Origin of the sequence: Kitasatospora albolonga, assembly GCA_002082585.1 — a bacterium.
In the GTDB taxonomy this organism is placed as follows: domain Bacteria; phylum Actinomycetota; class Actinomycetes; order Streptomycetales; family Streptomycetaceae; genus Streptomyces; species Streptomyces stephensoniae.
Window position 1 is genome coordinate 2,526,596 of sequence record CP020563.1, and the last position, 461,373, is coordinate 2,987,968.

The window sequence follows — 461,373 nt, forward strand, 5'->3', positions numbered from 1 at the left end:
GGGTGGCGGGCCAGTTGCCGCCGCGCGGGTCGTCGAGCTGGGCGAACTGACCGTTGCCGCCGGCGCAGATCTTGCCGTCGGCGGGACCCGCGGCCGGGAAGCCCTTGGGCCCCTCGACGCTCTGCGGCTCCCACTGGATGTTGCCGCAGCCGGTGACCGTGCCGTTGGCACAGAGTTTCTGGCGGCTGATGGGGGAGTCCGTGTAGCCGTGACTGCTGGCGCTGGTGGTGGCGAGCACCGAAACGCCCGCTACCGCGAGGCCGAGCACGGCCGCGCTTACCTTTTTCCGCATTGCTGTCGCTCCTCTAGAACGTGGGGGAGGTTCATGAGCACTGCTCGACATGCTGCGCGCTTGGTACGTGGTGCGTGATGTGTGGTGCGTGATGGGGATCTGCGGTCTAGACCAAGTCTTAGATTATTGACGCCACATGAACATGTCCAGACCAATGAGCCTCGGATTCCGGGCAGCGGAAAGGGGCCCGGTGTCACGCTCCCGGGCCCCTTCGATCGCGTACGGTCCGTTCAGGCCCCGTCTCCCCCGCCGCTGCGGCCGGTGTAGAAGGCGACCGTCAAGTCCTTGACCAGCGCCTTGCGTTCGTAGTCATCGAGCTCGACGATGCCGCGCGTGGTGAGCCGGTTGACGGTGTCGTCCACCGCGTCCACCACCGAAGTCAGCACGCTGTCACGGTGTTTGGCGTCGATGGCGGCGATCCGCCGCCGCTGCATCGCCGCCGCGACCTCGGGGGCGTACTCGATCCCGGTCGGCTGCGCCGAGTACACCTCCACCCCGACCGGCTCGCAGTCCGCCTTCAGCATCCGGGTCAGCGCGTCGCCAACTGCCTCCGCGTCACGGAGAGTCGGGGCGTCCTCGTGGAACGCGTCGGCGGGCAGCTGCGAGAGGACCCGGGCCATCGCGGACTCGACCTGTGCCCGCAGATACGCCTCGTGGTCCTCGATCCCGAGGGCGGCGCGCACGGTGTCCTTGATCCGCCAGACCACCAGGACGACGACCCGCAGGGCGGTGCCGTTGGCGTCCACGGCGGGGAGCGGTTCGCTGCGCCAGTGCCGCAGGCGTACGTCGACACGGCGGCGCAGCAGCAGGGGCGAGACCCAGACCAGGCCGGTGCGCCGGACGCTCCCCCGGTAGTCGCCGAAGAGCGTGAGCACCCAGGCGTACCCGACGCGCCCCCGGCCCAGCCCGCCGAGCGCGAGGACGACGAACGCGGCCAGGAGGGCGAGCCCGGCCCAGGCCCCGGCGCCGATCCCCTCGTACGGGCGCGGGGCCAGGCCGACGGCCCCCTGGACGGCGGCGGGCAGAGCACCGCGCCACCAGAGGAGCGCCAGTACGCCGAGGAGCCCGGCGGCTCCGGCGAGCAGGGCGGCATACCCGGAGAGGGCGGGCCCGGGACGCTCGGCGAGCCGGGGGTCGGCGAGCGGGGCGGGGCGGGTGGGGGGCTCGACGCGGGGGTGGGGTGAGCGGGGCCGGGGGGTGCGGTCGGCGGGGCCGGTACCGGTGCGGTGGCCGGGGCCGGTACCGGTGCGGTGGGCCACGGCTGTGGGGAGTGCGGTGGGTTCGGGGGTCTCCGGATCGTCACGGAAGAGCAGGTGTACGGGAATGGAGGCGGTGGACTCGTTGAGGATGACGGAGTGGCGGCGGGGGTGGGGCGGGGGTTGCGGGCCCGGTACGGAGAAGGTGGCGGAGGTGGCGCGGGCACCGGGGGCCAGGTCGAGGACGAGGTCCAGTTCGGTGTCGGGGCCGAGGTCGCCGGCCTGGGCGGAGGGGGCGCCCGGGCCCCGGTCCGTACGCGCGTCGGAGACGGGCTTCGGGCGGGGCCCGGCCTCTTCGCCGTACGCGGGAAGCGGGGTCCACTCCGCCGAGGGGTCCGTCCTCAAACGCCGGACGGGCTGGAAACGCGGGGGGCCGTCGGAGGGCACGGCGGCCCCGGGCCCCTCCTCAGGACGAACGGACCGGACGTGCGGAGCCCCGGGCTCCAGGTGCAGGCTCCGGCCCGGGTGATCCAGGCGTACCGGCTTGCGCGGGGTGTCCGGCTCGGAGGCCGGGCGGGGGTCTGGGGCGGGGCTCGACTCCGGGGTCGGGCGGGGGGCGGGGTCGGGGCTCGGGGCCGAGGTCGGGTCCGGGTGCAGGTCGGGGCTGGGCTTGGAGGCCGGGCGGAGGGCGGGGTCGGGGCTTGACCCCGGGGTCGGGCGCGGGTCCAGGTCGGGGCTCGGCTCGGAGACCGGGCGGGGGCCCAGGCCCGGGTCCTGGCCCGGGTCGGGGTCGGGGTCGGAACCCAGGTCCCGGCCCGGGCCGGGATCGGAACCCAGGTCCCGGCCCGGGCCCGGGCCGGAGCCCAGGCCCAAGCTGGGGCCGGAGTCACCGCCCTCGCCCGTCCCCGGGGCAGAGGCAGGAGCAGGGGCCGGAGCGCCGACCTCCTCCCCCATCAGGTTCAGCTCCGGGCCCGCCCCAGAAGCACCAACCTCATCCACCTCCGGGACCGCGCCAGGCCCGGGAACACCGACCTTGCCTCCCACCGACCACGGCTCCCCCACCCGCCCCAAGCCCTCCACCGGGTCCAAGCCCTGGCCCAAGCCCGGCCCGGGGTCCGATCCCGCCCCCGGGTCCGCCCCCGCCCCCGGCCCCGGATCGGCCACCGAGGGCCCCTCCTCCTTCGGCCGGAACAGTGGCGGCAGCGTGGCATGCGGCGCGGGGTGCAGCGCGACGTCGTCGATCAGCGGCATGGGGGTCTCGCCGCGTGGGTCGTGGTCGGTGAGGCGCTGGGGCTGGGGGTTCTGGTCTGGGGTCACCGGTTCCCTGTTCCTTTCCGTCATCCGTATCCGTGTATTCCGTCATCCCTCAGGACCTCAGGACCTCAGGTCTCCAGGACCTCAGGCCATCGGCACCTCAGGCACCTCAGGTCCCTCAGGTCCCTCAGGTCCCTCAGGCAAAGAGCCGGCGCCAGGTCTCCGGCCCCGGGTATCCGTCGGCCGCGCTGCCGCGCCAGCCCTGGGCCCGCTGGAACGCCTCGACATTGCGGCGGTCCGCCTCGGTCCAGCGCGGGTCGGGGCCCGACACGTAGTGCTTGCCGTATCCCTTCTTCACCAACTGTCTGCCGAGCCGGTCGACATGGCTGTTGGACTGGCCCGGCTGGAAATAGCCGCGCCCGGGGAAGGCGAAGGAGGTGTTCGGGCTGCCGCCCGTCACCGCGGCCGGGATGTCGCGGCCGGTGCCCGTGGTCAGCAGGCGCCAGGTGTCCGGGCCGGGGATGCCGTCCGCCTCCGCGCCGCGCCACCCCTGCGCCTGCTGGAACGCCTGCGTGGCCCGCCGGTCCGCCGCGCCCCACACGGGGCCGGGGCCGATCTCGTAGAACCGTTTTCCGCCGCGCGCCACCAGCATCTCGCCGAGCCGGGTGACATGGGCGTTGTCCGCGCCGGGGCCGAACTGATCGGCGCCGGGGAAGGCGGTGGAGGAGCCGGAGCCGGGCGTGCCCGCGCCGAGGCCCTTGTAGCGGTAGGCGACGTACCGGTCGGAGTTGTTCCAGTACGCCATCGGCGTCGACTGCTTCCGCGTGCGCGGGCGCGCCTGTTCGTAGGCGATGTAGTGGGTGCGGTTGTAGTCGGTCCAGCCGCCGAAGATGGTGACGTGGGAGCCCTTGGAGGGGTCGGCGGGGTTGTGGAAGAGGAGCATGTCGCCGGGCTGGAGGTCGGCGCGGGCGATCCGGGTCCCGTAGCTCGCGAGGCTGCCGGTCCATTCGTTGGTGCCGAGGTTCCAGGCCATCGAGACATAGCCGGAGCAGTCCTGGCGGTACCCGTCCGACCAGTACTTCTCCATGCTGTACGGGACCTTCGCGGCGACCCACCGCTTGGCCCGGTTGATGATCTCGGCCCGGGTGGTCTTCGCCAGGACCGCGCTGTCGGAGCCGTCGGACGGCGGCCCGGAGGCACCGGCCCCCTTCAGCGGGCCCTTCTCGCCCTGCGGGGTGGCCGGTTCGGGGGCGGGGTCCTGGTCGGCGCGGGGGGCCTTGGCGCTGTGTCCGGCGGCGGCCGCCGCTTCGGCGGCCCCGCAGGAGAGGACCATTCCGGCGGCGGTGGCCAGGACCAGGGCGCGGCGGGCTCCGTGCGCGGCGGGGTGGCCGCCGCACCGCACCGGGACGGCCCGCGCGGCTGCGGCCCGCCGTTGCAGGGCGCACCCCGCACAGGTGCAGTCGATGGCGGGTTCGTACTCCTCGAAGACCGGCACAGTCATGCGATTCCCCTCCGCACTCGTCACTCGTCAGGATCTTTGGGCGCAGCTGCGACGGGCGTCACTGTCTTAACACTCCCGACATAAGGCATTTTGACGGACCAATGAGAAAAAACGACCATCTGACAGGGCGTGGCGGCGGGTAAATGGTCTGGAGCACCTGCCGGAGTCGGGTAGAGTTCTCCAGGTCAGCAGGCGCCGTTAGCTCAGTTGGTTAGAGCAGCTGACTCTTAATCAGCGGGTCCGGGGTTCGAGTCCCTGACGGCGCACGCACGGTCAAGGCCCTCTCACAGAACGTGAGGGGGCCTTGATCATTCCCTGTTACGCGATCAGTGACACTCCATCACCCCCTACGGACAGCGACAGATGGAGTGCGGAACGTCACGAGGCAGTGATGGGGAGCTCAGGGGGCGCTGACCGTCACTTCCTCACGCCCCCTTCACCAGCATCACCCAAATCGTGCGTATGACCGGTAAACAGTGTGTTTCACCCTTGCGGTCCCGTCCGGTGTCGGACAATCTGTCTGGGGGCCGAGGGGCTCCAAGGGGGCTGGTGATCCGTACAGTTGGGTCAGCAGAGCGTGAGGTTCCGGTTATCCGTTCCGCGGGGTGGGGGTCCCGCTCGGGAACGGACACCGAGGGGGCATCATGCAACCGGAAGGCCACCCATCCGTGTCTGTGGTGAAGGTGGCCCGCCACCGTGTGCGTGCCCGGTGAAGAACCGGGGTCCCGCCGCATACGCAGAGACCGACCAGTCACGCACCACCGTGCGTGCGGGGGGAATGACCCATGACGTCGACGCCGCCAGGCGACCGGCCGGAGAACGACGCTTCCCGGACCACGCAGCTCCGGATACCTCCGCAGCTGAAGGCCGGAGGGCAGCGGCGGCGTGCGAAGAAAGAGCTGCCGCGCTACGACTACGAGCACTACAGCCGGCTGGCCGGGCCGCTGACGCAGCCCCCCGCGGGCAAGCCGTACAAGGTCCAGTACCGCTCGCTGATATCCCAGGAGCCGCACCGTGTGCGCGCGGCGCTCCTGCTCGGCGCGGCTCCGCTCGTCTCCCTCGGTCTCTTCGCCTGGCTGATGCAGCCCAGCCACTGGACCGACCGCGATCCCAACCTCGACAACGATCTCCTGCTGGTCCTCGACATCATCATGCTGGTCTCGATCGGGCTGATCGAGCTGTTCCGCACGATGAACGTCCTGTCGAACGCGCACGCCACCCTCGTCGCCCGGGACCCGATCCCGGTGGTGCCGGAGACCGGCACCCGGGTCGCCTTCCTCACCTCCTTCGTCCCCGGCAAGGAACCGCTGGAGATGGTGACGAAGACCCTGGAGGCGGCCGTCAAGATCCGCCACCGCGGGCTGATGCACGTCTGGCTGCTGGACGAGGGCAACGACCCGGCGGTCAAGGAGGTCTGCGCCCGGCTCGGTGTGCACCACTTCTCCCGCAAGGGCGTCGCCCACTGGAACCAGGCCAAGGGCCCGCACCGCGCCAAGACCAAGCACGGCAACTACAACGCCTGGCTGGACGCGCACGGCGGCGACTACGACTTCTTCGCCTCGGTCGACACCGACCACATCCCGCTGCCCAACTACCTGGAGCGGATGCTCGGCTACTTCCGCGACCCCGACATCGGCTTCGTCATCGGCCCGCAGGTCTACGGCAACTACGACACCTTCGTCACCAAGGCCGCCGAGTCCCAGCAGTTCCTCTTCCACGCCCTGATCCAGCGCGCGGGCAACCGCTACGGCGCCCCCATGTTCGTCGGCACGAGCAACGCGGTGCGCATCACCGCGCTCAAGCAGATCGGCGGCCTGTACGACTCGATCACCGAGGACATGGCCACCGGCTTCGAGATCCACCGCCACCGCAACCCGGTCACGGGGAAGAAGTGGCGCTCGGTCTACACCCCGGACGTGCTGGCCGTCGGCGAGGGCCCGACCGCGTGGACGGACTTCTTCACCCAGCAGCTGCGCTGGTCGCGTGGTACGTACGAGACGATCATCGGGCAGTTCTGGAAGGGCTTCGGCACCATGCCCGCAGGCAAGCTCTTCAACTACACGATGATGATCATCTTCTATCCGATGTCGGCGATGAACTGGATTCTCGCGGCCCTCAGCTGCGCCCTGTTCCTCGGCATGGGCGCCTCCGGTGTCCAGATCGACCCGACGATCTGGATGATGCTGTACGGGAACGCCTCCGCGCTCCAGATCGGCCTGTACATCTGGAACCGCCGCCACAACGTCTCGCCGCACGAGCCCGAGGGCTCCGGCGGACTGGCAGGCATGGTGATGTCCGCGCTCTCCGCGCCGATCTACGCCCGCTCGCTGATGGACGCGGTGCTGCGCCGCAAGAGCTCGTTCGTGGTGACCCCCAAGGGCGACTCGTCCAGCCCGGACACCCTCTTCGGCACCTTCCGCATCCACCTGTTCTTCATCGTCGTCTTCGGCGCGTCGATGGTCTCCTCGTTCTTCTTCGGCCACAACCATCCCGCGATGATCACGTGGGCCTCCCTGGCGCTGCTGATCACCGCCGCGCCGATCATCGGCTGGCGGTACACGATCCGCGCCGAGAAGAAGAAACGCCGGACGGGCGGCTCGCACCGCAGCGGCGGACCGGCCCCGGAGCCCAGGCCCCAGCCACTGCCCGGCGCACCCGGCAACGACCAGACCATGCAGATCGCCCTTGGGGGACGTAAGAAATGAAGTACCGTCCGAGCCGCCGTACCCGCCGCCTGGCGATCAGTACGGCGGTGGTTCTCGCGCTCGCGGGGGCGAACGGGCCGTGGCTGTACCGTTTCAGCACCGAGCGCTACCACGAGTACAAGATCAACCAGCCGGACTACAAGGCGGCCAACGGCCACTGGTCCTTCCTGGACATCCCCTCCGAGTTCAGGATCAACACGATCCACGCGGCGCTGCTGCACACCGGCAAGGTGCTGCTCGTCGCGGGCTCCGGGAACAACCAGAAGAACTTCGACGCCAAGAGCTTCCGCTCGGTGCTGTGGGACCCGAAGGCCAACACTTTCAAGGACATCCACACGCCCAAGGACATGTTCTGCGCCGGGCACACCCAGCTGCCCGACGGCAAGCTCCTCATAGCCGGCGGCACCAAGCGCTACGAGAAGCTGGAGGGCGATGTCACCAAGGCCGGCGGCCTGATGATCGTCCACAACGAGGACCCGGACAAGCCGATCACCCTGCCCGCGGGCACCCGCTTCAAGGGCAGGGACAACGGCAAGACGTTCATCTCCAAGGACCCGGTGCTGGTGGAGAAGGCCACCCGGGTCTTCGACAAGAACACCGGCGCCTTCCTCCACAACAACGCCGGTCTCGGCCGTATCTACGTCGAGGCGGAGAAGACCGGCAAGAAGTACGAGACCGGGACCGAGGACAACTACCGGATCGCGGGCCTCACCGGCACGGACAAGCGCAACGTCTACGGGATCGCCCAGAAGCTGGCCCTGGACAAGAAGGACTTCCAGGGCATCCGGGAAGCCTTCGAGTTCGACCCGGTCGCGGAGAAGTACATCCCGGTCGACCCGATGAAGGAGGCCCGCTGGTACCCGACCCTGACGACGCTGGAGGACGGCAAGGTCCTCGCGCTCTCGGGTCTGGACGAGATCGGGCAGATCGTCCCCGGCAAGGACGAGATCTACGACCCGAAGACCAAGGAGTGGGAGTACACCGGCATCGTCCGGAAGTTCCCGACCTACCCCGCGGTCTTCCTCCTCAACAACGGCAAGCTCTTCTACTCCGGCTCCAACGCCGGTTACGGTCCGGCGGACGTGGGCCGCGACCCGGGCGTCTGGGACCTGTCCACCAACAAGTTCAAGAAGATCCCCGGACTGAGCGACCCGGACCAGATGGAGACCTCGGCGACCGTACGGCTGCCTCCCGCCCAGGACGACAGGTTCATGGTGATCGGCGGCGGCGGGGTCGGCGAGTCGGAGAGGTCCAGCGAGAAGTCCCGGCTGGTCGACCTCCGGAAGAAGAACCCGGAGTTCACCGACGGCGCCTCCCTCTCCGAGGGCACCCGCTACCCCAGCGCCTCCCTGCTCCCCGACGACTCGCTGCTCGTCACCGGCGGCTCCAGCGACTACCGGGGGCGCAGCGACTCGAACGTGCTCCAGGCCCGGCTGTACGACGCGAAGACGGATACGTACAAGCGGGTCGCGGACCCGGCGGTGGGGCGCAACTACCACTCGGGGTCCGTGCTGCTGCCGGACGGACGGGTGATGATCTTCGGCTCGGACTCGCTCTTCGCGGACAAGGCCAACACCCGGCCCGGCGTCTTCGAGCAGCGCGTCGAGATCTACACCCCGCCCTACCTCTACCGGGACTTCCGGCCGGAGCTGACGGCCGGACCCAAGCGCATCAAACGCGGCGGGACCGGCATGTTCACCACGCAGCACGCCTCGAAGATCACCTCGGCGAAGCTGATGCGGCCCTCGGCGGTCACCCATGTCACCGACACCGACCAGCGCACGATCGCGCTGGAGCTGGAGAAGTCGGCGGACGGGATCACCGTCACCGTGCCCAAGAGCCGGGCGCTGGTACCGGCGGGCTGGTACATGCTGTTCGTCACCGACGAGAAGGGCACCCCGTCCGAGGGGATGTGGGTGGAGGTGCCGTAGGACCTGTCGTACGTACGCACTCCGTACGTACGCGGCGGCTGAGGGCCGCGCGCCGGGGAACGGATCTCCGGTGCGCGGCCCTTCCCCTGCTCCGGGGCGCTACTGCGTGGCGCGGACCAGGCCCAGGGCGTACTCCGGCCACCAGTCGCCCGCCTTCGGGCCGCCCTTGCACTCGCCGTCGGACTCGCCGGGGCGCTTGATCCACAGGTAGGCGTCGACCAGCTCGTCGCCGGTCTGCGTGGTCGGGACCTCGCCGAGCGCGCGGCCCGGCGGGTTGCACCAGGTCTCGGCCGGGTCGCCACCCTTGTAGGGGCCGTTGCCGTTGCGGCTGGTGTCGATGACGAAGGGCTTGCCCCCTATTTTCGCCGACAGCTTCTTGCCGAACTCGGTGGAGACGGCCGTCGTCTGGAAGTTGGAGACGTTGAGCGAGAAGCCGTCCGCCTCCGCGATGCCCGCCCGCTGGAGCGGCTGGTACAGCGCCTCGGGCGTCTGCCAGGCCGCGTTGCCCGCGTCCAGGTAGACCTTGGTGGCGGGCTGCTGCTTCAGCCGCTCGATGGCGCCCTTGAGGAGGTCGTAGCGCTCCTCGTGGAACTCCTGGGGCGTGCAGCCGTCGACCAGGTGGAGCAGGGCGTCCGGCTCCAGGATCACGGTGGCCGGGCGGTCCCCGATGCCCTTGGCGACGCTCTCCAGCCAGGCCCGGTAGGCGTTGCCGTCGGCGGCGCCGCCCTTGGAGAACTGGCCGCAGTCGCGGTGCGGGATGTTGTAGAGGACCAGCAGCGCCTCCCGGTCGGCCTTGGCTGCCGCCTCGGTGATGCCCTTGACCTGGGACTCCGCGTTGTCCGGGCTGATCCAGTCGCCGACGGGCTGCTCGGCGATCTTCCGGATCAGCGCGGCGTTCTTCTCGTCGCCGTCCTTCGTGTACGCGGCGACCTGCCGGGCCGCGTTCCCCTCGGGGTTCACCCAGTACGGGTCCTGGGCCTTGGGCTGCTGCTCGACGGCCGCGGGGCTGTCGTTGTCCTTGTCGTTGCCGCCGTCGTCCCCGCCGCCGGAGCAGCCGGACAGCAGCAGGGCGGCGCAGACCGCCGCCGCCGTACCGGTCGCCCTGATGCCCGCCGTCGCGCGCCCGCGCGCCTGGGACCGGCCGGTGTAACTGCCGTACATCCACTCCCCCTTGGGTGCACTGCCTGCACTGTTTCTCACTGGTTTGCCCCGATGTGCTGCCGGTCCGGACCATCCTGGCACAGGGGCCCGGAGCCTCTGTGGGCGCCCGGCCCCCTTCCGCAACGGTGGCAACGGGCTCGTCTTCCGCCCCTACAACGCTCACGCAGAGGCGTCGGTTCCGGACATCTTGTTCGGAAGCCGCCGGGGCGTGGCGCCCGTCCCCCTACAGTGGCGGCAGAGATCGGCCCCGTACCGCACCGACCTCCCGTACCGCGCCGGGCGACTCCCGCGGCCCGGTGCACGCGGTCGAGGACCGGCCCGGACGGCACGCCCCGGGAGGGCGGCCGGCCGGGCCGGGTGTTCGTTCCGTCCGGGCCGGGGGCCCGTCAGGCGCGGCTCAGGTCCTTCGGCTCCTTCCGCGCGTCCTCGGCGTCCTCCGCCCCGGTGAGATAGGCGGAGACGACCACGTTCGCCGTGTAGGAGCGCGTCTTCCTGTCGTACGTCCCGCCGCAGGTGAGCAGCCGCAGCTCCGCCCGGCCGTCCACACGGGGTCCGTACGCCTTCTCGGCGTCGAACCGTTCCCGGGTGACGACCTGGACGTCGTCCACGGTGAACTCGGCGACGCTGCCGTCCTCCCGGGTCACCCGGACCTTCTCGCCCGGCCGCACCGCGCTGAGCCCGTAGAAGACGGCCGGTTTCGTCTCGGTGTCGACATGGCCGACGAGCAGGGCCGCCCCCGCGGCGCCGGGCTGGGTGCCCTTGCCGTACCAGCCGGCCGTCTGCGGCAGGTCGTACGGGGGCGGGTCGATGGCCCCGTCCTTGTCGAGGCCGCGCGGGACGACCGGGGCGTCGATCCCGACCGAGGGGACCTCCACACCGCGCGGGGCGGCGCCCTCGATCGGCGCGTGCGCCGGGGGCAGCGGGGCCCCGAGCGGGCGGCCGACGGCGGCGACGTCCCCGGTGGTCGGGGCCGACATCCCGCCGGACGCGTCCCGGCCCCAGAGCCAGAGGCCGAGCAGCAGTACGGCCCAGGCCACTCCGGTGAGCAGTCGCCCGGTGCCTGCCGGGCGGTCGGGGGCGGACATGTCAGTCCGCGGCCGGGTCGCGGCGGCGGCGCGAGGTGCGCAGGGCGACGGCCACGGAGGCGACTCCGGCGAGCACCAGACCGATCACCGCGTGCCGGAGGCCGGGGCCCTCGGATGCGGCTCCCTGCTCGGCGAGGGTGGCGGTGCCTCCGCCGCCCGCCTTGACGGGGGCCACGGGCGAGGGGCGGTTGTGGTGGATGACGGTGAGGGTGCCGGTCGCCTTGCCCTTGCCGTTCTCGCACGTCACCCAGACGTCATAGGCGCGGGGTTCGGCATCGGAGCGGATGGTGGCCTCGGCGAAGAGGCCCTTGTCGTCGGCGGGCCGGAAGTGGGCGACCGAGGTGAAGGCATCGGAGTTGCCCTTCGCCTCCCGGCCCTTGCCGCAGACGTCGACCCAGAGTTCCACCTGCCCGCCGGGGGCGGTGGTGGACGGGGTGACCGAGACGGTACCGGTTCTCCGGTCGTCGTCCCCGGCACGGGCGGCCGGGGATGCCTGGGCGGCGGGGACGGGCAGGGCTATGAGCGCGGCCGCCGCTGCGGCACAGAACGTGATGGGCGCTGAACGCATCGTGAACCTCCTAGGGGAAGGTTCACGCCTGGGCCGACGGCCCGCATCCGCAGTCCTCCATTCGAGGGACCACGGACACGGTCCACGCAGGTCAGGTGCGGTCCGCCTGGTCCGGCAGGTCGATGAGGTCGACCAGGTTCGCGATCGACTCGACGACGTGGGACGGGCGGAACGGGTAGCGGTCGATGTCCGCGACCGTCGTCAGCCCGGTGAGGACCAGGAACGTCTGCATCCCCGCCTCCAGGCCCGCCAGCACGTCGGTGTCCATCCGGTCGCCGATCATGGCGCTGGTCTCGGAGTGGGCGCCGATCGCGTTGAGCCCGGTCCGCATCATCAGCGGGTTGGGCTTGCCCGCGAAGTACGGCTCCTTGCCGGTCGCCTTGGTGATCAGCGCGGCGACCGAACCGGTGGCGGGCAGCGGGCCCTCGGCGGACGGCCCGGTCTCGTCCGGGTTGGTGCAGATGAAGCGGGCGCCGCCGTTGATGAGCCGGATCGCCTTGGTGAGCGCCTCGAAGCTGTACGTACGGGTCTCGCCGAGCACCACGTAGTCCGGGTCGTGGTCGGTCAGCACATACCCGATGTCGTGCAGCGCGGTGGTGAGCCCGGCCTCGCCGATGACGTACGCCGTGCCGCCGGGGCGCTGGTCGTCCAGGAACTGGGCGGTGGCCAGGGCGGAGGTCCAGATGTTCTTGACGGGTACGTCCAGGCCCATGCGGCTGAGGCGGGCGTGCAGGTCGCGGGCGGTGTAGATGGAGTTGTTGGTGAGGACGAGGAAGGGGAGCCCGGAATCCCGCAGCCGCTTGATGAAGGCGTCGGCGCCGGGGATCGGGGTGCCCTCGTGGATGAGGACGCCGTCCATGTCGGTGAGCCAGGAAGTGATCGGCTTGCGGTCTGCCATGTGCGGGGACTCCTGCCGTGCGTACTGCGTGCTGGGGGTGCCCGGACCACGCCGTCCCGGCACCCCCAGCATAATTAGCTGGTGCTGATCTTGACCCCGTCGATCACCCAGTACCAGTTGTTGCTGCCGGTGTAGTGGAACCGGAAGCTCACGTTGGTCGCCCCGGCCGGGACGCTCAGGCTGAGCGACTGCGGCTGGGAGATGACCTCGGAGGTGTAGGTGCGGACGGCGGCCGGGGTTCCGCCGTTCCAGGAGGCGAGGACACGGGCGCTCTGGCTGCCCTCCGGCCGGTAGAGGGTGGTGTAGTCGAGCGTCACGGAGGACTTGCCGCCGACCGCGTACGCCGGGGTGACCAGCGTCGAGTCGAACCGGCCCGAGGACGCCTTGTCGTCCCACTCGTCGGAGTCGGCGACCGCGAAGACGCCGCGCGAGCGGACGTTCAGCTCACGGGACTGGTCGCGCTGGGTGCGGCTCCAGAACTCGTCGGTGGCGAAGGCCCAGCCGCGCCACTCGGCCACTCCCCCGGTGCCCATCGCGGAGTTGATGACCGACCAGCCGCTGGGCGCGGTGTGGGTCCAGCCGAGGACCCCGGCTGGGATGCCGGTCTCGTCGGCCCGGCCCGCGAGCGCCGGGCGCAGGGTCTCGAAGGGGTCGGTGGAGCGCTCCTGGATGGGCCTGCCGTCCAGGCCCCAGGCCGGGTCGGGTGTGATGCCGAGCTGCTTGAAGACGGTGGCGGCGACATCGACGAGCCGGGTGTCCCCGGGGGTGGCACCGGCGGCGATGCCGGGGCCCTGGGCGAGGACGAAGGTGCGCCGCTCCTCGATGGAACTGCCGCCGTGGCCACCGGCGTTGGTGTGGCCGTGGTCGGTGGCGACGATGACGGTCCACCGCTCGGTGGCGTACGAGGGACGGGCCCTGATCGCGGCGAGGAACCGGCCCAGGTAGCCGTCGACGGTGTCGATCGCGGCGCGGTACCGGGCGTGGGCCGCGCCGAGGTTGTGGCCGACGATGTCGACCTGGCCGAGGTAGGCGAAGACGACGTCCGGGTTCTGGTTCCGCAGGATCGACTCGGTGTCGGCGGCGATGGTGGCGTCATGGCCGGTGTAGCCGTCGCGGTCGCCGTCCAGGACGAGCTTGGCGTCGGCGCCCGCGGTGACGGTGCCCTGGGTGTCCAGGGGCTTCCAGTCGACGGCGGCGTACGTGGAGAGCTCGGGCCGCACCTGGGCGAGGCGGGCGAGGAAGCCGGGGTAGCGCGTGTAGTTCTTGCCCGCGAAGGAGTTGTCCTTCACGCCGTGCTTGTCGGGCCAGACACCGGTGGAGATGGTCGACCAGCCGGGGCCGGAGGAGGTGGCGGCCATCGGGTTGGCGTACAGCAGCGAGGTGCCGTACGTGCCGTTCGCCATCATCCCCTTGAGGTGCGGGGCGCTCGCGGCGGCGATGACGTCGTGGCGCAGCCCGTCGATGCCGACGACGAGCACCTTGTCCTTGCTGGTGCCGTTGGGGAGCGTGGGCGGGGCCGCGTGGGCGGTGGTGGCGGTGGCGAGGGGGCCGACGGCGGCGACGGTGGCCGCGGCGGCGGTGGTGGCGAGCACGGAGCGGCGGGAGACGGATCGGGACACGTGATCCTCCAGAGGGGGACGGTGACACGGGGGTTGGCGCAGGGGGGCAGCAACGTGCCTCTGGACCAGACCTGTTACCTTCGCGAGACGGGTGGGCGGAGTCCAGAGCCAGAGCTGTGCGGTGCGGTGCGGTGCGGGATTCCCGGTGCGGGATGTGACCTTGGCAGGGGTCCGTGGCCGAAAGGTGGCCGGTCAGCTTCCGGTGACTGTCTTCCAGGCGTCGATGTACGTGTCCAGGTCGGTGCCGACGTCCGCCCAGTCGGGCTCGGAGTCGAGCAGCTTCTTGCCGTTCTCACCCCGTGAGTTCTGCGGCGCTCATGCCTCGGCCCGGGCGATGAGGTCGGGCAGTTCGGCGATGGACCCGAGGACGTGGGTGGCGCCGGACCGCTCCAGCCGGCCCCGGTCGTGGGCCCCGGTGAGGACGCCCGCGACGATCCCGGCGCCGGACCGTACGCCGCTGAGCATGTCGTACGAGGTGTCCCCCGCCACCACGGTCCGGCGCACGTCGTCCACCGCCCCCGTGCGCAGGAAGGCGGCCAGCACCATGTCCGGGTAGGGGCGCCCCCGGCCGCCCGCGTCGGCGGGGCAGAGGGTGAGGGGGACGAGGTCCTGCCAGCCGAGGGCGGTGAGGATGGCGTCCTGGGTGGTACGGGCGAACCCGGTGGTCAGGACGGTGGTACGGCCTTCGGCGGTGAGCCGCTCGATCGCTTCCCGCGCCCCGGGGACCGGGGCGATACGACCCCCGTCGACCAGGTCTCCGTACGCCTCCTCGAAGGCGGTGTTGGCGGTCTGGGCCTTCTCCTCGTCCCCGAAGAGATGGCGAAAGACGGAGATCTTCGACTCGCCCATGGTGGCGCGTACGTAGGCGAGTTGGCGCTCGTGCTCGGCGGACCCGGTCCGTACGCCGAGGCGTTCGGCGGCGGCGGAGAACGCCTGCTCCACGAGGCCGCCGTCGGCGACGGTGGTACCGGCCATGTCGAGGACGACGAGGTCGAGGCGTCGGGCTTCCGCGGTCTGCGCCACTTGCGCTGCTTGCGCTGCTTGCGCTGCTTGCGTTGCGTGCACTGCGTGCGTTGCTTGCGTTTCTGAAGTCATGAGGTTCACCAGCTCAGTTGGTCGGCGGTCGTTTCGGCGATGGCGGGCGAGCACGTCATGCCGCGCCCGCCGGGTCCGGTCACCAGCCAGACCCCGTCGGCCACCTGCTGGCGGTGGACGACGCGTGAGGTGTCGGTGCACTGGGCGTAGACGCCCGCCCAGCGGTGCCTGATGCGGGGCAGGGGCCGCCCGAGGAAGGTCTCGACGACCCGGGTGAGGTGCTCGTACGGCTCCTCGACGGTGTCGAAGGCGAAGGGGTGCTCGTACTCGTGGGTGTCCCCGATGGTCAGCCCGCCGTCGGTCCGCTGCACCATGAGGAGTTGCATGCGGTGCTCGGTGGCGACCGGGTCCTGCGGCTGGTGGGCGTTGAGGGCGTCGAGCGCCTCGCCGCGGTAGGCCGGGTAGTAGCGGAAGCTGTCGGCGTCGGCGACCGAGGTGGTGAGGGGCTCGCCGAGCGGGTCGGTCTGCATCATCTGGAGCCGGACGCGACGGACGGGCAGCCCGGGCCCGGCCAGCTCACGGACGAGCCCGCCGAGCCAGGCCCCGGTCGCGAGGATCACGGCGTCCCCGGTGTGGATGTCACCGTGGTCGTCGCGCACGGAGGCGGCCCCGACGACGTCACGGACCTCACGGCCCCCCAGGTACGTGTACCGCCCGGACGCCAGCAGCTCGGCCTTCAGGGCGAGTTGGGCGGTACGCGGCTCGACCGCCGCGTCCCGCTCGCACCACAGGGCGGCGGCGAACTCGCCGCGCAGAGCGGGGTTGAGGGCGCGGGCCTCCTCGGCGGCGAGCAGCTTGTAGCCACGCGCGGCGGCGTCGGGCCGGGCGACCGCCGCCTCGGCGACGGCGATTTCGGCGGGGGTCCGCAGCGGGGTCAGCGAACCACAGGCCCGGAAGCCGAGCCCCGGCACCCGCCGCCCGATCCCCTCCCACAACTCCCGCGCTCGCAGGGCGGTTTCCAGCTCCTCGCCACCGGCCCGGCCGCTGACCCAAATCTGTCCGAAGTTGCGGAGCGATGCCCCGCGCGCCTCGCTCTCGCGCTCGATCTGTACGACCTCGTGGCCGCGGCTGACTGCGTGCCAGGCGTGCATGGTTCCCACCACGCCGGCCCCTACGACGATGACTCTCACGGCGGCCACGCTCCTCGGGACTGGTGTCACGGACACATCCGGTCGACAACGAGATGGTGAACGACCCTCCAATCTTGGACTAGACCCGTTACCTTTTCGTTATCGACGGAGGAGTTCCGACCCGGGGATTCCGCCTGTCTCAGCGGCCCTCGTCACCGCCGCCCCGGCGGGTGGTGCCGTCACCACCGCCCAGGTGCGTGGTGAAGGAGAACCGGTCCCCCCGGAACAGCGTCCGCACCCGCTCCAGCGGACGCCCCTCCGTGTCCCGGGAGAGGCGGTGGAGCAGGAGCATCGGGAGGGCGGGCGGGGTGCCGATGAGGAGGGCCTCGCGGGGGGTGGCGAGCACGGTCTCGATGCGCTCGTCGGCGTCCCCGAACGCGATGCCGAGCCGGTCGCGGAGGTAGGCATAGAAGGAGGAGTCCGGGTCGAACTCCGTATCCAGGCGCGGGAGTCGGGCCACGCTGACGTACGTGCTCTCCAGCCCGACCCGCTCGTCGTCGGCGAGGAGCACGCGCTCCAGGTGCCAGACCGGTTCGCCCCGGACCGCCCCGATCTCGGCGGCGAGCGCCTCGGGGCAGGGGAAGCGCTCCAGCCCGATGAGGTGGCGGCCCGGCCGTCTGCCCTGGCGCCGGACCCCCTCGGTGTAGCTGGCGAGCGAGAGCGGCTGCTCCAGCTTGGGTCCGGCGACGACGGTGCCGCGCCCCTGCCTCCTCAGCCGCCCCTCCAGCAGCAGTTCGCGCAGCGCCTGCCGGACGGTCTCGCGCGACACCTCGTGGCGCAGGGCGAGGTCCCGCTCGGTGGGCAGGAGCCCGCCCTCGCCCAACTCATCGATGAGCAGCGAGATCTGCGCCTTGACCGCGTAGTACTTGGGGATGCGGCCGTGCTCCGGGATGCCGGAGCGGATCGGTGCGCCAGGTGCCTGGTCGTTCGGGTAGTCCACCGCCCGATGGTGGCAGACGCGGGTGAACGCCCCGGCGGGGGCCGTGGTGGGAGCCCCGGTGGGGGCCGTGGTCAGCCCGCCGCCCGGCGCATCCGGCGGCCCTTCACCACGAGGGCCCCGCCGCAGAGGACGAGCAGCGCGGCGGCGGCCCCGGCCCAGGGCAGGAGCTCCGGACCGGTGCGGGCGAGCTCGGGGAGCGGGCGCCCGGTCCCGTAGTGGGGCGGCAGGACGGGCCGTTCCTTGCCGCCGCCGTCCACCCGGGGAGGCGCCGAACCGTCGGGGTCGCCCGGACGGACGGGTTCCGGGGTACGGGAGCCGGTGCCCGTGGGTGCGGGCGCGGAGGGGGATGTCTCCGTACGGGGGCGGGGCTCGGCGGGAACGTCCGTACGGCCCCCGACGTCCGCCCCGGAGCGCTCCGGGCGGGGGAACGCGCCGGTGACCCCGTCGACGATCACGAACCGGTACGCCCCCGACTCCCCCACCCAGTCCCCGTCCTCACGGCCGCCCCCCTTGGCCTTGTCCTGGTGGTGGCGCTGGACGACGGCGGCGTGGGCGGTGACCCGGCCGGGCACGGCGTCGGAGGTGAACGCCATCCGGACCCGGACGCTGACGGTGCTCCCGGCGGGGACGGTGAACCCCGCGAAGCCCTCGCCGCCCCCGTCGAAGACCCCGATCTGCTCGTCCTGGTCGGTGCTCTCCCAGGTGACCCGGTGTTCGGTTCCGGGGCGGCCGGGCTGGGAGAACTTCACCTGGATCTGGTCGGCGGCCAGCCTCCGGTCCTCGTCGGTGAGCACGAGCACCGGATGCAGGGCGCCGCAGGAGGTGCCGGTGGTGTTGGTGAGGTCGAGGAACCAGGTGCCGTAGCCGCCGCCGGAGGCGTACGTCGTCGGGGCGCCGTGCATCCGGGCCGCGATGGGGAACTCCTTGTCCCCCGGGGCCCCGCAGGGGGGTTGCTCATCGGCGGCCGCACCGGTGGCCGCCGTTCCCGTGGTTAAGGAGGCGGGGGCGTTCGGGGCCGGGTGGGCGGCGGCCTGCGGACCGCCCAGGAGCGCGGCGGGCACCGCGATCCCGGCGGCCAGCCCGAGGGCGGCGCGCGCACGGGCGTCACGCAGCCGCGCGCAGGAGGTGGGGGACATGGAAGGGCACCCTTCGCTGCTCGCGGAGGACCGGGGCCGGGGCCGCCGGTCGTGGCCTTCGACGCAAACACGCGCGCGCGAGCCAGAAGAGTCGACATGCCGACACCGTTCATCGGATCACCCGACCAGCGGGGATGCTCGCATCATTGCCGGATCAGTCCGATCGGACTAAATTTCATCCATGCGAACGAATACCGGTCCGCCCGACCGGAAACGCCCGTCGTTCATCGAGCGGGCCCGCCGCGCCCAGATCGTCGAGGCCGCCGCCGCAGTGGTGGCGGAAGTCGGGTACGCCCACACCTCGTTCGCGCGGATCGCCGAGAAGGCCGGCATCAGCAAAAGCGTGATCACGTACCACTTCAGCGGCAAGGACGAGATCCTCCGCCTGGTGGCGACCCAGTTCTTCGGCCAGGGCTGGCAGTACATGGAGGCCCGGATCGCGGCGCAGGAGACGGCCGCCGGGCAGGTGCGGGCCTGGATCGAGTCCGAGCTGGACTTCTTCGGCGCCCACCGCACCGAGTTCCTCGCGATGCGCGACATCATGGCCAACCACCGGAGCGAGGACGGTTCGTACGCCTACACCGACGAACTCGCCGAGGAGGTCGACGGACTCGCGGAGATCCTGGCCCGGGGGCAGCGCGACGGCGAGTTGCGGCCGTTCGACACGCGGGGGGTCGCCGACATCATCCTGCGCTGCGCCAGCGGTGTCCTGGAGTCGTGGGCCATGGACCCCGGCACCGATCTGAAGGGGCAGACCGCTGTGCTCCTGGACTTCATCGACCACGCCATCGGGAAGGACCCGGCATGAACCATCCGGAGCACGACATACCCGAACTCACCCTCCGGCCACCGGCGAACCCGGTCGAACGCCGGGCCATCGGCTGGTGGATGCTCCGCGCCCTCGCCGGTTCCGGTCTGCTCCTGGCCGCCGCGATCACCGGGTACGCCCTGTGGGAGGCGGCCCGCCCGTGGCTGATCGTGGCCGTGGTGGGGTTCGCCGTACTCCTGGTGGTGAAGGTGGCGGTCGAGCCGCTGTGGCGGTACCGGGTGCACCGCTGGGAGACCACGGACGAGGCCGTCTACGCCCGGACCGGGTGGCTGGTACGTGAGTGGAGGGCCTCGCCGCTCTCCCGCGTACAGACGGTGGACGCCGTCCAGGGCCCCATCGAGCAGCTCCTGGGCCTGTCGACCCTGCGGGTGACCACCGCGTCCTCGCGGGGAGCGGTCGACATCTGCGGGCTGGACAAGGAGACCGCCGCACGGGTCGCCGCCGAGCTGACCCGGACCGCCCAGCTCACCCCGGGTGATGCCACGTGAACCCCCGCGGAACCCTCCCGGAGGAGGACGCCCCCCGCCCCGGAGAGGACGGAACCCGCCTTGGGGAGGACCGCCCCCGCCCTGGAGAGGACAGAAGCTGCTCCGGAGAGGGCAGCCCTCGCCCCGGTGAGGAAGGTCCCCGCCCCGGAGAGGACGCCCCGCACCCCTCGGACACCTCCTCCGGCCACCCCTGGCAGCGGCTCAGCCCTCGTGTGATCTGGGTCGATCTCGCCCGGAGCGTCCTGTCGCTGGCGCCCGCCGGGATCGCCATCCTGGTGGTCGGGGTCAACCCCGGCTCCGGGCAGCTGTGGCCCCTCATCGGGTTCGCCGTGGTCGGGGTCATCGGCGCGTTCGCCGACGCCCTCCGCTGGGTCTTCACCCGGTACCGGATCACCGCTTCGCACGTGGAGCTGAGGACCGGGGTCTTCCTGCGGGTGCACCGGTCGATCCAGCGCGACCGCATCCGCAGCGTCAACATCGAGGCCAGACTGCGCCACCGGCTCTCGGGGCTGCGGGTGGTGAACATCGGCGCCGGACAGCAGGCCGTCGACGGCGAGTCCGCGCTGAAGCTGGACGCCGTGAGCACCGCCGCCGCGCGGGCCCTGCGGGACGAATTCCTCGGCCCGGCGGGCGCGTTCGGCCCGGCGGGCACGTCGTCCGCCGCGCCCGGCCGCCCCGGGGGCGGGGACGGCGCAACCGGCAGCCCCGGGGACGGTGAGCCGAACCGCCCTGACCACGGACACAGTGAGCCGGTGGCGCCCGGCGCGGACCGGCCCCTCACCGTGTTCGCGCGGTTCGACCCCCGGTGGGTCGTCTACAACATGTTCAACAGCTGGGCGTACGTCCTGGCCGTCGGGTTCGGGTGGGGCACCTACTGGCTGCTCGACACCTTCGGGGTGGACGTCGGCGGCTTCGTCTCCGGGCTGCTGGACTGGGAGTCCCTCGGCTGGGCGGGCACCGCCGCCGTCGCCTTCCTCGCCGCCACCGTCCTCGGCGCGGGCGGGCTCGCCGTGACCTACTTCCTGGAGTACGGCAACTTCGAGCTGGCCAGGGTCCCCGGCCCGGAAGGCACCATGCTGCGCACCCGGCAGGGGCTCCTCACCACGAGGGAGGTCAACCGCGACGAGAACCGCGTCCGCGGGGTGCAGATATCCGAACCGGTCCTGTGGCGCTGGATGGGGGTCAGCGACACCAGCCTCATCACCACCGGACTCAGCCTGTGGTCGATGTCCCAGCCCGCCGCCATCCTGCCCCGGGGCCCGGTGTCCGTCACCCGGCGGGTGGCGACCGAGGTGCTCGGCGCCGAGGAGAAGCCCCTCCACGCCCCGCTCACACCCCACCCGAGGGCCGCCCTGCGCCGCCGCCTCTGGTGGGCCACCCTGACCACCGCCTGCACCGCTCTCGTCCTGCTGTGGATGGCGGTGACCGGCGTGCTGCCGTACGCGGCGATCTGGGCGGCCGCCGCCCTGTGGCCGTGCGCCCTCGGCGCGGCCTTCGTCGCCTACCGCGCGCTCGGCCACACGGTCAGCGGGGCCTACCTGGTGACCCGTTCCGGACTCCTCAGCCGCTCCACGACCGTGCTGCGGCGCTCGGCCGTGAGCACCGTCGTGATCCGCGAGTCCTTCCTCCAGCGCCGCCTCGGGCTGCGGAGCGTCTCCACCATGACCGCGGCGGGATACGGCGGGTACGACACCCCGGACATCGAGGCGCGGGAGAGCCTGGACTTCGCGGTCCGGGCCGCGCCGGGCCTGCTCGACCCCTTCCTCACCGAGAAATCCGCGCCGGAGGGGAAGAACTGAGCCCCCACCCCGCACATCCACTCTGAAAGTCGACATGCCGATACGGTTCACGCGCTCACCCGGCTGACGGGCCCACGGAAGGCCCGCCCTCGGGCCCCCCGCCCTCGCCCCCGCCGTCGAGCAGACTCGCCCCCGACACCAACGCCCGGGCCGTGTCGGCGAAGTACTGCTCGTCGGCGCCCGGAGCGAGGCCGAGAAGCACGCCCTGGCTGAGGCCGATGAGCACGGCCCTCAACGCGGTGGCCAGGCGCTGCGCCTGACGCTGTGTCACCGGGGCCCCCTCGTGCGGCCGGCCGGTGAACAGGGCGATCAGCCGCTCCTCCCCCGCCCGGACCGACGCGGCCAGCCGGGGCCCCACCTCGGCGTCGTGCAGGGCCATGTCCAGCAGGGTGAACTGCAACGACTGGTCGGCCGGAGCGTCGGCGGCATCACAGCTCCGCCGGTAGTACCGGGCGAAGGCGTCGACCGCACCCAGGAGATCGGCGTCGGCCGGGACCGCCCGCTCGATCTCCTCGTAGTGCGGCTGGAGGTACTCGGTGACCAGCGCGCCCAGCAAGCCGCTCTTGCTGCCGAACAGCGAGTACACCGCCCCGGTGGTCAGCCCGGCCCGCTCGGCGATCTCGTCGAGCCGGGCCCGGTGCCCGTCCCGGGAGACGACGCGGAACGCCGCGTCCAGGAGGGCGCGGCGGTTGCGTCCCTTGGTTTCGGCCCTCGTCATTCTCATAATTCGATTATCTTAGTAATCAGATTACGGAAGTGCACGCAGGGTCGAGAAGGAGCACTCATGTCACCCATGCTTGCGGGAGCCACTGCCGACGGCGTGTTCAAGGTGGTGCTCGGCGCCGCCTTCGTCCTCGGCCACACCCGGCTCGGCGACCCGCTCGGCGTGCCCGCCTGGTTGATGGCCGTCTCGGGCGTGGCCCTGCTGATCGGCGGCGGGATCGAGATCAGGTACGTCCGCCGCCGCCCGATGGCCACCTGCCTGCGGCTGATGATCGCCTACGACAGCGGCTGGGTGGTGGCGAGCGCCGCGGCCCTGGTGATGGCGTGGCAGGGCAGCACGGCCGGGGGTGAGCTATGGGTCGCGTACCTGACGGCGGCCCCTCTCCTGCTCGCCGCCCTGCTGATCCGCACCCCGGCCTCCGCCCCCGACTCCGCGCCCGCCTCCACCTCCGTACGCGAGTGACTTCGCCTCCGTACGCCAACCAACCCAGCTACCTGGGCCCCGAACACCCGCCCCGCACCCTGCCCCCCCTACCCCCGCTCCCCCACCCGCCCGAACACCGGCGCGAGCACCAGTTGTGCCGCGCCCTCCGCGACCGGCCGGTCGCCGCCCGCCGCGACGGTGACGGACACGTGGGCCCCGCCGCCGCCCCGCGCGGCCCGCTCCGCGATCACGGCGCGGACCCCCCCGTACGTACGCGTCCTCGTCCGCCGCCACCGTCCGCCCGCCCAGCACCACACGGTCGATGTCGAGCAGCCCCACCAGGTTCGCCGCGCCCGCGCCCAGCACCCGGGCCGCCTCCGCCCGGTCGCCGCGCGCCTCGGCGGCCAGGCAGAGGGCCTCGATGCAGCCGCGCCCGCCGCATCCGCATACCGGCCCGTCCAGCTGGAGGGTCTGGTGGCCGAACTCCCCCGCCCCCGTCCGCGCGCCCCGGTGCACCTCGCCGCCCAGGACGAGGCCGGCGCCGAGCCCCGTACCGAGGTGGAGGTAGGCGAAGTCACCCGGCGGCTCGCTCAGGGAAAGGGTCAGGGCGGCGGCGTTGGTGTCCTTGTCGAGGGCGACCGGGAGGCCGGTGCGCTCGGCGAGGGCGTCGCGCAGGGGGTAGCCGTCCCACTGCGGGAAGCCGGTGACGCGGTGGAGCACGCCGTTCCGGTGGTCGAGCGGACCGGGTACGGCGACGCCGACGCCGAGCACCTGCTTGTGCGGTTCGGCCGCGCTCAGATCCCGTACGGCGTCCGCCGCGTCCGCGAGCACCCGGTCCGCCGGGGCACCGAAGTCGAGCGGGGCGGTGGTGAACGCGACCGAGCGCCCGGCGAGGTCGACCAGTACGGCGGTGAGCCCGTCGCGGTCCAGGTGGAGCCCGACGGCGAACCGGGCGTCGGGGACGAGGCGGAGCACCGTACGCGGCTTGCCCCCGGTGGAGGGGCGCAGGCCCGCTCCGGCGGCGAGCCCCTCCGCCCGCAGCCGGGCGGTGATCTTGCTGACGGCCTGCGGGGTGAGGCCGGTGCGCTCGGCGAGCTCCAGCCTGCTGATGCCCTCCGCCCCGGCCTCCCGCAGCAGGTCCAGGACGAGTGCGGCGTTGTGGTGGCGCAGGGCGGGCAGGCCGACTCCGGCCTGGGCCTTCGTCAGGCTCCCGTTCACGGTTCGCTCCTCTTCACCACACCATTGTGCCGGTCGCTTGCACTTTGGCAACAGCGTTGCTTAAGTGGAATCCATGGTGGAACACATGGTTGCCAACGCCCCTCTCCGCGTCGCCCTCGTCGGCTACGGCCTGGCCGGTTCCGTCTTCCACGCCCCGTTGATCGCGGCGACCGACGGCCTGGTCCTCGACACGGTCGTCACGGCGAACGAGGAGCGCCGGGCCGAGGCCCGCGCCGCCCACCCGGACGTGCGGTTCGCCGCCTCGCCGGACGAGCTGTGGGAGCGCGCGGACGAGCTGGACCTGGTCGTGATCGCCTCCCCGAACAAGACGCACGTCTCCCTCGCGACGGCCGCGCTCAAGGCCGGTCTCCCCGTGGTCGTGGACAAACCGATCGCCGGGACCGCCGCCGAGGCGCGCGAGCTGGCGGCGCTCGCCGAGGAGCGCGGGCTGCTGCTCTCGGTCTTCCAGAACCGCCGCTGGGACAACGACTTCCGCACCCTCGCCGCGCTGATCGCCGACGGCGAGCTGGGCGAGGTGCAGCGCTTCGAGTCCCGGTTCGAGCGCTGGCGTCCGCAGCCGAAGGGCGGCTGGCGCGAGTCGGGCGACCCGGAGGAGATCGGCGGGCTGCTGTACGACCTGGGCAGCCATGTCGTCGACCAGGCACTGGTGCTGTTCGGACCGGCGGTACGGGTGTACGCGGAGGCCGACGTACGGCGTCCGGGCGCGGCGGCGGACGACGACACCTTCATCGCGATCACGCATGCGAACGGGGTCCGCTCGCACCTGTACGTCAGCGCCACCACGGCCCAGCTCGGCCCCCGCTTCCGGGTGCTCGGCTCGACGGCGGGCTATGTGAAGTACGGCCTGGACCCGCAGGAGGCGGCCCTGCGCGCCGGTCTGCGCCCGGCGGCCGGGGAGCCGTGGGGCGAGGAGGTCGAGGAGGTGTGGGGCCGGATCGGTTCCGGCGAGTCCCCGCTGACCGGCGGCGGCACCCCGGTCCGTACGCTGCCCGGCGACTACCCCGCGTACTACGCCGCCGTCACCGCCGCGATCCGCGGAACGGGCGAGAACCCGGTCACCGCGCTCCAGGCGGCAGCGGCCCTGGACGTCCTGGAGGCGGCGCGCCGCTCGGCCCGCGAAGGCGTCACCGTAACCCTGCCCGGAAACCTCCCCCACGAGGAGCACCCCGCATGAGCACCACCTCTTCCCCCACGATCTCCGAGCTGATCGCCCAGGAGCGCCGGCTCACGCTCCCGCACTTCTCCTACGACGACGCGTTCGTGCTCGGCAGCCTGCTGGTGGCGCTGGCCCGGGAGCGGCACGCCCCGGTGGCGATCGACATCCGGCGCGGGGCGCAGCAGCTGTTCCACGCGGCGCTGCCGGGTTCGAGCGCGGACAACGACGCGTGGATCGACCGCAAGCGGAAGGTGGTCGAGCGGTACGGCGAGAGCTCGTACCTGGTCGGCACCCGGTTCCGCGCGAAGGGGACCACGTTCGAGGAGTCGTCCCGCCTGGACCCGGACACGTACGCGGCACACGGCGGTTCGTTCCCGATCGCGGTGGAGGGCGCGGGCGTGATCGGCACGGTGACGGTGTCGGGGCTGCCGCAGGCGGAGGACCACGCGATGGTGGTCGAGGCGCTGGAGCAGTTCGCGGCGACGCGGGGGGCGTGAGGGGCGTACGTGTACGGGGCCGGGAGCGCCCCGTACACGTACACCGGCGAGGTTGACCGCCCCGTACACGTACCGGCGAGGTTGACCGACCCCGTACACGCACACGTACACCGGCGAGGTTCACCGCCCCCGTACACGTACACCGGCGAGGTTTACGCGTCCTTCAGCTCCTGGCGCTGCCGCCCCAGCCCCTCCACCTCCAGCTCCACCACGTCCCCCGCCTTCAGGTACGGCTTCGGATCGGGCTGCCCCATGGCGACCCCGGCGGGCGTACCGGTGTTGATCACATCGCCCGGGTAGAGCGTCATGAAGTGGCTGAGATAGCGGACGACCTCACCCACCGGGAAGATCTGGTCGGCGGTGGTGCCGTCCTGCTTCAGCTCGCCGTTGACCCAGAGCCGCAGCGGGAGGGCCTGCGGGTCGGGCACCTCGTCGGCGGTGACGAGCCAGGGGCCCAGCGGGTTGAACGTCTCGCAGTTCTTGCCCTTGTCCCAGGTGCCGCCGCGCTCGATCTGGAACTCGCGCTCGGAGACGTCGTGGGCGGTGGCGTACCCGGCGACATGGGCGAGCCCCTCCTCCGCCGAGCCGAGATAGCGGGCGGTGCGGCCGATGACGACGGCGAGTTCGACCTCCCAGTCCGTCTTGCGGCTGCCGCGCGGTACGAGCACGGTGTCCTCGGGCCCGACGACGGTGTCGGGGGCCTTGAAGAACAGGATCGGCTCCGCCGGGATGTCCGCCCCCGTCTCGGCGGCGTGGTCGTGGTAGTTCAGCCCGATGCACACGATCTTGCCGATGCGCCCCAGCGGCGGCCCGACGCGCAGCCCCGCCGGATCGAGAGCGGGCAGCACACCGGGGGTGCCGGCGGCTGCCCGTACCCGGTCGAGGGTCGAGGCGTCGGCGAGCAGATCGCCGTCGATGTCGGGAACGATCCCCGACAGATCACGCAGAATCCCGTCCCGGTCGAGAAGTGCGGGGCGCTCCGCGCCCGCCGTACCGACTCGAAGCAGCTTCAACGGTCCAACTCCTCTTGTTCGAGGTGGGGCCCTTCGGCGGGGTGCGGGCCGACGAAGAACTTGTCTGATCCTCCAAGAGCCCGGATCACTCCGCAAGACCCCGTTCACACACTGGACCGGCGCACCGGACGACGGGACTACGCCGCTTTGGCCATGGCGCCGCCCGGTCCGGCCGTGTCCGTGTCCGTGCTCATGCCCGCGTCCCGGTACAGGTCCCGGTAGAGCCAGGCCCGCTCGACGGCGCTCCAGGCAGTCGTGGTGACGACGTACAGGGCGGCGGCGAGCGGGACGACGGCCACGGTGATCAGGGTGGCGAACGAGAGCAGCGGCATCATCTTCACCATCGCGCCCATCCCGGGCACGGGCTGCCCGTCGGGGCCGGTGGCGGGGGTCATCGGGTTGGCGGCCATCTGCCGCTTGGTGAGCCGGTAGCTGAAGGTGGCGACGGCGAGGACGAGCGCGAAGAGCCCGAGGTACACCAGCCCGTGCGCCCCGAGGACCCCGCCCGCCCCGAGGGCGTCGTGCCAGCGCCCGCCGAGCGGGGCGCCGAGGAGGTCGTGGCTGAGGAGCGCGTTGGGCTCGCCGCCGATGGAGCCGCTGGAGAAGAGGTGGTAGAGCAGGAAGAAGGCGGGCATCTGGAGCAGGCTCGGCAGGCAGCCGGAGAGCGGCGAAACCTTCTCGGCGGCGTGCAGCTCCATGATCGCCTTCTGCATCCGCTCGGGGTTCTTCCCGTGCTTCTTGCGGAGCTCGGCGATCTGCGGCTGGAGCCGGGTCCGGGCCTTCTGCCCGCGTGCGGCGGCCCGCGAGAGGGGGTGGACGGCGAGCCGTACAAGGGCGGTGAAGAGGACGATCGCGGCGGCGGTGGACGCGCCGTGGAACAGCGGCTGGAGCAGATCGGCGAGGGAGCCGACCAGGTTCGCGAAAGCGGACATGAAGGCGGACATGGGTGAGCCCTCCGGGGGTCTCGTCGTGCCGGGAGAGGTACGTACACGCACGTGGTGCTTCGGTACGCGGTGCTTCGGTACGCGGCAGGACGACCGGCGCGGGAGGGCGCTCCGGGGTGCTTTCAGGGCTTACGAGGTGGAGTGCGGGAGCGCCCTACGCGGCGACGGCGGCCGTCGGAAGGCCGTACCCGGGCGCCCGGGGCCTGGTCCGCCCCCGGGCGTCGGGATCGCGCTGGGGCAGGAAGGCGGTGCGCTTCTCCCGGTCCCTGATGGCAGTACGGACCCGGGTGCGGGGCACCGGGGCCGCGCAGCGGGCGCTGATGACGGAGCAGGCGAGGAGTGCGGAACCGGCCGCGGCGGTGGCGGCGAGCGCGACGGCGGCGGAGAGGCCGCCGCCCTCGGCGAGGAGGATCTCGGCGAGGAGGAGGACCAGGAGGGCGGCGGGCCGGAGCAGCCGGGTGAAGGCGGAGCGCAGACGGTCGGCGTCGCGCATCGGCGTCGCCTCCTCTCCGTTCCGTCTCTTGCGTCTCTCCGTACTCCGCACCGGTGACTCCCGGCAGGCACTCCATTCGTTATACACGATGATCGGCGCGGGCCCGGTTGTGTCCAGGGGCTTCGCTCACCGGGGGCTTCGCTCATCGGGGGCGTACGGCTCATCGGGGGCGCATGGCGGTGAGTTTCCCCCAGACGATGAGGCGGTAACGGGAGCTGAACTCGGGGGTGCAGGTGGTGAGAGTCAGGTAGTACCCGGGTTCGCTGTACCCGGCGGAGGTGGTGATGTTGCTGCGCGGGACGGGCGCGATGACCCCGCTGTCGGAGGGCGCGGTCCGGGCGAGGCTCTTGTCGACGGTGTACGTGTACACGGCGTCCCTGGTCTCCACGGTGATCCGGTCGCCGGGCCGCAGCCGGTCGATGCGCCGGAAGGGCTCGCCGTGGGTGTTGCGATGCCCGGCGAGCGCGAAGTTCCCGGCCTGCCCGGCCTGGGCCGTACGGGAGTAGTGCCCGACGTACCCCCGGTCGAGGACGCCGCCCTTGTCGGTGCCCTCGGCGACGGGGGCGGTGAGGCCGATGCGGGGGATGCGCAGGACGGCGTAGGCGTGGTCCCAGCGGGGGGAGGTGCGGGCGGACGGGGCGGGACCGCGGGAAGGCGCGGAACCGACGGAACCGGAGGACGCACCCGAGCCCCCCAAGGCCGACTCTTCACCACCACCGCCAACAGCACGGACCTCACCACCCTCCTCGACGGGTGGGGAGGGCTGGCCCCACTCCCGCTGGAGGGCCTGGACGGTACGCCCGGCGTCCTCGCGGGCCAGCTGGTTGGTCCACCACAGCTGGTGGGCGACGAGAAGGAGAAGAACGACCCCGAGGGTGACGACGAGCTCGGCGGAGACCCACAGCCCCCGCGCGAGAAGACCCCGCCCACGGAGCCGCGGGGACCGCACGGTGAAGCCCTCGGCCACGGAGGCCGCCGGCTTCCTCCGCGTCCGCCCCACGCCCATGCGCACTCCGCCCCCGTTCCGCCCCGGCTTCGGCTCCACCCCGGGCTGCGACACGGCGGGCACGATAGAGCGAAACCCCTCAACTCTCCACACATATCCCCCGTTCCGCTTCCACCTCTCACGCCCCCACACCCACCTCCCCTCCCCGGCCCCCACCCCGGGACGGTGTCCGGGGTCTCCTCCCACCTCTCCCCCGACCGCCGCCCTCCACCAGTACCGTGTGGTCCATGCGCCCCGACACGCCTGCTGACCACACCACCGAAGCCGAGCGCCTGCTGCGCACCGCGGCGCAGTACCCCGAGGACCAGGAACCGCTGGTCCTCCAGGCCGCGGCCCATCTGGAACTCGCCGGTGACCGTGCCCGCGCGAGCACGCTCTACGACGACCTGCTCGCCGCCCCCGAGTCCACCGTCGACAACCCGCACCTGATCAAGGCCCTGAAAGCGGCCAACCTCTGGGAGTACGGGCACGAGGCCGAGGCCCGCGCGATCATCGAGGGCATCCGCGCCGCGGGCCCCCTGGACGCGGCGCCCTGGCAGGTCGCCGCCGAGACCCTGGAGGCGCACGACGAGCTGGAGTCGGCGCACGACTTCTTCTCGACCGCGCTGACCCTGCTGCTGGCCCCCGGCGAGGAGGTCCCGTACGCGACGCAGTCCCTGCTGACCGGCCGCCACCGGGTCCGCCGCCTCCTCGCCCTGCCCCACGACACCTGGGACGAACTGGCCGGCGCGCTGAACACGGCCCCGGTCCCCCTGGACGAACTCCACGACCCGAAGCGCCTGTGGTCGCTGGGCTCCTCGGACCCGGCGGAGCTGAAGGCGGAGATCACCCGCCTGCGCGCGGAGCTGGGCACGTACCGTACGGCGCTGTCCCGCCCGTTCCCGGTGGCGGTGCTGCACTGGCCCGAGCAGGAACTCCGCGAACTGCTGACGGCGTACCCCGAGTTGACCGAGGAGTACGTGGACCGCGCCACCCACCTGTCCCGCCTGGAGGCATCCCTGCGCGACCTGCACGCGGCGGGCACCCCGAACCTGGGCATCGTCACGGGCACGGTCCCCTCGTACGAGGCATTCGCCGCCTCCGAAGCCACCTCCCCCACCACCCCCGCCCTCCTCCCCCAGTACGCCACCACCCTCGCCGCCCGAGGCCGCGCCACCCCCTGGCCCCCGTCCCGCACGGCCGCCTGCTGGTGCGGGTCGGGGGAGGCTTACGGGGGGTGCCACGGGGGCGGGTGACTACTGCCTCACGCCCTTGGCAGGGGCCGCCGACCACGTTCTACAGAGGCGGCCCCTGCCACTTTCCGTAGCCATTACCCGCACTCTCAACCCACCTGTCACTCCTCCTTGATACAACTGCACATGCAGTACGCAGCCAAATGAGGGGGACGCGGGACATGCCCAACAACATGTCGGACGAAGCACCAGTTGCTGGGCTCTATGAATCGCTCATCACCCATCGGCTCGCTGAACGGATGAAGCAGCTCGACTCCACGGGCTGGCGCTCCATCGACGCGTCGGTCGGTACGGAATCGGCGCCTCACGTGCTCTCTCGCCATATCGGCGCCACCGTGCGGCAGGTACTCCAGGGCCTCTCCCCTGCCGAACAGGTGATTGCGGCCAATCACATCCTGGAATCGCTCAACACGATCGAAGGTGCGACAGAGTGGGTCGATCTCGTCACCGATGGGCCGCGCCAACTGCTAGCCGTCGCGGAACAGGAAGCTCCAGGCGTCTACGCCATACGCCCAGCCACACCGTTGTCCGAGACGGCACTCATCACGAACGCTCCCGAGGACCCCAGCCTGGGATTCGAGCTGCGCGCCGAGCTGGCCACAGCTGACCGCGTCGACCTCCTCTGCGCATTCGTGAAATGGCACGGGCTTCGCGTCCTGGAGAAGTCTCTGTCGTCGGCGCGCGAGCGCGGCATTCCCATCCGCGTACTCACGACGACCTACATCGGCGCGACCGAACGCCGCGCTCTGGACCGGCTGGTGCGGGACTTTGGCGCCGAGGTGAAAGTTAACTACGAGCTCCGGTCCACGCGCCTCCACGCCAAAGCATGGCTTTTCCGGCGTGACAGCGGTTTTGACACGGCGTACGTCGGCAGCTCGAACCTCTCCAAAGCTGCGCTCCTGGACGGGCTCGAGTGGAACGTCCGCCTCTCCTCCGTCGCAACGCCTTCAGTGATCCGCAAGTTCGAGGCGACCTTCGACGCCTACTGGAGTGAGCCCGCTTTCGAGTCGTACGACCCTGACAAGGACGCACAGCGGCTAGACGACGCTTTGTCCCGTGCGGGTGGCAGCGGCCGTCCCGGATCTACGAGCATCACCCTTTCCGGCCTAGAGGTCCGCCCGTACCCCCACCAACGGGACATGCTCGAACGCCTCGAAGTCGAACGCACCGTGCACGATCGCCACCGGAATCTCCTCGTCGCAGCTACGGGGACCGGGAAGACCGTCATGGCGGCACTGGACTACAAGCGCCTACGCCAGACACTGGGGCGGGACCCGCGCCTGCTCTTCGTAGCGCACCGCAAGGAAATCCTTGAACAGTCCTTGCGCGTTTACCAGAACGTCCTCATCGACGCGAACTTCGGCGAGCTGCTGTTCAGTGGCGAGATCCCCCATCGGTGGAACCACGTGTTCGCCAGTGTCCAGTCACTCACCGCGCAGGCTCTGGATCGCATCGCCCCCGACCACTTCGATGTGATCGTGATCGACGAGTTCCATCACGGCACGTCACCCACCTATCGCAAGATCATGGACCACTTCCGGCCCCAAGAGCTTCTGGGCCTGACAGCCACCCCGGAACGCATGGATGGATTGAACATCCAGGACGAGTTCTTCGATGGCCGGATCGCGGCGGAGATGCGGCTCTGGGAGGCGTTGGAGAACGAGCTCCTCAGCCCCTTCCACTACTTCGGTGTCACCGACAACACGGACATGAGCGCTGTCACATGGAAGCGCGGAGCCTACGACTCCACGGCGCTAAGCAATCTATTCACGGGCAACAACGCACGAGCTCGACTTGTGGTGCAGGCAGTAAAGGACAAGGTCACCGACCCCGGCTCCATGCGCGCCCTGGGGTTCTGCGTATCAGTCGCACACGCGCACTTCATGGCTGACTTCTTCCAACGCGCGGGGCTGAACGCTGTCGCCCTGTCCGGCGAGACTCCATCGCACGATCGCAAAACCGCACTTGACGACCTGCGCTCCGGAGCGCTCCAAGTCATCTTCTCCGTCGACCTGTTCAACGAGGGGCTCGACATCCCCGACGTCGACACCTTGCTCCTCCTGCGCCCTACCTCCAGCGCCACCGTCTTCCTTCAGCAGTTGGGCCGTGGCTTGCGACGCACGGAGGACAAAGCCGTCCTCACGGTCTTGGACTTCATCGGCCAGCACCGCAAGGAGTTCCGCTTCGAGGAGCAGTTCCGCGCCCTGACGAACCTGACCCGTAACCGCCTCCTCAACAACATCGAGCAAGACTTCCCGCAACTGCCATCTGGCTGCCAGATCATCCTTGAGACAAAGGCCAAGGAACGGATCATTGACAACATCCGCACGCAGATCGCGGTCAACGTCACGCAGTTGGCCCGCGAGGTCGCTTCCTACGCGACACCGCGCCTCGCGGACTTCCTCAAAGAGAGCGGCCGGGAACTCAAAGAGCTCTACCGTGGCAACGGAAACTCATGGACGGGTCTCTTGCGCCGAGCGAAGCTCATGGACGCGGTCGGCCCTGAAGGCGAGCAGCCTCTCCTCAAGCGGGTCTCCGCCTTCCTTCATGTCGACGACCCACTGCGCGTTGCGGCCTACAGCAAACTGCTAGCCGATGATGCCCCTCCCTACGACGAACTCAGCGAACAGGAACAGGGCTACGCCCGCATGTTCTTCTTCTCGCTCTGGCCGTTGGGAGAGGGCTTCTCCAGCTACCAAGCCGGGCTGGACTCGCTCCGCCATCAGCACGCGTTCCGTGACGAGCTGCGCCAAGTGCTCGCCCATGCCCTAGAGCGAGCCGACCACGTTCCAGTACCGCTCCTCGGGACGCACGCCGCCATCCCGCTGACCATCCACGCTTCCTACAGCCGCGAAGAGATCCTCCCTGCACTGGGCCAAGCCGCCGTGGACGGATTCAAGCCGGGGCACTTCCGCGAGGGGGTGAAGTGGTGCGAGAACATCCAGACCGATGCCCTGTTCGTCACGCTTGAGAAGGACGAGAAGGACTTCTCACCCGAGACTCGCTACAAGGACTACGCCCTCAACGATTTCCTCTTCCATTGGGAGTCGCAGAACCAGACATCGGAGAAGTCCCCCACAGGGGTTCGCTATCAGACCCACAAGGAGAAGGGCACGCACATCCTTCTCTTTGTGCGCCGATACAAGAAGACGGATATCGGAGGCCCTCAGCCGTGGATGCTCATGGGGCCGGCGGAGTACGTCAAGCACACGGGCAGCAATCCCATGGCGATTGAGTGGAAGCTCTTCCAGCAGATTCCGGCCGATGTCTTGACCTACTCGGCCATCGCTGCTGGCTAAAGGCTGTCCCGCACCCTTCAAGCGGGCGAAGGTCTACTCGACAGCACAGCAGTGGGCCAGGCGACGGTCCGTGGCGCTGCCGCTGGAGGGACCGGGTACTGCTGGTGGCTGTCCGCTACCGCGCCAACCCTTCCGTGGCGCGTTTCAAGACTGTCTACCGACAGGCCACCCCTCCACACCCGCCCGCAACCAGGGAAGTGGGGCCGGAAAGACGAGTTACGCCGCCTTCAGCTTCGCTACTGCATGGATTCGATCTTGAAGCCTTCGAGCTACAGGGGACTGCCGGGGCGCGTTGAGAGCGCGTAGCTTGTCGAAGTGCTCATCACCTCGCGCAGTTGACAGCGCTTCATAATCATCGAGGAAGCGTTCCCACGACGTGCACGACTCCTCAAGGTGTCCGATTTCATGCTGCCTCTGGGCGAGCACCGCATGGGCGTGCAGCCTGCCTTGCCTTTCCAGTGGAGACATGACTCGGATGGAACGCCGAAGCGCCTTGATCGAGTTCTCGATGTCTCGCGTTTCGTAATGCACGTGCGAGAGATGAAACAGAAAGGCGGCCTGATCATAGCCACCCACTGCATCACGCCGAGAGTCGGCTTGGCTCAGCGCCGACTCTGCTTCTTTGAGCCGCTGCATAGCCCCCCGGCGATCTCCAACCATGGCGGACGCATGAGCCTGTTGCCCCCTCAAGAAGGCAGTAAGGCGCGGGCTAGCTTGGGGCGCTGCTTCTGCCGCTGAGTCGGCGTACTCCAGCGCCTTCTGTCCGTGACGCAGGTGGGAGGCTTGGAGGCTCATGCCGCGAAGAGTTCGGGAGTAGGTCAGCTGGTCGCTTGACTCGCGGGCCAGGTCCAAGGCGCGCAGGTAGTAGGTCTGCCCCAGCCCATGCGCCCGCTCGTACATGGCCATCCACCCAGTCAGGTATGTCAGGTCAGATGCGGCCGAGAGCATGTCGCGGTGAACCTTCTCCGACGCGTCAGCGTGCAGGTACCCCGCTACCGTGTTGACCAGGAAGGCAGCAGCCATCGGCCGCGCATGCCCACCGCCTAATTCGTCGAGGATTTCTGCGATCTTATCCGTCATTCGACGAACTGTTTCGACCTCACCAGACCCAATGCGACCAGAGGGGCGAGTAAGGCGGTCTCGATCAGCAGCACTCGCCACACCGGCCAGAGCGGAGAAGGCGGGCACACTTAGCGCCGCTAAATACATGCCCGCCGCTAAGATCTTTCGTCGCGATGGGTCCATATCTTGCCTCCCGAGGTCGATTAGCTGTTCCACCGTCGTCGACTGCTCAGATGATTCCGAGACCGCCGGAAAACCAGCTTCCTCACGCGTGACGGGCCGGTTAAGCCTGCGCGCGAGCGCCTCGAGGATCAGAGGTCTGACCGCCTCGCGCGGCAGGTGCCCGCTCAACCACTGGTGCACGGACGCCTGTTGGTACTTCAGTGGAGATCCAATTTCCGTCCCCAGGCGGTTTACAGCTTGGGCGAACTGTCGCATGGTCCACCCGCTCTCACGGAAGAGCTGACCTAAACCGGCGTTCGGCTGACGTGTGCTCACTGGCCCCAACTCCTGTGCTGCGGCTGCTAAACGCTCTTAACTCTGCCCCTCCCTCTAACAGTACCGCTCTCCGTGTCCAGACTGTTGCCTAGTGCAAGCACGAAGCAGGGCCCCGCTCCGTCCGATCTCACCCCTGGACAGGACGACGGACGGAGCGGGTCAACCACAACAGGAAGGCAACGACATGCGAGACGCACGTGCGCTGCTCACCCCCGAAGGGCTGGGGGGTGTTGTCGCAACGGTCACGGACAACAACCCCGGCATGGACGAGGGTACGGCCTCCCGGATCGTCGCGGAGGCGCTGAAGTTCGTTCACGCCGCCGCGCAATTCCCCACGGTCCGCATCGCCCCGTCCAAGGTGGTCGATGAAGGCTGGCACTCTCTGATCCTGCACACGGAGCTGTACGCCACGCTGTGCGATGGGCTCGGCCACTTTGTCCACCACTACCCCGAGCGCCCCGACTCCGGTCGCTACGACGAGCACGTCCTCACGCGCACCATGGCAACCATCGAGCAGGCCGGGTACGCGCCAGACGTGGATCTCTGGACGGGTCCCACCAAGGCGTTGGTGGGTGTGGCGGCGCGGTGTCAGCACACGGGGTGCAGTAGCGGCAGTGGCTGCGGCACGATCCGCCCAGGTAACTGCGCGACTCACGGCGGGGGCGGGGGCGGAAACTGACCTCCCCCGCACTCAACGGAAGGTGATCACATGGACGCGGAACAGGCCCGCCAAGTCGACAGCGTTTTGCGACGGTTCGGAATTCCCGGCGTCGTCGCCCCGGAGAACCCCGAGAACCTGACGGGCCCCTGGCGTGTGTTCGACCAGGCCAACCCGGAATCACGCAAGGACGTCACTGCGGACGCGTTGGCAGCACTGGCAGCGCTGGTTCCGACGTCCACCCCCGACCCTGCCCCCAAGAGGCAGAGCGGCCCGACACGAGGGTTCGTGCTGCCGCCGAAGAACGACGACTAGCGGCACGCCTCGCCTCCCCGGAGCGGCCCCGTCCGCGTGCCCCAACGGCACACGGGCGGGGCCGCTCGCTGTCCCGACATCCAGCAGAAGAGCCCCCCAGTGCACCGCCGCCATGGTGACAACGTTCTCTGCGAGCCCCGCATCTGCTCAGCTCTCTGTAGCGGTAGGCCCGGCCACCGCCGTCTCCGCGTTGCGGCGGGTCTTCGCCCAGCCGGTCCGGCCGCGTACGAGTCGTACGGAGCCTCGGGCGGAGACGATGAACAGGTGGTAGGCGTACAGCCACAGCGTGATGCCCCACAGCACTCCGGCGGCGCGTGAGCGGTCCGGGGCGAACTCACGGCGGTAGACCGGGCCCCAGAGCAGGAACGGCACGATCGACAGGGTGCCGAGCGCCAGCGCGAGCGGCCAGGCGGCGAACAGGACGGCGCCGGCGGCGAAGCCGGTGACGAGGACGGAGACGAGCACCACGGTCAGCACGAGGACCGCGAGGTGGGCGATCGGCTGGAAGAAGGTGTAGAGCGACTCCATGACGCCCTGGGCCCGGTAGTGGCGCGAGCCGACGATGCGGGTCGCGTACCGCACGCACTGGATGTTGCCCTGGGCCCAGCGGGTGCGCTGGGTCAGGAAGCGCCGGGTGTAGGGCAGCGCCTCCTGTGTGACCCAGGTGTCGGCGATGTGGGTGACCCGGTATCCGGCCAGCCGCATGTGCAGGCCCAGCTCGTAGTCCTCCAGGAGCGCGTCCTGTTTCCAGGGGCGGCGCTCGGCGGCGGCGATCCGGTCGAGCGCGGAGAGGCGGGTGAACTGGCCGTTGCCGCCGAGGCCGACCGAACCGGTCCGGCACCGCAGCAGCTGCATCCCCGTGTTGGACACCGCGAACTCCGCGTCCTGCATCCGGATCAGCAGCCGCGCGTACGCGTTGACGACCCGGCCACGGTCGGGCCGCGGGCGCTCGTCGTCCACGTTCCGCATCCGTACGCCGATCTGTACGCCGCCCATCTCCGGGTCACCGAACCCGTCCGGGCCGCTCACGTACGCCAGGGCGTCCGGCGACAGCCTGCCGTCGGCGTCCACCACGCAGACGACCGCCCGCGAACGGTCCGCGTCCTCGCCCAGCCGTGCGTCGAGCGCGTCGTAGGCGGCGTTGAGCGCCGCGCCCTTCCCGATGCGGGCCTCGGGCCGACGCCGGGTGACCAGCCTGATCCTCGGGTCCTCCGCGGCGAGGGCGGCCACGATCTCGCCCGTACGGTCGTCACTGGCGTCGTCGATGACCCAGACGTGCGAGGCGGGGAAGTCGGTCCGCAACCGGTCGACCGTCGTCGCGATCACGGCCTCCTCGTCCCGGCAGGGCACGAAGAAGTGCCAGTCCCACGCGGTGGGATCTCCCTGCTCGGTGGGCTGACGCCGGAAGTAGGCGTGCCGGGAGCCCGCCCAGTAGACGAGGAAGCCGCCGAGCAGGAGGAAGGGGAAGACATAGAGGAAGAGGTGAGGGGCCAACGAAGACTCCAGGGGGAGGGGGAGAAGGGGAGGGAGACGGGGGGTGAGGTCTGATGCCTTGGCCGTACGGAGCGGAGTGCCGTACGTCGTCCCGTACGGCACAGCGCCGGATCGGGCGTGGGCGCGTACGGCATCGCGCCCGACCGGGCGTCGTCCCGTCCCGTACGGCATACCGCCCGGCCGCCCGTGGTCCCGTACGGGAGGGCGAGCCGTGCGTCGCCCCGTAACGGCACAGCGCAGCATCGGACCGCGCGTGGCGCCGTACGCGTACGGCGAAGTGGAGCGAGTGGGCGGACGGGGCCGGCCTCAGGCGGCCGTTGCCACCAGCGTGGGTTCCGGGGCCGGGGCCGGCAGCGGGGACCGGTGCTGGGGCAGGCGGGTGACCAGGTCCACGATGCGGCGGGAGGCGGTGCCGTCGCCGTACGGGCTGGGCAGGGTTCCCAGGCGGTGCAGGCCCCGGGCTCCCTCGGCGAGCCGGTGGCGGGCCGCGGTGCCGATGGCGGGGCCGGGCTCCACCAGGTCGGCGAAGTCCGCGAACGCCTCGGGGCGCTCGGTGGAGCGGCGGACCACGACCAGGGGGCGGCCGAGGACGGTGGTCTCCTCCTGGATGCCGCCGGAGTCCGAGACCAGGAGCGCGGCGTGCCGGGCCAGGGCGAGGAAGGTGCCGTAGCCGGTCGGGGCGAGCACCGTCATCCCGTCCAGGAGCGGGCCCAGGCCGGCGGCCTCGATCCGGGCGCGGGTGCGCGGGTGGAGGGGGAGGACCACGGGGAGGGTGCGGCCGATCGCGGCCAGCTCGCGCAGGACGGTGGCCAGGACGGCGGAGTCGTCGGTGTTCTCCGGGCGGTGGATGGTGGCCAGGACGTACGCGTCCGGGGTCAGGCCCAGGCCGGCGAGGAGGCGGGTCCGCTCGGGCTGCGGGGGAAGGTGCTCGTGGACCGCCTCCACCACTGTGTTGCCGGTGACCTCGATGCGGTGGTCCGGGACGCCCTCGGCGAGGAGCAGTTCCCGGTTCTCCGGGGTCGCCGCGCACAGGATGTCGGCCAGCCGGTCGATGACCACCCGGTTGTGTTCCTCGGGCATCGCGCGGTCATGGCTGCGCAGGCCCGCCTCGACGTGGATGAGCGGGATCGAGCGGGCGTTAGCGGCGAGGGCGCCGGAGAGGGCCGCGTTGGTGTCGCCCTGGACGATCACGGCGCGCGGCGGCTCGGCGGCGAACCGTTCGTCCAGCGCGGCGAGGGCGGCGGCCACCTGGACGGCCCGGGGCTGCCCGCCGACGCCGGTCAGGTACTCCGGCTCGGGCAGCCCGAGCTCGTCCAGGAAGTTGCCGGAGAGCGTGTCGTCGTAGTGCTGGCCGGTGTGCACGACCCGGGCGGCCGGGCCGAGCAGACGGATGGGCTCGGCGAGTTTGACCAGCTCGGGGCGGGTTCCGAGCACGACGGCGACACGGCTGTCCACTGCTTGAGCGTTCATATTCCGGAGCTTGGCCGAACCTGGTTGCCGCATCCGTTGCGGTTCGGTTGCCCGATGGTTGCTCCGGCGGTTTCAGCCTGCTTCAGGACGTCTTTCCTGGGCACTCGGCCCCTGCCCGATGGGACCTTCGTCCCCTTCTTGGTCGATTTCCTCCGCGGTGACGAAACGGTACCCCGCTCCCCGTACCGCCTCGATGGGGTCCGGCGCATCGGGCCCCGCCGCCTCACGCAGCTTCCGCCGCAGCCGGAGGACCCCGAACTTGACCCGGTCACCACCGATGGCCGCCTCGTCCTCCCATACCCGGGTGAGGAGCTGCTTCACCGTGACGACCCGGCCACGGTTGCGTACGAGGAGCTGGAGCAGCCCGTACTCGATCTCGCTGAGCCGCGCCTCACCCCCGTACCAGACCGCCGCCCGCCGCTCGGGCACCAGCCGCAGGTGCTCCCCGACCCGCTCACCGGCCCACTTCCGGTGCCCGGCCCGGCGCAGCAGCGCCTCGACGCGTGCCAGCAGCTCCTCGGAGTGGAAGGGCTTCACCAGATAGTCGTCGGCCCCCGCCCGCAGCGCCTTCACCCGGTGCTCGACGTCGTCCAGGCCGGAGACGACCAGGACCGGCAGATCGCTGAGGTCGCGGGCACGGGCCATGACCCGCCAGCCGTCCAGCTCGGGCACCATCAGGTCCAGCAGCATCAGGTCGGGCCGTTCCGCGAACATCAGCCGCAGCGCCTCACGGCCGTCGGCGGCCGTCACCACCCGGTACCCGCCCCGCGTGAGGAGCTCCCGCAGCGCCAGCACGGAAGCGGCGTCGTCCTCCACGACCAGGAGCTTGGGCATCGCGCACCACCATGCTCAGAAGGGGCCCGGCACATGGGCGATGTCTCGGGCCCATCTGCCTCTCAAGGCTCACGTCTCAAGTCAACCAGCAACCGTCCTCAGCCGCAGGCCCCCGGGAGGGGGTGCCCCAGTGGGGTATTTCCCCCTCGGCAGGAAACCGTTCCCCTCGGCTCTTCGTCCTGAAAGGCAAGGTCAAGCGGACGGAAAGACGCGACGGAAGGCGCTCCGGAAGGCGGGGCGCACAGCGAGACGGAAAGGCATGGCGGTGCGGGCAGACGGCGGCGTGACGCGGGCGGCGAAGCGGTGGGCTCCCGTCGGTGCGGGGCGGCGGCAGGGGATGGTGGTCGCCGGGCTCGCCGTCGTCGTGGCCGGGGTGGTGGGCCTTCATCGCGCGATCCCCAACTCCCCCGGGCGGGTGGGCAGTCTGGTGGAGTCGTTCCTGCCGTGGGCCGGGGTCGCCGTCGTACTGCTGCTGGTGGTCGCCCTGGTGCGGCGGTCGGGCGTTGCGCTGGTGGCCCTGCTTCTGCCGGTGGCCGTCTGGGTGCAGGGCTTCGGCGGGCTGCTCCTGCCGGGCGACGGGGCAGGCGGAGGGCGGGAGTTGACCGTCGTACAGCACAACGTCAGTGACGAGAACCCTGATCCGGCGGGGACCGCCCGTGCGCTGGCCCGGGCCGGGGCCGATCTCATTGCGCTGGAGGAGCTGGTGATGCCCGCGCTGTCCGTGTACGAGGACGAGCTCGGGGCCGACTATCCGTACCGCGCCGTCCACGGAACCGTGGGGCTCTGGTCGAAGTACCCGATCAGAGAAGCCCAGTTGGTGGACATCAAGCCTCGGGACATCGCGGAGGGGTGGAGCCGGGGGTTGCGGGCCGTCGTGCGGACGCCGTACGGGGAGGTCGCCGCGTACGTGGCCCATCTGCCCTCGGTACGGGTCGGGTTCGGCGGCCTCGCCTCCTCCCGGCGCGACGAGAGCGCCCGGCTGCTGGGGGACATCATCCGGGCCGAGGACGTGAGGACCGTGATCCTCTTGGGGGACCTCAACGGTACGGTCGACGATCGCGGACTGTCCCCGCTGACCTCGCAGTTGAACACCGCCGAGCGCGGGTTCGCCTTCAGCTTTCCCGCCGCCCTTCCACTGGCCCGGATCGACCAGGTCATGGCCCGGTCCGCCACCGTCGGCCACATCCGTACGCTCCCCGCCACCGGCAGCGACCATCTGCCCGTCGCCGCCCGCGTCACGCTGGGCTGAGCCGGTCACGTACGGGCGGGGTGTACGGGGTGCTCGGCGCCCTGCTCCCCGAACGCGTCCGTCCATCCATCGTTCAGCCCCTCACTGGGCTGCGGGAGCCGGAAACCACCGCCTACCCCAACCAGTCCTCGCTGTGCCGATGGCGGTTCAGCCCCACGGCCACGAACTCGTCCGCGGGCGGATCAGCCACCGCGCCCAGCCTCCGGAGGGCCAGCGAGATCGGGCTGCCGGCGGGACCGAAGGACTGCCCCTCCCGCACCTGGAGAGGCCCCAGTACGACGGCTCCCTCAGCCCAGACGGCGGCGCGCTGCTCGCCGACACCGCCGAAGTACTCGGCTTCCACATAAGCCACCGCCCCGGCGGCCGACCACTCCGCGAGCCGCTGGTCGAACCCTCCCGGAAGCCGCCAGAACCCCAGAGGGCCCTCGGTACCGTCCGTCACCGCGTCGAAGAGCTCGTCAGTCATCGGCATCAGCGACAGCCCCTGGCCGAGAGAGGCCACCCGAGCGACGGGCAAGTCCCTTACCGCACCTCGGAGTACCTCGTCCTCGGCGATGACTGCCTGCAGTTCATACCCCACCCCAACACCCCTCCTCCTCCACCCATCGAGTACCCCCATTCTGTCGCACGCGCCGACGCCGGGGCCGTCCGAACCGGCGGGGCGGCCCGGTCACCTCCCGTCGCCCCTTCCCCCCTTCCGCCCCACTTCCGTCACCCCCTTCCGTCACTCCTCGCGGCTCCAGATCCGGCGCCACTGCTCCTCGCGCGCCTCGGCCACGGCTCTGCTGAAGTCGGCCCGTTCGCTGGCCAGTTCAGTGCCGCATGCCGCGCACAACCGGTGGATGCGCCATGCGGTACGCCAACGGGTCGGGGCGGCGTCATGGCCACAGGCCGGACATCCCGAGCCCCTAACTCCCGCCGCCGCCAAGGGGTTCAGAAGGCGTCCCACCACCACGGGAAGCGGTTCCGTGGGGTGCCGGGCGGGATCGGGGCAGTACGCCAAGCTGCCTTCCGGGCCCCGGGCTTGAAGCCGCCCCGGAGCCGAAACAGGGGTCGGGGCCGGAACCGGGGTCGGGGCCTGGGACGGAACCGGGGTCTGGGCCGGGCCCAGGGGATGGGCCCGAACCGGGCCCCGGGTCTGGGCCTGGCCCGGGGCTGGGCCCCGGTGCCGTATGCGGTCGGGACCGGCCTGCGGGACGCCACGCCCACCGAGGGCCTTCTCCCCGCGGCGCCGGGCCACGTACGCCGACTCGTGCTCCAGCCACAGCGCCCGGGCCTCGTGCAGCTCCTCCACCGCCCGCACCAGCGCCTCGGGGTCGGACTCCAGCAGGGCGGGAATCCGGGCGCTGCGGCAGAGGTGGTGGTAGGTCGCGCGGAAGCCGTACACGGCGAAGCCCACCACGCACGTACGCAGCGCGGCATGACGGGCGCGGGGCGAGCGCACGGTGTCGTGCACCCGCTGCCGGTGTGTCGCGAAGCTGGGCATGCGGTGAGGGTACGGTTCCGGAGTCCCGGCCGACCTCGCATTTTTGGCGGGCACCACCCGCCCGTACAGATCCCGCTGATACGGGAACTGGCCCCCGGGCTCAACGGGGCCCGAAGGGGGAGGCACGGGCCGGGGTGAGGTGGGCCCAGGTGAGGCGGGGGCCGCAGACCTCGTCGTTCTCTTTCGGCCACCGAACCCCCGCCGTATCGCTCCCAGCCAGGCCCGCACACCGTCCCACGTCCCGGGATCGTCCCACCTCAACAGCGGTTGTGCAGGTCAGAGACGCTTCCGTCCCGGGATGTCCCAAACCCAGCCGGTGGGACGCAAATCGGCCACTAGCCTCCTTACACCGCGCCTTCACACCTTCGCACCTTCGCACCCTCGGCACCGCGAGGGACGCCCATCCGGTGCAGGCGCCACCCATGGAGGAAAAGCATGCCGCGTTCGAACGTCCGCCGCCGTACAGCCGCTGTCGCCGCTGTCATCGGCCTCGCCCTGTCCGGCTCCGTCCTGACCGCGCCCGCCGCGCAGGCAGCCCCCAAGCTCACGTGGAAGGAGACGGCACTCAAGGAGAACCTGAAGAAGGACGGCTCCAGGTCCTTCCAGCTGTACCACCACCCGCACAACATCGGCGCGGTCACGTGGGCCGCCGATCCGCTGGTGGGCATCTGGACCGGCGACACGCTGTACATCAACGACAAGCGCAGCGACGGCTACTACGTCGTGGGGCAGGTCAAGCAGGTCTCGACCGGCAAGACGATCATCAACATCAACACCAAGGGCAAGACGGCTCCCTCCGAGGTCAAGAAGACGAAGAACCTCAAGGAAGGCACCAAGATCCAGTTTCGTGCCTGCATCAAGAAGGGCAGCACGAACCACGGCTGCACCAGCTGGTTCTCCGCCAAGGCGTGACGCCCGCCCCCACTCCGGCTCCGGCCCCGGTCCCACCCAGGACCGGGGCCGGAGCCGTTCCCGCGAAGGACAGCCCTCTCCAGACAGACAGACCACATACGAAAGACTTATTGCGCAACTAATCTTTCACATCTACGGTAACGGCATGCCTCCGAAGCCCGCGCCCGAGCAGATCACCGAACTCTCCCGTCTGAAAGCCTTCACCAACCCGCTGCGCATGCAGCTCTACCGGCTGCTGTACACCGCCGGCACGGCGACCGCGTCCCAGCTCGCCGAGCAGGCCGATCTGGCGCCGTCGCTGGTCAGTTACCACCTGCGCAAGCTGGCCGAGCACGGGTTCGTGGCCGAGGCGAGCGGCCGGAGCACGGACGGCCGTGAGCGGTGGTGGCAGGTGGCGTCCGAGCAGGGGTGGGGCTTCCGGGGCTCGGACTTCGCGGACACGCCCGAAGGGGCCGCCGTTGTCGGCACGGTGACGCGCGGCATCCACGAGAACCGGACCGCTCAGTACCGGACCTACCTGGACCAGACGGCGGCCTGGGGCGCGGAGTGGACCGACGCCGCCTTCAGTTCGGAGTGGCTGATGGACCTGACGCCCGCGGAACTCGCGGAAATGAACGACGAGTTGCAGGTCATCGCGCGGCGGTGGAGGGAACGCAGCAAGGCTGCCCAGGCGACGGGTGACACGGAGGGGCGGGAGCACGTGTCGGTGCATCTGTACGGGTTCCCGTTCCGGACCTGAACCCACGTCGGCTCACTCCCAGTCAGCCCCCGACTCACCTCCTCCCCCTCCCCCTCCCCCTCTCCCCGATTCGCCCCGAGCTTCGGCCTCCGCCTTCACCCTCACCCCCGCCAGGTCCGTACACAGGGAGACTCCGTGTCCACAGCAGAGAACGCCCCACCCAAGGCACCGCTCCCCGCCCCGGCTCCGACCCCCGCCGCGCCACCCCGCCCGGCCCACCGCGACGCCAACGTGCTGCGCTGGCTTGCCGCGTACACCATCTCGCTGATCGGCGACAGCATCTACTTCGTCGCCCTCGGCTGGTCGGCGCAGAAGGTCGCCGGTCCCACGGAGGTCGGCCTGGTCATGGCAGCCGGGGCACTGCCGCGCGCGCTCCTCATGCTGGGCGGTGGCGTGGCGGCCGACCGGTTCGGGCTGCGCAGGATCGTCCTCGGCAGCGACGCCGTACGGTGCGTGCTCATCCTCGCGGTGGCGGCCGGGGTCGCGGTCACCGCACCCGCCGTATGGCTCCTGGTGGCGCTGGCCCTCGCGTTCGGCGTGGTGGACGCGCTGTTCGTACCCGCCGTCGGGGCGCTCCCGCCACGCATCACGAGCCCGGACCAACTGGCCCGCGTCACCGGCATGCGTACGCTGTCGATGCGGGTCAGCCAGATCGCGGGGCCGCCCCTGGGCGGCCTGGCCATGGGGGTGGGCGGCGCGTCGGCCGCGTTCGCCGCCGCGGGGCTGCTGTTCGCGCTGTCACTGCCGCTGCTGCTGGCGGTACGGCTGCGCCCGTTGGGGGCGGCGGCCGAGGCTTCGGACGTACGGGGCGACGCGACGGGCGACACGGCACCGGCATCGGCATCGGCACCGGCATCGGCACCGGGCGTACGGGACACACCGGACCCGGCCCCCGGCAACGCCTGGCAGGACCTCCTCGGCGGTCTCCGTTACATCCGCGGCCACCGCCTCATCGGCCCGCTCATCGCGGTGACCGCCATCAGCGAGCTCGGCCTCACCGGAACCCTCAACGTCGGCATGCTGCTGCTCAACGGCGAGCGGGGCTGGGGGCCTTCGGGGTACGGCTGGATCGTCAGCGGCTTCGGCGCGGGGGCCACCGTAGGGGCCGTCCTGCTCACCGTCATCGGCCGACTCCCCCGGGCCGGGCTGACGATGACCGGAACCCTGCTCGCCGGATGCGCGGGCGCGGCGGCCATCGCCCTGGTCCCGACCCTGCCGTACGCCGTGGCGCTGGCCGCGGCCGTGGGACTGGCCATGGGCATCTGCGGCACCCTGGCCAACGCCCTCGTCCAGACGGCCGCCGACCCCGCATACCTGGGCCGGGTCACCTCGGTCGTCATGCTCACCACGGTGGGCCTGGCCCCGCTGAGCTACCCGGCGGTCGGGGCCGCGATCGGGGTGTGGGGAGTGGCACCGGTGTTCATCGGGTGCGGGGTGTTCGGGAGCGTGGGGGTGGGGGTTGCCCTGGTGTCGGGGGCGGTGCGGTCGGCGGAGCTGGCTCGGTAGCCGGGAGGCGGGAGCCAGGGGCAGGGCGCCGGAGGCCGATCCGGCCTGCGGCCCTTGTCGACGGGCGGGACCAGCCGATGGCCGCCGCGCCGCTGTATGTTCTGCGGTGCGGCGGCCATCGCCTCCGGACTTCACCCCCGAAAGGAACAGCCGAAATGCCTAGCTCCAGGTTCCCCAGACCCCGGCCGCTGACAACAGCATCAAAACCGGCAGCGGCACGAAGGCCAGGTCGAACCAGGTGAAGTCCGGAGAACGGGTCGACGGCGCAGAGTCCCGCGCCACCGACCCCTTCCTCAGCACGCCACGCATCTGCGAAGCTGCCCGCTCGGTCCGGCCACGGTCCAGCATCGAGGCCGAGAAGGCGAACACGGGCACCTCGTATCCGTCCGTCAGGAGAACCGTCATCCCGTTCTCCGTCGAGATCAGACGGAGATCCCTCGCACTGATCCAGCTCCGCCCCATCAGGCCGACGACCAGTAGCCCTTCAGGATGAGCCTCGACCCGTGGCCGACCAACGGCTCGCCAACCGACCCGCATACCGAAGAGGACCAGCATCGCGACCGTCACTCTGTCCGGCACCGGAGACCTGCTGGCGTGTGCCGCGAGAGCCCAAGCGCTCACTGAGCCGCCAAGAACCAAGGCAACGATGCCGATGATCGGACCACTCTTGCGGCGGAGCACCACCACCGGAGTTTTCCCGGGGAACGGAATTGGCCTGAGTGTAGTGATCATCAACAAAGCTTCTTTCCTCCACCGCTGAAGCCACCGGCGCCGCAGGTGGCCGAGGACATACTGGCATTGCCGCTCATGTTCAGCGCCGTCTGCCGTGCGTCCAGCGCCCCCTTCGGGGCAGCTGGCCGGACGCTTCCCCTCCACAGGGCCGGGCGCGCACCGGCAGGGCCGCGGGCGAAAGCACTTCCACGCCAGCTCCCGGCGAGACTCCGGGCAATGCCTCCACCCACCAGGAGCCAGGCCGTCTGCTTCGCGAGCTTCGTTCCACTGAATGTGCCGTTGACTACATCTGCCACGTTGTCCGCAACTATAACGGCAGCCCCCGCTATGAAACACGCCCCTGCAGACGCCGCAACGCATACTGCGAAGGCCGCCACCTGCGCATATCCACGCCAGTGCTCCCCAACATGGCTGACCACCTTTCCTCCGCTGTTGTCCCAGGCCGCCCGCCAGTTCCCCTTCTTGATGTTCTCAAAAATTCCGTCTTCCTTGCGCTGCTGCTCTGCAGCCTTTTTCGCGCGAGCTTCCTCAGCCTTCTTGCGCTGCGCCTTGGCATCAGCCGCGTACTTACGGGCGTGCTTGTCGTCGATCATGTAGTGGGCGGGATTGGCCTGGTAGTTCCGATAGCGCGTCCGGGAATCCCGGTCCTTCTTCGGTGTCTGGTTCCAGGCCCACTTGCCGCTCTTCTTCGTGTACCCGGCCGTCATGCCCCGCTGCTCGGCCCACCGCTCGTCGTTGTAGGAGTTGCCTCCGACCGGGCCGTCCGGGCGCAGGCCCGTGGGGTCCGACTTGGTGAGCGGGCTGTTGTGGGCGTAGCTGTAGGCGTTCATCTGTGCCGGGTCGGCGAAGTCGATGATCGGGTCGACGGAGACGAAGCGGCCCAGGACGGGGTCGTATTCGCGGGCGCCCAGGTGGGTGAGGCCGGTGGGGTCGTTGGTGCCGCCGACGAAACCTCGGGGGCCGAAGGCCGATGACTGCTCGGATCGGAGCTGGCCGAAGGGGAGTTGCTTCCTCCGGGTCAGGGCGAGGGTGCCGATCGCGATGGCCGTCATCGCGGTGCCCTGGTGGTCGTTGATCAGGTAGGCGATGGCGTTGCCGTTACGGACGGCCACGGTCTCGCCGTTGTGCTCGTAGTAGCGCGTGGCGGTCTTGGTGCCATTCGCCGCGAGCTGCAGCTGGTCGCCGTTGGGGAGCGTGAGGGTGCTGGACCCGTCACCGTTCTTCGCGATGATCCGGTTGCCGTCGGTGTCGTAGGTGTAGCTGGTCTGCTTGCCCGCCTCGGTGAGGGTGGCCAGCTGGCCTTCGGGGGTCCAGGTGAGGTCCTGGACGGTGGTGCCGATGGTCCGCTTGGTGGTGTTGCCGGCGTTGTCGTACTCGAAGGTGCTGGTACGCCCGTCGGCCGGACCGCCGGAGACGGAAGCCTGCTGCACCGCGTGGGGGCGCTTGGCTCCGGGGGACGGGTGGGTGTAGCTGGTCACGGCGTCCGTGAGGCCGGGCGCGGTGGCGTGCTCGGTCTGCTTCGACCGGTTGCCGATCGTGTCGTAGCTGTAGCTGTGCCAGTACGCGTCCGGGCCGCCGACCGTGGAGGCCGAGGGGGCGGCGGAGCAGTCGGCCTTCGCCGTCCAGGCCGCAGTCAGCCGACCCAGCGGGTCGTTGGTGAAGCACTGGATGTCGGTGGACTTCTGCGCGTCCTGACCGCTGACGTTGGTCACACCGGTGACGTTGCCCGCCGGGTCATAGGCGTACGTCGTGTCGTCCACCCGCTGGGGAGCCACGTCCCGGTCGGTGGTCTGCCGGGTCACCCGGCCGGTGTGCTCGTCGTACAGCACGGTCCTGTACGCCTTCTGGTTCAGCGTCGCGCTGTACTCCAGGCGTGTGGGCCGGGAGAAGACGTCGTAGAGCGTGTTGGAGACCAGGGCTCCGCGCTGCCCGCTGACGCGGAAGGGCAGGTCGTCGCTGTTGTAGTTCGTGGTCACGCGTTCGGCGGGGATGTCCCCCACGGCGGGGTTGAGGGTCCAGAGCGGTGCCCCGGTCTCCGCGTTGTAGCCGTACGTCCAGGTGAAGGTGCCGGCCAGGCCGCCCGCAGCGGCGGGAACCGTGGTGGTCGTCGCGGTGGGCTGGTAGCGGTCGTTGAAGCCGTCGGTCGCCGTGGTGTACTCGGCTCCACCGACGTAGCGCGTGCTCTTGGTCAACTGGCCCTTGGCGAGGGTGTCGTAGGTCCACTTCGACAGGAGCGTGTTGCCCTGCTTGACCTCGCTCGTGCGGCCGAGGACGTCGTATTCGGTGATGATCTCGATGTCGCGTGCGTCGGTCGTCCTGGCAGGACGGCCGAGGTCGTCGTACTCGGTGGACGTGGTGCCCTTGTCCGGGTCGACGGTCTTCGTCTTCTGGCCCCGGCTGTCGAAGGTGTAGGACCAGGTGTTCCCGTCGGGGTCGATGACCGAGGACGGCTCGTCGTACTTCCCGTACACGTACCGGGTCTTCTGCGACGTCGTACGTGCGGCGTTCGTGTACTGGAGGAGTTCGGTGGTGCGTCCGCGGGCGTCCGTCACCGTCGTGGTGGCCGTGCCGCCCTGGGGCGGGACGACCGTGGTGCGGTCACCCTCGTAGACCGTCCTGGTCCGCCACTGTTCGTCGCCGAACTTCACCGACAGCGCGTCCGTGACACGGCCCATCCCGTCGAAGAGGCTCTGTGTCGCGGTCGGGACCGTGTTCACCGCGGCCGACATCAGCGTCGTCGACGGCGCACCCGTCGCGTAGTAAGGGGCATACGTCTGCCACGGCCGGCCATGGGTGTCGTAGTGGGTCTCCGTCATGACCCGGTCCTGCGTGCCGACGGCCGGAGCCTGTGTCTGGCGCTCGCGCAGCAGTCCGTCGTAGAGCGTGTGGGTGGTGCGGTAATCGCCGTTCTGCTTGAGGGTCTTGACGGTGACGGCGTTCGTTTCGGTCCTGGAGATCCGGTAGCTGTACTCGGCGGAGGGCTTGTTCGCGTTGGCCGCCTTGGACCAGCCCGGCTCCCAGACCTTCAGCACCCGGCCGAGTCCGTCGTGGACGGCGTCGGTGCGCTTGCCGTTCGCGTCCACCGTGGCGGTGACCACGCCCCGGACCGGGTCGTGCGTGGTGGTGGTGACGTGGTCCTTGGCGTTGGTCACGGTGACCGTGGTCGGCGCCTGGAGGGTGGCGGGGACGTAGGCGGTCCTGGCGGTGGTGACCTTCAGGGCGTCGGTGGAGGTCCTCTCCCGGCCGTGCTGGTCGTAGGTGTGGGTCGCGGTGGTGAGGTACCCGGTGCCCTTGGCGTCCTGCTCGTCCAGGCGCGTCACATCGCCCCGTACGGGCGGGGTGGTCAGGCTGGTCGCGTTGTCGTAGTAGTAGCGCTCGGCCGAGACCAGGTCCGCCGGGAGGGTCGGCGTGGTGCCGCAGGGCTTGGCCACGGTCCGGGACTCGGAGACCGTGGTGAGGATGTTCAGCGAGGTGTTGCGGACGTAGGTGTTGGTGGTGCACTCCTCGTCGCCGGACTTCGCGGTGTCGCCGAGCGAGGACACGGAAAGCGGCTGACCGAGCGCGTCGAAGGTCCGCTCGACACGGGTGGTGCGCCACCCCGCGCCGACCGCGGTACGGGTCTGCTCGCTCTTGCCGCCCGTGGCGTACGCGTGGAGGGCGGGCAGCCCTTCGGACCGGGTCTCGGTGGCGGTCGCGGCCGAGCGCCACGGCTCGTAGCTGGTGGTGGTCTCGAGCTTGCCGCCGTCACCGTTGTACGTGGCCTCCTCGCGGGTCATGCCCGCGAAGGCTTCCCGGTCGGTGACGGAGACGCCCTCGCTGTCCTTGACCGAGGCCCCGTCGATGCCGCGGAAGTAGCGGTACTCCTTCAGCGTCCGCTTGTCCGGTGCCACACCCGTACGGACCTGGACCCGGCCGTACCCCTTGCGGTCGCCGTACGTCAGGTGCTTGGCGTCGGTGAACTCGTCGTCCTTGGCCTTGGCCCAGGCCATGCCGTCCAGGTACGCGTAGTCGGTCTGCTTGGCGGGGGCGCCGCCCGTTCTGTCGGTCTCCAGGATCTTGGTGACGACATAGGAGTGGAACCAGTCGAGATACGGCTCGTAGTCCGCCCCGGGGGCCTGCGGCGGAGACCACTTCACCGGGTAGCAGCGCCGGTTGTTCGAGGCGGGAGTGGGAACACTGCCCGCCTTGCAGTCGGTCGGTGAGTAGGTGATGCCGATCGATCCGCCGGTCTCGTTGTTGATGCCGTAGACGCGGTAGCGCCACAGCGGCGGCACCGGGTCCGGGGCGCCGCCGGTGGTGGCGCCCTCCACGCGGTTGGGCAGGGTCTGCCCCAGGAAGGTGACGGCGGGGAGGGTGACGGAGCCGGTGCCACCGTGTCCGGTGCGCGTGATCGAGGCCAGCCAGAGGGCCGGGGAACTGCCGTCGCCCGGCGAGGGGAACTGGTGGGTGAAGGCCCAGCTGTCGACCGGCTTGAAGGCCGTACCGACGAGCACCGACGTGTCAATCTTCGTCAGCCGCTTCCGGCTCCAGAAGGACGGCGAGTAACGGTCCTTGCACTCCGTGCCCGGGGCGCAGTAGCGGTCGAAGGGGACATCGGGCCAGTTCTTCGCGTTGGCCTTGTCGAACGTTCCGCAGTTGCTCAGGCAGCGCTCACTGCTGGTGAACTCGACCTTGGCCGCGGGCTGGGCGTAGAAGTCGCCGGAGCGCAGACCGTACTCGATGCGCTTGAGGGAACCGCCCCGGATGTAGGGCGTCGCGGTGGAGGCGCCGGTGCTCGGGTTGACGTTGCGGCCGTAGTGGTTGGTCTCCTTGTCCCAGTAGTACGTCATGGCGTCGCCGTGCGGGTCGATGACCGCGTCCAGGTTCCACCGCCACGCCTGCTGGCACCAGGCGTCCTTGAACGCCGCCGCGTAGCACGGCTCGTCCTTCTGGTTGCCGAAGACCGGTACCGTCCAGGTGGAGTTGGTCTCCTCCTTGCCCGCGGCCCAGCCCTGCGGGCGGTTGTAGCCGAAGTAGTAGCGGGTGCCGTCCGGGGTGGTCACCCGCCAGTGCTCACCGTCGTTGTCACCGTTGGCCCGGGCGGCGCTGGCGAGCTTCTCGACCTTGGTGCCGTCGTCGCCCTCCAGCCGCCACTGGCCCGTGGTGTCGTCCTTGATCAGGGTGTTGGACTGGCCGCCGAGGTTGATGACGGCGTTGTCCTTCTTCCAGCACAGGTCGCCGACCTTGGCCGTGGTCGTGCTGTTCTTGGTGTCCTCGCTGCAGGAGATGTACTGGCGCTCGATGTAGCCCGGCTCCATCGACCAGCCGTCGCCGATGCCGTTGGCCTGGTTGTTCGTCGACGCGGTACGCCCGTCGACCGACTGGGAGGAGTAGCCCAGCTTCAGATCCGGAACGGCGGAGCCGGCGACGGCCGGGGTGTCGATCGGGTACGTCCAGGAGAACGCGCCGTTCGAACCGCCTGCTGCCCAGGAGGCCGACGGGGAGAGGGAGGTGGCCGTGAAGTTGCCCGACGGGCCGGCCGCCGCGGCGGTCGCCGCCAGGAGCACGGTGTTGCCGGAGACCGCCCGGGCTCCTGCCGCCCGCGCGACAGGAGCGTCGGCCGCCGGTTCCGCGGTCGCGGCAGGCAGCTGGACAGCGGCCTCGATCGTGCCCTTGCCCGCATCGTTGGTGGTGGTGAGGGACTCGCCCGCGGCACAGCCCTTCTTGCCCGGCGTGGTCAGCGCGCAGGCGGGAAGCGTCTTGAGCGTGAGACGGGAGGCCCAGTCGCCACCGTAGGCGTCCCGGAAGCCGGAGTAGTCGACCTCGACGTCCACGGCGCCCTCGGTACCCGTGGTGGGGCGGAGGGCCAGTACGACACCCTCGACGCCCAACGACTCGGTGGTGGCCCGGTCCAGGACCTGGACCTGGACCTTCTCCGGGCCTGCGGCCCGGGTCCTGCCGTCACGAGAAGCCGGAGCCGACGCCTTCGCCGTACGCCCCGTCTCCGGTGCGGCGCGGCGCACACTGACGGGCAGTGAACCGGCCTTCACCGGCGCCCCGTTGTCGTGGAGCGCGGGAGTGGCGATGCCCGGCGCGGGCCAGGTGACCTCGGGCTTCTTCCACGGGCGCCGAGCAGTCTGATCGGGCTTCACCAGCCCGCGCTTCGCCACCTCACCGGTCGGCACCGGGTCGGGCTTCTCGAGCTTCAGCAGATCCAGCTCGACGGCTGCCGCGACCGGCCCGCCCAGCAGTCCCACGAACAAGAACGCGGCCAGGGCCGCGGCTATCAGCCGTGCCCGTCTCCTCACGCGTCCCGTACTGACGCCCCCACCCGAAAACATCCGCAGAACTCCCCACCCGTTGCCCAAAGGTCATAGCCGATCAGGGAAGTTAGCAGGACTTTCACAGCGTCAGCACAGGGAGTTCATAACGATTCAGTGCCTTCAGCCCCCGAAAGAATCAAGAAGGTGCCCGATTCATTGGCTTGTGAACCGAAATGAGGAGAATGACAAGTGCCGAATTGGCCGACCTGGGGCAACGTCACCAAGAATCGCTTTCATCACACTTCCCTCACGTTCTAGGGTGCGACTCGAACAGACCTGGGAGGGGACTCTTTGATGAAACTTTTGCGAAGCAAAACCAGATGGAGAACAAGTGCGGCCGTCACGGGAACGGCTGCTCTCGCCGCACTCCTGACGCTCGGTGTGGCGCCCCATCCTCTGCCGGAGGCCGCCGCGGCCGAGCCCGTGACCGCCCCGGAGCCGGTGGCGACGAAGGCGGAAGCCGAGGCCCTGGCGCAGGTCAAGGCGTCGGAGACCGGTCGGCCGGTAGAGGTGCTCGCCCGACGCACCGAGGTGTCGCAGGTGTTCGCCAACCCTGACGGCACCTTCACCCAAGACACCTACGCGCTACCGCAGTTCGTACGCCAGGACAACAAGCTGGTACCGATCGACACCACCCTCGAGGTGAATTCCGACGGCTCGCTGTCGCCGAAGGCCACCGAGGTGGACGTGCGATTCTCCGGCGGTGGTGAGGGGCCTCTGGCGACCGTCACACGTGATGGACGCAGCATGTCCTGGACCTGGCCGCAGCCACTTCCCGATCCCCAGATCGACGGCGACACCGTGACGTTCGGAAATGTCCTGACGGATGTGGACCTGAAGATCAAGGCGAGCCCGGCCGGATTCACCAGCCTTCTGGTGGTCAAGTCCGCGGAGGCTGCTGCCGATCCGGCGCTGAAGGAAGTCCATTTCGGGCTGGAAACCAGTGGCCTGACAGCGGCTACCGACGCCCACGGCAACTTCTCGGCGGTCAATCCGGCCGGCCAGGAGGTCTTCACCGCACCGACCCCGCTGATGTGGGACAGCAGCAGCACCGCCACCGCGCCTGCCGCACCTGCGGCCCGCTCGGCCCGCGGCGTCCCCACCGGGCCGCCGCCGCCCTCCGACGAGTTCGAGCCCGGATACGGCGCGCAGCAGGCGGCCATGGGGCTCGCGGTCGGGGACGGGAAGCTGACCCTCACTCCGGACCAGGACCTCCTGACGGGCGAGGACACCACGTACCCGGTGCTGCTGGACCCGGCGGTCTCCGGCTCCCGTCACTCATGGACCATCGCCTACAAGAAGTACCCGACCAGCTCGTTCTTCAACGGCGCCAACTGGGACAAGAAGGGCACCACAACCGCCCGTGCGGGGTACGAGAACGAGACCGACGGGCTGGCCAGGTCCTTCTTCCGCATGAAGGCCGACAACCTCTGGTCCACGAAGAAGGTGGTCTCCTCCTCCACGTTCCGGATCAAGAACACCTGGTCCTGGTCGTGCACCAACCGGACCGTCGAGCTCTGGGCGACCAGCGCGATCTCCGCGTCCACCACATGGAACAAGCAGCCCGAGTGGCGCAAGAAGCTGGACTCGGTCAACGAGTCACTCGGCTGGGGACCGGCCTGCCCCGGGGGAGACCTCGCCTTCGACGTGACCGCTGGCGCGAAGGATGTCATCGCCAACAAGTGGAACACGCTGACCATGGGTCTGCGGGCGAGCAGCGAGAGCGACGTCTTCGCGTGGAAGAAGTTCGACGCCAACTCGGCTGTGATGTCGACGATTTACAACACCGTGCCCAACGCCCCGAACAGCCTGGACACGATCCCCAGCTCCGGCGGATGCGTCACGGCCGCCCCGTACACCACGATCGGGAACACCGACGTCACGCTCACCGCGAAGGTCTCCGACCCGGACGGGGGAACGGTCCGTGCCCAGTTCCGCCTCTGGGGGACGAACAACCTCTCCGGCGGGGCCGAGATCTTCAACCAGATCGTGTCCGCCACCTCCGGCACGGTCGCGAAGGTGAAGATCCCCAAGGCCACCTTGCAGAAGCACCTGGCCGCAGCCAAGGGCAACTTCGGCTGGAAGGTACAGACCCTCGACGCGACCGCCAACTCCGCCTGGGTCCCTGCGGGCACCTGCGGCTTCAACTTCGATCCCAACCGGCCGAGCACACCACCCACCATCAGTTCCCAGCAGTTCCCCGACGGCTCCGACGGCTGGCCCGCCACCACCGGCCGGGCCCGGACCGCAGGAACGTTCATCCTCGGTAATGGGGGCGTCAACGACGTAACGTCCTACGAGTACTGGAGCGACTGGGACCCCACCGTCCGCAACGTCAAGCCCAGCACCGACCTCGACGGGGACGGAAAGATCGACGCCAAGCTCGTCCTGACCCCGCCCTCGGCCGGATCGCAGCGGCTCTACGTCCGCAGCCTCGACGCCGCCCAGAACCGGTCCGACCGGGCCGCCTACCTCTTCTACGCGAACGGACTCTCCATCCCCGACAAGGCCGGCGACCTCAACGGGGACGACAACGCCGACCTCTACGGTGTGCGCAGCAACGGCGAGTTGTGGCTGTACCCCGGCCAGGGCAACGGCTACCTGGGAACCGGCACCACGGCGAGCAACGGTGACTTCACCGGGGCCGACATCACCCGTCGCGGTGACTGGACCGGCGACGGCTTCGAAGACCTCATCGCGGCCATCCCCGGAGACGGCGGCAAGACCCTGCAGCTCTACCCGAACAACGGAGTCGGCTGGGCCTGCAGCGCACGTGACGAGCAGGCCGACGGGCACTCCCGCTCCTGCCAGTACGACCGCCAGGAACTCGACGTCTACAACGAAGCCAACAACCACTGGAAGAACGCCGACCAGATCCTCGCCATCGGTGATGTCGACGGTCCTCTGGACGTCGACAACGACGGCACCATCGATGTCGCCGGCTACCCCGACCTCCTGGTCAAGGAAGGCAACCTTCTCTGGCTGTACTACGGCTCCGAATCCCTCTACCTCGACGAGACCCAGGACCCCGTCCTCATCGGTAACGGGTCCTGGACGAACTACGACCTCGTAGCCCCGGGCGATCGCACCGGCAACGGCCACGTCGACCTCATAGCCCGCCACAAGACCAACGGGGAACTCCGCCTCTACCAAGGAACCGGCCCGGCAGGAGAGGGCCTCGGCAGCGGCCCCAACTCCACCGTCATCGGGAACGGCTGGACTCGCACCTATCGCCCACTGCTCACCGCCTTCCCCGACATCGGCTCCGACAAGAAGGCCGATATCCTCGCCACCGGCGGTGACGACAAGCTCTACCTCTACCCCAACCTCTCCGGCGGCGGTGTCGCCGTCGGAAGCAGCGGATGGCTCGATTTCCGGGCCCTCAGCTGACGGACGGAAGGGCGAGCAGCGCCTGAGGGGGGCCTCCCGTCACCGTGACGGGAGGCCCCCCTCTACTCAGCCTGCGGCCGACCGGCTCGATGCGGTGGAGGCGTCCCCGGAGGCGGGGGTGGGGTTCTTCCCCCGGTCCCGGCGCCCCCGTCTCCGTACCGGAAGTACCGAGAGTGCCGCGTGGGTCGCCAGGCCCAGGAGCAGGCCCCAGCAGGCGGACCCGATTCCGCCGAGGGTGACGCCGGACGCCGTGGTGAGGAACGTGACCACCGACGCGTCCCGGCCCCGCTCGTCGGCGAGGGTCTGGGCCAGGCTCGAGGAGATCGTGCCGAGGAGCGCCACCCCGGCGATGACGGCGATGAGTTCGGCGGGCAGCACGGCGAAGAGTCCCACCAGGGCGGCGCCGCAGACACCCGTCAGCAGGTAGAAGAAGCCGCTCGCCAGGCCGGCCACGTAACGGCGCCGGGGATCGGGGTGGGACTCCTCGCCCGTGCTGATCGCGGCCGTGATCGCCGCCAGGTTCACCGCGTGTCCGCCGAGCGGGGCGAGCGCCGATGAGGTGAGGCCGGTGGCGGTGAGGAGCAGGCGGTCGTTCGGCCGGTAGCCGCAGGCGGCCAGTACGCCGAGTCCGGGGGCGTTCTGCGAGGCCATCGTGACCACGGCCAGCGGGATGGCGATCCCCACGAGCGCCGCGCCGCTGAACTCCGGTGCCGTGAACACGGGCAGGGTCCACCCGATGTCAACGGGCGTGCTGTGGAAGCCCGGTGCGACGGCGGTGGCGAGTACCGCGGCGACGAGCGCCCCGGCGACCGCGTACCTGGGTGACCTCTGCTTCACCGCCAGGTACGTCGCCAGGGCCGTGAGCACCGGCAGGGGTGCCGTGTCCAGGGCCGAGAACAGGCCCGCCCCGAAGGAGAACAGCACCCCCGCGAGCATGCCCGCCACGATCCCGGGCGGTATGCGCCGCATGATCCGGCCGAAGACGCCCGTCAGGCCGATCAGCGCCATGAGCAGGCCGCTGATGATGAAGGCCCCGACTGCCTCGGGGTAGGAGTAGTTCCCGAGGCTGCCGACGAGGACGGCGGCGCCCGGTGTCGAGAAGGCCGTGATCACCGGCATACGGGTCCACCAGCTGAGCACGGCGCAGGTCACGCCGCTGCCCACGCACGCCGCCCAGACCCAGGACGCGGTCTGCTCGTCGCTGAGGTGACCGGCGGCCGCCGCCGCGAGGACCACGAGGAGGGGGCCGGAGCAGGAGACCGTGACGGTGACGAGGCCCGCGAGGACGGCGGAGAGCGAGGCGTCCCGCAGGACCCTGGGGCGCCATGCCCCCGGCCCGGTCCTCCGCGCGAATTCCTGTTCCCTCGCCCCTTGTCCTGGTGTCCCCCGCGCCGTTGTTCCTTGCTCCGGTGTCCCCCGGACCGTTGTTCCTTGGCCCTTCTCCTGTACGGGAGTTCGTACGGGGTCCTGTGCGGGGTCCTCCCCGGCGCCGCCCTCGGTGCTCTGCCCGGCCGTGGTCATCGTGCCCTTCCCCCGACGTGCGGCTCCCGCCGCTTCCCGTGCCCCGCGCCTGCCGCCCGGTCCGCTACCCGGCCTGCCGCGCCACCGCCGCGAGCCCGGTCACGCCCGCCGTGAACTCCTCGCCGCCGAGGGACTGGAACGGCAGGCGCAGGAACACCGTTCCTGCGGGGGGTGCCGAGTCGGCCGGGTAGAAGGCCGAGCCGCGGGTGAGGGCGATGCTCTCAGCGGACGCCGCGGCGAGCAACTCCTCCTCGGTGGTCCGGACCGGCAGGTGCACGCTGATGTAGTAACCACCCTCGGGCACGCACAGCGCGACGTCACCGAGGACCTTGCGCACCACCTCGACGGCGGCGTCGTGGCGCGGGCGCAGCAGTTTCCGTACGGCCTCGATGTTCTGCCGTACCAGCCCGCTCTCGAAGGCCCGGGCGGCCACCGTCTGGAGCAGCGGGGCAGGAGACAGGTACGTGCTCTCCGCCAGTGCGGCCAGAGCGCGCGGGACACCGGGCGGAGCGATGACGTAACCGACCCTCAGCCCCGGGCTGAGGATCTTGCTGAGTGACCCCATGGTCAGCACCCGGGCGCCGTCGACCCCGTCCGCGAGTTCCCCGAGGAGCGTGGGGGCGGTGCCGTCGAAGCGGAGTTCCCGGTAGGGGATGTCCTCCAGGATCGTGAAGCCGAACTCGGCGGACAGGCGCACGATTTCGCGCCGCTTCTCCTCGCTCGTCGTCACACCGCTGGGGTTCTGGAAGTCGGGGATCACGTAGACGAACGCGGGCACCTCGGTACGCAGGCGCTCCCGCAGGATGTCCAGGTCGAGTCCGTCGTGCCGCAGCGGCACCCCGGAGACCCGTCCGCCGTGCCGCTCGAATATCTGGACAGCGCGGTCGTACGTCGGAGCCTCGGCCAGGACCAGATGGCTGGGCGCGTCCTTGAGGAGGTGGGCGGCGAGCAGGTCGAGGGCCTGGAGCGAGCCGTTGGTGACGAAGATCCGGTCGGGGTCGACGGAGTGGAACGCGCCCAGCTGGTCGCGGAGTTCGCGGTCTCCGGTGTGGTGGCCGATGGGCGCGTACTGGAAGACCCGGTCCGGTTCCGTGGACAGGATCGTCCCGGTCAGCTCGGCGATGGCGAGGGAGGGGATCGCTTCGAGCGGGGGGATGCCGCGCGAGAAATGGACGGTCACAGGGTGTCTCCTTGCCGGGGGAGGGAGGGTGGGGAGGGAGGGTTTGGCAGAAGGCCGGGGCCGCGAGGGGGCGAAGGCGGCGGTGGGCCCGGACGGCTCAGCGGGGCCTCAGGGCCCAGGAGGCCCGGAAGGCCCGGTGGCCCCGGACGGCCCGGTGGCCCCGGAAGGCCCGGTGGCCCCGGAAGGCTCAGCGGGCCCTGATCGCGAAGTCCGCGCCGATGTCCGCCACGGAGTCCGCGCCGAGCTGGAGCAGCGTGTCCTCGATCTCGCTCCGGAGAAGGTCGAGCACCGCCTCGACGCCCTGCTGGCCGGCCAGGCCGAGGCCCCAGAGGTAGGGGCGGCCGATGCACACCGCGTCCGCGCCGAGCGCGAGCGCCTTGACGACGTGGACGCCGGAGCGGACACCGCCGTCCAGGAGCACCAGCGCGCGGTCGGAGATCGCGGCCGCCACCTGTTCCAGGGCGATCAGGCTGGGTACCGCTCCGTCGAGCTGGCGGCCCCCGTGGTTGGAGACGATCACGCCCTCCACGCCGAGGCCGACGCACCGCTCGGCGTCCTCGCCCCGCAGGACGCCCTTGACCACGATCGGCAGGTCCGTACGGCTCCGAATCCACTCCAGGTCGTCCCAGGTCAGGGGGAGCCGGTCGATGCGGGCGCCGTCCGGGATCTCCCCCGTGAGCACCCCCAGCGAGCGCAGGTTGCCGAAGTCGACGTGGGCCGGGGTACGGAAGCCCGCGCGCCGGGTGCTGATGCGGCGTGCCGCGTAACTCGCGTCGACCGTGACCACGATGGCGGTCGCTCCGGCCTCCTCCGCCAGGGCGATCGTCGCGGCGACGTCGTCCCGGGACCGGTAGGCGTACAGCTGGAACCAGGAGTCGCTTCCGACGGAGCCGGTCACATCGGCGAACACGTGGTGGCTGTCGGTGCTGACGATCGACAGCGTGCCGGCGGACTCGGCGGCGCGGGCGGTCGCGATCTCGGCGTCCTCGTGGAGGAGCCGCTGGGGGCTGGTCGGGGCGAGGAGGACCGGGAGTTGGAGCCGCTGCCCGAGCAGGGTCACCGAGGTGTCGGGCTTCGCGCCCGAACCGCCGAGGGCGCGGGGGCGCAGCCAGACCTGGTCGAAGGCGTCCGTGTTGGCACGGACGGTGAGCTGGGTGTCGGCTCCGCCCGCCACATAGGCCCAGGAGGCGGCGTCAAGAACGGATCGGGCGGCGTCCTCGAAGTCGGTCAGGGTCAGCAGCCCGGATAATTCCCTTGCCATAAAACCTCTTCCGTCGTCGGGTGGGTTCCTGCCAGAAGGTGAATTCCTGCCGTAAGGCGGGTCTTGCCGGAGGGGTGGCTCCTCATAAAATTGGGGTTCCATGCCGGGCCCGGGATGAGGGGTCCTGTCAGACGAACTGATCGAAAGCCATCTTGGCCACCATTCCGGTGACCACGAGGACCAGGACGATCCGAACGAATCCGGACCCCCTTTTCATCGCGGTGCGCGATCCGATCATCGCGCCGGCGATGTTTCCCACGGCCATTCCGAGCCCGAGGGCCCACAGGACGTTGCCCTGCCAGGCGAAGACCGCGAGGGCCCCCAGGTTGGACGAGGCGTTGATCACCTTCGCCATGGCCGCGCTTTCCAGGAACTGTGTCGCGAGGAGGGTGGTGAAGGAGATGATGAGAAAGGTGCCCACGCCGGGCCCGAAGACCCCGTCGTAGAAGCCGATCCCGACCCCCGCGATGAGGATGGCCGCATTGCGGCGGCGCGGGGTGACGACGATGTCCCGCTGCTGCACCCCGAAGCTGGGCCTGAAGGCGACGAAGAGCGCCACCGCGATGAGCAGGCCCATGATGACGGGCCGGAAGAAGCTCGTGGGGACGCTCGACGCGGACAGGGCTCCGAGGGCGCCGAAGGGGACCGCGAGTCCGGCGGCGGGGAGCAGCACCGAGCGGTCCAGTACGGTACGCCGCTGGTACATGTACGCGGCGGTCGTGGTGCCCATGACCGCCGCGATCTTGTTCGTGCCCAGCGCCACCGCAGGCGAGTACTGGGGGAAGGTCAGCAGGAGCACCGGGATGAGCAGAACCCCGCCACCGCCGACCACCGCGTCCACCCAGCCGGCCGCCGCGGCGGCAAGGAGCAGGCCGAGCACCTCGTACAGTTCCACTCTTCCTCATTCACCATTTCACATCGAACGGCCCCGGCTCCCGGCGGCCGGGGCATCGTCCGCCGGGTCAGAGGACCCCGCGGATCTCCGTCATCGCGGGCAGGACACGGGGGTGCCACATCATGCGCTGGGCCCACAGAGGGGTGTTGCGCAGGGAGTAGAAGCGCCGGAGCCACCGGTCGCGCCCGTCGTAGCGGGGGGTGAAGGCGCTGCGGCCGTGCACGACGACATGGTTGTCCAGGACGACGAGGTCGCCCGGCGCGAGCACCAGATCGCGGCAGACCTCCTCCAGCGCGCCGGTGAGGGCCCGCAGCGCCGCCCGCGCCTCCGGTTCGGAGCCCTGGGTGTTGTGCGAGTTGAAGCGCATGAACGGGCGGTCCGCCGGCCCGAAGATCACCGGGTGGGGCCCGGCGGAGGGACGCGGACCCGCGATGTTCCGCGCGAAGGAGGTCGGGTACAGGCTGTGGAACTGCGGCTTCCGCAGCTCCGCCACCTGTTCGTCCGTCAGCAGGGGCAGTGCGTCCCGTACGGACGAGACACGGGTCGCGGCGATCCGCTCGTGGTCCTGGCGCAGGCAGAGCAGGCCCAGGTAGTCGGGGCGCAGGGGGTGGTGCACGTTCTCCGTGTGGAAGTCGAAGGCGACCGAACCGCTGTTCTCGATCCGGGTCTCCTCCCCCCGTACCGGATGGACGTCGTGGAACAGAGCCCCGGACTTCTCGTCCTGATACCCGGTCAGCGAGCCGAGGAGATCCGCGACGAGCATGAGGGTCCCATTGGTGGGATGCCCGTCGAGAACGTGGGCTTCATGGGCCTGCGGAGTCTTCGGGAGCTCGCCCACCGGGACACCGCGGAGCAGGCAGAATCCGTCGGTTCCCTCGTCCGCGCCGAAATCGAGAACCGTTTTGCGCATACCCTCGGGGAGATCCATGAGGAGCCCCGAAGCGACGATGGGGAGCGAGCCCGACAAATGCGCGGCGAGCGCGGACAGCTCGCCTACCTTATCTGCCTCCGCCTCGCTTAATCGGTATTCGTTGAGAGCCTGGGCAATTATTCCCATAATCCTTCACCGATTCCCGTCCGTATGGCTTGCCTTTTACGCCGAAAAACGTATCCCGGGGCCATTCTTTCCGTCAACAATCGGTTTCGGACAGTGACGCCCGTTGTAAACGGGTCCGGCATTACGGGTATCACCCGCCCATGCCCCTTAGCGGGCAAAGTGCCGCAATACACCTCTCCCGGTAAGGGATGTAACCCCGGTTGGTGCTGCCGGTCCCCCGCCGTGAGCTGCCTCTACGGCGCCAGATGTACGGGAGATGAACGGGGCAAATCGCCCTGCCGGGGGGCTTCGTGGCTCACGCTTCGGCACTCACAGGCGCCACTCGGGGCTGGTTTCGCGCCATACGGACCAGGAGAAACAGAGAACGGGCAGGGGTGTGAAGGCAGTCACACGCGCCACGGGAGCCTCGCGCTGCGCGGGGCGGGACTCCGGGGAGAAGTCACGCCCCGCCGCTCTCACGCTCCCGTGCCGCCCATCCCTCTTATCCCTTCAGCCGGTCGTACTGCTCCTGGCTCAGGGTCACTTCGGCCGCCGCGACGTTCTCCTCCAGGTGGGCCATCCGCGCCGTGCCCGGGATGGGGAGCATGACCGGTGAGTGGGCGAGGAGCCAGGCCAGCGAGACCTGGGTGGGGGTGGCGCCGAGTTCGGCCGCCACGGCGGCCACCTCCGCGTTCGCGCCCGCGTCACCGTGGGCCACGGGGCGCCAGGGCAGGAACGCGATTCCGGCGGCCTCGCAGGCGGCGAGCACCGGTTCGTGTTCGCGCTCCAGAAGGTTGTAGCCGTTCTGCACGCTCGCCACGTCGACGAGGGCCCGCGCCTCGTTCAGCTCGTCGACCGTCACCTCGGAGAGGCCGAGGTGACCGATCTTGCCCTCGGACTGCAACTCGCCCAGTGTTCCCAGCTGTTCGGCGAGCGGTGTCTCCGGGTCGATACGGTGCAGCTGGAGCAGTTCGATCCGCTCGACGCGCAGTCGGCGCAGGGCCAGGTCCACCTGTTCCCGCAGCACGGCCGGGCGGGCGTCCAGGCCCCACTCCCCCGTGTCCGCCGAGCGCGCGACACCGACCTTGGTGGTGATGAGGAGGCCGTCCGGGTAGGGGTGCAGCGCTTCTGCGAGCAACTCCTCGTTGGCGCCCCCGCCGTACAGGTGGGCCGTGTCGATCAGGGTGACGCCCAGCTCGACCGCCCGGCGGGCGACCGCGAGGGACCTCGCGCGGTCGGGGCCCGGCCCGGTGGGCAGTCGCATGGCTCCGAACCCGAGACGGTGGACGTCCAGGTCCCCGCCGATACGTAACGTCGTGCTCGTCAACTCTCCTTCTTTCCCGAGGTGGTTGGGCCGATCGGGAGGGCGTCGGCCCAGCCGTGACCCTCGTGTTCCGGGTCCAGACCTTATACCGGTGACATCCGGCCACCCGGGGCCCGGTCCTCAGCCCCGGGAGCCCCGGGCCCCGTCCCCTCCCCCGCCCGCCTCCGCCAGGAACGCCGCCATCTCCCCGTACACCGCCGCAGGATCGTCCAGGTGGACGTCGTGCCCGGCGTCCGGGACCACGGCGATCCGCGTCGCCCCAGGACGCCCGGCCATCCGGTCCACTTCCTCCTGCCGCAGCATCCCCTTCCCGCCCCGCACCACCAGCACCGGGCAACGCACCTGGTCCCACGCGTCCCAGTAGTCACGGTGGGCGTTCTCCTGGACCGTGGCGACCATGACGTCCCGGTCCACGCGCGGGTGGAGGCCCCCCGGCCCCGGGACGAGACCCGCCGCCCAGGCCCGGCCCGCCGCTCCCCCGCCGAAGAACGCCGCCGCCGCCCCGGCGTCCGGGAACGGGACCGGCCACGAGTCCAGCCAGGCCCCGATGGTCGCCGGCAGCGAGGGGCTCGGGCCGCCCGGACCCGCCTCGACCAGGACCAGGGCGCGGACCAGCTCCGGGTGGGCCGCCGCGGTGAGCAGGGCCGTGAGACCGCCCATGGACTGGCCCACCAGGACCAGTTCCCCGGCAGGGAGGCCGAGCCGGCCGACGACCTCCACCACGTCCCGTACGTGGGCGGCACGGGACACGTCCCGGGGGCGGCGGGTACTCGCGCCGCTGCCCCGGGCGTCGAAGGCGACCACCCGGTGCGTGGCCGCGAACCGGGCCGCGAGCGCGTCCCACTCACCGCAGTGACCGGCCAGGCCGTGCAGCAGGAGGAGCGGCGCGGCACTCCCATCACTGTCGCTGCCGCCCCCGCCGGTGTCGGTGCAGAACAGGCGTACGGGCCGGCCGTCCTCGTCCTCGCCCGTCACCTCGACCGTCGTCGTCCTCAAAGTCCTCGAAGTCCTCGAACCCATGTGACGCCTCCCCTCCGTACCCCACCCGACTGCTGGAGGTTAGCCTCCCTACGAAGACGAAGACGGACACAGAACACAGATACGAAGGCGATGGTGGCGGCGATGGCGAAGGTCCCGGCAGCGGCGGTGGCGGCGAGCGGGCTCGTCGGGGGGTACGGCGTCGCCCGGTGGACCAAGAAGCGTCCGCTCGGCGGGGTCGCGCTCGCCGCCGCCGGGTCCCTCGCCGCGTACGAGTGGAACCGTCAGGCCGGGCCGCGTGCGGCCACCGCGCTGACCGTCGCGTACGTCGCCGCCTTCGCCGGTTCGCACCCGCTGGCCAAGAAGGTCGGCGCCTGGCCCGCCGTCTTCGCCGTCGCCGGTGGGGTGGCCGCCGCCTCCTGGGCCGTCACCCGCCGCGCCACGGTCTGAGGGCTCTCCAAAAGAAGTCCGCGCCGCGTTGAACATCCGCCGCGCCACGCCCGTACTACCGGGCAACTCCCCCGCGTAAGCCGGGTGCGTACCCGTACGACAGGACGGGTACGCACCCGGAACCCCGGGAGTCGGGGTCAGCCCCCCAGCGCCCGCGACACCGTATGGATCGCGAGGCCCGCCAGCGCGCCCACCACCGTGCCGTTGATGCGGATGAACTGGAGGTCGCGGCCGATGTGCGCCTCGATCTTCTTCGACGTCTGGTCCGCGTCCCAGCTCGCCACCGTCTCGCTGATCAGCGAGGTGATCTCGGCCCGGTACGTCGTGACCACGTACACCGCCGCGTCCTCCAGCCAGCCGTCCAGCTTGCCCTGGAGGCGCTCGTCGCCCGACAGCCTGGCGCCCAGCGACATCAGGGACGCGCGGGCCCGCAGCCGCAGTTCGCTGCGCTCGTCCTCGGCCGCCGCCATGATCATCGTACGGACGGAGGACCAGGCCGACGCGATGACGTCCTGCACCTCGTCCCGGCCCAGGATCTCCGACTTCAGCCGCTCCACCCGGGCCCGGGTGTCGGCGTCGCTCTGGAGGTCGGCCGCGAAGTCGGTGAGGAACGTGTCGATGGCGCCGCGCGCCGGGTGGCCCGGCATGTCCCGCATCTCCGTGACGAACCGCAGCAGTTCCTTGTAGACCCGCTCGCCCACCCGCTTGTCCACGAAGCGCGGGGTCCAGCCCGGCGCCCCGCCCTGCACCGCGTCCATCACCGAGGCGCCGTGCTCCACCAGCCAGTCGTGCGCCCGTACGCAGACGAGGTCGACGACCTTGCGGTGGCCGCCGTCGTCCACCACCCGCTCCAGCATCTTGCCGAGGCCGGGGCCCACCTCCACCGCGTTCGCCCGCCGGGTGATGGCCTCGCCGACCACCGCCTGCACGTCCGAGTCCCGCAGCACGGTCAGCGCGCCGCGCAGCGCCGTCGCCAGCTCGGCGGTGACCCGGTCGGCGTTGGCCGGCTCCGCCAGCCACGCGCCGACCCTCCGGCCGACCCCCAGAGCGTGAATTCGGTCACGAATCACGTCTCCGGAGAGAAAGTTTTCGCCGACGAAGGAACCGAGGGACTGTCCCAGCTGATCCTTCTTGGTGGGGATGATGGCCGTGTGGGGGATGGGCAGGCCGAGCGGGCGCCGGAAGAGCGCCGTGACGGCGAACCAGTCCGCCAGAGCGCCCACCATCCCCGCCTCGGCAGCCGCCGCGACGTAGCCCGGCCAGCCCTCCACACCTGAGTGCTCCGCCCAGGTGGCCAGGACATAGACGAGCGCGACGAAGAGAAGGAGGCCGGTCGCCGTGATCTTCATGCGCCGGACGCCGCGCTGTTTCTCCTCGTCGGCGGCGGTGTACGCGAACGAGGCCAGCGGCCCCACCCCCAGCGGGCCCCCTCCGGCCCCGGACTTCCCGAACCCGGACTTCCCGGACCCGCCGGGCCCGGACTTCCCGGGGCCTCCCGTCGCCGCCCCAGGGCCGAGCTCCTTACGGGTCCCGGCCCGCGTCCCGGAACCGGCCGGTTCCCGTGACTCCCGTGACTCCCGTGGCTCGCCGGACTCCCGTGGCTCCCCGGACTCCTCTGGCTGCTGCACCGCGTCCTGCTCTCCGGAACCGGTCCGTTCCATGCGCTCCACCCGTCCGCGTACGCCTCGCCCCCGTGACGTACGCATTGTCCCTACTTCCCCTACTCCCGGGCCGCACGTCGAGTTCCCCGCGGCCTGTCGCATCATGGGAACAGAACGATCATCACAAGGAGAACCGCCGCACATGCCCAGCCGCCAGGGGTACGCCCTGCTCATCGCCCTTGTGGCGGGCACCGCCGTACTCGCCGCCGTCGCCGCCGTGCTCGGTCCGGCCCTGTTCACCGGGGACCGGCCCACCGCTCCCCCGCCCGCCGAGACGCACGCGGCGGCCCGCAACCCCGTCGCCCCCGCCAACGCCGCCGGGAACTGGGTCGCCACCTGGACCACCGCGCCCGTCGGCGCGGAGCCGGGCACCGGCAACGGTCTTCCCGGCAGCACCATCCGTAACGTCGTGCACACCAGCGTCGGCGGGGACGCCGCCCGGATCACGCTCTCCAACCTGTTCGGGACCGCTCCGCTCCGCATAGACCGGGCCACGGTCAACACCCGCCCGGTGACGTTCGACGGCGCCTCCGCCGTCACCATCGCGGCGGGCAAGCGGGTCGTCAGCGACCCGGTCACCGTGCCGGTCGCCGCCGACTCCGACCTCCAGGTCAGCTTCCGCACCCCGCGCGCGAGCGGCCCGGTCACCTACCACCCGAACACCCACCAGACGTCCTACCTGGCCGACGACAAGGGCACCTGGTCCACCAACCGCTGGCGCTACCTGACCGCCGTGGACGTCCGCAACGAGGCCGCACCCGGCACCGTCGTCGTCATCGGGGACTCGCTGACGGCGGGCAGCGGCTCCACCACCGACGCCAACACCCGCTGGACCGACGTCCTCGCCGACCGGCTGGGCGGGCGGTACGGGGTCGCCAACGCGGGCATCGCGGGCAACCGGCTCCTCACCCAGGGCTCGGCGGGCCAGGCCGGGATCGTCCGGTTCGAGCGGGACGTGCTCTCGGTCGCCGGGGCGCACACCGTGATCGTGGCCCTCGGCATCAACGACGTACAGCAGGCGCCCCAGGAGCCCGACCCCCGACGCATCGTGGCCGGCCTGCGCGCCCTCACCGAGCAGGCACGGGCCCGGGGGCTGACGGTCGTCGGCGCGACGCTGACCCCGTTCGAGGGCTTCCCCACCTGGACGCCCGAGCGCAACGCCGTACGGCTGGCGGTCAACGAGGAGATCCGGGCGGGTTCGGTCTTCGACGCGTACGTCGACTTCGACGAGGCCGTACGCGACCCGTACGCGCCGAACCGGCTCCGCGCCGCGTACGACTCCGGCGACCACCTGCACTTCAACGACGCCGGGTACCGGGCGCTCGGCGAGCGGGTGGACCTGACGACCGTGGAGCGCCCCCGCACACCGGAGTCCGACGAGCTGTGAGGTGACGTACGCGGGTGGCGTACGGAGATGGGGCGTACGGGGGCGGGTGGGGCGAGTCGGCCCGGCGGCCCGGAAGGGGGCGGCCGAGGTCAGCCCAGCTCCTTGCGGCCGCCGCTCTCCCCCGGGCCCTCCAGCCGTCGGCGCTCGCGGACCGCCCGCTCGGCCTGCTCGATCTCCTCGGCCTCCTTCAGCCGACGGAGCTCCGCCTTGGTCCGCTTGCGCTCCACGCCGACGCCGCCCATCAGGGCGAAGCCGGTGATCCGTACGCGCGGGGCGTCCGGGGCGGGCTCGCCGTCCTCGTTCGAACCCTCGCCGAACCCGCCCATGATGCCGACACCCCGGACATCCACGTTCAGCTCCGGCGGGGCCGTCACATGGACGCCTCCCATGATCGCGAAGCAGCGGATGACGATCTCCCCGTCCTCGAAGTTCGCCTCGCGCAGGTCGATCTCACCGCCGCCCCACATCGCGAACGCGGTGAACTTCCGGCCCACCGTCCAGCGGCCCTTCCGGTTGAAACCGCCCCAGAACGCGAACGCGCCCTTGGAGGTCGCGGTGCCGCCGATCCGCGCGGGCCAGCTCGCGGCGGACCCCCGCAGCGGGACGGGGGCGGCGGAGCCCACCGGGGCCACCGCCGTGCCGGGGGCCGGGAGGTCCTGGACGAGCGGCTCCAACTCCCCGTGTGTACGGGCCTTGTAGGCCGATTCGAGCCGCTGCTCGAACTCGTCCATATCCAGTCGGCCCTCGGCCACGGCTTCTCTCAGCGACTCGGCGATCCGCTCACGATCGGCATCGGAAGCGCGCATGTCCGGACGTTCACTTGTCATACCGCGCAGCCTATTGAACAGATCCGCTCCCGGCACAGACCCGCAGGCCATGGACCTGCGGGCATCCCCCGGAAGGGCACCTCGCCGATCCGCCCGGAGGACACCCTCACGGCGCCGCCTCGTACATCTTCGCGATCACGGCCTCGATGTCCGGCTCCCGCACCGACAGGTCCAGCAGCGGGTACTCCGCCGCGATCCGCGCCACCAGCGGGGCGGCCGACATGGAGGCGGGGAAGGCCAGCCACTGGCGTACGCCCTCCACCCTGACCGCCCGCAGAACCGGACCGGACCCCGCCCCGGACCCAGACCCCGGAGCCGATCCCGCCCCCGACCCCGACCCCGGTCCCGGTCCGTCGGACGCCAGCTCGATCGGCGGGAGTTCACGCTCCAGGTCCACCACGAGCATCCGCTCGCTCTCCCCCACCGCATGGAGTCCGGCGACCGAACCGTCGTACATCAGACGGCCGTGGTCGATCACCATCACCCGGCGGCACAGCTGCTCGATATCGGTCAGGTCGTGGGTCGTCAGCAGGACCGTGGTCCCGCGATCCGCGTTCAACTCCTTGAGGAACTGGCGCACTTTGGCCTTCGAGACCACATCGAGCCCGATCGTCGGCTCGTCCAGGTAGAGCACCTCCGGATCGTGCAGCAGGGCCGCCGCGATGTCGCCGCGCATCCGCTGCCCCAGCGAGAGCTGCCGTACGGGGACGTCCAACAGTTCGCCCAGGTCCAGGAGTTCGACGCAGCGGTCCAGGTTCTCCCGGTAGCGGCGGTCCGGGACGCGGTACATGCGGTGCATCAGCCGGTACGAGTCGCGCAGCGGCAAGTCCCACCAGAGGGTGGTCCGTTGGCCGAAGACCACACCGATGCGATGGGCCAGGCGGGTACGTTCCCGGGAGGGGTCGATGCCCGCCACGCGCAGCCGGCCGCCGCTGGGGGTGAGGATGCCCGTCAGCATCTTGATCGTGGTCGACTTGCCTGCGCCGTTCGGGCCGATGTAGCCGACCATCTCGCCGCGCGCGACCTGGAAGCTGATGCCGTCCACGGCCCGGACCTCACGCCGCTCCCGGCGCAGCGGACCGGTCCTGCGGCGGACCTGGAAGACCTTCTCGACGCCGTCGAGGGTGATGAAACCCTCGCCGCCCGCGCCCGTACCGCCCACGCTCGCCGTGACCTGTCGTGCGAACCCGTCCACCGTGCCCAACTCCCTTTCCCTACCCTCAGCTTCCCGTACTCCGGTACGCCCGCAGCCCCGCCCGCCACGCGAGCCCCGCCAGCGCCCAGCACCCCGCCGCGACCGCCGGCGGCAGGAAGGCCACCCACTGCGGCAGGTCCAGCGGGTACTCCCGGCCCAGCACGTACAGCGCGGGCAGCCAGCTGACGAAGGCCAGCGGGACCACGAACGTCACCCCGCGCACCAGGTCCTTCGCGAAGATCGTCGGCGGGTACTGGAGCAGCGTCGTCCCGCCGTACGTGAAGGAGCTCTGCACCTCCGAGGCGTCCTGGGCGACGAACTGGAACGCCGCCCCGCCCACGAAGACCGCCCCGAAGACCGCCGCGCCGGTCACCACCATCAGGGGCAGCATCACCACCTTCAGCGGCGTCCACGCGATGTCCAGGGTGAGCAGCGCGTAGCCGAGGACCGCCAGCCCCTGGATGATCCGCCCCGCCCGGCGCAGCGCGAACCGGTCCGCCGCCACCTGCGCCAGCACCGGCACCGGCCGCACCAGCAGGGTGTCCAGCGTTCCGTCGCGCACCCGTCGGCCCAGCCGGTCCACCGACCCGAGCAGCAGATCGGTGAGCCCGAACGCGGTCGCCGAGACCCCGTACAGCAGGGCGATCTCCGGGAGCGTGTAGCCGCCGAGCGCGTCGACGTGCGTGAACATCAGCAGGATCGCGACGAAGTCGAAGGCCGTCGCGGCGAGGTTCCCGAGCGTCGTCATGACGAACGAGGCACGGTACGTCATCGTCGAGCGCACCCACATCGCCACGATCAGCCCGTACGCGCGCACGCCCTCCAGCAGCCGGGGCCGCTCCTCGAACGCGAAGCCCTCCGGCTCCGGGCCCGGGACCCGGTCCGGCCCCGTAGCGGTCATGTGCTCAGCCACCCTGCACCACCACCCTTCTCGTCGCGACCCGCTGGAGCAGCCGCCCCGCCAGCAGCAGCGCCACCGCCCAGCCGCCCTGGAACGCGTACACCTCCACCAGCCCCCACCCCGTGTGCTTGCCGAGGAGCACATCGGCCGGGACCTGGAGCAGCGAGGACCACGGCAGCATCCGGGCCACCTCGCCGAGCAGCCCCGGGAAGAGGTTCAGCGGCAGCAGCATCCCGGAGAAGAACATCCCCATCAGCCAGGCGACCTGCATCGCGCCCGCCCCGTCCAGCAGCCAGAACGCCGACAGCGCGACCAGGTAGCGCACGGCGAAGCTGACGACGAGGCCCAGCAGGACGGAGACGAGGAACGCGAGCCAGGTCCACAGTGAGCCGGGGAGCGCGAGATCGAAGGCGAGCGCCCCCAGGAACATCGGTGCGACCCCCCGGCCCAGCAGATGGAACACCGCCCGGCCCAGGTCCCCCGCCAGCCACCAGAGCTGGAGGTCGGCGGGGCGGTACAGGTCGACGGCGATGTCCCCCGTACGGATGCGCTCCATCAGCTCGTCCTCGAAGCCGCCGCCCATCATGGCGCAGGCCATCAGCAGGGCCTGCCCGAGCCAGACGTACGTCAGCGCCTGGGAGGTGTCGTACCCGCCGAGCTGCGGGCGTTCGGCCCACAGGGCGGTGTAGGTGTACGCCAGGATGAACCCGAAGACGGTGTTGGTGAACACCCCCGCGGCCGTCGCCGTCCGGTAGGTGGCGTAGCGCCGGAAACTGCCCGCCGCCACCACTGCGTACAGCCGCATGCCGTGCCCTCCCCCGCTCTCGACACCAAAGCGACCGACGCTAGTACAGCGGCGAGAACGGCCGCGACCGCTTTTCCGGAAGCGGCGAAAGGGGGGAGCCGGAAGCGGCGAAGGGGGAGCGCGGAGACGGAGAACGGGGGAGATCGGAGGATGATACGAGGGTTTCCTGGCGAAACGGGCACTATGGGAGAACTGACCGCACCCGAGGAGCCCCCACCGACATGAGCGACGCGCCACAGAACTGGGCCCCCCGGGACCCCTCAGTCTCCGGAAGCTCAGGAGGCCCGGGGAGCCCGGGAGGCCCGGGAAAGAAGAAGGGGCGCACGAAACGCCCCCGGAGGACCGGTTGGCGCCGCCTCTTCCCGACCTGGCGGATGGTCCTCGGCACCGTCCTGGTGGTCGGGCTCCTGCTCACCGGCGGGTTCTTCGCCGGGTACCAGCTCGTCGGCATCCCGGCCGCCAACGCCGGTGCCGACGCCCAGTCGAACGTCTACTTCTACAAGGACGGCACCGTCCTGGCCCGCGACGGCGAGGTGAACCGGGAGAAGGTCAGGCTCTCCCAGGTGCCCGACACCGTCCAGCAGGCCGTACTCGCCGCCGAGGACCGCGACTTCTACACCCAGCCCGCCGTCGACGTACGGGCCATGTTCCGGGCCGGGTGGAACACGGTGACCGGCAAGGGCAAGCAGGGCGGCTCCACGATCACCCAGCAGTACGTCAAGAACTACTACCTCGGCCAGGAGCGGACCGTCGTCCGCAAGGCCAAGGAGTTCTTCATCGCGATCAAGCTCAACCGCGAGCAGAGCAAGGACCAGATCTTCGAGGGCTACCTCAACACCAGCTACTTCGGGCGCAACGCCTACGGCATCCAGGCCGCCGCCCAGGCGTACTACGGCAAGAACGTCGAGGACCTCACCACCGCCGAGGGCGCGTACCTCGCCTCCCTCCTCAACGCCCCCAGCGCGTACGACGTCGTCGCCCGCCCCGGCAACAAGGCGGCCGCCCTCAGCCGCTGGAACTACGTTCTGGACGGCATGGTCAAGGAGGGCTGGCTCGACTCCGGCGAACGGTCCACGACCGAGTTCCCCGTCCCCGGCGAGGCCAAGCCGCCCAACGGACTCTCCGGCCAGCGCGGCTATCTGGTGGAGGCCGTCGAGGAGTACCTCACCGACAACGGGATCATCGACGCGGCGACCCTCGCCACCGGCGGCCACCGCATCACCACCACCCTCGACAAGAAGAAGCAGGACGCCCTGGTCGAAGCCGTGGAGCAGAACGTCATGAAGAAGCGGAGCGAGGACCGCGAGGCCGACCGGAACGTCCGCGTCGGCGGCGCCTCCATCGTCCCGGGCACCGGCGAGGTCGTCGCGATGTACGGCGGCATCGACTACACCCGGCAGTACGTCAACAACGCCACCCGCCGCGACTACCAGGTCGGCTCCACCTTCAAGCCGTTCGTCTTCGCCTCCGCCGTCGCCAACGGCTCCGCCACCCAGGACGGCCGGCGCATCACCCCGGAGACGTACTACGACGGCACCAACAAGCGGACCGTCCAGAGCTCCCAGGGCTCCACCGGTTACGAGCCCGCCAACGAGGACGACGTCGACTACGGGCAGATCACCGTCCGCACCGCCACCGACAAGTCCGTCAACTCCGTCTACGCCCAGATGGCCCAGGACGTCGGCCCGGAGAAGGTGCGCGAGACCGCCGTCGCCCTCGGCATCCCGGCGAGGACCCCCGACCTGACCGCCTCCCCCTCCATCGCGCTCGGCCCCGCCACCGCCAGCGTCCTGGACCTCACCGAGGCGTACGCGACCCTCGCCGACCACGGCCGGCACGGCCCGTACACCCTCGTCGACAAGGTCAGCAAGGACGGCACGGAGATCGAGCTGCCCGACCGGAAGACGGAGCAGACCGTCACCCGCGAGGCCGCCGACACCACCACCGCGCTGCTCCGCTCCGTCGTGGAGGGCGGCACCGGCTCCGCCGCCCAGGCCGCGGGCCGGCCCGCCGTGGGCAAGACCGGCACCGCGGAGGAGGACAAGGCCGCCTGGTTCGCCGGGTACACCCCCGACCTCGCGACCGTCGTCGCCGTGATGGGCCAGGACCCCGACTCCGGCGCCCAGACCCCGCTGTACGGAGCCCTCGGCCTGCCCCGCGTCAACGGCGGCGGCGTCCCGGCCGAGACCTGGGCCGCCTACACGGAAGCGGCCCTGCGCTCCTCCCCGGCCCAGGAGTTCGACCTCGAGACGGCCCCCGGCTCCGACGAACCGCAGGCCCCCTCCGGCGAGGAGACCGGAACCACCGGACCGGCCACCCCCGACCCGGACGGCTCCCCCTCCCGCACCTCCCCCAGCACCCCGGCCGACACCGCCCCGGCCACACCGGCCACCCCCGCCCCGCCGAGCAGCGACAACGGAACCGGAAGCGGAAACGGAAACGAAACCGGAGGCACCACAGGCACCACGGACGGCGGCACAGGCACCACCGGGAACAGCGACGAGAGCAACGGAGACAGAGACGGAGACGGAGACGGCGGTACGGGTGCCCTCGGCGGCGGCTTCATCGAAGGCATCCGCGGCGTCCGCCACGCGGACGGATAACCCGGCGGGTCAGTGCCCGGAAGTCGCCTTCAGCCCCACCACCGCGACCAGCAGCAGACAGACGAAGAAGATCCGGGCGGCGGTCACCGGCTCGTTCAGCACGACCATGCCGAGGATCGCCGCACCGGCCGCGCCGATGCCGACCCACACGCCGTACGCCGTACCGATCGGCAGCGTCTTCGCGGCATGCGACAGCAGCACCATGCTCGCCACGATCCCGAGGCCGGTGAACACGCTCGGCCAGAGCCGGGTGAACCCCTCGGTGTACTTCATCCCGATCGACCAGCCCACTTCGAGCAGACCGGCGATGATCAGCAGAACCCAGGCCATGACAGAACCTCCGACGACGAGCACACGGACAACTTCACGGGTGCGTCGTCTTTGCCTGCCCGGTACGGCGCGTCTCGTCGGGGTGGTTCCACCGTAGCAAGGAAAGGCGGGTGGGGTTGGTGACCATGGTCACCAACCCCACCCGCCTCCTACGGCTTACAAATACAGCCCGGTGGAGTCCACCGACCCCTCGAACCGGTCCGCCGCCACCGCGTGCAGATCGCGCTCCCGCATGAGTACGTACGCCACGCCCCGCACCTCGACCTCGGCGCGGTCCTCGGGGTCGTACAGCACCCGGTCGCCGGGCTCCACCGTCCGCACGTTCTGACCGACCGCGACGACCACGGCCCAGGCGAGCCGTCGCCCCACCGCGGCCGTCGCCGGGATCAGGATGCCGCCGCCGGAACGCCGCTCGCCCTCGGCGGTGTCGTTCCGCACGAGGACACGGTCGTGCAGCATGCGGATGGGCAGCTTGTCATCGTCGTGGGTGTTGCCCCGGGTCTCGTCGCTCACGCCCGCAACTTACCGTCACCGCCCCGCCGCGCACGCCCGAGGGGGCCTGTACGCGCCCCGGTGGCCCCGGGTCGGCGGACCGGTACGGGTGAGGGCCCGACCGGCCGGATGCGAGCGGACCGGTCAGGTGCGGCGGCGCTTCGAGACCGTGATCAGCCCCACCACGCCCACCACCAGCAGCGCGGCGGGGATCACCCGCTCCAGCCGGGGCGAGCCGTCCGCCGCGACGAACTGGGCCTTCACATCCGACACCGAGCGATTCACCGCCACGAACGCCCGGCCGGCCGTCCGGTCCACGTTCGCGGCCACCCTCGCCTTCGCGTCGCCGATGATCGTCTTCGGGTGTACCCGCACCCCGATCTCGTCGAGCACCACAGCGAGCTGCTCGCGCCTGCTGATGATGTCCGCCTCGATCTGCGCAGGGGTCCTGGCATCCGACACTGCGCCGCCTCCGTGGTCGTCTCTCCGGTGAACCTTCATGTGAGCCTTCGCCCACAGTCTGTCAGCTCGAACCTCCGCGCACCCGGCGGCACCCCTATTACGCTCGGTCCCGTCCGACCAGCGCACCACCCGAGGAGAACCACATGAGCGAGCGACTCAAGCCCGGCGACCCCGCTCCCGCCTTCACCCTTCCCGACGCCGACGGCAACGAGGTCTCGCTCGCGGACCACAAGGGCCGCAAGGTCATCGTCTACTTCTACCCGGCGGCTCTTACCCCCGGTTGCACCAAGCAGGCATGCGACTTCACCGACAACCTCGACCTGCTCACGGGCGCCGGGTACGACGTCATCGGGATCTCCCCCGACAAGCCGGAGAAGCTCGCGAAGTTCCGCGAGAAGGAGAACCTCAAGGTCACGCTGGTCGGCGACCCGTCCAAGGAGACCCTGGAGGCGTACGGCGCCTTCGGCGAGAAGAAGCTGTACGGCAAGGTCGTCACGGGCGTCATCCGGTCCACCGTCGTCGTGGACGAGGACGGCAAGGTGGAGCACGCCTTCTACAACGTCAAGGCGACCGGCCACGTGGCGAAGATCATCAGGGACCTGGGCATCTGACCCGCGCGGCAGCCCCCGGATGGGCCACCGGGGGCTGCCGGAACCGGACGCTCCCGGGCGGCCCCGTCCGGGGCCGCCCGCCCCCACCGCACCCCTCCTCCCCCGACCGGAACGATGTCGGGATCATGTGAGGGACATCGCATCGGCCCGTGAAGTCGGTTTGCGACCGCCACCACCGCGCAGAAGCCTTTCCTGGAACACCCTTCCGAGGAAAGGACCCGGCCATGGCGGCCCCCGACCCCACCCAGGCGGCCGACCCCGAAGCGGTCAAACGCCACCCCACGCTCTTCCGGGCCGCCCGGAAGCGCAAGAACCCGCGGCTGCGCCGGACGGACATCACCGTCACGGACGACGCCGCGGTGAAGCGTGCGGTGAAAGCGGCGTCGCTGGGCAACGCCATGGAGTGGTTCGACTTCGGTATCTACTCCTACCTGGCCGTCACGATCGGCCATGTGTTCTTCCCGTCCGGGAACGACACCACCCAGCTTCTCTCCTCCTTCGCGACCTTTGCCGTGGCCTTCCTCGTACGGCCGCTCGGCGGCATGTTCTTCGGCCCGATGGGTGACAAGATCGGCCGCAAGAAGGTGCTCGCGCTGACGATGATCCTGATGGCGGTCAGCACGTTCGCCATCGGCCTCATCCCCTCGCACGAGACGATCGGCGTCGGGGCGGCGGCCCTGCTGATCTTCTTCCGGATGCTCCAGGGCTTCTCGACGGGCGGTGAGTACGGGGGCGCGTCCACGTTCATCGCCGAGTACGCCCCCGACAAGCGGCGCGGCTTCTTCGGCAGCTTCCTGGAGTTCGGAACCCTGGCGGGATACGTCTGCGCGGCCGGCCTCGTCACAGCCCTCTACGCCCTCCTGGACACCCCGCAGATGGAGTCCTGGGGCTGGCGCATCCCGTTCCTCGTCGCGGGCCCGCTGGGCCTGGTCGGCCTCTACCTGCGACTGAAGCTCGACGAGACCCCCGCCTTCCAGAAGCTGGAGGGCGGCACGGCCCACGCGACCGAGGCGGCGGACGGCGTGGAGACGACGGCCAAGGGGGACCTGGCCAAGATCTTCCGGCAGTACTGGCCGACGCTGATCCTCTGCATCTGCCTGGTGGGCGCGTACAACATCACGGACTACATGCTGCTGTCGTACATGCCGACGTACCTCTCCGACGAGCTCGGCTACAGCGAGACGCACGGGCTGCTGATCCTGCTCGCGGTGATGCTCTTCCTGATGACGATCATCAGCCAGGTCGGCAAGCTCTCCGACCGCTTCGGCCGCAAACCGCTGCTGATGACGGGCATGCTGGGCTTCCTCTTCCTCTCCCTGCCCGCGTTCCTCCTCATCCGGATCGACGGCATCCTCCCGATCACGGTCGGCATGCTGATGCTGGGCCTCTCCCTGGTCTGCATGCTCGGCACGATGTCCGCGGCCCTGCCCGCCCTGTTCCCGACGCACGTCCGCTACGGCTCCCTGTCGGTGGGCTACAACCTCTCCGCGTCGATCTTCGGCGGTACGACCCCGCTGGTGATCACGGCCCTGATCAGCTGGACCGGCTCCAACCTGATGCCCGCGTACTACGCGATGGCGGCGGCCCTGGTGGGCGTGATCGCGGTCGCCTGCATGAAGGAGACCGCCCAACAGCCCCTGATCGGCTCCCCGCCCTCGGTCGAGACGGACGAGGAGGCGGCGGAACTGGTCCAGGCCCAGGCGCCGGAGCCGAAGTTCTGACCTCTACGGCCTGAGCCTCGCCGCCGCCACTCGCCCGGTACGATGACATGCGTCTGGCGGCGGTGGTGCAACTGGCGACACAGCAGACTTAGGATCTGTGGCCCGTGAAACGGCTTGAGGGTTCGAATCCCTTCCGCCGCACGGATGACGGCCTGCGAATCGAAGGAATGATTCGCAGGCCGTTCTCGTCCGGTACGCCCCGTCTACCCCACCAACTCCCGCACCACCGGCACCAGCGCCCGGAATGCCTTCCCCCGGTGGCTGATCGCGTTCTTCTCGGCCGGGGTCAGCTCCGCGCAGGTCCGGGTCTCGCCCTCCGGCTGGAGGATCGGGTCGTAGCCGAAGCCGTTCGTGCCGGACGGGGTGGGGCGCAGGGTGCCCAGGAGGCGGCCCTCGACGACGCGTTCGGTTCCGTCGGGGAGGGCCAGCGCGGCGGCGCAGGCGAAGTGGGCGGCGCGGTGGGGGGCGGCGATGTCGCCGAGCTGGGCCAGGAGCAGGGTGAGGTTGGCCTTGTCGTCGCCGTGGGTGCCGGACCAGCGGGCCGAGAAGATGCCGGGGGCGCCGCCGAGGACGTCCACGCAGAGGCCCGAGTCGTCGGCGATGGCCGGGAGGCCGGTGGCCCGCGCGAGGGCGTGGGCCTTGAGGAGCGCGTTCTCGGCGAAGGTGACGCCGGTCTCCTTGACGTCGGGGATGTCCGGGTACGCGTCCGCGCCGACGAGGTCGTGGTCGAGTCCCGCGTCGGCGAGGATGGCGTGCAGTTCGGTGAGCTTCCCGGCGTTGCGGGTGGCGAGGATCAGGCGCGTCATGCACCGATTATCGCCGTGCCGGGAGGGTGGGCCCTACGGTGTGCAGACCTTGCCGATCTCCGTCGCCGCGTCCGTCACCGGAGTGATGTCGGGGGTGGCGTCGCCCTTCTCGATGGACTCGCGCACGTTGGTGACGCCGTCCTTGAGGTCGTCGACCGCCTTGGAGAGGTCGGCGTCGTCCGTGGTGTCGCCGAGGTTCTTGAGCTCGCGGTCGATCTCGTCCAGGGCTTCGGATGCCTGGGTGATGTCCTCGGAAGCGCTGGAGACGGCCCGCTGGAGGTTGCCGACGCTGGTGGCGATGGCGTCGGCGGTGCGGACGCAGTCGAGCGCCTTGTCGAGTCCGGCGCAGCCCACGGCCGTGGTCAGCGTCAGCAGGGTGGCAGCGGTGGCGAGTGCGAGGCGTTGGTGGCGGCGCGAAGCCATGGTGCGGGTCCCTCCCCGGGGATCGGTACGCGGACGGGCGTACGGTTCGACCCGTACGCCCGTGCTCGTAACGACGCTGTGTCGTGCTTATTTGGTTGCTTCTTTACCCGGGGAAGGCGCGCCGCTACGCGTTCTGCGTGGTTGCGAGTGCGTCACGCTGGAGCGTGGCGAGGTCGACGCAGCCCGCGGTGGCCAGGTCCAGGAGCGAGCCCAGCTCCTTGCGGTCGAACGGGGCGCCCTCGGCGGTGCCCTGGACCTCGACGAAGCGGCCGTCCCCGGTGCAGACGACGTTCATGTCGGTCTCGGCCCGGACGTCCTCCTCGTAGCAGAGGTCGAGCAGCGGGGTGCCGTCGACGATGCCGACGCTGATGGCGGCGACGGTGTCAGTGAGCGGCTTGCGGCCGGCCTTGACGATCTTCTTGCCCTGGGCCCAGGCGACGGCGTCGGCGAGGGCGACGTACGCGCCGGTGATGGCGGCCGTACGGGTGCCTCCGTCGGCCTGGAGGACGTCGCAGTCCAGGACGATGGTGTTCTCGCCGAGGGCCTTGTAGTCGATGACCGCGCGGAGCGAACGGCCGATCAGGCGGCTGATCTCGTGGGTGCGTCCGCCGATCTTGCCGCGTACGGCTTCGCGGTCGCCGCGGGTGTTGGTGGAGCGGGGCAGCATGGAGTACTCGGCGGTGACCCAGCCCTCGCCGCTGCCCTTGCGCCAGCGCGGGACGCCTTCGGTGACGGAGGCGGTGCAGAAGACTCTGGTGTCGCCGAAGGAGATGAGGACTGAGCCCTCGGCGTGCTTGCTCCAGCCGCGTTCGATGGTGACGGGGCGGAGCTGTTCGGGGGTGCGGCCGTCGATGCGAGACATGGGGCCGACTTTATCCGTTGGCGGGGGTGGCTCCGTTCGGGTGTGTACGGGGGTGGCGCGGGAGGCCGTACGGAGCGGTTCGGGTGGCCCTGAAGGCTGTTCGGAGTGGTTCTGAAAGCAGCCCGGTGCGGGGCGGTACGGCGCAGGCCCCGTCACCCGGGGGGTGCGGGGCCTGCGGGGGCGGGCCCCAGGGGGCCTGCGGTGTCCGGCGAGGTGTCAGCCGGTCACATCATGTCTTCGATGTCGGCGGCGATGGGGTCCGCGTCGGTGCCGATGACGACCTGGATCGCGGTGCCCATCTTGACGACGCCGTGGGCGCCGGCGGCCTTCAGGGCGGCCTCGTCGACCTTGCTGGCGTCGTGGACCTCGGTGCGGAGGCGGGTGATGCAGCCTTCGATCTCGTCGATGTTCTCGATGCCGCCGAGCCCGGCGACGATCTTCTCAGCCTTGGTGGCCATGTCCTTCTCCCTGGTGTTCGCGTGCAGACGGGCCGCCCGCTGCGGGTCCGTTTCGTCACGGTAACGCACGGTTGGCCCAACTTCGCGGGCGGGTAACCGGACTATCACCAAAGATAACGATCACCGGTGCCCTGACTTCGGGGCGGGCCCCGGACCGTGACGCAACTGGTCTACACCAGTTTCCAACGACCGCCAAACGAGGCGTGTTCCGGGAAGGATGCCGATGAGTTCGAGCGCCGCTGCGGCACCGCAGCCAAAATGGTGGAACGGACCGGTCCAGGGCCTGCAGAAGGTCGGCCGCAGCCTCCAGCTCCCGGTGGCCGTCCTCCCGGCGGCGGGCCTGCTCGTCAGCCTCGGGAACCTCTTCTCCTCCTATCTGCACGGCGCCTTCTGGGAGAAGACCTCCAGCGTGCTGCTGAACGGCGGCGGGGCGATCCTCGACGGCAAGACGGGGCTGCCGCTGCTGTTCTGCATCGGCGTGGCCATCGGCTTCGCCAAGAAGGCCGACGGCTCCACCGCGCTGGCGGCCGTCGTCGGCTTCCTGGTCTACCGGGGCGTGCTCGGCGCGTTCCCGATGGACGGCACCGTGACGGACGAGCTGCCCCAGGGCGAGCCGCAGAACCCCGGCGTGCTCGGCGGCATCCTGATCGGCCTGCTGACCGCGGTCGTCTGGCAGCGCTACCACCGCACCAAGCTGGTCGACTGGCTCGGCTTCTTCAACGGCCGGCGCCTGGTGCCGATCCTGATGGCGTTCCTCTGCGTGATCCTCGGCGTGCTCTTCGGGCTGCTGTGGCAGCCGGTGGGCGACGGGCTGACCTGGTTCTCCAAGCAGCTGATCGACCTCGGCTCCTGGGGCGCGGCCATCTTCGGCTTCGCGAACCGCCTGCTGATCCCGATCGGCATGCACCAGTTCCTGAACACGTTCTTCTGGTTCCAGGCGGGCGAGTTCACCGGGGCGGACGGCCAGACCGTCCAGGGCGACATCTCCCGGTTCTTCGCCCAGGACCCGTCGGCCGGCCAGTTCACCTCGGGCTTCTTCCCGATCATGATGTTCGGCCTGCCCGCCGCCGCGCTGGCGATCACCCACTGCGCGCGGCCCGAGCGCCGCAAGGAGGTCGGCGGGCTGATGGTGTCGGTGGCGCTGACCTCGTTCGTCACCGGCGTGACCGAGCCGATCGAGTTCTCGTTCATGTTCGTCGCACCGCTGCTGTACGGCGTGCACGCCGTACTGACGGGGGCCTCGATGGGCATCACCTGGCTCCTGGGAGTGCACGCCGGGTTCAGCTTCTCGGCCGGGTTGATCGACTACGTCGTCAACTGGCATCTGGATACGAAACCGTGGCTGATCATCCCGATCGGCGCGTGCTTCGCGGTGATCTACTACGTGGTCTTCCGCTTCGCGATCACCAAGTTCGACCTCAAGACCCCCGGCCGCGAGCCGGAGGAGGTCGAGCGGGAGATCGAGAAGGATCTCACGAAGTAGCAGCTCGGAAGGGGTTTCCCCACCCCGCGCAAGGCCCTCGGACCACCCGGTCCGGGGGCCTTCGCCATGTCACCGAACGTACCGGCTCTGCTACCGCGAATGAGAAGGGAATTGAAGGTTCCTTATCTAACCCTCACCGTGCTACAACTGGTCTACACCACTGAGTGGTCCAGACCACGGCTGTCTGCCGCCGTCTGTCGAGTCGCCGCCTCCCCTCATCGATCGTCCGGGCGGCACCGTGTCCCATGGAGGAAGTTGATGACCACGGCTGAGACCGCACCCGCGGCCGAGAAGAAGAAGGGCGCAGGCGTGATGGCCGTCATGCAGCGCATCGGCCGCAGCCTCATGCTGCCGGTCGCCGTGCTGCCGGCCGCCGCGCTCCTGGTCCGCCTCGGCAACGACGACATGCTGGGCCGCGAGTCCTTCCCGGCCTTCATCACGAAGCTCGCGGGCTACATGGCCGCGGGCGGCGGTGCCATCCTCGACAACATGGCGCTGCTGTTCGCCGTCGGTATCGCCATCGGCTTCGCGAAGAAGTCGGACGGCTCGACCGCGCTCGCGGCCGTCACCGGCTACCTCGTCTTCCAGAAGGTGCTCGCCACCTTCACGGACAGCAACCTGCCGCAGGTCGCGAGCGTCGCCGACGGCAAGATCGTGATGAGCGACGCCCCCGTCAACGCCGGTGTCCTCGGCGGTGTCGTGATGGGTATCGTCGTCGCCCTGATCTACCAGCGCTTCTACCGGACGAAGCTGCCCGACTGGGCGGGCTTCTTCAGCGGCCGCCGCCTGGTCCCGATCCTCTCCGCCTTCGCGGGTCTCGTCATCGGTATCGTCTTCGGTCTGATCTGGCCGGTCCTCGGCGCCGGTCTGCACAACTTCGGTGAGTGGCTCGTCGGCTCCGGCGCCGTCGGCGCGGGCATCTTCGGTGTCGCCAACCGTGCGCTGATCCCGGTCGGCATGCACCACCTGCTGAACAGCTTCCCGTGGTTCCAGGCGGGCGAGTACAACGGCGCCCACGGTGACATCGCCCGCTTCCTGGCCGGTGACCCGAACGCCGGACAGTTCATGACCGGCTTCTTCCCGATCATGATGTTCGCCCTCCCGGCGGCCTGCCTCGCGATCGTCCACTGCGCCCGCCCCGAGCGCCGCAAGGTCGTCGGCGGCATGATGTTCTCCCTCGCGCTGACCTCGTTCGTCACCGGTGTGACCGAGCCGATCGAGTTCACGTTCATGTTCATCGCCCCGGTGCTGTACGCGATCCACGCGGTGCTGACCGGTGTGTCGATGGCCCTGACCTGGGCGCTCGGCATGAAGGACGGCTTCGGCTTCTCCGCCGGTCTGGTCGACTTCCTGCTGAACCTCGGCATCGCGTCGAAGCCGTGGATGCTGGTCCTGGTCGGCCTCTGCTTCGCGGTGGTCTACTACGTGGTCTTCCGCTTCGCGATCACCAAGTTCAACCTCCCGACCCCGGGCCGGGAGTCGGACGAGGAGCTCGCCGAGCTCCAGAAGGCCGAGGCGAAGTAGCCTCCGCCCCACCCCCGTACACACGGAACCCCCGCCTCCCTCTCCGTGAGGAAGGCGGGGGTTCCGTCGTATTCGGGAGCCGTACTCGGGAGCCGTACTCAGAACTCGTACACCGCTCCCGGCACCGCCAGTTCCACCGGCCCCGGGTAGGCCGCCCGGGCGTCCGCGAGGTTGCGGTTCTCGTCCGTCCACGGCGGGATGTGGGTCAGGACGAGCCGGCGGGCGCCCGCGCGGGCGGCGGCCTCACCGGCCTCCCGGCCGTTGAGGTGCAGGTCGGGGATGTCCTCCTTGCCGTCCACGAACGACGCCTCGCAGAGGAACAGGTCCGCGTCCCGGGCCAGCTCCTCCAGGGCGTCGCAGGTCCCCGTGTCGCCGGAGTAGGCGAGGGTGGAGCCGCCGTGCTCGATCCGGATGCCGAAGGTGTCGACGGGGTGGCGGAGCTTCTCCGTCACGACCGAGAAGGGGCCGATCTCGAAGGCGTCCGACTTCAGCGTGTGGAAGTCGAAGACCTCGCTCATCGCCCGGTCGGAGGGGGTGTCGCCGTGGGCGGCGGTCAGCCGCTGCTCGGTGCCCTCGGGGCCGTAGACCGGAAGGGGGACGGGGCGGGCGCCGTCGTGGCGGTAGTAGCGCACGACGAAGTACGCGCACATGTCGATGTAGTGATCGGCGTGCAGATGGCTGAGGAAGATCGCGTCGAGGTCGTAGAGACCGACGTGGCGCTGCAGCTCGCCGAGGGCTCCGTTGCCCATGTCGAGGAGCAGCCGGAAGCCGTCGGCCTCTACGAGGTAGCTCGAGCATGCCGACCCCGGGGAGGGGAACGAGCCGGAGCAGCCGACGACGGTGAGCTTCATGGAGCGTGAACCTCCGGAACATGGGAACGGGGAGGGTTCGTGCGGGAGAGGTCGTGCCGTTCCTGCCGGAACGTTTTGCGGTTCGTCGAGCGTAAGGCGCGAAACTCCGCGTCGCTCCTCTGCCGCCTGCCGTTGTGGGGCAACTCACCTGCTCTGTCACCGGTTCGATGGAAGCGCGTCCACGGCGGGCCCGGGCGCGGCGGCCGGGCGGGGCGGGGCCGTTCCCGGCGCGCCGGTACGGTCGGGGCATGGACACGTTCTGGTGGGTGGCGCTGGTCGCCGTGGTTCTGCTGGCCCTCGTCGCCGCGGTGGTGGACGGGCGGGGACGGTCGGGGCGGGGGCCGGGATCGCGGGGGCCCGGGTCGCGGCGGCCGGGGCGGCCAGGTGGATCGGTCCGGCCCCCGTCGCGGCCCTCCGGTCCGGCGGGACGCGGTGACGGGCGTACGCCGCGGGCGGGCGAGGTGTGGTGGGCCGATGTGCCGTACGAGGACGGGCCCGGGTCCAAGGACCGGCCGTGCCTGGTCCTCTCCGTACGGGGACGGGGGCGGGGCGCCACGGCGCTCGTCGCCAAGATCACCAGCAAGGACCACGGGGAGCGGCCCGGGGTGATCGCGCTGCCCGCCGGGACGGTGGGCGACCAGCGGGGGCGGCAGAGCTTCCTGGAGACGGACGAGCTGCGGGAGGTCCGGATCGCCGGGTTCCGGCGGAGGGCGGGGACCGTGGACGCGGAGCTGTGGGAACGGGTGCGGGGGCTGGGGGCGGGGTGAGGAAGCGGGGCCCCGGGCGGGCCTTTCGGGGCGCTGCCCCGGACCCCGCTCCTCAAGCGCCGGGGGGGCTGGTTTTCCCCCGGACTGGCTGGGATTGCCCCACCGGCCGGAGGCAAGGCTCGGGGCCTACGCCCAGAGCTGGCCCTGCAAGGTCTCGATCGCCGCTTCCGTCGTCTCGGCCGTGTAGACGCCCGTCGACAGGTACTTCCAGCCGCCGTCCGCCACCACGAAGACGATGTCCGCGCTCTCCCCCGCCTTGACCGCCTTCTTGCCCACGCCGATCGCCGCGTGGAGCGCGGCGCCGGTGGAGACGCCCGCGAAGATGCCCTCCTGCTGGAGGAGTTCGCGGGTGCGGGTGACCGCGTCGGCGGAGCCGACCGAGAAGCGGGTGGTGAGGACCGAGGCGTCGTACAGCTCGGGGACGAAGCCCTCGTCGAGGTTGCGGAGGCCGTAGACCAGGTCGTCGTAGCGCGGTTCGGCGGCGACGATCTGGATGCCCTCGCGGTTCTCGCGGAGGTAGCGGCCGACGCCCATGAGGGTGCCGGTGGTGCCGAGGCCCGCCACGAAGTGGGTGATGGACGGGAGGTCGGTGAGGATCTCCGGTCCGGTGGTGGCGTAGTGGGCGCCCGCGTTGTCCGGGTTGCCGTACTGGTAGAGCATCACCCAGTCCGGGTGTTCGGCGCTGAGCTCCTTCGCGACGCGTACGGCGGTGTTGGAGCCGCCCGCGGCCGGGGAGGAGATGATCTCGGCGCCCCACATGGCGAGCAGGTCGCGCCGTTCCTGCGAGGTGTTCTCCGGCATGACGCAGACGATGCGGTAGCCCTTGAGCTTGGCCGCCATGGCGAGCGAGATGCCGGTGTTGCCGCTGGTGGGCTCCAGGATGGTGCAGCCGGGGGTGAGTCGGCCGTCCTTCTCCGCCTGTTCGACCATGTGGAGCGCGGGGCGGTCCTTGATCGAGCCGGTGGGGTTGCGGTCCTCCAGCTTGGCCCAGATGCGGACGTCCTCGGACGGGGACAGCCGCGGAAGGCGGACGAGGGGGGTGTTCCCCACGGCCGCCAGCGGGGAGTCGTACCGCATCAGCGCATGCCGCCGGCGACGGCCGGGAGGATGGTGACGTTGTCGCCGTCGCTGAGCTTGGTGGAGATGCCGTCCAGGAAACGGACGTCCTCGTCGTTGAGGTAGACGTTCACGAAGCGGCGGAGCTGCTCGCCGTCGACAATGCGCTCACGGATGCCGTTGTGGCGGCTGTCCAGGTCGGCGAAGAGGTCGGCGAGGGTGTCCCCGTTGCCTTCGACGGCCTTGGCGCCGTCGGTGTAGGTGCGGAGGATGGTCGGGATGCGGACCTCGATGGCCATGGCGTGGGCTCCTGTCGAAAGCGGGAGGTGGCGTGGGGCGCGCGTTTCTTCCCCCGCGCGGGGGGTGGGGCGTGGTGCGTGGGGCTCGCGGTGGGCCCGGCCCCCGTCAGGCCGTGCGGCTCGCGGTCAGGCTGCGGGCGGGGGACAGATCGCGCTCTTGAGCCTGCACAGGTCGACGTGCAGCCGCGCGACGAGCAGCGTGCCCGGCGTCCTGTTGCTCACGTCATGGGGAACCATGCGGGCATCGTATCGATTCCCGGCCGGGAAACCCGAGTGTGATCCCACATGGTGGATGGTTCGCGACCATTATGCGGACAGAGCGGGGCGGCCGGGTCCCTCCGGGAGGTAGACGACGGTGGGGGCGCCGGTCTTCGGGTGGGCGCTGACCTCGGCGGCGACGCCGTACACCTCGCTCAGCAGCTCCGCCGTGAGGACCTCCTCCGGGGTGCCGGAGGCGACGACCCGGCCGTCCTTGAGGACGTAGACGCGGTCGCAGTAGTAAGCGGCGAGGTTGAGGTCGTGCAGGGCGAGCAGGTTGGTGGTGCCGAGGCCCCGGACCAGGGAGAGGGTCTCCAGCTGGTAGCGGATGTCCAGGTGGTTGGTCGGCTCGTCCAGGACGACGAGCGCGGGCTGCTGGACCAGGGCGCGGGCGACCAGGGCCCGTTGGCGTTCGCCGCCGGAGAGGGAGGCGAACGTACGGGGTTCGAGTGCGGCGATCCCGACCCGCTTCAGGGCGTCGGCGACGAGCGCGGTGTCGGCGGCGCTGTCCGCCTCCCAGAACCGCTTGTGCGGGGCGCGGCCCATCGCGACGACCTGGCCGACGGTCAGCTCGAACCCGGCGTGGCCGTCCTGCGGGACGGTGGCGATGCGCTGGGCGCGGGCCTTCACGGGGAGGGTGGCGAGGTCGTCGCCGTCCAGGAGGACCCGGCCGTGGGTGGGGCGCAGGGTGCCGTAGACGCAGCGCAGGAGCGTGGTCTTGCCGCTGCCGTTGGGTCCGACCAGGCCGACGGTCTCGCCGTCGGCGGCGGTGAGGTCGACGGCGTCGACGAGGTGGCGGCCCCCGCCGGTCCCGTACGAGAGGCTTTCGGTGCGCAGGGTGGTCACGGGCGGGCTCCTTCGGGCGGTGCGGTCACACGGGCGCTCCCCTGCCGGTGGCGTACGGGTCGTCTCACGCGGGCGCCCCTTCCGGCCTGCGCCGCAGCATCCACAGGAAGAACGGTCCGCCGGTCAGGGCCGTGAGCACGCCGACCGGGATGTCCTGCGGGGCGGCCAGCGTCCGGGCGGCCAGGTCCGCGAGGACCAGGAACACCGCCCCGCCGAGCGCGACCACCGGCAGCAGCGCGCGGTGCGAGGCGCCGACCGCCATCCGGGCCATGTGCGGGACCATCAGCCCGACGAAGCCGATCGCCCCGCTGTACGCGACGAGCGCCCCGGTCATCAGGGAGGCGAGGACGAAGACGGCGGCCCGGAAGCGGGCGGTGTCCAGCCCGAGGACGGTCGCGCCCTCCTCCCCCACCAGGAGCAGGTCGAGCGGGCGGGCCAGGGTGAGGAGCACGGCCGTACCGGCGATCAGGGTGACCGTGGGGAGCGCGAGCATGTCCCAGCGGGCCGCGCCGAGGCCGCCGAGGGTCCAGTAGAGGACTTCCTGGAGGTGGTCGGCGCGGGCGGAGGTGACCAGGATCAGGCTGGTGAGGGCGGAGAGGATGTAGGAGACGGCGACCCCGGCAAGGACGAGCCGGTTGGTGGTGAGGCCTCCCCCGCCGCGCGCCAGGGTGTAGACGAGCAGCAGCGAGAGCAGGGCCCCGGCGAAGGCGGCGGCGGGGATCGTGACGGTGGTGGCGAGGGACGCGCCGATGCCGAGGACGATGACGACGACCGCGCCGGTGGAGGCGCCGGAGGAGACGCCGAGGAGGAACGGGTCGGCGAGCTGGTTCCGTACGAGGGCCTGGAGGACCGTGCCGATGACGGCGAGTCCGGCGCCGACGACGATGCCGAGCAGGACCCGGGGCAGCCGCACGTCCAGGACGATCGTGCGGAACGGGCTCGCCTCCGCCCGCCCGGTCAGGATGTCGATGACCTGGCCGGGCGGAATGCGGACGGAGCCGAGGGCGAGGGCGGCGACCACGGCGGCTGCGAGGAGTACGGCGAGGACGCCGACGACCAGGGTGTAGCGCAGCAGCCGCCGGGGTGCGGGGGCGCGGCAGGTCACGGGGTGGTGGCCGCCGGGTGGAGCTGGGCCGCGAGCTTGTCGACGGCGGCGGGGACGCGGACGCCGAGGACCACGTCCGAGAGGGGCATGACCGCGAAGCGCTTGTTCTTGATGGCGGGGACGTCGGCGAGGGCCGGGTCGGTGAGGAGGCGCTTCTTCTTCTGTTCGACGGTGGTGGCGCCGTAGTCGTAGATCACGATCGCCTCGGGCTTGCGGGCGACGACGTTCTCCCAGGAGGCGTCCCCGAAGGACTTGTCGAGGTCGGCGAAGATGTTGGTGCCGCCGGCGCGCTTGATCAGCTCGTTGCCGATGCCCTTGCCGCCCGCGGTGAACGCGGTCTTGTCGCCGCTGTCGTAGACGAAGACGGGGAGGGCCTTGAGGTCCTTGAGCTTCTCGGCGGTCGCCGCGTTGTCGGCCTTGGCCTGCTTGATCCACGCCTCGGCGCGGTCGGCGACGCCGAAGGTGCGGCCGACCTCGCGGACCTCCTCGTAGAGGGTCTCCATCGGGGTGTCGGCCTTGGCGCAGCTCTCGGTGTTGAGGCGGCTCTCGATGCCGGACTTCTTGAACGCCTCGCGGCTGCGGCCGTCGCCCGCCGCGAACGCGCTGGCGTAGCCGCCGTAGACGAAGTCGGGGTTGGAAGCGAGGACCTGCTCGTAGGAGGGGTACTCCTTGGCGATCACCGGGACGGAGGCGTAGTCCTTGGCGTACTTCGGCAGGACCTTGTCGTCGAGGTAGGCGGTGCCGACGAGGGACTTGGCCAGGCCCAGCTCCAGCATGATCTCGGTGACGTGCTGGTTCATGGTGACCACGCGCTTCGGCGGGGCCTTGAAGGTGCTGGTGACACCGCAGTTCTTCACGGTGTACGGGAAGCCGTCGCTCTTCTCCGAAGCCTCGGGCCTGCCCTGGGCGTCGGTGGAGGTCTCCGAGGTGGAGCAGGCGGTGAGGGCGAGCGGGAGCAGCACGGCGGCGGCTATGAGCGCGGGGGTGCGCCGGGACATGGCGGGGCCTCTCCGGGGGATTTCCGCGTCCCCTGGTCGATGCGGAAAGGCGGCGGGCCAGTTCCTGGCTTCCGGGCCCTCTCCGGTACGGAGTCCGTACGGGAGAGGGCCCGGTCACAGTGGCGGGACCGTGCCGGAATCGCACCGGCTTCCTGGTTCCCGCTGCCTTGTGTTCGGGTCTGGGGTGCAGTGTGCCAGACCGATCCGGAGGGTCGGCGGGGCCCCCGGGCGACAAACGTTGCGGCTCAGTACGCCTCGACGACCTGCACCTCTTCCTCGGTGATCACGCCGTCCACGATGCGGTACGAGCGGAACTGGAAGGGGCCCGCGCCGTCGGTGTCGGCGGTGGAGACCAGGACGTAGTGGGCGCCGGGCTCGTTGGCGTACGTCACGTCGGTGCGGGAGGGGTACGCCTCGGTCGCGGTGTGGGAGTGGTAGATGACCACGGGCTCCTCGTCGCGGTCGTCCATCTCGCGGTACAGCTTGAGGAGGTCGCCGGAGTCGAACTCGTAGAACGTGGGCGAGCGGGCGGCGTTGAGCATCGGGATGAAGCGCTCGGGGCGCCCGGTCCCGGCCGGTCCCGCCACCACACCGCACGCCTCGTCGGGGTGGTCGGCGCGGGCGTGGGCGACGATCTGGTCGTGGAGCGCCTGGGTGATGGTCAGCATGGCAAGAGGATAGGCATGCGGGCCCTCGCGTACCGGTGGGTGGTACGGGAGGGCCCGCATGGTGGACGCCGGGGCCGTGGGGGGAGGGGGAGCGGCCGGGGCGCCCGGGAGGAGGGCCGGTCGTGGGCCCGTGGTGTCGGGCCCGCCCTCGGGGTCGGTGCTCGGCGCGAGCGGGTGGGGTGCTCGGCGGAGCCTGGGTCAGCGCTTGGCGAAGGCGGTGTTCTCCGGGTCGCGCGACCTGAGCATCAGGTAGGAGACGCCGAGGAGGAGTGCCCAGAGCGGGGCGCAGTAGAGCGAGATCCTGGCCTCCTCGTCGATCGCCATCATCACGATGACCAGGCCGATGAAGCCGAGCGCGAACCAGCTGGTGTACGGGGCGCCCGGGGCCTTGAACGAGGAGTGCGGGAGCATGCCCGCGTCGGCGAGGCGGCGGTAGCGGATCTGGCTGATCAGGATCATGATCCAGGCCCACATGCCGGAGATCGTCGCGAAGGAGACGACGTAGTGGAACGCCTCGCCCGGCCACTGGTAGTTGATCCAGACGCCGACCAGCATCAGGGCGGCGGAGAAGGTCGTGCCGACGAGCGGCAGGCCGTTCTTCGTCAGCTTGGTGAAGGCGCGCGGGCCCTGTCCGTTCATGGCCAGGTCGCGGAGCATCCGGCCGGTGGAGTACATGCCGGAGTTGCAGGAGGAGAGCGCGGCGGTCAGGACGACGAAGTTGACGATGGCGGCGCCGACGCCGAGCCCCATCTCCTCGAACGCCTTCACGAACGGCGAGACGCCCGGCTTGAAGGTGGACCACGGCACGACCGACAGGATCATGATCAGCGCGCCGACGTAGAAGACGGCGATGCGCCACGGCACGGTGTTGATGGCCTTGGGCAGCACGGTCTTGGGGTCCTTGGACTCCCCGGCGGTGACGCCGACGAGTTCCACGGCGAGGAAGGCGAACATGACGATCTGGAGCGTCATCAGCATGCCGCCGATGCCGTTCGGGAAGAACCCGCCGTCGTTCCAGAGGTTGGAGACGGTCGCGGTGTCGCCCGCGTCGGAGAAGCCGATGGTCAGGACTCCGGCGCAGATGAGGATCATGCCGACGATCGCGGTGACTTTGACCATGGAGAACCAGAACTCCAGCTCACCGAAGAGCTTCACGGAGATCAGGTTGGCGCCGTACAGAATGATGGTGAAGACGAGGGCGGACAGCCACTGCGGAATGTTCCACCAGTACGTCATATAGGTGGCGGCGGCGGTGACTTCGGTGATTCCGGTGACGACCCAGAACAGCCAGTAGGTCCAGCCGGTCACGAATCCGAAGAAGGGCCCGATGAATTCGCGGGCGTACTCCGAGAAGGAGCCGGAGACCGGGCGGTACATGAGGAGTTCGCCCAGGGCCCGCATGATGAAGAAGATGACCAGGCCCGCGAGGCAGTAGGCCAGGATGAGGCTCGGTCCGGCCCGGTCGATCGCTTTGCCCGCGCCGAGGAAGAGCCCGGTGCCGATGGCTCCGCCGATGGCGATCATCTGGATCTGACGGGCTCCCAGACCGCGCTGGTACCCCTCGCCACTGGTCACGGCCTCCCCGGCGTCCGCGCCGGGCTTTCCGTTGTCGGCCTGTCCCTCGTCGACCTGTGCCGATGTCATGTGTGGTGCGCCTTTCTCCACGCCGATCCGCGCCGTGCAGGCTGCGGATCAGGTCCTGATCCCCCCGGATATGGATGGAGTGCCGCCGGCGTTCGGCCGGCTTGTGGCGACCCCGGGAACAGGGGTGGCGTCCCCGGGCGATCGTGAAGATTTATCACGGCCGTCACAGGACACCATGGGACATTCTGTGGCGCATCCCACAGATAAAAGCGGACAAGAAGCTCCATCCGCCAGGAAAGGCGCTTATGTCTTGGCGGGATCATTACCCGGATCTGAGCGTCCGTTGAGCGAACACGGACGCCCCGCCGCCCGGGGCCGGAGGATTACGGCATCAGTGTCTCGACGAGCGTTTCCTGGAGCGCGCCGAGCCAGAGGTAGGCCATCACCATCGGCTTGCGCGGGTCGCTGTCGGGGAGCCGGTAGAGGGAACCGTCCTCGCCCTCGTCCTCGTCGGAGACCTCCAGCCGGGTGCCGATGGTGAGCCGCAGGTCGTTGAGCGAGCCCAGCCAGGCGCGGCACTCGACGGCGGTGAGGGTGAGCACGCCTCCGCCGTCCCCGGCGGAGGCGAGGGAGTCGAGGGTCCGTACGACGGTGAGGGCGTCCTCGCGCTTGCGGGAGCGCAGGTCGTTCTCGGTGAACCGGCGGAACTCGGCGGACAGCTCACGCAGCTCCTCCTCGGAGGTGCCCCGGGGCGCGGCCCCGTCGGGCCCCCCGTAGGCGTCCGGGAAGAGCCGGGCCAGGGCCGGGTCGGAGGGCGGCTTGCTGGGGCCCTCGGCGAAGAGCGCGGCGAGCGGGTCCTCGCCCTCGGCGGGCGTGTCGCCCGGGCCGATCAGTTCGAGCAGCTGCACGGCGAGGGAGCGCAGGATCGAGATCTCGACCTCGTCGAGCGCGACGGCCGCGCCGCCGCCCGGGGTGGCCTCGAAATGGCCGGCCATGGATTCTCCGATGGTGGAACGGACGGGGCGGGACAGCGGTCGGGGCGAGGGGCGCCAGGGGCTAGTTGCGGTCCTGGGTGAGGGTGGCCCACAGCCCGTAGCCGTGCATGGCCTGGACGTCGCGCTCCATCTCCTCACGGCTCCCGCTGGAGACGACGGCACGGCCCTTCTGGTGCACGTCGAGCATGAGCTTGTGGGCCTTGTCCTTCGAGTAGCCGAAGTACGCCTGGAAAACGTAGGTCACATAGCTCATGAGGTTGACCGGGTCGTTGTGGACGAGCGTCACCCACGGGACGTCCGGCTCGGGGACCGCGAAGGTCTCCTCGGCCGAATCAGGACGTTCGATCTCTACGGGGGTAGCAACGCTCACCTGTCCCATGCTGCCACCCGGGCGGCCCGGACGCACAAACGGACCCCACATCTCGTCACTCTGACGAATAGGGGGTAGCATCCCAGCCATGAACTCAGCGGACCTCGGGCGACGGGTCGGCGTTCCGTCGACCGCGCTCTTCACCGACCAGTACGAACTGACCATGGTGCAGGCGGCACTCAAGGCGGGCACCGCCTCCCGCCGCTCCGTCTTCGAGGCGTTCACCCGACGGCTGCCCGAGGGGCGGCGGTACGGGGTCGTCGCGGGCACCGGGCGGGTGCTGGACGCGGTGGAGAACTTCCACTTCGACGACGAGATGATCGGCTTCCTGCGCCAGCAGGAGATCGTGGACGAGCCGACCCTGCAATGGCTGGCGGACTACCGCTTCAGCGGCGACATCTGGGGCTACCCGGAGGGCGAGGTGTACTTTCCGGGCTCGCCGGTCCTGCGGGTGGAGGGCTCCTTCGCCGAGTGCGTGCTGCTGGAGACGGTGATCCTCTCCATCCTCAACCACGACTCCGCCATCGCGGCCGCCGCCTCGCGGATGTCGGCCGCCGCCGGGGGCCGCCGCCTGATCGAGATGGGCGCGCGGCGCACCCACGAGCTGTCGGCGGTGGCCTCGGCGCGGGCGGCGTACGTCGGCGGGTTCGACGCCACCTCCGACCTGGCGGCCGGTTTCCGCTACGGCATCCCGACCGTGGGCACCAGCGCGCACGCCTTCACCCTGCTCCACGACACCGAGCGCGACGCGTTCCGGGCCCAGGTGGACTCGCTGGGCCGGGGCACCACGCTGCTGGTCGACACGTACGACGTGACCGAGGCGGTGCGGGCGGCGGTGGAGATCGCGGGGCCCGGGCTCGGGGCCGTACGGATCGACTCGGGCGATCTGCTGCTGGTCGCGCACCGGGTGCGGCAGCAGCTGGACGAGCTGGGGGCCACCGGCACGAGGATCGTGGTGACCTCGGACCTGGACGAGTACGCCATCGCCTCGCTGGCCGCCGCCCCGGTGGACGCGTACGGGGTCGGCACCCAGCTGGTCACCGGGAGCGGGCACCCCACGTGCTCGATGGTCTACAAGCTGGTGGCCCGCGCCGGGTCGGCGGAGCCGGACGCTCCGCTGGTGCCGGTGGCGAAGAAGTCGCTGGGCGCGAAGGCGTCGAAGGGCGGCCGCAAGTGGGCCGCGCGCCGGGCCGACGAGCACGGCGTGGCCGAGGCCGAGGTGATCGGCACCGGGGCGGTGCCGCGGGAGCTGGCGGGCCGGGAACTGCTGGTGGAGCTGGTGCGGGGCGGCGAGGTGGTCGCGCGGGAACCGCTGGAGGCGGCCCGGGAGCGGCATGTGGCGGCCCGGGCCGGTCTGCCGATGTCGGCGATGCAGCTGTCGCGGGGCGAGCCGGTGATCGTCACGGAGTACGCGTGAGGCCGCGGCCCGGCCCAGAAGGCGCGGGGTCCCCACCGCCGGGGTTCCGCCCCCGGACGCCGGACGGGCCGGGGTGGGCGCCCCGGGCCCGAGTGGGTAGGGGTTGATTGTCAGGCCCCAGTCCCTACGCTCAATGCCATCCCCGTGAACCATCAGTCATGGACACCGCAACACCACCGCTCACCTCCCCCACCCACCTAAGGACACCCGTCATGCACCGCGCATTGATCGTCGTGGACGTTCAGAACGACTTCTGCGAGGGCGGCAGCCTCGCGGTGGCGGGTGGTGCCGATGCCGCCGCCGCCATCACCGACCTCATCGGGGCGGCCCAGCCCGGCTACCGGCACGTGGTCGCCACCCGGGACCACCACGTCGACCCCGGTGACCACTTCTCCGAGACCCCGGACTTCGTGGACTCCTGGCCGGTGCACTGCGTCGCCGGTACCGAGGGGGTGGGCTTCCACCCGAACTTCGCGCCCGCCGTCGCCTCCGGGGCCATCGAGGCCGTCTTCGACAAGGGCGCGTACTCGGCCGCGTACAGCGGTTTCGAGGGCGCCGACGAGAACGGCACCGGCCTCGCCCAGTGGCTGCGCGAGAGGTCCGTCACCGAGGTCGACGTGGTCGGCATCGCCACCGACCACTGCGTACGGGCCACCGCCCTGGACGCGGCCCGTGAGGGCTTCGTCACCCACGTGCTGCTCGACCTGACCGCCGGGGTCGCCCCAGCGACCACCGAGAAGGCCCTGGACGAGCTGCGGGCGGCGGGCGTGAAGCTCTCCGGGAAGCCCGTCGTGGCCGAGGCCCTGTAGGGCCCGCGGCAGCCGCGTACGGCCCGCCCTACGCCGCCGGGCGGGCCGGTCCGGCGTATCCCGCCGGGCCCAGCAGCGCCCGGATCGGGTGCCACAGCTCCTGGGCCGACTGGAGCGACAGCTGCGCCTGCGGCGACTGGCCGGGCACCTCCGGCGCCGCCGCCCGCCACAGCAGGCCGTCCGGGTGGTGCAGCACCGCCGTGACCTCGTCCGGGGTGGGCGGCCGGTCGTTGCCGCGCAGGTACACCGCCCGCAGCCCCAGGTTGCGCAGCCTGGTCAGGGCGCGCGCCCGGTTCGCCGCGTGGACCAGCACCCGTACCGGGGCCCCGGGCCCCGTCCCCGTACCGCCGGACGGTGGTCCGGTGAGGGTCAGCGCCACCACCACCGTGCCGTTCGGCAACCTGCAGAAACCTCCGCCTGCCATGCTCCGCACTCCCCCGTGAGACGTCGTGTCAATAAGGATGTGAACAAGACGCACCTAAACACGATCGGCCGCCGCCCGCTAGAGGGCGACGGCCGATCATGCTCTGACCTGCGGTGTTACGGAATTATCGGCCCGAGGGGCTGACCAGCACGGTCATCGTGGAGCCGTTCAGCGGCTCGTGCACGATGGAGATGCGGGTGTTGGTGTCAGAAACCTTGACGCTGCCCGTCGGGTTCTCCTTGTACCAGTAGGTGCCCCTGCGGTCGTCGAAGACCGGGTTGCCCAGGGAGGGCTGGATCTTCAGCGGCACGTCCTTGTTGTGGAGCGTGAAGCCCTTGTTCGGGTACCAGCTGAACGGGGCGTCGAACGGCTGGATCTTGTTGCGCACGATCGAGCCGTCCTTCCACTTCAGCGGCTTCGCGTGCGAGTCGACCGGCAGGATCAGGCCCTCGCCCGGGTGGACGGAGGTGTTGTTGTCCTTCTGGGAGGTGTCCCAGAGCCACACGAGCAGACCCGTCTGGTACGCGTAGTGCTCGACCCAGTTGGGGCGGGTGGTGGCGAAGCCGAAGTTGTACGGGCCGACCTTGAGGGTCTCGTCGTACGACACGTACTGGCGGTTCTCCGCGATGTAGTACTGCGGGTAGTCCTGCGTGAACGACTCGCCGATCCGCGAGAAGCCCTTCGAGGTCCAGCCGTTGTCACCGTCCTCGGCGTTGTCCGCGAAGAGGGTGGCGCCGTCGGCCGTGACGGTGATCTCGTCGGCCGCGAAGCCGTTGCCGCCCGCGCCGCCGTCCGTCTGGTAGCGGAAGCGGAGGTCGATCTTCTTGCCCGCGTAGGCGTCGAGGGAGTAGGAGAGCTTCTTGTACGCGCCCGAGACGTCGGTCAGCGCGGGCTTGTCGCTGGCGTCGCGCGGGATCGGCTTGCCGTCGGCGGTGCCGTCGAGCGCGGTCCAGCTGGTGCCGCCGTTGTCGGACACCTCGGTGTAGAGGTAGTCGTAGTCGGCCTCGATGTCGTACCAGCCCGAAAGGTCCAGCTTCGCGGCGGACTTGCCGGTCAGGTCGACCGAACGGGTCAGCGTGTTCGAGAGGTTGTCGCCCCGGTCGCTCCACCACTGCTTCACGCCCTCGGCGGGCTTGACGACCGTGGTGGTGACGGACTTGGCCGGGAGCTCGACGACGAGCGCCTGCGGGTTCTTGGTGTTGTACGCCGAGACGCCCAGCTTGTGCAGCGAGGTCTTGCCCGCCTTGGCCGTCTCGTAGTCGAGCCAGCCCAGCTGGAGCTTGTCCCACGAGGTCATGTCGCCCGGCAGGTCGCCGATCTGGCCCTTGCCGGTGCCGAGCCAGGAGCCCGCCGACATCAGGGACCAGTAGCCGACCGAGTTCTCGCCGCCGCCTGAGGTGTCGTACAGGTCCGGCAGGCCGAGGTCGTGGGCGTACTCGTGGGCGAAGACGCCCAGGCCGCCGTTCTCGGGCTGGACGGTGTAGTCACCGACCCAGATGCCCGTGTCACCGATCTGCGCGCCACCGGCCTTGTTGTACTCCGGGCCGGTCGCACCCGCGTTGGTGCCGTACGCGTACCAGCGGTGCGCCCAGATGGCGTCGCCGCCCTGCGCGCCGCCGCCCGCCGACTCGTCCTCACCGGCGTGGACGAGCTGGAAGTGGTCGATGTAGCCGTCCGGCTCGTTGAAGTTGCCGTCGCCGTCGTGGTCGTAGCGGTCCCACTGGTCGTACTCGGCCAGGTCCGCCTTGATCTGCGCGTCGGTGCGGCCCTTGGCCTTCTGGTCGGCGACCCAGGCGTTGACGCCGTCGCGGACGGCGTCCCAGACGTTGGCGCAGTTGGACTGGCCGCAGTAGTTGGAGCCGTAACGGGCCTCGTTGTACTCGACCTTCACCCAGTCGGAGACCGTGCCCTCGACCGAGTAACGGCCCGAGGAGGTCTTCTCGTAGTAGGTCTTGAGCGAGTGGACGCCCTTGCCCTCGCCGAAGTACAGCTTCTCGAAGTGCGCCCGGTTGTAATCGGCCTTCCAGGCGGTGCTGTTGTCCTTCTTCGGGTCCGGCTTCGCGATCTCGTTGTGCGCCGGGCCGGGCGTGCCGCCGTACTTCTTGACCGGCGGCTTGGGGCCGTCGCCGTCCGGGTCGAACATGGTCGTGTCGTCGACCTTGTCGCCGAACTCCAGCAGGATGGTGAAGATCTTGTCGGTCTTCTCCCGGCCGAGCTCCACGTACTTCTTGTCGCCGAGCTTGACGACCTTGGAGCCGCTCCGGTTCGTCACCTTCTTGTCCCCGGCGAGCACCTGCTCCAGCGCTGCCTCCCGCTGCGCTGCCTGCTGCTCGCTGAAGGGACCTTCGAGGTTGTGCTCCACGTGTCCCTTGCCGGGCGCCGGGTCATGGCGGTCGACGGTGGGAGCCGCGGAAGCGGCGGGAGCTGACGAGGTGTCATGCGCCTGGGCGGTGGCGAAGGTCGACGCCGTCGCTGCGGTGGCGGCCATGGCCACGACAACAGCGGCGGTGCGAAGCGCCCGTCTCTGATTGGTCACTTGATTGCAGTCCTCCCCGGGCGTCCGCGCAGCGGCCAGGGGGGTATGGAGAGGGCCGCGCGCGCAACGCGTCACAAGTGACGACATTCGATCGGAGTTGCGAGAGAAAAGACAGACCTTGACTTGAACAGACCAAGTGCACTATGCAGGAGCGCCCTTCCGGTATCCGGACAGGATCGCTCCCAACAGGCGCGCCGCACCGTCCGGTTGGTGAGAGACGTGACTCCGTGCGCCCCCTGTGCACCGGTACCGTGGGTTAGGTCACGCTTACTACCCGTCCGGGTCGGGCATCCACCGTCGTAGGGTCGGAACGCACCTGTGCACGCGTGCCGACCGCCCGACCATCCGACGTCCCGAGGACGGAAACCGCCATGCCGCGTCCGACTGCCGCACAGCTCGTCTACGGTTCGGCCACCGTCGTCTGTACGACCCTCGCCCTGCTGCTGCTCTCCGGTACGGAATCGGGGCTCGGCGTGGCCCTCGCCGGTGCCACCGGGCTCGCGCTCGGCCTGCTCGTGGCCGTACGCCTGCCCCAGCCGCAGCCCCAGCCCCGTCCCGGGCAGAGCGCGCGGCTCCACGCGGCGCACCCGGGAGCGGCCGTCGCGCACCGCGCGGTGGACGGGACCGGGGCCCGGCACCGGGTCCCGGCCGCCCGGCCCTCCCAGCGGGCGGACCAGCGGGCGGGTGAGCACTCACTGCGCCGCTGAGCGACCGGACGCCCCGGGCGGCCGGGCCGGCGGACGCGCCCGGCCCGACCGCCCTTCGGCCTGCCTAACGGGCCACGACCACCACGGTCTTGGCCGCCTTGTCCTGGAGCCCCTGCCGGTAGGGCTTGTCGGTGAACATCAGCACGATGTTGATCAGCCACCACAGGCACGGGCAGCACAGCAGCGCCGGGGCCCAGAGGACGGCGGCCCGCGTCAGCGCCGCGCTCGTGTCGGGCACCCGCCCGTCGTTGAGCATCGCCACCCGCAGCTTCAGCAGCCGCTTGCCGAGCGTGCGGCCGTCCTTGTGCGTGAAGTACGTGTCGTACGCGATGTAGACGGCCAGGCCGATCAGCGACCACACGAACTGGTTGCCGGTGTAGGAGTTGCTGATCGCGTCGCCGAACCCGTCGCCGTCGTCGGTGGTGACGTCGACCGCGCCGCCCCACGGCAGCGAGATCAGGTACAGCGGGATCGAGATGATGAGGAAGTCGATCAGCCGCGCCAGAATCCGCTTGCCCGGCTCGGCGAGCGGCGGCATCCCGGCCAGCGGATCGGGCGCCCCGAAGCCACCGCCGCTGCCGTACGGGTCGTTCGGCGGCGGGGGCGGCGGAGGGGGCGGCGCGCTCCCGTACGGCGGCTGACCGTACGGCGGCTGACCGTCTGACGGCGGCGGGGGCTCCTGCGGCTTCTTGAGGAACGGATCGTCGTCCTCGGGCGGCTGGCCGGGCGTCGGCTGGTCGTTGCTCATGGGGGCAGTGCACCCCGTGCCACCGGGGCCCGCAACGGCTCAGGTGCGTTCGGGGGACGCGGGGCGGCATACGAGTCTACGGCGGGCCTCCGGAGGCCGCCCGCGCAGCCGCCCGGCCGATGCCCAGCCGCCCCGGCCGATGCCCAGCCGCCGTCGGAAGCCCCGCCCGCCCGGCCGCCCTCAGCCCGCTACGAAGGTGCGGGCCGCCTTGTCGTGCCAGCACTGGCGCCAGGGGCGGTCGACCAGGCACCAGAACACGTTGACCACGCCGATGACGAGGAGCCCCAGCACCCCGTAGACGAGCCAGCGGCGCAGGGCCGCGCCCAGCGTGGGCGTCTCGTGGGACTCGATGTCCCGTACGTCGAGCCCGAGGAGCTTCTTGCCGAGCGTCCGGCCCCACTTGGCGGTGGGCAGCGCCTCCAGGAGGAAGCCGAGGAGGAGGAAGGCCGCGAGCAGGGCCCCCAGCAGCGCCCCGGTGGTGGAGTCCAGCAGCCAGACGGTGACGGTCTCGCCGGTCTGCTTGGCCGCGGTGATCTTCCGGTCGATGTGGTCCAGCGCCCGGGTGGCCAGGGGGACGGCCACCGCGCCCACGACCGCGCCGAGCACCAGGGTGTCGACCAGCCGGGCGGCGAACCGCTTGCCGAGTCCGGCGGGCCTGGCCGAGGTCTGGGAGCGGACCAGCTGCTGGAAGGGGTCGTCGGCCGCCGGGGGCTTCCAGGGCACGACGGGCTGGTCCGCCGCCGCCGTCCCGGACTGCGCGAAGGGGGGCTGCTGTTGCTGGGACGGAAGGGGGTGAGGGTGGGGCACCGGCTGCTGCTGGTGCTGCTGCTGAGGGGCTTGGTGCTGCTGGGGTGTCTGGTGCTGGGGTTGCTGCTGGAGCGCCTGTTGCTGGTGGGGCTGGTGGGGCTGCTGCTGCTGCGCTTCGGGCTGGGCCAGTTGGTGGACCTGCTGCGCCCAGGAGGCGGACCCGCCGCCGGGGCCCGGGGTGAGCGGGGTGTGCAGGGCCGCCGGAGGTACGGGGGTGGGCGCGGCGGGGGTCTCGGGGGCCCGGACCGGCCCCTGCCGCGCCTCCTGGGGAGCGGGGGCCGTCTGTTGGGCCCGGGCCGGGAGAGGGCGGGGCTCCGGAGCCGGTGCCAGGACCGGCCGCTGCGCCGCGCTCACGTTCTGCGGCCCCTGCGGCGTACCGGCGTTCGGCTGTACGGCGTTCAGCTGTGCCGCGTCGGGCCGTACGGGATTCGGCTGTACGGCTCCGGGCTGCGGGGCGCTCCCCCGTGCGTCCGCCCGTGGGCCCACCGCGCGGATCGTGACCGTCCCCTCGGTCGGCGGGCGCGCCCCCGCCTCCTCCGGCGTCCGGCCGCCGCCACCGCCGTCCCGCATCCCCGGCAGCGCGCCGCCGGTCGGGTCCTGGGCGAGGGGCGGCCGGGCCCCGGGGGAGGCGGGCTCCGGGGCCGGGCCGCCGCCCCAGGAGACCCGGCGGTCACGCTCGCCGCCGAAGCCGGTCTGGCGCGCGGAGTCGGCCTGCCAGACGGACCCGGCGGCGGGTTCACCGGAGCCGCCCGGACCCTCCGCCGGACCGGCCTCCTCCTCGTCGAAGAAGATCGGCCCGGTCTCCTCCACCGGCCCGGCCTGCGCACCGGCGGCCTGCGGGGCAGGGGCCGCGGAGGGCGCCGGAGCGGGCTGCTGGGGCGCGGGCCTGCTCGTACCGGGGACCCAGGACGCGCCGTTCCAGTACCGGACGTAACCGGGGATGGAGGGGTCGGGGTAGTAGCCCTCGCGGGGGCTCTCGTCACCGGGTGCCGGAGTTGGCGCGCTCATCAGCGGGTCCCGTATCTCTTCGCGGCCTCAGGCCGTCCCCGGAGTGCGGGCGGACGGCCTCAATACAAGGGTCCACATCTATCAGACCGCCACGTGCCCCCGGGCCGGTCCGACTGTTTGGGACCACTTTCGCGACGGATCGAAGTTTTTTTGAGAAGTCGCGTAATAGGTGGCGGGGAGGGCGCTCTCTCCTTGTGCGGGACGGTCACGGGACCGGCCCATGAGCACCGGAAGGTCGTGCATTCTCATGATGAACATCGTGGAACGTGAGCTGGAGCTGAAGCTCGTCCTGTCCCCCGAGCGGTCCATCCCGGTCCCCGCCCGGCTGACGTACCGCACGGACGACCCGTACGCCGTGCACATCGCCTTCCACATCGGCTCCGAGTCGCCCGTGCACTGGACGTTCGCCCGGGAGCTGCTGGTGGAAGGGGTGTTCCGGCCGTGCGGGCACGGGGACGTGCGGATCTGGCCGACGAAGGTCGACCGGCGCAGCGTGGTCTGCGTGGCCCTCACCTCCCCCGACGGCAACGCCCTGCTGGAGGTGCCCTCGGCCGCCGTCTCCGCCTGGGTGGAGCGGACCCTGCGCATCGTGCCGCCGGGCACCGAGGCCGACCGGCTCGGGATCGACGAGGCGCTGGCGGAGCTGCTGGCCCCGCTGCCGGCGGACGACCTGTGGCTGAGCGACCCGTGGTCGGCGGACGAGTCGCCGTCCCAGGACGGTGAGGCGTGAGGGCGGCTCACCAGGGCGTGCGGGGCCCCGCAGGAGGCGGGTGTTCAGAAGAGCTTGCCGGGGTTGAGGAGACCGAGCGGGTCGAAGGCGGCCTTGATGGAGCGCTGCAACGCGATGCCGGTCTCGCCCAGTTCGCGGGCGAGCCACTCCTTCTTGAGGACGCCGACGCCGTGCTCGCCCGTGATGGTCCCGCCCAGCTCCAGGCCGAGCGCCATGATCGCGTCGAAGGACTCGCGGGCCCGGCGGGACTCGTCGGGGTCGGTGTGGTCGAAGCAGACGACGGGGTGGGTGTTGCCGTCGCCCGCGTGGGAGCAGACGCCGATGGTGAGTCCGTACTCCTCCGCGATGGCGGCGGTCCCCTCCAGCATCGCGCCGAGCCGCGAACGCGGGACGCAGACGTCGTCGATCATCGTGGCGGACGTGACGGCCTCCAGCGCGGTGAGCGACATCCGGCGGGCCTGGAGGAGGAGTTCGGACTCGGCCGGGTCGTCGGCGGGGACCACTTCGGTGGCCCCCGCCGCCGTGCAGAGGGCTCCGACGGCGGCGAGGTCGGCCGCCGGGTCCGGGGTGTCGAAGGCGCAGAGGAGGAGCGCCTCGGTGGTCTCGGGCAGTCCCATGGAGGCCAGTTCGTTGACGGCACGCACGGTCGTCCGGTCCATCAGTTCGAGGAGTGACGGCGTGTGACCGCGCTCCATGATCCGGCACACAGCGTCACAGGCGGTGGCTGCCGAGGGGAACTCGGCGGCGAGGACAAGCTGCTGCGGCGGCTGCGGCTTCAGCGCGAGGACGGCTTTCACGATGATCCCGAGGCTGCCCTCGGAGCCGACGAGGAGACGGGTGAGGTCGTAGCCCGCGACGCCCTTGGCCGTGCGGCGGCCGGTGGTCAGGAGCCGCCCGTCGGCGAGGACGACGTCGAGGCCGAGGACGTACTCGGCGGTGACCCCGTACTTCACGCAGCACAGGCCGCCGGAGGCCGTGCCGATGTTGCCGCCGATGGTGCAGGTCTCCCAGCTGGAGGGGTCCGGCGGGTAGTACAGGCCGTGTGCGTTCACCGCGCGTGACAGCACCGCGTTGACGACGCCCGGCTCGACGACGGCGATCCGGTCGACCGGGCTGATCTCCAGGATGCGGTCCATCTTCACCAGGGAGAGCACGATGCAGCCGTCCGAGGCGTTGGCCGCGCCGGACAGGCCGGTACGGGCGCCCTGCGGGACCACCGGGACGCGCAGCGCGGTGGCGGTGCGCATGACGTGCTGGACCTGCTCGACCGTGCGCGGGAGCACGACGACGGCCGGGGTTCCGGCCGCGCAGAAGCTCGCCATGTCGTGGGCGTAGGACGCGGTGACGTCCGGATCGGTGATCAGGGCCTCGGCGGGGAGCTCCGTGCGCAGGCGTTCGAGAAGATCGCTCATGGTTCCAGCGTGGCACTCGGGGGCCAAAGGTGTGAACCCGTCGGCGGCAGCGATCCCAAGGCGCGGTGTGCTCGTATGACTGACGCACAGTGATGGCCATGGATGTCATGCCCCAGCAGGAGCCCGAGTCCCGCCGCCGGCCGACGGAGCCGTCCCCGCACGGTGCCGGGGCCCCCGATGCGATGTCCGGCGAAGAGCCCTCCGCGCCGCCCGCCGAAGGCGCCACCGCCGTACCGCCGCCTCCTCCCACCCTGCGGACGACCCTGCGCCGGGCCGCGTTCGGGGCGGTGGCGGCGGGGGTGCTGCTGGCCGGGGCGCTGGTGGCCGTACCGGACCGGGGGCGGGACGCGCCGAAGGAGCCGGGGCCGGTGGAGCGGGCCGAGGCGGCGGCGACCGCGGGCTCCCCCGCCTCCCTCTCGGACCTGACCGCGCTGATCGGGGACCGGCAGCAGTGGGTGGAGGCCCACCCGAAGGACGCGCCCTCGTGGGCGACGCTCGGTTCGGCGTACGTGGAGTGGGGGCGGCGCTCGGCGGACGCGGCGTACTACGGGCGCGCCGAGGAGGCGCTGAAGCGGTCGCTGGAGGCGCGGCCGGGTGAGCGGGGCAACGGCGAGGCGTGGGTGGGGATGGCGGCCCTGGCCAACGCGCGGCAGGACTTCCTGGCGGCGAAGCGGTGGGGCGAGACGGTACGGAAGCAGGAGCCGGACAGCTGGCGGGTGTACCCGGTCCTCATCGACGCGTACACCGGCCTCGGGGACCGGAAGGCGGCGACCGAGGCGACGGAGAGGTTCGGCGAGCTGCGCAAGGGCGTCCCGGCGCTGGCCCGGACCGCCGAGCTCTACCGCGGCCAGGGCTGGCGCGAGGACGCGCTGGCCACCGCCCGCGAGGCCGCCGACCGGGCGGGGACGCCCGCCGAGAAGGCCGAGGCGCTGCACCGGCTCGGCGAGCTGGCCTGGGAGCGGGGCGAGCCGGAGGAGGCCCTCGCGCAGTTCGACGCGGCGCTGCGCACGGAGTCCGGCCACCACACGTCCCTGGCGGGCAGGGCCCGGGCGCTGGCCGCGCTGGACCGCACGGACGAGGCGCTGGCCGCGTACCAGAGCGTGCTCACCGAGCTGCCGCGCCCGCTGTACGCCCTCGAACTAGGGGAGCTGTACGCGTCCCTGGGGCTCGACGGGGACGCCCGGAGCCAGTACGCCGAGCTGGAGAAGCTGCTCGCGCGGTCGAAGGCGGCCGGGGTGGACGAGTCGGTGCTCCGGGCCCGGTACGAGAGCGATCACGGGGACCCGGCGGTGGCGGTGGAGCTGCTGCGCGCCCAGTGGAAGAAGCAGCACCGCAGTGCGGCGGTGGCGGACGCGCTGGGCTGGGCGCTGCACCGGGCGGGGCAGCCGGAGGAGGGGCTGAAGTACGCGCGGCAGGCGGTGGACACGGGGGTGCGGAACGCCTCGTACGCGTACCACCTGGGCGTGATCGAACGGCAGCTGGGCGAGCACGGTGCGGCCCGCCGCCATCTGGCGGAGGCGCTCCGGACCAACCCGGCGTTCTCACCGCTGGACGCGCCGAAGGCCCGGGAGGCCCTGGAGGCGCTGGGCGATCCGCCGCCGGGCGGTCCCGGGGCCACGGGCTGAACGAACGGTCCCTGTACGCACGACCGCGGTCCGGGGTGCTGCCCCGGACCGCGGTCGTGTGAGGGATACGTACGGCTGTGAGGGATACGGACGGCTCAGAGGTTGCCGCGCTTCTCCTGCTCGCGCTCGATCGCCTCGAACAGGGCCTTGAAGTTGCCCTTGCCGAAGCCCATGGAGCCGTGGCGCTCGATCATCTCGAAGAAGACGGTCGGGCGGTCCTGGACCGGCTTGGTGAAGATCTGGAGCAGGTAGCCGTCCTCGTCGCGGTCGACCAGGATCTTCAGCTCGCGCAGGGTCTCGACCGGCACCCGGGTCTCCCCGGCCCACTCGCCGAGGGTGTCGTAGTACGAGTCGGGGGTGTCCAGGAACCGCACACCGGCCGCGCGCATCGAGCGGACCGTGGCGACGATGTCGTTGGTGGCGAGCGCGATGTGCTGGACACCGGCGCCGCCGTAGAACTCCAGGTACTCGTCGATCTGCGACTTCTTCTTCGCGATCGCGGGCTCGTTGATCGGGAACTTCACCTTCAGCGTGCCGTCGGCGACGACCTTCGACATCAGGGCGGAGTACTCGGTGGCGATGTCGTCGCCCACGAACTCCTTCATGTTGGTGAAGCCCATGACCTCGTTGTAGAAGCCGACCCACTCGTTCATCCGGCCGAGCTCGACGTTGCCCACGCAGTGGTCGATGGCCTGGAAGGTGCGCTTGGCGGGCGGCTCGACGATCGGGTCGGCGGCGACGTAACCGGGGAGGTAGGGGCCGTCGTAGCCGGAGCGCTCCACCAGGGTGTGGCGGGTCTTGCCGTACGTGGCGATGGCGGCGAGGACCACCGTGCCGTGCTCGTCCTTGACCTCGTGCGGCTCGGTGAGGCCGCGGGCGCCGTGCTCGACGGCGTACGCGTAGGCGGCGCGGGCGTCCGGGACCTCGATGGCGAGGTCGATGACGCCGTCACCGTGCGCGGCCACATGGTCGGAGAGGAAGGTCCCCCACTCGGTGGACGCCTTGATCACGGAGGTGAGGACGAAGCGGGCGGCGCCGTTGGTGAGGACGTAACTCGCGGTCTCGCGGCTGCCGTTCTCCGGTCCGGAGTAGGCCACGAGTTTCATGCCGAAGGCGGTCGAGTAGTAGTGCGCGGCCTGCTTGGCGTTGCCCACGGCGAAGACGACCGCGTCCATTCCCTTGACCGGGAAGCGGTCGGCCTGCGCTGCGGTGTCGGGGCTGGTGTGCAGAGTCTCAGTCATGTTCGAAGGCTCTCCCCGCATCGCAAGGTGCGCAATAGTTCGCGCATTCACTGGTCAATATGTTCAGTTGATCGCCATGATGGCCGGACTATCTGTACAGGGTGACCACTGGAGGGACGCTCATGGCGATCGATCATCTGGACGGCCGGCTCATCGTGCTGCTCGCGCGTGAACCGCGTATCGGCGTCCTCGAAGCATCCCGGCGGCTCGGCGTGGCGCGCGGGACCGTGCAGGCGCGGCTGGACCGCCTTCAGTCGAATGGCGTCATCCGGGGGTTCGGCCCGGACGTCGATCCGGCGGCGCTCGGCTATCCGGTCACCGCGTTCGCGACGCTGGAGATCAAGCAGGGCCAAGGCGCCGACGTACGGGCCCATTTGGGCGGCGTACCGGAGGTGCTGGAGCTGCACACCACCACCGGGCACGGGGACATGTTCTGCCGGCTGGTGGCCCGTTCCAACGCCGATCTTCAGCGGGTGATCGACCGGGTTGTCGGATTTGATGGCATTGTCCGGGCCTCCACGGCGATCGTCATGGAGAACCCGGTTCCGCTGCGGATCATCCCGCTGGTGGAACAGGCGGCCCAGGACACCGACTGACCCGAGGGCCGGGGCCGCCGTCCGGGCGCCGGGCCGAGGAGACGGGCCGAGCCGAGGGAGTGCCGTGTGAGCTTCTGGGAGTATCTGATCACCCGCCACCAGCAGCTCCTCACGGATGCGTTCCAGCACGTCAGCGCGGTCTTCCAGTGCATGGTCATCGCCACCCTGCTGGGCGTGCTGATCGGGGTGGTGAGCTACCGCAGCGGCTGGGGCGGCTCGCTGGCCATCACCTCCACGGCGACGATCCTCACCATCCCCTCGCTGGCCGCGATCGGTCTGCTGATCCCGCTGGTGGGGCTGGGGGTGGCGCCGACGGTGATCACCCTGACGCTGTACGGGCTGCTGCCCGTCGTCCGGAACTCCATCGTGGGGCTGCGGGGCGTCGATCCGGCGCTGGTGGACGCGGCGACGGGCATCGGGATGTCCCGGTTGGCGCGGCTCTGCCGGGTGGAGCTGCCGCTCGCCTGGCCGCCGATCCTGACCGGTATCCGGGTCTCCACCCAGATGCTGATGGGCATCGCCGCCATCGCCGCGTACGCCTCCGGGCCCGGCCTCGGCAACGAGATCTTCCGGGGCATCGCCTCGCTGGGCAGCGCCAATGCCATCAACCAGGTCCTCGCGGGCACGCTCGGCATCGTCGTGCTCGCCCTGCTCTTCGACGCCGCGTACGTCCTGCTGGGACGGCTGACCATCCCGAGGGGGATTCGTGCCTGAGACCGAGACCGGCGCCGTCGCCGTGGACGAGGGGACCCCGGCCGCCTCCGGGGCCACCATCCAGCTGGAGAACCTGACCAAGAAGTACCCGGGCAACCCGAACCCGGCCGTCGACAACGTCTCGATGGAGATCAAGGCCGGGGAGACCGTGATCTTCGTCGGCCCGTCCGGCTGCGGGAAGTCCACCACGCTGAAGATGATCAACCGGCTGATCGAGCCGTCCTCGGGCCGGATCAGGATCGGCGACGAGGACGTCACCGACATCGACCCGGTGAAGCTGCGCCGCAAGATCGGGTACGCGATCCAGTCCTCCGGGCTCTTCCCGCACATGACGGTCGCGGAGAACATCGCCCTGGTCCCGAAGATGGTCGGCTGGTCGAAGTCCCGGGTGAAGGACCGGGTGGAGGAGATGCTCGACCTGGTGGGCCTGGACCCGCGCGAGTTCCACGGCCGCTATCCGCGCCAGCTCTCCGGCGGGCAGCAGCAGCGGGTGGGTGTGGCGCGGGCGCTCGCCGCCGACCCGCCCGTCCTGCTGATGGACGAGCCGTTCGGGGCGGTCGACCCGATCACCCGCGACCACCTCCAGGACGAGCTGATCCGGCTCCAGCACGAGCTGCACAAGACGATCGTGTTCGTCACCCACGACTTCGACGAGGCGATCAAGCTGGGCGACCGGATCGCGGTGCTGCGGGAGCGGTCGCACATCGCGCAGTTCGACACCCCCGAGGCGATCCTGACCAACCCGACGGACGACTTCGTCTCCGGTTTCGTCGGCGCGGGCGCGGCCCTGAAGCGGCTGAACCTCACCCGCGTACGGGATGTGGGCATCGCGGACTTCCCGACGGTGACGGTCGAGGACCCGCTCCAGACGATCTTCAACAAGCTGCGCAACGGCCCGCACAACGAGCTGCTGATGCTGGACCGCAGGAACCGCCCGTACAAGTGGCTGCGGCGCGGCGACCTGATGCGGGCGCGCGGTTCGCTGGCGCGGGCCGGGCAGCTGGTGCACGACACGGTGACCCGGGACGCCACGCTGCACGACGCGCTGGAGGCGGTGCTGACCGACAGCGGGGGGCGGGTCGCGGTGACCGGGCGGCGCGGCGAGTTCATCGGGGTCGTCGACATGAAGACGCTGATGGACAACGTGCAGGAGCTGCTGGAGGCCGACCGGCTGACCGCGATGGAGCACCAGCACGAGCTGGAGGAGCTGCGCGTCCACCGGACGGAGCAGGAGCTGGAGGGGGGTGGCGGCGGAGTATGAGCCCCAGCCACCCGTCCGGCCCCGGCTCCGGTCCCGCCTCGGGCCCCGGCTCCGGTCCCGGTTCCGGCAAGGGCCCGGCTGCTCCCACCCGGCCGCCGGGCGAGCACGACGTCAAGGGCCACGCGTTCCACGACGAGGAGAGCGACCCCTCCCCCGCCCCGGCCGCCCCGGCGCGCCGGATCACCTGGCGCAAACTGGTCGTCCTGCCGCTGGTGCTGGCGGTCATCCTGGTGATCACGTACATCTGGATCACCACCATCCACCTGGACTCGATCGCGGAGAACTCGCTCTCCGGCGGCAATGTGCAGCTGCGCTGGTGGCAGCATGTGCGGCTGACGGCGATCTCCACCTTCTGGGTGCTGATCATCGCGATCCCGCTGGGCATCGCGCTGACCCGGCGGCGGCTGCGGAAGGCGGCCCCCGCGTTCACGGCGCTGGCCAATATCGGCCAGGCGACCCCGGCGATCGGTCTGCTGGCGCTGCTGGTGATCTGGCTGGGCATCGGGCCCCGGACCGCGATCATCGGCATCGTGATCTACGCGGTGCTGCCGGTGCTCTCCAACACGGTGGCGGGTCTGCGGGCGATCGAGCCGAACATGATCGAGGCGGCACGCGGGATGGGGATGTCCGGGCGGGGCGTCCTGTTCAAGGTGGAGCTGCCGCTCGCGGTGCCGCTGATCCTGGCCGGAGTACGTACGGCACTCGTCCTGAACGTCGGTACGGCGACGCTGGCCACGTTCGGCGGGGGCGGCGGGCTGGGCGACCTGATCACCTCGGGCATCCAGACGCAGCGGATGCCGGTGCTGGTCATCGGCTCGGTGCTGACGGTGGTGCTGGCGCTGCTGGTGGACTGGCTGGCCTCGCTGGCCGAACTGGCGCTGACCCCGCGCGGGCTGGAGGAGCGGTGAGGACGACGACGTACGGTTTCCGGGTCCTGGCGGCCGCGTCCTTGCTGCTGGTGGGCGGCTGCGGGCTCAAGAGCGGTTCCCCGATGGTGGACGAGGTGTCGCCGGGCTCGGTCGGCCGGGGCGAGCCGCTGAAGGGCGCCACGCTGACGGTGACCTCGAAGAACTTCAGCGAGAACATCATCCTCGGCCAGATGACCGGCCTGGTCTTCAAGGCGGCCGGGGCGGAGGTCATCGACCGCACGAACCTGCCGGGCTCGATCAGCGCCCGCGAGGCCATCATCAACGGCGACGCGGACGCCCAGTGGGACTACACCGGCACCGGCTGGATCACCTTCCTCGGCCACGCGGACCCGATCGTGGACCCGAAGAAGCAGTACGAGGCGGTACGGGACGAGGACCGCGGCAACGGGGTGGTCTGGCTGCCTCCGGCCCCGCTCGACAACACGTACGCGCTGGCCATCAGCAAGAAGAACAACGCCAAGTACCGGCTGAAGACCCTGTCGGACGTGGCGGCGCTGGCAAAGAGGGACCCGGGCGCGGTGACGATCTGCGTGGAGAACGAGTTCGCCTCGCGGGACGACGGGCTGCCCGGCATGGAGAAGAAGTACGGGATGAAGATCCCGGCGGGCAACATCCAGAAGATGGACGCCGGGATCATCTACACCCAGGTCTCGGAGTCCGACTCCTGCCTGCTGGGCGAGGTGTTCACCACCGACGGCCGGATCGAGGCGATGGACCTGGACGTGCTGGAGGACGACAAGGACTTCTTCCCCAACTACAACGCCTCCCCGGTCATCCATCTGGCGACCTTCGAGAAGTACCCGGTGATCGCCGAACTGCTGGACCCGCTCGCGAAGAAGCTGACGACCGAGGTGGCACGGACGCTGAACGCCAAGGTGGATGTGGAGGGCGAGGACCCGCACGAGGTGGCGAAGGAGTGGCTGGTGGCGGAGGGGTTCATCGAGGAGGGGTGAGGGAGCCCGGGGAGGGAGTTGCCAAGGGTTCGCTGCAAAGAAACTGCTGCAAAGCTTGTGTTGCAAAGGTCGAGTTGCAAAAAACCACTTGCAAAGCACTCTTTGCAACTCTACGGTTGGCGCATGGCAGAGAACGAGCAGGGCGACCGCCCCCACCCCCACGCCGACCGCACCGACCGCAAGATCCACCACGTCGACGCCCGCGCCTTGCGCGCCATCGCGCATCCGCTGCGGCTCCGACTACTCGACACACTCCGGGAGTTCGGCCCCGCCACCGCCTCCAAGCTCGGCGATCGGCTCGGCGAGTCCAGCGGCTCGACCAGCTACCACCTGCGCCAGCTCGCGGAGAGCGGGCTGGTGGAGGACGCCCCGGAGCTGGGCAAGGGCCGCGAGCGCTGGTGGCGGTCGGTGCACCAGGGCTCGACGGTCGAGAGCGCGGACTTCATGACGCACGCCGATCCGGAAGTGCGCGGAGCCATCGAGTTCCTCCTGCACGAGACGGCCACCACTCACGCCCGGGACCTCAACACCTGGCTGGGCACGTCGGGCGACTGGCCGGAGGAGTGGCAGCGGAGCTGGGACCTGAGCGACTTCAAGATCCGCCTCACGCCGGAACTCTCGCTGGAGCTGTCCCACAAGGTCCATGAACTCGTGGAGAGCTACCGGGGCCGGGTCCCGGAGGACACCGAGGGATCGGCGATGGTCCAGACCCACCTGCACGTCTTCCCGCGCCCTTCCGAATGAGCGTCCCCGTATGAGCACCGATCCCCAACAGCCGATGAACCGGAGGGAATTACCCATGAACGCCGACATCCACATGCTCCTGCACGCCGACCGTTCCGCCGAACTGCGCCGCGAGGCACGGTCGTTCACCCCGCCCCGGACCGCCCTGCGGACCCGCGTCGGCTGGACGATGGTCGAGCTCGGCCTCCGGCTGGCCCGGAGCGGACCGGCGGCGGCCGGTGCCCACACGTTCCGTACCGCCTAGGGCTTCCGCACAGGCCCTGGCCAGTCGCCTTCGGGGGAAGCACGGCCATGCACCACCACCACCGCCACCGCCATCGCCTGCCGCTCGCCGCCACGCTCGCGGCCAACTCCATTTCCACCGCCGGGACTTCACTCACCCTGATCGGCGTGCCCTGGTTCGTCCTGGAGACCACCGGCAGCGCGGGCCGGGCGGGCGTCGTCGCCTTCTGCGCCACCCTGCCGATCGTCGTCGCCGCGCTGATCGGCGGACCGTTCATCGACCGGATCGGCCGCCGCAGGACCGCCGTCGTCTCCGACACGGTCTGCGGCCTCGCCATCGCCGCGATCCCGCTGCTCCACCGGGCGGGCGCCCTGGAGTTCTGGATGCTCTGCGCGCTGATGGCCCTGAACGGCTTCGCCCACACCCCGGGCAACACCGCCCGGTACGTCCTCATCCCCGATCTCGCGGAGCACGCGGGCACCACGCTCCCCCGGGCCGCCAGCCTCTTCGACGCGGTCTCGCGCGGGGCCCGGATGGTCGGCGCGGCGCTGGCCGGCATCCTGATCGCCTTCGCCGGGTCGGAGACCGTACTCCTCCTGGACGCGGCCACGTTCGGCCTCTCCGCACTGCTGGTCGCCGTCGGCGTACGGGGCGTGGGCGCGGCCGAACCGCGCAAGGGCGGGGCACCCGTCTCGCTGCGCACGTACGGCACCGAACTCCGCGAGGGATACGCCCACTTGCTGGGCAACCGGCTGCTGCTGGCGATCGTCCTCATGGTGATGCTCATGAACGGCACCGACCAGGGCTGGTACGCCGTCCTGCTCCCGGTGCACGCCGAGGCCGAGTTGGGCGGAGCGCGGGACATCGGGCTGCTCACCGCGCTGTTCGGGGCGGGCGGACTGGCGGGGGCGCTGCTGTACGGGGCGGTGGGTCACCGCTTCCCCCGGCGGGCGGTGTTCACGGTGTGCGTGATCCTGTGCGGGGCGCCGCGCTTCCTGGTGGCGGCGGTGACGGGGACGACGCTGCCGCTCGCGGTGACCATGCTGCTGGGCGGAATCGCGGGCGGGGTGCTGAACCCGATCCTGACGACGGTCATCTACGAGCGCGTACCGGACCGGCTCCGCAGCCGGGTCTCGGGGGCGCTGACCGCCGGCTGCGAGTTCGCGATGCCGCTGGGCGGACTGGCGGCCGGGCTGCTGGTGGAGGGGACGGGCTCGACGGGGGCGCTGCTGGCGATGGGCGGGGTGTACTTCCTGGCGACGCTGAGCCCGCTGGTGTTCCCGTCGTGGCGGACGATGGAGGGAGCGGCGGCCTCGGCGGAAGAAGCGGCGGGCGAGGCGGCGGGCCGGGAAGAGGCAGCGGGCGAGGCGGCGGGCCGGGAACCCGCCGTACCGCCCCCGCCGAAGGGGATCAGCAGCTCGGCACCTTCCCGCCGCTCTCCAGCGCCTTGAGCGCGCCCACCGCGCCGTCCAGGGTCGTGACGGGGATCAGCCGCAGCCCCTCGGGCCGCTCCGCCTCCGCCTCGCGGCACTCGGCCTTCGGGACGAGGAAGACGGTGGCCCCGTCGCGGTGGGCGGCCTGGGTCTTCATGGAGACCCCGCCGACCGCGCCGACCTTGCCGTCCGCGGTGATCGTCCCCGTACCGGCGATGGTGCGGCCCCCGGTGAGGTCGCCGCCCTTCCCGTCGCCGTCGAGCATGTCGATGATGCCGAGGGAGAGGAAGAGCCCGGCGCTGGGCCCGCCGATGTCCCCGAGGTCCACGCTCACCCGCATCGAGCCGGGCTCGCGGTCCAGGTGGTTCAGGGCGGCGTCGACGGCGACGTTCTGGGAGTCCTTCATGTCGTTCAGGTTGTGCTGCTCGATCTCCTTCTCGGAGCCGCCGGTCGGGTAGACGGAGTCCCGGGGCATGACCGCCCGGTCCGTACGGAACCAGCCGTCCAGCACGTTGCCGATCCGGACGTCCGCCTTGGGCCCGGTGGCGACGATCGTCGTCATCCGCAGCTGCCCCTCGGTGGGCCGGGTCTCGGCGCCGGTGATGGTGATCACCGGCTTGCCCCGGTCCTCGCCGAGCACGTCGGCGGTCACCCCGGGCTGCGCCAGGGTGAACGGGAGCGGCGCGAGGGCCGCCGTACCGAACAGGGCGAGGACGGGCAGCGCGCAGAGGGCGAGCGCGCGGGGGCGCGAGAGACGAGTGAGCACCCGTCCAATCTAACCGCCGGGCGGGACCGGGAACGCGCCAGGCGTACGCCCCCGCCGCGCCTCCTCCCCGTACGCCGGTCCCGTACATACGGGAACACGTCCAACCGCGCCCCCGTACGTACGGAACGGACGCCCTGCGGCAGGGGGCCGCCCGTACGTACGGAACGGGGGCGCCCCTACCGCAGGGCGTCCGCCACTTCCCGGGCGGCGTCGAGCACGCGGGGCCCGACCCGTTCCGGTACGGCGTCGGCGAGCATGACCACGCCCACGCTCCCCTCCACCCCCGAGACCCCGACCAGCGGCGCCGCCGCCCCGCTGGCTCCGGCTTCGAGCTCGCCGTGGGTGAGGGTGTAGCCGGGGTGGCCGGCCGCCGTCTGCTGGCGGGCGGAGAGGATGGCGCGCCCCGCGGCCCCCCGGTCCAGCGGGTGGCGGAAGCCCGCCCGGTAGGCCACGTGGTAGTCGGTCCAGGTGGGCTCGACGACGGCGACCGCGAGGGCGTCGCTGCCGTCGACGAGCGTGAGGTGGGCGGTGGCCCCTATGTCCTCGGCCAGGGAGCGCAGCGCGGGCAGCGCGGCCTCCCGGACGAGGGGGTGCACCTGTCGGCCCAGGCGCAGCACACCGAGCCCGACCCGGGCGCGGCCGCCCAGATCGCGGCGGACCAGGGCGTGCTGCTCCAGGGTGGCGAGCAGCCGGTAGACGACGGTCCGGTTGACGCCGAGTTTGTTGGACAACTCGGTGACGGTCAGACCGTGATCGGTATCGGCGAGCAGTTTGAGGACCCGCAGTCCTCGGTCGAGCGTCTGGGAAGTCTCCGCTGTCACGACGCCCTCTCCTCTTCGGGTGAGCGACGGCGGCCCTGTTCCGGGGGTTGCGACACCGGTCCCAGCGGCGACGCACGGAGAGGCCGCCGGTCTGGCCATAGGCACCGGCTGCGCTCCGCGGCGGCTCTGCCACGGGGCGTTCATATGGCCGGGACAGTAGCGAGCCAGTCCGCTCAGCGGAAGCCCTCGTCCAGAATCCGGGCGCCTCTCGGGGCGGGGTCCTGACCGTACGGCATAACCGCCGGTCAGCGCGGTGGTGTCCGAAACGCGAACGTCTACGCGCGTCCTGGTCGACAGACGTGATGGTGACCCTTCGTACACCTCATGTGAACTGTCGTTAACTCACCGTGAATTGAAGCGCGCATATTTTTCCGGCTGGGCGTGCCGGGAAGCGCCAGGTGGCCGAAAACGGGTGTACGGCCCACCCCGGAACCGGACGTGCGGCCACCCCGGAACCCGACGTGCGGCCCGCCCCGGACAGGACCGGAGCGGGCCGCACGGCAGGAGGGCGGGGCGGGCGGGGCGGCCCCGTCACGTCATCCGGGTCGCCCACTCCTGGACCTTGGCGATACGCGTCTGGATCTGGTGGGCCGTGGCCTCGGCGCTCGGGGGGCCGCCGCAGACGCGGCGCAGCTCGTTGTGGATCACACCGTGGGGCTTGCCGCTCTGGTGGGTGTAGGCGGAGACCATCGTGTTGAGCTGCTTGCGCAGGCTGAGGAGCTGCTTGTGGGTGACGACGGGCCGGGCCTCGGCGGGCTTCTCCAGGAGGTCGGCCTCCTCGGCCGGCTTCTGGCGGCTGTGCGCGATCTGCCGGCTCTGGCGCTTCTGGAGGAGAAGCTGCACCTGGTCGGGTTCGAGGAGGCCGGGGATACCGAGGTAGTCCTGCTCCTCCTCACTGCCCGGGTGGGCCTGCATGCCGAACTCGGCGCCGTCGTACAGCACTCGGTCGAAGACGGCGTCGGACTCCAGTGCCTCCCAGGGCAGTTGGTCCTCGGTCTCCTCGTCCTCCAGCTTCTCGGCGTCGGCGAGGAGCTGGTCCTCCTCCGCGAACGGGTTCTCCTCGTCGCCGCCCTTCTTGGGCTTGTCGAGCACGTGGTCGCGCTCGACCTCCATCTCGTTGGCGAAGTCGAGGAGCATCGGGATCGTCGGCAGAAAGACGGAGGCGGTCTCACCGCGCCTGCGGGAGCGCACGAAGCGGCCGACGGCCTGGGCGAAGAAGAGGGGCGTGGAGATGGTGGTGGCGTACACGCCGACGGCGAGGCGCGGCACGTCCACGCCCTCGGACACCATCCGTACCGCGACCATCCAGCGCGACTCGTCCGCGCTGAACTTGTCGATCTTCTTCGAGGCGGCCTTCTCGTCGGAGAGGACGACGGTCGGCGTCTCCCCGGTGACCTTCTTCAGGATCTTGGCGTACGCGCGTGCCGAGTCCTGGTCCGTCGCGATGACGAGCCCGCCCGCGTCCGGGATGCCCTTGCGGACCTCGGTCAGCCGCTTGTCGGCGGCGGCCAGCACGTTGGGAATCCAGTCGCCGGTGGGCGAGAGCGCGGTGCGCCACGCCTGCCCGATGGCGTCCTTGGTCATCGGCTCGCCGAGCCGGGCCGCGATCTCGTCACCGGCCTTGGTGCGCCAGCGCATGTTGCCGCTGTAGCTGAGGAAGATCACGGGGCGGACGACGCCGTCGGCGAGCGCGTTGCCGTAGCCGTAGGTGTAGTCGGCGGAGGAGCGGCGGATGCCGTCGTTCCCCTCCTCGTACGCGACGAAGGGGATCGGGTTGGTATCCGACCGGAACGGCGTACCGGTCAGCGCGAGCCGCCGGGTCGCCGGGTCGAACGCCTCCTGGCACGCCTCGCCCCAGGACTTGGAGTCCCCGGCGTGGTGGATCTCGTCGAGGATGACCAGGGTCTTGCGCTGCTCGCACCGGTTGCGGTGCAGCATCGGGCGGACGCCGACACCGGCGTACGTCACGGCGACACCGTGGTACTCCTTGCTCAGCGGACCGGCGCTGTACTCCGGGTCGAGCTTGATCCCTATCCGGGCGGCCGCCTCCGCCCACTGCTTCTTGAGGTGCTCGGTCGGGGCGACCACGGTGACCTGCTGGACGACATGGTGGTGCAGCAGCCACGACGCGAGGGTCAGCGCGAAGGTGGTCTTGCCCGCGCCGGGCGTGGCGACGGCGAGGAAGTCGCGCGGCTGCTCCTGGACGTACCTCTCCATGGCCCCCTGCTGCCAGGCTCGCAGCTTGTTGGCGGTGCCCCAGGGGGCACGGCCGGGAAAGGCGGGAGAGAGGTGGTGGGAGGCGGTGGTAGTAGTCACGGTCTCCGGTTCGGGGCGCTCGGGTACGTGGGTCGCTGCCACTACCGCACCCGGCCCGAAGGACCCGGCCCGCGATACGACAACCGGGCCACCCTACCGGGGGCCCGGTTGAAACCAGGTACGAACAAGCCGCGCCGGTGCCGGACGAGACGGTGCTCACATCGCGTCGACGACCAGGTCCCGCAACCCCTGGGAGATCACCTTGATCTCGTCTGTCTCTCCTGTGGCGACATCGATGACCAGCCGCTCCGCCGCGTCGATGTCCGGGCGCAGGTCGACGCCGTTCATGGCGAGGAACGTGACGCAGGAGAGCCAGGCAGTGCGCTTGTTGCCGTCGAACAGAGGGCGGTTGACCGCCAGGGACTGGAGAAGTGCCGCCGCCTTGTCGATCAGGTCAGGGTAAGCCTCCTCACCGAACATGGCCGCCGAGGGGCGGTGGGCCGCCGACTCCAGCAGACCGGCGTCCCGGACGACGATCTGCATGTCGTCGCACGCGTGCTCGGCGATCACGAGGGCGTCCTCGGAGCTCAGGTAGACACAGCTCATTTCAGCCGATCCATCAGCTCGCTCCACTTGGCCGCCTGCTCCTTCGCCGTCTCGCGGACGATGGCCTGCTGCGCCGTTCTGGCGAGATAGTCGTCCACGGCCCGGAGCACGATGGCGTGCATGCTGATGCCCTCCTGTTCGGCACGCCGCTTGAGGGCTTCCGTCTGGTCGTCACGGAGACGCAGGTTCATCGCCATACCAGAACGGTACCACCGGGTGGGGTCAGAGTGGTACCGCTCACTTCTCCCGCACGACCACCCGCGTAGCCACCCACGCCCCCACCGCGGCCACCACCGCCATCGGCAGGAACACCGCCGCGAAGGCCATCGGGTGCGAGCCCGTGGCGCCGGTCGCCGCCGTGCCGTGTGCCGCCGCGCCCAGGGCCTTGCCGCCGAGGGCCGCGAAGGCTGCGCCGCCCATGGCCAGCAGCAGCACGTTGGAGAGGCCGTCGGAGATCTGGAGGGCGGCGGAGTTGGAGCCCGCCTCCTCGGGGGCCGAGAGCTTCAGGAGCAGGACGCTGGTGGAGGCGATCACCATGCCCATGCCGAAGCAGCCGAAGGCCCAGGCCACGGCGACGATCCAGACCGGGACGGCCGGGATCAGTACGGTCGGGGCGAGCGCGATGGACGCGGCCACGAGCACCATCCCGCTCACCATCAGCCGCCCCCGGTACGGCTCCAGACGCGGCCGGGACTGGACGAACGAGCCCAGCGCCCAGGTCGCGCCGCCCACCGCCAGGGAGAGTCCCGCCATGGTCGGGGTCAGGCCGCGCTGGGTGACCAGCATCAGGGGGACGAAGGACTCGGCGGCGATGAACGAACCGGCCGCCACCCCGCGCAGCAGGATCACCGACGGCAGCCCGCGCGCCGCCCGTACGGTCCCGGTGGGCAGCAGCCCCCGTACAGCGGGCACCAGCAGGGCGACGCCCGCGGCGGCGGGGAGCACGGCGAGCCAGTTCAGCTCCTGGCCCGCGTACTGGAGCAGCCCGGCCCCCGCCGAGATCCCCAGCGCGAGCCGGATGCGACGGCGGTCGTACGGCTGCGCCGACGCCTCCGGGTCCGCCGGGCCCGAGGCCATCCGGCGGATCTGCGGAAGGGCCAGGGCGAGCGGGATGACGATGAGGGCGGGGATACCGACGAAGACCCAGCGCCAGCCCAGCTGCTCGGTCACCGTCCCTGCGGCCAGCGGCCCGACCACGGACGGGATCACCCAGCTCGCGGCGAAGGCGGCCATGATGGCGGGCCGGATGCGTTCGGGGTAGGCGCGCCCGATGACCACGTACAGGGCGACGATCACCAGCCCGCCGCCGAGCCCCTGGACCGCCCGGCCCGCGATGAACACCCACATCGAGCCCGCCGCCCCGGAGAGCAGCAGCCCCACGCCGAAGGCGGTGATCCCGGTGGCGAGCGGTTGCAGCGGCCCGCGCCGGTCGGCCCACTGCCCGGAGAGCACCATGGCGAAGAGGCTGGTGGTGAAGTACGCGGAGAAGGCGAACGCGTAGAGCGGGATGCCGTGCAGTTCCCGTGCGGCGACCGGCATCGCCGTACCGACCGCCGTCGCCTCGAATGCGATGAGGAAGACCACGGAGACGATGCCGATGCTGAGCGCCCGGTAGGTCCGCCCGAGCACCCCTTCGGCGGCCGCCCCCGCGACCTCCGAGGTCAGATCACCGGGCAGGGCGTCCGGCATACCGGGCCGTACGTCGCCGGGTATGCCGGTCTTCAGGTCCGCGGGGAGGCCGACGGGCAGCCCGGTGGCCGGGTCGGTGGGCAGCCCGGTGGCCGGGGTGGTGGGCCCGCCCTGGTCGCGGTCGTACAGCCGGCGGTCGGCCGGGTGGCGGTCGGCCGGGTGGTGGTCGTGCGGCGGATCGGTCGATACGAGGTGCGCGGGGCCGGTGCCGTCGCGCTGTTCGGGGGCGGTCATTTCCCCAGAGTAAGAGGCATGGAGCGGTTTGAACCCTGTCGCTGTACCTGTCCGGACCCGTCCCTTGGTCGTAGGACGGAAGCCCCGGGCGTGAACGGCGTATGGCAGTCGTGTTGCGGACCGCCCGCTTCCCTTGTGGCCCGCTCCCCGCGCCGCCTAACGTCGGGGACAGCACAGCACAGCTTGGCCGTGTGCCCGAGAGGCTCAGGGGCTCGACTGCAACTCGAGTTACACCGGTTCGATTCCGGTCACGGCCTCCAGCGAAGAGACCCGACGGCCCGCCTCCATCTCCTGGAGGCGGGCCGTCGGCGTGTACCGGGGGCGGGCGGGCTTACGCAGGGTCCAGTGACGGCCGGGCCGCCAGCCCTCCGTCGTTCTCGCACCCCAGTTCCTTCGCCATGGCCAGGGAGAAGGAGTGGGCCACGGTCGCGTGGGCGTTCTCCAGGATCTTGGGGTCGGCCCTGAACCTCTTGGGGAAGGCCCAGTTCTCCACACCGATCTGGATATGGAGGACAGAGGGAGAATCGGCGATTCCTTCACTTCGGCAGGCGAACTGAAGGAACGCGGCATCCCGCGCGGTCAGCGCCCGCTCCCCCATCGCGAGCTCCGTGAACTTCGGGTCCGGTTCGCCCGTCGGGGCACCCTCGACCAGCTCCCAGGTGACCCTGAAGTGGCTGTCCGGCATATCACCCAGGGGGAAGAACCGGCAGACATCCCCGTCACCGACGACGGCGAACGTGAGCCGCTTCCGGAGCTCCTGTGCGCCATGCGCAACGGTCGGGTAGTCGCTCCACCCCTCGAACCTGGTCGTCCCGGTGATCACCTTCAGGGCTTCGCCCGCCTCGGCCGACACCGCCTCTCCCCCACAGAGCTCGGTGGGGGCCACGGACCGGTCCTCGGGCTCCTTGGCGCGCCCTGTCCCGTCCCTCTCATCAGCACAACCGACCGCCCCGGCCAGCAGGGACGCCACGACGACCGCGCCGACGAGCCCACCGGGCCCACGCTTTCCGGTCCCCCGCCTCTTCCGCGGAAGCATCCGTGCGTCCTCCTCATCCGTCATCCTCAAGGCCCGGCCCCGCCGGGATCTGCACACCATCAGCCCGGTCCCGCAGACAGGCCGCCTCGCTGTGGCCGTCCGGCTCAGGCCGCTTCCCCCGTTTCCGCCACGGCCTACGACAACGGCTTCATCCCGGGGTCCAGTTTCTCGGGAAGGCCGGCGTTCCCCTCACACTCCAGCTCCTTCGCCACGGCGAGGGAGGCGGCGTGCAGGACAGTGAGGTTGGCGGTCAGGTTTTCCACTGCGTTACCTCGGATCTTAGCTTTCCCCAGCCCTCCACGAATACGCGCCGGGAAACGGTCCGATTTTTCGAGCTGCGGGCTGACACACTCGAAATAGAGACTTGCCCAGCGAGTATTAGCGACTGCCTCCCTGCCCAGCAAGAACCGACGAGCCCCCTCAGGTTTTCTGGGATCACCCACATCGCGAAGCGCGTATATGTTGAACGACAAAAAAGCCCTTTCATCGGAAGGGACTCCCTTGACGGACATATTGCAGAGCTTCTGGCCTGTCGACCAGCTGCGGCCCGACGCGTGCCCCTTCTTGATCTCTTCGATCACCTTGCCCATACTGCCCGCCTCGCTCCGGTTGAAGACGGTTCCGCCGGTCACCTCCTGAACCGTTTTTTCCAGTCGACCGGCGAACACCCCTTCACACACCTCCGCCGCATTCACATAGGGCGACGGAGGCTCCGGGTCCGATCCGCACCCCGTGCCAACGGCACCAACAGTCACCACAAGGAAGGCCATCAGGGCCCTCCTGCACCGCTTCTCTCCCACAGCCACACCTTTCGCCGCCACTGGCGATATCACCCCGTCTCCGGCCCCGGGCCCTGCTGCCTCACACGATCATTTCCAGTCGAATAGCCCATCCTCAGCGACATCTTCATGTCCTCGCGGAAATCCGCATCCCCTTCACCCGTATAAAGTGCGAGGAATTCATCCATCGGAGCCTCCGCTCTGGCTTCGCCGGAGCGGAAAATACTGCCCCAGTCATCCCCGATGAGATCCTCGGCCTTCTCTTTGCTCTCATCGATCGTTTTATCCGAAATATCCCCGACGATCTGGCCCATGACCTGCTCCGCTGCACCGCTGGCGGTATCGGTCGCCAAAGGGATGAGTACGGCGGCAGCACCCACCGCGGCCGTCGCCGGCAGAAAAGCGACACCGGCCGCGATTCCTGCCGCAGCACCGAACTCCACCCAGCCCGCCCGCTGGGCGACGGCCTTCTCGTAGTCCTCGTGGGTCTTCATCCGCTCCGCCTCGACCTGATCGGCGCGGGACTGGTCGAGCGTCCCGTGCACCTCGGCGCCGACGTGCACGGCCACCCGGGCCGAGCCTGAATCAATCTTCCCGTCGGCCCCGACTTGGGCTTCGAGCACACTTCTCGTGTATGCCTGTTCCGCCGTGGCGAGGGTGGCATAGGCATCCGGATGCTGTCCGAGTGCCCCCAGGAAGCCGCGGACGATGTCCCTCTCTTGTGCCCTCTGACTCACGTGATCGCTGAGGGGGAGGTGCCCCTCCAGATTGCTGGTGGGGGCGAAGGGGCTGTGGGGACCGCCCTTGTCCAGAGCCCAGTTGATGTCATCGATGTATCCCGCGCCCATGACTCCGAGGCTGTCGGCCATCCCTTCCTGCTGCTTGAGGAGCCCCGCGTCCGTGCCGTACTTTTCCATGACCTTCCGCATGACGGCCGCGTTGTCGGCATCCCTTACCACGCCGACGTCCGGATGACCGGCCGGATATCCGAGTGTCGCCGCTTCCAAAGCACGCCCCAACGCGTCCGGCATGTACTGGAGGGAAGCTTCCCGTTTGTCCGGGTCGCTGGAGCTCATGTCCGGGAACGACTCCCACTTCTCATTGGCGAAGAAGTCGAGGTAGTCGGTGACCACCTCGCCGTCCTGCTTTCCCAGGTCGGCAGCCCCCTTCTTGACCGTGCCGTCCTCGTTGTAGGCCGTCGGCTCATCGGCGAAGAAGCGCTTTGCCGCCTCCGGGCTGTTCCCCAGCGCCTCCAGCATGGCCGGCATCGGGTCATAGCCGGAGCCGTTCCTGCCCGAGGGGTTGAACGGGTTCTCCAGGAAGCCGTTGGGCTGTTTGTTGCCGGCGAATCTGTACGGGTCCTGCTGGTGGAGCTGCGCCACGTGTTCGGCGATCGGGGTGAGGAACTTCGCGTCGTAGTTCCCGTACCGCATGATGCCGCCGAGCAGTTGGTAGCCGTACGGGGCACCGCCGGTGTCGTACTTCGACAGCGGGATCTGCTGCGTGCCCAGCTTGCGCAGTTCCGGTCCCCACTCGGCCGTGAACGCCTTGTCGTGCGAGGCGGTGGCGAGGTTCAGGCCGAGGTTGCGCTGGAGGTCCTGGACCTGTGCCAAGCGGTCCTTGTCGACCCCGCTGTGGTCGAGGGTGTCCGTTGCCAGTTGCCCGAAGAAGGCGAGGGACTTCTCCGGGCCGAGCTTCTCGTAGAAGTACGTCGCGAACTCCACTGACGTGCTGTTGCTCTTCAGCAGATCGTTGAACAACTGGAGTTCGGTGGTGGTGATGTCGCGGCCCTTGGCAGCCAACGCGAGGGCGCGGGCGGCCGGTTCCTGGTCCAGTTTCGTGAACTTGGGTGCGCTGAAGTCCTTGCGGTCGGTGACGTTGGCCTCGAGCGAGTTCTTGAAGTACTCATCGGTGTCGTTGCACTGGTCGACGATGAGGTCGATCTTCTTCTGCCAGGAGTCGACGTCCTTCCTCTCCTGCTGGAGAAACCGGGTGTAGTCCGGATCGTGCCGGGCCGCGCTGTTCTCCGACAACGGGTTCCGCGCCGTGACCTTGCCCCTGCCGTCCACCACGACACCGGCCGCGGGCCCCTCGTGCTCCTGGATGCTGATCAGGTCGTCCCTGGCCTTCTTGATGGCCGCATAACCCTCTTCAAGGATCTGCTTCACGCCTTTGGCCTCGGCTGCGGCGTCCGAGAACTCCTTGGCCGTCTTACCGATGAACGCTTTGGTGACGCCCGCGTTGACCCCGTCCCAACGCGCTTTGTCCGCCCTGGCCTTCATTCCGTCGGCGGCCTCGGTCGCAAGCTTGTCCAGCTTGGCCGCCATCTCCGACCAGTCGTCGGCCGCGGCCTTCAGCTTCCCCAGCGGGGCGCCGACGATGTCCTCGTACCTCAGCATGTGCGCGCTCCCCCGCTCCCGCTACTTCATGTACTCCGTGAGCTTGGAGATCGAGGCCAGATCCCCCACGATCTTCACTTCGTCCCTGGCGTGCTGGGCCTTGGTGAAATCGAGGTGGTTCGAGATGTGCGCGCAGGAATCCAGGAGTGTCTTCAGGTGGGTCCGCCAGCGGTCGTGCACCTTGAGCACCGCCGCGCCGCTCGTGAAGTTGCCGTTGGTGAGGGCGATCGCCGCGTCGAAGGTGGCGGGGCGGGCGTGGTCGCCGTCCTTCGCCAGTCGTGTCCGCAAGGCATAGGCGTCGTTCCCGATGGCGCCCAGGTCGTCCCGGTTCACCACCAGATCGGCAGCGCCGCCACCGCCCCCGCCCTCGGCCTGAACTCCGTTGACGCGCATGGCGGTTCGTTCGGCCGCCGCGGAGCGTAACGCGGCCCACTCTTCTTCGAACGACATGAAACTCCCCCCTCGTTCCGTGTGTGCGTACGGTGGCCCTCAGGCCGTCTTCAACTGTTTCATGAGATCGCGCATATCACTGATCAGATCCGCGTGATACTCCTCCGCGCCCGGGAATTCGGGCGGGTCGGACGACGGCTCCCCGTCGTCGGAGCCCGCGTGGTTCATGTCCAGGGAGATGGCGAGCGTGATGACGGCACCGCCCTCCAGGACCCTCAGCTCCGCATCGCGTTCGTCCAGGACCAGCAGATACGCCCGGTCCCCGAGGCCGGGTACGGTCTCCGACCGCTCCGGTTCGTTGCCCAGCAGGCTCATCACACCCGCACGGGCCTCGAACGCGGGCCGGGGGTCGGTCTCCTTGTGCAGTTCCGCCGTCATCCAGACGGTGAGCCCGGAGCTCCATCCCGTGCTGGTGGTGGCGGCGGAGGAGAGCGACACCGAGCACGCGACGCTGTCGAGCGCCGGATGCGCGAGCGGCTGCGAGGAGAGCTCCGGGGGCTCGATCCGCTCGCCCACCGACGCGGTGAGCGCCTTCAGCCGGAGGGCGGAGCAGGAACGTTCCCCCAGCTGGTATCCGTGCGTCTCCGGCTTGCGGTCGATGCCGATGCCGTACACGAAAACCGCCGACGCCCACACGGCGGAGGCCAGCAGCGCCCCGGCCGCGCCCCACAGCAGACCGGAACCGCGTCGGCGCCCGGACGTGGGCTTCCGGTCGAACCCGCCCATTTCGTCGGCGGCCCGGTCCGGGCCCGACTCCCCCACCAGCTCCGGCTCGGTGATCATGCCGGGCCCCTCCCCCGTTCGACATCCCGTACGCCGGTCCGGCGTACGGGCCCCTCAGTTCTTGGCGTTCACCACCGCCGCCTGCGGGCGCACCGGCAGGCGGTTCACCGGGCGGCCGGTGGCCGAGCGGACCGCCGAGGCGACCGCCGCCGGGGCCGTCACGACGGGGACGGCCGAGGCGGGCTTGGCGCCGAAGGGGGCCACCACGTCCCGCTCCTCGACCAGTTTGACGATACGGATGTCCGGGGCGTCCAGCGAGGTCGGCAGCGCGTAACCGGTCAGGTCGGGGTGGCGGACGATGCCGCGCGCGGTGCGGAGGTTCTCCGTGAGGGCCGCGCCGATGCCCTGGGTGATGCCCGCCTCGATCCGGATCGCCAGCTGCTTCGGGTTGAGGACCCGGCCCACGTCCTGGGCGACCGCCATTTCGACCACCCGGATCGAGCCGAGCTCGATGTCGACGTCGACGACCGCCCGTACCGCGCAGAACGCGAGGCCCACGAACGCGTCGCCCTGGCCGGAGTCGTCCAGCGGCTCGGTCGGGTGGGGGCGGCACTGGGCGGTGGCCCAGAGCTCCTTGCCGTCCATCGCCTCCATGACGGTGGTGGAGAGGACACCGTCGTACGAGGTGATCTTGCCGTCCGCGATCTGGAGCAGCTCCGTGGACATGCCGAACTTGTGGGCCAGCGGCTGGAGGAGCTGGGTGCGGACCATCTTCGCCGCCCGCTCCACCGCCCCGCCCGACACCCAGGTGTGGCGGCCGTGCGTGGCCGGGCCCGCCGGGGGCTGGTCGGTGTCGACGGCGGCCACATGGACCTCGTCCACGCCGAGGATCTCCTGGACGATCTGGCGGGCGAGGGTGGTGAAGCCCTGGCCCGTCTCGACCGCCGCGCAGATCACCGTGGCCACCCCGTCGTGGACCCGGACCGTGGCCGTGGAGACCTCGTCCGTGCCCTCGGCGCCGAGCATGTGGACCATGCCCACCCCGTACCCCACGCCCCGGCGCACCGCCCCGGGCTCGCCCGCGCCCTCGGGGCCGCCGGGCAGCAGCCAGTCGTCCTCCGGGGTGTCCTTGGGGAGGGCGGGAAGGGGGTGGTCGCGGACCGCGCGGAGCAGCTCGGCCACCGGGGCCGGGCAGGTCACCGTCTGGCCCGTGGGAAGGATGTCGCCGGTCGACAGGACGTTGCGGAGGCGGAGTTCGGCCGGGTCGATGCCGATCTTCGCGGCCAGCTTGTCCATCTGGCCCTCGTACGCCGCGCAGACCTGCATCGCGCCTTCGCCGCGTACGTGACCGGAGGGCGGGTTGTTCGTCCGGACCGCCCAGCCCTCGATGAAGGCGTGCGGCACGACGTACGGGCCGCAGGCGAACGCCACGGCCGCCGCCAGCGATTCCGAGGAGGCGTCGGCGTACGCCCCCGCGTCCAGCAGGATCTGGGCCTCCACCTTGACCAGCCGGCCGTCCGCGTCCGCGTGGTGGCGGTAGCGCAGGAGGGTCGGGTGGCGGTGGGCGTGGCCGAGGAAGGACTCCTCGCGGGTGGCGGCCAGCTTCACCGGGCAGCCGGTGCGCAGGGCGAGCAGGCCCAGCGGGATCTGGAAGCCGGGGTCCTCGCGGTCGCCGGTCGCGCCGGGGACACCGGTGACGACGACCTTGACCCGGTCCGGCTCCAGGCCGAAGCAGGCGGCGGCCAGATCGCGGTCGGTGTGCGGGTCGGTGGAGGCGGTGTAGAGCTCGACGCCGCCGTCCGGGCGGGGCACGGCGAGGGCCGCCTCCGCGCCGATCGGGGCCGGGTCCTGGCGGCCGATGCGGTAGAGGCCCTCGACCACGACCTCGCCGGTCGCCTCGGCGTCGCCGTACCGGAGCGGGATGTGCCGGATCAGGTTGCCGTCGGGGTGCAGGGGCTCCGCCGCGAACGCCTTCTCCGGGTCCGTGACCGGCTCCAGCACCTCGTACTCGACGGCGATGGCGGCGGCGGCCAGCCGTGCGGTGTCCGGGTGGTCGGCGGCGACGGCGGCGATCGGCTCGCCGTGGTGGCGGACCAGCTCGGCGGCGAAGACCGGGCGGTCGACGACCCGGCGGCCGTAATTGCTGTCCCCGGGGACGTCCTCGTGCGTGACGACCGCGCGCACCCCGGGCATCGCGGCGGCGGCCGAGGTGTCGATCGACAGGATGCGGGCGTGCGGGTGCGGGGAGCGGAGCAGGGAGGCCCAGAGCAGCCCCTCGGCCCAGAGGTCGGCGGCGTACGGGAAGGTGCCCTCGGTCTTCGCGCGGGTGTCGGCGGGCGGCAGCGAGGCGCCCAGGCCCATCAGGGGCGGCTCCTGGCCGGGTCCGTCACCGGGACCGGCGGAGGCGTCGATCCTGGGCAGGCTGGTGCTGGTCGCGTTGGGCGCGGTGGCCGCGTCGCCGGTCACGCCGCCTCCTTGTCGTTCGCCCCGCCGCGACGGCGGCGGGAGGTGACCTGTGGTGTCGCGGGGTGCTGTCCTGGTGTCGCGGGTCTGCGCGCGTCGATCACTGCGCGCCTCCCTCGTTCGGGTGGGGCCGCTGTACGCCACCGGCGCCGGGCTCGGCCTGGTGCGGGATGCGCGCCTCGTCCTGGGCGGCCGCCTCCGCGCTCGCCTCGCGGCCCGCCACGACGTCCGCGACGGCGTCGAGCACGCCCCGATAGCCGGAGCAGCGGCAGAGGTTGCCGCAGAGGGCCTGGCGGGTCTCCAGCTCGCTGGGGGCGTGGTTGCCCTCCAGCAGGTCGTGGACGGTCATCGCCATGCCGGGGATGCAGAAGCCGCACTGGACGGCCCCGCAGGCGGCGAGCGCGCGCTGGACGTCGGAGGGTTCGCCGTCGACGGCCAGCCCCTCGACCGTACGGACCTCGCTCCCGGCGGCGGTGGCGGCGGGCACCAGGCAGGAGGCGACCAGCCGGCCGTCCACCTGGACGTTGCACGCCCCGCACTCGCCCTGCGAGCAGCCGTCCTTGGCCCCGGCGAGGCCGAGGCGCTCGCGGAGCACGTAGAGCAGGGACTCGCCGATCCAGGCGTCGGAGACCGGGCGGTCCACCCCGTTCACGTGCAGGAGGTAGGAGGCGGCGGGGTGTTCGCTCGGTACGTCGACGGGGGCGGCGGCCGGGTCGTGCGCGGGGTCGTGCGCCGGGTCCGGTTCCGGTTCCGCTTCGGGGGCCGGGTCCGGTCCGGCCGCTGCCGCCTCTTCGGGGGTGGGCAGGATTGCGGAGTCGTTCGTGGGGCCTGACGGGACCGTGGGGTCGGGCGTGGGTACGGAGGTTGCTTCCGGCTCCGGTTCCGCTTCCGGGGTGGCGGGGGATTCCGCTTCCGGTTCCCCGCCCTCTGCGCCCTCTGCGGCTTCTGCGGCAGGGAGCGGGTGGGCGGCCTCGGGGGCGGTGCCGTCGGTCGCGTGCTCCTCGTCAGGTCCGGGGTGGGTCTCCTCGGGGTGCGGCTGGGTGGCCCACGGCGCGGGGGCACCGCCGGGGAGCGTCGCGGGGCGCGTGTCGTCCGCGTACCACTGCTGCGGGGGCGCGGCCGAGGCCGGGAACTCGCCCGACTCGTCCGGAAGATCCCCGTCCGCGACCGGGATCGTCCACTGGCCGGTGTGACCGGCGTGGTCGGGGGGTCCGGTGGGGCTGGTGTGACCGGCAGGTTCTCCGTGACCGGTGTGGTCCGCGTGGCCGGTGTGACCCGCGTAGTCACCGGGGCCCGTGTGATCACCAGGGCCCGTGTGGTCCGGGTAGTCCGCGGTGGGCACCGCCCCCGGCGCCGCCTGCTCGCCGATGGCCTCGGTGAAGTTCCACTGGGCCGTCGTGTGCGAGGTGTCCTGGTACGGCTGCCCGTACCCGCCCTGCTCGTTCGGGTCCGGCCAGTGCACCGCGCCCGGGGGCGCCTCCTGGGCGCGCCGCTCGGCCTGGGCCTGCTGCTGGCTCTGCGTCTGCACGACCCAGCTGCCCGTCGCGGCCGGGTCCAGACCGGCGGCCGGGGTCAGCGGCAGGATCATCGGCGGTACGTACCCCTGGCCCGGGGCGGCCAGCGGCGCGTTGTCGAGGTCCTCCGGGGGGAGCGTGACGAACGCGGTGGCGTCCGCGTCGTACTCACCGCTCTGCGGGGTCGGCTCCCAGCCCCCGTACCGGGGGTCGGGGCCGTCGGAGTGGCCGTGCCGCCCGTGCTGGTCGGGGCGTTCCTCATTGCTCACGACAGTGCCCTCCCCAGTGCGCGTCGGGCGAGCGCGGCGACGGTGCGCCGCAGGTGGAGTACGGCCGGGGACAGCGGCGGGGCCTCTGATCCGTCGGCCGGAGGTGCGTGGTCCGGGATGCAGGCGGCGGCGACGTACTCGCCGAAGGCGGCCAGCGCGTCGGGGGCCAGGCCCCGCTCGCCGTCCCAGTCGATCAGCGAGGCGATCCAGCGCTCCGCCTCCAGCGGGCGCAGCGGCATCGGGGCGATGGCGCCGACCGCGCAGCGCACCCCACGCCGGGCCGGGTCCAGCACGATGGCGACCGAGGCGGTGGCGCGGCCGGGGCCGGTGCGGCCGGTGGCCTTCAGGAACACCTGCGGGGCGTGCAGCAGCGGCACCCGGACGAAGCCGATCAGCTCGGCCGGGCCCAGCATCTCGCGGCCGGCCAGCAGATGGGAGACGGGGATCTCGCGGCGGACGCCGCCGGGGCCCGCGACGACCAGCTCGGCCTCCAGCGCGGCCAGCACCGGCAGGGTGTCGCCGGTGGGCGCGGAGGAGGCGATGTTGCCGCCGAGGGTTCCGGCGTTACGGATCTGGGGCGGGCCCGCGGCGCGGGCGGAGGCGGCCAGGGCGGGGATCAGGGCGGCGAAGTCGGGCCGTCCCGTGCGGGCGTGGGTGAGGCCCGCGCCGAGCAGCGCGTGGCCGTCCTGGTAGTGCCAGCCGCGCAGCTCGCTGATCCGGCCGAGGCCGACCAGCGCCGAGGGGCGCAGGAGCCCCTTGTTCACGGCCGCCATCAGGTCCGTTCCCCCCGCCACGGGGACGGCGGCGGGCATGGCTTCCAGCGCCGCCACGGCCTCGTCGAGCGAGGCCGGCAGCGTCACCGACTGCATCGCCTGCGGTGCGTGCGTGGTCAACCCAGCTGCCCCTTCCCGGTCTCCCGGCTGGTCCGCCTGTTGCGCCGTACGGTACGTGTTCACAGGCCGGACGTGGCAACTCTGGCACATCTTCCGATCGGACCGGCGCGAGGGTCCGCGAAGGGCGGTTCCGTCCCTGACCTGGGGGATGGCCCGTTTTCACACGTCTTCGGAGTGGCGGGTGAATTGCCACTCTTCAGCGATGCTTGTACGACTTATTCCGTTCGTGCCGGGGCGGGTTCGGCTCACCCCGGCGTACGCGGCGGGCGGGCGCCGCGTACGCCGGTTCCGGGGTCACACCGCCGGGGTCCACACCTCCGGCGGCGCCCCCTCGCGGGGGAAGCCGCGGACGCCGGGCCGCTTCTGCCACGGCAGCGGGCCGCCCGGCCCGCGGTAGTCGACGCCGAGGGCGTCGAGCCGGGCGTAATGGTCCGTCATGCGCTCCTCGAAGCCGGTGAAGTCCCGTTCGGCCGGGGCGGGCAGGGGTGTCCAGGCGACCTCCGCGAAGGCGGCGAGGCGCGGGAAGACCTGGTAGTCGACACGCGACCTGTTCTGCATGACCTCGGTCCACACGTTGGCCTGGGTGCCGAGGATGTGCCGGACGGCCTCCTCGGAGAGGCCCGGTGGAACGGGTTCGAAGCGGTAGACGTCCTCCAGGGTGCGGACGTATCCGATGGGCATCGGCTCGTCCTCGTGGCCGTCCTGACGGTGGTCCAGGTACACCTGCTGCTCCGGGCACATCACCACGTCGTGCCCGGCCTCGGCGGCGGCGATGCCGCCCGCGTTGCCGCGCCAGGAGGAGACCGCGGCGCCTTCGGCGAGGCCGCCTTCGAGGATCTCGTCCCAGCCGATGAGGCGGCGGCCCCGCTCGGCGAGCCAGGTGTCGAAGTGGCGGATGAACCAGGACTGGAGCTCGTCCTCGTCCTTCAGGCCGAGTTCGGCGATCCGGGCCTGGGCGAGCGGGGACTGCTTCCACTGGTCCTTGGGGCACTCGTCGCCGCCGATGTGGACGAACGGCGAGGTCGTGGCGGGGAAGAGGTCGAGGACCTCCTCGAGGACGCCTTCGTAGAAGCGCAGGGTGTTGTCAGTGGGGGCGAGTACGTTCGGATTGACGCCCCAGGTGTCCCAGACGGAGAGGGTGGTGGTGTCGATGACGTCGGTGTTGCCCAGCTCGGGGTATGCGGCGATGGCGGCCTGCGCGTGGCCCGGGATGTCGATCTCGGGGACGACGCGGATATGCCGCTCGGCGGCGTAGGCGACGATCTCGCGGATGTCGTCCTGGGTGTAGTACCCGCCGTGGGGGGTCTCGTCCCACAGATCGGATTGCCGGTGGCCGTACTTGCTGCGTGAGCGCCAGGCGCCGACCTCGGTCAGGCGGGGGTGGCGCTTGATCTCGACGCGCCAGCCCTGGTCGTCGGTGAGGTGGAAGTGGAAGACGTTCAGCTTGTGGGCGGCGAGGAGGTCGAGGTAGCGCAGGACGTCCTCCTTGGGCAGGAAGTGCCGGCAGACGTCGAGCATGAGGCCGCGCCAGCCGAAGCGCGGTTCGTCCTCGATGGCCACCGCCGGGACCTCCCAGGCGCGCCCCGGCGCGAGGGGGGCGCGGCGGAAGGCGTCCGGGCCCAGGAGCTGACGGAAGGTCTGCGTCCCCCGGAACACTCCGGCGGCGCTGCCCGCGGTGATGCGTAGGGCGTCGGCGTCGGCGGTCAGGCGGTACGCCTCGGGTGCCAGCTCCGCGTCGAGTGCCAGCTCCACGCAGGGGCCTTCGGTGCCCGGGAGCAGGTCCAGACCGGTGGCGGCGCCCACGGTGGCGCGCAGCAGGCGGGCGACGCCCTCGGTGCCCGGTGCGGCGCTGAGGACGGTCTCCGCGTCCAGGACGAACGGCCGTCGGCCGGGCGGCCCCCAGGTCAGGGTGCGCGGGGCGGGGATGAGTCCGGGGGCCGCCGCGCCGCCGGGGGTGCCCGGGCCGGTGTCGGTGTCGGTGTCCCCGGATGCCGGATCGGCGTCGTGGGGTGCGGGGTCGGCGTCGTGGGGTGTCATGACGTCAGTCCTTTACCGCTCCGCCCAGTCCGGAGACCAGGCGTCGCTGTACGAGTACGAAGAAGACGAGGACGGGAATGGTCATCACGGTCGAGGCCGCCATGATCCCGCCCCAGTCGTTCTCGTCCGGTTTGAAGAAGACCAGCAGCGCCATCGGGAGGGTCGACTGCGAGGTGTCGCTGATGATGAAGGACTTCGCGAACAGGAAGTCGTTCCAGGTGGTGATGAAGGAGAAGACGCTCGTCGCCACGAGCCCCGGGAAGACCAGCGGGAAGAGGATCTGCCACAGGAAGCGGGTGCGGCTGGCCCCGTCGATGTAGGCGGCCTCCTCCAGGGCTTCGGGGACCGCCCTGACGAAGCCGCGCAGCATCCAGATGGCGAAGGGCAGCGAGAAGGCGAGGTGCGGCAGGATCAGCGAACCGAGCGTGTTGAGCTGGCCGAAGTCCCGCATCAGGAAGAACAGCGGGATGGTCAGCGCCTCCACCGGCACCATCTGCGCAACCAGGAACATGATCAGCAGGGTGGTGCGGAACTTGAAGCGGAAGCGGGTCACGGCGGTGGCGGCGAGAAAGGCGATCAGCGCCGAGAGGATGACGACCGTGCCCGCCACCAGCAGGCTGTTGAGGAAGTAGCGGCCGAAGTCCTGCTGTTCGAAGACCCGGCGGAACGAGTCGAGCGAGGGCGCGAGCGTCCAGGGCCGGGGGTCGGTGGACTGGATCTCCCCGGCCGGTTTGAACGCGGAGAGCACCATCCAGTAGAGGGGGAAGGCGACCGCCACGGCGATCAGCAGGGCGGCGGCCTCGGCGGCCAGCCGGCCGGGCCGCTTGACCCGGAGCAGCGTACGGATGCGGCGTGCGCCGCCTCGTACGGTGTGGTCGGTCGTCGCGCTCACAGTTCCTCCCCCTGGCGCCGCACCAGGCGCAGATAGACCAGCGTGACGGCCAGCAGGATCACCAGCATCACGACGCCGATCGCCGAGCCGAGGCTGTACTGCGAGGACGCGAACGCCTTCTGGTACGCGTACACGTTGAGCACCAGGTTCTGGCCGGCGATGCCGCCGCCGTTGGTCATGACGTAGATCTGGGTGAAGACCTTGAAGTCCCAGATGATCGACTGGATGGTGACGACGATCAGGATGGGCTTGAGCATCGGCGCCATGATGGTCCGCCAGATCCGCCACTGGGACGCGCCGTCCAGCGAGGCGGCCTCCAGCACCTCGGTGGGGATGGCCCGGATGCCCGCGTACACGGTGACCATGACGAACGGGAACGAGCACCACAGGACTTCGAGGAGTACGAGCGCGAAGGCGCTGTAGCGGCCGTACGTCCAGGAGAAGTCACCGAGGCCGAGCACCTTGTTCACGGGTCCGAAGTCGGGGTCGAAGAGGAAGACCCAGACCGTCGAGCCGGTGATCGCGGGGGTGGCCCAGGCGCCGAGCGCGGCCATCATCAGCGCGAGCCGGGGCAGGGCGCGGATGCGGGTGAGCAGGACGGCCATGGCGCAGCCGACGACGAGCGTGGAGACCACGCAGGCGGCGGCGAAGAGGACGGTGGCGAGGAGGACCTGCCAGAACTGGCTGTCGTTGAAGAGGGTGGCGTAGTTGTCGAAGCCCTTGAAGGTGGTGGGTTCGCCGCCGCTGACCTGGGCCTGGGTGTACTCCAGGAACGAGATCAGGCCGAGCTGGTAGATCGGGTAGACGAGGAGCCCGGCCAGCAGGACGAGGGCGGGCAGCAGATAGAGCCAGGGGGTCCAGCCGGAGTGGTGCCGGGGCGAGGCGGACCGGCGGCGCCGGGGCGGGCGGCCGGCGGGGGTGCCGGTGCCCGCCCCGGCCGCCGCGGCGGCCGGGGCCTTGAGGGGCGGGGTGTGCGTGGTCATGGTCAGCCCGCGTCGGTGAAGGCCGCGTCCATCTTCTTCGCCGCGTCGTCCGCGGCCTGCGCCACGTCCTTACGGCCCGAGACGATCTCCTGGAACATGGTCGGCAGGACGAGGGAGGCGTCGATCTGGCCCCAGGCGGGCGAGGCGGGGACGAACTTGGCGCCCGCGCCGAGGGTCCGGACGAACGGGGCGACGAAGGGCTGCTTCCTGGCGGCGTTGTCCAGGACGTCGGTGTAGGTGGGCAGGAAGCCCATCGCGTCGAACATCTCGGCCTGGGTCTTCTTGCTGGTCAGCGACTTCATCAGATCGACGGCGAGGGTGCGGTGCGAACTGCTCTTGAGGACGCCGATGTTGTTGCCGCCCGCGAAGGCGGGGGCGATGGAGTTCTCCGCGACGCCGGGCAGCGGGACGACGGCGTACTTGCCCTTGACCGAGCCCGCCTCGACGGCCGCGTGGCTGAAGTCGCCGCCGATCGCCATGGCGGCCTTGCCGGAGGCGAAGGCGGTGACGGTGGCGTTGCCGCCCATGGAGGCGCACTTGGCGGCCGGGCAGTTGTCGTCGCCGAAGAGCGAGGTGTACGCCTCGATGCCCTTGCGGGCCTTCTCGCTGTTGATGCCGGACTTGTACGTACCACCGGTCTCGCCCGCGATCTCGCCGCCGTGGGACCAGATGAAGGGCATCGCGCCGTAGGTGTAGGCGCCGCCGACCGCGAGGCCGTAGAGGTCGGGCTTGGCCTTGCGGATCTTCTTGGCCGTGGAGATCAGCTCAGCCTGGGACTTGGGGGGATCGATGCCGAGGTCCTTGAAGACGTCGGTGCGGTAGTAGAGGGCGCGTACGCCGACGAAGAAGGGCGCTCCGTAGACCTTGTCGCCGACGGTGACCGACTGCTTGGCGATCGGGTCGGTGTCCCTGGCCTCGTCCCAGGCGTCGAACTCCGCGGTCACGTCCGCCAGTCCGCCGTCCTTGACGTATCCGGCGGTGTCGCTGTTGCCGTACTCGATGAGGTCGGGGGCGCTCTTGGGGTCGTTGAAGGCGGCCTTGATGCGCTGGGCGCGGGTGTCGACGGGTATGTACTCGACCTTGACCTCGGTGCCCTGGTGGCTCTTCTCGAACGCGGCGACCGCGTCGTTGACGACCTTCTCCTTGGGCTTGTTGCCGACCTCCTGGAAGAGCCAGACACGGAGAGTGCCGCTCTTCTCGTCACCCTTGGCACTGGTGTCGGAGGTCTGCGGCGCACAGGCGGTGGCGGTGAGGCCCGCCAGCACAAGCGCCGCGACGGGGGCGGCAATTCGGGCAGAAAGCTTCATCCGGGAACCCCTACCGGTCATGCGTTGCATTATGTGCAACGTGCGTTTCGTTCTGCACAACTGGCAGGAGAGTAAGGGCCGGTTCCGGTGCCGACAAGTGGTCTCCACCACTCTGTGACCAGCGGGAGCAGCCCGTGCAACGCGAGCGTTCGGTCACGGTCCGTCACCGGAAACGCAAAGGTCCCCGGTACGCGCGTCAACCGCGCGTACCGGGGACCGTGGAACCTGAGAGGAGCCGGGCCCTACTTCTTGCCCTTGTCCTTGCCGCCCTTGCCCTTGTCCTTGTCGCCGCCGGCGCCCATGGACTCGTAGATCTCCTTGCACATCGGACAGACCGGGTACTTCTTGGGGTCGCGCCCCGGCACCCAGACCTTGCCGCACAGCGCGACCACGGGAGTGCCCTCCAGGGCGCTCGCCATGATCTTGTCCTTCTGGACGTAGTGGGCGTAGCGCTCGTGGTCGCCGTCGCCCCTCGACACCTGCGGCGTCGGCTCTACGAGGGTCCCCGTACCTGCCCCGCGATCGGGCTCAAGAGTGCTCATAACCGCCAAGGGTACTGAAAGAAGGTGCCTTCAGTTGAGCGAAGGGTCGTCCGGATACGTGGCGATCATCGCGAGCTCGCTGCGCTGGCGGCGCAGCACCGCACGCCAGAGGCGCTCGGGGCGGGTGAAGGAGACGTCGCCGGGCTCGGACTCGACCACGTACCACGCACCCTCGGTCAGCTCGCCCTCGAGTTGACCCGGGCCCCACCCCGCGTACCCGGCGAAGATCCGCAGCGAGCCGAGGGCGGGTCCGAGCAGCTCCGGCGGGGTCTCCAGGTCGACCAGACCGATCGCCCCGTGCACCCGGCGCCAGCCGAGGGGGCCCTCGCCGCCGGGGATCACCGCGACGCCGAGCGCCGAGTCCAGCGAGACCGGGCCGCCCTGGAAGACCACGTCCGGCTCACCGGTCAGCCCGGCCCAGGGGCCGAGGATGTCACCGACGCCGACCGGGGTCGGGCGGTTCAGGACCACGCCGAGGGAGCCCTCCTCGTCGTGGTCGAGGAGGAGCACCACCGCGCGGTCGAAATTCGGGTCCGCGAGGGCGGGCGCGGCCACGAGCAGTCGCCCTGTGAGCGAGGACACCTCCGTCATGGCAGAAATGATCCCGCATCTTCGCCCTTCGCGGGGGCCGGGCGGCCGTGATGCCCCCATCGGTGGAGCGAGCGCAGCTCAGGGCGCACGGAGGCACGGGGAGCGCACCGCGCGGGCGGTATCCGGGGGCCATCCGGACGGTGACCCTCCGCAAGATCGGGTGCGCGGAGGGTGTTGTGGCGGATTCATGACGTTCGTACACCCCCCTTCGCCTTACGGAAGGGGGGTAGGAGGCCATTACCCTTTTCGTTGGCCCCCTGCCCGACCACTCCGGAACGCGAGATACATGACCGGCACAGACGATGTCCTGCTTGTCCACGGCGGCACCCCGCTGGAGGGCGAGATCCGCGTCCGAGGCGCCAAGAACCTGGTGCCGAAGGCCATGGTCGCCGCGCTGCTCGGCAGCGGGCCGAGCCGCCTCCGCAACGTTCCCGACATCCGTGACGTACGGGTGGTCCGGGGGCTCCTCCAGCTGCACGGCGTCACCGTCCGCCCCGGCGACGAGCCGGGCGAACTGATCCTCGACCCCTCGCACGTCGAGAGCGCGAACGTCGCTGACATCGATGCCCACGCGGGCTCGTCGCGCATCCCGATCCTCTTCTGCGGCCCCCTGCTGCACCGCCTCGGCCACGCCTTCATCCCGGGCCTGGGCGGCTGCGACATCGGCGGCCGGCCGATCGACTTCCACTTCGAGGTGCTCCGCCAGTTCGGCGCGACCATCGAGAAGCGGGCGGACGGCCAGTACCTGGAGGCCCCGCACCGGCTGCGCGGCACCAAGATCCGGCTGCCGTACCCCTCGGTGGGCTCCACCGAGCAGGTGCTGCTCACCGCCGTCCTCGCCGAGGGCGTCACCGAGCTGTCCAACGCGGCCGTCGAGCCGGAGATCGAGGACCTCATCTGCGTACTGCAGAAGATGGGCGCGATCATCTCCATGGACACCGACCGGACCATCCGGATCACCGGTGTCGACAAGCTCGACGGATACACCCACCGGGCGCTCCCGGACCGCCTGGAGGCGGCCTCCTGGGCGTCGGCGGCGCTGGCGACCGAGGGCAACATCTATGTGCGCGGCGCCCAGCAGCGCTCGATGATGACCTTCCTCAACACCTACCGCAAGGTCGGCGGTGCCTTCGAGATCGACGACGAGGGCATCCGCTTCTGGCACCCGGGCGGCGCGCTCAACGCCATCGCGCTGGAGACGGACGTCCACCCCGGCTTCCAGACCGACTGGCAGCAGCCCCTGGTGGTGGCGCTGACGCAGGCCGCGGGGCTCTCCATCGTCCACGAGACGGTGTACGAGTCGCGGCTCGGCTTCACCTCCGCGCTCAACCAGATGGGTGCGCACATCCAGCTGTACCGCGAGTGCCTGGGCGGCTCGGACTGCCGCTTCGGCCAGCGCAACTTCCTGCACTCGGCGGTCGTCTCCGGACCGACGAAGCTCCAGGGCGCCGATCTGGTCATCCCCGACCTGCGCGGCGGCTTCTCGTACCTGATCGCGGCGCTGGCGGCCCAGGGGACCTCCCGGGTGCACGGCATCGACCTGATCAACCGGGGTTACGAGAACTTCATGGAGAAGCTGGAGAAGCTCGGCGCGAAGGTGGAGCTGCCGGGCGGTTCCCTGGTCTGACCCCGCACAGTGCTGCCGCACACAGCACTGCGCCAACCGGTGCCCCGGTCCCCCTGAGGGGGCCGGGGCACCGGGCTTTCCGGACCCGGCTCCCGGGCTCGCACGGACCCGGCTCCCGGGCGCGCGGGAGCCGGGGCAAGCGCTCGCACGGGCCGTCAGGCGCCGCAGGTGCCCGAGGCGGCCCCTCAACGGCCCCGGGGCGCCCCGCCCGTACGCCGGTGGCACCCGGGGGCCCGCACCGCGCACGGGGGCATGAGCGGCCCGCATGTGCCCCCGGCATGCGCGAGGGCGGCCACCCCTGGTCGGGGGTGGCCGCCCTCTGTTGCGCCTGTGGGGTTACTTGCCCTTGGCGGCTTCCTTGAGCTTCGAGCCCGCGGAGACCTTCACGCTGTAGCCGGCCGGGATGTTGATCGGGTCGCCGGTCTGCGGGTTGCGCGCGGTGCGAGCGGCACGGTGGGTGCGCTCGAAGGTCAGGAAGCCGGGGATGGTGACCTTCTCGTCGCCCTTGGCGACGATCTCACCGACGGTCTCGGCGAGCGCGGCCAGCACGGCGTCGGCGTCCTTGCGGGTCACCTCGGCACGGTCGGCCAGGGCGGCCACCAGCTCACTGCGGTTCATGTTGTTACTCCCGTGTTCTTCTTGCCTGTGAGGCGTGAGATCGAAGCCGATGCTGCCAGGGCCCTCTGACAGTCCCCGGACCCGGGTCTGATGTCAGACCCTCGCGCCCGATTACGCATCCTGCCCCCACCTGCGGCGGGAAAGCCAATCCGGAACCCTTCAGGGTCAACGAAAAGCGCCACTGTCTGCTCGTGGTGACGTTCCGTCGGCTTCCCTTAGCGGTCCGCAGCGGATGCCGGGCCCCGCGGGGCCCACTGCCCGCCCACCCTAAAGGGGCGTTTGGGGCGCCGCGACCCGCGACGCGCCGTACGGCACGGGCGGGTGCGGCCCGGGGTGTCCCGCGCGTACCCCTGGGAGGGGCCGCGAAACAGGGGTGGGAGAGGCGGGGTCAGACGGCTGCGGAGGAAGCCGTTCCGGCGCCCGCGGCGGCCTTGGCGGCGGCGCGGACGGCTCCGGCGACCGCACCGGCGACCTTGTCGTTGAAGACCGAGGGGATGATGTAGTTCGCGTTGACCTCGTCCTCACCGACCACGTCGGCGAGGGCTCCGGCGGCGGCGAGCATCATCTCCGTGTTGACGGTGCGGGACTGGGCGTCCAGCAGACCGCGGAAGACACCCGGGAAGACCAGCACATTGTTGATCTGGTTGGGGAAGTCGGAGCGTCCGGTGGCCACGACGGCGGCCGTCTCGCGGGCGACCGCCGGGTCGACCTCGGGGTCCGGGTTCGCGAGCGCGAACACGATCGCGCCGTCCGCCATCGCCGCGACGTCGTCGCCGTTCAGCACGTTCGGGGCGGAGACACCGATGAAGACGTCCGCGCCGACGACGGCCTCCTTGAGGGTGCCGGTGACGCCCTCGGGGTTGGTGTTGTCGGCGATCCAGCGCAGCGGCGAGTCGGGGTCGGCGGCGACCAGGTCCTCGCGCCCGGCGTGCACGACACCGTGGATGTCGGCCACCACGGCGTGCTTGACACCGGCGGCGATCAGCAGCTTCAGGATGGCCGTACCGGCCGCTCCGGCACCGGACATGACGACCCGTACGTCACCGATGCTCTTGCCCACCACGCGCAGGGCGTTGGTCAGGGCGGCCAGGACGACGATGGCGGTGCCGTGCTGGTCGTCGTGGAAGACGGGGATGTCCAGGGCCTCGCGCAGCCGGGCCTCGATCTCGAAGCAGCGGGGGGCGGAGATGTCCTCCAGGTTGATGCCCGCGAAGCCGGGGGCGATCGCCTTGACGATCTCGACGATCGCGTCGGTGTCCTGGGTGTCCAGGCAGATCGGCCAGGCGTCGATGCCCGCGAACCGCTTGAAGAGGGCCGCCTTGCCCTCCATGACGGGCAGCGCGGCCATCGGGCCGATGTTGCCGAGGCCGAGCACGGCGGAGCCGTCCGTCACGACTGCGACGGAGTTGCGCTTGATGGTGAGGCGGCGCGCGTCCTCGGGGTTCTCGGCGATGGCCATGCAGACCCGGGCGACGCCGGGGGTGTAGATCATCGAGAGGTCGTCACGGCTGCGGATGGGGTGCTTGGACGCCATCTCGATCTTGCCGCCGAGGTGCATCAGGAACGTACGGTCGGAGACCTTGCCCAGGATGACGCCCTCGATGTCGCGCAGACCCTCGACGATCTCGTCCGCGTGCGAGGTGGAGGTGGCGGCGATCGTGACGTCGATCCGCAGCTTCTCGTGGCCGGACGCGGTGACGTCGAGGCCGGTGACCGAGCCTCCGGAGGACTCGACGGCCGTGGTGAGCTGGGAGACCGCGGTGCCGCTCGCGGGCACCTCCAGCCTGACCGTCATCGAGTACGAGACGCTGGGCGCCGTTGCCATGGCCGAGTCCTTCGCTTTCCTCAAGCTTCATTGCTTCGCATCCGGAACCCTCGTTCCGGTCACGCTTCCCGAATCGTCGCACCTACCGACTGGTAGCCGGTAATGAGTGCCGCCTTTCGGAAAGTATTTTCCACCATACGAGAAGTCACCCGTTCGGCGGAACCCCCAACGGCCGGAAAGACCCCTGCCGCCCCCCAGGAACGAGAACAGGCCCGCGCCACCATCAGGTGACGCGGGCCTGTCTTTTTTCCTCAGTCAGGTGGCACCGACCCGCCATGCTCGCCTCGCGGCAAGTGGTCGCTCGAAGCGACGAAGGTTGGGCCCGGGGGCTTGGATCGAGCCGGTGCCAGTACCACGGTAACAAAGACCCCGGAGAAGTGATTCCCGTGCGGCGGGTTGACCCGCGAAACCTGTTCCGACCACCCGATCGGCCACCGTGCGGTTGCCCCCGGCAGTCCCTCAGCAGGTCCGGATCAGCCCCTCGGCAGCGGACCCGGGTCAGTCCCTCAGCAGGTCCGGCACCCCGTCCCCGTCCGGCATGTCCCGCTCCCCCGACACCACCGTCAGCTGCTGCGTGGCCCGGGTCAGCGCCACGTACAGCACCCGCAGCCCGGCCGGGGACTCGTCCGCGATCTCCGCGGGCGAGACGACCACCGTGGCGTCGTACTCCAGCCCCTTCGCCTCCAGGCTGCCCAGCGCCACCACCCGCTCGCCCAGCTCCGCCAGCCACTCGCGGGCCTGGGCGCGCCGGTCCATCGCCACGACCACACCGACCGTGCCGTCCACCTCCGCCAGCAGCCGGCGCGCCTCCTCCCGGACCGTGGCGGCCAGATCCCCGTCCCGTACGGGCTCGAAGCGCGGCACCACCCCGGTCGAGCGCACCGCCGACGGGGACTCCATGCCCGGCATGGCCAGCGCCAGCACCTTCGCGGCCAGCTCCGCGATCTCGGCCGGGTTGCGGTAGTTGACGGTGAGGGTGAAGCGGCGGCGCGGCCGGGAGCCGAGCGCCTCGTCCCGGGCGGCGGCCGCCTCGTCCGGGTCGGACCAGGAGGACTGGGCCGGGTCGCCGACGACCGTCCAGGTGGCGTGGCGGCCCCGGCGGCCCACCATCCGCCACTGCATGGGCGTCAGGTCCTGTGCCTCGTCGACGATGACGTGGGCGTACTCCGTGCGCTCCGCCGCGAGCCGCTCGGCCCGCTCCCACTGGGTCTCCTCGCGCTGCGGCATCAGCTCCTCCAGGCCGGAGAGCTGGTCCAGCGGGTCCATCTCGCGCTTCCGCTTCGGCCGGGCCACCGTGCCCAGCAGCGCCTGGAGCTCGTCCAGCAGCGCCACGTCGTGGACGGAGAGGGGGCCGCTGCCGTCGGCCGTGTCCAGCCGCTTCAGGGAGCGGGCCAGGCGGCGCACCTCGCCCTGGTTGAGGATGCGGCGGGACCAGCGGGCCAGCCGCTTCTCGTCGGCCATCGCGGCCAGCACCCGACGCGGGGTCAGCTCGGGCCACCACGCGTCCAGGAACTCCAGGAACGGCGTCTCGGTGGAGACGTCCTCGTCGAAGGACGACCGCAGCTCCGCCACCAGCTGCGGGTCCGTGTAGCGGCCGCGCCCCGAGGACTTGCTCCACAGGGCGTCCAGCAGCAGCTTGCGGGCGCGCGGGCGCAGCAGGTTGACGGGGGCGGTGCCGCCGAGCACGTTGTGCCGGATGCGCCGGAGCTCGTCGGCCTCCAGCTCGATACGGGCTCCGAAGGCGACGACCCTCAGCCGGGTGGGGGTGGCCGGGGCGGGCTCGTCCTCGAAGGCGAGCTGACCGCCCTCGTGCACCGGCCGCGGCACCTCCAGCGCGCCCCGGGCCGCCTTGCGCAGCACGTGGAGCATCCGGGAGGAGCCCTTGATCCGGGCGATGGCCGGTTCGTCGTAGGCGGTGGCGCCCTCCGGCCCGGTCGCCTCCTCGGTGAGCGAGCCGATCGCGCGGATCGCGACCTGGCCCTCCTCTCCGAGCGAGGGCAGCACGCCTTCGGTGTACGCGACCAGGAGCGGGGTCGGCGAGACGATCAGGATGCCGCCCGCGTACCGCCGCCGGTCCTGGTAGAGGAGGTAGGCGGCCCGGTGCAGGGCGACGGCCGTCTTGCCGGTGCCGGGGCCGCCGGTGACCTCGGTGACGGAGGCGGCGGGGGCCCGGATGACCAGGTCCTGTTCGGCCTGGATGGAGGCAACGATGTCCCGCATGGTGTGGCTGCGGGCCTGGCCGAGGGCGGCCATCAGGGCGCCGTCGCCGATCACCGGCAGCTTCTCGCCGCCCAGATACGCCGTCAGCTCCGGGCGCATCAGGTCGTCCTCGACCCCCAGGACCCTGCGGCCCTTGGAACGGATGACCCGGCGGCGTACGACGCGGCCGGGCTCCTTCGGGGTGGAGCGGTAGAACGGGGCGGCGGCCGGGGCCCGCCAGTCGATCACCAGCGGCGCGTAGTCGGAGTCCAGGACCCCGATGCGGCCGATGTGGAGCGTCTCGGCGATATCGGCGGTGGCGTCCTCGCGTACGGCGTCGTCGGCCGGCTCGACGGAGGTGTACGCGCCGTCCGGGCCGCGCTCGCCGTCCTTGCCGAGGAGCAGGTCGATCCGCCCGAAGAGGAAGTCCTCGAACTCGCTGTTCAGCCGGTTGAGGTGGACGCCCGCCCGGAAGACCTGGGCGTCCCGCTCGGCGAGGGCGCCGGGCGTGCCGACCTGCCCGCGTTTGACGGCGTCGTGCATGAGAAATTCCGCCTCGTCGATCTTCTCTTCGAGACGGTGGTAAACGCGGTCCAGATGATCCTGTTCGACACCGGTCTCCCGGTCCCGCAGCGAATCGACAGCGGCATCCTGCGCGGCCACCGAGGCCCCCTTCTGACGTGCACTGGGCAGCCGTCAACCCTATGCGAAGGGGGGCCCTCGCGCACCTGTCGCCCGCGTCGCGAGTGTTGCGATTGCGCGTCGGAAAGCGGGCCGGAACGCGGCCCCGGCGTGGAACGCGTTCCGGGTCACGGGCCGGAGTTACGGGACGGGGTCTCAAGGGCCGGAGTTACGCGCCGGAGCGGCCGGGTCCGCTCAGGCGCCGATCTCCACCAGCCGCTCCCCGTCGAACGTACGCACCTCGAAGCGGTCGATGTCCTCGCGGGCCATCGCCGCGCCGCCGTGCACGTACAGCGGGCTCCGCGCCGAGGCGTGCGCCGAGTCCTCGATGCCGTACCCCCACTTCGGGACGGACCAGGAGGTGACGACCTCCTCCTCACCGGTCTTGGAGATGGCGATCAGGGTGCACTTCTGCGGCCCCTTGACGTTCTTCAGCTCCAGGACCGTGTGGGTGCCCCACGCCTTCTCCTCCATCCCGACCGTCGCGCCGACCCGGGTGGTGGGGTCGCTCGCCGACACCTTCTCCGTCATGTGCTGGAAGAAGGCGTCCTCGGCCGGGCTGGTGGGGTGCGGGCCCCCGACGGCGACGGAGCGGTCGCCGCCCTCGTCGCCCCCGGTGACGGCGACGGCGGCGACCGGCCCGCCGATGATCAGGGCGGCGGCAGCGGCGATGAGATACCGGCTGCGCTTCGTCCGCCGGTGCCGCCGGTGCGCGACCTCGTCCATCAGCCCGCCGAGCACCTTCGGCGCGGGCCGCTCGGGCACGTGCGGTACGGGGCGGGCGCCGGGCAGGGACGCCGGGGCCTCGGCCAGCATCGCGAGCATGGGCTCCATCCCGGCGAACTCGTCGAGGTGCGCGGAGCACCGGGCGCATCCGGCGAGATGGGCCTCGAAGTCGCTCGCCTGCGCGTCGTCCAGGATGCCCAGGACATAGGCGGCCGCCGCGTCGTGCTCGGACCCTTCGGAGCCGCCGGGGAAGGACGGCCCGGGGCCGGTGGGACCGCCGGAACCAGCGGGATACCGGGGGCCGTTGGGGGGTCCGGGGCTCATGGGGCGTCCGGGGTCCGTGCCGTAGCCGGGGCTGTCGGCGTGCCCGAGGCCGTTGGGGCGTCCGGGGCCGGAGGAGTGCCCGGGGCCGTCGGGACGTCCGGAGCCGTCGGGGTGCCTGGGGCCGGAGGAGTGCCCGGGGTCCGTGCCGTAGCCGGGGGTGGAGAGGTACGCGGGCCCTGAGGGGTGTGCAGGACCCGCGGGATACGGGGGACGTGGGGGGTGCGAGGGACCGGTGGGCATACGGGGGCCCGGAGTCCGGGGCCCGAACGGCTGCCACTGCTGGTCGCTCATGCCGTGATCCCCCTCTCTTCGAGTGCGAGCTTCATCGAACGGAGTGCGTAGAAGACCCGGGACCGTACCGTCCCGCTGGGGATGCCCAGTACTTCGGCCGCCTCATTGACCGTACGTCCTTTGAAGTAGGTCTCGACCAATGCTTCCCGATGCGCGGGCGTCAAATCTTCCAGCGCGTCCGAGAGCGTCATCAGCCACAGCGCCTTGTCGATCTCGTCCTCCGCGGGAATGACCTCCAGCGGCGACGGATCGACCTCGCGCGGCCGGGCCTGCCGGCTGCGGTGGCCGTCGATGACGATGCGCCGGGCGACCGTCACCAGCCAGGGGCGGACGGAACCGGTGGCCCGGTTGAGCCGGCCGGCGTTCTTCCAGGCACGGATGAGCGTCTCCTGCACGACGTCCTCGGCCCGCTGGCGGTCGCCCGCCACCAGCCGGAGGACGTACGCGAGCAGCGGCCCGGCGTGCTCGCGGTAGAGCGCCCGCATCAGCTCCTCGTCGGGTATCCCGGCCGGGGGCGTAGGCGGCTCACTGCGATGTCGAGCCCTGTGCGGACGGTCATCGGCCACGGCCGCATCCTTGCGCACCCGAACCTCCCGGTCGAGACCCCGTGTGGATCTCTTCCGCCATGGATACGGGGGCGGGCACCGGATCATTCAACGACGGGCGGATTCTTTTCCTCCGGGGCACCTCCGGGCCTCTCCACCGGGGCGCCCGCGGGTCTTTCCACCGGGGCGCTTCCGGCGGTACGGCGCCGGTGCCGGGCGACCCGTTCGCGGTTGCCGCAGACCTCGCCGGAGCACCACCGCCGACGGCCCCCGCGCGAGGTGTCCAGGTAGAGCCGGTCGCACGCCCCGCCCGCGCAGCGGCGCAGCGCGGCCCGCGCCACCGGGTCGGTGAGCAGGTCCACCGCGTCCCGCGCCACGACCGCCAGGAGCCCCGCGCAGTCGGGTTCGGCGCTCAGGGTCCGTACCAGCGCCCCGCCCTCACCCCGCACCGCGCGCGGCCCCGGCGGAGCGGCGGCGGCAAGGGAGTTGACCCGGTCCAGAGCGCCCCTCTCGCCCTTACAGCCGAGTTGGGGCACCACCGATTCAACCGGAGTGCCACAAGAGGCCAGTTGGGCCACCATCAACCGCTCCACGTCCGCCCGCAGCTCCCGGAAGCGGGTCAGCCAGGTGGTGTCCAGGGCGGTCAGCGCGGTGCCCGGCGGGACGAGCCGGGCGGCGGTCAGCCAGTCGGCCAACCGCCCCGGCCCGTCGAGCTGTTCACGGCCGCCGCGCCCCGCGCCGCCGGGCCCGGTGGCCACCAGGTCGAGGCAGATCCGGCCGGAGTCGAACCGCCACACGTACGCGCCCCTGCCCGCCGCCATGAGCCTGTCACCGCCTCGGGGTCACCGGTCGGATGCCACCCTCCAGAGTGCCCCCGCCGGGCCCGCACGTCACCCCCGCTACCGTGGCGGCCATGAGCGGACACGGGGAAACAGCGGCCGGGGCGGACCTCACCCTCACGGCCGACGGGCTGCTGCTGCGGCCCTGGCGCGAGGAGGACGTACCGGCGCTGCTGAAGGCGTACGACGATCCGGTGATGCGGCAGTGGGTGCGGCTGCCCGTCTCCACGCCCGAAGAGGCCGCCCGCTGGCTGGAGTCACAGCGTGCGGGGTGGGCGTCCGGGACCCGGTTCGGCTTCGCCGTGACGGATGTCTCGCGGGGCGGGGAGCTGGTCGGCAACCTCGCGCTGAAGCGGCCGGGTCCGGGCCCGGAGCGGGCCGAGGTGGGGTACTGGACGGCGGCGTGGGCGCGTGGGCGGGGCGTGGCGCCCCGGGCGCTGGAGGCGCTCACCGCCTGGGCGTTCGCGGCCTTCGCCGAAGAGGGTCTGGTCCGGCTGGAGTTGCTGCACCAGGTGGACAACGTGGCGTCCTGCCGGGTGGCGGAGAAATCCGGTTACGCGTTCGCGGAGCTGCTGGACGCGCTGCCGCCGGAGTTCCCGCTCGACGGCCATCTGCATGTGCGCGAGGCGCCGTCGACGGCGTACGGGAGCGGCGCCGCTCACCGCCCGCCCGACGTGTCCCCCGCCGGGTCCAGCGAGAGCCGGTAGCCGCGTTTGACGACGGTCTGGATCAGCCTGGGCGCCCCCAGCGCGGAGCGCAGCCGGGCCATCGCCGTCTCCACCGCGTGTTCGTCGGTGCCGCTGCCGGGCAGGGCGCGCAGCAGTTCGGCGCGGGCCACCACCCAGCCGGGGCGGCGGGCCAGGGCGTGCAGGAGGGCCATGCCCGCGGGCGGTACCGCGCGCAGTTCGTCGTCGACGAGCACCGCGTGGCCCCGGATCTCCACGCGGTGACCGGCGACGGGCAGGACCCGGGCGGTGGTGGGGAGTTGGGCGCAGACGAGCTGGACGAGGGGGCCGAGGCGGAAGCGTTCGGGCTGGACGGTGGGGATGGACCGGGCCTGGAGCGGGAGTGCGGTGACCGGTCCGACGCAGGCGGCCAGGACGTCGTCGCGCAGCGCCCCCAGGATCTCCGGGAGCAGCCCGCGGACCTCAGCGCGGCCCAGGAACGAGGCGGCGGCGGGGGCGCTGGTGAAGGTGACGGCGTCCAGGGCGCGGGCGGCGGTGACGTCGAGCATCCGGTCGAGCGGGGCGATGTCCTGCGGGGGCATCCAGCGGTAGACGGGGACGCCGACGACCTCGGCGCCCGCCGCCTGGAGGGACTCGATGAAGCCGGGGAGCGGTTCGCCGTGCAGCTGGAGGGCGATGCGGCGGCCCGCGACGCCCTCGGCGAGGAGCCGGTCGAGGACTTCGGCCATCGATTCGGACCCGGGCGACCATGCCTCGGTCAGCCCGGCGGCCCGGACCGCGCCCTTGACCTTGGGACCCCGGGCGAGGAGTTCGACGCCGCGCAGCCGCTCCAGGAGCGCGTCGCCGATGCCCCAGCCGTCGGCGGCCTCCACCCAGCCCCGGAAGCCGATGGCGGTGGTGGCGACCACCACGTCGGGGGCCCGGCCGATCAGTTCCCTGGTCGCGGCGAGGAGTTCGCTGTCGTCGGCGAGCGGCACGATCCGCAGGGCGGGGGCGTGCTGGACGGCGGCGCCGCGCCGCTTGAGGAGGGTGGCGAGTTCCTCGGCGCGGCGGGCCGCGGTCACCCCGACCGTGAAGCCCGCGAGGGGGCCGTGCGTCGTGTCGTCGTCCTGCATGGCGTGTTCCCCGGCTCCCGTGGTCCCGCTGGTGTGCGAGGTGATCCCGCTGGTAGGCGCTGTGGTCCCGCCCGTACACGTGCGTGCTGTGCGGTCCCGCCCGTACGCGTACGTGCTGTGCGGTCCCACCCGTACACGTACACGTACGCGATGTGCGGAGGCCCGAGACTGCCAACGGTGCGTGACAGGCTCGGTTCCCCCGCATTTCCCTCCCGTTACGTCGCTCGCCGCCGGGCCGTCGCTCCCTACACCTCTGCGTAACCGATCTGCGGCTTCGTGGGTTGCGCGGGTACGGGCGCGGGGCGGCGAAGGTATACCGCCCAGGTGATCGCGGAGCAGACCGCGTAGAAGGCGAGGAAGGACCAGAAGGCGGCGGTGCCGGTGCCGGAGGTCTGGAAGGACTGGCGAAAGGCGAGGTTGATGGCGAGGCCGCCGAGGGCGCCGACGGCCCCGATGAACCCCATGGCCGCGCCGGAGAGCCGCCGTCCGTGGGCGGCCGCCGCCTCGCCCTGGAGCCCCTTCTCGATCGCCTGGGCGTGGAAGATGCCCGGGATCATCTTGTACGTCGATCCGTTGCCGAGCCCCGTCAGGACGAACAGGGCGGTGAAGCCGACGAGGAAGACGGGGAGGGAGGCGGTGGCGGAGGCGTGGATGACGAGGGCGGTGGCGGCCCCCATCGCGGCGAAGGCGGCCAGCGTGACCCGGGCGCCGCCGTGCCGGTCGGCGAGACGGCCCCCGACCGGGCGGATCAGGGAGCCCAGCAGCGGGCCGATGAAGGTGAGCGAGGCCGCCTGGAGCGGGGTGCGGCCGAACTGGGTCTGGAGGACCAGGCCGAAGGCGAAGCTGTAGCCGATGAACGAGCCGAAGGTGCCGATGTAGAGCGCCGACATGATCCAGGTGTGCGGATCGCGGGCGGCCTCCAGCGCGGCCCCGGTGTCGTTGCGTACGGGCCGGAGGTTGTCCATGTACAGCGCGGCGCAGACGGCGGCCACCACGATCAGCGGGATGTACACCCCGAGCACGAGCCGGGGGTGGGCCGCGCCGAGGGTGCCGATGACGAGGAGGCCGACGAGCTGGACGACGGGGACGCCGATGTTGCCGCCGCCCGCGTTGAGGCCCAGTGCCCAGCCCTTCTCGCGGAGCGGGAAGAAGGCGTTGATGTTGGTCATCGAGGAGGCGAAGTTGCCGCCGCCGATCCCGGTGAGCGCGGCGACCGCCACGAAGGTGCCGTACGAGGTCCCCGGCTCCATCACCCAGAACGCGGCCAGCGTCGGGGCCAGCAGGCTCACCGCGCTGAAGATCGTCCAGTTGCGCCCGCCGAACCGGGCGACGGCGAACGTGTACGGCACCCGCACCAGCGCCCCGACCAGGGTGGCGGTGGAGATCAGGAAGAACTTCCCGGCCGGGTCGACGCCGTACTCCGGTCCCATGAACAGGACCATCACCGACCACAGCGTCCAGATGGAGAATCCGATGTGCTCGGAGAGCACGGAGAACCAGAGGTTGCGGCGGGCGACGCGCTCGCCCTTCTCCCGCCAGAACGTCTCGTCCTCCGGCTCCCAGGTCTCGATCCAGCGGCCTGCCATCACGCGCCTCCACAGGGGGTCGGGGTGGTGTCCCCGTCGCTCCGGGGTGTGGTCCCGACGCTAGGGAGCGCGCGTTTCGGTGCGGTGCCGTGAGGTGACCGGTGGGCAACCTTGCTCTCACCGGGCCGGGGGCGGCCCGGTGAGATGGCTACCGGCGGCGGCTCCCGGCCGCCGACCCGTTCGGCCAGAGCCTGGGCCTTCGCCTGGCCGCCACGTCCTCCACCCAGCCGACGCAGAGGATCACCAGCCCGATCAGCGGCCAGACCAGCAGCGTCATGAGCAGGGTGTACCCGGCTTCCACCGCCGACCCCAGGTGGGCGTCCACGAACGGGATCTTCCACAGGAGGTCGATGACGGGGATCGTCGCCAGGATCACCAGGTTGTGCCAGAGGTAGATCGTCACGGCCCGGTTGTTGGCGAGCGTGACCAGGCGGTCGAAACGGGCCAGCCTGCCGGGGAGTTCCCGCCAGGACGGGGCGTACTGGAGCAGGATCACGCAGAACCCGAGCGACCAGGCCGCCTGGGCGAGCGGGATGTCGTTGAGGTCCCAGCCGTCCTCGGTGAGGTGCCCGGAGGCCCACCAGAGCCCGAAGCCCATGACGATGGCGGCCAGGGAGACGGTGAGGTAGCGCGGGACCTCCTTGAACAGGCCGTCGTGGTGGGCGAATCCGAGGACCCAGCAGGAGCCGAAGACCGCGAAGTCGGTGAGCGCGTTGCCGGTCTCGCCGGGGATGTTCACCAGGCCGGTGCCGATCACGGCGGTCAGGCCGAGCGGGGCGAGCAGGGTCACCCAGGGCAGCCTGCGGAACGCCCGCAGCAGCAGGGGCGAGGCGAGGACGAACCAGAGGTAGGCGCGGAGGTACCAGAGCGGGCCCGCCGCCTGCACGGCCCAGGTCTCCTCCAGCAGACCGGCGTGGTCACCGCTGGTCCAGGGGAACGGGGGCGCGCCGACGGGGAAGACGTACCAGGCCAGCTTGGCGAACCACCACAGCCCCTCCTCCTTCACCGGCTGCCAGCCCAGGACGAACATCATCGGTACGACGACGGCCGAGAAGGCCCACATGGGCGGCAGCAGACGGCGGACCCGGCCCCGGATGACGCCCCACGCGGGGCGGCTCAGCGAGCGGGCCATCAGCGAACCGGCCAGGGCGAACATCACGCCCATGGACGGGAAGAGGATGGTCAGCCAGGCCCAGCCGAAGATGTGGTAGATCACCACGCGGAACAGGGCGACGGCCCGGAGCAGGTCGAGATAGCGGTCCCGGCCGGGGCCGGGCTTCCCCGCCGGGGCGGGAGCCGCGGCGAGATCCGGTACGGGAGCCGCGGCGGGCGTCCCGGCGGGCTGGACCGGCATCCTGAAAGGCGGCCCGGCAGGACCAGAGGGTGTCCCCGACGGCGGCCCGGTCGGCACAGTGGCTGAGCTCATCCGACGGGCCTCCGTTCAGGGGCGGCCGGGCGCTGCGCCGAGACCCCGCCGGGCGCCTCCACGACCCCGGTGCGGCGCAGCTTCTGCCAGCGCAGCCGCCCTCCGGTGAGAGCGGTGATCCACGACTGGAGCAGCACGACGTACATGAGCTGCCGGTACAGGATCTGCTGGAGCGGCAGCGAGACCAGGTGGATCATCCGCTCCTTGTCCAGCCGGAACGCGTACGCGGCACAGACCGCCTGCACCACCAGCACGCCGAACCACGCGGCCACGGTCTTGCCGGTCGGGCCGAAGACCAGCCCGTACAGCAGGAACACGTCGATGAGGGGTGCCAGCAGCGGGGCGACGACCATGAAGAGGGAGACGAACGGCAGCCCGACCCGCCCGAAGCGGCCCGACGGCCCGCGCTCGATGACCGCGCGGCGGTGCTTCCAGATGGCCTGCATGGTGCCGTACGACCACCGGTAGCGCTGGGACCAGAGCTGCTGCACGGACTCCGGCGCCTCGGTCCAGGCGCGGGCGTTCTCCGCGTAGACCACGCGCCAGCCGTCCCGGTGGAGGGCCATCGTGATGTCGGTGTCCTCGGCGAGGGTGTCCTCGCTCATCCCGCCGACCCGCTCCAGGGCCTCGCGGCGGAACGCCCCGACGGCGCCGGGGATGGTGGGCATGCAGCCCAGCACGTCGTACATCCGGCGGTCCAGGTTGAAGCCCATCACGTACTCGATGTGCTGCCAGGCACCGATGAGGGAGTCCCGGTTGCCGACCTTGGCGTTGCCCGCGACGGCTCCGACCCGGGGGTCGGCGAAGGGCTGGACCAGCTCGCGGACGGTGGCCGGTTCGAAGACGGTGTCGCCGTCCATCATCACGACGATGTCGTAACGGGCGTGCCGGATGCCGTTGTTGAGGGCGGCCGGCTTGCCCGCGTTCTGCTGGCGCACCACCCGTACGCCCGGCAGCCGCATCGCCTCGACGAGGTCGGCGGTGCCGTCGGTGGAGCCGTCGTCGATGACGATGATCTCGATCGGGTGCTCGCTGACGGCCAGCGAGCGCACGGTGGCCTCGATGCACTCGCGTTCGTTGTACGCGGGCACGAGGACGGAGACCGGGCGGGTGAGGGGCTCGCCCCAGGTGAAGTTCCTGCGGCGCACCTTGCGGGCGTGCAGGAAGGAGAGGAGCAGCATCAGGGCGAACCGGGCCAGGACGAGTACGCCGATGGCGGCGAGGCCCACGACCAGGACGCCGGTGACCTTCTCCGAGACGCTGACGGCGGAGACGAACGCCTTGCCCTTCCAGAGCGCGAACCCGCTGACCGGGGTGTGCGCGCTCGGGGCGTCCAGCGCGGTGGTGAGCCGGGTGAAGGCGTAGCCCTTCTCCTGGAGGTCGGGGAGCATCCGGTCGAGCGCGGCCACGGTCTGCGAGCGGTCGCCGCCGGAGTCGTGCATCAGGACGATGGCGCCCTTGCCGCCCTTGGGGGTGGCGCGCTCGACGATGGCGTCGACGCCGGGGCGCTTCCAGTCCTCGCTGTCGGTGTTGTTGACGACGGTGAGGTAACCACGGCTGCCGATGTACCGGGTGACCGGCCACGACTTGTTGTCCATGGCTGCGGAGTACGAGGAGTACGGCGGCCGGAACAGCGAGGTCCGCACCCCGGCCGCGCCCGCGAGCGCCAGCTGGTTCTGGGAGAGCTCCCAGTCGATGCGGCTGGTGGACTGGTAGGAGAGGTCGGGGTGGTTGAAGGTGTGCAGGCCGATCTCGTGGCCCTCGTCGACCATCCGCCGGACCAGGTCCGGGTGGCGGGCGGCCATGGTGCCGGTGACGAAGAAGACGCCGTGGGCGTCGTACTCCTTCAGCTTGTCCAGCACGCGCGGCGTCCAGACCGGGTCGGGTCCGTCGTCGAAGGTGAGGACGACCCGGCGGTCCGGGACGGACAGGGTCTTCACCTCGGCGGAGCGGGCGTCGATGACGGGCCCGCCGGTGAGGACCTCCTCCGGCACCTGGGTGGTGGGCGCGGGCGGCCGGACCCGGTGGTCGGCGAGGATCTCGCTGTTCACGTAACCGCGCAGCATCAGCATGGCGAGCAGGGCGACCAGCAGCGTGACGGGCAGGAGGTAGCGCATGGGGAGCTTCTTGCGCGGACGGTTCCGCTTCCGCGCGTTGCGCTTGCGTGTGCTCGGCTTGCCCGCGTTGTGCGTGCTCTGCTTGCCCGCGTTGTGCGTGTGCGGGCTCTGCGGGCTCTGCGTGTGCGGGCTCTGCTGGTGCGCGGTGCGCGGGCCTGCGGGTGCCTGGGAGCCGGGCGGGTGAGATCCGGGCGCGTGGGGTCCGGGCTGGTAAGGGCCGGTCGTCTGAGGTCCGGGCGCCTGCGGGCCGGTGTACCGGACCCCAGGCCACTCCGGCCGGTCGTTCCTGCCCCGCGGGGCGGGGTGTGTCATTTACGGAGCGCTCTCTTCCAGCACCGGCGATTCGGAGGGTTCCACGGGCGGCTGCTCGGTCTCGCCGGGCGGCTCGGGTTCGGGGCTCGGCTGTGTCGGCGGGACGGACGGTTTGACGGCGGAGGCCGACGGGGCGGGCTTGCGGGTGGCTTCGGTGCCGCCGGTACCGGTGCCGGTGTCGGCCGAGGGCGTGAGGGAGACGGACGCCGTGGGGCGGCCGGTGGACCCGGCGGGGACGAGGACGGGGCTGGGAGAGGCGGTGGTGCCGCCGGAGGCCGTCGGGTCCGGGGCGGCGGAGCCCGAGGGGGCCGGTGTCCCGTCGGAGACCTCGGCCGGGTCGGGCGTCTCGCTGGGTGCGGGCCGTACCTCGGCCTCCTCCGCCTTCGCCTCTTCCTGGGGCCCGGAGAGCGGGAGCCAGGGGGCGGTGGAGTTGCCGCCGAGGACGGCGAAGACCAGCGTCACGGCGTACGCGGCACAGAGCGAGGCGACCACCCAGCCGAGCCTGCGGTAGGTCTTGCTGCGCCGCCCGCTCTCGTCCACGAAGACCGGGCCGTCGGAGCCGTCCGGCGGGGCGGGCTGTCCGGGCAGCTCGGCGAGCTGCCGTCCCAGGCCGTCCAACGGGACCGTGACGTCGTTGGGTTCGTGCGTGTGCCCGGTTCGAGCACCTTCGCGCCAGTTTTCCACAGGTCTAGCCCATCCCCCACTCAACGGAACGGGCACCGAAATATGACCGGTTCTTTACTGTTGAGCGGGCCCCCACCCGTCAACGGGAACTGGCATTCATGCACCCGGACGATGAATGTAGCGCACGACATTGACGCCCAAGTGCCCCTGAACGGAGTTGATCAGGAACGGTTGCGCATCAGTGACAGATCCCCCTCGGGCAGCCATGCCCCGGACGGCGGCGCGAGCCACTGATTCTCTTTAACCAACTGGTCAGTAGCCCTGCGTAGGGCGTCTACCCCGGGGTGGTCGAGCCCCTTGCGCCAGACCAGCGCCAGAGGCGAAAGCGGAACCGGCCCGATCAGCGGACGCAGCACGGTTCCCGGCATCGGCGGGAAGTCCACCACGGCCAGTACGGGGTGGCCTCCCTTCGCCATGACCCGTTGAAATTCGGCCACCCCCACGGCGAGGGGTACGGGCGGGGCCAGTTCGATGTCCCATTCCGCGAACAGCAGGGCGGCGAGGTCCGTCCACTCCCGCGTCCGCTCGTTGCCCGCCCCCGCGTAGACGGTCGTCCCGGACAGCTCGGACAGGGGGATGACCTCGCGCCCGGCGAGGGGATGAGAGACGGGCAGCATCAGGGCCATCGGCTCGTACCGCACGGGCTGTACGGAGAGCCGGGCGAGCACCCCGGGGGCGAGCCCGGCGGCCCGGCCGAAGGAGACGTCCAGCCGCCCGGCCAGGATCTCGGAGGCGGCCCAGGTCAGCCCGGACTCGAACCGCGCCATCAGCTCGCACTCCGGCGCGAGCTCACGGGCCCGCTCCAGGACCCGGGTGGCGGTCATCCCGTCGGTGTTCAGGTCGACGAGGAGCGGCCGGGCGGGGCCCCCGCCGAAGGCGGCGGCGAGCCCGTCGTGGGCGTCGAGCACCCGGCGGGCGTACGGCAGGAGGCGCTCGCCGTCCGGGGTGAGAGAGACCTGCCGGGTGGTCCGGACGAAGAGCTCCACCCGCAGCTCGCGCTCCAGGCGGCGGATGTCCCGGCTCAGTGCCTGCTGGGCGACGAAGAGGCGGGCGGCGGCCCGGGTGAAGTGCAGCTCCTCGGCGACGGCGAGGAAGGCGCGCAGGAGCCGGGGGTCGGTGTCGGGGGTGGGCACGCGGCGAATGTACAACGCGGCGGGGGATTCACAACAGCGGTGCGTGAATGGGGTGAAAGAAGGTGTTGGACCGGGGCGGCGGGCCACGGAGAGCCTGTCCCCATGCCGAAATCCCCCGCCCCTCTCCCCTCCGCCCCTGCCTCCACCGCGCTGCTCACCGTCGCAGGGGGCCAGCCGATCGCGGCCCCGCTCACGGCTCCGGAGGGCGTACGGGAGAGATCGTCACCCGAGAACGTACGGAAACGACCATCCCCCGAAGCCGCACCGCCACCGGAGACACCGCGCCCCGGCCCCGCCAACCCCTACCTCCGCCTCCTCGCCACCCCCGGCGCCAAGGCGTTCACCACCGGCAACCTGATCGCCCGGCTCCCCATGGGGATGCTCGGCGTCAGCGCGGTCATCATGATCGCCGGGTCCCGGGGCTCGTACGCCCTCGCCGGGGCGGTCACCGCGACCGGGCTCGCCGCGACGGCCGTCGTCGCGCCCTTCACCGCCCGGCTGGTGGACCGCTACGGGCAGGCCAGGGTCGCCGTGCCCGCGACCGTACTCGCCGTGCTCGGCTCCCTCGCGCTGGTGCTCTGCGTGCGCTACGACGCCCCGGCCTGGACACTTTTCGCCGCGTACGCCGCCACCGCGACGACCCCCAACACCGGCGGGATGTCCCGGGCCCGCTGGGCCCATCTCCACCGGGGCGACCCGGCGGCCCTGCACACCGCGAACTCCTTCGAGCAGGCGGCGGACGAGCTCTGCTTCATGCTGGGCCCGGTCCTGGCGGCGACGCTGTGCGCGGGCCTGTTCCCGGAGGCGGGCACGCTGGTGGGCGCGTTCCTGCTGCTGACGGGCGTCCTGATCTTCGCCGCCCAGCGCGCGACGGAACCGCCGCCGACCCCCCGTACGCGTACGGCCGTCTCCCCGCTCCGCCTGCCGGGCATGCCCGCGCTGCTGGCGGTGTTCCTGGCCACGGGGGCGGTGTTCGGTTCGCTGGAGGTCGTCTCGATCGCCCACGCCGGGGGCGCGATCCTGGCGCTCCAGGCGGCGGGCTCCTGCGCGGCGGGGCTGCTCTACGGCTCGCTGCGCCCGGCCCGCAACGTCCGGCGCCGCCTGCTGTTCTGCCTGACGGGGATGACGGCGCTGATGTCCCTCCCCCTCCTGGCCGCCGCCTCCACCACCTCCCTGCCCGTCCTGGCGCTCTGCCTCCTCCTGGCGGGCGCGGCGACGGCGCCCACCATGGTCACGGGCATGACGCTGGTCCAACGGGCCACCCCTCCGGGCCAGTTGAACGAGGGCATGACGCTGTCGGTCACCGCGCTGCTGGGCGGGGTGGCGGCCGGGGCGGCGGCGGGCGGCTGGCTGGTGGAGCACGCGGGCACGGTCTCCGGCTACGCGGCCCCGGTGGTCGCGGCGGCCCTGGCCCTGGTCATCGCGGCGGCGGGGGCGTACGGGTGGCGGCGGCCGAGCCCAGCGGGATGACGAGCGGGCTGTGCGCCACGGGGTCCTCGATGACCCGGCAGGGCAGCGCGAAGACCTCCTCCACCAGCTCCTCGGTGATCAGCTCGGCGGGCGGCCCCTGCGCGACGACGGCCCCGTCCTTCATGGCGATGACGTGGGTGCCGTAGCGGGCGGCCTGGTTCAGGTCGTGGAGAACGGCGACGAGTGTGCGGCCCTCCTGGTTGAGCCGCCGGAACAGTTCCAGCAGCTCGATCTGGTGGGCGATGTCCAGGAACGTCGTCGGCTCGTCGAGCAGCAGCAGCGAGGTCTCCTGGGCCAGCACCATCGCCACCCAGACCCGCTGGCGCTGCCCGCCGGACAGCTCGTCGACCGGGCGGGCGGAGAGTTCGGTGGTGCTCGTCTCCGCCATCGCCCGGACGACCGCCGCCTCGTCCTCCCGCGACCACTGCTTGATCAGCTTCTGGTGGGGGTGGCGGCCGCGCGCGACGAGGTCGGCGACGGTGATGCCGTCCGGGGCGAGCGAGGTCTGCGGCAACAGGCCGAGCCTGCGGGCCACTTCCTTCGCCCTGTACGAGGTGATGGCGCGCCCGTCCAGGACCACCTGCCCGGTGCTGGGGCGCAGCAGCTTCGAAAGTCCGCGCAGGAGCGTGGACTTGCCGCAGGCGTTGGGGCCGACGATCACGGTGAAGGAGCCGTCGGGGATCTCCACGGAGAGGTTCTCCGCGATGGTCCGGCGGTCGTAGCCGAGGGTGATGTCCTCGGCACGCAGGCGCGCGTGGGGCGCGGGGCCGGCCACAGGCGCTTCGTGGAGCTGGGTCATGGCAGGGGGTCTCTCCGGTGATCGGTGGAAGGGCTCATGTCCGGCGGGCTTCCCGCACGAGCAGCCAGATGAAGTACAGGCCGCCGATCGACACGGTCACGATGCCGACGGGCAGTTGGACGGGGGCGAACAGCCGCTGCCCCACCAGATCGGCGAGTACCAGCAGAAAGGCCCCCGTCACCGCCGAGGGGAGCAGGGCGACCGAGGAGCCCCGGGTGATCCGGCGCGCGATCTGCGGGGCCGCCAGCGCGATGAAGGCGATCGGCCCGGCGGCGGCGGTGACCAGGGCGATCAGCGCGACCCCGAGCACCACCAGGACGAGCCGCACCGCCTCCGTGCGCGTACCGAGCGCGGCTGCGGCGTCGTCGCCCAACTCCAGTGCGCGCAGGGCCGGTCCGCAGGCCGCGGCGAGCGGGATGAGCAGGGCGAGGAAGCCGAGCACGGGCAGGAGCTGTTCGTGGCCGAGGCTGTTGAGCGAGCCCGCACCCCAGACGGCGGAGAGCATGGCGTCCTCGATGTCCGCCCGGAGCACCAGCCAGGTGTTGAACGCCCCGAGCATGGCGGAGACGGCGATGCCGACGATGATCAGCCGGAATCCCTGGGCGGCCCCCCTGCGGTAGGCGAGCACGAAGACCACGAACGCGGCGAGGACGCCCCCGGCCAGCGATCCGGCGGCCACCTGGTAGTAGCCGCCGCCGGTCAGCAGCAGGACGACGAGCGCCCCGGTGTACGAGCCGGAGGAGAAGCCGATGATGTCGGGCGAGCCCAGGGGGTTGCGGGTGATGGACTGGAAGATGGCCCCGGAGACGGCGAGGGCCGCGCCGAGGAGCACCGCGAGCAGCGCCCGGGGCAGCCGCCACTCCACCACGACCGTGCGGGTGGCACCCGTTCCCCCGCCGAGCAGGGACCGTACGACGTCGGCGAGCGGGATCTCGTACGTACCGAAGGCGAGGGTCACGACCACGGCGGCGCACGTGAGCAGCAGGAGGACCGCGCAGCTGACGGCCGTCCGCACGTCCAGGCGGAACGACCAGCGGGAGGTGCGGGTGACGAGGGTGGGCCGCCCGAAGTCGACGGCCTTGGCGGTTACGGGAGTTCGGTTCGGCTTCACAGCCCGCTCACCTTCTTGCGGCGGACGAGCAGGATCAGGACGGGCGCGCCGACGAACGCGGTGACGATGCCGGCCTGGAGTTCCTGCGGGGAGAGCACGACCCGGCCGATGACATCGGCGGCGATCAGCAGCAGGGGCGCGCAGACGACGGTGTACGGGATGATCCAGCGCTGGTCGGGCCCGATGAACCAGCGGGCCACGTGCGGGACCATGAGGCCGACGAAGCCGATCGGCCCGGCGGCGGCGGTCGCGGCCCCGGCGAGCAGGGTGACCGCGACGATCACCAGGAGGCGGGTGCGGACGAGGTTCGCGCCGAGCGACCGGGCGAGGTCGTCACCGAGGGCGACCGCGTTCAGGGGCCGGGCCGCGAGGAACGCGAGCAGGAGCCCCGCCCCGATGAAGGGCAGGACGGTGAGGAGGATGCTCCAGTCCCGTCCGGCGAGCGAACCGGCCGACCAGCCCACGAGTTTGGTGAACGCGTCCGGGTTCAGCAGTGTGATCGCCGAGGACACCCCGGCGAGTACGGCGCCGAGCGCGACCCCGACCAGCGTGAGCCTGATCGGGGTGCCGCCGCCCTGCCCGGCCGAGCCGATGACGTAGACGAGGGCGGTGACGACGACGGCTCCGACGAACGAGAGCCACAGGTAGGCCCCGATCGAGGAGAGGCCGAGGAACCCGACGCCGATCGTGACGGCGAACCCGGCGCCCGCGTTGACGCCGAGGATGCCCGGGTCGGCGAGCGGGTTGCGGGTCAGGGCCTGGATGAGCGCCCCGGAGACCCCGAGCGCCGCCCCGGCGACCAGCCCCAACAGGGCGCGGGGCAGGCGGAGTTCGCGGACGATGAAGGCGTGCTCGGACCCGTCGTACGCGGTCAGCGCCCGCCAGACGTCGGGCAGGGGTACGGGCTTGGCGCCGACGGCCAGGGAGACGGCGAGGGCCAGGGCGAGGACAGCGAGCGCGACCAGGAGTCCGAGGGCCCGGCCGGAGTTGGTGCGCACGAGCCCGGGGCGGGCCTGACGCCCGGCCGCCCCGGCCCGCACCCCGGGCCGCGTCTCGGACCGCGTCTCGGACCGCGTCTCGGGCCGCTCGTGGGCCCCTTCGGCGTCGGCTGAGAGGGTGGTCGTCATAGCCCGAGCCGCTCCAGCCCCGCTTCGTACAGGTCCCGGCGCAGCTCCTCGTCCTCGGTGCGTTCCCAGACGCTGTTGAGCTCGGCCATGGTTCCGGCGTCGACGGCCTCGTACTTCTCCAGCCACTCCTCCTGCCGGTGGCGCCAGTAGCCGATCACCTGGTACCACGCGGCGGGCAGCTTCCGTTCGTGGCGCAAGTAGCGCCGGGCTTGGCGGAGTTCGCCGGACTCGCCCGCCACCCACACATAGGTGCCGGGTGCGAGGTCCAGGCCGCGCAGGATCTCGGTGATCGCGCTGGGGCCCACCCCGTTGCCCCGCCCCGCCACCCAGCGCACATCCAGGCGGGCGGGGCTGGTGAGCTCGATGCGGTGGGAGGAGTCGGCGATCTCGACGACCGCGACGGCGTGGACGGCCGGGTCGAGCTGCTCCAACAGCCGCCCCAGGGCCGGGAGTCCGGTGGCGTCGGTGACGAAGACCTGTCGGGCGGCCGCGCCGGGCGCCTCGTACAGCGAGCGCGGCGGCCCGAAGAGGAGCCGGTCGCCGGGGGCGGCCCGCGCCGCCCAGCTCCCCGCCCGGCCGTGCCCGTGGAGCACGAAGTCGATGTCGGCCTCGGCTGCTTCGGGGTCGAACCGGCGCAGGGTGTAGGGCTGGATGTGCGGGTAGTACCCGTCCGGGTAGTGCCAGTCGCCGTCCCCGTCCACCTCGGGGAGGACCAACTCGCCTTCCTCCGGGGGGAAGTGGACGCGTACGTACTCGTCGCCCACCCGGGTCGAGGGGTAGTCGCGCAGGCTCTCGCTGCGCAGGGTGAGGCGGACCATGCCGGGCGAGAGGGGCACCGACCGGACGACCTCGGCGACGACACGGGCGGAGGTGGCGGAGGTCACGCCTTGGCCTTCTCACTGATCTCCGCGAGGACGCCGTCCAGCGCGTCCAGGCTCTCGGTGCCCCACTCGAAGGAGGAGACGACGGAGGCGGGGATGTTGCGGAAGACCATGCCGTTCTTCACGGCGGGAAGGTTCTTCCAGACGGTGTTCTTGGCGAGCGTCTTGTCGACGAAGTCCCCTGCCCCGTAGGCGTAGAGGAGGATGTCGGCGTTGTCGAGCTTGCCGATCTGCTCCAGCGAGAGCCACTCGCTGACCGAGCCCTCGACCCCCTTGTGCTCGCCTTCGGTGAAGGGCCGGAACTTCGCGCCCACCGCGTCCCAGACCGGCACGTAGAAGTGGCCGGCGGGGTAGGTGCCCCAGGTGGAGTGGTCCTGGCCGTAGGCGAAGACGGCGATCCTGTTCTTCTCCAGGACGTCCGCGTACTTCTTCTTCAGCTCGTCGGCCCGCTTCTCGAAGACGGCGGCCTGCTTCTCGATCTCGGCGGTCTTGCCGACGGCGGCCCCGATCATCAGGGTCCGCTCCTTCCAGGCGCCGACGCCCGCCGCGTCGAGCTGGACGACGGGGGCGATGCCCTGGAGCCGCTTCAGCTCGCCCTTCCGGAGGAACCGGGTCTCGGCGAAGATCATGTCGGGGTTCTGCTGGGCGACGGCCTCGATGTTGAGCTCGTAGTACGTCCCGACGGTGGCGGTGTCCTTGAGGGCGTCGTGGTACCGCTTGGGCCGCAGGTCCGGGTCGTCGCTGTCGAAGCCCTCGACGACGCCGACCGGCTTCACCCCGAGGTCGACCAGAGTGGCGGGCGAGTAGAAGTCGACGGAGACGATCCGCTTCGGCTCGGCGGGGACCTCGACCTTGCCCGCGATGTCGGTGACCGTACGGGTGCCGGAGCCCTTGCCCGCCGAACCGCCGTCGCCCTTCGCCCCCTCACCGCTCGCGGAGCAGGAGGTGGCCCCGAGGACGGCGGCCAGGCTCACCGCCGCGACGGCGAGCAGACGTCTGCGGGACGGCAGGAAAGCGGAAGAGCGGCGGGCAGTCATCGGACTCCTTCGGGGACCCCTGTCCGACGGCCGAGGAATGGCCGAAACAGACCGGTTAGGGCAGGCTTACCTAAGGAAGTTACCGCAGTTCCCATGAGGGTATGGCGACACCCTGTCCCGGTTTCACGACACGCGCCGCCTCAGAGGGTGGCCTCGGGCACCCCGTTCACCGAGCGGAAGTAGGCGGCGGGCGTATGGCCGGTGACCTGCCGGAAGAGGTCGATGAACGTGCTGGGGTTGGCATAGCCGAGCCGCCGCGAGACGGCCACGACCGGCTTGCCCGCCGCGATGTCGATCAGCGCCGACCGGACACGGACGAGAATGCGCCACTGCGTCAGGCTCACCCCGGTGTCCCGCTGGAACCAGCGCATCAGCGTCCGCCCGCTGAGGCCGATCATCCGGGCCCACTCCTCCGTCGTCCGGTCGTCGGCCGGATCGGCGATGATCCGCTCCGCGATGGTGAGCAGCTCCGGCGTGCGGGGAAGCGGAATGTCCAGCGAGACCGCCCGGACCGGCCGGATGAGGTCCACGCCCACCCGCTGGAGGCGCAGCCGCTCGTCGGTACCCATCTCCTCGTTCTGGTTGTGGAGCAGCAGCTCGCGCAGGAGCCGGCTCATCGGGATGCCCACGACGGTGGACCACGCGACGGTCACCAGCTCCGGACTGAGGAACGTGGCGTACGTGACGGCCCCCGCGCTCGCCCGGACCCGGTGCGGCATACCGGCGGGCAGCCAGATCCCGAGGCTGGGCGGCACCAGCCACACATGTCCGGCGGCCTCCACGGTGACGTTGCCGGTGGTGGACCAGAGCAGCTCGTGCTCCTGGTGCGCGGTCTCGGCCCACTCGGTCGGCTCGGGCGTGGGGAAGGTCCCGGTGGTCAGCAGCCAGCGCGGCTCGATCCTGGGCCCGTCGGTCTCCACCGAGGCGGTCCACTCGTCGCGCTCCAGGGTGGGGGCGCCCCAGAGGCGTACGGCGGAGCCCTGCGGCGCGTTCGCCTGCTCCTGCGGCGAGCCCTGTCGCGCATCCGTCTGTCGTTTTACCGGCATAGCCTGTCACGATACCTCCTTGTAGCCATCAGGTTCCCTTCCTAGCGTGGAACGGTGATCACTCCCCTCACTCCCGCCCCCGCCCCGCCCTCCCCGTCTCCCGGTGCCCTCGTGCGCCGGGCCTCCTTCGGCTCGGGGCGCGGCCGGAAACTGGCGGTGGCCGGGGCCGGGTTCGCGGGACACCAGGTGGCGGAGGCCCTGGTCCCGGTGGCGCTCGGGGTGGTCATCGACCGCGCGATCGGCCGGAACGACCCGGGGGCGCTGCTGGGCCTGCTGGCCGCGCTGGGCGCCCTGATCGGGGTGCTGATCCTCTGCTGGCGGACGGGCTCGCGCCTGACGACCGGGGTGTACGTGTACGGGGAGCACGATCTGCGCCTGCTGACGGCGGACCGGGCCCTGCACCCCCGGGGCACGGCCGGACGCCGTCCGCCCGGCGAGGTGCTCACGGTCGCCACCTCGGACGCCTCCAACGTCTCCGGCGTCTCCTGGCTGATCGCCGAACAGGGCGCGGCGCTGGCCGGGCTGCTCACCGCGTCACTCTCGCTCTTCCTCATCTCGTGGCAGCTCGCCACCGTCGTCCTCGCCGCGACGGCGGCCCAACTGGTGGTCCTGCACCGGCTGAGCGGCCCGCTGGAGAGCCGGGTCTACGCCGAGCAGCGAGAGGCCGCCCGCGCGGGGGCCCTGGCGACGGACTTCACGGCCGGGTTCCGGGTGCTCAAGGGGTTCGGCGCGGAGGGGACGGCGGCGCTGCGCTACCGGGAGGCGAGCCGGAGCTCGATGCGGGCGGCGCTGCGCCGGGTCCGCTCGCTGGCCGGACTGACGGCGCTCAACTCGGCGGTCTCCGGGGCGTTCCTCGCCGGTATCGCCCTGCTGGCGGCCTGGCACGCACTCGAAGGACGCCTCACGGTCGGCGAGTTCGTCACGGCGGTGGGGCTGGCGCAGGTGGTGGCGGGCCCGATGGAGACGCTGGGCTTCTTCGGCGCCTCCGTGGCCGCGAAGCGGGGCTCGGCACACCGGCTGGCGGAGCTGCTGGCGGAGCCGTACGCGGTACGGGAGACCCCTGCGGAGCACCAACTTGGCTCACCGGAAGGGCTCTTCGCCCTGCGCCACGGCACGGGGACGATCACCGCGCGGGCGGGTGAGCTGGTCGGGGTCCGGGCCTCCGGCGCGGTGGCCGGGGAGCTGACGGCCCTGGCCGCCTGCCGCCGGTCGCCGGAGCCGGGGCAGTACACGGTGGCGGGCCGGGACGCGGCGGGCCTCTCCCCCGACGACGTACGCCGAACGGTCCACGCACCCCCGCACGACGCGGCGGTCTTCACCGGCACGGTCACGGAGAACCTGGTCGCGGAAGCCGTGAGCACGACGGCGATCACCGCGTCCGGCCTGGACGACGTGCTGACCCACCTCCCCGACGGGCTCGGCTCGCAGGTGGGCGAGGGGGGCCGCTTCCTCTCCGGAGGCCAGCGCCAACGACTGCTGCTGGCAAGGGCGTTGCACCAGCCGCAACCCGTTCTGGTCCTGCATGAACCGACGACCTCGGTGGACACGGTGACGGAGGACCGGATCGCGCGGAATCTGAGCGACGACACGAGCCGGGCGATCGTTCTGATCACCACCAGCCCGACCCTGCTGAGCGCCTGCGACCGGGTGTACGACCTGACGCGGGAGCCGGTAGCCGTGGAGAGCGCCCGATGAGGACGACCACCGGCAGCGACACGGAGCGCGCGGTATCCCGACTCCCCGTCGCCACACCCCGCGAGACGGCCCGAACGACCCTCCGCCTGCTCGCCCGCCACCGCGTCCGGCTCACCGCGACGGTCCTGGTCCTGCTCGCCGCGACGGCCTCGGCCCTCGCCGTACCGGCCCTGCTCGGCACGATGGTGGACGCGGTGGCCGGGGGCCGCCCCTGGTCCGCGCTCCTGGCCCCCGCCGCAGGGATCGTCGCGGCGACGGCGGCGGGCGTCGGGCTCGGCTGGTGGGGCCAGCTGCTGCTGGCCCGCACCGCGCAGCACACGCTGGCGGGCCTGCGCGAGGAGGTCTTCGCCACGGCGGTGGCCCAGCCCACCTCCGTACTGGAGAAGACGGGCAGCGGGGATCTGGTGTCCCGGGTCGCCGGGGACGCCGAGGCGGTCAACACGGTCATCGGGCGCGTGCTTCCGGCCTTCGTGACCGCGCTGTTCACGATCGCGCTGACGCTGGTCGGCATCGGCGTCATCGACCCCCGCTTCGCGCTCGCGGTGCTGGTGGCGACCCCGGTCCAGTACGTGGCGCTGCGCCGCTTCCTGGCCCGCTCGGGCCCGGTCTACCGGTCCGCCCGCCAGGCGGAGGCGGTGCGCGGCCAGCAGCTCATCGAGACCCTGACGGGGGCGGACACCGTCACGTCCCTGCGCGCCCAGCCCCGGCACCGGGCCGCGATCGCCGCCACCTCCGAGCACGCGATCGGCCACGAACTGCGGGCGGTACGGCTGCGCACCACGTTCTACGGGCTCCTGAACCTCGCTGAGTTCATCGGTCTGGCCGCCGTCCTCACCGTGGGCTACCACCTGGTGGGCGCGGACGCGGTGACATTGGGCGCGGCAACGGCGGCGGCGCTCTACTTCCACCAACTGTTCGGCCCCATAGGCGTGCTGCTCTCCAACGTGGACGAACTCCAGAACGCGGGAGCGGGGTTGGCACGTCTGGTGGGGGTGCTGTCGCTCCCCGCACCGGACACGGGCGCCGGGGCGGAACCACGCGGGACCACTCCCCCGGCCGGGCGGCTGACCCTGGAGAACATCGCGTACGGCTACGCCCCCGGCCGCCGTACGCTCCACGGGGTGACGCTCACCGTCGAGCCGGGCGAGACGGTGGCGGTCGTCGGGGCGAGCGGTGCGGGCAAGACGACCCTCGCCAAGGTCGCGGCCGGCGTCCTGACCCCCGACACGGGCCGGGTCCTGCTGGACGGCACCCCGCTCGACCGCCTCCCGACGGCCGAACTCCGCCGCCGGGCCGTCCTGGTTAGCCAGGAGGTCCATGTCTTCGACGGCACGGTCGCGGAGGACCTCCGCCTGTTCGCGCCCGAGGCCACGGACGCCGAGATCCGCGCGGCGGCCGACCACCTGAACGCGACTGCCTGGCTCGACGCGCTCCCCGAGGGCCTGAACACACACGTCGGCGCGGGCGGCCACCCCCTCACCGCCGCCCAGGCCCAGCACCTCGCCCTGGTGCGGCTCGCTCTCGCGGCCCCGGCGGTCGCGCTGCTGGACGAGGCGACGGCGGAGGCCGGAACGGAGGACGCGGACCTGCTGGAGCACGCGGCGACGGCCGCGCTCACCGGACGTACGGGCATCGTCATCGCCCACCGCCTCGGCCAGGCGGCCCGCGCGGACCGGGTCGTCGTCATGGACGCGGGCCGCATCGTCGAGTCCGGCACGCACACGGCACTGCTGACGGCGGACGGCCCGTACGCGCGCCTGTGGGCAAGCTGGAACCGAAATGGCTAGTGGGCGGGGAGCTGGAAGCGAGCCCGCCACAGGTCGCGGAGGACCGCGATCTCGGCCATGTGGTGGATGAGTTCGAGGTTCGCGCCGAAGAGCACGCTGATGAACGGGTCGTCGGGGTCGGAGCCGTAGGGATACTGCGAGAAGCCGACGGTGTCGAGCTGCTCCTCGGTGACGGCCCCGAGGCTCTCGCGCCAGCGGTCGAGCTCCGCCCAGAACCGCTCCAGCGCCAGATCGGCGGAGGGCGCGAAGTCGACCATCAGCCGGGGCTCCCGCCGCCGCTCCCCGAACGACCACTCCCACTGACCGGCGAACCCGGAGTGCAGATGGCCGAGGCGCCAGGCGATGGTGGTGACGGGTACGACGTCGGGCTCCGGCTCCCCGGTGTGGGCGAGGACCTCCTCGACCCGCTCGACGCTCACGCTCCAGTCCTCGGCGATCTTCGCGACGGACATGCCCCCGGCGGCCTGCCGGGCGACCTCGGCGTACTCACTGGCCGGGATCTCCGGCGCCCCCTTGTCGATCACCCAGGCCCCCGGCCCGTACGCACGGGGCGTGACCGCCTCCTCCCGCGGCCGGATCGACCAGCACCCGTCCACGGGCTCCCACAGGTACTCCGCGTCACTGAGCCCGGTCAGCCGCACCTGGGCCGTCTCCCGGGCCTGGTCGAACTGCGCCAGCAGCAGCCCCAGCCGATCGGTCCGTACGCCTGTGGTTCCCATGCCCGGCTCCCCCTCGTCCTCGGCCCCGAGGGGGAAGGTAGCGACCCGTCCCGCGGGGCGCGACCGATTAACGGGGCTGCGGGGTGCGGCGGTTCAGACCCGTTCGCGAATCCAGGCGGCCAGGCCGCGGACGACTTCGGCGGAGGCGCCACCGAGGTGGACGAGGGCCCCGTCGGTGATGGTGGGGAAGTCTCCGTAGAGGGAGGGCAGGGAGAAACCGGCCTGCGAGAGCGCATCGGCGAGGTCCTTGGCGGCGAGGTTGCCTTCGACGAGAGCGGCGTCCTGGGCGGGTCGGTGGTGGTACACGGGGATCAGCCTTTCGACGTCAAGAGGGTTACGGATACGGGGACTTGCCCCTTACGCATCGCGCGGGGGCACCGAGAGCACGAACCCCAGCTCTCCGGCGGCGTCCACGACGAGGGACATGAGCTGTGCGGTGGTGAGCGCCTCGCGCCGCTCCCCGTGCGGGCCGAAGAGCAGGACGTACGCGGCCGGCTCGCCCCGGACCAGCGGCACCCGGAGCCCCGGGGTCGTTCCCGGCACCGGTCGTCCGGGCCTGTCTGTCACGGGGCTCCTCCAGAGCACGGGGGCCTCCGCCCGAGGGGGCGCCCTCCGGGGGCGGCGGCACGGAGAGGACGAAGTAAGCGGCCTTGCCCTGGGGCAGTACCCGTACACCCCAGTCATCGGCGAGGCTCTCCACGAGGATCAGCCCCCGCCCCGAGGTGGCGCCCGGCCCCGCGTCCCGGACCACCGGGAGACCGCCACCGCCGTCAACGACGGTCACAGTGAAGGCGGTTGCGGACCGCGTACAGATCACACGACAGGAGGGGCTGCCCGTGGCGTGCAGGACGGCATTGGTGACGAGTTCGCTGACGAGAAGCTCGGCGGTCTCCATGAGCTCGCCCGCGAACCCCCAGCCCGCCATCACCCCGCGTACAGACTTTCTAGCCGCCCGGACGGACCCCTCGGCAACGGGAAAGGTAAAGGTCGGCTCTTCGCTGTCCACCAGAGTTCGCCTCTCGGCAAGTGGCGAGGGCAGGCGAATTCCCCGCTCGCACCACGGGCGTTGCCACGCTTCGCCATCATGGAATGACGTTGCGTGACCGACGGGGACACCGTAGCGCTGCATACTCCCGATCTGCAAGTACCCTTTCGCATGTATGCATATCTACTTGCTGGCGCTCCCACCAGAGCAGCGGGCAGACTGTCCACCGACACATTCGAGGAGCGTGATGGGCCAGACGATCAGGAGCCGCCGACTCGGTTCGGACCTGCGGCAACTGCGCCGCAAGGCCAACCTGACGGCCGAGGCGGTCGGCACCGAACTCGGCTTCTCCCAGTCGAAGATGAGCCGGATAGAGAGCGGCGACGTCCGCGTCTCCCGCACCGACCTGAAGGCCCTGCTCGCCCTCTACGACGTCACCGACGAGAAGCAGATCACCGCGTTCGTGGAGGCGGCGAAGGACGCCAAGTCCCGTGGCTGGTGGATCGCTTACGAGGACGCGCTGCCGCGCGAGTACCGGGACTTCATCGCCCTGGAAGGCACGGCGGCCGGCATCCGAACGTTCGAGGGCATGATCGTGCCGGGCCTGATGCAGACGCCGGACTACACGCGCCACATCATCACGGCGGGACCGGCGGTGCTGCCGCCGGGCCACGTGGACTCGCTCATCAAGGTGCGGATGGAGCGCCAGTCCATCCTGGACGCCGACCAGCCCCCGAAGATCTGGGCGATCGTGACCGAGGGCGCACTGCGCCAGGTGGTCGGCGGCTACGCGGTGATGCTGGACCAGCTCAACCACCTGGCCCGCCTCACGGAGCGCAGCAACATCACGTTGCAGGTGCTGCCGTTCGAGGCGGGCGCACACGCGGGCGTCCAGTCCTCCTTCTGGCTCTTCGACTTCCCCACCGACCCCAGCATCGCCTGTGTGGCGAACCTGACCGGGACCCTGTTCATGGAACAGACGGGTCAACTCAACGCGTTCTCCGACGCGTTCGACAACCTCCGGGCCAGCGCGCTGAGCCCGGCAGATTCACTGACGCGCATCACCGACATCATGGATCTGATGCGCCGAGAACGAGACAAGAGGAACCCATCATGACCAGCGCCACCCCCACCGTCGTCGGCCCGTTCGTCAAGGCCACCGCCAGCGGCCAGCAGGATGCGTGCGTGGAGGTGGCCCCCCTCTCCGACGGCGGCCGAGCAGTCCGCGACAGCAAGAACCAGCACGGCCCCCGCCTCCACTTCGGCCCGGCCCAGTGGACCGCCTTCACCGACAGCATGAAGACTGCTGTCTGACCTACTCGCGAGCAGACCGAGGGAGTCACCTTGCCCGGCACCCCCACCATCGCCGGTCCCTTCATCAAAGCCACCGGCAGTGGACAACTGGGCGACTGCGTGGAGGTGGCCCCTCTCTCCGACGGCGGCCGGGCAGTCCGCGACAGCAAGAACCAGGACGGCCCGCGCCTCCACTTCGGCCCCGCCCAGTGGACGGCTTTCACCGACGGTGTGAAGGGCCAGGCGTACGGGGGCTGAACCAGCCCCACCCCCTGACCGGGCCGGGTCGCACGGAGCGCAGTTCGTGGGGGCCCGGTCCTTGTCATAGGCGGCCCTTAGGGTGACCCGATGGCCGCAGCGAAGAGAAGTCCGAAGAGCCCGATCGACGTCGAACCCGGCGCGGTATTCGCGTTCCGTACGTCGCCGCTCCACCCCGGCTCCCCGCCCGGGACCGGGCGCTTCGGCGCTCTCGCGGTGGTCGCGCGGGCGCCGGAGGTGATCGTCGTGGCCGTGTTCGACGGGGTGTGGGACCGGGTGCCCACGCTGGAGGAGGTACGGGGACAGCGGGTGCTGCGGCGTCGGCGGTTCGCGCACACGGGGAGGCCGGCGGTGTTCGCGTGCGGGGTGGAGGACACGACCGGGCTGAGTGACCTCACCGCGCTGGGGACCGCCCCGCTCACCGCCGAGCAGACGAAGCTGGCCGCCCCTTACCTCTCCCCCCGGAGCGTCGGCACGTCGTTCTCCACGCTCGCCCTGGCCGACTCCGACGTGGAGGGCGAGTGGCGCTGGGCGCACGACCGGGAGGCGCTGCTGCGGGAGCAGGAGGCGGTCGAGGAGCAGCGGAGGCTTGCGGCGGAGGCCGAGAAGGGACGGTACGCGGCGCGGCTGGCGGGGCTCACCTGGGAGCAGCTGCTCGCGGAGACCCCGTTCGAGGGCTGGACGCCGTCGCCGCCGTTTCCTCCGGCCGCGTTCCGGCGGGCGGCCGTCCGGCGGGTGCACCAGGCATGCCGGGAGCTGCGGGACGTGGGGCCGAAGCCCCGGAAGCCCGCCGTGCGGAAGGTGCTGAAGTCGCTGGTGCTGTGGTTCAACACGGCCGACCAGGCGGCGGGCTGGGTCATCGAGACGGAGGAGCGCGAGGACATCTGTTTCGTACTCGAAGAGCTGGCGCATGTCGCCGGGCACCCGTCGCTCGTCATGGAGGCCGACGAATGGCGTGAGTGGTGAGCGGCCGGAACAGGAGAGAATGAAAAAACCGTTGCCCCGCGAGCGAACTCGCGGGGCAACGGCCTACATGGGAATTGTGGAGATGGCGGGAATCGAACCCGCGTCCAACGGTGCGGAACCAGGGCTTCTCCGAGTGCAGTTCGCTACGCTTTTCTCGGCCCCGGAGGTCACGCGAACAAGCCTCCGACAGGCTCAGCCACTGTTTGATTTCCTTCTCGGCCCCGTGGCCGGGCCGAGAAGTTTAGATCCCTAGTTGATGCCAGGGTCCGGGTCGGGATCACCCCCGGGCTGACACTCCGCAGAGTCTTCGCTAGCTGCTAATTAGGCAGCAAGGGCGAAGGCGGAGGAATCGCGCTTGGAATTGGCGATTATTGTTTGCGACATATGGTTTACGAGATCATTGCCGCTTCCTCGACTCGCTTCCCCTGCTTCGACATCCGCTGTCGAAACCGATCATCCCCATGTGTATTTTTCAAAACGTGCGCCTTCGGTGAGGTGCACGGCCCATCGTACGTGAACAACGGCGGACGATGCCAGCGTATTCCCCCGCACGAGCCCGGCAGAGGCTCTCAGGCGCTGCGCTGCCGCCTGCGGGCCGCCGCGATGGCGCGGTTCGTCTCCCTCGTGTCCTGCTTCTCGCGAAGCGTCTGCCGCTTGTCGTACTCCTTCTTGCCCTTGGCGAGCGCGATCTCGACCTTCACCCGGCCGTCCTTGAAGTACAGGGCGAGCGGCACGATGGTGTGGCCGGTCTCCTGGGACTTGGACTCCAGCTTGTCGATCTCGGCCCGGTGCAGGAGCAGCTTGCGCTTGCGCTTGGCCGCGTGGTTGGTCCAGGTCCCCTGGACGTACTCGGGTACGTGGATGTTGTGCAGCCACGCCTCGTGGTCGTCGATCTGGACGAACCCGTCGACCAGGGAGGCCCGGCCCATGCGCAGGGACTTCACCTCGGTGCCCATGAGCACGAGGCCGCACTCGTAGGTGTCGAGGATGGTGTAGTCGTGCCGCGCCTTCTTGTTCTGCGCGATCATCTTGCGCCCGGTGTCTTTTTCCTTAGCCATAGTGCGGTCATTTTCGCACTACGACCCACCCCCGAGGCCACTCAATACCGTCTCGGCCCGCTGCTGGGCCCGCTCGTCCGCCACCAGGTCGGGTGTGATGCCCGTGCCCTCGACGCTGCGGCCGGCCGGGGTGCGGTAGTGGCCCACGGTCAGCTCGGCCACCGAACCGCCCGGGAGCTCGCTGGGCATCTGCACGGAGCCCTTGCCGAAGGTGCGTGAGCCGACGGTGACCGCGCGGCCCCGGTCCTGGAGGGCGCCGGTCAGCAGTTCGGCCGCGCTCATCGTGCCGCCGTCCACCAGGACCACCACGGGCCGCTCGGTGTCGCCGCCGGGGTCGGCGTAGAGGGCCTGTTCCTCGCCGCGTACGTCGTACGTGGCGACCAGGCCGCCGTCCAGGAAGGCGGAGGCGGCGGTGACGGCCTCGGTGACCAGACCTCCGGAGTTGGCACGGAGGTCCAGGAGTATCCCGGCGTCCCGGGGGGCCGCGCGGACCGCTTCGCGGACCTCGGCCCCGGCTCCCTTGGTGAAGGCGGCGACCTTGACGAGGAGGGCCGAGGAGGGGCCGGTGCCCAGACGGCGCACGGTGACCGCGTCGGGGGTCAGCCGGGCCCGTTCCAGCGTCCGTGTGGAGGGTTTTCCGTCCCGTACGAGACCGAGGACGACGCGGGTGCCTTCCCCGGCCCCCGTACCGTCACCGCGGAGTAAGGCGACCACCTCGGGGACGGGTTTCCGGTCCACCCGGCGGCCGTCGAGCGTGCGGAGCAGGTCGCCCTCGCGGATACCGGCCCGGTCGGCGGGGCCCCCGGGCTGGACCCGGGAGACGGCGACGCCCCCGCCCTCGGTGCGGCGGGCGGAGAGGCCGACGCCCAGGTACGAACCGTCGAGGGACTGCTCGAACTCCTCGTACTCCCGCTCGTCGTACACCGCCCCCCAGCGGTCCCCGCTCCGGCTGACGACCTCCCCGGCCGCCTCCTTCACGGACTTCCCGTCGGCCGCGGCCCGCGCCGCCGCGTCCTCGATCTCCTGCCGGTCGACCGGGGCGTGACGGGAGGCGACCGTACGGGCCGGGAGTTCGGGTACGGGGTCGGGGTCCTGCGGCAGCGAACCGGTCGCCGCGCCCGTGGCGAGGACACACCCGAAGACCAATGTCAGGGCCGCCCCGCGGCAGAGGCCGCGGGGCCGGAAGCGGTGCGAACAACCCGACATGGCGCCGAGTCTAGGACAAGCCTCCTGGGGCGCACGGGTGATCGACCGTGCGCCCCGGGAGGCGTACGTCACCATGGACCGCGGCGAGCCTGCGATCGGACGAGTGGGGGAATTCGCCCGCGCTCGACGGCATAGCGGCACTAACCTCGCATCATGACGGCACTACCGAAGGCCGAGGATGCCGGGTATGCCCGGTACACGTACCGACTCCGTGTGTCGTCCACCTCCCTCACTTCGCTGATGTCCGAATGGGACAGGTGCCGGTGGGTGTGGAATCAGTGCGTCGCGGAATCCCGCGCGGCGCACAGGGCCGGAGACGCGTGTGGCCCTGCCCGGTTGGGCAAGTTGCTGACCGGCTGGCGTGCCGGGCAGGAGTGGCTGCGTCAGGGCGCGTGTGTGCCGCAGCAGCAGATCATCCGCGATTTCGCCGGGCCCGCACCAAGGGCCTCAAGGACATCAAGGCCCGGTTACCCGTCAAGCGGCGTGCGGGGATGCCCAAGTTCAAGAAGAAGGAGCTGTCGGCGCCGACGCTGAGCTATACCCGGCGCGGCTTCCGCCTCAAGGGCGGGCGTCTGCACCTTGCGGGCGGCATCGTCCTGACGGTGGTCTGGTCACGCGATCTGCCCGACCGGCCCTCCAGCGTTCGTATCCACCGCGACCCCCTCGGCCACTGGTACGCGTCCTTCGTCGTCCGGGTCGAGGCCCAGCCGCTACCGGAGACGGGCCGGAGCATCGGTATCGACTGGGGCGTGAAGGAGACAGCGACCACCACCAGCGACGCCCACGATCTCGCCCATCCCGGATACGGGAAGAAGGCGGCCGGGGAGTTGGCCGGGCACCAGCGGCGGATGGCCCGACGGAGACCTCAGCGCGGCCGGGCCGCCTCGAAGGGGTACAGGCGCGCCAAGCGGCACGCCGCGAAGGTACACAGGAAGATCGCCCGGCAGCGGCAGGACACCGCCCGCAAGTGGGCCAAGAAGGTCGTGACGGACTTCGACCTGCTCGCGGTGGAGGACTTCAGGCCGAAGTTCCTCGCCCGGTCGGCAATGGCCCGCAAGGCGACCGACGCTGCGATCTCGGCCACCAAGCGCGAACTGATCAACATGGCACGCAAACACCGGCGCACACTGCATCTGGTGCACCCCGCCCACACCACCATGGACTGCGGACACTGCGGAGCGAGAGCCAAGCACGCACTTCCGCTGTCGGAACGTACCTACACCTGCACCGCGTGCGGAGCTGTGTCCCCCCAGGGACAAGAACTCCGCACGCGTGATGCTCGTCCGGGCCGGTCTGGACCCGGCTGGTGCCGATCGCGGAAGACCTGACAGCCCGCCGGGCTGCCGGGCAGCGTGAGCCAGGAATCCCCCCGGCTCCTGCCGGGGGGAGCACTCAAACCTTCAGATACTTGCGCAGCGCGAAGAGAGCGGCGACGGCCGGCATCAGGAGGCCGATCGCGAGCACCAGCGGCAGCTTCGTCAGAACCGCGTCCCAGCCGATGAAGTTGATCAGGTTCAGCTTCTCCTGGAGGGCGAGACCGCCGTCGATCAGGAAGTACCGGCCGCCGAGCAGCATCGCGCAGGCCAGCAGACCGCCGATGAGGCCGGCGACGGCCGCCTCCATGATGAAGGGGGCCTGGATGTAGAAGCCGGAGGCGCCCACCAGGCGCATGATTCCTGTTTCACGTCTCCGGCTGAACGCGGAGACGCGCACGGTGTTGACGATCAGGATCAACGCGATGACCAGCATCAGGATCATCACGTAGATCGCGACGACGTTCATGCCGTTCATCAGCTCGAAGAGGTTGTCCAGGATGGACCGCTGGTCCTGGACGGACTGCACCCCGTCCCGCCCCGCGAAGGCCGTCGCGACGACCTTGTACTTCTGCGGGTCCTTCAGTTTGACGCGGAACGACTCCTGCATCTGGTCGGGCGTGATGTTGCCCGCCATCGGGGAGTCGCCGAACTGCTCCTGGTAGTGCTTGTACGCCTCGTCGACCGTCTCGAAGTGGACCGGCTTCTGCACGGCGTCCATCTTCTCGAGGTCGGCCTTGATCTGCTTCTTCTGCTCGGCGGTGACAGCGCCCTTGGCACACTTGGGCATGTCCTTGGCGTCGTTCTTGTTGCAGAGGAAGATCGAGACGTTGACCTTGTCGTACCAGTAGTCCTTCATCGTGCTGACCTGTTCGCGCATCAGCAGCGCGCCCCCGAACAGGGCGAGCGAGAGGGCGACGGAGACCACGACGGCGAAGGTCATCGTGAGGTTGCGACGGAGACCGACGCCGATCTCCGACAGGACGAACTGGGCGCGCATGGCGTCCTTTCAGTACTCGATGCTCGACATGCACGAGGGGCCCGGGGGCGCCCTCGGTCAGTGCTGGTAGCCGTAGACGCCGCGTGCCTGGTCGCGTACGAGACGGCCCTGTTCGAGCTCGATGACGCGCTTGCGCATCTGGTCGACGATGTTCTGGTCGTGGGTCGCCATGATCACGGTGGTGCCGGTCCGGTTGATCCGGTCCAGCAGCTTCATGATGCCGACGGAGGTCTGCGGGTCGAGGTTGCCGGTCGGCTCGTCCGCGATCAGCAGCATCGGGCGGTTGACGAAGGCCCGGGCGATCGCCACGCGCTGCTGCTCACCACCGGAGAGCTCACCGGGCATGCGCTCCTCCTTGCCGCCGAGGCCGACGAGGTCGAGCACCTGGGGCACGGCCTTGCGGATCTCGCCGCGGGGCTTGCCGATGACCTCCTGGGCGAAGGCCACGTTCTGCGCGACGGTCTTGTTGGGCAGCAGGCGGAAGTCCTGGAAGACCGTCCCCAGCTGGCGGCGCATCTGCGGCACCTTCCAGTTGGACAGCCGCGCGAGGTCCTTGCCGAGCACATGGACCATGCCCGTGCTGGCGCGCTCCTCACGCAGGATGAGCCGCATGAAGGTCGACTTGCCGGAGCCGGAGGAGCCCACCAGGAAGACGAACTCACCCTTCTCGATGTCCAGCGAGACATCGCGCAGAGCCGGTCGGGTCTGCTTCGGGTAGGTCTTGGAGACGTTGTCGAATCGGATCACGGATGCACCACGGTCGGCCGGGAGTAGGTGAGCGTGACCATACGCGAACCGGGCTCACGCGTGCAGGCGGCGTCCGGCAATGGGCGATTTATGGTGGATCGCCGCCCGGTACGCATCGGGTCGGACCGTCCCTTGTCCGGCGGGCCGCGCCGAAAACGGCGGGAGCTGGCACAGTGGTGGGGGGAACGGTCGCGTTTCCCGGAGCGTTGTGCGGAGAGAGAGCAGTCAGCGGCTCCGCCGCGCGGGAGGAGGAATGCGCATGACCTATGACCGACTGGTGTGCGCGAACTGCGCGTCCCCCGTGAGTGAGGGGCGCTGCCGCGTCTGCCGTGCCGTGCGGCAGCAGATGCTGGAGGAGCAGGGGCAGGGCCCGCTGGCCGGGATGAGCCCCGCCATGCTGATCGCGCTGATGGTCGTGCTGCTGACGGCGCTCGCGCTGCTGGCCCACCAGACCGCCTGACCCGCACCGGGCCCGTCTGACCCCGCACCGGGCTGTCCGCCGCGCAGCTGCCGCTGTGTGGGTCCGCTGTGCCCCGAGAGAGCCCCGGAACGTCCGCGTACGGCCGCTGGAGCGGTTCACGCGCGCGGAAAGGCCCGGGAGGCGTTGTGCGGCCTCCCGGGCCTTTCGCTGTGCCGTGCCGGACCGTGTACGGGGCCTCAGGTGCGCTCGTACGCGGTCGTCAGCGGGTTCTGGGCGGGTCCCCGGGACCCCGGGGGCCCCGGTTACCGGACGACGGCCCGGCTACCGGGCGACGAGAACCTAGGCGACCGTGCGGCCGCCGCCGACCAGGCGCGGCAGGACGCGGAAGCCGATGCCACCGGCGATCATCGTCGCGGCACCGATGACCAGGAAGCCGGTCTCGGCCGCACCGGTCTCGGCGAGCTCTTCCTTGCCCTTGCTCTGCTCGACCGGCTGGTTGCCGACGCTGTCGGTGTCCGTGTTGTCGGCGCACTCGACCACACCGGAGTCGACGGTGCAGGCGTCGTCGCCACCGGTCGCGGAGCCGGAGGTGCCGGAGCCGTCGGGGGTGGAGCCGGTGGAGCCGGAGCCCGAGGTGCCGGTCGAGCCGGCGGTCCCGGTGGTACCGCCGTTACCGCCGGTGGCGCTGTTGCCGCCGGTGTTCCCACCGTTGCCGCCATTGCCACCGTTGCCGCCGGTGTTGCCACCATTGCCGCTGGTGTTGCCGCCCTGGGACGCGCCGCCCTGGTTACCGCCCTCGGAGGTTGCGCCCTCGTTGCCGCCCTCGGACGTGGCACCCTCGTTGCCACCCTCAGAGGTGGCACCCTCGTTACCGCCCTCGGAGGTGGCGCCCTCGTTACCGCCTTCAGAGGTGGCGCCCTCGTTGCCACCCTCGGACGTGGCACCCTCGTTACCGCCCTCGGAGGTCGCGCCCTCGTTACCGCCCTCGGAGGTCGCGCCCTCGTTACCGCCCTCGGACGTGGCGCCCTCGTTGCCACCCTCAGAGGTGGCACCTTCGTTGCCGCCCTCGGACGTGGCGCCCTCGGAGGTGCCGCCCTGGTCGGCGCCCCCGATCGGGTTCTCCTCGTTCTGGACCGACACATCGGCGCTGAGGCCGCCGCCGTCCACACCGATACCGATGCCGACCGCCTGCGCCGCGCCCGCGGCGGTCAGCGAGGCACCCGCGGCGATAACCGCACCGGCGGCTATCCGCGCGACGCGAACGCGCGTCTTCTTCGTCATCTGTTGCTACCCCCAGTAGCTGATCTCGTCATTGGAGCAGCCATATGCGGGCCACGGCGGCCCGCGGGGAAATCACTTTCGGCAGGGCCACGTCGTGCCGTGGTCACCCCGCCCGTCCCCCGGTTCACACCCGTCCCAGACATACGCATGCTGCTCTAGCACCCTGTCCAGAGCCAAGGATTACGTCAAGGCCGTTCCGTGCAGTACGCACCCTTATGGGGGCTCCTGACGGCTATGCGAAAGCACGACTGTGACGCATCGGGCACAGTTTCCCCCCAACTCGCCACGGGCCCCCGTAACGCGGGCGGGCCCGGACAGTTCCCTGTCCGGGCCCAACGTGCGTACGGCGGAGGTTACTTCTCGCTCTGCTTGCGCCAGCGGATGCCCGCCTCGACGAAACCGTCGATCTCGCCGTTGAAGACCGCTTCCGGGTTGCCCATCTCGAACTCCGTACGCAGGTCCTTGACCATCTGGTACGGGTGGAGGACGTACGAACGCATCTGGTTGCCCCAGGAGTTGCCGCCGTCGCCCTTGAGCGCGTTCATCTTCGCCTGTTCCTCCTGGCGGCGGCGCTCGAGGAGCTTGGCCTGGAGGACGTTCATCGCGGACGCCTTGTTCTGGATCTGCGAGCGCTCGTTCTGGCAGGAGACGACGATGCCGGTCGGCAGGTGGGTCAGGCGGACCGCGGAGTCCGTGGTGTTGACGCCCTGTCCGCCGGGGCCCGAGGAGCGGTACACGTCGATGCGCAGCTCGGACTCGTCGATCTCGATGTGGTCGGTCTGCTCGACGACCGGGAGCACCTCGACGCCCGCGAAGGACGTCTGACGGCGGCCCTGGTTGTCGAAGGGCGAGATCCGGACCAGGCGGTGGGTGCCCTGCTCGACGGAGAGGGTGCCGTAGGCGTACGGGACCTGGACGGTGAAGGTGGTCGACTTGATGCCGGCCTCTTCCGCGTACGCGGTCTCGTAGACCTCGGTCTTGTAGTTGTGCCGCTCGGCCCAGCGGAGGTACATGCGCTGGAGCTTCTCCGCGAAGTCGGCGGCGTCGACGCCACCGGCCTCGGCGCGGATGGTGACGAGCGCCTCGCGGGCGTCGTACTCGCCGGACAGGAGGGTACGCACCTCCATCTCGTCCAGCGCCTTCTTCACCGACTCCAGCTCGGCCTCGGCCTCGGCCAGCGTGTCGGCGTCGCCCTCGTCCTCGGCGAGCTCGAAGAGGACTCCGAGGTCGTCGATGCGACCGCGCAGGGCCTCGGCCTTGCGGACCTCGGCCTGGAGGTGCGAAAGCTTGCTGGTGATCTTCTGGGCCGCGTCCGGGTCGTCCCAGAGGGACGGTGCCGCTGCCTGCTCCTCGAGCGCGGCGATGTCCGCCCTCAGCGCATCCAGGTCCAGGACGGCCTCGATCGACCCCATGGTCGAGGAGAGGGACTTCAGCTCTTCGGAAATATCGACGACTGCCACGGGTCCAGCGTAACGGCATGGCGGATGAAGCTTGCCCTCCCCCGGGAACCGGAGGGGGAAACCGGCCCGGGGCCGGTCCCCCGAACCGCCGCGCGACGGGTCCTCTACGGGGTCGCCGGTGCCGAGTTCTCGCTGTCCTGGGGCCCCGCCGGGCCTCCGTCGCCGCCGCCCGTCGCGAACCAGCCGCCCACCGCGAGGGCCGCGCACAGCAGGAGTGCGGCGGCACCCAGGGTGATCCGGCGCTTGCGGACGGCCGCCGCCTTGTTACGGGCGGAGCCGGGGCGCGGCTTTCCGGGCGCGCGGGGGGCGCGGGCGGTGCCGAGGGGGCCGCCGGCCAGCTCGTCGGGGGCGGGGACGCGCATGCTCGTGTGGGTGTCCCGGTTGGAGTCCGGGGACGAGCCGGGCACCAGCGGGACCGCGCCACGGCGGCGGGGCTCCTCGGCGGCGGGGGTGTACTGCTGCTCGTCGTACGCGGGTGCCTGCTGCTCCGCCTCGTCGCCGCCGGGCTCGTCCACGTCCAGGGGCGGGATACCGGCGAGGAGCGGGAGCAGCTCGCGCAGCCGTACGGCGAGCTCGGAGGCGCGCAGCCGGGAGGCCGGGGCCTTGGCCAGGCACTGCACCAGGAGCTGCCAGAGCTCCTCGGGGATGCCGGGGAGCGGGACGACGGTCTCGGTGACATGGCGGCGCAGGACCGCGCCGGGGTGGCCGCCGCCGAAGGGGGTGAACCCGGCGAGGAGCTCGTACAGCACGGTCGCGAGCGCGTAGATGTCGACGGCGGCGCGCGGCGGGAGGCCCTCGACGATCTCGGGGGCCAGATAGTCCGGCGTACCGATGATCTTGGTGGCCTTGGTGCGGCGCGGGGTGTCGATGAGCTTGGCCACGCCGAAGTCGGTGAGCAGGGCCGGGTGGGCGCCGCCGGGGCCGAGGGGGCCCTCCATGTCGAGCAGGATGTTCTCCGGCTTGACGTCCCGGTGGACGATCTGGGCCTTGTGGGCGGCGGCCAGGCCGTCGGCGACGTCCGCGATGATCGCGACGGCGGCCTCGGGGGCGAGGCGGCGTTCGCGGTCCAGGCGGGTACGCAGGTCGGTGCCGCGTACGAGGGTCATGACGAGGGCGAGGTCGTTGCCGTCCACCACGAGGTCCCGGACGGCGACCACGTTGGGGTGGTCGAGCCCGAGCAGGGCGGTGCGCTCCTGTACGAAGCGGCCCACGAGTTCCTGGTCGGACGCGAGGTCCTCACGGAGCAGCTTGATGGCGACCGGGCCCTCGGGCCCCTCGCCGAGCCACACCGTGCCGGCGCTGCCGCGCCCCAGGATCTGGTGGGCCGTGTACCGGCTGCCGATATTCCGTGCCAAGACTGCTCCCTCAGCGGCTGGCGGTGGACCCCGGTCGACCAAGTTACGCGGCGTTCGGGGTGCTGCATGCCCGGGACGGCGCCAACCTGCACTTCTCCGGACCGAATCGGCCCGGAGAAGTCGACAAAGGGACAGAGTCGGGGTGGTGTCGGCCTCGGGCCCCCCGACCGTACCTCCGGACGTGACCGCGTCAGGACCCCATACCGCCGACGTGACCGCGTCAAGCGCCGCCCGTACCGCCGGATTCGCCGGTGGCCTCGCCGATCTGGGAGATCCAGTCGGTCACCTTGCCGATCGCGTCACCGATCGCCTCCCAGTAGCCCTTGCCCTGGGCGACCCAGTCCTGGAGCGGGGTCAGCTCCCAGATGAGCCAGCCCGCGATGACCAGCAGCACCACGGTGAACAGGCAGCCCTTGAGGCAGCCGAGGCCGGGGATGCGCATCGGGTTGGCACTGCGCTGCCTCGGCGGGCGCGGCTCGCGCGGCGGGCGGGCGGCGGGCTGCTGGGGCTGCTGGGGTTGTTGCGGCTGGGGCGCGTACTGCTGCCGCTGGGGCTGGTGCTGCTGCGGCGGTGCCTGGTAGCGCTGGGGCTGGTGTTGTTGCTGCTGGTACTGCTGGTGCTGTTGTTGCTGCTGGGGGTACTGCTGCTGGAGCGGCTGCTGCCGGTGCTGCGGGGGCTGCTGCTGCCGCTGGGGAGGCTGCTGGGGTGCCTGGCGCTGGGGGCGGCGGCGCAGCGGGTCCTGGCTCGGGTCCAGGTACTGCACCTGCGTCTGGTCGTTGCGGTCGCGGGCCGCCTGGAGCTGCGACTGCCAGGGGTGCGGCCCGTCCGGCTGCCCGTCGGGGTGCTGCGGCGGCACGGGCGGCATGACGGCGGTCGGGTCGGCGTGGCCCTGGTTGCCGCCGGGGCCCTGGCCCGCGCCCGGGCCTCCGGAGTGCGGGAGCACGCTGGTCGCGGCGGCCGGGTCGTACGAGCCCGCGTTGTTCGGCAGGACCTGGGTGAGGTCGGCGGCCCCGGGGGTCTCCGGGACGGCCGTGGGCGCCGGGTCGGGGGCGAGCAGGGCGCCCACCCCTTCGGCGGCGGCGATCTGGGCCGAGTTCGCGTGGACGCCGATGCCCGAGGCGACCGTACGCAGACCACGGGCCAGGTTCTCGGCGCTGGGCCGCTGGTCCGGGTCCTTGCGCAGGCAGCGCTCGATGACCGTCCAGAGCGGCTCGGGGACGGTGGAGGGGCGGCGGGGCTCCTCGCTGAGGTGCCGGTGCAGGACTTCGAGGGCGGTGCCCCCGGCGAACGGCGGGCGGCCGGTGACCAGCTCGTACAGCAGGATGCCCGCGCCGTAGATGTCCACGGCGGAGGTCTGCGGGCGGCCCTCGGCGGACTCCGGCGCCACATAGGCGGGGGTGCCGACGAACTCGTGCGTCCGGGTCAGCCCCGGGGAGTCCGCGAGCCGCGCGATGCCGAAGTCGGTGAGCATCGGGGTCATGCCGCCGTCGCGCTCGTCGAGCAGCACGTTGGCGGGCTTGAGGTCGCGGTGGACGACGCCGTCGGCGTGGCTGGCGGCGAGCGCGTCCGCGATCTGCGCGGTGAGCAGGGAGGCGGCGACCGGGGTCAGCGGGCCGTTGGCGCGCAGATAGCGGTGCAGGTCGGGGCCGTCGATCAGGTCCATCACCAGGGCGAGGAGGTCGCCCTCGACGACGAGGTCACGGGTGCGCACGATGTTGGGGTGCGTGAGCCGCAACAGGACCGAGCGCTCCCGCAGGAACCGCATCACGACATCGGCGTCGTTGGCCAGCTCCTCCTTGAGGACCTTGATCGCCACGGTCTCGCCGGGCTGCCCGGCGACGGCCGCCTCGGCGCCCGCCGTCTCCCGCTGGCGGGCTCGCCAGACGGTGCCCGTGGCGCCGCGTCCGAGCGGCTCCTCGAGCAGGTACTTGCTGCCTACCGGCCGCACGTCATGCGCTCCCTGCTGATCGTGGTGCTTGCGGTCCCCCGGGCCCGCCCGGATGTTCCGGCCCACTCTAATGCCGCCGCACCCGGCCCCGAGGGGTCGCGTTTCGGTGGAAGACGCGCACACCGGACAGATGGTTGCCGCACCCGGCCGACGCACCCACCGGACTCCGGAGGCCGGTGGATCGAACAGGGGTGCCGCACGTCCGTCCGATACCGCTCAAACACCTGTCCGGGACTTCTCCAGCACCTGTCCGACGCCTGTTCGGGTCGCCGCCGAAGACCCCCGGAACAGCTCTCCAGCGGCCCTCCGAACGGCGGGAACCGGACGCAAGCAGGCACTTTTGCGCCCACAGCCGACCATTCAAGATCATTTAAAGGTGACCGCCGGGCGTGTTGTCAGTGGCAGGTGCGAGGATGCCTCCAAGCACGGATCTGACGGGTCGGGAGCCCGGGGTCCGTGACGACCTGTACGGACGACCTGTCCGTGCCGGGTGGGGGGAGTCACAGGGCGTCTCCCCTGCCGGGCACCCCGCGCAGAAGGGACCGCCGACGGCGATGCAGATCCGGCTGACCGTCCTCGCGCCGCGCAGCGGCCAGACCCCGGCGCGCGCCTGCGACGTGCTCGTCACCGCCCCCGCCGGGACGGCGCTGGCCGCGGTCGCCTCCGGCCTGGCCCAGGCCGTTTCCGGGCCCGATGGCTCCCAGGGCGGCGGCGCGGTGGTGCTCTTCGCCGGGCGGGAGCGGCTGGACTCCCAGCGCATCGCCCTCGGTGAGCCGCCGCTGGTGGACGGCGCGGTGATCTCGCTCCAGGTCCCCGGCGAGGGCGAGGCGACGGACGACTCCGTTCCGGCCCGGCTCCACGTGGTCGCCGGGCCGGACGCGGGCGGGGTCCATCTGCTGCACGGCGGGCAGATCCGGATCGGCCGCTCCGCCGAGGCGGACGTGCCGCTGGACGACCCGGACGTGTCGCGGCTGCACTGCGCGGTGACGGTGGCGGAGGACGGCCGCGTCTCGGTCGCCGACCTCAACTCGACGAACGGCACCTCCCTGGACGGTACGGAGGTCCGGGACCGCCCCGTCCGCTTCCCGCCCGGTTCCCTGCTCCGCCTCGGCGAATCGGCCCTCCGCCTCACGGCCGGCTCCCGTACGGTGACGCTGCCGACGGCCCCGGACGGCGAGGGCCACCTGCGGGTGAGCCGCGCCGACCCGGACCCGCACGACCGCGCCCACGCCCCGTCCTACGGTTCCCGCCCGGGGGGCGCGGGCCACGAGAGCCAGGGGCCGATGGCGTACGAGGGCCAGGAGCCCGGCCCGGTCCACGGCGGCGCTCCCGATGCGCCGCCGCACCAGCGCACGTACGCCGGAGGGCGGGAGGCGGCGGACGACGGCGGCGGACGGGACCCGTACGGCTCGGGAGGACGGGGCGCGGCCGGATCGGGCGGGCAGGACCCGTATGGCGCGGGCGACCGGGAAGCGTACGGCGCGGGCGAGCATGCTCCGTACGGCTCGGGCGGCTGGGAGGCGGCGGACGACGGTGGCGGCGGCGGACGACGGGGCCTGTACGGCGCCGGAGGGCAGGACTCGTACGACGCGGGTGGCTGGGGGGCGGCCGGATCGGGCGGGCAGGCCCCGTACGGCTCGGGCGGAGGGCAGGCCCCGTACGGCTCGGACGGAGGGCAGGCCCCGTACGGCTCGGGTGGCCGGGAGGCGGCCGGATCGGGAGGACAGGTCCCGTACGGCTCGGGCAGCCGGGAATCGGTCGGCTCGGGTGAGGCTCCTCGGCGGGGCGGGATAGGCGCCTGGGCCCGGCGGCTCAAGGGCGGCGGAAGCAGGAGCGAGCAGGCACCGGGGGCGGAGCGGGCACGAGGAGCGGAGCAGACGCGGGGAGCCGGGCCGTCGGGCCGGGACCCGTGGCAGGAGGCGGGGGGCACCCCGTCCGGCCACCCCCACTCCTCTCCCCCCTCCCCCGGCGGCCCTCCGGGTGGCTCGCGCGGTTCGGGCGCCTCGGGTGCCTCGGGTGCCTCAGGCGCGGACCCGTACGGCTCCTCGGGCGGTTCCGGCGACTCCGGCCACCTCGCCTCGCCCTCCTCCCCCCTCTCCCCCTTTTCCGCCGTGCCGTCCGCGCCCGAGGGCACCTGGCCGGACCCGGCGGCGGTGCTGCTGACCGCGCTGGGCCCGGGGCCCCGCCTGTGGGAGCGCCACGACGGGCACCCGGAGGCGCTCGTGGTGCGGCTCGGGACGACCGACCGGGCCGATGTGCCCTCGGTGCCGGTGACGGTGGGGCTGCGGGAGGCCGGTTCGCTGGGCCTGGCCGGACCGCGCGCCCGGCTGGCGGGGCTGGCCCGCGCCACGGTGGCGCAGCTCGCCGCGCTGCACTCCCCCTTCGACCTGGAGATCGTGCTCATCTCGACGGACCGCTCCCGCTCCCTGGAGGAGCGGCGCCGCGAGTGGTCCTGGCTGGGGTGGCTGCCGCATCTGCGCCCGATGCACGGGCAGGACTGCCGGCTCCTCCTCGCGTACGACCGTGAGCAGGCGGCCGCCCGGACGGCCGAGCTGGTCCGCCGCCTGGACGAGGGCCCGCTCGGTCCCGGCTGGCCGAATCTGGACCGTACCGAAGTGGCCGAGGCCGCCCGGGCGCACACGGGCCCGCGCACGGTGGTCGTCCTGGACGGCGACCCGGGTACGGCGGCGCTGCGGGAGACCACGGCACGGCTGGCCGGTGCGGGGGCGGCGGCGGGCATCCATCTGATCTGCCTCGCCGAGACCCCGGCGGCCTCGCCGACCTCCCCGGTGGCCGCGACGTACGAGGCCGCCTGCCGGGCCTCCATCGCCTTCCGCGAGTGCGGGGCGGTCGCGATGCTGAGCGGCGATGTGGCGACGGCGTTGCGGCTGCTGCGCACGGCGGGCGGGCAGGCGGCGGGCCACGGCACGGTGGCGGCGGTGGACGCGGTGTCGGCGGCCTGGGCCGAGCGGTTCGGGCGGGCGCTGGCGCCGCTGCGGGACGAGGGTTCGGCCGCGCTGGCGGGCCGCCCGACGACGGCCGCGCTGCCGCCGTCGGCCCGGCTGCTGGACGAGCTGGGCCTGGCCCGCGCGACCCCGGCGTCGCTCATGGCGCGCTGGGCCTCCACCGCGGAGCACCAGCCGGGCGCCTCGGTGCCCCGCCCCGCCGCCGCTCCCCCGCCCCGGGCGGACCTGGAGACCCCCGGCTCCAGCCGCACCCTCAGCACGGCCCCCCGCGTCGGCCCCCAGCGCACGGCCACCGGCCACCGCTCCCAGGACACCCCGGCCCCGGGCCACACGCCGTACCGGGGGACGGACCGCGACTCGGGCCGTACGCCGTATCCGGGCACGGGCGATCGCGACTCCAGCCGCACGCCGTACCCCGGCACGGGCGGCAGGGACTCCAGCCGTACGCCATACCCGGGCGCGGACTCCAGAGACTCCAGCCGTACGCCGTACCCCTCGGCCGACACCCGAGACTCCAGCCGCACGCCGTACCCCTCGGCCGCGTCACCGTCACACGGCGCCGGTCAGACAGGTCAGACAGGTCAGACACCCGCAGGCTCCGCACCGCAGGCCCCGCCGTCCCCGCACGCCGGGCGGCCCGTGCTCGTTCTCGGGGCCGGGCCCCGGGGTGCCCTCAGCGTCGATCTCGCCGACGAGGGCCCGCACCTGCTCATCGAGGGCCCCGCGGGCAGCGGGCGCACCGAGCTGCTGCGGGCCATCGCCGCCTCGCTCGCCTCCGCCGCCCGGCCCGACCGGCTCGGCATCCTCCTGGTCGACGGCCACGGCGGGAAGCCCGAGGAGCGCGACAGCTCAGCACCAGGTCTGCTCCCCTGTACGGAGCTGCCGCACGTCTTCACGCACCTCGTGGCCTCGGACCCGGTCCGGATGCGGGAGTTCGCGCAGGCCCTGGGCGGCGAGCTGAAGCGCCGCGCCGAGCTGCTCGGCCCGCTCGACTTCACCACCTGGCACGCCCGCCACGCGGAGCAGGCCCGGCAGGAGGAGTCCCGGCATGTCGTGGGCCAGCGCCCGCCGAGCGGCGCCGAGCACCGGGGCGACCTGGACTCCCCGGCCAGCGGGACCCTGCGGCTGCGCCCGGTCGCCGCGCGGGCGACGGACCCGGGCCCCTCACCGCTGCCGCGCCTCGTCGTGCTCGCCGACGACTTCGACGCACTGGTCGCCCCGGGGCTCGGCAGCCCCGGCCGCCCCGCCGCCGGTTCCGTGGTGCGGGCGCTGGAGGCCGTCGCCCGGGACGGCGGGCGGCTCGGGGTGCACCTGGTGGCCACCTCGGCGCGCCCGGACCGCACGGAGGACACCGAGCTGGCCCGGGGGGCGCGGCTGCGCATCGTGCTCGACGCCCCGGTCCTGCCGCCCTCCCCGGACGAACCCGCTCCGGGCCGGGGCCGGTTGGGGCACCCGGACGGCCGGGTGACCCCGTTCCAGGGCGGCCGGGTCACGGGCCGCATCCCGCGTACGGCGACGCTGCGCCCCACCGTCGTACCGCTGGAGTGGGAACGGATGGGCGATCCGCCGACCCGGCGCCCGGTCCGCGAGCTGGGCAACGGGCCGACGGACCTCGCCCTGCTCGCCAGCGCCCTGGAGCGCGCGGCCCGTTCGGTGAACGCCGAGCGGCTGCCGCCGCTGATCCCGTTCCCGACGTGAACCCCTGAGGCCGGCGTGAACCCGTGAACCCGTGAGGGCAGGAGCCCGACAACGCGCACCCCCGACCTGGCACTCCTGCCCCTGCCCGCCCCTTCCTCACCTCATTCCGCCACATCCCCCGGCATTTGCTGACGTGACGTCACGAGCCCATCACGATCAACGTGTTGGGCCCGGCGGCGGTATTGCGGGGCCCGTGTGCCGGGCGTAGGACTGTGCGCACGGACGACGCGGGCCCGGGGCGACGACAGCGTGGTCGGGCGCGTACGGAAGAGACGGGGCAGAGATGCGGACAACCCATTCCCTACGCAGGGCGGCCCTCGTCTTCACGGCGGTCGGCGCGCTGGCGCTGACGGGCTGCGGGGACGGCGGCGATGCGAAGAAGTCGGGCGGCGGGACGGACAAGGGCACGGACAGCGCGCCCACCGTCACCCTGCCGAAGCTGGACGGGGAGAACATCTCCGTCGCCGCGGTCTGGACAGGACCCGAGCAGGCCAACTTCACCAAGGTGCTGGGCGAGTTCGAGAAGCGTACGGGCGCGAAGGTCACCTTCGTCCCGGCCCAGGACCCGATCGTCAACTTCCTCGGTACGAAGATCGCGGGCGGCCAGCCGCCGGACGTCGCGATGATCCCGCAGGTGGGCGCCATCCAGCAGGCGGTGGCCAAGAAGTGGGCCAAGCCGGTCGGCGAGGAGGCCAAGGCCCAGCTGACCAAGAACTACGCCCAGGTCTGGCAGGACCTCGGGGCGGTGGACGGCACCCAGTACGGGGTGTACTTCAAGGCCGCCAACAAGTCGCTGATCTGGTACAACGCGGCGGCCTTCGACAACGCGGGCGCCACCGAGCCGAAGACCTGGAAGGAGTTCATCCAGACCGCGGAGACCATATCCGCCTCCGGGGTCACCCCGGTCTCCGTCGCGGGCGCCGACGGCTGGACGCTCACCGACTGGTTCGAGAACGTCTACCTCTCCCAGGCGGGCCCGGAGAAGTACGACCAGCTGGCGAAGCACGAGATCCCGTGGACCGACCCATCCGTCAAGGACGCGCTGACCACGCTGGCTGAGCTGTTCGGCAAGCCGGAGCTGATCGCGGGCGGGGCCGACGGGGCGCTCCAGACGGAGTTCCCGGCCTCGGTGACCCAGACGTTCACCGGGGGCGACCAGCCCAAGGGCGCCATGGTCTTCGAGGGCGACTTCGTCTCCATCAACATCGCGCAGACCGAGGCGAAGATCGGTACGGACGCGAAGGTCTTCCCGTTCCCGGCGGTCGGTGCGGACTCCCCCGTGGTGACCGGTGGCGACGCGGCGGTGGCGCTGAAGGACAGCAAGGGCGCCCAGGCGCTGCTGACCTGGCTGGCCTCGGCGGACGCGGCGAAGATCTGGGCCGAGGCCGGCGGGTTCATCTCGCCGAACAAGAGCCTGGATGTGGCCGCGTACCCCAACGACGTGCAGCGCACGATGGCCGAGGCGCTCGTCGCGGCCGGGGACGACGTCCGCTTCGACATGTCCGACCAGGCCCCGCAGTCGTTCGGCGGGACGCCCGGCAAGGGTGAGTGGAAGATCCTCCAGGACTTCCTGAAGAACCCGAAGGACATCGCGGGGGCCCAGCAGAAGCTGGAGTCCGAGGCCGCCAAGGCGTACAAGAGCTGACGCGGTGACGACGACGAACGCGGGGGGCGCCGACGCGGCGCCCCCCGCAGACACGGACCCTCTGAAGCCCGCGAAGAACAGGAGCGTGACCGGGACCCGCCGCCTCATCGCGGCGGCGTTCCTGCTGCCCGCACTGGTGCTGCTCGGCGCGCTGGTGCTCTATCCGATCGGCTACTCCGTCTACCGGTCGTTCTTCGACCAGGCCGGTACGGGCTTCGCCGGGATCGACAACTACAAGGCGCTGTTCACCGACGACACGATCCTCACCGCGGTGAAGAACAACGCGATCTGGGTGGTCTTCGCCCCGACCGTCGCGACCGCGCTGGGCCTGATCTTCGCGGTGCTGACCGAACGCATCCGCTGGGGTACGGCGTTCAAGCTGATCGTCTTCATGCCGATGGCGATCTCGATGCTGGCGGCGGGCATCATCTTCCGCCTCGTCTACGACCAGGCGCCCGAGCGCGGGGTGGCCAACGCCGTCGCGGTGAGCGTGCACGACATGTTCAGCGAGTCGGCGGGCTTCCCCAAGGCGCGGCCGCTGCCCGTGCACCCGCTGGAGAAGGGCGAGGGCGGGGCGTACGTCTCCAAGGAGCCGGTACGGGCCGGGGTGCCGGTCCAGGTGCCCCTGGTCGGCGTGGCCCCGGCGAAGATGCCGGGCGACGCCCGCCCGGCGAAGGCGGACCCGGTGGCGGACGGGGACGGGATCACCGGTACGGCCTGGCTGGACTTCACCCGGGGCGGCGGCGGGAAGCCCAATGTCGTCGACCCGGAGGAGCTGGGGCTGAAGGGGCTGAAGGTGGAGGCGGTCAAGGACGGCAGGGTCGTCGCCACCGCGACCGCCGGGGCCGACGGGGTGTTCACCCTGCCCGCGTCGGCGGACGGGGCCCAACTCCGTCTGCCCGCCGAGAACTTCCGCGAGCCGTACAACGGGGTCGACTGGCTCGGCCCGACGCTCGTGACACCCGGGATCATCGGGAGCTACGTGTGGATGTGGGCCGGGTTCGCCATGGTGCTGATCGCGGCCGGGCTGGCGGGCCTGCCGCGCGAACTCCTGGAGGCGGCCCGGGTGGACGGCGCCAACGAGTGGCAGGTGTTCCGCCGGATCACCGTGCCGATGCTGGCCCCGGTCCTGGCGGTGGTGCTGGTGACGCTGATGATCAACGTACTGAAGGTGTTCGACCTGGTCTTCATCATCGCGCCGGGCTCGACGCAGGACGACGCGAACGTCCTGGCCCTCCAGCTGTACCGGTCCTCCTTCGGCACGGACGCCGACCTGGGCATCGGCAGCGCCATCGCGGTGCTTCTGCTGCTGCTGGTGGTGCCGGTGATGCTCTTCAATATCCGGCGGATACGGAAGGAGGCGCGGCGATGACGGACCTGCCCTGCCCCCTGACGCCTCCCGGCCGGGGGTCCGGGGGTTGTCCCCCGGGAAGAGACAGCAATATCCGGCGGATACGGAAGGAGGCGCGGCGATGAGCACATCCACGGCACCGGAGCCCGGGGCGAAGCGGTCCCTCGGCGCCCGCATCGCCGCCCGGACCGGCGGCGGGGTGATGCGGGTCTTCCTGATCCTGGTCGCCCTGTTCTGGATCATGCCGACGATCGGCCTGTTCCTCTCCTCGCTGCGCAGCCCCGAGAACATCGCGGCGACCGGCTGGTGGAAGATCTTCACCGCCCCCTCCGAGCTGACCTTCTCCAACTACCAGCGCCTGCTGGACAATTCGACGATCACCGGATCGCTCCTCAACACCATCATGATCACCGTGCCGTCGACCCTGCTGGTGGTGGTGATCGGCTCGCTCGCCGGATACGCCTTCGCGTGGATGGACTTCCCCGGCCGCGACTGGTGGTTCCTGCTGGTCGTCGGGTTGCTGGTGGTCCCCGTACAGGTCGCGCTGATCCCGGTCTCCGAACTCTTCGGCACCATCGGGATCTTCGAGACGACGATCGGGGTCGTCCTGTTCCACACGGCCTTCGGGCTGCCGTTCGCGATCTTCCTGCTGCGGAACTTCTTCGCGGAGATCCCGCGCGAACTGCTGGAGGCCGCGCGGCTGGACGGGGCGGGCGAGATCCGCCTCTTCACCCGGGTCGTGATGCCGCTGGGCGGTCCGGCGATCGCCTCGCTCGGGATCTTCCAGTTCCTGTGGGTGTGGAACGACATGCTGGTGGCGCTGATCTTCGCGGGCTCCGACTCGCCGCCGATCACCGTGGCATTGCAGCAGCAGGTACGCCAGTTCGGCAACAACATCGACGTGCTGGCGCCGGGTGCGTTCGTATCGATGATCATCCCGCTGGCCGTGTTCTTCGCGTTCCAGCGGCAGTTCGTCTCGGGCGTCATGGCGGGAGCCGTCAAGTAACCCCGTAGGGACCGTCGAGCAACCCCGTACGTCAGACCGCGCGTACGACCGAACCGCACAGCCGTACGTCAACCGGAAGCGGCCCCGTTGCCCGGAACGGGGCCGCTTCGCCGCGCACTTCGCCCGAATGCCTCGTCCGGCGTAACCCTGTCATTCCATCCGACGTTTGCGGGCCACCTGGTTCCCGCGAACGACCCATGGATGTGTAGTGCCCCGGTTCACTGTCATCGTGCCCGCATTCCGGGTCCAGGCGTATCTGCACGCGTGTCTGGATTCCGTGCTGAGCCAGTCCTTCGAGGACTACGAGATCATCGTGGTCGACGACGCATCCCCGGACGCCTGCGGTCCGATCGCCGACGAGTACGCCCGCCGGGACCCCCGGGTCACCGCGCTCCACCTCCCCCGCAACGCCGGTCTCGGCCCGGCCCGCAACGCCGGTATGGAACGGGCCTCCGGGGACTACCTGATCTTCCTGGACGGCGACGACACCCTCCTCCCCGACGCGCTCCGGGCCATCGCCGACCGGCTCGGGGCGACCGGTGACCCCGACGTCCTGATGTACGACTACGCGCGGACGTACTGGTCGGGCCGGAGCGTGCGCAACGTCCTCGCGGACCGGCTCGACGAACGCGGCCCTGCCTCCTTCCGGCTGGCCGACCGCCCCGAGCTGCTCCAGCTCCTCATGGTCGTCTGGAACAAGGCGTACCGCCGCGCGTTCGTCGAGGCCGAGGGGTTCACCTTCCCGCCCGGCTACTACGAGGACACCCCCTGGACCTACCCGGTGCTGATGTCCGCCGGGTCGATCGCGGTCCTGGACGCGGTCTGCGTCTCCTACCGGCAGCGGCGGCGCGGGAACATCCTCTCCACCACCAGCGAGCGGCACTTCGACATCTTCGACCAGTACGACCGGGTCTTCGCGTACGTCGACGCCCGCCCCGAACTCGCGGTGTGGCGCCCGGTCCTGTTCCGCCGGATGCTGGACCACTTCTCGGCGGTCTACGCCTCCCGCGACCGCCTCCCGCTCCCCAGCCGCCCCGCCTTCTTCCGCCTGGCAGCCGCCTCCTGCCGCCGCCACCACACCCCCGGCGCCCCGGCCCCCCTCCCCGCGCAGCTCCGCCACGGCCTGATGCGGCTGGGGGCCCGGCGCACCTACCGGGCCCTGGCCGCGAGCCGGCGCCTCGGCCACGGGCTGAGCCGGGGCGCGGCGGCCCTGCGCCGGGCGGTACGGAGCGCGGCGCTCCAGGCGCACTACCGCATCCAGCTCCTGCTGCCGCTGCGCTCCCGGGACGCGGTCTTCGCCACCCGGGGGCACGGGGCGTACGCGTGCGGCCCGGCCGCGATCGAGGCGAAGGCCCGCGAGCTGGTCCCGGGGCTGCGGACCGCGTGGCTCTGCCGTCCCGTGCACGCCCACACCGTGCCGACCGGCACCCAGCCCCTCGCCCCCGGCACCTTCGCGTACTGGAGCGCCCTCGCCCGCGCCAAGTACCTCGTGAACAACGCCGACTTCGACCGGCGGCTGGTGAAGCGGCGCGGTCAGATCCTCCTCCAGACCCACCGGGGCACCCCGCTCAGAACCATCGGCACCGACCTCCTGGACCGGCCCGCCGCCGCCCGGGACACCGACTTCGAGCAGCTGCTGCGCACCGTCGACACCTGGGACTTCGCCCTCTCCGCCAACCCGCACTCCACCCTCGTACGGGAACGGGCCTACCCGTCCGCGTACACGACGCTGGAGTACGGATCGCCGCGCACCGACGTCTACCACCGCACCGGCCCCGCCGAGGTGGCCCGGCTGCGCGAGACCCTGGGCATCCCGGCGGGCGCCACGGCCCTCCTCCACGCCCCGGCCCACCGCGACTACCGGCGCGTCCAGCGGCCCGTCCTCGACCTGGAGCTGCTGGTCCGGGTGCTGGGCCCGCAGTTCGTGATCCTGGAACGCGCCCCCCGCACCCCGAACGGCAGCGGCAGCCGTACGCGTACGACGACCCACCCCCGGATCATCGACGTCAGCGGTCACCCCTCCCCGGAGACGCTGGCGCTCGCCTCGGACGCGCTGATCACGGACTACGCGTCGCTGATGTTCGACTACGTCAACCTGGACCGCCCGGTGGTCCTGTATCTGGACGACATCGAGGCGTACGAGGCGGCCCGGGGAACCTACTTCGACATCACGTCGTTCCCTCCCGGCGTCGTCGCGCGCAGTCAGGACGAGCTGTTCGACATCTTCGCCACGGACCACTGGCGCGGCTCGCGCTCGGCGCAGCTGCGCGCCGCGTTCCGGGCCCGGTTCTGTCCGTACGACGACGGGCACGCCGCCGAGCGCGTGGTGCGGCGGGTCTTCCTCGGGGAGACGGACGGACTGCCGCTGCCGGTCCCGCCCTCGGCCCGCCGGGCGGTGCTCCCGGCGCAGCAGAACCCGGCGGGGGCCCGGGCGGGCGGCTGAGGGCCGCCGCCCCGGTCTCTCTCCCTGAACGCTCAAGAAGCCTCAGCGCCCCGGGGACCTCACCGCTCCAGGAACGCGAACAGCTCCTCCCAGCGCCGCCCCACCTCCGGCTCGGAGAACCGCTGGACCCCGGAGCGCGCCCGGTCGCCCAGCGCGTCGCGCAGCCGGGGGTTGCCGGTCAGCCGGAGCAGCCGGTCGGCGAGGGCCGGGACGTCCCCGGCGGGGGCCAGGAGCCCGTCCTGACCGTCCCGGACGATCTCGCGGACCCCGGGCGCGCAGTCGAAGGCGGCACACGGGACACCCCCGGCCATCGCTTCCAGGAGCGCCAGCGGGAAGCCCTCGCCCCGGGAGGACTGGACGAAGACGGAGGCCCCCGCGAGAGCCGCCTCCACGTCGTCCGTACGGCCCATCCACTTCACGGACCCGTCGAGCCCGAGGGCCGTGCACTGCGCCCTCAGCGCGGCCTCGTCCTCGCCCGTCCCGTACACGCGCAGCCGCCAGTCGGGGCGCTGCGGGGCGACCAGGGCCCAGGTGTCCAGGAGCAGGTCGATGCCCTTCTGGTCGGTGAGGCGGCCGATGGACGCCACGGTCCTCGCGGTGCGCGGGGAGGGCAGATGGGGCAGGCGGGCGAGGGCGTTGGGCAGGAAGCCGACGTTGTTCATGCCGTCGCCCGCCCACCGGTCGGCGTCCTCCTCGGTGAGGACGAGCCAGTGGTCGATGTCCTTGTAGTGGTTCCTGATCCAGCGGTAGCGGTGGCTCGCGCGGGAGTAGTCGTAGGACTCGTGGCTCATCCCGATGACCCGCAGCCCGGTGGTGTCGGCCTCCCCGACCCACTCCATCGCCCAGACCTGGGTGACGACGACGACCGCGCCGGGCCGGGCGGCGGCGAAGAGTCCGGAGAGCCGCGCGACCGCCCGCCGCTTCTCCGCGACCCGGGCCGCCTCCCGCCGACGGCTCGGAACGCGGAAGCGGTCCCGGATGCCGTGGGGGGTCCAGGGGGTCGGCGGGTGGGCCGGGTAGAGGGCGGTGACGGGGTGGCCGGGCCGCTCGGGCAGGGCCATCTTCCGCTCGGAGGCGTGGATGCCGATGGTGTGGACCCGGTGGCCCTGCTCGGTGAAGAGGCGGGCGGTCTGGTACATCCAGGCGGTGACACCGCCGAGTTCGTCGGTGCTGTTGGAGACGATGAAGATGTCACGGCTCATCGGCCGGCCCCCCGGTCGTGGTGGTCGGTGGTGTGACTGACGGCGGTACGGGGACCGGCGGTACAGGGATCGGCCGTGCGCGGGGCGGCGGTGTGGCGGGGGCCGGGCGTACGGGGGCCGAAGAGGGCGGCGACGACCTGCCGGGCCGCGTCCCCCCGGTCGTAGGCGCCGAACTCCTCGGCGAACGCGGCCCGTCGGGCGCCATGACCGGCGTCGGACTTCTTCAACTCGGCCAGCTCCTCGAAGAGTTCCTCCTGCGTCGCGGTCACCGGGCCGGGCGCCTTCTCCCGCAGGTCGAAGTAGCTGCCGCGCTCGGCGGCGTACGTGTCGAGGTCGGGGGCGTACAGGAGGACGGGCCGGTCCAGCAGGGCGAAGTCGAACATGATCGAGGAGTAGTCGGTGATCAGGACGTCGGCCAGGGCAAGGATCTCGCTGACGTCGTGGTGGCGCGAGACGTCGATCACCGTGCCGGGCGGGCAGACGGGGAACCGGGCCGCCTCCAGGTAGTGCGCGCGGACGAGGAGGGTGTGCGTGTCCCCGAACCGCTCGGCGAACTCCCTTACGTCCAGAAGCAGTCGGCGCCTGTTCTGCTTTCCGCCCGCCGCCGGGCCGCCCCGGAACGTCGGCGCGTACAGGACCACCTTCTTGTGGTCGTCCAGCCCCAGCGCCTCGGCCAGCGGGGGACGGGGCAGCCGCCCCTCGCTCTCCGTACGGGCGCGCTCCGCGACCAGGGCGTCGTTGCGCGGGTAGCCGGTGCGCAGCAGCCGGTCCTCGGGGAGGCGGTAGGCGCGGGCGAGGGTGGCCACGTCGTGCTCGGAGCGGACGAGGAAGTGGTCGAAGCGGTGGACGGCCTGCTGGAGGCGTTCGCGCCGCGCCGCGTTCTGGAGCCGTACGCGGGTCTCGTCGAAGCCCATCCTCTTGTACGCGGAGCCGTGCCAGGTCTGGAGGTAGGTGGTGCGGGCGGGCTTGCGGAGGTGCTGCGGGAAGCCCTGGTTGTCGATCCAGTACTCGGCGCGGGCCAGCGCCCACAGATACCGCCAGGACCAGCGGCGGACGAGGCGCGCGTCGCCCGGGAAGCCCGCCGGGGAGGTCTCGTAGGACCAGGTGGCGTGGAGCTTCAGCCCCTGGCGGCGGATCTCCTCGTGCAGGGCGCGCGGGCTGTCGCCGTAGCAGCGGCCCATGTGGCTCTCGAAGACGACGGAGCCCCGGCGGACGGGGAGCCGGGTGAGCCAGCTGTTGTAGGCAGCCGCCTTGAAGGACCGGGAGCGGTAGCGGTCCAGCCGTTTGCGCAGCGCGCGGGCGAGGAGCTTCGCCTTGCGGGCGGGGCGGAAGCGGGTGGCGTACCGCACCAGGCGCCGGGTGGCCCGGGCCGGGCGGCGGCGGGCGGTGAGACGGAGGGCGAGGTGGTCCTTGAGGGTGACGTAGGGCTCCCAGGTGTCCCCGGCCAGGGGCCCGAGCCGGGGCCGGGCGGGGAACCGGACCGCCCCCGGCCCCTGGTCCGGCACCTGGTCCTGCGGGGCGAAGAGGTCGCTGACGGACCGGACCCTGCCCTGTGGCCCCTCCGCCTCCACGATCAGCCGCGCGTCCCAGACGGTGTCGCGGATGCCGAGGGGCCGCAGGAGGCGGGCGATATCGGCGCGCGCCCCCCAAGTGACCCCGGTCCCGTCGCACCGCACGTCCGCCACCGGGAACGCGACGGCGCGCGCCCCTCCCCGGGCCCGGAACTCCAGGGTGGCGGTGAGGGGGGCGCCGGGGCCGGTGGCCGCGGCCCCGGGGGCGGTGCGCGGCGGCAGCACAAGGCGGCCCTCCAGCAGCAGCCGCCCCTCCTCGGCGGCGCAGCGGGTGAGCCGGTTCATCAGCCGGGCCTCGCCGAACACGCGGTACTGGTAGCCGAGTTCGGTGACATCGACATCCACCGCCCCATGATCGGCCTCCACCGCTCCCTGATTGGCCTCCACCACCCCTTGATCGGCCTCCACCGTCCCCTGATCGCCCGCGTCGGCCTCCGCCGGGCCCTCGCCGCCCCAGCGCACCCGCCCGTCCTCGCCCGGGACCACCGGGGAACAGACGGTGGCGGGTCGGCTCAGCGCGTACGCCGCCGTCAGGACGCCCTCCGCGTCGCCCCGGGCCAGCAGGGTGGCCGCGACCCGTTCCAGCGGCGGCAGTCCGCCCGGTACGGGGGCGGTGAGGACACGGGCGGCCGTGGCGGCAGCCCGGGTGCGGCGGGCGGCGGGGAGCCGGGGGAAGGAGCGGGCGAGCGGCACCAAGTGGTCCTGTACGAAGGCCCGTTCCCGCTCCTCGCGGAGTTCGGGCAGCCCGTGGTCGGCCAGGGCGGCGGCGACCCCGCGGTGGGCCGCCACGAGGGCGGCGAGGTCGCGGGCCCGGTCGGGTACGGCCCGGCCGGTCACGATCAGCCGCCGTACGAGCGCGATCCGGCCGACGGCCGCCGCCGCGAGGGGGCCGAAGAGGAGCTCGCCGTACGGCACGTCCTCCTCGTACCGCAGCCCGTGGCGCAGGAGGGCTTCCCGGCGCAGACAGAATCCGGTCACCAGGGCGTCCCGGACGACGAGTTGGGGGGCGTCGGTGAAGCGGGTGACGGTACGGGAGGCGGCGTACAGCTCCTCCTGCCACGGCGGCTCCTGCTCCTTGCCGCCCTCCCCCGTGGTCCGGCTCCACCGCCCGGCGACGAGATCGGCGCGGCTGCGCTCGCCCGCCTGCCAGAGGTTGCGGCAGGCGTGGCGGTGGAGGAGCTCGCCGGGGGTGAGCACGAGGACGTACCGGCCGGTTGCCGCGTCCAGGCCCGTGTTGCGCAGGGCGCCGGTGGTGCGGGCGTCCGGGTCGGCGGGGACGAGGCGGACCCGGTCGGGGGCGGAGTCGGCCAGGGCGCGGGCGGCGGTGCGGACGGGTGCTCCGGCGCCGGGGCCGAGGACGACGACGGCCTCGGCGGCGCGCAGCGACTGGCCGAGGACGGAGGCGACGGAGGCGCGCAGGGCGTCTGCGCCTCCCCGGCCTTCACCGTCCCCTTCTCCCCCTCCGGCGCTTCCGCCTGCGGCGATCACACAGCTGAAGTCGGTCATTCCTGGGCCCCCTTGAGCATCCGGTCGACGACCCGCACGGCCGCGCTCCCGTCGTCGAGATCGCAGAACGCCTCCCGGAACCGCTCGTACGCGTCCCGGTGCCCGGCGACGGCCGCCTCCGGGTCGCGCAGGGCGGCCACGATCCCGGCGGAGTCGGGGATCAGCGGCCCGGGGGCGCGGTGCTCGAAGTCGAAGCAGAAGCCGCGCAGGGTGTCCCGGTAGTGCGCCAGGTCGTGGGTGTGGAAGAGCATGGGGCGGCCGGTCTGAGCGAAGTCGAACATGATCGAGGAGTAGTCGGTGACCAGGACATCGCTGATCAGCAGCAGTTCGGCGGCGTCCGGGTGGCGCGAGACGTCCCGGACGGCGTCGGTGTCGGGGACGCTGCCGCCGACGAGGTAGTGACGGCGGACGAGGAGGACATGGTCCTCGCCGAGGTCCTTCTCGACCTGTTCCAGGTCGAGTTGGAGGTCGGGGTCGTACCGTCCGCCCTGCCGGGGCCGGTCCTCGCGCCAGGTAGGTGCGTACAGGACGACGCGCCGCCCCTCGGGGATCGCGAGCCGCTCCCGTACGGCGGCGGCGACCTTCGCCCGGTCGGGCGCGTACAGCAGGTCGTTGCGCGGGTAGCCGCACTCCAGGACCTCGCCGGAGTAGCCGAAGGCGCGGCGCAGGACGGGGGTGGAGAAGCTGTTCGGGGAGACGAGCAGGCTCCACTGGGCGGACCGGTGTTCCATGGAGGCCATGTAGGCGGTGTCCGCGTGCGGGGCGCCCGCGAGGTCGCGGCCGATGCGCTTGAGCGGGGTGCCGTGCCAGGTCTGGACGACACACTGGCCCTCGGCCCGCTCGAACCACTGCGGCAGATGGGTGTTGGTGACGATCCAGCGGCTGCGGGCGAGCGCCTCGTACCACTCGGCGCTGTGCAGGGCGACGGCACGGATGCCCTCGGGCACGGCCGCCTGCTGGTCGCGGACGGTCCACAGGTGCTCGATGTCCGGTGCCCGGGCGGCCAGTTCGCGCTGGATCGCGCGGGGCGAGTCGGAGTACTGGCGGCCGTCGAAGCTGGAGTAGAGGGCGACCGGGCGGAGTCGGCCGCGGTCGGCGGTGCGCAGTACGGCGTACCGCTCGCGCTGGAGCCGCTGCCCGTACGGGCCCCGCTCGGTGACCGGCAGGGCGCTGCCCGACTCCAGGACGAGCCGGTCGTGGTGGCGTCGCTGGAGGGTGAAGGGCCGTGATCCCGCGCCCCGTTGGAGGGGCAGGGTGGCGTGGAGCGGGGTGCTCAGCCGCAGCGGCCGGTACGCGTCGGGGTCGCGCTCGCCCGGCGTACGGAGGAAGAGGTACCAGCGGCCCTCGGCGAGCGGCAGCGGACCGCCGGGCCCGTCGACGGCGGCGGGCCGGACGGCGGCCCGGAAGCGACCGCCCTCCCCCAACTCAACTTCCGCAAGCGCTTCTTCGTGGTGGCCGCTGTGCCGGAGCACCAGCTCGCCGATGGTGCCGGACGGCTCCGGGAAGGCCCCTTCGAGGACCAGCTCCCCGCCCTCGCCCCACTCCACGGAGGTGACGACGGGCTGGACGGCCCGGTCGGTGAGGACGAGGTCGCCGGACGGGTTGGGGGCCGCGTACAGCTCACGGCCGCCGGGGAGCGGATAGCGCCCGTCCTCGGCATCAGTCCGGGCGGCGACCGTCAACCTTCCCTTGCCGCCGACGAGTTGTACGCCCCACACATCGCCCTCACGCTGGAAGGTGCTGAACGGGATGTCGGCGGACCGGGAGCCGGGCGAGCCGCGCAGGGCGAACTCCTGGGTCTCCTTGGTGCGCCACTCGGTCAGCCGCAGCGCTGCGGGTCCGTCGTCTTCGAGGACCTTCACTTCGAGGCGGAGGGAACCGTCGGCGGCGGACTGGCCGGTGAGGACGGCGGCGACGCGTTCGGCGCGCAACTCCAGCTTGTTGCCGGAGAGTACGGGGACGACCCGGGTGCGCTCGTCGACGTACCGGGCGACGGGCGGGGCCGGGGTGCCGGTCAGCCGCATCGGGCCCCGGCGCACCCGCCCCGCGCCGAACAGGGCGGCCTCCAGCTTCCAGACCGTCCGGGCGCCCCGGGCCTTTCCGGCGATCGCGCGCGGGTCGACAACCGCCTCGAACCCGGCGTGCGCGTAGCGGTGCAGGGAGCGGCCGGAGCGAGCGGTGGCCTCGTCGCCGCCGGTACCGCCGGAGCCGCCCGGGCCGTCGGTGCCTCCAGTGCCCCCGGTGCCTCCGGTGGGGCGCAGGCGCAGCGGGATCAGCCGCTTCCCGGACCGCAGCCAGCCGAGCCGAGGGCGCCCGCCCGGGGCGTTGCGCACATAGGCGTACCCGGTCAGCCGCAGCAGCCCGTCCCGCCACACGGCCTCGGTGAGGTGGGCGTGGACGGGCAGGTCGGCGGCGGTGAGCGCGGTGGCGGCGGGCGGCAGCGGGTCGCGGACGGCGGGGTGGTGGGCGCGGGGGCGGAGGCGTCCGCGTACGTGGAAGGTGTCCCGGTCGCGCTTCTCCTCCGCGAGCAGCGCGAGGAGTTCGGCGATCCGGCGCTCCCGGATGAGCTGCCACTTGACCCGCAGGTCCAGCGGCAGACCGGCGAGGACTTCGGGCGCGACGGTGGCGGCGAAGGCGCCCGCGTGGTCGAGGAAGGCCGTGTGGAACTCCTCGTCGCCGTCCGGCAGGGCCTCGATGAACAGCCACAGATCACCGGAGAGCGCGTGCGCGTCGTACCGCCGCTTGGCCGCCTCCCCGGCCAGTTCGGGGCGGGCCGCGAGGAAGCCGCTGACGGTGGTGACGGCGGTGACCCGGTCGCGGATGCCCCGGGGGACGGCCCGCCGGGTGGTGATCGAGCCGTCCCGGTCGCGCCAGTGGTAGACGGGCTCCTCGACGACATCGACCGAGCGGGCCAGGAAGTGGGCGGGCAGGACGACGGCGATGTCCTCGTACAGCACGCCCTCGGGGAAGGCGAAGGCGTGCTCGTCCCAGAAGGCGCGGCGGAACACCTTGTTGCAGGCGATGCGGTCGCCGAGCAGCAGCCAGTCCCGGGTGACGTGGGTGGCCGCGCGGGCCTTCTCCATCGGTTTGCGGAACATCGGGGACTGTTCGAGCGCCCCGTTCGCCCGCAGCCGCAGCACGTTGCCGGTGGCGAAGTCGGAGCCGGAGCGGTCGAGTTCGGCGAGCATCCGCTCGTACGCGCCCGGGGGGACGATGTCGTCACTGTCGACGAACGTCAGGAACTCCCCCTGGGGGTGGGCCTCCCGGACCCCCGCGTTACGGGCGGCGCCCAGCCCGGCGTTCTCCTGGCGGACCATCCGGAAGCGGGGGTCGCGGTCCACGAACTCCTGTGCCACAGCGGGCCCGTTGTCCGTGGAGCCGTCATCGATAAGGACGACCTCCAGGTCGGCCATGGTCTGTTCGGCGAGCGAGGTCAAGCAGGCACCGAGGTACTCCTCGACGTTGTAGAGGGGGACGACGACGGTGAGACGGGGTGCCATCGCGGCGCACGATCCTTCCGGGCGGACGACAAGGGGAACCAACGGACGACGGGGGGACCTGCGGACGACTGGGGAACCCGGCGGGCGGCAGGAGGAACCGACGGGGGCGCGGGGGGCCGTGGGGTACAACCCGCGCCACGGGGACCGGTCACCCGAGGGGAGCCGTTCGGGTGACGGCGAGGGCGGGTTGACGCGCGAGGGGGCGGGTTCACGCGTACGGGGGACGCGCCCGTGACGCGGTCGAGCCCCGTACCGGGAAGGGCACGGGGCTCGCTGCTTCCGTGGGGCGAAGGGCTCAGGGCTTGACGGCGATCCGGCCCTCGTCCATGCGCAGCAGCAACAGCCGCTCGCCGGTCTTGTCGAGGAACTCGTCCACGGCCTGCCGCGATCCCTGCCAGTAGCCGTAGTCGTCGATCAGCAGCACACCGCCGCTGACCAGCCGGGGGTACAGGTGCTCCAACTCGTGCCGGGTGGAGGCGTACCAGTCGGTGTCGAGCCGCAGGATCGAGATCTGCTCCGGCGCCTGCCCGGGGACGGTGTCCTCCACGGGCCCCCGCACGTAGTGGACGCGCTCCTTCGGGTACGGGACCTGTTCGAACCCGGCCTGTACGTCCTCCAGCGAGGCGACCGCCCAGATCGGCCGGTCCTTGCCCTGGGCGTCCAGCAGTTCCTGGGCCGGGCGGCCGTCGCGCCGCAGGTCCTCGGCGGTGGGCGGGGTCATGCCCTCGTACGTGTCGAAGAGGTGGAGCTCGCGCTCGGTCTCCCCGACGGAGAGCAGGGTCCGGGCGCATGCCTGCATGGAGCCGCCGCGCCAGACCCCGCACTCGACAATGTCGCCGGGGATGTTGTGCCGGGCGATGTACCGGGTGGCGAGGATGAAGGCGTTGAGCCGCTCAGGCGAGGTCATCGTGTACGGCTTGACCGCCCGGATGATCTCCCTGGCCTCGTCGTCGTAGTCCTCCGGGAAGGCGAGGGCGGGCTTCTTCACCGGGGTCTTCGCCGGAGTCTTCACCGGGGCTTTCATTGGGGCCTTCGGCTCGGTCTCCGGCGCCGTCGCCGCGGTGGGGGCGGGGGCCGGGGCGGGATCGGCCGGTGCCGTGCGGGCGGCGGGCACCGTCACGCGCCTGAGCTGGTATCCGGTGAGCTGCTGAAGGACGCCGTTGACGGCGTTGCGCCAAGCCATGCACCGGGACAGTACGCGCGCTTTGTGGCGCATGTCACTTTTCGTCAACCTGCCATTGATCGGGGCGGGTTCTGTTCGAGCGAAGGTGCCGGTACGGGGGTGGTCTTCGGACGTCCGCACCGCTCACGGCCGTCGAGCGGCGGGGGCAGCGGTACGGAGCCGACGCCGCCGACCCGGTTCGCCCACCAGACCGCCACCTCCCGTACGGCGAACATCGTCAGCCGGGGGTAGCGCCGCGGCTTGCGGAAGACGCCGACGGAGTCGCCCCAGTAGGCGGCCTTCCCGTCGATGGCCCGGTAGTCGTGCCAGATGCCCTTCCGCGGCGGGAAGTCCGTGTACGCCTCGCGGAGTTCGAGCCGGGAGTGGGCGGCGAGGGCGCGGAACCCGTCCGGGTAGTAGCGCCAGCAGTCCTGGGCATCGTGGACATGGCCGCGCGAGGGCGCGGTGATGAAGGCGTGGCCGCCCGGCTTCAGGACGCGGGCGATCTCCAGCATGGAGGCCCAGAAGAACGGGATGTGCTCGAACGCCTGCCCGGAGAGCACGACATCGGCGCTGTTGGAGCGGGCGGGGATGCGGTACGGCTTCCTCATCACCGCGTCCACGTTGGGCCCGTCCTGCACATCCACGCCGAAGTAGTCGACCGGGTGGTCGGCCAGGAGCGCCCGGTGGGTGCGGGTCTGCTTGCCGGAGACACGGGAGCCGAGGTCGACGACCCGGTAGGTGCCGCTACCGGACGCGGGCCCTTCGACCGGCAGATACTCCCGGACGCAGAGTTCCATCTGCTCGTAGGCGGACCGGTGCATGGACGTCTCCCAACCTCGCTGTGTACGTGCCTCGCTGTGCAGGTGAGCTGTCGGAATCAACGACCGTGCGGGGCAAAGGGGACGCCGAAGAACCGCCGTACGACCCGTTCCGCCGCGCCCCCGTCGTCGTACGGGCAGAACCGCTCCCGGAACGCGGTGCGCAGCGCGGCCGAGGCGGGCGAGCGCCACTCCCCCGTGCGGAACACCTCGGCCAGCTCCCCGGGGGTGGTGGTGACGGGGCCGGGGGTGTCGCCGGGCCGGCCGGAGAGCAGGTCGAAGTAGGTGCCGCGCGTCCGGCGGTAGGCGTCCCAGTCGGGGGCGTGGACGACGACCGGGCGGTCCAGGCAGGCGTAGTCGAAGGTCAGGGAGGAGTAGTCGGTGACCAACGCGTCCGCGGCCAGGCAGAGTTCCTCGACCCGGGGGTGGGCGGTGACGTCGAGGACGCGGCCGGTCGGCGCGGCCCCGAGTCCGGCGGACCGCCCGTAGAAGTAGTGGGCGCGCACCAACACGACGTACTGCGGGCCGAGTTCGCGGGCAAGGTGCTCGGGGTCGAGATCGGGCACGAAGCCGTCGCGGTAGTCGCGGTGGGTCGGGGCGTAGAGGAGGGCGGTCTGATCGTCGCGGATGCCCAGTCCGGCACGGGTCTTCGCGATGTCCTCGGCGGTGGCGGTGAAGTAGACGTCGTTACGGGGGTAGCCGAGGTCGAGATGTTCGTACGCGGCCGGGTAGACGCGGTCCCAGACCTCCGTGCTGTGCGGGTTGGCGGAGAGGCTGAAGTCCCACTGGCCCACATGGGCCAGGATCTTGCCGAAGTCCGCCTTCCGGGCCAGCTCGGGGTAGGCGTGCTGGTCCAGGCCCATCGTCTTGAGCGGGGTGCCGTGGTGGGTCTGGAGATAGCGCTGACCGGGACGCTTGGTGAAGCCGCCGGGAAAGCTGGAGTTGTTGACCAGGTACGTGGCGGTGGCCATCGCCCGCCAGTAGGGGCGCGAGCCCTCGATGACGTACGGCACACCCGGGGGCATCCGGTCGCGGTGCCGGGACGAGACGACCCACACGCCCCTGATGTGCGGGGCGAGTTCGCGGGCCTTGGCGTGGATGGCGGCGGGGTTGCAGGCGACGCCCCGGTTCCAGTAGGCCCCGTAGACCGCGAGGTTCGGGTCGAGCGGGCGGCGGAGGTCGGTGCGGTAGGCGGCCCGCATGACCTGCCTGCGGACGAACCGCTTCACGGACGCGGCGGAGGCTCTGGGCGGCATGGCAGCCGAGCGTAATCCCGGACGCGGGGAACGGGCCGCCGGCGTTCACCCGTTCGGGGCAGCGCCGGTGACCCCGGGACCCGGCCCCTGTTGACCAGAACATGAAGCCACCGCTCCTCAGCGTCGTCATCCCGGTCCACAACGTCGAGGACCACCTAGAGGAGTGCCTGCGCTCGGTGGCGGAGCAGAGCCTCGACGCGATCGAGGTGGTGATGGTCGACGACGGCTCGACGGACGGCAGCGCCCGGATCGCGGCGGGGTTCGCCGCCCGCGACAGCCGCTTCCGGCTGGTCCGGCAGAAGAACGCGGGCCTAAGCGCGGCCCGCAACACCGGTGTCCGGCACACCACTTCGGCCGTGCCCTACCTGGCGTTCGCGGACAGCGACGACTTCGTCGTCCACGACGCGTACGAGCGGATGGTGGCCTCCCTGGAGTCGACCGGCTCCGATCTGGTGACCGGCAACGTGTGGCGGCTGACCGGGCAGGGGCGGCGGCAGGCGTGGCAGTACCGCTGGCTGACCGCCTCCCGCCGCCGCACCCACATCACCCGGGACCCGCGCCTGCTGGCCGACCGGGTGGCGTGGAACAAGGTGTTCCGGCGCTCCTTCTGGGACGGGCACGCCTTCGCCTTCCCCGAGGGGAAGCTGTACGAGGACACCCCGGTGATGATCCCCGCGCACCACCTCGCCGGGGCGGTCGACGTCCTGCACGAGCACGTCTACTACTGGCGGGTGCGGGAGGGTTCGATCACCCGGCGGCGTACGGACGTCACGGGCGTACGGGACCGGATCGACGCGTGTGAGCAGGTCAGCGCGTTCCTGGGCGAGCACGGGGGGGCGGAGCGGCGGCGGGCGTACGACGCGTCCTGTCTGCGCGACGACTTCGGGTACTTCCTGGACGGCCTGCCGATGGGCGGCGCGGCGTACCGGGCGGCGTTCCTGGAGGGGGCCGGGGCGTTCGTCGAGCGGGCGGGGGCCGGGGTGCTGGAGGGGCTGCCGGTGGAGCTGCGCGTCAAGTGGCGGCTGGTGCGGGAGCGGCGGCTGGACGAGCTGCTGGCCGTCCTCGCCTTCGAGCGGGCCAACGGGGTGGGGACGTTCGCCGTGGAGGGGCCGCCGGGGCGGCGGCGGGCGGTCTACCCCGGCGTGCGCGGCGCGAGCACCCGGCTCGCGCGCACCGACGTACCGGCGGTCGCACGGCTCGTGGAGGCGCGGTGGGGCGCGGACGGGAAGCTCCGGCTGCGCGGGTACGCCTATCTGCGCAACCTGCCGGCCGGGGCGGCGCGGCAGCAGCTCAGGGTGGGGATGGTCCGGGCGGAGGAGGCCCGCCGCGTGCGGACCGTACCGGTGCGGGCGGTTCCGGTGCCCGAGGCGACGGTGAACTCCGGTCAGGAGCTGCACGGTTACGACCACGCGGGCTTCGAGATGGTCCTCGATCCGGACCGGCTGCCCGCGACGGGGGACGGTGGCGAGGGCGGCTGGCTGGTCGGGCTGGTCGTCGCGGTGCGCGGGACGGTCCGGCGGGTGGCGGTGCGCGCGGTGGACGCGGGCGCGGAGCAGCCGCTCGTGCACGACCTGGGGGACGGGCGGCGGGCGGTGCTCGACCACCGGGGCGGGCGGCTGCGGGTGCGGGTGTCGCGGCCGGGGGCGCTGGTGGCGGGGAGCGGGGGCGCGGAGGGGGGCGCGCTGGAGCTGGCGGGCCGGTCCTTCGGAGGCCCTGAGCCCGTGGCCCTGGTGCTGATGCGGGAGGGGGACGAGGAGCGCTCGTTCCCGGTGGAGTGCGGGGTTCCGGGTGGGGGTGCGGTCCCGGGTGGGGACGCGGTCCCGGGTGGGTGCGGGGCCGGTGCGGTGGGGGGCGGGGGGCGGGGGACGGCGTTCACCGTGCGCGTTCCGCTCGACGGGCTCGCCGCCGTGCCGCCCGCCGTGCACCGGGGCCCCCGTGAGGTCGCGGCGGAGAGCGGCGCGCGCTGGCGGACCCGGCTGCTGCTCGCCGACGGGACCCGCATCCCGCTGCCCGCCGCCCCGGAGCTGCCGCCGCCCGCGTGCGCGGACGCGGCGGGAGAGCTGGTGGTCGACCTGGGCGGGCTGCCGGTGGCGGACCGGGTGGAGCGGCTGGAGGACGGATCGCTGCGGGTCTCGGGGACGTACGGAGTGGCCTCCTCGGGCGGGGTGGCCACCTCGGGAGCGGGAGCGGTGTCCTCGGGCGCGGGGACGGCGGGCTCGGGAGCGGTGTCCGGCACCAGCAGTGGCATCGGCAGCGGCATCGGCGCTCGGCTCGTCCTCCGTCACGAGACCCTGCACGAGACGGTCCCCGTCACGGAGCTCACCGTCGAGAACCACCCCACGGGCCACCCCGCCGACCGCTCCACCGGCCACCCCACCGCCCGCTTCTCCGCGCGGATCGCCCCGCCGCTCCCCGTCGGCCGCTGGAGCCTCCACCTGGACGGTCACCCCGTACGCGTCCTCGCCTCCCTCGCCGCCCGGCTGCCCTGCGGCGACTCCGGCCTCGCCCTGGAGCGGCGGAACGGCGACCGGCTGACCGTCGTGGCGGAACCGGCGCTCCCGGTCGCCGAGCGGAGCGCGTACAGCAGACGGCTCCTGCGCGACGCGCACCACCGCGCGCACCACGGCGAGACGCACCACCGTGACGCGCACCACCGCGAGACGTACCACCCCACACCCGCGCCCCCGCTCCTCGACGCCGTCCTCTACGTGGGCGGCGCGGGCGGGGACTCCCCACGCGCCGTGCACGCCGAGCTCGTGCGCCGGGGGGTGGAGAGCGAGCACCTGTGGGTCACCGGTACCGCCCCCGGCCGTACGACCCACGTACCGCCCGGCGCGCGGGCCGTCCCCGTGCACAGCGCCGCCTGGTACGAGGCGCTGGCCCGCGCCCGCCGGATCGTCACGGACGACCAGCTGCCCGCCTGGTTCGAGCGGCGCCCCGGGCAGACGGTCGTCCAGACCTGGCACGGCACCCCGCTCGGCCGCTTCGGCACCGGTCTGACGGGCACCCTCTACGCCGACCACCAGCATCTCGCCACCCTGGCGCACCGATCGGCCCAGTGGTCGGTCCTGGTCTCCCCGAGCCGTTTCGCCACCCCGTTGCTGCGTAGCTCACTGGCGTACGGGGGCGAGGTGCTGGAGGCCGGATCGCCTGCCAACGACGTGCTGTTCCCGCCCGACCGGGACAAGGCGGCCGAGGAGGTCCGGCGCGCGCTCGGCGTCCCGGAGGACCACCGCGTGGTCCTGTGCGCGCCGACCTACCGCGACCACCTGGCCCACCCCCCGGCCGCGTCCCGCGACTCCGCCGACCCCACGACCCCGGGCCCGTACCGCTGGGACCCGGCGCTCGACCCGCACGCCCTCGCGCGCTCGCTGGGCCCCGGCCACACGGTGCTGGTCCGCAGGCACCCCCGGGTCACGGGCGGGGTCCAGGACGGGCCCGGTGTGCTGGACGTCTCGCGCCACCCGGGGGCGGCCGGGCTCCTTCTCGTCGCGGACGTCCTGGTGACCGACTACGCGGGGCTGATGTTCGACTTCGCGCTGACGGGCCGCCCGATGCTGTTCCACACGTACGACCTGGAGCACTACCGCGACACCGTGCGCGGCTTCTGCCTGGACTTCGAGACCCGGGCGCCCGGTCCGCTGCTGGTCACGACGGAGGAGGTGGCGCAGGCGCTGCGCTCCACCGGGGCCCTGGCCGCCCGGCACGCGGACGCGTACGAGAGTTTCCGCCGCGACTACTGCGACCTGGACGACGGCGGGGCGGCGGCCCGGGTCGCGGACCGGCTGCTGACGGACGCCCCGTGACGCGGACCGCCGTACGTGTCCGGAGGAGCCGTACGTGCCCGCAGGCGGACCGCCGCACCTGCCGCCCGTAAGCGGGCCGTGAGCGCGGTCGCCATACTTCCCCCGGAAGAGTGGCGGCCGGGAGGGACGGCCCCGGGCACGGAACCCATGACCTGTGTCCCTCTCCTCTCCCACACCCGCCCCGTCCGACGCTCCTTCCCCTCCTCCCCCGCCCTCGGTGGCCGTTGACGACGAGCACGTCGTAGCGCCCCGGTGGCTGCCCTCGCCGTTCGTCCTGCTGGGCGGGCTGCTGTGGGCGGTGCTGTCGGCGGCGGCCTGGAACGTGCCGATGTGCTGCGAGGCCGGACTGAACGCGGCGGTCGTCGAACGGCTGCGGAGCAGTCTGCTGCACCCGGCGTTCCCGATGACGGACCTGCCCGCCGTGGCCAGCGCGCACTACTCCCCGTACGCCGTTCTCCAGGGGGTGACCGCCCGGTTCAGCGGGCTCTCCGGCCCGTCCGTGCTCGCGCTGTCCGCCGCCGTGAACCTGGCGCTGCTGCTGACCGGGATCGGCCGGCTGGCCCGGCTGCTGACCCCGAGCCGCTGGGTGCCGGTCCTCGCGCTGATCCCGCCGGCCCTGATCCACTGGGCGGACCCGGGGCGGTGGAGCGCGCCGAGCACGTTCGCCGTGGCGCTCACCCTGAACCTGTGGGCCTGGACCGGGCGCGCGGTCACCCGGGTCCCCCGGCCGCGCCCCGGACGGCCGCCGGGGAGGGTGCCCCGGTGGGCGGAGGCGGCCGGGATCGGGGTCCTGCTCGGGCTCGTCCTGCTGGTCCACCCGCCGACGGCGCTCGGTGCGGCGCTGGGCGTGGTCGCGCTGATCGCGGTGAAGCAGCGGACCCGGATTCGGCCGACCGTACGGAGGTGGGCGCTGGCCGCCCTGTGCGCGGCGGCCGTGGCGGCGGTGTGGCCGTACTACAACGGGCTCACCGCCGTGCGGCCCCCGGCGTCGGCCGGGGCCACGAGCAGCCCGTCGGGCGACGGGGTCCCCGCCTCCGGGGAGCCGTACACCTGGGCCACCGCGCACATCCCGCCCGGTGAGGTGGTGCTGACGGACAGCCTCCCGGCGATGTACGCCCTGGCCGGGCACGGGGCGTTCGTCCTCGCGGACGAGGTGCCCGACGCGGGGCTCCCGGCGGCGGAGCGGCGCGCGCGGGGCCGGGCGGTGACGGCCTACCTGGACCCGGCGACCCCGCAGGAGGAACGGGACCGGATCACCGGGCGGTACGGGGTGCGGTGGGCGCTGCTCACCCGGTTCCAGCGGCTGCCGGAGAACGCGACGGTGCTGGCGTACAGCCCGCGTACGGGAGAGGTGCTGGCGCGCGTGGCGGAGCGGTGACCTCCGGCCGTCCGTCCGAACGGTGAACGGGCCGCCTCAGCCGCCGCTGCGCAGCGCGGCGACCGCCGAGGCGGCCAGATCGTCCAGATACCCCTTCGGCAGCTCGCCCCGGACCACGACGAGGCGCCAGTACAGCGGCCCCACGATCAGGTCGAGCGCCCGGTCCGGATCGCTCCCCTCCGGCAGCTCGCCCCGGGCCACCGCTTCCCGCACCACCACGGCGGCGACGCCCTGCTGCTGGTCGAGCAGGGCGGCCTTGATCGCCTCGGAGATCTCCGGGTTGCGGGCCGCCTCCACCAGCAGGTCCGGGATGACCTGCGAGGCGACCGGGTGGCGCAGGGCGTAGGCGGCGAGTTCGAGGACGGCGCGCACGTCCCCGTACAGCGAACCGGTGGCCGGGGCGGGCATCCCCTGCGCGGCGACGGCCGCGACCAGGTCGAGGACGAGGGCGAGCTTGGACTTCCAGCGGCGGTAGACGGCGGTCTTGCCGACCCCGGCGCGGCGCGCGATGCCCTCGATGGACATCCGGGCGAAGCCCACCGCGGCCAGTTCCTCGAAGACGGCCGCGCGGATGGCGTCGGTGACGTCCTCGCGCAGGACGGCGGCGCCCGCTGGGGCGCGGCGGCGGGTTCCCCGTTCGGTGGTCATGGCCCGAATGATAGTGCGCCACGACGGGACGGTTGCGTTGCGACGTACAAGCGTCCTACTCTCGGCGTTACGACGAAACGGTCCCGTCCCAACGAGGGCGTCCCCACGCGACCGTACCGTCCTCCCCCCTCCCGTATGCGTCGAAGGTGATCGTTCGTGGTGAGCCAGACAGCAGCCCCGCCGCCCCCGGTGAGCACCCCCGCACCGGGCGCTCCCACGTACGCCCCCGGTGAGCTGGCCGCTCTCGCCGCCCGGCACGGACTGACGGTCAGCGGCGCGCGGCCCTCGCTGCCCGCGTACCTCCGGCAGCTCTGGGGGCGGCGGCACTTCATCTCCGCGTTCGCGACGGCCAAGCTGACGGCCCAGTACAGCCAGGCGAAGCTCGGGCAGGTCTGGCAGATCATGACGCCGCTGCTCAACGCGGCCGTCTACTACTTCATCTTCGGCGTCCTGATGGACACCAGGCGCGGGGTGGAGGACTTCGTTCCGTTCCTGGTCACCGGGGTCTTCATCTGGACCTTCACCAGCAGCTCGATCACCGCGGGCACCCGGGCGATCAGCGGCAACATCGGGCTGGTGCGGGCCCTGCACTTCCCGCGCGCCTCGCTGCCGGTGGCGCTGGCGCTCCAGCAGGTGCAGCAGCTGCTGTTCTCGCTGGGGGCGCTGACCCTGATCCTGCTGGTGTTCGGCCAGTTCCCGCGGCCGTCCTGGCTGCTGGCCGTTCCGGCGCTCGCGCTCCAGGCGGTGTTCAACACCGGCGTCTCGATGGCCGTGGCCCGGCTGACGGCGAAGACCCCGGACATCGCGCAGCTGATGCCGTTCGTGCTGCGGACCTGGATGTACTCCTCCGGCGTGATGTGGAGCCTGGACCACCTGCTGGCGGGAGAGCGGCTGCCGCACGCGGTGATGGTGATCCTGGAGTACAACCCGGCGGCGCTCTACATCAACCTCATGCGGTACGCCCTCATCGACAGCTACACCGGGGCGCAGCTGCCGCCGCACGTGTGGGCGGCGGCGGCCGGGTGGGCGCTGCTGTGCGGGGTGGCGGGATTCGTGTACTTCTGGAAGGCGGAGGAGACGTACGGCCGTGGCTGAGCACCAGGACATCCCCGACGACCTCCGCGTCCCGACCGTCGTGGTGGACGACGTCCACATCACGTACACGGTCAACGGCGCCCGCACCGGCAGGGGCAGCGCGACCTCGGCGCTCAGCAGGCTCACCACGCGCCGCCGTACCCCCGGCGCACGCCAGGTGCACGCCGTGAAGGGGGTCAGCTTCGCCGCGTACAAGGGCGAGGCGATCGGCCTGATCGGTTCCAACGGCTCGGGCAAGTCGACGCTGCTGAAGGCCATCGCGGGCCTGCTCCCCCCGTCGAGCGGCAAGGTCCACACCCAGGGCCAGCCCTCGCTGCTCGGGGTGAACGCGGCCCTGATGAGCGATCTGAGCGGTGAGCGCAACGTGGTGCTGGGCGGGCTCGCGATGGGAATGACGCGCGAGCAGATCCGCGAACGCTACGACGAGATCGTCGACTTCTCCGGCATCAACGAGAAGGGCGACTTCATCTCGCTCCCGATGCGTACGTACTCCTCCGGCATGGGCGCCCGGCTCCGCTTCTCCATCGCGGCCGCCAAGAGCCACGACGTCCTCCTGATCGACGAGGCGCTCTCCACGGGCGACGCGAAGTTCCGGCGCCGCAGCAAGGACCGCATCAAGGAGCTCCGCGCCGAGGCGGGCACGGTCTTCCTGGTCAGCCACAGCAACAAGTCCATCACCGAGACCTGCGACCGGGCGCTGTGGCTGGAGGCGGGCACGCTGAGGATGGACGGCCCGGCGGAGGACGTGGTGGCGGCGTACGAGGCGTTCACGAAGCGCAAGTAGCCCCCCCGGCCCAGGCGGCCCGGGGCGGGACAGCCCGGCGGTCGCGGACGGACCTTACGCCGAGGGGGCCGGCGCCCTGACAGGCCCCGGCCCCCTCACCACCGTACGGACTCCTACGCGTGCGTACGCAGCAGCGTCCTCATCGTCCTCATGGCCACCGACAGGTTCGCCAGATCGAACGCGTCGGACCCCTGGATCTCCTCCAGCGTCGCCCGCGACCGGGCGAGGATCGCCGCGTTCTTCTCCTCCCACGCCACGAACCGCTCCTCCGGAGTGGCCGCGGCGTCCCCGACGCTCAGCACGTCCGACGTGAGCGCCGCGTGGGCCGCGTACAGGTCCTCGCGGATGGAGGCGCGGGCCATCGACTGCCAGCGGTCGGCCCGCGGCAGATCGATGATCCGGTCCATCAGCTGGGTGATCCGCAGCCGGTCCGCGAGGTCGTAGTACACCTCGGCGACCTCCAGCGGGTCCTTGCCCGTCCGGTCCGCGATGGCCACGATGTCCAGCGCCGGGAAGGCGGAGGAGAACCCGGCGACCCGCACCGCCAGCTCGCTCGGCACGCCCGCCGAGGTCAGCTCGTCCAGGATCGAGTGGTACCAGTCCAGGTCCGCACCCCGCAGCAGCTTGGGCAGCTCGTTCCAGACCTGCTCGACCCCGTCCCGGAACACCTCGATGGTCTCCGCGATGGCGACGGGCTGCGGCCGGTTGCCCAGCAGCCAGCGCGAACCGCGCTCGACCAGTCGGCGCGAGTGGAGCCGGATACGGGTCTGGACCTCGGCGTCGACCCGGTTGTCGAGCGCCTCGACCGCGTCCCACACCTGCGAAAGCCCGAAGAGCTCGCGGGCGGTGAACTGGGCCCGCACGATCTCCTCGATCGACGCCCCGGTCTCCTCGCGGAGCCGGTGCAGGAAGGTCGAACCGGCGCTGTTCACCGTGTCGTTGACCAGCACCGTCGTGATGATCTCGCGGCGCAGCGCATGCCCGTCGACCGCCTCGGGGAACCGCTCGCGCAGCTGGGTCGGGAAGTAGGCGTGCACGAGCTTCTGGAGGTGCGGGTCGTCGGGCAGGACGGTGGAGATCAGCTCGTCCGCCGTCGTGATCTTGGTGTAGGCGATCAGCACGGCCAGCTCGGGCTGGGTCAGCCCCGTGTCGTTGCCGAGCAGTTCGCGGATGTGCCGGTCGGCGGGGAGGAACTCCAGCTCCCGGTCGAGCGCCCCGTCGCGCTCCAGGCGCCGCATGAAGCGCTGCTGGGCGTGGAGGAGGGAGGGGGCCTGGGCGGAGGCGTTGGCGAGGGCGACGTTCTGCGCGTAGTTGTTGCGGAGGACGAGCGCGCCGACCTCGTCGGTCATCTCGGCGAGCAGCTTGTTGCGCTGCTTGACGGTCATGTCGCCGTCCCGGACGAGCCCGTTGAGCAGGATCTTGATGTTCACCTCGTGGTCGGAGGTGTCCACACCGGCGCTGTTGTCGATCGCGTCGGTGTTGATCCGGCCGCCGCTGCGGGCGAACTCGATCCGGCCGAGCTGGGTGGCGCCGAGGTTGCCGCCCTCGCCGACGACCTTGGCCCGCAGCTCCTCGCCGTTGACGCGGATCGCGTCGTTGGCCTTGTCGCCGACATCGGCGTTCGACTCGGAGGCGGCCTTGACATAGGTGCCGATGCCCCCGTTCCACAGCAGGTCGACGGGGGACTTGAGGATGGCCTGCATCAGCTCGGCGGGCGTCATCTTGCCCACCGAGGGGTCGATGCCGAGCGCCTCGCGGATGTGGTTGTTCAGCGGGATCGACTTGGCGCTGCGCGGGTGGACGCCGCCGCCCGCCGAGAGCAGCTCCGTGTTGTAGTCGGCCCAGGAGCTGCGCGGCAGCTCGAAGAGGCGGCGCCGCTCGGCGTACGAGGTGGCCGCGTCCGGGGCCGGGTCGATGAAGATGTGCCGGTGGTCGAAGGCGGCGACCAGGCGGATGTGCTCGGAGAGCAGCATCCCGTTGCCGAACACGTCACCGGACATGTCCCCGACGCCGACGACGGTGAAGTCCTGGGTCTGGGTGTCGTGGCCCAGCTCCCGGAAGTGCCGCTTGACGGACTCCCAGGCGCCCCGGGCGGTGATGCCCATGCCCTTGTGGTCGTACCCGGCCGAACCGCCGGAGGCGAAGGCGTCGCCGAGCCAGAAGCCGTACGCGACGGCGACCTCGTTGGCGATGTCGGAGAAACTCGCGGTGCCCTTGTCGGCGGCGACCACGAGGTAGGTGTCGTCCTCGTCGTGGCGGACGACGTCGGCGGGCGGCACGACCTCACCGGCCACCATGTTGTCGGTGATGTCGAGGAGCGCCGAGATGAAGGTGCGGTAGGCGGCGATGCCCTCGGCGAACCAGGCGTCCCGGTCCACGGCCGGGTCCGGCAGCTGCTTGGCGACGAAGCCGCCCTTGGCGCCGACGGGGACGATGACGGTGTTCTTCACCATCTGCGCCTTGACCAGGCCGAGCACCTCCGTACGGAAGTCCTCCCGCCGGTCCGACCAGCGCAGCCCGCCGCGGGCGACCTTGCCGAAGCGCAGGTGGACGCCCTCCACACGCGGCGAGTAGACCCAGATCTCGTACGCCGGGCGGGGCGCGGGCAGGTCCGGGATGGCCTGCGGGTCGAACTTCATCGAGACATAGCTGTGCGGAGTGCCGTCGTCCGCCTTCTGGAAGAAGTTGGTGCGCAGCGTCGCCTTGATGACGGTGAGGAAGGACCGCAGAATCCGGTCCTCGTCGAGGGAGGCGACCTGGTCCAGCGCCCCGTCGAGCTCCTCCAGGAGTCCGTCGGTGAGCTCGGTGCCCGCGCTCTGGCGGCCGGGCGACATCCGGGCCTCGAAGAGCGAGACGAGCAGCCGGGTGGTGTGGACGTTGTTGCGGAGCGTGGACTCCATGTAGTCCTGGCTGAAGGTCGAACCGGCCTGCCGCAGGTACTTCGCGTAGGCACGCAGCACCACGGCTTGGCGCCAGTTCAGCCCGGCGCCCAGGACCAGCGCGTTGAAGCCGTCGTTCTCCGCCTCGCCCCGCCAGACGGCGGCGAACGCCTCCTGGAAGCGGGCGCGGGCGTCGTCGGCGAGGTGGCCGGTGTGGCCGTTGGTCTGCGGCATCCGCAGCCCGAAGTCGTAGATCCAGGCGTGTGTGCGGTCCGCGCAGCGCAGCTCGTACGGACGCTCGTCGACGACCTCGACACCGAGCTGCTGGAGCGCCGGGAGGACGGCGGAGAGGGAGACCTGCTCACCGGTCCGGTAGATCTTGAAGCGGCGCTCGCCGGGGCCCGCGCCGACCGGCTCGTAGAGGCTGAGGGCGAAGTCCTTCTCGCCCTCCCGGAGCGTTTCGAGGTGGACCAGGTCGGCCACGGCGGCGCGCGGCGAGTGGTCGGCCTTGTAGCCCTCGGGGAAGGAGTGGCCGTACAGCCGCTGGAGCTCGGCGGCGCGCTCCTCGCCCAGCTCCGCGTTGAGTGCCTCCCCGAAGCCGTCGGCCCAGGAGCGGGCGGCGGCGACGAGGCGGGCCTCGATGCGGTCGGCGTCGGCGTCGGTGAGGTGCGGCAGCTCGGTGCCCGGCGGGACCCGGATGACGAAGTGCAGCCGGGAGAGGATCGATTCGGTGTTCCAGGCGGTGAAGTCGACGCTGGTGCCGCCGAGCTCCTCCTTGAGGATGTCGATCAGCCGCAGGCGCACGCCGGTGGTGTAGCGGTCGCGCGGCAGGTAGACGATCGCGGAGTAGTAGCGCCCGTACTCGTCCTGGCGCAGGTAGAGCCGGAGGCGGCGGCGCTCCTGGAGGTAGAGGACGGAGGTGACGATGGAGCGGAGCTGGTCGACGGGGGTCTGGAACAGCTCGTCGCGCGGGTAGGTCTCCAGGATCTGGAGCAGGTCGCGGCCGTCGTGGCTGTTGTACGAGAAGCCCGCGCCCTCCACTACTTCGGCGACCTTGCGGCGGATGACGGGCACCCGGCGCACGGACTCGGTGTAGGCGGCGGAGGAGAAGAGGCCGAGGAAGCGGCGCTCGCCGACGACGTTGCCCTTGGCGTCGAACTTCTTCACGCCGACGTAGTCGAGGTAGCTCGGGCGGTGCACGGTGGCCCGGCTGTTGGCCTTGGTCAGGACGAGGAGCTTGTGCTCCCGGGCCTTGGCGCGGACATCTGCGGGCAGCCGGTCGAAGGACGGGCTGACCGGGTGGTCCTCGCTCTCGCTGTGGTGCGGGTCGGAGCGCAGGATGCCGAGGCCGGTGCCGGGTACGGCGGCGAGCGCGTCGCTGTCCTTGAGCTCGTACTCGCGGTAGCCGAGGAAGGTGAAGTGGTCGGCGGCCAGCCAGCGCAGCAGCTCGCGGGCCTCCTCGACCTCCTCGTCGGCAAGGTCGTCCAGCGGCTCGCCGGGCAGGTCGTCGGCGATCCGGAGGGCGGCGTCGCGCATCTTCCCCCAGTCCTCGACGGTCTCCCGTACGTCGGACAGGACGCGGCGCAGGTCGGCGGTGATCTGCTGGAGGTCGGCGCGGTCGGTCTCGCGGTCGATCTCGACGTGAATCCAGGACTCGACGAGCGCGTCGTGCGGCAGCTCGGCCCGGGTGCCCTTGCCGTCCTTGGCGGTCCGCGGGATGCCGGGGCCGCCGGAGAGGACCTCGATGAGCTTGCCGGTGACATCACGGCGGACGGTGACCTGGGGGTGGATCACGACGTGGATGCCGCGCCCCTGGCGGGACAGCTCGTTGGTGACGGAGTCGACCAGGAACGGCATGTCGTCGGTGACGACCTCGACGACGGAGTGGCTGCACGTCCAGCCGTTCTCCTCGACGGTCGGGGTGTGCACGCGGACGTTGGCGGTGCCCTGCGGACGGTTCTCGGCCAGCCGGTAGTGCGAGGCGGCGGCACCGTACACGTCGTCCGGTTCACGGCCGCCGATGTCCTCGGGAGCCGTATGCAGGTAGTAGCGCTGAAGGTAGGCGAGCACCGCGTCCTGCCCCGGACGGGTGTCCTCGTCGGCCCCGGCGGCGGCAACGCGCACCCGGGGGGTACCGCCCGGGCCACCGACACCACCGCCCGGGCTGTTGTCAGCTACCTGGGCGGCCCGTGCGAGCAGCTCGGCCTTGGCTTCGTCCAGCTTGGTCTGCATGTCCTCTGGCTCCTGTCGCGCGCCGTTGCGTGACGTAGGTGAGAAAAACGACGTACCGCCACGACACGGGGTTTCCGGTCCGGTCCGACGCTATGCCGCTTCGAGAGTCACCCGGGACCACATGGGCCGTTTGTGACGGCCGGTCCGGGGTCGGGAGATCGCGGATCGCCCGGGTGCGGTGGCACTCCGGGCGGCGGCCGGGGGCTTCGCTGCCCCCGAGGCGTATCGCGCTGATCACGGCACCAGGCTATCGCCCCTCCACCCCACCCCGTCATGAGCCGCATGTGTACAAAAGAAGACATCGAACTTTGACACTTCGGACAGTGCGGTGCTTTGTGCCGTCACACTGCCGACACACCGACTCCTCCTTTGGCGAAGGCGCGGAACCGGGGGCAACCTGTCCATAGAGCCGGAGGCAGCCCTGTCGACGGAGCCGGACCGAGGAGCGCGCCATGCCCGAGAAGATCCTCATCGTCACCGGCGACGCCGCCGAGTCCCTCGAGGTGCTCTACCCCTACCAGCGGCTGCTGGAGGAGGGGTACGAGGTCGACATCGCGGCCCCCGAACGCAAGACGCTGCGCTTCGTGGTCCACGACTTCGAACCCGGCTACGACACGTACACGGAGAAACCCGGCTACACCCTCCCCGCCGACCTGGCCTTCTCCGAGGTGGACCCCGGGGCCTACATCGCCCTGGTGATCCCCGGGGGCCGGGCCCCCGAGTACCTCCGCAACAACGCCGAACTGCGCAAGATCGTCGGCGCCTTCTTCTCGGCGGACCTCCCGGTCGCCCAGATCTGCCACGGCCCCCTGATCACGGCCGCCACCGACCACCTCAGCGGCCGGCGCGTCACCGCGTACCCCGCGCTGGAACCCGACATGCAGAGCGCGGGCGCCACGTTCCGGGACACGGAGGCGGTGGTGGACGGCCCCCTGGTCTCGTCCCGGGCCTGGCCGGACCACCCGGCATGGATGCGGGAGTTCCTGAGGGTGCTGCGCGCCCAATCGCCCACATCCAGCCCGTCCGGCGCTTGAGGACCGGGGTCCGGGGCAGCGCCCCGCATCCCGCGCCACGGGCCCCGCCGCACCGCCCCTGCACGGCCACCCCCACCGCGCCCCCCCGCTACGCGGAGAACGTCTCCGCCAGCGCCACCGCCTCCCCCAGGCTGTCCACCACCGGCACCCCCGCGGCCAGCAGGCTGCTGCGGCTGTGCGACCCCCCGGTGTACAGCACCGCCCGCGCCCCCACATGCGCCGCCGCCACCGCGTCGTCCACCGCGTCCCCGATGACCACCGAGTTCTCCGGGGGATATCCCGCCCACTCCGGCCAGCGCCTCGAAGTGCCGCTCCATGTGGAGCGCCTTGCTCCCGCCCGAGGGGCCCGTCCGCCCGTCGACGCGGACGAAGTGGGACTCGATCCCGTACCCCCGCACGACCGGCACGAGGTGCTCGTGCCCGTACATGCTCAGGATCGACTGGCTGTGCCCGGCCAGCTTCCACTGCGCGAGCAGGTCCTCCGCCCCGGCGGTGAGCCCGCAGGCGACCCGGCGCTCCGCGTAGTACCGGTGGAAGATGTCGTCCATCCGCTCCCACTCGGCCTCGGTGGGCAGCCGGCCGAGGAGCCGCTCGTAGAAGCGGGGTATGGGCACGCAGTACATCTCCCGGTACTGCTCCAGGGTGAGCGGCGCCAGCTCCACCTCGGCGAAGGCGGCGTTGGTCGCGTGGATGACGGCATGGATGTCGTCGAGCAGCGTGCCGTTCCAGTCCCAGACCAGGTGCGTGCGTGTCTTCCCGGGTGTCATACAGAAAACGTACCCGCAGGCTCTGACAACGCAGAAGCTCCGGCCGTACGCAGGGCTTCAGCCGATGAGCTGCGGAATCTCCTGGACGCCGAACCAGAGCAGCTCGTGGTCCTCCGCCCCGTCCACCGTGAACTGCGCGTCGTCGTCACCGAGGTCCGCCGCCCCCAGGGCCGCCGCGGCGGCGGCCACGTCCTTCTCGGCCTCGTCGGCGTCCACGTGCACCGCGGCGGCCTTGGCCAGCGGCAGCGCGGTGGCGATGCGCACCTCGCCGAGCGAGGCCGTGCTCAGCCCGTGGTCGGGGTCGGCGGTGGCGGCCCCGTCGGGGACGTCGACGGCGACGACGATACGGCGGCGGGCCTCGTCCGGGTTTCCGGCGATCAGGCGGAGCGAGGCGGCGGCGGCCCGGCTGAGCGCCGCGTACTCCAGCTCCTCGATGTCGTCGGAGACGTACCACTCACGCAGCCCGGGCGTCACCGCGTAGGCCGTGAGCGGCCCAGGCCCGACCTCTCCGGACGCGTGCGCCGCTGCGAGACCGGAGAGGGTCAGGGGGACGTACACGCGCATGGCAGGCCGCTTTCGTAGTCGGAGACGCCTTCAGGATACGTGGGGCCCGTCCCCTTTCGGGTTCCGGCAACCGGGGGCCCGTGTCCACCCGCAGCGCCCCGTCACCCCCGCTCCGGCCCTTGCGGCACAAGGGCCGCGCCCCTGACAGGTGAATCCGGCCGGGCCCCTGACCGGGTGCGGAGGCCCCTTGCGGTGTTGTCGGACGTCCCCGTAGAAGGTCCCCAGCACAAGTTACTGCCCGGTATTCGCCGGGCCCGGTTCACGGGGGCGATGGACATGAGCACGGACAGCACGAGGCCCGCGGGCATGGGCACGGGCGGCACGAGGCCCGCGAACATGCGCACGGGCAGCACGAGGCCCGCCGGCCGACGCGACCAGCGCAGGCCCAGGGCCGTACCTCCCCAGCGGTCCCGGCACCAGCCGCACCGCCCGCCCCGGCCCCACCAGTGGTTCGCCGAACGGCTGCTCGCGGTCCTCAGCGGCCAGCGCCCGGTGCACTGGATGCTCGGCCACACCGTCGGCGACGCCTACGACCAGCTCGCCGAACTGGCCCCCAGCACCCCGCTCGGGACCGCCCGGGGCGCCCGCCCGGTCCTGCGCCACTGCCACGGCGCCCAGCCCGCCACCGGGGTGGTCGAGGCGTTCGCCAGCATCGCGGCGGGCGACCGGGTGCGGGCCATGGCCTTCCGCCTGGAACAGGGCCCCGACCACCGCTGGCGCTGCGCGGCCGTGGAGCTGGGCGGCGAGCGCCTCGTCCCCGCCGGACCGGGCCCGCGGTGACCCCGGCAACGCGGCCGGGGCCGGACACCGTGTGGTGTCCGGCCCCGGCCGGTGCGGCACCGCTGGTGCTACTTCTTACGACGGCGACCGCCGCCGCCACCGCTGCTCTTCTGGGCCTTGCGGCGCTCCGCACGCGTCATGCCGTCGGTGGACCGGGTGGCACCGGTGCTGTCGGTGGCGAAGTCGCCCTCGACGATGCCGCCCTCCCCGTCCACCGTGGGAGCGGAGAAGTGCAGCCGGTCCGGGCGCTGCGGGGCCTCCAGGCCCTTGGCACGGATCTCCGGACGCGCGGCGGGAGCACCCTCCTTGGCGAGCGAGGTGCGCTCGGCCGCGTCCTGCACGGGAACCTCCTCGACCTGCTGCTCGACCTGGACCTCCAGGTTGAACAGGTAGCCGACGGACTCCTCCTTGATGCCCTCCATCATGGCGTTGAACATGTCGAAGCCCTCGCGCTGGTACTCGACCAGCGGGTCCTTCTGCGCCATGGCCCGCAGGCCGATGCCCTCCTGGAGGTAGTCCATCTCGTAGAGGTGCTCACGCCACTTGCGGTCCAGCACGGAGAGGACCACGCGCCGCTCCAGCTCACGCATGATCTCGGAGCCGAGGGTCTTCTCGCGCTCCTCGTACTGCTCGTGGATGTCGTTCTTGACCGACTCGGCGATGAACTCGGCGGTGACACCCGCCAGGTCCCCGGCTGCCTCCTCCAGCTCCTCGACGGTGACCTTCACCGGGTAGAGCTGCTTGAAGGCGCCCCACAGCCGGTCCAGGTCCCACTCCTCGGCGAAGCCCTCGGAGGTCTCCTGCCGGATGTAGTCGTCGATCGTGTCGTCCATGAAGTGCCGGATCTGGTCCTGGAGGTCCTCGCCCTCCAGGACGCGGCGGCGCTCACCGTAGATGACCTCGCGCTGCCGGTTGAGCACCTCGTCGTACTTCAGGACGTTCTTACGCGTCTCGAAGTTCTGCTGCTCGACCTGCGACTGGGCGGAGGCGATGGCACGGGTGACCATCTTGTTCTCGATCGGCACGTCGTCCGGGACGTTCGCCATCGACATGACGCGCTCGACCATCTGGGCCTTGAACAGGCGCATCAGGTCGTCGCCCAGCGACAGGTAGAAGCGGGACTCGCCCGGGTCGCCCTGACGGCCGGAACGACCGCGCAGCTGGTTGTCGATGCGGCGCGACTCGTGGCGCTCGGTGCCGAGCACGTAGAGCCCGCCGAGCTCCTTGACCTCTTCGAACTCCGCCTTCACGGCCAGCTCGGCCGCCTCCAGCGCGGCGGGCAGCGCGGCGGCCCACTCCTCGACGTTCTCCACGGGGTCGAGGCCGCGCTGGCGCAGCTCCGCCTCGGCGAGGTCGTCCGGGTTGCCGCCGAGCTTGATGTCGGTGCCTCGGCCGGCCATGTTCGTGGCGACCGTGACCGCGCCCTTGCGGCCGGCCTGGGCGACGATCGTCGCCTCCCGGTCGTGCTGCTTGGCGTTGAGGACCTCGTGCTGGACACCGCGCTTGGAGAGCTGCTGCGAGAGGTACTCGGACTTCTCGACCGAGGTGGTGCCGACCAGGATCGGCTGGCCCTTCTCGTGCTTCTCGGCGATGTCGTCGACGACGGCGGCGAACTTGGCGACCTCGGTGCGGTAGATCAGGTCCGACTGGTCGGCCCGGACCATCGGCCGGTTCGTCGGGATCGGCACCACGCCGAGCTTGTAGATCTGCTGGAACTCGGCGGCCTCGGTCATCGCCGTACCGGTCATGCCGGAGAGCTTGTCGTAGAGGCGGAAGAAGTTCTGGAGGGTGATCGTGGCGAGGGTCTGGTTCTCGTCCTTGATGTCCACCCCTTCCTTCGCCTCGATCGCCTGGTGCATGCCCTCGTTGTAGCGGCGGCCGGCGAGGATACGGCCGGTGTGCTCGTCGACGATCATGACTTCGCCGTCGATGACGACGTAGTCCTTGTCCTTCTTGAACAGTTCCTTCGCCTTGATGGCGTTGTTCAGATAGCCGACGAGCGGGGTGTTGACCGACTCGTAGAGGTTGTCGATACCGAGCCAGTCCTCGACCTTGGCGACGCCGGGCTCGTGGATGCCCACGGTCCGCTTCTTCTCGTCGACCTCGTAGTCGCCGGTCTCCTCGATGCCCTTGAGCTGGTTGCCCGCCTCGCCCTTGGTGAGGCGCTTGACCAGCTTGGCGAAGTCGCCGTACCACTTGGTGGCCTGGTCGGCCGGGCCGGAGATGATCAGCGGCGTACGGGCCTCGTCGACGAGGATCGAGTCGACCTCGTCGACCACGGCGAAGTTGTGGCCGCGCTGGACGAGCTCGTCCTTGGACCACGCCATGTTGTCGCGGAGGTAGTCGAAACCGAACTCGTTGTTCGTGCCGTACGTGATGTCGCAGGCGTACTGCTCGCGGCGCTGGGCCGGGGTCATGTTGGCGACGATGCAGCCGACGGAGAGACCCAGGAACTTGTGGACCCGGCCCATCAGCTCGGAGTCGCGCTGGGCCAGGTAGTCGTTGACCGTGATCAGGTGCACGCCCTTGCCGGAGAGCGCGTTGAGATACGCGGGCAGGGTGCCGACGAGGGTCTTGCCCTCACCGGTCTTCATCTCGGCCACATAGCCGAGGTGCAGGGCGGCTCCGCCCATGATCTGTACGTCGTAGTGGCGCTGCCCGAGGACGCGCTTGGCGGCCTCGCGAATCGTGGCGAACGCCTCGGGGAGCAGGTCGTCCAGGCTCTCGCCGTCCGCGTACCGTTCCTTGTACTCGTCGGTGAGCGCCCGCAGCTCGGCGTCGGAGAGGTTGACGAAGTCCTCTTCGATGGAGCTGACCTGGTCCGCGATGCGGTGCAGTTTGCGCAGGATCTTGCCTTCGCCTGCACGCATGAGCTTGTTGAAGACGGACACTGAGGCTGGTCTCCTTGCCGGTCGGGCCTGGCACTGGTCGTGTGATGGACTCTGGCGCGGGCACGGCAGGTGGGCCCCACCGCAACGGCCATCGTAAGCGAGGACACCACCGCGTCGGGAGGGCTGCCGTCGCGTGGACCTCGCCGCACCCTCTACGGACAACGGACGAGGGGCGCGGAAGGTGCCGGGAAGCCCGGAAAGTGCTCGCATCGCGCGTTCCCGCTCACCAGAATCACTGTATGGAGCCGATCACTCTCACCACGCGACGCCTTCTTATGCGGCCGTTCGGCCCGCAGGACACCTACAAGGTGCACGCGGCCTGCCAGGACCCGGACATCCAGCGGTGGACGGTGATCCCCTCCCCGTACCGGCTGACCGACGCGGAGCTGTTCACCGCGACCCTCGCCCCGGGCGGCTGGCACGACGACTCCTCGTACAGCTTCGCCCTGGTGCTGCGCGGGAGCGGGACGCTCGTCGGGGCGCTCGGCATCGACCGCCGCAGCAGACCGGGGACGTACGAGGTCGGCTACTGGTCCGCGAAGGAGCACCGCGGCCGCGGATACGCCACCGAGGCGGTGCTCGGCTCCGCGCGCTGGGCCTTCTCCTCGCTCGGGGCGGACCGGCTGGAGTGGCGGGCCGAGATCGGCAACCTGGCCTCGCGCGCGGTCGCCCTGCGGGCGGGGTTCCGGCTGGAGGGCGAGCAGCGGTCCGGGCTGCTCAACAAGGGGGTGCGGCGTGACGCCTGGACGGCGGCCCTGCTCCCCTCCGACCTGGGGCTTCCCGGCTCCCGTCCGTACCTCCCCGAGCGGCACGCCGAGCGGCCCGGTGCCGCGCCCGACTCCGCGCGGTGAGGCGGCGGCCGTTCTCCCGCCGTCGCTGTCAGTGGTGCGGTCTAGGGTTCGACGTATGACGCCTGTGCCCTCTCCCGCAGTCGAACTCTCCGCCGACCAGGCCCGCCGCATAGCCCTGCGCGCCCAGGGCTTCCTGGGGGCCCCGGACCGCCGGGCGGGGGTGCCGGGGGTGCTGCGCCACCTCGGGGCCGTCCAGCTGGACACCATCTCGGTGCTGGCCCGCTCGCACGAGCTGATCCCCTACGCCCGGCTCGGGGCGGTCGGGCGGCGCACGGTGGAGGAGGCGTACTGGTCGGGCGGCCGGTCCTTCGAGTACTGGTCGCACGCCGCGTGCATCCTGCCCGTCGAGGAGTGGCCGCACTTCGCGTTCCGCCGCCGCGCCTACCGCTCCCGCCCGCACTGGCACCACGATCTGCCCGACGGTGTGTACGACACGGTGATCAAGCAGCTGCGCACCGAGGGCCCGCTGACGGCGACCGAGCTCGGCGGCGCGAAGAACGGCGGGGAGTGGTGGGACTGGTCGGCCTCCAAGGTCGCCGTGGAGCGGGCCCTGATGTACGGCGAGGTGGTGTGCACCGAGCGGCGCGGCTGGAAGCGGGTCTACGACCTGGCCGAGCGGGCCATCCCGGACACCGTGCTCCACGACGACCTGAGCGATGCCGAGTGCAGGCGGCGGCTGGTCGCGCTGGCGGGCCGGTCGCTGGGGGTGGGCACCCGCGGCGACATCGCGGACTACCACCGGCTGCGGGGCGAGGAGTTCGACGCGGTGGTGGCGGACTCGGGGCTGGTGCCGGTGACGGTGGAGGGCTGGGCCAAGCCCGCCTGGGCGGACCCCGAGGCGCTGGCCACCGAGCCGCGCGGACGCCACCGTACGACGCTGCTGTCGCCGTTCGACTCCCTGGTCTGGGAGCGGGCGCGGACCGAGCGGATCTTCGGCTTCACACACCGGCTGGAGGCGTACGTCCCCAAGCAGAAGCGGGTCCACGGCTATTTCGCGATGCCGCTGCTGGCGGGCGGGAAGCTCCAGGGCCGGGTCGACCCGGCGCGCGAGGGCACCACGCTGGTCGCCCGGCAGGCGTCCCTGGCCGGTCCGAAGGCCGTGGTCCCGATGGCCGAGGCCCTGGTGGAGGCGGCGGCCTGGGTGGGCTGTACGGACATCCGGCTGGAGCGGATCGACGCCCCGGAGCTGCGTGACCCGCTCAGGGACGAGATCGGCCGGGCTCTCCAGCGGGCCTACCGCTGAGGGGCCGGGCCGCGACGGCTACCTGATCTCCAGGATCTTCTCCCGCATGGCATAGACCACGGCTTCCATGCGGGAGTGGAGCTGGAGTTTCTCCAGGATATTGCGGACGTGGTTCTTCACCGTGTTCTCGGAAATGAACAACTCCTTGGCGATATCCCGGTTGTTCATGCCGGTCGCCACGAGTTTGAGGACTTCCAGTTCCCGTTCGGTGAGCCGGGGGGCGGGGACGAGCCGCCGCTCGTCGGTGCGCTGGATCATCGATTTGAACTCGGTGAGCAGCTTGGAGGCCATGGAGGGGCTGATCTGGGACTGCCCGTCGGCGACGGCGCGAATGGCGGTCGCGACCTCGTCGGTGGAGATCTCCTTGAGGAGGTATCCGGTGGCACCCGCCTTGATCGCGTCGTAGAGGTCGGCCTCCTCGTCACTGATCGTCAGCATGATGATCTTCGCGCTGGGGGCCACCTCCTTGATGGAGGTACAGGCTTCGATGCCACCGCGCTTGGGCATCCGCACATCCATCAGGATGATGTCGGGCAGCAGGTCAGCAGCCTTGTCGACGGCCTCCGAGCCGTCCCCGGCCTCGCCGACGACCTGGATGTCCTCCTCCTGCGCGAGGACGATCTCCAGGCCCCTGCGGAAGAGGGCGTGGTCATCGACCACGAGGACCCGGATGGGCTCCTTGCGCGCGGGGCCGTCCGGTTCGCCGTCGGTGTGGGCACCGCCGTCGCCGGGACCTCCCGCAGCGCCGGGACCCCTCGCATCGCGCACGGGCCCGAAGGTGTCCGCCATCGTTCCTCCCCCTGAAGGCCACGGCCTGATAGTCATCGGTCGTCCGCCAACGGCGTTTCACCGAACCCCGATTGGCCTGGAACGCCATGATTCCATGCCGGGACACCCAAGCGGTGGTCCCGCGCCCCCGCGCAGGTGCCCCCGGTGGCGTGAAAACGCTCCAGGGGCACCGGGGCGGATGGCGTCAGCCGCCGAGCGCGCCGCCCGCGCCGCCCGCTTCGTCAGCGGCGAGCGGGTCGGTCCTCAGGTGGATGACGCCGTAGTCGTAGGCGTGCCGCCGGTAGACGACACTGGGCTCCTTCGTCTCGGAGTCGACGAACAAGTAGAAGTCGTGCCCGACCAGTTCCATCTCGTAGAGCGCCTGGTCGAGCGCCATGGGTGCGGCGGTGTGGGTCTTCTCGCGCATCACGAGAGGCCCTTCGCCCTGCACCTCGATCGATCCGACCTTCGTGGTCGGTACGGGCTCCGCCGGCTGCTCGCCGACCAGTTCGCCGTCCTCGTCGAACGAGGCGACACCCGGCACCACGTCCCCGACCTCGGCCGCCGTCAGACGGCCGTTGCCCCGGCGGCTGTAGCGCTTGTCGTGCTGCTTGCGCAGCCGGGCCTCCAGCTTTCCGGTGGCCAGGTCGAGCGCTGCGTAGGGGTCACCCGCCGACGCCTCCGCCCGGATGACCGGGCCGCGCGAGCGGAGCGTGATCTCCACCCGGTCGGAGCGGTCGGCCTGACGGGGATTCGGCTCCTTGGACACCTCGACGTCGAGGCTGATCACCTTGCCGTCGAACTTCTGGATCTTGTCCAGCTTCAGCTTCTCGGCCACGTGCTTGCGGAACCGCTCGGGCACCTCGGTCTTGCGGCCCTTGACGACGATGTCCACGCAGAACTCCGTTCCCGGATCGCCCCGCTTCGAGACGGGGCGTCTCCCTTTTGCACCAGCCCCCGGTGATTCCCAGGGGCCTCGGACTCGGTGACTTTCGCCTCCTCCTCCCCCGTCGGAGAGGTCACTACCCCACCGGCTCGACCGCTCCCGTCCATCGGCAGCGCCTGCCGGTCCATCGGTGAGTTACCTGCCCGAAACCTCAAGGTGCATTCATCGAGGTTCGGTCTTCACCGCTCCTCACCACCGAACATAGCCTGCGCACCGGGGTATCGGCACCCGCTACCGGCACTTACCTCCGTTCAGGGGGTTTTGCCCTCTCATTACCTGCAACGACGCAAGTTCTCGCTCAGTTCCGGTTTATTTCGAAGGCAGACGGAGAAGCAGAGACGACCGCCGCCGTGCACACATCGCCGCCCGCCGGGCCCCGGCCGCCCCCGAGCACCTCGGTGACGGCCCGCGCCGCCTCGGCCAGCGTCGATCCCGTCGTCAACAGGTCGTCCACCAGGACCACCCTCCCGGGGACGAGCAGCCGCTCTCCCCCGGTCGCCACCTCCAGCGCCCCGGCGAGATTCAGCCGCCGCCGGTACGCCCCCAGACCCGACTGGTCGGCCACCGCGCGGCGCTGCCGCAGGACCGGGAGCACCCGGGCGGGCCGGCCCGAGCGCCGCAGTTCGTCCGCGGCCGCCCGGGCGATCCGGCGCACCGGATCATGGCCGCGCGCGGCGGTCGCCGGGCGCGCGGAGGGAACGGGGACCAGCAGCAGGGGCCCCTCGGCTCCCATGCGCCCCGTCCCGGCCCGTACGGCGGCCGCCAGGGCCCGTCCGAGCGGTCCGGCGAGCCCGAGTGCCCCGCGCTCCTTGTGGGCCAGCAGCACCGCGCGTACGGCGTTCTCGTAGGGCGCCGCCGCATGGACCACCGGCAGTCCGGCGGGCCGGGGCGAGGGGCGCACACGACGGGGCGGCGCACCGCTCAGCGCGGCCCCGCACACCGCGCACAGCTCCGTACGCGGTCTGCCGCAGCCCGCACAGGACACCGGCAGGACCAGGCCGCAGACCTCCCGCCACCAATCCCGCACGGCTCCACTGTGCCCGGCCGCCCGAGGACCGGACCACCCCTGTGGAAAACCCTCCGGACCACCCCGGGCACCCTCGTCGGCCCCACCTGGGCGAACCCTCCCGACCAGCCCGGGCAAACCCGTCGGACCCACCCCGGGCGAGCCCTCCGGACCAGCCCGGGCGAACCCTTCCGGATCAGCCCGGGTAGACCAGCGAGGTGCCTTCCTCCAGGACCGTCTGCCAGTTGTCCCCGGGCGAGAGCTTCACGATGCCGTCGCCCTCGGTCTCCGCCATCAGCGGAAGCAGTTCGTCGTCCGCCGCGGCCACCTTCCGGACCTGGTTCACACCGGGCAGCACCCCGGAGGCGCCGGAGGACGGCGTGGAACCGTCCGCCTGCACGTACCGCACCTGCTGGACGCCGCCGGACTCCTTGCCGACCACCACGAGGCGGCTGCGGCCCGACCAGGAGATGGCCGTCACGTCCGTGAGCTGCGGCGCCGCCTGGCGCAGCTCCTCGACCGAGATCTCGGGCGCCGCCTCGGTCCCGCGCCGCTCCACCCGGCCGATCTTCAGCGTCGTACGCCCGTCCTCCTTCACCAGCAGGGCGATCCGCACGCCGTCGGCCGACAGCCGCAGCTCCTCGATCCGCCCGCCGCCCAGGCCCGGGACGCGGACCTCCTGCGGCTCGCCCTCCCCCTTGACCAGCCGCAGCAGCCGGGGGCCCGCCAGGTCGCGGTCGGCGACCCACAGGTCACCGCGCCCGTCCCAGCTCGGCGCCGACAGCCGGTCGGCGGCCTTCTTGGCCGTGCTGGTCACGACGGGCTCGGGCAGCGGGCCCTCCGCGTCCAGGGAGGCGACGTAGAGGCTCTGCCCGGTGGCCGAGACGGCGGCGGCCCGCTGTTCGTCCCGGGCCACGCCGACGGCGCCCATCACGACCGTGCCGACGCCGAGCGGGCCGGGGACCACCTCGGGGGTGCCGCTGCCCTCGTTGGCGCCGGGGATGCGCTGGAGCCTTCCCTTGGCGTCGATGAAGTACTGGCTGTCGGGCCCATCGGAGCCGCTGTCGGAGGAGAACTTCGCCGCCTCGTCCGCGTCCAGCGCGCAGAGCCGGCCCCGGGTGCCCTCCAGCTCCACCTGCTCGACCCGCGCGGAGGTCAGGTCCTTCAGGGTGAAGAGGACCTGGGCGGCCATCATCCGGCAGGCCGTCCGGCCCGCCTTGTCGGCCTTGCCGTTGAGCGGCACCTTCAGCACGTTCTGGTCGTCGGGGGCCAGCGCGACGACGCCCTTGCGCAGGGCGGTCCCAGTGGGGAACCGGGAGTCGACCACGGGCCGCAGCCAGTTCGTCGGCCCCTCCAGCAGCGTCCTGACCGTCTGCGTGGCCGTACTCATCCGCGTGACCGGATCGGTGCCGTTGCGTACGTAGACGGGGTCGGCGACGAGCGTCGGCTGCCCGTTCGGCCGACCGGTGGCGTAGTAGTACTTGTTGACCGAACGGTAGAGCCGTTTGAAGTCGGACTGCCCGAGGACCAGGCCGTCCGGCACGATGTCGATGCGCCACTCGCTCTTGCCGTCCGCCGTCTTCTCCCGCACCAGGTGCAGCATCTGGGAGTAGTCGGTGGGGGCGAGCGGCTGGTAGGAGCTCTGGGCGTCGACCGCCGCCACCTTCTCGCCGGTCAGCGTGTAGGAGGTCTCGTCGTCGCGGCGGTCCTCCTCGTGGAGCAGGGGACCGCCCCGGTTGGGGGCCTGGGCGAGCACCGTGGTGCCCTCGCTGGGCTGCCAGGTCTTGGCGGCGTCCGCGCTCAGGTACTTGCGCGTGGTCCGGAAATCGGGGTCGTCGCTGGTCATCGACTCCAGGAACCCGTCGACGATCTCGCTGGGCGTCGCCCCCTCCCGGGGCTCCACCGCGTACACCTGCACCTGGGAGTCCCCCGGCTGCGAGGCGTCGACCGCCTTGACGTCCCCGGTCACCGGCATCGATCCGCAGCCGACGAGCACGATGAGGGAGCAGCCGAGCAGCGCGGACGTCCGCACGCCGCGTCCGGGCCCACCACGACGGCGGTCAGTACCCACGAGTGGTGTCCTCCTGGTCGGAATCCTGCGTCGGCAGACCCGCGCCGCCGGAACGTTCCGGAGCCGGGCGCGCCACCACACGGGCACCGTTGCCGGGCAGCGCGGCCGGGTGCACCGAGGCGGGTGCCGGGTGCGGCACCGAGACGGCGCGGCCCGGCACGGTCAGCGGCGAGCGCTCCGCCGCCCCGGACTGGTTCGGTACGGACACCAGCCGGTTCTCGCCCGTCGGCGCCTCGCCGCGCTCCCGGTCCTCCCGGTTGCGCCGCGAGTCCTCGGGCTCCAGCGGTATCGGGGAACCGCGCAGCGGCTCGTCCGCCGTACGCGGCAGGGTCAGCCGGAACTGGGACCCGCCCCCCGGCTCGCCCCACGCCTGGAGCCAGCCGCCGTGCAGCCGGGCGTCCTCGACGGCGATCGAGAGACCGAGGCCGGTGCCGCCGGTCGTACGGGCCCGCGCCGGGTCGGCACGCCAGAACCGGTTGAAGACACGGGTCGCCTCGCCGGGCTTGAGCCCGACCCCGTAGTCCCGTACGGCCACGGCGACCGCGCCCTGCGCCACGCCCATCCGTACGACGACGTCCCGGCCCTCACCGTGCTCGACGGCGTTGACCACGAGGTTGCGCAGCACCCGCTCGACGCGCCGGGCATCCGCCTCGGCGATCACGGGCTGCTCGTCGCCGACGACGAGGATGCGGGTGCCCTTGCGCTCGGCGAGGGGTTCGGCGCCGCCGATCACCCGGTGCACCACGGTCCGCAGGTCTATCGGCTCGGCCTCCAGCGCCGCGGCGCCCGCGTCGAACCGGCTGATCTCCAGCAGATCGGAGAGCAGCGACTCGAAGCGGTCGAGCTGATCGCCGAGCAGTTCGGCGGAGCGCGCGGTGACGGGGTCGAAGTCGGCGCGCGCCTCATGGATGACGTCGGCGGCCATCCGTACGGTCGTGAGCGGGGTCCTCAGCTCGTGCGAGACGTCGGAGACGAAGCGCCGCTGCATCCGGGAGAGCTCCTCCAGCTGCTGGATCTTCAGCTGGAGGCTCTGCGCCATCTTGTTGAAGGCTTCGCCGAGCCGGGCGATGTCGTCCTCGCCGGTGACCTTCATCCGCTCCTGGAGCTTCCCGGCGGAGAGCCGTTCGGCGATGCCGGCCGCCATCCGCACCGGGGTGACGACCTGCCGCACCACGAACCAGGCGATGGCCCCGAGCAGCACGACGACGAAGAGTCCGGCGGTCGCCAGGGTCGTTTTGACCAGCGCCAGGGACTTCTCCTCCTGCGTGAGCGGGAAGAGGTAGTAGAGCTCGTAGGGCTGCTGGTCGATGTCGTAGAGCCGCTTGCCGACGACGAGGCCCGGCTGGGACTCGTTGCCGTTCGAATACCTGATCAAGGAGTACGTCTGGAAAGCGCCCTGCCCCTTGCCCACGTCCTGCCGCAGACGCTCGGGCACACTGGCGGCCTCGACGCTGCCCGAACCGCGCGGGGCCCGGCTGCCCGCGCCCTCGCTCACCGAGTCCGCGCTGAGTGCGACCACGTTGAAGGCGTTCTTGCCGCCGCTGGCGAGCTGGTCGACGAGCTCGGTGCGCCACGAGGTGCTGGCGGTCATGCCGTCGGGCCCGTCGGTGCCCTGCCCGCCCGGGGCCGGGGAGGCGTTCGCCCTCTCCTGGGCGGCGGCGAAACCACCGGCGGCCTGGGTCTGGGCGGCCTTGCCCTTCGCGTCGAGCAGCCCGTTGCGGACCTGCCCGATCACGACGAAGCCGAGCAGCAGCACCACGGCGATCGACATCAGCAGGGTGCCCGCGACGACGCGGAGCTGCAGATTGCGCCGCCACAACCGCACGGCGGGCAGCAGCGGACGGCGTACCCACCGCATCAGCAGACGCGGTACGGGCCCGCCGGGCGTCCGGTCCTGGAACAACCGGCCGCCCCGCAGGAAACGGCTCATACGAGAAGCCTTCCGTCCCGGACCGGCAGCCCGCTCCGCACGGACTCCCGGCTCCCCGGGGATCGGAGCGGCGCTGCCTCGAGCCATGTCAGCTCGGCCCGGCCTTGTAACCGACGCCACGGACGGTCACCACGATCTCCGGCCGCTCCGGGTCCTTCTCGACCTTGGAGCGCAGCCGCTGGACATGCACGTTCACCAGGCGGGTGTCGGCCGCGTGGCGGTAGCCCCAGACCTGCTCCAGCAGGACCTCACGGGTGAAGACCTGCCACGGCTTGCGGGCGAGGGCGACCAGCAGGTCGAACTCCAGCGGGGTGAGGGCGATGGACTGCCCCTCCCGCTTCACGGAGTGACCGGCCACGTCGATGACCAGGTCACCGATGGTCAACTGCTCCGGCGCGGGCTCTTCGGACCGCCGCAGGCGTGCCCTGATCCGGGCGACCAACTCCTTCGGTTTGAACGGCTTGACGATGTAGTCGTCGGCGCCTGATTCCAGGCCGACCACGACATCGACGGTGTCGCTCTTGGCAGTGAGCATGACGATCGGCACACCGGACTCGGCCCTGATCAGCCTGCACACCTCGATGCCGTCCCTTCCGGGCAGCATGAGGTCGAGCAGCACCAGGTCCGGCTTGGCCTCACGAAATGCGGCCAGTGCCTTGTCGCCGTCCGCTACGAACGACGGCTCGAAACCTTCTCCACGCAGCACAATCCCGAGCATCTCGGCCAGTGCGGTGTCGTCGTCGACGACAAGGACGCGTCCCTTCATAATCGACATCATCCCATTAGCTAATCGTTACCTGCGATGACCTGGCACACAGCTCTGCCAGTCCGACCCCCGTGACCGGGGAAATGACACCCTCCTCGGTGACGATCGCCGTGATCAATTCGGGCGGCGTGATGTCGAAAGCCGGGTTGTACGCCGGGGCCCCGAGGGGTGCGACGACCATCCCACCCCCACCGCCCGCCGATACGGCCCGCGGCGGTGTGAGCTCCGTCACTTCTTGCCCGGAACGCTGCTCGACGATGATCGATGTGCCCTCCGCCGTGTTCATGTCCACGGTCGTCGTCGGCGCCACCACGATGAACGGCACATGGTGGTACTTCGCGAGCACGGCCAGCGGATAGCTCCCCACCTTGTTGGCCACCGAACCGTCCGCGGCGATGCGGTCCGCCCCGATGAGCACGGCATCCACCTCACCCGCCGCGAACAGCGAACCCGCCGCACTGTCCGTGAGCAGGCTGTACGCCATCCCGCTGCGCGCCGCCTCGTACGCCGTCAGCCTCGCCCCCTGGAGCAGGGGCCGGGTCTCGTCCACCCACAGCCGGCGCAGCCGCCCCTGCCGGTGCACCCGCAGCGCCACCGCGAACGCCGTCCCCTCGCCCCCGGAGACCAGCGCCCCGGTGTTGCAGTGGGTCAGCAGCTGATAGCCCCGCCCCGGCAGCAGCTCCTCCAGCAGCGCCGTCCCGTACTCCGCCATACGCCCGCTGGCCAGGGCGTCCTCCCGGTGCAGGGCCCGGGCCTCGGCCAGCGCCGCGGCGGCGGCCTCCTCCGGCCCGGCGCCCTTCCCGGCAGCCGCCCGGTAGGCCGTCGCCACCCGCCGCACCCCGTACCCGAGGTTCACCGCGGTGGGCCGCGCCCGCTCCAGCAGCCCGGCGGCCTCCACCACGTCGTAGCCCCGGGCCGCCGCGAGCGCCACCCCGTACCCCCCGGCGATCCCCAGCAGCGGGGCGCCGCGTACCGCCAGCGACCGGATCGCCCGCACCAGCGCGGGCACGTCCGTGCACACCAGCTCGACTTCCTCGGCGGGCAGCCGCGTCTGGTCGAGAAGCACCAGTACGGGGCCTTCCGGAGGCTCGTCCCAACGGAGTACGGGAAGCGCGGGAGGCTCATTGACCACCGGCGAGTGCACGTCCTGATCAGCCATTCACCCAGTCTGCCCGGTGAGCCGCCCACAAATGAAGGCACGAAGGAGAGAAGGCTCCTGGTCCACGCCGCACCGGCCCGTGGCACGATGGCTGGCAACCTGCCGCCCCGATGAGCGGTCAGGACGGTGAAGGAGCGAGAATGAACGACTCTCCGGGCTGGGCGACGCCCGGATCTGCCCCCTCCGACGGCCAGGAGGCGGCCATCCCCCGCCCCTCGGAGCCCCAGGACGGAAGCGCGCCGAGGGGACAGTGGTCCCCCGAGCAGCCGCCTCCCGGGCAGTGGTCCCCACCGAGCAACACCACCGGCGGCCCCGGAGCGCCCCCGCCCGCCCCCGGCTGGGGCAGCGGGCAGCAGCCCGGCTGGGGCGGACCGCCTCCGGTGGCCAAGCCCGGTGTCATCCCGCTGCGTCCCCTGGGGCTCGGCGAGATCCTCGACGGCTCCGTCTCGGCGCTGCGCGCGCACTGGCGCACCGCGCTCGGCTTCAGCCTCGCGGTCTCCGTGATCGCCGAGGTCGCCGCCATCCTCATGCAGCGCTACCTCCTGCCCGAGCCGCCCAGCGTCGACCCCAATGCCCGCGGCGCCGAAGCCCTTCGCCAGGCATCCGAATCCGCCCGCACCTCGCTGTTCTCCCTGGCGCCGGTCTCCCTCCTCATGTTGATCGCCACGCTGCTCACCGCGTCCGTCGTCACCGTGGTGATCAGCCGCTCGATCCTGGGCCGCCCCGTCACGCTCTCCGACGCCTGGGCCGAAGCCCGCCCGCGCGTCCTCCCGCTGATCGGTCTGACCCTGCTGATGACCCTGATGATCAGCGCGATCATGACCATCGGCGTCGGCCCCGGGCTGCTGATGGGCTCGGGAGCAGGCGCGGCGCTCGCGCTCCTCGGCTTCATCGCCGCCTGTGTCGTGATCGTCTGGCTGTGGGTCTCCTTCGCCCTCGCCGCCCCCGCTCTGATGCTGGAACGGCAGGGCATCATCGCCTCGCTGCGCAGGTCGGCGAAGCTGGTCCGCGGCACCTGGTGGCGCATCTTCGGAATCCTCGCGCTGACCTTCCTGCTCGTCATCCTGCTGAGCTTCGCCATCTCCATCCCCTTCAGCCTCATCGCGCTCATCGTCGACGGCACCGACGCGGGCGAGCTCCTCAAGGGCAACGCCCTCACCCCCGGCTGGCCCTTCCTGATCGTCTCGGGCATCGGCCAGGTGATCATCTCCACGCTGGTCTACCCCTTCGTCGCCGGTGTGACGGCACTGCTCTACGTGGACCAGCGCATCCGCCGCGAGGCGCTCGACCTCGACCTCGCGCGGGCCGCCGGCCTGCCCGGCTACGGCACCGACACCCCTAGGAGCTGATGCGGTGTCGGGGGCGGGGGGCAGCACAGCGGCACGGCACAGCATCGGCGCGGGCGACATACCCGTGGACACTCCACGCGTCCCCGCACGGGAGGCGGCCGAGAGCGAGCTGTCCAAGCCGATGTACCACGAGAACGATCCGAGCATGGTCCAGCGCGCCCTGAACCACGTCTGGGACTGGCTCTCCGGTGTGTTCGACTCCGCCGCGGGCATCGCCCCCGGCGGCCCGGCCGGACTCGTCGTTATCGTTCTCGCCGTCATCGGCCTCGCCGTCGCCCTCTGGTGGCGGCTCGGCACCCCGCAACGCTCCTCCCGCCCCGCGGACGCCCTCTTCGAGAGCCACGGCCCCCGCAGCGCCGCCCAGCACCGCGCCGCGGCCGACGCGCACGCCGCCGCTCTCCGCTGGACCGAAGCCGTCCAGGAACGCATGCGCGCCATCGTCCGCTCGCTGGAGGAACGCGCCCTCCTCGACCCCCGCCCCGGCCGCACAGCGGACGAGGCGGCAGCGGAAGCGGGCCGCGCCCTGCCCGACCACGCGGCCCGGCTGCGCTCCGCCGCCCGGCACTTCGACGACGTCACATACGGCGGCCGCACAGCGGGCCAACCGACGTATCTGGCCCTTCGAGCCCTGGACACCGAGCTCGACGAGGCAAAGCCCGTGCTGCCCGGCACCGCCCGAGGAGCCGCCGTATGACCACGGCCACCTCTCCCTCCTCCACCTCCACGGCACCCACTCCGCGCCATGTCTGGAACCGCGTCCGGGGGCTGCTGATCGCCCTGCTCATCCTGGTGATCGCAGGCGTCACGTTCGCCGCCGTACGCTCCAGTACCGGCTACGGGCACCTCGACCCCCGATCCGCCGACCCCAAGGGCAGCCGCGCGGCGGCCGAACTCCTCAAGGAGCGCGGGGTGTCCGTGACGGTCGCGACAACCCTGGAGGAAGCCACCGACGCGACAGGGCCCGACACCACGCTCCTGGTCACCGGCCCCAACCTCCTCACCCCGTCGCAGCAGCACCGGCTCCACGAAACGACCGCCACCTCCGGCGGCCGCACCCTCCTGATCGCCCCGGGCCCGTCGGCCGTCTCCAGGCTGGCCCCCGGCGTACGCGCCGAGCCCCACCGCCCGGTGAGCCCGCTCCCCCCGTCGTGCACACTCCCCGCCGCCCGCAGCGCCGGCACGGCCGACATGGGTGGCGTCCGCTACACGGCACAGGACACCGACGCCACCGGCTGCTACCCCAGCGACGGAACCCCCGGCCTGCTGGTCCTCACGGCCGAGAAGGAAGGCGACACCGTCCTCCTCGGCTCCCCGGACTTCCTCCACAACGAGCGTCTCGCCCAACAGGGGAACGCCTCTCTGGCCCTGCAACTCCTCGGTTCGCGCCCGCATCTCGTCTGGTACCTCCCTTCTCTGGCTGATCCGTCCGCCACCAGCGGTGACGGTGTCTCCGACGACAACGAGGCCGGGGGCGACGGCGAGGAAATCCCGGGCGACGAGAGCAGCTTCCTCGACCTGATGCCCTCCGGCTGGCTCTGGGGAGCGCTGCAACTCACCCTTGCCGCGGTCCTCGCCGCGATCTGGCGCGGTCGCCGATTCGGCCCCCTGGTCATCGAACGGCTCCCCGTGGCCATCCGCGCCTCGGAGTCCGCCGAAGGCCGCGCCGGCCTCTACCGCAAGGCCAACGCCCGTGACCGGGCAGCCGAATCGCTCCGGGCCGCCGCCCGCACCCGTATCGCCCGCCTCATCGGCGTATCCACCCACGAAGCACACACTTCAGACGTCCTCCTCCCCGCTGTGTCCGCCCGCACCACCACCGCGAGCGATGACCTGAACACCCTGCTCTTCGGCCCGGCACCCGCCGACGACACGGCCCTTGTCCTCCTGGCCGAGCACCTCGACGCCCTCGAAAGAGAGGTACGCACTTCATGAGCGCCCCGACCCCCGAGCCGGCCGAACCCTCAGCGGTCCCCGTGACCCCTGCGGCCCCGGAGCCCGCCGACGGCGCCCGCGCCTCCTTGGAAGCCCTCCGCTCCGAGATCGCCAAGGCTGTGGTCGGCCAGGACCCGGCCGTCACCGGACTCGTCGTCGCGCTGCTCTGCCGAGGGCACGTACTCCTCGAGGGCGTTCCCGGCGTCGCCAAGACCCTGCTGGTCCGAGCCCTCGCCGCCTCCCTCGAACTCGACACGAAGCGTGTCCAGTTCACCCCCGACCTGATGCCGAGTGATGTGACGGGCTCACTCGTCTACGACGCCCGCACGGCAGAGTTCTCCTTCCAGCCCGGCCCTGTCTTCACCCATCTGCTGCTCGCCGACGAGATCAACCGCACCCCTCCCAAGACACAGGCGTCCCTCCTGGAGGCGATGGAGGAGCGCCAGGTCACCGTCGACGGCACCCCTCGCCCGCTGCCGGAGCCCTTCCTCGTCGCCGCCACCCAGAACCCCGTCGAGTACGAGGGCACCTACCCGCTCCCGGAAGCCCAACTGGACCGCTTCCTGCTCAAGCTGACGGTGCCTCTCCCGTCCCGGCAGGACGAGATCAACGTCCTGACCCGTCACGCCGACGGCTTCAACCCCCGCGACCTCAAGGCAGCAGGCATACGGCCCGTCGCCGGGCCCGCCGACCTGGAGGCCGCACGGTCAGCCGTCGCCAGGACGGCCGTCTCCCCGGAGATCGCCGGCTATGTAGTGGATATCTGTCGTGCCACGCGCGAATCCCCCTCGCTCGCCCTCGGGGTCTCCCCCCGAGGCGCCACCGCACTGCTCTCGACCGCACGCGCCTGGGCCTGGCTCACCGGCCGGGACTACGTCACCCCGGACGATGTGAAGGCCCTGGCGCTCCCCACGCTCCGTCATCGCATCCACCTGCGGCCCGAGGCGGAAATGGAGGGGGTCACCCCCGATTCCGTCATCACCTCGGTGCTCGCCCACGTCCTCGTACCCCGATGAGGCGGTGACCATGGCCCTCACCGGACGTACCGCACTGCTGGCCGCGCTGGGATCACTCCCCGTAGGCATCCTCGCCCCGAGCTGGACCGGGATGCTCGCGGTCAACGCCCCGCTCTCACTAGCGATTCTGTGCGACTACGCCCTGGCAGCGCCAGTGCGAACGCTCCGATTCACCCGATCCGGTGATACATCTGTTCGACTTGGTGCCACGGCAGAAGTGCGACTGACCGTGACCAACACCTCCCGACGGCGCCTCCGGGCACAACTCCGTGATGCCTGGCCGCCCAGCAGCTGGCCCACCGGCACCGAACAGGCGTCGTCCCGGCACGCGCTGACGGTTCCTCCCGGCGAGCAGCGACGCCTCACCACCGTTCTCCGTCCGACCCGCCGAGGCGACCGCCAGGCCGAACGCATCACGGTCCGCTCGTACGGCCCGCTCGGTCTCGCCGCGCGCCAGGGCTACCACCGCGTCCCCTGGACCGTGCGGGTACTGCCCCCGTTCACCAGCCGGAAGCACCTGCCCTCCAGGCTCGCCCGGCTCAGGGAGCTCGACGGCCGCACCAGTGTGCTGACGCGGGGAGAGGGCACCGAGTTCGACAGCCTGCGGGCCTACGTACCGGGGGACGACACCCGGTCCATCGACTGGCGGGCAACGGCACGCCAGTCGGCCGTCGCGGTCCGGACATGGCGTCCCGAGCGGGACCGGCACATCCTGATCGTCCTCGACACCGGCCGCACCTCGGCCGGCCGGGTGGGCGACATCCCCCGCCTCGACGCGGCCATGGACGCCACGCTGCTCCTCACCGCACTCGCGACGCGCGCAGGCGACCGCGTGGACCTCCTCGCCTACGACCGCCGTGTCCGAGCCCGGGTACAGGGCCGAACCAGCACGGGCGACGTCCTGGCAACGGTCGTCAACACCTTGGCTTCACTGGAGCCCGAGCTCGTGGAGACGAACGCCCGAGGCCTCAGCAGCGCGGCCCTCTCCGGCGCCCCGCGCGGGTCGCTGATCGTTCTCCTGACGACTCTGGAGGCCGCCCCCATCGAGGAGGGGCTCCTCCCACTGCTCCCCCAGCTCACTCAGCGGCACACGGTTCTGCTGGCAGCTGTCTCCGATCCGCGGATCTCGGAGATGGCGGGAGGCCGGGGCACAGTGGACGCGGTGTACGACGCCGCCGCAGGCACCCAGGCACAGGCGGAACGGCGCAGCACGGCAGAGAAGCTCCAGCGCCACGGGGTCGTCGTCGTGGACGCGCCCCCGGACAACCTCGCCCCGGCACTCGCCGACGCCTACCTCGCGCTCAAGGCTGCGGGTCGTCTCTGAGCGATGGGCGCCTCTGCTGCATGGAGGCGCCCATTCCTTTTGCCTTGACCGGGCCCGGAACGCAGAAAAGCCCCGCACCACAAGGGTGCGGGGCTTTCCCACAAAGATTGTTCGGCGGCGTCCTACTCTCCCACAGGGTCCCCCCTGCAGTACCATCGGCGCTGAAAGGCTTAGCTTCCGGGTTCGGAATGTAACCGGGCGTTTCCCTAACGCAATGACCACCGAAACACTATGAAACTTTGAACAAACCGGGTGTTGTCACGGCTGTTCGTTATTTCAGAACTAACACAGTGGACGCGAGCAACTGAGGACAAGCCCTCGGCCTATTAGTACCAGTCAGCTCCACCCGTTACCGGGCTTCCACATCTGGCCTATCAACCCAGTCGTCTACTGGGAGCCTTAACCAATCTAGTTGGTGGGAATACTCATCTCGAAGCAGGCTTCCCGCTTAGATGCTTTCAGCGGTTATCCTTTCCGAACGTAGCCAACCAGCCATGCCCTTGGCAGAACAACTGGCACACCAGAGGTTCGTCCGTCCCGGTCCTCTCGTACTAGGGACAGCCCTTCTCAATATTCCTACGCGCACAGCGGATAGGGACCGAACTGTCTCACGACGTTCTAAACCCAGCTCGCGTACCGCTTTAATGGGCGAACAGCCCAACCCTTGGGACCGACTCCAGCCCCAGGATGCGACGAGCCGACATCGAGGTGCCAAACCATCCCGTCGATATGGACTCTTGGGGAAGATCAGCCTGTTATCCCCGGGGTACCTTTTATCCGTTGAGCGACAGCGCTTCCACAAGCCACTGCCGGATCACTAGTCCCGACTTTCGTCCCTGCTCGACCCGTCGGTCTCACAGTCAAGCTCCCTTGTGCACTTACACTCAACACCTGATTGCCAACCAGGCTGAGGGAACCTTTGGGCGCCTCCGTTACTCTTTAGGAGGCAACCGCCCCAGTTAAACTACCCATCAGACACTGTCCCTGATCCGGATCACGGACCCAGGTTAGACATCCAGCACGACCAGAGTGGTATTTCAACGACGACTCCACAACCACTGGCGTGGCCGCTTCACAGTCTCCCACCTATCCTACACAAGCCGAACCGAACACCAATATCAAACTATAGTAAAGGTCCCGGGGTCTTTCCGTCCTGCTGCGCGAAACGAGCATCTTTACTCGTAGTGCAATTTCACCGGGCCTATGGTTGAGACAGTCGAGAAGTCGTTACGCCATTCGTGCAGGTCGGAACTTACCCGACAAGGAATTTCGCTACCTTAGGATGGTTATAGTTACCACCGCCGTTTACTGGCGCTTAAGTTCTCAGCTTCGCCACCCCGAAGAGCAGCTAACCGGTCCCCTTAACGTTCCAGCACCGGGCAGGCGTCAGTCCGTATACATCGCCTTACGGCTTCGCACGGACCTGTGTTTTTAGTAAACAGTCGCTTCTCGCTGGTCTCTGCGGCCACCCCCAGCTCACGGAGCAAGTCCGATCACCAGTGATGGCCCCCCTTCTCCCGAAGTTACGGGGGCATTTTGCCGAGTTCCTTAACCATAGTTCACCCGAACGCCTCGGTATTCTCTACCTGACCACCTGAGTCGGTTTAGGGTACGGGCCGCCATGAAACTCGCTAGAGGCTTTTCTCGACAGCATAGGATCATCCACTTCACCACAATCGGCTCGGCATCAGGTCTCAGACTATGTGCACGACGGATTTGCCTACCGTGCGTCCTACACCCTTACCCCGGGACAACCACCGCCCGGGCTGGACTACCTTCCTGCGTCACCCCATCGCTTACCTACTACAAGTCTGGTTCATCGGCTCCACCACTACCCTCAACTCCGAAGAGATCGGGCCGGCTTCACGGACTTAGCATCGCCTGATTCAGTACTGGGCGTTTCAAAGCGGGTACCGGAATATCAACCGGTTGTCCATCGACTACGCCTGTCGGCCTCGCCTTAGGTCCCGACTTACCCTGGGCAGATCAGCTTGACCCAGGAACCCTTAGTCAATCGGCGCACACGTTTCTCACGTGTGTATCGCTACTCATGCCTGCATTCTCACTCGTGAACCGTCCACAACTCGCTTCCACGGCTGCTTCACCCGGCACACGACGCTCCCCTACCCAACCCAACAGGCGTTGGCCCTATATGTTGGATTGACACGACTTCGGCGGTACGCTTGAGCCCCGCTACATTGTCGGCGCGGAATCACTTGACCAGTGAGCTATTACGCACTCTTTCAAGGGTGGCTGCTTCTAAGCCAACCTCCTGGTTGTCTCTGCGACTCCACATCCTTTCCCACTTAGCGTACGCTTAGGGGCCTTAGTCGATGCTCTGGGCTGTTTCCCTCTCGACCATGGAGCTTATCCCCCACAGTCTCACTGCCGCGCTCTCACTTACCGGCATTCGGAGTTTGGCTAAGGTCAGTAACCCGGTAGGGCCCATCGCCTATCCAGTGCTCTACCTCCGGCAAGAAACACACGACGCTGCACCTAAATGCATTTCGGGGAGAACCAGCTATCACGGAGTTTGATTGGCCTTTCACCCCTAACCACAGGTCATCCCCCAGGTTTTCAACCCTGGTGGGTTCGGTCCTCCACGAAGTCTTACCTCCGCTTCAACCTGCCCATGGCTAGATCACTCCGCTTCGGGTCTAGAGCGTGCAACTCAAACGCCCTGTTCGGACTCGCTTTCGCTACGGCTTCCCCACACGGGTTAACCTCGCTACACACCGCTAACTCGCAGGCTCATTCTTCAAAAGGCACGCAGTCACGACACACCGAGCAAGCTCGATGTGCGACGCTCCCACGGCTTGTAGGCACACGGTTTCAGGTACTATTTCACTCCGCTCCCGCGGTACTTTTCACCATTCCCTCACGGTACTATCCGCTATCGGTCACCAGGGAATATTTAGGCTTAGCGGGTGGTCCCGCCAGATTCACACGGGATTTCTCGGGCCCCGTGCTACTTGGGTGGTTCTCAAACGAGCCGTCAATGTTTCAGCTACGGGGGTCTTACCCTCTACGCCGGACCTTTCGCATGTCCTTCGCCTACATCAACGGTTTCTGACTCGCCTCACAGCCGGCAGACTGTGAAAGAGAACTCCCACAACCCCGCATACGCAACCCCTGCCGGGTATCACACGCATACGGTTTGGCCTCATCCAGTTTCGCTCGCCACTACTCCCGGAATCACGGTTGTTTTCTCTTCCTGAGGGTACTGAGATGTTTCACTTCCCCTCGTTCCCTCCACACTGCCTATGTGTTCAGCAGCGGGTGACAGCCCATGACGACTGCCGGGTTTCCCCATTCGGAAACCCCCGGATCAAAGCTTGGTTGACAGCTCCCCGGGGACTATCGTGGCCTCCCACGTCCTTCATCGGTTCCTGGTGCCAAGGCATCCACCGTGCGCCCTTAAAAACTTGGCCACAGATGCTCGCGTCCACTGTGCAGTTCTCAAACAACGACCAGCCACCCACCACCCCACCCCATTACGGGACGAGTTCACTGGGGCCGGAACGAAGGAACAACCTTACGGCCGCACCCTCAGACACCCAACAACGTGCCCGACACGATCCCTCTTCTCCTGTGTTCCACGCCGAAGCAGTACTGACAGAAACCGATTGATCGTGCCGAATAGTCAACGTTCCACCCATGAGCTGACCACCGTCGAACATTTGCCGACGTAGTGGCTCTGGATTCCCGAAGGAATCTAGATGCTCCTTAGAAAGGAGGTGATCCAGCCGCACCTTCCGGTACGGCTACCTTGTTACGACTTCGTCCCAATCGCCAGTCCCACCTTCGACAGCTCCCTCCCCACAAGGGGGTTGGGCCACCGGCTTCGGGTGTTACCGACTTTCGTGACGTGACGGGCGGTGTGTACAAGGCCCGGGAACGTATTCACCGCAGCAATGCTGATCTGCGATTACTAGCAACTCCGACTTCATGGGGTCGAGTTGCAGACCCCAATCCGAACTGAGACCGGCTTTTTGAGATTCGCTCCGCCTTACGACATCGCAGCTCATTGTACCGGCCATTGTAGCACGTGTGCAGCCCAAGACATAAGGGGCATGATGACTTGACGTCGTCCCCACCTTCCTCCGAGTTGACCCCGGCAGTCTCCTGTGAGTCCCCATCACCCCGAAGGGCATGCTGGCAACACAGAACAAGGGTTGCGCTCGTTGCGGGACTTAACCCAACATCTCACGACACGAGCTGACGACAGCCATGCACCACCTGTATACCGACCACAAGGGGGGCACCATCTCTGATGCTTTCCGGTATATGTCAAGCCTTGGTAAGGTTCTTCGCGTTGCGTCGAATTAAGCCACATGCTCCGCTGCTTGTGCGGGCCCCCGTCAATTCCTTTGAGTTTTAGCCTTGCGGCCGTACTCCCCAGGCGGGGAACTTAATGCGTTAGCTGCGGCACCGACGACGTGGAATGTCGCCAACACCTAGTTCCCAACGTTTACGGCGTGGACTACCAGGGTATCTAATCCTGTTCGCTCCCCACGCTTTCGCTCCTCAGCGTCAGTAATGGCCCAGAGATCCGCCTTCGCCACCGGTGTTCCTCCTGATATCTGCGCATTTCACCGCTACACCAGGAATTCCGATCTCCCCTACCACACTCTAGCTAGCCCGTATCGAATGCAGACCCGGGGTTAAGCCCCGGGCTTTCACATCCGACGTGACAAGCCGCCTACGAGCTCTTTACGCCCAATAATTCCGGACAACGCTTGCGCCCTACGTATTACCGCGGCTGCTGGCACGTAGTTAGCCGGCGCTTCTTCTGCAGGTACCGTCACTTGCGCTTCTTCCCTGCTGAAAGAGGTTTACAACCCGAAGGCCGTCATCCCTCACGCGGCGTCGCTGCATCAGGCTTTCGCCCATTGTGCAATATTCCCCACTGCTGCCTCCCGTAGGAGTCTGGGCCGTGTCTCAGTCCCAGTGTGGCCGGTCGCCCTCTCAGGCCGGCTACCCGTCGTCGCCTTGGTAGGCCATTACCCCACCAACAAGCTGATAGGCCGCGGGCTCATCCTTCACCGCCGGAGCTTTCAACCCCCACCCATGCAGGCAGGAGTATTATCCGGTATTAGACCCCGTTTCCAGGGCTTGTCCCAGAGTGAAGGGCAGATTGCCCACGTGTTACTCACCCGTTCGCCACTAATCCACCCCGAAAGGCTTCATCGTTCGACTTGCATGTGTTAAGCACGCCGCCAGCGTTCGTCCTGAGCCAGGATCAAACTCTCCGTGAATGTTTACCCGTAATCGGGTGCACACACACGAGAGCGGAACAACCGGTCGGAATAAGACCCGTTGTTCACAGCGTCCTCGCTGTGTTCATTGCCTGCCCGATGCCACCCGAAGGCGACCCGTGCAGGGCTTTTCAAAGGAACCACCAACCCCCACGAGTGTGGAGGCCGGGGTATCAACATATCTGGCGTTGACTTTTGGCACGCTGTTGAGTTCTCAAGGAACGGACGCTTCCTTCGGTCCCGTATCACCGGGCCCCTCCGGGCGCTTCCCTTCAGTTTTTTCTTTGTCCTGCTGTCTTGCGTTTCCGACTCTATCAGACCCTTTTCAGTGCCTGACCCCCGGTCGAAGCGGGGCGCTTTCCAGGTTCTTCGCTTTCGCGTTTTCCCTTTCCGGCGGTTCCAACTTTACCAGACTCTTTTTCGTTCCGTTTCCGGTCCGAATTCGATTTCCGGTGGCCCGTGGAGTGGCCTTGCCTTTCGGCTGATCCGACTTTATCAGAAGCGCGGCAGTCGAATGAACGACCTGCGATTCGAGTTAAAGGGGAATCATTTGGCTCTGCGGGATATGCAAGCTTCCCTGCTTGAGCGAGGTAGACGCTACGCGTCCCGCCCGGGCTTGTCCAGCCCGAGGCAACCGTTTAAATCTACCTCCCCACATCTGCCGTGTCAACGGTTTTGTGGGCGAAGAGGAGACTAGCAGCTCGGGGACGGCAAACGCACACCGGTGGTCAGGCTGCGGAGGGAACCTCGGCGCTGCGTTCGACCGCTGTGAGGTCGCCCGTGTCGCCGGCTCGCACCGCGCGGCGGCCGAGGATGTAGACGTACGCGAGAAAGGCCAGCTCAGCGGCTATGCCGATGGTGATCCGGGCCCAGGTCGGGAGGCCGGAGGGGGTGACGAAGCCTTCGATGACGCCGGAGACGAACAGTACGAGAGCCAGGCCGATGGCCATGCCCAGTGCGGCGCGCCCCTGCTGGGCCAGGGCGGTGCGGCGGGAGAGGGGGCCGGGGTCGATCACCGTCCAGCCGAGGCGGAGCCCCGTACCGGCGGCTACGAACACCGCGGTCAGCTCGAGCAGGCCGTGCGGGAGGACCAGGCCGAGGAAGACGTCCAGGCGGCCCGCCGAGGACATCAGGCCGATGCCGATGCCGAGGTTGAGCATGTTGAGGAAGAGAATCCCGATCACCGGTAGGCAGAGGAACGCGCCCAGGACCAGGCACATCGCGGCGGCCTGCGCGTTGTTCGTCCATACCTGTGCTGCGAAGGACGCGGCCGGGTGGCTGGAGTAGTAGGTCTCGTACTCCCCGCCCGGCCGGGTCATGGCCCGGAGGTCTTCCGGGGCGGCTATCGCGGCCTGGACCTCGGGGTGGGTGCCGATCCACCAGCCCAGGAGGGCGGCCACCAGTGTGGACAGGACGGCGGTGGGGACCCACCAGTGCCGCGAGCGGTAGACCGCCGCCGGGAATCCCGTGGTGAGGAAGTGGGCCGCGTCGCGCCAGGAAGCCTTGCGGGTGCCGGTGACCGTCGCCCGGGCGCGGGCCACGAGCTGGGTGAGGCGCGCGGTGAGCAGGGGGTCGGGAGCAGTCGACTGGATCAGGGAGAGATGGGTGGCCGTGCGCTGGTAGAGGACGACGAGTTCGTCCGCTTCCGCGCCCGTCAGGCGGCGCCCTCGGCGCAGGAGGTGGTCGAGGCGGTCCCACTCCGTGCGGTGGGCGGTGACGAAGACGTCGAGGTCCATGGGCGGCTGTTGCTCCAGGCATGGGTGCGTACGGGGTCGTACTACTGCGGCGCGCTGCGGGTCAGCTTGGCAGACTGGGTCCGGCCGGGGGCAGCGAAGGCCGGGGAAAGAGTGGGGGCGCGATGAACGAGTTGGTGACCGGGGACGCGGTTGTTCTGGGGCTGAGGCCGGCGAAGCTGCCGAGCCGGGTCCTGGCGGTGGCGATCGACCTGCTGGTGGTCTTCGCTGTCTTCCTGGTCGTTTCGATCATTCTCGGCATCGCTTCCGCTTCCCTGGACGAGGCGGCCGTCGCAGCCATCGGGGTCGCCTCGTTCCTGCTGGTGCTGGTCGGCGGGCCGATCGCCGTGGAGACGCTGAGCCATGGCCGTTCCCTCGGGAAGCTGGCGTGTGGGCTGCGCGTGGTGCGGGACGACGGCGGGCCCATACGGTTCCGGCACGCCCTGGTACGGGGAGCGATGGGCATCGTGGAGATCCTGATGACGCTCGGGGCCGTGGCCTGTATCGCGTCACTGGCCTCCGCACGCGGGCGCCGGCTCGGCGATGTCTTCGCGGGGACGCTGGTCGTCCGGGAGCGGGTGGCGACCCAGCGGTCGGTAGCGGTCCCGCCTCCCCCGCCGTGGCTGGTCGGCCGGTTCTCGCAGCTGGATCTGTCCGCTGTGCCGGACGAGCTCTGGCTCTCGATACGCCAGTACCTGACGCGGATGCACCAGCTGGATCGCGGCGTCGGCAGTACGATCGCGGCCCGGTTGGCCGATGAGCTGGTGACGCGGACGGGGATCGCTCCGCCGCAGGGGATTCCGGCGGCCGCGTTTCTGGCCGCGGTGGTTCATGAGCGGCAGGCGCGCGATGCCCGGCGCGTGTTCAGCGGGGCGGGGGCGGCGGGGGCCGGTGCGTCCCCTGTTGCGCCTCCTGTGTCTCCTATGTCCTCTGTATCCCCTGTGTCCTCTGTATCCCCTGTGCCTTCTGCGTCCTCCGGGCTCTCTGCGCCTGTTCGGGGCGGTGAGGCGGGGCCGGTGGAGAGGGGCGAGGGGGCTGCCGCCGGCGGGTTCGCGCCGCCCGGTTAGGCGGGCATCCCCTGGTCCGGGGGGCCGGAGTCGCGGGGCGACGGGGGTGTCTCCAGGTGCTCCAGCTCGATGCCCGGGGCGGCGAGGACGACGTCCCCGGCCAGGTGGACGGTGTGCCGTTCTCCGGTGTCCAGGGCGCTGACCTGGTACTCGTCCACGATCAGGGGGCCGTTGTCAGTGGCGTGCGCTTCACTGTTCACCAGAGCCCAGGACTGATCGTCGGTACGGGGCGCGAGGACCGGGTCCGTGAAGGTGACCACGCGGACACGGGTCTCGGGGGAATCGGGGGTGAGGCGCAGGAGTCGGGTCAGGGCGACGAGGAACGCGGGGGAGGTTCCGGAGAAGGCGTGGGCGCGGACGTTGCCTTCGGTGGCGTGCACGCCGGTCGGGTCGGTACGGACCCAGGTGACGCCTTCCAGGGCGGCTCCCCGGACCTGCCAGCTCGCGGAGTGGAGTTCGAGACGGATCGGCCGGCCGAGTTCGTCCAGGGCCAGGTCGACGGAGCCGAGGTGGTCGCCCGACGGGGACGTGGTCTGGGAGACATAGCGCCAGCCGGAGGGGCCGGGGGCGCAGTGGAAGTGTTCTTCGCCGAGGGGGGTGTGATCGTGAAGGTCGTGGAGCGAATACCTGCCGCGGGGCATGGGGTCCTTCGGGTTCCTCGGGCGGTGCGGGGGCGGTAGGAGGGGAGCAACGGGACAGGCCCCCGACACGGGGGTGCGGGGGCCTGTCTCGTCAGCCTTCTGCCGTCAGCTGTCGGCCATGGGCTGCTGCCGCTTGTTACGTGCTGCTGCTGAGGTCCGGTGCCGGGCGGCGGCCGGGGAAGAGATGGTGCCGGTCCTCCCGGCCGCCGACGGTGCCGGGGTCAGTAGCGGTAGTGGTCGGGCTTGTACGGGCCTTCGACCTCGACACCGATGTACGCCGCCTGCTCCGGACGGAGCGTGGTCAGCCTGACGCCCAGGGCGTCGAGGTGGAGACGGGCGACCTTCTCGTCCAGGTGCTTGGGAAGCACGTACACATCGGTCGGGTACTCCTGCGGCTTGGTGAACAGCTCGATCTGCGCCAGCGTCTGGTCGGCGAAGCTGTTCGACATCACGAAGGAGGGATGCCCCGTCGCGTTCCCCAGGTTCAGCAGACGCCCCTCGGACAGCACGATCAGAACCTTCCCGTCGGGGAACGTCCAGGTGTGGACCTGCGGCTTCACCTCGTCCTTGACGATCCCCCCGACGGCGGCCAGGCCCGCCATGTCGATCTCGTTGTCGAAGTGGCCGATGTTCCCCACGATCGCCTGGTGCTTCATCCGGGCCATGTCCGAGGCCATGATGATGTCCTTGTTGCCCGTCGTCGTGATGAAGATGTCCGCCGTCTCCACCACATCGTCGAGCGTCGCGACCTGGTAACCGTCCATCGCCGCCTGCAGCGCACAGATCGGGTCGATCTCCGTCACGATCACCCGCGCACCCTGGCCACGGAGGGACTCCGCACTGCCCTTGCCCACATCCCCGTACCCGCACACGACCGCGGTCTTGCCGCCGATCAGGACATCCGTCGCCCGGTTGATCCCGTCGATCAGCGAATGACGGCACCCGTACTTGTTGTCGAACTTCGACTTCGTCACCGCGTCATTCACATTGATCGCGGGAAAGAGAAGGGTTCCGTCACGGTGCATCTCGTACAGACGGTGAACACCCGTCGTGGTCTCCTCCGTCACACCACGGATCTCGGACGCCAGCTGGGTCCACTTCTGCGGGGACTCGCCGAGGGTGCGGTTCAGCAGGGTGAGGATGTACGCGTACTCCTCGCTGTCCGCCGTCGACGGGTCCGGGGCCGCGCCCGCCTTCTCGAACTCGACGCCCTTGTGGACCAGGAGGGTGGCGTCACCGCCGTCGTCCAGGATCATGTTCGGACCGCCGGTCGGGGTGTTCGGCCAGGTCAGCGCCTGCTCCGTGCACCACCAGTACTCCTCCAGCGTCTCGCCCTTCCAGGCGAAGACCGGGACGCCCGCAGGGGCCTCCGGGGTGCCGTTCGGGCCGACGGCGATGGCCGCGGCGGCGTGGTCCTGGGTGGAGAAGATGTTGCAGGAAGCCCAGCGGACCTCCGCACCCAGAGCCACCAGCGTCTCGATCAGCACCGCCGTCTGCACCGTCATGTGCAGCGAACCGGTGATCCGCGCACCGGCCAGCGGCTGCGCGTCGGCGTACTCCCTGCGGATCGACATCAGGCCGGGCATCTCGTGCTCGGCGAGCGTGATCTCCTTGCGCCCGAAGGGGGCGAGAGAAAGGTCGGCGACCTTGAAGTCCTGGTTGTTGGCGACCGTCGTCATAACGGGCTGCTCCTCGTGATGGGTCGAGGGTGGGCTGTTGGGCTGACGCTGCGGCGACCGGACACACGAATGCCCGAGCGTTCGCAGTGCAGTCCGTCGGAGGCCCTCTGTCCCTCGCCCGGCTCGCATGTGCGGACCGGTCGACCGCCATCAGCAGCGACGTCTGTTCCGTATCCGAATCTACACCGAACGGCCCAGTGGGCCCCAGCCCGTTCGGGGAGACGGGCGTGTGTGAGGGGTCACCGGGCCGATCGGGGCCGATGTGCGGTGGGTCAGTGGCCGGAATCCTTCAGGGCCCGGGGTTCCTCGGGGCCGGGGCCTCGGACGGCTTGCCGGACGTGGTGGCCGGGCCCCGGTGGACGGCTAGCCGGGGGCGGTGCCGGATGCGGCTTAGACGGGGGCGGTGCCGGATGCGGCGGCTTCCGCGTTGAAGATGTCCGGCTCCAGGTAGATCACCCGGGCGATCGGGACGGCTTCGCGAATCCGGTTCTCGGCGGCGTTGATGGCGTTGGCGATCTCGACCGCGGTGTCGTCGTGCTGGACCGCGATCTTGGCGGCGACCAGCAGTTCCTCAGGGCCGAGGTGGAGGGTGCGCATGTGGATGATGCCGGTGACGGTGTCGCCGTCGACCACGGCCGCCTTGATCTTCTCGACCTCTTCGAGGCCGGCCGACTCCCCGAGCAGGAGCGACTTCGTCTCGGCGGCGAGGATGATCGCGATGACGATCAGCAGGATGCCGATGCAGAGGGTGCCGATGCCGTCCCAGACGCCATTGCCGGTGGCGAGGGCGAGGCCGACGCCGCCGAGCGCGAGGATCAGGCCGACGAGGGCGCCGAGGTCCTCCAGGAGGACGACCGGGAGTTCGGGGGCCTTGGAGCGGCGGACGAACTCGGTCCAGGAGCGGTCGCCGCGCGTCTGGTTGGACTCCTTGATCGCCGTACGGAAGGAGAAGATCTCCGCGATGATCGCGAAGACCAGGACCCCGACCGGCCAGTACCAGGCCGTGATCTCGTGCGGGTGCTTGATCTTCTCGTAGCCCTCGTAGACGGCGAACATGCCGCCGACCGAGAAGAGGACGATGGAGACGAGGAAGGCGTAGATGTAGCGCTCGCGCCCGTAGCCGAACGGGTGCTGCGGGGTGGCCTCGCGCTGCGCCTTCTTGCCGCCGAGCAGCAGCAGGCCCTGGTTGCCCGAGTCGGCGAGCGAGTGGACGCTCTCCGCGAGCATCGACGAGGAACCACTGAAGAGGAACGCTACGAATTTGGCCACGGCGATCGAGAGGTTGGCGACGAGCGCCGCCACGATCGCCTTGGTTCCGCCGGACGCGCTCATGTGTGCGTGGTGTCCCTTCCTCGGTGTGCGGCAGGTAGTGCTGGTGCCGCGTCGCGGCGGCACATTGTTGCAGCCACGGGGAGGGACGAGGTGTCAGGCCGCCACCGTGGCACGGAAGAGTGTGCCCGGTCCCGCGGCTTCCACCGCTTCGGCGGCCGGTACGTAGACGGACTGTCCGGGGGTCAGGTCGAGTTCGCCGACCCGGACCGTGCCTGCGGTGCAGAGCAGGATCTGGGGGGTGGGGGCGGTCAGTTCGGCGGGCGCGGCCCCGGAGGCGAGGGTGTAGCGGGAGAGGGCGAACTCGTCGGCGGGGGTCTCGTACCGCTCCTCGCCCGAGGGTGATGCCTCGGGGCGCAGTACGCCGGGTTCGGTGGCCTCGAAGCGGACGATGCTCAGGAGTTCGGGGATGTCGATGTGCTTGGGGGTGAGGCCGCAGCGCAGCACGTTGTCCGAGTTGGCCATGATCTCGACGCCGAGGCCGTCGAGGTAGGCGTGCGGAACACCGGCGCCGAGGAAGAGGGCCTCGCCGGGCTGGAGCCGTACGTGGTTCAGCAGCATCGCCGCGAGGACGCCGGGGTCGCCGGGGTAGTGGTGGGCGATGCGGGCGTACGGGGCGTGGGCGCCGCCGAGACGTTCCGCCGCCGCTGCCGCCTCGGCCACGGTGTCGGCCATCTCCGCCGGGTCGGCGCCGAGGATCGCCGTGAGCACCTCGCGGAGGGCGGCCTCCTCGGGGTGGGCGCGGAGGAGGTCCACGTACGGCTTCAGGGAGTCGACGCCCAGGGCCTCCATCGCGTCCGCCGCCTCGCCGGGCCCGCGGAAACCGCAGAGGCCGTCGAACGGGGTGAGGGCGCAGATCAGTTCGGGCTTGTGGTTGGTGTCCTTGTACGTGCGGTGGGGGGCGTCGATCGGGACGCCCCGGGCCTCCTCGTCCGCGTACCCCCTGCGGGCCTGGTCCAGGTCGGGGTGGACCTGGAGGGAGAGGGGGGCGCCGGCCGCGAGCAGCTTGAGGAGGAAGGGGAGGCGGGGGCCGAACCTGGCGACGGTGGCCGCGCCGAGTTCGCCTTCGGGGTCCGCGGCGATGACCTCGGTGAGGGGGAGTTCCGTGGGGGGCGTGGTGGTGGCAGTGGGCCTGGTGGTGGTGTCCTTTGCGGGGCGGGTCACGCGGGAAGGGGCTCCTGGGTGGGCGCCCATCCACATCTCGGCCTGCGGTTCGCCGGTGGGGGCGGTGCCGAGCAGGGCGGGGATGGCCGTGGTGGAGCCCCAGGCGTAGGGGCGCACGGTGTTGGACAGCCGGTCCATGGAGTCGTCCTCGGGGTCGTGCGGGTGCGCTGGCGGGGTGGCGGGGTCGTGCGGTGCTCTGTGCTCTGTCCGGTGAGGTTGGAGCGGTGCTTCTCCGTGATGCCGGAACTGTTACGTGGACCTTGATGCCAGAGCAACGTAAACCGCAGCGAAATCCGTGATGGCCAGCAGTTCCGCCAGGGCCTCCAGCTCGCTGCCCTCGTCCGGTTCCAGCTCGCTGACCGGCGTGTCGTGGCCGAGCGCCAGCTCGCGGGCGGCCGGGTAGGCGCTGAGGCCGCCCGTGGGGCGGTCCCGCAGCAGGACGACCCGGGCCCTGAGCGTCTCGCCCTCCTCGACCCGGTCCCGGAAGAAGTCGTCCGGGTCCGCTCCGGCCGCGAAGTCCCCCGCGAGCAGGGTGCCGTGCGAGGGCAGCGCCTCCGGGAGCTCCGCCGTGAGGGCGGGGCGGCCCGCGAGCTCGGACAGTACGGCGGCGAAGCGCCTGCCGACCGGGCCCGCGGCTTCGCCCTCCGTCCACAGCAGCGGCAGGCTGTCCGCCAGCTCGGCGGCGAGCGTCTTGGCCGGGTTGCTGTACGTGGCGATGGCCGGGCCGCAGCGCTCCGCCGTACGGTCCAGGCGGTCGGCCACCTTCGCCAGCTCCTCCGGCGGCGCGGTCACCAGGCCCACCCGGTCGAGCAGGGCCAGCAACGGGGTGAGCAGCGCCCACAGGGTGCCGGGGCCCGCGGCCGAGGTCTCCGCGTCGTACTCGCCGTGCGGGGCGGACGCCATCGGGACGACCAGGCCGTGCACCCCGTCGACCGCCTCGCGCAGCGGGGAGCGGGTGGGGGACACGGCGACGACGGTGCAGCCGCGCCGGTACGCCTGCTCGGCGAGGAGGGCGAGGCCGGGCTCCGAGCCGTCGGCGGTCGCGATGAGGAGGAGGTCCACGGAACCGGCCCAGCCGGGCAGCGCCCAGCGCAGGGCTCCGGGGGCGGGGGCGACGCCGGTGGGGTGGATGCGTACGACGGGGGCGGCCGCGCCCGCCAGCGCGCCGATCAGGTCGGCGACGCCGGACGCGGCGGTGCCGGGGCCTGCGACGAGGACGGCGCGGGGGCGGCCCTCGGGGGCCAGGCCGCCGATGCCCGCCTCGGCGGCGTGCCGGGCGGCGGTACGGACCCGGGCGCCCGCCTCGGCGGCGCCGCGCAGCAGGTCGCGGCGGTCGGCCCGGGCCAGGGCTTCCGGGGCGTCGAGCAAGGACTCGTCGAGCATGGCGGTGGGCCTCCGATCACCGGGTCCGGGTGGGGTGCGGGATGCGGGTGCGGGGGGCCTACGGGGTGCCGGGGCCTTACGGGGGTGGGCGCGGGGTGTCTGGTACTCGCGCCCTGTCTCCGGTGGGGCCCGGTGCCGCGCGGGGACGTGCCCGTACGCGCGTCGCTCGCGGGTCAGGCGGGGCGGCGGGCCTCGTCGACGAGCAGGACCGGGATGGCGTCCCGTACCGGGTAGGCCAGGCCGCAGTCGGTGCCGGTGCAGACCAGCTCCGGGCTGTCGGCCGCGGTGCGGTCGTCGAGCGGGGAGTGGCAGGCCGGGCAGGCCAGGATCTCCAGGAGGCCGGCTTCGAGCGGCATGGGGTGGGTCCCTTCGAGCGGTGCGTTTTCTGATTCACGTGGATCAGGCGTCGTCAGCCTACCGCTGGGGGGACGGGGGCGCGGCCCGGCCGGGGGTGGGGATCGGGGGATGGGGCGGTGGGGTGGTCGTGGGGGGTGTGCCGGGGGCCCGTTGGGGGGTGGTGTGGGGTGGGGCCTGGGGCCTGGGGGGTGGGCGGGGGTGCGGTCGCTGGGTGCGGTTGCGGGGAGGGCTGCGGGTGGGGCGGTTGCGGGTTGGGGGCGCCTGCGGCGGGCTGTCCCCTCCCCGCCCCTTCCCGAAACCGGGGCTCCGCCCCGCGGGCCCCGGTTCTTTGTCCTCAAGCGCCGGACGGGCTGGGGATTCTCAAGCGCCGAACAGGCTGAGATTTCGGGGCTCCGCCCCGGGCCCCGCTCCTCAAACGCCGGAGAGGCTGAATACTGAACGAACGGCTGCCCCGCAAGCCGCAAGCCGCTGAGCGGGCCCCTGTCAGGAGCGGATCAGGCCCAGTACCTCGTCCCGTACCGCCGTCATCGTCGCCTCGTCCCTCGCCTCCACGTTCAGGCGCAGCAGCGGTTCCGTGTTCGAGGCTCGGAGGTTGAACCACCAGTCCGTGGAGGTGACCGTCAGGCCGTCCAGGGTGTCGAAGGTGATGTCGTCGCGGTCGCTGTAGGCGGCCTCGATCGCGGCCAGGCTGACGGACTGGTCGGCGACCGTGGAGTTGATCTCGCCGGAGCCCGCGTAGCGGTCGTAGGCCGCCACCAGTTCCGAGAGGGGGCCGTCCTGGCCGCCCAGGGCGGCCAGGACGTGGAGGGCGGCCAGCATGCCCGTGTCGGCGTTCCAGAAGTCGCGGAAGTAGTAGTGCGCCGAGTGCTCGCCGCCGAAGATCGCGCCGTGCTCGGCCATCTCCGTCTTGATGAACGAGTGGCCGACCCGGGTGCGGACCGGCGTGCCGCCGTTCTCGCGGACCACCTCGGGGACCGACCAGGAGGTGATCAGGTTGTGGATGACCGTGCCCTCACCGCCGTTGCGGGCCAGTTCGCGGGCGGCGACCAGGGCCGTGATCGCGGAGGGGGAGACGCCCTCGCCCCGCTCGTCGACGACGAAGCAGCGGTCCGCGTCGCCGTCGAAGGCCAGGCCCAGGTCGGCGCCCTCGGCCAGGACGCGGGCCTGGAGGTCGACGATGTTCTTCGGGTCGAGCGGGTTGGCCTCGTGGTTCGGGAACGTGCCGTCCAGGTCGAAGTAGAGGAGGACCAGGTCGAGCGGAAGGCCGTCGAAGACCGTGGGGACCGTGTGGCCTCCCATGCCGTTGCCCGCGTCCACCACGACCTTCAGGGGACGGATCGCCTTGAGGTCGACCAGGCCCAGGAGGTGGGCCGCGTAGTCGGTGAGGGTGTCGCGTTCCGTGATCGTGCCGGGGGTGGCGGCGGCGGGGGGCTGCGGGGCGCCTTCCGACCACTGTTCGACCAGCGTGCGGATCTCCCTGAGGCCCGTGTCCTGGCCCACCGGCGCCGCGCCCGCCCGGCACATCTTGATGCCGTTGTACTGCGCGGGGTTGTGCGAGGCCGTGAACATCGCGCCCGGGAGGTCCAGGGCCCCCGACGCGTAGTACAGCTGGTCCGTCGAGCAGAGGCCGATCAGAGTGACGTCCGCGCCCCGGGCCGCCGCGCCCCGGGCGAAGGCGCCGGACAGCGCCGGGGAGGTGGGGCGCATGTCGTGGCCGATCACGATCGCGTCGGCTGCCGTGACCTGGACGAACGCGGCTCCGAACAGCTCGGCCAGCGACTCGTCCCACTGGTCGGGCACCACGCCACGTACGTCGTACGCCTTCACGAGCTGCGACAGATCAGCAACCACGGCCGGTCCTCCTGGGGGTCTTTGCGGACCGCCCAAACTACCCGGCCGCGGGAACCCTCAGAAGCCGGTCTCAGGAGTCGGGAGAGCGCAGCACCCGCAGGTGGCCGCGGCGGGCGACTTCCACCGGGTCGGCGGAGCGGGGGCCCCTGTTTCCGCCGTCGGGTCCCCGGTCGTGCGGCCGGGCCGCTTCCCGTACCGCGTTGGCGAGGGCTTCGAGGTCGTCGCCGCTGGGGTGCGCGGGGGCGGAGCCGTCGGAGAGGCGTACGACCTCCCAGCCGCGTGGCGCGGTCAGCCGCTCACTGTGCTCGGCGCAGAGGTCGTAGCAGTGGGGCTCGGCATAGGTGGCGAGCGGGCCGAGTACCGCAGTCGAATCGGCATAGACGTACGTCAGTGTCGCGACGGCAGGGCGGCCGCACGCGGTGCGCGAACAGCGACGTACAGGGCTCACGATGTTGGACGGTACCGCACTCTTGAGCGGGCCGCGACGACTCTCCCCCGGCTCACCCCACCGTGTCGCCCCGTGGTCCCCGCCGCACCACCGCCCCCGGTCACCGTCCTGACCTGCGTCGCGGCGCGGGCGCGGGGCACGGCGGGCGGCTCCGCCGGTCGTGCGCCGGGGCGGATGCCGACACCGTACGGACCGTCGGCGACCGGGGCAGGGGCCTGAAATGTGCTCAACCTTGGCCGGAATGTTCAACTGTGGACATCCGGAATGTTCCGGCCGTGCGTTCCGGCCGCGCGAAGCAGAAACGTTTCTCCTTAGTCGTTGCACCTGAGCCGTTGCAGGTGCGTGGTGTGCGCGTGCTCCGGCCGCCGTGTCGGTACGCGGCCGGCACCTGGCCGGTACGGGGGCGGCGCGCCGCCGGGGAAACCCGCCCCGGGCCGCCGCCCGGGCACGATCGGGCCGCCCCGAGGAGCGTTACGCTGCGTCGGTGATGGACAGCTCCGTACCTTCCCCCCTCCCCTTCGAGCCGCGGCCCCGGCGCCGCGACCGTCATGGCCGTGGCATGCGGGGGCCGGTCGCGCCGCCCCAGGTGCCGCTGTCGGCCAGCCGGGGCGAGGTCTTCCGCGATCTGGTCCAGGACTCGGTGGAGCGGCTGGAGCGGCGCTGGCCCCAGCTGGCCGAGGTCGACTTCGTCGTCCTGGACGTGCCGGTCGTCGACCTGGAGGACAGCGTTCCGCTGGGCAGCGCGGTCCCCGCGGTCAAGGGGCGGCCCGCGCAGATCGTCGTCTACCGGCGGCCCGTCGAGATCCGCACCAAGAGCCGCGACGAACGGGCCCTCCTGGTCCACGAGGTCGTCGTCGAGCAGGTCGCCGAGCTGCTGGGGCTGGCCCCGGAGTCGGTCGACCCCCGGTACGGGCAGGAGTGACCGGGGACACCGCGGACGGGCGCTCAGTCGTCCAGTACCGACAGGTCCTGCCGCGCCGACGGCACCACGACCGTTCCACCGTCGTCCGGCAGCGTCTGCACTGTGAACATCTGTACGCCGTCCTCCGGCAGGACCAGCGACCGTGACGCGTGCACCGGGCCCCCCGACACCGTCTCGACGGTCAGCGCGTACGTCCCCTTGAAACCGGCCGGGGGCTTCGGGGTGACGGCGATCGTCGTGTCGGCCTTGACCGTGTACGTCTCGACGGCCTCCTCGCCGCCCCCGCTCCCCGCCGACGTGGTCACCTTCACCTTGGCCGTGGCGCCCGGTGCGGCGAGGGAGAGCGTGGAGCCCTTGGCCCGGTTGTCGGTGACGCTCGACCGGGCGCCCACCGGGCCGGTGGCCGGGATGTAGGCGATCTCCTGCTTGGCGCCGGTGCCCCGGACCACGCGCAGGGCGGCCACGATCGGGGTCCCCCGCTTCTTGTCCACGGGGGTGAGACGCAGGGAGCCCGGTTCGCCCCGGGTGATGTCCTTGAGGTCGACCGTCGCGGTCATCCCGGACTTGACGTGGAGGCTGTCGTTCCCCGCCGGGGAGAACGCCGCGTTCTTCCCCATCAGCTGGATCTTCATGTCGGCGTCGTTGTCGCCGGGCGCGAACGCCACCAGCTGTACGGAGGTGGCGTCGGCCGGGATACCGGGCATCACCAGGGTCGCGGCGGGGTCCGCGGCGGCCGTGAGCCAGTCCGAACCGGAACCGTCCTCGGCGGTCAGGACGACCGCGCCGATCCGTCCGGAGCGGGTGGTGATGTGGGCCGTCAGGTCGTTGACGGCCTCGTCGGTCAGGGTGGAGAGCAGGAGCGCGACGCTGGAGCGGGCGGGCACGGTGATGCCGTCGCCGACCTCGGACGTGACCGCGCCCTTGGGGCCGAACAGCTCGATGTCGGCCACGGCCGCGCTGTCGTCGGGGTTGGTGAGGTGGATGTAGTCCTGGCGGGAGCGGGCGGTGCTCACACCGGGGAACCAGAAGTTCGTGTCCGGGGCGGTGCAGCTGACCCCGAGGAGGCCCCGGGTGCCGCCCGCGGTGACCTTGGTGGTCTGCTGGGCCGCCCAGCCGGGGGCGAGCCTGCCGGTGGCCGTGCCGACGAGGGCCGGGGAGCCGGAGCCGCTCGCCTCCTTGAGGACCGGCTTTCCGGGCTCCTTCACGGCGAGGACCGGCTTGTCGGCCTTCGCTCTCGCCTTCTTGGCGGCCTCCTCGGCCTTCTTGGCCTTCTTCGGGTCGGTCTCGGTCTCGTCGTCGTCCAGGACCACCAGGGCAGGCTTCAGTTCGGCGGTGCCTTCGGCGGTTCCCTGAGCGGCCCCCTGGGCGCCGCCCTTTCCGGCCGGGGTGAACGAGGTGTAGACCGTCTCCGCGAGCTCGGAGGTGCTGGGCGCCGGGCAGACCAGGCTGGAGCGCTCGACCGGCAGCGCGGAGGCGGGCTTCGCCCCGGCCTCGACCGGGCCGTCGGACGCGTTGAGCGAGGCGAAGCCGGTAACGGCGGCCAGGGCGAGGGCGCCCGCGATGAGGGACAGGTGGGTGGACTTCACTCGGACTCGCCTCGCGATGCGTTACGGGTCTGCCACGGGGCCTGGCCCGGGACCGGGTTGTCGGGGTGCTGCTCGCCGTTCTCGGCGGGGTGCTGAGCGGGGTACGGGGCGGCGGGGTCGGCGTACGGGGGCTGCTCGCCGGTGTACTGACCGTACTGGTCGTACGGGCCGGGTCCGCCGTCGTACTGCTGCGGCTGCGGCTGCCCGCCGTACGGGTCCTGGGCTCCGTAGCCGCCGGAGTAGCCCGTGCCCTGCTGTCCGCCGTACGGGTCCTGCTGGTACGCGGCGTAGTCGCCCTGCTGGTACGACGGGTCGGCGCCCTGGGGCTGTCCGGCGTCCCACTCCCCGTACTGCTGCTGCGGGAGCGCCGCGTAGCCCGCCGTGGACTCCTGCGGGTCGTGGCCGCCGCTCTCCGCGTAGTTCTTCGCGTACGGGTCGGCGCCGCTCTGCTGCTCGGGGATGTACTCCCCCGGACCGGCGACCGGGGGCGCGGCCGGAGGCTCTGACGGCGGTCGCGGGGTCCCGTCGGACGGGTCGGGCTCGCCCGGACCGTCCGCCGCATCGGCCGCCGCTGCCGCCTCCGCCTCGGCCGCCGCCCGGAGCCTGCGGGCGCGGCGGCCGTCGCCGTCGGCGTCCGCGGCGGCCGCGAGGGCCTCGTCGGGCAGGTCGTCGTCGATGTCCCGGCGGCGGCCCGGGAGAGCCATGACCACCAGGACCACCGCCAGCGCGCACTGCGCCCAGATCCAGGCGGTGTGCGTGAAGGGGGCGTCGTACGTGAGCTCGAGACGGCCGCCGTCGGCGGGCAGTTCGAAGCCCTGGGCCCAGCCGTCGACGGTCTTGCCGGTCAGCGGCTTGCCGCCGACCGTGGCCTGCCAGCCGGGGGCGGCCTCGTCGGCGATCCGCAGGACGCGGCCCTCGCCGCCCGCCGGGATCTGGGCGCGGGCCTCGACGGGTCCGGAGCCGACGGGAAGGCGCTCGCCCTCGCCGCCCGCCGGGACGATCATCACCCGGGCGACCTGGCGGTCCACCCGCCACAGCGCGCTGCCGTCGAGCTGGCTGAGGCGGCTGAGGCCGGGGGTCGTGTCGAGGACGCGGCTCATCTGGCGCGGCGCTCCGTCGCGTACGAGGACGTAACGGATGGCGAAGTTGCCGAGCTGACCGCCCTGGTCGGCGCCGGAGCCCGCGACCAGGTTGGCGACGACCTTGTCGAGGTGGCTGTTGGAGCCCGCCGCCTCGGTCAGCTCGCCGTCGCCGAGCCGGGCGCCGGAGCCCCGGACCAGGCTGTACGAGACGGAGTCGGGCGAGCTGCCGCCGAGGACCAGGGTGCGCGCCTGGTCCTGGGTCGAGCTCTCCTCGGCCACGAACGCGGGGACCTGGACGGGGTCGCGGCGCTCCAGGGGGCCGTCCGCGCCTCCGACCATCCAGCCGAAGGCGGCCAGGACCGGGGCGAGCGCGGCGGCCAGGGCGATCAGGGCCGCGACGGGCTGGCGCCAGCCGAAGCTCTGCTCGGCGACCCGGACCCGGGCGCCGTCCGCGCCGACGAGCGCGGCGGCGATCAGGGCGGCCCCGTAGACGAGGGTGGCGGGTCCGGACCAGGTCGAGCCGTTGGCGAGCGCGGCGAAGAGCAGACCGACCAGCGCGGTGGCCCAGGCGGCACGGACGGCGAACTGACGGTCCTCGCGCAGCAGGGCGGCGAGCGCGGCCAGCACGATGCCGAGGAGCAGGACGCTGCCCGCCGCCTTGGGGCCGCCGGGGCTGATCCCGAGCAGGTCGAACGCCGAGCCCGTCCCCGTACCGAGGTCCAGGCCCGCTTCGCGCAGGAACGCGGACGGGTCGGTGAGCAGCGTCAGCGACCAGGGGGCCAGGGCCAGCATCGGGGTGCCGACGGCGGCGAGGAAGCGGAGCCCGTACGCCGTGATGTCCCGGCGGCGCAGCACCAGCACGCCGAGGCCGAGCACCACGGCGAGCGGCCAGATGATCGGGGTGAACGCGGTGGTGACGGTGAGGAGCAGGGCGTACGCCCAGGTCGCGCGCCAGCTGCCGCGCGGGGCGTCCGGGTCGGTGCCGTCGCGCAGGCCGTGGGCGGCGACGGCCGCGCGGGCGATCAGCGGCAGCAGGACGAGCAGGACGGCGGTGCCGATACGGCCGGTGGCCAGGGCGCCGGTCGCGGCGGGCAGGAAGGCGTACGCCACGCTCGCCCAGGCCCGCAGCAGCCGTGACGGGAGCAGCGGGCGGGTGGCGAAGTACGCGGTGAGCCCGGCCAGCGGGACCGAGCAGACCAGCAGCACGGTGACGGTGAAGCCCGTCGAGCCGAGGAAGAGGGCGGAGAGGACCGCGAGCAGCGCCAGATAGGGCGGGGCGGACTGGGTGCCTCCGGTGGCCACGGTGTGCCAGGCGTCGGCGTACCGGCCCCACAGCTGCCCGGCCGTCTCGGGGACGGGCAGCAGGGCGCCGCCCGCGAGGGAGCCGCCGGTCAGCAGGTTGCGGCAGGCGATGAGGGAGACGAGGAGGAGCAGCGCGAAGAGGACCGGGCCCGGTTTGCGGCCGATCCGCTTGAGCCGGGCGAACTGGTCGACTTCGAGGAAGTCCGCGTCGTCCCCGCCGGGCCCGGACTCGACGGCCCCGTGGCGCGAGCCGCTGGATTCGGCCTCGCCCCGGTTGCCGAAGTTGCCCGCGACCTGTTCGACGGTGGCCCGGACGGTGGCGCCCGGCGGCGGGAAGAGCGCGCGCAGTTCGGCCGCGTCGACCGCTTCCTTGCCCCGGTCGCGGCGGGCGGCGAGGACGCGGCCCGGCCGCAGGAGGGTGCTGAGGAGGCCGGTGACCTCGTCGAGCGCCTGGCCGGGGACCTTGCCGACGAGGTAGGCGAGCGTACGGAGGAGGGTGCCGACGACGAGCCGGAGCAGGACCCAGGGCAGGGCCGCCGTGCGGGCGTTGACGAGCATCGTGTAGACCGCGCCCGCCTTGTCGACGCGGTGCGGGCCGACGACCGAGCGGCCGGCGCAGTCGATGGGGCGCCGCTCACGGGCGGACGCCTCGGCATGGCGCAGGACGGCGTCCGGGGCGACGAGGACCCGGTGCCCGGCGAGGTGGGCGCGCCAGCACAGGTCGACGTCGTCGCGCATCAGCGGGAGGGCGGGGTCGAAGCCGTCGAGCTCCTCGTAGACGTCACGGCGGATGAGCATGCCCGCGGAGGAGACGGAGAGGACGGTACGGACCTGGTCGTGCTGGCCCTGGTCCTGCTCGCGGCGGTCCAGGCCGGTCCAGCGGCGGCCGCTGTTGGCGATGGAGACGCCGACTTCGAGGAGCTGCTTGCGGTCGTACCAGCCGCGCAGCTTGGGCCCGACGATCGTGGCGTGCCGGTCGGCGTCCACGACGCGCAGCAGCTCGGCGAGCGCGTCCGGCTCGGGTGCGCAGTCGTCGTGGAGGAGCCAGAGCCACTGGACCGGTTCGCCGTGCGGCAGCTCCGGCAGGTCGTAGTTCTCGTCCACCCAGCTCCGGGTGGCCGGGTCCCAGCCGCCGGGGCGCTTGAGGTAGGGCAGGTCGTCGGGGGTCAGCTCCCCGGCGGTGCGGACCGCCTCGTCGACGGCCGTGCCGAAGCTCGTACGGCGGGCGAGGTGCAGGACGCGGTCGGCGCCGAGTGCCTCGGTGACCAGCCGGGCGGAGTCGTCCCCGCTGCCGGTGTCGGCGGCGACGACGTTCTGTACGGGGCGTTCCTGCCCGAGCAGCCCGGCCAGCACGTCGGGCAGCCAGCGCGCTCCGTCGTGGGAGACGAGCACGGCGGTGACGACGTGCCGGGGGAACTCTGGGGCGGCGGCGGCCGCGTTCGGCGCCGCCGAGTGGCTGTGCACGGACATCGAGGTACGGGCCCTCCGGCCGGGTCCGGGGGCGTATCCCCGGGGGCTGCATCGGTGTACACGCGCGCCCCGGCGGGGCGTTGGCGCATCTCGGACGGGGCCCCACACTAACGGTACGGCTCCGCGGGGGTGGCCCGGAGCGGGTGAAGGCCCCTGCGCCCCTGTTGTGCGCCCGGGAGGTGCGGACATGCCGACGGCCCGTTGTCCGCGCCCCGGGGACGGGGGCGCGGACAACGGGCCGTGGGGGTGTGGTCCTGGGGAGCCCTGCTCGGGAAAGGGCTGCCGGGGCCGGATGGAGCGGTGTGAACGGTGTGAGCCGTGGGCTGCGGGTGAGCCGTGTGAGCTGTGTGAGCCGTGGGCTGCGGGTGGGCCCTGAGGTATGCGGGCCGTGGAGGGTGCGGTCCGGGGTGTGCGGGCCGGGGGCTAGATCGCCGCCTTCTTGAGGCGCCGTCGTTCACGTTCGGAAAGTCCGCCCCAGATGCCGAAGCGTTCGTCGTTGGCCAACGCGTACTCGAGGCACTCCGAACGCACCTCACAGGCGAGACAGACCTTCTTGGCCTCGCGGGTCGATCCGCCCTTTTCGGGAAAGAAGGACTCGGGATCGGTCTGGGCGCACAGTGCGCGCTCCTGCCAGCCGAGTTCCTCGTCCGCGTCCTCGACCAGCAGTTGCTGGAACAGCTCGGTCATGTGCGCCCCTCGTCTGTCTCTTGCGTCCCGTGATGCGGCCGTTGCTGATGGCGGCCGAACGACACGAGTGAAATTACAAGTGTGTATCTCCAAGCCAGTCAAGCGAGGATCTGCTATTGGCCCAGGGATTCACTCTGCGGAACCAAGCGTATGCGGAAAGTGTTCAAATCACCAAAAACCTGACATATGCCACCGGCCCCACGCTCGTCGCGCCTCACCCGATCAAGACGATCAAGGTCGCCCGTACGTTGCGATTCGATCACTGTAGCGATCAAGATCACAGTCGGGTCACGGCCCTTCGAGCGCGTTTGAACGCACGGATGATGCGCCATGTCTCCGCACTCGGGGCTGAACAAACCTTTCTGCTCGCCCGACAACCGGAAGGGGTGAAATATTGCTCCCATAGGGGGCATCGGGTTGACAGGGAGCGGTTCAACCGGTCTCCTTGATCTCATGTCAGCGATCGCAGCGATGCACGTCACCCACGTCCGTGGGTTCCGCAGCGCTGTCCAGGCCCGCTGTTGCTGTTCCAGCTGTCACAGCTGTTGATGCCGTAGCGCTCCAGCTCTGATTCAGCCTTCTTCTCCAGCTTTCCCCGCTTCTCCCCTGCTTTCCGGCTTTTCCCGCGGCTCCTCCGCGGCTGCCGACGCTCCACGCGACTCCCCCGCACGTGCACCCCCCATGCCGAGGAACCACCGCACCCCATGAACAGCGACAGCGACCTTCAGATCGCCGGCGACATCCTTGAGGTCCAGCACCTCCTCCAGCCCGCCCGCGAGCATCCCTCCACCGTCTCCGAGTTCGTCGGCCTCGCCCGCTCCATCGCGGCCGACCGCTCGCGCTGGGCCGGACTCGTCCGGTACGACACCACCACCCGCTGGTACCACCGCCTCCAGACGGGCCCCGGCTACGAGGTGTGGCTGCTCACCTGGGTGCCCGGACAGGGCAGCGGGCGCCACGACCACGGCCGCTCCGCGGGCGTACTGACGGTCCTCGAAGGCGAGTTGACCGAGCACACCGAGCACGGCACCCGGACGCTCGACGCCGGGGCGCAGCGCGCCTTCGCCCCCGGATACGTGCACGAAGTGGTCAACGACTCGCTCGAACCGGCCGTCAGCCTGCACATCTACTACCCGGGTCTGACCGAGATGCCGATGCACGCCGCGCAGTGCGCCCCGACGGCCGTGGATGTCGTACCCGCCTGACAAACTGCTGTGCATGCGCATTGTTGTTCTGGCCGGCGGTATCGGTGGTGCTCGTTTTCTGCGTGGCCTCAAGCAGGCGGCGCCCGAGGCGGACATCACGGTCATCGGCAACACGGGTGATGACATCCATCTGTTCGGGCTGAAGGTCTGCCCCGACCTCGACACCGTGATGTACACCCTCGGCGGTGGCATCAACGAGGAGCAGGGCTGGGGGCGGACCGACGAGACCTTCCAGGTCAAGGACGAGCTCGCGGCGTACGGGGTGGGGCCCGGCTGGTTCGGTCTCGGCGACCGCGACTTCGCGACCCATATCGTCCGTACGCAGATGCTGGGCGCGGGCTATCCGCTGAGCGCGGTCACCGAGGCGCTCTGCGCCCGCTGGCAGCCGGGGGTCCGGCTGCTGCCGATGTCCGACGACCGGGTCGAGACACATGTGGCCGTCGAGCTGGACGGCGAGAGCAAGGCCATCCACTTCCAGGAGTACTGGGTGAAGCTGCGCGCCTCCGTCGCGGCGCAGGCGATCGTGCCGGTCGGGGCGGAGCAGGCGAAGCCGGGGCCGGGCGTCCTGGAGGCCGTCGCCGCGGCCGACGTCATCCTCTTCCCGCCGTCGAACCCGGTGGTCTCCATCGGCACCATCCTCGCCGTCCCCGGCATCCGGGAGGCGATCGCCGAGGCCGGGGTGCCGGTCGTCGGCCTCTCCCCCATCGTCGGGGACGCGCCCGTGCGCGGTATGGCGGACAAGGTGCTCGCGGCGGTGGGCGTCGAGTCGACGGCCGCCGCCGTGGCCCAGCACTACGGGTCGGGGCTGCTGGACGGGTGGCTGGTCGACACGGTGGACGCGGGCGCGGTCGGCGAGGTCGAGGCGGCGGGCATCCGGTGCCGGGCGGTGCCGCTGATGATGACGGACGTGGACGCGACGGCCGAGATGGCCCGGCAGGCGCTGGACCTGGCCGAGGAGGTGCGGGCGTGAGCGGTTCCGCTGGTGGGGGTGGTTCTGTGGTCGGCGATGACTCGGTGGCTGGTGGGGGCTCGGTGTCCGGTGGGGGGCCTGTGGTTGGTGGGGGTGGTGTGCCTTCTTTTCGGGTGTGGGCCTTGGCCGGGATTCCCGAGGTGCGCGTCGGTGACGATCTCGCCAAGCTGATCGCCGGGGCCGAGCCGGGGCTCGTCGACGGTGACGTCCTGCTCGTCACCTCGAAGATCGTCTCCAAGGCCGAGGGCCGGATCGTCGAGGCCGCCGACCGTGAGGCCGCCATCGACGCCGAGACCGTACGGGTGGTGGCGCGGCGCGGCACACTGCGGATCGTGGAGAACCGGCAGGGGCTGGTCATGGCCGCCGCCGGGGTCGACGCGTCGAACACCCCCGCCGGGACCGTGCTGCTCCTGCCCGAGGACCCCGACGCCTCCGCCCGGGCGATCCGGGACGGGCTGCGGGACGCCCTCGGCGTCGAGATCGGCGTCGTCATCACCGACACCTTCGGGCGCCCCTGGCGCAACGGGCTGACCGATGTCGCGATCGGCGCCGCCGGGGTGCGGGTGCTGGACGATCTGCGCGGCGGGACCGACGCGTACGGCAATCCGCTCAGCGCCACCGTCGTGGCGACGGCGGACGAGCTGGCCGCCGCCGGGGACCTGGTCAAGGGCAAGGCCGCCGGGCTGCCGGTCGCCGTGGTGCGGGGGCTGCCGCACGTGGTGTCCGGCGCGGACGACGAGCCCGGTGCGCGGGCGATGGTGCGGAGTGCGGCCGATGACATGTTCCGGCTCGGGACCTCGGAGGCCGTACGTGAAGCGGTGACCCTGCGGCGTACGGTGCGCGAGTTCAGCGACGAGCCGGTGGACCCGGGGGCGGTGCGGCGGGCGGTCGCGGCGGCCGTGACCGCTCCGGCGCCTCATCACACGACACCGTGGCGGTTCGTGCTGCTGGAGTCCGCCGAGTCGCGGACCCGGCTGCTCGACGCGATGCGGGACGCCTGGATCACGGACCTGCGGCGCGACGGCAGGAGCGAGGAGGCGATCGCCAAGCGGGTGCGGCGGGGGGATGTGCTCCGTAACGCGCCGTATCTGGCGGTGCCGTGCCTGGTGATGGACGGCTCCCACACGTACGGGGACGAGCGCCGCGACACCGCGGAGCGCGAGATGTTCGTGGTCGCGGCGGGGGCGGGCGTGCAGAACTTCCTGGTGGCGCTGGCCGGTGAGCGGCTGGGGTCGGCGTGGGTGTCCTCGACGATGTTCTGCCGGTCGGTGGTGCGGGAGGTGCTGTCGCTGCCGTCGTCCTGGGACCCGTTGGGGGCGGTGGCTGTGGGGCACGCGGTGGGGGTGGCTCGGGAGCGGGTGGGACGGGACGTGGAGGACTTTGTCACCGTGCGGTGAGGGATGCCGGTGGGGTGGGGCTGGTTGCGGTGGGGGCGGGCCTGGCGGGGGCGGGTGGGGCCGCTGCGCGGAGCTTGTCCCCTACCCGCCCCTTCCCGAAACCGGGGCTCCGCCCCGGACCCCGCTCCTCAAACGCCGGAAGGGCTGAATATGCCCGAGCCCTACAGCGCCCCTATGTTCCCCGGTGTCATCCTCGGGCCCCTCCGTTCCGGGATGCGGCCCGCGAGCAGGATCAGGCGGGTCGCCCGGTGGCGTTGGCCCTGGTACGGGGTCAGCAGGGTCAGCATCTCCTCGTCGTCCGCGTGGCGGTTGTCCGCCAGGGCGTGGCCCACGATGCCCGGGAGGTGGTAGTCGCCCACCGTCACCGCGTCCGGGGCCCCGTTGGAGCGCTGGAGCGTCTCCGCCGAGGTCCAGGGGCCGATGCCGGGGATCAGTTCCAGACGGGCCTTGGCCTCGGGGAAGGGCATCGATGACGCCTCCTCCAGCCTCGGGGCCACCCGTACCGCCCGCAGGATCGTCGACGAGCGCTTGGCGTCGACCCCCGCCCTGTGCCACTCCCAGGACGGGATCATCGCCCAGGTGCGCGCGTCCGGCATGACGTGGAGGCCCAGCGCGGCCGTCGGGCCGGGGGCGGGGGTGCCGTAGCGGCGGAGCAGGAGGCGCCAGGCGCGGTACGCCTCGTCCGTGGTGACCTTCTGCTCCAGGACCGAGGGGATCAGCGACTCCATCACCAGGCCCGTCCGCAGCAGCCGCAGGCCGGGGCGCCGGTGCCGTGCCGTGGCGAGCAGGCGGTGGTGGGGGGTGAAGGCGTCCGGGTCGTCGTCGGCCCCCAGGAGCGTGGGGAGGCCCGCCAGCAGCCACTCCGCCCCCGGGCCCCATGCCTCGGCCCCGACCCGGTCGCCGCGCGCCGCCACCCGCAGGGTCCCCGGGCCCTCCGGCGTCCGCGTGGCCCGCCAGAACGTGCCGTCCGGTGTCATCCGGAACGTGGGGTCGGCCGGGCCCCGGCGCAGCGGGCCGAGGACCAGGCGCAGGTCCAGAGGGAACGGCGGGGTCCACTCACGGCTCAGCGGCAGCGCCTCGCCCGGGCTCGTGGCCATACCCGTGCTCGTGGCCGCGCCACCCGTGGCCGAACCCGTGCCCCGCACGGCCGGAGCTGCCTGATGCGGCAGTGCCGGGCGTGCGGTGCGCGGGGCGAATCGTCCTGCCATGAAGTGCCTTGAAGTTCCTTACTGGTCCGAGGAGAAGCGGATCGAGGCGTCCGGGAGGTCCGCCCCGCACCAGATCCTGACCCCGTCGCGCAGTTCGTTGTCCGCGCCCACCCGGGCGCCGTCACCGATGACCGCGCCGCTCACCACCGTACGGCTGCCGACCCTCGCGCCGGCGCCGACGAGCGAGTCCGTGACGACCGCTCCCGCCTCGACGACCGCTCCGGCCAGGATCGCCGAGCCGTCTATTCTCGCGCCCGCCCCGATCACCGCGTCGGCGCCGATCACCGTGCCGCCCGTGAGCTTGGCGTCGGCGGCGACCCTGGCCGTCTCCAGGACCAGGCGGTCTCCGCAGCGGCCGGGGACCGCCGGGGACGGGGCGCGGCCCAGGACCAGGTCGGCGGAGCCCCGTACGAAAGCCTGCGGGGTGCCGAGGTCGAGCCAGTACGTGGAGTCGACCATGCCCTGGAGGTGGGCCCCGGAGGCCAGCAGTCCGGGGAAGGTCTCGCGCTCGACCGAGACCGGGCGGCCCTCGGGGATCGTGTCGATGACCGAACGCCGGAAGATGTACGCCCCGGCGTTGATCTGGTCGGTGACGATCTCCTCGGGGGTCTGCGGCTTCTCCAGAAAGGCCGTCACCCGGCCCGTCGCGTCCGTCGGTACGAGGCCGAAGGCGCGCGGGTCCTCCACCCGGGTCAGATGGAGCGAGACGTCCGCCCCGGAGTCGTTGTGCGAGGTGACCAGGGCCCGGATGTCGAGCCCGGTCAGGATGTCGCCGTTGAAGATCAGGACGGGGTCGTCCGGACCGGAGGACAGCTTGGCCGCGACATTGCGGATGGCGCCGCCGGTGCCGAGCGGCTCCTGCTCGGTGACGTACTCGATGTGCAGACCGAGCGAGGAGCCGTCGCCGAAGTACGGCTCGAAGACCTCGGCCAGGTAGGACGTGGCGAGCACGATGTGCTCCACCCCGGCCGCCCTGGCCCGCGCCAGCTGGTGGGTCAGGAACGGGACACCCGCCGCCGGGACCATCGGCTTCGGCGTGTGCACCGTGAGCGGGCGCAGTCGGGTGCCCTTGCCACCGACCAGGAGGATCGCTTCTTTTGCCTCTGTCACAGCACCGTCTCTGCTTCCTGCTGGGGCCTGGCCTGGATATGGCTGGCCAGTCTAAGCAGACCGGTCCGACATGAACCGGTCAGCGGCCCTGCAGTTTGGCGGAGCTGGTCCTCGCCTTGCCGAGCTTCTTGTAGAGACGCGCTCCGGGGCATTCGGTTGCGAACCCGTCCCGATGGCCCGAGATCACGTTCATCTTCACCTTCACACCGGCCTTGTACTTGTTGCTGCCGCCGGAGACGAGGGTCACCTTGCCCTTGGGGTTGGCGCCGAACAGTCCGAGCTTCCAGGCCGTGAGCTTGGAGACGGCGGTCACGGCGGCGGCGGGCGGGTTGGAGGAGGAGTAGGTGCCGAGCACAGCGATCCCCATGGTGTTGGTGTTGAAGCCCAGGGTGTGCGCTCCGAGGACCGCCTTGGAGACGCCTCCGGCCCGGCCCTCGTAGATGTTCCCGCACTTGTCGACGGCGAAGTTGTAGCCGAAGTCGCGCCAGCCGCTGCTCTTGACGTGGTAGCGGTAGATGCTGCGCAGCACCGAGGGGGCCTGCTGGCAGGTGTAGTTGTTGCCGGTCGCGCTGTGGTGCACGAAGGCCGCCTTGACGGTCTTCGTGTACGCGAAGTTGCGCTCCCGGAGCCTCTCGTCGGCGCCCCAGCCCTTGCGCGTGACGATCTTCGGACGCGGACCGATGTACGGCTTCGCCCCGGGGGCCAGGTTCAGCGACTCCTCCGTCTCCGCCTTGGTGAGGGCGGGGATGATGGTCGCGCCGAGCGGTGCGAGCTCCGCGTTGACCGCCGAGGTGGCCGCGCTCTCGGCGGTGAGGACCTCCGGTACGACAGCGGCGGAGGCGGGCGGGGTGTCGGCGAAGACGGCGGGCAGCGCCGCGGGGACGGCCGCCCTGGTGGCGGGGGCGCCCCGGGCCGGTTCCGGCGCCGGGTCCTCGCCGGGGTCGACGAGTTCGAGGCGCATCCCCTGCGGAAGCGGTACGGGGGTGGCCGCCCGGTCCTGAGCGTCCGGGGTCTCCGGGGTCTCCGGGGTCTCCGGGCGCACCCGTACCTCCACGCCGTCCGAGTCGCCGACCCAGAGCGGGGCCGTCGAGCCGCGCACCGTACGCCCCTCGCGCTCGGCGCTGCCGAGGTCGGCGGCGTGGTCGGCGTTGTGCGTCTCGATGTCCTGCCAGTCGGACCAGCGGGTGGTGCCGGTGGCCCGGGTCCGGACCTGGACCGTGCCGTGGAGTTCGGCGTCGGCGTCGTCCCAGACCACGCCGACGAGGGAGAAGGGGCGGGCGTCGCGCTGGGGCAGGCCCTGGGCCTGCGCCGCTCCGGCGACCCGGTTGGAGGGGGCGGCGAGGGGGCCCAGGGGCAGCGACTGGGTCGAGCCCGCGGGTTCGGCCGCCGATGCGGCCGGTGACTTCGCGCTGCGGGGTTCGGTGGCGTCGGAGGTGCCGGAGGTGTCGGGGGCGTCGGACCTGGATGTGCCGGACGTGAACGTGTCGGGGGCGGGTGCTTCGCGTGCCGTGGCTTCGGCCCGTACGGACGACGACGGCGGTCCGGCACCCGGTGACGCCGGGGAGGTGGAAGGCGGCCGGCCCGAGCCGGAGTGCGGCAGCGGGGCGGACGACGCGGGGGTGGCGAGCGGCAGAGCGAGGGCCGCCGCGCAGGTGGCGCTGACTGAGGTGACAAGTAGTGCACGCATACGCACGATCCTGGTCATAACCGGACAGGTGCGGCTACCTGGACAGAAGGCCGCGAGAGGGGCGCGGCTGACGGCGTGTCTGCCGAACCGGTGTACGTGACACCCGTTCAGCCCGCCCCGGCACGGCGTCCCCGCGTACGCTTGTGCGGGTGAACTCCAGCGACCGTACCGCCGCCGACCTGCTGCGATCCGCCCTCGCCGCGGACCCGGCCCGCCCCTTGGTCACCTTCTACGACGACGCCACCGGAGAACGCGTCGAACTGTCGGTGGCCACCTTCGCCAATTGGGTGGCCAAGACCGCCAATCTGCTCCAGGGCGACCTCGCCGCCGAGCCCGGCGACCGGCTCGCCCTGCTGCTCCCCGCGCACTGGCAGTCCGCGGTCTGGCTGCTGGCCTGTTCCTCGGTCGGGGTCGTCGCCGATGTCCAGGGCGACCCGGCCGGTGCCGACCTCGTGGTGAGCGGGCCCGACACCCTGGAGCGGGCCCGGGCCTGCCGGGGTGAGCGGGTCGCGCTGGCCCTGCGTCCGCTGGGCGGCCGGTTCCCGCAGGCACCCGAGGGCTTCGCCGACTACGCGGTGGAGGTGCCGAGCCAGGGCGACCGCTTCGCCCCGTTCGCGCCGGTCGACCCCGGGGCTCCCGCGCTGGCCGTGGGCGGGGTCGAGCTGACCGGTGCGGAGCTCGTCGAGAAGGCCCGCAAGGACGCCGACGCCCTCGGGCTCGTACCGGGATCGCGGCTGCTGACCGGGCACACGTACGACACCTGGGAGGGGCTGAGCGCCGGGCTCTTCGCGCCGCTGGCCGCCGGGGGGTCCGTGGTCCTCTGCCGCCACCTCGGACAGCTCGGCGCGGAGGGGCTGGCCCAGCGGATCGAGAGCGAGCGGGTCACCGGCACGGCGGTCTGAGCCACCCGCGCTGCCGGAGCGCCTCTCTCCGGGCCGCCCGCCCGGAGAGAGGCACGGCCGAGCCACCCCCGTACGGGTCGGGAATCGGCCAGGTCACCCGCTGCCGCCGGAGCGGCCCGGCCGGGCCGCCCGTCCCGCCGTCGGTGCGGCGCGCGTCAGCCGCGCCGCCGGGGCACACAGCCAACAGCGCGGTATGACAAGCGCTCTGAGGTGCACTCGTCCGGCCCACAGCGGGCCGAGCCCCCGGTATCGATCGCCGGAGCGGGTAGATGATCGGCGGTACAGACCACTCTCCTGGCAGTGCACAACCAAGCGTGAGGTTCAGCCGTCTACTTCTGCGACCGGCGGCCCATCGCGCCGCCGACCGTGAAGGATGGACGCAGACGTGACCGACAGCGCTGGCACGCCGGCCGAACCGGACCGCCCGGCCGGGGACACGCCGCAGGGCAGGTCGCAGGGGAAGTCGTCGCAGGGCAAGTCGCAGGACGGGCCGGAGCCGGCCAAGGGCTCGCCGGAGGCGTCCGGGCCGGGAGAAGACACGCCCCGGCCCGGCACCCCGGACGCCGGGTCCCCTGACGGTTCCGGGCCCTCCGATGGCACCGGGTCCGCCGACGACGCCGAGCCTTCCGCCGACGACGCCGAGTCCCCCGCCGACGGAGACACCGCCGGGACCGGGACCGGGACCGGGACCGGCGAAAGCGTGGGTGAAAGAGGCGGTGAAAGCAGAAGCAACGGTCGCGACGGCGTACAGACCTGGGCCGATCACCCCAAGGACGGCATCACCGTCCGGGGCAGGCGTCCATGGCTGCGCTGGGCGGCCCTCGGCGCCTCGTTCCTCGTCCTGGTCTCGGCGGGCGCGGGCTGGTGGCTGTACAAGAAGCTCGACGGCAACATCACCACCGACACCGGTGCGGCCGCCGAGCTGAAGGTGTACGAGAAGGAGCGGCCCACCCCGGTCGTCATGGACGCCCAGAACATCCTGCTCATCGGGTCCGACAGCCGGGCCGGGGACAACAGCAGGTACGGCCGCGACGACGGCGGCAGCCAGCGCTCGGACACCACGATCCTGCTGCACCTCGCGGCGGACCGGAAGAGCGCGACGGCGGTCTCCCTGCCGCGCGACCTGATGGTGGAGATCCCCGGCTGCCGCACCTCGGACGGCAAGGAGACCCGGGAGCAGTTCACCCAGTTCAACTCCGCGTTCGAGCTCGGCGGCACCGCCTGCACGATCCGTACCGTGGAGCGGCTGACCGGTATCCGCGTCGACCACCACATGGTCGTCGACTTCAACGGCTTCAAGGACATGGTCGACGCCGTGGACGGGGTGGAGATCTGCCTCAAGGAGCCGATCGACGACAAGGACGCGCACCTGGAGCTCCCGGCCGGGCGGCAGACGCTGAACGGCGAGGAGGCCCTCGGCTACGTACGGGCGCGCAAGACCCTGGGCGACGGCAGCGACACCGAACGCATGGAGCGCCAGCAGAAGTTCCTGGGCGCTCTGGTCAACAAGATGCAGAGCAACGGCGTCCTGCTCAACCCGACGCGGCTCTACCCGGTGCTGGACGCGGCGACCAAGTCGCTGACGACGGACCCGGGTCTCGACTCGCTGCGGGACCTGTACGACCTGGTGCGGAGCATGCGGGACGTGCCGACCGACCAGGTGCAGTTCCTGACCGTGCCCCGGCAGCCGTACCGGAACAACCCCAACCGGGATGAACTGGTCGAACCGGACGCGGGCGAACTCTTCAAGCAACTCCGCGAGGACAAGCCCGTGGCCGTGGTCCCGGCGGACGAACTCAAGGACGCGGAAAAGGACACGGAGAAGGGCACGGACGAGGGCGCGGAGAAGGGTCAAGGTCCGGAACAGGACGGCAAGCCCGATGACGCCGGTTCCGGGAGCCCGACTCCGACACCCACCTATTCGGGTTCGAGCGCCGCGGACGACCTGTGTGAGCAGTAAAGCAATGACCAAGACAGCGAAGACAATCGACAGGTAATGGGAAGTATGCCCGGTTGTAAGGGACGTGGTGTGGGTCACGCGCGTCGCCCCTTTCAGAACCGGGCGGATAGTGTGACGCGATCCGGTATTTCCGGCCGTCAGGTCGCGCACTGCTGGAGCGAAGGAACGAGCGCCTTGCCGGGGGAAGGCGCCTCGCGTGGCACCGACGGAGGACTCAAACAACCGTGGACGCGCAAAGCCGTGGGCGGGCGGACGATATCGACCCCGCCGACCAGTGGGTACTCAACCCGCACACCGGCAATTACGAACTGCGACTGGACCAATCCGCAGAGGAATCCCCGGTCGCGGCGCGTACGGCGACCGCCGCGGATTCCGGCCACGGCGACGGCGCGCGGAGCACTTCGCCGCGCGAGGGTTCCGGCCGCCGGGGGGCGGGCTCCCGTGAGGGTTCCGGCGACACCCCCCGCCGCGAGGTGCCCGGCCAGCGCAGCCGCCGGTCCTCCCAGCGCGGCGGGCGCGGCGCGGAGGCGGCGGCCACCTCGGGACGCCGCAAGCGCAAGGCCCCGAAGGCGCGCCGGAAGAAGGCGCTGCTGTGGACGGGCGGGGTGCTGGCGTTCCTGCTGGTCGCCGCCTCGCTGGGCGCGTACCTCCTGTACGCGCGGCTCAACGGCAACATCTCCACCGTCGACATCGGCAAGCAGGGCAACAAGAACGTCCTCAGCGACGGCCCGATGAACATCCTGATCATCGGCACCGACAAGCGCACCGGCAAGGGCAACCAGGGGTACGGCGACAAGGACAGCCCCGGCCACGCCGAGACCACCATCCTGTTCCACGTCTCCGAGGACCGCACCAACGCCACGGCGCTGAGCATCCCGCGCGACCTGAAGACCAGGATTCCCGAGTGCGAGACGAAGCAGCCGGACGGCAGCACCGTGGTCGTCCCCGGCATCGAGAAGGAGCGTTTCAACGTCACCCTCGGCCAGGACGGGCGGGACCCCGGCTGCACCATGAAGACGGTCGCCGAGATCACCGGCGTCGAGGCGGACCACTTCATGATGGTCGACTTCAACGCCGTCAAGGAGCTGACGACGGCGGTCAACGGCGTACCGGTCTGCATGGCCAAGCCGGTCAAGGACCCGAAGTCCCACCTCGATCTGCCCGCGGGCCCGTCCACCGTGCAGGGTGAGCAGGCACTCGCCCTGCTGCGCACCCGCAGCAGCTTCGGCAACAGCAGCGACCTCGACCGGATCAAGGTCCAGCAGCAGTTCCTCGGCTCGATGATCCGCCAGATGAAGTCGAACGACACGCTCACCAACCCGAAGAAGCTCTTCGACCTGGCCGACGCGGCCACCAAGTCCCTGACGGTCGACCAGGGCATCGGCAGCGCGAACAAGCTGATGACCCTCGCCCAGGAGCTCGGCAAGGTCGACACCAAGAACATCACCTTCGTCACGCTGCCGGTCAAGGACAACCCGGACGAGCCGAAGCCCATCACCGTGGTCGTGGACGAGGTGCGGGCCGAACCGCTCTTCGCGATGATCCGCTCCGACACCTCGCTGACCGAGGTGAAGCAGCAGAAGAAGGCCGCCAAGAGCAAGCAGGCGGCCCTTCTCAAGGGCCCGAAGGCCGAGCCCGCCGATGTCCGGGTGGACGTCCTCAACGGCGGCGAGATCCCCGGTGCGGCGGGGGCGACCGTCACCTGGCTCCAGAACCAGCAGGGCGTGCTGAAGTCGGCCAACAAGGCCAACGCCCCCGAGAAGATCAAGAAGACGACCCTGGAGTACGCGCCCAACCAGGCCGACCAGGCCCGCGCGCTCGCCGAGATGATGGGGCTGCCCGCCACGGCCCTGAAGCCGGGCACCGCCGACGCCGAGGGGCTTCAGGCGATGGTGCTCACGCTGGGGGGCGACTTCAAGGGCGCGGGCATCCCGATCACCGGACCGGCGAAGATTCCGGAGAACATCGAGAAGGCCAGCGCCGACAAGGAAGTCTGCGCGGAGTGACACCGGGTCATCGCACGGCAGCGGAAATCTGAACAGCATGGGGGGTCCGGTGGGACGGAGCAGCATGCCCGGGGAGGGGACACGGTCACGTGTCCGCCACGCGGACCGGGACGGCCGGGGCGAGAGCCCGTACGGGGACGGGGACCGGGAAGGCGCGGACCGCACCCGCCGCGGAAGCGATGCAGGTGACGGCGGCGACGGCAGCGGCGGAAGCGGCGGTACGGGCGACCGCGCGACGGCCGCCGACGGCCCGGGGCGGCGGCGGTCCGGGGCGCGGGGCCCCGGCAGCCGGACCGGGACGGCCGGCCGGAACAGCCGCCGTGCCCCCAAGAGCGGCAGACGGCGCGTGCTGCGCTGGGCCTCCTCCGTACTCGCCCTGCTCATACTCGGCGCCGCCGGGGCCGGCTACCTCTACTACGAGCACCTCAACGGCAACATCAAGAAAGAGGATCTGACCCTCGGCGACAAGCGGATGGCCGACCACAAGGCCAACGCCGCCGGGCAGACCCCGCTCAACATCCTGCTCATCGGCTCCGACGCCCGGGACTCCGAGGCGAACCAGAAGCTGGGCGGGGCCAAGGAGACCTTCGGCGCACCCCCGTTGGCCGATGTGCAGATGCTGCTCCACCTCTCCGCGGACCGCTCCAACCTCTCCGTGGTCACCATGCCGCGCGACACCATGCTGAAGATGCCCAAGTGCACCGCCCCGAACGGCGAGGTCTTCCCGGCCAGCACCGTGGACATGCAGACCAACCAGAGCCTGGGCCGGGGCGGTCCGGGCTGCACCGTGGCCGCCTGGTACGAGCTGACCGGTATCCGGATCGACCACTTCATGATGATCGACTTCGCCGGTGTGGTCTCGATGGCCGACGCGATCGGCGGCGTCCCCGTCTGTGTGGACGCCAACATCTACTCCCGGGGTGCCGACGGCCGGGGCGGCTCCGGGCTGAGGCTGGAGAAGGGCACCACGTACGTCAAGGGCGAGCAGGCCCTCCAGTGGCTGCGTACCCGGTACGGCTTCGAGGACGGCAGCGACCTCGCGCGGGCCAAGGCCCAGCACCAGTACATGAACTCGATGGTGCGTCAGCTGCGCGAGGGCACCAAGCTCACCGACCCGGCGAAGCTGATGAACCTCGCCGAGGCCGCGACCAAGGCCCTGACGGTCGACAAGGGCCTCGACACGGTCAAGAAGCTCTACGACCTGGCGGAGGAGTTCAAGAAGGTCCCGACGAAGCGCATCACGATGTCGACCATGCCGAACGTGTACGGCACCGGAGTCAACCGGGGCCGGGTCTACCCCAAGGCGGGTGACGCGGAGCAGCTGTTCCGGATGGTCCGCGAGGACGTGCCGCTGGACGGCAAGGCGTCCAAGCGGAAGCCGGAGGAGCCGAAGGACCCGTCCGCCCCGGTCGGCGAGATCTCCGTGGCCGTACGGAACGGGACCGCCACCGACGCGCTCGCCCCGGCCCCGGGCCGCGCGGGCGGTGTGGCGGACCTGCTGAAGGAGGCGGGCTTCGTGCGGACCACCGTCGACCCCGGGAACGTGGCCGGGTCGGCGCGCACCGCCATCCTGTTCCCGAGCGCGGATCTGGAGGGCGACGCCCAGGCGGTCGCCAAGGCGCTCGGCATCCCGCTGTCGCAGGTGAAGAAGTCGACCGATGTCTCGGGCATCTCGCTCGCCGTGGGCGCGGACTGGCGCGAGGACGGGCCCTACCCCGTCTCCCGGCGCAAGGAGAAGACCCCGGAGTCGGCGGGGGCGCTCAACGGCGAGGAGAAGGGGTGCATGAAGGTCAACCCGGCGTACACCTGGTGACCCCGTAACGGACTGTGCGTACGGGGACGGACGGGAACGGTTCCGTACGGGAACGGTTCCGTACGTACGACGAAGGGCCCCACCGGTCGTCAGCGGTGGGGCCCTTCGCCATGCGTACGTACGGAACCAGGGGTCGCCGTACGGAACCGGGGTCGGCTCAGACCGTCTCGCTGCCCGCCAGCGCCGGGCGGCGGCTCGCGATGACCCGCTTCGCCAGGGAGCGCGGGCTGGTGAGGAAGCCGAAGCCCCAGCACATGTGCATGGTCGCCAGCGCCACCGGGATCTGCGCGCGGGCCTTCAGCGAGAGCCCCTTGCCCGCGGGCACCGACCCGGCGACGATCGCGGCCAGGTACCCGCCCGGGACGAGCAGCGCCCACGGGGTGACGGCCGCGCCGGCCACCAGGCCCGCCGCGATGGCGACGACGGCGGTCGGCGGGGCGAGGTAGCGCAGGTTGATCGAGCCGGAGTGGTAGCGGGCGACGACATGGCGCCAGCGCCCGTAGTCCTTGTACTGCTTGGCGAGCGCCTTCACCGAGGGGCGCGGGCGGTACTGGACCTTCAGCTCGGGCGAGAACCAGATCAGCCCGCCCGCCTCGCGGATGCGGAAGTTCAGCTCCCAGTCCTGGGCGCGGATGAACTCGACGTTGTACCCCTCGGCCTTCTCCAGCGCCTCACGCCGGAAGACGCCCAGGTAGACGGTCTCGGCGGGCCCCGCCTGGCCGCCCGTGTGGAAGGCCGCGTTGCCGACGCCGATCTTCGAGGTCATCGCGGCGGCGACGGCCTCCTCCCAGGCGTTCTCGCCCTCGGCGTGCATGATGCCGCCGACGTTCTGCGCGCCGGTCTCCTCCAGGAGGCGGACGGCGGTCGCGATGTAGTTCGGCGAGAGCATGCCGTGGCCGTCGACCCGGACGACGACCGGGTGGCGGGATGCCTTGATCGCCGCGTTGAGGGCGGCGGGGGTGCGGCCGGTGGGGTTGGGGACCGTGTGGACCCGGGGGTCCTCGGCGACCAGCTCGGCCGCGATCTCGTCCGTGCGGTCGGTGGAGGGGCCGAGCGCGATCACGACCTCCATCTCACCGGCGTACTCCTGCTCCAGGATGTGCCGGACCGAGTTCCTGAGATGACGCTCCTCGTTGAGCACCGGCATGATCACGGAGACGGCGGGGTACTGCGCGGCAGACATGTGGTCCTCGGGTGGTCCTACGGGTGGTCCTCGCGGGCGCCGGGGGTTCCGCACCCCAGGAGGCGGCGTTATTCGGCCGCAACGTTACCGCGAATGGGGGACACCGGTGCGCGCGCCGCCCGGTGGCGGGCCGGGGCGGAGATCCTATGGGCCTACCGTGCGATGGTCCCCTTGCACCGCGGAGGTGTCCCCCCTCGTGCCCGCCCCCCGTCCCCCGCAGCACCCGCCCCGCCACCGCACCGCTCCCCCGCGCCGCCCCCCGCAGGGCGCGCGGGCGGCCCGCTCCCGTAAGCAGGACGAGCGACCGCGCTGGGGTATGCGGGTGGCCACCGGGCTCTCCGTGCTGGTGCTGGGCGCGGGCGGCATCGGTCACGCCGTGGTGAGCAACCTGGAGGGCGGGATCGGCCGGGTCGACCCGTTCAAGGACATGAAGAACCGCCCGCAGTCCGGGCACGGCACGAATCTGCTGCTCGTGGGGACCGACGGCCGGGACACCATCACCAAGGAGGAGAAGCAGAAGTACCGGCTGGGCGGCGCGCCCTGCCACTGCACCGACACGATCATGCTGGTGCACCTCTCGGCCGACAAGCAGCGGGCGAGCGTCGTCAGCCTCCCCCGGGACAGCTACGCCGAGATCCCCGCCCACACCGACCGCACCACCGGCCAGAAGCACAACAGCCACCCGGTGAAGCTGAACGCCGCCTACGCGGAGGGCGGGCCGACGCTGACCGTGCGGACGGTCGAGCACATGACCGGCGTCAAGATCGACCACTATCTGGAGGTCGACTTCACCAGCTTCATGAAGACGGTCGACGCGGTGGGCGGGGTGCAGATCTGTACGGCCCGGCCGATGAAGGACGCGTACACGGGGCTGGACCTGCCCGCGGGCACCCATCAGCTCGACGGCGGGCAGGCGCTCCAGTACGTACGCTCCCGCCATGTCGACGTCGGGTCGGACCTGGGGCGGATGCAGCGCCAGCAGAAGTTCATGGCGGCGCTGATCAAGCAGGCGACCGGCAGCGGGGTGCTGCTGAACCCGGTGAAGTTCCAGCAGGTCTCGGCGTCGGTGCTGGGGTCGGTCCGGGCCGACGAGGGGTTCGGTACGGAGGAGATGCTGGCGCTCGGCCGGGCGATGAAGGACTTCAGCCCGGCGTCGTCGGAGTTCGCCTCCGTACCGATCGGGAATCCGAGCTTCCCGGTGAAGGGCATCGGCTCCACGGTCCAGTGGGACGCGGCGAAGGCGAAGAAGCTGTTCCAGGCGCTGCGCGAGGACAGGCCGCTGGCCCCCGCGAAGCCGAAGCCCGCGGCCGGGGCGCCGAAGCAGCCGAAGGCGACCCTGGTGGACGTGGCGCCGGAGGAGATCCGGGTGCAGGTCTACAACGGCACCCCGAAGGACGGCCTCGGCAAGGACGTGGACGCGGCCCTGCGCGCCACCGGCTTCAACACGACGGACGCCCCGCTCAACGGGAAGCTGCGGGACCTGGAGCGGACGCTCGTGACGTACGACCCGCGCTGGGACCGCTCGGCGAAGTCGCTGGCCATGGCGTTGCCGGGGAGCGAGCTGAAGGCGGTGAAGGGGCAGGGCGCGGTGATGGAGGTGACGGCCGGCTCGGACTTCACGAAGGTGCGGCCGGTGCGGGCGGAGACCAAGCAGGAGGGCGAGTTCTCCACGGTGACGGGCGACGAGGTGGTCTGCCCGTAGGGCCTTTCCCGGGGCTTGGCCGTCCGCAGGGTCCCGGTCGTCCGCAGAACCTCAGTCGTCGATGCCGTCGGCGGCGCGCTTCTCCCGCAGCTCCTTGATCGCCCGGCGGCGCGCGAGCCGGTGGGTGCGCCGGATCTGCGCCTCCTGGTAGCGGCGGCGGTCGCGCTCGGTCTCGGGGATCACCGGCGGTACGGGGCGCGGCTTGCCGTCCCCGTCGACGGCGGCGAAGACGAGATAGGCGCTGCCGACCTGCTGGGCGGGGGTCGACTCGTTCCAGCGCTCGGCCATCACGCGGACGCCGACCTCCATGGAGGAGCGGCCCGTCCAGTTCACCTGGGCGCGTACGTGGACGAGGTCGCCGACCCTGACCGGCTCCAGGAACACCATCTCGTCCATCGACGCGGTCACGGCGGGCCCGCCGGAGTGCCGTCCGGCCACGGCGCCCGCCGCGTCGTCGACCAGTTTCATGATCACGCCACCGTGCACCGTCCCCAGGAGGTTGGTGTCGCTGCCGGTCATGATGTGGCTGAGGGTGGTCCGGGACGCGGCGGTGGGCTTGCCCGGAATCTCATCCTCCGAGCGGGTGGCCTGATCTGTCATACAGTCCACCTTATGCGCGGACCCCGATCCCGCAGAATGCATCAGCTTCGCAACAGCCCTGGTGCGATTTCCCTTACACCCTGTAATAGCCGTGGGTCGAGGCGGCACACTGTTCGGATGAACGATTGGCCCGATCGACGGACCGGCGACCGCAGCGAGCGCTACGGCCGGGGCAGCGCCAGCCCCCAGCCCGAGAGCGCCCGGGCGATGCCCCACATCCAGCGCCGCCCGGCTCCGCCGCAGAGGCCGCACGTGCCCCCGCAGAGCCAGGGGTACGACGACCGCTACCCGAGCGACCCCCACGGCTCTCCCGGGTACGACAGCGGTTACAACACCGGCCAGGTCTACGGTGGCGGCGCGGGCGGCGGCCGGGGCCGGGGCGGCGGCCGCGCGGGCGGGGACGCGGGGTACGTCCAGGGCCGCCCGGCACCGGACTGGCGCCGCCGGATCAAGCTGGGCGCGCTGACCCTGGTCACCGTGTTCCTCGTGGTCTCCGTCTCCACGTACTTCTGGGCCGACTCCAAGCTGAAGCGCGAGGTCGACCTCTCCAAGGTCATCGAGCGCCCGAGCGAGGGCGAGGGCACGAACTATCTGATCGTCGGCTCCGACAGCCGGGAGGGCATGTCGGCCGAGGACAAGAAGCGGCTGCGCACCGGGTCCGCCGAGGGCAAGCGCACCGACTCGATGATGATCCTGCACCGGGGCTCCAACGGCCCGACGCTGATCTCCCTCCCCCGCGACTCCCAGGTGGAGATCCCCTCCTTCAAGGGGTCCCAGTCCGGCAAGCTGTTCCCGGGCACCGGCCGCCAGGTGAAGCTGAACGCCGCGTACGCCGAGGACGGCCCCGAACTCCTCGTGCGCACGGTCGAGTTCAACACCGGGCTGCGCATCGACCACTACGTCGAGATCGGCTTCGGCGGCTTCGCGAACATCGTGGACGCGCTCGGCGGGGTCGAGATGGACATCCCGAAGGCGTTCAAGGACAAGAAGTCCGGCGCCGACTTCCAGGCCGGGAAGCAGACGCTGAACGGCGAGCAGTCCCTGGCCTTCGTCCGCACCCGGTACGCCTTCAAGGGCAGCGACCTGGACCGTACGAAGAACCAGCAGAAGTTCCTCGCGGCCCTGGCGAGCCAGGCGGCGACCCCGTCCACGGTCCTCAACCCGTTCCGGCTCTACCCGACGCTGGGCGCGGGGCTGGACACCCTGATCGTGGACAAGGACATGTCGCTCTGGTCGCTGAGCCAGATGTTCTTCGCGATGAAGGGCGTCACGGGCGGCGACGGCACGTCGATGAACATCCCGCTCGCGGGCAGCAACGGCGGCAACCTGGTCTGGGACAAGGCGAAGGTGAAGCAGCTCATGGAGCAGCTGAAGAACGACGAGAAGGTCACGGTCACCGGCAACTGAGCTCACGCTCACCGGTAGTTGAGGCGCGGCGCACACCCTGTGCGCCGCGCGTCCCGCCAACTGCCGCCTGCCGCCTGCCGAAAGCCCCTTGCCGCCTACGACCCGTAAGTGACGTTCCCGTCCTCGTCCATGGAGGGGCGGATCTGGGAGGGTCCGTACTCGTCCACATCGGACGGGCGCGGCTTCTCCGGTCCGTCGGGCCCGATCCGCATCACGCGCTCGACGCGCACGACGTCGTACCGGCGGCCCCGCACGATGAGTTCATTGGGCCTGCGGCGCGCGGTGAACTTCTTCGCGGCCCGCTCGTTGACGGCGGCCTCCTTCTCGTCCACCTTCATCCACTCGGGCAGCTCGGGCATGTCCGGCAGGTCCGGGAGCTCCGGCATGCGCATGGTGAGGTGCTGGACGAGCGCGCGCCGGGCGCCCTGCGGGGTGGAGTGCTGCCCGGTCACCATCGTCCAGGACAGCTCCTTCCGCTCCACCACCCGGAACGTCGGCGGGAGGAGCACGACCCCCGGGTGGGTGGTCAACGCCCGCTGGGAGTCGGCCCGTACGTCGGCGGGGAAGCGGTCGGCGGTGTAGGAGAGCTGCAGCAGCCCGACCCGGTCGATGCCCTCGGTCAGCCCGACGGCCGCCGCGTGGTCGATCACGAAGCCCTCGGTACGGGAGGGGTCCGGCGTGGCCGGGTCCCAGCTGTCCTCGTCCGGGTCGGTGGCCCGGGGCGGCTCCAGGCGCCCGTCGCCGATCCGGGCGAACTCGTCGGCCCGCACGATGCGGTAGCGCACTCCGGCCGCCCGCACCTCATTGACCGGTTCGGTCTCCAGCCGGGCCACGGCGTCCAGCAGCGACCGCCGCTCGGCCCGGTCCTCGGCCTCGTCCTTCGCCTTGAACCAGAGGTGCGAGTTCAGCTCGTCCCGGGCCATCTGCGGGAATCCGGTGTCGGGTTCGCCCAGCATCCGCCAGCGCGGCCGGTCCCCGCGCCGCTGCTCGGCGATCCCGAACAGCGGCCCCCGGACCACGATGTTCGGATACTTGCGTACCGAGGCGAACGCGTCCGCCTCGGTGACCTCGGAGACCGGGTCGTCGCGGCGCGTGACGTTGATCGTGAGGTGGTGGGGCGACTTCCCCGCGTGATCGTCCATGCACTTAGTGTGCCCAAGGGGGCTGCCGGTGTCAGGATTTCCGCCATAAAGGGCTTCCGCCGGGCGGAGTTGGCGTATACGGCCCCGAAATCGCTGCTCGCGCCGGGTCGGTGGCGCGCCACGATCCGGTGCGGGCGTACCGGGTCGTGGCCGACCGGGACCCGGTGCGCCATGAAGTCAACTACCTAAAGAAACAAGAGAAATAACCCCACCCCACCCCACCCGATCCCGGTGGTCAGCTGCGGGAGCAACCCCGGTGGTCAGCCACGGAAGGACCGGTCACCCACATGGGTGAGATTGGCCAACTGAGCTGGATTTCGGATGGGTTGGCAGGCATATGCTCACGCTGACCGACACACCAGACATGAGACGGCCCCCGCCGGGACGGCAATCCCGAACGAGGGCCTGACCACAAAGGAAGCAACACCTTCCCCATGGATACCCAGCACGATATCGCCCTCACCCACGCCCTGGCAGACCTTCCCGGGCCTCTCCCCGCCTCCGGCGTCATCCACCTCGCCGTCCGGCACACCGACCGCTTCACGGTCGTCGGCAACCACCTGGCCCAGCACACCGAGCTGTCGCTCACCGCGATCGGTCTGGGCGTCCACATCCAGTCGCTGCCCGCCGGTACCAAGGTCGGCATCAAGGCGCTGACGGCCCGCTTCCCCGAGGGCGAGACGAGGATCGCCGCCGCCCTGCGCGAGCTGGAGGCCCACGGCTACCTGCACCGGACCCGCGCACGGCTGACGAACGGCCGGATGGTCACCCGTACGGTGTTCTGCAACCAGCCGGGGGCGGCGCTGCAGGTGGGGGCGGCGGCGCCGATGCCTGTGGGGCCCGGGGTGGCGCCTGTGGTGGCGCCCGTGCCCGTGGCGGAGCCCGTACCAGCGGTGGCGGGGGCGGTGGCGGCGACGGCTCCCGTGCCAACGCCGATGGCGGAGCACGTCCCAACGCCGGTGGCGGCGCCTGCGGTGCCCGCACCCGCAGTCCCTCCCGTACCCCCGCCCGCTCCCGAACCCGTCCCCGTACCTCAGGAATCGCGTCCCCCGGTCCGCGTACCACCGCGCACCGCGCCCAAGCCGCCGCGTCGGCCGCTCCCCCAGCCCCGCGAGCTCACCCCGGAGCTGTGGCAGACCGCCTCCGCGATCCTCGCCGACCTGCGGCGTCACGCGAAGGAGCTGGTGCTCTCCGAGAAGGACGTCGAGGAGCTGGTCCCCGGTGTGGCGGCCTGGCTGGAGCGTGACGCGCACCCCGACGCCATCCGCCACGCCCTGACGACCGAGCTCCCGCAGCCGCCCAAGTACCCGGCGAAGATCGTCAGGCACCGTCTCACCGCGCTCCTGCCACCGCCGCTGCCCGGCACCCAGGAGCTGGCCCCGACCCGCCGTGTCCTCGTCATCCCGCTCCAGAACTGCGACCGCTGCGACCACGCGTTCCGCGCCACGGAACCGGGCCACTGCCGGGGCTGCCGGAACGAGCTGCCGGCAGCGGCGGCCTAGCGTGAAGAGGACGGCTCTCCTGCCCCTGGGCACCGACGACGAGGAGTGGGCACGATGACGATCGCCCCGGACGACGCACGGCGTGACGCCCTCATCTGAAGAGCTTCCTGTACGGCGAGGACGTCACGATCGCCGAGTGGACGATCTCGACGGACGGCCTCCCGCGTTACGTCTGACTGCCGCCGGTTCCCCCCTTCCGGCGGCGCCGGAAGGGGGGTCACGGCACGATCCCCTTCGGCTCCAGATCCGCGAAGTCCTCATGGAGAACGTCGAGATGACGGCCCGTCGGTTCACCTGCCGAGTCCAGCTCCGCCAGCCGCCAGCCCGGGAGCTGGTCCTCCACCTCGGCGGGCAGGGAGCCGTCCGCCGGGTCGGCCAGGGCGTGCAGCACCCCGAACGCGGTCTCCCGGGCCACCTCGCGGGCCAGCTCGCCGAGGTCCTCGGGGGTGAGCCCGGCGGCGAGGGCGCGGTCGACGGCTCCGGCGGCGACGCCGTCGGTGCGGTAGGCGGCCACCCAGCGGGGCGCCTCCGTGGTCCAGGCGTCGACGTCCTGCCACACCGTCCGCAGGAACCGGTAGCGGGCGAGCTGCGGGAGCCCCTCCTCAGCCTCGGATTCGGCCCAGTCCGCCGCGTCGCCGTCCGCTCCCAGGGCGCGGAAGAGGGCGGTGAGCCTGTCGAGTTCGGTCATGGGGTGGGAGGGTACCGGCCGTGGTCCGGACGGAGGCGGAGGGAGCCGGACGGATGGGCCCGGCCGGACCGATGAGTTTCGGCGGGGTGCGCGGTCAGTACGTGCGTAAGAGTTGATGCCCGTACGGCGTACCCGTACGACGCACCCGTACGGGACACCCCGTACAAGACACCCCAGGAGCCCCTGATGCGCACACTGATCAGCACCGCCTTCGTCTCGCTCGACGGCGTGATGGAGGCCCCGGGCGGCGAGCCCGGTTACCGGAACACGGGGTGGACCTTCAAGGACGTGGAGTTCCTGCCGGAGGCGTACGAGATCAAGGGCCGGGAGCAGGAGGAGGCGGCCGCGCTGATGCTGGGCCGGACCAGCTACGAGGCGTTCAGCGCGGTGTGGCCGGGGATGGCGGAGTTCGCCCGGTACAAGGTGATGCCGAAGTACGTCGTCTCCACCACGCTCCAGGAGGACGGCCTGGTCTCCGGCTGGGGCGACACCACGATCCTGCGCTCGGCCGACGAGGTGGCCGCGCTGAAGGAGACCGACGGCGGCCCGATCATCATCCACGGCAGCGCCGCCCTGAACCGGAGCCTGTCGGACGCCGGGCTGATCGACCGGTACCACCTGCTCGTCTTCCCGCTGCTGCTGGGCGCGGGCAAGCGGCTGTTCAGCTCGACGGACAAGGACGTCCAGAAGCTGAAGCTGGTCGAGTACGAGGCGTACGCGAACGGCATCCAGAAGAACGTGTTCGACGTCGTACGCTGACAAATCGCCCCCGGGGCCGGGCGTTTCACGGCCCTCTGCGCCTTTCCGCACAACACGTCACCGGTGGCTCGAACCCTAGGGTGCTCGTGCCTGAATCCGACCTGTACGGCCGGACCCCTCGATCCCTATCGTGAACGCCTTCCACTCCGTTCGCTCCCGCAACCTCAGCCTCATCGGCCGGCCGCGGGGCACCTCGACAACAGGGAAAGGCGTTTCCGGGATGTTGAGATCGGCAAGACGCGCAGTCGGCGCCGTCGCACTGGGAGCACTGCTCGCCGGATGCGGCACGCAGCACGCGGGGGAGCCCCCGCAGGTCATCACGGAGAACAGCCCGGCATCCGGGCGCAGCCCGCTGTCCGAGCTTCCGACGGCACCCACCGGCGGACTGGCCCGAGGGCTGACACTGTCCCTGGCGGAGTACGAGACGGGGCCGGTGGACACCTACGTCTGGCAGGTCGCCGTACAGGAGCAGTGGCGCTCCTGCATGGCGCGGTACGGGATCGAGGACTTCGGCCCCCCGCCCACGTCCGAAGTCTCCGCAATTGCACAAGTGAATCTGGCGATGGGGCGACGTTACGGGCTCTCGGATGTCGAGCAGGCCCGGAAGTACGGGTACCACCTGCCGGACGACCTTCCCGAGCCCGCGCACTGGGAGCCCGAACCGGGGCTGGAGAGCACGCTCTTCACGGGCTCCGGGCCCGAGGTGGAGAACGGCACCCACCGAGGAAAGGCACTGCCGCAAGGAGGTTGTCGCGGCGAGGCGCAGCGGAAGTTCCCGACCCCCCGGACCCCCGAGGCCCAGGAGCTCGCCCTCACCGTATTCGAGCAGTCGCGGAAGGACGCGCGCGTCGTCGCGGCGGTCGACAAGTGGTCGCTCTGCATGAAGGGCAAGGGCTTCGACCGGAACCACCCCATCGAGGACCTCGGCGCGTTCGGCATCCAGGTGTCGTCCCCCACCGCGAGCGACGAGGAGATCGCCCAGGCCGTCGCCGATGTCGAGTGCAAGAAGAGCACCAGGCTGATCGACATCTGGAGCACACAGGAGAGCGGCCTCCAGGAGAAGGCGATCAAGGCGAGCGCTTCGGCGCTGACGAACGAGAAGAACCTCAAGGACAGCACCATCGCCAAGGCCCGGCAGGCATACGAGAAGGCGGCCCAGGGATGAGCATCAAGCGCGCGGCAGCCGCCACCTTCGTCCCCGTCCTCGCCTTCCTGAGCACGCTGCTGTTCGCCGCGTCGCCCGCATCGGCGGCCACGCCCATCTCCTACGAGTCCGACGCGTGCACATCGGCGGGGAACAAATACTGCTTCGCCATCCACTACAACAGCAGGGGCGCCCAGACCTGGTACTCCGACAGCCCGTGCTTCGTCGCGAACAAGGACATCCCCGACTACTACGGGTACTCCCCAAACGGGGCCGTCCTCGTGCGCTACGTCTTCCGGGCGGGCCAGATATCCGGCACCGGGGCCACCTGTGTCCGCACCAACGAGGGTGACGGACAGGGCGTCAAGAACAACGCCGCGTCGGCGTCGAACGGTGAGTGCTCGGCGAAGTACCGCGTCTACTACTACTCCGTCTACAGCGGGCCGAGCCAGGTCTTCTCGCCCACCTGCGGCGACTACTGGCCGTCGGACAACCTGACCACGACGCTGAAGAACGAGAACGCCTCGCACGATCGCTACTGAGCCCTGCACTTCTGGCCGGACGCGCCCCCACCCGCGGCCCCGGCGCCCGCCGGGCCCCCGCCGTACGGGCGGGGGCGCATCCGGCCCAACGGATCAGACCGCAGAGATTGGCGTACCACGTGAAGGCTCATAGAACCGGCCATCGGGCTCGCGCCCTGGCCGCAACCCTGACGGCCACAGCCGTCCTCACCGGACTCATCCAGTCCGTCGCCGTCGCCGCCCCCGAACCGAAGCCCTCTCCCCCGCGACCGGAAGCGCGTGACAGCGCTTCCGCCGACGTCACCGTGGTCTCCCCTGAGCAGCGGACGCGGCTGCTCGGCAAGGAGTGGCAGAGCTCGGCCGACCGGGCATGGGCCACCAGCTCCGACGCCGCGGGCTTCCATCTGCTGACTGCCGACAAGAGCAGCGGCTACGCGTGGAAGACCGCCGCGTCCCTGTCAGAACCGGGCATGGAAGCGGATGCCTGGATCGGCAACGCCTGTGTCACCGCCTCCGGCGAGCGGGCCGTCGCCGTCTACGCTCCCCGCACCTTCACCAACAGACCGGAGCTGATGGCCAAGGGCGCGTTCACCGCCGTCATCGATCTGGGCACCGGCAAGGTGACCAAGCTGCCGGTGCGGTCCTCGCTCTCCTACTTCTCACCCGGTTGCGGGCGCGGGGAGACGGCCGTGGTCTCCCAGTTCACCGACGACTCGGACGACCGGCGGGCCACGCGGCTGACCACGATCGACGCGCGGAACGGCACGGCGTCCAAGCCCCTGACCCTCGACGGCCAGGTCACATCGGCCCTCCCCCACCAGGGCGGTATCGCCGCCGCCGACGGCTACCGTGTCGTCGGCATCGACCGGCACGGCAAGCGCACCGAGCTGGCCGCCACCTCGGGCGTACCGTTCCAGCTGCGCACCGACCGCGACGGGGGCATCGTCTTCCTGGACCGGACGGGCCAGGACCGCAGCAAGGTCAAGCGTGTGCTGGGCACGAAGGTGTCGACACTGGCCGAGGGGCGGCTGGCGGACATCGATGTCACCGCGTCGGCCGACGGGACCGTGTTCATCACCGGTGAGACCACGACGGCGCACGCCCTGCCGGACGCCGTGCGCAACCCGGGGGTCGACAAGGACGCCCGTGCCTCCACCCACGGGCAGGCCCTGGTCGTCTCCCGCTGGCAGGACGACGCGAAACCGTCGCAGGTGGAGTCCGCCGCCCGCCCGGTCGACGCGCACATCCAGACCCTCGCCACCGGGCGTACCGCGCGTCTGAGCGTGGAGCCGGGGGCCACCGCAGTCTCCGCAGCACGGCTCGGACAGGGCTCGGCACCCTCGCCCGCTCTCCCCGGGGGCACCGCGGGGGGCAAGGCGTCCCAGCGCGGCGTGGCCGCCGCGTCGCCGACCGATCCCGTCGAGGACGAGCGCACCTGTTCCGTACCGCGCGGCAGCCTCACCAAGCAGGCTCTGCAACCGACGCCCCGGCAGGTGGAATGGGCGGTCAACCAGGCAGTCATCGACGGCCTGTACATGTGGGTCAACCGGCCCGCCAACTGGAACGGCACGGGCATGAGCGCCTACACGCCCCAGACCCGGTTCCCCCTCCGGGTGCTGGCCGGTGATCCCAACGGAGTCACCGACCGTGCGGACGAGTGGCACATCCCCTCACAGATCATGCTCGGCATCACCGCGCAGGAATCGAATATGTGGCAGGCGACGCGCAGCGTGGTGCCCGGTCTGACGGGGAACTCCCTGATCGGCAACTACTACGGGGTCTCGTACTCCTCCGACGGCACCCAGAACGACCCCTGGAGCATCAACTGGGCCAAGGCGGACTGCGGTTACGGCATCACCCAGGTCACCGACGGCATGCGTAAATCCGACACCTCGCTGACCACGGCCCAGAAGGAAGCCGCGGCACTCGACTACACGGCCAATATCGCGTACGGCGCCGACATCCTCGCCGCCAAGTGGAACGAGACCCGCAACGACGGTCTGATCGTCAACGACGGCAAGCCGAAGCACATCGAGAACTGGTTCTTCGCCGTGTGGGCCTACAACTCCGGCTACTACCCCAAGGCCGCCGCAGGCAGCCACAGCGGCAAGTGGGGTGTCGGCTGGACGAACAACCCGGCCAACCCTCTCTGGAAGGAGAACAGGACCCCCTTCCTGGAGAACGCCAGCGGTGCCGACGACTACAGCCACGCCGCACACCCCCAGGACTGGCCCTACCAGGAGAAGGTCATCGGCTGGGCCGCCAGGCCGATCTCGGCGATGTTCAAACCCGGTGACATGCGGCCCGGTTACCGCGAGGCATGGTGGAACAGCACCCAGGACCGCACCCGCGCCAAGCCGCCGATCGCCCTGTTCTGCACCGAGTCCAACGACTGCGACAACTCCAAGATCAGCGAGGGCTCCTCGAACCAGACCGGCAGAGGCCCGTGCACTCTGCCGGGTGACCCCAGCTCCAGTGACCCGCTCTATCTGAAGTGCTGGTGGCACGAGGCGGTGACGTGGAAGTCGTGCGGAGCGGGTCAGTGCGGCTATCCGGTCCACCGCTTCAACAACACCGACTACCCCGAGCAGCCCAACGAGAACTCCTCCTACCCGCCCCGCTGCTCGGCAGGTCTTCCCACCGGCACGCTCGTCGTCGACGACACGCCCAACGGCACCACACCGGCCGGGCAGCCAGGGCACACCTGCGGGCCGACCGCCTCCGCCGGAACCTTCTCCTTCTCCTTCAACAGCTGGAACAACACCTACCCCGGCAAGATGGACCTGCATCAGATCGGCGCGGGCTACGGAGACCACTTCTGGTTCACCCACACCCGCTCCGCCGCCACGACGAACGGTGTCCGGCTCGCCACGACCGGCACCTGGAAGCTCGGACGTTCCCTGGACGAATGGGTTCGCATCATGGTCCACGTTCCGGACCACGGTGCCCATACCCAGCAGGCCCGCTACGAGATCGACACCGGCAACGGCTCCTTCACCCGCCACCGCCACATCGCCCAGAAGCACGGCGCCAACACCTGGGTGACCCTCGGGGTCTACAAGGTCAGCGGCACACCACGGGTGCGGCTGACCAGCCAGGCCAACGACGGGACAGGCGACGACAACGTCGTCTGGGACGCGGTCGCCTTCCAGCCCATCGGCGCCAAACCCCGGCAGGTCGTGGCGATCCTGGGTGACTCGTACACCTCCGGGGAGGGGGCCGGGGCCTACTCGCCCGAGGGCGACAAGGACTACGACACCTCCCGGTGGAACGCGTGCAGGCAGAGCGGGAACTCCTGGGCGCGCAAGGTCACGCTCCCCGGCTTCTCCTCGACCGTCGGTGGACTGACCGACAGCTACTCGGCCGCCCTGGACGTCCAGAACGTCTCCTGCTCCGGCGCCAGGACGTGGCAGCTCACCAGCGGCGACCCCGTGGACAACCAAGGAAACGTCCGCTGGGGCTGGGACGGCAACTTCCGCCAGAAGACCCAGATCGACTCCGGCGTGCTGAGCGCGGACACCACGCTCGTAGCGCTCACCATCGGCGGCAACGACGCCGGCTTCCCCAAGGTCATGCAGGATTGCGCCACCTTCGGGTGCCCGGCCGAGGACTCCGTCAAGAACGACATCGACAGCACGATGCCCGACGTGGAACGGGTGCTGCTGGAGATTCGCGGCGAGGCCCCGAACGCCAAGATCGTCCTGCTCGGCTACCCCCGGCTGTTCAACGCCACGGCGCTCACCTGCGTCAGCGGAATCGGCGGAGCGGGGATGCTCAGGGTCAACGCCCTGGCCGACTACATGACGGCCAAACAGACCCAGCTGGTCGAGAAGCTCAGGGCACAGAAACTCCCGGTCTCCTTCGAATCGCCCGACGGCGATTTCGAGGGAAAGCGCGCCTGTGACACGAACGAGGGCATCAACAGGATCGTGCAAGCCCCTCGGGGCAACGGTGACTTCACCTGCTGGGACAGCACGTCCTGGTGCATCAGCCGCGAGAGCTACCACCCCAACACCGTGGGAACCTCCGCCTACGCGGAGACGTTCCGCCGCGCGGTGAACAAGCTCTGAGGTGGAGATGCCGACCGGACAGCCAGGACGGACCGCTCCCTGGGCCAAGGCCCTCGGGGCGGTCCTCCTCGCCCTGCTGGGGGTTCTCGTCGCCTTCTTCGTCGTCGGCGGCTCCGGGGAAGCCGACCGGAAACAGGAAGCCTTCGAGTCGACCCGCGAGAAGGCACGACGGTTCGCGGACGACGTCACCGCCCGAAGGCTCACTCCCCCCATCGCCCGGTCCGACCTGCAGAAGGCCATGGACGCGGCCGTCGGCAAGCAGTACGGACAGCTGCTGTCCGCGGCCTCCACGGACAGCGGGACCCGCGTGGTCGCGGCCTTCTCCCAGATGTACCGGCGTTCCGCTCCCCGGCTCGGCCCGGCCGAGGTCATGACCCGCCGCTGCTTCACGATCGACTTCGACGCCGGAGGGGGGAGCCCTCGGATCACCGCGCACGGTGCCGACGTTTCGTGCACGGAAAGAGCCGAGCAGATCGGATAACCACTGCGGCCCCCGGCGCGATGCCGGGGGCCGCAGTGGCAGGACAGGAGCAAAAGAGGAAGAGCGCTACGGCAGGTTGCGCGCCATCACGATCCGCTGGACCTGGTTCGTGCCCTCGTAGATCTGGGTGATCTTGGCGTCGCGCATCATGCGCTCCACCGGGTAGTCCCGCGTGTAGCCGTAGCCGCCGAGGAGCTGGACCGCGTCCGTGGTGACCTCCATGGCCACGTCGGAGGCGAAGCACTTGGCCGCGGCGCCGAAGAAGGTGAGGTCGCCGTCGACGCGCTCGGACTTGGCGGCGGCCGAGTAGGTGAGCTGGCGGGCCGCCTCCAGCTTCATCGCCATGTCCGCGAGCATGAACTGGATGCCCTGGAAGTCCGCGATCGGCTTGCCGAACTGCTTGCGCTCCTGGACGTACCCCTTGGCGTAGTCCAGCGCGCCCTGGGCGATGCCGAGGGCCTGGGCCGCGATCGTGATGCGGGTGTGGTCCAGGGTCTTCATCGCCGTGGCGAAGCCCGTGCCCTCCTCGCCGATCATGCGGTCGGCGGGGATACGGACGTTGTCGAGGTAGACCTCGCGGGTCGGGGAGCCCTTGATGCCGAGCTTCTTCTCCGGGGCGCCGAAGGAGACGCCCTCGTCGGACTTCTCCACGACGAAGGCCGAGATGCCCTTGGAACGCTTGGTCGGGTCGGTGACGGCCATGACCGTGTAGTACTCGGAGACGCCCGCGTTGGTGATCCAGCGCTTCACGCCGTTGAGGACCCAGAAGTCCCCGTCGCGCTCGGCCTTCGTCTTCATGCCCGCCGCATCCGAACCCGCGTCCGGCTCGGAGAGGGCGTACGAGAACATCGCGTCGCCCTTGGCCAGCGGGCCCAGGTACTTGCGCTTCAGCTCCTCGGAGCCGGAGAGGATCACCGGGAGCGAGCCGAGCTTGTTGACGGCCGGGATCAGGGAGGAGGAGGCGCAGGCGCGGGCCACCTCCTCGATCACGATGACCGTGGCGAGCGCGTCGGCGCCGGCGCCGCCGTACTCCTCCGGGACGTGGACGGCGTGCAGGTCCGAGGCGACCAGGGCGTCCAGCGCCTCCTGCGGGAAGCGGCTCTCCTCGTCGACCGCGGCGGCGAAGGGGGCGATCTTCGTCTCGGCGAGCGAACGGATGGTCTCCCGGAGCATGTCGTGCTCCTCGGCCGGACGGTACAGGTCGAAATCGGTCGAACCCGCCAAGACGCTCACTCCCCAGATGCTAACTACCGTTAAGTAACTCAATTTTAGTGCGGAAGGACCGGAGCGGCATATGTGAGTGCCACGTGAGCTTGACGACAGGGGTCGGGCAGAACGGATAGGGAGCACCTTTTCGGGCGGCGAAATCCGGGGTTCCCCGCCGCGACTATGCTCGGTTCGCACGTCTTTCCGTACCTCCCAGGAGCACCCATGGCCCTCAGGATCACCGTGATCGGCACCGGCTATCTCGGCGCCACCCATGCCGCGGCCATGGCCGAGCTGGGGTTCGAGGTCCTCGGGCTCGACGTCGTACCGGAGAAGATCGAGCTGCTCTCCACCGGGCGCGTGCCGATGTACGAGCCGGGGCTCGAGGAGATGCTCCAGCGGCATGTCGCGGGCATCGAGGGCTCCACCGGACGGCTGCGCTTCACCACCTCCTGGGAGGAGGTCGGGGAGTTCGGGGACGTGCACTTCGTCTGTGTGAACACTCCGCAGAAGCATGGCGAGTACGCCTGCGACATGAGCTACGTCGACAGCGCCTTCGCCTCCCTCGCCCCGCATCTGACCCGGCCCGCCCTGGTCGTCGGCAAGTCGACCGTCCCCGTCGGCTCCGCCGGCCGCCTCGCCGCCCGCCTCGCGGAGCTGGCCCCGGTGGGCGCCGATGCCGAGCTGGCCTGGAACCCGGAGTTCCTGCGCGAGGGCTTCGCCGTCGACGACACCCTGCACCCGGACCGGATCGTCGTCGGCGTGGAGAGCGAGCGGGCCGAGAAGCTGCTGCGCGAGGTGTACGCCGTACCGGTCGCGGAGGGGTCGCCGTTCGTCGTCACCGACTTCCCCACCGCCGAGCTGGTGAAGACCTCCGCCAACTCCTTCCTCGCCACGAAGATCTCCTTCATCAACGCCATGGCCGAGGTCTGCGAGGCCGCCGACGGGGACGTCGTGAAGCTCGCCGAGGCCATCGGGTACGACGACCGCATCGGCAAGAAGTTCCTGCGCGCCGGGATCGGCTTCGGCGGCGGCTGTCTGCCCAAGGACATCCGGGCCTTCATGGCGCGCGCCGGTGAGCTGGGCGCGGACCAGGCCCTGACCTTCCTCCGCGAGGTCGACTCCATCAACATGCGCCGCCGGGGCCACATGGTCGAGCTGGCCCGGGAGGCCGTGGGCGGCGGCTCGTTCCTCGGCAAGCGGGTGGGCGTCCTGGGCGCCGCCTTCAAGCCGGACTCCGACGACGTACGCGACTCCCCCGCGCTCAACGTGGCCGGGCAGATCCATCTCCAGGGCGGCCAGGTGACCGTCTTCGACCCGAAGGGGATGGAGAACGCCCGGCGGCTGTTCCCGACGCTCGGTTACGCCGACTCCGCGCTGGAGGCCGTGCGCGGCGCGGATGTGGTGCTGCACCTGACGGAGTGGCGCGAGTTCCGCGAGCTGGACCCGGCGGAGCTGGGCGCCGCGGTCTCCCGGCGGATCATCCTGGACGGGCGCAACGCCCTGGACAGCGCGGTGTGGCGCGAGGCGGGGTGGACGTACCGGGCGATGGGGCGCCCGAAGGCGTGAGCGTCTGACCTGTGCGGGGGCTCAACGTCTGTTTTGTGGACAGGCTGGGGGCATGGACGACTCGTACGCCCCCGCCACCCGCTCACCGGGCTGGATCACCACTCCCCTCACCGGCGGCCTCGTGCGCGGCGCCCTCGACCTGGAGCGCACCGCGCGCGGCGGCCTCCTCCCCCACCGGCTGCCCGCACAGGCCCGGGCCCGCGCCCGGTCCGGCGGCGACGAAGAGGTGGCGCAGGCCGAGTCCCAGCCCTCCGGGGTGCGGCTGGTGTTCCGTACCCGGGCCACCGCCGTCGAGCTGGACGTCCGCCGCACGGTCCTGGAGTACCGGGGCGTCCCGCCCCGCCCGGACGGCGCGTACGACCTGTACGTCGACGGGGAACCGGCCGGGCGGTCCACCGCGAGCGGCGGTGACCGGCTGATCCTGGACCTGGGCGACGGCTCCCGGGAGACGGTCCCCGGGCCGGTCGGCACGGTCCGGTTCGCCGGGCTGGCCGGGCGGGAGAAGACCGTCGAGGTCTGGCTGCCGTACACCGAGACCACCGAGCTGCTCCGGCTGCGCACCGACGCGCCCGTCACGGCCGTGGCGCCGGACGGGCGGCGGGTGTGGCTGCACCACGGCAGCTCGATCAGCCAGGGGGCCGCCGCCGACAGCGCCGCCACCGCCTGGCCCGCCCTGGCCGCCGCCTCGGGGGGCGTGGAGCTGGTCAACCTCGGGCTGGGCGGCAGCGCCGTGCTCGACCCGTTCACCGCGCGCGCCCTGCGGGACACCCCGGCCGACCTGGTCAGCGTCAAGATCGGCATCAATATCGTCAACCGGGACCTGATGCGGCTGCGCGCCTTCGGGCCCGCCGTGCACGGGTTCCTGGACACCGTGCGCGAGGGGCACCCCACGACGCCGCTGCTGGTCGTCTCGCCCGTCCACTGCCCCATGCAGGAGGAGGTCCCGGGGCCCGCCGCGCCGGAGATCGGTGACGGGAAGGTGGAGTTCCAGGCCCTGGGCGACCCGGCGGAGGTGGCGCTCGGGAAGCTGAACCTGCGGGTCGTACGGGAGGAGCTCGCCCGGATCGTGGCGGAGCGGGCGGCCGAGGACCCGGAGCTCTTCTACCTGGACGGGCGGGAGCTGTACGGCGAGGCCGACGCCGCCGGACTGCCGCTGCCGGACGGGCTCCACCCGGGTCCCGCCGCCCACCGCCGCATGGGCGAGCGCTTCGGGGCCTTCGCGTTCGAGCCGGGGGGACCGTTCGCGGACCGGGCATAGGGCGCCCGCGCTTCGGGACTTCGCCTTCGGGGCAGGGGGCGTGGACCCGCCGTAGCGCCCCGCCCGCCCCGGCCCGTACGCACCCGGGCCGGCCGCTGGTGGTGCGGGCGGCCGGCCCGGGGGTTGTCCTGTCCGCCCGGCGTCGGCCGGGGGTGATGCGCGGATCAGTTGCCGATGCCGGAGCTGCCCACGCCCGTGTTGCCGATGCCGGAGCTGCCGATCCCCGAGTTGCCGTGGCCGTGGCTGCCGATGCCGGTGTTGCCGATACCGGCGTTGCCCCAGCCCCAGTTGCCGAGGCCCGCGTTGCCGACACCGCCGTTGAAGCCGCCCGCGTTGCCGACGCCCACGTTGTGGATGCCCGCGTTGCCCAGGCCCCAGTTGCCGATGCCCGCGTTCCCGGCGCCGCCGTTGAAGGCGCCCGCGCTCCCGACGCCCGAGTTCCCGATGCCCGAGCTGCCGACGCTGTCGGCGGCGGCCACGCCCGCGCCGCCGAGGGTGAGCACCGCCGCGGCACCGAGCGCGGTCGTGACACGGAGAAGATTCGTGCGCATCGTTGCGTACCTCCTGTTAGGGATTCCTTGAGGGGATTCCTGCCAGCTATCCCTAACATGAGGTTGCGTCAGATACGGGGAGGATTGCCCGAATTCACCGTGTCGCCAGAAGTGCTGCGAAAGTCCTACGGGCCTACCTCAGCCGCCCGCCGTCCAGCTCCTCGATCGTCGCGTGGGACGGGCCGCGCGTGCTCTGCTCGTCGCGGGCCACCGCTTCCGCGTCGCGCAGCACCCGTACGGCGTTCTGCCAGGTCAGCTTGGCGAGCTCGCCCTCGGACCAGTTACGGCGGAGCAGCTCGGCGATCAGGTTCGGGTAGCCGGAGACGTCCTCCAGGCCGTACGGCGTGAACGCCGTGCCGTCGTAGTCGCCGCCGATGCCGATGTGGTCGACGCCCGCGACCTCGCGCATGTGGTCGAGGTGGTCGGCGATGGTCGCCACGGTGGCCTGCGGGCGGGGGTTGGCCGCCTCGAAGTCCTCGTGGATGCGCATCGCCTGCGGGGTGGTGTCCAGGTGGTGCAGGCCGTGGTCGCGCATGTTGCGGTCGGCGGCCTGGGTCCAGGCGACGGCGGCGGGCAGCACGAACTTCGGGACGAAGGTCGCCATCGCGACCCCGCCGTTGGCCGGGAGCGCCGCGAGCACGTCGTCGGGGATGTTGCGCGGGTGGTCGCAGACGGCCCGGGCCGAGGAGTGCGAGAAGATCACCGGCGCGGTGCTGGTGGCGATCGCGTCGCGCATGACGCCGTCCGCCACGTGGCTGAGGTCGACCAGCATGCCGATGCGGTTCATCTCGCGGACGACCTCGTGGCCGAAGGCGGAGAGGCCGCCGAGGCGGCGCAGGTCGGTGGCGCTGTCGGCCCAGTCGATGTTGTCGTTGTGGGTGAGCGTCATATAGCGGACGCCCAGGGTGTGCAGGGCGCGCAGGGTGCCCAGCGAGTTGTTGATGGAGTGGCCGCCCTCGGCGCCCATCAGGGAGGCGATCCGCCCCTCGGCGCGGGCCTTCTCCAGGTCGTCGGCGGTGAGCGCGCGGCGCAGGTGCGTGGGGTAGCGGGCGATCAGCTCGGCGACGATGTCGATCTGCTCCAGCGTGGCGCTGACCGCCGCGTCGCCGGTCAGGTCGGTGCGCACGTACACGGACCAGAACTGGCCGCCGACCCCGCCTGCCCGCAGCCGGGCCAGGTCGGTGTGGAGCAGGCCGCGCTGGTCGGCGGCGATGTCCCGGGCGTCCAGGTCGTAGCCGACCTGCTCGCGCAGGGCCCAGGGAAGGTCGTTGTGGCCGTCGACGACGGGGTGGGCGGCGAGGAGCTCGCGGGCCCGGGCGAGGTGGTCCATAAAGGCCGCCCCTACTTTCCGAAGCCGAAGGAGTCGGAGCCCTGGACCTTGGCCCGCAGGCGCTTGCCCTTCTCGGTGGCCTGGGCGTTGAGCTCCTGGAGGAACTCGCCCATCCGCTCCTGGAGCGCCGGGTCGGACGCGGCGAGGATACGGGCGGCCAGCAGGCCCGCGTTGCGCGCGCCGCCGACCGAGACGGTGGCGACGGGCACCCCGGCGGGCATCTGGACGATGGAGAGCAGGCTGTCCATGCCGTCCAGGTACTTCAGCGGGACCGGGACGCCGATGACCGGCAGGGGGGTGACCGAGGCCAGCATCCCGGGGAGCGCGGCCGCGCCGCCCGCGCCCGCGACGATCGCCTTCAGGCCGCGGCCGGCCGCCTCCTCGCCGTACGCGATCATCTCGTGGACCATGCGGTGGGCGGAGACGACGTCGACCTCGTACGGGATCTCGAACTCGTCGAGCGCCTTGGCCGCCGCCTCCATGACGGGCCAGTCGGAGTCCGAGCCCATGACGATGCCGACGAGCGGGGCGGCGGGGGCGGAGGGGGAAGTCATTCGGTGATCGTTCCTCGCAGGTAGTCGGCCGCGTGCCGGGCGCGCTCCCGCACGTCCGCCAGGTCGTCGCCGTAGGTGTTGACGTGGCCGACCTTGCGGCCGGGCTTCACGTCCTTGCCGTACATGTGAATCTTGAGCTGCGGGTCGCGGGCCATGCAGTGCAGGTACGCCTGGTACATGTCCGGGTAGTCGCCGCCCAGGACGTTGCACATGACCGTCCAGGGCGCGCGCGGGCGCGGGTCGCCGAGGGGGAGGTCCAGGACCGCCCGGACGTGGTTGGCGAACTGCGAGGTGATCGCGCCGTCCATGGTCCAGTGGCCCGAGTTGTGCGGGCGCATCGCCAGCTCGTTGACCAGGATGCGGCCGTCACGGGTCTCGAACAGCTCCACCGCGAGGTGGCCGACGACGTCCAGCTCGGCGGCGATGCGGAGCGCGAGCTGCTGGGCCTCGCCCGCCAGCTCCTCGGCCAGGTCGGGGGCGGGGGCGATCACCGTGTCGCAGACCCCGTCGACCTGGATCGACTCGACCACCGGGTAGGCGACGGCCTGGCCGTGCGGCGAGCGGACGATGTTCGCCGCCAGCTCCCGTACGAAGTCGACCTTCTCCTCCGCGAGGACCGGGACCCCGGCGCGGAACGGATCGGCCGCGTCCGCCTCGGAGCGGACCACCCACACGCCCTTGCCGTCGTACCCGCCGCGCACGGTCTTGAGGATGACGGGGAAGCCCCCGACCTCCTCGGCGAACGCGGCGGCGTCGGCCGGGTCGCTCACGATGCGGTGACGGGGGCAGGGGGCGCCGATCTCCGTGAGCTTCGCGCGCATCACCCCCTTGTCCTGCGCGTGCACCAGGGCATCGGGGCCGGGGCGCACGGGGATGCCGTCCGCCTCCAGGGCCCGCAGGTGCTCGATGGGCACGTGCTCGTGGTCGAAGGTGATCACGTCGCAGCCCTGGGCGAAGGCACGGAGCGTGTCCAGGTCGCGATAGTCGCCGATGACGACCTCGCTGACCACCTGGGCCGCCGAGTCCTGGGGCGTGTCACTGAGGAGCTTGAATTTCAGGCCGAGGGGGATACCCGCCTCGTGGGTCATACGGGCGAGCTGACCGCCGCCGACCATGCCGACTACCGGGAACGTCACGACTCCAGGGTATCCGGCGCGCCGGGGCGCCCCCGACGCCGTCCGGGTGCTACCGCGGCGGGCTCCCCCGCATCACACGGACATCACACGGAAGGGCTGGTTAGCATGTCCGGGTTGACGAAACTCCGTCGACGCCATCGAACGGACGGACTGAGCGATCACCATGAGCGAACGGGGCGCACTGCGGACCCGGCTTGATCTGCTGGCCCGGGAGGTCGCCAAGTTCGGCGTGGTCGGCGCGATGGGCCTGCTGGTCAACATGGGGGCCTTCAACCTGATCCGGCACACCACGGACCTTCCCGTGGTCCGGGCGAGCCTGCTGGCCACTTTCATCGCGGTCCTCTTCAACTACGTCGGCTACCGCTACTGGACCTACCGGGAGCGCGACAAGACCGGCCGGACCCGCGAGCTGACCCTCTTCCTGCTGTTCAGCGCGGTGGGCGCGGTAATCGAGAACGGCGTGCTGTACCTGGCGACGTACGGCTTCGACTGGAACAGCCCGGTCCAGAGCAACGTCTTCAAGATCCTCGGCATCGGGCTCGCCACCCTCTTCCGCTTCTGGTCCTACCGGACCTGGGTCTTCAAGACGCCTCCCCCCGAGGAGGCCCCGCTGCCCGCGGAACGGTTTCTGGAACAGCGGCGGCCGTCGGAGACCGTAGAGCCCGATCCCGTACGGAACTGAGGCCCGGTCCCGTACGGAGCGCCGGTCCCGGTCCCGTACGGAGCTGAGGGCCGGAGCCCGGTGTGATCAGCGCACCGGGCGTTCCGGGTCCTTGCGGTCGAGCTGAGTGCGGCTGAGGAAGAGCGCGAAGACCGCCGGGTGCTGCTGGAGCAGCTCCAGCCTGCCGCCGTCCGCCTCCGCGAGGTCCCGGGCGACGGCGAGACCGATGCCGGTGGAGTTGCGTCCGCTGATCGTCCGCTCGAAGATCCGCGCCCCGAGTTCGGCGGGGACGCCGGGGCCCTCGTCGGTGACCTCGATGACCACCTGGTTGCCGGTGACCCGGGTGCGCAGGGCGACGGTGCCGCCGCCGTGCATCAGCGAGTTCTCGATCAGCGCCGCCAGCACCTGGGCGACCGCGCCGGGGGTGCCGACCGCCCGCAGGCCGTGCTTGCCGGAGCGGACCAGCGCGCGGCCCGTGGAGCGGTAGGCGGGGCGCCACTCCTCGATCTGCTGTTTGATGACCTCGTCCAGGTCGAAGACGACGGCGGAGCCGGTGCGCGGGTCCCGGGAGTTGGTCAGCAGCCGCTCGACGACGTCGGTGAGCCGCTCGACCTGGGTGAGCGCGATGTTCGCCTCCTCCTTCACCGTCTCGGGGTCGTCGGTCACCGAGATCTCCTCGATCCGCATGGAGAGCGCGGTCAGCGGCGTACGCAGCTGGTGCGAGGCGTCCGCCGCGAGCCGCCGCTCGGCGGTCAGCATCCGGGCGATCCGCTCGGCCGAGGCGTCCAGGACGTCGGCGACCCGGTCCAGCTCGGGCACCCCGTACCGCTTGTGGCGCGGGCGGGGGTCGCCGGAGCCGAGGCGTTCGGCGGTCTCGGCGAGGTCGGTGAGCGGGGAGGTGAGCCGGTTGGCCTGGCGTACGGCGAGAAGGACGGCGGAGACGATCGCGAGCAGCGCCACCGCGCCGATGATCAGGAGGGTGCGCAGCACCTCGCGGGTGACGGCCGAGCGGGACTCCTCGACGGTGACCTTCGCGCCCCCGTCGCCGGTCTCGATGGCCCGCAGGACGCTGCCCTCGGGGCGCTCGCCGACGACGATGGGCTCCCGGCCCGCGATCTCGATCAGGGCGAACCGCTTGGGGTCGATCTGCTCGGAGAGCACGTCGGGGTTGACCCGCTCGTCACCCAGCAGCCGCCCCTCGACCACGCTGATCAGCCGCAGCGCCTCGGATTCGACGCTCTCCTGGGCGCTGCTGCTGATGGTGCGCGTCTCCACGATGACGAGGGAGACGCCGAAGACGGAGATGACCACGAGGACCACGGCGAGCGTGGAGTTGATCAGCCGGCGGCGCATGGCCGCCGGTCGTGTCGGCGTACATCGTCAAGGTGCATGGGTGCTTCGTACGTCAGCTCTTCTCGAACCGGAAGCCGACGCCCCGGACCGTGGCGATGTAACGAGGGTTGGCGGCGTCGTCGCCCAGCTTCTTGCGGAGCCAGGAGATGTGCATGTCCAGCGTCTTGGTGGAGGACCACCAGGTGGTGTCCCAGACCTCGCGCATCAGCTGGTCGCGGGTGACGACCCGGCCCGCGTCCCGGACGAGGACCCGCAGCAGGTCGAACTCCTTGGCGGTGAGCTGGAGTTCCTCCTCGCCCATCCAGGCCCGGTGCGACTCGACGTCGATCCGGACGCCGTGGGTGGCGGGCTGTACGACGGGCTCGGTGGCGCCCCGGCGGAGCAGGGCGCGGACCCGGGCGAGGAGCTCGGCGAGGCGGAAGGGCTTGGTGACGTAGTCGTCGGCCCCGGCGTCCAGGCCGACCACCGTGTCGACCTCGTCGGCGCGGGCCGTCAGCACCAGGATCGGCACGGTGTGACCGTCGGCACGCAGTCGGCGGGCGACTTCGAGGCCGTCCATCCCGGGCAGCCCCAGATCGAGGACCACGAGGTCGATACCGCCCTGGAGTCCGGCGTCGAGCGCCGTCGGGCCGTCCTGGCGGACCTCGACCTCGTAGCCCTCCCGACGCAGTGCGCGGGCCAGTGGCTCCGAGATGGATGCGTCGTCCTCGGCGAGCAGTACACGGGTCATGGACTGATGGTAGTCCGGCCGGGGCCTTCGGAGTGAGGCTCTCGACAGCGCCTGCGGCTCAGCGCCACAAAGCGGACGGTGACCTTTGAATATGGGAGCCTGGTTCCATCATCACCTGTGATCCATGTCTCAAGTCCTTCCATATCCCGCTGTGTCGTGTCGTATGGTGTCCCGACGCCTGATGCACTACGCAAGGACCTTTGGGCCGCCATGAGCGCCAAGGGTCTCTTCTGTGTGCTGGACCGGTTCACGCCGGCCCGTATCGAGTGAATGACCTGTGAGCCGGGCCCGGAGCGTGAGACCACGTGACGGGTGTGGATCCCGACGCGGTTCTTCCCCGCCCCGCCGCCGCACGCTCCTGACCGGAGCCCGGCCCCGGGGCACGTCCCCCCTCAGGCGTGGGGATGGGGTCCGGCCGCGCCGGTGCCGGCTGCCCCCCACCGGGCGCGTACCGCTCACGAGGCGAGCGCGTCCCGACCAGCAAGGATCGATCATGGCGTCCAGCCTGACGAAGGACTCGGCCGGTTCCGGCGAGAAGACCTTCTTCGGCCACCCCCGCGGCCTGGCCACACTCTTCATGACGGAGATGTGGGAGCGCTTCAGCTACTACGGCATGAGGGCACTGCTCCCGCTCTACCTGATCGCGCCCGGCGGGCTCGACATGAACCCCGCCACGGCGACCGCGATCTACTCGGTCTACCTGTCGCTGGTGTACCTGCTCGCGATGCCCGGCGGCTGGTTCGGCGACCGGGTCTGGGGCCCGCGCAAGACCGTCGCCATCGCCGGCGGGGTCATCATGCTGGGGCACCTGACCCTGGCCCTGCCCTCCGAGGGCACGTTCTTCGCCGGTCTGGGCCTCGTGGCCATAGGTTCCGGTCTGCTGAAGTCCAACATCTCGACGATGGTCGGCCACCTCTACGACGGCCCGGAGGACCCGCGCCGCGACGGTGGCTTCACGATCTTCTACATGGGCATCAACATGGGTGCCTTCGCGGCGCCCCTGGTGATCGGCACCGTCGGTGAGAAGTGGAGCTGGCACTTCGGCTTCGCCCTCGCGGCGGTCGGCATGGGCCTCGGTGTGCTCCAGTTCCTCATCGGCACCCGCCACCTGAGCGAGCGCAGCCTCATCGTCCCGAAGCCGCTCTCCAAGGACGAGCGCGCCTCGACCCTGCGCAAGTCGATGATCTGGCTCGGTGTCGCGGCCGTCTTCTACACCGGTACGGTCGTCACCGGCGTCTACACGCTGAACTGGCTGCTGGTCCCGATCACCATCGCGGGTCTGGTCATTCCGGTGATGGTCCTGTCGCGCATCAAGCGTGACAAGGAGCTCAGCGAGGCCGAGCAGTCGAAGATGTCCGCCTACATCTGGTTCTTCGTGGCCGCCGCGATCTTCTGGATGATCTACGACCAGGGCGGCTCGACGCTCTCGATCTTCGCCACGTCCTCGGCCGAGAACAGCGTCTTCGGCTGGGGCTTCCCGGTCTCCTGGTACCAGTCGATCAACCCGGTCCTGATCATGGCGCTCGCCCCGGTCTTCGCCGCCTTCTGGCTGGCGCTGAACCGGCGGGGCAAAGAGCCGAGCACGATCGTGAAGTTCAGCTCCAGTCTGGTGCTGGTCGGTGCGTCGTTCTTCGTCTTCCTGATGCCGCTGACCATCGCGGGTGACGGCCACAAGGCCGCCGCGATGTGGCTGGTCGCGATCTACTTCATCCAGACCCTCGCCGAGCTGACGCTCTCCCCGGTCGGCCTCTCCGTCACCACGAAGATGGCCCCGGCGAAGTACGCCAGCCAGATGATGGGTGTCTGGTTCCTGGCCGTCACCGCGGGCGACTGCACCACGGGCCTGCTCTCGCTGGCCGGTGTGGAGCTCAACGGCACCGGGGTGGTCGCCCTGGAGGCGACGCTCGCCGTGGCCGCCGGTGTCGCGATCTTCATGTACCGCGGCAAGGTCAAGAAGCTCATGGGCAACGTCCACTGATGCCCGCCCTGTAGGGCCGTACGGCGGAAGGGCCGTCGCACCGGGAGACTCTCCGGTGCGACGGCCCTTTCCCGTGGGCCGGACCGTACGGCTCAGCGCGTACCGCGCAGCCTCCGCCACGGGGTGAACGTGAACACCGCGCCGCCCAGCAGGATCGCCGTCCCCGCGACCAGACCCAGCGCGCGCAGGGCGCCGTCGTCCTCGGCCCCGGTGGCCGCGAGGCCGCCGCCGGAGTCCGTACCGCCGCCGGAGGCCGACGCTCCGCCGGAGCCCGCCGTTCCGCCTGAGGTGGCCGTTCCGCCTGAGGCCGACGCTCCGCCGCTTCCGCTGCCGCCGGACGCGCCGCCCGGCTGGGCCGAGGTGTCCAGCTCCAGGGAGACGGCCACATCGGCGGGCGGGGTGCAGGTCGTCGTCGTACCGGCGGCCATCACCGTGAGGACCCCCGGGCTGAGAGTCGACTTCCCGCTCGCGCCGGGCCTGTACGTGCCGGTGAGGTCCGGGATCTCGATGGGGGCGCCGGTCTTGATGACCTCCTTGTTCAGCGGCCCCTCGACGGTGACCGTGCCCGTGTCGGCCCCGCCGAGCCGGACCTCCATGGACGGCTTGACCTGTTCGGCCGGGATGTCGATCGGGCTGTCCATGACGGACTTGCTGAACTTCACCGTGAGGTCGTAGGCGCCGCCGTTCTTCCTGGCGCTGATCCGGACCGGGGAGGTGGCGTTCCTGTCGCCGATGGGGGTCTTGCAGGCGTAGGCGACGGAGACCTCCTTGCCGGGGAAGTCGGTGTCTCCGCCGGAGCCGCCGGAGCCTCCGCTTGTGGAGGTGCCGCCGGACGTGGTGCCTCCGGATGTGGTCCCGCCGTTCGTGGCGCCTCCGTCGGTGGTGCCGCCCGCGTCGCTGCCTCCGGTGGTCGTGCCGCCCGTCGTGGCGCCTCCCGCGTCGGTGCCCCCTGTCGTCGTACCGCCGGAGTCGGCGCCTCCGGATGTGGTGCCGCCGGTGGTGGTCCCGCCGTTCGTGGTGCCGCCGGTGGTGGAGCCTCCCTCCGTCACCTTGATCGTGGCACCCGGCTGGACCGTCTCCTTCGGGGCGCACTTGGTGTCGGTGGAGATCGGCCGGGAGACGTTGATGGCGTACGCGCCCGGGGTCAGCGTGATCTCCCCGGCCTTCTCCAGCTTCAGCTTGGCCGTCATGTCGGGCAGCAGCATGGGGCTGTTCTTGGGGATGGGCGGGTTCTGCCGGGGGCCCTCCAGCTTCAGTTCGCCGCTCGCCGCGCCGCCCAGCGTGATGGTGCCGGTGGGCTTCACCGTGTCCTTGCCCAGGTCCAGGACGTCCGGGTTCCTGGAGGCGGCCTCGACGGTCTTCCAGACGACCTCGATCTCGTCGCCGACCTTCGCCTCCGCCGGGGCGGTCAACCGCACCTTCGTGGTGCCCTGGACCGGGGGCAGCCCCGAAATGGGCGGCGGAACGCACTCCGTCGCGTAACTGACCTCGGCTGCCTGTGCCGGGCTCGCGGCCAGCACGAGGCCCGCGCCGCCGAGCATCAGCGCGACTCCGGCCGCGCTCATCCTCCGTTGCGTGCTCACGCTTGTCCCTTCGTCGTGGGTGGGGGTCGGTTCACCGACGGTGCGGAACGCCGGATGTCCGGTGGTGCGGAGTCCTGGGTGAACCACGGCAGCGCGGCCGTACCGGTGCTCGTGGGCCGTGCTGGCGGGCGGTGCGCGTGGCGGGCCGTCCGCGCGGCGGGGCGGGGGCGGACCTGGTCCACGACGGCCATGCCGATACGGAAGACGGCGGCCGGGACGACCAGGCAGAGCAGCACCCAGAAGAGCGTGACGCCCCACGGGCGGCTCACCCCCCACGGCTGCTCGGCCAGCACCTTCGTCCCGTACCGCAGGGAGACCTGGTAGTCGCCGTGCGCCCCGGCGGACAGCTCGACCGGCAGCTCGACCCGGGCCCTGGCGCCGGGGGCGATCGTGCCGCGCCACACGCGCTCCTCCCACTGCGGGGCGTAGACGCCGTGCGCGGTGCCGATCTCGAAGACGGGGTCCTCCACCGGCGCGGAGCCCAGGTTGCCGACGGTGAGCACCAACTGCCGTGCGGGCGGGGCGCCGAACCAGGTGAGCAGCGAACTCTCGCCCTCCAGCCGGGGGGTGGCCAGCACCGCGAGCTTTCCCTCGTCGGTCCGCGGCGGCAGCGGGGCGGTGGGGTGGCCCGCTACGGTGAACACCGCGTCGGTCAGCGCCTGTTCACCGGTCACGGTGGCGACGTGCACCACGCACGGGCAGGGTTCCGGCGGCTCGGCGACCGGGAGCTTCTTGGTGAAGGCGCCCTTCCTGTCGGTGGTGACGGCCCGGCCGTCGGCGTTGGCACAGGAGTTGGTGCCGCCGATCACGCCCCGCTCGGGGGTGGACCGGCCGCAGATCAGCAGCATGAGGAGCACCTCGGGGCGCCAGCCGTCGCCCTTGACGGTGATCTCCCCGCCCTTGCCCGCCTCTTTCTTGGAGAGGCTGACGGAGGGGCCGTCCTCGGCCGCCCGTGCGCCCGGGGCGGCCAGGATCAGGAGCGCGGGCAGGAGGGCGAGGACGAGGAGCAGGAGGGTGACCGGGGCGGCGCGCCTGACGGCTCCGCCTCTGGGGTGCCGCGTCACGATTCCGCTCCCGCCTTCGCCAAGGGCCGTGGCTCGTCGGCCGGTTGCCGGTCGTGCAGGTCTTGCGGGTCCTGCGGGTCTTCCCGTTCCTGCCGGTCTTCCTGCACGTCCCGGGCGTCCGGGGCGGTCGGCGGCCCACGCCGGTCCGGCCGCCGCCGGTATGCCCTCGTACCGAGCGCGGCCAGGGCGCCGAGGAGCAGCAGCCCGCCCCCGGCGACCGGCACGACCGGGACGTACGCCGCCGAAGCGGCCGCCTCGCCCCGCGCCCCGCCCTCCGCCTCCGCCGTCAGCCGTACGGTGACCGAGTCCAACGCCGGTGCGTCGGGCCAGGGTTCGGCCAGCTCCACCCGGCGGCCGGGGGCGAGCTCCAGCGGCAGGGGCCGGGCCGGGCGGTCCAGCAGCGTGCCGAACACCCCGTCCGCGCGCACGGCCAGCCGGGGCCGCAGGGGCGCGTTGCCCCGGTTGACCAGGGCGTACCGGATGGTCCGCCCGGACACCTCGACGTCCTCCACGGTGAGCGCCGCCAGGGTCGGGCCGCCGATCCGCACCCGTATCCGTACGCGTTGCTCCGCGCCCCCGCCGGCCGCCGCGATCTCCCCCGCGAGGCCGCCCGGCGCCGCGTTGCCCGGCACTGCGAGGGAGAACGGCACGTCGGCGCGGGTCCGGCCCGGCACGGTGACGGTCCGGGCGGCGAACCGGAGCCACGGCCCGGCGGCGCCCTCGCCCCGCAACCGTACGGTCAGCGGGGTGCGGCCCGGGTTGGTCACCGACAGCCGGTCCTTGAGCACGGTCTCGGGGGTGCCCTCCAGGTAGACGTACGGGCGGGCGTCCCGCCCGGTGCTCCCGCCCCCCGCAGGCCGGAGGGTCCAGCCCGCCGGGGGGCCGGGGCCGTCGTCGGCCGCCGCCGGGGGCGCGGGGAGCAGCGCGAGCAGGAGGGCGGCGAGCAGGCCGAGCAGGCACGGGAGGGCGGACGGCGACCTGTTCGCGTACGGATGCACGTACAGGTCCGCGCACGGACCCACGTACGGATTCACGTACAGGTCCGCGTACCGGCTCACGTACGGTTTCGATGACGGCACAGGCACAGGCGGGGCTCCCTCGCGCTGACGGCTCGCTCACGCGGGCGGCTGCGGCGTTGTTCAGCCCGTGGGGCGCTGTCCGCGCCGGGTCAGCCAGAGCACACCGGCCGCCCCGGCCAGCAGGACGGTCCCGCCGAGCGTGCCGAGCGCCGCCGCCGAGTCGAGCGGACCGGTCTTCGGCAGTTCACCGCCGCCGGAGGCCCCGCCGCCGGTCGCCGAACCGCCTCCGGTGGAGCCACCCGTGGCGCCCCCCGTCGAGCCGCCCGTCGAACCCCCGCTGCCTCCGGCGCCTTCGACAACGAGCCGCAGGGAGGGCCCGGGGCTGTTCTTCGGCGTGCAGGTCGTGGTCGTACCGAGCGCCTTGATGGTGAGCACCCCGGCGGTGAAGGTGACCTCGCCGCTCTTCCTGGGGGTGTACGTCCCCGACAAGTCACTGATCTTGATGGGGGTGTTGGCCGGGATCGCCTCGGCGTTCGCCGGTCCCGAGACCTGGACCTTCCCCGTGTCCGCGCCGCCCACCTCGATCACGGCGCTCGGGTTCATGGCGCCCTTGCCCAGCTCGACCGGGCTGGAGGAGACGCCCTTCTGGAAGGACATGGTGAGCTTGTAGCCGTCACCGCTCTTCACGCTCTTGATATCGATGGGCGAGACCGCCCCCTTGGGCCCGATGGGCGTCTCGCACTGGTAGTTGACGTCCACGACCTCGGCGTGGGCGGCGGGCGCGGCCATCAGCACCATCGAGCCCGCCAGTGCGGCCGACAGCGCGGTCGTCAGTACAGCCGTCGGTGCGGTCGTCGTCAGCGCGAGAGCTGTCCGCTTCTGGTTCGACACCTCGTGTTCCCCTCATGCCGGACGTCGCCGCGCGCCACGATCCGTACCGTCCGTACGGGCGCAAGTTACTGACGACACATCAGATTGGGCGCTCAAGGTACGCCCGGGGCCTGATGGAGGGAAGACAAAGAGCGCGCCGGATCGGCGCGCTCTTCGACGTGGACGATGTACGGGGGTGACTAGGCGGGGGCGGCGAGCTCCGCCCAGACGGTCTTGCCCGGCCTGTCGGGCGTACGCTGCACGCCCCAGTCCAGGCAGAGGCGCTGCACGATGAACATGCCGTGCCCGCCGGGGCGGCCGGCGCGGTGCGGTGTACGGGGGGCGGGCTGGCCGGTCCCCCGGTCGACGACCTCGACGCGCAGCGCCTTGGGCGTGCAGCCGATCCGCAGCTCCTCGGGGCCCTCCGCGTGCAGACAGGCGTTGGTCACGAGCTCGGAGACGACCAGCAGGACGTCCTCGGCCGCGGCCCGGCGGTCCGCGCTGGACGCCGGGAGCCAGCCCCAGTCGTGCAGGGCCTGCCGGGCGAAGTCACGGGCCATCGGGACGATGCCGCTGGCCTGCCCGAGTGAGAGCGTGCGCCACTGCCGCTCGGCCGGAACGGGCGAGTCCGCGCCCGCTCCTTCCGGCTCGCGGCCGAGGTCGCCCGGCGGATGCTGCCGGGTGGTGCTCATCAGCGCTTCACCTCACCGATTCGCCATGTCGCCTGTCGCCATGGAAAAGAAAAGAGTCAGTTACCGAGTGTGCCGGATCTTTACGGGATACCGACGGGGTGTCTCCTGCCCGACCGCACCGCTCCGACACCCCCTTCGGGCGATCGATCGCGCGGCGCGGCCGACATCCGGTACGACGCGCTCGCGCACCGTACCGGTTCTAGGTCTCCAGGGCTTCTTCGAGCGTGGCGTGGACGGTGAAGACCGCCTCCGCACCGGTGATCTCGAACACCCGTGCCACGACCGGCAGCATTCCGGCCAGATGCACTCCTCCGCCGACCGCCTCCGCCTTGAGACGGGCGCCGAGCAGCACGTTCAGCCCGGTGGAGTCGCAGAAGTCGAGCCGTGAGCAGTCGACCACCAGGCGTGACCGCCCTTGCTCGACCGCGCTCTCCAGAGGCCCCCGCAGCAGATCGGCGGTGTGGTGATCGAGCTCACCCACCGGAGTCACGACCTCGCTGCGCCCCTCGGTCCGGGCCTCGACCTGAAGCCGACCCCGGTTCGCACTGCCGACCGTCCCGCGGTCCATGCCCAGTACCTCTTCGCCGTCCGTCACTGTGCGCGTCACTGCCTGTGCGGCTGTATGCAGAGCTGCCGCCGACGTGCGTAAAACAGTACGCGTTTCGTACGCCACGCGGTAGTCGGAGACCTCAACAAACCGGACATATGCGGTTAATTGGCGCTTGTAACTGCTGGCAGTAACCGGGTAAGGGTAGAGGGACACCTCAAACACGACCGGCTTTGGAGGCGCCGCTTCACCGCAGGAACACATAGGGGCATCGGCAGCCATATGCCGAGAACGATGGAGGAGAACCATGTCACCCCGGCTCGACGAAGCGCGTACCCGCAACGCGCCGTCGGCATGTCCTCAGGGACCGACCAATTCCGACTCCCCCGCCGCGAGCGCCGTTCCGGGCCCGCGCGCCGGCACCACCAGCACCACCCCCGGATCTTCCGGCGAGGGCCTTGAAGGACTTGAGGGGCTCGAAGGACTCCCCGAGATCCCGCCCTACGCCGAAGTGGGGGCCCTGGACGCCAGGGCCCTGTCGAAGACGCTCTTCGAGCGCCTCGAATCCCTCGAAGAGGGCACCCACGAGTACGCGTACGTCCGCAACACCCTCGTCGAGCTCAACCTCGCGCTCGTCAAGTTCGCCGCCTCCCGGTTCCGCTCGCGCAGCGAGCCGATGGAGGACATCGTCCAGGTCGGCACCATCGGCCTGATCAAGGCGATCGACCGGTTCGAGCTGAGCCGCGGTGTCGAGTTCCCGACGTTCGCGATGCCGACCATCGTCGGCGAGATCAAGAGGTTCTTCCGCGACACCAGCTGGTCCGTGCGCGTCCCGCGCCGGCTCCAGGAGCTCCGGCTCGAACTGGCGAAGGCGGGGGACGAACTCTCCCAGAAGCTGGACCGCGCGCCCACGGTGGCGGAGCTGTCCGAGCGTCTCGGCATCACCCCGGACGAGGTCGTCGAGGGCATGTCCGCGAGCAACGCGTACACCGCGAGCTCGCTGGACGCCAAGCCCGAGGAGGACGACGGCGAGGGCGCCCTCGCGGACCGCATCGGCTACGAGGACCACGGACTCGAAGGCATCGAGTACGTCGAGTCCCTGAAGCCGCTGATCGCCGCGCTGCCCTCGCGGGACCGCATGATCCTCTCGCTCCGCTTCGTCAGCAACATGACGCAGTCGGAGATCGGGGAGGAGCTGGGCATCTCGCAGATGCACGTGTCCCGGCTGCTCTCACGGACGCTGGTCAAGCTCCGCAAGGGGCTGACCCTGGAGGAGTAGCGGCCCGCGGCACGCCGACGGAAGGACCCGCTCCCGTACGTATCCACGTATGCGGGGCGGGTCCTTCCGTGTGCCGGGCTCCCGGCGTCTACTCCACCCGCTCCCCGCCCCGCCACACCGCGCTGACCAGCGGGACGCCCGGGCGGTAGGCGAGGTGGACGTGGCTCGGGGCGTCCAGGAGGACCAGGTCGGCGCGGGCGCCGGGGGTGATGCGGCCGATGTCGGTACGGCGCAGGGCCGCCGCGCCGCCCGCGGTGGCGGACCAGAGGGCCTCGTCGGGGGTCATCCCCATGTCGCGTACGGCCAGGGCGATGCAGAACGGCAGGGACGAGGTGAACGACGAGCCGGGGTTGCAGTCCGTGGAGAGCGCGACGGTGGCCCCCGCGTCGAGCAGGCGGCGGGCGTCGGGCCAGGCCGCGCGGGTGGAGAACTCGGCGCCGGGGAGCAGCGTGGCGACCGTGTTGCCCTGGCCGAGCGCGTCCACGTCCGCGTCGGTGAGGTGGGTGCAGTGGTCGGCGGAGGCGGCGTCGAGCTCCACGGCGAGCTGGACACCGGGCCCGTACGTCAGCTGGTTGGCGTGGATGCGCGGGTGGAGGCCCTTGGCACGGCCCGCCGTGAGGATGGCGCGGGCCTGGTCGCCGTCGAAGGCGCCGCGCTCGCAGAAGACGTCGATCCAGCGGGCGTGCGGGGCGCAGGCGTCCAGCATCGGGCCGGTGACCAGGTCGACGTATCCGGCCGGGTCGTCGGCGTAGTCGGGGGAGACGATGTGGGCGCCGAGGTAGGTGACCTCGTCGGTGTGGCGGGAGGCGATGCGCAGGGCGCGGGCCTCGTCCTCGACGGTGAGGCCGTAACCGGACTTGGTCTCGAAGGTGGTGGTGCCCTGGCGGAGGGCCTCGGCGAGGTAGCGGGCGACGTTGGCGGAGAGCTGCTCGTCGGTGGCCTGGCGGGTGGCGGCGACGGTGGTGCGGATGCCGCCCGCGGTGTAGGGCTGCCCGGACATCCGGGCGTTGAACTCCTGGGTGCGGTCGCCCGCGAAGACGAGGTGCGAGTGGGAGTCGACGAAGCCCGGGATCATGGCCCGGCCGGCCGCGTCGAGGACGTTGTCAGTGGCGGGTGCTTTGCTTGATTCACCGGTCCAGACGATGCGGTCGCCCTCGATGACGACGGCCGCGTCCTGGATCAGGCCCAGGGGGGTCCCGTTGCCGAGGGAGGGGTCATTGGTGACCAGGCTGGCGATGTGGGTGACGGCGGTGGTCGTCATCTGGAGAGTGTTCTCCTCGCGTTCCGGGGGGTCCGGGTCCGCTGTCGGGGATGGGATCAGTGGTGCAGGGCGGCCACGGCCGCCGCGAGCGCTCCGGGCACGTCCTCGATCAGCGCGTGGCGGCCGTCGCGGACGATATGACGGCCCGCTACGACCGTGTGCCGCACATCAGCGGCGGAGGCGGCGAATACGGCGGTCTCCGCTGCCAGCCGGGGCACCGGTCCCGCTGTTCTGACGGAGTCCAGGGCGACCGTCGTCAGGTCGGCGGGGGCGCCCGGTTCCAGGACGCCCGCGTCGGGGCGGCCGAGTGCGGCGTGCCCGTCGGCGGAGGCGGCCCGGAGCAGGGCGGCGGCCGTCCAGTGGCCCCGGATGTGGGTGCGCAGGCGCTCGTTGAGCTCCATCGCGCGCGCCTCTTCGAAGAGGTCGATGACGGCGTGGCTGTCGCTGCCCAGGGAGAGCGGGGAGCCCGCCTTCTGGAGGGCCACGGCGGGGCCGATGCCGTCGGCGAGGTCGCGTTCGGTGGTGGGGCACATGCAGGTGCCGGTGGTGGAGGAGCCGAGCAGCGCGATGTCCTCCTCCGTCAGATGCGTGTTGTGGACGCCGGTGGTGCGCGGGCCCAGCACCCCGTGGTCGGCCAGGAGCCGGGTGGGGGTGCGGCCGTGGGCGGCGAGGCAGGCGTCGTTCTCCGCGAGCTGTTCGGAGAGGTGGACATGGAGCGGGGCGTTCCGCTCCTCGGCCCACCGTGCGACGGTGGCCAGCTGGTCCGCCGGAACCGCCCGTACGGAGTGGATGGCGGCGCCGATCAGGGTGTGGTCGTCGCCCTTGAGGAGGGAGGCGCGCTCGGCCCAGGCATCGGCGGTGGTGTCGGAGAAGCGCAGCTGGTGCCGGTTGGGCGGCTCGTTGAATCCGGCGGCGAGGTAGGCGGTGTCCAGCAGGGTGATCCGGATGCCGGCCTCGGCCGCCGCCGCGATCAGCGCCTCGCCCATGGCGTTGGGGTTGGCGTAGGGCGTGCCGCCGGGCGCGTGGTGCAGATAGTGGAACTCGCCGACGGAGGTGATGCCTGCCAGGGCCATTTCGGCGTACGTGGCGCGGGCCAGGTCGAAGTAGCTGTCCGGGGTGAGCCGGGAGGCCACCTGGTACATCAGCTCGCGCCAGGTCCAGAAGGTGCCGGAGCCCACCTGGACCGTGGCGCGCAGGGCCCGGTGGAAGGCGTGGGAGTGGGTGTTGGCGAGGCCGGGGAGGGTCAGGCCGCGCAGCACGGTGGCGCCGGGCGGGGGTGTCCGGACCCCGGTCCTGATCCCGGCGATGCGGCCGTCCGCGACCTCCACGGTGACGTCGGGCTCGACGTGGGTGGAGAGCCAGGCGTGGTCCATCCAGTACGTCGCGGTGACGGGCCCGCCCGCGGCCCGTGCCGTGGCCGCGGTCTGTGCCGTGGCCGCGGTCCCTGTCGTCACCGTGGTCCGGTTTGTCAGCTGCACGCGAGACCTTCCAGTACGTCGGCGAGTGCCCGCACCCCGGCCGTGCAGTCGTCCTCGGCGGCGTGCTCGGCCGGGGAGTGCGAAATGCCGGTGGGGTTCCGTACGAAGAGCATGGCGGTGGGCACCGAGGCGGACAAAATACCCGCGTCGTGGCCCGCGCCGGTGCCGAGGACGGGGACGGGGCGCCCCGTGTCGCCGCTCCCCTCCAGGATCTTGGCGAGCTCGTCGCGCAGGGCGTGCTCGAACTCGACCACGGGCGTGAACGACTCGCGTACGACGTCGAGGTCGATCCCGGCCCGCTCGGCGTACTCCCGGGCGGCGCGCTCGATCCCGGTGACGACGGCGTCCAGGGTGGCCTGGTCGGCGGCGCGGGAGTCGAGCCAGCCACGGACGAGGGAGGGGATGGCGTTGACCCCGTTGGGCTCGACCGCGATCTTGCCGAAGGTGGCGAGGGCGCCGGTGAGTTCGGCCTCGCGGCGGGCGGCGAGCACGGTCTCGGCGTACGTGAGCATCGGGTCGCGGCGGTCGGCCAGGCGGGTGGTGCCCGCGTGGTTGGCCTCGCCCCGGAAGTCGAACCGCCAGCGGCCGTGCGGCCAGATGGCGGAGGCGATGCCGACGGGGTCGCCGGTCAGGTCGAGGGCGCGGCCCTGCTCGACGTGGAGTTCGACGAACGCGCCGATCCGGGCGAGCCGTTCGGGGTCGGGGCCGATGGCCTCGGGGTCGTATCCGGCGCTCTCCATGGCGGTGGGCAGGGCGATCCCGTCGGCGTCCCGGAGGCGGTGGGCGTCGGCGACGGTGAGCTGTCCGGCGGCGAGCCGGGACCCGACGCAGGCGAGACCGAAGCGGGCGCCCTCCTCGTCGCCGAAGTTGGTGATGGCGAGGGGCCGGGTGAACGCCACGCCCCGGGAGCGGAGTTCGTCGAGCGCGGCAAAGGAGGAGACCACGCCCAGCGGCCCGTCGAAGGCACCGCCGTCGGGGACGGAGTCCAGGTGCGAGCCGGTGACGACGGCGTCCCCGGCCAGGGGGTCGCCGAGCCAGGCCCACTGGTTGCCGTTGCGGTCGGTCTCGTAGGTGAGCCCGCGCGCTTCGGCCTGCGCCCGGAACCAGGCCCGGCAGTCGAGGTCCGCCGCCGACCAGGCGTAACGCCGGTAGCCACCGCTGTCGGGGTGACGTCCCACGGGGGCCAGCTCGCGCCACATGGAGAGGAAGGAGTCACCTGTACGCCCCTGGGGCGCGGGGCCGCCGGAGGGAGCGGCGGCGCCTTGGGCCGGACCGGGCGCGGCGGCGCTCCGGGGCGAGCCCGCACCCGCGGGCCCCCCGGACGGTGCGGCGGCGCCCCGGGCCGAGCTCGCCGCCGCGCTCCTCGGCGTACCCCGGTCCTCGGAGGATGCGTCGGCACCCCGCGCCGCACCCGTCGACGTACCCCGGTTCGACATGCCCCGGTCCCCCGGTGTGCCGGACGACGGCATCAGTTGCCCTCCGTCATCGGTACGCGTACGCCCTTGTCGGCGGCGACGGACTCCGCGATGTCGTAGCCCGCGTCGACATGGCGGATGACGCCCATGCCGGGGTCGTTCGTCAGGACGCGGCGGATCTTCTCGCCCGCGAGCTTCGTGCCGTCCGCGACGGTGACCTGGCCCGCGTGGATGGAGCGGCCCATGCCGACGCCGCCGCCGTGGTGGAGGGAGACCCAGGAGGCACCGGAGGCGACGTTGACCATGGCGTTGAGGAGCGGCCAGTCGGCGATGGCGTCGGAGCCGTCGAGCATGGCCTCGGTCTCGCGGTACGGGGAGGCGACCGAGCCGCAGTCCAGGTGGTCGCGGCCGATGGCCAGCGGGGCGGCCAGTTCGCCGCTCGCGACCATGTCGTTGAAGCGCTCGCCCGCCTTGTCGCGCTCGCCGTAGCCGAGCCAGCAGATGCGGGCGGGCAGGCCCTGGAAGTGGACGCGCTCCCCGGCCATCGTGATCCAGCGGTGCAGGGACTCGTTCTCCGGGAAGAGGTCCAGGATCGCCTTGTCCGTCTTGTGGATGTCGGACGCCTCGCCGGAGAGGGCGGCCCAGCGGAAGGGGCCCTTGCCCTCGCAGAAAAGGGGGCGGATGTAGGCGGGGACGAAGCCGGGGAAGTCGAAGGCCCGGTCGTACCCGGCGAGCCGGGCCTCGCCGCGGATGGAGTTGCCGTAGTCGAAGACCTCGGCCCCGGCGTCCATGAAGCCGACCATGGCCTCGACGTGGCGGGCCATGGACTCGCGGGCGCGCTGGGTGAAGTCGGCGGGCTTCTCGGCGGCGAGGGTGGCCATGTCGTCGAAGTCGACGCCGAGCGGGAGGTAGGCCAGCGGGTCGTGGGCGCTGGTCTGGTCGGTGACGATGTCGACGGGCGCGCCCTCGGCGAGCATCCGGGGCAGCAGCTCCGCCGCGTTGCCGAGGAGGCCGATGGAGAGGGGGCGGCGGGCGTCGCGGGCCTCGACGGCGAGCTGGAGGGCGTGCTCCAGGCTGTCGGCCCTCACGTCCAGGTAGCGGTGTTCGATGCGGCGGTCGATGGCGCGCGGGTCGACGTCGATACAGATGGCGACGCCGTCGTTCATGGTGACGGCGAGCGGCTGGGCGCCGCCCATGCCGCCGAGCCCGGCGGTCAGGGTGATCGTCCCGGCCAGCGTGCCGCCGAACTTCTTCGCGGCGACGGCGGCGAAGGTCTCGTAGGTGCCCTGGAGGATGCCCTGGGTGCCGATGTAGATCCAGGACCCGGCGGTCATCTGGCCGTACATGGTCAGACCGAGCTGCTCCAGGCGGCGGAACTCCTCCCAGTTGGCCCAGTCGCCGACCAGGTTGGAGTTGGCGATGAGGACGCGCGGCGCCCACTCGTGGGTCTGCATGACGCCGACCGGCCGCCCCGACTGGACGAGCATCGTCTCGTCCTGCTTGAGCGTCTGCAGCGTACGGACCATCGCGTCGAACGAGCGCCAGTCGCGGGCCGCCTTCCCCGTGCCGCCGTAGACGACGAGCTTGTCGGGGTGCTCGGCGACCTCGGGGTCCAGGTTGTTCTGGAGCATGCGCAGGGCGGCTTCCTGCTGCCATCCCAGGGCGCTGAGGGCGCTGCCGCGCGGCGCTCGTACGGGGCGGGGTCCTGACATGGCGGTGCCTCCTCGCGACGATGACTAACTATTCACATCCTGAGGCGCTGAATAGTCGTAGTCAACAGGTGCGGTCCGCGCCGCGTCCGGGAAAGCGTCTCCCGACCCGTCGCAGCCCGCCCCGGAGGCACCGATGAGCACTCCTGACACTCCCGCGACCGACCGGCCGGGGACCCCCGACGGATCACCGCCGCTCAAGCGGGCGCTGGGCCCCAAGCTGCTGATCCTCTTCGTCGTCGGGGACATCCTCGGCACCGGGATCTACGCCACCACCGGGGATGTGGCGGGCAAGGTGGGCGGCGCGCTCTGGCTGCCGTTCGCGATCGGGTTCGCCGTGGCGCTGCTGACGGCGGCCTCGTACGTCGAACTCGTCGGCAAGTACCCCAAGGCGGCCGGGGCCGCGCTCTACACCCAGAAGGCGTTCCAGGTCCCCTTCCTCACCTTCGTCGTCGCCTTCATGGTCATGTGCTCGGGCCTCTCCTCCGCGAGCGCGGCCGCACGGGCCTTCAGCGGCGACTACCTGGGCGAGTTCACCGACGCCGTGCCGCCGACCCTGATCGCGATCCTGTTCATCCTCGCCCTGGCCGCGATCAACCTGCGCGGGGTCTCCGAGTCGGTGAAGGCGAACGTCGTCCTGACCCTGGTGGAGGTCAGCGGCCTCGCGGTGATCCTGGCGATCGGCGCGTACGCCGTACTGAGCGGCGACGGGGAGCCCTCCCGGCTGACCCAGATCGAGACCGGCGGCACCGGATACGCCCTGCTCACCGGCGTACTCGGCGCCACCGCGCTCGGCTTCTTCGCCTTCGTGGGCTTCGAGGACTCGGTCAACATGGCCGAGGAGACCAAGGACCCCGCCCGTAACTTCCCCCGGGCCATCTTCATCGGCGTGGCCGTCACCGGCACGATCTACATCCTGGTGGCGCTGGTCTCCTCGCTGCTGGTCGACTCGCGCACCCTGGCGGACTCCAGCGGCCCGCTGCTGGAAGTGGTGAAAGCGGGCGGCGTCGATTTTCCGCCGAAACTCTTCGCCCTGATCGCCCTCTTCGCGGTCACCAACTCGGCGCTGATCAACCTGATGATGGCCTCGCGGCTCTGCTACGGGATGGCCAACGAACGCATCCTGCCGCCCGCGATGGGCAAGGTCCTGGCGGGCCGGCGCACCCCCTGGGTCGGCATCGTCTTCGTCTCCGTCCTGGCGATCGGCCTGGTCTCCACGGGCGAGATCGAGGGGCTCGGCGACACCACCTCCTTCCTGCTGCTCTGCGTCTTCGGCGTGGTCAACATCGCCGTGCTGGTCCTGCGCAGGGACCGGGTGGAGCACCGCCACTTCCGTACGCCGACGGCCCTGCCGGTCCTCGGCGCGCTCACCTCCCTCCTCCTGGCGAGCCCGCTCGCGGACCGGGGCCCCGACGTGTACGTACGCGCCGGAATCCTGCTGCTGATCGGCATCGGCCTGTGGGCGCTGAACAAGGCGGTGATGACGGCCCGCGAGAAGTCCGGCGCCTCGGCGGGGCGGCGGGACGGGCGGAACTGACGAAACGTCACCCCTGCTTCCCGGCCAGCGTATTTCAGCCGCTCCTTTACACCCTGCGGCGCATGTACCAAAGGAAAATGCCAGAACCTCCACCTGCCGTGAGCACGTTGCGTAGCCTCTGGGTCACAGCCGTACGCCGCGTCGGGAGGGGAATCCGCGTGCCCGGAATCGACGAGTGCCTGCTCGAAGTCATGAGGCTGCCCGGCGCCCGGGGCGCCTCGGTGGTCGACTGGACGAGCGGCCTCGCGCTCGGCACCATCGGCGAGTCCCCGAACGGCGACCACGAGGCGACGGCGGCCGAGACCGCTGAGGTCGCCCGGATGACCGCCGAGCAGCCCGCCTTCGCCCACCTCGCGGCGGGCGGCCCGGCCGAACGCTCCGACGGAGCGCCGAGCACCCCCGTGGAGGACGTCATCGTCACCACACAAGACGGTTACCACATGCTCCGCTTCGTCGAGACGGCTTTTGACAGCAGCGTCTTCCTCCACCTCTGGCTGAGCCGCTCCGAAGGCAACCTCGCGCTGGCCCGGCTACGGCTGGGCGAGCTGGCCGAGCGGCTGGTGCTGGCATGAGCGCGATAGCCGCAGACCCCGGCACCCAGGAGGCGGACCGGCTCCCGGTCCTCTCCCCGATGCTCCAGCGCCTCGCCGACGAACGGGCCACCGGCGCCCTGATGCGCGACCGGGGCACGCTCTACCTCGCCGACGGCCAGGTGGTGCACGCCGAGAGCCCCGCCACCCCCGGCATCGACGTGCTCCTGACCACGGGCGGCACGCTGCGGCACGAGGGCTGGTGGGACGCGGTGGCCCAGGCGGGAGCCGGGCAGCGGGTCGGCCGGTACCTCGTGGACAGCGGCCATGTGCCGGGCGGCGCGCTGGAGTTGTGCCACCTGGGCGCGCTGTACGACGCGGCGTTCTTCGCCCTCGCCCCGACCGGTACGCCCGCCCGCTTCCGTTACGGGGTGTCCCACTGGATCGGCCCGGTGCGGCCGGTCCCGGTGGCCGCCGTCCAGCGCGAGACCCTGCGCAGACGGGAGCTGCTGGACCGGATCTGGCCCGACGCGGCGTGCGACAGCGCCCCCGTGGTCCGGACGGCCGCGCACACCGCGGGCAGCCCCGTACCGGTCCGCCAGCGGCGGGTCCTGGAGCTGGCCGACGGGCTGCGTACGGCCTCCGACATCGCCCAGGCACTGGGCTGTTCGGCGTTCCACATCCTGGTCGACCTGCGGCGGCTCGCCGCGGCCGGCCTGGTGGCGGCGGTCCGCGCGCAGCCGCTGCCCACCGCCGGGACCGCCCCCCGGCTACCTGGCCGGATCACGCTCCCCGAGGTGACGGCCGACCCCGATATCGCCCTGCTGCGCCGGCTCCGAGACGCATTGGAGGCCCTGTGATACGCGCGCTCAGACAGCGTGCCGGGAGGAGACAGCTGATGGTTCCCGAGGCCGAAACGCGTGGTGTCCTCGATGAGCTCCAGCGGTTACGAGCCCGGGTCCCCCTGCTCGCCGGGGCGCTGGCCGCCTCCACCGACGGCCTGGTCCTGGCCCACGACACCCCCGGCATCGAGGCCGAGGGCGTCGCCGCCCTCACCGCCGCCGCGCTCGGCGTCTCGATCCGGATGACGGAGGCCACCGGCCGGGGCGGCTTCCGGGAGCTCCTGGTCCGGGGCGAGAGCGGCTACATCGCCACGTACGCCGCCGGCTCCTCCGCCGTCCTGACCCTGCTGGCCGAGGACCGCATCAACGTCGGCCGACTCCACCTGGAGGGCCGCCGCTCGGGCGCCCGGATCGGCGAACTGGTCGACACCGCCCTGGAACGCGCCGAGCGCACGCCCCCCATGCCCCGTACCGCCCCACCGCGCGGCACTCCCAGCCGCACGCTCCCGCAACGCCCCACGTAACCGCTTCCCCCCACGCGTACGCCCTCAGAACCACCCCACCCCGCCCCCCACACCACTCCACTCCACTCCACTCCCACGGAAACAACCCCGGTCACCGCGACCGACCACGGAAAGGAACCGAGCCTCCATGGCGAACACCGAAGCGTCACTGAAGGAAGCGATGAGCTCGATCGAGGGCGCCACGGGTGTCGCCCTCGTCGACTACACGAGCGGGATGGCCCTGGGCACGCTCGGCGGCGGCAAGGACTTCAACCTGGAGGTCGCCGCCGCGGGCAACACCGACGTGATCCGCGCCAAGCTCCGCACCATGGAGCACCTGGGCCTCAAGGAGGAGATCGAGGACATCCTGATCACGCTGGGCACCCAGTACCACCTGATCCGGCTGCTCAAGACCCGTGGCAGCAACGGCCTCTTCCTCTACCTGGTGCTGGACGCGAGCCGGGCGAACCTGGCGATGGCCCGCCACCAGCTGAAGAAGATCGAGGCGGAGCTGGAGGTCTGAGGCTCAGTACCGAGGACTCCGTAAGGGGGACTCCGCACTGAACTACGTCAGTACGGGAGGACTCCGTGCGGGAGAACTCCGCACCGGAGAACTCCGTGCGGGAGAACTCCGCGTTGGAGGAATCCGTACGGGAGGAGCCCCTACGGGAGGGCTCCCTACCCTCCTCCGGAGGTGCTCAGCGGGAGGTCCGTGCGCCTCCCGCGCCCCTCAACGGCGGCGACGCCGCGCCCCGCCCGGCGCGGCGTCCCCCGCCTCCGGACCCGTCGTCCGGTACGCCCTCACCCGCTTCGCGACCGGGCTGCCGTGCCCGGCCCAGTCGGTGCGCACCCAGTACAGGACGTCCTCGTGACGCTCCCGCTGCCCGATCCGTACGGCCTTGGCCCAGAGACCGGCCCCCGCGCCCGCGAGCACCAGCCCACCGGCGCCCGGCAGCGCGAACGAGGACGCGACGGCCACCACGAACGCCGCCAGCAGCCACCACCGGTGCCCGCGCCGCCACACCCGTACGGTCACGGCCCGGTCCTGGAGGAAGTCGCCGCGCCCCGCCCGGGAGGCACCCCGGGCCAGCTCCCGGTAGCGCCTGCCGCGCGCCAGCAGCACCACGGCCGCGACGACGATGAAGAGCGCCGCCCCGGCCAGGAGCCCGATCCGGCGCCCGGTCAGCCCCGGTACGAACGCCCCCGCCGCGGCGGCCACCAGCCCGGCCCACCACAGCGGCGCGGCCCCGGCCCGTACGATCACGGCCACTCTCGCCAGCGACTGCCCTCCACGCCCCACGCCGTACCCCTCTCGCTCCACACCTGTCCCCGACCGCTGCCTGTGCCGGTCGTTCTGGGCGCGGAGATTAGCGGCCGCAGATGAGGAGCGGGTGAGAATCCACGAAATCGGTGGCCCGTACGGAGAGACCCGGCGCTTCCGCCCTCGCGCACCGGCGGTACGTCACCCCGGGCGAAGGCTGCGCGCACCGACGTTCCCTCACTCCACGAACAGCCCCCGTGCCGCCGCCCGTACGTCGAACTCCTCCAGCCGCGCCTGGGCGTCGGGGAGTCCGTCGCACATCGCCTCCAGCAGCACCCGGCCCAGCAGCATCGGCGCGCAGACCGTGTCGAAGGAGAGCCCGGAGCCGATGGCCGCCGGGAGGAGGAGGTCGCTGTGTTTGGCGACCGGGGCGAAGGCGGAGTCCGCGACCGTGACGACGGTGAGCCCCTGCGCTCCGGCGTACGCCAGCGCCTCCACGCACTCCTTGGGGTGGCGGGGCAGCGCGAAGCACATCAGGGCGGTGGCCCCGGCCCGGCGGGCGGAGTCGATGCGGTCCAAGAGCATGGAGCCGCCCTCGTCGAGCACCCGGACGTCGGGGTGCACCTTGGCGGCGAAGTAGCCGAACCCGCGCGCCTGCGAGGAGGCCGCGCGCAGGCCGAGCACGGGCAGCGGGCGGGACCCGGCGAGCAGGCGGCCCGCCCGTTCCACGGGGGCGGGGTCGGCGAGCAGGTCGCAGAGGTGCTGGAGGTTCTCGATCTCGGCGCGGACGGCCTGCTGGTACTCGTTGTACGTCTCCCCCGTGTCCTCCTGCTCCGCGTCGGCGGGCGCGACCTCGCGCAGATGGCGGCGGAGCGCCGGGTAGCCGTCGAAGCCGAGCGCGACGGCGAAGCGGGTGACGGAGGGCTGGCTGACCCCGGCGAGCTCGGCCAGCTCGACGCTGGAGAGGAACGGCGCGTCGGCCGCCCGGCGGACCATGCAGTGCGCGATGCGCCGCTGGGTGGGCGTGAGCCGGTGCCCCTCGAAGAGCCGCTGCAACCGTGCGGCGGGGCTGCTCCCACTCATGCTGTCCCCTTGCTGAATCCGTCGCGCCACGAATCGGCGCCGACAGATCCATTCAGCCAGGAAGGCTCCTGTATGTCCATATGCAGGCGGAGCGACGGGCGGCTTCCCCCCGGGGAAATACGGGGGACAGCCCCCGTGTTCCGGCCCGGCGGCGCTCGTAACGTAACGGGTATGGAAGCCCGTGACCACGAGCTCAAGAAGGATCTCGCCGCCACTCTCCAGGCACGCGGCGAACTGGGGCCGGAGTACGAGCCCGCGCTCATCGACTCGTTCCTGGAGAAGGTCGAGCAGCGCCTCGACACCACCATGGACCGCCAGGTCCGGCGCCATCTCGCCGAGCAGCAGGTGACGGCGGCCCGCCCGCACCGGCCCGAGCGGTCTCCGGCGGGGACGGGAGCAGGGATGGGGGCGGGGATGGACGCGGTGGCCGGGTTCGGGGAGCGGTTCGGTTTCGGGATCGTCTCGCTGGTCCTGGCCGTCCCGCTCTCCGCCATCGGGGTCGCCAACGCGGGCATCGAGGGGCTGGTGGTGGCCTGGATGGGGATCGTCGGAGTGAACGCGGTCCATGCGGCGCGCAACGGGGGCCTGTTCCGGCAACGGGGACGGGAACGGGAGCGGAAAGGGGGACGGGAGCGGCGCCCGGCTTCGGAGTGGCAGGACTGAGCCGGGGCTGGGCCCGGACTGGGCTGGCCCCGGACTGGGCTGGGCCCGGACTGGGCTGGCCCCGCCCGGGCTGGCCCGGGCGGGGCTGAGCTGGCCCGGGCTGGCCCGGACTGGCCCGGACTGGGCTGGGCGGCCCGGACTGGGGCGGGCCAAGGCTGGGCCCGACTGGGCTGGGGCGGGGCCGGGCCTGGGCCAAAACTGGGCGGGGCCCGGCCAAGGGCGTACGGCGCGAGCGCGAAAGGCCGCGCGGCCGGGCCCGGGAAGGGCCGGCCGCGCGGTGAGGTATGTCGCGGGGGCCGCCGCACCCCCGGTGGCCCGGGGGGCGGGACGACGGCGGTCCCCGCGAAGGACGGGGTCCGGGTCAGGGCCGGGTCCGCGTCCGGGCGACGGTGGAGGTCCGGGAGCCGCTCCGTAGTCCGGTGTCGCCGTTCTGGGTGCCGGCGGGTCTCCCTGCCGACACCCACCAATGTGCCGGAGCCGTGTTAAGCGGGTGCTGCGTGGACGTGACGCGCTCGTACCGGTTTCGCGAAGCCACGACGTTCCGGCGTCCGGTGTTCCGGGGCTCCAGGGCTCCAGGGCTCCAGGGCTCCAGGGCTCCAGGGCTCCAGGGCTCCGGGGCTCCAGGGCTCCAGGGCTCCGGGGCTCCGGGGCTCCGGGGCTCCGGCCCCGAGGGTCCGCGAGGCGGCCGTCAGCCCTTGGCGCCGGCGTCCTTCGCGAGGAACGCGAGCACGTCCTGCCTGCTCACGACGCCCTTCGGCTTGCCCTCGACCAGCACGATCGCCGCGTCCGCCCCGTCCGCACCGCTGAGCACGGCCATCAGGTCCTCGACCGGCTCGCCCGAGCCGACCTGCGGCAGCGGGGCCGACATGTGCTTCTCCAGCGGGTCGGAGAGCGAGGCGCGCTGGGTGAACAGGGCGTCCAGCAGCTGCCGCTCCACGACGGAGCCGATGACCTCGGCGGCCATCACGTCGGGGTGTCCGGCGCCCGGCTTCACGATCGGCATCTGGGAGACGCCGTACTCGCGCAGGACGTCGATCGCCTGGCCGACCGTCTCCTCCGGGTGCATGTGGACGAGGGAGGGCAGCGGGCCCTCCTTGAAGTCCAGCACCGCGCTGACCTGCGGGGAGGAGCTGGTGTCCTCCAGGAAGCCGTAGTCGGCCATCCACTCGTCGTTGAAGATCTTACTCAGGTAGCCGCGGCCGCTGTCGGGCAGCAGCACCACCACGACGTCGTCCGGCCCGAGCCGCTTGGCGACCTCCAGGGCCCCGACGACCGCCATGCCGCAGGAGCCGCCGACGAGCAGGCCCTCCTCCTTGGCGAGGCGGCGCGTCATCTGGAAGGTGTCCTTGTCGGAGACCGGGACGATCTCGTCGGTGACGCTCGCGTCGTAGGCGGAGGGCCAGAAGTCCTCGCCGACGCCCTCGACCAGATACGGCCGCCCGGAGCCGCCGGAGTAGACCGAGCCCTCCGGGTCCGCGCCGATGACCTTGACGGCGCCGTTGCTGATCTCCTTGAGGTAGCGGCCAGTGCCGCTGATCGTGCCGCCGGTGCCGACGCCCGCGACGAAGTGGGTGATCTTCCCCTCCGTCTGCTCCCACAGTTCGGGACCGGTGGTCTCGTAGTGCGAGCGCGGGTTGTTCGGGTTGGAGTACTGGTCCGGCTTCCAGGCCCCGGGCGTCTCGGTGACCAGCCGGTCGGAGACGTTGTAGTACGAGTCCGGGTGCTCGGGGTCGACGGCCGTGGGGCAGACGACGACCTCAGCGCCGTACGCGCGCAGCACGTTGATCTTGTCCGTGGACACCTTGTCCGGGCAGACGAAGATGCACTTGTAGCCCTTCTGCTGGGCGACGATGGCGAGGCCGACGCCCGTGTTGCCGCTGGTCGGCTCGACGATCGTGCCACCGGGCTTGAGCTCACCGCTCTGCTCGGCCGCCTCGATCATGCGCAGGGCGATACGGTCCTTCACCGATCCGCCGGGGTTGAAGTACTCGACCTTGGCCAGGACGGTCGCCTGGATGCCTGCCGTGACGTTGCGCAGCCTCACCAGCGGGGTGTTGCCGACAAGAGTGATCAGCGAATCGTGGAATTGCACCGTGTACTCCGGGATCTCCGAGATGGTCCGGCCCAGGGTATGCGTACGGGCCGGGCGATGCGTACGCAAGGGCTCCCGCCCCGGAGGAGAAGGCCGGATTACGGAGCGTACGGGCCCGGAAACGCGCGGTGCGATTGGGCGGCGCCCCTCGCGGGGCAGGTAGGTAGGTGTACGGCTGTACGGCGAGGAGGAGGTGGACCGGACTGTGTCGAGAGCAAGGGTGGCACGGCGGATCGCGGCGGGCGCGGCTTACGGCGGTGGCAGCATCGGACTGATCGGTGCGGCGGCCGTCGGCGTGTTCCTGGCGGAGGTCCAGCTCGCGAAGAGGCAGGTGGGCGGCGGTACGGCACCGGTTCCGCCGAGCGCGGACGGACGGTACGGGGTGGCGTTCGCCGGTCCGAACGATCCGCTGCGGCTCGGGATGCTCGGGGATTCGACGGCGGCGGGCCAAGGGGTGCGGCGGGCCGGGCAGACCCCGGGCGCGCTGCTCGCCTCGGGGCTCGCGGCGGTGGCCGAGCGGCCGGTGGACCTGCGGAACGTGGCCCTGCCGGGGGCCCGGTCGGACGATCTGGAGCGGCAGGTCTCGCTGCTGCTCGCGGACCCGGCCCGCACCCCGGACGTCTGCGTGATCATGATCGGGGCGAACGACGTCACCCACCGGATGCCCGCCACCCAGTCGGTGCGCTGTCTGACGACGGCGGTGCGCAGGCTGCGGACGGCGGGGGCGGAGGTGGTCGTGGGGACCTGCCCGGACCTGGGCACGATCGAGCCGGTCTACCAGCCGCTGCGCTGGCTGGCCCGGCGGGTGAGCCGTCAGCTGGCGGCGGCGCAGACGATCGGTGCGGTGGAGCAGGGCGGGCGCACGGTGTCGCTGGGCGACCTGCTGGGCCCGGAGTTCGCGGCGAACCCGCGCGAGCTGTTCGGGCCGGACAACTACCACCCCTCCGCCGAGGGGTACGCGACGGCGGCGATGGCGGTGCTGCCCACGCTCTGCGCGGTGCTGGGCCTGTGGCCGGAGTCGGACCGGCTGGACGGCTCGCGCCGTGAGGACATCCTGCCGGTGGCCAAGGCGGCCTCCCAGGCGGCCCGCGAGGCCGGTACGGAGGTCACGGGGGCCCGCGCCCCCTGGGCCCTGCTCAAGCACCGCAGGCGGCGGCGCCTGCCCGCCTCCACGGAGACGGAACCGGCCCCGCACGCCCACCCGGACGCGGCGCACGGTCATATGTAGGCGTACAGCTCCCGGGTCCCCGGCCTCGCGCACAGTCCCCGGGTCCCCGACCCCACCTGGGGCCGGGGACCCGGCTGGCCGACGGCTGAACGGGACCGAGAGCGACCGAGCGGACCCGGCAAGCGCACCGCCCGAGCCCTCCGCCCCAGCACCCTGAGCAAGCGCTTAGAAAAGAGTCCCTCATCACACGGCCTGCCGGGTGACCCGGGCGATACGCCCGGGTAGCTTCCAGGGGAGTTCCCTCGTCCACCCAGCTTTCCAGCCCTCATGGAGCCGCGTGATGCCCGAAGCCGTGATCGTCTCTGCCGCCCGTTCGCCGATCGGCCGCGCCTTCAAGGGGTCCCTCAAGGACCTGCGCGCGGACGACCTGACCGCCACGATCATCCAGACCGCGCTGGCCAAGGTTCCCGAGCTGGACCCGAAGGACATCGACGACCTGATGCTGGGCTGCGGTCTGCCCGGGGGCGAGCAGGGCAACAACCTGGGCCGCATCATCGCCGTACAGATGGGGATGGACCACCTTCCCGGCTGTACGGTCACCCGCTACTGCTCCTCCTCCCTCCAGACCAGCCGGATGGCGCTGCACGCGATCAAGGCGGGCGAGGGCGACGTCTTCATCTCGGCGGGCGTCGAGATGGTGTCCCGCTTCACCAAGGGCAACTCCGACAGCCTCCCGGACACGCACAACCCGTTCTTCGCCGAGGCCGAGGCCCGTACCGCCGCTCGTGCCGAGGAGTCCGGCGCGGGCTGGCACGACCCGCGTGAGGACGGCCTCGTCCCGGACGCGTACATCTCGATGGGGCAGACGGCGGAGAACCTGGCCCGCGCCAAGGGCGTGACCCGCCAGGACATGGACGAGTTCGGCGTACGGTCGCAGAACCTCGCCGAGGAAGCCCTGAAGAACGGCTTCTGGGAGCGGGAGATCACCCCGGTCACCACCCCCGACGGCACGGTCGTCGCCAAGGACGACGGCCCCCGCGCGGGCGTCACCCTGGAGGGCGTGCAGGGCCTGAAGCCGGTCTTCCGCCCCGACGGCCTGGTCACCGCGGGCAACTGCTGCCCGCTCAACGACGGCGCCGCCGCCCTGGTGATCATGTCCGACACCAAGGCGCGGGAGCTGGGCCTGACCCCGCTGGCCCGGATCGTCTCCACCGGTGTCTCCGGCCTCTCCCCCGAGATCATGGGGTACGGCCCGGTCGAGGCCAGCAAGCAGGCGCTGAAGCGGGCGGGCCTGACGATCGGCGACATCGACCTCGCCGAGATCAACGAGGCGTTCGCCGCCCAGGTCATCCCCTCCTACCGGGACCTCGGCCTGCCGCTGGAGAAGGTCAACGTCAACGGCGGCGCGATCGCGGTCGGCCACCCCTTCGGCATGACGGGCGCCCGCATCACGGGCACGCTGATCAACAGCCTCCAGTTCCACGACAAGCAGTTCGGTCTGGAGACGATGTGCGTGGGCGGCGGCCAGGGCATGGCGATGGTGATCGAGCGGCTGAGCTGAGCCGCAGCGGAGGGCAGGGGTCGCGCGAGGTGCGAGTGCGGCACCTGCCCGCAGCGGAGGCGAGGCTCAGCGCCACCACCAGCACGGGCGGTAGGGGTTCCCTCACTGCCCCGGATCTGAATCCGCCCGAGCCCCGACCGTGACCGAATCTCCCCCAGGATGTGATCTGCGTCCCGGGGGAGAGTCGTTTCCGCAGGTCACCGCAGTTATGGGGGTAAACCCAGGACCGAAAGACCTGTCCAATTCGTGACGTAATGCACTGACAGCCGGTATGGGTAGAGGCCAAGCTGATGTAGGAAGTCGGGGGTATCGATTGAAACCGGGAGTTGTCAGTGAGCGCCATGTCATTTGCCCTGTTGCTGACCACCGCCGCTGCCACGGCCGTCGGCGCCGCCGCGCTGCATGCCGCTCACGGGCTGCGCAGGCAGGTCGCTGGCCTGCGCACGGAGCTGGCCGAGAGCCGCGCTCCCGGTGCGTCGGTGCCACCGCAGAGCCGTAGCACCGCCACCCCCGCCGAGGAGATACGCGCGGCCGTGGCCGAGGCGCTGGCCGAGGAGCGGGAGCGGGAGCTGGCCGAGGCGCGCGCCTTCTGGGCCGCCCAGGAGGCCCGTGACGCGGCGGACGCGCCGTCCCTGCTGGGCGGGGCGCCGGGGCTCGGCGACGACGTCCCGTTCTACCTCCCCCGTCAGGCCGACTTCGCCGGTCTGGAGTCGCTGGACCTCGAGGCGGCCGAGGCGATGGAGGAGCTGGCCGAGCTGAGCGAGCGGACGCTGGCGGAGCACGAGGCCGGTGAGTACGCCGGTGAGTTCACCGACCTTCCGGAGCTGCCGGAGATCGCGGAGTTCCCCGAGGACTCCCCCGAGCTGGCCGCGGCCCGCCGCCGCCACCCCTCGCACCCGGACTTCGTCCCCGTACAGACGCCGGTGGTCACCGACCACGAGCGCACCGTGAGCCGGCTGGAGGAGCTGGCCGACCTGGCCACCGAGCTCACCGACGTGCGGCCGGGCCCGCTGGGGACGCTCGATGTGTACGTGTTCGCCGACGGCACCACGCTCTGTATGACCCCCGGCCACCGTGAGACGGCCGAACGGCTCGCGGACGCGCTGCGGGCGGGCCGGCAGCCGGTGCTGCTGGGCGGTTCGGGCGTCTCGGGCGCCTACGCCCTGACCTTCTCCTGCGGCGAGGAGAACGTCTACATCCTCGCGGACCGGGTCATCGCCTCGTTCTGACCGGACACCATGTCCCCGGGCGCGGGCCCGGCTACGCGAAAGCCCGCGCCGACGCCTCCTCGACGTACCGCACGGCCTCGTCCAGCTCTCCGGACGGGGCCGTTACCAGTGCCAGGGCCAGGTCCCGCCCGACGACGGCGAGCTGGTCGCCCACGGCGAACATCCCGGCGTCCGGCAGCACCCGCGGCTCCGTTCCCGGGCTCTCCAGGCGCTGGGCCCGTACGGCGAGTTCACGGGCGGCGGCCAGCGCCTCGGCGGCCGCGCCGCGCTGGAGGCGGCTCTGCGGGGCCGACCGCAGCCGGTCGGCGAATCGGTCCACGGCCAGGATCAGGGGCGTCGTATCGAGCACCCGCCGACCCTACGCGCCCGTGCCGCCGGGCCGCCACGCGCGCACCGCCCCCGGACACGACGGAAGGGCCCCGCAGGCGCGATGCCCGCGGGGCCCTTCCGATGGTGCTCGGGGCGCTCGAGCCCCTCGCTTCAACCAGTCGCCTCAGCCGGTCGTCCGCTTCAGCCGGTCGTCCCGGCCGTCGGCTCAGCCGTCGGCTCAGTCGTCACCCTGGAGGATGGCGACCAGGCGCAGCATCTCGATGTAGATCCACACCAGGGTCACGGTCAGGCCGAAGGCGGCCAGCCATGCCTCCTCGCGCGGGGCGCCGTACGCAATGCCGTCCTCGACCTGCTTGAAGTTGAGGGCGAGGATGCACGCGCCGATCACGATGGCCACGATGCCGAAGATGATGCCGAGCGTGCCGCTGCGGAAGCCGAGGCCGTCACCGCCGCCGAAGACGGCGAACAGCATGTTGACCATCATCAGCAGCATGAAGCCGATGGCGGCGGCCATCACGAAGCCGTAGAAGCGGCGCGTGACGCGGATCAGACCCGTGCGGTAGGCGATCAGCACACCGGCGAAGACCGCCATCGTGCCGAGCACCGCCTGCATCGCGGCGCCGGGGGCCACGTAGACGCTGACGATGTTGCTGACGATGCCGAGGAAGACACCCTCGAAGGCGGCGTACAGCAGGATCAGCGGCGGCGAGGGCCGGCGCTTGAACGAGTTCACCAGCGACAGCACGAAGCCGATGATCGCGGCACCGATGGCGACGCCGTAGGCGGTGCCCAGGTTCGCCTGGTCGACCGGCATGATCCACCACGCGGCGGCGGCGGCCACGACCACCAGGCCGAGCGTCATCGCCGTACGCGTCACCACGTCGTCGATGGTCATCGCGTCGGTGCGCGCGGGCGCCGGGGCGCCGGGCTGGCCCTGCTGTGCGTACGGGTTGGTCGCGTACGGGTTGGTGGCGTACGGGTTAGCGGCGGTGCCCTGCGCGTACGGGTTGGCCCCTGTCGCGGCGGCCCCGGCCTGCGGCGCCGCGTTGAAGCCCGCGTGGCCGTTGTCGCGGCTGAACCCCCGTCGCGAGAAGACCGGGTTGCTGCTCCTCATCTCACTCCTCCATGGCCACACTGCGTGGCCTCGCGACAAGAGTAATGGGTAGGCAAAAGAATCACCCTAGTGCCAGGGGAGGATCTTTATCACCGCCGACCGCACGGGCCTGCGGAGACCGGGTCCCGCCGGGGGTCGGCGGCCCGTCGGGACAAGGCCACCGGGAGGGGCCGTCCGGGTCATCGCCCGCACCGCCTGCGGCCTGTTATGCCCGGTCACCCGCCGTGAGGTGCGTGGTGCCCGGAGCCGGACTCGAACCGGCACGCCCCCGAGGGGCAGCGAGGTTTAAGCTCGCCGTGTCTACGTTCCACCATCCGGGCGTGCCGCGCGGCTCCGCGTTGGCAACTGACCCTATCCGGGGGCGTCCCCCGATCAGCGGAACAGTGGCGCGATGTTGTCCTATTTTATTGACCGCTTGAGGGACCGTCAGCACATTCGCGCGGCCTCACCACGCGCCCGCACCGGATAGCGCCAGGCAGGAAGCCCGACGGGATTGACGGAAACTCGCCGCACCCGTACGGCCCAATCCGCCAGGCGCGCGCCACGCTTCGCCAGGGGGTCCGCCACCCTCGGGGGACAGGGCGCGGGCAGAGCGCCTTGTTCCGGGGCGCCGAGGGGCTGCGCCCCTTACCGAGAGGCCGTCACCGTGGGTGACGGGGTCTGCCGGTGGATGACGTGTCGGGGTCGGTGTCATACCCGAGGAGGACGGTTCCACCCCTGTGATGCGACTCAAGAGGGCCCCGGGAACGGGCATCGGGAGTGACGCATCGTCCCGATCGGGACGTAACGATGGAGTAAGTCCCCGGGCAGCGCCGTCAGCGCCCGCCCCCAGCGCCTCATGTGCTGTCAGCACCCTGTGTGCCGTCCGCACCTCGTGTGCCCGTCCGCATCATCCGAACCAGGAGTGTCCCTGTGACCACCACCCCCACCGTTCACCGCGCCACCGCGGTGGCTGCCCGCGCCACGGAGCTGTCGAAGGTCTACGGCGAGGGTGAGACGCAGGTCGTCGCCCTGGACCGGGTGACCGTGGACTTCCCGCAGGGCGAGTTCACCGCGATCATGGGCCCCTCGGGCTCCGGCAAGTCGACGCTGATGCACTGCGTCGCCGGTCTCGACAGCTTCAGCAGCGGTTCGGTGCGCATCGGCGAGACCGAGCTGTCCACCCTGAAGGACAAGCAGCTCACCCAGTTGCGCCGGGACAAGATCGGCTTCATCTTCCAGGCGTTCAACCTGCTGCCGACGCTCACCGCGCTGGAGAACATCACCCTGCCGATGGACATCGCGGGCCGGAAGCCCGACGCCGCGTGGCTCCAGAAGGTCATCGACATGGTGGGGCTCTCGGAGCGGCTCAAGCACCGGCCCACCGAGCTGTCCGGCGGTCAGCAGCAGCGCGTCGCCGTGGCCCGCGCCCTGGCCGCGCGGCCCGAGATCATCTTCGGTGACGAGCCGACCGGGAACCTGGACTCGCGCTCCGGCGCCGAGGTCCTGGGCTTCCTGCGCAACTCGGTGCGCGAGCTCAACCAGACCGTGGTGATGGTGACCCACGACCCGGTGGCCGCCTCCTACGCGGACCGGGTGATCTTCCTCGCGGACGGCGCGGTCGTCGACCAGATGATGCACCCGACGGCCGACGGCGTCCTCGACCGGATGAAGGCGTTCGACGCGAAGGGCCGCACGAGCTGACACCGGCGGCGGCTCCGTACGGCTTCCGTACAGCTTTCCGTACGGCTTCCGTACGAGCCGACGCGGACGGCCGACGCGGACGGCCCCGGGCCACCGCGCCCGAGCCACCGTGCCCAGGCCACCGCGCCCGAGGCCATCGCGCCCGAGCCGCCCCGGCCTGCGTGCTCCGGCCACCGCGCCCGAGCCGCCCCGGGCCTGCGCGCCCCGCGCCCCGGCCGTACCGCCACCGCGCCCGGCCGCCGTACCCGCGCGTCCCCGACCGACCCCCTTCCGGAACCCATCCCAGGACACACAGACATGTTCCGTACCGCCCTGCGCAATGTGCTCGCGCACAAGGCCAGGCTGCTGATGACCGTGCTCGCCGTCATGCTCGGCGTAGCGTTCGTCTCCGGCACCCTGGTCTTCACCGACACCCTCGGCAACGCCTTCCGCAACCAGTCCGCCAAGAGCTACGACAACGTGGCCGTCGCCGTCTCCACCCACGCGGGCGGCCGCGACGAGAAGACCCCCGGCCTCGACGAGGCCACCCTGGACAAGATCCGCGGCCTGGACGGCGTCGACTCCGTCACCGGCCGGGTCAACGGCTTCGCCGGGGTCGCCGACCCGGACGGCAAGCTGATCGGCAACGGCTGGTCCAACACCGGGGGCAACTTCGCCCCGGGCAAGGACGGCAAGGACTCCGCGTACGACTTCACCGACGGCACCGGCCCGGTGAAGAGCGGTCAGGTCGCGCTCGACAAGGACACCGCCGCCAAGGGCAAGTACCGCGTCGGCGACCCGGTGCGGGTCGCCACCAACGGCCCGGTGAAGGAGTACACCCTCTCCGGTGTCTTCACCACCGAGGACGGCGCGGTCAACGCGGGCGGCAGCCTGGTCCTGTTCGAGACCGCCACCGCCCAGAAGCTCTACCTGAAGCCCGGTGTCTTCCAGGACGCCACCGTGTCCGCCGCCGGTGCCTCCGACCAGAAGCTGCTGGACGCGATCACCCCGCTGCTGCCGGAGGAGGCCACCGCGCAGACCGGCCAGGCCCTCGCGGACGAGCAGGCCGAGAGCATCGAGTCCGGGCTGACCAGCCTCAACACCATGCTGCTGGCCTTCGCGGGCATCGCCCTGTTCGTCGGTATCTTCCTCATCGCCAACACGTTCACCATGCTGGTCGCCCAGCGCACCCGTGAGCTGGCCCTGATGCGGGCCATCGGCGCCACCCGCCGCCAGGTCAAGCGCTCCGTGCTGATCGAGGCCGCCGTCGTCGGCACGCTCGCCTCCGTCATCGGCTTCGCCCTCGGTCTGGGCCTCGCCTCCGGGCTGCGCTCCGCGATGGGGCTCCTCGGCGGCAAGATCCCGGCCGGTCCGCTGGTCATCTCGACCACCGCGGTCCTCTCCGCCTTCGCCGTCGGCATCCTGATCACCGTCCTGGCCGCCTGGCTGCCCGCCCGCCGGGCCGCGAAGATCGCCCCGGTCGCGGCGATGAGCAGCGTGCACGCGGTCGCCACCACCAAGTCCCTGGTCGTACGGAACTCGATCGGCGGCGTCATCGCCCTGCTCGGCACGGCGGGGATCGTCGGCGGCGCGGCAGCCGGCGGGGTGTCCGGCAGGCAGCTGGTCGCGGCCGGCGCGTTCTTCGCCCTGATCGGCATCATCATCCTGATCCCGCTGCTCTCCCGCCCGGTCATCGCCCTGGTGCGGCCGTCGCTGTCGAAGCTGTTCGGCGTCTCCGGGAAGCTGGCCTCGCAGAACGCGGTCCGCAACCCGCGGCGTACCGGAGCGACCGCCTCCGCCCTGGCGATCGGGCTGACCCTGGTCACCGGCATCTCGGTGCTCGGCGTCACCCTGGGCCAGGCCATCGACAAGATGACCACGGACAACATCAAGGCCGACTACATGGTCACGATGGCCAGTGGCGGCCCGCTCGACGAGTCGGCGCTCACCGCCCTGTCGAAGGCGGACGGGGTCTCCGCCCTCTCCCCGCAGCAGTCGGCGTACTTCGAGATCGACGGGGAGTTCCACTCGGCTTCCGGCGTCACCCCGGGCGATGTGGAGAAGGTCTTCTCCCTGAAGACGGTCTCCGGTTCGATCGGCTCGCTGAACGAGGGCCAGGTGGCCGTCGGCGCCAAGACCGCGAAGTCCAACGGCTGGAAGACCGGCGACACCCTGCCGGTGAAGTTCGACGACGAGAAGAAGGGCAAGCTGACGATCGGCGCCCTCTACGAGGAGAACGAGTTCCTCTCGCCCTTCGTCATCCCGAAGGCCCTCGCCGACGAGCACCGGACCTCCGCCCACGCCGACATCCGCGAGATCTGGATCAAGACGGACGGCGGCGCGAGCAAGGCCAACGAGCAGGCCATCGTGGACGCGCTCGGCGACAACCCGGCGATGAGCGTCATGGACCGGCAGGACATCCGTGACATGTTCGGCGGCTTCGTCAACACCGCGCTGAACATCATGTACGGGCTGCTCGCCATGGCCCTGCTGATCGCCGTCCTCGGGGTCGTCAACACCCTCGCGATGTCGGTGTTCGAGCGGCAGCAGGAGATCGGCATGCTGCGTGCGATCGGTCTCGACCGGGGCCGCGTCAAGCGGATGATCCGTCTGGAGGCCGTCGTCATCTCGGTCTTCGGCGCGGTGATCGGGGTCGGCCTCGGGGTCTTCCTCGGCTGGGCGATCGGCTCCACCCTGGCCGACGACATCCCCGGCTACGCCCTGGTGATCCCGTGGGACCGCCTCGCGGTCTTCCTGGCCCTGGCCGGCCTGGTGGGCGTCCTCGCCTCGCTGTGGCCCGCCCGCAGCGCCGCGAAGCTCAACATGCTGACGGCGATCAAGACCGAGTAGCCGGGGTCCCGGGGACCGGGACACGGGGGCGAGGGGACGACGAGGGGCCGGTGCACCGCTGGGAAGCGGTGCACCGGCCCCTCGCCCGTACGTACTCCAGAAGTACGTGTACGCGTACGGGTCAGTCCCCCGCCCTCTCCGTCCAGGCGCGGGTGCGCAGCGGCAGCCGGGAGGCGCCGCTCTCCAGCGGGCGCACCGCGAGGATCTGGTTGACGCCGATCCTGTTGTACTCGAAGGAGAGCGCGGAGGCGGCCATGTACAGCCGCCAGACCCTGGCCCGGCCCGGCGAGGTGGCCCGTACCGCCTGCTCCCAGTGGCGCTCCAGGTTGGCCACCCAGTGGCGCAGGGTCAGCGCGTAGTGCTCGCGCAGCGCCTGGACGTCACGGGCCTCGAAACCGGCCTCCTCCAGGGTGGCCAGGGTGCGGCCGAGGGGGGCGAGTTCGCCGTCGGGGAAGACGTAGGAGTCGATGAACGCGTCGATGCGGTAGGCGTCCTCGTCGCGCTCCGGGCGGCGGGCGATCTGGTGGTTCAGCAGCCGACCGCCGGGCTTGAGGAGGGCGTACAGGGCGTCGGCGTACTCGCGGTAGCGGACCGAGCCGACGTGTTCGGCCATCCCGATGGAGGAGATCGCGTCGTACGGTCCGTCGGCGACGTCCCGGTAGTCCTGGACCCGGATCTCGATCCGGTCGGTGAGCCCCTCCTCGGCGATGCGCTTGCGGGCGTGGGCGGCCTGCTCGTGGGAGAGGGTGATGCCGGTGACCCGCGCCCCGTACGCGCGGGCGGCGTGGATGGCCATCGAGCCCCAGCCGCAGCCGACGTCCAGGAGGCGGTCGCCCTCCTTCAGCGCGAGCTTGCGGCAGACCAGGTCGAGCTTGTCGCGCTGGGCGTCCTCCAGCGTGCCGCCGTCCTCCCAGTAGGCGCAGGAGTAGACCATCGACGGGCCGAGGACCAGGGCGTAGAAGTCGTTGCCGACGTCGTAGTGGTGGCTGATGGCCTCCTTGTCGCGCCGTCTGGTGTGCAGCGGGCCGGTGCGGCGGCGGACCTCCTCGGCGGGCGGGGCGGGCGGCGGCCAGGGGCCGGCCAGCCGGAGGAGGCCGCGGGCGACGGAGCGGACGGCGGGATCGCGGACCGGGTGGACGGCGTCCTTGGCCTCGGCGCCCCGGTCCCACAGGAGCCCGGCGATCCGGTCGAGGGCCTCGTACAGATCGCCCTCGATGTCGATCTCCCCGGCCACCCAGGCGCGGGCCAGGCCCAGTTCGCCCGGCTTCCACAGGAGTCTGCGCAGGGCGCGGCGGTGGCGGATCACGAGGACGGGGGCGCCGGGCGGGCCCGATTCGCTGCCGTCCCAGGCCCGGATGCGGACCGGCAGGGGTTCCGAGAGCAGCTCCTCGGCGAGAGCGGTCAGCCGCGATGCGGCGCGTGCCATGGCGCACACCTCCGTGGTGGTGTTTCCCGACGAACACAACGAGCTCACTGCGTACGGACGTACTCATGGTTCCGCCGTCAGGTGCCCCGGTGCCGGTACGCCGTACTTCTCCGTCAACTCTCCCGCGACGCTCCGTCATCCCGCCACCGGGCAACGAAAGGGCAAAACGCGCGGTGGAGAGGCCGGGACACGCCGAAGGGGCCGTCCGCACCACGGATGGCGGACGGCCCCTTCGGGCGTCGTACAGGGGTGCTCCTCACGGAGCGGTCACCCGGGGGTCAGGAAGCCTTGGCCTTCTCACCCTCGGGCTTGGCGGCGGCGACGGCCGGAGCCGGGGCAGGCTTGGCGGCCTCGTAGAACTCCTCGCGCGGCGTCTCCATGGCGCCGAGCGAGACGACCTCGCGCTTGAGGAACATCGCCAGCGTCCAGTCGGCGAAGATCCGGATCTTACGGTTCCACGTCGGCATCGCCATGCCGTGGTAGCCGCGGTGCATGTACCAGGCGAGACGGCCCTTGAGCTTGATCTTCACCTTGCCCATGACGATCATCGCGACGCCCTTGTGCAGGCCGAGACCGGCGACCGCACCCTTGTTGGCGTGGCTGTACTCCTTCTGCGGGAAGCCCCGCATACCGGAGATCACGTTGTCGCCGAGGACCTTCGCCTGCCGCAGCGCGTGCTGGGCGTTGGGCGGGCACCAGGCGTTCGGGTTGCCGGCGCGGCGGCCGATCATGTCCGGGACCTGGGCGTTGTCGCCTGCGGCCCAGATGTAGTCGGTGCCCTGCACCTGGAGCTTCTCGGAGGTGTCCACGTGACCACGCGGGCCGAGCGGCAGACCGAAGCGGGCGAGCGCCGGGTTCGGCTTCACACCGGCGGTCCACACGATGGTGCTGGAGTCGACCTCCAGGCCGTTCTTGAGCACCACGTGGCCGTCGACGCAGGAGTCCATGGAGGTGGAGAGGTAGATCTCCACGCCACGGCTCTCCAGGTGCTCCTTGCCGTAGGCGCCCAGCTTCGGGCCGACCTCGGGAAGGATCTTGTCGGCGGCGTCGACGAGGATGAAGCGCATGTCCTCGCGCTTCACGTTCGTGTAGTACTTCGCCGCGTCGCGGGCCATGTCCTCGACCTCGCCGATGGTCTCCGCACCGGCGAAGCCGCCGCCCACGAAGACGAACGTCAGCGCCTTGCGGCGGACGTCCTCGTCGGTCGTGGAGTCAGCCTTGTCCAGCTGCTCCAGGACGTGGTTGCGCAGGCCGATGGCCTCCTCGATGCCCTTCATACCGATGCCCTGCTCGGCGAGGCCGGGGATCGGGAAGGTACGGGAGACCGCGCCCATCGCGATGACCAGGTAGTCGAAGGGCAGCTCGTACGCCTCGCCGACGAGCGGCGCGATCGTGGCCACCTTGCGGTCCTGGTCGATGGTCGTGACACGACCGGTGAGAACCTCAGCCTTGGGCAGCACGCGTCGCAGCGGGACGACGACATGCCGAGGCGAGATGCTGCCTGCGGCAGCTTCGGGGAGGAAGGGCTGGTACGTCATGTACGACCGCGGGTCGACGACCGTGACGGTCGCCTCCCCGTACCGCATCTTCTTCAGAATGCGACGAGCTGCGTACAGGCCAACGTACCCACCGCCTACAACGAGGATCCTGGGACGCTCCGTGGTGCTCATGCCATCGAGTATCCACCCCGCCCCAGGGGGGTGCTCGTGAGCCCCTTCACAAGGATTCACCCACCCTCTGCTACACTTCGCCGCCCACGTGACCCAGGTCATGACCCCGCAAGGGAACCGCAACGCCCCGGGAAACGTTCCTGACCGCCTGTGAGCTGGCCCTTGGCCCTCCGGAGAGGTGCGACGGCCGCCCCGTTTCACACGTACGCAACGCGCCCGGAACGCCCCCGTACGCCTGCCGCACGGCACCACTTGGGGACCGGACGGCCCTTGCGGGCCCCGACTGCGCCCAACAGGGCCGAATTCCTTGTGAAGAAGTTCACGAAGTTCGGCGCGGCGTACCGCCCGGAGCCCCCTCCCGGAGCCTCCCGGAGCCTCCCCGGGGGCCTTTCAGCAGCTCAAAGGTGCGGCGCGAAACGCTCCTGAGCGCCCTCCCCGGCAGGGGCCCGGTGCCCGCAGCGCCACAGGGGCGCGGCGGTGTCGAAGGGGACGTCCTCCCGGGACTCCGCCACGGCCCTCATCGACGACGGCAGGTCGAACGGCAGCACCCCTACCAGCGGTACGCCCCCGAAGACGGCGTCCAGCACGAGATCGTCGTCCGCGCCGAAGTCACCGATCAGCAGGGCGGGGCCGGCCGGGCCGGTGAGCGGGGCCAGTACGGCCGGCCGGTCGAGGAAGACGCTGATCGCGGTCGGCACGGCGGCGCAGATAGCCCGCAGCCGGGCGGCCTCCTCGGCGGGGAACTCCAGCGAACCGGAGTGGAAGTGCCGCTCCAGCAGCCCTTCGCGGTGCTCGTAGGGGGCGGCGAGGCGCAGGAGGGCCACATCGGCCTCCTCGGGGGTGGCCACGGTCCGGCCGTAGCGGGCGAGGGCGGCGGGGGCGATGTTCTCGGCGTAGACGGCGAGGTTCTCGGGGTCGGCGGGGTTTCCGGGGTCGGTGAGGTTTCCGGGGTCGGCGGGGTTTCCGGTGTCGGCGGGGCTCCCCGGCTTCGTGCGGCGCGCGGTGGTGAACGGCTCCGCGCTCCCGGACAGGCCCACCAGGGAGCGGCGCTGGACCGTGCGTCCCAGCCGCCGGGTCCGCGGGGTCCCGACCAGCGGCGCGGCCCGCTCGGGGTCCACGTACGGGTCCTCGAAGAGGCCGAGCCGGAACTTGTCGCGCAGGACGCGGCGTACGGAGGCGTCGATGCGCTCCTCCCCCACCGCCCCCGAGCGGACCGCCGCCACGATCAGCTCGGGGCAGGTCTCGCCGCCGAGCTGGTCCACCCCGGCGTCCAGCATCGTCACCAGCCGTTCGGGTACGGAGAGGTGCTCGACGCCCCAGGCGCGGGCGGGGAGGGTGACCAGGCCGGGGATCTCCATCCCGGTCAGGGCGTTGAAGTCGGTGCACACCACCCCGTCGAAGCCGTACCGCTCGCGGAGCAGACCGGTGACGACGTCCCGGTTGTACCCCGCCCCGACCTCCGCGAGGCCGGTGCCGGAGGGGATCGCGTAACAGGGCATGACCTGCGCCGCGCCCGCCGCGAACGCGGCCTCGAAGGGGCGCAGGTGGTGGGCGAGGTTCCGGCCCGGGAACGCCTGGGCGCGGCCCGCCGCGAAGTGCGCGTCCTCGCCCAGGGCCTGCGGGCCGTGCCCGGGGAAGTGCTTGACCATGCAGGCCACGCTTGTGCCGTCGAGCCGGTCGCCCTGCATGCCCCGGATGTAGGCGTCGAGCATCCGCCCGGCCCGGTCGGCGTCCTCGCCGAAGGTGCCGCTGATCCGGGCCCAGCGGGGCTCCGTCGCCAGGTCCGCCATCGGGTGGAGGGCGAGGCGGATGCCGACGGCCCGGAGTTCGGCGGCCGTGGCGGCAGCGAACTCCCGGACGAGGCCGGGGTCGTCGGTGGCGGCCAGCCCGATCGGTTCGGGTCCGGCGCTGAAGCCCTCGCCGGAGTGGGCGGTGGCCGGGTTGGCGGTGAAGCCGTGCCGGGGGTCCGAGGAGAACGTGACGGGGATGCCGAGGCGGGTGGCGGCGGCGAGGTCCTGGACGTGGTTGTTCCACCGGGCCATCGCGGCGGGCGGCGGTACGGCCATGAGCGCGAAGTGGTTGATGTGCCGGGCGGCGATGTGCTCGGCGCCGGTGGGCGGGGTGGCGGGGGTGCCGGTGCCGGTGCCGGGCCCCCCGCCCGGCCCGCCCGGAGCGTCGGAGGCGCCGTCGGCGGACGGGGTGTCGTCGGCGGGCGGGAGCATCCGGCCGTGGCACATCAGCCCGGCCTTCTCCTCCAGGGTCATCCGGGCCAGCAGATCGGCGACCCGGTCCTCGACGGGCAGCCGGGGGTCCTCGTAGGGCTCCATCGTGCCGTTGTGGTTGAGATCGCGGAACGGGGTGCCGTCGTGGTGGTGCAGCAGGGGCGGTCGTACGGGCATGGCGGGGCCTTTCGTGCGGTGCGTCGCGTGATCGGTCGGGGTGGGGCCGGGGGCACCCCGGAACCAGCTCGGGCCGGGGCGGGCGGGGTCTCAGTCGCGGGCGGGCCGGATCAGTCGCGGGTGAGCCGGGGGTGCCGGATCAGCGGGGTCAGGGCCGTGGCCACGAGCGCCGCCAGCGCGCCCGCCGCGTAGAGGGCGAAGTAGTTGCCGTCGCCCGACCGGACGACGGGGTCGCTGCCGAGCGCCAGCAGCAGCGGGGCGAGGGCCGGGGCGATCGACTGCGGGAGCGACTTGGCGATGTTGAAGACGCCGAGATAGCGGGCGGAGTCGGCGGAGTGCGGCATCACCCGGATGACCAGGGCGAGGTCGACCGCGTAGAACGCCCCGAGCCCGATTCCGGCCAGCGCCGACGCCACGTAGACGGGCCACACCGACGAAGCGGTCATCTTCAGGAGCATGGAGAGGGTCAGGAGCAGCCCGGAGCCGATGATGAAGGCCCGGTACGCCCCCGTACGGGAGGCGAGTCTGCCGCACACCGCGGCCGACACCACGTTGCCGGCCAGCGAGAACAGCCCGGTGACCGACAGCAGGGCGGCCGCTTCCGCCGTGGACATGCCGAGGCGGGCCATGAAGAAGTAGAGGCCGAGCGCGCCGATGAGGGAGTTGGCGAACTGGAGCAGGAAGCGCTGGCCCCAGACGATCGTGAAGGCGGGCGACGTCCGCGGGTCGAAGGTCAGGCTGGTGAAGACGGAGCGCACGCTGACCGGTTCCCGCTCGGCCGGGTCCAGCGGCGGTTCGCCGCGCAGCAGGTACCAGGCGAGCACGCCCCCGACGGCGGCGGCCCCGGCGGGGAGCAGGAACAGCAGCACGGTCCGGCCCGGCAGCATCCCGACGAGGACGAGACCGGGCACCACCCCGGCGAACCCGGCGGCCCCGAACAGTCCGGAGGCGGTCGCCTGGCGGCCGGGCGGAACCCGGTCGGCGATGACGGCGGAGAGCGCGGCGAGCGCCGCGTTGTACGCGGCCTGGGCGAGGAGCCAGCCGATGGTGAGCTGGACCGTGGTGGTGGCGGTCGCCATCACCACGGCGGCGGGGAGTCCGGCGAGCAGCCCGCCGATGATCCACGGACGGCGGCGGCCGAACCGGCCGGCCGTGCGGTCGGAGAGGTGCCCGAACACCGGGTTCAGCAGGAAGGCGGCGACCGCCCCGACGGCCGCCACCAGGCTCAGCACGCTCGTACGCTCGCCGGGGGCGATCTCGTTGACCTTCAGGCTCAGCGTGGCGACCAGAGGGGTGGCGAGCGCGAAGGACAGCAGCAGCTCGGTGACGACGAGGGCCACGAGCGTACGGCGCGGGGCCCGGTCCTCCGTACCGCCGGGAACCACGGGGCCCGGCGGGGCCGGGACCACTACGGGGGCTTCGGACATGGACGTACTCCTGGGGAGGGAAAGGTGAAGGGGAAGGGAAGCGGGGGTTCAGCGTCCGGGGAGGGCGACCGGAGCCCGGCCCGCTGAGGCCCGGCCCGCCTTCTCCCGCCCCGCCTCGTCCAGGCCCGTTGTGGCGCAGCCCGCCTTCTCCCGGAACTCCTCGATCACGGCGTCGGGCACCCCGCACCCGCGCAGGAACGGCCCCGCACCGCCGTGGTGTTCACGGGTCAGGCGGAGGAAGGTGAGGATCGCGGCGCGCGGCGCGGCCAGCAGCGGAGCGGGGATCACCGGGCCGCCCGGTGTACCGGCGCCCTCCCGCGTACCGCCGCCCGGCAGCCGGTTGAGCGGGACCGCGCCGACGCGGTCGGCGAGGGCGGCCAGGACCGACGGCAGTTCGTCCGCCGTGCGTACGTAGTCGTCGGCGATGGACTCGTCGGGGGCCCCGAGCAGTTCGAGCAGGAGGGCGGTCAGCAGGCCGGTGCGGTCCTTGCCCGCCGCGCAGTGGACGAGCACCGCGCCGGGGCGGGCCGCCGCGCCCACCGCCGCCGCGAGGGCGTCGGGGGCCGCGGCGGCCAGGGAGGCGTAGAACCGGCCCAGATCGGCATCCGTGCGCAGCGCGGCCAGCTCGCCCCTGACCGCCTCCCCGGCCGCTTCGAGGGGCGCCTCGACGATCTCGATGCCGGTGCCCCGCAGGGCCTGCCAGTCCCCGGGGCGGCGCTCCCCGGCACCGCGGAGGTCGATGACCGTCCGCACCCCGGCCGCGCGGAGCCCGTCGGCCGTACGGGGACCGGCGGCGGGGAAGGGCTGGGCGGAGCGGTACAGGGCACCGCGCCGGACCCGCGTACCGCCGGGGTCGGCGGCCAGGGCGGCGTCACGGAAGTTGAGCAGATCCACGGAAAGCGCGGGCATGGACGGGTCCTCGGGTTCGATCACGCGTCAGCAGAGACATCTAGATGTTTAGATGTCCGTGCGGCGCCGTCCGGACCGCCTGTCGGCCGGCCGGTGTACGGGGAATGAACAGCCGCTCCCCGCCCCGGCGCACCCTCCGGACTCCCTAGGATCGAGCAGTGCCGAAAAACCAGAGATCCGCCCCGGTCTACCTCCAGCTCGCCCGCGGTCTCCAGCGCAGGATCGACGCCGGAGAGCTGCCGGCCGGGACACGGCTGCCCAGCGAGCCGGAGCTGTCGGCGGAGTTCGGCGTCAACCGGCTCACCGTGCGGCAGGCGATGGCCGAGCTGGAGCGGGCCGCGTCCATCGAGGTCAGACGGGGCGTCGGCACGTTCGTCCGACCGCCCGTCACCCGGGTGTCCATCACTGTCGATCCGCGCAGCCAGCGGGTGGACATCGGCAGCACCCAGTCCGTTCCGCTGGACGGGGGGCCGGGCCGGGAGCCCGACTTCGACGGTGAGCGGATCGTGGCGGTCCGGCCGGGCCCGTCGGGCCGCCACGACCAGGAGGCCGCCGCCCATCTGCGCTGCCCGGCGGACGAACTGAGCCGGGTGGACACGGTGTTCCTCCAGGGCACGGCGGCCTGGGTGGTCAACTCCTACTGGCTGCTGACCGCCAGGCTCCCCCCGGACCTGGGCCCTTCCGACAGCTTGGGCAATGTGGTGCGCCGCCTGAGCGAGGCCATGGGCATCACCCTCGAATACGACTGGCGGGCCTTCTCCGCGGTGGGCGCGGACGTGGACGACGCGGACACCCTCGGGGTGCCGACGGGCAGCCCGCTGCTGGTGCGCGAGGGGGTGAGCTGCGACGCGACGGGCGCACCCGTGCTCTACGTACGGCGCCGGATCAGGGGCGAGAGCGCGCGGTTCGTCCTGCGCTTCCGTGACGGGGCGGAAACCGGCCCGTGTCCCTGACGCCGACCGGTCCGGCCCCGGCCGCCACCGCCGCCCCACCCCGACAGCCACCGGACAGCCGCCTGACCGCCGAAGCGGTCGCCCACCAGGATGACCCCCATGGACGATCTCCTGAAGTTCCTTGCCGCACGCATCATGGACGACCACCACGCCTACGCCTACGTGGCCGGCACCATCGGCGGCGAGGCCCTTCTCGACAGCCATCTCCCCATGCTCGACCTGACCGAGCAACTGGTCCGCGACTACCGGGCCATGGACGCCTCGGACCCCCGCTCGACCGGTCTGGCCCACGCGCTTCGGGTCCTTGCCCAGTCCTACGCCGAGCACCCCGACTACCGTCCGCGATGGCGCCCGTGACCCGTCAGGCGGACCGGTCCGGGGCGGAGGTCCGGGGGGCCGGAGAAGAAGCAGGCAGCAGGCGGGGCACGGCCCGGACGTAGAGCACCATGCCGAGGACCTCGACCAGGGTCTGCGTGACCACGACGACGGCGGCGATCGCGTACGGGTCCGGTAGGGAGAGCGCGAGCGGCAGCACCACAAGAGAGTTGCGCGTCGCCCCGCTGAAGACCACCGCCCGCCCGCCGGGCACGTCCAGCCGGAAGCCCCGGGCCACCGCCTTCCCGGCGAAGGCCATCACCACCAGGAACGCCGCGTAGAAGGGGATGACGGCGGCGACATCGGTCAGGCTGCCGCCCAGCTTCGGTACCTGGGAGGCGACGACGACCAGGAGGGTCGCGGCCATCAGCGGGACCATCGTCGTGGTGGCCCCGTCCGACACCTTCCGCCCGCTCTCCCGCCGCCCCGCCCACGCCTGGAGCCCCCACGCCAGCGCGAGCGGGATGACGATCAGGAAGGCGAACGCCTCCAGGAACGGCCCCGCCTCCACGATCTCGGTGAGCCCGGAGCCGAGGAACGCGTACAGGAACACCGGCAGCAGCACCATCTGCGCGACCAGCAGCAACGGGGTCGCCGCGAGCAGCCGACGGGCCGATCCCCCGGCGAGACCGCTGAAGACGATCACGTAGTCGACGCACGGGCAGAGCAGCACGAGCAGCACACCCAGGCGCACCGCCCGGTCGGCGGGCAGGAACGTGAACATCGCGGCGACCACGACCGGCACCACGAGGAAGTTCACCACCAGCGCGGCGCAGAGGAACCGCCCGTCACGCAGCGATCGCAGCAGTTCCGCCGCCGGGACCTGAAGGAAGGTCACGAACAGCAGCGCCCCGAGGACAGGGTTGATCAGATGCTCAAGGCCCGGTCCAAAAGAAGGCACCGCGAGCCCCAGAAGGGCACCGAGAGCCATCGCGGCGAGATAGATGACCACCTGATGGTGTTCCATCCGCTCGACGACCCCGCGCGGTGCGCCGTCACCCATGCCGTACGTCCCCCCTGCCCCTGCGGGGCCTTTACGCGGCGCTCCAGGCAATCCCGTCGAGGATGTCGTGCTCACTGACGACGACCTCGTGCGCGCCCGTCCGCTCCATCACGGCCAGCAGGACGAGAGCGCCCGCGGCGATCACGTCGACGCGGCCCGGGTGCATCACGGGGATCGCGGCGCGCTCCTCGTGGGTCGACCGGAGGAGGTGTTCGGTGATCGCGCGGACCTGGCCCCGGGAGACCCGGGAGTGGTGGATGGCCTCGGAGTCGTACTCCGCCAGCTCCAGCGCGATCCCCGCGACCGTGGTGACCGTGCCCGCCAGGCCGACGAGCGTGGCCGCCTCGGTCAGGGGTACGGTCGCGGCGGCCACGTCCAGGGCGGCTTCGATGTCCTTGCGGATCGCGGCGGCCCGGTCGTGGGTGGGCGGGTCCACGACGGTGCCGTCCTCGGTGAGGTGGCGCTCGGTCATCCGTACACAGCCGATGTCGACGGACCGCGCCGCCGCCACCTCGTCCGCGCCGAGCACGAACTCGGTCGAGCCGCCGCCGATGTCGACGACCAGGTACGGCTTGGCCAGGTGGTCGCCGCCGGCCAGCTCCTTGGTGGCGCCGTCGAAGGAGAGCTGCGCCTCCTGGTCGCCGGTGATCACCTCGGGCTCGACGCCCAGGATGTCCCGGACCCCGGCCACGAAGTCGGCGCTGTTCTCGGCGTCTCGGGAGGCGGAGGTGGCCACGAAGCGGACGCGTTCGGCGCCCAGTTCCCCGATCACGGCGGCGTACTCGCGGCAGGCCGCGAACGTGCGCTCCAGCGCCTCGGGAGCGAGCCGGCCGGTCCGGTCGACGCCCTGGCCGAGGCGGACGATCGTCATCCGCCGGTCCAGCTCGGTGAAGGAGCCGGTGGCGGGGTCCACGTCGGCGACGAGGAGCCGGATGGAGTTGGTGCCGCAGTCGATGGCGGCGACCCGGGTCATGCGCCCTGCCCTTCGGAGGGGCCGTCGACGGGACGGAAGGCGAAGTGGCCCCCGTCGCCCTCGTCCACGGTCCAGCCGTCCTCCTCCTTCGGCGCGCACGGCGCCACGCACGGGCCCTTGGCCCACCACTCCGGCAGCATCGCGATGGCCTCGTCGCCCAGCGGGTTCACCCCGGGCCCGGCGGCCAGGGAGTGGCCGACCAGGACGTGCAGGCACTTCACCCGGTCCGGCATGCCACCGGCGCTGGGGAAGCCCTCCAGGACCTCGATGGCGTCGCGGCGGGCGATGTAGTCCTCGTGGGCGGCCCGGTAGGCGGCGGCCAGCTCCGGGTCGGTCTCCAGACGGGCCGTCATCTCCTTCATGACCCCGTTCGCCTCCAGCGTGCCGATCGCCGAGGCCGCCCGGGGGCAGGTCAGGTAGTACGTCGTCGGGAACGGCGTGCCGTCCTCCAGACGGGGCTGGGTCTCCACCACGTCCGGGTTGCCGCACGGGCAGCGGTGCGCGATGGCGCGCAGGCCGCGCGGCGGGCGGCCGAGCTGCTGCTCGAACGCGGCGATGTCCGCGTCGGTGGGCTTGGTGGACTCGGTCTGCGGAGGGGGCGTTTCCATGCCTGCCTTGGTTCTGCTCGGAAGCTCGTAGAGGTGGACGTGTAGAGGCGGACGTACGGGGAGTCGGAAGGTGGACGTACGGGACGGGTCCCGGTCAGTCGCGGTCGGCCCGGTCGGCGCTGTCCACGCCGTCCCAGAGGTTGGAGTGCCAGGGCCGGTTGCTCGCGCCGGGCTCCCCGCGACGGTCCTTCACCGCGTCGGGGTCGGCCACGGTGAAGCCGGTCTCCCCGGGGAGTACGTAATGAAGGTGCTGGCGGGCCAGCCGCATGATGTACGCGTCGTCCTGGAGCCGCGCCTTCTCGTCCCGCAGCTCCTCGGTGCGCCGCTCCGCCTGCCGCGAGAGCCGCTCCTGCTCGGCGATCTCGTCGCGCTGGGAGACGTACTGGCGCATCGGGTAGGCGAGCGCGACCACCAGGGAGCAGACCACCAGCGCCAGGAACGCGGCCCGGCCGGTGAGCCGGGAGCGGCGGGCCTGGCGGCGGTTCTGGGAGCGGTACACGCGGGCGGCGGTCTGCTCGCCGAGCAGCCGCAGCCTGGTCGCGGTGGAGAACCGGTCGCGGTCCTTCCCGGCCATGTCTCACGCCTCCCCATTACGCACGTCCGTCCCCGCACACGGTACGGGACCGAGTGCGGGGACGGGCGGAGGCTACCGTCTCGGGGCTGCGGTCAGCCCTTGAAGCGCGGGAAGGCGGAGCGGCCCGCGTACACCGCGGCGTCGTCGAGGATCTCCTCGATGCGCAGCAGCTGGTTGTACTTGGCGACGCGGTCCGAGCGGGCCGGGGCACCGGTCTTGATCTGGCCGCAGTTCACGGCGACGGCGAGGTCGGCGATGGTGACGTCCTCGGTCTCGCCGGAGCGGTGCGACATCATGCACTTGAAGCCGTTGCGCTGGGCCAGCTCGACGGCGTCCAGGGTCTCGGTCAGCGAACCGATCTGGTTGACCTTGACGAGCAGGGCGTTGGCGGAGCCCTCCTCGATGCCGCGGGCCAGACGCTCCGGGTTGGTGACGAAGAGGTCGTCGCCGACGATCTGGACCTTGGAGCCGATGCGGTCGGTGATGACCTTCCAGCCGGCCCAGTCGTCCTCGTACAGCGGGTCCTCGATGGAGACCAGCGGGTACGCGGAGACGAGCTCCTCGTAGTACTCGGTCATCTCGGCGGCCGAGCGGGACTTGCCCTCGAACTCGTAGACGCCGTCCTTGTAGAACTCGGACGCGGCAACGTCGAGCGCGAGCGCGATGTCGCGGCCCGGGACGTAACCGGCCTCCTTGATGGCCTCGACGATGAGGTCCAGGGCGGCGCGGTTGGACTCCAGGTTCGGGGCGAAGCCGCCCTCGTCGCCGAGTCCGGTGGACAGGCCCTTGGTCTTGAGGACCTTCTTCAGCGTGTGGTAGATCTCCGCGCCCCAGCGCAGGGCCTCGGAGAAGGACTCCGCGCCGATCGGGGCGATCATGAACTCCTGGATGTCCACGTTGGAGTCGGCGTGCGAGCCGCCGTTCAGGATGTTCATCATCGGAACGGGCAGCAGGTGCGCGTTCGGGCCGCCGAGGTAGCGGAAGAGCGGCAGGTCGGACGCCTCGGAGGCGGCGTGCGCGACGGCGAGCGAGACACCGAGGATGGCGTTCGCGCCGAGCGATGCCTTGTTCTCGGTGGCGTCCAGGTCGAACATCGCCTGGTCGATGAGGCGCTGCTCGGTGGCGTCGTACCCGACGAGCTCGGGGCCGATCTGCTCGATGACGGCGAGGACGGCCTTCTCGACGCCCTTGCCCAGGTAGCGGTTGGGGTCACCGTCACGAAGCTCGATGGCCTCGAACGCACCGGTGGAGGCACCGGACGGAACGGCAGCACGGCCCGTGCTGCCGTCGTCGAGGCCGACCTCGACCTCGACCGTGGGGTTGCCCCGGGAGTCGAGGATTTCCCTGGCTACGACGACGTCGATGGACGGCACGAGGCATCTCCTTCTGGGATCTGACACTGGTTGTGCAGGGTCACTGTGGCCTTGCGACACGAGCCTAACCGGCCCGGCCGCATCAGTCGGACGACCGCCCGTCTCCTGGGACGAAAAAGGACCCAAGGACCCGCATGACGGGACAAAACTCCAAAAATCTACTGAGCGGTAACAAGTGTTGGCGACAAGAGATGAACGAATCCCTCCCGCCCGTTTCCCGGGCTTTCACGGAAAGGCCCCGGCCCGGCGCGCACGGGGGGAGAGCGCGCCGGGCCGGGGAGCCGTGCGAGGGAGGGGACCGCCGGACCCCCTCCCTCCGGGGAGGAGAGCCGACTGTTACTTCAGGTGGAGCTGCTGACCCGGGAAGATCAGGTCCGCGTCCTTGACGATGTCGTCGTTGAGCTTGAAGAGCTTGGCCCAGCCGCCCTTGACGCCTTCCTTGTCAGCGATCTTGCTGAGGGTGTCGCCGGCCTTGACCTTGTACTCGCCGTCGCCCTTCTGGACCTTCTCACCGGTCGGGGTGGTGACGGTCTTCTTGGAGCTCTCGGCCTTGGGGGCGGCCGGGGCGGTGCGCTGCTCGCTGCGCGTGGTGGGCTGCTCGGCCTTGCGCTCGGGCTGCGCCTGCTGCGGCTTGCTCGCGGACTGGCCGGAGCCGGTGTTCACGCCCGGGTCCACACCGTCGTTGGTGAGGCCACCGGCACCGGCGCAGGCCCAGGCACCCGGGCCCTGCATGTCGAGGAGCCGCTCGGCGGTGGCGATCTGCTGGTCCTTGGAGGCCAGGTCGGCGCGGGGGGCGTACTGCGTACCACCGGCGGCGGCCCAGCTGGACTGCGAGAACTGGAGCCCGCCGTAGTAGCCGTTGCCGGTGTTGATGGACCAGTTGCCGCCGGACTCGCACTGGGCGACGGCGTCCCACGTGGCGACGGAGGCGGCGGAGGCGTTGGTGGCACCCATCAGCGGGACGGCCACGGCGGCGCCGGTGACACCGGCCAGGGTGGCGAGACGGGCGGCCTTGGACGGGCGGCGGTGCTTGCCCTTGCTGTTCAGCAGCATGGAACGAATCTCCTCACCGACGCCTACGAGGTGAGCTGTCGGGTTCGGGCCAATGAGTTGCCCGGCCGCGTGACCTTGCACGCGGCTTCACCCCGAGCCGGTCCCGTACTGCCCCCGTCCTTCGACCGTGAAGGACGCCAAGGGGCTGTCCGGACCCGGCGGCTTACCTGGGTCCCCCGCTCCTGCCTACGGCGCTTTACGCGTCTGTTCCCTTCGACCGACGGCAGGATTCGGCGTGACGGTCGACGGGGCCCGCGGTGCGAGCGGTTCCGACCGTAAACACAGGCAACCCCCACATTCAAAGACGGACATAATGACCCAATCAGCGCTTACTTGCTCACCCTGACGGATCGTTTCCGCAGGTCGGAGGGGATCTGCGCCGAGCGGACGGACGCAACACGCCAGTTGAAGCAAAGAGACCCATGTCTCACTTACGCATAAGTGGACATAGGTCTCTGAACTGCCCGCGGTTTTGGGGCGTTTTCCCGAATTGAATCAGTTGGCGGACGGCACCTCGGCGCCCTCCGGGGCACCCTTCTCCGCACCCTTGCCCGCGCCCTCGCCCGCGTCCCGCTCCAGGCCCAGATCCAGGCTCTGACCGGGCAGGATCAGGTCCGGGTCGGCGCCCAGGAGGTCCTTGTTGGCCTCGTACAGACCGGTCCAGCCCTGGGGAAGTTCCTGTGCGTCAGCGATGGCCCAGAGGTTGTCGCCGGGCTGCACGGTGTAGCCGCCCGGGGTGACCGCCCCGGCGTCCCGTGCGTCGCCGTCGCCGCGCGAGGCGTGCCGACCGGGCCCGCGGGGACCGTCGGCCTCCTGGCCCGCGGCCTCCTCGGGGGCGGGGGCGCCGCGGTGCTTGCCGCCGGAGCCCTCGGGGGCGGTGGCGGAGGGCTGCGAGGCGTCAGGGGCCTCCGGGGAGCCGGTCTTCCCGGCCTTCCCGGTGGCGGGCGGCGCGGAAGGCTTCGCCGAAGGGTCGGCTGTGTCGCCCTTACCCGCCTTCTCACCCTTGTCGGCATTACCGGAGTTGCCAGAATTGCCGGACTTGTCGGAGCTGCCGGTATCGCCGGAACCCTTCGCTTCACCCTTTTCGTCCGCTTCGTCCGCCGGAGCGGTCGTCGGGTCCTGGGTGGGGTCGGCGGAGGGCGCGGTGCCGGGGTCGACCCCGGGGAGGCTGCCGTCCACCGCGAGGCCCGAGATCACCGCACAGCTCGGCCACGCCTGCGGGCCCTGGTCCTTCAGGACCTTCTCGGCGACGGCTATCTGCTGCGAACGGCTGGCGAGGTCGGCCCGGGTCGCGAAGTCGGTCCCGCCGTACGCCGACCAGGTCTCCTGCGAGAACTGGAGCCCGCCGTAGTAGCCGTTGCCGAGGTCGGCGCTCCACATACCGCCGCTCTCGCACTCCGCGACCCGGTCCCAGGTGGTGGCCTCGGCCGCGTTCGCGCCCGCCGCGCCGAGGAGCGGGATGGCGATGGCCGATCCGGTCACGCCTGCGGCGACAACGATGGCGGGTGCCTGACGAGGGCGGCGGTGTCTGCCGTTCGCGGAGCCCATGGGGTTTGCCTTCCGTGCGACTGACAAGCAGGAACTGAGGAGCATGAAGCTGTTACGCAAGTGGCGCGCGGGCAACCGGTGAACAGCCGCCGACGCGTCGAACCGTGAACCTAGCGGGACTCGAACGCATGTCACAAGTCGATGCAGCGCAGATCACGTGAAAGTCACAGAGGTGACAGCGTGTCACCTTCGCCGAGGCGCCGCCCCGGCTCGAACTCCACCGGCAGCGTGCGCAGTCCACGCATGATGAGCCCGCCGCGCCAGCGCAAATCGGCAGGTTCCGCCGCAAGTCGCAGGCCGGGAAGGCGTCTCAGCAGCGTCGCCACGGCGGCCTGGCCCTCCAGCCGGGCGAGCGGCGCTCCCAGGCAGTAGTGGATTCCGTGACCGTAACCGAGGTGCTGATTGTCACTCCGCGAGAGGTCGAGCGCGTCCGGGTCCGCGAACCGCTCCGGGTCCCGGTCGGCCGCCGCCAGCACCACCAGCACCGGGTCCCCGGCTGCGATCTCCTGGCCGCCGAGCGTCAGCGCCTCGGTGGCGTACCGCCAGGTCGCGAGCTCCACCGGCCCGTCGAACCGGAGCAGTTCCTCGATCCCGGTGGCCAGCAGCGCGCTCTCCCCCGCCGCCAGGGAGGCTTCCAGCCCGGCGCGCTGCTCGGGGTGGCGCAGCAGGGCGTACGTACCGTTCCCGATCAGGTTGACCGTCGTCTCGAACCCGGCGAACAGCAGGATGAAGGCCATCGCCGCGGCCTCGTTCTCCGTGAGGTGCTCGCCGTGATCGCTGGCCTTGATCAGCCCGGAGATCAGGTCGTCGCCCGGATTCTCCCTCTTGCGGTGGATGAGTTCGGCGAGATAGCCGCGCATCTTCTTCACCGACCGGGCCACCCCGCCGCGCGGCCCGCCGCCGTGGCGGATCATCATGCCCGCCCAGTCCCGGAAGTCGTCCTGGTCCTCGCGCGGGACACCGAGCAGGTCGCAGATCGCGTAGATGGGGAGCGGGAAGGCGAAATCGTGGATCAGGTCCGCCTTCCCCTCCTCGATGAAGCCGTCGATGAGGCGGTCCGTCAGCTCCTGCACGCGGGGCGCGAACTCCGCGACCCGGCGCGGAGTGAACGCCTTGGAGACGAGCCGGCGCAACCGGGTGTGGTCCGGCGGGTCGATGTTGAGGAGATGGGTCATCAACTCCGCCTTGCGCTCCCCCGGAATCCCCGTCTTCCCCTTGGCCGCCGCGGACCCCGCGTGGTGCGCCGGGTTCTTGGAGAGCCGAGCGTCGGCGAGCGCCTGCCGGGCGTCCCCGTACCGGGTCACGAGCCACGCCTCGACCCCGCTGGGCAGCGCGGTCCGGTGCACGGGGCTGTGCTCGCGGAGCCAGGCGTAGGCGGGGTACGGGTCGGTGGCGAACTCCCAGGTGAAGAGTTCGGGGGCGGGGGGCGCCCCGGCGGCTCCGGCGCCGTGGGGGCAGGCGGGCGGGGCGGGGGTGCCGGGGACGGGGCTGTCGTTCACCCCCTGACGTTATCGGGCACCCCTTCAGGCCGTCGGACGGGGCGTGGAGGGGGGTGCGCGGTCCCGCGTAGTACGGAGAAGAGGGGCGTGCGCGGTACGGAGCCGGGCGCCCGCGCACGTACCGGCTCCGGCGCGCCTACCGCGCGCCCGGCTCCGCGCTCTCCCCGCTTCCCCCGGTCTCCGTCGCCACGATCGCGTCGCGGTAGGCGCGGGCCGCCGCGCGGAGGGCGGCCTCCGGGTCGGTGCCGGACGCCTCGGCGCGTACGGCGAGGGCGAGGAGCTCGTAACCGATGGTGTCGCCGGACGGGAGGGGGACGTCGAGTCCGGCCGTACGGACGCGGCTGCCGAGCTTCGCCGCGAGGGCCAGGCCCGGCTGACCGAGCGGGACGCCCTCGGTGACCGAGGTCCGCTGCTTCTCGATCGCCTTGGTGCGCAGCCAGTGCGCGTGGACGTCCTCCGGGGTCTCGGCGGTCTCCTCGCCGAAGACGTGCGGGTGGCGGTGGATCAGCTTCTCGACGAGGCCGCCCGCCACATCGTCCACGTCGAACGGCTCCTCGGGGTCCTCCTCCGCGATGCGCGCGTGGAAGACGACCTGGAGCAGTACGTCCCCGAGCTCCTCGCGGAGTTCGTCGCGGTCGCCGTCCTCGATCGCCTCGACCAGTTCGTACGCCTCCTCGATGGCGTACTTGGCGAGGCCCTTGTGCGTCCGCCGCGAGGTCCAGGGGCACACGCGGCGGATGCGGTCCATGACCTGGACCAGGTCCAGGAGGCGGGCGCCGGGCAGGTCGTACGAGCCGGGGAGCAGCTCCAGGTCCGGCATGGCCACCCGGCCCGAGCCGCCGAGCCGGGCCAGTCCGTCGGTCAGCAGGCTGTCGCCCTCGCCGCCCACCAGGACGACGACGCTCCGGCCGCCCGCGCAGGCGGCGACCAGTTCGTCGGCGGAGGGCGCGGCGTGCTCGACGTGGACGCCCGCCTCGCGGAGGTAGGGCAGTTGCGGGTGGTCCGGGTCGGCGGTCAGGACCCGGTCGGCGGCGTGGAGCGTCTGCCAGGCCGGCCAGGACAGCAGGCCGGGGGCGACCCGGTGGCTGGCGGTGAGCAGGACGATCCGTCCGGGGGTGCCGGAGGAGGTGGCGGGGGCTTCAGCGTTCACCCCGTCGAACCTACCCCTCTGCCCGGAACCTCGATCCGCCCCCTCGGCCCGCCGCCTCGATCCGCCCCCTCCGGCCGGTCACCGGGGGCCGCCCCCTCGGTCAGGCGCCCGCCTGCGGGTTCTCCGGGGCGAACTCGGTGACCTGGGTGATCCAGGGCGCCTGGTAGTTGCCGAGCTGCATCTTCTGGTCGTCCCAGGTGCCGAAGCGCGGGTTGACGTCGATGTCCAGCGCCTTCGACGCCTTGGTCAGCGCCTCGCCGACGGCCTGCTGGCCGGCCGGGGTGCCGAGGTCCGCGCCGAGCGCCTCGGCGAGCTTCGGAAGCTGGACCTCCTGGCGCATGTCGGCGTCGATCTGGTCCGGGGCGACCCAGCGCTGCTGGAGCATCATCGCCCGCAGCTGCTCCTCGCCGCCCGCCTGGGCGCGGCTCGCGGTCCGGGCGTCCTGGATCTCCTTGCGAGTGACGGTGACCCCGGCGTCCTCGGCGGCCTTGTCCAGGATGCGGCCGAAGATCAGCCCGTGCAGCTTGGCGCGGTTGAGCTGGCCCGACTTGTTGACCAGCTGGGCCGCCTCGGGCGAACTCTCCTGGGCGGCACGGACGTCGGCCGCCCGGGCCTGGACCGCCGAGACCTCGATCCGCTCGCCGCCCACGACGGCCGCGGCACCGGGGTGGGCCTCGTTGCCGCAGGCGGCCAGAAGGGGGGCCGCCAGCAGAGTTGCGGCGGAGACGGCGAGCGCGGTGCGACGACGGCGGTGCAAAGGAGCCTCCCGGGGAGAGTTTGTGCATCGGTGCACAAGCCTTGCGGTGATCGATGGTAGGCAGTGGATGTGATCGGTGCCACTGATTCGGACAACTGATTCGACCAACGACGCGGAAGGAGCTGGGGATGTGGGCGGGCGGCGGGAGGCCCCGTGCTCAGCCGCCCCGGACGTCCTGCTGGTGGCTGAGGCGGCGGCGCAGGTCGACGGGGAGCGGGTGGTGCGGCCCATAGGTGCGCTCGGCGTCGTACAGCAGGGCCTGGAGCTGGGCGCGGCCCGCCGTGTGTTCCCCGACCGCGAGCAGGAGCTGTCCGATGCGGTGGCGGATGTCGAGCGCCCGGCCGGGGTCGGTGGTGACGGGGCCGTAGGCGTTCTCGTAGAAGGGCAGGACCGCGCGGTACTCCGCCAGCGCCGCCGCTGCCTCCCCGAGCTGTTCCAGGCACTGGGCGGCGTCGTAACGGAACTGGAGGACCTGGGCGTCGGCCGGTCCGGTCTCGGCGGTGCGGTCCTCGGCGAGGCGGCGCAGCTCCGGGAGGGCGCGGCGGTACTGCCCGTCGTCCATCAGCGTCGCCGCGTACTGCTTGCGCAGGATGCGGACGACCGGGGAGCGCTCGCCGTGCTCGGCCGCGGCGGCCGGGAGGATGGAGCCGAGGATGTCCACAGCCTGGGTGATGCGGCCCTCGCCGAGCAGCTTCTTGACCTCGTCCACGGCCCGGGCCACGTCCGGCCGGGCGGGCGGCGGCGGGGTGAAGGAGGTCGGCGCGGTGAGCGGCGGGGGCGGCAGCTGCGAGGCCGGAAGCTGCGTGGAGGAGAGCTGCGGCGCCGGGGAGATCAGCGAGGCGACGGCGGGCCACGGGGTCGCGGCGGGCCGGTCCTCGGGCGGTACGGGCGCGGTGGCCGGGGTGGCGGCCCGGTCCGGCCAGGGGGCGTGCGGGCGCAGGAAGGGGCGGGTCGGGTCGAGCGGCCCGGCGGGGGTGCCCTGCTTGGGCAGCAGCGGGGCCAGCTCCTCGTACACCTCCTGCGCGGAGGCGGGCCGGTCCTGCGGGTCCTTGGCGAGCAGCCGCAGCACGAGCGCTTCCAGCGCGGCGGGGATCTCGGGGCGGGCGCGGCGGACGGGGGCCGGGGGCTCGTAGAGGTGGCGGTGCAGCACGCCGAGCGCGGTGGACCCGGCGAACGGCACGTCTCCACTGAGCAGTTCGTGCAGGAGCACCCCGAGGGCATACAGATCGGTGTACGGGCCGACCGCGCCGCCCATCGCCTGCTCGGGCGCCATATAGGCCGGGGAGCCGATCGGTGAGCCGGTGTGGGTGAGGCGGGTGGTGTCCGTGTCGAGGACGGAGGCGACGCCGAGGTCGAGGACGGTGACCGTGCCGTCGGGGCGGACCATCACGTTCCGGGGCTTCAGGTCGCGGTGGACGATCGGCACGGCGTGCACCGCGCAGAGGACGGCGCAGAGCTGGCCGGCGACCGCGACGGCCCAGGGCCAGGGGTACGGGTCCTGCTCGGCGAGGTGGTCGGCGAGGTCGGCGCCCTCCACGTACTGCATGACAAGGAAGAGGTCATCGCCGTCGCTCCCCGCGTCGTGGACGGTGACGAGCCCGGGGTGGTCGACCTGCGCGGTGACCCGGCATTCGCGGACGAACCGGCGGCGCAGCTCGTCGGCGGCGGCGCTGCCGGTGGGCCCGGCGACCCGGTCCGGGCGCAGCAGCTTCACGGCGACGCGGCGGTCCAGGCGCTGGTCGTACGCCGTCCAGACCTGGCCCATGCCGCCCTGGCCGAGGACGGTGGCCAGCTCGTACCGCCCGGCGATGACACGGCCGCTCACCGGCCTTCGCCCTCCTTGTTCTCCTTGTTCTCCTTACGGAGGTAGTCGCTGAGCTCGTCCAGTTCGGCCCGGACCTGGTCGAGCCGCTGGGGCGCGGGGGTGGGCGGCGGGGCCTGGACGGTGTACGGGTTCGGGGTGGGGGGCCGCACCGGGGACGGGGTCGTGTGCTGCGGCCGGGCGGGGGCCTGGTGGTGGCCGACGGAGGTCCCGTACGGGTTCGTGTTGGGCACGGGGGTCTGCCGCAGGCTGTCGTACGGCCCCTGCCCCGGCGTCGAGAAGTGCCGGATGTCCATGATCAGGTAGTACGTGATGACGCCGGCCACCAGCACGAGAAGCCAGATGACACCGACCCCCGCCTGGGCGTCCGTCAGCTCCTCCTCCCCGTCGGGAAGGGACCCGAAGTAGGCGAACACGCCGACCGTGAGGACGAACACGACCGCCAGCAGCCACCAGTCGCGGGCCCTACGGGTGACGACCGCGAGCCTCAGCAACGCCGCCCACCCGAGGAAACCGCAGCTCAGCACGGTCAGCGCGACAAAGATCACACGCAGCCAGATGAGCGTTCCCGAGGACGGCCGGGACGTCGGCGGCTGCTGCGGCGGGTAGCCGTAGCCGTGCATGTGCTGCTCCTGGGAGGCGAACGTGAGTCGGACGTATGCAGTGAGCGTATACACCGCTGCCGACAGACCGTCCCGGTTGTACCCAACCGTTGCTCATGAGGTCACCGGGGCGTGACCGTACCGTCCGTCAGACCGTCGTACATCCCCCGGACCAGCTGCCCGCCGAGCCGTCCCACCGTACGCAGGGCGTCCTCGAACGCGGCGAGGGCGCGGAACTGCTCCCCGTACCGCCGCTGTTCGTCCAGCGGCAGCCGGGGCAGCTGGAGGCGGCGGGCGTCCAGCCGGGCGGCGGTGGAGGCGTAGCTGCTGGCCTGCCGGTTGTTGGCGGTGCCGCGGAGGAACCCGGCGAGGAACCAGGGGTCGATGGCGGCCGGGTCGGGGCGCAGCAGCTGGAGGTTGCGGCCGAGCGCGGCACCGGCGGTCGCCCCGTCGACGACCCGGGCGACGGAGCCGCCGCCGAGGACGGGCACGACGACGTCACCGGGTTCGAGGAGGACGGGGTCGTCGGAGGGGGCGGCAGGGGCGGTGGGGGCGGGGGCCGGGCCGGTGGGGGCCGCGCCCGTGAGGACGTCCTGTTCGGTGAGGACGGGGCCGGGTCCCGTGCCCGTCGTGACCGTACTCGTACGCAACAACAGCGCTCCGGCGCGGGCGAGTTCGCCGACGGTGGTGAGCGGCCAGCGGGCCGGTGCGGAGAGTTCGGCGGGCGGCGGGGTGAGGTCGGCGGTGAGCCGCAGGGTCTCGGCCAGCCGCTCCCGTACGTCACCGAGCCCGGCCGCTCCGCCCCCGGCTGCGGGGCGGGGCAGATGGCGGGCCGGGGCCAGGTCCACGTCGTCGTCGAGGAGTTCGATGACGGGCACGACGCGGCTGACGCCGGGGTGGTCCGCCCGGTCGCACCAGGCGTCGAGGACGGCGGTGTGCACGGCGGGCCAGTCGAGCCGGTCGCGTCCGCCGGCCGTGGACGCGGGGGCCGTGCCCGGTGCGGAGGAGTCGGTGGTCTCCGTGGCGTCGACGAGGAGCAGTTCGGGTACGGGGCGGAGCTCGCCGCCCGGCTTGCGCAGGACCCAGAGGTGGAGCGGGATGCCGTACGGGGGTGCGGCACCGGCCGGGAGGGCGATCACCGCGCGCAGGGCGCCCCGGCGCAGGAGGTCGGCCCGGATGCGGCGGCCGGAGCGGCGGGAGGCGGCAGCGGGCGGCATCAGCAGGACGGCGGTGCCGCCGGTGCGCAGCCGGGCCAGGGCGTGCTGGACCCAGGCCAGTTCGGATTCGGTGCGGGCGGGGAAGCCGTACTCCCAGCGCGGGTCGTAGGCCAGTTCGTCGTGGCCCCAGTTGCGCTCGTTGAACGGCGGGTGGCAGAGCACGGTGTCGGCCGTGAGCCCGGGGAAGGCGTCGGCGCGCAGCGAGTCGCCGGTACGGACGGTACGGGCGGGGGTGCGGCCCGACGGGCCGTCACCGTGCAGGGCGAGGCGCAGGGCGGTGAGCGCGGCGAGGGAGGGGTCGGCCTCCTGCGCGAGGAGCTCGGCGGGCCCGGCGACCGCGCGCAGGAGGGTCCCCGTACCGGCGGCCGGGTCCAGGACCCTGCGGACGGGCCGCCTGCCGCCGCCCGGCGGGTCCGTGTCCTTGCCGCTCTCCGCGAGGGCGGCCATCAGCTCGGCGAGGCCGGGGGGCGTCAGCGTGTACTGGCGCGGGTTGGCGTCGAGCTGTCGGCCGAGCAGGAACTCGAAGGTCTGCCCGGCCCCGATCCCGGCGGCCAGCTCGGCGGCGGCCCGGAGGAGCGGGACGGAGGGGAGGAGGGCGTCGGCGGAGGGGGTGCGTACGGGACGGGCGGTGTGAACGGCGTGGGCGGTGTGAACGGAGGAGGCGGCAGCACTCCCGCCGTCGCCCGAACGCGGCCCGGCGCCGACGCTGACGCCTGAGCCTGTACGGGTATAGACGCCGGAGCCTGTACGGGTATCGGCACCAGACCCTGTACGGGCGTCGGCACCGGAACCTGTACGGGCATCAGCACCCGCACCGGCGTTGGTATCGACACCGGCACCCGCACCCGCACCCGCACCCGCGAGCACCGAAGCAGTGGCGCGGCCGGGTGGGACAGATGCCCCGCTCCGGGGCGGCGTCCCCGCGTCCGGGCCGAGCCGGGCGGCGAGCACGTCCTCCACCGCGTGCGGCAGCACGGCGGCCATCCGCTCGTCGGAGACGGCGGTGAGCTCCAGCCAGGCGGTGGGCCGGTCCCGGACGAGCAGCAGGGCGCAGCCGGTGTGGACCAGGGCGGTGACCGCGCCCTCCGGGTGGCCGGCCACCTGCTGCCAGACCCGTTCACGGAGCGGGATCTCGGCGAGTTTGCCCTGATCGCGCAGCCACCGCTCCACCTCGGGGAGCGCGAAGGAGGGGCTGGTCTCGGTGCCGCCGACGGGCTGGGGGAAGTCGGCATGGCGGCGGCGCCAGTTGCTGACGGCGGCCCGCCCCACACCCGCGAGGCGCGCGATGCCCGCCGCGGTCACCTCTGTCGTCTGATCCGGCACTGACTTCTCTCCCCGCTTCGCCGCGCTGCTCTGCTCGGTCCGTACGTGTACCGCGTATCGCGAGCATAGCGACTCACTCCGACGACACCCAGAAAGGGCGTTGCCCGATCCATCGCGCATGAATCGTGTTGACTCGGTTCACAGGCTCTGCTGTTATTGCCTCATCCGTTCGGCCGATCACCGCCGCACCGATGCCACCGTCTTCAGCGACATCACCGGAGCCTTCTTCATGCGTCTCGTCACCCGTATCGCCGTCAACACCTCCTGTGGGCTGGCCCTGGTGGCCCTCGCCGCCTGCGGGTCCGGCACGGCCGCCGGCCCGTTCGGGGACCTGTCGGGCTCCGAAGTCACCACCAAGGCCATCACGGCGACCAAGAAGGCCGCGTCGCTGCGGCTCTCCGTCGACATGGTCACCGAGGACGGCCGGATCAAGGCCGACTTCTCCAGCAGCACGTCCGGGGAGTGCACCGGAACCCTCGCCCAGGGCACGGAGGGGTCCGTGGAGATCATCAGGACCGGCGGCACCGTCTACACCAAGTACGACGAGGCGCTGCTGCGCTCGGAGGGGAAGGGCGAGCCGGCGGCGGAGGTCGACGCGACGGTGGAGATGCTCGCGGGCCGTTGGATGGCGATGAAGGCGTCCGACCCGGACGCCAAGGACATGACGGAGTTCTGTGACCTCAAGGGGCTGCTGAAGGACGTGGAGGCGAAGGACACGGCGGCGCGCAAGGCGGGTCAGACGGAGGTCGACGGCAAGCGCGCCCTACGGCTGACGGAGAAGGACGGGAAGGAGAAGTTCACGATCCTGGTGGCCACCGAGGGCGAGCCGTACATCCTGCGGATCACGTCCGAGGGCGGGAAGGAGCCGATGACGATGAACCTGTCCGACTTCGGCAAGCCGGTCGTGGCGAAGAAGCCCGCCGCGAAGGACATCATCGACCTGGGGCAGTGAAGTCCACCTCGGCGGCGGGCAGCACACGGCCGCTCCGCCCCGGGAAGCTCAGGTTCCGGTAGATCTCGCTGTGGTGCGCGATCGACGCCTCCGGCGCGGCGTACGGGCCGGAGGCAGGGCGGGGGCCGGAAGCGGGGGCCGCCGGAACAGGCGCCCCGGGCCGCCGACCGCACCGGAATCACGCCCCCAGGGCGCACCGGAATCACGCATCACCGCGCGCCCTCCCCCCGCGCACCCCTCCCCCTCACACCCGGTGCCGCACCCACACGTTGGGCTCCGCGTAGACCGCGTACCCGTGCGCGGGCGAGCAGTGCACCGGCACCAGCGCGCCCGGCACCTCCACCGGCCCCTCCGTGTCGAACGGCAGCCCGGTCCACTCCCGCCACTGCGCGAGCGTCCCGCTCACCGTCATCGACACCGGGGCCACGGAGTCCACGACCCCGCCCGCCCGGACGTGGACCCGCAGCCACGGGTCCTCCGGCAGCCCGTCCTCGGCGCGGGTGAGCCGGGCGTACTCCTCCATCGGCAGCGCGGCCCGCAGGTGCTTGCCGCTCGGCCGCACCGGGGCGACGACCTCGCCGAAGCCGAGCCGTCGGGCGTTCTCCCGCAGCGCGGCCAGCATCCGGCCCGAGAACCCCTTGCCGTGGTGGCCGGTGGCGACCGTGATCTCGATCGCGCTGACGGTGTCGGGGGTCCGCCCGCGCCGCAGGTCGGAGAAGGCCCACAGCAGCACCCGGTCCCAGCCGCCGACAGGCAACTCCTCGCGCCCGGGGGCGTTCAGCTCGAAGGGGACGCTGTAGGCGCGGGCGACCACGGTGCCGTCCGGGTCGGTGGCGACGAGCACGTACTGCGGGAACTCGACGGCGATCCGCCCGAAGTTCGCCCAGCCGACGATGTCCTCCAGGACGAACTCCGGCCAGGTGTCCGGCATCCGGCCCAGGGCATCGGCGAGCTCGGGGCGTTCGGCGAGCGTGGTGATGTGCAGATCCATGCGGCGGACCCTAACCGCACCGTACCGCTGTGACCAGCCATTTTCCCCATACGGGGACCCTCCGGGCGGGCGTCCCGCAGCCGCCTGCCGGAAGCCGGAACCGTGAAGTGTCCATGCCGCGTCCCCAGCCGTGACTTCGTGCCCGTACGCCACTCGACGAGGAGCAGCACCATGACCCAGCCAGGCAGCACGCCGTCCCGCCCCAGGAGAGGGGCCGGGTGTCTGCAGAGCCTCGTGGTGCTGGCGGTGATCCTCGGCCTGGCCTACGGCGCGTCGAAGGTGTTCGGCGACAAGGACTCGTCGTCCACGGCGTCCTCGTCCCCCTCCTCCGCCTCGGACGGCAAGGGCGGCAGCTGGGAGGTGGGTGACTGCGGCGGACCGGACCCGGAGAACAAGCCGGACGGCTACCGCGCGTTCGACTGCGACGACGCCGGGGCGACCTTCAAGGCGCTGGAGATCAAGAGCGCGAGCATCCTGCCCAACGCCATCCAGTGCCCGGCCGGAACGGACCTGATCATCCAGGTCTCCCGGGTCTTCGGCTCCGGCGACAACAAGAAGAGCAGCGGCATCCCCACCAACACCGTCTGCGGCCGGAACCTGTCCGGCGACCACCCCGGGGACGCGGGCGCCGGGGGCGGCCAGCTGGTGAAGGGCGACTGCATCACCCCGACCGCCAAGGAGATCGCCTGCGCCGAGGCCGGGTCCGACGCCTTCAAGGTGCTCGACCTGGTCAAGGAGAAGGAGGAGTGCCCGCCGGGGACCACCGAACCGATGCAGCTGATGATGGCGATGGGCCGCCCGTACGACGTGATCTGCGGCGGCAAGGTCTAGGGCGCGTCCGGCGGATAGGCGCACTCACCCCCCGCACTGGGCAAGCATGACCCGCTTGTCCGGCGCGGTGACGGGGAGCCCGTACTTCAGCGCAACCTGGGCGAACCGCACCGCGTACGAGCAGCGGACCGGCTTGTACGGCGGCAGCCAGGAGGCCGGACCGGAGTCGCCCTTGGCGTTGTTGGCCGGGCCGTCCACCGGCAGGAGGTTGAGCGGGTCGTTGGCGATCCGCTGGCGCTCGGCCGCGCTCCAATGGGCGGCGCCCAGCTGCCAGTTGTACGAGAGCGGCACCACATGATCGATCTGCACCCGGTCCGCCTGCCGCTTGCGCCAGTCGATGGACTCGCCTGTATAGGGGTCCTTGAGCTTCATCGCGACGACGACGCAGTGGGAGCCCGAGCGGTGCTTGATGTCCTGGCCGTCGCGGGCGAGGAGGTCGTTGCGGGTGTCACAGCCGTTCCGGGCGAACGGGACCCCGTCGATCTCGTCCTTCCACGCCGGGCCGAACCTGCTCCGCTCGTACCCGGTCTTCGGGCCACGCCCCTTGGTGGCGACCTTCTCGATGACCGCCCGCGCGGCGGCCCGCTCCCCGTCCGACACGATGGGCGCGAGCCCCGGCCCCGTACCGTCGGGATTCCCCAGCGGACTGACCCCGAACCCGTCGACGGACTCCCCGCCATCGCTTCCGCCCGCACGCCCGTCGGGGCCGCACCCGGCCAGGGCGAGCACGGCAAGGGCACCGAGGGCGGACAGCGCCACGGCCCGGGCCCGGGGCGTACGGGGAGGGAGCACGAGGGGCCGTCCTGACGAGGGGGGGAGGGAACCGGACACCCGAATCCTATGGTTGACCTCAAGTCGGGTTGAGCTTCTAGGGTCGGGGTGCCCTTGTCGACGTGCTGAGACGTACCCCGGAAGGAACGGCCATGAGGACGCTGGTGCTGGGAAGGACGCCCGCCAGGGTGGCAGCTGTGCTGGCCACGCTGCACGAGGACGGTTTCGACGCGGAGGGGGTGAGCACCGACGAGGAGACCCGGAAGCTGCTGGAGACCGAGGAGTTCGGGGTGCTGATCATCGGCGGGGGTGTGGGGCCGGACTCCCGCGCCACGATCAAGGAACTCGCGGCGCGGCACCGGGTGCGGCGGGTGATCGACGGCGCCCTGACGGCCCCGTTCGACGTCTATGTACGGCGGGAGTTCGAACCGCTGATCCGGGAGACCGCCGCCGAGGGGTGACGGCGGCCGGGCCCCGCCCTCCAGTAGCCCACCGGCGAACGGGCTGAATGGACCCAAGATCAGGGAGGTTCGGGCCCGTTGGCCCGTTCGCCGCTTCGCCTTCACTTTGAACACCCTGCTGGCCTGTACCGACACCTCCGGCCGGATGCATCGGTAAGGTGCCGGTCACCCCGGGGTGAACTCGTACTGCACCTCGTACAGGTGCCCCGCCTTGACCATCACCGTGGCCTCGATGGGCCGGTCGTGGTCGCTGAACACCACGCGCAGGGTGCGCAGGACCGGCAGGTCGCCGGGGAGGCGGAGGAGGCGGTAGCGGGGCACGGTGGCTCGGGAAGGGGAGCGGACCGCTACCCCAGGATCGTCGTCAGGAACTCCCCCGTCCACGACAGCAGTTCCCGGCCCACCACCGGCTTCCCGCCGATGCGGCCCGTCGTCGGGCGCGGGACCAGGATCTGGTGGGCGGCGGGCTTGATGACCGTCTTGGGGTGGAGGCGCTTGAGGCGCAGTTCCTGGGACTCGCGCAGCTCCACCGGGGCGAAGCGGATGTTGGAGCCCTGGAGGACGATCTCGCCGACTCCGCAGGCGCGGGCCAGCATGCGCAGGCCGGCCACCAGGAGGAGGTTCTCGACCGGTTCGGGCAGGGGGCCGTAGCGGTCGGTGAGCTCCTCGCGGACCGCGCGGATGTCGTCCTCCGAGGTGGCCGAGGCGATCGCGCGGTACGCCTGGAGGCGCAGGCGCTCGCCGGGGGCGTAGTCGTGCGGGACGTGCGCGTCGACCGGGAGCTCGATCTTGACCTCGAGCGGGGGCTCCTCCTCGGCGCCGCCCTCCATCTGGGCCCGGTAGTCGGCGACCGCCTCGCCCACCATGCGTACGTACAGGTCGAAGCCGACGCCCGCGATGTGGCCCGACTGCTCGCCGCCGAGCAGATTGCCCGCGCCGCGGATCTCCAGATCCTTCATCGCCACGTACATGCCCGCGCCCATCTCCGTGTGCTGGGCGATCGTCGCCAGGCGCTCGTGAGCCGTCTCCGTCAGGGGCTTCTCGGGCGGGTACAGGAAGTAGGCGTAGCCCCGGTCGCGGCCTCGGCCCACCCGGCCGCGCAGCTGGTGCAGCTGGGAGAGGCCGAAGTTGTCGCCGCGCTCCACGATCAGCGTGTTGGCGTTGGAGATGTCGATACCGGACTCGACGATCGTCGTGGAGACCAGGACGTCGAACTTCTTCTCCCAGAAGTCCACCACCACCTGTTCCAGAGCCTGTTCGGACATCTGCCCGTGCGCTGTCGCGATCCGCGCCTCGGGGACGATCTCGCGGAGGCGGGCGGCGGCCCGGTCGATGGACTCGACCCGGTTGTGGATGTAGAAGACCTGGCCCTCCCGCAGGAGTTCACGCCGGATCGCCGCGCCGATCTGCTTCTCCTCGTACGGACCGACGAAGGTGAGCACCGGGTGGCGCTCCTCCGGCGGGGTGGTGATCGTGGACATCTCGCGGATGCCGGTGACCGCCATTTCGAGCGTACGGGGAATGGGCGTCGCGGACATGGTGAGGACGTCCACGTTGGCGCGGAGCTTCTTCAGCTGCTCCTTGTGCTCGACACCGAACCGCTGCTCCTCGTCCACGATGACCAGGCCGAGGTCCTTGAACTTCGTCTCGGAGGAGAAGAGGCGGTGGGTGCCGATGACCAGGTCGACCGAGCCGTCCTTCAGCCCTTCGAGCGTCGCCTTGGACTCCGTTTCCGACTGGAAGCGGCTCAGGGCGCGGACGTTGACCGGGAATTGGGAGTAGCGCTCGGTGAACGTGCCGTAGTGCTGCTGGACCAGGAGTGTGGTGGGGACGAGCACCGCCACCTGCTTGCCGTCCTGCACCGCCTTGAACGCCGCCCGGACCGCGATCTCCGTCTTCCCGTACCCCACGTCACCGCAGATCAGCCGGTCCATCGGGACCGTCTTCTCCATGTCCTCCTTGACCTCGGCGATCGTGGAGAGCTGGTCCGGCGTCTCCGCGTACGGGAACGCGTCCTCCAGCTCCCGCTGCCAGGGCGTGTCCGCGCCGAAGGCGTGGCCGGGGGCCGCCATCCGGGCCGAGTACAGCTTGATCAGGTCCGCGGCGATCTCCTTGACCGCCTTCTTCGCCCGCTGCTTCGTCTTCGTCCAGTCGGCGCCGCCGAGCCGGTGCAGGGTCGGGGCCTCGCCGCCCACGTACTTGGTGACCTGCTCCAGCTGGTCGGTCGGGATGTAGAGCCGGTCGCCGGGCTGGCCGCGCTTGGCGGGGGCGTACTCGACCAGCAGGTACTCGCGGGTCGCGCCCTGGACCGTGCGCTGCACCATCTCCACGTACCGGCCGACACCGTGCTGCTCGTGGACGATGTAGTCCCCGAGCTCCAGCGTCAGCGGGTCGATCGTCTTGCGGCGGCGGGCCGGCATCCGGCCGAGGTCCTTGGTGGCGGTGCGCTGGCCGGTGAGGTCGGTCTCGGTGAGCACCGCGAGCTTCAGCGCCGGGTCGACGAAGCCCTGGTCGATGGCGCCGCAGGAGACATGGACCAGGGACGGGGGGATCTCGGTGAGGTCCGGCGCCAGACGCGCCGGGATGCCCTCGCCGCTGAGCACTTCGACCGTACGGGAGGCGAGCCCCTGGCCCTCCGTCACGTACACCGTGCGCCACCCGTCGGCCAGCCACCCCTTGGTGTCGGCGAGCGCACGGGCGGTGTCGCCCCGGTACGCCTCCGGGGCGTGCATCGACAGCTTGAGGGTGTCCTCGTCGTGGTCGGCGTCGTCGGCCGCGAAGGGAGAGGTCGACCACCACATCATCCCCAGCTCGCGGGCCCGGTCCCGGACGTCCGCGATGCTCCACAGCGAGGCCGCGCCCACGTCGATCGGGGCCTCCCCGCCGCCCGCCGTCGCCGCCCACGACGCCTGGAGGAACTCCTGACTCGTGGCGACCAGGTCGGCCGCCCGGGTCCGGACCCGCTCCGGATCGCAGACCAGCGCCATCGCGTCCTTCGGCAGGACGTCGAGCAGCAGCTCCATGTCGTCCACCAGGACCGGGGCCAGCGACTCCATGCCCTCGACCGCGATGCCCTCCGCGATCTTGCCGAGCAGCTCGCCCAGCTCCGGGTGCGCCTCGGCGAGGGCGGCGGCCCGCTCCCGTACCTTCTCGGTCAGCAGCAGCTCACGGCAGGGCGGCGCCCACAGCCCGTGCGCGGCCACCTCCAGGGACCGCTGGTCGGCGATCTTGAAGTACCGGATCTCCTCGACGTCGTCGCCCCAGAACTCCACCCGAAGGGGGTGCTCCTCGGTCGGCGGGAAGACGTCCAGGATTCCCCCGCGTACGGCGAACTCGCCCCGCTTCTCCACCAGCTCCACCCGGGAGTACGCGGCGGCCGACAGCGCCTCCACCACCTCCCCCAGGTCCGCGCTCTGCCCACCGGCCAGCGCCACGGGCTGGAGCTCGCCGAGCCCCTTGACCTGCGGCTGGAGCACGGAACGGATCGGCGCGACGACCACCGATACCGGGCCCGTCTCCGGGTCGTCCTCGCGCGGGTGGGCCAGGCGCCGCAGCACGGCGATGCGGCGGCCCACGGTGTCCGAGCGCGGGGAGAGGCGCTCGTGCGGCAGGGTCTCCCAGGACGGGAACTCCGCCACCGTGTCCGGCGGCAGCAGCGTACGCAGGGCGGCGGCCAGATCCTCGGCCTCCCGGCCGGTCGCGGTGACGGCCAGCACGGTCCTGCCGGTCTGCCGGGCCAGCGCGGCCACGGCGAACGGCCGGGCACCGGGTGGGCCCACCAGGTCGACGTGCATGCGGTGGCCGTCGGTGGCGGCTTTCACCGCCTCGGCGATCGCCGGGTCGGTAACGACGACATCCAGCAGACCGTGCAGGCTCATAGGGGCATCCGTCCGGGTCATGGGGTGTTCAGGTGCCGCCGCGGCGGCCGGGGCAACGCGAAGAGCCCGACACGTGGGACGAGCCGGGGATTCCAGACTACGACCCGGGGGTGACAGCCGCTCCCGCGAGCCGGAGCGTGGCCGGTTCGCACGCATACCGGGGCGCCGGTGCGGGGAGTCTCCCCGGTGTCGGGTGCCGGGACCCGTGCGCGGGGCGGCCGGGCGCGGCCCCGCGGCCGTTCCCGGGCACCGGCGGGCCCCTGTTCCTTCCGCCCGTCGTTCCACCGGGACCGCTCGTCGCCGGTCGCCCGCCGCTCGTCTCCGTACGGCACCCGGTTCCGTCCGGGGTCCTCACAGGAGTGATCCCAGCGTCTAGTCTGTGGCCGACCAGGGGCACGACGGTTTCCGAGGGATCGCACGAACAGTTCCACCGGCCGCCACAGCGGGCGGCGACCGGCACCGCGGGGCGATCCCCCGAGGTGCGCGGACTCAAGCGGACACCAGGTATCGGGGGCGTACGTGGGCGAGAACGAGATGGCGGTCTTCGGAGTCTCCGACGCCGAGGAGGAGGTCTACCGCCACTTCCTGCGCAACCCCTCCACCGCCGCCGACGAGCTCCACCTCCTCCTGCACACCGATCCCGGCCAGGCCCGCGCCCGGATCGACCGGCTGCGGGAGCTGGGGCTGCTGCGCGTGGAGGACGACGGCCGCCGGATCGCCCCCGAGGACCCCGAGACCGCGCTCTCCCGTCTGATCGACCTGCGGCTCCACGCACTCCACCAGGAGCTCCAGCGCGTCACCCGGTCGCGGCACGTCATTGATGGTCTACGCGCGGAGCAGGGCGCCCGGACGCCGCCCCCGCAGGGCATCGAGCAGCTGGAGGGGCTGGCCCAGATCCGCAACCGGATCGACGACCTCGCCTTCTTCGCCCGGGACGAGATCCTCGCCGTGGAGCCGTACACCCGGCTCTCCCCGGAGAACATCGCCCGGTCCCGGCCGCTGGACCTGCGCTGTCTGAGACGGGGCGTCAAGCTCCGCAACGTCGTCTCCGCCGCTGCCCTCCAGGACCCGCCCACCGCCGCCTATCTGCGGGAGCTGTCCGAGCACGGGGCGTCGATCCGGGTCACCGCCGACACCTCCGAACGGCTCCTCGTCTACGACCGCAGGGCCGCCCTCGTCCCGCTGGACCCCCAGGACACCTCCCGGGGCGCGCTGCTCGCCCACCGCAGCGGGCTCGTCTCCAACATCATCGCTCTCTTCGAACGGATCTGGGACCAGGCCCACGAGCTGCCCGCGGCCGACGGCGGGAGCGGAGCGGCCCCCGGCGGGCTCTCCCCCATGGAGCGGCGGGTCCTGGTGGCGATGTGCACGGTCGGCAAGGACGAGGCCGGGGCCCGGGAGCTGGGTGTGTCCGTACGGACCTACCGGCGCCATGTCGCCGAGCTGATGCAGACCCTGGGCGCCGCCAGCCGCGCCCAGGCCGCGCTGCTCGCCCGCGAGCGGGGCTGGATCTGACGAGCCGGGTACAGGACCCCTGTACAGGGGTCCTGTACAGGGGTCCCGTACAGGGGGAGGTCCGGCGGCCCCCGGGACGGCGCCGTCAGAACTCCTCCGTCCACCCCCGCAGCGCCGTGTCCGCCAGGGCACGGGACACCGCCCGCCGCACCGCCGGGCCGTCCGTCGCCCCCGCCAGCTCGACCCGCACCACCACCCGGTCCTGGTCGGCCTCCGGGTGGCAGGACCAGTGGCCGGGGAGCAGCCCGAGGAGCCGTACGACGGTGGTCCAGCCGGTGGGGGCGGCCCGGTCACGGCGTACGAGGACGATGTCGGCGACCCCGCCCGGCGCGGCGGGCGTCATGGCCCCGCCTCTCCGGCGCGGTGCGGGGGCCCGGCGGCCCCGTCGCCCGGCCCCGGGGCCAGCACCTGCCGGGCCGCCGCCGCCAGCGCCGTGATGCCCGCCGGGAGCGCCGTCCGTACGTCGGGGGCGAAGCCGGGGGCGTGGTTCGGGGCCACGGGGGCGCCGCCGGAGCGGGCCGCGCGCCACTCCCGTACGCCGGTGGTGCCGAGCAGCCAGTACGCCGTCGGCACCCCGCCCGCCGCGAAGTGCGGGAAGTCCTCGGTGGCCGTCGCGGGGGCGGTGTCCAGGACCCGGTCCGCGCCGAACGCCCTCTCGTGGGCGCGGCGGACCGCCACCGTGAGCGCCGGGTCGGGGTGGAGGGCGGGCGAACGGGCGGTCACCGTGAGGTCCGGTTCGCGCGGGGCGCCCGAGGCGGCGGCCTGGGCCCGTACGACCCGGGTCGCGGCGGCCAGCAGGCGGTCGAGGGCCGAGTCGGTGAACGCCCTTGCGGTGAGCGAGAGTTCCGCGGTGTCCGGCGTGACGTTTCCGCGCTCACCGGCCCGCACCGAGCCCACGGTGAGCACGGCGTGTTCGGCGGGGGCGGTCGTGCGGGCCACCACCGGCTGGAGCCCGAGCACGGTGGCGGCGGCCATCAGGACCGGGTCGACGGTGAGGTGCGGGGTCGCCGCGTGGCCGCCCCGGCCGTACAGGGTGATGTCGGCCGCGACGCTGCCCGCCATCAGGGGTGCCCCGGCCGGAGCGTGGGCGAGGGTCCCGGCGGGGAGCGGGGCGGTGTGCTGGGCGAGGGCCGCGTCCGGGGTGCCGAACCATTCGTACAGCCGCCCGTCCGCCAGCATCGACCGGGCTCCGCTCAGCGTCTCCTCGGCGGGCTGGCCCACCACGAGCAGGGTGCCGCGCCAGCTCCCCCGGTCGGCGGCGAGGAGGGCCACCGCCCCGGTGAGGGCCGCGATGTGCAGGTCGTGGCCGCAGGCGTGCATGACTCCGGGGGTGGTGCTCGCGTAGGGCAGGCCGGTGGCCTCGGTGACGGGGAGCGCGTCGAGTTCGGTGCGCAGGAGCACGGTGGGGCCGGGGCCGTTGCGCAGGACTCCAACGAGCCCGTGGCCGCCGCCGACGGCCCGGGTGACCGTGAGTCCGTGCTCGGCCAGCCGGGCGGCGAGGAGGCCGGCGGTGCGGTGTTCGTGGCCGGAGAGTTCGGGGTGGGCGTGCAGGTCGAGGTAGAGCGCCAGGGCGGCGCGGAGCAGGGGGCGGGGCGGGGGTGCGGGGGTGCCTTCCGCGCCCGCACCGATCGCTCCCGTGTGCCCGGCGGCGCCCGTGTGCCCGGCGGCGCCCGTCCGACCGTCACCGTCACCGCCCGTCCGACCGTCACCGTCACCGCCCGTCCGACCGTCACCGTCACCGCCCGCGTGCCGGTTCTCGTCCGGGGCACCCGCGCAGTTCGCGGCGTCCACGCCCTCAGCTCCGTCCGCGCCGTTCATACCGTCCGCGTCATCCGGGCCTCTCGCCGTTCTCGCCGCTGTGACCACTTCGCACCTCTTCTCTGCTCAACGAGCTTGATCCGTCGGGCCGTCAGGAACCCTGCCGTCCCGCTGTCACCGGGTGTCGGCGAAGTGACAGCGAAAGCGCGGCCGATGTGACAGCGGGCCCCCCTCCAATGGACGCAGGAGCGGGGACAGCGGGCCGGAAAGCCTCCGGCAGGTCCCCCACGACACCAGGGAGAACACCATGGCCCCCAAGACCGAGCTGACCACCCTCGCCGACGAGATCCTGGAGCTGGAGTCGGAGACCTTCGAAATCTCGGACTACTCCGACGCGTCCGAGGTCGTGCTGGCCGGTTCGACGTCCTGCTCCTCGACGTCCACCTGCTCCAGCACCACCAGCACCACCTCCTGCAGCGCCTGACAGCCTCTTCCCGGCGCGCGTACGGCAGCCCCCTCCGTCGGCCGGAGAGGGCTGCCGTCCGTGGTGCGGCACGGGAGGGGTCACGGGAACGGGTGCGGGGCGGCCTTGATCTCCGCCTCCGGCAGATCGTCCGGCCGCCGCCCGGCCGCCCTCGGCGCGGTCCGCAGCCGGGGCATGAGCAGCGCACGCTGCCGGCTCCATCCGAAGTCCAGGGGCAGCAGGCCCGGGACGGTGGTGGAGACGGTGTGCAGGCCCATCCGGCGCTGTTCGGGGGTGGTCTGGTCGACGGCGATGACGTCGTACCCGGCCGCCGTCAACCGGTCGCGCAGGAACCGCAGATCGTCCAGCAGGTCGTCGGTGCGCGGGCGCAGCGGCTCCCAGTCGGCGAACGTCTCCTCCAGCGGGAGTACGGCGGCGGGTTCCAGGTACTCCGCCGCGTGCCGGGCCATCGACGGCAGCCCGTAGAGCTGGGCGTGGTCCTTGAGGTGCAGCACCTTGGTGAAGTCCCGCTCCATCTCCTCCAGTTCGGCGCGGCGCTCGGCCACCTGGTACGGCAGGTGCGGGATGTAGGTGAGGACTTCGGAGAGGGCCGCCTCCACCGTCTCTGCCGGGTCGAAGCCCGCCGCCGCGCTGAAGGAGAGCGCGCCGTCGCCGCCGTCCCGCCGGACCGCGAGGGCGGTGACGACGGGGACGGCCAGGTCCATCCGGGTGTCGAAGGCGTGCACGTCGTAGCCGTGCAGGGCGGCCCGGTCGAGCATCGAGCGGACGGCGGGGGTGGTGGCGGTGGTGAGGTCGATGGCGGTGAGGCGGGCGCGGCCGTACCAGGCGAGGAGGAAGGCGTCCCGCTCGACCAGTTCGAGGAGGCCGAAGAGGATGGCCTCCTCCGGACTCCCGCCGGTGGCACAGCCGTTGGAGCACTCGAAGACGAAGTTGTCGGCGGCGACCCCGGCGCTGTAGTGGGCGAGCCGGGCCGGGACGAGGATCGGCGCGTCGTCGCGCAGGGAGTGGCCCCAGACCCAGGGGATGGCCCGGTCGGGGTCGAAGGGGCTGACCAGGTGGTCGGAGGCGTAGGTCTCGGGGGCGTAGAAGCCGCAGTCGGCGGGGTTCAGGACCCGGGTGCCGGACCGGGCGGCGAGGGCGGTGTAGCTGTCGGTGACCGGGGAGGTGCCGCGCCTGCGGTGGGTGCCCGCGTACCGCTCCAGGCCCTCCAGGTGGGCGAGGGTGCGGCTGGTGGCGTACCGGTTGGCCTGGCCGCTCCACGTGACGTCGTTGAGGCCGGCGTAGCCCCGGACGAAGTGGCTCCCGGCGGCGGGTGCGGTGGTGGTGGAAGCGGGGTTGATCCAGACGTCCGGACCGAGCGCCCCGCACACGGGGTTGGCGAGCGCGGCGGTCGGCAGGGCGTAGGAGTCCAGGGTGCGGACGCGGTAGGTGCCGGGGGTCGGTTTGGGGGTGGGGGCGAGCGTCATCCGGGCCGCCTCCGCCGTGTCGGGGACCTCGGGGACGCAGGCGGGGCAGAGCGGTTCGGGGAGCAGCGGGAAGGTGGCCGTGGCGAGGGTGACCAGGTCGACCCGGGTGACCTGGGGCAGCGCCCGGTCGGCGGGGGTGGCGTCGGGGTCGGTGACCCGGGTGGCCGCGTCCCGGGTGACCGGCTCCGTGTCCGGGTGGCCCCGGTGGCCGGTCAGCACCGCGCTGTACGCGGCCCAGACCGCGTCCACCGCGTACGCGGTCAGCACCGGCCAGCGTACGGCGCCCCGCGGCTCGTACCCCAGCTCCAGTGCCTCCCGCTCCGACCGGCTCCGCAGCCGCTGCCACCGCATCGCCAGGCACTGCCCGCACGCGGCGTCCCGGGGCCCGCCGCCCCAGGGGCCGATCAGCACGGCCCGGGAGGTGAGCTGGACGTTGGCGGCCGGGCGGGTGTCGGCGTACGGGTCCCGGTGGCCGAAGCCGAGGGTGTCGGCCGCCCCGAGCGGCACGACGTACGGCGCGGGCGGACCGCCGCCACGGGCCCGGGCGTGGCGGGCGGTCAGGGCCGACTGGAGCCGGACGCGTGCCAGGTCCAGCGGGGTCGCGGCGGTCGCCTCCGTCATGACTTGTCGCTCCAGCGGAAGGTCTTCAGCGCCAGCGCGCCGAGGACGAGGGCGAATCCGGCGAGCACCGCGCAGGCGACGCCGATGTCCGACAGGGGGCCGCCGCCGGTCAGCGCGCCGGAGACCCCGTCGTTGAGGTAGCGCAGCGGCAGGACGCGGGAGAGGTCCTGCATCCAGCCGGGCATGGCGTCGAGCGGGAAGAACGAGCCGGAGAGGAACGCCATGGGGATCATCAGGCAGTTGGCGACGGCGGCGACCGCCTCGGGCGTCTTGGCGTAGCTGCCGACGATGACGCCGAGCGCGAGGAACGCGGTGATGCCGAGAACCAGCACCGGAATGACGAGCGGCCAGCGGCCGTCCACCTGGAGCCCGAAGGAGGGGAGCATCGCCACGGCCACGAACAGCGCCGTCTGGACGGCCCCGATGCCGAGCCCCAGGACATAGCGCGAGGCGAGCACGGCGGAGACGGGGGTGGGCGTCATCCGGATCAGCCGGAGGATGTCGTCGCGCCGCCACTGCATGAGGACGAACCCGACGCCGAAGACGGCGGCGTTGCCGACGCCCCAGGACAGGACGCCGGGCGCAATGTAGTTGATGTAGGGCTTGCCGCTCTGCTCGACGGTCTGGCCGTGGAAGATCAGCCCGAACACGACGAGGAAGATCAGCGGGAAGGCGAAGGTGAAGAACAGGGTGGTGCGGTCGCGGGTGTAGGCCCGGTAGCCGGCCTGGCTCAGCGCGGTGTAGGCGCTCATGGGGGTGTCTCCGTATCGGTGGTTCACGAGGGGGCGTCAGCGGGTTCGCGGGGGTACCGGCGGGGCGGGAGGGCTACGCCGGGGGCCGGGCCCCGGCCTCCGGCGGCTGCTCCGGCGTTCCGGCGGCGGTCAGCGTCAGGTAGACGTCCTCCAGGCTCGCCGTCCTGGTCTGTACGCCCTGGAGCCCCGCGATCCCGTCGACGGCCGCGAGCACCGGGCCCGAGGTGAGGGTTTCCAGGACGACCGAGCCACCCTCCTCGGTGACCCGGTCCACGCCCGGGATCGCGCGGGCCCGCTCCACGCTGAGCCGGTCCGCCGGAACCAGCAGCCGGGTGGTGGGGCTGGAGGCGGCGATGAGCCGGCCGGGGCTGTCGAGCGCGGCCACCTTGCCCGCGACCATGATCGCGACCCGGTCGCAGAGCGCCTCGGCCTCGTCCAGGTGGTGGGTGGTGTAGACGATGGTGCGGCCCGCGCCCTTGAGGTCCCGGAGCACCTGCCAGAGCGAGCGGCGGGCCTGCGGGTCGAGGGCGGCGGTCGGCTCGTCCAGGAAGATCAGCTCGGGGTCGTGGACGAGGGCGGAGGCGATGGCGAGCCGCTGCCGCTGTCCGCCGGAGAGGTCGTCGACCCGGGTGTTCCCCTGCTCGGTGAGGCCGACGGAGGCGAGGGCCCGTTCGGCGGCGGCCGCGTCGCACCGGTAGAGGGCGGCCATGGTGGCCAGGTGCTCGCGGGCGGTCAGCCGGACGAAGAACGACGAGGTCTGGGTCTGCACGCCGAGCCGGGGCAGCAGGGCGGTGTTGCGGGGCCAGGGGCTCTCGCCCAGGACCGTGACCGTCCCGGAGTCGGCGCGCCGCTGGCCCTCCATGATCTCGACGAGGGTGGTCTTGCCCGCCCCGTTGGGGCCGAGCAGCCCGAAGAACTCGCCGCGTTCGACGGTCAGGGAGACCCCGTCGACGGCCCGGGTGGTGCCGTACGTCTTGTGGACGCCGCTCAGCGCGACGGCGGCGGACCCTGCGGGTTCCGCCGGGGGGTCGTGCGGGGTCCGGGGGGCGGTGGACGTCATGGAACTCTCTCCTTGGACGGAACAGCGCGGCCTGGGAAGCGATCAGGCCGTCAGCAGATGATGGACGCCCGCGGCGACCGCCGCGACCGCAGCGACGAGAACCAGCACCGTGCCCAACGCGTAGCCGCGATAGGCGATTCGGGCCCGACGGGGGTACGTGGCTGCTTCCGGGGAGCGGCGCAGGGCGAGCCGCAGGTAGGCGCCGGTGGAGGCGGCGAGGCCGGTGGCCCCGGCCAGCTCGCTCGCGATCCTGTAGCCGTCGAGCGGCGGCAGCGGTACGAGCATCGCGAACGCCTGGACGCTGCCGAGGAGCAGCAGCGCGGAAATCGCCTCGTGCGTGGCGTCGTCGAGCGGGGCGAGGAGCCAGAGCGCGCAGAACGGGAGCAGGAAGAGGAGGTTCATCACGGCGCCCGCCGCGGCGGTGGCGATGCGGGGCCGACGACCGCCCAGATACGGGTAGTTGTCGACCGTGCAGTACATGATGACGGCCGGGAGCCGCCAGCGCAGCCCGATCTCCGCGACCCGGCCGCCGTAGTGCCGGGCCACCACTCCGTGGGCCAGTTCGTGGAGGGCGGTGCTCACCCAGAGCAGGATCGCGATGCCGGTCAGCAGGACGGGGTTGGTAAACAACTCCCGTACAGCGATGAGCAGTTCGCCGGAATGGGCGATGACGAGCGCCTCCATGGCCACCAACAGCACCAGCAGCGGCACCGTCGCCCAGGGCGTGAGCAGGAAGCCGAAGACCCGGTGGAGGCGGGCGGTGGTGGCGTCGGCGTCGGCGACCAGGGGGAGGGTGCCGCGCAGGAGGGTGCGCGGAGCGGGCGGTACGGCCGGTGCGGGCCGTTCGGGTGCTCCGGCCAGGAGCCCCTTCGCCCCCAGGGCGGCCAGGAGCTGCCGCCAGTGGGCGTCGCCCAGGCGCCGCCCGTACTCCCCCGCGTACTCCTCACCGATCTCCGCGAGGCTCCGCTCGCCGTCCATGCGGGCGATCAGGAAGTGTTCCTTGGGCCCGACCTTGAAGGAGTTGCCGCTCCCGGTGTCCTTGACCAGGTGGACGGTGGCGGCTCCGTCGAGCAGCGGGCCGCTGAGCAGGACACCGGGGCGCAGTCCGGGGCGGTGGGCGGCGAACCCGGCGGCAGCCCCGGGCGTTCCGGTTGCCCCGGACGTGCTCATGCGGACTCCTTGAGGACCCGGCCCAGAACATGGCTGAGATACGCCTCGTCCCGGATCGTCACGTGCAGCCGATTGTTGGTCATGTGCATGTACGGGGAGAGCAGCAGCGGGAGCGCGGTCTCCGGGTCGGTGATCCGCTCGTCCCGCTCACCGTCCCAGGACCGGAAGACCAGGTCCCCGTCGACGGCCAGCTTCCGCGCCCGGTCCCGGAGTTCGGCGCAGTGCTCGGCCCACCCGGCCAGCGAGCCGGGCAGCGAACGGGGGCTCCCGGGCGGGGCGGTGGCGGCCCGGACGCGGGCGAACCGGTCCCGCAGCCCGTCTGCCGTGCGGGCGTAGTTGCGGTCGTACTCGTCGGTGCCGATGAAGCCGGTGCCGGGGAAGGCGCGGTGCCAGAACGCGTAGTAGCTGTCCAGGTACCGGGTCAGTTCGTCGCGCTCCGGGAGGAACGTCGAGGCGATCACCATCATCAGCTGGGCCGAGGTGCCGAGCAGGACCGTGCGCAGATGGAGGTTCTTGGTGGCGAGCGCGTCGATGACCAGGTTGCTGGAGTGGCGGAAGTGCCACTCGGCCAGCTCGATCCCGGCCGGGCCGCCGTACTTCCCGAACTCCGGCTCGTAGGGCTCGCGGTGGCGGGAGTTGTTGGGGCGCAGGTTCATCCGGCCCCGGTCGTCGGTGTAGTGGCCGCGCTCGCCGCCGGGGAACTCGATGTCGAAGAGGGCGTTGTAGAAGTCGTTGAGGAACCCGGAGTCGACCTCGTACAGCGCGGGGCGCTCCGCGAGGAAGGCGTCCACGGCCTGTTCGGTGCGGCGGGCCACCTCGGCCTCGGCGCCGGGCGACGACGGCTTGAGGCGCAGGCGTACGTGGGGGCCCTCCAGCCAGTAGTTGATGAAGAAGTACCCAGCGAGCAGCCCGTCCGCCTCCAGCTCCGCGACCAGCGGGCGGACGCAGCGCAGGAGGAAGGGGCGGGGGTTGGCGGCGTAGAAGACATGGGTGGCCTGCCAGGCGCCTGTGGTGCTCTCGGGCGTGGTGGCGGGTGCGGTGGGGGGTGTCACGGGGTCCTCCTGCGGGCGGGTACGGCCGTCTCCACGGCCAGTTCGGCGACATGGCGGCCGTGGCCGGAGACGGTGTGCAGGGCGTCCTCGTCGGGGAGCGCCTCGCGGAACACCACCCGGGCCTCCGGGGTCCTGACCAGGGCCTCGAAGGCCGCCAGGGAGAGCGGGCTGTCGAAGTCCAGGTACTGCGGCTTGGCCCCGGTCGCGCCCCGGGCCCCGGTGTCGGAGACGGTGGCGAAAACCCGGTCGGGCAGGCCGTGTTCACGCCGGAAGGCGTGCCAGTCCAGGAACCAGCCGTCCTCCGGCACCCCGGCCCGGTGCAGCGGCAGGGCGGTGGCGGGGGCGCTCCAGCTGCGTCGGCCGAGGACCAGCGAGCCGTGCCGGACCCGGGGCCGGGTAGTGACCCCGCCCGCGTCCGGCGCGCCTTCGGGGACCCCGCCCCAGACGTTGAGCGGGGCCATGGAGGTCGGGGAGAGGAGGAGCAGGGTGCGGGGCAGTTCGGGGAGGGCGAGGGGGACCAGGTAGCCGAGGTAGACGGGGATCACCTCGCGGCCCAGCCGGGCCGAGCGCAGGACCAGCCGGCCGCCCCCGGGGTCGTGGACCAGGAAGAGGTCGTCCAGGGTGATCCTGAACTCGGCTGCCAGGGTGCCGCGTTCACCCGGGCAGACGATCTCGTACGGGACGAGCCTGCCGTGCAGGTTGAGGTTGCTGGTGACCGGGCCGCCGGTGACCTCGGCCAGGACGGCCCCCTCGGGCACCAGGGTCTCCGCGTCGGCCAGGAGCCGTTCGTCGAGCCCGTCGAAGAGCTGGGTGAACCGGCTGAAGGGGAACGAGACGCCGCCGTAGGACCGGTTGAGGACCACGAGCGGGTCGCCGGGGCGGTCGGCGATCTGGAGGTGGTGGCTCATCGGCGCGAAGTCCGGCGCCAGTCCGTCCAGTTGCCCGGCGACCTCGGCCAGGAAGCCGTCGTCCACCCGCACTTCGGCCGCCTCCGGCCCGGCCGCCTCCCACAGGGCGGTCATCCGGGCGGTGAAGGTGCGCCGGGCGGCGTCGAGGGCGCGCAGCCGGTCCAGGCCCAGCCAGTTGACCTCGGGGACGTAGGTGCCGTCGGCGTCGTACGGGGTGCGGGCGGCGGTGAACGTCATGTACTGGTCGAAGAAGTCCTCGTGGAAGTCGTGGACCAGCTTCAGGAGGTCGTCGCACCGGCCCCCGCGCCCGTACCGCGCGAGGAAGAACCCTTCGAAGGTGATCCGCTGCGGCAGGGTGAGGTCGAAGGCGGGCAGCACCCGCTCGACGGCGGCCAGCGGCCCGGCGGCCAGCGCCGCCCAGGCGGCGGGGTCCAGCTCGGTCCGCACCCGTACGGCGGCACCGACCGGAGCGCCCGCGCCACCCGCACCGCCCGGAGGCGCCACGGGGTCCGAAGCCCTCTCGCCGTCCGGGCCTCCTGGAGCGCCAGGCGCGTCCGAAACCCTGGCGCCGTCCGAAGCCCCCGTCGGTCCGACCCTGCCGGTCGGCCCCCGGCCGCCCGCCGCCACGTCCTCGTACAGCAGCGTCTGCGGCACCTTCGCCCGCTCCGCCCCCAACTCCTCCTCCTGCACCGCCCGGAGCTGGGCCCGCAGGGTGTCCAGCAGGACGCGCCGCTCCTCCGGCGAGGCGTCCGCGAACCGTTCGACGCACCGGGCGGGGCCCTCCAGCCGGTCCGCGAGCCGGTCGGCCCAGGCGCGCTCCAGGCCCCTCAGGGCCCCCTGGAACGCGCGCAGCGGGTCGGTGTCGTGCACCTCGGTCCGCAGACACGGCACCTGGACCATGCCCACGTCCAGCAGCGCCCCGAGGTACTGCTCGCACTCCTCGCGGGCGGCCCCCCGGTCGCGGCCCAGCCACTCCACCAGCTCCCCGTACCGCGGCACGCTCCCCCGCCGCTCCTCGAAGAGGGCGAGCAGCCGGTCCAGGGTGCCGCTGCGGCGCAGGAAGAACAGCCGGTCCTTCACCGCGTCGAACGTGACGGCCGTGTCGTCGTCGCCCGCCGTCACCCACCGCCGCACATACCGCACCCGGTCGTCGTCGCGGCCCCACCCGGAGGCGGGGGCGACCGGCAGATCGGCGCGGCGGGCCGGGTCGGCGATCACGGCGTCCGCGAGGCGGCCCAGCGCGACGACGTTGAGCCGGGCCTGCGTCCGCCACTCCTCGTCCACCCGCAGCCGCAACCCGTCGGTGCCGGTGAGCGAGCCGAGCGCCACCCCCGTGAAGGTGGAGAAGGGGCTCGTCTTGCACGCGGTCCGGTACACGTAACTCAGCAGCGAGCGCTCGATCTTGCGCTCCTTCTTGCCGGGCCGGGCGCCGTCCGCCGGGGCCGTCCGCCGGTACGTGTCGAGCTGGGCGTCCAGGGCCGGGGAGGCGAGCAGCAGGGCCCGGCGCAGCCGCTCGTGGCCGGCGAGCTCGCGCAGCGCCGCGCGGCCGCGGGCGGTCTCGGCGGCCAGCAGTGCGGCCCCCGCCGCGCGCCGCTCGTCGAGGGCGCGGCGGCCGGTCAGCCAGTCGGTGAGGGTGGCGGCCGCGGCGGGGTCCAGGGCGCGGACCCGGGAGAGCAGGGCGTCGGCCGTATCGGCGGCGGGCAGACGGTCGTTGAAGACGTCCCGGCGCAGCTTGAGCAGGGCGCGGCGGAGCGGCTCGTCGTCGCTGCCGCCGATCAGACCGTGCAGCCGGTCCCCGGCCTTCTCGGCGAGCAGCGCCAACTGGGCTTTCTCGTCCAGGACTTCATCGGCCCAGCGGCGCCCTGCCGGGGCGCGCAGCCGCCGCACGCTCTCGACCGGCAGCCCGGCGACCCGGACCATGAAGGCGGGCCGGAGACCCGAGTGGTCGACGGGCAGGGCTCCCGAGGGGTTCATCGCGAAACTCATGTCCGGTCCCCCCGCTCAGGCGATCTCGTAGCGGAAGTCGGCCGGTGCGGGCCGTTCGTTGCCGATCATCATGATGAGCAGCGGCGCCTCACCCGTCCCGTCGAGTCCCAGCTCCTCGATGTAGGAGATGTTGTCGAAGCCGAGGGCCACCCCGCAGCCCAGGTCGACGGCGGACGCGGCGGTGTACAGGGACTGGGCGACGGCCCCGACGGTGGCGTTGACCAGGCGGTATCCCCGGTCCCCGACCGCGTCCAGCACGGCGGTGGTGCGGACGGTCGGCACCAGGACGGCCCCGGCCTGCTCCAGGTTGTAGTTGGCGAGGAAGTAGTTGCGCTGGAGGAACTCCCCCGGCCGCCCCTCCTTCACCCGCCGCAGGCTGCGCCGCTCGGGGTCGTACGCGTACGACCCCGGCGCCACCCCCTCCACATGGCTGACGAAGGCGTACAGCTTCGCCAGCCGTACGTCACCGGTGTCCCCGCCGAGCCGCGATCCGGCCACCGCCGCGGCGAGGCAGGCCGCCAGCTGCGGCCGGGTCACCGGCAGCCGGGCCTCGAAGCGGCCGAAGCTGGAGCGGCGGTCGCGCAGCGCGGTGCGGACGTCGGTCTCCAGCGGCCGGGCGGGCGGCAGTCCGACCTCCTCGGCCGCCGGGTCGGCCGGGTGCGCGGCGGCCGGGGCGAGCGCTCCGGGGGCCGGGCGGGCGGTGGCGTCGGCTGAGGTGGCGGCCTGCATCCGCAGGAGCGCGTCGAAGGCGAGGACGGTACGGGAGCGCTCGGCGTCCTTGCGGCGCACGGAGACCGACGCGGCGCACCCCTGGCCCGAACTCCCGTGGTATCCGGCCCACTTCAACGGCACGACCGCGAAGATCCCCTCCTCCTCCGGGTCCACCCCCAGCAGCTCCGCGAGCCGCGCCTCGTCGAACCAGAGCGCGGGCTCGACGGCCAGCCCCCGGGCCGCCGCCCACATCCGCCAGGTCTGGACGCAGGCGCCGAGGTCCATGGAGACGGCGTGGAAGGAGAAGCTGTTGTACTTGAAGGCGTTCTGCCAGTACTTGATGGAGAGCACCAGATACTGGTCCGTCTCCGGCCCCGGCGCCCCCTCCCCCAGCGCGGCGCGCACCCGGCCGGTCACATCGCCGGTCAGCAGCCGCTGCATGGTGTGGTGGCGGGTGGAGTAGTAGTGCACCCCGGGCGGTACGGGGCCGCTCGGCCCGGAGACCCAGTGGACGGCGACCGGGTAGAGCCCGCCGCCGGAGGCCGAGCCGCGCGACCAGTTGGCCAGCGGGTAGAAGGGCAGGGCGCTCAGGTCGGTGTTGGCCTGGACACCCAGACGGCGGCCGGTGAGCCCGTAGGAGTCGCGGAGCATCCCGGAGAGGGTCACGAGGTCGAACTCGCCTTCTTCCGGCGCCCCTTCGGCGCACAGGCCCCGGTCGAGCGTGGCGTCGGCGGGATAGGGGGCGTCGGGCAGCGGGAAGCTGTCGGCGCCCGGGTAGAACTTGGCCTTGCGGGGCCCGTCCTGCCAGTTCGGTACGTAGTCGGCGGGGTCCATCGGGACCCGGCCGCGGTGCATGATCGCGTCGGCGTATTCATGGGCGTATCCCATGGCGGGCTCCTTGGTCACGGCAGGGGCGGAAGGGCGGCCGGGGGGCGGTCAGGGGAACGGGTGCGGGGCCGGGTTGAGGTCGGCGTCGGTGAGGTCCGCCGTCCGCAGCCCCGCCTCGCGCAGCGCGGTCCGCAGCCGGGGCATCCGCAGGGCGCGCTGCCGGCTCCAGCCGAAGTCGATGGGCAGCAGACCGGGGACGAGGACGCTCACCGTGGTCAGCCCCAGGGCCCGCTGCTCGGGCATGGTCTGGTCGACCACGACCACGTCGAACCCGGCGGCCGTGACGGCGTCCACACACCGCCCGAGGTCCTCGCGCAGATCGCCGGAGACCGGGAGGACCGGCCGGGCCCCGGGCCCGTCCCCGTACAACTCCTCGAAGGAGAGAGGCGGTTGGCGTACGGAGCCGGGGGCGCCGAGCAGGAAGTCCGCGTGGTCGCCCATCTCCGGGATGCCGTAGGCGAGGGGGTGGTCATGGAGGGCGGCCACCTGGTCGAAGTCGTCCGCCATCGCCCGCAGCCGCTCCTCGTCGCGCTCGGTGCGGCCCTGGAGGTTGACGGCGTCGGTGGCGATCTCGCAGAGCGCCCCGGCCAGGGCCGCCTCGGGGTCGAGTCCGGCGCCCGCGCCGAAGCACATCCGGCCGAGACCGCCGTCGGGGCGGACGGCGACCCCGGTGACGACGGGGATGGGGAAGGTGATCCGGGTGTCGAAGAACCGGGCCTCGTACCCGTACATCTCCAGCCGGTCCACCATCTGGCGGGTGGCCGGGCGGCGGCTGGTGCGCGGGTCGATCTCGGGCAGCGCGGCCCGCCCGTACCAGGAGAGCAGGAACGCGTCCCGCTCCACGACCTCCATCAGCCCGAAGTAGACGGCCTCCTCCAACGCCCCGCCCGACGCACAGCCGTTGGAGCTCTCCTGCACGAACCGGTTCTCCAGGCCCGGCGCGTGGTAGTACGTGAGCACCTCCGGCACCAGCACGGTCCGCTCGTCCCGCAGCGACCAGCCCCGCACCCACGGGATCTCCCGGTCCGAAGTGAACGGCAGGACACGGGGGTTGGCGGCGTGGAAGGCATCGGAGTAGAGGCCGACGGTCCGGGGGTCGACCGCCGCCCGGCCGTCCGCCCGCAGGTCGTCCAGGCTCGCCCGCACCTGGGCGTGCTTGGCCCGCGACCGCATCCCCGCATACCGCTCCAGCCCTTCCAGCACTCCGATCCGCACGCTCTCGGCGAAGGTGTCGGCGTGCCCGCCCCAGAACGTCTCGCGCAGATAGGGGCCCGAACGCATCGAGAAGCAGCCGACAGTGGCCGAGGTGGAGGTGGAGGAGACGTCCTGGACGACGGAGGGGCCGAGGGAGCCGCAGACCGGGTTGGCGTACGGCTCGATGGGCAGCTCGTACGTCCCGATGTCCCGGACCCGGAAGCCGCCGGGGCGCAGCTTGGGCGCGGGCTTCAGGGTGATGGTGGCGGCCTCGTCGGTGTCGGGCTCCGGGGTGGCGCAGACCGGGCACTCGGGGTCCGGGACGAGCGGGTAGTGGCGGACGGCCAGGGTCTGAAGGTCGACCAGATGGACGGCGGGGAAGGCCCCGGCCTCCGGGCCGCCGCCGCTCAGCCGGGCGGCGATCAGCCCGGCCACCGCCTCCGCCGCGAAGGGCGTGAGGTACGGGGACGGGCCCGCCGCCCGGGTCCCCGCACCCAGCTCCAGCGCCTCGCGCAGGGGGACCGAACGCACGGCCTGCCAGCGGCGCTCCAGGCAACGCGAGCACGGGAGTCGGGGACCGCTGAGACCTGCGGGGTCCGCTGCCGGGAAGGGGCCGATGACGGCGTGGCGGCCGTAGTAGCGGACCGGGACGGCAGCGTCGGCCGGGACCGCCTCCGCCCTGAACGCGTCCCGTACGCCGAGGGGTTGGACGTCCAGGAGGGGAGTCCCGGCCTCGGCGTGCGGGGCGAGCCCGGCCCGTATCAGCTCGGTGAACAGGGTGGTGGACTCCCCCAGGACGGGCGGGGCGGCCACCGGTGTCTCAACGGGCATCAGGGCCACCCGGGATGAGGGAGTCCACCGTGACCAGCACCCGGGCCGTGGCGATGGAGCCCGCCAGGAGGTCGGCCGGGGTGGTGTCCACGTACAGCGCGTCGCGCCCGGTGGCACGCAGCCGGTCCAGCACCGCGTCGAACGTCGTCTCCGCCCCCTTCACCGGCACCGACTCCCCGCCGACCGCGATCGCCGCCGGGGCGAGGTCCCCCAGCAGCGGGTCACCGAGGTCGACCACCGCCCCCGGGTCCTCGGCGGCCAGCTGGACCTGGCCGAGGAGATCGCGCAGGGCCGAGGCCGCCGCCGTACGCCGGGAGAGCCCGGCCCCGACCGCCCAACGGCCCCGCGCGGAGGCGTCGGACGCCTCGTGGGCCGAACCCCCTTGTGCGGACGGGCTGTTCGCCTCGCGGGCCGAACTTCTAAGCGTGGAAGGGCTGTTCGCCTCGCGGGCCAGGACCACGTGGGCCGAGGTGCGCCCCTCCTCCCCCAGGTCCAGCAGCTCCACCGCGATGTCCAGGTTGGCGGCCGACTTCAGCAGGAACACCAGCTCCGGGTCGTCGCCGTCGGCCGCGACCGGGCTGACCGGGGTGGTGCCCCGCACCGCCCGGACCAGGGCGTCGTGCGCGAGCGCCGAGAGCAGCCCCTGCCCGGCCGCCTCCGCCGCGCTGCCGCCCGCCCCGGAACCGGCCCGGCTCGCCAGCTGCGCCCGGTCCCGGTTGTGCGGGCCGAAGGGGCGCAGGGCCGCCGCCAGAACCCGTACGGGCTCCTTGCTGATCAGCGAGGTCGCCACCGCCCAGGCGGTGGGCTCGGCACCGGTGCCGCCGCCCGTGGTGAGGTCGGCGGGGCCGAGGGTGCGTACGGTCTGGCGCGGACCGTCCTGCCCGGCCTCCGCGAGCGGTACGACGTGCTCGACGTACGCCTCCGCCGCCGCGTACAGCGCCCGCATCCGCGCCCCCGCCAGGTGGTGCACGTCGAACGCGCCGATCCTCCTGCGCACCCCGCCGCCGAGCGCCACCTCCACCCGGCTGAGCTTCAGCGGGGTCTGGGTCAGCTCCTCGTCGTCGTACCGGCTGAAGATCCCGGTGTACGGGCGCACCAGCGCCGTGCTGATCCGGTTCAACTCCTCGACCAGCGCCTCCGCGTCCCGGGCCGTCTCCACGGTCGGGGTGACGGGCAGCGCGAGGGCGTCCGGCAGCGCGGCGGGGGCCGGACCCTGGTCGGCCGTGAGGGCGGCGCAGCGGGTGCAGCGGGGGTGGGGGTGGACCGGTTCGGCCATCACGTCGAGCGATGCGAGGTCCTGGACGAGGAGCTGACCGGCCGTCTCGGCGGGGAGGGCGCCGGTGGTGAGGCGGAAGATCTCGTAGCCGACGAGGTTGCCGACCATCGCCGCGACCGGGCCGGTGAGGGTGTCGCCGGAGACGGGGACGGCTCCGGCCGCCTCGCTCCACAACGTGGCGGCGTTGCCCGCGTCGACGTTGGCGCCGAGGCGCAGGAGCGCGCAGGACCAGCAGCCGGTGGAGGTGGCGGTGGCGAGCGGGCCGACGATCAGGCGGCGGCCGAAGAGCCAGGCGGGGATGAGCGTGACGCCTTCGGGGACCCCGGCGGCCAGCAGGGCGTGGGTCCGCGCCCCGGCCCCGGCGCCGGTGACCACGACGACGTCGTACCCGGCCAGCTCGGGCCAGGCCGCGTCCACTTCGGCTCCGGCGTTGATCGTCTCGATCCGCGCTCCGGCCCTGGCGGCCTCGGCTGTCACGTCGTCGTGGGCGGTGGTGGTGCCGATCCGGGCGCAGCCGTTGCGCACCAGGCTCAGCGCGCACCAGCGGGCGGTCTCGTCGTCACCGAGGACGGCGACGCGGGTGGCACGGTAGCGGGCGAAGCGGGCGGGGGCGCCGTCGGTGTAGTGGTCGACGTAGGCGATCTGGGCGGCGAATCGCTCGGTGATCTCATCCGGGAGGTCGTTGTCCCCGGAGGCCCCCTCGGCTCCGGTGGTGTCCGTGGTGCTTTCGGTGGCCGGGATGCCGCGGGCGAAGCCGCGCGCGTACAGCGTCCTGACCAGTTCGGCGGCCATCGCCCGTTGGGCCGGGCCGAATCCGGCGCACAGTTCGTCCATCCGGTGGTGGCCGGTGAGGTGGGGGACGACGAGGGAGGCGAAGCGGTAGGCGGTGCGGCCGGTGAGGTGGAAGCCGCCGTCGGCGTTGTGGAAGAGCACGCCACCGGGGGTCTCGGTGAACAGGACGTCCCGGCGGATGCGCGGGCGGGTCGCCGCGAGCGCGTCGAAGGCGCTGGTGGGGGCGGGCCCGGCGGGTGCGGTGGGTGCGGACCCGGCGGCGGGTGCGGCGGGTGCGGGGGAGGCGCTCTCGGCCATGGGCTCACACCTTCTCTGTGCGGCGGTCACGGATACGGACGGTTCTTCGCAGATGGGCGCGGAGCAGCTCGTGCACGCGGTACGGACCCGGCGGCCCGTCCTCCAGGAGTCCGGCGTCGGCGAGTTGTTCCAGTACGTCTTCGGGGACGGACGGGCGGTCGTGGTTCTCCGGGCCGTCCGGGCCGTTCTCTCCGTCGGCCTCGCGCAGGAGTTCCGGCGGGCCGGTGCCGATACGGAGGAGGGCTTCGGAGAGCCGGGGGTCGAGGCGGCCGAGCGCACGGTCGAAGAGGCCGCTCACCGAGTGGTCCGGGGAGTCGGTCAGGGTGAGCCGGGCCAGCGGGTCGTCCCCCAGCCAGTCGACGGCGTCCCCGAGCCGCAGCCCGGGGCGGGTGAGCAACCGGGCGGTGAGGATGCGCAGGGCGGCCGGGAAGTGGCCGCAGAGGGTGGCGAGCCGTTGGGCGGCCCGCGGTTCGGCCTCGACCCGTTCGGCGCCGAGGGCGGCGAGCAGGAACGCGTACGACTCCGCCTCCGTGAAGGCGGTCAGCCGGTGCACCCAGCCGCCGTGGGTGGCGATGAGACCGCCGAGCCCCATCCGGCTGGTGACGACGACGGCCAGGTCGGGGCCTTCGGGGTGGGCCGGGGTTCCTCCGGCGGGCGGCCGGGGCGGGCCTCCGGCCAGCACGCCGGGGGTGAGCAGCGGGCGGACCTGGTCGGCGTCGACCACGTCGTCCAGGATCAGCAGGGCCCGGCCGACCACCGTGCCCGAACCGCCGCTTCCCCCCGTCCTGCCGGTTCCGCCCGTACCACCCGTACCGCCGGTTGCGCCCGTACCGCCGGTTCCTCCCGTACCGCCGGGGCCGAGCGCGGCGGCCACGTCGGCGGCGATCTCGTCCGCCGTACGGGGACGGCCGTCCGGCCGGGTCATCCGGACGAGCAGCCGCCCGGCCGGGAAGCTGTCCCGCACCAGGTGGGCGACGTGCTGGGCCAGGGCGGTCTTGCCGATGCCGGGGGCGCCGGAGACCAGCACGGCGAGGGGGCGCTGGCCGTCGGCGCCGTGCGGGGGCTCGGCGGTGAGACGGGCGGCCATGGCCTCGGCCTCCGCCGCCCGGCCGGTGAAGTGCGGCACGACGGCGACGGGCCCGGCCCCGGGGGCGACGGCCACGCCCTGGACGGCCCGGGGGGCGGGCGCCGGGTGCGGCCCCGGTTCCGGCGTACCGGCGGCCTCCAGGGCGGGCACGCCGGGCGTCGGGGCGGCGGCGGTCACGCGGGCCGTTGTCCCGGCCTGGACGACGGCCCCCAGGTCCTCGCCCCGCAGGATGGACAGCTCCAGCTGCCGCAGGGACGGCGAGGGGTCCACACCCAGCTCGTCCAGGAGGAAGCCCTTGACCCTCCGGTACTCGGCAAGGGCCTGGGACTGGCGCCCGCTGCGGTAAAGGGCCTCGATGAGCTGCTCGTGGAACCGCTCGTGGCCCGGGTATACGCGCGTAGCTGCCCAGAGGTCGACCAGGGCGTCACCGCAGCGCCCGAGCCCCAGCAGCAGATCGCAGACCCGCTCGACCGCCCGGAGCCGCTCCTCCGCGAGCCGGGGTACCTCGTCCCGGTGCAGGACGTCGGACCGCACGTTGGCGAGCAGTGAACCCTGCCAGAGGGAGAGGGCGTCCTTGAGCGTGTACAGCTCCGCCTCCGGGTCCCGGGCGAGGGCGGCGGCCCGGCGCACCTGGTCGCGGAAGCCGAGGAGGTCCAGGGTCGAGGGCCCGGCGGTGATCCGGTAGCCGCCGGGGACCGCCTCGATGGAGGTACTGGTGACCCCGTGCTTGGTGAAGAGCCGACGCAGCCGCAGGACGCAGGTCTGGAGCGCGGCCCTGGCGGTGGCGGGCTGGTCCTCCCCCCAGACCGCCCGCTGCAAGTACTCGGCGGAGACGGTGGAGTTGGCGTTCAGCAGGAGCGCGGCGAGCAGGATGACGGGCTTGGATGGCTGGAGGACGACGACATCGGGTCCGTCCGCGAGGGCCAGCGGACCGAGCAGCTGAAACCGCATCACGATCCGGCCCGGCCCTAGTCCCAGCCGTTGACCAGCTTGCACACCCGGACAGGCACGGATTCCGCCGGCAGTCGGCCGATGCCTCCTGCCGACTCCGTACAGATCAGCCGGGTGACGAGCCCGTGCCCATCGGCCGAGGAGGCGTGGCCGGCGGTGGCGGCCGGAGCCGTGGGTGCCTCCTGCCCGGGAGCGGCGGCCGCGGGTCCGGCCAGGAGGATGACGGCGGCGAGGGCGGTCCCGGCGGTGAGGGCGGCGGCGGTACGGGGCGAGCGGCGCGGCTTCGGGTGGGGCGAAGTCCTGAACACGTTGTCCCCTTTCGGCGTTGTCGTCCGTGCCGGGGTGGGTCCCGGCACGGACGACGATGCCAGCGCGGGGCGGGGGCGCAGAGGCGTTGCCGTGTCAGCTTGTTGCACACGGCGGCGACCCCGCGTGCAACAAGCTGACAGCTCCCACCGGTCTGGGAGAGCGCTGTCAGGGGAACGTGTTCGGCCCCTGGGCGTTCGGCGGAACGCCCAGGGGCCTGCCGGTCATCCTCAGGTGAACACCGTCCTGGCGGAGGCCCGTTGGGAGCTCCCTGCGGTACTCACCCGTCCCGCCCCGGCGGCCACGGCTGCGACCGACAGGGCGAGGGCGGCTGCGGCTGCGACCGACGGGGCGGAGGCAGCTGCGACCGACGAGGTGGGGGTTGGGGCAGCTGCGACCGACGAGGTGGGGGCGGAAAGCCTTCCCTGCCGGTCGCGGCGGCCCTCAGTGCTCTCGCCCGTCCGTCAGGGGGCTCCTCGGTGCTCTCATCCGTCCGTCGCGATGGCGTTGAGGACGTTCATCCGGCCCGCCCGGAAGGCCGGGACGAGGGCGGCGAACAGGCCGACCAGCGCCGAGCAGGCGAAGACCGTGAGGATCGTCGGCCACGGGATCTCCAGGACCTCGAGGCCCTCCAGCGCCAGCAGCTTCTGGGCCGCTGTGCCCCAGCCCATCCCCAGTCCCAGTCCCAGCAGGGCACCGAAGAGGGCGATGACCACGGACTCCAGCCGGATCATGCGGCGGAGCTGACGGCGGGAGAGGCCGATGGCCCGCATCAGGCCGATCTCCCGGGTGCGCTCGACCACGGAGAGGGCGAGGGTGTTCACCACACCGAGCACCGCGACGATGATCGCGAGGGCGAGCAGGCCGTACACGATGTTCAGGAGCTGGCCGATCTGGTTCTTCAGATTCTCCTTGAAGTCGGCCTGGTTCTGCACCTTGTAGACCGGGTACTCGGCGAGCACGCTCTTGAGGGCCGCGTACGCCTCCTTCTCCTTGCCCTCCTCGGCCTTGCCGAACATCGCCACGTTCTGCGGCATCTTGTCGGCGGCGATGTAGGAGGTCGCCGTGGTGATGTTGGTGTACATCGCGCCGCGGTCGATGTTCGTGTCGTCGGAGGTGACGGCGGCGACCTTCAGCTTCGCGCTCTCCCCGGCCTTGAACGCGACGGTGAGGGTGTCCCCGACCTTGACGCCGTACTTCTCCGCGTAGTCCTCGCCGACGGACATGGCGTCCTTGTCGTACGCCTTCGCCAGGTCGCCGGAGACGGCGGTGCGGCGGACGTCCTGCTGGTACGTCGGGGTGGTGGCGGTGATGCCCTCGTCGACCGTCCTGCCGTCGGGGGCGGTGATCTTCGCCTTGATGAAGGTGTAGTCGGTCATGTGCTCCAGGCCGGGGACCTTGTGCAGGGCCTCGGCGGCCTGGGGCACGATCGGCCTGCCCGCACCGCTGTCCTGGACGATGAAGTCCGCCCCGACCGACTTGTCGAGCTCGTCGGTGGCCGAGGCCACCATGGAGGACCCGACGACGGAGAGGCAGGCCACCAGGGCGAGCCCGATCATCAGGGCCGCGCCGGTCGCCCCCGTACGCCGGGGGTTGCGCAGCGCGTTGCGCTCGGCCAGTCGGCCGACCGGGCCGAAGAGCCGCAGGACGATCACGCCGAAGGCGCGGACGACGACACCGGCCAGCAGCGGGCCGATCACGATGAAGCCGATCAGGGTCAGCAGCACGCCGACGGCGAGGAACGCCGAGCCCTCGGTGGCCTTGTCGGCCTGCGTCGTCACCCACAGGGCGGCGCCGCCTACCGCGGTGAGGAACAGGCCGATCCCGGCCCTGACCCAGCCGGACCGGCCGTCGGCGGGGGTCCCGGCGTCGCGGAGCGCGGCCATCGGGGAGACCTTGCCTGCGCGGCGGGCCGGGATGTACGCGGCGAGGACGGTGACGACGACCCCGAGCACGAGGCCGACCACGGGGGTCGTCCAGGCCACGGTGAGGTCCCTGGTGGACAGCTCCATGCCCACGGCGCCCATCAGCTTCATCAGCCCGACGGCGAGCCCGATCCCGGCGGCGACACCGAGGACGGAGCCGACGATGCCGAGGAGGACCGCCTCCAGCAGCACGGACCGGTTGACCTGCTTGCGGCTGGAGCCGATGGCCCGCATCAGGCCGATCTCGCGGGTCCGCTGGGCGACGAGCATCGAGAAGGTGTTGACGATGAGGAAGATGCCGACGAGCAGGGCGATCCCGGCGAAGCCGAGCATCGCGTACTTCATGACGTCCAGGAAGGCGCCCATGGAGTCCTTGTTGGCGTCGGCGGCCTCCTGCTGGGTCTGGAGCTTGTACGCGCCGGAGCCGTCGAGCGCGGCGGCCACGTTCTTCTTGAGCTCGGTGTCGCTGACACCGCTCTCGGCGGTCACCAGGATCTGGGTGAAGACGTCCGGGGCGCCCAGCAGGTGCTTCTGGGCGGTGGCGGTGTCGAGGTAGACGATGGCCGCGCCCGGGTTGGTGACGGTGAAGGACGCGATGCCGCTGATCTTCCCCCTGATGTCACCGGTGACGGCTATGGTGCGCAGCTCGTCGCCGATCTTCAGCTTGTGCTTCTTGGCGGTGTCGGCGTCGACCATCACCTCGGTGGGGCCACGGGGTGCGTGTCCGGAGGTGATCTCCATCGACCGCAGGTCGTTCTGGGTCCAGTTGCTCGCGATGGTGGGGGCGCCGGTCTCGGAGCCCATGTTCTTGTTCTCGCTGTTGACGACGGTGACCGCCATGGAGAAGGCGGCGCCCTCGGCCCTCTCCACCCCGTCGGCCTTTCCGACCTGCTGGACGAGCGAGGCGGGCAGGGAGACGGGCTTGCCGTTGTCGGGCTGCTCCTCGTTCGCGTCGGCGTCCTTCGGGCTGACCGTGACGTCCGGGGAGGAGATGGTGAAGAGCTTGTCGAAGGTGGTGTTCATCGTGTCGGTGAAGACGAGCGTGCCGCAGACGAACGCCACGGACAGCAGCACCGCCACCGCGGAGAGGGCCATCCGGCCCTTGTGCGCGAAGAAGTTGCGCATCGAGGTCTTCCAGACAGTCATGACGTCCGCCCACGTGCGTCGAAGCTCTTCATCCGGTCGAGGACCTGGTCCGCGGTCGGGTTGTTCATCTCGTCGACGATCGAGCCGTCCGCGAGGTAGAGCACCCGGTCCGCGTAGGAGGCGGCGACGGGGTCGTGGGTGACCATGACGATGGTCTGGCCCAGCTCGTCGACCGACGTGCGGAGGAAGGAGAGGACCTCGGCCCCGGCCCGGGAGTCCAGGTTCCCGGTCGGCTCGTCGCCGAAGATGATCTCCGGCCGGGCGGCGAGCGCCCTGGCCACCGCGACGCGCTGCTGCTGACCGCCGGAGAGCTCGGTGGGGCGGTGCTTGAGACGCTCGGCGAGCCCGACGGTCTCCACGACCCGGCGGAGCCAGTCCGCGTCGGGCTTGCGGCCCGCGATGTCCATCGGCAGCGTGATGTTCTCGATCGCGTTGAGCGTCGGGAGCAGGTTGAACGCCTGGAAGATGAAGCCGATCCGGTCGCGCCGGAGCTGGGTGAGCTTCTTGTCCTTGAGCTTGGTGATCTCGGTCTCGTCCAGGAAGATCTCGCCGGACGTCACCGTGTCGAGCCCGGCCAGGCAGTGCATCAGCGTCGACTTGCCGGAGCCGGACGGGCCCATGATCGCCGTGAACTGCCCGCGGGCGATGTCCACGTCGACGTGGTCGAGCGCGACGACCCGGGTCTCCCCGCTGCCGTACGCCTTGACGACCTGCCGCGCTCGCGCCGCGACGGCCGTACGCCCTCCAGTGCCCCCGTGCCTGGGAATGCTTACAGCCGTTGTCACGGTATATCTCCTATATCGCTTGTCGTTCCATGGCTCGACACCGCTGGATACGGTTCAAGTCTGAGTCGAGCAGGCGGCCCGGCGCGATGGTGCCCGGCCCAGTCCTGAGGTGGGGTTTTCCCCACCCTCCCCTCTGGCGTACGCCGCAGCCGCGACGTAAAAACAGGTTAAGGAAACCCCCTGGCCAACACGTCCTCCGCCGGGAGGAAGGGGCCCTGGCCACTATGAGGGGGTGCCCCCTAGGGGGACTCGTCCTCCGGAGGGAGGCGACGTCAGGGTCCCTCCCGCACCGGAGGGAGCGGCACCCGAACCGGAGGGGACGGTACCGGCAGCAGTACCGGAGGAACAGCCCCGCGATACCCGGCGCGACGGGAACCGGCGCCGGGGACGGTGGGACCCGGGACGGTGGAAACCGGCGCGGTGGAAACCGGCGCCCGGGACTGCGGGACCCGGGACTGCGGGAACCGGGACTGCGGGAACCGGCGCCCGAAGCGGTGACGTCCTCCGACGGACAAGATCACCAGTCGGCCCGAAGGGGTGGGGGGGGAATGACCGCCGCAGCAACCCGGTACCTGTATCTCGTCCGGCACGGCGAGGCGACACCGGACGAGAGCGGGCTGACCGAGAACGGCCGCCGCCAGGCCACCCTGCTCGGCCGACGCCTCGCGGACCTCCCCCTCTCGGCCGTCCACCACGGCCCGCTGCCGAGGGCGGAACAGACCGCGCACCTCATCGGCGACAAGCTGGAGAACGTGCCCCTGCACCGCTCGGAGCTCGCCGGGGACTACGTCCCCCACATCCCCGAGCGGGACGAACTCCCGCCGGAATCAGCGGACTTCTTCCTCCGCTTCATCGCCGGTGCCGACGAGGAGGACCGGAAGCACGGCCCCGCCCTCGCCCGCCGGGCGCTGGAACGGTTCACCGGCCCGGTCGACGGCGAGGAGGACCGGCACGAGCTGGTCGTCACCCACAACTTCCTGGTCGCCTGGCTCGTAAGGGACGCCATGTACGCCCCCGAGTGGCGCTGGCTCGGCCTCAACCATGGCAACGCGGCCCTGACGGTCATCCGTTACGCACCCGGCCGCCCCGCCGCCGTACTCCTCTCCAACGACATGCGCCACCTGCCCGCCGACCTGCGCTGGACCGGCTTCCCGCCCGAGCTGCACATCTGAACCGGGGCCGAACTCCCCGTGCGGGAAAGCCCCGAACCACCGGAACGCCCCCGCGCCCGCCACTCGGGATGAGACAGTGCCCCGGGAGATACGTGCATGGGGAAAGGAATACCGGTGGGCGGCGGCACGGAAGCCACGGACGGCACGAACGCCAGGAGCGGCGCGGGCCTCTCAGCGGGCAGCGGTACGGGAGCATCCACCGAAGCCGAAGCAGAAGCCGAAACCAGAGCAGAAGCCGAAGCAGGAGCTGGAGCTGGAGCGGAAGCGGAAGCGGAAGCGGAAGCCGAACCCGAAGTCGGAGCGGGACCGGGAGCCAAAGCCGAAGCCGGTGGCGGACCCGGTGCAGGCGGCCCGCCCGCCCCGGGCGGCAGCCCCGTAAGCCCACCGTCCGAGCCGCCCCCCGCCCCCGCCGCCCTCACCACCCCCCGGGGCCGCCGCCCCGTCGTCGCGGCCCTCATGCTCGGCATGGCACTGGCCGCCATCGACGGGACCATCGTCTCCACCGCCGTCCCCCAGATCGTCGGCGACCTCGGCGGCTTCACCGTCTTCTCCTGGCTCTTCTCCGGCTACCTGCTCGCCGTCACCGTCACCCTCCCGGTGTACGGGAAGCTCTCCGACACCTTCGGCCGCAAGCCGGTCCTGATCGCCGGGATCATCCTCTTCCTCATCGGGTCCCTGCTCTGCGCCGCCGCCTGGAACATGGGCGCGCTCATCGCCTTCCGCGTCATCCAGGGCCTCGGCGGCGGCGCCCTCCAGGGCACCGTCCAGACCATCGCCGCCGACCTCTACCCCCTGAAGGAGCGCCCGCGCATCCAGGCCAAGCTGTCCACCGTCTGGGCCACCTCGGCGGTCGCGGGCCCGGTGGTCGGCGGGCTGCTCGCCGGGTACGCCGACTGGCGGTGGATCTTCCTCATCAACCTCCCGGTCGGGGCGATCGCCCTCTGGCTGGTCGTCCGCCACCTCCACGAACCCGCCCGGCCCCGTACGGAGGCCCGCACCCGGCCCCGTATCGACTGGGCGGGCGCCCTCGCCGTCTTCGCCACCGGCACCCTGCTGCTCACCGCCCTCGTCCAGGGCGGGGTGGCCTGGCCCTGGCTCTCGGCGCCCTCGCTCGGCCTGTTCGCGGCGAGCGCGGCGCTGGCCGCCCTGACCGTCGTCATCGAACGACGGGCGGCGGAACCGATCATCCCGGGGTGGGTCTGGCGCCGCCGCACGATCGCCTCCGTCAACCTGGCGCTGGGCGCGATGGGGCTGCTGATGGTGGCGCCGACCGTCTTCCTGCCCACGTACGCGCAGTCGGTGCTCGGCCTCGGCCCGATCGCTGCCGGGTTCGTCCTCTCCGTCATGACCCTGAGCTGGCCGGTCTCGGCGGCCCTCTCCGACCGGGTCTACAACCGCATCGGCTTCCGCCTCACCGCGATCATCGGCATGAGCGCCGCCCTGCTGACCCTGCTGGCCTTCCCGCTGCTCCCCTACCCCGGCGAACCCTGGCAGCCCGCCCTGATCATGCTGCTCCTCGGCGCGGCCCTCGGCCTCTTCCAGCTGCCCCTGATCGTGGGCGTGCAGTCGACGGTGGGATGGGCGGAGCGCGGTACGACGACGGCGTCCGTCCTCTTCTGCCGCCAGGTGGGCCAGAGCATCGGCGCGGCCGTCTTCGGGGCGGTGGCCAACAGCGTGCTGGCCGCCCGCCTCCTGGACGCCCCCGTACCCGGGCTCCCCGACGACCTGGACGCGGTCGCGCGCACCCTGGAGGACCCGGGGGCGCTCTCGGCGGCGGCGACGGACTACCTGCGCCGGGCGGTGGACGCGGCGGTGGATCACGTCTACATCGGCGCGGCGGGGGCGGCGGCGCTGGCCCTCCTCGCCCTCGTCGTCCTGGCCCCGCGCCGCTTCCCGGTGCTGCCCGACGCCTCCGATACGGCGGCCTCCTCCCCGGGGCCCGTCAGCGGTGGCCGGGAGCGTTGACCGCTCGGCGGCGGCCGGAACGCCGACCGCTCAGCGGTGGCCCAGGACGTTGACCACCCGCCCGCTGGGGTCGCGTACGAAGAAGCGCCGTACGCCCCACTCCTCGTCCTGCAAGGGGTGCACGATCTCCGCGCCGCTCTCCAGCACGACCGCGTACGCCGCGTCCACGTCGTCCACCTCGACGCTCAGGTCGGGCGTGACCGGCGCGGTCCGGTCCTCGCCCATGACGCTGATCTGCGCCGCCGGGCTGGACGGGGAGGCGAGCGTCATGATCCAGCCGTGGTTCATGACCTCCTCGAAGCCCAGCAGTCCGTAGAACTCCCGGCTCTCCCGTACGGCCTCGGACCGGATGTTGGGCACGACACGGCGAACAGTCATCAGTGACTCCAGGCTCCAGGGGAGAACGGGCATGGTTCCATGTGCCCCCAGCAGTACTACGCCAGGTCCGCCGCCGCACGCTCTTTACGCCCCACCACCCGTGCCTGAACCCCCGCTTCCGCGCCCGCCGCGACGCACTGGAGAGCCCCCCATGAGAATCCACCTGACCAGCCTCTTCGTCGACGACCAGGAGAAGGCCCTGCGCTTCTACACGGACGTCCTCGGCTTCGTGAAGAAGCACGACGTCCCGATGGGCGGCGAGGACCGCTGGCTGACCGTCGTCTCGCCGGAGAACCCCGACGGCACCGAACTGCTGCTGGAGCCCGACAAGCACCGCGCCGTGAAGCCGTACACGACGGCCCTGTTCGAGGACGGCATCCCGGCCACGGCCTTCGCCGTCGATGACGTACGGGCGGAGTTCGACCGGCTGCGCGGGCTCGGGGTGCACTTCGCCCAGGAGCCGCTGGAGATGGGCCCGGTGACCACGGCCGTCCTGGACGACACCTGCGGCAACCTGATCCAGCTCGTGCAGAGCGCGTAGGGCGGGCCGCCCTGCTGCGCTACCGGCTGACCGCCCGGCCCGCCCGGCGGTAGCGTGACCGGCATGACGGCCGAAGGCAGGGCACCGGAGGGCGAAGCCCTGGTCGGCGGCATGGTGAACGCGGGCGCGGTCTTCCGCCGCGGTGCTCTGGTGGAACGCCCGGCACCGCCCACCGCGCGCGCCCTCCACGCTCATCTCCTCGCGCTCGGAGAGCACGGGTTCGACGGGGCTCCGACGCCGGTACGGCTCACCGGGGACGGCCGCGAGCAGCTGACCTTCCTCCCCGGCGATGTCGCCCTGCCGCCGTTCCCGGCCTGGGCGATGACCGAGAACGCGCTGCGATCAGTAGGCAGTCTGCTGCGGCGCCTGCACGAGGCGAGCGCGCGCATCCCGGTGGAGCCGGGCGTCGAGTGGCCCCGGTCCCTGGCCGATCCGGCGGGCGGGACGCTGCTGTGCCACAACGACGTGTGCCCGGACAACGTCGTCTTCCGCGACGGCCGCGCCGCGGCCCTGATCGATTTCGACCTGGCCGCCCCCGGCCGGCCGCTGTGGGATGTCGCCATGGCCGCCCGCTACTGGGTTCCGATGGTCGACCCCGTGTCCGCGTCGGCGCTCCACCCCGCAGGGCTGGACGCCCCGACGCGCCTGCGCGTCCTCGCCGACGGCTACGGCCTCTCCCCGCAGGAGCGCGCCGAACTCCCCGGCGTCATAGAACAGGCCACCGCGACCTGCCGGGCCTTCGTCGCCGGGCGGGTGGCCGACGGTGACCCCGTCTACACCGAGGCGCTGACCGAGCACGGCGGCTGGCAGCGGTGGGACCGCGCCCAGAAGTGGCTGGCGGCTCACCACGACGTGTTCACCGCCGCCCTGCTGGACTGACCTGGACCGCAACGGACTTACGGGCCTGGCGGCCGGGGAACGGCCTCAGGCTCCGTAGCCGGGCCGCTCCGCCGTCACCTCCGCCCACACCGTCTTCCCGATCGGGTCCCGGGGCTCCCACCCCCACCGCGTCGCCAGGGACGCCACCAGGCACAGCCCACGCCCCGACTCCTGGTCGTCCGGGGGCAGGACCGGGTGCTCGGGTGTCCGGACGAGGAGGGCGTCCGAGACCTCGATACGGAAGCGGCTCGCGGGCCCCTCGTAGTTGACCCGTACGAAGAAGTCCCGCCCCCGGAGCTTCCCGTGGCACACCGCGTTGGCGGCCAGCTCCCCCACCACCAGGGCCACCGTGCACGAGGCGTCCGACATCGGCCCGAACCCCCAGTGCCCCAGCTGCTTCACCACGGCGAGGCGTGCCAGCCGGGCGCCCCGGGGCGTGGAGGGGAACTGCCGGGACAGCGAGCCGTACCCGCTCTCCGTCAGCTCGAAGGTGTGCGGGGCAGGCCCCCGCCGCTCCCGGCGGCCGCCGGTCCCCGTCGCCGCAGCCGTCGCCCTCGCACCCGGCGTCCCCGTGCTCGGCGTCCTCTTGCCCGTCATCCTGGCCATCCGCTCACTCGACTCTCCTCATGTCACCCACATGTGCGGGTTCCATGACGTTCCGTACTCAAGAGTCGGCCGCGCGCCCTAGCCTCGGAAGGTGACAGCGCCTTACCCCGCAGGCCGTAAGGAACGGAAGTAACGCCGTGGCCAAAGCACTTGACCCGCAATCCTCGATGGCCGCCCTCTTCGGCACCCGCGTGCGCAAGCTCCGCAAGGCGGCCGGACTCACCCAGACCGAGGTCGGCTTCCTCACCCATGTGGTCGGCAGCCGCATCAACCAGGTCGAACGCGCGACCGGCGCGAAGCCGACCCTGGAGCTGACCCGGTCCCTGGACAAGGTGCTGATGGCGGACGACTTACTGATCGACCTCTGGCCGTACGTGTACCGGGAGGCGTATCCGGACTGGTCGCAGGCGTTCATCGCCTACTCCGCCCGCGCGGCGGTGATCCGCGAGTACTCCTCCCATGCCGTACCGGGCCTGCTGCAAACTCCCGAGTACGCACGGGCCCTGCTGAGCATGGGCCACTCACTGCGGGACGCCGAGCACTTGGAGGAGCGCGTCGCGGCACGGCTTGAGCGCCAGAACCGGCTCACCGGTCCGGACCGGCCCCATCTGTGGATCATCCTCGACGAGGCCGTGCTCCGGCGGCCGGTGGGAGGAGCGGCGGTGATGCGCGGGCAGTTGGAGAAGCTGCTCAGGATGGCGGAGGAGCCCAACATCACCGTTCAGGTACTGCCGTTCGACCAGGGCGCGCACGGCGCGCTGGCCGGTTCCCTCTCCCTGCTGGTGATGCCGGACGGCACCCAGATCGCCTACACGGAAGGGGCGCACAACGGCCAGTTGACCGAGGAACCGGACGAGGTCGAGCAGTTCGCTCTGACTTACGATCAGCTCAGGGCGATGGCACTGCCACCCCTGATGTCGCTCGACCTGATCCGATCCGTGCTGGAGGTTAATTACCGTGCAGCGAGCATCCCGTCCCGATCTGACCGCCGCCGCCTGGCGCAGCAGCAGCTACAGCAACGAGGAGGGCGGCAACTGCGTGCAGGTGGCCGACGGATTCCCCGGCGTCGTCCCCGTCCGTGACAGCAAGAACCCCGACGGCCCGGCGCTGGTCCTCCCCGCCACGGCCTGGACCGCGTTCATCAGCGGGATCGTCACCCGCTGACCGCCGCTCGCCGAGCGCTCCGGTCCGGGATGTGTCCGCGGCCGGGCGCTGGCAAGCTGATGTGCGACCATGCGGAATCGTCTACGGGAGGTGGATCATGGTCGACAGATTTACGGACGGGCTCCTGACGCCCACCGAGACGTCCTCGTACCTGGAGATCCCGTATTCGACGCTCACGAGCTGGCTGAACGGAAAGGCCGCCGGAGCCCCGCTGGTCCACGCCGTCGAACCCACGCGCAAAGGGCAGCCGTCGGTCCCCTTCATCGCGGTGGCCGAAGCCCACGTCCTGCGCTCCCTGCGCACGCTCGGCCTGCGGATGAGCGAGATCAGAGAAGCTGCGGCAGCCGTACGGGACGCCTTCGACACTCCGTACGGTCTCGTCTCGAAGCGCATCGCCACGGACGGCGTGGACATCTTCGTCGAGCACGGCCTCGGCGACCTGCGCAGGGCCAGAGACGGACAGGCGCCGATCCAGGAGGTCGTGGCCCAGTACCTCCGCTATCTGACCTGGGAGGCGGACGACGACTTCCCGTCCAGCCTCCAGCTGAGCCAGTACGGGGAGACCGTGCCCGTCGTGATCGATCCGCGTTTCGGACGCGGGCTGCCCGTGGTCGCGGCCAATCGTGTCCCGGTCCAGGCCATCACCGACCTGTGGGAAGCCGGAGAGACCGTCGAGGACATCGCGTACGACTTCGATATGACCCCGGAGCAGGTGGGCACTCTCTGCGAAGCCGTGGTGAAGCTTGCCGCCTGAATTCTTCCTCGACCGCAACCTCGGGCGTCGCGTGGCCGACGGGCTGCGGGAACGCGGATGGATCGTCCACCACATCGGGGACGCGTTTCCGGAGGACGGACAGCGCATCGCGGACGAGGAGTGGATCGACCACGGCCTTCGCCGGGCTTGGGTTCCCCTGCCCAAGGACGGCCGCATCAAGACCCGTGACGCCGAGATTCAGCCTGTCCTGGACCACAAAGCCGTCTTCTTCTACCTCGACAACCAGCAGCTGCCCAGCATCCAGATGGTCGAACGGCTCGACACTCACCGCACGGCGATCCACCAGGCGATCGAGAAGGGCGGCCCGTCCGCGTACGCCGTCCGGCACGATCGCATCGAACGCACCTGGCCGCCGTAGCCCCGCCGGACCTCAGTCCCCCTCAGTCCTCCCCCGCCCCCGCCGTCACCCGCCCCGTCAGCGCCGCGAGCGAGCTGCGGACGTGCGCCATGTGCGCCTGGACCTCCTCGCGGCCCTCTTCGTGCTCCCGCAGTACGCGCTCGGTCTCGCGGACGATCCGCTCCTCGCGCACCCGGGCCTCCGACAGGATCTCGGCCGCTCGCGCCTCCGCGTCCTCCTGGCCGTGCCGGGCCGCCTCTTCCGTCTCCGCCAGGCCGCGGGCCGCCTCCGCGAGGAGTGCCTCCGCCCGCTCGGTCAGCTCCGTGTGGCGCGCCTCCAACTCCGCTTCGGCGGCGGCGATTTGGGCTTCGGTGGCCTTGAGGCGTTCGGCGTGCTCCTGCTCCTGGTGGGCCAGCACGCTCTCCGTACGGCTCCGGGTCTGCGCCATCGCGGCCTCCGCCGCCCCGCGCACCTCCCCGGCCTCCTCACGGGCCGCCGCGAGCACCCCCTCCGCCTCCCGGACCGCCTCCGCGACCCGCTCCTCGGCGGCCGCCACGGCAGCGGCCCGTACCGCGTCCGCCGCCTCCTTCGCCGCGTCCGCCAACGCCCGGGCCTCGGCGTCGGCCGCGTCCGCCAGCTCCTGGGCCGCCGCCACCGCGTCCGCCCGCAGCGACTCCGCCTGCTCCCGCGCCAGCCCCAGAATCCGCTGGGCCCGCTCCCCCAGCTCCGCGTAGTCCTGCGGGGGCAGCGCCGCCGCGGTCTCCGTCAGCCGGGCCGCCTCCGCCGCCAGCTCCTGCGCCAGCCGCTCCAGCCGTACGACCTCCGCGAGCGCCGTGTCCCGCTCGGCCGTCCGGGCCGCCACCGCCCGGTCCACCTGCTCCGGACGGTAACCACGCCCCCGTACGCCGACGACGTCGAACGCGGACACCGGTCCAGTACTCATCGCTGAAGCCTCTCTCCGACATACCGACATACCGACACACGGGCGCACGCGGGTCCCCGCGATACGCCAAGGATGCGGCAATTGGTGCCGGAAGTCGGAATCGATCAGGCGCTTTCAGGACGGAAAGCGACCGGCGTCACACACCCACGAGCGCCCGTAACGTGGCGAGGCACCCGATCCGTCCGGACCGGGTGCCTCGTACAACGCTTATCGGCCAAAGGTACGGATCAGAGCAGACCGTCCCACATCTGCTCCAGCAGCACCGACCACCAGCTCTCCGGCGACGCCAGCGCCGCCGGGTCCAGCGCCACCAGCTGCGCCTGAAAATCGACGGTCCAGCGCCCCGCCTGCTCCGGCGTCAGCCCGAACCGCAGCCGCCACATCCGGCCCAGCAGCGCCATCGACCGCACGAACTCCGGCAGCCCCGTGTTCACGAACTGCGGCGCCACCGGCTGACCGCCCGGACCCGCCTCCACCGGCACGGCCACGATGTTCGCCGTCCCGTACTGGACACAGATCGCCCGCCCGAAGTCCGTACCCATCACCAGGTACGCCCCCGCGTCCGGCGCCGCCTGCACCTGCCGCTGCGCCGCCACCTCACCGAGCGTCGGCACCACCGGCTGCCCCGGCTGCGCCCAGAAGAACGGCCCGAAGTCGGCGGGCAGCCCCGCCCACACCAGCGTCCGCGCGACGACCTCCGGCACCCCCTGACGGGACACCGCACGCTGGTCGAAGCGGAGAATCCCCTGCGGACCGAACGCCTGGAGCAGCTCCTCGGCCACCGCCTCGGGCGGCAGCGCAGGCGCCGGAGGCATCTGCGGCAGCGGCGCCCGCACCGGAGCAGGCCGCGCCGGACCGTCCGCCACCTGGTGCAGCTCGCCCTGGTGGGTGAGCAGATGCCGCATGCCCTGCTGACGGCTCGCGTGATCGGCGCCGTACGGAGCCACGCTGGTGATCCGCACCTGCGGCCAGGTCTCCCGGATCATCCGGGCGCAGTACCCGCCCGGCAGCTCGCACGACTCCAGCTCCGTATGCAGCTCGATCACCTGCTGCGGCGGCACGTTCATCGCCCGCAGCTCGTGCAGCATCTGCCACTCGGGGTGCGGGGTCCCCGGCGCCGAACGCCGGATCAGCTGCTGCTCACTGCCGTCCGGCGCCCGGAACCGCAGCACCGCCTGGTAGCCGGGCCCCACGGTCGGCAGACCGCCCGGCTGTTGCGGATAGCCGTACGCCGGGGGCGGCGGGGTGTGCGTACCGGGAGGCGGCGGTACGGGGCCGGGGGCGCCGCCCTGCGGAACCCCGGGCGGACCGGGCGGACCAGGGGGGCCCGGCGGGCCGGGGACCGGGATCGGGCCGGAGTTCGCGAACATCGTCTCGGCGTGGTGCACCCCGGCACCCGGAGGCGGCGTGGAACCGGGAGGACCGGGAGGACCGGGCGGGCCGGGGGGCTGCGGGGCACCGGGCACACCGGGAGGACCCGGGGGCAGCGGAGCACCCGGAACCCCGGGCGGGCCCGGCGGGCGGGGCGCTCCGGGGGCCGGGACGCCCGCGCCGATGCTGCTCCCGTCGGCGAACATCGTCTCCGCGTGGTGGACCCCGCCACCCGGAGGCGGCGTCGAGCCCGGCGGCGGACCGGGCGGACCGGGCGGGGGCGTGGCGCCCGGCGGGGGCGGCGGGCCGAGCTGGGAGACGAGCTGCGTCGGGATGTACCCGCCCGCCGGAGCGCCGGGCGCACCCGGGCCGGAGGGGGGCGGCGGCGTCGCACCGGGGCGTACGCCGGGGATGCCGGGCGCACCGGGCGGCGGCGGGGTCGTCGAACCGCCCCCACGCGTCCCGCGCGGCGGCACCACGGCCTTGCTGGTGGCCGCGTCCGCGATGTCACCGGCCCCGTCCTGCGGGCCCTGGTCGGGCCGGAGCGTGGGGGCCACCTGCGTACGCGGCAGCTGGCTGCCCCCCGACATCAGCGCGGTGGGCGCCTCCGCCGACACCACCGGGGGCGGGGCCTCCTCGTCGTCCGTCCCCGAGAGCGGCGGCGCGAACACCGTCGCGGGCAGCGGAACGGCCCCGTCGTCGGAGTCGGCGGAGTTGGTGTCCGTACCGGCCCAGGGCGTCGCCCCGGCGGGTACGCCGTCGGAAGCCGTGGGCTCGTAGTCCCCACCGGCACCGCCAGCACCACCGGCACCGCCAGCACCACTGGCACTGCCCACGCTGCCGCCCGCTGCGGGCCAGGCGGGCGAGGAGCCACCGGGCGGACCGGGCGGCGGCGGAGGCGTGGCATCGGCAGGCCGGCGATCAGCGGGGGTATCGGCCGGGGCGTCAGCGGGCGTCCCGCTCGGCTCGGAGTCCGATGCAGATGCCGATGCGGGGGCGTCGTCGGCGGCAGGCGCCGGGGTCGGGATCGGCGTCGGGCCGGACGGGGAAGCAGAGGCAGGAGCAGCTCCCTGCCCCTGGCCCTGTCCCGATTCAGATTCCGGTTCCGGTTCCGGTTCCGGTTCCGCAGCAGGCGTGGACACGGACTCAGGCGCGGAGTCCTCCGACGCCGACGAACCGGCTGCGGCAGCCGCGGCAGCCGCAGCCGCCTCCCGCCGCTCCGCACGGTGATCCGGAATCCCCAGCTTGTCCGCCGCCTCCTGGAGCCACTCCGGCGGCGTCAGCAGGAACGACGTCTGGTTCAGATCCACCCGCTGCGGCGGCTCCGGAGCGGCGGGGGCCTGCGCACCCGACGGAGTCCCGTACTCCTCCTCGTACCGCCGGATCACCTCACCCACCGGCAGCCCCGGCCACAGCGTCGCCTCACCGCTGTCCCGGGCGATCACCAGCCGCTGACGGCCGCCGTCCGAGACCGGGCCCTCCGCCCGGTCCTCGGCCCACACCACGAAACCCAGCTCGAACTCACGTACCCGGACCTCACGGTGCTGGTACGCGGGCACGTCACCGTTGACCCACTCGTCCGCCCGCTCCTGCGCCTGCGCGAAAGTCACCACCGCGCTCACCCCTCCACCGGGACGGTGCGCGCGAAGCCACCGTCCACCATCAGGTTCGCCACCGTCTCCAGCTCCGGCGGGTTGCCCGCCAGCCGCTGGAGGAAGGCGTCGAAGTCCTCGCCGCAGGGCAGCAACAGCCGCTCCACGCGCTCCTGCACGCTCCAGCCGTCCTGGTCCCGGGCATCGTCGTACGGGCAGAACCACACCGAACCGACGTCCTGCCCGCGCACCTTCACGGCCAGAATCCCGCCCTGGACAAAGGCGACGCCCAGATAATCCTTGGTGAAGTGGTCCCGCAGACACTTGTTCACATAGACCAGATCGTTCACCCCGGCCTCGTCACGCACCGTAAAGAACGGCTGGTCCACCAGCAGCCCCAGTTCGGCGTCCAGCGCGGCCCCCACCGGAGCCGAACCGCCCGCCGCCTTCAGGAAGGAACGGTAGGCGCCCGGCAGCCGGTAACCGAGGTCCTCCTCGACGCCCTGGATCTGCTGCTCGCTCACCGCGACCGCGCCCTTGGGCAGCCGGAAATGCGCCGGACGCGTCTCCTGCAACGGGCGCGTACCCCGCCGCTCCAGGTCCACCTCGGTCGTCGCCAGACCCCCGTGGTGCCGCAGCAGCGCCTTCACCTCGACCGGCACCAGCTCCATCCGCCGACCGCCCGCCACGTGGTGCCAGGTCCAGCCGTGCGGCGTCGCCACCGCCGGAATCGTGCCCCACAGCTCATGACCGGACGCCGCCATCGCCGCGTTCGCCGACACGTAGTCCGTCAGCCGCAGCTCGTCGACACCGAAGCCCTGCGGCGGATCGGCGATCTCGGCGGCGGCACGCGCGTACGGCGAGAAATCCGGATGGCCGCTGCCGTCCACACGCACACCTCTGGGGTGGCGGGACGCCCGGACCGGGTCCGGGAAGTGCACGACCTGACCGGCGTAGGCCGCGTTCGGTGGCGCGGCTTGCTGCCCGAGCCGACCTGTCGTCATGGCGGTTGCCCCCTGCTGCGTCTGGTGGTTCCGCACAGCCTAAGCGGTGGGACAACAGGGGGTCCCGCTCCGCCGGTTCCATCACCAACAGTCACATTCGCGTGACGGTACGGCGACGGTCTCGCACCTTCGGGCGACACGCAGACACGTTTCCCCGCCCCAGCTTCCCCACCACCCGGCACATTTGGCAGGCTGTCCCCGCAACTCGGGGGATTGCAGGGAGGGACGACAGCACGATGCATTCAGCACAAACAGTGACATCCGGAGCATCTGGTACGTCAGGAACATCGGGTACACCCGGAGCGCCCGGCACCACCGGAGCACCCGGAGCACCCGGAATGACCGGCACCACCGGAACGACCAGCACGACAGGGGACCCGCGACTCAACTGGAGCAGCACCGAGACCCGCCGCACACCTCACCTGCTCCACCGCCGCGACGGGATTCTCCCCGCCGTGGCCGCCGCCCTGTCCGTACGCGGAGAGACCCTCACCTGCACCGCGGGCAAGGGGGACCAGCCGCCGGTGCTCCACCCCCTCGTACAGGACTTCCTCGACACCCTCACCAGCGGCCAGCGCGAACGCTTCACCGGCCGCTGCCCCGAAGCCATACTGCTCTCCCGGCACCTCACCGCCGCCGAGACCGGCCGCTCCAAACGCGCCCAGCGAAAACCCCTGACCAACGGGGAAGCCCGCCGCGCGCTCAAACACTCCCGGCTCACCGCCCGCCGCATCCGCGAGGACGGCGACCCCCTCCACGGCAGCTACGCACCACCGTGCCGATCCTGTTCGGCACTCCTCTCCCACTTCGGCGTACGCCCCGTCGACCTCACCGCCACCGGCGCCGCGACCACCGCCGAGAAGGGCTGACCGCCCACCCATGCACGACCAGCTCCCGCACCTTCCGCAGCAGCACACCACCACCCGCTTCCCCGTCGCCGTCGACGCCGCCCTCCGCGAAGCGGGATGGCAGCCCGGCCGCTGGGACATCCGGCAGGCCGAGGAGTGGGCCGACGCCCTGCGCGCCCACACCTCCCCCGCCGGACACCGGCACGCGCTCTTCCCCGCCGCGGTCGAGGCATGGGCGGAGTTCGGCGGCCTCCACATCACCGCGTCCGCACCCGGCCGGCAGATCGCCCCCGCCGCCGTCCACGTCGACCCGCTCCACGGCCTGCACCTCGCCCGGACCCTGGGCGACCTGGGACGCGCCCTGGAGACGGAAGTGGCCCCGCTGGGGGCGGAGGGCGAGGAACAGGCGGTTCTCGCGATCGACACCGAGGGGCGGGTCTACAGCATCGACCACACGGGCGACTGGTTCCTGGGCAAGGACATCGACGAGGCGCTGGCCACCCTGATCACGGGCACACAACCGGCCCGCCTGACCTCCAGCCCGTCGGGCGCCTGAGTCAGGCGCCGGGGTCAGGCGCCCGAGGGGGCTTTCAGCCGTCCGGCCGCCCCCTCAGCCTGTACGCGTCCGAGGACGGAACCCTGATGGCGGTCCAGGCCGGTCCGGGGCACCCCTCCGTGTCCGGAGAGCAGGAGTGCCCGCCCGTCCGGGGCAACGGTTCCGTCCTCAAACGCCGGACGGGCTGGAGAGGGAACGCCTCCGGAGAGAGAACGCCCCCGCCTCAAACACCGGACGGGCCGGACCCGCCCACCCCGTCCGGCAGCACCGCCGACACCCGGAACCCGCCCGCGTCCGTCGGACCGGACACGAACACACCCCCCAGCCCCACCACCCGCTCCCGCATCCCCACCAGCCCGTTCCCCCCGCTCGGCAGCCCCGCGTCCGCCACCGCCGCGTCCGAAGGACCGTTCTCCACCTGCATCGCGACCTCCGACTCCCGGTGCGCCAGCCGCACCCACGTCTTCGCCCCCGCCGCATGCTTGTGCACGTTCGTCAACGCCTCCTGCACCACCCGGAACGCCGTCTGCTCCACCTCCGGCGCATACGGACGCAGCTCACCGTCCACCGACAGCTCCACCACCATCCCCGCCTGCCGCGACTGCGCCACCAGCGCCTCCAGCTCACTCAGCCGAGGCCCGTCCTCCGCCGAGGCGGCGGCCGCGGCAGCCGCCTGCCCCACCGACGCCAACGGAACCGCACCCCCACCACCGCCACCGGCCGCAGGCGCGACCAGCGCATCCCCGCTCCGCAGCACCCCCAGCATCTCCCGCAACTCCGTCAACGCCTGCCGCCCCATGTCCCCCACCAGCGCCGCGTTCCGCACCGCCTTCGCCGGGTCCTTCGGGGCAACGGCCTGAAGCGCCGCCGCATGGACCACCATCAGACTCACCCGGTGGGCCACCACGTCATGCATCTCCCGCGCGATCCGGGTCCGCTCCTCCGTACGCGCCCACTCGGCCCGCTCCTCCGCCCGGTCCGCCAGCAACGACAGCTCCCGCTCCAGCGAATCCGCCCGCTCCCGCAAGCTCTCCATCAACCGGCGCCGCGCCCCTATGTAGAGGCCGAACAACACCGACGGAGCCGTCAGCCCCACCGCCATGAACACCGACACCAGGGGCACATACCAGTCCCCCGGACCGAAATCGTCCTGCGCGGCCACGGTCTGCCGCAGCCGCACATAGGTGACGATGAACGTTCCCACCAGCGCCATCCCCGCCAGCACGACGGTGATCCGGCGCGGCACCTCGGACGCCGCCAGCGTGTACAGACCCACCAGGGCCATCAGGAAGCCCATCTCGGCGGGCGTCAAGGCGATCGTCACCAGCACCACGGCGATCGGCCACCGCCGACGCACCAGCAGCACCGAACCCGCCACCAGCCCGAACCCCACACCCAACGGCACCGGCAACCCGGTGTTCCGGGCGAACTCCACCCCCTCCAGGCCACACTCCAGCGCCGACACCAGCGCCAGCCCCACATCCAGAGCGACACTGCGCCGCCGCTCCCACCACCAGTAGCCGCGGGTGGTCGATCCCGCCGCCTCCCGGTCTGCCCCCGTTGCGGTCATGGCATCCAGCCTACGGGCGGACGCATCCCGTTTTCCGGTGACCGGCAACAGCACGTTCCGCGTTCGAACGAGCACGAAACACACGCCGATCGCCTGAAATGGCGAATCGACCGCGCTTTCGACCCGGACGTTCGCATTCCGGACGACCATCACCGTATGACGGAAACCACAACCACCGGCAAGTACGCCGACTTCGAGGGATTACGCGCCCGGGCGGTGGCGCTGCGGCGGGAGGGGCTCAGCCGCCGCCAGATCCGCGACCGCCTCCACGTCGACAACAACAACCTCCTCAACCGCCTCCTGCAAGGCGAACCTGCCCCGGAGTGGACGAAACGCCCGAACGCCAAGGACGACGTACGGGAGAAGGCCCGGGAGCTGCGCCTCCAGGGGATGACGTACGACCAGATCCAGGTGGAGCTGGGCTGCTCGAAGAGTTCGATCTCGCTGTGGGTACGGGACCTGCCGAAGCCTGAGCGCAAGCGCACCCGGGAGGAGTCGTCCGCCATCGGGCGGCGCGGCTGGGAGGCCACACTCCAGCGGCGGGATGCCGAGCGCCAGGCGCAGAAGCAGAGGGCCTCGGACGAGGTCGGCGCGATGACCAACCGCGAGCTCTTCCTGGTGGGCGTCAGCCTCTACTGGGCGGAGGGCTCCAAGTCCAAGCCCTACCGCACCCAGGAGCGGGTCACCTTCGTCAACAGCGACCCCGGCATGATCGAGGTCTTCCTCGCCTGGCTCCGCCTACTGGGGGTGGACGACGAGCATCTTCGCTTCCATATCCTCATCCACGAGACGGCGGATGTCGCGGGAGCGGAGCGGTTCTGGGCCGACCTCACCGGGGCCGGGCCTGCGGCCTTCGGTAAAACGTCGCTCAAGAGGCACTCGCCCAAGACGAACCGGAAGAACCTCGGCGAGAACTACCGAGGCTGCCTCGCGGTACGTGTCCTGAAAAGCGCCGAGCTGTACCGTCGCATCGAAGGCTCCTGGTACGGCATAGTGTTGGGTGCCGATACGGCGAACCGACACAATGTCCGGTTTAGCCGGGATTGATCCCCCATGGTGTAATCAGGCAGCACTGCGAGTTTTGGTCTCGTATGTCCAGGTTCAAATCCTGGTGGGGGAGCTCCGGCACACGGGCCCCGACCACACCGGTCGGGGCCCGCCCCCGTTCCCGGCCGAAACACCCCCGGTATCCTGCGGATGACCACCACCCGAAGCCGAAGGGCACATCCGTGAGCGCAACCAGCCCGGCAGCCGTCGTCGTCCTCGCAGCGGGTGAGGGCACCCGTATGAAGTCGAAGACCCCCAAGGTCCTGCACGAGATCTCCGGGCGCTCGCTCGTCGGACATGTCGTCGCCGCCGCCCGTGAGCTGGACCCCCAGCACCTCGTCGTGGTCGTCGGACACGCCAGTGAGCAGGTCACCGCCCACCTGAACGCCGGCGACGCCCCCGTGCGCACCGCGTTCCAGGCCGAGCAGAACGGGACCGGGCACGCCGTCCGCATGGGGCTCGAGGAGCTCGGCGGGGGCGTCGACGGCACCGTGATCGTCGTCTGCGGCGACACCCCGCTGCTCTCCGGCGAGACGCTCGGCGCGCTCGCCGCCACCCACGCGGCCGACGCCAACGCGGTCACCGTCCTGACCGCCGAGGTCCCGGACTCCACCGGGTACGGGCGCATCGTGCGCGACCCGGCCTCCGGTGCGGTGACCGAGATCGTCGAGCACAAGGACGCCACCGACGAGCAGCGGGCGATCCGGGAGATCAACTCCGGGGTGTTCGCGTTCGACGGGCGGCTGCTCGGGGACGCGCTGGGCAAGGTGCGCACCGACAACAGCCAGGGCGAGGAGTACCTCACCGATGTGCTGTCGATCCTGCGTGAGGCGGGGCACCGGGTCGGGGCGTCCGTGGCGGGCGACCACCGGGAGATCCTCGGGATCAACAACCGGCTCCAGCTGGCCGAGGCCCGCCGCCTGCTGAACGAGCGGCTGCTGGAGCGGGCGATGCTCGCGGGCGTGACGGTGGTGGACCCGGCGTCCACGCTGATCGACGCGACGGTGACGTACGAGCGGGATGCCGTCGTACATCCGGGGACGCAGCTGCTGGGGGCGACGCATCTCGCGGAGGACAGTGAGGTGGGGCCGAACTCGCGGCTGAAGGACACCGTCGTCGGTGTCGGTGCGCGGGTGGACAACTCCGTGACGGACTCGGCCGAGATCGGGGCGGGGGCGTCGGTGGGTCCGTACGCGTATCTGCGGCCGGGGACGCGGCTGGGGACGAAGGCCAAGGCCGGTACGTTCGTGGAGCTGAAGAAGACCGTCGTCGGCGAGGGGACCAAGGTTCCGCATCTGAGCTATGTCGGTGACGCGACCATCGGTGATCACACCAACATCGGTGCGGCCAGCGTGTTCGTGAACTACGACGGGGTGGCCAAGCACCACACGACGATCGGCTCCCACTGCCGTACCGGTGCGGACAATATGTTTGTGGCACCGGTCACGGTCGGGGACGGGGTCTACACCGCCGCCGGGTCGGTCATCACGAAGGATGTGCCGTCCGGTTCGCTGGCCGTGGCGCGGGGCCAGCAGCGGAATATCGAGGGTTGGGTGGCCCGGAAGCGTCCGGGCAGCGCCGCCGCCCAGGCCGCTCAGGCGTCGCCGCAGGAGCGCGACAGCGAAAGCTGACCGGAAACAGGTGCGCCGGTGACGGCGTACCGTGATAGATGCTCACCCATTTCGGCTGGCTCGTTGCACATCGGGACCTAGGCGTGCAGCGCCAGATACATGTCTGAGGAGACTGTGCTGTGACCGGGATCAAGACGACCGGCGAGAAGAAACTGATGCTCTTCTCCGGCCGCGCCCACCCCGAGCTGGCCGAGGAGGTCGCACATCAGCTGGGTGTCGGCCTCGTGCCGACGAAGGCTTTCGATTTCGCCAACGGTGAGATCTACGTCCGCTTCCAGGAGTCGGCGCGTGGCGCGGACTGTTTCCTGATCCAGAGCCACACGGCTCCGATCAACAAGTGGATCATGGAGCAGCTGATCATGCTGGACGCGCTGAAGCGCGCGTCGGCCCGCTCCATCACGGTGATCGTGCCGTTCTACGGGTATGCCCGTCAGGACAAGAAGCACAAGGGCCGTGAGCCGATCTCGGCGCGTCTGATCGCGGACCTGATGAAGACGGCGGGTGCGGACCGGATTCTCACCGTCGATCTGCACACGGACCAGATCCAGGGGTTCTTCGACGGTCCGGTGGACCACCTGTTCGCGCTGCCGATCCTGGCGGACTACGTGGGTGCGAAGGTCGACCGTTCGAAGCTGACGATCGTGTCGCCGGACGCGGGCCGGGTGCGGGTCGCGGACCGCTGGTGCGACCGGCTGGACGCGCCGCTGGCGATCGTGCACAAGCGCCGTGACAAGGATGTGCCGAACCAGGTCAGCGTGCACGAGGTCGTCGGTAACGTCGAGGGCCGGGTCTGTGTGCTGGTCGACGACATGATCGACACGGGTGGCACGATCTGCGCCGCCGCGGACGCGCTGTTCGCGCACGGTGCGGAGGACGTCATCGTGACGGCGACGCACGGGGTGCTGTCGGGTCCGGCGGCGGACCGGCTGAAGAACTCGAAGGTGAGCGAGTTCGTGTTCACGGACACGCTGCCGACCCCGGGTGAGCTGGAGCTGGACAAGATCACGGTGCTGTCGATCGCGCCGACGATCGCGCGTGCGGTGCGTGAGGTGTTCGAGGACGGTTCGGTGACGAGCCTCTTCGAGGAGCAGGGCTGACAGCAGGGGCGACCGCCTGAGAGCGGTCCCTGTTGATCCACTTTGGGGTGCGGCCTCCCCGCCGGGTAGACTCAGCGAGTTGCTCGGCGAGGGAGGCCGTACCTGTGTGTACGGCGGTCCGTTATCGACGCGCTCTTCGTAGCAGGTCTGTCGTGGGCCGGGTGACCGTTCGAGTTCCGTCACCCCCGACGGCTCTCCGTACCTGACGAGGAGTGCACCATGGCTGAGATCAAGCTCGCCACCGAGGTCCGTACCGAGTTCGGCAAGGGCGCCGCCCGCCGTATCCGTCGTGCCGACAAGGTTCCCGCGGTCGTCTACGGCCACGGCGCCGAGCCGGTCCACGTCACGCTGCCGGGTCACGAGGTGCTGCTGGCGCTGCGTACGGCCAACGTGCTGATCGGTCTGGAGATCGACGGCAAGGACGCGCTGGTCATCCCGAAGGCTGTGCAGCGTCACCCCCTCAAGGGCACCATCGAGCACGTCGACCTGCTGACCGTGAAGCGCGGCGAGAAGGTCCAGGTCGAGATCGCGGTGCACGCCGAGGGCGACCTGGCGCCGGGTGCCAACCTGCTGGAGTTCGTGCAGAACACGCTGCTCGTCGAGGCCGAGGCCACCCACATCCCCGAGTCCGTGACGGTCTCCGTCGCGGGTCTGGACGCCGGTGACTCGATCGTCGCGAAGGACATCGCGCTGCCCAAGGGCGCCACGCTGGCCGGTGACGAGGACGCCATCGTGATCCAGGTCGTCGCCGCGCAGGCCGAGGAGCCGGCCGCGGACGAGGCCGCCGAGGGCGAGTCCGCCGAGGGCTGAGCCTCACCCCTCGCCGTTCCACCTGCTGTGCCTGCTCCACCTGCTTGACTGACGGGGTGGTGGTTCCCTTCCGGGGAGCCGCCGCCCCGTTCGCCTGCCGTCCCCTGTGTCTGTTCCGCCTGTACCCGTACGAGGAGACCGAGCGCTGATGTCCGACGCCACCGACCCCTGGCTCATCGTGGGCCTCGGCAACCCCGGCCCCGAGTACGCGGCGAACCGGCACAACGTCGGGTTCATGGTGGCCGATCTGCTGGCGGCACGGATCGGCGGGAAGTTCAAGCGGGCGCAGAAGGCGCAGGCGCAGGTGGTGGAGGGGCGGATCGGTCCGCCGGGTCCGGGGAGCCGGCGGGTGGTGCTGGCGAAGCCGATGTCGTACATGAATCTGTCGGGTGGGCCGGTGACGGCGTTGCGGGACTTCTACAAGGTGCCGACGGATCATGTGGTGGCGGTCCATGACGAGCTGGACATCGATTACGGGATGCTGCGGCTGAAGCTGGGTGGCGGGGACAACGGGCACAACGGGCTGAAGTCGATGACGAAGGCGATGGGGCCGGATTATCACCGGGTGCGGTTCGGGATCGGGCGGCCGCCGGGGCGGATGCAGGTCGCGGACTTCGTGCTGAAGGATTTCGGTTCGGCGGAGCGCAAGGAGCTGGCGTATCTGGTGGACCGGGCGGCGGACTCGGTGGAGTGTCTGCTGGCGGAGGGGCTGGAGCGGGCGCAGAGCGCGTACAACTCCTGACATTCCTCTCTCCTGTGGGGCGTTTTCCGGCCGTAGGTTGACCTGGAGTGGATGCCTGGCCAAGGATCTGCCCCCATGAAGCGGAGCGGTTCGCGGCGTGCGGCGGTGGTGGGTCTTCGGGCCGTCATGGGGCTGGTGGCCCTGGTGCTGTTGGTCGCGGGGGTGTGGTCGTCGTGGGACGCCGCGCATCACATCGTGCTGGCGCAGGGGCGTGAGCACGGGACGCTGACGGTGACGGAGTGCGGTGCGGAGACGTGCACCGGGCGGTACGAGCCGGACGCGATGTCGGCGGCGCGGGCGCGGGTGGTGGTGGAGCGGTCGGTCGCGGTGGCGGAGGGGGACCGTTTTCCGGTGGTGGTGAGGCCCGGTACCGATGTGGTGGTCCGCACGGGGGTGCCGGGCTTTCTGCATGCCTGGATGCCGCTCGGCGGGGCGATGGTACTGGCCGGGTTCGTGATCGGGGGCGGGGTGCGGATGCCGCGTACGGCGTGGGGGGTCGGAACGGCGGGGGCGGCCCTGCTGGTGGCGACGTTCGTCGCGCTGTAGCGGGGCCGCCCCTTTGACGTACGGCGTACTCAGCCGGTGTTGCGCAGGCCCGCCGCGACACCGTTGACGGTGAGCAGCAGGGCGCGGGAGAGGAGCGGGTCGGGCTCTTCGCCGCGTTCGGCGGCCTGGCGCTGGCGGGCCAGCAGGGAGACCTGGAGGTAGGAGATCGGGTCGAGGTAGGCGTCGCGGATGGCGAAGGTCTGCTGGAGTGCCGGGCTGGTGCCGAGGAGTTCGGTGGAGCCGGTGACCTTGAGGACTTCGCTGACGGTGAGGGCGTGTTCGGCCTCGATGGCGTCGAAGACGTGCTTCAGCTCGTCGGGGACGAGGGTGTCGACGTAGTGCCGGGCGATGCGCAGGTCGGTCTTGGCGAGGGTCATCTCCACGTTGGAGAGGAAGTTGCGGAAGAAGTGCCAGTGCTCGTGCATCTCTTCGAGGACGGTGTCGAGTCCGGCTTCGCGGAGGGCCTTGAGGCCGGAGCCGACGCCGTACCAGCCGGGGACGATCTGGCGGGACTGGGTCCAGCCGAAGACCCACGGGATGGCGCGGAGGCCGTCGAGGGAGACGCCGGAGCCGGGGCGGCGGGAGGGCCGTGAGCCCAGGTGGAGGTCGGCGAGCTGGTCGACCGGGGTGGAGGCGAGGAAGTAGGCGGGGAGGTCGGGGTCCTCGACGAGCTTGCGGTAGGCGCTGTGGGCGGCGTCGGAGACGGTGTCCATGGCCGCGTCCCAGCGGGCGAGGGCCTCGTCGGACTGGCGGGGTGCGGTGTGGAGGGCGGATGCCTGGAGGGTGGCCGCGACGGTGAGTTCCAGGTTCTCGCGGGCGAGGGCGGGGATGAGGTACTTGTCGGAGATGACCTCGCCCTGTTCGGTGACCTTGATCTCGCCTTCCAGGGTGCCCCAGGGCTGGGCGAGGATCGCGTCGTGGGAGGGGCCGCCGCCGCGGCCGACGGTGCCGCCGCGGCCGTGGAAGAGGCGCAGGCGTACGCCGTAGCGGTGGGCGACGTCGCGGAGGCGGCGCTGGGCGCGGTGGATCTCCCACTGGCTGGTGGTGATGCCGCCGAACTTGGAGGAGTCGCTGTAGCCGAGCATGACCTCCTGGACGTCGCCGCGGAGGGAGACGAGGCGGCGGTAGGAGGGGTCGGCGAGCATGGCGTCGAGGATGACGTCGGCGGCCTTGAGCTCGTCGGTGGTCTCCAGGAGGGGGACGATGCCGATCTTGGCCCAGCCCGCGTGGAGGTCGAGGAGTCCGGCCTCGCGGGCGAGGACGGTGGCGGCGAAGACGTCGTCGGCGCCCTGGCACATGGAGATGATGTAGGACTCGATGACTTCGGGGCCGAAGCGCTCGAAGGCTTCCTTGATGGTGTGGAAGACGCCGAGGGTCTTCTCCCCGGCCGCGTCGAGCGGGGCGGGGGTGGGGGCGAGGGGCCGGCGGGAGCGGAGTTCCTTGGCGAGGAGCTTCTGCCGGTAGTCGCGGGGCATGTCGGCGTAGCGCCAGGACTCCTCGCCGAGGCGGTCGAAGAGCTGGCCGAGCGCGTGGTGGTGGGCGTCGGCGTGTTCGCGTACGTCCATGGTGGCGAGCTGGAGGCCGAAGGCGGCGAGGGTGCGGATGGTGCGGTCCATGCGGCCGTCGGCGAAGAGGCCGCCGCGGTGTTCGCGCAGGGAGGTCTGGATGAGGGCCAGGTCGGCGAGGAGCTCGGAGGTGCCGAGGTAGTCGCAGCCGGGGCGGTGGGGGGTGCCCTTGGCGAGGCGCTCGCGGGTGTTGACGAGCTTCTGGCGGATGCAGGTGGCCTTGAGGCGGTAGGGCTCCTCGGCGTTCAGCCGCTTGTAGCGGGGGCTGATCTCGGGGAGGCGTTCCAGGTCGGCCTGGAGGGAGGTGAGGAGCTCGTCGGTGGCTCCGGTGTAGCGGATGGAGTTGGAGAGCAGGCCGCGCAGGTAGTCGATGAGTTCGAGGGCGTCGGTGATGCCGTGTTCGTGCTGGAGGATGAGGACGTCCCAGGTGACGGCGGGGGTCACGTTGGGGTTGCCGTCGCGGTCGCCGCCGATCCAGGTGCCGAAGGTGAGGGGGCGGGTCCCGGCGGGGAGTTCGACGCCGACGCGTTCCAGTTCGGCGGCGAGGTCCTCGAGGACGTCGCCGACGGCGTTGGCGTGGAGCTCGTCGAGGTAGTAGATGGCGTTGCGGGCCTCGTCGGCGGGCTCCGGGCGGACGACGCGGAGTTCGTCGGTCTGCCAGATGAGGTCGATGTTCTCGGCGAGCCGGAGGTCGTGGCGGCGGCGGTCGGCCTCGATGACCGGGGTCTCCAGCAGCTCGGCGATGCGGCGGAGCTTGTTGAGGACGGAGCGGCGGGCGGCCTCGGTGGGGTGGGCGGTGAAGACGGGCCGGACGTTGAGGTTCTTGACCGTCTCGCGCAGGTGCTCGGGGTCGGCGTCCTTGAGCCGGTCGGCGGTGCGGGCCAGGAGCCCGCCCTCGGCGGAGCGGCGGTCGCGCATCTCGTGGGCGCGGTGGACCTGCTCGGTGACGTTGGCGAGGTGGAAGTAGGTGGAGAAGGCGCGCACGAGCTGTGCGGCGGTCTCCAGGTCCGTGTCGCCGAGGAGTTCGGCGGCCGCTTCGCCGTCGGTGCGGGTCAGGGCGCGTACCCGCTCGACGAGGTCGAGGAGTTCCTGGCCTTCCTGGCGTACGAGGGTTTCGCCGAGGAGGTCGCCGAGGCGGCGGATGTCGGCGCGCAGCTCGGTGCTGGCGGCGGGGGTCTGGTCGGCACTGCTCACAGTGTGCGGCTCCTTGCAGTGAATGAGGAGGTGCGTCGCTTCGGCGTCCTCCCGGTGTTGTGGTGGGAGGCGCGTGGCGGGGGACGGGGCCCTGCGGCAGGCAGCGGTGCTGTTGCCACGCCCCGACGAGCGGGTGCGGACCGCGCTGTCCGACCCTTCCAGGATAGGTGTCGCCGCCTCGGGCGTGTCCGCGAGCCCTGGTGGGGTCCGCGGGCGGTGCCGTCGGCTCCTGGGGGCCTACCCGTCGGGCGGGCGGAGTACCGCGTGCGACGGGCTGGACCGGCCTCTCGTGTTGTGGGCCCCGTCACTGCCATACTTACCAAGCCGTAGGTTACGGAACCGTAGCCACGGCCGTCCCGTACTGCTTCCTCACCCTCCGGGGGACTCCCCTATGCCGTCCACTCCCCATGTGATCGACGAGACCGGCCCATCCGCCACCGCCTCGCCCCTTCCGCCCGCCACGCTCGGCGGGGAGAAGAAGAGGTCGGTCGAGCAGTTCGCGCTGCTGGCGTTCATCGTGGTGCCGTTCGTGGCCCTGGTGGCGGCGGTGCCGCTGGCGTGGGGCTGGGGGGTGAGCTGGCTGGACATCGGTCTGCTGGTGGCGATGTACTTCATCGGCTGTCACGGGATCACGATCGGTTTCCACCGGTACTTCACGCACGGTTCGTTCAAGGCGAAGCGTCCGCTGCGGATCGCGCTGGCCGTGATGGGTTCGCTGGCGGTGGAGGGGCCTCTGGTGCGGTGGGTGGCCGATCACCGCAAGCACCACCGGTTCTCGGACGCGGAGGGCGACCCGCATTCGCCGTGGCGGTTCGGGGAGAGCCTGCCGGCTCTGATGAAGGGGCTGTGGTGGGCGCACATCGCGTGGATGTTCGACGAGGAGCAGACCCCGCAGCAGAAGTACGCCCCCGATCTGGTCAAGGACCCGGCGATCCGGGCGATCTCGCGCCACTTCCTGACGTTCACGGTCGTCTCGCTGGCGATCCCGCCGCTGGTGGGCGGTCTGGTGACGATGTCGTGGTGGGGTGCGGCGACGGCGTTCTTCTGGGGTTCGCTGGTACGGGTCGCGCTGCTGCACCATGTGACGTGGTCGATCAACTCGATCTGCCACGCGGTCGGCAAGCGCCCCTTCAAGTCCCGTGACCGTTCGGGGAACGTGTGGTGGCTGGCGGTGCTGTCGTGCGGCGAGTCGTGGCACAACCTGCACCACGCGGACCCGACGAGTGCGCGGCACGGTGTGATGCGGGGGCAGATCGACTCCAGCGCCCGGCTGATCCGCTGGTTCGAGAAGCTGGGCTGGGCGTACGACGTGCGGTGGCCGGACGCGGCCCGTATCGACTCCCGGCGCACGCCTGTACCGGCCGACCCGGCATGATTGACGACGTGGCGACCGACTCCAGCAGCGAAAAGAGCAGACCTGCCTCCTCCCGGCGGGCCCGGCGGGTCCGGATGACGGGCAAGGAGCGCCGCGAACAGCTGCTGGACATCGGCCGCGCCCTCTTCGCCGACAAGGGGTTCGAGGGCACGTCGGTGGAGGAGATCGCGGCCCGCGCCGGGGTCTCCAAGCCTGTGGTGTACGAGCACTTCGGCGGCAAGGAGGGCCTGTACGCGGTGGTGGTCGACCGCGAGATGCGCCAGCTGCTGGACATGGTGACGGGGGCGCTGACGGCGGGGCATCCCCGGGAGCTGCTGGAGCAGGCGGCGTTCGCGCTGCTGGACTACATCGAGTCGTACACGGACGGTTTCCGCATCCTGGTGCGGGATTCGCCGGTGGCCCAGTCGACGGGCACGTTCGCTTCGCTGATCAGCGATATCGCCACGCAGGTGGAGGACATCCTCGGCCTGGAGTTCAAGGCCCGGGGCTTCGACCCGAAGCTGGCCCCGCTGTACGCGCAGGCGCTGGTGGGGATGGTGGCGCTGACCGGCCAGTGGTGGCTGGACGTCCGCAAGCCGAAGAAGGCGGAGGTCGCGGCGCACCTGGTGAACCTGTGCTGGCACGGGCTGGAGAACCTGGAGGCGAAGCCGCGGCTGATAGGGCACCGGAAGAGCTGATCGCGGCTGATCGCGTAGACCCTTCCGCAGGTCGTCACCCGTTGTGATGACGCGTGCGGATTTCCCGCCGTAGGGTGGTCGGGAGGGCAGAGGATTCGTCCATGGGAGGAACCATGACCGCCGCGCTCAGCTCACGCTGGCCGGTGCCCCCGCAGGACGGATACACCGTGGACGATCTGTTCACGCTGCCCGATCTCCCGCCGCACACCGAGCTGATCGACGGGAGCCTGGTTTTCGTGAGTCCGCAGCGACTGTTTCACAGCACGGTGATCGATCTGCTGGTGACGGGGCTGCGCGCCGCGGCCCCCGCGGAGATGAAGGCCCGCCGTCAGATGACCGTCGTGCTGGACCGGCGGAACGGGCCGGAGCCCGATATCTCCGTCGTGCGGACCGAGGCGGTCACCGGGCCGGACGTGAATCGGTACCAGGCCGCCGACGTCCTCCTCGCCGTGGAAGTCGTCTCCCCCGACTCCGAGGCTCGCGACCGTGAGACCAAGCCTCGCAGATACGCCACCGCAGGCATCCCGCACTTCTGGCTGGTGGAGATGACGGGCACCGACCAGCACCCCGTCGTACGGGTCTACGAGCTGGACCCGGTGACGAAGGCGTACGCGCTGACGGGCATCCACCACGATCGGCTGAAGACGGGCGTGCCGTTCCCCGTGGACATCGACATCTCGGCGGACGCGCTCAAGGAGCTGTAGGGCTCACCCGGCGGGTGCGGGCCTCACTTCTCCCTGCGGGCGACCGCGAAGATGCGGCGGAACGGGAAGACCGTGCCGTACGGGCCCGGCGGGTACGCCTCGCGGAGCAGGTCGCGGTATTCGATGACGAACGCGTCGCGGGCCTCGGGGTCGTCGGCGAGCGCGGTGAGGACGGGGCGCAGGGCGGTGCCCTTGACCCAGTCCAGGACGGCGTCCTCGCCGTGCAGGGTCTGGAGGTAGGTGGTCTCCCAGACGTCCGCCGCGCAGCCCAGGTCGCGGAGGCGGGTGAGGTAGTCGGCGGGGTCCAGGACGGCGGCGGTGCGGTCGCCGGTGCCGTGGAGGCGGGGGCGCCAGCGGTCGGATGCGCGGAGGCGGGCCAGGAGGGTGTGGCTGGGGGCGGTGAAGTTGCCGGGGACCTGGAAGGCGAAGGTGCCGCCGGGGGCGAGGGCGTCGAGCCAGCGGGGGAAGTGGTCGGTGTGGCCGGGAATCCATTGGAGCGCGGAGGTGGAGACGATCAGGCCGTACGTCTCGGTGGGCGTCCAGGTCGCCGCGTCGGCCGCCACGAAGTCGAGCTGGGGCGGGCGGGCGTGGGCGGCGGCTTCGGCGAGCATCTGCGGGGAGCTGTCGTAGCCGGTGATACGGGCCTGCGGCCAGCGGTCGGCGAGGAGGGCGGTGACGTTTCCGGCGCCGCAGCCGAGGTCGGCGATCCGGGGTGCGGGGTGGCCGGGGAGGTCGCCGATCCGGGCCAGCAGGTCCTGGAAGGGGCGGGTGCGGTGGTCCGCGTGGCGCAGGTACTGCCGCGGGTCCCAGGTGGGTTCGGGAGGGGGCGTCATGGGAAACAGGATCACGCCCGCAGTATCTTGATGTCAAGACACTTGAATTCAAGAGACTTCATGTCGACAGACCCTCTACACTGATCCACATGGAGGACGAGGTCGACCGACTGGTCGCTGCATGGCGCCGCGAGCGCCCCGACCTCGACGTGGAACCACTCGAGGTGCTCAGTCGCGTCTCCCGCCTGGCACGCCACCTCGACCGGGCCCGCCGCATAGCGTTCGCCGAGCACAACCTGGAGCCGTGGGAGTTCGACGTACTCACCTCGCTGCGCCGGGCCGGTGCCCCCTACCAGCTCTCCCCCGGGCAGCTGCTGACCCAGACGCTCGTCACCTCGGGCACGATGACCAACCGTATCGACCGGCTCACCAAGAAGAACCTGGTCGAGCGGCTGCCCGACCCCAGCGACCGGCGCGGTGTCCTGGTCCGGCTGACCGCCGAGGGGCGCGACAAGGCCGATCAGTCGCTGGCCGGGCTGCTCGACCAGGAGCGGGCCATCCTCGGCGAGCTCTCCCGCCACCAGCGCGGCGAACTGGCCGGGCTGCTACGCCAGTTGACTGCCCCGTTCGACAACATCCCCGGCTAGCCGGACGGTTGCGGGCTCCGCCGGGCCCACCCCTGCCCGCCGGGCCAGCGCCACGGCGGCGAGCGTCGAGTGCACCCCGAGCTTGCCCAGGACGTTCTGCATATGGGTGCGGACCGTGTGCGGGGAGAGGAACAGCCGCTCCGCGACCGCCTTCCGCCCGAGCCCGGCCACCATGCAGCGCAGCACCTCGCGCTCGCGGGGCGTCAGGGACTCCACCAGCTGCTCGCTCTCGGTGCGGTGCTTGCGGGTCGCGGTCAGCTCCCGCAGGACCCCGGTCAGCAGGGCGGGCGGCAGATGCGTCTCCTCGCGCAGCACGCCTCGTATCACCGTGAGCAGCCGTTGCAGCGAGCAGTCCTTGGCCACCCAGCCCGAGGCCCCCGCCTGGAGCGCCCGGGCGGCGCGGCGCGGGTCGTCCTTCTCCGCGAGCACCACCGAGCGGACGGCGGGCCGGGCCTCGCGGACCCCGGCGACCAGCGCGATGCCGTCGACGGCCCCGGGCTCCTCCTGCCGGGGCAGGGAGAGCGCCGGAGCGCCGCTGCCGCCGCCGGTGGTCAGCCCGCCCAGCTCGGCGTCGACCAGGAGCACGTCGTACGGGCGGCCTTCGGCCGTCGCGCGCTCCAGTGCGCGCAGTGCGGCCGGGCCGCTGCCCGCCGCCGCCACGTCCACATCCGGTTCGGCCGCGAGGGCCGCGGCGAGGGACTCGGCGAAGATGCGGTGGTCGTCGACCACCAGAACCCGGATTCGAGCCACAGAGAAACCCCCATCGGTGGGTACGGACAGCTGCGGGTACGACGCCCGGAACATCCGGGTGGCCCGCGCCGCTCCGGCCGCCGCCGTGTGCACCGCCTGCCGCCCCGCTCCGGGCGCCGTACCCGACTCTCTCGCCCCCTGATTCGGCACCGGCCCCCACCGGTGCTGGGATCAGCGTACGGGCGGGGGCCGGGGGCGGAAGGAAATTCACGGAACTGATGGCTCAGGGTGTTTAGGGTGTGGTTCATGTTCCGTTTTGAGACAGAAGTGGACAGAGAACGTCGCACTCTGCTGAGCGGGCGTCTGCACGAGGACAACGTCGCGGCCTCCGCCGGGCTGCGCGCTCTGCTCTCCACCTCCGCCGAGCACGAAACCCCGCTGGAGGTCTGGGCGTTGGACGGGCAGGGGGCGCTGGCCGGCGGGCTGACCGGGCGGACCTGGGCGCACTGGCTCCATGTCGACCTGCTCTGGGTCGACGCCCGCCACCGCGGCGCCGGTCTCGGCTCCCGGCTGCTCGCGGAGGCCGAGCGGGTGGCCCGCACGGAGCGGGGCTGTGCCCGCTCCCGGCTGGAGACCTGGGACTTCCAGGCCCCGGAGTTCTACCGGAAGCAGGGGTACGAGGAGATCGGCCGGGTCGAGGACTACCCGCCCGGCGTCACGGAGTTCATCCTCACCAAGCGGCTCTGAACGCCCCCTGCCCGTAAGCCGGTTCAGCGCAGTCGGCGCGCTCCCGCCGAGGGGACGGCCGTGAAGATGCCCGGGGCCGCGTGCCCCGCCCCGGCGAACGCCTTCGTGACCGCCTCCGCCACCGCGTCGGCCCCCGCCGCCTCCGCCAGCACGACCGCCGAACCTCCGAACCCGCCGCCGGTCATCCGGGCCCCGAGCGCCCCGGCCCCCCGCGCCGCCGCGACCGCGAGGTCCAACTCCGGGCAGGAGACCCGCAGATCGTCCCGGAGCGAACGGTGGCCCTCGTCGAGCACCGGGCCCGCCCCCCGCGCGTCGCCCGCGTCCAGCAGCGCGATGACCTGCTCGACCCGGCGGTTGTCGCCGACGACATGGCGTACGTAACGGATGACGGACTCGTCCGCCCCGGCGTCGGCGAGGGTGGTGAGGGCCGCGCCGAGGTCCTCGTACGGGAGGTCGCGCAGGGTGGGTATCCCGAGCAGCCGGGCGCCCTCCTCGCAGCCCGCCCGGCGCTCCGCGTACGCCCCGTCGCCGAGCGCGTGCTTGACCCGGGTGTCGACGGCCAGGAGCGTCAGGCCCTGGGCCGCCAGGTCGAACGGGACCTGGCGCAGGGTGAGGTCGCGGGTGTCCAGGTGCAGGGCGTGGCCCTCGGTGCAGCAGGCCGAGGCCATCTGGTCCATGATTCCGCAGGGCACGCCGACGAAGGCGTTCTCGGCGCGGCGGCCGATGACGGCCAGTTCGGGACCGGTCAGGCCGAGCTGGAACAGGTCGTTGAGCGCGAGTGCGGTGACGGTCTCCAGGGCGGCGGAGGAGGACAGTCCGGCGCCGGTCGGGACGGTGGAGGTCAGCGCGATGTCCGCGCCGGTGACCGGGTGCCCGGCCTCGCGCAGCGCCCAGACGACGCCCGCCGGGTAGGCGGCCCAGCCGTGGCCGGAGCGCGGGGCCAGTGCGTCGACGCGGAGGGAGACGGTTCCGCCGGGCACGTCGGAGGAGTGCAGCCGCAGGACTCCGTCGGTACGGGGGGAGACGGCGGCGCGGGCGGTGTGCGGGAGGGCGAGCGGCAGGACGAAACCGTCGTTGAAGTCGGTGTACTCGCCGATGAGGTTCACCCGTCCGGGTGCCGCCCAGACGCCGTGGGGTTCACCCCCGTACAGCTCGGTGAAGGCGGTGGCGGGGTCGGGCCCGGTCTGCTCGGCGGTCGCGGTCATGGGGTGGTGGGCTCCTCTCGGCGGGCGAACTCCCAGGCGTCGGCGACGATTCCGGCCAGGTCGGCGCGGGAGGGCCGCCAGCCGAGGCGTTCGACGGCGGTGGCGGCGGAGGCCACGAGCACGGCCGGGTCGCCGCCGCGGCGCGGGGCCGGGGTCTCGGGGATCGGGTGGCCGGTGACCTTGCGGACGGTCTCGATGACCTCGCGGACGGAGAAGCCGTTGCCGTTGCCGAGGTTGCAGATGAGGTGCTCGCCGGGGGCGGCGGCGTCCAGGGCGAGGAGGTGGGCCTCGGCGAGGTCGGCGACGTGGATGTAGTCGCGGACGCAGGTGCCGTCGGGGGTGGGGTAGTCGTCGCCGTAGACGGAGATCGACTCCCGCCTGCCCAGGGCCACTTGGAGGACGAGCGGGATGAGGTGGGACTCGGGGGTGTGGCGTTCGCCGCACCTTCCGTACGCTCCGGCCACGTTGAAGTAGCGCAGCGAGACGGCGGCCAGACCGTGGGCGGTGGCCTCGCCGCTGATCATGTGGTCGACGGCGAGTTTGGAGGCGCCGTACGGGCTGGTGGGGGCGGTGGGGTCGGTCTCGGTGATGGGGGTGGAGACCGGTTCGCCGTAGGTGGCGGCGGTGGAGGAGAAGACGAGGGTGCGCACCCCGTGTTCGCGCATGGCGGCGAGGAGGGCGGTGGTGCCGCCGACGTTGTTGACCCAGTACTTCTCGGGGTCCGCGACGGATTCGCCGACCTGGGAGAAGGCGGCGAAGTGCAGGACGCCGTCGTAGGAGGGGTCGAGGTGGCGGGCGGCGTCCTGGATGCGGCCCTCGATGAACGTGGCCCCGGCCGGGACGCCCGCGCGGAAGCCGGTGGAGAGGTCGTCCAGGACGGTCACGGCGTGCCCGGCCTCCAGCAGATGCTGGGCGACGACGCTGCCGACGTATCCGGCACCGCCGGTGACCAGGTACTTCTTCCGGCTGCTCACGCTCTGGGGATCGCTCACTGGCTCGCTACCTCTCGCAGTCGCTGGGCCGCGGCTTCCGGCGGCACGTCGTTGATGAACACACTCATGCCGGACTCGGAACCCGCGAGGAACTTCAGCTTGCCGGAGGTCCGGCGAATGGTGAAAAGCTCCAGGTGCAGGGCGAAGTCCTCCCGTCCGGGAACCCCGGACGGCGCCTGGTGCCAGGCGGAGATGTACGGGGTCGGCGGCTCGCCGGGTCCGAAGATCCGGTCGAAGCGCCCCAAGAGTTCCAGATAGACCTGTGGGAACTCTGTCCGCGCCGCCTCGCCGAGGGCGGGCAGGTCGGGGACGCGGTGGCGGGGGTGGAGGTGGACCTCGTAGGGCCAGTGCGCCGCGTACGGGACGTAGGCGATCCAGTGGTCGGTGGCGAGGACGACCCGGGTGCCGTCCTTCTCCTCGCGGGCGACCACGTCGTCGAAGAGGTTGCCCCCGGTCCCGGCGCGGTGGCGGGCGGCCGAGGCGAGCATCAGCTCGGTGCGGGGGGTGACGAAGGGGTAGCCGTAGATCTGGCCGTGCGGGTGGCCGAGGGTGACACCGATCTCGGCGCCGCGGTTCTCGAAGCAGAAGACCTGGGTGACCTGGTCGAGTGCGGAGAGTTCGGCGGTGCGGTCGGTCCAGGCGGCGAGGACGAGCGCGGCCCGCTCCTCGGTGAGGGAGGCGAAGGAGGCGTCGTGGTCGGAGGTGAAGCAGACGACCTCGCAGCGGCCGGAGTCCCCGGCGAGGGAGGGGAAGCGGTTCTCGAAGACGGCGACGTCGTAGTCGCTGTCGGGGATCTCGCTGAGGCGCCCGTCCCGGGTGGGGCAGAGCGGGCAGGCGTCGGCCGGTGGGTGGTAGGTGCGGGACTGGCGGTGCGAGGCGATGGCGACCGCGTCGCCGAGCAGCGGGTCGCGGCGGATCTCCGAGGAGGTCGACACGGCGTCGAGGGGGCGCCGGTCGACGGCCTCGCGGACGGTGGTGCTGTCCGCGGAGTCGTAGTAGATCAGCTCACGGCCGTCGGCGAGGCGCGTCACCGTCTTCTTCACCAGGGTCCTCCACCCGTTCCCTCCAACCAACATAAACGCACATAACAAATCACAAGCAAACATGCGCGTCAATGAGTCGGCCGGGCGCGGCGGGGGTGGGGCGGGGTGGGGCCATGTGTGCCGCTGTACGGCGAGGGGTCAGCCCGGGGTGGTGGCGCCCGGCCCCCGCGCCGCGTCCGTACGCCCGTCCGTACGGACGTCCGCCGCCCGGTCCAGCAGTCCCGTACGGGCCGCGAGGGCGGCCGCCTCCAGCCGGGAGCCGACGCCGAGCTTCATCAGGACGCGCTGGACGTGGGTGCGCGCGGTGCTCGGCGCGATCCGCATCCCGGCCGCGATCAGCCGGGTGTCCTCGCCCTCGGCGACCCGGACCAGCACCTCCGCCTCGCGCGGGGTCAGCATCCGGAGCAGACGGCGGCCCTCGTCGTCGGGCTGGGCCGTCGGGTTGAGCAGCTCGGCGAAGGCGCCGCGCAGGAGTTGCGGGGCGATGGCGCTCTCCCCCGCCCGCGCCTTCAGCATCGCGCGCTCGACACCCTCGATGCGCTCGTCGTGGCGGACGTACCCCGCCGCCCCGGCCGCGAAGGCCGCGGCGATCCCGCGCGGGCTCGGCACCGGGCCGAGCACCACCACCGCCACCTGCGGGCGCTCCCGGCCGATACGCACGATCGGGTCGAAGACCCCCGGGGCGGCGGGCGACGCCGTACCGAAGAGGCAGACCTCCGGGGCCCTGCCGACCACCAGCTCCGCCGACCCGGCCGTCGGGGCGGCCGCCGCGAGCACCCGGTGCCCGCGCAGTTTCAGCGCCGAGGCGAGTGCCTCGGCGAGCAGGCGGTGATCATCGACCACCATGAGCCGCACGCCCATCGATCAAGCCCCCAAGTGCCCGTGTAAGCCCTGGATACCGGCCCCCCGGCTTCCTGACCTCGGCAAGGTACACGCTTGTTCGACGCCGTGGGCCCCTTACGGGGGAGAAGCCCCCCAGAATGCCGAATTCTGCGCCATTCAGGGCTACTTGAGCGACGGAAAACGATCAGCCCTGCCGGACGGTGACCGTCCGGCAGGGCTGTTCGGGAACACGGGTGATCAGTCGGTGCGGAAGGCCACCGCCAGGTAGAGCTTCTCGTCCGCCTGGCTGTCGCGCCGCTCGCTGATCAGCTGCTTGGCCATGTAGAACCGCCCGCCGCCGTAGAGGAGTTCGGAGTGGTCGGGGAGGAACCGGGTCTCCGCGTCCCGGACCGACCGGTCCCCCGGGTTCTCCAGCAGCAGGGTCTGCTTGAAGGTCTCGCCGTCGATGGAGACGATCTGGCCGCCCTTGTCGTACGGGGGCCTCTTGTACGCGATCACGCTGGTGCCGTCCATCCGGAGCGGGGTCAGGCTGTAGCGGTCGCCCGCGTCGGCCCGGCCGCCGAGGAGCTTGCCGGTGGTCAGGTCGAAGGCGACGATCTCGTTGGTCTTGCCGTACTCGCCCGTGCCGTCGTGGTCCTCGGTCGGCACGTAGAGGCGGTTGTTGCCGACGACCGCGCCCCGGCACTTCTCGACGTCGGTGGAGCCGCAGCGCGCCGCGTACTTCTCCGCGTCGGCGGAGATGCGCACGGTCAGCTTGCCGGTCGCCGCGTCGATCGAGAAGAAGTCGGAGATGCCACTGCCGTCGTTGGCGGTGTCGCCGACGTTGGCCGCGACCACCAGCGGCTTGGTGGAGACGACGGACGCGTACTCGACGCCCGCGGGCATCTGGTACGAGGAGAGCGGTGCGCCGGTCGCCGGGTTCAGCACCTGGACGGTGAGCTGCGGGTTGTCGTACGAACCGCACTTGCGGACCGCGACGAGGGCCTCGCCCCCGGCGTACCCCATGTCGTAGCAGCGGTCGGCGCCGACCTTCGGCTTCCAGAGCTCGGCGCCGTTCTCCAGCTTGAAGGCCGCGCCGCCCGAGGTGCCGCCCGCGGCGACGGTGGTCCCGCTGAGCGTGACCTCGTCGAACGAGACCGGCCGGTCACCACCCGTGGCGGCGGTGACGGACTTGTTCCACAGGAGCTTGCCGGTGCTCAGGTCGACCACGCCGACCTGGTTGCACGCGGGGTACTTCTTCTCCTTGGTCGGCTTGCCCTCCTTGAAGAGGATCGCCGTCTTGTAGTCCTTGGTCATGTGGCGCGAGGCGCCGCAGACCTGGCCGTCCAGCGGTACGGACCAGAGCTCGGTGCCCTTGTCCGGGTCGTACGCGGCGATCGCGTCGACACCGGACTTCACGTACGCCTTGTCCGTGAGCCAGGAGCCGTGGACCGAGGTGATGTCGGTGACCTTCGGCTCCGGGAGCTGGAAGGCGACCTTGGAGTTGGTGTTGCCGGGCGCCTTCTCGGTGCCGCCGGGCAGACTGCTCCCGCCGTCCTTCCCTTCGCCGCCCTTGCCCTCGCCGCCCTCGCCGCCCTTGCTCTCGCCGCCGGTGGAGCCGGACGAGGACGCCTGGTTGTCCTTGTCGCCGTCCTTGGTGGCGCTGTAGACGACGGCCGCGCCGATGATCAGCACCACGGCGACGGCCGCGGCGACGATGATCTGCATCTGGGTGCTGAACTTCTTGCCGCCGCCCGCGCCGGGCTGCGGGGCCCCGGCCCCGTACATCGGCTGGGTCGGGTAGCCGTAGCCCTGCTGCGGCATACCGGGCTGGGCCGGGTAGCCGGGCTGACCGGGGTATCCGGGCTGGCCCGGCTGGCCGGGGGCGCCCTGCGGGTAGCCGTAACCGGGCTGGGGGGCCTGCGGATAGCCGTAACCGTTGGGCTGCGGGGCGGGCGGGGCCGGGTAACCGGCCGGCGGGGTCGGCGGGGTGCCGTAGCCGCCCGCGGGCGGGGCGGGCGGGCTGCCGTACCCCCCGGCGGGCGGAGGCGGCGTGCCGTAACCGCCCGGGGCCGGGGGCTGCTTGGCGAAGGGGTCCGCGGGCGGCGGGGTCGGCTCACCGAACCCACCGGGCGGCGGGTCCTGCGGGGCGCCGAAGCCACCGGGCGGCGGGTCCTGCGGGGCGCCGAAGCCACCGGCCGGGGGGCCTGCGGGAGGCCCGGAGGGCGGACCGGCGGGGGGCTGGCCCTGGTTCGCGGCCGGGGGCTGGTCCTGTGGCTGCTTCGGGGGCTCGTTGGGTGGCTGCTGCGGTGGCTGGGGCGGCTGGGTCATCGCGTACGTACCTCGGGAGACATGTGGGGGTGGGGTCGCATCCGGCCGGGAGGGGCCGACTGCCTTCGGATGCCGTCGTGAACCGTCAGGAAGTGAACCGTCACGGGGTGAACGGTGACGGGGCGAGCCGTCACCGGGTGAACCGTCACTTGCTGAACACCAGGGCCGTCGTCTGCTCCAGCTCCTCCTTGTCGTTGCTCGCGCTGACGCGCTTGCTGACGATGAAGGAGCGGCCGCCCTCGTACAGGACCACGTTCGAGTAGAAGCCGTTCTCGATCCGGTTGGTCCCCTCCGGGTGCTGGAGCAGGACGCTGGTGGCGCCGCCGCTCGCCGGGAGCGTCAGGATGGCGCCGGCCTTGTCGTACCGCGGCTCCAGGTAGAGCAGCACGTTGCCGCCCTCCAGCCGCAGCGGGCGCACCACGCGCTCGGCCGGGGCGTCCACCGTCCACTTGGGCTTTCCGGTGTTCAGGTCGAAGGCGATGACCTTGTTGGTCCGGGCGGAGCCGGTGCCGGGCTTGGTGGCGATGTAGAAGGTGTCGGCGTCGGCGACGACACCGCTGCACCCTTCCAGCTTCTGGCCGAAGATGGCGAACGCGCTGCCGCAGTTGGCGGTGACCGTGTCGTTCTTGGCGGGGATCATCTGGGACCGGAGCTTGCCGCTGTCGGTGAACGCGGCGATCGACCACTGCTTCTTCTCGCGGTTGTCGAGCGAGACGACGAGCGGGCTGACCGAGTACACCTTCTTGACCTCCCAGCCGCGCGGCGGCTTGTAGGTCCACTTGGGCTTGCCGGTGACCGGGTTCAGCTCCTGGATCTGGTGCTGCGGGTTCTTGACGTCGTCGGTGCGGCAGCTGCCCGCGGCGATGAGCTTCGGGCCGCCCGCGAAGGCGAAGTTCTTGCAGGTGCCCGTGGAGGTGGCGAACAGCTCCTTGCCGTCGCTGACCCGGTACGCGCTGGAGTAGCTGGTGCGTCCGACCGTCACCGTGTCCCCGCTGATCGCGAGGCCGATGTCGGACAGCATGTCCCAGGCGCCGTTCTTCTTGACCGTGCTCTTCCAGCCGGCCTTGCCGGTGTTGAGGTCGATCATCTGGAGGACGGAGCAGTCGGCGCGGTCCGTGGTGCTGCTCTTGATCCCGATGACGATCTTGCCGTCGGCGGTGGCCGAGTTCGGGGTGGAGCAGACGTCGGCGGGGAGCGCGAGCGTCCACTTCTGCTTGCCGTCGGCGACCCCGTACCCGGAGATCCCCCGGTACATGGCCTTGACGATCGTGTCGCCGACGAACCAGGGGCCGTGGACCTCGGCGCCGTTGCGCGGGAGGTCGACGTCGTTCTTCTGGAGCCAGGCGACCTGCGCCTCGCCCGGCTTGCGCCCGGCGTTGAGGTCGTCATTCGTCTCCCGGCCGTCGCCGCTGCCGTCGCCCTCGTCGACCGTGGGCGACGCGCTGGGCGTCTCGGGCGCCTTGGGGTCGTTGCTCGCGCCCGCGACCGGCTTCTTCTTCGGCTCGTCGCCGCTGTCGCTCACCACGTACCAGGCGCCCGCGCCGACGAGCAGGACGACGGCGACGGCCGCCGCGGCGAGGATGCCGGTCCTCCCCTTGAAGGCACCACCGGAACCGCCCGGCGCACCCGGTCCGCCCGGTCCTCCGGGGGCGGGGGCGCCGGGGTACTGCTGCTGCGGGTAGCCGTAGGGCTGCGTGGGCTGGCCGTAGGGGCCGGGCTGCGGCTGACCGTAACCGCCGGGGGCGGGCTGGCCGTAGCCGCCGTAACCGACCGTGGGCTGCTGACCGTACGGGCCGGGGGCCTGGCCGGGGGGCTGCTGACCGTACGGGCCGGAGGGCTGGCCGGGGGCCTGGCCCGGTGCCTGGGGGTAGCCGTAGCCGGGCTGGCCGGGGGGAGAGGGGGGCGCCTGCGGGTAGCCGTAGGCCGGGCCGCCCGGGGGCTGGGCGGGCGGCGGACCGGCCGGAGCGGGAGCCGGGGCCTGCGGCGGCTGCGGAGGCTGGGCCCCAGAAGACGGCTGGCCCTGCGGGGACTGGTCCTGCGAGGACTGCGCCGGGGGCTGCTGGTCCTGCGGGGACGGAGCCTGCGGAGGCTGGTCCTGGGGCTGGGGCGGCTGAGGAGTTCCCTGCGGCGGCTCCTGCGGAGCCCCGAAGCCCCCCTGCGGCGGTTGCTGGCTGGGCGGCTGGCTCATCAGCACGTCCCCCTTCGTGCGGTCCGGTGCCCGATCCGGTCTCCCCCGCGATTCCAGGAGGGTTCAATTCCCCCCGGAAAGGAGCGAATCGGGCATGGCTTCCGCGGTGTTACGACAGTCGGGCGGGGCTTCTTTGTACCACCCGCACTCCATCGAACACCGGATCGGTCCAGCCCCTGTTCCCAAGGGAGAACCGGGTCGTGATGCCCTCGTTACGACCCGCGCAAGGTGACGGTCAGTCACCGAAGGCGAGCATCGACACGGTCGACTTCTCCTGCTCGTCGTCGCCCCCGCCGATGAACGTCCGCATGAGCACGGCGCGCCCTCCGGAGTAGACGGCCAGCTTGTCGGCGAAGGTGGTCTCGACCTCGCTCGCCGACGCCGGGTGGCGCAGGACCGGCTGGAGGGTGCCGCCGGTCGGCGGGAGGGCGTAGATTCCGCCGCCCCGGGCCGTGGAGCGGGACCGCAGCGCGCTCAGGTACATCAGCACCTTGCCGCCCTCGGCCCGCAGCGGCATCAGGGTCTGCTCGGCGGGGGCCTCGGCCTTCCAGCGGATCTTGCCGGTGGCGAGGTCGAAGGCCACCACGCTGTTGGTGGGGTCGCCCATGCCCTTGCTGACGGGCCGGGTCGCCAGGTAGAGCGTGGTGGCGTCGGCGGCGACGCCCATGCAGCTGTCGAGGTTGGAGCTCCGGCCGCGCAGCTCCTTCTCGCAGCGCGGCGCGTAGTCGTCGGCGGCGTCACCGATGAGCTGGGAGCGGTAGGTGCCGTCGGCGTTGAGGTTCACGACCACCCACCGGTCCTCTTCGTCGTTGCGGAGGGAGACCACCGGCGGGTCGGTCGCGTAGAACTGGTCGACCCGGTAGCCCTTCTTGATCCGGTAGGCCCACTGCTCCTTGCCGGTGGCCGGGTCGATGCGCCGTACGTGGTGGACGAGGTGGTCGCCCGTCGCGTCCCGGCAGCTGGTGGCGGCGAGGGGGACGGTGCCGCCGGCGAAGCCGTACGGCTGGCAGTCGCCCGGCAGCTCGTTCCACAGGTGCTTGCCGTCGCTGATGCGGTAGGCGTCGGTGCGGCCGGTCCGGCCGACCGTCATGACGTCACCGTTGACGGCCAGGGTGAGGTCCGAGAGCGTGTCCCGGATGCCCGACCGGGCGACCTGTGTGCTCCAGCCCGCCTCGCCGGTCCTCAGGTCCACCATCTGGAGCCGGTCGCACTGCCCTTCGCCCGTCGTGTCGCTCTCCAGCCCGAGGACGATCTTCCCGTCCGGGCTGGGCAGGGTGGGCGCCGAGCAGACAGTGGTCCGGAGGCGGACGCTCCACTTCTGTGTGCCGTCGGCGGCCGAGTAGCCGGACAGCGTGCGGTACAGGGCCTTGGCCACGATGTCCCCGGCGAACCAGGGGCCGAACTGGGCGACCCCGTTGCCGGGCACGTCCACGGTGTTCTCCTGGAGCCAGAGGACCTTGTTCTCGCCGTCCTCGCGCCGGGCGTTGAGGTCGGCCGCCTTCGGTCCGGAGGGCGCGGCCTTGCCCGGCGCCGGAGCGGCGTCGGCGGTGCTGCTCGCCCCGGCGACGGGCTTCTCGGTGTCGCCGCCGCCGTCGCCGCCCGCCACGTACCAGACTCCGGCGCCGACGAGGAGGACCACGGCGAGGACGGCGGCGACGATCCCGGCGGTACGGCCCCGGGCCCGCCGGCCGCCACCGGGACCACCTGGACCTCCTGGACCGCCGGGCGGCTGCTGGAGCTGGGGCACGGTCGGGGGCTGGGGGTACGGCTGCGGGGAGCCGTACGCTGCCGAGGGCGGCGGCCCGTACACCCCGGGCTGCGGTTCGAACGGTGCGCCGAAGACGCCCGGGTCCGCCTGGCCCCCTGGCCGCGGCGGCTGACCGGGGCCGGGCTGGCCAGGCGGGCCGGGTGGCGGACCGGGCGGTGGCTGTGACATCGGTACGTGTCCCCCTCGTACGGTCCTGCGTCCGGCTGCGCGGAAGCCGACCTCGGCGCCGACCCCCGAAACTCGGTCTCGGAATCGGTCCCGGACGGGTTTTCTTTGTACCACCCGCCCCACCAGCCCCATGGCCCCGCCCGGTAAGCCACTCACCGGCGACGGCCCCGCGGCTCAGGCGTCCTCGGCCAGCTCCAGCCAGCGCATCTCCAGCTCGTCGCGCTCGGTGACGAGTTCGCGGAGCTCGGCGTCGAGGCCCGCGACCTTCTCGAAGTCGGTGGCGTTCTCCGCGATCTGCTTGTGCAGCGCGGTCTCCCGGGTCGAGAGCTTGTCGAGCTGCCGCTCGACCTTCTGGAGCTCCTTCTTCGCGGCGCGGGCCTCCTGCGCGGAGAGCGCGGGGGCGACGGGGGCTCCGGACGAACGGGGCGCGGGGGCGGCGGAGGGGGTGGCGGTCTCCTCCATGCGCTGCCTGCGCTCCAGGTACTCGTCGATGCCGCGCGGCAGCATCCGCAGGGCGCGGTCGCCGAGGAGGGCCATCACGCGGTCGGTGGTGCGCTCGATGAAGAACCGGTCGTGGGAGATCACGATCATCGATCCGGGCCAGCCGTCGAGGAGGTCCTCCAGCTGGGTGAGGGTCTCGATGTCCAGGTCGTTGGTGGGCTCGTCGAGGAAGAGGACGTTGGGCTCGTCCATCAGGAGCCGCAGGATCTGGAGGCGGCGGCGCTCACCGCCGGAGAGGTCGCCGACGGGCGTCCACTGCTTCTCCTTGGTGAAGCCGAACTTCTCGCAGAGCTGGCCCGCCGTCATCTCGCGGCCCTTGCCGAGGTCGACCCGGTCGCGGACCTGCTGGACGGCCTCCAGGACGCGGAGGTTCGGGTTGAGCTCGTGGACCTCCTGGGAGAGGTAGGCGAGCCTGACGGTCTTGCCGACGACGATCTTCCCGGCGGCGGGCTGGGTGTCGCCCTGGGTGCGGGCGGCCTCGGCGAGGGCGCGGAGCAGGGAGGTCTTGCCCGCGCCGTTGACGCCGACGAGACCGATGCGGTCGCCGGGGCCGAGCTGCCAGGTGAGGTGGGTGAGGAGGGTCTTGGGCCCGGCCTGGACGGTCACGTCCTCCAGGTCGAAGACGGTCTTGCCGAGGCGGGCGTTGGCGAACTTCATCAGCTCGCTGGTGTCGCGCGGGGGCGGCACGTCGGCGATGAGCTCGTTGGCGGCCTCGATGCGGTAGCGCGGCTTGGAGGTGCGGGCGGGGGCGCCCCGGCGCAGCCAGGCCAGCTCCTTGCGCATGAGGTTCTGCCGCTTGGCCTCCTCGGTGGCGGCGATCCGCTCGCGCTCGGCGCGGGCGAAGACGTAGTCGCTGTAGCCGCCCTCGTACTCGTGGACCGTGCCGCGCTGGACGTCCCACATGCGGGTGCAGACCTGGTCGAGGAACCACCGGTCGTGGGTGACGCAGACGAGGGCGGAGCGGCGGGCGCGCAGATGGCCCGCGAGCCAGGAGATGCCTTCGACGTCGAGGTGGTTGGTGGGCTCGTCGAGGACGATCAGGTCCTGCTCCTCGATGAGGAGCTTGGCCAGCGCGATACGGCGGCGCTCACCGCCGGAGAGCGGGGCGATGACGGTGTCGAGCCCGTGCTCGAAGCCGGGGAGGGCGAGGCCGCCGAAGAGCCCGGTGAGCACGTCACGGATCTTGGCGCTGCCCGCCCACTCGTGGTCGGCGAGGTCCCCGATGACCTCCTGGCGGATGGTCGCCTTCGGGTCCAGCGAGTCGTGCTGGGTGAGCACACCGAGGCGCAGCCCGCCGTTGTGGGTGACCCGGCCGCTGTCCGCCTCCTCCAGCTTGGCGAGCATCCGGATGAGGGTGGTCTTGCCGTCACCGTTACGGCCCACGACACCGATCCGGTCGCCCTCGGAGACCCCGAGGGACACTCCGTCGAGCAGGGCACGGGTGCCGTACACCTTGCTGACCTGCTCGACATTGACCAGATTGACGGCCATTTCACTCCTGCCCAGGGGGTTGATCGACCCTCCCAGGGTACGGCGCGGCGGAGGGGGGCCGGTCGTACGGTCCCCGACGGCACCGGGACTCCGGCGCACCGTGCGGGATGATGCCGGTGTACAGAGAGGTGGCCATGCGCACGATGACCTACGAGGAATTCCTGGCGGACCACGCCGGGACGGTGGACGCGGTGGGCAGGGGCGGTGAGGCGGTTGCCGTGACGCGAGAGGGACACGGGTCCGTGGTGATCCTGCCCATGGCCGAGTACACGTCGTTGAAGGAGACCCTGCACCTTCTCCGCGACCCTGCGAACGCGCGTCGGCTGCTGGCTTCGATCGACCGGCTGGAGCAGGGGTCCGGCACCGCCTGAGGTGGTGCCGACCGGCGGGCGGTGGGCAGGCAGCCGCCCGCGCGGCCTACCGCACGGCCCTCCCCCGCCCCGCCCGCTCCACCAGCAGCCAGCCGCACAGGGTCATCGCGACGGCGGCCGGGGCGGAGACCGGGACGGCGATCAGCAGGGCGGTGCGGCCTTCCAGGAGGCCCGCGAGGCCGACCATGGAGAGGCCGAGGACGCCGAGCAGGCAGAGCGTCGCACCGAGGGCGGCGAGGGGGCCGGAGCCCGTGCCGGGGGTGGTGGCGGGGGCCGTGGCAGAAGGCGGTGCGGGGCGTTCGAAGGTGCGGAAGGCCGCTACCAGCCCGGCGGTGAGGACGGCGGCGGCCGCCAGCCGCAGCGGGGTCTGGGCCCACCACCCGGCCGTGGCGGGGTCGGGGAGCGGGGCGTCCAGGGCGAGCATCGCCCCGTACACCCCCAGCATCGCCGTGAGGTGCCAGAGGAACGCGGTCATCGCCACCCCGTTGGCCGCCACCACCGTGCGCCAGGCGCGGGGGCGGGCCAGCAAGCGGGCGGCGGGGGCGCGGAGCAGCTCCACCGCGCCGACCAGCCAGAGGCCGTGGCAGAGCAGGGCGAGGGTGGGCGGGGCCATGTTGCTGACCTTCTCGCCGGGCATCCCGACCATGGAGAGCGGGTACGGGCCGAACGCCACCAGGGCCACGGCGGTGACCAGGCCCGCCCCGGCCAGCAGGGCCGGGCGGCGGAGCGGGCGGAGGCCGGGACCGGCACCGAGGCGGCCGTCGGCGCGGAGGAAGCCGAGCTGGTGCACCGCGAGCCAGACGAAGGCGAAGTTGAGGAACTCCACGTACGGCACTCCGGCCGCGAACCGGAGGAGGTCGACGGCCGCCGCCGCACCCGCAAGACCCGCGAAGGCGCCCCAGCCGTACCGCTCGTGCAGCCTCAGCAGCGGCGGGGTGAACGCCACCATCGCCAGGTAGATCCCGATGAACCAGAGCGGCTGGGTCACCAGCCGCAGGGTGACTCCGGTCAGCCCGCCGCCCCCGCCGAGCAGCTGGATGAGCAGGGCCGCGGCGCCCCAGACCAGGACGAAGACCATGGTGGGGCGCAGCAGCCGCTGGAGCCGGGCACGCAGGAACGCCGCGTAGACGGAGTCCGCGGAGCCCTCGGGGCGCTTGCGGAGCAGCGAGCGGTACGACAGGGCGTGGGAGAAGCCGCCGACGAAGAAGAACACCGGCATGACCTGGAGCAGCCAGGTCAGCGGCTGGAGCGCGGGAACGACGGCGAGCAGGTTGCCGACGCCGTCCGGGGTGACGGCCGCCATCATCCAGTGGCCGAGTACGACCACGCCGAGCGAGGCGACCCGGAGGAGGTCGACGTAGCGGTCCCGGGTGGCCGGGGTGGCCTCGGCGAGTACACGAACTGGTGATCCCATGTACATACCGTCGCGGCGGGGGCGGGCGGTACGGCAGGGTGCGGGTACTCAATTCGGCCTCTGAGTACGTGAGGTGACGGAGGAACGCCCGCGCCCGGAGCGGATCGGAGCGGGCTCGCTCCGTACCGTGCGGTAGATCTGGACAGGCCGAAGCCGTACGCGTACAACAAGCACAAAAGCCGCCCCCGGGGAGAAGCCCCCGTGCCCCGGCGGCTCCCTGACCGAACTCATCGACGTACACGCGGCATCGGGCCGTCCGGCGATCCGCCGTGCCGCTCGCCGTTTCCCAGAATCGGAGTACCACCATCGTGCGGATTTCCCGCCGCCTCGCCCCCGTCGTCCTCCTCGGCGTGCTCGCCCTGGCCGGATGCGGGGGCGGCGGCACCCAGGCCGACGGCAGCAACCCGGCGCCCCCGCCCACGGACACGGCCACGGCCACGGCCACGGCCACCGCCACGGCGTCGGTCAGCCCCTCCCCCACGGAAGCCCCGGCGGAAACCCCCGCGGCCACCGTGAGCGCCACGCCCGATCCGGTCATGCCCGCCCTGCACAGCCGGACCTACGAGGACGCGCGGGCGGAGCTCACCCGCCAGGACATATCCACCGCGCGCCTCACGGCCGCCGCCCGGCACAAGGACGTCACCCTCCCCCGGGACCACGACGACTGGTACATCTGCGCCACCACCCCCCGGCCCGGCGCGGTGCTCACCGCCGCCACCACGGTCACCGTCCGGCTCGCCGAGGACTTCAGCGACTGCACGACCAGCTTCCACGGCTACCTGCACCAGAAGAACGACCCGGCCTACACCCCGCCCGCCCCGAAGCCGAAGCCCGCGCCCACCACGCAGGCCCCCGCCCCGGCACCGCCCGCCGGGACCTCGATGACCACCTGCCCCGACGGCAAGCAGGGGTACGCCTGCACGTCCAACGGCCACCCCGTCGTCGACGGCCAGTTCTGCCCGAAGGCCGACCGGGGCCGCACCCTGAAGGCCACCAACGGGACGATGGTCACCTGCTCCTACGACCCGAGCGTCACGCCGTACCGCTGGCAGTGACAGGACACATCAGGGCCGACGGGGGTCGGCGTGTACGTGGGCACGCGCCCCGTGCGGGCCGAACAGGATGAGCAGTTCGACCGCTCCCCCGTCGGCGCTGCCCAGCCAGTGCGGCAAGGACGTGTCGAACTCGGCCGCCTCGCCGGGCGGCAGCGTCAGGTCGCGCTCGCCGAGGACCAGGCGGAGGCGGCCGCTGAGCACATAGAGCCACTCGTGGCCCTCGTGGGTCTGCGGGACCGGTTCGAGCGGCTGCGGGCGGGCCGGGACGATCATCTTGAACGCGTGGATGCCGCCCGGCCGCCGGGACAGCGGTACGAAGATCATGCCGAACCGGCGGATCGGCTCGGGGTGAATCCGGGGGTCGCCCGTGCGCGGGGCGCCGACGAGGTCGTCCAGCGGAACGTCGTACGTACGGGCCAGCGGCAGCAGCAGTTCCAGGGTCGCCCGGCGTCGGCCGCTCTCCAGCCGGGACAGGGTGCTCTCCGAGATCCCGGTCGTCGCGGCGAGGCGGGCGAGGGTGATGCCCCGCTCGCGGCGCAGCGCACGCAGCCGGGGCCCCACCGCGTCGAGCACACCCTCCAGCGCTCCGCCCGGGGCTCCGTCCAGGCTTCCGCCCCGGTCACGGTCCACCCGGCCATCCTGTCACCCCGCCGGAACAGCCCGCCGGGAAACACCTTGCCGTGAACTCCTCGCGGGAACGCGCCGGAGCACCTCGCGGGCGCGCCTCGCCCGGACGGCGCCCCGCCGGGGCAGGTCCTTGCCGGAACGGCAAGATCCCGTGCGGATCATGCCGGGCCCTGGCAAGACTGGGCGGGCAGCCCGACAGCGCGCATTCACCCAGCGCGTGTTCTCCCAGCGCGCGCATTTCCCCGGCGCGTGTTCCCACGGCACGTGTTCCGACAGCGCGTGTTCCCACGGCACGCGCGTTTCCCCAGCACGTGCTCCCCCAGCACCCGCATCCATCCCGGCACGAGGAGCCCCCGATGAACAACACCACCGACGCCGTCACCTCCTGGGACGGCATCTACGCGGCCCGGGCCGCGGCCACCGACCCGCGGCCGAACGTCCGGCTCACCGAGACGGTCGCGGACCTGCCGCCCGGCGAGGCGCTGGAGCTCGGCTGCGGCGAGGGCGGTGACACGCTCTGGCTGGCCCGGCGGGGGTGGCGCGTCACCGCCGTCGACCTCTCGGCGGTGGCGGTCGAGCGGCTGACCGCCCTGGCCGGCTCGTACGGCCTGGGCGGCCGGGTCACCGCCGAGCGGCACGACCTGGGCACGTCCTTCCCGGAAGGTCCCGAGGGCGGGTTCGACCTGGTCACCGCGCACTACCTGCACACCCCGTACGAACTGGACCGGGCCGCCGTCCTGCGCCGGGCCGCGCACGCGCTGCGGCCGGGCGGGCGGCTGCTGGTCGTCGACCACGGTTCGACCGCGCCGTGGTCGTGGAACCAGGACCCCGACATCCGCTTCCCGAGCCCCCGGGAGGTCGCCGAGGGCCTGGCGCTCGACCCCGCCGACTGGACGGTCGAGCGGGCCGACGCGCCCCGCCGCACCGCGACCGGACCGGACGGTACGACCGCCGAGGTCACCGACCACGTACTGATCGTCGTCCGCCGCGCCTCCTGAGGCCCGGTCACCGCGAAGGAGACGGACCACCATGGCCATCAGCTCCCGTGACACCCCGCCGCCCCGCACCGGCACCACCGAGGCCGAGACCCTGCGCGGCTTCCTCGACTATCTGCGGACCTCGGTCGCCGCCAAGGTGGAAGGCGCACCGGAACCGGCGGTCCGGACCGCCGCCGTGCCCTCGGGGACGAACCTGCTCGGCCTGCTCCACCACCTGACGCACGTCGAGCGCGCGCTCTTCCTCGGGGAGGAGGTCACGGACTGGCAGGGGACGTTCCGGGCCGCGCCGGAGGACACCGTGGACGAGGTCGTCGGCCGCTACCGTACGGCGGTCGGGCGCGCGAACGCCGTCCTCGACGGGTGCGCCGACCTGGCCGCCCCGCTCCCCCGCACCCGTGCCGGGAAGCCCGCGCCCAGTGTCCGGTGGGCGCTCACGCACATGATCGAGGAGACCGGGCGGCACGCGGGCCACGCGGACATCCTGCGCGAGCTGATCGACGGTACGACCGGCCGCTGAGCCGACCGTTCTGCCGGAGGGTCAGGCCGTCACCACGTGCGCGCCCCGCGCGGGCGCCGGAGCCACCCGCGCGTTCCGGCAGGTCCCCGACGCCAGCAGCGCGTCGGCCACCTTGCGGGCCGCCGGTTCGTCCGCCACCAGGAACGCCGTCGTCGGCCCGGACCCCGAGACCAAAGCGGCCAGCGCCCCCGCCTCCGTGCCCGCCGCCAGCGTGTCGGCGAGGGAGGGGCGCAGGGAGAGCGCGGCGGGCTGGAGGTCGTTGCTCAGCGCGCCCGCGAGCGCGCCGGAGTCGCCGGAGCGCAGGGCGGCGAGCAGCGCGGGCGAGGCGGTCGGCTCGGGGACCTCCGTCCCGGCCGTGAGCCGGTCGAACTCCCCGTACACCGCGGGCGTCGACAGCCCCCCGTCCGCCACCGCGAAGACCCAGTGGAACGTGCCGCCCACCTCGATCGGGGTCAGCTTCTCGCCGCGTCCCGTACCGAGCGCGGCCCCGCCGACCAGGCTGAACGGCACATCGCTGCCCAGCTCGGCGCAGATGGCCAGCAGTTCGTCGCGGCTCGCGCCCGTCCCCCACAGGGCGTCGCAGGCGACCAGGGCGGCGGCCCCGTCGGCGCTGCCGCCCGCCATGCCGCCCGCGACCGGGATGTCCTTGGCGATGTGCAGGTGGACGGCGGGCTCGATGCCGTATCGCTCGGCCAGCGCGAGGGCGGCGCGGGCGGCGAGGTTGGTGGCGTCCAGCGGGACCTGGGCGGCGTCCGGGCCGGAGCAGGTGATGCGGAGTTCGTCGGCGGGGGTGGCGGTGACCTCGTCGTACAGGCCGACGGCGAGGAAGACGTTGGCCAGGTCGTGGAAGCCGTCCGCGCGGGCGGCGCCCACAGCGAGCTGCACGTTGACCTTGGCGGGGACGCGGACGGTGACGCCCGTACGGACAGCGCTCACAGGGACGGCACCTCCGGCTTCCGCACCGCTCACCCCAGCGCCTCCGGCTTCTGCGTCGCTCATTCCGACACCTCCGGCTTGTGCTCCGCGATCGCCGCGAACTCCTCCACCGTCAGCGACTCCCCGCGCGCCTGCGGCGAGATCCCGGCGGCCGTCAGCGCGGCCTCGGCGGCGGGCGCGGACCCGGCCCAGCCGGAGAGCGCGGCCCGGAGCGTCTTGCGGCGCTGGGCGAAGGCCGCGTCCACGACGGCGAAGACCTCGGCGCGGGTGGCCTTGGTGGCGAGCGGTTCGGTGCGGCGGACCAGCGAGACGAGGCCGGAGTCGACGTTCGGGGCGGGCCAGAAGACATTGCGGCCGATGGAGCCCGCGCGCTTGACCTCCGCGTACCAGTTGGCCTTCACCGACGGCACGCCGTAGACCTTGTTCCCCGGCCGGGCGGCGAGGCGGTCGGCGACCTCGGCCTGGACCATCACGAGGGTCCGCTCGATGCTGGGGAAGCGCTCCAGCATGGTGAGCAGGACGGGCACGGCCACGTTGTACGGGAGGTTCGCGACGAGCGCGGTGGGCGCGGGGCCCGGCAGCTCGGTGACCAGCATCGCGTCCGAGTGGACGAGGGCGAACCGGTCGGCGCGCTGCGGCATCCGGGCCTGGACCGTGGCGGGCAGCGCGGCCGCGAGGGTGTCGTCGATCTCGACCGCGACCACCCGGTCCGCCGCCTCCAGCAGCGCCAGGGTCAGCGAGCCGAGCCCGGGGCCGACCTCGACGACCACGTCGTCCGGGCGGACCTCGGCCGTGCGCACGATGCGGCGGACGGTGTTGGCGTCGATGACGAAGTTCTGACCGCGCTGCTTGGTGGGGCGTACGCCCAGCTTCGCGGCCAGGTCGCGGATGTCTGCGGGGCCCAGGAGGGCGTCGGGCTCTGTGCTGCTCACCCGGTAAGCCTACGGCCGCAGTGCGGCCACGGACTCGCCCCCCGCTGTACGTAGAGCTTCTTCGCCCGGTACGTCTGCTCGGCGGCGGGGGCGTCCTGGGGGCGCCCGCCTCCGCCGAGGGACTGCCAGGTCTGCGTGTCGAACTGGTAGAGCCCGCCGTACGTCCCGCTCGGGTCGACCGCCCCCGGCCGCCCGCCGGACTCGCAGGCGGCGAGCGCGGACCAGTTCAGCCCGTCCGCCCCGGTGACGGCCGCGGGCCGCTGCCGGGTGCCGGTGCGCACGACGCGGCTGACCGGCCGGTGGACCAGCTCCTCGGCGGTCCTGCGGGGCTTCTGCCGTACGCCGTTGACGGTCCGGACGGCGTACGTGACCCGGCGCAGGCCGTTGCGCCCCGCCCGGTCCACGACCTCGGTGCCCCGGAAGATCCCGGGGTCCTCGCTCCGTTCGACGGCGTACGGGATCGGCTCCTCGCGCACCTCGCGGGTGTCGGTGATCCGCAGGACGGAGACCGTCTGGCCGTCGCGCGGGAAGCTCGCGGGGTCCACGGAGGTGGCGTCCTGGCCGTGCAGGGTGATGCCCGCCTGGGCGAGGGCCTCGCGGACGGTGGCGGCGTTGGTGCGCAGGGTGCGTTCCTGGCCGTCGGCCAGGAAGGTCACGGTGCGTTCGGTGCGGACGGTGAGGGTGAGGCCGGTGCGGGTGATCGGGGTGGAGCGGGCGGCGGAGAGGTACGCCCCCTCGGCGCGGACGCCGAACCGGCGCAGGGCCTCCGCCACCGTCTCGGCCGTCGTCCACACCCGGCGGTGGTGGCCGTCGAGCGTGAGGTCGACGGGGCGGCCGTAGCGGACGGTGACCTCGTCGCCGTGGTCCAGGCCGGTGCCGGGGGCCGGGGAGACGCGGTCGTACGCGCCGACGGTGACGCCTTCGTCCGCGAGGAGCTCGGTGACGTCGTCGGCGAAGGTGTGCAGGGTGCGGGGCGTGCCGTCGACGTCCAGCCGGACTTCCTTGTCGTGGGCGACGAACGCGGTGGTGCCGCCCGCCAGGACGGCGAGGACGAGGGCCCGGGGGACGAGGCGCCGCAGGGTCTCGGGGCCACCGCCGCCCGGCTTTCCCGTGGTCGGTCCGGGGGACGGTCCGGCGAGCGGCCGCATGAACGACCCGGCGAGCTGTCCCGCGAACGTACGGCGGCGTTTGGCGGCCCGGCGGGCGGCGGCGCGGGTGGGGCCCTGGCGGGGCACCACGGGCGGGGGCCCGGCGAGCGGGAGGTCGACCACGGTCGGGGCGTGGGCGGGGGCCGCGGCTGCGGCTGGGGCTTCCGCGAGGGTTTCCGCCAGGTCGTTCCGGAGGAGCCCGTCGGCCACGGTCGGCTGGTCGTGGAACGCCCCGAGGAGGACCGCCGACGCGGGAGGGGGCGGGGTCATCGGGGCGGGAGGCGGTGGCGTCGGCGCCGTACGCCGTCCACCGCTCCCGCCACCGCCGCGCACTGCCCGGTGACTGCCCTGCGAAGTTCTCACGCCGCTCCCGAAGATCCGCCCGTCGCCCCCGCCGTGCGCGGGGACGATAGCGGAGCTTCGGTGACTCACCCAAGCGACACGGCTACGGAGAGTTAAAAGTCGAACGCGCGTGCCGTGTTGTCGTAGACCGCGGCGGCCAGCGTGTCCTCGTCGACGCCCTTCACCTCGGCCATCGCGCGGAGCGTGACGGGGATGAGATAGGGGGCGTTGGGCCGTCCCCGGTACGGGGCGGGGGTGAGGAAGGGCGCGTCCGTCTCGACGAGGACCAGCTCGGTGGGGGCCACGGCGAGCGCGTCGCGCAGCGGCTGGGCGTTCTTGAAGGTCACGTTGCCCGCGAACGACATGAAGTACCCGGCGCGCGCGCAGACCTCGGCCATCTCGGCGTCCCCGGAGTAGCAGTGGAACACCGTCCGCTCGGGCGCACCCGCGTCCGCGAGGACCCGCAGGACGTCCGCGTGGGCGTCCCGGTCGTGGATGACCAGGGCCTTGCCGTGCCGCTTGGCGATCTCGATGTGGGCCCGGAACGACTCCTCCTGGGCGGCGATGCCCTCGGGGCCCGTACGGAAGAAGTCGAGGCCCGTCTCCCCGACCCCGCGTACGTGGCCGAGGGCGGCCAGCGCGTCGATCTCCGCCAGCGCCTCGTCCAGCGCCGCCCTCCCGCCGGGCTCCCGGGCCCCCTGCCGCGCGGTCCCGTCCGGATCGCCGTGGACGATGCGCGGGGCCTCATTGGGGTGCAGGGCGACCGAGGCGTGGACGGCGGTGTGGGCGGCGGCGGTCTCGGCGGCCCAGCGGGAGCCCGCCACGTCGCAGCCCACTTGGACCACCGCCGTGACGTTCACCGCGGCGGCCCGGGCGAGGGCCTCCTCGACGGTGGAGTCCTGCATGTCCAGGTGGGTGTGGGAGTCGGCGACCGGGACCCGGAGGGGTTCGGGCAGCGGCGGGGCTTCGGTACGGCTCATGCGGACGACTTTACGAGGGCCCGGTCCACCGGCGTACGAGGACCGGGGCCTCACGGCGCGCACACGGGGAGGCGCGACCTCGACCGCGCCGGTCGCGCACGCCCCCGGGTTCCCGGTCGCGCACGCCCCCGGTTCTCACCTGCGGTGGAACAGGTCCAGCAGCCTCCAGTGGTGGCGCTCCGGTCCGCCGTCGGCGCCGACGGCCTCACCGGACCCGGCGGGCTCCGCCGCCCGCTTGGGCTCCGGCCGGCGCTGGAGCAGCTTCTGCGCGTCGGCCACCTGCCCGGCCCGCATGATGCGGACCACGTGCCCGCCGCAGTTGGCGCAGGTGGGCGTGGAGAGCGGGGACGGCACCCGCTCGCCGTCGGCCGTGTAGACGACGAACGCGTGGCCGTCGCCGTCAACGTGGTGCTCTATCTCGTAGGACTGCTCCCAGCCGTACCCGCACCGCATGCAGGCGAAGGCGTACGCCTCGTGGACGGTGGTCGCTGCGATCTCGGTCATACCCGCTCCTCTTGTCCGCCGGTCAGGCCGCCGGTCAGGCACTCCGGGGACGGCCGACCAGCCCGAGGGGAGTCGGACAGGTGGTCCGTCCCTTCCAGTGGACACCCGCGTACGGACGGACGCACCAGCTCAGCGGCGATATTGGTGCGTTCTTGCCGTCCTTTGGGCGCCCTTTGCCGCCGCATGGCCCGCCGGAGGGCTTCCGGCGGGCAGTCCGTGACCGGCGGACCGGAACCCGCACCACCGGGAGACCACCGAGCGCCCCCACGCGCGCCCGCCGTCCAGGGTGAATGCGCCCGCGCACTACCCCCGCCCCACCCCCCGGAAATTCCCCGAATTCACGCGGCACCCTCACCCATTAGGCCCATGAATTCATCATTCAATTGAATACGTGATTTCCACCGCTCACGCTCCCCGATTTGCGGAGCCCGCATTCCTCCTTTTCACTCGTTACGTCCACCCCATTTCCCACAGGACGGGGAACAACCTCATGTACACCACGGACACCACTGCCACCGACATCGAGTTCGACCTCGACGCCGCACTCAACCCGGGCGAGATCGACGGCGTGTACCGCGACACCCGCGAATGCGCCTACCTCGCGCTTCTCGCGGGCGGCGGCGCCCTGCTGCTCTCGCCTCCGACCCCGCGCCCGAAGAAGGGCTGAACGTCGGAACATGGACCAGACACATGCGTCGTCCCCCCTGGCGGGTGCCGTGCATGACCTGGCAACAGAGGTGGTCCTCGCTCTTCGGAGCGGGGACCACCTCGCCACGGTGTGCGGCGCGGCGGGAATCGACGAGGAGAACCGGACCGGAATCGCGGCCGCACGGGTCATCGGCGGAGATCTGCTGCTGCCGAGTGTTCTGTACGGGAACCATCCGCATCCGGGGGATGTCGCCGTGCTCGACCGTGCGGTACGGGAATTCCCGCCCAAGCCCGACGCTCCGGCCGCGACGGCCTGGAGCCACTGGCACATGATCTCCACGCTCCAGCGGATCGCACCGCCGCCCCCGGGAACGGCGGTCAGCGGCTACGAGGAGCCCGACGCGGCCTGGCTGGAGGAGGCCCCCTGGCAGTCCTTCACCCACCAGCTCTCGGTGCTGGCCCCGCTCGCCGTACCGGCCGCCCCCTCGGCCGTGCAGCGGGCCGCGGCGGGCCGGGCGGTCGACCTCGCGCGCGGCTTCGTCCGTGCGGTGCGGCGGCGCGACTGGCTCCAGGCCGCGGGCGCGGGCCGCTGGCTGGTGGCGACCGGCGGCGAACCGGCCACCCTGGGCCTGGAGCGCGGCCTGGACTTCGTGGAGCTGATGGGCGGCCACGACCCCCGCGTCACCCTGCACGTGCGGGCGGCCCGGCTGATGGCCGAGGCGAGGGCGCGATGACGACGACCGCGACGCAGGACCCCGAGGGGCACCCGGGCCCCGGGGGCCGGCCGGGCTCTCCGGGGCGCACCCCGGCGCACCCGGGCCCCGCCCCCCGGAAGCACACGCCCCCCGGCGCCGCGCTCGCCGTCCTCCCGCACGTCCTGCGCGGGGCCCTCGCCTGGACGGACGCGCACCGGGCCGACTTCGCGCTCCCCGACGACGTCCTGGACCCCCGCACCCAGGTCAACGCCACGCTCAAACCCCTCGGCGAACTGGCCCAGCTCTGCTCCACGGTCCGCGCCGCCACCGCCCCCGGCACCCCGGAACACGAGGTGGCGGGGGCGCTCGTCGCGTACGCCTGGGAACAGGTCGAGGCGGGTGACCTGCTCCTGGAGCTGCTCCGCCTCGAACCCTTCGCGGCGTACCCGTACGAGATCTACGCCGCCTTCGCCGGGTACGGGCTGCGCCACGAGGGGTTCGAGGCGCTGGCCCGCCCGCTCACCGCGACCCGCGCCTGGGCCCACACCGAGCAGCACGCCAACCGGCAGCTCGGGCTGGTCAACTCGGAGCGGCGGGTGGGGGTGGTGACCCATACGGACGCGGGCGGGGTGCTGTCCCGGACCTGGCTGGGCGGTCTCTCGGAGCCCTGGATGTTCGAGGGCCCGTCCGGCTACGCGCTGACCCACACCGTCTTCCACCTCACCGACTGGGGCCGGATGCCCGACCGGGTGCCGCAGAAGATCGACGGCTATCTGCGGACCTGGCTGCCCGCGTGGGCCGACGGCTGTCTGGAGAGCGGCCAGTGGGACCTGACCGGCGAGCTGCTCGCCGTGGCCGCCTCGCTGCCGGGCCCGGCGCCCGTGGAGCTGCTGGACGCGGTCTGGCCGGTGCTGGCCGACGTCCAGCATGCGAGCGGCTGCGTCCCGGAGACGGGCGTACCGGCACGGGACCCCGCGCCGGGCCCCGGGGAGGCCCCCGACCCGTACCCCTTCATCGACTGCTACCACTCCACGCTCGTCACAGCCTTCGCGGCGGCCCTGTCGCTCAGGTCGCTGCGGCAGCCAGGAACTCAACCAGGCGAAACGGCTCCCGGCCGGGAAGGGCACATCCCATGAGCAGCAGCGGCATCCAGCAGATCCACGACGTCGGGGCGAAGGCCCTGGGCTGGCTGTACGAGCACCGGGAGGGGTTCCGGCTGGAGGCGGACCCGGCGCCGGAGGCGGGCGTGCTGGACCGGTTCAAGCCGCTGGGCGAGCTGGCGCTGATCGGGAAGGTCATCTTCCGCGAGGGCGTGGCGGGCTCCCAGCAGTCGGCGCTCGCGCACAAGCTCCTGGACCACGCCTGGCACGAGCTGCTGGGCTCCGGGGCGCGGCTGCTGGAGGGCCAGCGGCGCGAACCGCTCTCGCCGGTGCCGCTGGAGGTCTACGTACCGTTCCGGGAGCTGGGCTACCGGCAGCCGGACCTGGAGTCGGCGATCCGGCTCAACCACCGGCTGGCCAGCTGGGCGGGGCTGGAGGTGCTGCCGGTGCGGCGGCTGGGGCTCAGCGCGATCGAGCGGCGGTTCGGGGTGGAGCCGAGCGTTCCGGAGACGGCGGCGCTCGCGCACACCTGGCTGGCGCGGCGGGCCGAGCCGTGGACGGTGGAGGGCCACATCGGCTACGACATCACGCACACGGTCTTCCACCTCACCGACTGGGGCGAGAAACCGGCCGGGCTGCCCGCCGACATCGCGGAGTACCTGGCGCTGTGGCTGCCCGCCTGGCTGGACGACTGGCTGGACCTGAAGCGCTGGGACCTGCTGGGCGAACTGCTGGTCGTGGACGCGTGCCTGCCGGAACCGACGCTGGACCCGGCGGCCTGGGCGGGCTTCGCGCAGGCGCAGCAGCCGGACGGGGCGATGCCGGTGGTGGGCGACATGCCGGAGGGGGACGAGGAGGCGGTGTTCGACCTCGTCTACCACCCGACGCTGGTCGCCGCGTTCGCCTCGGCGCTGGCGATGAGCCGGGCCCTGTCGGACCTGAGCGCGGAACCGGCCCCGGCATGACGGACGTCACCGTGCCCCGCCTGGACGCCCCCGGCTCCCCGGCCTCCACCGCACGCCTGCTCGCGGAGGCGGCCGGGCGGATCGACGCCCCGGACGTGGTGCTCGCGATCAGCCGGGGCGGGGTCCGTACGGTCCACACAGGCGGCGGCGCGGAGCCGGGCCCGATCCCCCGGGAGCGGCTGCGCTACGAACTGGGCTCGGCGTCGAAGCCGTTCGCGGGGCTGCTGCTGGCGCGGCTGGTGGCGCAGGGGAGGGTGCGGTACGAGGACCGGGCGGCGGACCTGCTGGCCCCGGGCCTGCCGGTGCACCCCTCGGTGCGCCGGATCACCCTGCGCCATCTGCTCACCCACACCTCGGGGCTGCCGGGGCTGCCCGCCGACTTCTACCCGCAGGCGGTGCCGCGCTGGTCGAGCGACCCGTACGGGAACTACCCGGCGGACCGGGTGGTGCGGGCCTTCCTCCGGGCCCGCCCGCGCCACCGCCCCGGCACCCGCTGGCACTACTCGAACTTCGCGGTCTCCGTCCTCGGCCACACCCTCGCCGCCGCCACCGGGACCCCGTGGGAGGTGCTGCTGACCCAGCAGGTGCTGGCCCCGCTGGGCCTGGAGGCCACGCTGCTGCGCCCGGGCCCCGACGGCACCGACGCGACCGGCCACCGCCGTGACGGGACGCCGCTGCCCGCGCTGGACACGGGGGGCTTCACGGCGGCGGGGGCGCTGCGGTCGACGCCGCTGGACCTGCTGACGTTCCTGGAGGCGCATACGGGGGCTGCTCCGGGCGCCCCGACCGACCCGGCGCTGGGTGCCGCGCTCGCCGAGGTGGTCCGCCCGGTGCTGCGGCGCGGCCTCCGCCACGCGCACACGCACACGCTGACGTGGTTCCAGCACCCGTCCCCGTACGGTCCGGTCCTCTTCCACGCCGGAGCGACCCTCGGCCAGCAGGCGTTCCTGGGCTTCCGCCCGGATACGGGCCTGGCGGTGGCGGCGACGGCGACACGGCGGGTGCACCGGAAGGACACGTTCGTGGCGACGGCGTACGAGCTGCTGACGGAAACCCCCTGAACTAGGGTGCCTTCTCCGCGTTCTTGGCGGCCACCACCGCGTCGAACACCTCCCGCTTGGGCAGCCCGGCGGCGGCGGCGACGGCGGCGATGGCCTCCTTGCGCCGCTCCCCCGCCTCCTCGCGCACCCGCACGCGCCGTACGAGCTCCTCGGCGTCCAGCCCCTCGGCACCGGAGTCGGAGGCGCCTTCGACCACGACGGTGATCTCGCCCCGTACGCCGTCGGCGGCCCATACGGCCAGCTCGCCGAGCGGACCGCGCTTGACCTCCTCGTACGTCTTGGTCAGCTCCCGGCAGACGGCGGCGCGCCGCTCGGCGCCGAAGACCTCGGCCATGGCGGCGAGGGTGTCGTCCAGCCGGTGGGGGGCCTCGAAGAAGACCATGGTGCGCCGCTCGTCGGCGTTCTCCCGGAGCCGGGAGAGCCGCTCACCGGCCTTGCGCGGCAGGAACCCCTCGAAGCAGAAGCGGTCGACGGGCAGTCCGGAGAGGGCGAGGGCGGTGAGGACGGCGGACGGCCCCGGTACGGCGGTGACGCGGATGTCCTGCTCCACGGCGGCGGCGACGAGCCGGTAGCCGGGGTCGGAGACGGACGGCATCCCGGCGTCCGTGACCAGCAGCACCCGGGCGCCACCGGTCAGGGCCTCGACGAGCTCCGGCGTACGGGCGGACTCGTTGCCCTCGAAGTACGAGACGACACGCCCCGAGGTGTGGATGCCGAGCGCTTGGGTGAGGCGGCGCAGCCGCCGGGTGTCCTCGGCGGCGACGACGTCGGCCCGCTCCAGTTCGGCGGCCAGGCGTGGCGGGGCGTCCGCCACGTCACCGATGGGGGTCCCTGCGAGCACGAGCGTTCCAGTCGTTCCAGTCACATCAGCCATCCTCGCAGCACGGGCAGCGCCCTTCGCACAGATGCGTTCCCTACGATGGCGCGGTGACGAGTACCGCACCCGAGACCCAGCGGGGCCAGGACGCCGGGGACCCGCTCGGCGAAGAGCCGACCTCCTGGCAGCGGCGGTTGCGCCGTTTCGGCCATGTCCCCCGCCCGGAGACGCCGCTCCGCGACCGGCTGGACCCGCCGTACACCCGGCCGGGACGGCAGCTGTGGTCCGTCTTCGCGGTCCCGCCGCAGGTGGCCGACCGCCTGGTGCGGTGGTCGGGCTGGGGCGGTCCGCTCCTGGTGGCGCTGGTGGCGGGGGTGCTCCGCTTCTGGAAGCTGGACCAGCCGCGCGCGGTGATATTCGACGAGACGTACTACGCGAAGGACGCGTGGGCGCTGGTCAACCAGGGGTACGAGGGGTCGTGGCCCAAGGACGTCGACAAGCTGATCCTGAAGGACCCGTCCTCCGTGCCGATCCCGACCGACCCGGGGTATGTGGTGCACCCGCCGGTCGGCAAGTGGATCATCGGGTTCGGCGAGCAGATGTTCGGCTTCACGCCGTTCGGCTGGCGCTTCATGGTGGCGGTGCTCGGCACGCTCTCCGTCCTCATGCTCTGCCGGATCGGCCGACGGCTGTTCCGCTCGACGTTCCTGGGCTGCCTGGCGGGCCTGCTGCTCGCGGTGGACGGGCTGCACTTCGTGATGAGCCGGACCGCGCTGCTCGACCTGATCGTGATGTTCTTCGTGCTGGCCGCGTTCGGCTGCCTGGTGGCGGACCGGGACCATGCCCGCAGACGGCTGGCCGCCGCCCTCCCGGTGGACGAGGAGGGGGTGCTGCGCCCGGACGCCCGGATCGCGGAAACCTTGCGCCTGGGGTGGCGGCCGTGGCGGCTGGCGGCGGGCGTGATGCTGGGCCTGGCGTTCGCGACGAAGTGGAACGGCCTGTACGTGCTGGCCGCGTTCGGCCTGATGACGGTGTTGTGGGACGTGGGCGCGCGCCGCACGGCGGGCGCGACGAAGCCGTATCTGGCGGTGCTGCGCCGGGACCTGGTCCCCGCGTTCGTCTCCACGGTCCCGGTCGCGATCGTCACGTACGTCGTGTCCTGGACCGGCTGGATCGTCACGGACAAGGGGTACTACCGCAACTGGGCGGCCACCGAGGGCAAGGACTCCTCCTGGAGCTGGCTGTTCCCGGACTGGCTGCGGAGCCTGTGGCACTACGAGACCCAGGTGTACGACTTCCACGTGGGCCTGACGTCCGGCCACACGTACGAGTCCAACCCCTGGAGCTGGCTGGTGCTCGGCCGCCCCGTCTCGTACTTCTACGAGGAGCAGACGGGCTGCCAGGAGTCGGCGACGGGCAAGTGCGCCGCCGAGGTCCTCGCCATCGGCACCCCGCTGCTGTGGTGGGCGGCGTGCTTCGCCCTCGCGTACGTGGTGTGGCGCTGGCTCTTCCGCCGCGACTGGCGGGCCGGTGCGATCGCCTGCGGTGTGGCGGCGGGCTGGGTGCCCTGGTTCTTCTACCAGGAGCGCACGATCTTCCTGTTCTACGCGGTGGTGTTCGTCCCGTTCCTCTGCCTGGCCGTGACGATGATGCTGGGCGCGATCGTGGGCCCGGCGGCGGGCACGGGCGCCCGCGCCGAACTGGGCCTGAACTCCGGCGACCCGACGGGCGAACGCCGCCGCACCCTGGGGGCGATCGCGGCGGGCGTCCTGGTGCTCCTGATCATCTGGAACTTCATCTACTTCTACCCCCTGTACACGGGGACCTCGATCCCGGAGGACCTGTGGCGGGACCGGATGTGGCTGGATACGTGGGTGTAGCCGTGGTCGTTGGTGGTGGCTGCTGGTCGTCGTGGGCCGTCGTTCCACGGCCCACGACGGCCCACCAGAATCACTCGTGCAGGTTCGCCCGAACCGCTGCCGGGTCGGAGGCTTCCTCTAGCCCGTTCCGCTACTTACCTTGGACGCCCAGCGCCAAAGCGCGCGGTCCCACCGACGGCCCCTGCTTCAGCCCTAAACGCCACCCCAGAGGCGTGATGTGGTGGCAAAATACGGCTACGACGACGTCATCACAACCGTGTGCCCGAGCCACCCCCGAGGGGATCCAAATTGCCTGAAGTGTTTGGCCACCTCCCGCAACCGAGAATTCTAATTCACGGCTTCACGCAAGACGAGGAAATAGTCCAGCACATCAGAAAAATCGTCCCTACCGTTCGACTGGCCACCAGTGTCGACATCGGAGATATCCGACAAGAAGAGTGGGATGCCGTTGTAACTAAGGGAGGGGAAATTTCCCTTCTTAGCCATCTCAACGTATTCCGAGTAGGCGGTAGCTACATCGGAAAGGCAGGTGCGGGAACTTCAACCGTCTGGGTAAACGCGAACTGGACAACTAACGCAACCCACTTCGTCTTGCCAGATGATTGCCCAGCAGAAGTTCGATCTCTTAGCCGAAACGACTTGCTGCCGAAGGTCCAGAAGCGGTCTATCAATGAACACTGGTCCTTCATTTCGGCGCAAAATAGGGTTGACACAAATCACGATAGACATCCCGCCGTAACCCCCTTCCTTACGGATGCAGCCGATAAGGTTCTCGCTGGCAAAATATCGAGGACAGAGTCAGAAACATGGTGGCTCCCCGATGTGGGGTGCGATCTAACTAAGTGGATCTCTGCGGCTCTCCAAAGCTGGAGCACGCTGCACCCAGACCGGTTTCCCCTCGCAGAGGAATGGCGGGAGCGGGAGCCGTGGATGAGCCCAGAGGAGAAGGCGATCAGCGGTCGCCTAGAGAAAGTGGAAACCGAACTCACCGAGACAATTGCGAAACTTGAAAGCGAGAAAGTAGCCCTTAGGGGCAAGCTAAAAGAAAAGGCGACGGAAATCGATTCCACAGTCAGAAAACTAATCACCACCAATGGTGACGAACTAGTTGAGCAGGTGGAACAGTCTCTCCGGGAGCTCGGATTCCTGGTCAAGAATTCCGACAAGGAATTTTCGTCTCCAGGAGACCGCCGGGAGGACCTTAGGGTCTCCGATCCAGACATCCCAGAATGGATCGCGATTACAGAAGTGCGCGGGTATTCACGCGGAGCACAACTTAACGACTTGCTTCGCCTGAGCAGATTTGCAAATAGATACCTCAAAGAGACAGGCAAAGAACCGTCATCGATTTGGTACATCGTGAACCAGGAGTTGGCGAAAGACCCCGACACTCGGCAATCCCCATTGGCATCCAATAAGGACGAGGTGGAGACTTTCGCAGACTCTGGAGGGCTGGTGATCGACACAAGGTGTATTTTTAGGACGCTGATGATGACGCGGGAAGGCTCTCTCGACAAAAGGGAGGCTCGGAGGCACATCAGGGAATCATCTGGATACTTCCGGGTACAGGACATTCCTGGACAAAACTCGTAGGCGGATGAATATGACCCGGATTAGCGAACTCACCGCTCGCGGGCTGAGCACAAGGTAAGCCGTTGGCGATAAATACCAATCCCGTGGGTAGCCATCAGCCCGCACTCAGCGCCCCGAATTCCTCACGCCGGGAGGGCCGGATCTGACCAAAGTCACATGTTGAGCAAGCACGAAAGCGAGAGACGCGCATGACTGATTCATCAGTGCAGCCGTCCCGCTACGCTGGCGACCATCAGCCGACGTTCCGGAGGTGTGCGCCGAGGATGGAGCCCAAGACGCAGAGGGTCTACAAGACGATCCGGTCCTGGATCGAGTCGGGCAGGTACGCGCCTGGCGACAAGCTACCGTCAGAACGCACGCTGAGTTCCGAGCTGGACATTGGCCGCACAGCCCTGAGGCAGGTACTGGCACGGCTCGCGAACGAACGGTTCATCAAGGAGCACGACCGAAGCGCCTACCACGTGTCTGGCGGCACCGGCGTACCGACGCCGAGCGGCCTACCGGCGTGGCAGATCCACGGCAGTCGCCGCATCTACGACAACCGATGGGTCAATCTCGATCTGGTCGACGTCGAACCACCCGGCGTCGAGCGCTTCGAACACCACGTCGTGCGGCTTCACCACGTCGCAATCACCGCTGTGGTCGACGACCAGAACCGCGTACTCATGCTCTGGCGCTATCGCTTCGTACCGCAGCAGTGGGGCTGGGAACTTCCCGGCGGAATCGTGGACGCCGACGAGGACCCGGCTGCCACAGCCGTACGTGAAACGGAGGAAGAGACCGGTTGGCGCCCGGCCAAGGTCGAGCACGTGGTTACCTACCAGCCCATGATCGGCATGGTCGATTCGCCGCACGAGATCTTCGTGGCGAGGGGCGCCACTCACGTCGGAGAACCCACCGACGCCGAGGAAGCCGGGCACGTCGCATGGGTTCCGTTGGACGAGATCCCCGGCCTGATGAGCGAGGGCAAGCTGATGGGGTCCGGAACGATCGTCGCCCTCCTCCACCTCCTCTCCTCGCGGCCTACAGCCGCCCGGTAAGCAGCTCCACCCGCTGGCGATACCGCACGGACCCCGTGCGGTTCGCCGCCAGCCTTGCCCTTTGAAGGTGGCTTCGGGCTTGATCCAACTCGCCTCGCGCAAGGTGGGCCTGCGTGAGATCGCAGTGCACTCCCGCGCTGGCACGCACGAACGATGGGTCGGCACTGTTCAGCGACGTGTACAGCTCGTCCATAGCTGACTCGTCACCGAGCTTGGCCAGTACGTTTCCCCGCCAGCGCGTGAGGTGACCGGTGTTGAGGAAGATACTCAACATGTCCGGGTCACGCACCTCTCCGTCGTCCGGCAGCAGGGCTTCCGCGCGCTCCAACGCTGCACGTGCCTCCGACGCCATGTCCACGCCGACAGCGGCGCACAGCTCCGCCTCAGCGGCAGCAAGCCAAGCACGAAGTCGCGGTGACTGGCGCTCAGCCTGTGTGCGCTGCGCGTCCCGTACCAACTCGACCGCGAGCAGCGGGCGGCCGGCATCGGCCAAGACGTAAGCCTGCTCACCCATCGCGTGAGCCAGGTACGGCGGGGACTCAGCGTCCTGCGCTGCCTTCTTCGCCAGCTCGTACCGCCGCCACGCTCGCTCCACGGCACCGGCGTCCAGAGCCTGCCAGGCGGCGAGGGTGGAAGCTCCGGCAAGCGCAATCGCGATAGGTCGCCTGGTGCCTGGAAGGACAGCGAAGGTCAACGCGTCCTCCATCGCCGCCAGGTGCCCGTTCATCTGGTCGACCAGCCCGGCCGCTCCCATCTGCCGGTCCATCGTGCGCAACAACTCGGTCTGATCGAGAAACGATCCGACCATGGACTCGCTGAGGCTGCTCGCTGAATCGATCCGGCTGAGAAGCTCCTCGTAACCACCGGCCGCAGGGCGAACCTCCCGCACACTGCCCCGAAGTTCAGCGTCCGTGATGCCCAGTAGCGGCCGGAGGAGCGCCGCGTACCGGTCCGTAATGGTGCGGCGACCGTTCTCCCACTCCGAGATGTAGACCTTGAGACTCGCTGGCGAAGCGATGTCGAGAAGGCGCTGTTCCGCGAATCGCTGCATCTCGTGGATGAGCTTCTCCTGGGACCATCCCCGCGCTCTCCTGGCCGCCCTTAACCCTGTCGCCACGCCGCCTCCCTTAAAACCGCAGGTGAGAGCTGGTTAACCCCATTGACACTAACCCGAGTTGGCTACCGAGACACCTGTCTTCAGCCGTTCTCTGGAGGCGCACGCGTTCCTGTCGGGCCTGCATCTGGGTTGCGGGCCCGGCTTCTTTCCGTTCTGTGAGTGCACGGACAGCCGCCTGCGTCGTGGCCACTACCCGTGGTCGTGCCTTGATCGAAGGAGTGTTCCGAGATGCCTCAACCGCCCTCTCCACCGCTGCCTCTCCCGCCAAACCCGCTTCCCACGCCGCCCCCGCCCGGTGGCGGCCAGTAGGAGCCTGGAGCTCCTGGCCTCGGTCGTGCGCCCTGCTCGCAGTCGGTGCCCGGCCTTCCCTCACATGCGGGCACCGACAAGGAGAAGAACGTGCAGGGAAACATGGTGCTCAACCCCGACGAGCTGGGGCAGGACCCTGCGGTCGGCATGGACTTGGCCCACGCGCTGGGCGTGCGTCACCTGGAGATCCGTACCGCCTACAACTCCAACGCGCTCACCCTGGACGATGCACGGCTTCGGGAGATCCGGCATCTGGCCGACGAGCGGGGCTTGCGGGTCGCGGCGCTGGCATCCCCGTTGTGGAAATGGTGCCGCCCGGAGGCTGCCCCCGGCAAGGTCGACAGCTTCGGCTTTCCCACCCAGGTACCCACTGAGGACCGGGAGCGGTGGGTGCACCGCGCTCTGGTCGTGGCCGGCATCCTGGGCACCGACCGCGTCAGGGTGTTCTCACACCTGTCCGTGGGCGAGCAGACGGAGTCGTTCCTCGACGACCCGCTGCTTCCGTACGCCCTCAAAGCCGCCGAGCGGGCCGGAATACAGCTGCTGCTGGAGAACGAGCCCGTGTGCACGGTCGCCGAGCCAGCACCACTCCTCGACGTACTCCGGGAGCACACCGGACTGGGGCTCTGGCTCGACCTGGGAAATCTCTACGAGGTCGGCCACGGCACGGCCCAGGCCGTCGAAGAGCTCGCACCGTACGTCGAGTACGTGCACGTCAAGGACTATCTGCCGCGGAACGACGGGATGAAGGCATTCGTGGCCGCAGGCGCGGGCGCAGTGCCGTACGGGGAATTGCTGCCCGTTCTGCACCGGGTGCGGCCGGGGCTGCCGTACGCGCTGGAGACGCACGTGCGCCAGAGTCCGGGCGAGGCGTTGACGCGCGGCGCAGCGTTCCTGCGCCGAACGGTCCCGGGTGGGCTGGCGTGAAGCGGGTCCTGCTCATCGGCTCGGGGGAGGTCGGCACCAAGCACGCCAAGGCCCTGATGAGGGCGGACGGGCTGGAGCTGGTGGCGGTAGCTGATCCCGCTCCGGCCGTCGCTCCGCCGGCCGGGGTACCGCTGCTGGAGGGGTGGGACGGCGCGCTGAGCCGGTTCGGGCCGGACCTTGTCGTGGTGGCGACCCCGCCGGGCACTGCCCTGAACGCAGCGCGCACCGCCGCGCGGGGAGGGGCGACGGTGCTGGTGGAGAAGCCGGTCACGCTCGATCCCGCTCATCTGACCCCCGTAGCGGAAGACGCACGGATCTTCGTCGCCTTCCAGCCGCACTTCGCCCCTGGCATCGCCGAACTCCTCCGCCAGCGGCCGACCGTCCGCCGGGCGGAGGTGACCTTGGTGTGCCGCCGGGACCGGGCCTACTACCGAGGCTGGCGCACCCGGTACGCCACCGCCGGGGGAATCTTGCACCAGCAGGCCATCCACGGTCTGGCCCTCGCCCTGCGCCTCCTGCCCGCCACGGCCATCGCCTCCTGCACCACGACCGTGGACCGGGTGCGGAGGTGGGCCGAATCCGAGGACCGCATCACCACGATGACCACGTTCGCCGACGACACGGTCCTGACGGTGGATGCCCAGGTCGACAGCGACGAGGAGCGCCGCCACGAGGTCACGCTCCACCTCGACGACGGACAGCGCCTGCACATCCGAGGCCGCAACCTCGAAGCCGGGCTCGGTGACCCGTCGTCAGCGCCCGGCGACCTGGAGCTGAGGCAGGCCATGTACCGGGCCCTGCCCTCCGACGGCACCAGCCCCGCTCACCACCACTCGTCTCTGTTCCCTCTGTCCGAGCTCCGTCGCACCCTGGAGGTCATCGACCGTGTCTACCGCACTACACGCACCGTCTCAGAGGCCGGTACTGCCGCATGACCTCGGTGTCGAGGTCGTCGAGCGCAAGGGCCTCGGGCACCCCGACACCCTCGCCGACGCCATCGCGGAGCTGGCCTCGATCCGCTACAGCGACTACTGCCTGCGCGAGTTCGGCGCGATCCTGCACCACAACCTCGACAAGGTCGCCGTCCTCGGCGGCCGCGCCCGCTTCAGCGACGCCGACGCCTTCTACGACCGTCCCGTACGCGTGATCGTCGGCGGCCGGATCTCCACCAGCTTCGCCGGGCGTTCCATCCCGGTCCGGGAGATCCTTGAGGCCGCCGCGGCCGAGCAGCTGCGCCGCGCGCTGCCGGGGTTCGAGAACATGACGTGGCAGGTCCAGCACGAGACGACCGACTCTTCCAAGTTCGAGCACTGGTTCGCGCCCCGTGGACTTCAGGACCTGCCGGAGCGGCCCACTGCCTTGTCCAACGACACCGCGTTCCTCGTCGGCACCGCAGCCCGTACCACGGCCGAGACAGTCGCTCTGCTCGCTGAGGCATGGTTCCGCGAGCAGCCGTGGGCGGGCAGCGACATCAAGGCCCTGGTCATCCGGACCGGGCACGCGCTGGACATCACCGTGTGTGTCCCGGCCGTGGCCGGGCATCTCTCCACCAGCGCACAGTTCCAGGAGGTTGTCGACGCCGCCGCCCGGTCGCTGACCGACCAGCTCCTTGAGCGGCTGCCGGGCCCGGTCACGGTCACGTGCAACACCCGCAACAGCGCCACGGGGCCGTTGTCGGGCCAGTACTTCACCCTCTCCGGCTCGGCGATCGACTACGGCGAGGACGGGCTGGTCGGCCGGGGCAATGCCCGCTCCGGGCTCATCACCCCCGGCCAGCAGGCCGGCAACGAAGCCCTGTTCGGGAAGAACCCGGCCTATCACGTCGGGAAGGTCGGCGGATGGCTCGTCGACGAGGCGAGCCGCACCCTCGCCGAGAAGACCGGTCGGCCGTGCCGGATCGCGGTGATGTGGCGCAACGGCAGCGCCTACCCCGAGCCCGCCTCCCTCGACATCACCACCACCCAGCCCGAGCCTGGCCACGAGGACCTCGTGCGGAAGGTCCTGCACCGCACCGACTGGGTCCCCGACATCGTCGACCACCAGCGCTACCTGCCCCGGGTCCTCCCGGTGTCCGAGCTGCTGGCCGACCTGGACGCGGCACCCGCGTCATGAGCCCGGCCGCCGTGGCGACCGGCCACCTCACCGCCGCCCTGGAGCTCCCTCCGGGGCTGGATCCGTGCCAGGCCCTCACGGCGGCCGACCGGCTCCCCGGCGGCTGGAGCCTTTCCCCCCTGTCGGTCGGGGGCGAGCCCTGCCCGGTGGTGGGGGTGACCGTGACCGACACCGCGCCGGAGACCACCGTCAGTGGTTCAAGGGTGCAGTTGAGCCTCACCCAGCGCGCCGCCCGGTCGGCCACGCTTGCCTACACGACGTACACCGCCCTGGAACGGGCCCGCCAGGAGCGGCACATGCTGACCCTGCACGCGAATGCCGCAGTGACGCCGAGCGG

The 461,373-nt window shown here is 71.6% G+C and carries 369 protein-coding genes, 4 tRNA genes, 3 rRNA genes, 1 other RNA gene, 10 pseudogenes and 1 riboswitch (2 of these 388 only partly in view); of the genes and pseudogenes, 148 read left to right on the forward strand and 239 right to left on the reverse strand.

The features are described 5' to 3' along the window. The 3 genes from B7C62_10910 to B7C62_10920 all read right to left on the reverse strand — a co-directional run. A protein-coding gene (locus tag B7C62_10910) for a chitin-binding protein (protein ID ARF72728.1) crosses the window boundary here: on the reverse strand, positions 1-292 show its 5' end (the start). It extends 299 nt beyond the left edge of the window; the window shows 292 of its 591 coding nt (coding positions 1-292); its start codon is at positions 290-292; its stop codon lies beyond the left edge, outside the window. A gap of 230 nt (positions 293-522) precedes the next feature. Then, the gene (locus tag B7C62_10915; GenBank protein ID ARF77093.1) at positions 523-2,739 is read right to left on the reverse strand and encodes a Band 7 protein; all 2,217 of its coding nucleotides are present in this window, start codon (positions 2,737-2,739) and stop codon (positions 523-525) included. Positions 2,740-2,938: 199 nt separating this feature from the next. Continuing rightward, the gene (locus tag B7C62_10920; GenBank protein ID ARF72729.1) at positions 2,939-4,243 is read right to left on the reverse strand and encodes a hypothetical protein; all 1,305 of its coding nucleotides are present in this window, start codon (positions 4,241-4,243) and stop codon (positions 2,939-2,941) included. A gap of 192 nt (positions 4,244-4,435) precedes the next feature. Between B7C62_10920 and B7C62_10925 the strand changes: the two genes are divergently transcribed. The 3 genes from B7C62_10925 (at position 4,436) to B7C62_10935 (ending at position 8,879) form a co-directional block, all read left to right on the forward strand. Continuing rightward, positions 4,436-4,509 (forward strand) — tRNA-Lys (locus tag B7C62_10925). A gap of 519 nt (positions 4,510-5,028) precedes the next feature. Beyond that, positions 5,029-6,948 (forward strand): glycosyl transferase, encoded by a 1,920-nt coding sequence (locus B7C62_10930; protein ARF72730.1) that lies wholly within the window; start codon positions 5,029-5,031, stop codon positions 6,946-6,948. After that, positions 6,945-8,879, forward strand: a complete 1,935-nt coding sequence (locus tag B7C62_10935) for a galactose oxidase (protein ID ARF72731.1) — start codon at positions 6,945-6,947, stop codon at positions 8,877-8,879. The genes B7C62_10930 and B7C62_10935 overlap by 4 nt, the downstream gene beginning before the upstream one ends. A gap of 99 nt (positions 8,880-8,978) precedes the next feature. Here the strand turns inward: B7C62_10935 and B7C62_10940 are convergent, their stop codons facing one another. The 9 genes from B7C62_10940 to B7C62_10980 form a co-directional block, all read right to left on the reverse strand. Continuing rightward, positions 8,979-10,040, reverse strand: coding sequence for an endoglucanase (locus tag B7C62_10940; GenBank protein ID ARF72732.1), 1,062 nt, complete (start codon positions 10,038-10,040; stop codon positions 8,979-8,981). A 386-nt stretch (positions 10,041-10,426) separates the two neighbouring features. Beyond that, positions 10,427-11,125: a class F sortase gene (locus B7C62_10945; GenBank protein ARF72733.1), complete on the reverse strand. Its 699-nt coding sequence runs from the start codon at positions 11,123-11,125 to the stop codon at positions 10,427-10,429. Position 11,126: 1 nt separating this feature from the next. Then, a complete protein-coding gene (locus B7C62_10950; GenBank protein ARF72734.1) occupies positions 11,127-11,693 on the reverse strand; it encodes a hypothetical protein in 567 nt (188 codons plus the stop codon). 91 nt (positions 11,694-11,784) lie between these two features. Further along, a complete protein-coding gene (locus B7C62_10955) occupies positions 11,785-12,591 on the reverse strand; it encodes an HAD family hydrolase (protein ARF72735.1) in 807 nt (268 codons plus the stop codon). A 74-nt stretch (positions 12,592-12,665) separates the two neighbouring features. Continuing rightward, complete coding sequence (locus B7C62_10960) at positions 12,666-14,210, reverse strand: nucleotide pyrophosphatase (GenBank protein ARF72736.1); 1,545 nt, start codon at positions 14,208-14,210, stop codon at positions 12,666-12,668. Positions 14,211-14,525: 315 nt separating this feature from the next. Next, positions 14,526-15,233, reverse strand: coding sequence for a haloacid dehalogenase (locus B7C62_10965; GenBank protein ID ARF72737.1), 708 nt, complete (start codon positions 15,231-15,233; stop codon positions 14,526-14,528). 77 nt (positions 15,234-15,310) lie between these two features. Next, on the reverse strand, positions 15,311-16,435 hold the full coding sequence (locus B7C62_10970) for an FAD-dependent oxidoreductase (GenBank protein ARF77094.1): 1,125 nt from the start codon (positions 16,433-16,435) through the stop codon (positions 15,311-15,313). 139 nt (positions 16,436-16,574) lie between these two features. Further along, the gene (locus tag B7C62_10975) at positions 16,575-17,375 is read right to left on the reverse strand and encodes a GntR family transcriptional regulator (protein ID ARF72738.1); all 801 of its coding nucleotides are present in this window, start codon (positions 17,373-17,375) and stop codon (positions 16,575-16,577) included. A gap of 71 nt (positions 17,376-17,446) precedes the next feature. Further along, on the reverse strand, positions 17,447-18,511 hold the full coding sequence (locus B7C62_10980) for a peptidase (GenBank protein ARF72739.1): 1,065 nt from the start codon (positions 18,509-18,511) through the stop codon (positions 17,447-17,449). Between the two features lie 181 nt (positions 18,512-18,692). Here B7C62_10980 and B7C62_10985 point away from each other — a divergent pair, with 181 nt between their 5' ends. From B7C62_10985 to B7C62_10995, 3 genes are all read left to right on the forward strand, one after another. Further along, positions 18,693-19,319, forward strand: coding sequence for a TetR family transcriptional regulator (locus B7C62_10985; GenBank protein ID ARF72740.1), 627 nt, complete (start codon positions 18,693-18,695; stop codon positions 19,317-19,319). Then, on the forward strand, positions 19,316-19,828 hold the full coding sequence (locus B7C62_10990; protein ID ARF72741.1) for a hypothetical protein: 513 nt from the start codon (positions 19,316-19,318) through the stop codon (positions 19,826-19,828). Before B7C62_10985 ends, B7C62_10990 begins: the two co-directional genes overlap by 4 nt. Positions 19,829-20,040: 212 nt before the next feature. Continuing rightward, complete coding sequence (locus B7C62_10995) at positions 20,041-21,627, forward strand: hypothetical protein (GenBank protein ID ARF72742.1); 1,587 nt, start codon at positions 20,041-20,043, stop codon at positions 21,625-21,627. Between the two features lie 55 nt (positions 21,628-21,682). On the opposite strand, the gene B7C62_11000 is transcribed toward B7C62_10995, so the two are convergent. Then, entirely contained in the window at positions 21,683-22,345 is a 663-nt protein-coding gene (locus B7C62_11000) for a TetR family transcriptional regulator (GenBank protein ARF72743.1), read from the reverse strand. A 66-nt stretch (positions 22,346-22,411) separates the two neighbouring features. Between B7C62_11000 and B7C62_11005 the strand changes: the two genes are divergently transcribed. Further along, entirely contained in the window at positions 22,412-22,813 is a 402-nt protein-coding gene (locus tag B7C62_11005; GenBank protein ARF72744.1) for a hypothetical protein, read from the forward strand. A 68-nt stretch (positions 22,814-22,881) separates the two neighbouring features. Here the strand turns inward: B7C62_11005 and B7C62_11010 are convergent. Continuing rightward, positions 22,882-23,992 (reverse strand): annotated as a pseudogene (locus B7C62_11010) (hypothetical protein). 85 nt (positions 23,993-24,077) lie between these two features. Between B7C62_11010 and B7C62_11015 the strand changes: the two are divergent. Continuing rightward, positions 24,078-25,187 carry an oxidoreductase gene (locus B7C62_11015; protein ARF77095.1) on the forward strand — a complete coding sequence of 370 codons (1,110 nt, stop codon included), beginning with the start codon at positions 24,078-24,080 and terminating at the stop codon, positions 25,185-25,187. Then, positions 25,184-25,666: a hypothetical protein gene (locus B7C62_11020; GenBank protein ARF72745.1), complete on the forward strand. Its 483-nt coding sequence runs from the start codon at positions 25,184-25,186 to the stop codon at positions 25,664-25,666. Before B7C62_11015 ends, B7C62_11020 begins: the two co-directional genes overlap by 4 nt. Before the next feature lie 152 nt (positions 25,667-25,818). Here B7C62_11020 and B7C62_11025 read toward each other — a convergent pair whose 3' ends face one another. The 4 genes from B7C62_11025 to B7C62_11040 all read right to left on the reverse strand — a co-directional run bounded on the left by B7C62_11025 (position 25,819) and on the right by B7C62_11040 (position 29,122). Then, complete coding sequence (locus tag B7C62_11025; GenBank protein ID ARF72746.1) at positions 25,819-26,679, reverse strand: 2-hydroxyhepta-2,4-diene-1,7-dioate isomerase; 861 nt, start codon at positions 26,677-26,679, stop codon at positions 25,819-25,821. A gap of 137 nt (positions 26,680-26,816) precedes the next feature. Continuing rightward, positions 26,817-27,623 (reverse strand): hypothetical protein, encoded by an 807-nt coding sequence (locus B7C62_11030; GenBank protein ARF72747.1) that lies wholly within the window; start codon positions 27,621-27,623, stop codon positions 26,817-26,819. A gap of 154 nt (positions 27,624-27,777) precedes the next feature. Further along, positions 27,778-28,116: a hypothetical protein gene (locus B7C62_11035; GenBank protein ARF72748.1), complete on the reverse strand. Its 339-nt coding sequence runs from the start codon at positions 28,114-28,116 to the stop codon at positions 27,778-27,780. A 160-nt stretch (positions 28,117-28,276) separates the two neighbouring features. Beyond that, positions 28,277-29,122: a class E sortase gene (locus tag B7C62_11040; GenBank protein ID ARF72749.1), complete on the reverse strand. Its 846-nt coding sequence runs from the start codon at positions 29,120-29,122 to the stop codon at positions 28,277-28,279. 227 nt (positions 29,123-29,349) lie between these two features. On the opposite strand from B7C62_11040, the gene B7C62_11045 reads away from it, so the two are divergent. Continuing rightward, positions 29,350-30,357, forward strand: coding sequence for a preprotein translocase subunit SecA (locus B7C62_11045; protein ID ARF72750.1), 1,008 nt, complete (start codon positions 29,350-29,352; stop codon positions 30,355-30,357). Positions 30,358-30,515: 158 nt separating this feature from the next. Beyond that, positions 30,516-33,653, forward strand: a complete 3,138-nt coding sequence (locus tag B7C62_11050; GenBank protein ARF72751.1) for a helicase — start codon at positions 30,516-30,518, stop codon at positions 33,651-33,653. 216 nt (positions 33,654-33,869) lie between these two features. Here the strand turns inward: B7C62_11050 and B7C62_11055 are convergent, their stop codons facing one another. Further along, a complete protein-coding gene (locus B7C62_11055; GenBank protein ARF72752.1) occupies positions 33,870-35,222 on the reverse strand; it encodes a hypothetical protein in 1,353 nt (450 codons plus the stop codon). 175 nt (positions 35,223-35,397) lie between these two features. Between B7C62_11055 and B7C62_11060 the strand changes: the two genes are divergently transcribed. Both B7C62_11060 and B7C62_11065 read left to right on the forward strand, forming a co-directional pair. Next, positions 35,398-35,892 (forward strand): hypothetical protein, encoded by a 495-nt coding sequence (locus B7C62_11060; GenBank protein ARF72753.1) that lies wholly within the window; start codon positions 35,398-35,400, stop codon positions 35,890-35,892. Positions 35,893-35,922: 30 nt separating this feature from the next. Next, positions 35,923-36,186 (forward strand): hypothetical protein, encoded by a 264-nt coding sequence (locus tag B7C62_11065; protein ID ARF72754.1) that lies wholly within the window; start codon positions 35,923-35,925, stop codon positions 36,184-36,186. A 147-nt stretch (positions 36,187-36,333) separates the two neighbouring features. Here the strand turns inward: B7C62_11065 and B7C62_11070 are convergent, their stop codons facing one another. From B7C62_11070 to B7C62_11080, 3 genes and pseudogenes are all read right to left on the reverse strand, one after another. Then, the gene (locus B7C62_11070) at positions 36,334-37,680 is read right to left on the reverse strand and encodes a glycosyl transferase (protein ID ARF72755.1); all 1,347 of its coding nucleotides are present in this window, start codon (positions 37,678-37,680) and stop codon (positions 36,334-36,336) included. A gap of 306 nt (positions 37,681-37,986) precedes the next feature. Beyond that, the gene (locus tag B7C62_11075) at positions 37,987-39,150 is read right to left on the reverse strand and encodes a UDP-N-acetylglucosamine 2-epimerase (non-hydrolyzing) (protein ID ARF72756.1); all 1,164 of its coding nucleotides are present in this window, start codon (positions 39,148-39,150) and stop codon (positions 37,987-37,989) included. Between the two features lie 72 nt (positions 39,151-39,222). Further along, positions 39,223-39,984: pseudogene (locus tag B7C62_11080) on the reverse strand (DNA-binding response regulator). A 259-nt stretch (positions 39,985-40,243) separates the two neighbouring features. On the opposite strand from B7C62_11080, the gene B7C62_11085 reads away from it, so the two are divergent. Next, positions 40,244-41,233: an endonuclease gene (locus B7C62_11085; GenBank protein ARF72757.1), complete on the forward strand. Its 990-nt coding sequence runs from the start codon at positions 40,244-40,246 to the stop codon at positions 41,231-41,233. Between the two features lie 112 nt (positions 41,234-41,345). On the opposite strand, the gene B7C62_11090 is transcribed toward B7C62_11085, so the two are convergent. Beyond that, complete coding sequence (locus tag B7C62_11090) at positions 41,346-41,852, reverse strand: hypothetical protein (protein ARF72758.1); 507 nt, start codon at positions 41,850-41,852, stop codon at positions 41,346-41,348. 289 nt (positions 41,853-42,141) lie between these two features. Further along, positions 42,142-42,498, reverse strand: coding sequence for a hypothetical protein (locus tag B7C62_11095; GenBank protein ID ARF72759.1), 357 nt, complete (start codon positions 42,496-42,498; stop codon positions 42,142-42,144). A 656-nt stretch (positions 42,499-43,154) separates the two neighbouring features. Between B7C62_11095 and B7C62_11100 the strand changes: the two genes are divergently transcribed. The 3 genes from B7C62_11100 to B7C62_11110 all read left to right on the forward strand — a co-directional run bounded on the left by B7C62_11100 (position 43,155) and on the right by B7C62_11110 (position 45,876). Next, positions 43,155-43,631, forward strand: a complete 477-nt coding sequence (locus tag B7C62_11100) for a hypothetical protein (GenBank protein ID ARF72760.1) — start codon at positions 43,155-43,157, stop codon at positions 43,629-43,631. 145 nt (positions 43,632-43,776) lie between these two features. Then, positions 43,777-44,370 (forward strand): transcriptional regulator, encoded by a 594-nt coding sequence (locus B7C62_11105; protein ARF72761.1) that lies wholly within the window; start codon positions 43,777-43,779, stop codon positions 44,368-44,370. 135 nt (positions 44,371-44,505) lie between these two features. Next, on the forward strand, positions 44,506-45,876 hold the full coding sequence (locus B7C62_11110; GenBank protein ID ARF72762.1) for an MFS transporter: 1,371 nt from the start codon (positions 44,506-44,508) through the stop codon (positions 45,874-45,876). 159 nt (positions 45,877-46,035) lie between these two features. Here the strand turns inward: B7C62_11110 and B7C62_11115 are convergent, their stop codons facing one another. Beyond that, the gene (locus B7C62_11115) at positions 46,036-46,563 is read right to left on the reverse strand and encodes a hypothetical protein (protein ARF72763.1); all 528 of its coding nucleotides are present in this window, start codon (positions 46,561-46,563) and stop codon (positions 46,036-46,038) included. A gap of 44 nt (positions 46,564-46,607) precedes the next feature. Next, positions 46,608-52,874: a hypothetical protein gene (locus tag B7C62_11120; GenBank protein ID ARF77096.1), complete on the reverse strand. Its 6,267-nt coding sequence runs from the start codon at positions 52,872-52,874 to the stop codon at positions 46,608-46,610. Between the two features lie 330 nt (positions 52,875-53,204). On the opposite strand from B7C62_11120, the gene B7C62_11125 reads away from it, so the two are divergent. Then, a complete protein-coding gene (locus B7C62_11125) occupies positions 53,205-56,300 on the forward strand; it encodes a large secreted protein (protein ID ARF72764.1) in 3,096 nt (1,031 codons plus the stop codon). A 66-nt stretch (positions 56,301-56,366) separates the two neighbouring features. Here B7C62_11125 and B7C62_11130 read toward each other — a convergent pair whose 3' ends face one another. The 7 genes from B7C62_11130 to B7C62_11160 all read right to left on the reverse strand — a co-directional run bounded on the left by B7C62_11130 (position 56,367) and on the right by B7C62_11160 (position 64,537). Beyond that, complete coding sequence (locus B7C62_11130; protein ARF77097.1) at positions 56,367-57,611, reverse strand: benzoate transporter; 1,245 nt, start codon at positions 57,609-57,611, stop codon at positions 56,367-56,369. A 274-nt stretch (positions 57,612-57,885) separates the two neighbouring features. Continuing rightward, positions 57,886-59,001 (reverse strand): GntR family transcriptional regulator, encoded by a 1,116-nt coding sequence (locus tag B7C62_11135; GenBank protein ARF72765.1) that lies wholly within the window; start codon positions 58,999-59,001, stop codon positions 57,886-57,888. 187 nt (positions 59,002-59,188) lie between these two features. Next, positions 59,189-60,238 carry an alpha-hydroxy-acid oxidizing enzyme gene (locus B7C62_11140; protein ID ARF77098.1) on the reverse strand — a complete coding sequence of 350 codons (1,050 nt, stop codon included), beginning with the start codon at positions 60,236-60,238 and terminating at the stop codon, positions 59,189-59,191. A 151-nt stretch (positions 60,239-60,389) separates the two neighbouring features. Then, positions 60,390-61,157, reverse strand: coding sequence for a hypothetical protein (locus B7C62_11145; protein ID ARF72766.1), 768 nt, complete (start codon positions 61,155-61,157; stop codon positions 60,390-60,392). A 67-nt stretch (positions 61,158-61,224) separates the two neighbouring features. Beyond that, positions 61,225-62,214: an oxygenase gene (locus B7C62_11150; protein ARF72767.1), complete on the reverse strand. Its 990-nt coding sequence runs from the start codon at positions 62,212-62,214 to the stop codon at positions 61,225-61,227. Positions 62,215-62,695: 481 nt separating this feature from the next. Further along, entirely contained in the window at positions 62,696-63,520 is an 825-nt protein-coding gene (locus B7C62_11155; protein ID ARF72768.1) for an oxidoreductase, read from the reverse strand. A 117-nt stretch (positions 63,521-63,637) separates the two neighbouring features. Continuing rightward, positions 63,638-64,537 (reverse strand): alpha/beta hydrolase, encoded by a 900-nt coding sequence (locus B7C62_11160; protein ID ARF72769.1) that lies wholly within the window; start codon positions 64,535-64,537, stop codon positions 63,638-63,640. A gap of 102 nt (positions 64,538-64,639) precedes the next feature. On the opposite strand from B7C62_11160, the gene B7C62_11165 reads away from it, so the two are divergent. Continuing rightward, positions 64,640-64,945, forward strand: a complete 306-nt coding sequence (locus tag B7C62_11165) for a hypothetical protein (GenBank protein ID ARF77099.1) — start codon at positions 64,640-64,642, stop codon at positions 64,943-64,945. Positions 64,946-65,082: 137 nt separating this feature from the next. Here the strand turns inward: B7C62_11165 and B7C62_11170 are convergent, their stop codons facing one another. Beyond that, positions 65,083-66,651: a hypothetical protein gene (locus tag B7C62_11170; GenBank protein ID ARF72770.1), complete on the reverse strand. Its 1,569-nt coding sequence runs from the start codon at positions 66,649-66,651 to the stop codon at positions 65,083-65,085. Between the two features lie 97 nt (positions 66,652-66,748). Here B7C62_11170 and B7C62_11175 point away from each other — a divergent pair, with 97 nt between their 5' ends. Further along, complete coding sequence (locus B7C62_11175; protein ARF72771.1) at positions 66,749-67,993, forward strand: hypothetical protein; 1,245 nt, start codon at positions 66,749-66,751, stop codon at positions 67,991-67,993. Between the two features lie 89 nt (positions 67,994-68,082). Here B7C62_11175 and B7C62_11180 read toward each other — a convergent pair whose 3' ends face one another. The 4 genes from B7C62_11180 to B7C62_11195 form a co-directional block, all read right to left on the reverse strand. Continuing rightward, the gene (locus B7C62_11180) at positions 68,083-68,799 is read right to left on the reverse strand and encodes a hypothetical protein (protein ID ARF72772.1); all 717 of its coding nucleotides are present in this window, start codon (positions 68,797-68,799) and stop codon (positions 68,083-68,085) included. A 127-nt stretch (positions 68,800-68,926) separates the two neighbouring features. Further along, entirely contained in the window at positions 68,927-70,024 is a 1,098-nt protein-coding gene (locus B7C62_11185) for a methionine ABC transporter ATP-binding protein (GenBank protein ID ARF72773.1), read from the reverse strand. Between the two features lie 16 nt (positions 70,025-70,040). Then, the gene (locus tag B7C62_11190; protein ARF72774.1) at positions 70,041-70,916 is read right to left on the reverse strand and encodes a transporter; all 876 of its coding nucleotides are present in this window, start codon (positions 70,914-70,916) and stop codon (positions 70,041-70,043) included. Between the two features lie 4 nt (positions 70,917-70,920). Continuing rightward, the gene (locus tag B7C62_11195; protein ID ARF72775.1) at positions 70,921-71,721 is read right to left on the reverse strand and encodes an ABC transporter permease; all 801 of its coding nucleotides are present in this window, start codon (positions 71,719-71,721) and stop codon (positions 70,921-70,923) included. 221 nt (positions 71,722-71,942) lie between these two features. Between B7C62_11195 and B7C62_11200 the strand changes: the two genes are divergently transcribed. Next, positions 71,943-74,324: a penicillin-binding protein gene (locus B7C62_11200; GenBank protein ARF72776.1), complete on the forward strand. Its 2,382-nt coding sequence runs from the start codon at positions 71,943-71,945 to the stop codon at positions 74,322-74,324. A 9-nt stretch (positions 74,325-74,333) separates the two neighbouring features. On the opposite strand, the gene B7C62_11205 is transcribed toward B7C62_11200, so the two are convergent. From B7C62_11205 to B7C62_11215, 3 genes are all read right to left on the reverse strand, one after another. Continuing rightward, the gene (locus B7C62_11205; protein ARF72777.1) at positions 74,334-74,654 is read right to left on the reverse strand and encodes a QacE family quaternary ammonium compound efflux SMR transporter; all 321 of its coding nucleotides are present in this window, start codon (positions 74,652-74,654) and stop codon (positions 74,334-74,336) included. A gap of 156 nt (positions 74,655-74,810) precedes the next feature. Continuing rightward, positions 74,811-75,113, reverse strand: coding sequence for a chaperonin (locus B7C62_11210; GenBank protein ID ARF77100.1), 303 nt, complete (start codon positions 75,111-75,113; stop codon positions 74,811-74,813). Between the two features lie 177 nt (positions 75,114-75,290). Beyond that, complete coding sequence (locus B7C62_11215) at positions 75,291-75,608, reverse strand: hypothetical protein (GenBank protein ID ARF72778.1); 318 nt, start codon at positions 75,606-75,608, stop codon at positions 75,291-75,293. Between the two features lie 143 nt (positions 75,609-75,751). Between B7C62_11215 and B7C62_11220 the strand changes: the two genes are divergently transcribed. The 3 genes from B7C62_11220 to B7C62_11230 all read left to right on the forward strand — a co-directional run bounded on the left by B7C62_11220 (position 75,752) and on the right by B7C62_11230 (position 78,081). Continuing rightward, entirely contained in the window at positions 75,752-76,219 is a 468-nt protein-coding gene (locus B7C62_11220) for a thioredoxin-dependent thiol peroxidase (protein ID ARF72779.1), read from the forward strand. Positions 76,220-76,443: 224 nt separating this feature from the next. Continuing rightward, complete coding sequence (locus B7C62_11225) at positions 76,444-77,940, forward strand: proline/betaine transporter (GenBank protein ID ARF72780.1); 1,497 nt, start codon at positions 76,444-76,446, stop codon at positions 77,938-77,940. A gap of 56 nt (positions 77,941-77,996) precedes the next feature. Beyond that, a tRNA-Leu gene (locus tag B7C62_11230) sits at positions 77,997-78,081 on the forward strand. Between the two features lie 62 nt (positions 78,082-78,143). Here the strand turns inward: B7C62_11230 and B7C62_11235 are convergent. The 4 genes from B7C62_11235 to B7C62_11250 form a co-directional block, all read right to left on the reverse strand. Beyond that, positions 78,144-78,746, reverse strand: a complete 603-nt coding sequence (locus B7C62_11235) for a non-canonical purine NTP pyrophosphatase, RdgB/HAM1 family (GenBank protein ID ARF72781.1) — start codon at positions 78,744-78,746, stop codon at positions 78,144-78,146. A 33-nt stretch (positions 78,747-78,779) separates the two neighbouring features. Further along, positions 78,780-79,169: a hypothetical protein gene (locus tag B7C62_11240; protein ID ARF72782.1), complete on the reverse strand. Its 390-nt coding sequence runs from the start codon at positions 79,167-79,169 to the stop codon at positions 78,780-78,782. Between the two features lie 124 nt (positions 79,170-79,293). Next, positions 79,294-80,031, reverse strand: a complete 738-nt coding sequence (locus tag B7C62_11245; GenBank protein ARF72783.1) for a ribonuclease PH — start codon at positions 80,029-80,031, stop codon at positions 79,294-79,296. A gap of 224 nt (positions 80,032-80,255) precedes the next feature. Then, the gene (locus B7C62_11250) at positions 80,256-80,558 is read right to left on the reverse strand and encodes a PTS sugar transporter (protein ARF72784.1); all 303 of its coding nucleotides are present in this window, start codon (positions 80,556-80,558) and stop codon (positions 80,256-80,258) included. Between the two features lie 154 nt (positions 80,559-80,712). Here B7C62_11250 and B7C62_11255 point away from each other — a divergent pair, with 154 nt between their 5' ends. Continuing rightward, positions 80,713-81,972, forward strand: a complete 1,260-nt coding sequence (locus B7C62_11255) for a PTS lactose transporter subunit IIC (GenBank protein ARF72785.1) — start codon at positions 80,713-80,715, stop codon at positions 81,970-81,972. A gap of 258 nt (positions 81,973-82,230) precedes the next feature. Beyond that, the gene (locus tag B7C62_11260; protein ID ARF72786.1) at positions 82,231-83,496 is read left to right on the forward strand and encodes a PTS sugar transporter subunit IIA; all 1,266 of its coding nucleotides are present in this window, start codon (positions 82,231-82,233) and stop codon (positions 83,494-83,496) included. Between the two features lie 98 nt (positions 83,497-83,594). Here B7C62_11260 and B7C62_11265 read toward each other — a convergent pair whose 3' ends face one another. Further along, positions 83,595-84,347 carry an MBL fold metallo-hydrolase gene (locus B7C62_11265; GenBank protein ID ARF72787.1) on the reverse strand — a complete coding sequence of 251 codons (753 nt, stop codon included), beginning with the start codon at positions 84,345-84,347 and terminating at the stop codon, positions 83,595-83,597. Between the two features lie 248 nt (positions 84,348-84,595). Between B7C62_11265 and B7C62_11270 the strand changes: the two genes are divergently transcribed. Beyond that, positions 84,596-85,114 (forward strand): transcriptional modulator of MazE/toxin, MazF, encoded by a 519-nt coding sequence (locus B7C62_11270; protein ARF72788.1) that lies wholly within the window; start codon positions 84,596-84,598, stop codon positions 85,112-85,114. A 126-nt stretch (positions 85,115-85,240) separates the two neighbouring features. Here the strand turns inward: B7C62_11270 and cysM are convergent, their stop codons facing one another. The 9 genes from cysM to B7C62_11315 form a co-directional block, all read right to left on the reverse strand. Continuing rightward, positions 85,241-86,191, reverse strand: coding sequence for a cysteine synthase B (cysM, locus tag B7C62_11275; protein ARF72789.1), 951 nt, complete (start codon positions 86,189-86,191; stop codon positions 85,241-85,243). Further along, positions 86,191-86,469, reverse strand: coding sequence for a molybdopterin synthase sulfur carrier subunit (locus B7C62_11280; GenBank protein ID ARF72790.1), 279 nt, complete (start codon positions 86,467-86,469; stop codon positions 86,191-86,193). Before B7C62_11280 ends, cysM begins: the two co-directional genes overlap by 1 nt. 306 nt (positions 86,470-86,775) lie before the next feature. Further along, the gene (locus B7C62_11285) at positions 86,776-87,573 is read right to left on the reverse strand and encodes a histidinol phosphatase (protein ID ARF72791.1); all 798 of its coding nucleotides are present in this window, start codon (positions 87,571-87,573) and stop codon (positions 86,776-86,778) included. A gap of 64 nt (positions 87,574-87,637) precedes the next feature. Continuing rightward, a complete protein-coding gene (locus B7C62_11290; protein ARF72792.1) occupies positions 87,638-88,678 on the reverse strand; it encodes an iron ABC transporter in 1,041 nt (346 codons plus the stop codon). Continuing rightward, a complete protein-coding gene (locus tag B7C62_11295) occupies positions 88,675-89,676 on the reverse strand; it encodes a hypothetical protein (protein ARF72793.1) in 1,002 nt (333 codons plus the stop codon). The genes B7C62_11290 and B7C62_11295 overlap by 4 nt, the downstream gene beginning before the upstream one ends. A gap of 37 nt (positions 89,677-89,713) precedes the next feature. Further along, a riboswitch (cobalamin riboswitch) is annotated at positions 89,714-89,874 on the reverse strand. Between the two features lie 47 nt (positions 89,875-89,921). Continuing rightward, positions 89,922-90,344 (reverse strand): peptidase, encoded by a 423-nt coding sequence (locus B7C62_11300; GenBank protein ARF72794.1) that lies wholly within the window; start codon positions 90,342-90,344, stop codon positions 89,922-89,924. A gap of 198 nt (positions 90,345-90,542) precedes the next feature. After that, complete coding sequence (gene proY / locus B7C62_11305) at positions 90,543-91,988, reverse strand: proline-specific permease ProY (GenBank protein ID ARF72795.1); 1,446 nt, start codon at positions 91,986-91,988, stop codon at positions 90,543-90,545. Positions 91,989-92,311: 323 nt separating this feature from the next. Beyond that, positions 92,312-92,923 carry a hypothetical protein gene (locus B7C62_11310; GenBank protein ID ARF72796.1) on the reverse strand — a complete coding sequence of 204 codons (612 nt, stop codon included), beginning with the start codon at positions 92,921-92,923 and terminating at the stop codon, positions 92,312-92,314. Positions 92,924-92,984: 61 nt separating this feature from the next. Continuing rightward, positions 92,985-93,302 (reverse strand): ATP-dependent Clp protease adaptor ClpS, encoded by a 318-nt coding sequence (locus tag B7C62_11315; GenBank protein ARF72797.1) that lies wholly within the window; start codon positions 93,300-93,302, stop codon positions 92,985-92,987. A gap of 79 nt (positions 93,303-93,381) precedes the next feature. On the opposite strand from B7C62_11315, the gene B7C62_11320 reads away from it, so the two are divergent. Beyond that, positions 93,382-94,710 carry a nicotinate phosphoribosyltransferase gene (locus tag B7C62_11320; protein ARF72798.1) on the forward strand — a complete coding sequence of 443 codons (1,329 nt, stop codon included), beginning with the start codon at positions 93,382-93,384 and terminating at the stop codon, positions 94,708-94,710. A 212-nt stretch (positions 94,711-94,922) separates the two neighbouring features. After that, positions 94,923-95,519, forward strand: a complete 597-nt coding sequence (locus B7C62_11325; GenBank protein ID ARF72799.1) for a nicotinamidase — start codon at positions 94,923-94,925, stop codon at positions 95,517-95,519. Between the two features lie 28 nt (positions 95,520-95,547). Here B7C62_11325 and B7C62_11330 read toward each other — a convergent pair whose 3' ends face one another. Beyond that, positions 95,548-95,943, reverse strand: a complete 396-nt coding sequence (locus B7C62_11330) for a hypothetical protein (GenBank protein ID ARF72800.1) — start codon at positions 95,941-95,943, stop codon at positions 95,548-95,550. A gap of 124 nt (positions 95,944-96,067) precedes the next feature. Next, positions 96,068-98,479 (reverse strand): protease, encoded by a 2,412-nt coding sequence (locus B7C62_11335; protein ID ARF72801.1) that lies wholly within the window; start codon positions 98,477-98,479, stop codon positions 96,068-96,070. 371 nt (positions 98,480-98,850) lie between these two features. Here B7C62_11335 and B7C62_11340 point away from each other — a divergent pair, with 371 nt between their 5' ends. Beyond that, entirely contained in the window at positions 98,851-99,186 is a 336-nt protein-coding gene (locus B7C62_11340) for a hypothetical protein (GenBank protein ARF72802.1), read from the forward strand. Between the two features lie 64 nt (positions 99,187-99,250). Here the strand turns inward: B7C62_11340 and B7C62_11345 are convergent, their stop codons facing one another. Together B7C62_11345 and B7C62_11350 are read right to left on the reverse strand one after the other, a co-directional pair. After that, entirely contained in the window at positions 99,251-99,934 is a 684-nt protein-coding gene (locus B7C62_11345; GenBank protein ARF72803.1) for a hypothetical protein, read from the reverse strand. A gap of 180 nt (positions 99,935-100,114) precedes the next feature. Continuing rightward, positions 100,115-101,749 (reverse strand): hypothetical protein, encoded by a 1,635-nt coding sequence (locus tag B7C62_11350; protein ID ARF72804.1) that lies wholly within the window; start codon positions 101,747-101,749, stop codon positions 100,115-100,117. Between the two features lie 247 nt (positions 101,750-101,996). Between B7C62_11350 and B7C62_11355 the strand changes: the two genes are divergently transcribed. After that, positions 101,997-102,479 carry a sporulation protein SsgA gene (locus B7C62_11355; protein ARF72805.1) on the forward strand — a complete coding sequence of 161 codons (483 nt, stop codon included), beginning with the start codon at positions 101,997-101,999 and terminating at the stop codon, positions 102,477-102,479. Positions 102,480-102,523: 44 nt separating this feature from the next. On the opposite strand, the gene B7C62_11360 is transcribed toward B7C62_11355, so the two are convergent. After that, positions 102,524-103,891, reverse strand: a complete 1,368-nt coding sequence (locus B7C62_11360; protein ID ARF72806.1) for an FAD-binding oxidoreductase — start codon at positions 103,889-103,891, stop codon at positions 102,524-102,526. A 98-nt stretch (positions 103,892-103,989) separates the two neighbouring features. Here B7C62_11360 and B7C62_11365 point away from each other — a divergent pair, with 98 nt between their 5' ends. Next, positions 103,990-105,516: a hypothetical protein gene (locus tag B7C62_11365; protein ARF77101.1), complete on the forward strand. Its 1,527-nt coding sequence runs from the start codon at positions 103,990-103,992 to the stop codon at positions 105,514-105,516. Between the two features lie 95 nt (positions 105,517-105,611). On the opposite strand, the gene B7C62_11370 is transcribed toward B7C62_11365, so the two are convergent. After that, positions 105,612-106,757, reverse strand: coding sequence for a 4-hydroxyphenylpyruvate dioxygenase (locus B7C62_11370; GenBank protein ID ARF72807.1), 1,146 nt, complete (start codon positions 106,755-106,757; stop codon positions 105,612-105,614). A gap of 122 nt (positions 106,758-106,879) precedes the next feature. Here B7C62_11370 and B7C62_11375 point away from each other — a divergent pair, with 122 nt between their 5' ends. The 8 genes from B7C62_11375 (at position 106,880) to B7C62_11410 (ending at position 113,628) form a co-directional block, all read left to right on the forward strand. After that, a complete protein-coding gene (locus tag B7C62_11375) occupies positions 106,880-107,353 on the forward strand; it encodes an AsnC family transcriptional regulator (protein ID ARF72808.1) in 474 nt (157 codons plus the stop codon). Between the two features lie 66 nt (positions 107,354-107,419). Next, positions 107,420-108,067 carry an ABC transporter permease gene (locus B7C62_11380; protein ARF72809.1) on the forward strand — a complete coding sequence of 216 codons (648 nt, stop codon included), beginning with the start codon at positions 107,420-107,422 and terminating at the stop codon, positions 108,065-108,067. Next, complete coding sequence (locus B7C62_11385; protein ID ARF72810.1) at positions 108,060-109,328, forward strand: polyamine ABC transporter ATP-binding protein; 1,269 nt, start codon at positions 108,060-108,062, stop codon at positions 109,326-109,328. Before B7C62_11380 ends, B7C62_11385 begins: the two co-directional genes overlap by 8 nt. Next, positions 109,325-110,236 carry a permease gene (locus tag B7C62_11390; GenBank protein ID ARF72811.1) on the forward strand — a complete coding sequence of 304 codons (912 nt, stop codon included), beginning with the start codon at positions 109,325-109,327 and terminating at the stop codon, positions 110,234-110,236. Before B7C62_11385 ends, B7C62_11390 begins: the two co-directional genes overlap by 4 nt. Further along, the gene (locus B7C62_11395; protein ARF72812.1) at positions 110,233-111,210 is read left to right on the forward strand and encodes a glycine/betaine ABC transporter substrate-binding protein; all 978 of its coding nucleotides are present in this window, start codon (positions 110,233-110,235) and stop codon (positions 111,208-111,210) included. The genes B7C62_11390 and B7C62_11395 overlap by 4 nt, the downstream gene beginning before the upstream one ends. Before the next feature lie 123 nt (positions 111,211-111,333). Next, positions 111,334-111,954: a transcriptional regulator gene (locus B7C62_11400; protein ID ARF72813.1), complete on the forward strand. Its 621-nt coding sequence runs from the start codon at positions 111,334-111,336 to the stop codon at positions 111,952-111,954. Positions 111,955-112,009: 55 nt separating this feature from the next. Then, positions 112,010-112,198 carry a hypothetical protein gene (locus B7C62_11405; protein ID ARF72814.1) on the forward strand — a complete coding sequence of 63 codons (189 nt, stop codon included), beginning with the start codon at positions 112,010-112,012 and terminating at the stop codon, positions 112,196-112,198. Between the two features lie 47 nt (positions 112,199-112,245). Next, on the forward strand, positions 112,246-113,628 hold the full coding sequence (locus tag B7C62_11410; GenBank protein ID ARF72815.1) for an MFS transporter: 1,383 nt from the start codon (positions 112,246-112,248) through the stop codon (positions 113,626-113,628). Here the strand turns inward: B7C62_11410 and B7C62_11415 are convergent. The 6 genes from B7C62_11415 to B7C62_11440 all read right to left on the reverse strand — a co-directional run bounded on the left by B7C62_11415 (position 113,588) and on the right by B7C62_11440 (position 119,748). Further along, a complete protein-coding gene (locus tag B7C62_11415) occupies positions 113,588-114,376 on the reverse strand; it encodes a hypothetical protein (GenBank protein ARF72816.1) in 789 nt (262 codons plus the stop codon). The two genes, B7C62_11410 and B7C62_11415, sit on opposite strands and share 41 nt — an antisense overlap. A gap of 176 nt (positions 114,377-114,552) precedes the next feature. Further along, positions 114,553-115,197, reverse strand: coding sequence for an IclR family transcriptional regulator (locus tag B7C62_11420; protein ID ARF72817.1), 645 nt, complete (start codon positions 115,195-115,197; stop codon positions 114,553-114,555). Positions 115,198-115,728: 531 nt separating this feature from the next. Next, positions 115,729-117,513: a hypothetical protein gene (locus tag B7C62_11425; protein ID ARF77102.1), complete on the reverse strand. Its 1,785-nt coding sequence runs from the start codon at positions 117,511-117,513 to the stop codon at positions 115,729-115,731. Positions 117,514-117,669: 156 nt separating this feature from the next. Then, on the reverse strand, positions 117,670-118,059 hold the full coding sequence (locus tag B7C62_11430; GenBank protein ARF72818.1) for a death-on-curing family protein: 390 nt from the start codon (positions 118,057-118,059) through the stop codon (positions 117,670-117,672). After that, on the reverse strand, positions 118,056-118,256 hold the full coding sequence (locus B7C62_11435; GenBank protein ID ARF72819.1) for a CopG family transcriptional regulator: 201 nt from the start codon (positions 118,254-118,256) through the stop codon (positions 118,056-118,058). Before B7C62_11435 ends, B7C62_11430 begins: the two co-directional genes overlap by 4 nt. 40 nt (positions 118,257-118,296) lie before the next feature. Continuing rightward, the gene (locus B7C62_11440) at positions 118,297-119,748 is read right to left on the reverse strand and encodes an MFS transporter (protein ID ARF77103.1); all 1,452 of its coding nucleotides are present in this window, start codon (positions 119,746-119,748) and stop codon (positions 118,297-118,299) included. Between the two features lie 419 nt (positions 119,749-120,167). On the opposite strand from B7C62_11440, the gene B7C62_11445 reads away from it, so the two are divergent. Further along, positions 120,168-120,242: transfer RNA gene (locus tag B7C62_11445), tRNA-Cys, on the forward strand. Positions 120,243-120,313: 71 nt separating this feature from the next. Here the strand turns inward: B7C62_11445 and B7C62_11450 are convergent. The 13 genes from B7C62_11450 to B7C62_11510 all read right to left on the reverse strand — a co-directional run bounded on the left by B7C62_11450 (position 120,314) and on the right by B7C62_11510 (position 136,860). Then, entirely contained in the window at positions 120,314-120,835 is a 522-nt protein-coding gene (locus B7C62_11450) for a hypothetical protein (protein ID ARF77104.1), read from the reverse strand. A gap of 1,012 nt (positions 120,836-121,847) precedes the next feature. After that, positions 121,848-124,196 (reverse strand): hypothetical protein, encoded by a 2,349-nt coding sequence (locus tag B7C62_11455; protein ID ARF72820.1) that lies wholly within the window; start codon positions 124,194-124,196, stop codon positions 121,848-121,850. A 21-nt stretch (positions 124,197-124,217) separates the two neighbouring features. Continuing rightward, positions 124,218-124,646 carry a hypothetical protein gene (locus B7C62_11460; protein ARF72821.1) on the reverse strand — a complete coding sequence of 143 codons (429 nt, stop codon included), beginning with the start codon at positions 124,644-124,646 and terminating at the stop codon, positions 124,218-124,220. Between the two features lie 39 nt (positions 124,647-124,685). Next, positions 124,686-125,429 (reverse strand): hypothetical protein, encoded by a 744-nt coding sequence (locus B7C62_11465; protein ID ARF72822.1) that lies wholly within the window; start codon positions 125,427-125,429, stop codon positions 124,686-124,688. Between the two features lie 54 nt (positions 125,430-125,483). Continuing rightward, positions 125,484-127,835 (reverse strand): oxidoreductase, encoded by a 2,352-nt coding sequence (locus B7C62_11470; protein ID ARF72823.1) that lies wholly within the window; start codon positions 127,833-127,835, stop codon positions 125,484-125,486. Between the two features lie 97 nt (positions 127,836-127,932). Next, the gene (locus B7C62_11475; protein ID ARF72824.1) at positions 127,933-129,615 is read right to left on the reverse strand and encodes a (2Fe-2S)-binding protein; all 1,683 of its coding nucleotides are present in this window, start codon (positions 129,613-129,615) and stop codon (positions 127,933-127,935) included. Continuing rightward, a complete protein-coding gene (locus B7C62_11480; protein ARF72825.1) occupies positions 129,612-130,508 on the reverse strand; it encodes a dehydrogenase in 897 nt (298 codons plus the stop codon). Before B7C62_11480 ends, B7C62_11475 begins: the two co-directional genes overlap by 4 nt. 294 nt (positions 130,509-130,802) lie before the next feature. Then, entirely contained in the window at positions 130,803-132,545 is a 1,743-nt protein-coding gene (locus B7C62_11485; GenBank protein ARF72826.1) for a beta-N-acetylhexosaminidase, read from the reverse strand. A 4-nt stretch (positions 132,546-132,549) separates the two neighbouring features. Next, entirely contained in the window at positions 132,550-133,437 is an 888-nt protein-coding gene (locus tag B7C62_11490; protein ARF72827.1) for a sugar ABC transporter permease, read from the reverse strand. Beyond that, positions 133,434-134,420: a sugar transporter gene (locus tag B7C62_11495; GenBank protein ARF72828.1), complete on the reverse strand. Its 987-nt coding sequence runs from the start codon at positions 134,418-134,420 to the stop codon at positions 133,434-133,436. Before B7C62_11495 ends, B7C62_11490 begins: the two co-directional genes overlap by 4 nt. Positions 134,421-134,422: 2 nt before the next feature. Next, positions 134,423-135,727, reverse strand: a complete 1,305-nt coding sequence (locus tag B7C62_11500; protein ARF72829.1) for an ABC transporter substrate-binding protein — start codon at positions 135,725-135,727, stop codon at positions 134,423-134,425. 242 nt (positions 135,728-135,969) lie between these two features. Continuing rightward, positions 135,970-136,269: a hypothetical protein gene (locus tag B7C62_11505; protein ARF72830.1), complete on the reverse strand. Its 300-nt coding sequence runs from the start codon at positions 136,267-136,269 to the stop codon at positions 135,970-135,972. A gap of 30 nt (positions 136,270-136,299) precedes the next feature. Next, on the reverse strand, positions 136,300-136,860 hold the full coding sequence (locus tag B7C62_11510) for a hypothetical protein (protein ID ARF72831.1): 561 nt from the start codon (positions 136,858-136,860) through the stop codon (positions 136,300-136,302). A gap of 286 nt (positions 136,861-137,146) precedes the next feature. Here B7C62_11510 and B7C62_11515 point away from each other — a divergent pair, with 286 nt between their 5' ends. Next, complete coding sequence (locus B7C62_11515) at positions 137,147-138,487, forward strand: UDP-N-acetylglucosamine 1-carboxyvinyltransferase (GenBank protein ARF72832.1); 1,341 nt, start codon at positions 137,147-137,149, stop codon at positions 138,485-138,487. Positions 138,488-138,823: 336 nt separating this feature from the next. Here B7C62_11515 and B7C62_11520 read toward each other — a convergent pair whose 3' ends face one another. The 6 genes from B7C62_11520 to B7C62_11545 all read right to left on the reverse strand — a co-directional run bounded on the left by B7C62_11520 (position 138,824) and on the right by B7C62_11545 (position 146,517). Then, a complete protein-coding gene (locus tag B7C62_11520; GenBank protein ID ARF72833.1) occupies positions 138,824-139,105 on the reverse strand; it encodes an integration host factor in 282 nt (93 codons plus the stop codon). Between the two features lie 388 nt (positions 139,106-139,493). Then, complete coding sequence (locus tag B7C62_11525) at positions 139,494-140,930, reverse strand: NAD-dependent malic enzyme (protein ARF72834.1); 1,437 nt, start codon at positions 140,928-140,930, stop codon at positions 139,494-139,496. Positions 140,931-141,428: 498 nt separating this feature from the next. Beyond that, the gene (locus tag B7C62_11530; protein ARF72835.1) at positions 141,429-143,822 is read right to left on the reverse strand and encodes a helicase; all 2,394 of its coding nucleotides are present in this window, start codon (positions 143,820-143,822) and stop codon (positions 141,429-141,431) included. Between the two features lie 183 nt (positions 143,823-144,005). After that, positions 144,006-144,860, reverse strand: coding sequence for an RNA polymerase subunit sigma (locus B7C62_11535; protein ARF72836.1), 855 nt, complete (start codon positions 144,858-144,860; stop codon positions 144,006-144,008). Positions 144,861-145,147: 287 nt separating this feature from the next. Beyond that, positions 145,148-145,735, reverse strand: a complete 588-nt coding sequence (locus B7C62_11540; protein ID ARF72837.1) for an RNA polymerase subunit sigma — start codon at positions 145,733-145,735, stop codon at positions 145,148-145,150. Between the two features lie 65 nt (positions 145,736-145,800). Next, positions 145,801-146,517: a hypothetical protein gene (locus tag B7C62_11545; GenBank protein ARF72838.1), complete on the reverse strand. Its 717-nt coding sequence runs from the start codon at positions 146,515-146,517 to the stop codon at positions 145,801-145,803. A gap of 92 nt (positions 146,518-146,609) precedes the next feature. Between B7C62_11545 and B7C62_11550 the strand changes: the two genes are divergently transcribed. Next, a complete protein-coding gene (locus tag B7C62_11550; protein ARF72839.1) occupies positions 146,610-147,242 on the forward strand; it encodes a GNAT family N-acetyltransferase in 633 nt (210 codons plus the stop codon). On the opposite strand, the gene B7C62_11555 is transcribed toward B7C62_11550, so the two are convergent. From B7C62_11555 to B7C62_11570, 4 genes are all read right to left on the reverse strand, one after another. Then, positions 147,194-148,336, reverse strand: a complete 1,143-nt coding sequence (locus tag B7C62_11555) for a uroporphyrinogen-III synthase (protein ID ARF72840.1) — start codon at positions 148,334-148,336, stop codon at positions 147,194-147,196. The two genes, B7C62_11550 and B7C62_11555, sit on opposite strands and share 49 nt — an antisense overlap. Positions 148,337-148,581: 245 nt before the next feature. Next, entirely contained in the window at positions 148,582-149,922 is a 1,341-nt protein-coding gene (locus B7C62_11560) for an MFS transporter (GenBank protein ARF72841.1), read from the reverse strand. Positions 149,923-150,070: 148 nt separating this feature from the next. Then, a complete protein-coding gene (locus tag B7C62_11565; protein ID ARF72842.1) occupies positions 150,071-151,276 on the reverse strand; it encodes an acyltransferase in 1,206 nt (401 codons plus the stop codon). A gap of 68 nt (positions 151,277-151,344) precedes the next feature. Next, a complete protein-coding gene (locus B7C62_11570; protein ID ARF72843.1) occupies positions 151,345-153,465 on the reverse strand; it encodes a bi-functional transferase/deacetylase in 2,121 nt (706 codons plus the stop codon). Here B7C62_11570 and B7C62_11575 point away from each other — a divergent pair. Then, positions 153,464-153,649, forward strand: a complete 186-nt coding sequence (locus tag B7C62_11575) for a hypothetical protein (GenBank protein ID ARF72844.1) — start codon at positions 153,464-153,466, stop codon at positions 153,647-153,649. The genes B7C62_11570 and B7C62_11575 overlap by 2 nt on opposite strands. A gap of 128 nt (positions 153,650-153,777) precedes the next feature. On the opposite strand, the gene B7C62_11580 is transcribed toward B7C62_11575, so the two are convergent. Both B7C62_11580 and B7C62_11585 read right to left on the reverse strand, forming a co-directional pair. Next, positions 153,778-154,461, reverse strand: a complete 684-nt coding sequence (locus B7C62_11580; protein ARF72845.1) for a hypothetical protein — start codon at positions 154,459-154,461, stop codon at positions 153,778-153,780. A 161-nt stretch (positions 154,462-154,622) separates the two neighbouring features. Next, positions 154,623-155,594 (reverse strand): LysR family transcriptional regulator, encoded by a 972-nt coding sequence (locus B7C62_11585; GenBank protein ARF72846.1) that lies wholly within the window; start codon positions 155,592-155,594, stop codon positions 154,623-154,625. 102 nt (positions 155,595-155,696) lie between these two features. Here B7C62_11585 and B7C62_11590 point away from each other — a divergent pair, with 102 nt between their 5' ends. Further along, entirely contained in the window at positions 155,697-157,064 is a 1,368-nt protein-coding gene (locus B7C62_11590; protein ID ARF72847.1) for an MFS transporter, read from the forward strand. Here B7C62_11590 and fecE read toward each other — a convergent pair. From fecE to B7C62_11620, 6 genes are all read right to left on the reverse strand, one after another. Beyond that, entirely contained in the window at positions 157,012-157,863 is an 852-nt protein-coding gene (fecE, locus tag B7C62_11595; protein ARF72848.1) for an iron-dicitrate transporter ATP-binding subunit, read from the reverse strand. The two genes, B7C62_11590 and fecE, sit on opposite strands and share 53 nt — an antisense overlap. A 34-nt stretch (positions 157,864-157,897) precedes the next feature. Continuing rightward, the gene (locus B7C62_11600) at positions 157,898-158,974 is read right to left on the reverse strand and encodes an iron ABC transporter permease (GenBank protein ID ARF72849.1); all 1,077 of its coding nucleotides are present in this window, start codon (positions 158,972-158,974) and stop codon (positions 157,898-157,900) included. Then, the gene (locus B7C62_11605; protein ID ARF77105.1) at positions 158,971-160,014 is read right to left on the reverse strand and encodes an ABC transporter permease; all 1,044 of its coding nucleotides are present in this window, start codon (positions 160,012-160,014) and stop codon (positions 158,971-158,973) included. Before B7C62_11605 ends, B7C62_11600 begins: the two co-directional genes overlap by 4 nt. An 83-nt stretch (positions 160,015-160,097) precedes the next feature. Next, positions 160,098-160,919 carry an NADPH-dependent ferric siderophore reductase gene (locus B7C62_11610; protein ID ARF77106.1) on the reverse strand — a complete coding sequence of 274 codons (822 nt, stop codon included), beginning with the start codon at positions 160,917-160,919 and terminating at the stop codon, positions 160,098-160,100. Between the two features lie 62 nt (positions 160,920-160,981). Continuing rightward, complete coding sequence (locus B7C62_11615; GenBank protein ID ARF72850.1) at positions 160,982-162,019, reverse strand: iron-siderophore ABC transporter substrate-binding protein; 1,038 nt, start codon at positions 162,017-162,019, stop codon at positions 160,982-160,984. A gap of 140 nt (positions 162,020-162,159) precedes the next feature. Further along, the gene (locus B7C62_11620; GenBank protein ARF77107.1) at positions 162,160-162,966 is read right to left on the reverse strand and encodes an AraC family transcriptional regulator; all 807 of its coding nucleotides are present in this window, start codon (positions 162,964-162,966) and stop codon (positions 162,160-162,162) included. A gap of 156 nt (positions 162,967-163,122) precedes the next feature. Here B7C62_11620 and B7C62_11625 point away from each other — a divergent pair, with 156 nt between their 5' ends. Together B7C62_11625 and B7C62_11630 are read left to right on the forward strand one after the other, a co-directional pair. Continuing rightward, positions 163,123-164,760, forward strand: coding sequence for an ABC transporter ATP-binding protein (locus B7C62_11625; protein ARF77108.1), 1,638 nt, complete (start codon positions 163,123-163,125; stop codon positions 164,758-164,760). Then, positions 164,757-166,547, forward strand: a complete 1,791-nt coding sequence (locus tag B7C62_11630) for a multidrug ABC transporter ATP-binding protein (GenBank protein ID ARF72851.1) — start codon at positions 164,757-164,759, stop codon at positions 166,545-166,547. Before B7C62_11625 ends, B7C62_11630 begins: the two co-directional genes overlap by 4 nt. On the opposite strand, the gene B7C62_11635 is transcribed toward B7C62_11630, so the two are convergent. The 4 genes and pseudogenes from B7C62_11635 to B7C62_11650 form a co-directional block, all read right to left on the reverse strand. Next, complete coding sequence (locus B7C62_11635) at positions 166,544-167,266, reverse strand: hypothetical protein (protein ARF72852.1); 723 nt, start codon at positions 167,264-167,266, stop codon at positions 166,544-166,546. The two genes, B7C62_11630 and B7C62_11635, sit on opposite strands and share 4 nt — an antisense overlap. A gap of 93 nt (positions 167,267-167,359) precedes the next feature. Then, complete coding sequence (locus B7C62_11640) at positions 167,360-167,572, reverse strand: hypothetical protein (GenBank protein ARF72853.1); 213 nt, start codon at positions 167,570-167,572, stop codon at positions 167,360-167,362. A 51-nt stretch (positions 167,573-167,623) separates the two neighbouring features. Further along, a complete protein-coding gene (locus B7C62_11645) occupies positions 167,624-167,833 on the reverse strand; it encodes a hypothetical protein (GenBank protein ID ARF72854.1) in 210 nt (69 codons plus the stop codon). A 109-nt stretch (positions 167,834-167,942) separates the two neighbouring features. Then, positions 167,943-168,395 (reverse strand): annotated as a pseudogene (locus B7C62_11650) (hypothetical protein). Between the two features lie 103 nt (positions 168,396-168,498). On the opposite strand from B7C62_11650, the gene B7C62_11655 reads away from it, so the two are divergent. The 4 genes and pseudogenes from B7C62_11655 to B7C62_11670 all read left to right on the forward strand — a co-directional run bounded on the left by B7C62_11655 (position 168,499) and on the right by B7C62_11670 (position 170,610). Further along, positions 168,499-169,368, forward strand: coding sequence for a hypothetical protein (locus B7C62_11655; protein ARF72855.1), 870 nt, complete (start codon positions 168,499-168,501; stop codon positions 169,366-169,368). Beyond that, positions 169,365-169,565: a DUF397 domain-containing protein gene (locus B7C62_11660; protein ID ARF72856.1), complete on the forward strand. Its 201-nt coding sequence runs from the start codon at positions 169,365-169,367 to the stop codon at positions 169,563-169,565. The genes B7C62_11655 and B7C62_11660 overlap by 4 nt, the downstream gene beginning before the upstream one ends. Before the next feature lie 30 nt (positions 169,566-169,595). Beyond that, positions 169,596-169,802: a DUF397 domain-containing protein gene (locus B7C62_11665; GenBank protein ID ARF72857.1), complete on the forward strand. Its 207-nt coding sequence runs from the start codon at positions 169,596-169,598 to the stop codon at positions 169,800-169,802. Positions 169,803-169,925: 123 nt separating this feature from the next. After that, positions 169,926-170,610 (forward strand): annotated as a pseudogene (locus tag B7C62_11670) (hypothetical protein). A gap of 232 nt (positions 170,611-170,842) precedes the next feature. Here B7C62_11670 and ssrA read toward each other — a convergent pair. The 3 genes from ssrA to B7C62_11685 form a co-directional block, all read right to left on the reverse strand. After that, positions 170,843-171,229: a transfer-messenger RNA gene (gene ssrA / locus B7C62_11675) on the reverse strand. 108 nt (positions 171,230-171,337) lie between these two features. Then, positions 171,338-171,826 (reverse strand): SsrA-binding protein, encoded by a 489-nt coding sequence (locus B7C62_11680; GenBank protein ARF72858.1) that lies wholly within the window; start codon positions 171,824-171,826, stop codon positions 171,338-171,340. Positions 171,827-171,844: 18 nt separating this feature from the next. Next, positions 171,845-173,032, reverse strand: a complete 1,188-nt coding sequence (locus B7C62_11685) for a peptidase S41 (GenBank protein ID ARF72859.1) — start codon at positions 173,030-173,032, stop codon at positions 171,845-171,847. A gap of 491 nt (positions 173,033-173,523) precedes the next feature. Here B7C62_11685 and B7C62_11690 point away from each other — a divergent pair. Then, positions 173,524-174,388: pseudogene (locus B7C62_11690) on the forward strand (transposase). Between the two features lie 36 nt (positions 174,389-174,424). On the opposite strand, the gene B7C62_11695 reads toward B7C62_11690, so the two are convergent. Then, the gene (locus B7C62_11695; protein ID ARF72860.1) at positions 174,425-175,345 is read right to left on the reverse strand and encodes a cell division protein FtsX; all 921 of its coding nucleotides are present in this window, start codon (positions 175,343-175,345) and stop codon (positions 174,425-174,427) included. 57 nt (positions 175,346-175,402) lie between these two features. Then, on the reverse strand, positions 175,403-176,092 hold the full coding sequence (locus tag B7C62_11700; protein ARF72861.1) for a cell division ATP-binding protein FtsE: 690 nt from the start codon (positions 176,090-176,092) through the stop codon (positions 175,403-175,405). Between the two features lie 259 nt (positions 176,093-176,351). Between B7C62_11700 and B7C62_11705 the strand changes: the two genes are divergently transcribed. Beyond that, positions 176,352-176,552, forward strand: coding sequence for a hypothetical protein (locus B7C62_11705; GenBank protein ID ARF77109.1), 201 nt, complete (start codon positions 176,352-176,354; stop codon positions 176,550-176,552). A gap of 300 nt (positions 176,553-176,852) precedes the next feature. On the opposite strand, the gene B7C62_11710 is transcribed toward B7C62_11705, so the two are convergent. From B7C62_11710 to B7C62_11725, 4 genes are all read right to left on the reverse strand, one after another. Beyond that, positions 176,853-177,794, reverse strand: coding sequence for a hypothetical protein (locus tag B7C62_11710; protein ID ARF72862.1), 942 nt, complete (start codon positions 177,792-177,794; stop codon positions 176,853-176,855). A 353-nt stretch (positions 177,795-178,147) separates the two neighbouring features. After that, complete coding sequence (locus tag B7C62_11715; GenBank protein ID ARF72863.1) at positions 178,148-179,254, reverse strand: peptide chain release factor 2; 1,107 nt, start codon at positions 179,252-179,254, stop codon at positions 178,148-178,150. Between the two features lie 104 nt (positions 179,255-179,358). Then, positions 179,359-180,609, reverse strand: coding sequence for a serine/threonine protein kinase (locus B7C62_11720; GenBank protein ARF72864.1), 1,251 nt, complete (start codon positions 180,607-180,609; stop codon positions 179,359-179,361). Positions 180,610-180,829: 220 nt separating this feature from the next. Next, positions 180,830-182,557 carry a serine/threonine protein kinase gene (locus B7C62_11725; protein ARF77110.1) on the reverse strand — a complete coding sequence of 576 codons (1,728 nt, stop codon included), beginning with the start codon at positions 182,555-182,557 and terminating at the stop codon, positions 180,830-180,832. Positions 182,558-183,111: 554 nt separating this feature from the next. On the opposite strand from B7C62_11725, the gene B7C62_11730 reads away from it, so the two are divergent. The 5 genes from B7C62_11730 (at position 183,112) to B7C62_11750 (ending at position 193,666) form a co-directional block, all read left to right on the forward strand. Continuing rightward, positions 183,112-187,221 (forward strand): hypothetical protein, encoded by a 4,110-nt coding sequence (locus B7C62_11730; protein ID ARF72865.1) that lies wholly within the window; start codon positions 183,112-183,114, stop codon positions 187,219-187,221. Positions 187,222-187,504: 283 nt separating this feature from the next. Continuing rightward, positions 187,505-188,866, forward strand: a complete 1,362-nt coding sequence (locus B7C62_11735) for a sugar ABC transporter substrate-binding protein (GenBank protein ARF72866.1) — start codon at positions 187,505-187,507, stop codon at positions 188,864-188,866. 85 nt (positions 188,867-188,951) lie between these two features. Further along, positions 188,952-190,238, forward strand: a complete 1,287-nt coding sequence (locus B7C62_11740) for an ABC transporter permease (GenBank protein ARF77111.1) — start codon at positions 188,952-188,954, stop codon at positions 190,236-190,238. A 100-nt stretch (positions 190,239-190,338) separates the two neighbouring features. Beyond that, positions 190,339-191,223, forward strand: coding sequence for a sugar ABC transporter permease (locus B7C62_11745; GenBank protein ID ARF72867.1), 885 nt, complete (start codon positions 190,339-190,341; stop codon positions 191,221-191,223). Positions 191,224-191,431: 208 nt separating this feature from the next. Continuing rightward, complete coding sequence (locus B7C62_11750; protein ID ARF72868.1) at positions 191,432-193,666, forward strand: glycosyl transferase; 2,235 nt, start codon at positions 191,432-191,434, stop codon at positions 193,664-193,666. 59 nt (positions 193,667-193,725) lie between these two features. Here the strand turns inward: B7C62_11750 and B7C62_11755 are convergent, their stop codons facing one another. The 6 genes from B7C62_11755 to B7C62_11780 form a co-directional block, all read right to left on the reverse strand. Beyond that, positions 193,726-194,868: a glycosyl transferase gene (locus tag B7C62_11755; GenBank protein ARF72869.1), complete on the reverse strand. Its 1,143-nt coding sequence runs from the start codon at positions 194,866-194,868 to the stop codon at positions 193,726-193,728. After that, complete coding sequence (locus tag B7C62_11760; GenBank protein ARF72870.1) at positions 194,865-197,945, reverse strand: CDP-glycerol--glycerophosphate glycerophosphotransferase; 3,081 nt, start codon at positions 197,943-197,945, stop codon at positions 194,865-194,867. Before B7C62_11760 ends, B7C62_11755 begins: the two co-directional genes overlap by 4 nt. Beyond that, positions 197,942-201,445, reverse strand: coding sequence for a CDP-glycerol:glycerophosphate glycerophosphotransferase (locus tag B7C62_11765; GenBank protein ARF72871.1), 3,504 nt, complete (start codon positions 201,443-201,445; stop codon positions 197,942-197,944). The genes B7C62_11760 and B7C62_11765 overlap by 4 nt, the downstream gene beginning before the upstream one ends. Before the next feature lie 295 nt (positions 201,446-201,740). Continuing rightward, positions 201,741-202,628: a methyltransferase gene (locus B7C62_11770; protein ARF77112.1), complete on the reverse strand. Its 888-nt coding sequence runs from the start codon at positions 202,626-202,628 to the stop codon at positions 201,741-201,743. A gap of 44 nt (positions 202,629-202,672) precedes the next feature. After that, the gene (locus B7C62_11775; GenBank protein ARF72872.1) at positions 202,673-203,431 is read right to left on the reverse strand and encodes a methyltransferase type 11; all 759 of its coding nucleotides are present in this window, start codon (positions 203,429-203,431) and stop codon (positions 202,673-202,675) included. A 56-nt stretch (positions 203,432-203,487) separates the two neighbouring features. Continuing rightward, entirely contained in the window at positions 203,488-204,684 is a 1,197-nt protein-coding gene (locus B7C62_11780; protein ARF72873.1) for a glycosyl transferase, read from the reverse strand. Positions 204,685-204,785: 101 nt separating this feature from the next. On the opposite strand from B7C62_11780, the gene B7C62_11785 reads away from it, so the two are divergent. Together B7C62_11785 and B7C62_11790 are read left to right on the forward strand one after the other, a co-directional pair. Next, positions 204,786-208,490, forward strand: coding sequence for a CDP-glycerol:glycerophosphate glycerophosphotransferase (locus B7C62_11785; protein ID ARF72874.1), 3,705 nt, complete (start codon positions 204,786-204,788; stop codon positions 208,488-208,490). Positions 208,491-208,707: 217 nt separating this feature from the next. Further along, complete coding sequence (locus B7C62_11790) at positions 208,708-209,868, forward strand: hypothetical protein (protein ID ARF72875.1); 1,161 nt, start codon at positions 208,708-208,710, stop codon at positions 209,866-209,868. Positions 209,869-209,904: 36 nt separating this feature from the next. Here the strand turns inward: B7C62_11790 and B7C62_11795 are convergent, their stop codons facing one another. Continuing rightward, entirely contained in the window at positions 209,905-210,528 is a 624-nt protein-coding gene (locus tag B7C62_11795; GenBank protein ARF77113.1) for a TetR family transcriptional regulator, read from the reverse strand. 177 nt (positions 210,529-210,705) lie between these two features. Between B7C62_11795 and B7C62_11800 the strand changes: the two genes are divergently transcribed. Continuing rightward, positions 210,706-211,611, forward strand: a complete 906-nt coding sequence (locus B7C62_11800; GenBank protein ID ARF72876.1) for an ABC transporter — start codon at positions 210,706-210,708, stop codon at positions 211,609-211,611. Next, positions 211,604-212,395, forward strand: a complete 792-nt coding sequence (locus B7C62_11805; protein ID ARF72877.1) for a teichoic acid ABC transporter ATP-binding protein — start codon at positions 211,604-211,606, stop codon at positions 212,393-212,395. The genes B7C62_11800 and B7C62_11805 overlap by 8 nt, the downstream gene beginning before the upstream one ends. A gap of 113 nt (positions 212,396-212,508) precedes the next feature. Here the strand turns inward: B7C62_11805 and B7C62_11810 are convergent, their stop codons facing one another. After that, positions 212,509-217,506 carry an NAD-glutamate dehydrogenase gene (locus B7C62_11810; GenBank protein ARF72878.1) on the reverse strand — a complete coding sequence of 1,666 codons (4,998 nt, stop codon included), beginning with the start codon at positions 217,504-217,506 and terminating at the stop codon, positions 212,509-212,511. A gap of 452 nt (positions 217,507-217,958) precedes the next feature. Here B7C62_11810 and B7C62_11815 point away from each other — a divergent pair, with 452 nt between their 5' ends. After that, on the forward strand, positions 217,959-218,540 hold the full coding sequence (locus B7C62_11815) for a peptidase (protein ARF72879.1): 582 nt from the start codon (positions 217,959-217,961) through the stop codon (positions 218,538-218,540). Between the two features lie 88 nt (positions 218,541-218,628). Here the strand turns inward: B7C62_11815 and B7C62_11820 are convergent. Next, a pseudogene (locus B7C62_11820) lies at positions 218,629-219,307 on the reverse strand (phosphatase). 57 nt (positions 219,308-219,364) lie between these two features. Further along, positions 219,365-219,871, reverse strand: coding sequence for a hypothetical protein (locus B7C62_11825; GenBank protein ARF72880.1), 507 nt, complete (start codon positions 219,869-219,871; stop codon positions 219,365-219,367). A 336-nt stretch (positions 219,872-220,207) separates the two neighbouring features. Here B7C62_11825 and B7C62_11830 point away from each other — a divergent pair, with 336 nt between their 5' ends. Beyond that, positions 220,208-220,651, forward strand: a complete 444-nt coding sequence (locus B7C62_11830; protein ID ARF77114.1) for a hypothetical protein — start codon at positions 220,208-220,210, stop codon at positions 220,649-220,651. 68 nt (positions 220,652-220,719) lie between these two features. On the opposite strand, the gene B7C62_11835 is transcribed toward B7C62_11830, so the two are convergent. Continuing rightward, complete coding sequence (locus B7C62_11835; protein ID ARF72881.1) at positions 220,720-223,542, reverse strand: preprotein translocase subunit SecA; 2,823 nt, start codon at positions 223,540-223,542, stop codon at positions 220,720-220,722. A 239-nt stretch (positions 223,543-223,781) separates the two neighbouring features. Here B7C62_11835 and B7C62_11840 point away from each other — a divergent pair, with 239 nt between their 5' ends. Beyond that, a complete protein-coding gene (locus tag B7C62_11840) occupies positions 223,782-224,393 on the forward strand; it encodes a GNAT family N-acetyltransferase (protein ID ARF72882.1) in 612 nt (203 codons plus the stop codon). A gap of 55 nt (positions 224,394-224,448) precedes the next feature. Then, complete coding sequence (locus tag B7C62_11845) at positions 224,449-225,636, forward strand: cytoplasmic protein (protein ID ARF72883.1); 1,188 nt, start codon at positions 224,449-224,451, stop codon at positions 225,634-225,636. An 18-nt stretch (positions 225,637-225,654) separates the two neighbouring features. On the opposite strand, the gene B7C62_11850 is transcribed toward B7C62_11845, so the two are convergent. From B7C62_11850 to B7C62_11880, 7 genes are all read right to left on the reverse strand, one after another. Next, on the reverse strand, positions 225,655-226,425 hold the full coding sequence (locus B7C62_11850; GenBank protein ID ARF72884.1) for a DNA-binding response regulator: 771 nt from the start codon (positions 226,423-226,425) through the stop codon (positions 225,655-225,657). Positions 226,426-226,609: 184 nt separating this feature from the next. Next, a complete protein-coding gene (locus tag B7C62_11855) occupies positions 226,610-227,299 on the reverse strand; it encodes a ribosomal subunit interface protein (protein ID ARF72885.1) in 690 nt (229 codons plus the stop codon). A gap of 349 nt (positions 227,300-227,648) precedes the next feature. Continuing rightward, positions 227,649-228,377 (reverse strand): phosphoribosyltransferase, encoded by a 729-nt coding sequence (locus tag B7C62_11860; protein ARF72886.1) that lies wholly within the window; start codon positions 228,375-228,377, stop codon positions 227,649-227,651. A gap of 175 nt (positions 228,378-228,552) precedes the next feature. Beyond that, positions 228,553-230,388 (reverse strand): hypothetical protein, encoded by a 1,836-nt coding sequence (locus B7C62_11865; protein ID ARF72887.1) that lies wholly within the window; start codon positions 230,386-230,388, stop codon positions 228,553-228,555. A 28-nt stretch (positions 230,389-230,416) separates the two neighbouring features. Then, the gene (locus tag B7C62_11870) at positions 230,417-232,444 is read right to left on the reverse strand and encodes a two-component sensor histidine kinase (GenBank protein ID ARF72888.1); all 2,028 of its coding nucleotides are present in this window, start codon (positions 232,442-232,444) and stop codon (positions 230,417-230,419) included. A gap of 1 nt (position 232,445) precedes the next feature. Continuing rightward, positions 232,446-233,123 (reverse strand): DNA-binding response regulator, encoded by a 678-nt coding sequence (locus B7C62_11875; GenBank protein ID ARF72889.1) that lies wholly within the window; start codon positions 233,121-233,123, stop codon positions 232,446-232,448. A gap of 16 nt (positions 233,124-233,139) precedes the next feature. Next, positions 233,140-234,282 (reverse strand): S-methyl-5-thioribose-1-phosphate isomerase, encoded by a 1,143-nt coding sequence (locus tag B7C62_11880; protein ARF72890.1) that lies wholly within the window; start codon positions 234,280-234,282, stop codon positions 233,140-233,142. A gap of 140 nt (positions 234,283-234,422) precedes the next feature. Here B7C62_11880 and B7C62_11885 point away from each other — a divergent pair, with 140 nt between their 5' ends. Genes B7C62_11885 through B7C62_11905 form a run of 5 tightly spaced genes read left to right on the forward strand, consistent with a single transcriptional unit; the run spans position 234,423 to position 239,903 of the window. Beyond that, positions 234,423-235,631 (forward strand): hypothetical protein, encoded by a 1,209-nt coding sequence (locus tag B7C62_11885; protein ID ARF72891.1) that lies wholly within the window; start codon positions 234,423-234,425, stop codon positions 235,629-235,631. A gap of 4 nt (positions 235,632-235,635) precedes the next feature. Further along, positions 235,636-236,325 (forward strand): hypothetical protein, encoded by a 690-nt coding sequence (locus B7C62_11890; GenBank protein ARF72892.1) that lies wholly within the window; start codon positions 235,636-235,638, stop codon positions 236,323-236,325. After that, positions 236,322-237,563 (forward strand): hypothetical protein, encoded by a 1,242-nt coding sequence (locus tag B7C62_11895; GenBank protein ARF72893.1) that lies wholly within the window; start codon positions 236,322-236,324, stop codon positions 237,561-237,563. Before B7C62_11890 ends, B7C62_11895 begins: the two co-directional genes overlap by 4 nt. Next, positions 237,560-238,579 (forward strand): AAA family ATPase, encoded by a 1,020-nt coding sequence (locus B7C62_11900; GenBank protein ARF72894.1) that lies wholly within the window; start codon positions 237,560-237,562, stop codon positions 238,577-238,579. The genes B7C62_11895 and B7C62_11900 overlap by 4 nt, the downstream gene beginning before the upstream one ends. Before the next feature lie 10 nt (positions 238,580-238,589). Then, positions 238,590-239,903, forward strand: coding sequence for a DUF58 domain-containing protein (locus B7C62_11905; GenBank protein ID ARF72895.1), 1,314 nt, complete (start codon positions 238,590-238,592; stop codon positions 239,901-239,903). Between the two features lie 109 nt (positions 239,904-240,012). Here B7C62_11905 and rrf read toward each other — a convergent pair. The 3 genes from rrf to B7C62_11920 all read right to left on the reverse strand — a co-directional run bounded on the left by rrf (position 240,013) and on the right by B7C62_11920 (position 245,163). Next, positions 240,013-240,129, reverse strand: a 5S ribosomal RNA gene (gene rrf, locus B7C62_11910). Between the two features lie 75 nt (positions 240,130-240,204). Further along, positions 240,205-243,355: ribosomal RNA gene (locus B7C62_11915) — 23S ribosomal RNA — on the reverse strand. Between the two features lie 274 nt (positions 243,356-243,629). Then, positions 243,630-245,163 (reverse strand): 16S ribosomal RNA (locus tag B7C62_11920). The 16S, 23S and 5S rRNA genes sit together here, the layout of an rRNA operon. Before the next feature lie 117 nt (positions 245,164-245,280). On the opposite strand from B7C62_11920, the pseudogene B7C62_11925 reads away from it, so the two are divergent. Further along, positions 245,281-245,575: pseudogene (locus B7C62_11925) on the forward strand (hypothetical protein). A gap of 314 nt (positions 245,576-245,889) precedes the next feature. On the opposite strand, the gene B7C62_11930 reads toward B7C62_11925, so the two are convergent. Further along, complete coding sequence (locus B7C62_11930; protein ID ARF72896.1) at positions 245,890-246,897, reverse strand: hypothetical protein; 1,008 nt, start codon at positions 246,895-246,897, stop codon at positions 245,890-245,892. Positions 246,898-247,019: 122 nt separating this feature from the next. On the opposite strand from B7C62_11930, the gene B7C62_11935 reads away from it, so the two are divergent. Further along, the gene (locus B7C62_11935) at positions 247,020-247,961 is read left to right on the forward strand and encodes a hypothetical protein (GenBank protein ARF72897.1); all 942 of its coding nucleotides are present in this window, start codon (positions 247,020-247,022) and stop codon (positions 247,959-247,961) included. Here the strand turns inward: B7C62_11935 and B7C62_11940 are convergent. From B7C62_11940 to B7C62_11975, 8 genes are all read right to left on the reverse strand, one after another. Beyond that, positions 247,958-248,602 (reverse strand): hypothetical protein, encoded by a 645-nt coding sequence (locus tag B7C62_11940; protein ARF72898.1) that lies wholly within the window; start codon positions 248,600-248,602, stop codon positions 247,958-247,960. The genes B7C62_11935 and B7C62_11940 overlap by 4 nt on opposite strands. A 221-nt stretch (positions 248,603-248,823) precedes the next feature. Beyond that, a complete protein-coding gene (locus B7C62_11945) occupies positions 248,824-250,281 on the reverse strand; it encodes an adenosylhomocysteinase (protein ARF72899.1) in 1,458 nt (485 codons plus the stop codon). Between the two features lie 390 nt (positions 250,282-250,671). Then, positions 250,672-251,613, reverse strand: a complete 942-nt coding sequence (locus B7C62_11950; GenBank protein ARF72900.1) for a cation transporter — start codon at positions 251,611-251,613, stop codon at positions 250,672-250,674. Positions 251,614-251,706: 93 nt separating this feature from the next. After that, positions 251,707-252,912, reverse strand: a complete 1,206-nt coding sequence (locus B7C62_11955; protein ID ARF72901.1) for a mannose-6-phosphate isomerase, class I — start codon at positions 252,910-252,912, stop codon at positions 251,707-251,709. Positions 252,913-253,023: 111 nt separating this feature from the next. Then, positions 253,024-254,157 (reverse strand): mannose-6-phosphate isomerase, encoded by a 1,134-nt coding sequence (locus B7C62_11960; protein ARF72902.1) that lies wholly within the window; start codon positions 254,155-254,157, stop codon positions 253,024-253,026. Positions 254,158-254,330: 173 nt separating this feature from the next. Continuing rightward, a complete protein-coding gene (locus B7C62_11965) occupies positions 254,331-254,513 on the reverse strand; it encodes a hypothetical protein (GenBank protein ARF72903.1) in 183 nt (60 codons plus the stop codon). 484 nt (positions 254,514-254,997) lie between these two features. Then, positions 254,998-256,365 (reverse strand): phosphomannomutase/phosphoglucomutase, encoded by a 1,368-nt coding sequence (locus B7C62_11970; protein ID ARF72904.1) that lies wholly within the window; start codon positions 256,363-256,365, stop codon positions 254,998-255,000. Between the two features lie 70 nt (positions 256,366-256,435). After that, complete coding sequence (locus B7C62_11975) at positions 256,436-256,816, reverse strand: hypothetical protein (protein ARF77115.1); 381 nt, start codon at positions 256,814-256,816, stop codon at positions 256,436-256,438. A 484-nt stretch (positions 256,817-257,300) separates the two neighbouring features. Between B7C62_11975 and B7C62_11980 the strand changes: the two genes are divergently transcribed. Then, positions 257,301-257,735 carry a hypothetical protein gene (locus B7C62_11980; protein ARF72905.1) on the forward strand — a complete coding sequence of 145 codons (435 nt, stop codon included), beginning with the start codon at positions 257,301-257,303 and terminating at the stop codon, positions 257,733-257,735. A gap of 23 nt (positions 257,736-257,758) precedes the next feature. Here the strand turns inward: B7C62_11980 and B7C62_11985 are convergent, their stop codons facing one another. The 3 genes from B7C62_11985 to B7C62_11995 form a co-directional block, all read right to left on the reverse strand. Further along, entirely contained in the window at positions 257,759-259,321 is a 1,563-nt protein-coding gene (locus B7C62_11985; protein ID ARF72906.1) for a hypothetical protein, read from the reverse strand. Beyond that, complete coding sequence (locus B7C62_11990; protein ARF72907.1) at positions 259,318-263,175, reverse strand: family 2 glycosyl transferase; 3,858 nt, start codon at positions 263,173-263,175, stop codon at positions 259,318-259,320. Before B7C62_11990 ends, B7C62_11985 begins: the two co-directional genes overlap by 4 nt. A 423-nt stretch (positions 263,176-263,598) precedes the next feature. Continuing rightward, positions 263,599-263,862: a WhiB family transcriptional regulator gene (locus tag B7C62_11995; protein ID ARF72908.1), complete on the reverse strand. Its 264-nt coding sequence runs from the start codon at positions 263,860-263,862 to the stop codon at positions 263,599-263,601. Here B7C62_11995 and B7C62_12000 point away from each other — a divergent pair. From B7C62_12000 to B7C62_12015, 4 genes and pseudogenes are all read left to right on the forward strand, one after another. Beyond that, positions 263,863-264,045: pseudogene (locus B7C62_12000) on the forward strand (hypothetical protein). A gap of 521 nt (positions 264,046-264,566) precedes the next feature. Beyond that, positions 264,567-265,067, forward strand: a complete 501-nt coding sequence (locus tag B7C62_12005) for a cysteine dioxygenase (GenBank protein ARF72909.1) — start codon at positions 264,567-264,569, stop codon at positions 265,065-265,067. Between the two features lie 13 nt (positions 265,068-265,080). Continuing rightward, complete coding sequence (locus tag B7C62_12010) at positions 265,081-266,037, forward strand: 2-phospho-L-lactate transferase (protein ARF72910.1); 957 nt, start codon at positions 265,081-265,083, stop codon at positions 266,035-266,037. Positions 266,038-266,150: 113 nt separating this feature from the next. Then, on the forward strand, positions 266,151-267,434 hold the full coding sequence (locus tag B7C62_12015; GenBank protein ID ARF72911.1) for a coenzyme F420-0:L-glutamate ligase: 1,284 nt from the start codon (positions 266,151-266,153) through the stop codon (positions 267,432-267,434). A 161-nt stretch (positions 267,435-267,595) separates the two neighbouring features. Here B7C62_12015 and B7C62_12020 read toward each other — a convergent pair whose 3' ends face one another. The 3 genes from B7C62_12020 to B7C62_12030 form a co-directional block, all read right to left on the reverse strand. Next, the gene (locus B7C62_12020) at positions 267,596-268,642 is read right to left on the reverse strand and encodes a 3-methyladenine DNA glycosylase (GenBank protein ID ARF72912.1); all 1,047 of its coding nucleotides are present in this window, start codon (positions 268,640-268,642) and stop codon (positions 267,596-267,598) included. Between the two features lie 18 nt (positions 268,643-268,660). Beyond that, positions 268,661-269,752, reverse strand: a complete 1,092-nt coding sequence (locus tag B7C62_12025; protein ID ARF72913.1) for a GDP-mannose pyrophosphorylase — start codon at positions 269,750-269,752, stop codon at positions 268,661-268,663. Positions 269,753-269,831: 79 nt separating this feature from the next. Beyond that, on the reverse strand, positions 269,832-271,457 hold the full coding sequence (locus B7C62_12030) for an N-acetylmuramoyl-L-alanine amidase (protein ARF72914.1): 1,626 nt from the start codon (positions 271,455-271,457) through the stop codon (positions 269,832-269,834). A 131-nt stretch (positions 271,458-271,588) separates the two neighbouring features. Here B7C62_12030 and B7C62_12035 point away from each other — a divergent pair, with 131 nt between their 5' ends. The 4 genes from B7C62_12035 to B7C62_12050 all read left to right on the forward strand — a co-directional run bounded on the left by B7C62_12035 (position 271,589) and on the right by B7C62_12050 (position 278,120). Continuing rightward, positions 271,589-272,341 carry a TIGR03089 family protein gene (locus B7C62_12035; protein ARF77116.1) on the forward strand — a complete coding sequence of 251 codons (753 nt, stop codon included), beginning with the start codon at positions 271,589-271,591 and terminating at the stop codon, positions 272,339-272,341. Between the two features lie 385 nt (positions 272,342-272,726). Continuing rightward, entirely contained in the window at positions 272,727-274,301 is a 1,575-nt protein-coding gene (locus B7C62_12040) for a transcriptional regulator (GenBank protein ID ARF72915.1), read from the forward strand. A 473-nt stretch (positions 274,302-274,774) separates the two neighbouring features. Continuing rightward, entirely contained in the window at positions 274,775-276,307 is a 1,533-nt protein-coding gene (locus tag B7C62_12045) for a LytR family transcriptional regulator (GenBank protein ID ARF77117.1), read from the forward strand. Positions 276,308-276,356: 49 nt separating this feature from the next. After that, a complete protein-coding gene (locus tag B7C62_12050; protein ARF77118.1) occupies positions 276,357-278,120 on the forward strand; it encodes a transcriptional regulator in 1,764 nt (587 codons plus the stop codon). Between the two features lie 157 nt (positions 278,121-278,277). Here B7C62_12050 and B7C62_12055 read toward each other — a convergent pair whose 3' ends face one another. Further along, a complete protein-coding gene (locus B7C62_12055; protein ARF72916.1) occupies positions 278,278-279,303 on the reverse strand; it encodes a glycosyl transferase family 2 in 1,026 nt (341 codons plus the stop codon). Positions 279,304-279,619: 316 nt separating this feature from the next. Between B7C62_12055 and B7C62_12060 the strand changes: the two genes are divergently transcribed. Continuing rightward, positions 279,620-281,005: a LytR family transcriptional regulator gene (locus tag B7C62_12060; protein ARF72917.1), complete on the forward strand. Its 1,386-nt coding sequence runs from the start codon at positions 279,620-279,622 to the stop codon at positions 281,003-281,005. Positions 281,006-281,056: 51 nt separating this feature from the next. On the opposite strand, the gene B7C62_12065 is transcribed toward B7C62_12060, so the two are convergent. After that, a complete protein-coding gene (locus B7C62_12065; protein ID ARF72918.1) occupies positions 281,057-281,605 on the reverse strand; it encodes an acyl-CoA thioesterase in 549 nt (182 codons plus the stop codon). Positions 281,606-281,722: 117 nt separating this feature from the next. On the opposite strand from B7C62_12065, the gene B7C62_12070 reads away from it, so the two are divergent. Beyond that, positions 281,723-283,012, forward strand: coding sequence for a transcriptional regulator (locus B7C62_12070; GenBank protein ARF72919.1), 1,290 nt, complete (start codon positions 281,723-281,725; stop codon positions 283,010-283,012). Positions 283,013-283,107: 95 nt separating this feature from the next. Here B7C62_12070 and B7C62_12075 read toward each other — a convergent pair whose 3' ends face one another. Continuing rightward, complete coding sequence (locus B7C62_12075) at positions 283,108-284,154, reverse strand: hypothetical protein (protein ID ARF72920.1); 1,047 nt, start codon at positions 284,152-284,154, stop codon at positions 283,108-283,110. Positions 284,155-284,588: 434 nt separating this feature from the next. Between B7C62_12075 and B7C62_12080 the strand changes: the two genes are divergently transcribed. Then, entirely contained in the window at positions 284,589-285,656 is a 1,068-nt protein-coding gene (locus B7C62_12080) for a hypothetical protein (GenBank protein ARF72921.1), read from the forward strand. Positions 285,657-285,873: 217 nt separating this feature from the next. Here the strand turns inward: B7C62_12080 and B7C62_12085 are convergent, their stop codons facing one another. After that, positions 285,874-286,344 (reverse strand): hypothetical protein, encoded by a 471-nt coding sequence (locus B7C62_12085; protein ID ARF72922.1) that lies wholly within the window; start codon positions 286,342-286,344, stop codon positions 285,874-285,876. A gap of 186 nt (positions 286,345-286,530) precedes the next feature. Here B7C62_12085 and B7C62_12090 point away from each other — a divergent pair, with 186 nt between their 5' ends. The 5 genes from B7C62_12090 (at position 286,531) to B7C62_12110 (ending at position 293,319) form a co-directional block, all read left to right on the forward strand. After that, positions 286,531-287,103, forward strand: a complete 573-nt coding sequence (locus B7C62_12090; GenBank protein ARF72923.1) for a deaminase — start codon at positions 286,531-286,533, stop codon at positions 287,101-287,103. Between the two features lie 220 nt (positions 287,104-287,323). Continuing rightward, positions 287,324-288,268 (forward strand): hypothetical protein, encoded by a 945-nt coding sequence (locus tag B7C62_12095; protein ID ARF72924.1) that lies wholly within the window; start codon positions 287,324-287,326, stop codon positions 288,266-288,268. Next, entirely contained in the window at positions 288,265-288,789 is a 525-nt protein-coding gene (locus tag B7C62_12100; protein ID ARF72925.1) for a hypothetical protein, read from the forward strand. Before B7C62_12095 ends, B7C62_12100 begins: the two co-directional genes overlap by 4 nt. Positions 288,790-288,896: 107 nt before the next feature. Next, positions 288,897-292,838, forward strand: a complete 3,942-nt coding sequence (locus B7C62_12105) for a hypothetical protein (GenBank protein ID ARF72926.1) — start codon at positions 288,897-288,899, stop codon at positions 292,836-292,838. A gap of 1 nt (position 292,839) precedes the next feature. After that, positions 292,840-293,319, forward strand: a complete 480-nt coding sequence (locus tag B7C62_12110; GenBank protein ID ARF72927.1) for a hypothetical protein — start codon at positions 292,840-292,842, stop codon at positions 293,317-293,319. Positions 293,320-293,385: 66 nt separating this feature from the next. Here B7C62_12110 and B7C62_12115 read toward each other — a convergent pair whose 3' ends face one another. Further along, positions 293,386-294,543: an acyl-CoA dehydrogenase gene (locus tag B7C62_12115; protein ID ARF72928.1), complete on the reverse strand. Its 1,158-nt coding sequence runs from the start codon at positions 294,541-294,543 to the stop codon at positions 293,386-293,388. A gap of 207 nt (positions 294,544-294,750) precedes the next feature. Between B7C62_12115 and B7C62_12120 the strand changes: the two genes are divergently transcribed. Beyond that, a complete protein-coding gene (locus tag B7C62_12120; protein ARF72929.1) occupies positions 294,751-296,094 on the forward strand; it encodes a UDP-glucose 6-dehydrogenase in 1,344 nt (447 codons plus the stop codon). A 52-nt stretch (positions 296,095-296,146) separates the two neighbouring features. Further along, on the forward strand, positions 296,147-297,352 hold the full coding sequence (locus tag B7C62_12125) for a lipase (GenBank protein ID ARF72930.1): 1,206 nt from the start codon (positions 296,147-296,149) through the stop codon (positions 297,350-297,352). Positions 297,353-297,516: 164 nt separating this feature from the next. Here the strand turns inward: B7C62_12125 and B7C62_12130 are convergent, their stop codons facing one another. The 4 genes from B7C62_12130 to B7C62_12145 all read right to left on the reverse strand — a co-directional run bounded on the left by B7C62_12130 (position 297,517) and on the right by B7C62_12145 (position 300,923). Next, entirely contained in the window at positions 297,517-297,903 is a 387-nt protein-coding gene (locus B7C62_12130) for a hypothetical protein (GenBank protein ID ARF72931.1), read from the reverse strand. 133 nt (positions 297,904-298,036) lie between these two features. Continuing rightward, complete coding sequence (locus B7C62_12135; GenBank protein ID ARF72932.1) at positions 298,037-299,233, reverse strand: membrane dipeptidase; 1,197 nt, start codon at positions 299,231-299,233, stop codon at positions 298,037-298,039. Between the two features lie 11 nt (positions 299,234-299,244). Continuing rightward, a complete protein-coding gene (locus tag B7C62_12140; protein ARF72933.1) occupies positions 299,245-299,787 on the reverse strand; it encodes a 5-(carboxyamino)imidazole ribonucleotide mutase in 543 nt (180 codons plus the stop codon). Continuing rightward, positions 299,784-300,923, reverse strand: coding sequence for a 5-(carboxyamino)imidazole ribonucleotide synthase (locus B7C62_12145; protein ID ARF72934.1), 1,140 nt, complete (start codon positions 300,921-300,923; stop codon positions 299,784-299,786). Before B7C62_12145 ends, B7C62_12140 begins: the two co-directional genes overlap by 4 nt. A 163-nt stretch (positions 300,924-301,086) precedes the next feature. On the opposite strand from B7C62_12145, the gene B7C62_12150 reads away from it, so the two are divergent. Further along, entirely contained in the window at positions 301,087-301,605 is a 519-nt protein-coding gene (locus B7C62_12150; GenBank protein ID ARF72935.1) for a hypothetical protein, read from the forward strand. Positions 301,606-301,671: 66 nt separating this feature from the next. Here the strand turns inward: B7C62_12150 and B7C62_12155 are convergent, their stop codons facing one another. From B7C62_12155 to B7C62_12165, 3 genes are all read right to left on the reverse strand, one after another. Then, positions 301,672-302,937 carry a two-component sensor histidine kinase gene (locus B7C62_12155; protein ID ARF72936.1) on the reverse strand — a complete coding sequence of 422 codons (1,266 nt, stop codon included), beginning with the start codon at positions 302,935-302,937 and terminating at the stop codon, positions 301,672-301,674. A gap of 52 nt (positions 302,938-302,989) precedes the next feature. Next, positions 302,990-303,667: a DNA-binding response regulator gene (locus tag B7C62_12160; protein ARF72937.1), complete on the reverse strand. Its 678-nt coding sequence runs from the start codon at positions 303,665-303,667 to the stop codon at positions 302,990-302,992. 247 nt (positions 303,668-303,914) lie between these two features. Continuing rightward, a complete protein-coding gene (locus tag B7C62_12165) occupies positions 303,915-304,151 on the reverse strand; it encodes a hypothetical protein (GenBank protein ID ARF72938.1) in 237 nt (78 codons plus the stop codon). A gap of 9 nt (positions 304,152-304,160) precedes the next feature. Here B7C62_12165 and B7C62_12170 point away from each other — a divergent pair, with 9 nt between their 5' ends. Further along, positions 304,161-305,645: an MFS transporter gene (locus B7C62_12170; GenBank protein ID ARF72939.1), complete on the forward strand. Its 1,485-nt coding sequence runs from the start codon at positions 304,161-304,163 to the stop codon at positions 305,643-305,645. Positions 305,646-305,737: 92 nt separating this feature from the next. Here B7C62_12170 and B7C62_12175 read toward each other — a convergent pair whose 3' ends face one another. The 6 genes from B7C62_12175 to B7C62_12200 form a co-directional block, all read right to left on the reverse strand. Further along, positions 305,738-307,210: a hypothetical protein gene (locus tag B7C62_12175; protein ARF72940.1), complete on the reverse strand. Its 1,473-nt coding sequence runs from the start codon at positions 307,208-307,210 to the stop codon at positions 305,738-305,740. Positions 307,211-307,224: 14 nt separating this feature from the next. Beyond that, a complete protein-coding gene (locus B7C62_12180) occupies positions 307,225-308,292 on the reverse strand; it encodes a hypothetical protein (protein ARF72941.1) in 1,068 nt (355 codons plus the stop codon). Beyond that, entirely contained in the window at positions 308,289-309,290 is a 1,002-nt protein-coding gene (locus tag B7C62_12185) for a hypothetical protein (GenBank protein ARF77119.1), read from the reverse strand. The genes B7C62_12180 and B7C62_12185 overlap by 4 nt, the downstream gene beginning before the upstream one ends. Before the next feature lie 141 nt (positions 309,291-309,431). Then, entirely contained in the window at positions 309,432-310,109 is a 678-nt protein-coding gene (locus B7C62_12190; protein ARF77120.1) for a peptidase, read from the reverse strand. A gap of 272 nt (positions 310,110-310,381) precedes the next feature. Next, positions 310,382-310,873, reverse strand: a complete 492-nt coding sequence (locus tag B7C62_12195) for an ATP-binding protein (GenBank protein ID ARF72942.1) — start codon at positions 310,871-310,873, stop codon at positions 310,382-310,384. Between the two features lie 199 nt (positions 310,874-311,072). Continuing rightward, positions 311,073-311,441, reverse strand: coding sequence for a metal ABC transporter substrate-binding protein (locus tag B7C62_12200; GenBank protein ID ARF77121.1), 369 nt, complete (start codon positions 311,439-311,441; stop codon positions 311,073-311,075). A gap of 286 nt (positions 311,442-311,727) precedes the next feature. On the opposite strand from B7C62_12200, the gene B7C62_12205 reads away from it, so the two are divergent. Next, complete coding sequence (locus B7C62_12205) at positions 311,728-312,699, forward strand: B/F/G family RNA polymerase sigma-70 factor (protein ID ARF72943.1); 972 nt, start codon at positions 311,728-311,730, stop codon at positions 312,697-312,699. A gap of 88 nt (positions 312,700-312,787) precedes the next feature. Here B7C62_12205 and B7C62_12210 read toward each other — a convergent pair whose 3' ends face one another. The 4 genes from B7C62_12210 to B7C62_12225 form a co-directional block, all read right to left on the reverse strand. Beyond that, entirely contained in the window at positions 312,788-313,960 is a 1,173-nt protein-coding gene (locus B7C62_12210) for an imidazolonepropionase (protein ID ARF72944.1), read from the reverse strand. A gap of 56 nt (positions 313,961-314,016) precedes the next feature. Then, the gene (locus B7C62_12215) at positions 314,017-315,333 is read right to left on the reverse strand and encodes a formimidoylglutamate deiminase (protein ARF77122.1); all 1,317 of its coding nucleotides are present in this window, start codon (positions 315,331-315,333) and stop codon (positions 314,017-314,019) included. Positions 315,334-315,428: 95 nt separating this feature from the next. Next, positions 315,429-316,637 carry an allantoate amidohydrolase gene (locus B7C62_12220; GenBank protein ID ARF72945.1) on the reverse strand — a complete coding sequence of 403 codons (1,209 nt, stop codon included), beginning with the start codon at positions 316,635-316,637 and terminating at the stop codon, positions 315,429-315,431. 269 nt (positions 316,638-316,906) lie between these two features. After that, on the reverse strand, positions 316,907-318,565 hold the full coding sequence (locus tag B7C62_12225) for a urocanate hydratase (GenBank protein ID ARF72946.1): 1,659 nt from the start codon (positions 318,563-318,565) through the stop codon (positions 316,907-316,909). 133 nt (positions 318,566-318,698) lie between these two features. On the opposite strand from B7C62_12225, the gene B7C62_12230 reads away from it, so the two are divergent. The 5 genes from B7C62_12230 to B7C62_12250 all read left to right on the forward strand — a co-directional run bounded on the left by B7C62_12230 (position 318,699) and on the right by B7C62_12250 (position 322,497). Further along, a complete protein-coding gene (locus B7C62_12230) occupies positions 318,699-320,099 on the forward strand; it encodes an amino acid permease (protein ID ARF72947.1) in 1,401 nt (466 codons plus the stop codon). A gap of 158 nt (positions 320,100-320,257) precedes the next feature. Further along, positions 320,258-320,671 carry a hypothetical protein gene (locus B7C62_12235; GenBank protein ID ARF72948.1) on the forward strand — a complete coding sequence of 138 codons (414 nt, stop codon included), beginning with the start codon at positions 320,258-320,260 and terminating at the stop codon, positions 320,669-320,671. Beyond that, positions 320,668-321,489, forward strand: a complete 822-nt coding sequence (locus B7C62_12240) for a hypothetical protein (GenBank protein ID ARF72949.1) — start codon at positions 320,668-320,670, stop codon at positions 321,487-321,489. The genes B7C62_12235 and B7C62_12240 overlap by 4 nt, the downstream gene beginning before the upstream one ends. 38 nt (positions 321,490-321,527) lie before the next feature. Continuing rightward, positions 321,528-321,995: a hypothetical protein gene (locus B7C62_12245; GenBank protein ARF72950.1), complete on the forward strand. Its 468-nt coding sequence runs from the start codon at positions 321,528-321,530 to the stop codon at positions 321,993-321,995. A gap of 127 nt (positions 321,996-322,122) precedes the next feature. After that, positions 322,123-322,497: a hypothetical protein gene (locus B7C62_12250; protein ARF72951.1), complete on the forward strand. Its 375-nt coding sequence runs from the start codon at positions 322,123-322,125 to the stop codon at positions 322,495-322,497. A gap of 207 nt (positions 322,498-322,704) precedes the next feature. Here B7C62_12250 and B7C62_12255 read toward each other — a convergent pair whose 3' ends face one another. Further along, positions 322,705-323,244: a hypothetical protein gene (locus tag B7C62_12255; protein ARF72952.1), complete on the reverse strand. Its 540-nt coding sequence runs from the start codon at positions 323,242-323,244 to the stop codon at positions 322,705-322,707. A 228-nt stretch (positions 323,245-323,472) separates the two neighbouring features. Beyond that, a complete protein-coding gene (locus tag B7C62_12260; GenBank protein ARF72953.1) occupies positions 323,473-324,318 on the reverse strand; it encodes a MurR/RpiR family transcriptional regulator in 846 nt (281 codons plus the stop codon). Between the two features lie 171 nt (positions 324,319-324,489). On the opposite strand from B7C62_12260, the gene B7C62_12265 reads away from it, so the two are divergent. Further along, positions 324,490-324,981, forward strand: a complete 492-nt coding sequence (locus B7C62_12265; GenBank protein ARF72954.1) for a hypothetical protein — start codon at positions 324,490-324,492, stop codon at positions 324,979-324,981. Positions 324,982-325,669: 688 nt separating this feature from the next. Here the strand turns inward: B7C62_12265 and B7C62_12270 are convergent. Next, positions 325,670-327,073: a cystathionine beta-synthase gene (locus B7C62_12270; GenBank protein ARF77123.1), complete on the reverse strand. Its 1,404-nt coding sequence runs from the start codon at positions 327,071-327,073 to the stop codon at positions 325,670-325,672. 220 nt (positions 327,074-327,293) lie between these two features. On the opposite strand from B7C62_12270, the gene B7C62_12275 reads away from it, so the two are divergent. From B7C62_12275 to B7C62_12285, 3 genes are all read left to right on the forward strand, one after another. Continuing rightward, the gene (locus B7C62_12275; protein ARF72955.1) at positions 327,294-328,301 is read left to right on the forward strand and encodes a GDSL family lipase; all 1,008 of its coding nucleotides are present in this window, start codon (positions 327,294-327,296) and stop codon (positions 328,299-328,301) included. Between the two features lie 280 nt (positions 328,302-328,581). Beyond that, positions 328,582-329,802, forward strand: coding sequence for an acetyl-CoA acetyltransferase (locus B7C62_12280; GenBank protein ID ARF72956.1), 1,221 nt, complete (start codon positions 328,582-328,584; stop codon positions 329,800-329,802). Positions 329,803-330,158: 356 nt separating this feature from the next. After that, positions 330,159-331,031 (forward strand): hypothetical protein, encoded by an 873-nt coding sequence (locus tag B7C62_12285; protein ID ARF72957.1) that lies wholly within the window; start codon positions 330,159-330,161, stop codon positions 331,029-331,031. A gap of 31 nt (positions 331,032-331,062) precedes the next feature. On the opposite strand, the gene B7C62_12290 is transcribed toward B7C62_12285, so the two are convergent. The 3 genes from B7C62_12290 to B7C62_12300 form a co-directional block, all read right to left on the reverse strand. Then, on the reverse strand, positions 331,063-331,380 hold the full coding sequence (locus B7C62_12290; protein ID ARF72958.1) for a hypothetical protein: 318 nt from the start codon (positions 331,378-331,380) through the stop codon (positions 331,063-331,065). A 198-nt stretch (positions 331,381-331,578) separates the two neighbouring features. Beyond that, complete coding sequence (locus B7C62_12295) at positions 331,579-332,475, reverse strand: hypothetical protein (protein ID ARF72959.1); 897 nt, start codon at positions 332,473-332,475, stop codon at positions 331,579-331,581. 234 nt (positions 332,476-332,709) lie between these two features. Beyond that, positions 332,710-332,795: transfer RNA gene (locus B7C62_12300), tRNA-Leu, on the reverse strand. Between the two features lie 592 nt (positions 332,796-333,387). Here B7C62_12300 and B7C62_12305 point away from each other — a divergent pair. Continuing rightward, positions 333,388-334,158, forward strand: coding sequence for an ABC transporter (locus tag B7C62_12305; GenBank protein ID ARF72960.1), 771 nt, complete (start codon positions 333,388-333,390; stop codon positions 334,156-334,158). Between the two features lie 297 nt (positions 334,159-334,455). Next, positions 334,456-336,987: an ABC transporter gene (locus B7C62_12310; GenBank protein ID ARF72961.1), complete on the forward strand. Its 2,532-nt coding sequence runs from the start codon at positions 334,456-334,458 to the stop codon at positions 336,985-336,987. A 121-nt stretch (positions 336,988-337,108) separates the two neighbouring features. Here B7C62_12310 and B7C62_12315 read toward each other — a convergent pair whose 3' ends face one another. The 5 genes from B7C62_12315 to B7C62_12335 form a co-directional block, all read right to left on the reverse strand. After that, the gene (locus B7C62_12315) at positions 337,109-338,413 is read right to left on the reverse strand and encodes an SAM-dependent methyltransferase (GenBank protein ID ARF72962.1); all 1,305 of its coding nucleotides are present in this window, start codon (positions 338,411-338,413) and stop codon (positions 337,109-337,111) included. A 278-nt stretch (positions 338,414-338,691) separates the two neighbouring features. Then, positions 338,692-340,083 (reverse strand): NADH dehydrogenase FAD-containing subunit, encoded by a 1,392-nt coding sequence (locus tag B7C62_12320; protein ARF72963.1) that lies wholly within the window; start codon positions 340,081-340,083, stop codon positions 338,692-338,694. A gap of 398 nt (positions 340,084-340,481) precedes the next feature. After that, a complete protein-coding gene (locus tag B7C62_12325; GenBank protein ID ARF77124.1) occupies positions 340,482-342,410 on the reverse strand; it encodes a beta-glucosidase in 1,929 nt (642 codons plus the stop codon). A gap of 182 nt (positions 342,411-342,592) precedes the next feature. Further along, positions 342,593-343,909 (reverse strand): hypothetical protein, encoded by a 1,317-nt coding sequence (locus tag B7C62_12330; GenBank protein ARF72964.1) that lies wholly within the window; start codon positions 343,907-343,909, stop codon positions 342,593-342,595. A gap of 48 nt (positions 343,910-343,957) precedes the next feature. Beyond that, a complete protein-coding gene (locus tag B7C62_12335; protein ARF77125.1) occupies positions 343,958-344,818 on the reverse strand; it encodes a hypothetical protein in 861 nt (286 codons plus the stop codon). A 158-nt stretch (positions 344,819-344,976) separates the two neighbouring features. Between B7C62_12335 and B7C62_12340 the strand changes: the two genes are divergently transcribed. Together B7C62_12340 and B7C62_12345 are read left to right on the forward strand one after the other, a co-directional pair. Next, complete coding sequence (locus B7C62_12340; GenBank protein ARF72965.1) at positions 344,977-345,771, forward strand: hypothetical protein; 795 nt, start codon at positions 344,977-344,979, stop codon at positions 345,769-345,771. A 99-nt stretch (positions 345,772-345,870) separates the two neighbouring features. Further along, positions 345,871-346,128, forward strand: coding sequence for a hypothetical protein (locus B7C62_12345; GenBank protein ID ARF72966.1), 258 nt, complete (start codon positions 345,871-345,873; stop codon positions 346,126-346,128). A gap of 4 nt (positions 346,129-346,132) precedes the next feature. Here B7C62_12345 and B7C62_12350 read toward each other — a convergent pair whose 3' ends face one another. The 13 genes from B7C62_12350 to B7C62_12410 all read right to left on the reverse strand — a co-directional run bounded on the left by B7C62_12350 (position 346,133) and on the right by B7C62_12410 (position 361,648). Beyond that, positions 346,133-347,149, reverse strand: a complete 1,017-nt coding sequence (locus B7C62_12350) for an arsenic resistance protein (GenBank protein ID ARF72967.1) — start codon at positions 347,147-347,149, stop codon at positions 346,133-346,135. A 31-nt stretch (positions 347,150-347,180) separates the two neighbouring features. After that, positions 347,181-348,122: an exopolyphosphatase gene (locus tag B7C62_12355; GenBank protein ID ARF72968.1), complete on the reverse strand. Its 942-nt coding sequence runs from the start codon at positions 348,120-348,122 to the stop codon at positions 347,181-347,183. After that, positions 348,119-348,730, reverse strand: a complete 612-nt coding sequence (locus B7C62_12360) for a phosphatase (GenBank protein ID ARF72969.1) — start codon at positions 348,728-348,730, stop codon at positions 348,119-348,121. Before B7C62_12360 ends, B7C62_12355 begins: the two co-directional genes overlap by 4 nt. Before the next feature lie 94 nt (positions 348,731-348,824). Next, a complete protein-coding gene (locus tag B7C62_12365; protein ID ARF72970.1) occupies positions 348,825-349,304 on the reverse strand; it encodes an acyl-phosphate glycerol 3-phosphate acyltransferase in 480 nt (159 codons plus the stop codon). 92 nt (positions 349,305-349,396) lie between these two features. Further along, on the reverse strand, positions 349,397-350,677 hold the full coding sequence (locus B7C62_12370) for a phosphopyruvate hydratase (protein ARF72971.1): 1,281 nt from the start codon (positions 350,675-350,677) through the stop codon (positions 349,397-349,399). Positions 350,678-351,013: 336 nt separating this feature from the next. Then, positions 351,014-351,730: a transglycosylase gene (locus B7C62_12375; GenBank protein ID ARF72972.1), complete on the reverse strand. Its 717-nt coding sequence runs from the start codon at positions 351,728-351,730 to the stop codon at positions 351,014-351,016. 495 nt (positions 351,731-352,225) lie between these two features. Next, entirely contained in the window at positions 352,226-353,278 is a 1,053-nt protein-coding gene (locus B7C62_12380) for a transglycosylase domain-containing protein (protein ID ARF72973.1), read from the reverse strand. Between the two features lie 164 nt (positions 353,279-353,442). Next, on the reverse strand, positions 353,443-354,777 hold the full coding sequence (locus B7C62_12385) for a cytochrome (protein ID ARF72974.1): 1,335 nt from the start codon (positions 354,775-354,777) through the stop codon (positions 353,443-353,445). A gap of 136 nt (positions 354,778-354,913) precedes the next feature. Next, positions 354,914-355,927 carry a nucleoside triphosphate pyrophosphohydrolase gene (locus B7C62_12390; protein ARF72975.1) on the reverse strand — a complete coding sequence of 338 codons (1,014 nt, stop codon included), beginning with the start codon at positions 355,925-355,927 and terminating at the stop codon, positions 354,914-354,916. 100 nt (positions 355,928-356,027) lie between these two features. After that, entirely contained in the window at positions 356,028-356,684 is a 657-nt protein-coding gene (locus tag B7C62_12395) for a hypothetical protein (GenBank protein ARF72976.1), read from the reverse strand. A 157-nt stretch (positions 356,685-356,841) separates the two neighbouring features. Beyond that, positions 356,842-358,509 (reverse strand): serine/threonine protein kinase, encoded by a 1,668-nt coding sequence (locus B7C62_12400; protein ID ARF72977.1) that lies wholly within the window; start codon positions 358,507-358,509, stop codon positions 356,842-356,844. Beyond that, on the reverse strand, positions 358,506-359,129 hold the full coding sequence (locus tag B7C62_12405; GenBank protein ARF72978.1) for a hypothetical protein: 624 nt from the start codon (positions 359,127-359,129) through the stop codon (positions 358,506-358,508). Before B7C62_12405 ends, B7C62_12400 begins: the two co-directional genes overlap by 4 nt. 101 nt (positions 359,130-359,230) lie before the next feature. Further along, positions 359,231-361,648: a restriction endonuclease subunit M gene (locus B7C62_12410; GenBank protein ID ARF72979.1), complete on the reverse strand. Its 2,418-nt coding sequence runs from the start codon at positions 361,646-361,648 to the stop codon at positions 359,231-359,233. 229 nt (positions 361,649-361,877) lie between these two features. Here B7C62_12410 and B7C62_12415 point away from each other — a divergent pair, with 229 nt between their 5' ends. Beyond that, positions 361,878-362,600: a hypothetical protein gene (locus B7C62_12415; GenBank protein ARF72980.1), complete on the forward strand. Its 723-nt coding sequence runs from the start codon at positions 361,878-361,880 to the stop codon at positions 362,598-362,600. On the opposite strand, the pseudogene B7C62_12420 reads toward B7C62_12415, so the two are convergent. Together B7C62_12420 and B7C62_12425 are read right to left on the reverse strand one after the other, a co-directional pair. Beyond that, a pseudogene (locus B7C62_12420) lies at positions 362,581-362,715 on the reverse strand (cysteine hydrolase). The gene B7C62_12415 and the pseudogene B7C62_12420 sit on opposite strands and share 20 nt — an antisense overlap. 129 nt (positions 362,716-362,844) lie before the next feature. Further along, positions 362,845-363,591 (reverse strand): N-acetyltransferase, encoded by a 747-nt coding sequence (locus B7C62_12425; GenBank protein ID ARF72981.1) that lies wholly within the window; start codon positions 363,589-363,591, stop codon positions 362,845-362,847. Between the two features lie 171 nt (positions 363,592-363,762). Between B7C62_12425 and B7C62_12430 the strand changes: the two genes are divergently transcribed. Beyond that, positions 363,763-364,422, forward strand: coding sequence for a hypothetical protein (locus tag B7C62_12430; protein ID ARF72982.1), 660 nt, complete (start codon positions 363,763-363,765; stop codon positions 364,420-364,422). Between the two features lie 24 nt (positions 364,423-364,446). Here the strand turns inward: B7C62_12430 and B7C62_12435 are convergent, their stop codons facing one another. Continuing rightward, positions 364,447-365,214 (reverse strand): HNH endonuclease, encoded by a 768-nt coding sequence (locus tag B7C62_12435; protein ARF72983.1) that lies wholly within the window; start codon positions 365,212-365,214, stop codon positions 364,447-364,449. 131 nt (positions 365,215-365,345) lie between these two features. Here B7C62_12435 and B7C62_12440 point away from each other — a divergent pair, with 131 nt between their 5' ends. Further along, complete coding sequence (locus B7C62_12440; GenBank protein ID ARF72984.1) at positions 365,346-365,654, forward strand: hypothetical protein; 309 nt, start codon at positions 365,346-365,348, stop codon at positions 365,652-365,654. 165 nt (positions 365,655-365,819) lie between these two features. Here the strand turns inward: B7C62_12440 and B7C62_12445 are convergent. Then, positions 365,820-366,011, reverse strand: a pseudogene (locus B7C62_12445) (hypothetical protein). After that, a complete protein-coding gene (locus tag B7C62_12450) occupies positions 366,002-369,532 on the reverse strand; it encodes a transcription-repair coupling factor (GenBank protein ARF72985.1) in 3,531 nt (1,176 codons plus the stop codon). Before B7C62_12450 ends, B7C62_12445 begins: the two are co-directional and overlap by 10 nt. Before the next feature lie 519 nt (positions 369,533-370,051). On the opposite strand from B7C62_12450, the gene B7C62_12455 reads away from it, so the two are divergent. Continuing rightward, complete coding sequence (locus B7C62_12455; GenBank protein ID ARF72986.1) at positions 370,052-371,047, forward strand: helix-turn-helix transcriptional regulator; 996 nt, start codon at positions 370,052-370,054, stop codon at positions 371,045-371,047. 85 nt (positions 371,048-371,132) lie between these two features. Here B7C62_12455 and B7C62_12460 read toward each other — a convergent pair whose 3' ends face one another. Together B7C62_12460 and B7C62_12465 are read right to left on the reverse strand one after the other, a co-directional pair. Beyond that, positions 371,133-371,390, reverse strand: coding sequence for a hypothetical protein (locus B7C62_12460; GenBank protein ID ARF72987.1), 258 nt, complete (start codon positions 371,388-371,390; stop codon positions 371,133-371,135). After that, positions 371,387-372,676, reverse strand: coding sequence for an amidohydrolase (locus B7C62_12465; GenBank protein ID ARF77126.1), 1,290 nt, complete (start codon positions 372,674-372,676; stop codon positions 371,387-371,389). Before B7C62_12465 ends, B7C62_12460 begins: the two co-directional genes overlap by 4 nt. 436 nt (positions 372,677-373,112) lie before the next feature. Here B7C62_12465 and B7C62_12470 point away from each other — a divergent pair, with 436 nt between their 5' ends. After that, positions 373,113-373,289, forward strand: coding sequence for a thiazolylpeptide-type bacteriocin (locus tag B7C62_12470; GenBank protein ID ARF72988.1), 177 nt, complete (start codon positions 373,113-373,115; stop codon positions 373,287-373,289). 80 nt (positions 373,290-373,369) lie between these two features. On the opposite strand, the gene B7C62_12475 is transcribed toward B7C62_12470, so the two are convergent. From B7C62_12475 to B7C62_12535, 13 genes are all read right to left on the reverse strand, one after another. Further along, entirely contained in the window at positions 373,370-375,376 is a 2,007-nt protein-coding gene (locus B7C62_12475) for a cyclodehydratase (GenBank protein ARF72989.1), read from the reverse strand. Further along, on the reverse strand, positions 375,373-376,128 hold the full coding sequence (locus B7C62_12480; protein ARF72990.1) for an ABC transporter: 756 nt from the start codon (positions 376,126-376,128) through the stop codon (positions 375,373-375,375). The genes B7C62_12475 and B7C62_12480 overlap by 4 nt, the downstream gene beginning before the upstream one ends. A 73-nt stretch (positions 376,129-376,201) precedes the next feature. After that, positions 376,202-377,188: an ABC transporter gene (locus B7C62_12485; protein ID ARF72991.1), complete on the reverse strand. Its 987-nt coding sequence runs from the start codon at positions 377,186-377,188 to the stop codon at positions 376,202-376,204. Between the two features lie 42 nt (positions 377,189-377,230). Beyond that, the gene (locus tag B7C62_12490) at positions 377,231-378,358 is read right to left on the reverse strand and encodes a peptidase M50 (GenBank protein ID ARF72992.1); all 1,128 of its coding nucleotides are present in this window, start codon (positions 378,356-378,358) and stop codon (positions 377,231-377,233) included. After that, positions 378,355-379,410, reverse strand: coding sequence for a lantibiotic biosynthesis protein (locus B7C62_12495; protein ARF72993.1), 1,056 nt, complete (start codon positions 379,408-379,410; stop codon positions 378,355-378,357). Before B7C62_12495 ends, B7C62_12490 begins: the two co-directional genes overlap by 4 nt. After that, entirely contained in the window at positions 379,407-382,304 is a 2,898-nt protein-coding gene (locus tag B7C62_12500) for a lantibiotic dehydratase (protein ID ARF72994.1), read from the reverse strand. The genes B7C62_12495 and B7C62_12500 overlap by 4 nt, the downstream gene beginning before the upstream one ends. Before the next feature lie 15 nt (positions 382,305-382,319). Beyond that, on the reverse strand, positions 382,320-383,903 hold the full coding sequence (locus B7C62_12505) for a nitroreductase (GenBank protein ARF72995.1): 1,584 nt from the start codon (positions 383,901-383,903) through the stop codon (positions 382,320-382,322). A 48-nt stretch (positions 383,904-383,951) separates the two neighbouring features. Further along, positions 383,952-385,892: a bacteriocin biosynthesis protein SagD gene (locus B7C62_12510; protein ARF77127.1), complete on the reverse strand. Its 1,941-nt coding sequence runs from the start codon at positions 385,890-385,892 to the stop codon at positions 383,952-383,954. Between the two features lie 25 nt (positions 385,893-385,917). Further along, positions 385,918-388,293 carry a transcriptional activator protein gene (locus tag B7C62_12515; protein ARF72996.1) on the reverse strand — a complete coding sequence of 792 codons (2,376 nt, stop codon included), beginning with the start codon at positions 388,291-388,293 and terminating at the stop codon, positions 385,918-385,920. Between the two features lie 4 nt (positions 388,294-388,297). Continuing rightward, a complete protein-coding gene (locus B7C62_12520; protein ID ARF72997.1) occupies positions 388,298-390,331 on the reverse strand; it encodes an AfsR family transcriptional regulator in 2,034 nt (677 codons plus the stop codon). Between the two features lie 17 nt (positions 390,332-390,348). After that, a complete protein-coding gene (locus tag B7C62_12525) occupies positions 390,349-390,639 on the reverse strand; it encodes a hypothetical protein (GenBank protein ARF72998.1) in 291 nt (96 codons plus the stop codon). A 483-nt stretch (positions 390,640-391,122) separates the two neighbouring features. After that, the gene (locus B7C62_12530) at positions 391,123-393,708 is read right to left on the reverse strand and encodes a hypothetical protein (protein ARF72999.1); all 2,586 of its coding nucleotides are present in this window, start codon (positions 393,706-393,708) and stop codon (positions 391,123-391,125) included. Continuing rightward, complete coding sequence (locus B7C62_12535; GenBank protein ID ARF73000.1) at positions 393,705-394,493, reverse strand: peptide ABC transporter ATP-binding protein; 789 nt, start codon at positions 394,491-394,493, stop codon at positions 393,705-393,707. Before B7C62_12535 ends, B7C62_12530 begins: the two co-directional genes overlap by 4 nt. A gap of 548 nt (positions 394,494-395,041) precedes the next feature. On the opposite strand from B7C62_12535, the gene B7C62_12540 reads away from it, so the two are divergent. Continuing rightward, positions 395,042-395,665, forward strand: a complete 624-nt coding sequence (locus B7C62_12540; protein ID ARF73001.1) for a histidine phosphatase family protein — start codon at positions 395,042-395,044, stop codon at positions 395,663-395,665. A 96-nt stretch (positions 395,666-395,761) separates the two neighbouring features. Further along, positions 395,762-397,630, forward strand: coding sequence for an MFS transporter (locus B7C62_12545; protein ARF73002.1), 1,869 nt, complete (start codon positions 395,762-395,764; stop codon positions 397,628-397,630). 30 nt (positions 397,631-397,660) lie between these two features. On the opposite strand, the gene B7C62_12550 is transcribed toward B7C62_12545, so the two are convergent. Beyond that, on the reverse strand, positions 397,661-398,008 hold the full coding sequence (locus tag B7C62_12550) for a glyoxalase (protein ID ARF73003.1): 348 nt from the start codon (positions 398,006-398,008) through the stop codon (positions 397,661-397,663). A 151-nt stretch (positions 398,009-398,159) separates the two neighbouring features. Between B7C62_12550 and B7C62_12555 the strand changes: the two genes are divergently transcribed. Both B7C62_12555 and B7C62_12560 read left to right on the forward strand, forming a co-directional pair. Continuing rightward, entirely contained in the window at positions 398,160-398,549 is a 390-nt protein-coding gene (locus tag B7C62_12555; GenBank protein ARF73004.1) for a bleomycin resistance protein, read from the forward strand. A gap of 63 nt (positions 398,550-398,612) precedes the next feature. Next, the gene (locus tag B7C62_12560) at positions 398,613-399,428 is read left to right on the forward strand and encodes an aminoglycoside phosphotransferase (GenBank protein ID ARF73005.1); all 816 of its coding nucleotides are present in this window, start codon (positions 398,613-398,615) and stop codon (positions 399,426-399,428) included. Between the two features lie 45 nt (positions 399,429-399,473). Here the strand turns inward: B7C62_12560 and B7C62_12565 are convergent, their stop codons facing one another. Then, positions 399,474-400,025 carry a hypothetical protein gene (locus B7C62_12565; protein ARF77128.1) on the reverse strand — a complete coding sequence of 184 codons (552 nt, stop codon included), beginning with the start codon at positions 400,023-400,025 and terminating at the stop codon, positions 399,474-399,476. Positions 400,026-400,201: 176 nt separating this feature from the next. On the opposite strand from B7C62_12565, the gene B7C62_12570 reads away from it, so the two are divergent. The 4 genes from B7C62_12570 to B7C62_12585 all read left to right on the forward strand — a co-directional run bounded on the left by B7C62_12570 (position 400,202) and on the right by B7C62_12585 (position 402,331). Then, positions 400,202-401,116 (forward strand): transcriptional regulator, encoded by a 915-nt coding sequence (locus B7C62_12570; protein ID ARF73006.1) that lies wholly within the window; start codon positions 400,202-400,204, stop codon positions 401,114-401,116. Beyond that, positions 400,992-401,198 carry a DUF397 domain-containing protein gene (locus B7C62_12575; GenBank protein ID ARF73007.1) on the forward strand — a complete coding sequence of 69 codons (207 nt, stop codon included), beginning with the start codon at positions 400,992-400,994 and terminating at the stop codon, positions 401,196-401,198. The genes B7C62_12570 and B7C62_12575 overlap by 125 nt, the downstream gene beginning before the upstream one ends. Positions 401,199-401,295: 97 nt before the next feature. After that, the gene (locus B7C62_12580; protein ID ARF73008.1) at positions 401,296-401,952 is read left to right on the forward strand and encodes a DUF433 domain-containing protein; all 657 of its coding nucleotides are present in this window, start codon (positions 401,296-401,298) and stop codon (positions 401,950-401,952) included. After that, on the forward strand, positions 401,942-402,331 hold the full coding sequence (locus B7C62_12585) for a toxin-antitoxin system, toxin component, PIN family protein (protein ID ARF73009.1): 390 nt from the start codon (positions 401,942-401,944) through the stop codon (positions 402,329-402,331). Before B7C62_12580 ends, B7C62_12585 begins: the two co-directional genes overlap by 11 nt. 22 nt (positions 402,332-402,353) lie before the next feature. Here the strand turns inward: B7C62_12585 and B7C62_12590 are convergent, their stop codons facing one another. The 3 genes from B7C62_12590 to B7C62_12600 form a co-directional block, all read right to left on the reverse strand. Then, complete coding sequence (locus tag B7C62_12590) at positions 402,354-403,253, reverse strand: cellulose-binding protein (GenBank protein ID ARF73010.1); 900 nt, start codon at positions 403,251-403,253, stop codon at positions 402,354-402,356. A gap of 227 nt (positions 403,254-403,480) precedes the next feature. Further along, positions 403,481-406,246: a hypothetical protein gene (locus B7C62_12595; GenBank protein ARF73011.1), complete on the reverse strand. Its 2,766-nt coding sequence runs from the start codon at positions 406,244-406,246 to the stop codon at positions 403,481-403,483. Beyond that, positions 406,243-407,220 (reverse strand): cell wall assembly protein Knr4, encoded by a 978-nt coding sequence (locus B7C62_12600; protein ARF73012.1) that lies wholly within the window; start codon positions 407,218-407,220, stop codon positions 406,243-406,245. Before B7C62_12600 ends, B7C62_12595 begins: the two co-directional genes overlap by 4 nt. A 338-nt stretch (positions 407,221-407,558) precedes the next feature. On the opposite strand from B7C62_12600, the gene B7C62_12605 reads away from it, so the two are divergent. Beyond that, positions 407,559-408,089: a hypothetical protein gene (locus tag B7C62_12605; GenBank protein ID ARF73013.1), complete on the forward strand. Its 531-nt coding sequence runs from the start codon at positions 407,559-407,561 to the stop codon at positions 408,087-408,089. Positions 408,090-408,099: 10 nt separating this feature from the next. After that, positions 408,100-408,624: an SUKH-3 domain containing protein gene (locus B7C62_12610; protein ID ARF73014.1), complete on the forward strand. Its 525-nt coding sequence runs from the start codon at positions 408,100-408,102 to the stop codon at positions 408,622-408,624. A gap of 223 nt (positions 408,625-408,847) precedes the next feature. On the opposite strand, the gene B7C62_12615 is transcribed toward B7C62_12610, so the two are convergent. Next, a complete protein-coding gene (locus B7C62_12615; GenBank protein ARF73015.1) occupies positions 408,848-410,194 on the reverse strand; it encodes a sensor histidine kinase in 1,347 nt (448 codons plus the stop codon). 156 nt (positions 410,195-410,350) lie between these two features. Here B7C62_12615 and B7C62_12620 point away from each other — a divergent pair, with 156 nt between their 5' ends. From B7C62_12620 to B7C62_12645, 6 genes are all read left to right on the forward strand, one after another. Beyond that, a complete protein-coding gene (locus B7C62_12620) occupies positions 410,351-411,241 on the forward strand; it encodes a hypothetical protein (GenBank protein ARF73016.1) in 891 nt (296 codons plus the stop codon). Positions 411,242-411,423: 182 nt separating this feature from the next. Beyond that, positions 411,424-412,872 carry a UDP-N-acetylglucosamine diphosphorylase/glucosamine-1-phosphate N-acetyltransferase gene (locus B7C62_12625; protein ID ARF73017.1) on the forward strand — a complete coding sequence of 483 codons (1,449 nt, stop codon included), beginning with the start codon at positions 411,424-411,426 and terminating at the stop codon, positions 412,870-412,872. A 119-nt stretch (positions 412,873-412,991) separates the two neighbouring features. Then, the gene (locus tag B7C62_12630; protein ID ARF73018.1) at positions 412,992-413,969 is read left to right on the forward strand and encodes a ribose-phosphate pyrophosphokinase; all 978 of its coding nucleotides are present in this window, start codon (positions 412,992-412,994) and stop codon (positions 413,967-413,969) included. Positions 413,970-414,188: 219 nt separating this feature from the next. After that, the gene (locus tag B7C62_12635; protein ARF73019.1) at positions 414,189-414,779 is read left to right on the forward strand and encodes a 50S ribosomal protein L25/general stress protein Ctc; all 591 of its coding nucleotides are present in this window, start codon (positions 414,189-414,191) and stop codon (positions 414,777-414,779) included. 148 nt (positions 414,780-414,927) lie between these two features. Beyond that, positions 414,928-415,521: an aminoacyl-tRNA hydrolase gene (locus tag B7C62_12640; protein ID ARF73020.1), complete on the forward strand. Its 594-nt coding sequence runs from the start codon at positions 414,928-414,930 to the stop codon at positions 415,519-415,521. A gap of 75 nt (positions 415,522-415,596) precedes the next feature. Then, a complete protein-coding gene (locus B7C62_12645) occupies positions 415,597-416,067 on the forward strand; it encodes a hypothetical protein (GenBank protein ID ARF73021.1) in 471 nt (156 codons plus the stop codon). Positions 416,068-416,096: 29 nt separating this feature from the next. Here the strand turns inward: B7C62_12645 and B7C62_12650 are convergent, their stop codons facing one another. Continuing rightward, a complete protein-coding gene (locus B7C62_12650; protein ID ARF73022.1) occupies positions 416,097-418,826 on the reverse strand; it encodes a phosphoenolpyruvate carboxylase in 2,730 nt (909 codons plus the stop codon). 391 nt (positions 418,827-419,217) lie between these two features. Between B7C62_12650 and B7C62_12655 the strand changes: the two genes are divergently transcribed. The 3 genes from B7C62_12655 to B7C62_12665 all read left to right on the forward strand — a co-directional run bounded on the left by B7C62_12655 (position 419,218) and on the right by B7C62_12665 (position 421,582). Continuing rightward, a complete protein-coding gene (locus B7C62_12655) occupies positions 419,218-420,201 on the forward strand; it encodes an acyl-CoA desaturase (protein ID ARF73023.1) in 984 nt (327 codons plus the stop codon). Between the two features lie 74 nt (positions 420,202-420,275). Next, a complete protein-coding gene (locus B7C62_12660; protein ARF77129.1) occupies positions 420,276-420,878 on the forward strand; it encodes a TetR family transcriptional regulator in 603 nt (200 codons plus the stop codon). Between the two features lie 101 nt (positions 420,879-420,979). Further along, the gene (locus tag B7C62_12665) at positions 420,980-421,582 is read left to right on the forward strand and encodes a hypothetical protein (protein ARF73024.1); all 603 of its coding nucleotides are present in this window, start codon (positions 420,980-420,982) and stop codon (positions 421,580-421,582) included. Positions 421,583-421,605: 23 nt separating this feature from the next. Here B7C62_12665 and B7C62_12670 read toward each other — a convergent pair whose 3' ends face one another. Beyond that, complete coding sequence (locus B7C62_12670; GenBank protein ID ARF73025.1) at positions 421,606-422,415, reverse strand: trans-aconitate methyltransferase; 810 nt, start codon at positions 422,413-422,415, stop codon at positions 421,606-421,608. 89 nt (positions 422,416-422,504) lie between these two features. On the opposite strand from B7C62_12670, the gene B7C62_12675 reads away from it, so the two are divergent. Next, positions 422,505-423,002 (forward strand): MarR family transcriptional regulator, encoded by a 498-nt coding sequence (locus B7C62_12675; protein ARF73026.1) that lies wholly within the window; start codon positions 422,505-422,507, stop codon positions 423,000-423,002. Here the strand turns inward: B7C62_12675 and B7C62_12680 are convergent. Further along, positions 422,961-423,752, reverse strand: coding sequence for a DNA-binding response regulator (locus B7C62_12680; GenBank protein ID ARF77130.1), 792 nt, complete (start codon positions 423,750-423,752; stop codon positions 422,961-422,963). The genes B7C62_12675 and B7C62_12680 overlap by 42 nt on opposite strands. A 246-nt stretch (positions 423,753-423,998) precedes the next feature. Between B7C62_12680 and B7C62_12685 the strand changes: the two genes are divergently transcribed. Further along, positions 423,999-424,439: an N-acetyltransferase gene (locus tag B7C62_12685; protein ID ARF77131.1), complete on the forward strand. Its 441-nt coding sequence runs from the start codon at positions 423,999-424,001 to the stop codon at positions 424,437-424,439. 23 nt (positions 424,440-424,462) lie between these two features. On the opposite strand, the gene B7C62_12690 is transcribed toward B7C62_12685, so the two are convergent. From B7C62_12690 to B7C62_12725, 8 genes are all read right to left on the reverse strand, one after another. Then, entirely contained in the window at positions 424,463-425,644 is a 1,182-nt protein-coding gene (locus B7C62_12690; GenBank protein ARF73027.1) for a galactokinase, read from the reverse strand. Next, positions 425,641-426,636, reverse strand: a complete 996-nt coding sequence (locus tag B7C62_12695) for a UDP-glucose 4-epimerase GalE (GenBank protein ARF73028.1) — start codon at positions 426,634-426,636, stop codon at positions 425,641-425,643. The genes B7C62_12690 and B7C62_12695 overlap by 4 nt, the downstream gene beginning before the upstream one ends. After that, positions 426,633-427,679: a galactose-1-phosphate uridylyltransferase gene (locus tag B7C62_12700; GenBank protein ID ARF73029.1), complete on the reverse strand. Its 1,047-nt coding sequence runs from the start codon at positions 427,677-427,679 to the stop codon at positions 426,633-426,635. The genes B7C62_12695 and B7C62_12700 overlap by 4 nt, the downstream gene beginning before the upstream one ends. A gap of 138 nt (positions 427,680-427,817) precedes the next feature. Continuing rightward, positions 427,818-428,540 (reverse strand): helix-turn-helix transcriptional regulator, encoded by a 723-nt coding sequence (locus tag B7C62_12705; GenBank protein ARF73030.1) that lies wholly within the window; start codon positions 428,538-428,540, stop codon positions 427,818-427,820. 219 nt (positions 428,541-428,759) lie between these two features. Beyond that, a complete protein-coding gene (locus B7C62_12710) occupies positions 428,760-430,832 on the reverse strand; it encodes a hypothetical protein (protein ARF73031.1) in 2,073 nt (690 codons plus the stop codon). A gap of 145 nt (positions 430,833-430,977) precedes the next feature. Next, on the reverse strand, positions 430,978-433,020 hold the full coding sequence (locus tag B7C62_12715) for a hypothetical protein (GenBank protein ARF77132.1): 2,043 nt from the start codon (positions 433,018-433,020) through the stop codon (positions 430,978-430,980). Positions 433,021-433,255: 235 nt separating this feature from the next. Beyond that, on the reverse strand, positions 433,256-434,956 hold the full coding sequence (locus tag B7C62_12720) for a hypothetical protein (GenBank protein ARF73032.1): 1,701 nt from the start codon (positions 434,954-434,956) through the stop codon (positions 433,256-433,258). A gap of 174 nt (positions 434,957-435,130) precedes the next feature. Next, a complete protein-coding gene (locus B7C62_12725; protein ID ARF73033.1) occupies positions 435,131-436,948 on the reverse strand; it encodes a glycerophosphodiester phosphodiesterase in 1,818 nt (605 codons plus the stop codon). A 134-nt stretch (positions 436,949-437,082) separates the two neighbouring features. Here B7C62_12725 and B7C62_12730 point away from each other — a divergent pair, with 134 nt between their 5' ends. Next, complete coding sequence (locus B7C62_12730) at positions 437,083-437,319, forward strand: prevent-host-death protein (protein ID ARF77133.1); 237 nt, start codon at positions 437,083-437,085, stop codon at positions 437,317-437,319. Positions 437,320-437,365: 46 nt separating this feature from the next. Here the strand turns inward: B7C62_12730 and B7C62_12735 are convergent, their stop codons facing one another. After that, complete coding sequence (locus B7C62_12735; GenBank protein ID ARF73034.1) at positions 437,366-438,733, reverse strand: acyltransferase; 1,368 nt, start codon at positions 438,731-438,733, stop codon at positions 437,366-437,368. Positions 438,734-439,041: 308 nt separating this feature from the next. Here B7C62_12735 and B7C62_12740 point away from each other — a divergent pair, with 308 nt between their 5' ends. Beyond that, positions 439,042-439,788, forward strand: coding sequence for a hypothetical protein (locus B7C62_12740; GenBank protein ID ARF73035.1), 747 nt, complete (start codon positions 439,042-439,044; stop codon positions 439,786-439,788). A 9-nt stretch (positions 439,789-439,797) separates the two neighbouring features. Here B7C62_12740 and B7C62_12745 read toward each other — a convergent pair whose 3' ends face one another. After that, positions 439,798-440,370 carry an XRE family transcriptional regulator gene (locus B7C62_12745; protein ARF77134.1) on the reverse strand — a complete coding sequence of 191 codons (573 nt, stop codon included), beginning with the start codon at positions 440,368-440,370 and terminating at the stop codon, positions 439,798-439,800. 401 nt (positions 440,371-440,771) lie between these two features. Between B7C62_12745 and B7C62_12750 the strand changes: the two genes are divergently transcribed. Both B7C62_12750 and B7C62_12755 read left to right on the forward strand, forming a co-directional pair. Further along, the gene (locus B7C62_12750) at positions 440,772-441,413 is read left to right on the forward strand and encodes an SAM-dependent methyltransferase (GenBank protein ARF73036.1); all 642 of its coding nucleotides are present in this window, start codon (positions 440,772-440,774) and stop codon (positions 441,411-441,413) included. Positions 441,414-441,444: 31 nt separating this feature from the next. Then, a complete protein-coding gene (locus B7C62_12755) occupies positions 441,445-441,930 on the forward strand; it encodes a mini-circle protein (GenBank protein ARF73037.1) in 486 nt (161 codons plus the stop codon). 21 nt (positions 441,931-441,951) lie between these two features. Here B7C62_12755 and B7C62_12760 read toward each other — a convergent pair whose 3' ends face one another. The 5 genes from B7C62_12760 to B7C62_12780 form a co-directional block, all read right to left on the reverse strand. Next, positions 441,952-442,866: a 4-(cytidine 5'-diphospho)-2-C-methyl-D-erythritol kinase gene (locus B7C62_12760; protein ARF73038.1), complete on the reverse strand. Its 915-nt coding sequence runs from the start codon at positions 442,864-442,866 to the stop codon at positions 441,952-441,954. A 59-nt stretch (positions 442,867-442,925) separates the two neighbouring features. Continuing rightward, entirely contained in the window at positions 442,926-443,798 is an 873-nt protein-coding gene (locus B7C62_12765) for a 16S rRNA (adenine(1518)-N(6)/adenine(1519)-N(6))-dimethyltransferase (GenBank protein ARF73039.1), read from the reverse strand. Then, on the reverse strand, positions 443,795-445,216 hold the full coding sequence (locus B7C62_12770; protein ARF73040.1) for a resuscitation-promoting factor: 1,422 nt from the start codon (positions 445,214-445,216) through the stop codon (positions 443,795-443,797). Before B7C62_12770 ends, B7C62_12765 begins: the two co-directional genes overlap by 4 nt. 185 nt (positions 445,217-445,401) lie before the next feature. After that, positions 445,402-446,268, reverse strand: coding sequence for an AraC family transcriptional regulator (locus B7C62_12775; GenBank protein ARF73041.1), 867 nt, complete (start codon positions 446,266-446,268; stop codon positions 445,402-445,404). 135 nt (positions 446,269-446,403) lie between these two features. Next, entirely contained in the window at positions 446,404-446,772 is a 369-nt protein-coding gene (locus tag B7C62_12780) for a hypothetical protein (protein ID ARF73042.1), read from the reverse strand. A 677-nt stretch (positions 446,773-447,449) separates the two neighbouring features. Here B7C62_12780 and B7C62_12785 point away from each other — a divergent pair. From B7C62_12785 to B7C62_12800, 4 genes are read left to right on the forward strand one after another with little or no spacing between them, the layout of a single operon-like run. Next, positions 447,450-448,154: a hypothetical protein gene (locus tag B7C62_12785; protein ARF73043.1), complete on the forward strand. Its 705-nt coding sequence runs from the start codon at positions 447,450-447,452 to the stop codon at positions 448,152-448,154. Then, positions 448,151-449,251 (forward strand): hypothetical protein, encoded by a 1,101-nt coding sequence (locus tag B7C62_12790; GenBank protein ID ARF73044.1) that lies wholly within the window; start codon positions 448,151-448,153, stop codon positions 449,249-449,251. The genes B7C62_12785 and B7C62_12790 overlap by 4 nt, the downstream gene beginning before the upstream one ends. Beyond that, a complete protein-coding gene (locus tag B7C62_12795) occupies positions 449,248-450,180 on the forward strand; it encodes a hypothetical protein (GenBank protein ID ARF73045.1) in 933 nt (310 codons plus the stop codon). The genes B7C62_12790 and B7C62_12795 overlap by 4 nt, the downstream gene beginning before the upstream one ends. Beyond that, positions 450,177-451,241 (forward strand): penicillin-binding protein, encoded by a 1,065-nt coding sequence (locus tag B7C62_12800; GenBank protein ID ARF73046.1) that lies wholly within the window; start codon positions 450,177-450,179, stop codon positions 451,239-451,241. Before B7C62_12795 ends, B7C62_12800 begins: the two co-directional genes overlap by 4 nt. Before the next feature lies 1 nt (position 451,242). Here B7C62_12800 and B7C62_12805 read toward each other — a convergent pair whose 3' ends face one another. Then, positions 451,243-452,106: a 16S rRNA (cytidine(1402)-2'-O)-methyltransferase gene (locus B7C62_12805; GenBank protein ID ARF73047.1), complete on the reverse strand. Its 864-nt coding sequence runs from the start codon at positions 452,104-452,106 to the stop codon at positions 451,243-451,245. A 62-nt stretch (positions 452,107-452,168) separates the two neighbouring features. Here B7C62_12805 and B7C62_12810 point away from each other — a divergent pair, with 62 nt between their 5' ends. Both B7C62_12810 and B7C62_12815 read left to right on the forward strand, forming a co-directional pair. Next, positions 452,169-453,938: a phospholipid carrier-dependent glycosyltransferase gene (locus B7C62_12810; GenBank protein ARF73048.1), complete on the forward strand. Its 1,770-nt coding sequence runs from the start codon at positions 452,169-452,171 to the stop codon at positions 453,936-453,938. Between the two features lie 1,856 nt (positions 453,939-455,794). Further along, a complete protein-coding gene (locus B7C62_12815; protein ARF73049.1) occupies positions 455,795-456,571 on the forward strand; it encodes an ADP-ribose pyrophosphatase in 777 nt (258 codons plus the stop codon). On the opposite strand, the gene B7C62_12820 is transcribed toward B7C62_12815, so the two are convergent. Further along, positions 456,555-457,622 carry a regulator gene (locus tag B7C62_12820; protein ID ARF77135.1) on the reverse strand — a complete coding sequence of 356 codons (1,068 nt, stop codon included), beginning with the start codon at positions 457,620-457,622 and terminating at the stop codon, positions 456,555-456,557. The genes B7C62_12815 and B7C62_12820 overlap by 17 nt on opposite strands. 465 nt (positions 457,623-458,087) lie before the next feature. Here B7C62_12820 and B7C62_12825 point away from each other — a divergent pair, with 465 nt between their 5' ends. The 4 genes in view from B7C62_12825 to B7C62_12840 are tightly spaced (each overlapping or abutting the next) and all read left to right on the forward strand, a layout consistent with a single transcriptional unit that may run on beyond the window. After that, complete coding sequence (locus tag B7C62_12825) at positions 458,088-458,924, forward strand: xylose isomerase (protein ID ARF73050.1); 837 nt, start codon at positions 458,088-458,090, stop codon at positions 458,922-458,924. Beyond that, a complete protein-coding gene (locus B7C62_12830; GenBank protein ID ARF73051.1) occupies positions 458,921-459,859 on the forward strand; it encodes an oxidoreductase in 939 nt (312 codons plus the stop codon). The genes B7C62_12825 and B7C62_12830 overlap by 4 nt, the downstream gene beginning before the upstream one ends. Beyond that, positions 459,810-461,036 carry an S-adenosylmethionine synthetase gene (locus tag B7C62_12835; protein ARF73052.1) on the forward strand — a complete coding sequence of 409 codons (1,227 nt, stop codon included), beginning with the start codon at positions 459,810-459,812 and terminating at the stop codon, positions 461,034-461,036. The genes B7C62_12830 and B7C62_12835 overlap by 50 nt, the downstream gene beginning before the upstream one ends. Then, on the forward strand, positions 461,033-461,373 hold the 5' portion of the coding sequence (locus B7C62_12840) for a hypothetical protein (GenBank protein ID ARF73053.1). Its footprint extends 550 nt past the window's final position; the window shows 341 of its 891 coding nt (coding positions 1-341); the start codon lies at positions 461,033-461,035; its stop codon lies off the right edge, out of view. The genes B7C62_12835 and B7C62_12840 overlap by 4 nt, the downstream gene beginning before the upstream one ends.

Bases quoted from the DNA above. Each gene is read 5' to 3' on its own strand.
- B7C62_10915 (ARF77093.1), bottom strand. From the start codon at position 2,739: ATGCCGCTGATCGACGACGTCGCGCTGCACCCCGCGCCGCATGCCACG.
- B7C62_10920 (ARF72729.1), bottom strand. From the start codon at position 4,243: ATGACTGTGCCGGTCTTCGAGGAGTACGAACCCGCCATCGACTGCACC.
- B7C62_10930 (ARF72730.1), top strand. From the start codon at position 5,029: ATGACGTCGACGCCGCCAGGCGACCGGCCGGAGAACGACGCTTCCCGG.
- B7C62_10935 (ARF72731.1), top strand. From the start codon at position 6,945: ATGAAGTACCGTCCGAGCCGCCGTACCCGCCGCCTGGCGATCAGTACG.
- B7C62_10940 (ARF72732.1), bottom strand. From the start codon at position 10,040: ATGTACGGCAGTTACACCGGCCGGTCCCAGGCGCGCGGGCGCGCGACG.
- B7C62_10945 (ARF72733.1), bottom strand. From the start codon at position 11,125: ATGTCCGCCCCCGACCGCCCGGCAGGCACCGGGCGACTGCTCACCGGA.
- B7C62_10950 (ARF72734.1), bottom strand. From the start codon at position 11,693: ATGCGTTCAGCGCCCATCACGTTCTGTGCCGCAGCGGCGGCCGCGCTC.
- B7C62_10955 (ARF72735.1), bottom strand. From the start codon at position 12,591: ATGGCAGACCGCAAGCCGATCACTTCCTGGCTCACCGACATGGACGGC.
- B7C62_10980 (ARF72739.1), bottom strand. From the start codon at position 18,511: ATGTCCCCCACCTCCTGCGCGCGGCTGCGTGACGCCCGTGCGCGCGCC.
- B7C62_10985 (ARF72740.1), top strand. From the start codon at position 18,693: ATGCGAACGAATACCGGTCCGCCCGACCGGAAACGCCCGTCGTTCATC.
- B7C62_10990 (ARF72741.1), top strand. From the start codon at position 19,316: ATGAACCATCCGGAGCACGACATACCCGAACTCACCCTCCGGCCACCG.
- B7C62_11000 (ARF72743.1), bottom strand. From the start codon at position 22,345: ATGACGAGGGCCGAAACCAAGGGACGCAACCGCCGCGCCCTCCTGGAC.
- B7C62_11005 (ARF72744.1), top strand. From the start codon at position 22,412: ATGTCACCCATGCTTGCGGGAGCCACTGCCGACGGCGTGTTCAAGGTG.
- B7C62_11015 (ARF77095.1), top strand. From the start codon at position 24,078: ATGGTTGCCAACGCCCCTCTCCGCGTCGCCCTCGTCGGCTACGGCCTG.
- B7C62_11020 (ARF72745.1), top strand. From the start codon at position 25,184: ATGAGCACCACCTCTTCCCCCACGATCTCCGAGCTGATCGCCCAGGAG.
- B7C62_11030 (ARF72747.1), bottom strand. From the start codon at position 27,623: ATGTCCGCCTTCATGTCCGCTTTCGCGAACCTGGTCGGCTCCCTCGCC.
- B7C62_11035 (ARF72748.1), bottom strand. From the start codon at position 28,116: ATGCGCGACGCCGACCGTCTGCGCTCCGCCTTCACCCGGCTGCTCCGG.
- B7C62_11040 (ARF72749.1), bottom strand. From the start codon at position 29,122: ATGGGCGTGGGGCGGACGCGGAGGAAGCCGGCGGCCTCCGTGGCCGAG.
- B7C62_11045 (ARF72750.1), top strand. From the start codon at position 29,350: ATGCGCCCCGACACGCCTGCTGACCACACCACCGAAGCCGAGCGCCTG.
- B7C62_11050 (ARF72751.1), top strand. From the start codon at position 30,516: ATGCCCAACAACATGTCGGACGAAGCACCAGTTGCTGGGCTCTATGAA.
- B7C62_11060 (ARF72753.1), top strand. From the start codon at position 35,398: ATGCGAGACGCACGTGCGCTGCTCACCCCCGAAGGGCTGGGGGGTGTT.
- B7C62_11065 (ARF72754.1), top strand. From the start codon at position 35,923: ATGGACGCGGAACAGGCCCGCCAAGTCGACAGCGTTTTGCGACGGTTC.
- B7C62_11075 (ARF72756.1), bottom strand. From the start codon at position 39,150: ATGAACGCTCAAGCAGTGGACAGCCGTGTCGCCGTCGTGCTCGGAACC.
- B7C62_11085 (ARF72757.1), top strand. From the start codon at position 40,244: ATGGCGGTGCGGGCAGACGGCGGCGTGACGCGGGCGGCGAAGCGGTGG.
- B7C62_11090 (ARF72758.1), bottom strand. From the start codon at position 41,852: ATGGGGGTACTCGATGGGTGGAGGAGGAGGGGTGTTGGGGTGGGGTAT.
- B7C62_11100 (ARF72760.1), top strand. From the start codon at position 43,155: ATGCCGCGTTCGAACGTCCGCCGCCGTACAGCCGCTGTCGCCGCTGTC.
- B7C62_11105 (ARF72761.1), top strand. From the start codon at position 43,777: ATGCCTCCGAAGCCCGCGCCCGAGCAGATCACCGAACTCTCCCGTCTG.
- B7C62_11125 (ARF72764.1), top strand. From the start codon at position 53,205: ATGAAACTTTTGCGAAGCAAAACCAGATGGAGAACAAGTGCGGCCGTC.
- B7C62_11150 (ARF72767.1), bottom strand. From the start codon at position 62,214: ATGGGAATAATTGCCCAGGCTCTCAACGAATACCGATTAAGCGAGGCG.
- B7C62_11160 (ARF72769.1), bottom strand. From the start codon at position 64,537: ATGGGTTCGAGGACTTCGAGGACTTTGAGGACGACGACGGTCGAGGTG.
- B7C62_11165 (ARF77099.1), top strand. From the start codon at position 64,640: ATGGCGAAGGTCCCGGCAGCGGCGGTGGCGGCGAGCGGGCTCGTCGGG.
- B7C62_11170 (ARF72770.1), bottom strand. From the start codon at position 66,651: ATGCGTACGTCACGGGGGCGAGGCGTACGCGGACGGGTGGAGCGCATG.
- B7C62_11175 (ARF72771.1), top strand. From the start codon at position 66,749: ATGCCCAGCCGCCAGGGGTACGCCCTGCTCATCGCCCTTGTGGCGGGC.
- B7C62_11180 (ARF72772.1), bottom strand. From the start codon at position 68,799: ATGCGCGCTTCCGATGCCGATCGTGAGCGGATCGCCGAGTCGCTGAGA.
- B7C62_11190 (ARF72774.1), bottom strand. From the start codon at position 70,916: ATGACCGCTACGGGGCCGGACCGGGTCCCGGGCCCGGAGCCGGAGGGC.
- B7C62_11195 (ARF72775.1), bottom strand. From the start codon at position 71,721: ATGCGGCTGTACGCAGTGGTGGCGGCGGGCAGTTTCCGGCGCTACGCC.
- B7C62_11200 (ARF72776.1), top strand. From the start codon at position 71,943: ATGAGCGACGCGCCACAGAACTGGGCCCCCCGGGACCCCTCAGTCTCC.
- B7C62_11205 (ARF72777.1), bottom strand. From the start codon at position 74,654: ATGGCCTGGGTTCTGCTGATCATCGCCGGTCTGCTCGAAGTGGGCTGG.
- B7C62_11210 (ARF77100.1), bottom strand. From the start codon at position 75,113: ATGCTGCACGACCGTGTCCTCGTGCGGAACGACACCGCCGAGGGCGAG.
- B7C62_11220 (ARF72779.1), top strand. From the start codon at position 75,752: ATGAGCGAGCGACTCAAGCCCGGCGACCCCGCTCCCGCCTTCACCCTT.
- B7C62_11225 (ARF72780.1), top strand. From the start codon at position 76,444: ATGGCGGCCCCCGACCCCACCCAGGCGGCCGACCCCGAAGCGGTCAAA.
- B7C62_11235 (ARF72781.1), bottom strand. From the start codon at position 78,746: ATGACGCGCCTGATCCTCGCCACCCGCAACGCCGGGAAGCTCACCGAA.
- B7C62_11240 (ARF72782.1), bottom strand. From the start codon at position 79,169: ATGGCTTCGCGCCGCCACCAACGCCTCGCACTCGCCACCGCTGCCACC.
- B7C62_11245 (ARF72783.1), bottom strand. From the start codon at position 80,031: ATGTCTCGCATCGACGGCCGCACCCCCGAACAGCTCCGCCCCGTCACC.
- B7C62_11255 (ARF72785.1), top strand. From the start codon at position 80,713: ATGAGTTCGAGCGCCGCTGCGGCACCGCAGCCAAAATGGTGGAACGGA.
- B7C62_11260 (ARF72786.1), top strand. From the start codon at position 82,231: ATGACCACGGCTGAGACCGCACCCGCGGCCGAGAAGAAGAAGGGCGCA.
- B7C62_11265 (ARF72787.1), bottom strand. From the start codon at position 84,347: ATGAAGCTCACCGTCGTCGGCTGCTCCGGCTCGTTCCCCTCCCCGGGG.
- B7C62_11270 (ARF72788.1), top strand. From the start codon at position 84,596: ATGGACACGTTCTGGTGGGTGGCGCTGGTCGCCGTGGTTCTGCTGGCC.
- cysM (ARF72789.1), bottom strand. From the start codon at position 86,191: ATGCGGTACGACTCCCCGCTGGCGGCCGTGGGGAACACCCCCCTCGTC.
- B7C62_11280 (ARF72790.1), bottom strand. From the start codon at position 86,469: ATGGCCATCGAGGTCCGCATCCCGACCATCCTCCGCACCTACACCGAC.
- B7C62_11295 (ARF72793.1), bottom strand. From the start codon at position 89,676: ATGTCCCGGCGCACCCCCGCGCTCATAGCCGCCGCCGTGCTGCTCCCG.
- B7C62_11300 (ARF72794.1), bottom strand. From the start codon at position 90,344: ATGCTGACCATCACCCAGGCGCTCCACGACCAGATCGTCGCCCACGCC.
- proY (ARF72795.1), bottom strand. From the start codon at position 91,988: ATGACATCGGCACAGGTCGACGAGGGACAGGCCGACAACGGAAAGCCC.
- B7C62_11310 (ARF72796.1), bottom strand. From the start codon at position 92,923: ATGGCCGGCCATTTCGAGGCCACCCCGGGCGGCGGCGCGGCCGTCGCG.
- B7C62_11315 (ARF72797.1), bottom strand. From the start codon at position 93,302: ATGGGACAGGTGAGCGTTGCTACCCCCGTAGAGATCGAACGTCCTGAT.
- B7C62_11320 (ARF72798.1), top strand. From the start codon at position 93,382: ATGAACTCAGCGGACCTCGGGCGACGGGTCGGCGTTCCGTCGACCGCG.
- B7C62_11325 (ARF72799.1), top strand. From the start codon at position 94,923: ATGCACCGCGCATTGATCGTCGTGGACGTTCAGAACGACTTCTGCGAG.
- B7C62_11330 (ARF72800.1), bottom strand. From the start codon at position 95,943: ATGGCAGGCGGAGGTTTCTGCAGGTTGCCGAACGGCACGGTGGTGGTG.
- B7C62_11340 (ARF72802.1), top strand. From the start codon at position 98,851: ATGCCGCGTCCGACTGCCGCACAGCTCGTCTACGGTTCGGCCACCGTC.
- B7C62_11345 (ARF72803.1), bottom strand. From the start codon at position 99,934: ATGAGCAACGACCAGCCGACGCCCGGCCAGCCGCCCGAGGACGACGAT.
- B7C62_11350 (ARF72804.1), bottom strand. From the start codon at position 101,749: ATGAGCGCGCCAACTCCGGCACCCGGTGACGAGAGCCCCCGCGAGGGC.
- B7C62_11355 (ARF72805.1), top strand. From the start codon at position 101,997: ATGATGAACATCGTGGAACGTGAGCTGGAGCTGAAGCTCGTCCTGTCC.
- B7C62_11360 (ARF72806.1), bottom strand. From the start codon at position 103,891: ATGAGCGATCTTCTCGAACGCCTGCGCACGGAGCTCCCCGCCGAGGCC.
- B7C62_11365 (ARF77101.1), top strand. From the start codon at position 103,990: ATGGATGTCATGCCCCAGCAGGAGCCCGAGTCCCGCCGCCGGCCGACG.
- B7C62_11370 (ARF72807.1), bottom strand. From the start codon at position 106,757: ATGACTGAGACTCTGCACACCAGCCCCGACACCGCAGCGCAGGCCGAC.
- B7C62_11375 (ARF72808.1), top strand. From the start codon at position 106,880: ATGGCGATCGATCATCTGGACGGCCGGCTCATCGTGCTGCTCGCGCGT.
- B7C62_11390 (ARF72811.1), top strand. From the start codon at position 109,325: ATGAGCCCCAGCCACCCGTCCGGCCCCGGCTCCGGTCCCGCCTCGGGC.
- B7C62_11400 (ARF72813.1), top strand. From the start codon at position 111,334: ATGGCAGAGAACGAGCAGGGCGACCGCCCCCACCCCCACGCCGACCGC.
- B7C62_11405 (ARF72814.1), top strand. From the start codon at position 112,010: ATGAACGCCGACATCCACATGCTCCTGCACGCCGACCGTTCCGCCGAA.
- B7C62_11410 (ARF72815.1), top strand. From the start codon at position 112,246: ATGCACCACCACCACCGCCACCGCCATCGCCTGCCGCTCGCCGCCACG.
- B7C62_11430 (ARF72818.1), bottom strand. From the start codon at position 118,059: ATGAGCTGTGTCTACCTGAGCTCCGAGGACGCCCTCGTGATCGCCGAG.
- B7C62_11435 (ARF72819.1), bottom strand. From the start codon at position 118,256: ATGGCGATGAACCTGCGTCTCCGTGACGACCAGACGGAAGCCCTCAAG.
- B7C62_11440 (ARF77103.1), bottom strand. From the start codon at position 119,748: ATGCCGGACGCCCTGCCCGGTGATCTGACCTCGGAGGTCGCGGGGGCG.
- B7C62_11455 (ARF72820.1), bottom strand. From the start codon at position 124,196: ATGCTGAGGTACGAGGACATCGTCGGCGCCCCGCTGGGGAAGCTGAAG.
- B7C62_11460 (ARF72821.1), bottom strand. From the start codon at position 124,646: ATGTCGTTCGAAGAAGAGTGGGCCGCGTTACGCTCCGCGGCGGCCGAA.
- B7C62_11465 (ARF72822.1), bottom strand. From the start codon at position 125,429: ATGATCACCGAGCCGGAGCTGGTGGGGGAGTCGGGCCCGGACCGGGCC.
- B7C62_11485 (ARF72826.1), bottom strand. From the start codon at position 132,545: ATGACACCCCACGACGCCGACCCCGCACCCCACGACGCCGATCCGGCA.
- B7C62_11495 (ARF72828.1), bottom strand. From the start codon at position 134,420: ATGACCACGCACACCCCGCCCCTCAAGGCCCCGGCCGCCGCGGCGGCC.
- B7C62_11500 (ARF72829.1), bottom strand. From the start codon at position 135,727: ATGAAGCTTTCTGCCCGAATTGCCGCCCCCGTCGCGGCGCTTGTGCTG.
- B7C62_11505 (ARF72830.1), bottom strand. From the start codon at position 136,269: ATGAGCACTCTTGAGCCCGATCGCGGGGCAGGTACGGGGACCCTCGTA.
- B7C62_11510 (ARF72831.1), bottom strand. From the start codon at position 136,860: ATGACGGAGGTGTCCTCGCTCACAGGGCGACTGCTCGTGGCCGCGCCC.
- B7C62_11515 (ARF72832.1), top strand. From the start codon at position 137,147: ATGACCGGCACAGACGATGTCCTGCTTGTCCACGGCGGCACCCCGCTG.
- B7C62_11520 (ARF72833.1), bottom strand. From the start codon at position 139,105: ATGAACCGCAGTGAGCTGGTGGCCGCCCTGGCCGACCGTGCCGAGGTG.
- B7C62_11525 (ARF72834.1), bottom strand. From the start codon at position 140,930: ATGGCAACGGCGCCCAGCGTCTCGTACTCGATGACGGTCAGGCTGGAG.
- B7C62_11535 (ARF72836.1), bottom strand. From the start codon at position 144,860: ATGAGCCCCGGACCCCCCAACGGCCCCCGGTATCCCGCTGGTTCCGGC.
- B7C62_11545 (ARF72838.1), bottom strand. From the start codon at position 146,517: ATGGCGGCGGGCAGGGGCGCGTACGTGTGGCGGTTCGACTCCGGCCGG.
- B7C62_11550 (ARF72839.1), top strand. From the start codon at position 146,610: ATGAGCGGACACGGGGAAACAGCGGCCGGGGCGGACCTCACCCTCACG.
- B7C62_11555 (ARF72840.1), bottom strand. From the start codon at position 148,336: ATGCAGGACGACGACACGACGCACGGCCCCCTCGCGGGCTTCACGGTC.
- B7C62_11560 (ARF72841.1), bottom strand. From the start codon at position 149,922: ATGGCAGGCCGCTGGATCGAGACCTGGGAGCCGGAGGACGAGACGTTC.
- B7C62_11565 (ARF72842.1), bottom strand. From the start codon at position 151,276: ATGCCGGTCCAGCCCGCCGGGACGCCCGCCGCGGCTCCCGTACCGGAT.
- B7C62_11575 (ARF72844.1), top strand. From the start codon at position 153,464: ATGGGGAGCTTCTTGCGCGGACGGTTCCGCTTCCGCGCGTTGCGCTTG.
- B7C62_11570 (ARF72843.1), bottom strand. From the start codon at position 153,465: ATGCGCTACCTCCTGCCCGTCACGCTGCTGGTCGCCCTGCTCGCCATG.
- B7C62_11590 (ARF72847.1), top strand. From the start codon at position 155,697: ATGCCGAAATCCCCCGCCCCTCTCCCCTCCGCCCCTGCCTCCACCGCG.
- fecE (ARF72848.1), bottom strand. From the start codon at position 157,863: ATGACCCAGCTCCACGAAGCGCCTGTGGCCGGCCCCGCGCCCCACGCG.
- B7C62_11610 (ARF77106.1), bottom strand. From the start codon at position 160,919: ATGGTCCGCCTCACCCTGCGCAGCGAGAGCCTGCGCGACTACCCCTCG.
- B7C62_11615 (ARF72850.1), bottom strand. From the start codon at position 162,019: ATGACTGCCCGCCGCTCTTCCGCTTTCCTGCCGTCCCGCAGACGTCTG.
- B7C62_11630 (ARF72851.1), top strand. From the start codon at position 164,757: ATGAGGACGACCACCGGCAGCGACACGGAGCGCGCGGTATCCCGACTC.
- B7C62_11635 (ARF72852.1), bottom strand. From the start codon at position 167,266: ATGGGAACCACAGGCGTACGGACCGATCGGCTGGGGCTGCTGCTGGCG.
- B7C62_11655 (ARF72855.1), top strand. From the start codon at position 168,499: ATGGGCCAGACGATCAGGAGCCGCCGACTCGGTTCGGACCTGCGGCAA.
- B7C62_11660 (ARF72856.1), top strand. From the start codon at position 169,365: ATGACCAGCGCCACCCCCACCGTCGTCGGCCCGTTCGTCAAGGCCACC.
- B7C62_11680 (ARF72858.1), bottom strand. From the start codon at position 171,826: ATGGCTAAGGAAAAAGACACCGGGCGCAAGATGATCGCGCAGAACAAG.
- B7C62_11685 (ARF72859.1), bottom strand. From the start codon at position 173,032: ATGTCGGGTTGTTCGCACCGCTTCCGGCCCCGCGGCCTCTGCCGCGGG.
- B7C62_11695 (ARF72860.1), bottom strand. From the start codon at position 175,345: ATGCGCGCCCAGTTCGTCCTGTCGGAGATCGGCGTCGGTCTCCGTCGC.
- B7C62_11705 (ARF77109.1), top strand. From the start codon at position 176,352: ATGACCTATGACCGACTGGTGTGCGCGAACTGCGCGTCCCCCGTGAGT.
- B7C62_11710 (ARF72862.1), bottom strand. From the start codon at position 177,794: ATGACGAAGAAGACGCGCGTTCGCGTCGCGCGGATAGCCGCCGGTGCG.
- B7C62_11730 (ARF72865.1), top strand. From the start codon at position 183,112: ATGCAGATCCGGCTGACCGTCCTCGCGCCGCGCAGCGGCCAGACCCCG.
- B7C62_11735 (ARF72866.1), top strand. From the start codon at position 187,505: ATGCGGACAACCCATTCCCTACGCAGGGCGGCCCTCGTCTTCACGGCG.
- B7C62_11745 (ARF72867.1), top strand. From the start codon at position 190,339: ATGAGCACATCCACGGCACCGGAGCCCGGGGCGAAGCGGTCCCTCGGC.
- B7C62_11755 (ARF72869.1), bottom strand. From the start codon at position 194,868: ATGAGCCGTGACATCTTCATCGTCTCCAACAGCACCGACGAACTCGGC.
- B7C62_11760 (ARF72870.1), bottom strand. From the start codon at position 197,945: ATGACCGACTTCAGCTGTGTGATCGCCGCAGGCGGAAGCGCCGGAGGG.
- B7C62_11765 (ARF72871.1), bottom strand. From the start codon at position 201,445: ATGGCACCCCGTCTCACCGTCGTCGTCCCCCTCTACAACGTCGAGGAG.
- B7C62_11770 (ARF77112.1), bottom strand. From the start codon at position 202,628: ATGGCTTGGCGCAACGCCGTCAACGGCGTCCTTCAGCAGCTCACCGGA.
- B7C62_11775 (ARF72872.1), bottom strand. From the start codon at position 203,431: ATGCACCGGTCCGCCTACGAGCAGATGGAACTCTGCGTCCGGGAGTAT.
- B7C62_11780 (ARF72873.1), bottom strand. From the start codon at position 204,684: ATGCCGCCCAGAGCCTCCGCCGCGTCCGTGAAGCGGTTCGTCCGCAGG.
- B7C62_11785 (ARF72874.1), top strand. From the start codon at position 204,786: ATGAAGCCACCGCTCCTCAGCGTCGTCATCCCGGTCCACAACGTCGAG.
- B7C62_11810 (ARF72878.1), bottom strand. From the start codon at position 217,506: ATGCAGACCAAGCTGGACGAAGCCAAGGCCGAGCTGCTCGCACGGGCC.
- B7C62_11815 (ARF72879.1), top strand. From the start codon at position 217,959: ATGCCCGAGAAGATCCTCATCGTCACCGGCGACGCCGCCGAGTCCCTC.
- B7C62_11825 (ARF72880.1), bottom strand. From the start codon at position 219,871: ATGCGCGTGTACGTCCCCCTGACCCTCTCCGGTCTCGCAGCGGCGCAC.
- B7C62_11830 (ARF77114.1), top strand. From the start codon at position 220,208: ATGCGCACGGGCAGCACGAGGCCCGCCGGCCGACGCGACCAGCGCAGG.
- B7C62_11840 (ARF72882.1), top strand. From the start codon at position 223,782: ATGGAGCCGATCACTCTCACCACGCGACGCCTTCTTATGCGGCCGTTC.
- B7C62_11845 (ARF72883.1), top strand. From the start codon at position 224,449: ATGACGCCTGTGCCCTCTCCCGCAGTCGAACTCTCCGCCGACCAGGCC.
- B7C62_11850 (ARF72884.1), bottom strand. From the start codon at position 226,425: ATGGCGGACACCTTCGGGCCCGTGCGCGATGCGAGGGGTCCCGGCGCT.
- B7C62_11870 (ARF72888.1), bottom strand. From the start codon at position 232,444: ATGGCTCGAGGCAGCGCCGCTCCGATCCCCGGGGAGCCGGGAGTCCGT.
- B7C62_11875 (ARF72889.1), bottom strand. From the start codon at position 233,123: ATGAAGGGACGCGTCCTTGTCGTCGACGACGACACCGCACTGGCCGAG.
- B7C62_11880 (ARF72890.1), bottom strand. From the start codon at position 234,282: ATGGCTGATCAGGACGTGCACTCGCCGGTGGTCAATGAGCCTCCCGCG.
- B7C62_11885 (ARF72891.1), top strand. From the start codon at position 234,423: ATGAACGACTCTCCGGGCTGGGCGACGCCCGGATCTGCCCCCTCCGAC.
- B7C62_11895 (ARF72893.1), top strand. From the start codon at position 236,322: ATGACCACGGCCACCTCTCCCTCCTCCACCTCCACGGCACCCACTCCG.
- B7C62_11900 (ARF72894.1), top strand. From the start codon at position 237,560: ATGAGCGCCCCGACCCCCGAGCCGGCCGAACCCTCAGCGGTCCCCGTG.
- B7C62_11905 (ARF72895.1), top strand. From the start codon at position 238,590: ATGGCCCTCACCGGACGTACCGCACTGCTGGCCGCGCTGGGATCACTC.
- B7C62_11930 (ARF72896.1), bottom strand. From the start codon at position 246,897: ATGGACCTCGACGTCTTCGTCACCGCCCACCGCACGGAGTGGGACCGC.
- B7C62_11935 (ARF72897.1), top strand. From the start codon at position 247,020: ATGAACGAGTTGGTGACCGGGGACGCGGTTGTTCTGGGGCTGAGGCCG.
- B7C62_11940 (ARF72898.1), bottom strand. From the start codon at position 248,602: ATGCCCCGCGGCAGGTATTCGCTCCACGACCTTCACGATCACACCCCC.
- B7C62_11945 (ARF72899.1), bottom strand. From the start codon at position 250,281: ATGACGACGGTCGCCAACAACCAGGACTTCAAGGTCGCCGACCTTTCT.
- B7C62_11950 (ARF72900.1), bottom strand. From the start codon at position 251,613: ATGAGCGCGTCCGGCGGAACCAAGGCGATCGTGGCGGCGCTCGTCGCC.
- B7C62_11955 (ARF72901.1), bottom strand. From the start codon at position 252,912: ATGGACCGGCTGTCCAACACCGTGCGCCCCTACGCCTGGGGCTCCACC.
- B7C62_11960 (ARF72902.1), bottom strand. From the start codon at position 254,157: ATGCTCGACGAGTCCTTGCTCGACGCCCCGGAAGCCCTGGCCCGGGCC.
- B7C62_11965 (ARF72903.1), bottom strand. From the start codon at position 254,513: ATGCCGCTCGAAGCCGGCCTCCTGGAGATCCTGGCCTGCCCGGCCTGC.
- B7C62_11980 (ARF72905.1), top strand. From the start codon at position 257,301: ATGGACAGCTCCGTACCTTCCCCCCTCCCCTTCGAGCCGCGGCCCCGG.
- B7C62_11990 (ARF72907.1), bottom strand. From the start codon at position 263,175: ATGTCCGTGCACAGCCACTCGGCGGCGCCGAACGCGGCCGCCGCCGCC.
- B7C62_11995 (ARF72908.1), bottom strand. From the start codon at position 263,862: ATGACCGAGCTGTTCCAGCAACTGCTGGTCGAGGACGCGGACGAGGAA.
- B7C62_12005 (ARF72909.1), top strand. From the start codon at position 264,567: ATGAACAGCGACAGCGACCTTCAGATCGCCGGCGACATCCTTGAGGTC.
- B7C62_12010 (ARF72910.1), top strand. From the start codon at position 265,081: ATGCGCATTGTTGTTCTGGCCGGCGGTATCGGTGGTGCTCGTTTTCTG.
- B7C62_12020 (ARF72912.1), bottom strand. From the start codon at position 268,642: ATGGCAGGACGATTCGCCCCGCGCACCGCACGCCCGGCACTGCCGCAT.
- B7C62_12030 (ARF72914.1), bottom strand. From the start codon at position 271,457: ATGACCAGGATCGTGCGTATGCGTGCACTACTTGTCACCTCAGTCAGC.
- B7C62_12055 (ARF72916.1), bottom strand. From the start codon at position 279,303: ATGTCTGCCGCGCAGTACCCCGCCGTCTCCGTGATCATGCCGGTGCTC.
- B7C62_12060 (ARF72917.1), top strand. From the start codon at position 279,620: ATGCGGGTGGCCACCGGGCTCTCCGTGCTGGTGCTGGGCGCGGGCGGC.
- B7C62_12065 (ARF72918.1), bottom strand. From the start codon at position 281,605: ATGACAGATCAGGCCACCCGCTCGGAGGATGAGATTCCGGGCAAGCCC.
- B7C62_12070 (ARF72919.1), top strand. From the start codon at position 281,723: ATGAACGATTGGCCCGATCGACGGACCGGCGACCGCAGCGAGCGCTAC.
- B7C62_12075 (ARF72920.1), bottom strand. From the start codon at position 284,154: ATGGACGATCACGCGGGGAAGTCGCCCCACCACCTCACGATCAACGTC.
- B7C62_12080 (ARF72921.1), top strand. From the start codon at position 284,589: ATGGATACCCAGCACGATATCGCCCTCACCCACGCCCTGGCAGACCTT.
- B7C62_12085 (ARF72922.1), bottom strand. From the start codon at position 286,344: ATGACCGAACTCGACAGGCTCACCGCCCTCTTCCGCGCCCTGGGAGCG.
- B7C62_12090 (ARF72923.1), top strand. From the start codon at position 286,531: ATGCGCACACTGATCAGCACCGCCTTCGTCTCGCTCGACGGCGTGATG.
- B7C62_12095 (ARF72924.1), top strand. From the start codon at position 287,324: ATGTTGAGATCGGCAAGACGCGCAGTCGGCGCCGTCGCACTGGGAGCA.
- B7C62_12100 (ARF72925.1), top strand. From the start codon at position 288,265: ATGAGCATCAAGCGCGCGGCAGCCGCCACCTTCGTCCCCGTCCTCGCC.
- B7C62_12120 (ARF72929.1), top strand. From the start codon at position 294,751: ATGGCCCTCAGGATCACCGTGATCGGCACCGGCTATCTCGGCGCCACC.
- B7C62_12125 (ARF72930.1), top strand. From the start codon at position 296,147: ATGGACGACTCGTACGCCCCCGCCACCCGCTCACCGGGCTGGATCACC.
- B7C62_12130 (ARF72931.1), bottom strand. From the start codon at position 297,903: ATGCGCACGAATCTTCTCCGTGTCACGACCGCGCTCGGTGCCGCGGCG.
- B7C62_12135 (ARF72932.1), bottom strand. From the start codon at position 299,233: ATGGACCACCTCGCCCGGGCCCGCGAGCTCCTCGCCGCCCACCCCGTC.
- B7C62_12140 (ARF72933.1), bottom strand. From the start codon at position 299,787: ATGACTTCCCCCTCCGCCCCCGCCGCCCCGCTCGTCGGCATCGTCATG.
- B7C62_12150 (ARF72935.1), top strand. From the start codon at position 301,087: ATGAGCGAACGGGGCGCACTGCGGACCCGGCTTGATCTGCTGGCCCGG.
- B7C62_12155 (ARF72936.1), bottom strand. From the start codon at position 302,937: ATGCGCCGCCGGCTGATCAACTCCACGCTCGCCGTGGTCCTCGTGGTC.
- B7C62_12160 (ARF72937.1), bottom strand. From the start codon at position 303,667: ATGACCCGTGTACTGCTCGCCGAGGACGACGCATCCATCTCGGAGCCA.
- B7C62_12170 (ARF72939.1), top strand. From the start codon at position 304,161: ATGGCGTCCAGCCTGACGAAGGACTCGGCCGGTTCCGGCGAGAAGACC.
- B7C62_12175 (ARF72940.1), bottom strand. From the start codon at position 307,210: ATGAGCGCGGCCGGAGTCGCGCTGATGCTCGGCGGCGCGGGCCTCGTG.
- B7C62_12190 (ARF77120.1), bottom strand. From the start codon at position 310,109: ATGGTGCTGATGGCCGCGCCCGCCGCCCACGCCGAGGTCGTGGACGTC.
- B7C62_12195 (ARF72942.1), bottom strand. From the start codon at position 310,873: ATGAGCACCACCCGGCAGCATCCGCCGGGCGACCTCGGCCGCGAGCCG.
- B7C62_12200 (ARF77121.1), bottom strand. From the start codon at position 311,441: ATGGACCGCGGGACGGTCGGCAGTGCGAACCGGGGTCGGCTTCAGGTC.
- B7C62_12205 (ARF72943.1), top strand. From the start codon at position 311,728: ATGTCACCCCGGCTCGACGAAGCGCGTACCCGCAACGCGCCGTCGGCA.
- B7C62_12210 (ARF72944.1), bottom strand. From the start codon at position 313,960: ATGACGACCACCGCCGTCACCCACATCGCCAGCCTGGTCACCAATGAC.
- B7C62_12215 (ARF77122.1), bottom strand. From the start codon at position 315,333: ATGGACCACGCCTGGCTCTCCACCCACGTCGAGCCCGACGTCACCGTG.
- B7C62_12220 (ARF72945.1), bottom strand. From the start codon at position 316,637: ATGTGGCGCGAGCTGGCCCCCGTGGGACGTCACCCCGACAGCGGTGGC.
- B7C62_12225 (ARF72946.1), bottom strand. From the start codon at position 318,565: ATGTCAGGACCCCGCCCCGTACGAGCGCCGCGCGGCAGCGCCCTCAGC.
- B7C62_12230 (ARF72947.1), top strand. From the start codon at position 318,699: ATGAGCACTCCTGACACTCCCGCGACCGACCGGCCGGGGACCCCCGAC.
- B7C62_12240 (ARF72949.1), top strand. From the start codon at position 320,668: ATGAGCGCGATAGCCGCAGACCCCGGCACCCAGGAGGCGGACCGGCTC.
- B7C62_12245 (ARF72950.1), top strand. From the start codon at position 321,528: ATGGTTCCCGAGGCCGAAACGCGTGGTGTCCTCGATGAGCTCCAGCGG.
- B7C62_12250 (ARF72951.1), top strand. From the start codon at position 322,123: ATGGCGAACACCGAAGCGTCACTGAAGGAAGCGATGAGCTCGATCGAG.
- B7C62_12260 (ARF72953.1), bottom strand. From the start codon at position 324,318: ATGAGTGGGAGCAGCCCCGCCGCACGGTTGCAGCGGCTCTTCGAGGGG.
- B7C62_12265 (ARF72954.1), top strand. From the start codon at position 324,490: ATGGAAGCCCGTGACCACGAGCTCAAGAAGGATCTCGCCGCCACTCTC.
- B7C62_12280 (ARF72956.1), top strand. From the start codon at position 328,582: ATGCCCGAAGCCGTGATCGTCTCTGCCGCCCGTTCGCCGATCGGCCGC.
- B7C62_12295 (ARF72959.1), bottom strand. From the start codon at position 332,475: ATGAGGAGCAGCAACCCGGTCTTCTCGCGACGGGGGTTCAGCCGCGAC.
- B7C62_12310 (ARF72961.1), top strand. From the start codon at position 334,456: ATGTTCCGTACCGCCCTGCGCAATGTGCTCGCGCACAAGGCCAGGCTG.
- B7C62_12315 (ARF72962.1), bottom strand. From the start codon at position 338,413: ATGGCACGCGCCGCATCGCGGCTGACCGCTCTCGCCGAGGAGCTGCTC.
- B7C62_12320 (ARF72963.1), bottom strand. From the start codon at position 340,083: ATGAGCACCACGGAGCGTCCCAGGATCCTCGTTGTAGGCGGTGGGTAC.
- B7C62_12325 (ARF77124.1), bottom strand. From the start codon at position 342,410: ATGGAGCCCTACGAGGACCCCCGGCTGCCCGTCGAGGACCGGGTCGCC.
- B7C62_12330 (ARF72964.1), bottom strand. From the start codon at position 343,909: ATGTCCGAAGCCCCCGTAGTGGTCCCGGCCCCGCCGGGCCCCGTGGTT.
- B7C62_12335 (ARF77125.1), bottom strand. From the start codon at position 344,818: ATGCCCGCGCTTTCCGTGGATCTGCTCAACTTCCGTGACGCCGCCCTG.
- B7C62_12345 (ARF72966.1), top strand. From the start codon at position 345,871: ATGGACGATCTCCTGAAGTTCCTTGCCGCACGCATCATGGACGACCAC.
- B7C62_12350 (ARF72967.1), bottom strand. From the start codon at position 347,149: ATGGGTGACGGCGCACCGCGCGGGGTCGTCGAGCGGATGGAACACCAT.
- B7C62_12355 (ARF72968.1), bottom strand. From the start codon at position 348,122: ATGACCCGGGTCGCCGCCATCGACTGCGGCACCAACTCCATCCGGCTC.
- B7C62_12360 (ARF72969.1), bottom strand. From the start codon at position 348,730: ATGGAAACGCCCCCTCCGCAGACCGAGTCCACCAAGCCCACCGACGCG.
- B7C62_12365 (ARF72970.1), bottom strand. From the start codon at position 349,304: ATGGCCGGGAAGGACCGCGACCGGTTCTCCACCGCGACCAGGCTGCGG.
- B7C62_12375 (ARF72972.1), bottom strand. From the start codon at position 351,730: ATGCTGCTGAACAGCAAGGGCAAGCACCGCCGCCCGTCCAAGGCCGCC.
- B7C62_12380 (ARF72973.1), bottom strand. From the start codon at position 353,278: ATGGGCTCCGCGAACGGCAGACACCGCCGCCCTCGTCAGGCACCCGCC.
- B7C62_12405 (ARF72978.1), bottom strand. From the start codon at position 359,129: ATGCACGGCTACGGCTACCCGCCGCAGCAGCCGCCGACGTCCCGGCCG.
- B7C62_12415 (ARF72980.1), top strand. From the start codon at position 361,878: ATGCGTCTCGTCACCCGTATCGCCGTCAACACCTCCTGTGGGCTGGCC.
- B7C62_12425 (ARF72981.1), bottom strand. From the start codon at position 363,591: ATGGATCTGCACATCACCACGCTCGCCGAACGCCCCGAGCTCGCCGAT.
- B7C62_12430 (ARF72982.1), top strand. From the start codon at position 363,763: ATGACCCAGCCAGGCAGCACGCCGTCCCGCCCCAGGAGAGGGGCCGGG.
- B7C62_12440 (ARF72984.1), top strand. From the start codon at position 365,346: ATGAGGACGCTGGTGCTGGGAAGGACGCCCGCCAGGGTGGCAGCTGTG.
- B7C62_12450 (ARF72985.1), bottom strand. From the start codon at position 369,532: ATGAGCCTGCACGGTCTGCTGGATGTCGTCGTTACCGACCCGGCGATC.
- B7C62_12460 (ARF72987.1), bottom strand. From the start codon at position 371,390: ATGACGCCCGCCGCGCCGGGCGGGGTCGCCGACATCGTCCTCGTACGC.
- B7C62_12470 (ARF72988.1), top strand. From the start codon at position 373,113: ATGGCCCCCAAGACCGAGCTGACCACCCTCGCCGACGAGATCCTGGAG.
- B7C62_12475 (ARF72989.1), bottom strand. From the start codon at position 375,376: ATGACGGAGGCGACCGCCGCGACCCCGCTGGACCTGGCACGCGTCCGG.
- B7C62_12480 (ARF72990.1), bottom strand. From the start codon at position 376,128: ATGAGCGCCTACACCGCGCTGAGCCAGGCCGGCTACCGGGCCTACACC.
- B7C62_12485 (ARF72991.1), bottom strand. From the start codon at position 377,188: ATGACGTCCACCGCCCCCCGGACCCCGCACGACCCCCCGGCGGAACCC.
- B7C62_12490 (ARF72992.1), bottom strand. From the start codon at position 378,358: ATGAGCACGTCCGGGGCAACCGGAACGCCCGGGGCTGCCGCCGGGTTC.
- B7C62_12500 (ARF72994.1), bottom strand. From the start codon at position 382,304: ATGAGTTTCGCGATGAACCCCTCGGGAGCCCTGCCCGTCGACCACTCG.
- B7C62_12505 (ARF72995.1), bottom strand. From the start codon at position 383,903: ATGGGATACGCCCATGAATACGCCGACGCGATCATGCACCGCGGCCGG.
- B7C62_12515 (ARF72996.1), bottom strand. From the start codon at position 388,293: ATGGCCGAGAGCGCCTCCCCCGCACCCGCCGCACCCGCCGCCGGGTCC.
- B7C62_12520 (ARF72997.1), bottom strand. From the start codon at position 390,331: ATGCGGTTTCAGCTGCTCGGTCCGCTGGCCCTCGCGGACGGACCCGAT.
- B7C62_12530 (ARF72999.1), bottom strand. From the start codon at position 393,708: ATGACTGTCTGGAAGACCTCGATGCGCAACTTCTTCGCGCACAAGGGC.
- B7C62_12540 (ARF73001.1), top strand. From the start codon at position 395,042: ATGACCGCCGCAGCAACCCGGTACCTGTATCTCGTCCGGCACGGCGAG.
- B7C62_12545 (ARF73002.1), top strand. From the start codon at position 395,762: ATGGGGAAAGGAATACCGGTGGGCGGCGGCACGGAAGCCACGGACGGC.
- B7C62_12550 (ARF73003.1), bottom strand. From the start codon at position 398,008: ATGACTGTTCGCCGTGTCGTGCCCAACATCCGGTCCGAGGCCGTACGG.
- B7C62_12555 (ARF73004.1), top strand. From the start codon at position 398,160: ATGAGAATCCACCTGACCAGCCTCTTCGTCGACGACCAGGAGAAGGCC.
- B7C62_12560 (ARF73005.1), top strand. From the start codon at position 398,613: ATGACGGCCGAAGGCAGGGCACCGGAGGGCGAAGCCCTGGTCGGCGGC.
- B7C62_12565 (ARF77128.1), bottom strand. From the start codon at position 400,025: ATGACGGGCAAGAGGACGCCGAGCACGGGGACGCCGGGTGCGAGGGCG.
- B7C62_12570 (ARF73006.1), top strand. From the start codon at position 400,202: ATGGCCGCCCTCTTCGGCACCCGCGTGCGCAAGCTCCGCAAGGCGGCC.
- B7C62_12580 (ARF73008.1), top strand. From the start codon at position 401,296: ATGGTCGACAGATTTACGGACGGGCTCCTGACGCCCACCGAGACGTCC.
- B7C62_12590 (ARF73010.1), bottom strand. From the start codon at position 403,253: ATGAGTACTGGACCGGTGTCCGCGTTCGACGTCGTCGGCGTACGGGGG.
- B7C62_12600 (ARF73012.1), bottom strand. From the start codon at position 407,220: ATGACGACAGGTCGGCTCGGGCAGCAAGCCGCGCCACCGAACGCGGCC.
- B7C62_12605 (ARF73013.1), top strand. From the start codon at position 407,559: ATGACCGGCACCACCGGAACGACCAGCACGACAGGGGACCCGCGACTC.
- B7C62_12610 (ARF73014.1), top strand. From the start codon at position 408,100: ATGCACGACCAGCTCCCGCACCTTCCGCAGCAGCACACCACCACCCGC.
- B7C62_12615 (ARF73015.1), bottom strand. From the start codon at position 410,194: ATGACCGCAACGGGGGCAGACCGGGAGGCGGCGGGATCGACCACCCGC.
- B7C62_12620 (ARF73016.1), top strand. From the start codon at position 410,351: ATGACGGAAACCACAACCACCGGCAAGTACGCCGACTTCGAGGGATTA.
- B7C62_12635 (ARF73019.1), top strand. From the start codon at position 414,189: ATGGCTGAGATCAAGCTCGCCACCGAGGTCCGTACCGAGTTCGGCAAG.
- B7C62_12640 (ARF73020.1), top strand. From the start codon at position 414,928: ATGTCCGACGCCACCGACCCCTGGCTCATCGTGGGCCTCGGCAACCCC.
- B7C62_12645 (ARF73021.1), top strand. From the start codon at position 415,597: ATGAAGCGGAGCGGTTCGCGGCGTGCGGCGGTGGTGGGTCTTCGGGCC.
- B7C62_12655 (ARF73023.1), top strand. From the start codon at position 419,218: ATGCCGTCCACTCCCCATGTGATCGACGAGACCGGCCCATCCGCCACC.
- B7C62_12660 (ARF77129.1), top strand. From the start codon at position 420,276: ATGACGGGCAAGGAGCGCCGCGAACAGCTGCTGGACATCGGCCGCGCC.
- B7C62_12665 (ARF73024.1), top strand. From the start codon at position 420,980: ATGGGAGGAACCATGACCGCCGCGCTCAGCTCACGCTGGCCGGTGCCC.
- B7C62_12670 (ARF73025.1), bottom strand. From the start codon at position 422,415: ATGACGCCCCCTCCCGAACCCACCTGGGACCCGCGGCAGTACCTGCGC.
- B7C62_12675 (ARF73026.1), top strand. From the start codon at position 422,505: ATGGAGGACGAGGTCGACCGACTGGTCGCTGCATGGCGCCGCGAGCGC.
- B7C62_12685 (ARF77131.1), top strand. From the start codon at position 423,999: ATGTTCCGTTTTGAGACAGAAGTGGACAGAGAACGTCGCACTCTGCTG.
- B7C62_12690 (ARF73027.1), bottom strand. From the start codon at position 425,644: ATGACCGCGACCGCCGAGCAGACCGGGCCCGACCCCGCCACCGCCTTC.
- B7C62_12705 (ARF73030.1), bottom strand. From the start codon at position 428,540: ATGGGCGTGCGGCTCATGGTGGTCGATGATCACCGCCTGCTCGCCGAG.
- B7C62_12710 (ARF73031.1), bottom strand. From the start codon at position 430,832: ATGACCCAGCCGCCCCAGCCACCGCAGCAGCCACCCAACGAGCCCCCG.
- B7C62_12715 (ARF77132.1), bottom strand. From the start codon at position 433,020: ATGAGCCAGCCGCCCAGCCAGCAACCGCCGCAGGGGGGCTTCGGGGCT.
- B7C62_12720 (ARF73032.1), bottom strand. From the start codon at position 434,956: ATGTCACAGCCACCGCCCGGTCCGCCACCCGGCCCGCCTGGCCAGCCC.
- B7C62_12725 (ARF73033.1), bottom strand. From the start codon at position 436,948: ATGGCCGTCAATCTGGTCAATGTCGAGCAGGTCAGCAAGGTGTACGGC.
- B7C62_12730 (ARF77133.1), top strand. From the start codon at position 437,083: ATGCGCACGATGACCTACGAGGAATTCCTGGCGGACCACGCCGGGACG.
- B7C62_12735 (ARF73034.1), bottom strand. From the start codon at position 438,733: ATGGGATCACCAGTTCGTGTACTCGCCGAGGCCACCCCGGCCACCCGG.
- B7C62_12750 (ARF73036.1), top strand. From the start codon at position 440,772: ATGAACAACACCACCGACGCCGTCACCTCCTGGGACGGCATCTACGCG.
- B7C62_12755 (ARF73037.1), top strand. From the start codon at position 441,445: ATGGCCATCAGCTCCCGTGACACCCCGCCGCCCCGCACCGGCACCACC.
- B7C62_12770 (ARF73040.1), bottom strand. From the start codon at position 445,216: ATGACCCCGCCCCCTCCCGCGTCGGCGGTCCTCCTCGGGGCGTTCCAC.
- B7C62_12775 (ARF73041.1), bottom strand. From the start codon at position 446,268: ATGAGCCGTACCGAAGCCCCGCCGCTGCCCGAACCCCTCCGGGTCCCG.
- B7C62_12780 (ARF73042.1), bottom strand. From the start codon at position 446,772: ATGACCGAGATCGCAGCGACCACCGTCCACGAGGCGTACGCCTTCGCC.
- B7C62_12785 (ARF73043.1), top strand. From the start codon at position 447,450: ATGGACCAGACACATGCGTCGTCCCCCCTGGCGGGTGCCGTGCATGAC.
- B7C62_12790 (ARF73044.1), top strand. From the start codon at position 448,151: ATGACGACGACCGCGACGCAGGACCCCGAGGGGCACCCGGGCCCCGGG.
- B7C62_12795 (ARF73045.1), top strand. From the start codon at position 449,248: ATGAGCAGCAGCGGCATCCAGCAGATCCACGACGTCGGGGCGAAGGCC.
- B7C62_12800 (ARF73046.1), top strand. From the start codon at position 450,177: ATGACGGACGTCACCGTGCCCCGCCTGGACGCCCCCGGCTCCCCGGCC.
- B7C62_12815 (ARF73049.1), top strand. From the start codon at position 455,795: ATGGAGCCCAAGACGCAGAGGGTCTACAAGACGATCCGGTCCTGGATC.
- B7C62_12820 (ARF77135.1), bottom strand. From the start codon at position 457,622: ATGCAGCGATTCGCGGAACAGCGCCTTCTCGACATCGCTTCGCCAGCG.